At 29.6% G+C, this 461373-nt stretch carries 432 protein-coding genes, 3 tRNA genes, 3 other RNA genes, 7 pseudogenes and 1 riboswitch (2 of these 446 only partly in view); of the genes and pseudogenes, 202 read left to right on the top strand and 243 right to left on the bottom strand.

All coding sequences use genetic code 11. The annotated features are described in order from the left end of the window. Both Q0L44_RS08665 and Q0L44_RS08660 read left to right on the top strand, forming a co-directional pair. Window positions 1-401, top strand: partial view of a Stealth CR1 domain-containing protein gene (locus Q0L44_RS08665; protein WP_296637569.1) — the end only. Its footprint begins 583 nt before the window's first position; only the last 401 of its 984 coding nucleotides appear in the window; its start codon lies beyond the left edge, outside the window; the stop codon is at window positions 399-401. 84 nt (window positions 402-485) lie between these two features. After that, entirely contained in the window at window positions 486-1898 is a 1413-nt protein-coding gene (locus Q0L44_RS08660) for an HD domain-containing protein (RefSeq protein ID WP_296637567.1), read from the top strand. Here Q0L44_RS08660 and Q0L44_RS08655 read toward each other — a convergent pair. From Q0L44_RS08655 to Q0L44_RS08640, 4 genes are all read right to left on the bottom strand, one after another. Beyond that, entirely contained in the window at window positions 1890-3719 is a 1830-nt protein-coding gene (locus Q0L44_RS08655) for an ABC transporter ATP-binding protein (RefSeq protein WP_296637566.1), read from the bottom strand. The genes Q0L44_RS08660 and Q0L44_RS08655 overlap by 9 nt on opposite strands. After that, entirely contained in the window at window positions 3719-5434 is a 1716-nt protein-coding gene (locus tag Q0L44_RS08650; protein ID WP_296637564.1) for a phospho-sugar mutase, read from the bottom strand. Before Q0L44_RS08650 ends, Q0L44_RS08655 begins: the two co-directional genes overlap by 1 nt. Window positions 5435-5487: 53 nt before the next feature. Further along, window positions 5488-6444: a glycosyltransferase family 2 protein gene (locus tag Q0L44_RS08645; RefSeq protein WP_296637563.1), complete on the bottom strand. Its 957-nt coding sequence runs from the start codon at window positions 6442-6444 to the stop codon at window positions 5488-5490. A 67-nt stretch (window positions 6445-6511) separates the two neighbouring features. Next, complete coding sequence (locus Q0L44_RS08640) at window positions 6512-7039, bottom strand: DUF4199 domain-containing protein (protein ID WP_296637561.1); 528 nt, start codon at window positions 7037-7039, stop codon at window positions 6512-6514. A 172-nt stretch (window positions 7040-7211) separates the two neighbouring features. Between Q0L44_RS08640 and ffs the strand changes: the two genes are divergently transcribed. The 5 genes from ffs (at window position 7212) to Q0L44_RS08615 (ending at window position 11264) form a co-directional block, all read left to right on the top strand. Beyond that, window positions 7212-7310, top strand: an RNA gene (gene ffs / locus Q0L44_RS08635) — signal recognition particle sRNA small type. 50 nt (window positions 7311-7360) lie between these two features. Continuing rightward, a complete protein-coding gene (locus Q0L44_RS08630) occupies window positions 7361-8164 on the top strand; it encodes an SDR family oxidoreductase (RefSeq protein ID WP_296637559.1) in 804 nt (267 codons plus the stop codon). A 247-nt stretch (window positions 8165-8411) separates the two neighbouring features. Next, window positions 8412-9065, top strand: a complete 654-nt coding sequence (gene fsa / locus Q0L44_RS08625) for a fructose-6-phosphate aldolase (protein WP_296637557.1) — start codon at window positions 8412-8414, stop codon at window positions 9063-9065. 118 nt (window positions 9066-9183) lie between these two features. Beyond that, on the top strand, window positions 9184-10842 hold the full coding sequence (gene menD, locus Q0L44_RS08620; protein WP_296637556.1) for a 2-succinyl-5-enolpyruvyl-6-hydroxy-3-cyclohexene-1-carboxylic-acid synthase: 1659 nt from the start codon (window positions 9184-9186) through the stop codon (window positions 10840-10842). Next, a complete protein-coding gene (locus tag Q0L44_RS08615) occupies window positions 10842-11264 on the top strand; it encodes a DNA-binding protein (RefSeq protein WP_296637554.1) in 423 nt (140 codons plus the stop codon). The genes menD and Q0L44_RS08615 overlap by 1 nt, the downstream gene beginning before the upstream one ends. 55 nt (window positions 11265-11319) lie before the next feature. On the opposite strand, the gene Q0L44_RS08610 is transcribed toward Q0L44_RS08615, so the two are convergent. Further along, window positions 11320-12477: a hypothetical protein gene (locus Q0L44_RS08610; RefSeq protein ID WP_296637553.1), complete on the bottom strand. Its 1158-nt coding sequence runs from the start codon at window positions 12475-12477 to the stop codon at window positions 11320-11322. A gap of 69 nt (window positions 12478-12546) precedes the next feature. Here Q0L44_RS08610 and Q0L44_RS08605 point away from each other — a divergent pair, with 69 nt between their 5' ends. The 11 genes from Q0L44_RS08605 to Q0L44_RS08555 all read left to right on the top strand — a co-directional run bounded on the left by Q0L44_RS08605 (window position 12547) and on the right by Q0L44_RS08555 (window position 21814). Continuing rightward, entirely contained in the window at window positions 12547-13386 is an 840-nt protein-coding gene (locus Q0L44_RS08605; protein ID WP_296637551.1) for a 1,4-dihydroxy-2-naphthoyl-CoA synthase, read from the top strand. Window positions 13387-13416: 30 nt separating this feature from the next. Beyond that, complete coding sequence (purU, locus tag Q0L44_RS08600; RefSeq protein ID WP_296637550.1) at window positions 13417-14286, top strand: formyltetrahydrofolate deformylase; 870 nt, start codon at window positions 13417-13419, stop codon at window positions 14284-14286. A 109-nt stretch (window positions 14287-14395) separates the two neighbouring features. After that, on the top strand, window positions 14396-15004 hold the full coding sequence (locus Q0L44_RS08595; RefSeq protein WP_296637548.1) for a fumarylacetoacetate hydrolase family protein: 609 nt from the start codon (window positions 14396-14398) through the stop codon (window positions 15002-15004). Between the two features lie 53 nt (window positions 15005-15057). After that, a complete protein-coding gene (locus Q0L44_RS08590) occupies window positions 15058-16305 on the top strand; it encodes a competence/damage-inducible protein A (protein WP_296637547.1) in 1248 nt (415 codons plus the stop codon). A 78-nt stretch (window positions 16306-16383) separates the two neighbouring features. After that, a complete protein-coding gene (gene rpmB / locus Q0L44_RS08585; protein ID WP_296637545.1) occupies window positions 16384-16623 on the top strand; it encodes a 50S ribosomal protein L28 in 240 nt (79 codons plus the stop codon). 30 nt (window positions 16624-16653) lie between these two features. After that, entirely contained in the window at window positions 16654-16836 is a 183-nt protein-coding gene (gene rpmG / locus Q0L44_RS08580) for a 50S ribosomal protein L33 (RefSeq protein WP_159948248.1), read from the top strand. A 53-nt stretch (window positions 16837-16889) separates the two neighbouring features. Then, window positions 16890-17042 (top strand): DUF4295 domain-containing protein, encoded by a 153-nt coding sequence (locus tag Q0L44_RS08575; protein WP_015480564.1) that lies wholly within the window; start codon window positions 16890-16892, stop codon window positions 17040-17042. A 191-nt stretch (window positions 17043-17233) separates the two neighbouring features. Continuing rightward, the gene (gene ftsY / locus Q0L44_RS08570) at window positions 17234-18205 is read left to right on the top strand and encodes a signal recognition particle-docking protein FtsY (protein ID WP_296637541.1); all 972 of its coding nucleotides are present in this window, start codon (window positions 17234-17236) and stop codon (window positions 18203-18205) included. Window positions 18206-18293: 88 nt separating this feature from the next. Next, window positions 18294-19940 carry an amidase family protein gene (locus tag Q0L44_RS08565; protein ID WP_296637539.1) on the top strand — a complete coding sequence of 549 codons (1647 nt, stop codon included), beginning with the start codon at window positions 18294-18296 and terminating at the stop codon, window positions 19938-19940. A 57-nt stretch (window positions 19941-19997) separates the two neighbouring features. Further along, the gene (rimO, locus tag Q0L44_RS08560; protein WP_296637538.1) at window positions 19998-21314 is read left to right on the top strand and encodes a 30S ribosomal protein S12 methylthiotransferase RimO; all 1317 of its coding nucleotides are present in this window, start codon (window positions 19998-20000) and stop codon (window positions 21312-21314) included. A gap of 44 nt (window positions 21315-21358) precedes the next feature. After that, window positions 21359-21814 (top strand): DUF3575 domain-containing protein, encoded by a 456-nt coding sequence (locus Q0L44_RS08555; RefSeq protein ID WP_296637633.1) that lies wholly within the window; start codon window positions 21359-21361, stop codon window positions 21812-21814. Window positions 21815-21884: 70 nt separating this feature from the next. Here the strand turns inward: Q0L44_RS08555 and Q0L44_RS08550 are convergent, their stop codons facing one another. Next, window positions 21885-24356 (bottom strand): M14 family metallopeptidase, encoded by a 2472-nt coding sequence (locus Q0L44_RS08550; RefSeq protein ID WP_296637536.1) that lies wholly within the window; start codon window positions 24354-24356, stop codon window positions 21885-21887. A gap of 203 nt (window positions 24357-24559) precedes the next feature. On the opposite strand from Q0L44_RS08550, the gene bshC reads away from it, so the two are divergent. After that, the gene (bshC, locus tag Q0L44_RS08545) at window positions 24560-26152 is read left to right on the top strand and encodes a bacillithiol biosynthesis cysteine-adding enzyme BshC (RefSeq protein ID WP_296637535.1); all 1593 of its coding nucleotides are present in this window, start codon (window positions 24560-24562) and stop codon (window positions 26150-26152) included. Further along, on the top strand, window positions 26152-27006 hold the full coding sequence (gene rlmF, locus Q0L44_RS08540; protein ID WP_296637533.1) for a 23S rRNA (adenine(1618)-N(6))-methyltransferase RlmF: 855 nt from the start codon (window positions 26152-26154) through the stop codon (window positions 27004-27006). Before bshC ends, rlmF begins: the two co-directional genes overlap by 1 nt. Here the strand turns inward: rlmF and Q0L44_RS08535 are convergent. From Q0L44_RS08535 to argS, 3 genes are all read right to left on the bottom strand, one after another. Then, complete coding sequence (locus Q0L44_RS08535) at window positions 27003-27605, bottom strand: hypothetical protein (protein WP_296637531.1); 603 nt, start codon at window positions 27603-27605, stop codon at window positions 27003-27005. The two genes, rlmF and Q0L44_RS08535, sit on opposite strands and share 4 nt — an antisense overlap. A gap of 173 nt (window positions 27606-27778) precedes the next feature. Next, window positions 27779-29167 (bottom strand): dihydrolipoyl dehydrogenase, encoded by a 1389-nt coding sequence (lpdA, locus tag Q0L44_RS08530; RefSeq protein WP_296637530.1) that lies wholly within the window; start codon window positions 29165-29167, stop codon window positions 27779-27781. Window positions 29168-29249: 82 nt separating this feature from the next. Beyond that, complete coding sequence (gene argS, locus Q0L44_RS08525; protein WP_296637528.1) at window positions 29250-31025, bottom strand: arginine--tRNA ligase; 1776 nt, start codon at window positions 31023-31025, stop codon at window positions 29250-29252. Between the two features lie 77 nt (window positions 31026-31102). Here argS and Q0L44_RS08520 point away from each other — a divergent pair, with 77 nt between their 5' ends. Then, on the top strand, window positions 31103-31627 hold the full coding sequence (locus Q0L44_RS08520) for a YkgJ family cysteine cluster protein (RefSeq protein WP_296637526.1): 525 nt from the start codon (window positions 31103-31105) through the stop codon (window positions 31625-31627). A 1-nt stretch (window position 31628) separates the two neighbouring features. Here the strand turns inward: Q0L44_RS08520 and Q0L44_RS08515 are convergent, their stop codons facing one another. Next, complete coding sequence (locus tag Q0L44_RS08515; protein ID WP_296637525.1) at window positions 31629-32846, bottom strand: DUF1343 domain-containing protein; 1218 nt, start codon at window positions 32844-32846, stop codon at window positions 31629-31631. 55 nt (window positions 32847-32901) lie between these two features. Between Q0L44_RS08515 and Q0L44_RS08510 the strand changes: the two genes are divergently transcribed. Continuing rightward, window positions 32902-34137, top strand: a complete 1236-nt coding sequence (locus Q0L44_RS08510; RefSeq protein WP_296637523.1) for an FtsX-like permease family protein — start codon at window positions 32902-32904, stop codon at window positions 34135-34137. On the opposite strand, the gene Q0L44_RS08505 is transcribed toward Q0L44_RS08510, so the two are convergent. Further along, window positions 34138-34398 (bottom strand): LysR substrate-binding domain-containing protein, encoded by a 261-nt coding sequence (locus tag Q0L44_RS08505; RefSeq protein WP_296637521.1) that lies wholly within the window; start codon window positions 34396-34398, stop codon window positions 34138-34140. It lies immediately after the preceding gene. Window positions 34399-34991: 593 nt separating this feature from the next. On the opposite strand from Q0L44_RS08505, the gene Q0L44_RS08500 reads away from it, so the two are divergent. The 3 genes and pseudogenes from Q0L44_RS08500 (at window position 34992) to Q0L44_RS08490 (ending at window position 37201) form a co-directional block, all read left to right on the top strand. Then, window positions 34992-35300, top strand: a complete 309-nt coding sequence (locus Q0L44_RS08500) for a hypothetical protein (protein ID WP_296637517.1) — start codon at window positions 34992-34994, stop codon at window positions 35298-35300. A gap of 81 nt (window positions 35301-35381) precedes the next feature. Continuing rightward, a pseudogene (locus Q0L44_RS08495) lies at window positions 35382-35984 on the top strand (sodium-dependent bicarbonate transport family permease); the annotation flags it as partial. A 221-nt stretch (window positions 35985-36205) separates the two neighbouring features. Continuing rightward, on the top strand, window positions 36206-37201 hold the full coding sequence (locus Q0L44_RS08490) for a pyridoxal-phosphate dependent enzyme (RefSeq protein WP_296637515.1): 996 nt from the start codon (window positions 36206-36208) through the stop codon (window positions 37199-37201). Between the two features lie 602 nt (window positions 37202-37803). On the opposite strand, the gene lipA is transcribed toward Q0L44_RS08490, so the two are convergent. From lipA to Q0L44_RS08455, 7 genes are all read right to left on the bottom strand, one after another. After that, the gene (lipA, locus tag Q0L44_RS08485; protein WP_053975050.1) at window positions 37804-38673 is read right to left on the bottom strand and encodes a lipoyl synthase; all 870 of its coding nucleotides are present in this window, start codon (window positions 38671-38673) and stop codon (window positions 37804-37806) included. Between the two features lie 40 nt (window positions 38674-38713). Next, entirely contained in the window at window positions 38714-39934 is a 1221-nt protein-coding gene (locus Q0L44_RS08480) for an Nramp family divalent metal transporter (RefSeq protein WP_296637498.1), read from the bottom strand. Then, window positions 39934-40500: an RNA polymerase sigma factor gene (locus tag Q0L44_RS08475; RefSeq protein WP_296637496.1), complete on the bottom strand. Its 567-nt coding sequence runs from the start codon at window positions 40498-40500 to the stop codon at window positions 39934-39936. The genes Q0L44_RS08480 and Q0L44_RS08475 overlap by 1 nt, the downstream gene beginning before the upstream one ends. Window positions 40501-40604: 104 nt before the next feature. Then, window positions 40605-40808, bottom strand: coding sequence for a membrane or secreted protein (locus tag Q0L44_RS08470; protein WP_296637494.1), 204 nt, complete (start codon window positions 40806-40808; stop codon window positions 40605-40607). Between the two features lie 118 nt (window positions 40809-40926). Beyond that, complete coding sequence (murB, locus tag Q0L44_RS08465) at window positions 40927-41934, bottom strand: UDP-N-acetylmuramate dehydrogenase (protein ID WP_296637492.1); 1008 nt, start codon at window positions 41932-41934, stop codon at window positions 40927-40929. Then, complete coding sequence (locus tag Q0L44_RS08460; protein WP_296637490.1) at window positions 41935-43125, bottom strand: pyridoxal phosphate-dependent aminotransferase; 1191 nt, start codon at window positions 43123-43125, stop codon at window positions 41935-41937. Between the two features lie 229 nt (window positions 43126-43354). Further along, a complete protein-coding gene (locus Q0L44_RS08455; RefSeq protein WP_296637489.1) occupies window positions 43355-43762 on the bottom strand; it encodes a DUF1573 domain-containing protein in 408 nt (135 codons plus the stop codon). A 124-nt stretch (window positions 43763-43886) separates the two neighbouring features. On the opposite strand from Q0L44_RS08455, the gene Q0L44_RS08450 reads away from it, so the two are divergent. Beyond that, on the top strand, window positions 43887-46523 hold the full coding sequence (locus Q0L44_RS08450) for a valine--tRNA ligase (protein WP_296637487.1): 2637 nt from the start codon (window positions 43887-43889) through the stop codon (window positions 46521-46523). Here the strand turns inward: Q0L44_RS08450 and Q0L44_RS08445 are convergent. Both Q0L44_RS08445 and Q0L44_RS08440 read right to left on the bottom strand, forming a co-directional pair. Next, window positions 46515-47039 carry an MFS transporter gene (locus Q0L44_RS08445; protein WP_296637486.1) on the bottom strand — a complete coding sequence of 175 codons (525 nt, stop codon included), beginning with the start codon at window positions 47037-47039 and terminating at the stop codon, window positions 46515-46517. The genes Q0L44_RS08450 and Q0L44_RS08445 overlap by 9 nt on opposite strands. A 152-nt stretch (window positions 47040-47191) precedes the next feature. Beyond that, window positions 47192-50095, bottom strand: a complete 2904-nt coding sequence (locus Q0L44_RS08440; RefSeq protein WP_296637484.1) for an FAD-binding and (Fe-S)-binding domain-containing protein — start codon at window positions 50093-50095, stop codon at window positions 47192-47194. A gap of 300 nt (window positions 50096-50395) precedes the next feature. Between Q0L44_RS08440 and Q0L44_RS08435 the strand changes: the two genes are divergently transcribed. Next, complete coding sequence (locus tag Q0L44_RS08435) at window positions 50396-52885, top strand: M14 family zinc carboxypeptidase (protein ID WP_296637483.1); 2490 nt, start codon at window positions 50396-50398, stop codon at window positions 52883-52885. A gap of 152 nt (window positions 52886-53037) precedes the next feature. Continuing rightward, window positions 53038-53196: a YqaE/Pmp3 family membrane protein gene (locus Q0L44_RS08430; RefSeq protein ID WP_296637481.1), complete on the top strand. Its 159-nt coding sequence runs from the start codon at window positions 53038-53040 to the stop codon at window positions 53194-53196. Here the strand turns inward: Q0L44_RS08430 and Q0L44_RS08425 are convergent. Together Q0L44_RS08425 and Q0L44_RS08420 are read right to left on the bottom strand one after the other, a co-directional pair. Further along, window positions 53193-53531 (bottom strand): tRNA-binding protein, encoded by a 339-nt coding sequence (locus tag Q0L44_RS08425; RefSeq protein ID WP_296637479.1) that lies wholly within the window; start codon window positions 53529-53531, stop codon window positions 53193-53195. The two genes, Q0L44_RS08430 and Q0L44_RS08425, sit on opposite strands and share 4 nt — an antisense overlap. Window positions 53532-53533: 2 nt before the next feature. Further along, on the bottom strand, window positions 53534-54001 hold the full coding sequence (locus tag Q0L44_RS08420; RefSeq protein ID WP_296637477.1) for an Mpo1-like protein: 468 nt from the start codon (window positions 53999-54001) through the stop codon (window positions 53534-53536). Between the two features lie 268 nt (window positions 54002-54269). On the opposite strand from Q0L44_RS08420, the gene leuC reads away from it, so the two are divergent. The 4 genes from leuC to leuB all read left to right on the top strand — a co-directional run bounded on the left by leuC (window position 54270) and on the right by leuB (window position 59013). Then, complete coding sequence (leuC, locus tag Q0L44_RS08415) at window positions 54270-55676, top strand: 3-isopropylmalate dehydratase large subunit (RefSeq protein ID WP_296637476.1); 1407 nt, start codon at window positions 54270-54272, stop codon at window positions 55674-55676. Between the two features lie 110 nt (window positions 55677-55786). Beyond that, the gene (gene leuD / locus Q0L44_RS08410; RefSeq protein WP_296637474.1) at window positions 55787-56386 is read left to right on the top strand and encodes a 3-isopropylmalate dehydratase small subunit; all 600 of its coding nucleotides are present in this window, start codon (window positions 55787-55789) and stop codon (window positions 56384-56386) included. A 20-nt stretch (window positions 56387-56406) separates the two neighbouring features. Further along, window positions 56407-57930 (top strand): alpha-isopropylmalate synthase regulatory domain-containing protein, encoded by a 1524-nt coding sequence (locus Q0L44_RS08405; protein ID WP_296637473.1) that lies wholly within the window; start codon window positions 56407-56409, stop codon window positions 57928-57930. 27 nt (window positions 57931-57957) lie between these two features. Beyond that, window positions 57958-59013 carry a 3-isopropylmalate dehydrogenase gene (gene leuB / locus Q0L44_RS08400; protein WP_296637471.1) on the top strand — a complete coding sequence of 352 codons (1056 nt, stop codon included), beginning with the start codon at window positions 57958-57960 and terminating at the stop codon, window positions 59011-59013. A gap of 70 nt (window positions 59014-59083) precedes the next feature. Here leuB and Q0L44_RS08395 read toward each other — a convergent pair. From Q0L44_RS08395 to Q0L44_RS08380, 4 genes and pseudogenes are all read right to left on the bottom strand, one after another. Next, window positions 59084-59203 (bottom strand): annotated as a pseudogene (locus tag Q0L44_RS08395) (hypothetical protein); the annotation flags it as partial. A gap of 232 nt (window positions 59204-59435) precedes the next feature. Continuing rightward, on the bottom strand, window positions 59436-60368 hold the full coding sequence (locus Q0L44_RS08390) for a peptidylprolyl isomerase (protein WP_296637470.1): 933 nt from the start codon (window positions 60366-60368) through the stop codon (window positions 59436-59438). 21 nt (window positions 60369-60389) lie between these two features. After that, entirely contained in the window at window positions 60390-61958 is a 1569-nt protein-coding gene (locus Q0L44_RS08385) for a hypothetical protein (RefSeq protein ID WP_296637468.1), read from the bottom strand. Between the two features lie 5 nt (window positions 61959-61963). Continuing rightward, on the bottom strand, window positions 61964-63556 hold the full coding sequence (locus Q0L44_RS08380) for a peptide chain release factor 3 (protein WP_296637467.1): 1593 nt from the start codon (window positions 63554-63556) through the stop codon (window positions 61964-61966). Window positions 63557-63672: 116 nt separating this feature from the next. Between Q0L44_RS08380 and Q0L44_RS08375 the strand changes: the two genes are divergently transcribed. Next, window positions 63673-64266 carry a hypothetical protein gene (locus tag Q0L44_RS08375; RefSeq protein ID WP_296637465.1) on the top strand — a complete coding sequence of 198 codons (594 nt, stop codon included), beginning with the start codon at window positions 63673-63675 and terminating at the stop codon, window positions 64264-64266. Here Q0L44_RS08375 and Q0L44_RS08370 read toward each other — a convergent pair. Further along, window positions 64263-64958, bottom strand: coding sequence for a peptidylprolyl isomerase (locus Q0L44_RS08370; protein WP_296637464.1), 696 nt, complete (start codon window positions 64956-64958; stop codon window positions 64263-64265). The genes Q0L44_RS08375 and Q0L44_RS08370 overlap by 4 nt on opposite strands. Window positions 64959-65080: 122 nt before the next feature. On the opposite strand from Q0L44_RS08370, the gene idi reads away from it, so the two are divergent. The 7 genes from idi (at window position 65081) to Q0L44_RS08335 (ending at window position 68724) form a co-directional block, all read left to right on the top strand. Next, window positions 65081-65599, top strand: a complete 519-nt coding sequence (gene idi / locus Q0L44_RS08365; protein ID WP_296637462.1) for an isopentenyl-diphosphate Delta-isomerase — start codon at window positions 65081-65083, stop codon at window positions 65597-65599. After that, window positions 65592-66005 carry a 6-carboxytetrahydropterin synthase gene (locus tag Q0L44_RS08360; protein ID WP_296637460.1) on the top strand — a complete coding sequence of 138 codons (414 nt, stop codon included), beginning with the start codon at window positions 65592-65594 and terminating at the stop codon, window positions 66003-66005. Before idi ends, Q0L44_RS08360 begins: the two co-directional genes overlap by 8 nt. Before the next feature lie 73 nt (window positions 66006-66078). Then, on the top strand, window positions 66079-66816 hold the full coding sequence (gene kdsB, locus Q0L44_RS08355) for a 3-deoxy-manno-octulosonate cytidylyltransferase (RefSeq protein ID WP_296637458.1): 738 nt from the start codon (window positions 66079-66081) through the stop codon (window positions 66814-66816). Continuing rightward, the gene (locus Q0L44_RS08350; protein WP_296637457.1) at window positions 66809-67501 is read left to right on the top strand and encodes an HAD family hydrolase; all 693 of its coding nucleotides are present in this window, start codon (window positions 66809-66811) and stop codon (window positions 67499-67501) included. The genes kdsB and Q0L44_RS08350 overlap by 8 nt, the downstream gene beginning before the upstream one ends. Beyond that, window positions 67498-68124, top strand: coding sequence for a chloramphenicol acetyltransferase (locus Q0L44_RS08345; protein WP_296637455.1), 627 nt, complete (start codon window positions 67498-67500; stop codon window positions 68122-68124). The genes Q0L44_RS08350 and Q0L44_RS08345 overlap by 4 nt, the downstream gene beginning before the upstream one ends. A 24-nt stretch (window positions 68125-68148) precedes the next feature. Next, window positions 68149-68409 (top strand): hypothetical protein, encoded by a 261-nt coding sequence (locus tag Q0L44_RS08340; RefSeq protein WP_296637453.1) that lies wholly within the window; start codon window positions 68149-68151, stop codon window positions 68407-68409. A 117-nt stretch (window positions 68410-68526) separates the two neighbouring features. Further along, window positions 68527-68724 carry a hypothetical protein gene (locus Q0L44_RS08335; RefSeq protein WP_296637452.1) on the top strand — a complete coding sequence of 66 codons (198 nt, stop codon included), beginning with the start codon at window positions 68527-68529 and terminating at the stop codon, window positions 68722-68724. Between the two features lie 33 nt (window positions 68725-68757). Here Q0L44_RS08335 and Q0L44_RS08330 read toward each other — a convergent pair whose 3' ends face one another. From Q0L44_RS08330 to Q0L44_RS08315, 4 genes are read right to left on the bottom strand one after another with little or no spacing between them, the layout of a single operon-like run. Beyond that, on the bottom strand, window positions 68758-69216 hold the full coding sequence (locus Q0L44_RS08330; RefSeq protein WP_296637450.1) for a sensor of ECF-type sigma factor: 459 nt from the start codon (window positions 69214-69216) through the stop codon (window positions 68758-68760). After that, window positions 69213-69755: a hypothetical protein gene (locus Q0L44_RS08325; protein ID WP_296637449.1), complete on the bottom strand. Its 543-nt coding sequence runs from the start codon at window positions 69753-69755 to the stop codon at window positions 69213-69215. The genes Q0L44_RS08330 and Q0L44_RS08325 overlap by 4 nt, the downstream gene beginning before the upstream one ends. Window positions 69756-69787: 32 nt before the next feature. Beyond that, on the bottom strand, window positions 69788-70336 hold the full coding sequence (locus tag Q0L44_RS08320) for an RNA polymerase sigma factor (RefSeq protein ID WP_296637447.1): 549 nt from the start codon (window positions 70334-70336) through the stop codon (window positions 69788-69790). A 54-nt stretch (window positions 70337-70390) separates the two neighbouring features. After that, window positions 70391-71833, bottom strand: a complete 1443-nt coding sequence (locus tag Q0L44_RS08315) for a TonB-dependent receptor (protein WP_296637446.1) — start codon at window positions 71831-71833, stop codon at window positions 70391-70393. A gap of 78 nt (window positions 71834-71911) precedes the next feature. On the opposite strand from Q0L44_RS08315, the gene Q0L44_RS08310 reads away from it, so the two are divergent. Further along, window positions 71912-72694, top strand: a complete 783-nt coding sequence (locus Q0L44_RS08310) for an MBL fold metallo-hydrolase (protein WP_296637444.1) — start codon at window positions 71912-71914, stop codon at window positions 72692-72694. A 167-nt stretch (window positions 72695-72861) separates the two neighbouring features. Here the strand turns inward: Q0L44_RS08310 and Q0L44_RS08305 are convergent, their stop codons facing one another. From Q0L44_RS08305 to Q0L44_RS08280, 6 genes are all read right to left on the bottom strand, one after another. Next, window positions 72862-73500 (bottom strand): alpha/beta hydrolase, encoded by a 639-nt coding sequence (locus tag Q0L44_RS08305; RefSeq protein WP_296637443.1) that lies wholly within the window; start codon window positions 73498-73500, stop codon window positions 72862-72864. Window positions 73501-73571: 71 nt separating this feature from the next. Next, entirely contained in the window at window positions 73572-74828 is a 1257-nt protein-coding gene (locus tag Q0L44_RS08300) for a dihydroorotase (protein ID WP_296637441.1), read from the bottom strand. Beyond that, a complete protein-coding gene (locus tag Q0L44_RS08295; protein ID WP_296637440.1) occupies window positions 74825-76774 on the bottom strand; it encodes a BatA domain-containing protein in 1950 nt (649 codons plus the stop codon). The genes Q0L44_RS08300 and Q0L44_RS08295 overlap by 4 nt, the downstream gene beginning before the upstream one ends. Window positions 76775-76855: 81 nt before the next feature. Then, window positions 76856-77620, bottom strand: a complete 765-nt coding sequence (locus Q0L44_RS08290) for a TIGR02757 family protein (RefSeq protein WP_296637438.1) — start codon at window positions 77618-77620, stop codon at window positions 76856-76858. A 6-nt stretch (window positions 77621-77626) separates the two neighbouring features. After that, window positions 77627-78166, bottom strand: coding sequence for a CPBP family intramembrane glutamic endopeptidase (locus tag Q0L44_RS08285; protein ID WP_296637436.1), 540 nt, complete (start codon window positions 78164-78166; stop codon window positions 77627-77629). 12 nt (window positions 78167-78178) lie between these two features. Beyond that, window positions 78179-78838 (bottom strand): ABC transporter ATP-binding protein, encoded by a 660-nt coding sequence (locus Q0L44_RS08280; RefSeq protein ID WP_296637435.1) that lies wholly within the window; start codon window positions 78836-78838, stop codon window positions 78179-78181. A 203-nt stretch (window positions 78839-79041) separates the two neighbouring features. On the opposite strand from Q0L44_RS08280, the gene sucC reads away from it, so the two are divergent. Next, a complete protein-coding gene (sucC, locus tag Q0L44_RS08275) occupies window positions 79042-80238 on the top strand; it encodes an ADP-forming succinate--CoA ligase subunit beta (protein ID WP_296637434.1) in 1197 nt (398 codons plus the stop codon). A 63-nt stretch (window positions 80239-80301) separates the two neighbouring features. Here the strand turns inward: sucC and uvrB are convergent, their stop codons facing one another. Continuing rightward, the gene (uvrB, locus tag Q0L44_RS08270; RefSeq protein ID WP_296637432.1) at window positions 80302-82293 is read right to left on the bottom strand and encodes an excinuclease ABC subunit UvrB; all 1992 of its coding nucleotides are present in this window, start codon (window positions 82291-82293) and stop codon (window positions 80302-80304) included. Window positions 82294-82390: 97 nt separating this feature from the next. On the opposite strand from uvrB, the gene Q0L44_RS08265 reads away from it, so the two are divergent. The 6 genes from Q0L44_RS08265 (at window position 82391) to Q0L44_RS08240 (ending at window position 88139) form a co-directional block, all read left to right on the top strand. Beyond that, a complete protein-coding gene (locus tag Q0L44_RS08265) occupies window positions 82391-82993 on the top strand; it encodes an alpha-ketoglutarate-dependent dioxygenase AlkB (RefSeq protein WP_296637431.1) in 603 nt (200 codons plus the stop codon). A gap of 32 nt (window positions 82994-83025) precedes the next feature. Then, on the top strand, window positions 83026-83916 hold the full coding sequence (gene rluF / locus Q0L44_RS08260) for a 23S rRNA pseudouridine(2604) synthase RluF (RefSeq protein WP_296637429.1): 891 nt from the start codon (window positions 83026-83028) through the stop codon (window positions 83914-83916). A gap of 74 nt (window positions 83917-83990) precedes the next feature. Continuing rightward, window positions 83991-85121, top strand: coding sequence for a tRNA guanosine(34) transglycosylase Tgt (tgt, locus tag Q0L44_RS08255; RefSeq protein ID WP_296637428.1), 1131 nt, complete (start codon window positions 83991-83993; stop codon window positions 85119-85121). A 1-nt stretch (window position 85122) separates the two neighbouring features. Beyond that, entirely contained in the window at window positions 85123-86214 is a 1092-nt protein-coding gene (locus tag Q0L44_RS08250) for an LptF/LptG family permease (RefSeq protein WP_296637426.1), read from the top strand. After that, on the top strand, window positions 86201-87115 hold the full coding sequence (locus Q0L44_RS08245) for a DMT family transporter (RefSeq protein ID WP_296637425.1): 915 nt from the start codon (window positions 86201-86203) through the stop codon (window positions 87113-87115). The genes Q0L44_RS08250 and Q0L44_RS08245 overlap by 14 nt, the downstream gene beginning before the upstream one ends. 73 nt (window positions 87116-87188) lie before the next feature. Then, the gene (locus Q0L44_RS08240; protein ID WP_296637423.1) at window positions 87189-88139 is read left to right on the top strand and encodes an acetyl-CoA carboxylase carboxyltransferase subunit alpha; all 951 of its coding nucleotides are present in this window, start codon (window positions 87189-87191) and stop codon (window positions 88137-88139) included. 407 nt (window positions 88140-88546) lie between these two features. On the opposite strand, the gene Q0L44_RS08235 is transcribed toward Q0L44_RS08240, so the two are convergent. The 5 genes from Q0L44_RS08235 to Q0L44_RS08215 all read right to left on the bottom strand — a co-directional run bounded on the left by Q0L44_RS08235 (window position 88547) and on the right by Q0L44_RS08215 (window position 93144). Beyond that, entirely contained in the window at window positions 88547-89581 is a 1035-nt protein-coding gene (locus Q0L44_RS08235; RefSeq protein WP_296637421.1) for a TlpA disulfide reductase family protein, read from the bottom strand. Window positions 89582-89813: 232 nt separating this feature from the next. After that, window positions 89814-90539, bottom strand: a complete 726-nt coding sequence (locus Q0L44_RS08230) for a head GIN domain-containing protein (RefSeq protein WP_296637420.1) — start codon at window positions 90537-90539, stop codon at window positions 89814-89816. A 106-nt stretch (window positions 90540-90645) separates the two neighbouring features. Further along, entirely contained in the window at window positions 90646-92376 is a 1731-nt protein-coding gene (locus Q0L44_RS08225) for a PspC domain-containing protein (RefSeq protein ID WP_296637418.1), read from the bottom strand. Further along, on the bottom strand, window positions 92369-92713 hold the full coding sequence (locus Q0L44_RS08220) for a PadR family transcriptional regulator (RefSeq protein ID WP_296637416.1): 345 nt from the start codon (window positions 92711-92713) through the stop codon (window positions 92369-92371). The genes Q0L44_RS08225 and Q0L44_RS08220 overlap by 8 nt, the downstream gene beginning before the upstream one ends. An 11-nt stretch (window positions 92714-92724) precedes the next feature. After that, a complete protein-coding gene (locus Q0L44_RS08215; protein ID WP_296637415.1) occupies window positions 92725-93144 on the bottom strand; it encodes a DUF4870 domain-containing protein in 420 nt (139 codons plus the stop codon). 151 nt (window positions 93145-93295) lie between these two features. Between Q0L44_RS08215 and Q0L44_RS08210 the strand changes: the two genes are divergently transcribed. Then, window positions 93296-93748, top strand: a complete 453-nt coding sequence (locus tag Q0L44_RS08210; protein WP_296637413.1) for a DUF4442 domain-containing protein — start codon at window positions 93296-93298, stop codon at window positions 93746-93748. A gap of 35 nt (window positions 93749-93783) precedes the next feature. Here the strand turns inward: Q0L44_RS08210 and Q0L44_RS08205 are convergent, their stop codons facing one another. The 4 genes from Q0L44_RS08205 to Q0L44_RS08190 all read right to left on the bottom strand — a co-directional run bounded on the left by Q0L44_RS08205 (window position 93784) and on the right by Q0L44_RS08190 (window position 100511). Next, the gene (locus tag Q0L44_RS08205) at window positions 93784-94404 is read right to left on the bottom strand and encodes a pentapeptide repeat-containing protein (RefSeq protein ID WP_296637412.1); all 621 of its coding nucleotides are present in this window, start codon (window positions 94402-94404) and stop codon (window positions 93784-93786) included. After that, the gene (purL, locus tag Q0L44_RS08200) at window positions 94359-98051 is read right to left on the bottom strand and encodes a phosphoribosylformylglycinamidine synthase (protein ID WP_296637410.1); all 3693 of its coding nucleotides are present in this window, start codon (window positions 98049-98051) and stop codon (window positions 94359-94361) included. Before purL ends, Q0L44_RS08205 begins: the two co-directional genes overlap by 46 nt. Window positions 98052-98166: 115 nt before the next feature. Beyond that, entirely contained in the window at window positions 98167-99048 is an 882-nt protein-coding gene (locus Q0L44_RS08195) for an endonuclease (protein ID WP_296637631.1), read from the bottom strand. A gap of 248 nt (window positions 99049-99296) precedes the next feature. Further along, entirely contained in the window at window positions 99297-100511 is a 1215-nt protein-coding gene (locus Q0L44_RS08190; protein ID WP_296637409.1) for an RsmB/NOP family class I SAM-dependent RNA methyltransferase, read from the bottom strand. A 320-nt stretch (window positions 100512-100831) separates the two neighbouring features. Between Q0L44_RS08190 and recG the strand changes: the two genes are divergently transcribed. Beyond that, window positions 100832-102928 carry an ATP-dependent DNA helicase RecG gene (recG, locus tag Q0L44_RS08185; RefSeq protein WP_296637408.1) on the top strand — a complete coding sequence of 699 codons (2097 nt, stop codon included), beginning with the start codon at window positions 100832-100834 and terminating at the stop codon, window positions 102926-102928. A gap of 10 nt (window positions 102929-102938) precedes the next feature. Further along, window positions 102939-104144: a serine hydrolase domain-containing protein gene (locus Q0L44_RS08180; RefSeq protein WP_296637406.1), complete on the top strand. Its 1206-nt coding sequence runs from the start codon at window positions 102939-102941 to the stop codon at window positions 104142-104144. A gap of 62 nt (window positions 104145-104206) precedes the next feature. On the opposite strand, the gene Q0L44_RS08175 is transcribed toward Q0L44_RS08180, so the two are convergent. The 6 genes from Q0L44_RS08175 to tsaD form a co-directional block, all read right to left on the bottom strand. After that, window positions 104207-105850, bottom strand: a complete 1644-nt coding sequence (locus Q0L44_RS08175) for a pyruvate dehydrogenase complex dihydrolipoamide acetyltransferase (protein ID WP_296637404.1) — start codon at window positions 105848-105850, stop codon at window positions 104207-104209. 3 nt (window positions 105851-105853) lie between these two features. Beyond that, entirely contained in the window at window positions 105854-106843 is a 990-nt protein-coding gene (gene pdhA / locus Q0L44_RS08170; protein WP_296637403.1) for a pyruvate dehydrogenase (acetyl-transferring) E1 component subunit alpha, read from the bottom strand. Window positions 106844-106976: 133 nt separating this feature from the next. Next, window positions 106977-107642 (bottom strand): hypothetical protein, encoded by a 666-nt coding sequence (locus Q0L44_RS08165; RefSeq protein WP_296637401.1) that lies wholly within the window; start codon window positions 107640-107642, stop codon window positions 106977-106979. 68 nt (window positions 107643-107710) lie between these two features. After that, window positions 107711-108379 (bottom strand): M15 family metallopeptidase, encoded by a 669-nt coding sequence (locus Q0L44_RS08160; RefSeq protein ID WP_296637399.1) that lies wholly within the window; start codon window positions 108377-108379, stop codon window positions 107711-107713. Window positions 108380-108428: 49 nt separating this feature from the next. After that, entirely contained in the window at window positions 108429-110147 is a 1719-nt protein-coding gene (locus Q0L44_RS08155; RefSeq protein ID WP_296637396.1) for an LTA synthase family protein, read from the bottom strand. A gap of 139 nt (window positions 110148-110286) precedes the next feature. Further along, the gene (tsaD, locus tag Q0L44_RS08150) at window positions 110287-111312 is read right to left on the bottom strand and encodes a tRNA (adenosine(37)-N6)-threonylcarbamoyltransferase complex transferase subunit TsaD (protein WP_296637394.1); all 1026 of its coding nucleotides are present in this window, start codon (window positions 111310-111312) and stop codon (window positions 110287-110289) included. A gap of 208 nt (window positions 111313-111520) precedes the next feature. Here tsaD and Q0L44_RS08145 point away from each other — a divergent pair, with 208 nt between their 5' ends. From Q0L44_RS08145 to gap, 3 genes are all read left to right on the top strand, one after another. Then, window positions 111521-115921, top strand: a complete 4401-nt coding sequence (locus tag Q0L44_RS08145; RefSeq protein WP_296637392.1) for a translocation/assembly module TamB domain-containing protein — start codon at window positions 111521-111523, stop codon at window positions 115919-115921. 105 nt (window positions 115922-116026) lie between these two features. Then, a complete protein-coding gene (gene pfkA / locus Q0L44_RS08140; RefSeq protein WP_296637390.1) occupies window positions 116027-117010 on the top strand; it encodes a 6-phosphofructokinase in 984 nt (327 codons plus the stop codon). 18 nt (window positions 117011-117028) lie between these two features. Continuing rightward, window positions 117029-118024 carry a type I glyceraldehyde-3-phosphate dehydrogenase gene (gene gap / locus Q0L44_RS08135; protein WP_296637389.1) on the top strand — a complete coding sequence of 332 codons (996 nt, stop codon included), beginning with the start codon at window positions 117029-117031 and terminating at the stop codon, window positions 118022-118024. Between the two features lie 78 nt (window positions 118025-118102). Here the strand turns inward: gap and Q0L44_RS08130 are convergent, their stop codons facing one another. Together Q0L44_RS08130 and Q0L44_RS08125 are read right to left on the bottom strand one after the other, a co-directional pair. After that, window positions 118103-118492, bottom strand: coding sequence for a Rid family detoxifying hydrolase (locus tag Q0L44_RS08130; RefSeq protein ID WP_296637387.1), 390 nt, complete (start codon window positions 118490-118492; stop codon window positions 118103-118105). Between the two features lie 195 nt (window positions 118493-118687). Next, on the bottom strand, window positions 118688-120919 hold the full coding sequence (locus tag Q0L44_RS08125; protein WP_296637386.1) for a TonB-dependent receptor: 2232 nt from the start codon (window positions 120917-120919) through the stop codon (window positions 118688-118690). Window positions 120920-121156: 237 nt separating this feature from the next. On the opposite strand from Q0L44_RS08125, the gene guaB reads away from it, so the two are divergent. Beyond that, window positions 121157-122632 carry an IMP dehydrogenase gene (guaB, locus tag Q0L44_RS08120; protein ID WP_296637384.1) on the top strand — a complete coding sequence of 492 codons (1476 nt, stop codon included), beginning with the start codon at window positions 121157-121159 and terminating at the stop codon, window positions 122630-122632. Between the two features lie 243 nt (window positions 122633-122875). Here guaB and Q0L44_RS08115 read toward each other — a convergent pair whose 3' ends face one another. From Q0L44_RS08115 to Q0L44_RS08105, 3 genes are all read right to left on the bottom strand, one after another. Then, window positions 122876-123682 (bottom strand): carboxypeptidase-like regulatory domain-containing protein, encoded by an 807-nt coding sequence (locus Q0L44_RS08115; protein ID WP_296637383.1) that lies wholly within the window; start codon window positions 123680-123682, stop codon window positions 122876-122878. A 71-nt stretch (window positions 123683-123753) separates the two neighbouring features. Then, window positions 123754-123837: transfer RNA gene (locus Q0L44_RS08110), tRNA-Leu, on the bottom strand. Window positions 123838-123903: 66 nt separating this feature from the next. Next, window positions 123904-123976, bottom strand: a tRNA-Lys gene (locus Q0L44_RS08105). A gap of 93 nt (window positions 123977-124069) precedes the next feature. On the opposite strand from Q0L44_RS08105, the gene Q0L44_RS08100 reads away from it, so the two are divergent. Continuing rightward, window positions 124070-124591, top strand: coding sequence for a shikimate kinase (locus Q0L44_RS08100; protein ID WP_296637381.1), 522 nt, complete (start codon window positions 124070-124072; stop codon window positions 124589-124591). On the opposite strand, the gene Q0L44_RS08095 is transcribed toward Q0L44_RS08100, so the two are convergent. Beyond that, entirely contained in the window at window positions 124583-125086 is a 504-nt protein-coding gene (locus Q0L44_RS08095) for a phosphoribosyltransferase domain-containing protein (protein WP_296637379.1), read from the bottom strand. The two genes, Q0L44_RS08100 and Q0L44_RS08095, sit on opposite strands and share 9 nt — an antisense overlap. Further along, window positions 125083-125460 carry a S4 domain-containing protein gene (locus Q0L44_RS08090; protein WP_296637377.1) on the bottom strand — a complete coding sequence of 126 codons (378 nt, stop codon included), beginning with the start codon at window positions 125458-125460 and terminating at the stop codon, window positions 125083-125085. Before Q0L44_RS08090 ends, Q0L44_RS08095 begins: the two co-directional genes overlap by 4 nt. Before the next feature lie 79 nt (window positions 125461-125539). Between Q0L44_RS08090 and Q0L44_RS08085 the strand changes: the two genes are divergently transcribed. Then, window positions 125540-126457, top strand: a complete 918-nt coding sequence (locus tag Q0L44_RS08085; RefSeq protein WP_296637375.1) for a peptidylprolyl isomerase — start codon at window positions 125540-125542, stop codon at window positions 126455-126457. 80 nt (window positions 126458-126537) lie between these two features. On the opposite strand, the gene folD is transcribed toward Q0L44_RS08085, so the two are convergent. From folD to Q0L44_RS08060, 5 genes are all read right to left on the bottom strand, one after another. Continuing rightward, complete coding sequence (gene folD, locus Q0L44_RS08080) at window positions 126538-127416, bottom strand: bifunctional methylenetetrahydrofolate dehydrogenase/methenyltetrahydrofolate cyclohydrolase FolD (protein ID WP_296637374.1); 879 nt, start codon at window positions 127414-127416, stop codon at window positions 126538-126540. Window positions 127417-127451: 35 nt separating this feature from the next. Continuing rightward, entirely contained in the window at window positions 127452-128780 is a 1329-nt protein-coding gene (gene ffh, locus Q0L44_RS08075; RefSeq protein ID WP_296637372.1) for a signal recognition particle protein, read from the bottom strand. Window positions 128781-129413: 633 nt separating this feature from the next. Continuing rightward, the gene (gene msrB / locus Q0L44_RS08070) at window positions 129414-129899 is read right to left on the bottom strand and encodes a peptide-methionine (R)-S-oxide reductase MsrB (protein ID WP_296637371.1); all 486 of its coding nucleotides are present in this window, start codon (window positions 129897-129899) and stop codon (window positions 129414-129416) included. Then, on the bottom strand, window positions 129896-130375 hold the full coding sequence (locus tag Q0L44_RS08065; protein WP_296637369.1) for a prolyl oligopeptidase family serine peptidase: 480 nt from the start codon (window positions 130373-130375) through the stop codon (window positions 129896-129898). Before Q0L44_RS08065 ends, msrB begins: the two co-directional genes overlap by 4 nt. Then, the gene (locus tag Q0L44_RS08060; protein WP_296637367.1) at window positions 130372-130500 is read right to left on the bottom strand and encodes a hypothetical protein; all 129 of its coding nucleotides are present in this window, start codon (window positions 130498-130500) and stop codon (window positions 130372-130374) included. The genes Q0L44_RS08065 and Q0L44_RS08060 overlap by 4 nt, the downstream gene beginning before the upstream one ends. A gap of 129 nt (window positions 130501-130629) precedes the next feature. Here Q0L44_RS08060 and Q0L44_RS08055 point away from each other — a divergent pair, with 129 nt between their 5' ends. Continuing rightward, the gene (locus tag Q0L44_RS08055; protein WP_296637365.1) at window positions 130630-131925 is read left to right on the top strand and encodes an MFS transporter; all 1296 of its coding nucleotides are present in this window, start codon (window positions 130630-130632) and stop codon (window positions 131923-131925) included. Here the strand turns inward: Q0L44_RS08055 and Q0L44_RS08050 are convergent. The 8 genes from Q0L44_RS08050 to Q0L44_RS08015 form a co-directional block, all read right to left on the bottom strand. Further along, window positions 131918-132685 (bottom strand): CDP-alcohol phosphatidyltransferase family protein, encoded by a 768-nt coding sequence (locus tag Q0L44_RS08050; RefSeq protein ID WP_296637363.1) that lies wholly within the window; start codon window positions 132683-132685, stop codon window positions 131918-131920. The genes Q0L44_RS08055 and Q0L44_RS08050 overlap by 8 nt on opposite strands. 140 nt (window positions 132686-132825) lie before the next feature. Next, window positions 132826-133383, bottom strand: coding sequence for a type 1 periplasmic binding fold superfamily protein (locus tag Q0L44_RS08045; RefSeq protein ID WP_296637362.1), 558 nt, complete (start codon window positions 133381-133383; stop codon window positions 132826-132828). A gap of 12 nt (window positions 133384-133395) precedes the next feature. After that, window positions 133396-135795 carry a TonB-dependent receptor gene (locus Q0L44_RS08040; protein WP_296637360.1) on the bottom strand — a complete coding sequence of 800 codons (2400 nt, stop codon included), beginning with the start codon at window positions 135793-135795 and terminating at the stop codon, window positions 133396-133398. Between the two features lie 29 nt (window positions 135796-135824). Next, entirely contained in the window at window positions 135825-136109 is a 285-nt protein-coding gene (locus Q0L44_RS08035; protein ID WP_296637359.1) for a hypothetical protein, read from the bottom strand. A gap of 37 nt (window positions 136110-136146) precedes the next feature. Then, window positions 136147-136914, bottom strand: coding sequence for a TerC family protein (locus tag Q0L44_RS08030; RefSeq protein WP_296637357.1), 768 nt, complete (start codon window positions 136912-136914; stop codon window positions 136147-136149). After that, window positions 136915-137310, bottom strand: coding sequence for a hypothetical protein (locus Q0L44_RS08025; protein ID WP_296637356.1), 396 nt, complete (start codon window positions 137308-137310; stop codon window positions 136915-136917). 49 nt (window positions 137311-137359) lie between these two features. Further along, complete coding sequence (purB, locus tag Q0L44_RS08020) at window positions 137360-138703, bottom strand: adenylosuccinate lyase (RefSeq protein ID WP_296637354.1); 1344 nt, start codon at window positions 138701-138703, stop codon at window positions 137360-137362. Between the two features lie 42 nt (window positions 138704-138745). Next, window positions 138746-139333, bottom strand: a complete 588-nt coding sequence (locus Q0L44_RS08015) for an adenylosuccinate lyase (protein ID WP_296637352.1) — start codon at window positions 139331-139333, stop codon at window positions 138746-138748. A gap of 41 nt (window positions 139334-139374) precedes the next feature. Here Q0L44_RS08015 and Q0L44_RS08010 point away from each other — a divergent pair, with 41 nt between their 5' ends. From Q0L44_RS08010 to Q0L44_RS07985, 6 genes are all read left to right on the top strand, one after another. Continuing rightward, window positions 139375-140085: a toxin-antitoxin system YwqK family antitoxin gene (locus tag Q0L44_RS08010; protein WP_296637350.1), complete on the top strand. Its 711-nt coding sequence runs from the start codon at window positions 139375-139377 to the stop codon at window positions 140083-140085. Between the two features lie 88 nt (window positions 140086-140173). Beyond that, on the top strand, window positions 140174-141361 hold the full coding sequence (mnmA, locus tag Q0L44_RS08005; protein WP_296637348.1) for a tRNA 2-thiouridine(34) synthase MnmA: 1188 nt from the start codon (window positions 140174-140176) through the stop codon (window positions 141359-141361). A gap of 211 nt (window positions 141362-141572) precedes the next feature. Next, complete coding sequence (locus Q0L44_RS08000) at window positions 141573-142175, top strand: hypothetical protein (RefSeq protein WP_296637345.1); 603 nt, start codon at window positions 141573-141575, stop codon at window positions 142173-142175. 2 nt (window positions 142176-142177) lie between these two features. Beyond that, window positions 142178-143119 carry a nitronate monooxygenase gene (locus Q0L44_RS07995; protein WP_296637344.1) on the top strand — a complete coding sequence of 314 codons (942 nt, stop codon included), beginning with the start codon at window positions 142178-142180 and terminating at the stop codon, window positions 143117-143119. Between the two features lie 115 nt (window positions 143120-143234). Next, on the top strand, window positions 143235-143426 hold the full coding sequence (locus Q0L44_RS07990; RefSeq protein ID WP_296637342.1) for a cold shock domain-containing protein: 192 nt from the start codon (window positions 143235-143237) through the stop codon (window positions 143424-143426). A 101-nt stretch (window positions 143427-143527) separates the two neighbouring features. Next, a complete protein-coding gene (locus Q0L44_RS07985) occupies window positions 143528-143725 on the top strand; it encodes a YwbE family protein (protein ID WP_296637341.1) in 198 nt (65 codons plus the stop codon). Window positions 143726-143729: 4 nt separating this feature from the next. On the opposite strand, the gene Q0L44_RS07980 is transcribed toward Q0L44_RS07985, so the two are convergent. From Q0L44_RS07980 to mtaB, 3 genes are read right to left on the bottom strand one after another with little or no spacing between them, the layout of a single operon-like run. After that, a complete protein-coding gene (locus Q0L44_RS07980) occupies window positions 143730-144632 on the bottom strand; it encodes a lytic transglycosylase domain-containing protein (RefSeq protein WP_296637339.1) in 903 nt (300 codons plus the stop codon). A 41-nt stretch (window positions 144633-144673) separates the two neighbouring features. Then, entirely contained in the window at window positions 144674-145342 is a 669-nt protein-coding gene (locus Q0L44_RS07975) for an alpha/beta hydrolase (protein ID WP_296637338.1), read from the bottom strand. A gap of 21 nt (window positions 145343-145363) precedes the next feature. Next, complete coding sequence (gene mtaB / locus Q0L44_RS07970) at window positions 145364-146680, bottom strand: tRNA (N(6)-L-threonylcarbamoyladenosine(37)-C(2))-methylthiotransferase MtaB (RefSeq protein WP_296637336.1); 1317 nt, start codon at window positions 146678-146680, stop codon at window positions 145364-145366. A gap of 39 nt (window positions 146681-146719) precedes the next feature. Here mtaB and Q0L44_RS07965 point away from each other — a divergent pair, with 39 nt between their 5' ends. Next, entirely contained in the window at window positions 146720-147037 is a 318-nt protein-coding gene (locus Q0L44_RS07965; RefSeq protein WP_296637335.1) for an antibiotic biosynthesis monooxygenase, read from the top strand. 23 nt (window positions 147038-147060) lie between these two features. Here Q0L44_RS07965 and Q0L44_RS07960 read toward each other — a convergent pair whose 3' ends face one another. The 7 genes from Q0L44_RS07960 to Q0L44_RS07930 all read right to left on the bottom strand — a co-directional run bounded on the left by Q0L44_RS07960 (window position 147061) and on the right by Q0L44_RS07930 (window position 153303). Next, complete coding sequence (locus tag Q0L44_RS07960; RefSeq protein WP_296637334.1) at window positions 147061-148071, bottom strand: endonuclease/exonuclease/phosphatase family protein; 1011 nt, start codon at window positions 148069-148071, stop codon at window positions 147061-147063. A gap of 10 nt (window positions 148072-148081) precedes the next feature. Next, window positions 148082-148933: a rhomboid family intramembrane serine protease gene (locus Q0L44_RS07955; RefSeq protein ID WP_296637332.1), complete on the bottom strand. Its 852-nt coding sequence runs from the start codon at window positions 148931-148933 to the stop codon at window positions 148082-148084. Window position 148934: 1 nt separating this feature from the next. Continuing rightward, window positions 148935-149669, bottom strand: a complete 735-nt coding sequence (locus Q0L44_RS07950) for a rhomboid family intramembrane serine protease (protein WP_296637330.1) — start codon at window positions 149667-149669, stop codon at window positions 148935-148937. Window positions 149670-149671: 2 nt separating this feature from the next. After that, window positions 149672-151486, bottom strand: a complete 1815-nt coding sequence (mutL, locus tag Q0L44_RS07945; protein WP_296637328.1) for a DNA mismatch repair endonuclease MutL — start codon at window positions 151484-151486, stop codon at window positions 149672-149674. A gap of 2 nt (window positions 151487-151488) precedes the next feature. Continuing rightward, complete coding sequence (locus Q0L44_RS07940; protein ID WP_296637327.1) at window positions 151489-151758, bottom strand: riboflavin synthase subunit beta; 270 nt, start codon at window positions 151756-151758, stop codon at window positions 151489-151491. A 209-nt stretch (window positions 151759-151967) separates the two neighbouring features. After that, window positions 151968-152474, bottom strand: coding sequence for a 6,7-dimethyl-8-ribityllumazine synthase (gene ribH, locus Q0L44_RS07935; protein WP_296637325.1), 507 nt, complete (start codon window positions 152472-152474; stop codon window positions 151968-151970). A 61-nt stretch (window positions 152475-152535) separates the two neighbouring features. Further along, complete coding sequence (locus Q0L44_RS07930) at window positions 152536-153303, bottom strand: hypothetical protein (protein ID WP_296637324.1); 768 nt, start codon at window positions 153301-153303, stop codon at window positions 152536-152538. Between the two features lie 114 nt (window positions 153304-153417). On the opposite strand from Q0L44_RS07930, the gene recF reads away from it, so the two are divergent. Then, entirely contained in the window at window positions 153418-154497 is a 1080-nt protein-coding gene (recF, locus tag Q0L44_RS07925; protein ID WP_296637322.1) for a DNA replication and repair protein RecF, read from the top strand. 10 nt (window positions 154498-154507) lie between these two features. Further along, on the top strand, window positions 154508-154804 hold the full coding sequence (locus Q0L44_RS07920) for a DUF721 domain-containing protein (RefSeq protein ID WP_296637320.1): 297 nt from the start codon (window positions 154508-154510) through the stop codon (window positions 154802-154804). 52 nt (window positions 154805-154856) lie between these two features. Here the strand turns inward: Q0L44_RS07920 and Q0L44_RS07915 are convergent, their stop codons facing one another. Beyond that, window positions 154857-155276, bottom strand: coding sequence for a nucleoside-diphosphate kinase (locus tag Q0L44_RS07915; RefSeq protein ID WP_296637319.1), 420 nt, complete (start codon window positions 155274-155276; stop codon window positions 154857-154859). Window positions 155277-155327: 51 nt separating this feature from the next. Next, the gene (locus Q0L44_RS07910; protein ID WP_296637316.1) at window positions 155328-156356 is read right to left on the bottom strand and encodes an alkaline phosphatase D family protein; all 1029 of its coding nucleotides are present in this window, start codon (window positions 156354-156356) and stop codon (window positions 155328-155330) included. 87 nt (window positions 156357-156443) lie between these two features. Between Q0L44_RS07910 and Q0L44_RS07905 the strand changes: the two genes are divergently transcribed. The 8 genes from Q0L44_RS07905 (at window position 156444) to Q0L44_RS07870 (ending at window position 164745) form a co-directional block, all read left to right on the top strand. Then, on the top strand, window positions 156444-157472 hold the full coding sequence (locus Q0L44_RS07905; RefSeq protein ID WP_296637314.1) for a bifunctional oligoribonuclease/PAP phosphatase NrnA: 1029 nt from the start codon (window positions 156444-156446) through the stop codon (window positions 157470-157472). Further along, a complete protein-coding gene (gene gldI / locus Q0L44_RS07900; RefSeq protein ID WP_296637312.1) occupies window positions 157462-158001 on the top strand; it encodes a gliding motility-associated peptidyl-prolyl isomerase GldI in 540 nt (179 codons plus the stop codon). The genes Q0L44_RS07905 and gldI overlap by 11 nt, the downstream gene beginning before the upstream one ends. Beyond that, window positions 158001-158708, top strand: coding sequence for an FKBP-type peptidyl-prolyl cis-trans isomerase (locus Q0L44_RS07895; protein ID WP_296637310.1), 708 nt, complete (start codon window positions 158001-158003; stop codon window positions 158706-158708). Before gldI ends, Q0L44_RS07895 begins: the two co-directional genes overlap by 1 nt. Beyond that, the gene (locus Q0L44_RS07890) at window positions 158709-159866 is read left to right on the top strand and encodes a peptidylprolyl isomerase (RefSeq protein WP_296637308.1); all 1158 of its coding nucleotides are present in this window, start codon (window positions 158709-158711) and stop codon (window positions 159864-159866) included. Between the two features lies 1 nt (window position 159867). Then, a complete protein-coding gene (locus tag Q0L44_RS07885) occupies window positions 159868-160443 on the top strand; it encodes a phosphatase PAP2 family protein (RefSeq protein WP_296637307.1) in 576 nt (191 codons plus the stop codon). A 173-nt stretch (window positions 160444-160616) separates the two neighbouring features. Then, window positions 160617-163043, top strand: coding sequence for a phenylalanine--tRNA ligase subunit beta (gene pheT / locus Q0L44_RS07880; RefSeq protein WP_296637305.1), 2427 nt, complete (start codon window positions 160617-160619; stop codon window positions 163041-163043). A 43-nt stretch (window positions 163044-163086) separates the two neighbouring features. After that, window positions 163087-164121: a quinone-dependent dihydroorotate dehydrogenase gene (locus Q0L44_RS07875; protein WP_296637304.1), complete on the top strand. Its 1035-nt coding sequence runs from the start codon at window positions 163087-163089 to the stop codon at window positions 164119-164121. Next, window positions 164122-164745 (top strand): LysE family translocator, encoded by a 624-nt coding sequence (locus tag Q0L44_RS07870; protein ID WP_296637630.1) that lies wholly within the window; start codon window positions 164122-164124, stop codon window positions 164743-164745. Between the two features lie 48 nt (window positions 164746-164793). Here Q0L44_RS07870 and Q0L44_RS07865 read toward each other — a convergent pair whose 3' ends face one another. The 9 genes from Q0L44_RS07865 to Q0L44_RS07825 form a co-directional block, all read right to left on the bottom strand. Further along, window positions 164794-165312 carry an OmpH family outer membrane protein gene (locus tag Q0L44_RS07865; protein ID WP_296637302.1) on the bottom strand — a complete coding sequence of 173 codons (519 nt, stop codon included), beginning with the start codon at window positions 165310-165312 and terminating at the stop codon, window positions 164794-164796. A 77-nt stretch (window positions 165313-165389) separates the two neighbouring features. Continuing rightward, window positions 165390-166313: a tRNA (adenosine(37)-N6)-dimethylallyltransferase MiaA gene (miaA, locus tag Q0L44_RS07860; RefSeq protein ID WP_296637301.1), complete on the bottom strand. Its 924-nt coding sequence runs from the start codon at window positions 166311-166313 to the stop codon at window positions 165390-165392. Beyond that, window positions 166310-167137, bottom strand: coding sequence for an ion transporter (locus Q0L44_RS07855; RefSeq protein ID WP_296637299.1), 828 nt, complete (start codon window positions 167135-167137; stop codon window positions 166310-166312). The genes miaA and Q0L44_RS07855 overlap by 4 nt, the downstream gene beginning before the upstream one ends. A gap of 268 nt (window positions 167138-167405) precedes the next feature. Further along, window positions 167406-168485 carry an exonuclease domain-containing protein gene (locus Q0L44_RS07850; RefSeq protein ID WP_296637298.1) on the bottom strand — a complete coding sequence of 360 codons (1080 nt, stop codon included), beginning with the start codon at window positions 168483-168485 and terminating at the stop codon, window positions 167406-167408. Between the two features lie 22 nt (window positions 168486-168507). After that, window positions 168508-169176 carry a YggS family pyridoxal phosphate-dependent enzyme gene (locus tag Q0L44_RS07845; protein ID WP_296637296.1) on the bottom strand — a complete coding sequence of 223 codons (669 nt, stop codon included), beginning with the start codon at window positions 169174-169176 and terminating at the stop codon, window positions 168508-168510. Between the two features lie 2 nt (window positions 169177-169178). After that, a complete protein-coding gene (locus tag Q0L44_RS07840; protein ID WP_296637294.1) occupies window positions 169179-170414 on the bottom strand; it encodes a DUF1015 domain-containing protein in 1236 nt (411 codons plus the stop codon). A 28-nt stretch (window positions 170415-170442) separates the two neighbouring features. Further along, window positions 170443-171393 carry a D-2-hydroxyacid dehydrogenase gene (locus Q0L44_RS07835; RefSeq protein WP_296637293.1) on the bottom strand — a complete coding sequence of 317 codons (951 nt, stop codon included), beginning with the start codon at window positions 171391-171393 and terminating at the stop codon, window positions 170443-170445. A gap of 58 nt (window positions 171394-171451) precedes the next feature. Further along, window positions 171452-172516, bottom strand: a complete 1065-nt coding sequence (serC, locus tag Q0L44_RS07830) for a 3-phosphoserine/phosphohydroxythreonine transaminase (protein WP_296637292.1) — start codon at window positions 172514-172516, stop codon at window positions 171452-171454. 3 nt (window positions 172517-172519) lie between these two features. Then, window positions 172520-173581: an acyl-CoA reductase gene (locus tag Q0L44_RS07825; RefSeq protein WP_296637290.1), complete on the bottom strand. Its 1062-nt coding sequence runs from the start codon at window positions 173579-173581 to the stop codon at window positions 172520-172522. Window positions 173582-173650: 69 nt separating this feature from the next. Between Q0L44_RS07825 and Q0L44_RS07820 the strand changes: the two genes are divergently transcribed. Then, window positions 173651-174001: a 4Fe-4S dicluster domain-containing protein gene (locus tag Q0L44_RS07820; protein ID WP_296637289.1), complete on the top strand. Its 351-nt coding sequence runs from the start codon at window positions 173651-173653 to the stop codon at window positions 173999-174001. Between the two features lie 94 nt (window positions 174002-174095). Further along, window positions 174096-175187, top strand: a complete 1092-nt coding sequence (gene ychF, locus Q0L44_RS07815; protein ID WP_296637287.1) for a redox-regulated ATPase YchF — start codon at window positions 174096-174098, stop codon at window positions 175185-175187. A gap of 69 nt (window positions 175188-175256) precedes the next feature. Here the strand turns inward: ychF and gcvT are convergent, their stop codons facing one another. Then, on the bottom strand, window positions 175257-176342 hold the full coding sequence (gene gcvT / locus Q0L44_RS07810; protein ID WP_296637286.1) for a glycine cleavage system aminomethyltransferase GcvT: 1086 nt from the start codon (window positions 176340-176342) through the stop codon (window positions 175257-175259). 132 nt (window positions 176343-176474) lie between these two features. On the opposite strand from gcvT, the gene Q0L44_RS07805 reads away from it, so the two are divergent. Genes Q0L44_RS07805 through Q0L44_RS07795 form a run of 3 tightly spaced genes read left to right on the top strand, consistent with a single transcriptional unit; the run spans window position 176475 to window position 178981 of the window. After that, window positions 176475-178097 (top strand): aminopeptidase P N-terminal domain-containing protein, encoded by a 1623-nt coding sequence (locus tag Q0L44_RS07805; RefSeq protein WP_296637283.1) that lies wholly within the window; start codon window positions 176475-176477, stop codon window positions 178095-178097. Continuing rightward, window positions 178097-178708, top strand: coding sequence for an NAD(P)H-binding protein (locus tag Q0L44_RS07800; protein ID WP_366085261.1), 612 nt, complete (start codon window positions 178097-178099; stop codon window positions 178706-178708). The genes Q0L44_RS07805 and Q0L44_RS07800 overlap by 1 nt, the downstream gene beginning before the upstream one ends. Before the next feature lie 51 nt (window positions 178709-178759). After that, the gene (locus Q0L44_RS07795; protein WP_296637282.1) at window positions 178760-178981 is read left to right on the top strand and encodes a VF530 family protein; all 222 of its coding nucleotides are present in this window, start codon (window positions 178760-178762) and stop codon (window positions 178979-178981) included. On the opposite strand, the gene Q0L44_RS07790 is transcribed toward Q0L44_RS07795, so the two are convergent. From Q0L44_RS07790 to lysA, 5 genes are all read right to left on the bottom strand, one after another. Next, on the bottom strand, window positions 178978-181293 hold the full coding sequence (locus Q0L44_RS07790) for a type IA DNA topoisomerase (RefSeq protein ID WP_296637280.1): 2316 nt from the start codon (window positions 181291-181293) through the stop codon (window positions 178978-178980). The genes Q0L44_RS07795 and Q0L44_RS07790 overlap by 4 nt on opposite strands. 3 nt (window positions 181294-181296) lie before the next feature. Further along, window positions 181297-181818 carry a hypothetical protein gene (locus tag Q0L44_RS07785; RefSeq protein WP_296637279.1) on the bottom strand — a complete coding sequence of 174 codons (522 nt, stop codon included), beginning with the start codon at window positions 181816-181818 and terminating at the stop codon, window positions 181297-181299. A 23-nt stretch (window positions 181819-181841) separates the two neighbouring features. Further along, complete coding sequence (locus tag Q0L44_RS07780; protein ID WP_296637277.1) at window positions 181842-182357, bottom strand: GNAT family N-acetyltransferase; 516 nt, start codon at window positions 182355-182357, stop codon at window positions 181842-181844. Between the two features lie 11 nt (window positions 182358-182368). Further along, window positions 182369-182980, bottom strand: coding sequence for a fumarylacetoacetate hydrolase family protein (locus tag Q0L44_RS07775; protein ID WP_296637276.1), 612 nt, complete (start codon window positions 182978-182980; stop codon window positions 182369-182371). 92 nt (window positions 182981-183072) lie between these two features. Beyond that, entirely contained in the window at window positions 183073-184317 is a 1245-nt protein-coding gene (gene lysA, locus Q0L44_RS07770; RefSeq protein WP_296637274.1) for a diaminopimelate decarboxylase, read from the bottom strand. Window positions 184318-184571: 254 nt separating this feature from the next. Between lysA and Q0L44_RS07765 the strand changes: the two genes are divergently transcribed. Further along, complete coding sequence (locus tag Q0L44_RS07765; RefSeq protein ID WP_296637273.1) at window positions 184572-186431, top strand: DNA topoisomerase IV subunit B; 1860 nt, start codon at window positions 184572-184574, stop codon at window positions 186429-186431. Window positions 186432-186434: 3 nt separating this feature from the next. Further along, window positions 186435-189173: a DNA gyrase/topoisomerase IV subunit A gene (locus Q0L44_RS07760; RefSeq protein ID WP_296637271.1), complete on the top strand. Its 2739-nt coding sequence runs from the start codon at window positions 186435-186437 to the stop codon at window positions 189171-189173. 60 nt (window positions 189174-189233) lie between these two features. Here the strand turns inward: Q0L44_RS07760 and Q0L44_RS07755 are convergent, their stop codons facing one another. Then, on the bottom strand, window positions 189234-190361 hold the full coding sequence (locus Q0L44_RS07755; RefSeq protein ID WP_296637270.1) for an ABC transporter substrate-binding protein: 1128 nt from the start codon (window positions 190359-190361) through the stop codon (window positions 189234-189236). Between the two features lie 133 nt (window positions 190362-190494). Then, window positions 190495-190693: riboswitch (cobalamin riboswitch) on the top strand. Between the two features lie 82 nt (window positions 190694-190775). Between Q0L44_RS07755 and Q0L44_RS07750 the strand changes: the two genes are divergently transcribed. Next, window positions 190776-192680: a TonB-dependent receptor plug domain-containing protein gene (locus tag Q0L44_RS07750; protein WP_296637269.1), complete on the top strand. Its 1905-nt coding sequence runs from the start codon at window positions 190776-190778 to the stop codon at window positions 192678-192680. A 250-nt stretch (window positions 192681-192930) separates the two neighbouring features. Here Q0L44_RS07750 and Q0L44_RS07745 read toward each other — a convergent pair whose 3' ends face one another. Continuing rightward, the gene (locus Q0L44_RS07745; protein WP_296637267.1) at window positions 192931-193443 is read right to left on the bottom strand and encodes a hypothetical protein; all 513 of its coding nucleotides are present in this window, start codon (window positions 193441-193443) and stop codon (window positions 192931-192933) included. Window positions 193444-193634: 191 nt separating this feature from the next. On the opposite strand from Q0L44_RS07745, the gene Q0L44_RS07740 reads away from it, so the two are divergent. The 7 genes from Q0L44_RS07740 (at window position 193635) to Q0L44_RS07710 (ending at window position 203405) form a co-directional block, all read left to right on the top strand. Beyond that, window positions 193635-195956 carry a UvrD-helicase domain-containing protein gene (locus tag Q0L44_RS07740; RefSeq protein ID WP_296637266.1) on the top strand — a complete coding sequence of 774 codons (2322 nt, stop codon included), beginning with the start codon at window positions 193635-193637 and terminating at the stop codon, window positions 195954-195956. A gap of 131 nt (window positions 195957-196087) precedes the next feature. After that, window positions 196088-196735 carry a DUF4290 domain-containing protein gene (locus Q0L44_RS07735; RefSeq protein ID WP_296637264.1) on the top strand — a complete coding sequence of 216 codons (648 nt, stop codon included), beginning with the start codon at window positions 196088-196090 and terminating at the stop codon, window positions 196733-196735. 3 nt (window positions 196736-196738) lie between these two features. Continuing rightward, the gene (gene murA, locus Q0L44_RS07730; protein ID WP_296637263.1) at window positions 196739-198043 is read left to right on the top strand and encodes a UDP-N-acetylglucosamine 1-carboxyvinyltransferase; all 1305 of its coding nucleotides are present in this window, start codon (window positions 196739-196741) and stop codon (window positions 198041-198043) included. A gap of 121 nt (window positions 198044-198164) precedes the next feature. Continuing rightward, on the top strand, window positions 198165-198713 hold the full coding sequence (locus tag Q0L44_RS07725; RefSeq protein WP_296637261.1) for a nucleotide exchange factor GrpE: 549 nt from the start codon (window positions 198165-198167) through the stop codon (window positions 198711-198713). 83 nt (window positions 198714-198796) lie between these two features. Further along, window positions 198797-199921 carry a molecular chaperone DnaJ gene (gene dnaJ / locus Q0L44_RS07720; RefSeq protein WP_296637259.1) on the top strand — a complete coding sequence of 375 codons (1125 nt, stop codon included), beginning with the start codon at window positions 198797-198799 and terminating at the stop codon, window positions 199919-199921. A gap of 162 nt (window positions 199922-200083) precedes the next feature. After that, window positions 200084-200390: RNase P RNA component class A (gene rnpB, locus Q0L44_RS07715), an RNA gene on the top strand. Window positions 200391-200627: 237 nt separating this feature from the next. After that, window positions 200628-203405 carry a bifunctional aconitate hydratase 2/2-methylisocitrate dehydratase gene (locus tag Q0L44_RS07710; RefSeq protein WP_296637258.1) on the top strand — a complete coding sequence of 926 codons (2778 nt, stop codon included), beginning with the start codon at window positions 200628-200630 and terminating at the stop codon, window positions 203403-203405. A gap of 497 nt (window positions 203406-203902) precedes the next feature. Here the strand turns inward: Q0L44_RS07710 and Q0L44_RS11575 are convergent, their stop codons facing one another. Together Q0L44_RS11575 and Q0L44_RS11570 are read right to left on the bottom strand one after the other, a co-directional pair. Next, on the bottom strand, window positions 203903-204379 hold the full coding sequence (locus Q0L44_RS11575; RefSeq protein WP_366085256.1) for an MFS transporter: 477 nt from the start codon (window positions 204377-204379) through the stop codon (window positions 203903-203905). Continuing rightward, window positions 204354-204650 (bottom strand): hypothetical protein, encoded by a 297-nt coding sequence (locus Q0L44_RS11570; RefSeq protein ID WP_366085254.1) that lies wholly within the window; start codon window positions 204648-204650, stop codon window positions 204354-204356. Before Q0L44_RS11570 ends, Q0L44_RS11575 begins: the two co-directional genes overlap by 26 nt. A gap of 166 nt (window positions 204651-204816) precedes the next feature. Between Q0L44_RS11570 and Q0L44_RS07700 the strand changes: the two genes are divergently transcribed. Both Q0L44_RS07700 and Q0L44_RS07695 read left to right on the top strand, forming a co-directional pair. Beyond that, on the top strand, window positions 204817-205677 hold the full coding sequence (locus tag Q0L44_RS07700) for a hydroxymethylglutaryl-CoA lyase (RefSeq protein WP_296637256.1): 861 nt from the start codon (window positions 204817-204819) through the stop codon (window positions 205675-205677). 29 nt (window positions 205678-205706) lie between these two features. Then, window positions 205707-207209 (top strand): bifunctional metallophosphatase/5'-nucleotidase, encoded by a 1503-nt coding sequence (locus Q0L44_RS07695; protein WP_296637254.1) that lies wholly within the window; start codon window positions 205707-205709, stop codon window positions 207207-207209. Window positions 207210-207258: 49 nt separating this feature from the next. Here Q0L44_RS07695 and Q0L44_RS07690 read toward each other — a convergent pair whose 3' ends face one another. Both Q0L44_RS07690 and Q0L44_RS07685 read right to left on the bottom strand, forming a co-directional pair. Next, window positions 207259-209067: a DEAD/DEAH box helicase gene (locus tag Q0L44_RS07690; RefSeq protein WP_296637253.1), complete on the bottom strand. Its 1809-nt coding sequence runs from the start codon at window positions 209065-209067 to the stop codon at window positions 207259-207261. A gap of 141 nt (window positions 209068-209208) precedes the next feature. Next, window positions 209209-210600, bottom strand: a complete 1392-nt coding sequence (locus tag Q0L44_RS07685) for a hypothetical protein (RefSeq protein ID WP_296637251.1) — start codon at window positions 210598-210600, stop codon at window positions 209209-209211. Between the two features lie 182 nt (window positions 210601-210782). Here Q0L44_RS07685 and Q0L44_RS07680 point away from each other — a divergent pair, with 182 nt between their 5' ends. Then, window positions 210783-212402, top strand: coding sequence for an ATP-binding cassette domain-containing protein (locus tag Q0L44_RS07680; protein WP_296637249.1), 1620 nt, complete (start codon window positions 210783-210785; stop codon window positions 212400-212402). Between the two features lie 94 nt (window positions 212403-212496). On the opposite strand, the gene Q0L44_RS07675 is transcribed toward Q0L44_RS07680, so the two are convergent. Next, the gene (locus Q0L44_RS07675) at window positions 212497-213438 is read right to left on the bottom strand and encodes a hydrogen peroxide-inducible genes activator (protein WP_296637248.1); all 942 of its coding nucleotides are present in this window, start codon (window positions 213436-213438) and stop codon (window positions 212497-212499) included. Window positions 213439-213531: 93 nt separating this feature from the next. Here Q0L44_RS07675 and Q0L44_RS07670 point away from each other — a divergent pair, with 93 nt between their 5' ends. Continuing rightward, window positions 213532-214005, top strand: a complete 474-nt coding sequence (locus Q0L44_RS07670; RefSeq protein WP_296637247.1) for a Dps family protein — start codon at window positions 213532-213534, stop codon at window positions 214003-214005. Between the two features lie 44 nt (window positions 214006-214049). On the opposite strand, the gene Q0L44_RS07665 is transcribed toward Q0L44_RS07670, so the two are convergent. From Q0L44_RS07665 to Q0L44_RS07655, 3 genes are all read right to left on the bottom strand, one after another. Further along, window positions 214050-214604 (bottom strand): acyloxyacyl hydrolase, encoded by a 555-nt coding sequence (locus Q0L44_RS07665; RefSeq protein WP_296637245.1) that lies wholly within the window; start codon window positions 214602-214604, stop codon window positions 214050-214052. A 93-nt stretch (window positions 214605-214697) separates the two neighbouring features. After that, on the bottom strand, window positions 214698-215585 hold the full coding sequence (locus Q0L44_RS07660) for a 3-hydroxybutyryl-CoA dehydrogenase (protein WP_296637243.1): 888 nt from the start codon (window positions 215583-215585) through the stop codon (window positions 214698-214700). A 7-nt stretch (window positions 215586-215592) separates the two neighbouring features. Beyond that, window positions 215593-216579 carry a Gfo/Idh/MocA family oxidoreductase gene (locus Q0L44_RS07655; protein ID WP_296637242.1) on the bottom strand — a complete coding sequence of 329 codons (987 nt, stop codon included), beginning with the start codon at window positions 216577-216579 and terminating at the stop codon, window positions 215593-215595. Between the two features lie 179 nt (window positions 216580-216758). On the opposite strand from Q0L44_RS07655, the gene Q0L44_RS07650 reads away from it, so the two are divergent. Then, complete coding sequence (locus tag Q0L44_RS07650) at window positions 216759-217400, top strand: protein-L-isoaspartate(D-aspartate) O-methyltransferase (RefSeq protein ID WP_296637240.1); 642 nt, start codon at window positions 216759-216761, stop codon at window positions 217398-217400. A 2-nt stretch (window positions 217401-217402) separates the two neighbouring features. On the opposite strand, the gene Q0L44_RS07645 is transcribed toward Q0L44_RS07650, so the two are convergent. The 3 genes from Q0L44_RS07645 to Q0L44_RS07635 are packed head-to-tail and all read right to left on the bottom strand — an operon-like array spanning window position 217403 to window position 219053. Further along, the gene (locus Q0L44_RS07645; protein ID WP_296637239.1) at window positions 217403-217825 is read right to left on the bottom strand and encodes a DUF2147 domain-containing protein; all 423 of its coding nucleotides are present in this window, start codon (window positions 217823-217825) and stop codon (window positions 217403-217405) included. An 18-nt stretch (window positions 217826-217843) separates the two neighbouring features. Further along, window positions 217844-218368, bottom strand: a complete 525-nt coding sequence (locus Q0L44_RS07640) for an HAD-IIIA family hydrolase (protein ID WP_296637237.1) — start codon at window positions 218366-218368, stop codon at window positions 217844-217846. Beyond that, the gene (locus Q0L44_RS07635) at window positions 218337-219053 is read right to left on the bottom strand and encodes a DUF2520 domain-containing protein (RefSeq protein WP_296637236.1); all 717 of its coding nucleotides are present in this window, start codon (window positions 219051-219053) and stop codon (window positions 218337-218339) included. Before Q0L44_RS07635 ends, Q0L44_RS07640 begins: the two co-directional genes overlap by 32 nt. Before the next feature lie 72 nt (window positions 219054-219125). Between Q0L44_RS07635 and Q0L44_RS07630 the strand changes: the two genes are divergently transcribed. The 3 genes from Q0L44_RS07630 (at window position 219126) to Q0L44_RS07620 (ending at window position 221124) form a co-directional block, all read left to right on the top strand. Further along, on the top strand, window positions 219126-220280 hold the full coding sequence (locus Q0L44_RS07630) for a PLP-dependent aspartate aminotransferase family protein (protein ID WP_296637234.1): 1155 nt from the start codon (window positions 219126-219128) through the stop codon (window positions 220278-220280). Then, window positions 220280-220996, top strand: coding sequence for a bacillithiol biosynthesis deacetylase BshB1 (bshB1, locus tag Q0L44_RS07625; protein WP_296637233.1), 717 nt, complete (start codon window positions 220280-220282; stop codon window positions 220994-220996). The genes Q0L44_RS07630 and bshB1 overlap by 1 nt, the downstream gene beginning before the upstream one ends. Window positions 220997-221048: 52 nt before the next feature. Continuing rightward, window positions 221049-221124: transfer RNA gene (locus tag Q0L44_RS07620), tRNA-His, on the top strand. Between the two features lie 327 nt (window positions 221125-221451). Here Q0L44_RS07620 and Q0L44_RS07615 read toward each other — a convergent pair. The 4 genes from Q0L44_RS07615 to uvrA form a co-directional block, all read right to left on the bottom strand. Further along, window positions 221452-221658: a GDCCVxC domain-containing (seleno)protein gene (locus Q0L44_RS07615; RefSeq protein WP_296637231.1), complete on the bottom strand. Its 207-nt coding sequence runs from the start codon at window positions 221656-221658 to the stop codon at window positions 221452-221454. Continuing rightward, entirely contained in the window at window positions 221659-222258 is a 600-nt protein-coding gene (gene merTP, locus Q0L44_RS07610; RefSeq protein ID WP_296637230.1) for a mercuric transport protein MerTP, read from the bottom strand. Beyond that, window positions 222255-222629 (bottom strand): metalloregulator ArsR/SmtB family transcription factor, encoded by a 375-nt coding sequence (locus Q0L44_RS07605; protein ID WP_296637228.1) that lies wholly within the window; start codon window positions 222627-222629, stop codon window positions 222255-222257. Before Q0L44_RS07605 ends, merTP begins: the two co-directional genes overlap by 4 nt. Window positions 222630-222932: 303 nt before the next feature. Continuing rightward, window positions 222933-225722 (bottom strand): excinuclease ABC subunit UvrA, encoded by a 2790-nt coding sequence (gene uvrA, locus Q0L44_RS07600; RefSeq protein WP_296637227.1) that lies wholly within the window; start codon window positions 225720-225722, stop codon window positions 222933-222935. A gap of 216 nt (window positions 225723-225938) precedes the next feature. Between uvrA and Q0L44_RS07595 the strand changes: the two genes are divergently transcribed. Beyond that, window positions 225939-226526, top strand: coding sequence for a sigma-70 family RNA polymerase sigma factor (locus tag Q0L44_RS07595; protein ID WP_296637225.1), 588 nt, complete (start codon window positions 225939-225941; stop codon window positions 226524-226526). Between the two features lie 305 nt (window positions 226527-226831). On the opposite strand, the gene nth is transcribed toward Q0L44_RS07595, so the two are convergent. Further along, window positions 226832-227488, bottom strand: coding sequence for an endonuclease III (gene nth, locus Q0L44_RS07590; protein WP_296637224.1), 657 nt, complete (start codon window positions 227486-227488; stop codon window positions 226832-226834). A gap of 120 nt (window positions 227489-227608) precedes the next feature. Between nth and bcp the strand changes: the two genes are divergently transcribed. Further along, window positions 227609-228061 (top strand): thioredoxin-dependent thiol peroxidase, encoded by a 453-nt coding sequence (bcp, locus tag Q0L44_RS07585; RefSeq protein ID WP_296637222.1) that lies wholly within the window; start codon window positions 227609-227611, stop codon window positions 228059-228061. Window positions 228062-228114: 53 nt separating this feature from the next. Here the strand turns inward: bcp and Q0L44_RS07580 are convergent, their stop codons facing one another. The 4 genes from Q0L44_RS07580 to smpB form a co-directional block, all read right to left on the bottom strand. After that, on the bottom strand, window positions 228115-228708 hold the full coding sequence (locus tag Q0L44_RS07580; protein WP_296637221.1) for an outer membrane beta-barrel protein: 594 nt from the start codon (window positions 228706-228708) through the stop codon (window positions 228115-228117). A gap of 39 nt (window positions 228709-228747) precedes the next feature. After that, on the bottom strand, window positions 228748-229701 hold the full coding sequence (locus tag Q0L44_RS07575) for a transketolase family protein (RefSeq protein WP_296637219.1): 954 nt from the start codon (window positions 229699-229701) through the stop codon (window positions 228748-228750). Window positions 229702-229815: 114 nt separating this feature from the next. Further along, window positions 229816-230394, bottom strand: a complete 579-nt coding sequence (locus Q0L44_RS07570; RefSeq protein WP_296637218.1) for a Maf family nucleotide pyrophosphatase — start codon at window positions 230392-230394, stop codon at window positions 229816-229818. Beyond that, the gene (gene smpB / locus Q0L44_RS07565; RefSeq protein WP_296637628.1) at window positions 230387-230848 is read right to left on the bottom strand and encodes an SsrA-binding protein SmpB; all 462 of its coding nucleotides are present in this window, start codon (window positions 230846-230848) and stop codon (window positions 230387-230389) included. Before smpB ends, Q0L44_RS07570 begins: the two co-directional genes overlap by 8 nt. Before the next feature lie 104 nt (window positions 230849-230952). Here smpB and Q0L44_RS07560 point away from each other — a divergent pair, with 104 nt between their 5' ends. Further along, window positions 230953-231690, top strand: coding sequence for a DUF6503 family protein (locus Q0L44_RS07560; protein WP_296637215.1), 738 nt, complete (start codon window positions 230953-230955; stop codon window positions 231688-231690). A gap of 2 nt (window positions 231691-231692) precedes the next feature. Here Q0L44_RS07560 and Q0L44_RS07555 read toward each other — a convergent pair whose 3' ends face one another. Then, on the bottom strand, window positions 231693-232190 hold the full coding sequence (locus Q0L44_RS07555) for a phosphoglycerate mutase family protein (protein WP_296637214.1): 498 nt from the start codon (window positions 232188-232190) through the stop codon (window positions 231693-231695). Between the two features lie 87 nt (window positions 232191-232277). Further along, complete coding sequence (clpB, locus tag Q0L44_RS07550) at window positions 232278-234884, bottom strand: ATP-dependent chaperone ClpB (RefSeq protein ID WP_296637212.1); 2607 nt, start codon at window positions 234882-234884, stop codon at window positions 232278-232280. 156 nt (window positions 234885-235040) lie between these two features. On the opposite strand from clpB, the gene ytxJ reads away from it, so the two are divergent. The 7 genes from ytxJ to Q0L44_RS07515 all read left to right on the top strand — a co-directional run bounded on the left by ytxJ (window position 235041) and on the right by Q0L44_RS07515 (window position 242729). After that, window positions 235041-235439 (top strand): bacillithiol system redox-active protein YtxJ, encoded by a 399-nt coding sequence (gene ytxJ, locus Q0L44_RS07545; RefSeq protein ID WP_296637210.1) that lies wholly within the window; start codon window positions 235041-235043, stop codon window positions 235437-235439. A gap of 58 nt (window positions 235440-235497) precedes the next feature. Beyond that, window positions 235498-237048 (top strand): DEAD/DEAH box helicase, encoded by a 1551-nt coding sequence (locus tag Q0L44_RS07540; protein WP_296637209.1) that lies wholly within the window; start codon window positions 235498-235500, stop codon window positions 237046-237048. Between the two features lie 366 nt (window positions 237049-237414). Further along, window positions 237415-238863 (top strand): arginine decarboxylase, encoded by a 1449-nt coding sequence (locus Q0L44_RS07535; RefSeq protein ID WP_296637207.1) that lies wholly within the window; start codon window positions 237415-237417, stop codon window positions 238861-238863. Between the two features lie 17 nt (window positions 238864-238880). Further along, a complete protein-coding gene (gene speB, locus Q0L44_RS07530; RefSeq protein ID WP_296637205.1) occupies window positions 238881-239825 on the top strand; it encodes an agmatinase in 945 nt (314 codons plus the stop codon). A gap of 8 nt (window positions 239826-239833) precedes the next feature. Then, window positions 239834-241357 (top strand): carbon-nitrogen hydrolase family protein, encoded by a 1524-nt coding sequence (locus Q0L44_RS07525; protein ID WP_296637204.1) that lies wholly within the window; start codon window positions 239834-239836, stop codon window positions 241355-241357. A gap of 125 nt (window positions 241358-241482) precedes the next feature. Further along, window positions 241483-242451, top strand: a complete 969-nt coding sequence (locus tag Q0L44_RS07520) for a deoxyhypusine synthase family protein (RefSeq protein WP_296637203.1) — start codon at window positions 241483-241485, stop codon at window positions 242449-242451. A gap of 5 nt (window positions 242452-242456) precedes the next feature. Beyond that, entirely contained in the window at window positions 242457-242729 is a 273-nt protein-coding gene (locus Q0L44_RS07515) for a hypothetical protein (RefSeq protein ID WP_296637201.1), read from the top strand. 62 nt (window positions 242730-242791) lie between these two features. Here Q0L44_RS07515 and Q0L44_RS07510 read toward each other — a convergent pair whose 3' ends face one another. The 6 genes from Q0L44_RS07510 to Q0L44_RS07485 all read right to left on the bottom strand — a co-directional run bounded on the left by Q0L44_RS07510 (window position 242792) and on the right by Q0L44_RS07485 (window position 249460). Then, entirely contained in the window at window positions 242792-244993 is a 2202-nt protein-coding gene (locus Q0L44_RS07510; RefSeq protein WP_296637199.1) for a M1 family metallopeptidase, read from the bottom strand. 151 nt (window positions 244994-245144) lie between these two features. Beyond that, window positions 245145-247256: a M1 family metallopeptidase gene (locus tag Q0L44_RS07505; protein ID WP_296637198.1), complete on the bottom strand. Its 2112-nt coding sequence runs from the start codon at window positions 247254-247256 to the stop codon at window positions 245145-245147. Window positions 247257-247281: 25 nt separating this feature from the next. After that, a complete protein-coding gene (locus tag Q0L44_RS07500) occupies window positions 247282-247779 on the bottom strand; it encodes a DUF6702 family protein (protein ID WP_296637197.1) in 498 nt (165 codons plus the stop codon). Between the two features lie 28 nt (window positions 247780-247807). Further along, window positions 247808-248575, bottom strand: a complete 768-nt coding sequence (locus Q0L44_RS07495; RefSeq protein ID WP_296637195.1) for a hypothetical protein — start codon at window positions 248573-248575, stop codon at window positions 247808-247810. Window positions 248576-248769: 194 nt separating this feature from the next. Next, the gene (locus tag Q0L44_RS07490) at window positions 248770-249153 is read right to left on the bottom strand and encodes a hypothetical protein (RefSeq protein ID WP_296637193.1); all 384 of its coding nucleotides are present in this window, start codon (window positions 249151-249153) and stop codon (window positions 248770-248772) included. 43 nt (window positions 249154-249196) lie between these two features. Further along, window positions 249197-249460, bottom strand: coding sequence for a hypothetical protein (locus Q0L44_RS07485; protein ID WP_296637191.1), 264 nt, complete (start codon window positions 249458-249460; stop codon window positions 249197-249199). 136 nt (window positions 249461-249596) lie between these two features. Here Q0L44_RS07485 and pepE point away from each other — a divergent pair, with 136 nt between their 5' ends. Then, window positions 249597-250298 carry a dipeptidase PepE gene (gene pepE / locus Q0L44_RS07480; protein WP_296637189.1) on the top strand — a complete coding sequence of 234 codons (702 nt, stop codon included), beginning with the start codon at window positions 249597-249599 and terminating at the stop codon, window positions 250296-250298. Window positions 250299-250359: 61 nt separating this feature from the next. Here pepE and ribB read toward each other — a convergent pair whose 3' ends face one another. From ribB to tpx, 6 genes are all read right to left on the bottom strand, one after another. Then, the gene (ribB, locus tag Q0L44_RS07475; protein WP_296637188.1) at window positions 250360-251493 is read right to left on the bottom strand and encodes a 3,4-dihydroxy-2-butanone-4-phosphate synthase; all 1134 of its coding nucleotides are present in this window, start codon (window positions 251491-251493) and stop codon (window positions 250360-250362) included. 14 nt (window positions 251494-251507) lie between these two features. Next, window positions 251508-252953, bottom strand: coding sequence for an LptF/LptG family permease (locus Q0L44_RS07470; protein WP_296637186.1), 1446 nt, complete (start codon window positions 252951-252953; stop codon window positions 251508-251510). A 61-nt stretch (window positions 252954-253014) separates the two neighbouring features. Further along, window positions 253015-253671: an outer membrane lipoprotein carrier protein LolA gene (locus Q0L44_RS07465; protein WP_296637184.1), complete on the bottom strand. Its 657-nt coding sequence runs from the start codon at window positions 253669-253671 to the stop codon at window positions 253015-253017. A 31-nt stretch (window positions 253672-253702) separates the two neighbouring features. After that, a complete protein-coding gene (locus Q0L44_RS07460; protein WP_296637182.1) occupies window positions 253703-256153 on the bottom strand; it encodes a DNA translocase FtsK in 2451 nt (816 codons plus the stop codon). Window positions 256154-256194: 41 nt separating this feature from the next. Then, the gene (locus Q0L44_RS07455; protein ID WP_296637179.1) at window positions 256195-256575 is read right to left on the bottom strand and encodes a diacylglycerol kinase family protein; all 381 of its coding nucleotides are present in this window, start codon (window positions 256573-256575) and stop codon (window positions 256195-256197) included. Between the two features lies 1 nt (window position 256576). Beyond that, entirely contained in the window at window positions 256577-257074 is a 498-nt protein-coding gene (tpx, locus tag Q0L44_RS07450; RefSeq protein WP_296637177.1) for a thiol peroxidase, read from the bottom strand. A 127-nt stretch (window positions 257075-257201) separates the two neighbouring features. Here tpx and Q0L44_RS07445 point away from each other — a divergent pair, with 127 nt between their 5' ends. Then, window positions 257202-258590, top strand: a complete 1389-nt coding sequence (locus tag Q0L44_RS07445) for an MATE family efflux transporter (RefSeq protein WP_296637176.1) — start codon at window positions 257202-257204, stop codon at window positions 258588-258590. Here Q0L44_RS07445 and ttcA read toward each other — a convergent pair. From ttcA to Q0L44_RS07390, 11 genes are all read right to left on the bottom strand, one after another. Continuing rightward, window positions 258579-259376 (bottom strand): tRNA 2-thiocytidine(32) synthetase TtcA, encoded by a 798-nt coding sequence (gene ttcA, locus Q0L44_RS07440; RefSeq protein ID WP_296637174.1) that lies wholly within the window; start codon window positions 259374-259376, stop codon window positions 258579-258581. The two genes, Q0L44_RS07445 and ttcA, sit on opposite strands and share 12 nt — an antisense overlap. Window positions 259377-259422: 46 nt before the next feature. Beyond that, a complete protein-coding gene (locus tag Q0L44_RS07435; RefSeq protein WP_296637173.1) occupies window positions 259423-260601 on the bottom strand; it encodes an aspartate aminotransferase family protein in 1179 nt (392 codons plus the stop codon). Window position 260602: 1 nt separating this feature from the next. Beyond that, window positions 260603-262240 (bottom strand): OstA-like protein, encoded by a 1638-nt coding sequence (locus tag Q0L44_RS07430; protein WP_296637171.1) that lies wholly within the window; start codon window positions 262238-262240, stop codon window positions 260603-260605. A gap of 63 nt (window positions 262241-262303) precedes the next feature. After that, a complete protein-coding gene (locus tag Q0L44_RS07425; protein ID WP_296637169.1) occupies window positions 262304-263575 on the bottom strand; it encodes an adenylosuccinate synthase in 1272 nt (423 codons plus the stop codon). 39 nt (window positions 263576-263614) lie between these two features. Beyond that, on the bottom strand, window positions 263615-264067 hold the full coding sequence (locus tag Q0L44_RS07420; protein ID WP_296637168.1) for a transcriptional repressor: 453 nt from the start codon (window positions 264065-264067) through the stop codon (window positions 263615-263617). Between the two features lie 72 nt (window positions 264068-264139). Next, window positions 264140-266353 carry a RelA/SpoT family protein gene (locus Q0L44_RS07415; protein WP_296637166.1) on the bottom strand — a complete coding sequence of 738 codons (2214 nt, stop codon included), beginning with the start codon at window positions 266351-266353 and terminating at the stop codon, window positions 264140-264142. A 189-nt stretch (window positions 266354-266542) separates the two neighbouring features. Further along, a complete protein-coding gene (gene ppgK / locus Q0L44_RS07410; RefSeq protein WP_296637164.1) occupies window positions 266543-267289 on the bottom strand; it encodes a polyphosphate--glucose phosphotransferase in 747 nt (248 codons plus the stop codon). Window positions 267290-267296: 7 nt separating this feature from the next. After that, a complete protein-coding gene (locus Q0L44_RS07405) occupies window positions 267297-268091 on the bottom strand; it encodes an RNA methyltransferase (RefSeq protein ID WP_296637162.1) in 795 nt (264 codons plus the stop codon). A 110-nt stretch (window positions 268092-268201) separates the two neighbouring features. After that, on the bottom strand, window positions 268202-269497 hold the full coding sequence (locus tag Q0L44_RS07400; RefSeq protein ID WP_296637160.1) for an amidohydrolase family protein: 1296 nt from the start codon (window positions 269495-269497) through the stop codon (window positions 268202-268204). A 6-nt stretch (window positions 269498-269503) separates the two neighbouring features. Further along, window positions 269504-272467, bottom strand: a complete 2964-nt coding sequence (locus Q0L44_RS07395) for an amidohydrolase family protein (RefSeq protein ID WP_296637159.1) — start codon at window positions 272465-272467, stop codon at window positions 269504-269506. Between the two features lie 93 nt (window positions 272468-272560). After that, window positions 272561-273637 (bottom strand): DUF3810 domain-containing protein, encoded by a 1077-nt coding sequence (locus Q0L44_RS07390; protein WP_296637157.1) that lies wholly within the window; start codon window positions 273635-273637, stop codon window positions 272561-272563. A gap of 138 nt (window positions 273638-273775) precedes the next feature. On the opposite strand from Q0L44_RS07390, the gene dnaB reads away from it, so the two are divergent. The 17 genes from dnaB (at window position 273776) to Q0L44_RS07305 (ending at window position 292322) form a co-directional block, all read left to right on the top strand. After that, window positions 273776-275299: a replicative DNA helicase gene (dnaB, locus tag Q0L44_RS07385; RefSeq protein WP_296637156.1), complete on the top strand. Its 1524-nt coding sequence runs from the start codon at window positions 273776-273778 to the stop codon at window positions 275297-275299. 147 nt (window positions 275300-275446) lie between these two features. Beyond that, window positions 275447-276631, top strand: coding sequence for an asparagine synthetase B (locus tag Q0L44_RS07380; protein WP_296637627.1), 1185 nt, complete (start codon window positions 275447-275449; stop codon window positions 276629-276631). Between the two features lie 98 nt (window positions 276632-276729). Next, window positions 276730-277575 (top strand): transketolase, encoded by an 846-nt coding sequence (locus Q0L44_RS07375; RefSeq protein WP_296637155.1) that lies wholly within the window; start codon window positions 276730-276732, stop codon window positions 277573-277575. A 184-nt stretch (window positions 277576-277759) separates the two neighbouring features. Next, window positions 277760-278893, top strand: a complete 1134-nt coding sequence (gene bshA / locus Q0L44_RS07370; RefSeq protein WP_296637153.1) for an N-acetyl-alpha-D-glucosaminyl L-malate synthase BshA — start codon at window positions 277760-277762, stop codon at window positions 278891-278893. A 62-nt stretch (window positions 278894-278955) separates the two neighbouring features. After that, window positions 278956-280281, top strand: coding sequence for a dicarboxylate/amino acid:cation symporter (locus Q0L44_RS07365; protein ID WP_296637151.1), 1326 nt, complete (start codon window positions 278956-278958; stop codon window positions 280279-280281). Between the two features lie 9 nt (window positions 280282-280290). Then, complete coding sequence (locus Q0L44_RS07360; RefSeq protein WP_296637149.1) at window positions 280291-280620, top strand: hypothetical protein; 330 nt, start codon at window positions 280291-280293, stop codon at window positions 280618-280620. Between the two features lie 244 nt (window positions 280621-280864). Then, window positions 280865-281722 (top strand): ATP phosphoribosyltransferase, encoded by an 858-nt coding sequence (gene hisG / locus Q0L44_RS07355; RefSeq protein WP_296637148.1) that lies wholly within the window; start codon window positions 280865-280867, stop codon window positions 281720-281722. A gap of 12 nt (window positions 281723-281734) precedes the next feature. After that, a complete protein-coding gene (gene hisD, locus Q0L44_RS07350; RefSeq protein WP_296637147.1) occupies window positions 281735-283018 on the top strand; it encodes a histidinol dehydrogenase in 1284 nt (427 codons plus the stop codon). Next, window positions 283018-284064 (top strand): histidinol-phosphate transaminase, encoded by a 1047-nt coding sequence (gene hisC, locus Q0L44_RS07345; RefSeq protein WP_296637146.1) that lies wholly within the window; start codon window positions 283018-283020, stop codon window positions 284062-284064. The genes hisD and hisC overlap by 1 nt, the downstream gene beginning before the upstream one ends. Next, window positions 284057-285196, top strand: coding sequence for a bifunctional histidinol-phosphatase/imidazoleglycerol-phosphate dehydratase HisB (gene hisB, locus Q0L44_RS07340; protein WP_296637145.1), 1140 nt, complete (start codon window positions 284057-284059; stop codon window positions 285194-285196). Before hisC ends, hisB begins: the two co-directional genes overlap by 8 nt. A 70-nt stretch (window positions 285197-285266) precedes the next feature. Beyond that, entirely contained in the window at window positions 285267-285848 is a 582-nt protein-coding gene (gene hisH, locus Q0L44_RS07335) for an imidazole glycerol phosphate synthase subunit HisH (RefSeq protein ID WP_296637144.1), read from the top strand. 129 nt (window positions 285849-285977) lie between these two features. Continuing rightward, window positions 285978-286154, top strand: a complete 177-nt coding sequence (locus tag Q0L44_RS07330) for a GIY-YIG nuclease family protein (protein ID WP_296637626.1) — start codon at window positions 285978-285980, stop codon at window positions 286152-286154. A gap of 61 nt (window positions 286155-286215) precedes the next feature. Next, window positions 286216-286953: a 1-(5-phosphoribosyl)-5-[(5-phosphoribosylamino)methylideneamino]imidazole-4-carboxamide isomerase gene (gene hisA / locus Q0L44_RS07325; protein WP_296637143.1), complete on the top strand. Its 738-nt coding sequence runs from the start codon at window positions 286216-286218 to the stop codon at window positions 286951-286953. 62 nt (window positions 286954-287015) lie between these two features. Next, the gene (hisF, locus tag Q0L44_RS07320) at window positions 287016-287771 is read left to right on the top strand and encodes an imidazole glycerol phosphate synthase subunit HisF (RefSeq protein ID WP_296637142.1); all 756 of its coding nucleotides are present in this window, start codon (window positions 287016-287018) and stop codon (window positions 287769-287771) included. An 18-nt stretch (window positions 287772-287789) separates the two neighbouring features. Continuing rightward, window positions 287790-288389, top strand: a complete 600-nt coding sequence (gene hisIE / locus Q0L44_RS07315) for a bifunctional phosphoribosyl-AMP cyclohydrolase/phosphoribosyl-ATP diphosphatase HisIE (protein WP_296637141.1) — start codon at window positions 287790-287792, stop codon at window positions 288387-288389. A gap of 48 nt (window positions 288390-288437) precedes the next feature. Next, entirely contained in the window at window positions 288438-289325 is an 888-nt protein-coding gene (locus tag Q0L44_RS07310; RefSeq protein WP_296637624.1) for an EamA family transporter, read from the top strand. Between the two features lie 615 nt (window positions 289326-289940). Further along, window positions 289941-292322, top strand: coding sequence for a T9SS type A sorting domain-containing protein (locus tag Q0L44_RS07305; RefSeq protein WP_296637140.1), 2382 nt, complete (start codon window positions 289941-289943; stop codon window positions 292320-292322). Window positions 292323-292378: 56 nt separating this feature from the next. Here Q0L44_RS07305 and Q0L44_RS07300 read toward each other — a convergent pair. Further along, window positions 292379-292734: pseudogene (locus Q0L44_RS07300) on the bottom strand (arsenical-resistance protein); the annotation flags it as partial. 206 nt (window positions 292735-292940) lie between these two features. Between Q0L44_RS07300 and Q0L44_RS07295 the strand changes: the two are divergent. Both Q0L44_RS07295 and Q0L44_RS07290 read left to right on the top strand, forming a co-directional pair. Continuing rightward, on the top strand, window positions 292941-293270 hold the full coding sequence (locus tag Q0L44_RS07295) for a DUF805 domain-containing protein (protein WP_296637139.1): 330 nt from the start codon (window positions 292941-292943) through the stop codon (window positions 293268-293270). Between the two features lie 153 nt (window positions 293271-293423). Further along, window positions 293424-294125 carry a pseudouridine synthase gene (locus Q0L44_RS07290; protein WP_296637138.1) on the top strand — a complete coding sequence of 234 codons (702 nt, stop codon included), beginning with the start codon at window positions 293424-293426 and terminating at the stop codon, window positions 294123-294125. A gap of 9 nt (window positions 294126-294134) precedes the next feature. On the opposite strand, the gene Q0L44_RS07285 is transcribed toward Q0L44_RS07290, so the two are convergent. The 5 genes from Q0L44_RS07285 to Q0L44_RS07265 form a co-directional block, all read right to left on the bottom strand. Continuing rightward, window positions 294135-294320, bottom strand: a complete 186-nt coding sequence (locus Q0L44_RS07285) for a CPXCG motif-containing cysteine-rich protein (protein ID WP_296637137.1) — start codon at window positions 294318-294320, stop codon at window positions 294135-294137. 5 nt (window positions 294321-294325) lie between these two features. Then, complete coding sequence (locus tag Q0L44_RS07280; RefSeq protein WP_296637623.1) at window positions 294326-295330, bottom strand: NADP-dependent oxidoreductase; 1005 nt, start codon at window positions 295328-295330, stop codon at window positions 294326-294328. A 30-nt stretch (window positions 295331-295360) separates the two neighbouring features. Beyond that, window positions 295361-297340, bottom strand: coding sequence for a dehydrogenase E1 component subunit alpha/beta (locus Q0L44_RS07275; protein ID WP_296637136.1), 1980 nt, complete (start codon window positions 297338-297340; stop codon window positions 295361-295363). 116 nt (window positions 297341-297456) lie between these two features. Beyond that, a complete protein-coding gene (locus Q0L44_RS07270; protein WP_296637135.1) occupies window positions 297457-297936 on the bottom strand; it encodes a winged helix-turn-helix transcriptional regulator in 480 nt (159 codons plus the stop codon). Window positions 297937-298011: 75 nt separating this feature from the next. Further along, complete coding sequence (locus Q0L44_RS07265; RefSeq protein ID WP_296637134.1) at window positions 298012-299067, bottom strand: M14 metallopeptidase family protein; 1056 nt, start codon at window positions 299065-299067, stop codon at window positions 298012-298014. Window positions 299068-299376: 309 nt separating this feature from the next. On the opposite strand from Q0L44_RS07265, the gene Q0L44_RS07260 reads away from it, so the two are divergent. After that, window positions 299377-299718, top strand: a complete 342-nt coding sequence (locus Q0L44_RS07260; protein WP_296637133.1) for a helix-turn-helix transcriptional regulator — start codon at window positions 299377-299379, stop codon at window positions 299716-299718. Window positions 299719-299771: 53 nt separating this feature from the next. On the opposite strand, the gene Q0L44_RS07255 is transcribed toward Q0L44_RS07260, so the two are convergent. The 10 genes from Q0L44_RS07255 to Q0L44_RS07210 form a co-directional block, all read right to left on the bottom strand. Then, window positions 299772-300602 (bottom strand): prohibitin family protein, encoded by an 831-nt coding sequence (locus Q0L44_RS07255; RefSeq protein ID WP_296637132.1) that lies wholly within the window; start codon window positions 300600-300602, stop codon window positions 299772-299774. 64 nt (window positions 300603-300666) lie between these two features. Next, on the bottom strand, window positions 300667-302541 hold the full coding sequence (locus tag Q0L44_RS07250; RefSeq protein WP_296637131.1) for a VWA domain-containing protein: 1875 nt from the start codon (window positions 302539-302541) through the stop codon (window positions 300667-300669). A gap of 560 nt (window positions 302542-303101) precedes the next feature. Then, window positions 303102-303848, bottom strand: coding sequence for a 3-oxoacyl-[acyl-carrier-protein] reductase (gene fabG / locus Q0L44_RS07245; RefSeq protein ID WP_296637130.1), 747 nt, complete (start codon window positions 303846-303848; stop codon window positions 303102-303104). Between the two features lie 87 nt (window positions 303849-303935). Continuing rightward, complete coding sequence (gene sucD, locus Q0L44_RS07240; protein ID WP_296637129.1) at window positions 303936-304811, bottom strand: succinate--CoA ligase subunit alpha; 876 nt, start codon at window positions 304809-304811, stop codon at window positions 303936-303938. Window positions 304812-304879: 68 nt separating this feature from the next. Continuing rightward, a complete protein-coding gene (locus tag Q0L44_RS07235) occupies window positions 304880-305797 on the bottom strand; it encodes a UDP-3-O-(3-hydroxymyristoyl)glucosamine N-acyltransferase (RefSeq protein ID WP_296637128.1) in 918 nt (305 codons plus the stop codon). A gap of 18 nt (window positions 305798-305815) precedes the next feature. Beyond that, entirely contained in the window at window positions 305816-306382 is a 567-nt protein-coding gene (efp, locus tag Q0L44_RS07230; protein WP_296637126.1) for an elongation factor P, read from the bottom strand. Window positions 306383-306391: 9 nt separating this feature from the next. After that, window positions 306392-307177 carry an acyl-ACP--UDP-N-acetylglucosamine O-acyltransferase gene (lpxA, locus tag Q0L44_RS07225; RefSeq protein WP_296637124.1) on the bottom strand — a complete coding sequence of 262 codons (786 nt, stop codon included), beginning with the start codon at window positions 307175-307177 and terminating at the stop codon, window positions 306392-306394. A gap of 3 nt (window positions 307178-307180) precedes the next feature. After that, the gene (locus tag Q0L44_RS07220) at window positions 307181-308572 is read right to left on the bottom strand and encodes a bifunctional UDP-3-O-[3-hydroxymyristoyl] N-acetylglucosamine deacetylase/3-hydroxyacyl-ACP dehydratase (RefSeq protein ID WP_296637122.1); all 1392 of its coding nucleotides are present in this window, start codon (window positions 308570-308572) and stop codon (window positions 307181-307183) included. Beyond that, window positions 308572-309606, bottom strand: coding sequence for a UDP-3-O-(3-hydroxymyristoyl)glucosamine N-acyltransferase (gene lpxD, locus Q0L44_RS07215; RefSeq protein ID WP_296637120.1), 1035 nt, complete (start codon window positions 309604-309606; stop codon window positions 308572-308574). Before lpxD ends, Q0L44_RS07220 begins: the two co-directional genes overlap by 1 nt. Before the next feature lie 45 nt (window positions 309607-309651). Beyond that, window positions 309652-310875: an HD domain-containing protein gene (locus Q0L44_RS07210; RefSeq protein WP_296637118.1), complete on the bottom strand. Its 1224-nt coding sequence runs from the start codon at window positions 310873-310875 to the stop codon at window positions 309652-309654. A 130-nt stretch (window positions 310876-311005) separates the two neighbouring features. Here Q0L44_RS07210 and Q0L44_RS07205 point away from each other — a divergent pair, with 130 nt between their 5' ends. The 4 genes from Q0L44_RS07205 to Q0L44_RS07190 all read left to right on the top strand — a co-directional run bounded on the left by Q0L44_RS07205 (window position 311006) and on the right by Q0L44_RS07190 (window position 314657). Beyond that, the gene (locus Q0L44_RS07205; protein ID WP_296637116.1) at window positions 311006-312553 is read left to right on the top strand and encodes a bifunctional response regulator/alkaline phosphatase family protein; all 1548 of its coding nucleotides are present in this window, start codon (window positions 311006-311008) and stop codon (window positions 312551-312553) included. A 76-nt stretch (window positions 312554-312629) separates the two neighbouring features. Beyond that, window positions 312630-313034: a tRNA (adenosine(37)-N6)-threonylcarbamoyltransferase complex ATPase subunit type 1 TsaE gene (tsaE, locus tag Q0L44_RS07200; RefSeq protein ID WP_296637115.1), complete on the top strand. Its 405-nt coding sequence runs from the start codon at window positions 312630-312632 to the stop codon at window positions 313032-313034. A gap of 9 nt (window positions 313035-313043) precedes the next feature. Then, on the top strand, window positions 313044-314240 hold the full coding sequence (locus Q0L44_RS07195; RefSeq protein WP_296637113.1) for an alanine dehydrogenase: 1197 nt from the start codon (window positions 313044-313046) through the stop codon (window positions 314238-314240). Window positions 314241-314288: 48 nt separating this feature from the next. Beyond that, window positions 314289-314657, top strand: coding sequence for a DUF4258 domain-containing protein (locus Q0L44_RS07190; protein WP_296637111.1), 369 nt, complete (start codon window positions 314289-314291; stop codon window positions 314655-314657). Between the two features lie 7 nt (window positions 314658-314664). Here Q0L44_RS07190 and Q0L44_RS07185 read toward each other — a convergent pair whose 3' ends face one another. The 8 genes and pseudogenes from Q0L44_RS07185 to Q0L44_RS07150 form a co-directional block, all read right to left on the bottom strand. Continuing rightward, window positions 314665-315354 (bottom strand): RNA methyltransferase, encoded by a 690-nt coding sequence (locus Q0L44_RS07185; protein WP_296637110.1) that lies wholly within the window; start codon window positions 315352-315354, stop codon window positions 314665-314667. A gap of 463 nt (window positions 315355-315817) precedes the next feature. Further along, a pseudogene (locus Q0L44_RS07180) lies at window positions 315818-316529 on the bottom strand (LytTR family DNA-binding domain-containing protein). A 47-nt stretch (window positions 316530-316576) separates the two neighbouring features. Continuing rightward, window positions 316577-316903 carry a response regulator gene (locus tag Q0L44_RS07175; protein WP_296637622.1) on the bottom strand — a complete coding sequence of 109 codons (327 nt, stop codon included), beginning with the start codon at window positions 316901-316903 and terminating at the stop codon, window positions 316577-316579. Between the two features lie 143 nt (window positions 316904-317046). Next, window positions 317047-317514 (bottom strand): DUF6495 family protein, encoded by a 468-nt coding sequence (locus tag Q0L44_RS07170; protein WP_296637108.1) that lies wholly within the window; start codon window positions 317512-317514, stop codon window positions 317047-317049. A gap of 159 nt (window positions 317515-317673) precedes the next feature. Further along, the gene (gene rplI, locus Q0L44_RS07165) at window positions 317674-318120 is read right to left on the bottom strand and encodes a 50S ribosomal protein L9 (protein ID WP_296637107.1); all 447 of its coding nucleotides are present in this window, start codon (window positions 318118-318120) and stop codon (window positions 317674-317676) included. A gap of 15 nt (window positions 318121-318135) precedes the next feature. Further along, window positions 318136-318432 carry a 30S ribosomal protein S18 gene (gene rpsR, locus Q0L44_RS07160; protein WP_296637105.1) on the bottom strand — a complete coding sequence of 99 codons (297 nt, stop codon included), beginning with the start codon at window positions 318430-318432 and terminating at the stop codon, window positions 318136-318138. A 3-nt stretch (window positions 318433-318435) separates the two neighbouring features. Further along, window positions 318436-318777 (bottom strand): 30S ribosomal protein S6, encoded by a 342-nt coding sequence (gene rpsF / locus Q0L44_RS07155; RefSeq protein WP_053974785.1) that lies wholly within the window; start codon window positions 318775-318777, stop codon window positions 318436-318438. 70 nt (window positions 318778-318847) lie between these two features. Then, window positions 318848-319099: a hypothetical protein gene (locus Q0L44_RS07150; RefSeq protein ID WP_296637102.1), complete on the bottom strand. Its 252-nt coding sequence runs from the start codon at window positions 319097-319099 to the stop codon at window positions 318848-318850. A 301-nt stretch (window positions 319100-319400) separates the two neighbouring features. Here Q0L44_RS07150 and Q0L44_RS07145 point away from each other — a divergent pair, with 301 nt between their 5' ends. Together Q0L44_RS07145 and Q0L44_RS07140 are read left to right on the top strand one after the other, a co-directional pair. Then, window positions 319401-319847: a hypothetical protein gene (locus Q0L44_RS07145; RefSeq protein WP_296637100.1), complete on the top strand. Its 447-nt coding sequence runs from the start codon at window positions 319401-319403 to the stop codon at window positions 319845-319847. A gap of 234 nt (window positions 319848-320081) precedes the next feature. Further along, window positions 320082-321737, top strand: coding sequence for a hypothetical protein (locus Q0L44_RS07140; RefSeq protein WP_296637099.1), 1656 nt, complete (start codon window positions 320082-320084; stop codon window positions 321735-321737). Window positions 321738-321740: 3 nt separating this feature from the next. On the opposite strand, the gene priA is transcribed toward Q0L44_RS07140, so the two are convergent. Continuing rightward, entirely contained in the window at window positions 321741-324164 is a 2424-nt protein-coding gene (gene priA, locus Q0L44_RS07135) for a primosomal protein N' (RefSeq protein WP_296637621.1), read from the bottom strand. Window positions 324165-324253: 89 nt separating this feature from the next. Between priA and Q0L44_RS07130 the strand changes: the two genes are divergently transcribed. Next, complete coding sequence (locus Q0L44_RS07130; RefSeq protein WP_296637097.1) at window positions 324254-325108, top strand: alpha/beta hydrolase; 855 nt, start codon at window positions 324254-324256, stop codon at window positions 325106-325108. A 3-nt stretch (window positions 325109-325111) separates the two neighbouring features. Here the strand turns inward: Q0L44_RS07130 and Q0L44_RS07125 are convergent, their stop codons facing one another. After that, entirely contained in the window at window positions 325112-326290 is a 1179-nt protein-coding gene (locus Q0L44_RS07125; RefSeq protein WP_296637095.1) for a class I SAM-dependent RNA methyltransferase, read from the bottom strand. A 113-nt stretch (window positions 326291-326403) separates the two neighbouring features. Here Q0L44_RS07125 and Q0L44_RS07120 point away from each other — a divergent pair, with 113 nt between their 5' ends. Both Q0L44_RS07120 and Q0L44_RS07115 read left to right on the top strand, forming a co-directional pair. After that, on the top strand, window positions 326404-327129 hold the full coding sequence (locus Q0L44_RS07120; protein WP_296637093.1) for a class I SAM-dependent methyltransferase: 726 nt from the start codon (window positions 326404-326406) through the stop codon (window positions 327127-327129). After that, the gene (locus tag Q0L44_RS07115) at window positions 327126-327800 is read left to right on the top strand and encodes a ZIP family metal transporter (RefSeq protein ID WP_296637091.1); all 675 of its coding nucleotides are present in this window, start codon (window positions 327126-327128) and stop codon (window positions 327798-327800) included. The genes Q0L44_RS07120 and Q0L44_RS07115 overlap by 4 nt, the downstream gene beginning before the upstream one ends. 17 nt (window positions 327801-327817) lie before the next feature. Here Q0L44_RS07115 and Q0L44_RS07110 read toward each other — a convergent pair whose 3' ends face one another. Continuing rightward, entirely contained in the window at window positions 327818-330001 is a 2184-nt protein-coding gene (locus tag Q0L44_RS07110) for an ATP-dependent DNA helicase RecQ (protein ID WP_296637089.1), read from the bottom strand. A 128-nt stretch (window positions 330002-330129) separates the two neighbouring features. Here Q0L44_RS07110 and Q0L44_RS07105 point away from each other — a divergent pair, with 128 nt between their 5' ends. The 4 genes from Q0L44_RS07105 to lptB all read left to right on the top strand — a co-directional run bounded on the left by Q0L44_RS07105 (window position 330130) and on the right by lptB (window position 333066). Further along, a complete protein-coding gene (locus tag Q0L44_RS07105; protein WP_296637088.1) occupies window positions 330130-331098 on the top strand; it encodes a KpsF/GutQ family sugar-phosphate isomerase in 969 nt (322 codons plus the stop codon). After that, a complete protein-coding gene (gene tatC / locus Q0L44_RS07100; protein WP_296637086.1) occupies window positions 331098-331919 on the top strand; it encodes a twin-arginine translocase subunit TatC in 822 nt (273 codons plus the stop codon). The genes Q0L44_RS07105 and tatC overlap by 1 nt, the downstream gene beginning before the upstream one ends. Continuing rightward, window positions 331903-332250 (top strand): carboxymuconolactone decarboxylase family protein, encoded by a 348-nt coding sequence (locus Q0L44_RS07095; protein WP_296637084.1) that lies wholly within the window; start codon window positions 331903-331905, stop codon window positions 332248-332250. The genes tatC and Q0L44_RS07095 overlap by 17 nt, the downstream gene beginning before the upstream one ends. 78 nt (window positions 332251-332328) lie before the next feature. Further along, the gene (gene lptB / locus Q0L44_RS07090) at window positions 332329-333066 is read left to right on the top strand and encodes an LPS export ABC transporter ATP-binding protein (RefSeq protein ID WP_296637083.1); all 738 of its coding nucleotides are present in this window, start codon (window positions 332329-332331) and stop codon (window positions 333064-333066) included. Between the two features lie 106 nt (window positions 333067-333172). Here the strand turns inward: lptB and Q0L44_RS07085 are convergent, their stop codons facing one another. Then, the gene (locus Q0L44_RS07085; RefSeq protein ID WP_296637081.1) at window positions 333173-333910 is read right to left on the bottom strand and encodes a CDP-alcohol phosphatidyltransferase family protein; all 738 of its coding nucleotides are present in this window, start codon (window positions 333908-333910) and stop codon (window positions 333173-333175) included. A gap of 94 nt (window positions 333911-334004) precedes the next feature. Between Q0L44_RS07085 and Q0L44_RS07080 the strand changes: the two genes are divergently transcribed. From Q0L44_RS07080 to Q0L44_RS07065, 4 genes are all read left to right on the top strand, one after another. Beyond that, entirely contained in the window at window positions 334005-334988 is a 984-nt protein-coding gene (locus Q0L44_RS07080) for an alpha/beta fold hydrolase (protein ID WP_296637080.1), read from the top strand. Window positions 334989-335060: 72 nt separating this feature from the next. Next, window positions 335061-336131, top strand: a complete 1071-nt coding sequence (locus Q0L44_RS07075) for a PorV/PorQ family protein (protein ID WP_296637078.1) — start codon at window positions 335061-335063, stop codon at window positions 336129-336131. A gap of 5 nt (window positions 336132-336136) precedes the next feature. Continuing rightward, on the top strand, window positions 336137-337315 hold the full coding sequence (locus tag Q0L44_RS07070) for a DUF4105 domain-containing protein (RefSeq protein ID WP_296637076.1): 1179 nt from the start codon (window positions 336137-336139) through the stop codon (window positions 337313-337315). 6 nt (window positions 337316-337321) lie between these two features. Further along, complete coding sequence (locus Q0L44_RS07065) at window positions 337322-337786, top strand: GNAT family N-acetyltransferase (RefSeq protein ID WP_296637075.1); 465 nt, start codon at window positions 337322-337324, stop codon at window positions 337784-337786. A 3-nt stretch (window positions 337787-337789) separates the two neighbouring features. Here the strand turns inward: Q0L44_RS07065 and aroQ are convergent, their stop codons facing one another. Then, window positions 337790-338203 carry a type II 3-dehydroquinate dehydratase gene (gene aroQ / locus Q0L44_RS07060; RefSeq protein ID WP_296637072.1) on the bottom strand — a complete coding sequence of 138 codons (414 nt, stop codon included), beginning with the start codon at window positions 338201-338203 and terminating at the stop codon, window positions 337790-337792. Window positions 338204-338287: 84 nt separating this feature from the next. Here aroQ and xerD point away from each other — a divergent pair, with 84 nt between their 5' ends. Further along, on the top strand, window positions 338288-339184 hold the full coding sequence (xerD, locus tag Q0L44_RS07055; RefSeq protein ID WP_296637071.1) for a site-specific tyrosine recombinase XerD: 897 nt from the start codon (window positions 338288-338290) through the stop codon (window positions 339182-339184). A gap of 46 nt (window positions 339185-339230) precedes the next feature. Here the strand turns inward: xerD and rny are convergent, their stop codons facing one another. From rny to Q0L44_RS07035, 4 genes are all read right to left on the bottom strand, one after another. Continuing rightward, window positions 339231-340799: a ribonuclease Y gene (gene rny, locus Q0L44_RS07050; protein ID WP_296637069.1), complete on the bottom strand. Its 1569-nt coding sequence runs from the start codon at window positions 340797-340799 to the stop codon at window positions 339231-339233. Between the two features lie 48 nt (window positions 340800-340847). Further along, window positions 340848-340954, bottom strand: a non-coding RNA gene (gene ssrS, locus Q0L44_RS07045) — 6S RNA. 56 nt (window positions 340955-341010) lie between these two features. After that, complete coding sequence (locus tag Q0L44_RS07040) at window positions 341011-341301, bottom strand: cell division protein ZapA (protein ID WP_296637067.1); 291 nt, start codon at window positions 341299-341301, stop codon at window positions 341011-341013. Window positions 341302-341314: 13 nt separating this feature from the next. Continuing rightward, window positions 341315-341605, bottom strand: coding sequence for a hypothetical protein (locus tag Q0L44_RS07035; RefSeq protein WP_296637066.1), 291 nt, complete (start codon window positions 341603-341605; stop codon window positions 341315-341317). A 144-nt stretch (window positions 341606-341749) separates the two neighbouring features. Between Q0L44_RS07035 and Q0L44_RS07030 the strand changes: the two genes are divergently transcribed. Continuing rightward, window positions 341750-343453 (top strand): M23 family metallopeptidase, encoded by a 1704-nt coding sequence (locus Q0L44_RS07030; protein WP_296637064.1) that lies wholly within the window; start codon window positions 341750-341752, stop codon window positions 343451-343453. A 6-nt stretch (window positions 343454-343459) separates the two neighbouring features. After that, window positions 343460-345910 carry a carboxypeptidase-like regulatory domain-containing protein gene (locus tag Q0L44_RS07025; RefSeq protein WP_296637063.1) on the top strand — a complete coding sequence of 817 codons (2451 nt, stop codon included), beginning with the start codon at window positions 343460-343462 and terminating at the stop codon, window positions 345908-345910. 12 nt (window positions 345911-345922) lie between these two features. On the opposite strand, the gene Q0L44_RS07020 is transcribed toward Q0L44_RS07025, so the two are convergent. The 6 genes from Q0L44_RS07020 to Q0L44_RS06995 form a co-directional block, all read right to left on the bottom strand. Continuing rightward, window positions 345923-346288: a cupin domain-containing protein gene (locus Q0L44_RS07020; RefSeq protein ID WP_296637061.1), complete on the bottom strand. Its 366-nt coding sequence runs from the start codon at window positions 346286-346288 to the stop codon at window positions 345923-345925. 30 nt (window positions 346289-346318) lie between these two features. Continuing rightward, window positions 346319-346804 carry a hypothetical protein gene (locus Q0L44_RS07015; RefSeq protein WP_296637060.1) on the bottom strand — a complete coding sequence of 162 codons (486 nt, stop codon included), beginning with the start codon at window positions 346802-346804 and terminating at the stop codon, window positions 346319-346321. A 425-nt stretch (window positions 346805-347229) separates the two neighbouring features. Then, on the bottom strand, window positions 347230-347778 hold the full coding sequence (locus tag Q0L44_RS07010) for a carotenoid biosynthesis protein (protein WP_296637058.1): 549 nt from the start codon (window positions 347776-347778) through the stop codon (window positions 347230-347232). A gap of 133 nt (window positions 347779-347911) precedes the next feature. After that, window positions 347912-349369 (bottom strand): 1-hydroxycarotenoid 3,4-desaturase CrtD, encoded by a 1458-nt coding sequence (gene crtD, locus Q0L44_RS07005; protein WP_296637057.1) that lies wholly within the window; start codon window positions 349367-349369, stop codon window positions 347912-347914. A gap of 152 nt (window positions 349370-349521) precedes the next feature. Next, window positions 349522-350184, bottom strand: coding sequence for a spheroidene monooxygenase (locus tag Q0L44_RS07000; protein WP_296637055.1), 663 nt, complete (start codon window positions 350182-350184; stop codon window positions 349522-349524). A 153-nt stretch (window positions 350185-350337) separates the two neighbouring features. After that, on the bottom strand, window positions 350338-350718 hold the full coding sequence (locus Q0L44_RS06995; RefSeq protein WP_296637054.1) for a LytTR family DNA-binding domain-containing protein: 381 nt from the start codon (window positions 350716-350718) through the stop codon (window positions 350338-350340). Between the two features lie 461 nt (window positions 350719-351179). On the opposite strand from Q0L44_RS06995, the gene Q0L44_RS06990 reads away from it, so the two are divergent. The 11 genes from Q0L44_RS06990 (at window position 351180) to argH (ending at window position 362464) form a co-directional block, all read left to right on the top strand. Next, entirely contained in the window at window positions 351180-351791 is a 612-nt protein-coding gene (locus Q0L44_RS06990; protein ID WP_296637052.1) for a GNAT family N-acetyltransferase, read from the top strand. Window positions 351792-351803: 12 nt separating this feature from the next. After that, complete coding sequence (locus Q0L44_RS06985; RefSeq protein WP_296637051.1) at window positions 351804-352979, top strand: argininosuccinate synthase domain-containing protein; 1176 nt, start codon at window positions 351804-351806, stop codon at window positions 352977-352979. A 3-nt stretch (window positions 352980-352982) separates the two neighbouring features. Then, window positions 352983-353960 (top strand): N-acetyl-gamma-glutamyl-phosphate reductase, encoded by a 978-nt coding sequence (gene argC, locus Q0L44_RS06980; protein ID WP_296637620.1) that lies wholly within the window; start codon window positions 352983-352985, stop codon window positions 353958-353960. A gap of 92 nt (window positions 353961-354052) precedes the next feature. Next, window positions 354053-354844: a pyrroline-5-carboxylate reductase gene (proC, locus tag Q0L44_RS06975; RefSeq protein WP_296637050.1), complete on the top strand. Its 792-nt coding sequence runs from the start codon at window positions 354053-354055 to the stop codon at window positions 354842-354844. A gap of 42 nt (window positions 354845-354886) precedes the next feature. Continuing rightward, a complete protein-coding gene (locus Q0L44_RS06970; protein ID WP_296637047.1) occupies window positions 354887-356017 on the top strand; it encodes an aminotransferase class III-fold pyridoxal phosphate-dependent enzyme in 1131 nt (376 codons plus the stop codon). Window positions 356018-356091: 74 nt separating this feature from the next. Further along, window positions 356092-357261 carry a glutamate-5-semialdehyde dehydrogenase gene (locus Q0L44_RS06965; protein ID WP_296637045.1) on the top strand — a complete coding sequence of 390 codons (1170 nt, stop codon included), beginning with the start codon at window positions 356092-356094 and terminating at the stop codon, window positions 357259-357261. A 117-nt stretch (window positions 357262-357378) separates the two neighbouring features. Then, on the top strand, window positions 357379-358143 hold the full coding sequence (gene proB / locus Q0L44_RS06960) for a glutamate 5-kinase (RefSeq protein WP_296637044.1): 765 nt from the start codon (window positions 357379-357381) through the stop codon (window positions 358141-358143). Window positions 358144-358176: 33 nt separating this feature from the next. Then, on the top strand, window positions 358177-359115 hold the full coding sequence (locus Q0L44_RS06955; RefSeq protein WP_296637041.1) for an acetylornithine carbamoyltransferase: 939 nt from the start codon (window positions 358177-358179) through the stop codon (window positions 359113-359115). Between the two features lie 81 nt (window positions 359116-359196). Beyond that, complete coding sequence (argB, locus tag Q0L44_RS06950; protein WP_296637040.1) at window positions 359197-359973, top strand: acetylglutamate kinase; 777 nt, start codon at window positions 359197-359199, stop codon at window positions 359971-359973. Continuing rightward, window positions 359973-361043: a M20 family metallo-hydrolase gene (locus Q0L44_RS06945; RefSeq protein ID WP_296637038.1), complete on the top strand. Its 1071-nt coding sequence runs from the start codon at window positions 359973-359975 to the stop codon at window positions 361041-361043. The genes argB and Q0L44_RS06945 overlap by 1 nt, the downstream gene beginning before the upstream one ends. Before the next feature lie 143 nt (window positions 361044-361186). Then, window positions 361187-362464, top strand: coding sequence for an argininosuccinate lyase (gene argH / locus Q0L44_RS06940; protein ID WP_296637037.1), 1278 nt, complete (start codon window positions 361187-361189; stop codon window positions 362462-362464). Here the strand turns inward: argH and Q0L44_RS06935 are convergent. The 5 genes from Q0L44_RS06935 to Q0L44_RS06915 form a co-directional block, all read right to left on the bottom strand. After that, the gene (locus tag Q0L44_RS06935) at window positions 362456-363607 is read right to left on the bottom strand and encodes a lycopene cyclase family protein (protein ID WP_296637035.1); all 1152 of its coding nucleotides are present in this window, start codon (window positions 363605-363607) and stop codon (window positions 362456-362458) included. The genes argH and Q0L44_RS06935 overlap by 9 nt on opposite strands. Before the next feature lie 36 nt (window positions 363608-363643). After that, a complete protein-coding gene (locus Q0L44_RS06930) occupies window positions 363644-364087 on the bottom strand; it encodes a sterol desaturase family protein (RefSeq protein WP_296637033.1) in 444 nt (147 codons plus the stop codon). Window position 364088: 1 nt separating this feature from the next. Next, window positions 364089-364931: a phytoene/squalene synthase family protein gene (locus tag Q0L44_RS06925; RefSeq protein WP_296637031.1), complete on the bottom strand. Its 843-nt coding sequence runs from the start codon at window positions 364929-364931 to the stop codon at window positions 364089-364091. A gap of 1 nt (window position 364932) precedes the next feature. Then, on the bottom strand, window positions 364933-366399 hold the full coding sequence (locus Q0L44_RS06920) for an oleate hydratase (protein WP_296637030.1): 1467 nt from the start codon (window positions 366397-366399) through the stop codon (window positions 364933-364935). 63 nt (window positions 366400-366462) lie between these two features. Beyond that, a complete protein-coding gene (locus Q0L44_RS06915) occupies window positions 366463-367356 on the bottom strand; it encodes a MerR family transcriptional regulator (protein ID WP_296637028.1) in 894 nt (297 codons plus the stop codon). 112 nt (window positions 367357-367468) lie between these two features. Here Q0L44_RS06915 and Q0L44_RS06910 point away from each other — a divergent pair, with 112 nt between their 5' ends. Beyond that, on the top strand, window positions 367469-367963 hold the full coding sequence (locus Q0L44_RS06910) for an RNA polymerase sigma factor (RefSeq protein WP_296637027.1): 495 nt from the start codon (window positions 367469-367471) through the stop codon (window positions 367961-367963). A 3-nt stretch (window positions 367964-367966) separates the two neighbouring features. Then, window positions 367967-368608 (top strand): hypothetical protein, encoded by a 642-nt coding sequence (locus tag Q0L44_RS06905; protein WP_296637025.1) that lies wholly within the window; start codon window positions 367967-367969, stop codon window positions 368606-368608. A gap of 44 nt (window positions 368609-368652) precedes the next feature. Here Q0L44_RS06905 and Q0L44_RS06900 read toward each other — a convergent pair whose 3' ends face one another. Beyond that, window positions 368653-369678 carry a GntG family PLP-dependent aldolase gene (locus Q0L44_RS06900; RefSeq protein ID WP_296637024.1) on the bottom strand — a complete coding sequence of 342 codons (1026 nt, stop codon included), beginning with the start codon at window positions 369676-369678 and terminating at the stop codon, window positions 368653-368655. 20 nt (window positions 369679-369698) lie between these two features. After that, entirely contained in the window at window positions 369699-372113 is a 2415-nt protein-coding gene (locus Q0L44_RS06895; RefSeq protein ID WP_296637022.1) for a zinc-dependent metalloprotease, read from the bottom strand. 85 nt (window positions 372114-372198) lie between these two features. Here Q0L44_RS06895 and prfB point away from each other — a divergent pair, with 85 nt between their 5' ends. The 3 genes from prfB (at window position 372199) to Q0L44_RS06880 (ending at window position 376289) form a co-directional block, all read left to right on the top strand. Beyond that, window positions 372199-373293: a peptide chain release factor 2 gene (prfB, locus tag Q0L44_RS06890; RefSeq protein WP_296637021.1), complete on the top strand. Its 1095-nt coding sequence runs from the start codon at window positions 372199-372201 to the stop codon at window positions 373291-373293. A gap of 109 nt (window positions 373294-373402) precedes the next feature. Next, the gene (gene arsC, locus Q0L44_RS06885; RefSeq protein WP_296637019.1) at window positions 373403-373744 is read left to right on the top strand and encodes an arsenate reductase (glutaredoxin); all 342 of its coding nucleotides are present in this window, start codon (window positions 373403-373405) and stop codon (window positions 373742-373744) included. 85 nt (window positions 373745-373829) lie between these two features. Next, complete coding sequence (locus Q0L44_RS06880; RefSeq protein WP_296637018.1) at window positions 373830-376289, top strand: outer membrane beta-barrel protein; 2460 nt, start codon at window positions 373830-373832, stop codon at window positions 376287-376289. Window positions 376290-376362: 73 nt separating this feature from the next. Here the strand turns inward: Q0L44_RS06880 and Q0L44_RS06875 are convergent, their stop codons facing one another. Then, window positions 376363-376536 (bottom strand): hypothetical protein, encoded by a 174-nt coding sequence (locus Q0L44_RS06875; RefSeq protein WP_296637016.1) that lies wholly within the window; start codon window positions 376534-376536, stop codon window positions 376363-376365. Window positions 376537-376691: 155 nt separating this feature from the next. Here Q0L44_RS06875 and fumC point away from each other — a divergent pair, with 155 nt between their 5' ends. After that, window positions 376692-378092, top strand: a complete 1401-nt coding sequence (gene fumC / locus Q0L44_RS06870; protein WP_296637015.1) for a class II fumarate hydratase — start codon at window positions 376692-376694, stop codon at window positions 378090-378092. Window positions 378093-378162: 70 nt separating this feature from the next. Here fumC and typA read toward each other — a convergent pair whose 3' ends face one another. The 3 genes from typA to Q0L44_RS06855 all read right to left on the bottom strand — a co-directional run bounded on the left by typA (window position 378163) and on the right by Q0L44_RS06855 (window position 381520). After that, window positions 378163-379935 carry a translational GTPase TypA gene (typA, locus tag Q0L44_RS06865; protein ID WP_296637013.1) on the bottom strand — a complete coding sequence of 591 codons (1773 nt, stop codon included), beginning with the start codon at window positions 379933-379935 and terminating at the stop codon, window positions 378163-378165. 128 nt (window positions 379936-380063) lie between these two features. Next, window positions 380064-380357, bottom strand: coding sequence for an LETM1 domain-containing protein (locus Q0L44_RS06860; protein WP_296637012.1), 294 nt, complete (start codon window positions 380355-380357; stop codon window positions 380064-380066). Next, window positions 380357-381520 (bottom strand): proline dehydrogenase family protein, encoded by a 1164-nt coding sequence (locus Q0L44_RS06855; RefSeq protein WP_296637010.1) that lies wholly within the window; start codon window positions 381518-381520, stop codon window positions 380357-380359. Before Q0L44_RS06855 ends, Q0L44_RS06860 begins: the two co-directional genes overlap by 1 nt. 89 nt (window positions 381521-381609) lie before the next feature. Between Q0L44_RS06855 and aroB the strand changes: the two genes are divergently transcribed. Beyond that, window positions 381610-382668: a 3-dehydroquinate synthase gene (aroB, locus tag Q0L44_RS06850; protein ID WP_296637009.1), complete on the top strand. Its 1059-nt coding sequence runs from the start codon at window positions 381610-381612 to the stop codon at window positions 382666-382668. A 50-nt stretch (window positions 382669-382718) separates the two neighbouring features. Here aroB and Q0L44_RS06845 read toward each other — a convergent pair whose 3' ends face one another. Beyond that, window positions 382719-383171 carry a cold shock domain-containing protein gene (locus Q0L44_RS06845; protein ID WP_296637007.1) on the bottom strand — a complete coding sequence of 151 codons (453 nt, stop codon included), beginning with the start codon at window positions 383169-383171 and terminating at the stop codon, window positions 382719-382721. A gap of 385 nt (window positions 383172-383556) precedes the next feature. Here Q0L44_RS06845 and Q0L44_RS06840 point away from each other — a divergent pair, with 385 nt between their 5' ends. The 4 genes from Q0L44_RS06840 to Q0L44_RS06825 are packed head-to-tail and all read left to right on the top strand — an operon-like array spanning window position 383557 to window position 388672. Next, a complete protein-coding gene (locus tag Q0L44_RS06840; RefSeq protein ID WP_296637006.1) occupies window positions 383557-384237 on the top strand; it encodes a TetR/AcrR family transcriptional regulator in 681 nt (226 codons plus the stop codon). Continuing rightward, entirely contained in the window at window positions 384230-385894 is a 1665-nt protein-coding gene (locus tag Q0L44_RS06835) for an ATP-binding cassette domain-containing protein (protein WP_296637005.1), read from the top strand. The genes Q0L44_RS06840 and Q0L44_RS06835 overlap by 8 nt, the downstream gene beginning before the upstream one ends. A 6-nt stretch (window positions 385895-385900) precedes the next feature. Then, a complete protein-coding gene (locus tag Q0L44_RS06830) occupies window positions 385901-387241 on the top strand; it encodes a biotin/lipoyl-binding protein (RefSeq protein ID WP_296637004.1) in 1341 nt (446 codons plus the stop codon). A gap of 30 nt (window positions 387242-387271) precedes the next feature. After that, window positions 387272-388672, top strand: a complete 1401-nt coding sequence (locus Q0L44_RS06825; RefSeq protein WP_296637003.1) for a TolC family protein — start codon at window positions 387272-387274, stop codon at window positions 388670-388672. A 9-nt stretch (window positions 388673-388681) separates the two neighbouring features. Here the strand turns inward: Q0L44_RS06825 and Q0L44_RS06820 are convergent, their stop codons facing one another. Further along, window positions 388682-388882, bottom strand: coding sequence for a helix-turn-helix transcriptional regulator (locus Q0L44_RS06820; RefSeq protein WP_296637002.1), 201 nt, complete (start codon window positions 388880-388882; stop codon window positions 388682-388684). A 1-nt stretch (window position 388883) separates the two neighbouring features. Further along, window positions 388884-389327, bottom strand: a complete 444-nt coding sequence (locus Q0L44_RS06815; RefSeq protein ID WP_296637000.1) for a hypothetical protein — start codon at window positions 389325-389327, stop codon at window positions 388884-388886. A gap of 116 nt (window positions 389328-389443) precedes the next feature. Between Q0L44_RS06815 and Q0L44_RS06810 the strand changes: the two genes are divergently transcribed. Together Q0L44_RS06810 and Q0L44_RS06805 are read left to right on the top strand one after the other, a co-directional pair. Next, window positions 389444-389860 carry a hypothetical protein gene (locus tag Q0L44_RS06810; protein ID WP_296636999.1) on the top strand — a complete coding sequence of 139 codons (417 nt, stop codon included), beginning with the start codon at window positions 389444-389446 and terminating at the stop codon, window positions 389858-389860. Between the two features lie 125 nt (window positions 389861-389985). Then, window positions 389986-393369 carry an amidohydrolase family protein gene (locus tag Q0L44_RS06805; RefSeq protein WP_296636997.1) on the top strand — a complete coding sequence of 1128 codons (3384 nt, stop codon included), beginning with the start codon at window positions 389986-389988 and terminating at the stop codon, window positions 393367-393369. Window positions 393370-393412: 43 nt separating this feature from the next. Here Q0L44_RS06805 and Q0L44_RS06800 read toward each other — a convergent pair whose 3' ends face one another. The 5 genes and pseudogenes from Q0L44_RS06800 to Q0L44_RS06780 all read right to left on the bottom strand — a co-directional run bounded on the left by Q0L44_RS06800 (window position 393413) and on the right by Q0L44_RS06780 (window position 396041). Next, window positions 393413-393676, bottom strand: a complete 264-nt coding sequence (locus tag Q0L44_RS06800; RefSeq protein WP_296636995.1) for a MaoC/PaaZ C-terminal domain-containing protein — start codon at window positions 393674-393676, stop codon at window positions 393413-393415. Between the two features lie 11 nt (window positions 393677-393687). Beyond that, window positions 393688-393876, bottom strand: a complete 189-nt coding sequence (locus tag Q0L44_RS06795; protein ID WP_296636994.1) for a MaoC/PaaZ C-terminal domain-containing protein — start codon at window positions 393874-393876, stop codon at window positions 393688-393690. Window positions 393877-393878: 2 nt separating this feature from the next. Continuing rightward, window positions 393879-394495: pseudogene (locus tag Q0L44_RS06790) on the bottom strand (trimeric intracellular cation channel family protein). After that, the gene (locus Q0L44_RS06785) at window positions 394496-395617 is read right to left on the bottom strand and encodes a DEAD/DEAH box helicase (protein WP_296636992.1); all 1122 of its coding nucleotides are present in this window, start codon (window positions 395615-395617) and stop codon (window positions 394496-394498) included. 28 nt (window positions 395618-395645) lie between these two features. Next, the gene (locus tag Q0L44_RS06780; RefSeq protein ID WP_296636991.1) at window positions 395646-396041 is read right to left on the bottom strand and encodes a thioesterase family protein; all 396 of its coding nucleotides are present in this window, start codon (window positions 396039-396041) and stop codon (window positions 395646-395648) included. Between the two features lie 104 nt (window positions 396042-396145). Here Q0L44_RS06780 and Q0L44_RS06775 point away from each other — a divergent pair, with 104 nt between their 5' ends. After that, complete coding sequence (locus Q0L44_RS06775; protein WP_296636989.1) at window positions 396146-397483, top strand: MATE family efflux transporter; 1338 nt, start codon at window positions 396146-396148, stop codon at window positions 397481-397483. On the opposite strand, the gene Q0L44_RS06770 is transcribed toward Q0L44_RS06775, so the two are convergent. After that, window positions 397476-398150 (bottom strand): DUF2461 domain-containing protein, encoded by a 675-nt coding sequence (locus Q0L44_RS06770; protein WP_296636987.1) that lies wholly within the window; start codon window positions 398148-398150, stop codon window positions 397476-397478. The two genes, Q0L44_RS06775 and Q0L44_RS06770, sit on opposite strands and share 8 nt — an antisense overlap. 57 nt (window positions 398151-398207) lie before the next feature. Between Q0L44_RS06770 and Q0L44_RS06765 the strand changes: the two genes are divergently transcribed. After that, window positions 398208-399023 carry a DUF1853 family protein gene (locus Q0L44_RS06765; protein ID WP_296636986.1) on the top strand — a complete coding sequence of 272 codons (816 nt, stop codon included), beginning with the start codon at window positions 398208-398210 and terminating at the stop codon, window positions 399021-399023. Window positions 399024-399074: 51 nt separating this feature from the next. On the opposite strand, the gene Q0L44_RS06760 is transcribed toward Q0L44_RS06765, so the two are convergent. The 4 genes from Q0L44_RS06760 to Q0L44_RS06745 are packed head-to-tail and all read right to left on the bottom strand — an operon-like array spanning window position 399075 to window position 403380. Continuing rightward, window positions 399075-400187 carry an efflux RND transporter periplasmic adaptor subunit gene (locus Q0L44_RS06760; protein WP_296636985.1) on the bottom strand — a complete coding sequence of 371 codons (1113 nt, stop codon included), beginning with the start codon at window positions 400185-400187 and terminating at the stop codon, window positions 399075-399077. A 17-nt stretch (window positions 400188-400204) separates the two neighbouring features. After that, window positions 400205-401449, bottom strand: a complete 1245-nt coding sequence (locus Q0L44_RS06755) for an ABC transporter permease (protein WP_296636983.1) — start codon at window positions 401447-401449, stop codon at window positions 400205-400207. A 2-nt stretch (window positions 401450-401451) separates the two neighbouring features. Continuing rightward, a complete protein-coding gene (locus tag Q0L44_RS06750) occupies window positions 401452-402684 on the bottom strand; it encodes an ABC transporter permease (protein ID WP_296636981.1) in 1233 nt (410 codons plus the stop codon). Window positions 402685-402687: 3 nt separating this feature from the next. Beyond that, entirely contained in the window at window positions 402688-403380 is a 693-nt protein-coding gene (locus Q0L44_RS06745) for an ABC transporter ATP-binding protein (RefSeq protein WP_296636978.1), read from the bottom strand. A gap of 217 nt (window positions 403381-403597) precedes the next feature. Between Q0L44_RS06745 and Q0L44_RS06740 the strand changes: the two genes are divergently transcribed. Then, window positions 403598-404011: a DCC1-like thiol-disulfide oxidoreductase family protein gene (locus tag Q0L44_RS06740; RefSeq protein WP_296636976.1), complete on the top strand. Its 414-nt coding sequence runs from the start codon at window positions 403598-403600 to the stop codon at window positions 404009-404011. A 74-nt stretch (window positions 404012-404085) separates the two neighbouring features. Beyond that, window positions 404086-404745 (top strand): HAD family phosphatase, encoded by a 660-nt coding sequence (locus Q0L44_RS06735; RefSeq protein WP_296636973.1) that lies wholly within the window; start codon window positions 404086-404088, stop codon window positions 404743-404745. 265 nt (window positions 404746-405010) lie between these two features. On the opposite strand, the gene Q0L44_RS06730 is transcribed toward Q0L44_RS06735, so the two are convergent. From Q0L44_RS06730 to Q0L44_RS06710, 5 genes are all read right to left on the bottom strand, one after another. Further along, the gene (locus tag Q0L44_RS06730; RefSeq protein WP_296636970.1) at window positions 405011-407449 is read right to left on the bottom strand and encodes a M1 family metallopeptidase; all 2439 of its coding nucleotides are present in this window, start codon (window positions 407447-407449) and stop codon (window positions 405011-405013) included. A 145-nt stretch (window positions 407450-407594) separates the two neighbouring features. Beyond that, a complete protein-coding gene (locus Q0L44_RS06725; protein WP_296636967.1) occupies window positions 407595-408134 on the bottom strand; it encodes a DUF4252 domain-containing protein in 540 nt (179 codons plus the stop codon). A 55-nt stretch (window positions 408135-408189) separates the two neighbouring features. Then, window positions 408190-408708, bottom strand: coding sequence for a DUF4252 domain-containing protein (locus Q0L44_RS06720; RefSeq protein ID WP_296636964.1), 519 nt, complete (start codon window positions 408706-408708; stop codon window positions 408190-408192). A gap of 42 nt (window positions 408709-408750) precedes the next feature. Next, on the bottom strand, window positions 408751-409173 hold the full coding sequence (locus tag Q0L44_RS06715; protein ID WP_296636961.1) for a hypothetical protein: 423 nt from the start codon (window positions 409171-409173) through the stop codon (window positions 408751-408753). After that, on the bottom strand, window positions 409160-409669 hold the full coding sequence (locus tag Q0L44_RS06710; RefSeq protein ID WP_296636960.1) for an RNA polymerase sigma factor: 510 nt from the start codon (window positions 409667-409669) through the stop codon (window positions 409160-409162). Before Q0L44_RS06710 ends, Q0L44_RS06715 begins: the two co-directional genes overlap by 14 nt. 189 nt (window positions 409670-409858) lie before the next feature. Between Q0L44_RS06710 and Q0L44_RS06705 the strand changes: the two genes are divergently transcribed. After that, the gene (locus Q0L44_RS06705; RefSeq protein WP_296636958.1) at window positions 409859-411337 is read left to right on the top strand and encodes a S41 family peptidase; all 1479 of its coding nucleotides are present in this window, start codon (window positions 409859-409861) and stop codon (window positions 411335-411337) included. A 2-nt stretch (window positions 411338-411339) separates the two neighbouring features. On the opposite strand, the gene Q0L44_RS06700 is transcribed toward Q0L44_RS06705, so the two are convergent. Beyond that, window positions 411340-412299 (bottom strand): patatin-like phospholipase family protein, encoded by a 960-nt coding sequence (locus Q0L44_RS06700; protein WP_296636955.1) that lies wholly within the window; start codon window positions 412297-412299, stop codon window positions 411340-411342. Between the two features lie 46 nt (window positions 412300-412345). Here Q0L44_RS06700 and Q0L44_RS06695 point away from each other — a divergent pair, with 46 nt between their 5' ends. Both Q0L44_RS06695 and pepT read left to right on the top strand, forming a co-directional pair. Then, a complete protein-coding gene (locus Q0L44_RS06695; protein ID WP_296636953.1) occupies window positions 412346-413389 on the top strand; it encodes an oxidoreductase in 1044 nt (347 codons plus the stop codon). Between the two features lie 59 nt (window positions 413390-413448). Further along, complete coding sequence (gene pepT / locus Q0L44_RS06690; RefSeq protein WP_296636949.1) at window positions 413449-414696, top strand: peptidase T; 1248 nt, start codon at window positions 413449-413451, stop codon at window positions 414694-414696. A 37-nt stretch (window positions 414697-414733) separates the two neighbouring features. On the opposite strand, the gene Q0L44_RS06685 is transcribed toward pepT, so the two are convergent. Continuing rightward, window positions 414734-415273 carry a 1-acyl-sn-glycerol-3-phosphate acyltransferase gene (locus Q0L44_RS06685; protein ID WP_296636946.1) on the bottom strand — a complete coding sequence of 180 codons (540 nt, stop codon included), beginning with the start codon at window positions 415271-415273 and terminating at the stop codon, window positions 414734-414736. Window positions 415274-415315: 42 nt separating this feature from the next. Between Q0L44_RS06685 and rmuC the strand changes: the two genes are divergently transcribed. Next, window positions 415316-416659: a DNA recombination protein RmuC gene (gene rmuC / locus Q0L44_RS06680; protein WP_296636944.1), complete on the top strand. Its 1344-nt coding sequence runs from the start codon at window positions 415316-415318 to the stop codon at window positions 416657-416659. A gap of 118 nt (window positions 416660-416777) precedes the next feature. Here rmuC and glyA read toward each other — a convergent pair whose 3' ends face one another. Continuing rightward, window positions 416778-418052 carry a serine hydroxymethyltransferase gene (gene glyA / locus Q0L44_RS06675; protein WP_296636942.1) on the bottom strand — a complete coding sequence of 425 codons (1275 nt, stop codon included), beginning with the start codon at window positions 418050-418052 and terminating at the stop codon, window positions 416778-416780. 196 nt (window positions 418053-418248) lie between these two features. On the opposite strand from glyA, the gene fahA reads away from it, so the two are divergent. After that, window positions 418249-419526 carry a fumarylacetoacetase gene (fahA, locus tag Q0L44_RS06670; RefSeq protein WP_296636940.1) on the top strand — a complete coding sequence of 426 codons (1278 nt, stop codon included), beginning with the start codon at window positions 418249-418251 and terminating at the stop codon, window positions 419524-419526. 65 nt (window positions 419527-419591) lie between these two features. Here the strand turns inward: fahA and Q0L44_RS06665 are convergent, their stop codons facing one another. Then, window positions 419592-420410: a lysophospholipid acyltransferase family protein gene (locus Q0L44_RS06665; protein ID WP_296636937.1), complete on the bottom strand. Its 819-nt coding sequence runs from the start codon at window positions 420408-420410 to the stop codon at window positions 419592-419594. Window positions 420411-420452: 42 nt separating this feature from the next. After that, a complete protein-coding gene (locus Q0L44_RS06660; protein WP_296636935.1) occupies window positions 420453-421088 on the bottom strand; it encodes a CoA pyrophosphatase in 636 nt (211 codons plus the stop codon). Window positions 421089-421164: 76 nt separating this feature from the next. Here Q0L44_RS06660 and Q0L44_RS06655 point away from each other — a divergent pair, with 76 nt between their 5' ends. After that, window positions 421165-421443: a hypothetical protein gene (locus tag Q0L44_RS06655; protein WP_296636933.1), complete on the top strand. Its 279-nt coding sequence runs from the start codon at window positions 421165-421167 to the stop codon at window positions 421441-421443. Here the strand turns inward: Q0L44_RS06655 and Q0L44_RS06650 are convergent. The 4 genes from Q0L44_RS06650 to cysS are packed head-to-tail and all read right to left on the bottom strand — an operon-like array spanning window position 421440 to window position 424379. Beyond that, the gene (locus tag Q0L44_RS06650) at window positions 421440-421754 is read right to left on the bottom strand and encodes a DUF6787 family protein (RefSeq protein WP_296636930.1); all 315 of its coding nucleotides are present in this window, start codon (window positions 421752-421754) and stop codon (window positions 421440-421442) included. The genes Q0L44_RS06655 and Q0L44_RS06650 overlap by 4 nt on opposite strands. A 4-nt stretch (window positions 421755-421758) precedes the next feature. Beyond that, window positions 421759-422595 carry a prolipoprotein diacylglyceryl transferase gene (gene lgt, locus Q0L44_RS06645; RefSeq protein ID WP_296636928.1) on the bottom strand — a complete coding sequence of 279 codons (837 nt, stop codon included), beginning with the start codon at window positions 422593-422595 and terminating at the stop codon, window positions 421759-421761. Window positions 422596-422619: 24 nt separating this feature from the next. Further along, the gene (yidD, locus tag Q0L44_RS06640) at window positions 422620-422859 is read right to left on the bottom strand and encodes a membrane protein insertion efficiency factor YidD (protein WP_296636925.1); all 240 of its coding nucleotides are present in this window, start codon (window positions 422857-422859) and stop codon (window positions 422620-422622) included. Between the two features lie 41 nt (window positions 422860-422900). Beyond that, entirely contained in the window at window positions 422901-424379 is a 1479-nt protein-coding gene (cysS, locus tag Q0L44_RS06635) for a cysteine--tRNA ligase (protein WP_296636922.1), read from the bottom strand. 353 nt (window positions 424380-424732) lie between these two features. On the opposite strand from cysS, the gene meaB reads away from it, so the two are divergent. The 3 genes from meaB to Q0L44_RS06620 all read left to right on the top strand — a co-directional run bounded on the left by meaB (window position 424733) and on the right by Q0L44_RS06620 (window position 428491). After that, the gene (gene meaB / locus Q0L44_RS06630) at window positions 424733-425800 is read left to right on the top strand and encodes a methylmalonyl Co-A mutase-associated GTPase MeaB (protein ID WP_296636918.1); all 1068 of its coding nucleotides are present in this window, start codon (window positions 424733-424735) and stop codon (window positions 425798-425800) included. A 113-nt stretch (window positions 425801-425913) separates the two neighbouring features. Further along, window positions 425914-427755, top strand: coding sequence for a cystathionine beta-synthase (locus tag Q0L44_RS06625; protein WP_296636916.1), 1842 nt, complete (start codon window positions 425914-425916; stop codon window positions 427753-427755). A 10-nt stretch (window positions 427756-427765) separates the two neighbouring features. Next, on the top strand, window positions 427766-428491 hold the full coding sequence (locus tag Q0L44_RS06620) for a class I SAM-dependent methyltransferase (protein WP_296636913.1): 726 nt from the start codon (window positions 427766-427768) through the stop codon (window positions 428489-428491). A 16-nt stretch (window positions 428492-428507) separates the two neighbouring features. Here the strand turns inward: Q0L44_RS06620 and msrA are convergent, their stop codons facing one another. Next, window positions 428508-429176 (bottom strand): peptide-methionine (S)-S-oxide reductase MsrA, encoded by a 669-nt coding sequence (gene msrA, locus Q0L44_RS06615; protein ID WP_296636910.1) that lies wholly within the window; start codon window positions 429174-429176, stop codon window positions 428508-428510. A gap of 225 nt (window positions 429177-429401) precedes the next feature. Here msrA and dnaX point away from each other — a divergent pair, with 225 nt between their 5' ends. Beyond that, window positions 429402-431066 (top strand): DNA polymerase III subunit gamma/tau, encoded by a 1665-nt coding sequence (gene dnaX / locus Q0L44_RS06610; protein ID WP_296636907.1) that lies wholly within the window; start codon window positions 429402-429404, stop codon window positions 431064-431066. 30 nt (window positions 431067-431096) lie between these two features. Here the strand turns inward: dnaX and Q0L44_RS06605 are convergent, their stop codons facing one another. Next, window positions 431097-432929: a sodium:proton antiporter gene (locus Q0L44_RS06605; protein ID WP_296636902.1), complete on the bottom strand. Its 1833-nt coding sequence runs from the start codon at window positions 432927-432929 to the stop codon at window positions 431097-431099. A 114-nt stretch (window positions 432930-433043) separates the two neighbouring features. Beyond that, window positions 433044-434357 (bottom strand): DEAD/DEAH box helicase, encoded by a 1314-nt coding sequence (locus tag Q0L44_RS06600; RefSeq protein ID WP_296636900.1) that lies wholly within the window; start codon window positions 434355-434357, stop codon window positions 433044-433046. Window positions 434358-434470: 113 nt separating this feature from the next. Between Q0L44_RS06600 and Q0L44_RS06595 the strand changes: the two genes are divergently transcribed. Both Q0L44_RS06595 and Q0L44_RS06590 read left to right on the top strand, forming a co-directional pair. Continuing rightward, the gene (locus Q0L44_RS06595) at window positions 434471-435052 is read left to right on the top strand and encodes a tRNA-(ms[2]io[6]A)-hydroxylase (protein ID WP_296636898.1); all 582 of its coding nucleotides are present in this window, start codon (window positions 434471-434473) and stop codon (window positions 435050-435052) included. Window positions 435053-435064: 12 nt separating this feature from the next. Beyond that, entirely contained in the window at window positions 435065-435499 is a 435-nt protein-coding gene (locus Q0L44_RS06590; RefSeq protein WP_296636896.1) for a DUF4268 domain-containing protein, read from the top strand. 9 nt (window positions 435500-435508) lie between these two features. Here Q0L44_RS06590 and Q0L44_RS06585 read toward each other — a convergent pair whose 3' ends face one another. Further along, window positions 435509-435847, bottom strand: a complete 339-nt coding sequence (locus tag Q0L44_RS06585) for a DUF4870 domain-containing protein (RefSeq protein ID WP_296636893.1) — start codon at window positions 435845-435847, stop codon at window positions 435509-435511. Window positions 435848-436167: 320 nt separating this feature from the next. On the opposite strand from Q0L44_RS06585, the gene Q0L44_RS06580 reads away from it, so the two are divergent. The 4 genes and pseudogenes from Q0L44_RS06580 (at window position 436168) to mnmE (ending at window position 438505) form a co-directional block, all read left to right on the top strand. Further along, window positions 436168-436482: a hypothetical protein gene (locus Q0L44_RS06580; protein ID WP_296636891.1), complete on the top strand. Its 315-nt coding sequence runs from the start codon at window positions 436168-436170 to the stop codon at window positions 436480-436482. 15 nt (window positions 436483-436497) lie between these two features. Next, window positions 436498-436671, top strand: a pseudogene (locus tag Q0L44_RS11565) (mechanosensitive ion channel domain-containing protein); the annotation flags it as partial. A 24-nt stretch (window positions 436672-436695) separates the two neighbouring features. Continuing rightward, window positions 436696-437019 (top strand): mechanosensitive ion channel family protein, encoded by a 324-nt coding sequence (locus Q0L44_RS11560; protein ID WP_366085313.1) that lies wholly within the window; start codon window positions 436696-436698, stop codon window positions 437017-437019. 97 nt (window positions 437020-437116) lie between these two features. Then, on the top strand, window positions 437117-438505 hold the full coding sequence (gene mnmE / locus Q0L44_RS06570) for a tRNA uridine-5-carboxymethylaminomethyl(34) synthesis GTPase MnmE (protein WP_296636888.1): 1389 nt from the start codon (window positions 437117-437119) through the stop codon (window positions 438503-438505). 285 nt (window positions 438506-438790) lie between these two features. Here mnmE and Q0L44_RS06565 read toward each other — a convergent pair whose 3' ends face one another. From Q0L44_RS06565 to Q0L44_RS06515, 11 genes are all read right to left on the bottom strand, one after another. Next, on the bottom strand, window positions 438791-439861 hold the full coding sequence (locus Q0L44_RS06565; RefSeq protein WP_296636886.1) for an AMP-binding protein: 1071 nt from the start codon (window positions 439859-439861) through the stop codon (window positions 438791-438793). Between the two features lie 17 nt (window positions 439862-439878). Beyond that, the gene (locus Q0L44_RS06560) at window positions 439879-440790 is read right to left on the bottom strand and encodes a CPBP family intramembrane glutamic endopeptidase (protein WP_296636885.1); all 912 of its coding nucleotides are present in this window, start codon (window positions 440788-440790) and stop codon (window positions 439879-439881) included. A gap of 1 nt (window position 440791) precedes the next feature. Then, window positions 440792-441829 (bottom strand): o-succinylbenzoate synthase, encoded by a 1038-nt coding sequence (locus Q0L44_RS06555; RefSeq protein WP_296636881.1) that lies wholly within the window; start codon window positions 441827-441829, stop codon window positions 440792-440794. Between the two features lie 6 nt (window positions 441830-441835). Beyond that, on the bottom strand, window positions 441836-442351 hold the full coding sequence (locus Q0L44_RS06550) for an SRPBCC family protein (protein ID WP_296636880.1): 516 nt from the start codon (window positions 442349-442351) through the stop codon (window positions 441836-441838). A gap of 9 nt (window positions 442352-442360) precedes the next feature. Next, entirely contained in the window at window positions 442361-443293 is a 933-nt protein-coding gene (gene menA, locus Q0L44_RS06545) for a 1,4-dihydroxy-2-naphthoate octaprenyltransferase (protein ID WP_296636878.1), read from the bottom strand. Next, entirely contained in the window at window positions 443284-444786 is a 1503-nt protein-coding gene (locus Q0L44_RS06540; protein ID WP_296636875.1) for a PH domain-containing protein, read from the bottom strand. Before Q0L44_RS06540 ends, menA begins: the two co-directional genes overlap by 10 nt. Beyond that, complete coding sequence (locus tag Q0L44_RS06535) at window positions 444779-445291, bottom strand: PH domain-containing protein (RefSeq protein WP_296636872.1); 513 nt, start codon at window positions 445289-445291, stop codon at window positions 444779-444781. The genes Q0L44_RS06540 and Q0L44_RS06535 overlap by 8 nt, the downstream gene beginning before the upstream one ends. Before the next feature lie 18 nt (window positions 445292-445309). Continuing rightward, window positions 445310-446089, bottom strand: a complete 780-nt coding sequence (locus tag Q0L44_RS06530) for a (Fe-S)-binding protein (RefSeq protein ID WP_296636870.1) — start codon at window positions 446087-446089, stop codon at window positions 445310-445312. A gap of 62 nt (window positions 446090-446151) precedes the next feature. Beyond that, window positions 446152-447468: a (Fe-S)-binding protein gene (locus tag Q0L44_RS06525; protein WP_296636869.1), complete on the bottom strand. Its 1317-nt coding sequence runs from the start codon at window positions 447466-447468 to the stop codon at window positions 446152-446154. Window positions 447469-447491: 23 nt separating this feature from the next. Beyond that, window positions 447492-448460, bottom strand: a complete 969-nt coding sequence (locus tag Q0L44_RS06520; RefSeq protein ID WP_296636866.1) for an MlaD family protein — start codon at window positions 448458-448460, stop codon at window positions 447492-447494. 69 nt (window positions 448461-448529) lie between these two features. Beyond that, window positions 448530-449600 (bottom strand): N-acetylmuramoyl-L-alanine amidase, encoded by a 1071-nt coding sequence (locus Q0L44_RS06515; protein WP_296636865.1) that lies wholly within the window; start codon window positions 449598-449600, stop codon window positions 448530-448532. A gap of 106 nt (window positions 449601-449706) precedes the next feature. Here Q0L44_RS06515 and Q0L44_RS06510 point away from each other — a divergent pair, with 106 nt between their 5' ends. The 4 genes from Q0L44_RS06510 to Q0L44_RS06495 all read left to right on the top strand — a co-directional run bounded on the left by Q0L44_RS06510 (window position 449707) and on the right by Q0L44_RS06495 (window position 453239). Then, window positions 449707-452388 carry a putative LPS assembly protein LptD gene (locus Q0L44_RS06510; protein WP_296636863.1) on the top strand — a complete coding sequence of 894 codons (2682 nt, stop codon included), beginning with the start codon at window positions 449707-449709 and terminating at the stop codon, window positions 452386-452388. Between the two features lie 106 nt (window positions 452389-452494). Beyond that, window positions 452495-452689 (top strand): hypothetical protein, encoded by a 195-nt coding sequence (locus tag Q0L44_RS06505; RefSeq protein WP_296636860.1) that lies wholly within the window; start codon window positions 452495-452497, stop codon window positions 452687-452689. Window positions 452690-452696: 7 nt separating this feature from the next. Then, window positions 452697-452861, top strand: a complete 165-nt coding sequence (locus tag Q0L44_RS06500) for a serine hydrolase (protein WP_296636858.1) — start codon at window positions 452697-452699, stop codon at window positions 452859-452861. A gap of 177 nt (window positions 452862-453038) precedes the next feature. Further along, window positions 453039-453239 carry a hypothetical protein gene (locus Q0L44_RS06495; protein WP_296636854.1) on the top strand — a complete coding sequence of 67 codons (201 nt, stop codon included), beginning with the start codon at window positions 453039-453041 and terminating at the stop codon, window positions 453237-453239. 73 nt (window positions 453240-453312) lie between these two features. On the opposite strand, the gene Q0L44_RS06490 is transcribed toward Q0L44_RS06495, so the two are convergent. The 3 genes from Q0L44_RS06490 to Q0L44_RS06480 all read right to left on the bottom strand — a co-directional run bounded on the left by Q0L44_RS06490 (window position 453313) and on the right by Q0L44_RS06480 (window position 457808). Further along, the gene (locus tag Q0L44_RS06490) at window positions 453313-454560 is read right to left on the bottom strand and encodes an aminotransferase class I/II-fold pyridoxal phosphate-dependent enzyme (protein WP_296636849.1); all 1248 of its coding nucleotides are present in this window, start codon (window positions 454558-454560) and stop codon (window positions 453313-453315) included. 84 nt (window positions 454561-454644) lie between these two features. Next, complete coding sequence (locus Q0L44_RS06485) at window positions 454645-455643, bottom strand: pyridoxal-phosphate dependent enzyme (RefSeq protein WP_296636847.1); 999 nt, start codon at window positions 455641-455643, stop codon at window positions 454645-454647. A gap of 65 nt (window positions 455644-455708) precedes the next feature. Continuing rightward, window positions 455709-457808 (bottom strand): S9 family peptidase, encoded by a 2100-nt coding sequence (locus Q0L44_RS06480; RefSeq protein ID WP_296636844.1) that lies wholly within the window; start codon window positions 457806-457808, stop codon window positions 455709-455711. Window positions 457809-457945: 137 nt separating this feature from the next. On the opposite strand from Q0L44_RS06480, the pseudogene Q0L44_RS06475 reads away from it, so the two are divergent. The 3 genes and pseudogenes from Q0L44_RS06475 to Q0L44_RS06465 all read left to right on the top strand — a co-directional run bounded on the left by Q0L44_RS06475 (window position 457946) and on the right by Q0L44_RS06465 (window position 458884). Continuing rightward, a pseudogene (locus Q0L44_RS06475) lies at window positions 457946-458268 on the top strand (YbaB/EbfC family nucleoid-associated protein). 3 nt (window positions 458269-458271) lie between these two features. Further along, entirely contained in the window at window positions 458272-458559 is a 288-nt protein-coding gene (locus Q0L44_RS06470) for a DUF2752 domain-containing protein (RefSeq protein ID WP_296636841.1), read from the top strand. 10 nt (window positions 458560-458569) lie between these two features. Further along, on the top strand, window positions 458570-458884 hold the full coding sequence (locus Q0L44_RS06465; RefSeq protein ID WP_296636839.1) for a CCC motif membrane protein: 315 nt from the start codon (window positions 458570-458572) through the stop codon (window positions 458882-458884). Window positions 458885-458995: 111 nt separating this feature from the next. Here Q0L44_RS06465 and rocD read toward each other — a convergent pair whose 3' ends face one another. Next, entirely contained in the window at window positions 458996-460276 is a 1281-nt protein-coding gene (rocD, locus tag Q0L44_RS06460) for an ornithine--oxo-acid transaminase (RefSeq protein WP_296636837.1), read from the bottom strand. Window positions 460277-460447: 171 nt separating this feature from the next. Here rocD and rlmD point away from each other — a divergent pair, with 171 nt between their 5' ends. Beyond that, window positions 460448-461373, top strand: partial view of a 23S rRNA (uracil(1939)-C(5))-methyltransferase RlmD gene (gene rlmD, locus Q0L44_RS06455; protein WP_296636834.1) — the 5' portion only. The gene runs 526 nt beyond the window's last position; 926 of the gene's 1452 nt are visible here — the first part of the coding sequence; it begins with the start codon at window positions 460448-460450; its stop codon lies beyond the right edge, outside the window.

Here is a 461373-nt window from a genome sequence, read left to right as displayed (position 1 = left end):
AAGGACAACAGACAATTGCGAAAATATTAGGTTTTAAAAAATATGTAAAGTTAGATCATACAGTATCAGCCCTAAGAAAATCTACCTATACTGATTATTATAACAATCATCCAGAAATGTTAGAAAGAAACATCAAACATCGTTTCAGACATTATGAGCAATATACTAATCAATCTTTAGCAAATCATTTAGAGATAGTTAAAGACCATTATAAACATCAAAAAGACTATCAGTTAGTCTATTTTCAAAATTATAAAAAACCTTTGTGGTGGCTTATGTATAAGTTTAATAAAATTGAAAAGAATGAAAATATTAAGTTTTTGTGCCTTCAAAGTCTAGACCAATGCCCAAACCATAAGTTAGAAGTCATAAAAAAATGGCTTCATAATAGATATAACTAATGCAACTTATTTAGCATATTAATTAGTGGTTTCAATTTTGTTGAACGTTATAATAAAACTAAATTTGCATTTTTCTATACTAAAATGAATTTTAAAGAAGCGTTATCTTCAGATATATTTAAGTTTATTGCTCAGGCAGTTAACCACCTTGGTTCAAATACCTATGTTATTGGTGGTTTTGTGCGTGATTTTATGTTAAAAAGAGGTAATGCAAAAGATATAGATATTGTTACTGTAGGAAGTGGTATTGATTTAGCATTAGAGGTTTCTAACCGTTTACCAAATAAACCAAAAGTTCAGGTATTTAAAACATATGGAACAGCCATGTTGCGTTATAAAGATCTGGAAATTGAATTTGTAGGCGCAAGAAAAGAATCGTATTCAAAAGAAAGTAGAAATCCAGAAGTTTCTGTAGGTACTTTACAAGATGATCAAAATAGAAGAGATTTTACGATAAACGCTTTGGCTTTAAGTTTAAATAAATCTAATTATGGAGATTTGTTAGACCCTTTTAATGGTATTCAAGATTTAACAGATAAGACAATTAGGACCCCTTTAAATCCTGATATTACGTATTCTGATGATCCTTTAAGAATGATGCGTGCTATTCGTTTTGCAACGCAATTAAATTTTAAAATTGAAGCATCTTCTTTGACCGCAATTTCTGAAAATTCCCATCGCCTCAAAATTATTACAAAAGAACGTATTGTAGTAGAATTAAATAAAATATTGGCTTCCTTAGAACCATCTATAGGTTTTTTATTGCTTGAAAACACAAAATTATTGCCTCAAATTTTACCAGAATTAATAGCTTTAAAAGGAGTAGAGGAAGTAGAAGGACAAAAGCACAAAGATAATTTCTATCATACTCTAGAAGTGGTTGATAATATTTCGAGGACTACAGAAGATGTTTGGTTACGTTGGGCTGCTTTGTTACATGATATTGGAAAAGCACCTACAAAGCGTTTTAGCAAAAAAGTAGGATGGACGTTTCATGCTCATGAATTTGTAGGTTCTAAAATGGTATATAAAATTTTTAAGAGATTAAAAATGCCATTGAACAATAAAATGAAATTTGTTCAGAAAATGGTATTGTTAAGTTCAAGACCTATTGTATTGGCAAGCGAAGTTACAGATTCGGCTGTAAGACGTTTGGTTTTTGATGCGGGAGACGAAATTAATGATTTAATGACACTTTGTGAAGCAGATATTACTACGAAAAATCCAAGGAAATTTAAAAAATACCATAAAAATTTCGAGTTAGTAAGAATCAAAATTAAAGAAGTAGAAGAAAGAGATCGTATCAGAAACTTTCAACCTCCAGTTACTGGGGAAGAAATTATGAAAGCATTTAATTTGACTCCTTGTAGAGAAATAGGTCAAATAAAGGAAGCTATAAAAGAAGCTATTTTAGATGGGGAAATCTCTAATGATCATAAAGCTTCTTATAATTTTATGATTCAAAAAGGTTTAGATTTAGGGCTAAAATTAGCTTAAAGATTGCATATTAACCAATTTAAAATACTCTCCTTTTCTTTCAAGTAATTCCTCATGTTTTCCTTGTTCTACAATTTGTCCTTTTTTCATAACGACTATTGTGTCTGCTTTTTGAATGGTAGATAATCTGTGTGCAATAACTAGAGACGTTCTGTTTTGCATCATGTTTTCTAAAGCTACTTGAACTAATTGTTCAGACTCTGTATCTAAAGCAGAAGTTGCTTCATCCAATATCATAATTGGAGGATTTTTTAATACAGCTCTTGCTATAGATAACCGTTGTTTTTGACCTCCAGATAAAGTACCTCCACTATCACCAATATTTGTCTGAAATTTTTCTGGTAGATTTTGGATGAATTCATTTGCATTTGCAATTTCAGAAGCTTCCAAAATTTTGTCATTGCTCGCATTTTCTGTGCCTAGTTTTATGTTATTTTCTACAGTATCGTTAAATAAAATTGATTCTTGAGTTACAATACCCATTAAGTCTCTTAACGATTTTTTAGTAATATTTTTAATACTTTCTTCATCAATGAGAATATCACCTGAATTTACATCATAAAAACGTGTAATTAAATTGGCTAAAGTAGACTTTCCACTTCCTGACTGACCAACCAAAGCAACGGTTTCTCCTTTATTAATAGTTAAAGAAAAATCTTTTAAAACATAATCTTTTTTATATTTAAAAGAGATGTTTTTAAACTCAATTTTACTTTTAAATTCACTTTTTATAGTAGCATTTGGTTTATCCTTAATGTGGTTTTCTGTGTTAAGAACTTGCATAATTCGTTCTGCAGAAGCTTCTCCTTTTTGAATATTATAGTAAGATGTTGTTATTAATTTAATAGGGTTTAAAACTGTATAGAACAAAACAATATATCCCATAAATTCATCTGGTTGTAAAGAACTAGTATTAGATAAAACTTCTCTACCTCCAAACCACAAAATTGCTATAATTGTAGCAGAGCCTAGAAACTCACTCATTGGTGACGCTAGTGTTTGCCTATGAAAAACACTCGTCATTAAATTTTTAAAAGTACTAGTAGATGAATTGAATTTTTCTTCAATAATTTTTTCTGAATTAAAACCCTTAATTACTCTTAAGCCAGATAGTGTTTCTTCGATAAACGATAAAAATGTACCTGTTTCTTGTTGTGCTTTTATAGATTTAGCTTTTAATTTTTTACTAATAGATGAAATAATAAAGCCAGATACAGGCAGTAATATAAAGACAAAGAGTGTAAGTTTTACACTCATAAACAGCATAATAGATATTGCAATAATTACGGTTAAAGGTTCTCTAACAATAGTTTCTATAGAGGTTAAAATAGAGATTTCTACTTCTTGTACATCTGCAGTCATTCTGGCAATAATATCTCCTTTTCTTTTTTCAGTGAAATAAGAGATAGGCAATTCTACGATTTTGTGGTATAACTTATCTCTAAGATCTTTTACAATACCTGTTCTTAAAAACGTAATTACGTAAGAGGCTAAATACCTAAAGAAATTTTTTAAAAAGAATAATGATAGTGATAGTAAACAAATGAATAAAAGGGTTTGTATTTGACCGTCATTTTCTATTTTTTCTGAAATGAAAAAATAAAAACTTTCTTTTAAATAAGAGCCAAAATTACTAATACCGTTGTAAGTAGGTTTTAGTACAACTTCTTTATCTGTTTCAAATAAAATACCTAAAACAGGAATAAAAGCTAATACAGAAAGAACATTAAAAATTGCATAAAAAATATTAAAAACTACGTTTAGCAGTGTAAATTTTCTATACTTTTTCTCGTATTTAAGAATATCTTTAAAATAACCCATTAATTCAATTTCATCTCTTTAATGATTCTTTGTATTTTATTATCTAATTCGCTTTCAACTTTTTCTGCATTTTCAACTTTATCTAAAGAAGTATTCACACTAAAGTAAAATTTTATTTTAGGCTCTGTTCCACTCGGCCTAGCTGCAATTCTAGCTCCAGATACGGTTTGATAAATAAGGACGTTAGATTTAGGTATATTCATTCTAGTAACCTCTCCAGTTATTAAATTCTTTTTTGTTGATGCTTGATAATCGGACAGAAATTCAATCTTTTCTCCATCAATTTCAGTTAATGGTTTGTTTCTCATTTCACTTAACATTTCTTGTATTTCTGCAGCACCATCCATCCCTTTTTTGGTGATTGAAATTAAATGCTCTTTGTAAAAACCATTCTCTGCGTATAGTTTAAGTAATTCCTGATAAAATGAACTTCCATTTTGTTTTGCGTACGCTGCAACTTCACAAGCTAATAAAGTTGCTGTAACAGCATCTTTATCTCTTACAAAGTCTCCAACCATGTATCCAAAACTTTCTTCTCCACCACCAATAAAATCTAACTCATGATAATCTACCACCATTTTTGCAATCCATTTAAACCCTGTTAAACCAACTTTAGTTTCAACATTATAATTAGCTGCAATTTTGTTTACTAATTCAGTAGATACAATTGTAGATCCTATAAATTGTTTACCATTAATCTTACTTTCTTCTTTCCATTTTCTTAATAAGAAATCTGTCATAACAACCATAGTTTGGTTACCATTCAATAACTTCATATTACCACTTAAATCTCTAACGGCAACTCCTAATCTGTCACCATCTGGGTCTGTTCCTATTACAATATCTGCTCCTATATTATTGGCTAATTGTGTAGCCATTTGTAATGCTTCTGGTTCTTCTGGATTTGGTGATTTTACAGTTGGAAAATCTCCATTTGGCTTACGTTGCTCTTCAACAATATGAACGTCTGTATAACCTGCGCTTTTTAAAGCATCTGGTATAGACATAATTGATGTTCCGTGTAGAGGTGTAAAAACAATTTTTAAACTATTTCTATCTATTTTTTCTGATAAAGAACCGTTTTTTACAGAAGCTTCAATAAAAACATCATCTACGTTTTTACCTATAACTTCAATTAAATTTTCGTTAGCATCAAAATTTATTTCAGAAAAATTTAAAGCATTTACTTTACCAATTATACCGCTATCATGTGGAGGAACAATTTGGCCACCATCTCCCCAATATACTTTGTAGCCATTATATTCAGGAGGGTTATGAGATGCTGTTAATACAATACCTGCATCACAATTTAAATACCGAACTGCAAATGATAGTTCTGGAGTTGGTCTTAAATCTTCGAAAAGAAATACTTTAATATTATTTGCAGATAATACGTCCGCTACAATTTTAGCGAATTTTTTACTATTGTGTCTGCAATCGTAAGCAATAACTACTTTAATTTCTTCTTTAGAGATGTTGTCTATTAGGTAGTTAGATAAACCCTGAGTAGCTCTACCTAAAGTATATTTATTAATTCTGTTTGTGCCTGCTCCCATAACACCTCTCATACCCCCAGTACCAAATTCCATATCTTTATAGAAACGATCTGCTAATTCTGCTTGATTAGAAGCGATTAAATTTTGAATTTCTGATTGTGTTTCTGAATCAAAAGTAGGGGTTAACCATTGTTTAGCTTTGCTTAAAAAGTCTTCCATAAGTTAAGTGTTAAATGCTTTTTTTATGTAATCGATTAATAACAAATATACAGTTAGAAATTTAGTTTTTCTTTTATTGTATAGTGTTTTTCGTTGTTTTTTGTTTTGATAATAAGTTCTCCTAAAAATCCTGATAAAAAAAGTAAAGTTCCAAGAATCATAGAGGTAAGTGCTATATAAAACCAAGGGTTGTCTGTAACAAGTATAGTTTTAATGTCATTAAAAACTTTGTACATTTTAAAAGCGCCAATATAAAATGCTACAGAAGTTCCAAATAAGAACATAAAAGTACCCCAAAGACCAAAGAAATGCATGGGTCTTTTACCAAATTTAGATAGAAATGAAATGGTAATTAAATCTAAAAACCCATTAATGAAACGGTCCATACCAAACTTAGTTTCTCCGTATTTTCTTGCTTGATGTTGCACTACCTTTTCTCCAATTTTAGAGTAGCCCTCATTTTTTGCTAAAACAGGAATGTACCTATGCATCTCACCACTTACCTTAATGCTTTTTATTACTTCATTTTTGTAGGCTTTTAAACCACAATTAAAATCGTGAAGTTTTAATCCAGATGTTTTTCTTGCTGCCGCATTAAATAATTTAGAAGGTAAGTTTTTGGCAACAACGTTATCATAACGTTTCTTTTTCCACCCAGAGATGAGATCAAAATTTTCATTAATTATTAATTCGTATAATTCAGGAATTTCTTCTGGATTATCTTGTAGGTCAGCATCCATTGTAATTACAACTTTACCTTGTGCTAATTCAAACCCAGCGTCTAATGCTTGAGATTTTCCATAGTTTTTCTGAAATCGAATTCCTTTTACTGAGGTGTTTTTTTCAGATAAATCTTCAATTTTTTTCCAAGAAGTGTCTGTACTACCGTCATCTATAAAGATAATTTCATATAAATAATGATTGGATTGCATAATATTTGCAATCCAATCATGTAATTCTTGTAAAGATTCTTCTTCATTAAGAAGTGGTATTACTACCGAAATTTCCATATTACTTTTATCTAGTTACCAAATGTAAAGTTAATAAAGTATCTTAAAAACAGGTGTTTCTTAAGAATTAATATGTTTCTTCTTCTGTGTGTTTTTTTACAGCCGCAACAATAGCAGAAACTACAAAACCTATAAATGCCATAAATAATAAGCCAATAGCATCTCCAATAATAGTGCCTTGAAATTTACTTTGCATTTCAATTTGCGTATTAATTTGCTCTTCAGTCATACCTGCATCAAAAAGGCCTTTTCTAGTAATTTCTTCTACCTGAGCATAAAATTCTGGTTCAATAAATCCAGTAAATAAGTGTTGGTATAAAATTCCAATTAAAGCTCCAATCATAATAATACCTACACCAATTTTTACTCCTTGTCCCCAAGTCATAAAGCCTCCGTTATTCTTTTTAAATGTAGACATTCCAATAATTGGAAATGCAATTAGTGTTATAGCAATAACTGCGAAATTAATATAGCCTCCTGTAGGATCTAAATGTATTCCTAAAGCATATACAATTAGACTCGCTAATATTGTTGCGACTCCATAATACAGACCGTTATTTAAAATAATATTTTTGCTACTTGCTTGATTTTCCATTGTTTTTATATTTAGTTGATATTTGACAAATATATTAATTTCTTTAAGATGATATGTTTTTATGTCTATTAGGTGAACAAAAACAGTTTATTAGTAATCAATGTATTATAAATGTTACAAAATTTTTAATTTTTTTTAATTGTCATTTTAAAAATAGAATGTAAATTTGCAGTGGCAAGTTCTACACAACTAGCTCCCTTTGAATCCCCCAGGGTGGGAACACAGCAAGGGTATTAGGTTGTAGCAGTGTGATGTAGGTAGCTTGCCATTTTTTGTACCCTAAATTTAGATTTTGTAATATTGATTTTTTAAATAAAATATATGTTTAAAGTAGTATTAGTGACAGGAGCATCATCGGGAATAGGAAAAGCAATAGCTTCTTATTTACATAAAAAGGGATGTATTGTATATGGTACAAGCAGAAAGCCAAAAAACACAAATCAACTTTCTTTTCAACTTATTTCTTTAGATGTTTTAAACTCAGCGTCTATAGATAAAGCGATAACTACTATTTTAGATAAAGAAGGAAGGTTAGATGTACTTGTAAATAATGCAGGTATGGGCATTACTGGCCCTGTTGAAGATACACCAACAGAAGAAATGAAGGCTGTTTTTAATACAAATTTATTTGGTGCTATAGATGTTATGAAGGCTGTTTTACCGCAAATGCGTTCACAGAGATTGGGTTTAATAATCAATATCACTTCTATTGGTGGCTATATGGGCTTGCCTTTTAGAGGTTTATATTCAGCCTCAAAAGGGGCATTGGAAACTGTTACAGAAGCGGTAAGTATGGAGGTTAAAGAATTTGGTATTCATGCTGTAAATGTAGCGCCTGGAGATTTTGCCACTAATATTGCTGCAGGAAGATATCATACTCCTGTTTTTGAAACTTCTGCTTATAAAGAAAAATATCAAGCAAATTTAGATTTAATGGATGCGCATGTTAGCGAAGGAATGGATCCTATACAAATGGCAAAAACGGTTTTTAAAATCATAAATACAAAAAAACCAAAAATCCATTATAAAGTAGGAAGTTTTATGCAACGTTTTTCAATTGTTTTAAAACGAATACTTCCTGACACTATTTATCAAAGATTATTAATGAATCATTATAACCTTTAGTTTTTAGTTAACGTAAACATGCTCGTTTTCAACAGTGTTAAAATGTAAAGCTGTTGCTCCACTATTACAAGAAGCTGTATTTATATAAAACGCTATCCATCTATAATAAATTTTTCCATTTATAGAAAGACTAACAATAAAGTAATCTTTTAGGTCATTTTTTAAAAAGTATAAATTTTATCATATTAAATTACTAAACAAAGCTTAGTTTTTTATCTTTGACAAAAATAAATTTAATTTTCAAAGCATGAAATTTTTCGTAGATACTGCTAATTTAGAGCAGATTAAAGAAGCACAAGCTTTAGGTGTTTTAGATGGTGTAACAACTAACCCATCATTAATGGCTAAAGAAGGTATTACTGGTCAAGATAATATCATAAATCATTATAAAGCAATTTGTGAGTTAGTAGATGGAGATGTTTCTGCAGAGGTTATTTCTACAGATTTTGATGGAATGGTTGAAGAAGGTGAAGCATTAGCAGCTTTAAATCCTCAGATTGTAGTAAAATTACCTATGATTAAAGATGGAATTAAAGCGTGTAAGTATTTCTCATCAAAAGGAATTAAAACAAATGTAACTTTGGTTTTTTCTGCTGGGCAAGCTTTATTGGCAGCCAAAGCAGGTGCAACTTATGTATCTCCTTTTATTGGTAGATTAGATGATATTTCTACAGATGGTTTAAACCTAATTGCAGAAATCAGAACTATTTATAATAATTATGGTTTTGAAACGGAAATTTTAGCAGCCTCTGTAAGACACACGATGCATGTTATTGATTGTGCTAAAATTGGTGCAGATGTTATGACTGGGCCTTTAAGTGCTATTGAAGGTTTATTAAAGCACCCATTAACAGATATTGGTTTGGCTAAATTTTTAGCAGATTTTAATAAAGGAAACTAAATCCGCAACAATATTTTTTAAAGCAAGTCAGAAATTAAAATACTTTTAGTTTCTGGCTTTTTTTGCTTTTAAATATTTATCTCTTCGTAACTTTGCATTTAAATCTCTATTGATTTTTATGTATCCAAAAAAAGAACTTGCACAATTAGTAATCGCAGCCTGTCAGCAATTTAATGTTGATACAGTTGTTATTTCTCCCGGTTCTAGGAATGCACCTTTAACGATTGGTTTTTCTAATCATCCAGAAATAGAAACTTTAAGTATTGTAGATGAAAGGTGTGCTGCTTTTTTTGCTTTAGGTATAGCACAACAAACGCAAAAGCCAGTGGCTGTTTTGTGTACTTCTGGTTCTGCATTACTAAATTATTATCCAGCAATTTCAGAGGCTTTTTATAGCAATATCCCTTTAGTTGTAATTTCTGCAGATAGACCAAAGCATTTAATAGATATCGGAGATGGTCAAACAATCCGTCAGGAAAATGTGTTTGAAAACCATATTTTATTTTCAGCAAATCTAATAGAGAATCCCAAGTTTAAAACCAGAAATGCACAATTAATTGGTGAGGCTTTGCAATTGGCAAATTCCAATAAAGGTCCTGTACATATAAATGTTCCTTTTAATGAACCTTTGTACGAAACTGTAGATGAATTAAGTACTTTTCATTTTCCTTACATAAGCAGTAGTTCATTAGATAATTCTAATATTAATTATTCAGAATTGGCTAAAATTTGGAACTCAGCAGAAAAAAAGATGTTAGTAATTGGGGTTAATTATCCAGATACTGAGTTACACAAATTAATGGATTTGTATTCTGAAGATGAATCTGTGATTCTACTTACTGAAACTACTTCTAACCTGCATCATTCTAAAGCAATAAACGCAATAGATCAATTAATTTTTTCTTTGGATGAGGAGCAATTTAAAGAGTTACAGCCAGATATTTTAATCACTTTTGGTGGTATGATTGTTTCTAAAAGGATTAAAAAATTCTTAAGAGATTATCAACCAAAACATCATTGGAATATTGATGAAAAGAAAGCAACAAATACATTTTTCTGCTTGTCTGAGTTTATACAAACCAAACCTGTTGATTTTTTTACTAAGTTTAATAGTATCATTGCTAAGAAGCAGAGTAATTATCAACCCAAATGGTTAGCTGTTAGAGATCAAAGAAGACAAAAGCATGCTGAGTATTTGGCTATTATAGAGCATACAGACTTAAAAGTATTTGAACAAGTTTTAGAAAGTATTCCAAAAGAAAGTCAGTTGCAATTTAGTAATAGTGCTATTATTAGATATGGACAAATGTTTACCATTGACAACACTTTAGAGGTTTTCTGTAACAGAGGTACAAGTGGTATAGATGGTAGTACATCAGCTGCAATTGGAGCAGCTTTTGCTTGCGATAAACAAACCGTTTTTATTACTGGAGATTTAAGTTTTTTCTACGATAGTAATGGTTTATGGAATAAAAATATACCAACTAATTTTAGAATTATTTTAGTAAATAATTCAGGAGGAGGAATTTTTAAAATTATTCCTGGTCCAAAAACAACCAATGCTACTCAGTATTTTGAGACACCACATTGTTTAACAGCAGAACATTTGTGTAAAATGCATAATTTTGAGTATCAAAAAGCATTTTCAACAATTTCTGTTCAAGAAGAATTAAAGCATTTTTATAAAGAATCAAATCAACCTAAAATTTTAGAAATCTTTACACCAAGTTTAGAGAATGATAAGGTTTTAAAAGAATATTTTAAATATATCAAATAATGGAATTACAAGAAGGAGATAAAGTGCAGTTAATTATTGAAACTGAAACAGGATTAGGTTACACAGTTTTAATAAATGAAGAGTTTGATGGTTTGCTTTTTAGAAGTGAAGTTTTTCAGCAATTAGAAGAAAATATGGAGGTTACTGGCTATATCAAAAACATTAGAGAAGATGGAAAAATAGATGTTTCTCTAAGGCCTCAAGGTTTTAGAAATGTTATTGATTCAGATGTTGATAAAGTATTACAAAAATTAAAAGATAGTAGAGAAGGATTTTTATTACTTACAGATAAAAGTTCTCCAGACTCAATTCGTTTTCATATGAAAATGAGTAAAAAGGCTTTTAAAAAGGCAGTTGGAAGTTTATACAAAAAAAAACGAATTGCAATTAAAGAAGACAGGATTGAACTTTTAAATAAGTAAACAGTTTATAGTTTTCAGTCTTCATTATTAAAATAAATTTTGACTGCTAACTAAATTATTGTCTTCTCAACCTTAAAATATTCTCATAAAAAGCATCTGCATTAGGATCTGCAGGATTCATTTTACCATACCCAATCTTATAGTATTTCAAGGCTTTTTTAAACATTTTACCTGTTTCATAATATAAACCAATATAATAATCTCCCAAAGGCGAAGTTGGGTAAAGTTTTAAAATCATTTTACCAAAATCTCTCAATTTATCACCATTCTCTTTCTCAATCACAATATTCTCTATGGCATAAATGTCTTTTTCTCTGATTCCCAAATTAGTTCCAAAGAGAAACTCAATTTCTAAATATTTGTTTTCTAAATAATAAATAGCATCTTCAGGGGAAAGCTCTTTAATGTTTTTTTCATATTCTTCTTTAGAGATTGCAGAATACATTTCAAAAACTTTGGTCATGGCTCTTGGTATTGCTTCACCAATTGCAGAAACTGAGCTAGATGTCTCAATAATATCGTTAATAATACTAAAATTCTTAATATCTAAACCAGATAATCCTTTTTGAACCTGATCTATTTTTAGTTGTTTTTCCCCTGAAAAAGAGCTTGCATTGTTTGTGTAGAGATAAAAAGTATTGTCTTCTTTTTGAAATTTAGGAATATTATACCTAGCTAATTCTTGACCAATAAAATCAGAGAAACTTGGATTTATACATATAAAGGCATTAATAAATGCTGTGTTTTCTTTTAAATAGTGAGTCACCAAATTTGCAGAATAGCCATACCCAACAATACTTATAAATGGTGATGTTCTGTAATTACTTTCCATGTAGAAAATAACTTCGTCTCTTACAAATTCATAAAAGTAGTTTGCAGTTGTAGAAAGTTTTCCAGAATTTCTATCAAAAGAAATATCTTTATTTCTGCTTTCGTCCATAGAAATACCCACAATAATTTGCTTAGGAGCCTTGTCTTTTTTTGCAAGTAAAATTGCATTACCTACATAGGTGTCAAATAAATACTCTTCGTCAAAAATTACTGTTAGTGGGTAGTTCTTAATGATATCTTTTTCATACGTTTCAGGAATATAGATTCTAAGATTTCTTGTAGTTACTAAAATATCAGATTCTAATTCTTTTGTAATTATGTTTTGAGAAAAACTATTATAGCAAAAAAGTAGAAATATAAGTGATAGTGTTTTCTTAATCATAAGTTAGAATGTTTATTTTTGTAAACAACGAAGTTTTATAGGTAACAATAACGCACAAAATACAAAAATATGATACAACCTGAATGGAAAGTTGCTAAAGAATATGAAGACATTACTTATAAAAAATGTAATGGTGTAGCAAGAATTGCATTTAACAGACCTAATGTTAGAAATGCTTTTAGACCCAAAACAACGAAAGAATTATACGATGCTTTTTATGATGCAGGTGAAGATACTTCAATAGGAGTAGTTTTACTATCTGCAGAAGGGCCAAGCACTAAAGATGGTGTTTATTCTTTTTGTTCTGGAGGAGACCAAAAAGCGAGAGGGCATCAAGGTTACGTGGGTGATGATGGGTATCATCGTTTAAATATTTTAGAAGTTCAAAGATTAATACGTTTTATGCCAAAAGCAGTGATTGCTGTTGTTCCTGGTTGGGCTGTTGGTGGTGGTCATAGTTTACATGTTGTTTGCGATTTAACTTTAGCTTCTAAAGAAAATGCCATTTTTAAACAAACAGATGCAGATGTAACTTCTTTTGATGGTGGTTATGGTTCTGCTTATTTAGCAAAAATGGTGGGTCAGAAAAAAGCAAGAGAAATTTTCTTTTTAGGTAGAAATTATTCTGCTCAAGAAGCGTATGAAATGGGAATGGTAAATGCTGTAATACCTCATGATGAATTAGAAAGTACGGCTTTTGAATGGGCCCAAGAAATTTTAGAAAAAAGTCCTACTTCTATAAAAATGCTAAAATTTGCTATGAATTTAACAGATGATGGTATGGTCGGTCAGCAAGTTTTTGCTGGTGAAGCAACACGTTTAGCTTACATGACAGATGAAGCAAAAGAGGGTAGAGATGCATTTTTAGAAAAAAGAAAGCCAAACTTTCCAAAAAGGTGGATTCCATAGCCAATTACAAATCATAATATAATTTAAACAATGAACGCTCAAGTAGTTACTTTTTTAATTCAATGTCCAGATCAAAAAGGATTGGTAGCAAAAATTACTAGTTTTTTTTATGAGAAAGGATTCAATATTTTAAGTTGTCAGCAATATGTAAATGCTTTAGAGAACACTTACTTTATGCGAATTCGCTTAAATACAGTAGGTGCCACTATTTCTAAATCGAATTTAGAACAAGATTTTTTAAAATTGGCTACACCTTTAGCATTCAAATGGTCTGTAAATTACGGAGATGAAGTAAAGAATGTTGCAATCATGGTTTCTCATACAAGTCATAATTTATATGATTTACTAGAAAGGTCTAAAGAAGGCGGACTGAATTGTAATGTAAAATTGGTGATTAGCAATCATAATAAATTAAAATATGTTGCAGACATGTTTGGTATTCCTTTTTATCATTTGCCAATATCAAAAGAAACAAAACTACAGCAAGAGTCACAGGTAAGAGAATTATTAGAGGCTCATAACATCGACTTAATTATTATGGCCAGGTATATGCAAGTTTTATCTTCTAGTTTTATTAATGATTATAAAGAAAGAATTATAAATATTCATCATTCATCATTACCAGCTTTTCAAGGTGCAAATCCTTACGAAAGAGCATATCAAAGAGGTGTAAAGTTAATAGGGGCAACAGCACACTATGCTACAGAAGATTTAGATAAAGGGCCAATTATAGATCAAGATGTAAAACATATAAATCATGAAAGTACTACAAAAACGTTAAAAAGGATTGGTGCCGATACTGAGAAATTAGTCTTGGCTAGAGCAGTAAAATATCATTTAAATAACCAAATTATTGTTTCTGGAAACAGGGCAATTGTATTTCCTGAAACAGGAGAATAAAATTCGATCTAATTTTTCCAAAAGGAAGAAAGTTTTTTGGATAAAGAACAGCCTAAGAGTAAAAAAATAAGAGTATATTTTTTCCCTCTGGGGAAATTAAAGAATTATAATGAAAATAATTTGTATTGGGCGCAATTACGCAAAACATATCGAAGAATTAGCAAATGAAAAGCCAGAAAATCCCGTTGTTTTTTTAAAACCAGACTCAGCTATTTTACCTAGAAAAAATCCGTTTTTCATTCCGCCTTTTTCTAATGATGTTCATTATGAAGTTGAGGTTTTGGTAAAAATCAATAAAGTTGGTAAACATATTGATGCCAAATTTGCGCATAAATATTATGACGAAGTAGGTTTAGGAATCGATTTTACAGCTAGAGATGTGCAAGCTAAATGTAAAGAAAAAGGGTTGCCTTGGGAAAAAGCCAAAGCATTTGATGGTAGTGCTGTAATTGGCGATTTTTATGCGAAAGAAAATTTTGAAATCAATGATTTGAATTTTCAATTGTACAAGAATAATGAAATCGTTCAAGATGGGAGTACAACATCTATGCTTTGGAAAGTAGATGAACTTATTGCTTATGTTTCTCAATATTTTACCTTAAAAAAGGGAGATGTATTATTTACGGGAACACCAGCAGGAGTTGGGAAAGTTTCAGAGAATGATAATTTAAAAGGAGTTATAGAAGGTAAAGAAGCTTTTAATATTAGAGTGAAGTAGGTTTTATAGTGTTGTAAAACATTAGAAATTAGTAAGAGGTTAACTTAAAAAAAATGAAAGCAGAAATCATTACAATTGGAGATGAAATATTAATTGGTCAAATTGTAGATACCAATTCACAATGGATAGGAACAGAATTGAATAAAATTGGTGTTTCAGTTTATCAAATTTCTTCTATTCAAGATGATAAACAACATATTTTAAATGCTTTAAAAGAAGCGGAAGATAGAGCAGATATTGTTATTCTTACTGGAGGTTTAGGTCCAACAAAAGATGATATTACTAAGCATACTATAGCTTCTTATTTTAATGATCATTTAGAGTTGAATACTAAAGTTGTAGATCATATTCAGCAGTTATTCAAAAAATATAAAATTCCATTTGGAGAATCTAACAGATTGCAAGGTATGTTACCTACTAAGGCTACTATGCTTAAAAATTTATATGGAACAGCACCTGGAATGTGGTTTTATGAAAACAATACTGTCTTTGTTTCTTTGCCTGGTGTGCCTAATGAAATGAAAGGGTTAATGCAGTATGAAGTATTGCCAAAAATTCAACAACAATTTAAATTACCCTTTATAGTTCATAAAACAATTATGACTTATGGTCAAGGAGAAAGCGTGGTTGCAGAACGAATAGACGAATTCGAAAATAATTTGCCATCGTTTATAAAACTAGCATATTTACCAAATTATGGTAGAGTTCGTTTGCGTTTAACTGCAAAAGGAGATGATAAAGTTCTTTTAGAAAACGGAATAAATAAGCAAATAGAAAAGTTGTATACTTTAATACCAGATATTATTAGTGGTTTTGATGAAGGAGGGAAGTTAGAAGATAAGATAGGTGCACTTTTAAAAAACAAAAATAAAACGCTTGCCACAGCAGAAAGTTTAACCGGTGGTAAAATTGCTGCAACAATAATTTCTGTAGCAGGTTCATCGGCTTATTTTAAAGGTAGTATAGTAGCTTACTCTGCAGAAACTAAACAAAGTTTACTTGGTGTAGCTAAAAATACTATTTCAACAAATACTGTTGTTAGTAAAGAAGTAGCCGAAGAAATGGCGCTTGGAGTACAAGAAAAGTTACAGGCAGATTATGCAATTGCAGTAACAGGTAATGCTGGGCCAACCACAGATCATAATAACAAAAGTGTAGGGGTTGTTTTTATTGCTGTAGCCACAAAGAATTCTGTTTTAGTAGAAGAATTTAATTTCGGAAAGCCAAGGGGAAGAGTTATCGATAAAACAGTAAACAAAGCATTAGAAATGCTAGAGAAAGAAATATTAAAAAATTCGTAAAATTGTTTTGTTCACAATTAGATTTATTTGTAGATTTGCACCTCGTTTAGAGATAACACTATAAAACTGTCTAAGAAGATGTCTAGAGTTTGTGAATTAACAGGAAAAAAAGCAATGGTTGGAAACAATGTTTCTAAAGCATTAAATAGAACTAAAAGAACATTTGACGCTAATTTAATGACCAAGCGTTTTTATATTCCAGAAGAAGATAAATGGGTAACTTTAAAAGTATCTGCATTTGCTTTAAAAAATATTAACAAGAAAGGAATTTCTGCAGTTATCAAAGAAGCAAGAGCTAACGGATTTTTAACAAAATAATTAGGTTCTAGCTAATAAAAATATACAGAGATGGCAAAAAAAGGAAACAGAGTTCAAGTAATTTTAGAGTGCACAGAGCACAAAGCATCTGGTCAAGCGGGTACTTCTAGATACATTACAACTAAGAACAAAAAGAACACTCCAGATAGATTAGAGGTTAAGAAATTTAATCCTATCTTAAAGAAAATGACTGTTCACAAAGAAATTAAGTAATTCTAAACAATCTAGAACTCAGAACAGAGCACATAGATTAAAAACATTTTAATATGGCAAAGAAATCAGTAGCATCGTTACAAACAGGATCAAAAAGATTAAGTAAAGCAATAAAAATGGTGAAGTCTCCAAAAACAGGAGCTTACATGTTTGTTGAAGCAATTATGGATCCTTCAGAAGTTGATAAATTTTTAGCAAAAAAATAATCAGCTTATATAAAATATTAAAACTACTTTTTAGAAATAAGAAGTAGTTTTTTTTATGCCTTATAATTACGTACTTTTATACAGTAATTAATAATTGATTAACAGCTTTTTATAGCACTAATTTAATAGTTAATTGCTATTACAATAAATTAAATATCTTTTTTAAATTGATATTTGAAACAATAAAATATATGAGTTTTTTTAAGAAAATATTTTCAAAAGAGAAAAAAGAAACTTTAGATAAAGGATTAGAGAAAACAAAAGAAAGTTTTTTTGGTAAACTTTCTAAAGCAGTTGCAGGTAAATCTAAAGTAGATGATGATGTATTAGATAATTTAGAAGAGGTTTTAGTAGCATCAGATGTTGGTGTAAATACTACCTTAAAAGTTATTGATAGAATAGAAGCAAGAGTAGCTAAAGATAAATATGTGGGTACAGATGAATTGAATGCAATACTTCGTGAAGAAATTGCTGGTTTGTTATCTGAAACTAATGTTGGTAATGAAACTGATTTTTCAATTCCTGAGATTCCTAAAAAGGATGATCAGAAAATGCCTTATGTTTTAATGGTTGTTGGTGTAAATGGTGTAGGTAAAACTACTACTATAGGTAAATTAGCAAGCCAATTTAAAAAGCAAGGTTTAAAAGTAGTTTTAGGCGCTGCAGATACGTTTAGAGCAGCAGCTATAGATCAATTGCAAGTTTGGGCAGATAGAACAGATGTGCCTATCATTCGTCAAGAAATGGGCTCAGATCCTGCTTCAGTAGCTTTTGATACCTTAACTTCTGCTGTAAAGCAAGATGCTGATATTGTTATTATTGATACAGCTGGTCGTTTACACAATAAAGTAAACTTAATGAACGAGCTTACAAAAATTAAAAGAGTGATGCAAAAGGTAGTTGCTGATGCACCACATGATGTTTTATTAGTGTTAGATGGTTCTACAGGTCAGAATGCTTTTGAACAAGCTAAACAATTCACTAAAGCTACAGAGGTTACAAGTTTAGCAGTTACTAAATTAGATGGTACAGCAAAAGGTGGGGTTGTCATTGGTATTTCCGATCAATTTCAAATTCCTGTAAAATATATTGGAGTAGGTGAAGGTATCGATGATTTACAAGTTTTTAATAAGGTAGAATTTGTAGATTCTTTTTTTAAGTAGCCTTATTCAACTAAATTATTATAGCACCTTTTATGTTTTTCATAAAAGGTGTTTTTTGTTTCTTATATTTGGGTATAAATTTACTACAATGAAAAAATCACTATTATTTTTATTTTCTGTACTTGTACTATTTTCTTGCAAACCTCAAGAAAAAGAACCTGAGTTTCAATTTGAAAAATATGATGAATCTGCTGCTATTGAAGCACAACAAAATCATCAAAATGGAAGAATGAAATTTAAACTTTTTCAGTCTAAAGTAATTGACATGAATGAGGTTTACAAACCATTTCAGTATGACTTAGCCAAGTTTTCAGAAGAAAATTATAACGAATTAAAGCCGTTAATTTTAGAACAAGATATTCCTACTTTACAAAATCATGTAAAAGAGGGCAAGTTATCTTATGAAAAATTAACCTTGTTCTATTTATATCGAATTCGAAAATTTGAAAGTGATTCAACTTTATCCTTAAACTCAATTATATCCTTAAATCCTAATGTTTTAAAAGAAGCTAGAGAAAAGGACTTAAATAAAGATACTATTTCAGAATTTTCTATGTTTGGAATGCCTGTTTTGTTAAAAGACAACATCAACACAAAAGAAATGCCAACAACAGCAGGTGCTTTAGCTTTAGAAAGAAATTACACTAAAACTGACGCCTTTATCGTAGAAAAACTTAGAGAAAATGGTGCTCTAATTTTAGGAAAAGTAAATTTAAGTGAATGGGCGTATTTCTTTTGTTCAAGCTGTCCTCTAGGTTATTCAGCAATTGGAGGTCAAACCTTAAATCCATATGGAAGAGCTGAATTCGAAACTGGAGGAAGTTCTGCAGGAAGTGGAGTAACAGTAGCTGCTAATTTTGCAGTGGCTGCAGTAGGTACAGAAACTTCGGGTTCTATTACATCACCTTCAAGCCAGAATTCTGTAGTTGGTTTAAAACCTACAATTGGTGTTTTAAGCAGGTCAGGTATTGTGCCAATTTCTAGTACTTTAGATACTCCTGGACCTATGACTAAAAATGTAATTGATAATGCCATTTTTATGAATGCTATGAGCGGTTATGATAAAGATGATAGTAAATCAAAAGAGATAGATGAAGCGTATTATCAAAATGGATTACCAAATAGTTTTAAAGGCAAAAGACTTGGTGTTTTAAAACCCTTGTTAGGAGATTCTATTTATGCTTTAAACATAGAAAAGATGAGAAAAGTTGACGTTGAAATTGTAGAAATTACACCACCTCAAATTTCATTTAATGGTTTTATTACTCTTTTAAATATCGATATGAAATATGATTTACCTAAGTACCTAGCTAGTGAAGCAGATAAATCATTATTTATTAAAAATGTAAAAGATGTAATTGAGTTTAATAAAAAAGATTCTATTTTAAGGGCACCTTATGGTCAACAATTGTTTGATGGAATTGTAAAAGATGAAACTACATTAGCTGAATTAGAAGTTATTAAAGCAAATTTAAAATTGGAAGCAGAGAAGTATTTACAAGCTCTAGAAGCAGAAAATTTAGATGCAATTTTATCTATAAATAATTATCACTCAGGTATAGCGGCTGTTTCTTTTCACCCAACTTTAACGGTTCCTATGGGATATAAAACTTCTGGAGAACCAATTAGTTTAACCTTTGTGGGTAAACCATTTGATGAAAGAAATTTATTAGAATTGGGCTATGCTTTTGAGCAATTGACAAAAGCAAGAAAAATGCCTAAAAACTATCAATAGAAAGAATATCAATCATTTAAAAAGTACTATTTTTGCACTCGCTTAAATAAAAACAGAATGCGTACAAAAACCATCAAAAAAAATAAGATTAATGTAGTTACTTTAGGTTGCTCTAAAAACGTTTACGACAGTGAAGTTTTAATGGGCCAATTAAAAGCCAATGGTAAAAACGTGGTTCATGAAGATGTAAATGATGATGGAAACATTGTAGTTATCAATACTTGTGGATTTATTGGTAAAGCAAAAGAGGAATCAATTGATACTATTTTGCACTATGCAAAAAGAAAAGAAGCAGGAGAGGTAGATAAAGTTTTTGTTTCTGGTTGTTTAAGTGAACGCTATAAGCCAGATTTAGAAGCAGAGATAACTAATGTTGACAAATATTTTGGTACTCATGATTTGCCTAACTTATTAAAAGTTTTAGAGGCAGATTACAAACATGAATTAATTGGTGAACGTTTAACAACTACACCTAAACATTATGCATATTTAAAAATTGCTGAGGGTTGTGATAGACCTTGTTCTTTTTGTGCAATTCCTTTAATGCGTGGTAAACATGTTTCTACACCAATAGAAGATTTGGTTACAGAAGCCACTAAATTAGCTGAGAAAGGGATTAAAGAAATTATGTTAATTGCACAAGATTTAACTTATTATGGGTTAGATATCTACAAAAAACGTGCGTTAGCAGAACTATTAGAAGCGCTTGTAAAAGTAGAAGGAATTGAATGGATTAGAATGCATTATGCGTTTCCTACAGGTTTTCCTATGGATGTTTTAGAAGTTATGAAACGTGAACCTAAGGTTTGTAACTATTTAGATATTCCTTTACAACATATAAATACAGAGTTGTTAAAGTCTATGAAAAGAGGAACAACTCATGAAAAAACAACAGCTTTAATTCACAAGTTTAGAGAGGCTGTGCCAGAAATGGCAATAAGAACAACGCTTATTGTAGGTTATCCAGGTGAAACAGAAGAAATGTTTCAAGAATTAAAAGATTGGGTAGAAGAAATGCGTTTTGAAAGATTAGGTGCTTTTGAGTATTCGCATGAAGAAAACACGGGAGCTTATGTTTTAGAGGATGATGTGCCAGCAGAAGTTAAGTTTAAAAGGGTAAACGAAATTATGGATGTTCAGTCTCAAATTTCATGGGAACTGAATCAGCAGAAAGTTGGAAAAACCTTTAAATGTTTATTTGATAGAAAAGATGGTGAGTATTTTTATGGAAGAACAGAATCTGATTCCCCTGATGTAGATAATGATGTTTTAGTAGATGCTAGAGAACATTATATTAAAATTGGTGATTTTATAGATGTTGAAATTTATGAAGCTGGAGATTATGATTTATATGGAGTTCCAGTGAAATCATAAAAATGTAAATATCAATAAAAATGTGTTAAAAAAAAGTTTTTTTTATTTTTTTATGCTTTTTAGTATTCAATTCTACTTCTGCACAAACGAATGCTATTAAGGTAAACCCATTAGGTTTAGCCTTTGGAGTTGCAAATGCGGGTTATGAATTTACGACAAGCGATAGTCAAACAGCTACTATTTCAGGTATTTATTACGGGGTACCTGGGATTAAAGGTTTCGGGGTTGGAGCAGAATACAGATTTTATTTTTCTACTAAAGAAGCCCTCAAAGGATGGCATGCTGGCCCAAGTGTTGGGTATTTTTCGTTAGAAGACGATTTTAATACCTCTGCTAGTGTTTTTAGTATTGGTGGAGAAGCTGGACATCAATGGGTGTGGGATAGCGGTTTTTTAGTTGATGTTTTTGCAGGACTTGGTTTTGTTACAGGAGGAGACACTCTTTCAGGGTTAAATACTACATCAGCAGCCATTGGAGTATCAATTGGTTATGCATGGTAAGTTGTTTCTGTTTAACGATATAAAAAAAACCGCTCATTATAGAGCGGTTTTTTTATTAAACTTATTAAAATTACTTTAATTTATCAGAATTTAATAAGAAAATGGCATTTGCTATAAATAGTTTTCCATTTTCCCAAAAGGATCTAAATAAAGGATTGTCTACCATATAAACAAAGCTTCCTCTTCCTTTTTCATCAACACCAAATAACAGAGATTCAGGTACGGTTTGTAAAGCTGTTTTACCTGCAAACCCAGATACATTAGTAGCACTTTTACCAAAATAACCTACATTAATACCTCCATTTAAATAATTATAAGCGCTGCCACTTAATTTTAAAGAAAAGTATGCATTGCTATATCCAAAACCTAAAGGATGTGTAGTGTCTATTGTACTTTTAAAAATAGCTCCAGTAATAAGATTAGCTACATTATTTCTTTCTTGACCTGCATAAGGCATTAAGTTATTTTCTTTTTTATCCTCAAGCTTTTTTCTACTTAAACTAAAGCCTTTTTTATCAGCAAAACTATTTAAAGCAGAACCTATTGCAATTACTGTACCTCCAGATCTTGCAAAAGCGGTTAATTTTTCTAAAGTATTTGTATTTAAAATACTGCTATAGTATCCATTAGGTAAAATTATTACATCATATTTAGAGAAATCTGTTTTGCTAAAATAGTCTGAATTTAAAATGGTTAAAGGATATTCTAATTCAGTTTCGAAAAAGTGCCATATTTCACCAAAGCTTAAAGAAGATGTGCCTTCACCAGAAAGTAAGGCTACTTTTTGCTTATTGATGGGTTGTACTGCAGAAGATCCGAAATCTACTCCTGCATCAGAAAAACCTGTAGTAACTGAATTTAATTGTCTTTTATTTTGATTTGCAATGTCTAAGAGTTTTGCATCGAAATTTTCATTTCTATTGTCATTTCTTAAAATAATTAAGGTTCCTCTTTCATAAGCAATTTCATTCGCATTAAAAGGTTTTGTAGCAAATCTAGGAACAATATTATTTTTTAAGATATCAGCAAGAAATGTCGCGTCTTTTATACTATTCCATTTAGAAATATAGGCATATGCATTCTTATTTATAGTATTTACAACTGTATTTACAGAGTTACTTTTAGAAGAATCAATTTTAGTTTTAGAGGCTATTGCATTAAAGCCATGTGCATAAGGTAAAGACCAAGCTGTAATATCGTAGGTTAATGAATCTTCCAATTTAGCTGATGGCTCAAACAAAACATTTACCATTTTTCCTTTTGGTTGATCTGTATGAATTACCAAATCTTTATTTGATGCACTAAATTTAGTTTCATTCTGAGTTGCATAATTATAACCTTTTACAGAAACATTATTGGCATTTTCATAGGCTATTTCATGTTTGTCAAGTAATAATTTTAAACGATCTATCTTATCTTGATTTTCGTTTTTAATTACAAAACTCTTGTAGGTAATATTATCATTATTAAAATACTTTTTGAATTCTGAATTTAATTTTTCAGCATTTTTAGAAGCAATTTCGACTGTAGATAATCCTGTTGTTTTATGATGTGAAGCTCTGTCTTTTAGCGTTAATACTTCTCCTTCATCAGTATTAATACCTAAACCAGCTCTTCCATGACCTGCTTGTTCATAAGTCATACCAATAGCACCCATAAAAGTAGGGTAGGTATCTCCATAACTTGGGTATAGCAAATCAAAGCTTTCTTTGGTAAAATATAACCAACCTTCTTTGTCAAAATATTTAGCATGATTTTTTCCAATCTGTGTTTGAAAATCACGTTGCCAATCTGTAATAATTTCGTGAAATGGTTCTGCTGCAGGTGCAAAGTAGTATGGATTATTAATACCTTGTTCATGGAAATCTACATGAATATGAGGCATCCATTTATTGTATATTTCAATTCTTTGCTGACTTTCTACTTGTGTTGCCCAAGCCCAATCTCTATTTAAATCAAATAGATAATGGTTTGGTCTTCCTCCAGGCCAAGGTTCATGATGTTCTTTTGCATCTTGAGCAATATCAAAAGGAGTACTTTTTACTTGATTGTACCAATTTACATATCTATCTCTACCATCAGGATTTATACATGGATCTATAATTACAAAGGTATTTTTTAACCACTCTTTCTTATTGGTAACTAAATCATAAAGCGTAAGCATAGCTGCTTCAGTACTAGAAGCTTCATTTCCATGTACATTATAGCTTAACCAAACAATGGCTTTGTCATTAGTACTTGTATTACTAGATATTGTTTGCGAAAGGTTTTCTTTTCTGATGTTTTCTATATCGTCTATATTTTCTTGAGAAGATATATAGGTTACATACAATTCTCTATGTTCATTAGTTTCACCATATTTTTCCAATTTAACATTTGGTAATGAGTTGCTTACATACTTAAAGTAATCTACTACTTGATGATGTCTTGTAAATCTAGAGCCAATTTCATAACCTAAAAATTCTGCAGGAGATTTAACTGTTTGCGAAAAAACAGCAATAGATGAAACAAAAAATAAAAGAATAAAAGCCTTAATTTTCATGAATTTAAATTTGAATTTCACCAAAAGTAAGCAATATAATTTACTAATTACAGTAAGCATTTAAGGAAGGAGTTAAAAATATGTTAGAGCGTTTTACATTTTTTAAAATCACTTAAAATAGTTGTATTTTTATCGAAAATTTAACCAAACTATACGATTTCTATGTCAGATTCTGAGTGTTGCAAAAAAAGGAGTTATTAATTATGAAAGTAACACACATCCCTTTTCAAGAAACAGGCTTTTTTTCAGAAATAATGCATCATTATTTGGAGCAAAATAAAAACTTAAAACCTTATTATAATAATTTTCCAAATTTAGAAGGATTTCAGAATCAGATTATAGAAAAGGAAAAATCATTTTCTTCAGAAAATAGAACAATTTTAGCGAATGCTCTAACGCAACAATATGATGAGTTTAGTATCTCTGAAGCTACAAAAGAAAATATTGAGTTACTTAGAAAGAAAGAAACATTCACCATTACAACTGGGCATCAATTAAATCTTTTTACAGGCCCATTATATTTTTTATATAAAATATTTTCTACCATAAACTTATGTGAAGAATTGTCTGATAAATTTCCAGACAAAAACTTTGTACCCATTTATTGGATGGCTACAGAAGATCATGATTTTGAAGAGATTAACTATTTTAATTTTGATGGTAAAAAAGTAACTTGGAATAGAAATGATGGAGGAGCTGTAGGTCGATTCTCTACTGAAGGTTTAGAAGAAGTGTTTCAGGTATTTTCAAATCATTTAGGGAATTCAAAAAATGCGGAATATTTAAAAAATCTTTTTTCTAAAGGATATTTAGAACACCAAAATTTAGCAGATGCTACACGTTTTATAGTCAATGAAATTTTTAAAACGTATGGTTTAATTATTGTTGATAGTGATGATGTAGCTTTAAAAAATCTATTTACGCCATTTATAAAACAGGAGTTGCAAGAAGAAACTTCTTTCACTGCAGTTACAAAATCTATAGAAGAATTAGAGAAAAATTATAAAATACAAGTTAACCCAAGAGAAATCAACTTATTTTATTTGGGCGATGATTTTAGAGAAAGAATCATTTTTGAAAATGATACTTATAAAGTAAACAACACAGAAATTACGTTTACGAAAGACGAAATATTGGCAGAGGTCACTAATAATCCTTTAGCATTTTCTCCTAATGTAATAATGAGACCTTTATATCAAGAAGTGATTTTACCTAATCTCTGTTATATTGGTGGAGGAGGAGAATTAGCTTACTGGTTAGAACTAAAAGCATATTTTAATAAGGTACAAGTTCCTTTTCCGATTTTATTACTAAGAAACTCAGTGCAAGTTATAACTAACAAACAATCTAGAAAATTAGATAAACTTACTATTTCTAAAAAGAAATTATTTTTAAATCAGTTTGATTTAATTTCTCAGAAAGTGATTACAAATACATCTATAGAAACTGATTTTTCAGCAAAAATTGAATTTTTAAAATCGCAGTTTAAAGATTTAAAAGAGGTTGCTCAAAAAACAGATGTTACTTTTTTAAATGCGGTTAATGCACAAGAAAGAAAGCAAATAAAAGGTTTAGAAAACCTTGAAAAACGATTGCTAAAAGCAGAAAAAAGACGACAAAAAGACTTGGTAGACAGAATTACTCTCTTACAAAATGAAATTTTACCTAATGAATCTTTAGAAGAACGTCAACGTAATTTTTCTAACTATTATTTAGAATACGGAGCATCATTTTTAGCAATATTAAAAGAGGAGTTAAAGCCTTTACAATTAGAATTTACAATCTTAGAAATTTAATGAAAAACAAAGGCCTTCATCCAAAAAACAGATTTAATCAAGGGTATGATTTAAATTTGTTAGTGAAACAAAATCCTAATTTAAAAGAATTTGTAATCACCAATACATACGATTCTGTTACTATCGATTTTTCGAATCCAATTGCTGTAAAAGAATTAAATAAAGCTTTACTATTCTCTTATGATACTATTTCTGTTTGGGATTTTCCAGATGAAAATTTGTGTCCTCCAATACCTGGAAGATTAGATTATATTCATCATTTAAAGGATTTATTGTTAGATGAAAAAGAGATTAAAATTTTAGATATTGGTACAGGTGCAACTTGTATTTATCCGCTTTTAGGAGTTGCAGAATATAATTGGAAGTTTGTAGCAACAGATATTGATTTAGATTCATTAGATACTGCTCAAGAAATTATAGATGACAATAACTTTACAGACCAAATAGAATTGCGTCAGCAGTTTAATGAAGCACATATTTTAAAAGATATTTTGGAAGATGTTGATTCCTTTTCTGCTACAATGTGTAATCCTCCTTTTTATAAATCTGCAGAAGAAGCGCAAGGTGCGAATAAAAGGAAAAGTAGAAATTTAGGGAATAATGCTGTTCGAAATTTTTCTGGTAATAACAATGAACTTTGGTATGTAGGAGGTGAAAAGGCATTTTTGCACACCTATTTATATGAAAGTTCTCTTCAGCCTAAAAAAAGTAAATGGTTTACAAGCTTAGTTTCTAAGAAAGATAATATAGAAAGTTTACAATCTTCTTCTAAAAAACTAGGTGTTAAAGAATTTAAGGTAATTCCTATGCAACAAGGAAATAAAGTGACAAGAATAGCTTGTTGGAGATTTTAGTGATAGACAATATCGTTTATTTTATACCTCTTACATATAAAGTGTAAAATGATATAGACCAACATATGCACAAAAAGTAAACACAGAAATGCATATAAAGGCACTCCAAAAATTTGATAAGGCCAATAGTAGGTCCAAACTCCTAATTGAATTGTAATAACTTCACTAAAGGCAGGTAAAACAAGTGCTAAAATTATAGCGAGTAGAATTTTTTTTTTTTGCGTTTGTTCTTCTAAAAGTGTAATTAAATTACTCTCTAGTTTGTACAAGAAGTGAAAAACTAACATCCAAGCAAAAGGGACCCATAAAGGTATTGATTTTGTTACTTCATGATATTCCCAATATCCATTGGTAACACCCCAGGTTTCTCCAACAATTCCGCCAAAGCCAGTTAAAAACATTCCTATAAGTAGAAGCCAGTTTTTATTTTTTTTAGGTGCTAGTATTTCTTTGTAACAATTGTAGCATATTTTAACCATTAAAAGAACAGCAATAGCCAAATCATGCTTTTTAAAAAGACCAATAAAACATCCTGCAATAACAAGTTTAAGTAGTGCTTTAAAAAGAATACTTCTAAATTTTGGGATATTTGTAATCAAAAAAAATATTAAATATTATCTAACTGTCTTTTCATTGTCTATGTAATAGCCTTGTTGTGTTAAATCTCCATCGACTTCACTTCCCATTTTAGCTTTTCTTCTATCTAAATATATTTCTTCAAAAATACTGTGATAATTCTTTTAAGATTATTTTTTTTTTGAACTGTCAAAATCTATAGATGAATAACTTCATCATAGGCATCAGCAACTGCTTCCATAACTGCTTCACTCATAGTAGGGTGGGGGTGTATTGTTTTTAGTACTTCATGCCCTGTTGTTTCTAGTTTTCTTCCTAGTACAGCTTCTGCAATCATGTCTGTTACACCAGCTCCAATCATATGGCAACCAAGCCATTCTCCATACTTTGCGTCAAAAATTACTTTTACAAAACCATCAGGAGTTCCTGCAGCTTTTGCTTTTCCTGAGGCAGAAAAAGGAAATTTACCAACCTTTAAATCGTACCCAGCTTCTTTTGCTTTTGCTTCTGTTAATCCAACAGATGCAATTTCTGGAGTAGCATAAGTACATCCAGGAACATTTCCATAATCAATTGGTTCTACATGTAAACCCGCTAATTTTTCTACACAAGTAATACCTTCTGCAGAGGCAACATGTGCTAGAGCTTGTCCAGGAACAACATCTCCAATAGCATAATAACCTGGAATATTTGTTTGGTAGTAATCGTTCACTAAAATTTTATCTCTATCTACGATAATACCTACATCTTCTAATCCTATATTTTCTATATTCGATTTTATTCCAACTGCAGATAATAAAACATCAGCTTCAAGTTTTTCTTCACCCTTTTTAGTCTTTACAGTTGCAACTACTCCTTTACCACTAGTATCTACAGATTCAACTGAAGAATTAGTCATTACTTTTATACCAGATTTTTTAATAGAGCGTTCAAATTGTTTAGAAATATCAATATCCTCGACTGGCACAAGGTTTGGCATGTACTCTACAATTGTAACTTCTGTGCCCATAGTATTGTAAAAATGAGCGAACTCTACACCAATTGCACCAGAACCAACTACAATCATTGATTTTGGTTGTTTAGGCAATGTCATTGCCTTTCTATACCCAATTACTTTTCCCCCATCTTGTGGAAGGTTAGGTAATTCTCTAGAACGTGCTCCAGTTGCAATAATTATGTTATCTGCAGAGTATTCTGTAACACTACCATCTTCTGCAGTAACAGCTACTTTTTTTCCAGTTTTTATTTTACCAAAACCGTTTATTATATCAATTTTATTTTTTTTCATTAAGAATTGCACACCTTTACTCATACCGTCTGCAACCCCTCTACTTCTTTTTATTACGGCATTAAAATCTTTATCTATAACTTCAGCTTTTAAACCATATTCATCTACGTGCTTAAGGTAGTCGTAAACTTGAGCAGATTTTAATAGTGCTTTTGTAGGAATACAACCCCAGTTTAAACAAATACCTCCTAAAGATTCTTTTTCTACTATTGCTACTTTAAAACCTAGTTGAGATGCTCTAATTCCTGTTACATATCCTCCAGGTCCACTTCCAATAATGATGATGTCGTATTTCATTTTATATTTTTTCTTATTTGGTCTTTATAACGTGACAAAATTAAACAATGATTGTTGAATTTAAAAGTTTTACTTTTTATTGTTACATTCTTTCAGGAACTTGAATTCCTAATAATGAAAATGCAATTTTAATAGTATCTGCTACTTTTTTAGATAATTGAACTCTAAATATTTTCTTGTCTTGATTTTCTTCTCCTAAAATAGATACATTTTGATAAAATGAATTGAATTCCTTAACTAAATCGTATGTGTAATTTGCAACTACAGCAGGTGAGTAATTTGCTGCTGCTTGCTGAATAGTTTCTGGGAACAATGCCAATTGTTTAAGCAATTCCTTTTCCTTTTCGTGTAAATCTATAGTTACTGAATTAGAATAATCAAATGTAGATTTTCTTATGATAGATTGAATTCTAGCATAAGTGTACTGTATAAAAGGTCCAGTATTTCCTTGAAAATCTACTGAAGATTTTGGGTCAAACAAGATTCTTTTTTTCGGGTCTACCTTTAGAACAAAATACTTTAACGCTCCTAAACCAATTGTTTTGTACAATTCATTTTTTTCATTTTCAGAATACCCATCTAGTTTTCCAAGTTCTTCAGAAATTTCTTTTGCAGTAGCAGTCATTTCTAACATTAAATCGTCTGCATCAACTACAGTACCCTCTCTAGATTTCATTTTACCAGAAGGTAAATCTACCATTCCATAACTTAAATGGTGCAATTGTTTTGCCCAATCAAAACCTAGTTTTTTTAATATCAAAAATAACACCTGAAAATGATAATCTTGCTCATTACCAACAGTATAAACCATACCACCAACATCTTCAAAATCTTTTACACGTTGTATAGCAGTACCAATATCTTGTGTCATATAAACTGCTGTGCCATCTGAACGTAAAACAATTTTTTCATCCAAACCTTCATCAGTTAAATCACACCAAACAGAACCATCTTCTTTCTTGAAAAATACTCTTTTTTCTATGCCTTGCGCAACAACATCTTTACCTAATAAATAAGTATCACTTTCGTAATAAAGTGTATCAAAATCTACACCCATATTTTTATAAGTAGTATCAAAACCATCATAAACCCAACCATTCATCTCTTTCCAAAGTGAAACTATAACTTTATTTCCTGCTTCCCATTTTCTAAGCATTTCTTGAGCTTCTACTAATAAAGGAGCTTCTTTTTTAGCCTCCTCTTCAGTTTTACCTTCAGCTATTAGTTGTGCAATTTCTTTTTTGTATTCTTGGTCAAATTTTACATAATAATTCCCAACTAGCTTATCACCTTTTAAACCTGTAGATTCAGGTGTTTCACCTTCTCCAAATTTTTGCCAAGCCAGCATAGACTTACAGATATGAATTCCTCTATCGTTTATAATTTGAGTTTTATACACTTTTTTACCAGCCGCTTTTATAATTTCAGAAACTGAAAATCCTAATAAATTATTACGAACATGACCTAAGTGTAAAGGTTTGTTTGTGTTAGGAGACGAATACTCTACCATAATTGCTTTTTCATCATCTTTTTGAGCAACAGTTCCAAAATTTGCTTCATTATAGATAGAATTGAAAAAATCTAAATAAAAAGCATCTGCAACTACTAGGTTCAAGAAGCCTTTTACTACATTATAATTGTTGATTTCTGTAACATTCTCTACTAGGTATTTTCCTAAATCTTCTCCTATTTGAAGAGGGTTACCTTTCTTAAAACGTAACATTGGAAAAACAACAACAGTAATATCGCCTTCGAATTCTTTGCGAGTTGCTTGGAATTCTACTGAAGGAATTTCTGTATAATATAAGGTTGAAAAACCTTTTTTTACGCTGTTTTCTATTATGTGCTGAATATTCATAAACCCCTTAAAAAATTAAGATGCGAAAATACACAAAATAAGCATATTTTTAAAGGGAATTATTGTAATTTTATCGGATGCAAAAACAAGTAGAACAATTACCAAGTTTAGCTAAAGAAGCACATAAAGAAAACAAAAAGTATTTTGCAAACTTAAGAAAGCGTACTCCTAAGAATTTAGATTATGTGATGCAAGAATTGCATGATAAGGAGTTTAAAAAAACTGATTGTTTGGCCTGTGGTAATTGTTGTAAAACAACTAGTCCTATATTCACAGTAAAGGATATAGAAAGGATCGCAAAGCATTTAAAAATGAAGGTTGCCGTTTTTACAAATCAATACCTTGAGAGAGATACAGATGATTTTATGGTGCTAAAATCGTCTCCTTGTGTTTTTTTAGACGAATCCGATAATACATGTTTTATTTACGATGTTCGTCCAAAAGCATGTTCAGAGTACCCTCATACGAACCGAAAGAAATTTATACAGATTACCGATTTAACTATTGCAAATATATTTGTTTGTCCTGCAACTTATGCAATAGTAGAAAACTTGAAAAAGGCTTTACCATATGAGTATAATGTGAAGAAAAAGAGAAAATAAATTACTTGTAGATTAAGTATTTACTTCTAATTTTTTTGAATTCCTCTAAATCTTTCTGCCAAATTCCGCGAATTTCTTTTGCTGATAAACCTTTTTCTATTTGGCGTTGTAATTTTGTATTACCTGCATGAATGGTAAAAGTACTACCAAAAAAAATCTCGTTTTTTGGTGTTTTTTGATAAGCATCTATTAACCATTCTAAATTTATTGCTGATAATTTTTCTGTATCAGATACATCTACTCCATAACAAGTTTTGTTTTTATGTTTAGGATACTTTGCTCCAAAATTTGCTTGAGGAGTATAGTTAAAATCTGTTTTTGGAAAATAAGGAGCCCCATATCTTTGGAATTGAAACTTAGTTCCTCTACCAGCGTTTATAGTTGTCCCTTCGAAAAAACCTAAACTAGGATAGAGGTTTATAGACTTGTCATTTGGTAAGTTTGGTGATGGTCTAATTGTTAAACTATAATTGGAATTATGATTGTAATTTTTTAGTGGAATCACTTCTAAATCACATTGAATTCCGTTTTTTAACCATTTTTCTCCATTTATCATTTGTCCATATTCACCTATAGTCATCCCATAAACAACAGGCACAGGATGTTTACCTACAAAACTTGCATGTTCTTTTTCTAAAATTGGCCCATCAATATAATGTGCGTTAGGATTTGGTCTGTCTAAAATAAGTAAAGGAATATTTAATTCTGCACAAGCTTCCATTACGTAATGTAATGTTGATATATATGTATAAAAACGTACACCCACATCTTGAATATCGAAAACAACAATATCTATGTTTTTAAGTTGTTCTGCAGTGGGTTTTTTGTTTTTGCCATATAAAGAAATTATGGGTAAGCCTGTTTTAGAATCTTTACCATCTTTAACTAATTCTGCAGCGTCTGCTTTACCTCTGAAGCCATGTTCAGGAGCAAAAACCTTTTGGATATTTATGTTTTTTTTATTGTTAAGGAAATCTACTAAGTGTTGAGTTACTTTTTTAGAACCCATTACATTTGAAGCTGCTTCAGCTCTTTGAAGCTTTTGAATAACTGATGTTTGATTAGCAACAATAGCTATATTTTTATTCTGCAATAAACTAAAATATAAATCAATTCTATTGGCAGCAGTTATGATTTCTTGAATTTTTTCATCTGATTTTTTAATGGCAATTTTATTATTTTGTAATTTTTGAGCACAAGAAATGAGCTGGAAATTCATCAGTAAAAACAAAAATAAATAGGTACTTTTACGAAGATTAAAAAGAATCATTAGTTTGAATTACGAGTTATTTATTGCAAAACGTATTATTGCTGGCAAAAAGTATAAAAATAGCATATCATCTCCAATAATAAAAATTGCAATTACTGCAATTGCCTTGGGTATTATAATTATGCTTATTGCTGTGGCTACTGGTTCTGGTTTACAATATAAAATTAGAGATAAAATGGCTGGTTTTAAAGGTCATGTTCAAATTGTAAATTATGATACCAATCAGTCTGATGTTTCCACAACACCAATTTTAAAAGAACAGCCTTTTTATCCGAAATTTAATACTATTAAAGGGATAAAAAATGTTCAAATATTTGCAAGTAAAGTGGGTATTCTTAGAACTAATACAGATTTTGAAGGTATTGTTTTTAAAGGGGTTTCTACAGATTATGATTGGTCATTTTTTAAAGAATACCTAATAGAAGGAGTTTTTCCAAATTTTAAACAATCAAGAACAAAAGGTGTTTTGCTCTCAAAAACAATCGCCAATCGTTTAAACTTAAAGTTAAATGATACTATTACAGCTACTTTTGTAAAGACAGCAACAAGTAAATTACCTTCTAATAGAAAGTACATAATTAAAGGGATTTATAATTCAGGTTTTGCTCAGTTTGACAAAAACATGATGATTGGTGACATTAGAGAGGTACAAAAATTAAACAAATGGACTCAAAACCAGGTAGGCGGTTTTGAAGTAGTTTTAAATAATTTTGACGATATCGAAATAAAAGGGAAGGAGATTAATGCAGAAATAGGTAGTATCTTAAATAGTAAAACAATTAAGCAGAGTTACCCTAATGTATTTGATTGGATTGCACTGTTTGATAACAATGTGTGGTTTATTATTGCAATTATGATTTTTATTGCTGGTATAAATATGATTACTGCCCTTTTGGTATTAATACTAGAAAAGGTACAGATGATTGGAATTTTAAAGGCGTTAGGAAGTCAAAACACAAGTATTCGAAAAATATTCTTATACAATGCGTTCTATTTAATTTTAAAGGGTTTGTTTTGGGGTAACCTTATTGGTTTTGGGATTTTATTAATACAGTATTATTTTCAGGTTATCACACTTGATCCAGAAACATATTATGTAACAACACTTCCTGTTTATATTTCTTTTTGGTCTATCTTTTTGCTTAATTTAGGTACTTTATTATTATGCTTCTTAATGTTAATAATCCCTTCTTATATTATTACTAAAATCAAGCCTTCTTTATCTATAAAATTTGCTTAATTAATCGATTTGAAATTGTTTTTTTATTATTTCGCCTTTATGATGAGCAATATAATCTCTAAAAGCTTTTGCAACATTAGACAAGTTTTTAGATTTTAACCAAATTAGATTCCAGTTAGTTTCTAAAGGTAACCCTTTAATATTCAAAATTTGTAACTCACCATTTTTTAGTGCTTTTTGTATTCCTATTATAGGCATAATTGAAATTCCTAATCCAGCTATAACTGCTTGTTTTACTGCTTCATTAGAGGTTAACTCCATTTTCTCTGAACAAAAAGATTGATTTATTTAAATTTTTGATATTTACTTCTTTGCCTTCAACTTTATAATCCTTACCAGCCACAAAAAACATTTGATTGCTCATTAATTCAATCCTTTCAATCTTTAATTTTTTTGGGATGGTAGAAACCATAGCAAAATCTCACTCATTATTTTCTAAGGCTCTAATAACAGACATTTTGTTTGTAACATCCATAGTTACATCTACACTATCATTTTTTTTAATAAAATCTGTTTAAAAATAGGGCATAGCATATTTTGCTGTAGAAACAATGGATAAGTTTAATTTACCGGCTAGTTTTCCTTCAAACAAGTTAGACTTATAGTTAATAGCTTGCACTTCATCTAAAATTTTTGTGGCAGCTTTTGCGATTTCATTACCAAATTCTGTGATATATAATTTTCTTCCTACAATTTCAAATAAGGGTAATTTAAATTGATCTTGAAAGTTTTTGAGTTATATTGAAATAGCTGGTTGAGACATAAATAATTGCTCATTTGTGAATCAATTATCTTAATGATTCTTTTTATTAAAACATCTAATTCAAATAAAATCGAAAAATAAATAAGTAACCATGAACGAATCTGCAGTAACATCAACAGAAACAAAACAAAAAAGTATTCAATTAATTGAAGGAACTTTTACTAAAGGAGAAGCTCTTAACATTATTAATGATGTATTAAACGTAAAAATTAATTTTCATAAAATTCAGAGATTATCTAAAACTGAAGGAAATATTAATGATGAATGTTTGTATGATAACTCTAGAATTACAGAATTAATGACTGATAAAAAAATAGGTAAAGCTTTTTTAAGAGCTTTAGAAAGTAAAGGTCAGAATATTAAAATTTCTAGTACAATAAACATTACACTAGAAGAGTAAGATTAACTACACCAACATATTATAGTAGGAGAACTGACTTGTAAAAGGCTTTCCTACTTTTTTTATGCCAAATTTTAACCTATGGATTTACATTATTTAGTAGATAATTTAACAAACCCTGCACTATTATTTTTCTTCTTAGGCCTTATTGCTGTTAATATTTAGAGTGATTTAAGAATTCCAGAAAATTCATCAAAATTTATTTCTTTCTACTTGCTTTTAGCCATTGGTTTTAAAGGAGGGCAAGAGCTTGCTCATAGTGTAATTACCTCAGAAATTATTAATGCATTGTTGTTCGGAATTTTACTAGCAGTTTTAGTACCTATTTACTGTTACTTTATTTTAAGGATAAAATTAAGTGTGGAAAATTCAGGAGCAATTGCATCTGCTTATGGTTCTGTAAGTGCTGTAACTTTTTTAACTACTATTTCTTTTTTAGAAATGTCTAACATTCCTTTTGGTGGGCATATGTTTGCAGTTTTGGCTTTAATGGAGGCTCCTTCAATTATTGTAGGTGTTATACTTATTGCAATTTTTGGGTCTAAGAAAAAGAACAAGAGCTCATTAAAGAGTGTAATTCATCATTCTTTAACTAATGGAAGTGTAGTGCTTATTATTGGTAGTTTAGTGTTTGGTTACTTTACAAATGATGCACAAGCAGAAGGTATTAAGCTATTACCTTTCCATTTAACATTACAATTGGTATGCCTTTATATTTATGTATTATAGGTATATGTTAATTCTTCTTGTTAATTATTAATTTCTAAGTAAATTAAGGTTTCTATTATTAAAATTATATTTTAAGTAGTGCAAACTTTTAAAAAGTATGTATTTATCAACATTTCTTATATCTCATTTCGTGAACGCATAAAAAATAATTTACCTTTGTTCTATAAATGAATAAGATGAATTACGCAGAAAATATATTAGAAACTATTGGGAATACTCCACTTGTAAAGATGAACAAACTTACTGAAGAATTACCTTGTTTAGTTTTATCAAAATATGAAACGTTTAACCCAGGAAATTCTGTAAAAGATAGAATGGCCTTACAGATGATTTTAGATGCTGAAGCAGATGGAAGATTAAAACCTGGAGGAACTATTATAGAAGGTACTTCTGGAAATACAGGAATGGGTTTAGCTTTGGCAGCTATTGTTAAAGGTTACAAATGTATCTTTGTAATGTCTGACAAACAATCTAAAGAAAAGATGGATATCTTAAGAGCTGTAGGAGCAGAGGTTGTAGTTTGTCCTACAAATGTAGATCCATCAGATCCAAGATCATACTATTCTGTCTCAAAAAGGTTTGGAGAAGAAACACCTAATTCTTGGTATGTAAATCAATATGATAATCCAAGTAACTGTAAAGCACATTTTCAGAGCACAGGACCAGAAATTTGGGAGCAAACCAAAGGTAAAGTAACACATTTTGTAGTTGGTGTTGGTACAGGAGGTACTATTTCTGGAGTAGGTTCTTATCTAAAAATGAAAGCAAGAGAAGCTGGTACAACTGTTAAAGTTTGGGGTATAGATACTTATGGATCTGTGTTTAAAAAATATCATGAAACAGGTATTTTTGATGAAAACGAAATTTACCCCTACATTACAGAAGGAATTGGCGAAGATATTTTACCAAAAAATGTAAATTTTGATGTAATTGATGGATTTACAAAAGTAACTGATAAAGACGCTGCTATTTATACTCAAAAATTAGCGAAAGAAGAAGGAATGTTTTTAGGAAATTCTGCTGGTGCTGCTATAAAAGGGCTATTGCAATTAAAAGAACATTTCACAAAAGATGACGTAGTTGTAGTATTGTTTCATGATCATGGAAGTAGGTATGTGGGTAAAATGTTTAATGATGATTGGATGAAGGAAAAAGGTTTTATAGAAAGCTAAGGAACACTTGCTTTAGCGCTAATAAAACACAAAGATACATTTTAAGTAACAGTAAAAAGAATGTATTGGTTTCTCATTTAATTGAGCCTTTAAATTTTTTTTAACGTTTATTTCTTACCATTCATCTAATATTTCAAAGGTATTCGTCTATAATATATTTTCTACTAGTAAAGATATCGTTTCTTGTAATGGGAAAATTATTATGAATTGGGGGATTCTTAATAAACCTTTTTTTACTCGCCTAAATGTAATGTTTAGGCGTTTTTCTTTTTTAAACATTTATCGAAATTAAAATGTCATTTGTCGATACTTAAGTGTCGTTTATCGACAATGAAAAATTAAAACTAAATAAAGTCTTTTTTTTACATACATATAACTATTACGAATTGGGGGATTTATAATAAGTTACCAGATTGTTTAAATTAATTGAACAGTTTTTTGCTAAGAATGCATAAAAAACCACCTTTTTAAAGGTGGTTTTTTTTAAAACTAATTCAAATAATTTACACAATGAAAACAGTTTACTACGTTATTTTCACTTAATTATTTACAAACTTTGTGCCAAACTTTATTTGAATGAAAATTTTTTTATTTTATTATTATTATTTAGCATGTTTGTGTGCTTTATAAGAAGAGCGAACGAGAGCACCGCTTTCTACATACATAAAACCCATTTCTAAACCTAAAGTTTCGTATTTCTTAAATTGCTCTGGCGTTATAAACTCTTTTACAGGTAAGTGCTTTTTTGTAGGCTGCAAGTATTGCCCAATAGTAATAATATCACAATTTACAGCTCTGAGATCTTTCATAGTTTGAATTACTTCATCTTCTTTTTCTCCTAGACCTAACATTAAACCTGTTTTGGTTCTCATACCATTTTCTTTTAGGTATTTTAAAACACCTAAACTTCTATCATATTTAGCTTGTATTCTAACTTCTCTGGTTAGCCTACGAACAGTTTCCATATTATGAGAAACAACTTCTGGAGCAACTTCTATAATTCTATCAATCTGTTTTGTGTTTCCTTGAAAATCTGGTATTAAAGTTTCTAATGTAGTATTTGGGTTTGCTCTACGAATTGCATCTACCGTTTCTGCCCAAATTATAGAACCACCATCCTTTAAATCATCTCTATCTACAGAAGTAATTACAGCATGCTTAATCCCCATTAATTTAATAGACCTAGCTACTTTTTCTGGTTCATCCCATTCAACTGTATCTGGTCTTCCTGTTTTTACTCCACAAAAGCCACAAGAACGTGTACAAATATTACCTAAAATCATAAAGGTAGCAGTTCCTTCTCCCCAACATTCTCCCATGTTTGGGCAACTACCACTTGTACAAATAGTATTTAATTTATACTTGTCTACTAAACCTCTTAATTCTGTGTACTTCTTACCTACAGGTAATTTTACACGTAACCATTTTGGTTTTTTTGGTCTTTCTGGAAGTACTGCAGTTTCTATCGCCATTTTCTTTCTAAATTAGATTTCAAATTTACGAAGAAAAGATTTAAATATTCGTTAAAAACCAAATGCTAAATCCAATTAAAAAAACAATACCTATAAGGCTTAAAATTTTAGTAAATATTTTAGGTTGGTGTTGTTTTGGAGTTTGTTTTCCTGTAATTAAAATAAAATTTAAAATAGCATAAAATGGTGCTGTTAAAAAAGAAAGAATAGTAGCTATTTTTACCAAATCGCCCATATTAGCTATATAAAATTGTAAGATGCCTAAAGTACCTAAGAATAAAAGTAATATCCAAAATTGATATCCAAATTTAATTTTTCTTTCAACTATTAATTCAATGCTTTTATTCATTGCTCTTGGAGATGCATCTAATGTAGTAATGGTAGTGCTAAACATTGTCGTAAATGCTGCTGCTGCAATAAAAACATACGAAAAATCACCTAGATTTTTTGTATAAAGTTCTATAAGCTGGGCTGCAAATTCTCCTCCTTTGTTAGAAAAAGTTGCTGAAGACTTGTACATGACTAAAGCACCCAATAATACAAAACAAACTCCTAGAACTAAGGTACCTATATAGCCTACATTAAAATCAAAAACGGCTTCTTTTGGGTGTATAGTTGTTCTGCTTTGTTTTCTTTTTTCGACTGACCATATTGAGTGCCAAATGGAAACGTCTAATGGTGCTGGCATCCAACCTAAAAAAGCAATTAAAAATGTTATTTCTACAGATCCAGAGGGTATTATCTGACTTACATCAAAAGTATAAGAAGAATTACTAAATGCAATAATTACTGCAGTAACTGTACTTATTGCAAGAATTATAATGATAAATTTCATAACACTATCTAGTAATTTATAACGACCAATGGCAAGAAAAATGATACTAATTAAAAGAATGATAAAAGACCAAAGAACTAGATTTTCTGAGATTCCAAAAAGTTGAGAAGCTAAACCAGCGGTTACTATAGTTACTGCAGCCTGTATAGTAAACATGGTTGCAAAATTTATTAAAAAATAAACGGGTAATACCCATTTACCAATTTTTTTGTATCCCTCAAGTAATGTTTCTCCTGTAGCTGCAGCATACCTTGGTCCATACTGAAAGAAAGGATATTTAAACAAATGTACTATTAGTAAGGCCCATAGCAGTCCAAAACCAAATTCTGCACCAGCTCTTGTAGATTGTACCAAATGCGATACACCAATGGCTGCACCAGCAAATAAAAGACCAGGACCTAAAGATTGTAGCAACGTTTTTTTCACTACTTTTCTTTTTTTATAATCTCTGATAACAATTTTTTTGCTCGTAACAATTTTACTTTAATGTTATTTATAGGCTCATTAGTTTGTAGTGCAATTTCTTTATAACTTAATTCTTGAAAGTACCTTAAATTAATGACTTGTTGGTACTTAGGTTTTAATTGTCTTATGTTTTTTTGAAGTTTTGCTAAATTCTGTTCTTTAATTATGTTATCTTCTGGTGTAGGGTTTTCGTCAGCAACTAAATAAACTTTCTCTTTCTGATCCTTTGTGGTTTCTGTTGTTATCGATATTTTTTTCTTTCGAATTAAATCGATATGAACATTTTTTGATATTGTAATTAACCAAGTTTTAAAGGTGTAATTTTCATCGAAAGTGTCTATTTTATCAAAAGCTTTAGAAAAGGCTTGTATAGTTATGTCTTCTGCTTCATTTTCATTTTGTGTTCTTTTTAATAAAAAACGATAGACCTCTTGCCAATATAAGTTTAGTAAAAAACGAAATGCAGCTTGATTTCCTCTTTTTGCTTTTGAAATGTTGTCTTTTAGGACTAGATCTTCTTTATTCAACGATTTGTTTTTGAAAATGATTTAGCAATAAATATACTAATTTGAATACCTGTAACAACTACAAAAGTGTAGAAAAGTACAGTTAATAGCATTCTATGATAGGCTTAATTATGTTCAGGTTCAGCACAAGTATCAAATTGATCTGGACTTTTTCCACAGAAACCACATGCTTCACCTTCTCTATTTAACATTGGGTTTTGACTAGCACATGTACCTGCAAATTCGCCATCTTTTTTAGCCCAGATTTTAATTGCTATACCAGCTATTCCCAAAGCTAGAAGTCCTAATGTAAGTAATAATAATTTCATAAAACAAAGTTACAAATTATAGAATTAAAAGTGAAATAGATTTGTATTGTAGTTTTACGTTTTAGCTTATTTTTTGACAAAAAATAATATATATGGTGGTATTGTAAAAAAATATAATTTAAATTATATTTACTTCAATCTCTAAGTCAATTTTAAATTGATTTAAGATGTGCTTTTGAATTTTTTCTGCAAGAGCATAAATATCTTTACCTGATGCATTATTGTAATTTACAAGAACAAGTGCCTGTTTTTCATGTACTCCATAATCTCCAAAACTTTTGCCTTTAAAACCTGCTGTTTCTATAAGCCAACCCGCAGGTAATTTTACTTCATTTTCAGAAATTGTATAACTAGGAATGTTAGGATACTCTTTTTGTAAATTTATAAATGCTGATTCTGTTATAACAGGGTTTTTAAAGAAACTACCACTATTACCTATCTCTTTAGGGTCTGGAAGTTTAGATTTTCTTATGGCTGTAACAGCATTAGAGATGTCTTTTAAACTTGGTGCTGTTATGTTTTTAGAAGATAATTCAGTTTCAATTGCTCCATAAGAAGTGTTCAAATTGTGATTTTGTTTCGTCAATTTAAAAGTAACAGAAGTAATTACAAACTCACCTTTAACGTTGTTTTTAAAGATTGAATTTCTATACCCAAAATTACAATCATCGTTAGAAAAGGTGTGCAACCTGTTAGTTTCTATGTTAATTGCCTCTAATTTGGTAATGGTATCTTTCACTTCTACACCATAAGCACCTATGTTCTGAATAGGGCATGTACCAACATTACCAGGAATTAACGATAAATTTTCTAAACCACCATAATTATGAGCTACGCAATAAAGAACAAATTCATGCCAATTTTCTCCAGCATTTACAGTAAGATGTACAAAGTTATCATCTTCTTTATCTATAGAAATTCCTTTAATATCAATATGTACAACTAACTTATCAATATCTTTTGTAAGCAACATATTACTTCCTCCAGAAATTAAAAAAACATCTTTTTCAACTTTTAAAAGTTGTTGTAATTGGTAAACAGAATCTACACGAATAAATCGTTTTGCGTTTACATCTATACCAAAAGTATTGTATGTTTTAAGTGATATGTTTTCTTGAATCTCCAATTATGCTTTATAAGCTGCTAATGCATTCTTTAGAATCTCTACAGATTTAATTAAATCTTCCTTCTTTAAAACGTAAGCCATTCTAATTTGGTTTTTGCCTTCACCTTCAGTAGAATAAAACCCACTTGCAGGAGCAACCATTACAGTTTCATTATTGTAATTGAAGGTTTCTAGCATCCATTTAGCAAAATCATCTGTATCATTTACAGGTAATTCAGCCACACAATAAAATGCGCCTTTTGGGTTTGCTACTTTAACACCTTCTATTTTTTGAAGTTCAGAAACTAAAGTATCTCTTCTTTCTACATATTCTGCTTTCACATCATCAAAATAACTTTGGGGTGTATCTAAAGCAGCTTCACTTGCTATTAATGCATAAGTTGGCGGACTTAATCTTGCTTGCGCAAATTTAATAGCTGTTGTTATGAATGCTTCGTTTTTAGAAACAATACAACCAATTCTTGCTCCACACATGCTATATCTTTTTGATACAGAATCTATAACAATGGCATTATCTTGCAGACCATCAATAGACAATACCGAAGTGTGTTTTAAACCATCATAAGCAAACTCTCTGTATACTTCATCAGCAATTAAAAATAGATCATGTTTTAAAACAATTTCTTTTAATTTCTGAATTTCTTCTTTAGAGTACATGTATCCTGTTGGATTTCCAGGATTACAAATTAAAATAGCCTTTGTGTTTTTTGTAATTAATTTTTCGAAATCTTCAATTTTTGGTAGCGCAAAATTATCTTCAATTTTAGAAATAACTGGCACAACAGTTACTCCAGAAGCCGTTGAAAATCCGTTGTAATTAGCATAAAAAGGTTCAGGTATAATAATTTCATCTCCTGAATCTGTTATACTACCGATTGTGAATAGTAAAGCTTCAGAACCACCTGTAGTTACAATAATATTATCTGTAGTTACATTTATATTATGATTAGCATAGTAATTAGTTAATTTAGTTCTGTATTCTTCAGAACCCTCAGAGCGTGCATAAGATAACGTTTCTATTGTGTTATTTTTTACAGCATCTAAAGCTATTTGAGGTGTTTTAATATCTGGCTGACCAATATTTAAATGGTAAACTTTAGTTCCTCTTTTTTTTGCGTTTTCTGCAAACGGCACCAACTTTCTAATTGGTGATTCTGGCATATGTAGTCCTTTTATAGATATTGAAGGCATAATAATTTACTGCTTAAAATTCTATGCAAATTTGCGAAATTAATTTTAAAAGTCCTTTAAAATTTCGTAATCTTTAGGAGTAAGATTTAACATCAAACAAATTTTTATTTACAATATATTTCAAATTGTAAGTAGTTAAATGTTTTGTTTTAATACAAGAAAAAAAATGAAAGAGTGTAATGTAAATTATGAATTTACTTGCTTGCGAAATAAAGAAAAAGAAGTGGAATTAATTTGAATTAGAGATCATGCTTTTTTCTTTCTCTAAAACAACACCTTCAGTTACAATACCTTTAATCCTAATTATTTTTCGTGGTGTTTTTGCATTAGAAAAAATGGTTATCGATTTCGAAAAACCACCAACTCTGTTGGTATCATAAGAAACTTTTATTTCTCCTTTTTCTCCGGGCATGATTGGTTGCTCTGGTTTTTTAGGTACTGTACAGCCACAAGAAGACTTCACATTTTTTATAATCAAGGGTGTTTCTCCAATATTAGTAAACACAAACGTTTTTTCGCCATTACTTCCTTTTTGTACTTTTCCGTAATCAATGGTTTCTTTTTGAAATTTAAACTCTTGAGCATTTAAAGAAAAAGAGATACATAAAATCATTAAAAATGTTCCAAATACTTTCATAATAGTAAATTTAATAAGGCAAAATTAGGGTTTATATTTTATTTTAAAAAATCAATGGCTAATTTTCTCTACAAAAAAAGGAATTGTATTTTTGCGAACTATATATAAAAAAAAATCCCAAAGTATGGCAATTCCATCTAAATATGATGCAAGTAAGGTAGAAGATAAGTGGTATGCTTATTGGATAAAAAACAATTATTTTCATTCAACACCAGATGAAAAAGAACCTTATACCATTGTAATTCCACCTCCTAACGTAACAGGGGTATTACACATGGGGCATATGTTAAACAATACCATACAGGATGTATTAATCAGGCGAGCACGTTTACAAGGTAAAAACGCTTGCTGGGTTCCAGGAACAGACCATGCATCTATTGCGACAGAAGCAAAAGTTGTAGCTAAATTAAAAGAACAAGGTATTGCTAAAACAGATTTAACTCGTGAAGAATTTTTGCAGCATGCCTTTAATTGGAAAGATGAATATGGAGGAATAATTTTAGAGCAGTTAAAGAAGTTAGGTGCTTCTTGTGATTGGGAAAGAACTGCTTTTACAATGGACCCAGAAATGTCTGAATCTGTCATTAAAGTATTTGTTGATTTATATAACAAAGGGCTTATCTACAGAGGTTACAGAATGGTGAATTGGGATCCTGAAGCAAAAACTACCTTATCTGATGAAGAAGTAATTCATGAAGAAAGACAGGGGAACTTATATTATTTAGAGTATAATATAGAAGGTTCTGAAGATACTTTAACCATTGCAACTACAAGACCAGAAACCATTTTTGGAGATACTGCAATTTGTATCAATCCAAATGATGAACGTTTTACACATTTAAAAGGAAAAAAAGCAATTGTGCCTTTGTGTGGCAGAGTAATTCCTATTATAGAAGATGAATACGTAGACTTAGAATTTGGTACAGGTTGTTTAAAAGTAACACCTGCTCATGATGAAAATGATAAAAATTTAGGTGATAAACACAACCTTGAAGTTATTGATATTTTTAATGATGATGCTTCTTTAAATTCTTTTGGAATGCACTATAAAGGTAAAGATCGTTTTGTAGTTCGAAAGGAAATTGCCAAAGAGTTGGAAGAAAATGGTGTTTTAATAAAAACTGAAGTGCATACGAATAAAGTAGGTACGTCAGAAAGAACCAAAGCTGTTATAGAGCCAAGATTGTCAGATCAATGGTTTTTAAAGATGGAAGAATTAGCCAAGCCTGCAATAAAAGCAGTTTTGGGTGGTGATACAGACATTAATTTATATCCAAAAAAGTTCGAGAATACCTATCGTCATTGGATGGAAAATGTTCGTGATTGGAATATTTCTCGTCAACTTTGGTGGGGTCAGCAAATTCCGGCTTTTTTCTATGGAGATGGAAAAGAAGATTTTGTAGTAGCAGAGACTATTAAAGAAGCTTTAGTGTTAGCCAAAGAAAAAACAGGAAAATCAGATTTAAAAACAACTGATTTAAAGCAAGATGAAGATGCTTTAGATACTTGGTTTTCTTCTTGGTTATGGCCAATGTCTGTTTTTGATGGAATTAGAAATCCAGAAAACGAAGAAATTAAATACTATTATCCAACCAACGATTTAGTAACTGGTCCAGATATTTTATTTTTCTGGGTGGCTAGAATGATTGTTGCTGGTTATGAATATAAAGATGAAAAACCTTTTGAAAATGTTTATTTAACAGGTTTAGTTAGAGATAAACAAAGACGTAAAATGTCTAAATCTTTAGGGAACTCACCAGATGCTTTAAAATTAATTGAAGAATTTGGTGCAGATGGAGTAAGAGTAGGGTTATTATTAAGTGCACCAGCAGGAAATGATATACTATTTGATGAAGATTTATGTCAGCAAGGAAAAGGTTTTGCAAATAAGATTTGGAATGCTTTTCGTTTAATTAAAGGTTGGGGAGTTGATGCAAATTTAGCTCAATCAGAGACAGCTAAAATAGGTTTAGATTGGTATGAGGCTAAATTTCAGAAAACCATTGTAGAAATAGAAGATCATTTTTCTAAATATAGGTTGTCTGATGCGTTAATGGCCATTTATAAATTAATTAATGATGATTTTTCTTCTTGGTTATTAGAAATCGTAAAACCAGCTTATCAACATCCAATAGACAAAATTACGTTTGATGCTGTAATTGAAGTTTTAGAAAATAACTTGAAAATTTTGCATCCATTTATGCCATTCTTAACAGAAGAAATTTGGCAATTTATAGCAGAAAGAACATCAGAAGAAGCATTAATTGTAGCCAAATATCCTGCTCAAAAGGAATTTGATTCAGCAATAATTAGTGAGTTTGAATTTGCAACAGGTGTAATTTCTGGTATTAGAACTATTAGAAAAGATAAAAATATTGCTTTTAAAGATGCAGTTGAATTGTTTGTAGTAAACAACGTTAATTCTTCAGTAGAGTTTGATGGTATTATTCAGAAACTGACAAATACAGCATCTATTAGTTATGTTTCAGAAAAGGTAGATGGAGCCTCTTTTAGAGTAAAATCTAACGAATATTTTGTACCAATTTTTGCAGCTAATATTGATGTTGAAGCTGAAATAGAAAAACTATCAGCTGAGTTAAAAAGAGCTCAAGGTTTTCTAGTAGGAATTCAAAAGAAATTGTCTAACGAACGTTTTGTGGCTAATGCACCAGAAAAGGTAATTACTCTAGAACGTAAGAAAGAGGCAGATACTTTAGCTAAAATTGAAACAATAATTGGTAGTTTAAATTCTTTAAAATAAAATACTAAACCCTTTCTTAAAATCAAACTGAAACTCTTTACTGTTTTCAAATTTTGATTTTCCTTTTGGTATAAAAATCCATACCAACAATGCTATTAAAAATACAATTGCAGTGATTGAACCAATAATATATTGTAAGGTTTCAACCTTGTTTTCAAATGTAATCTCCACACCTTTTTCAGGAAAGAAGAAGGTTAGAATTCCTGCCCCAGACAAAGCAATTGTAGCTGCAAAAAAGCCTCTTCCTCCATCTAATAAACTATAAGAAATGCCTTGGTTATTTTCATATCCCCATTGTCTGGTTGCTTTTATTAAAGAAGCCCAAAAAAGCAAAATAGTAGAAACGCCCCAAAAAGCGTATAATGCTTTTAGGCCATTAATAGTCGGAATTAAAGTCATCCAAAAACCACCTAAGGCAGTAAGAATTAGTGAAAAGGTTAATAGTTTTCTAGGCTCGTATTTATCGGCTATAAATCCACCAAAAAAATAAGAAAATACAGCAGTAATACCATACAAAGCTTAAAAACTCGCATTAAAATAAAGGGTAATAAAAAAATAGCTTCTCCTGCAATTATTAAGGAGAACATAGATGCAATTTTGTTTTTCTGTATCAAAGTTTTCGATGTTAGACTCTAAAAATACAAAAACAAAAATAGTATCGTCTTTTATTACAGTAAAGCTTCTTTTAAAATGGTTATTGGGTGTTTTGCTATTCTTTCTGTACCATCAAAAATTTGATGCCTGCAACTAGTTCCAGCAGCTACAATTTCTGTATTTGGGCTGCAGTTTCTAACTTTTGGAAATAAAGTGTCTTCACCAACTTGCATAGAAACATCATAATGTTCTTTTTCGTAACCAAATGAGCCAGCCATTCCACAACAGCCTGTATTCATAATAGTAACTTTATAGTTTTTAGGTAAATTCATTATTTGAAAGCTAGAACTTGTACCTGATAAAGCTTTTTGATGACAATGTCCGTGAATTTTTAATTCCTTTTCTTCCTTAGTAAATAGTTGATGATCTATAGCACCTTCTTCAATTTCGTTGGCTAAAAACTCTTCGAAAGTAAAGGTGTTTTTTGCTATTTGTTCAGCAGCATTTTTGTTATCTGCTAAACGTAAATATTCATCTCTAAAGGTTAAAATGGCTGAAGGTTCAACACCAATTAAAGGAGACTCTTCACTTATTATGTCTTTAAAAATTTCGATATTTAGATTACAAACAGCTTTTGCTTCATTTAAAAATCCTTTAGAAATAAAACTTCTACCAGATTCTTCATGATTCACAATTTTTAAATCATAACCTAATTTCTCTAAAAGAATAAAAGCATCTTTACCAATTTCTACATCGTAATAATTTGTGAATTCATCGCAAAAAAGATACACAGTTGTCTTTGTATTCTTTGAAGTTTTATTTCGATTAGCATACCATTTTTTTAAAGTCTTTGGTGCTAATTTTGGGACACTTCTTTTTTGAGCAACTCCCATAACTGCTTTCGTTAAAGAAGTGTTTAAAACTAGATTTGTAATTGCAGGAGCAATACTACCTAGCTTGTTATACTTTACATTATTGGCAAAGAGTTTATTTCTAAAAGAATACCCATTTTCTTCTTGATATTGATACAAAAACTCTGCTTTCATAGTAGCAACATCCACATTACTTGGGCATTCGGAAGCACAAGCTTTACAGCTTAAGCACAAACTTAAAACCTCTTTTAATTCAGTTGAATTAAATTTATTTTGCGCCTTGTTATTAGTTAAAACTTCACGTAATGTGTTTGCTCTAGCTCTGGTGGTATCTTTTTCATCTTTTGTAGCTCTGTAACTTGGACACATTGTTCCACCAGCTTCAACAGGTTTTCTACAATCTCCAGAACCATTACATTTTTCTGCCATTCTTAGAATACCTTGGCTGTCGGAAAAATCTTGAAGTGTTTCAATTTCTGGTTCATTACGATTTATTTCATATCGTAAGTTTTCATCCATGGCAAAAGCATCTGTAACTTTACCTTTGTTAAAAATGTTATTAGGATCAAATGCTTTTTTAATTCGCCTCAGCAATTGATAATTTTTATCACCTATCATTAAAGGTATAAACTCAGCTCTAACAATTCCATCTCCATGCTCGCCAGAAAATGAGCCTTTGTATTTTTTTACGAGCTCTGCTGTTTCTGTTGTAATTTTTCTAAATAAAACAACATCTTCTTTTTTCTTTAAGTTTAAAATGGGTCTTAAATGTAATTCTCCAGCTCCTGCATGTGCATAATACACAGCATTTTGCTGATATTTTGTCATAATTTGCGTGAACTCTTCTATATAACTTGGTAAATCTTCTAAAGCAACTGCTGTGTCTTCTATACAAGCAACTGCTTTTTGATCTCCAACCATATTTCCTAAAGCACCCAAACCAGCTTTTCTTAAATAATGTACTTTAGCAATATCTTTACCATATACTTTTGGATGATGATATCCGAAATTGTTTTTCTTTAAATTAGCTATTAGTTCATCTGCCAATAACTCTGCTTCTGGTAAAGTATTTGCAGCTACTTCTAACATTAAAACAGCTTCAGGATCTCCTTGTAAAAAGAATCTATTCTTGGCTAATTCTCTATTGTTTTTTGTGCAATCTAGTATGGTTTTATCCATCAATTCACAATTGTACAAATTGTGATTCATAGCAACCACAGTTGCTTTTAAGCTTTCATTTATACTCTTAAAATGCGTACAAACCATAATACTTTCAGTAGGAGGTAAGCCATCTAACTGAAAAGTGATTTCTGTTGAAAAAGCCAAAGTACCTTCACTACCCGTTAAAAACTTAGCAACATTTATGGTTTTTTCAGTACCACCAAATAAGTCTGACTTTAAAAACTCATCTACAGCATAACCCGTATTTCTTCTATGTATTTCAGGTTTTGGAAATTCGTTATGAATCTCATTTTGATTTTCTTGGTTAGAAAGTTCATCAAAAATAGATTTATAAATTTTACCTTCTAATGTATCTAGTTTTGTTTTCTGAATAAATTCTTCTGAGGAAATCTCTTTAAAAATTGCTGAACTTCCATCACTTAAAATAGCGTTGATTTGTAAAACTTTATCTCTAGTAACGCCATATTTTATAGAGGTACTACCAGATGAATTATTACCAACCATTCCACCAACCATACATCTGTTAGAAGTGGATGTATTTGGGCCAAAAAATAAGCCATAAGGTTTTAGAAACCCATTTAAAGAATCTCTTACTATTCCTGGTTGAAGGGTAATGGTTTTAGAAAGTTCATCAAAAGCAAGAATATTGGTAAAATGTTTAGATACATCTACCACAATTCCATCTCCTACACATTGCCCAGCCAAAGATGTTCCTGCAGTTCTTGGTATTAAAGTAATATCGTTTTTAGCAGCAAAATCAATTAACGTTTTTAAATCTTCTTCATTTTTAGGATAGGCAACTGCTAGTGGTATTTTTCGATATACTGAAGCATCTGTTGCATATAATGTTTTATGCAAATTATCGTATAAAATATCACCAGAAAGTGAGTTATCTAGGCTGTCTAAAGTTGTATTTGAAATCATTGAATAATGGTGAACTATCTTATTTACAAATATCTGAATAATATTATCAAATACAGCAACTAGAAAAAAGGTTTCACCATTTTTATTAATTTCATAAAATGATGCATTTCTGAACCTTAAAAATGAATTAAGTTGAAAAATAGTTAGTAATTGCTGTTAATTAGTGCGAAATATTGATCAATTTCGATTCATTTAAACCTTTTTTATTTGTAAAACGAAAAAGGTAAATTCCGTTAGAAATTTTGCTTGTGTCTAGGGTGATTTCTTATATTTGTTAGGTAACCAAATTTTAATAAAACAATGAAAAAACTGTTTGTTTTCTTTCTATTATTTTCAATTTACAGCAATGCTCAAGATGTAGACTTATCTTACTACTTGCCTGCTGAAAATTACGATTCTAGTATTCCAACACCTAAAGAAATTATTGGGCATGAGGTAGGTGAGTGGCATATAACTCATGATAAGTTAGTAGAATATATGAAAGCTTTAGCAGCATCATCTGATAGAATTTCTATAGAAACAAGAGGAAAAACCTATGAAGATAGACCTTTACTATTACTTACAATTACTTCTGTAGAAAATCAGAAAAATATAGCGCAAATAAGAAAGCAGCATATTGATGCAACTAATGATGCTTCTTTAAGTGTAGATAATCCTATTGTGGTTTATCAAGGATTTTCCATTCATGGTAATGAGCCAAGTGGATCTAATGCAGCATTAGCAGTAGCTTATTATTTAGCAGCTTCTACAAGTTCTGCCACACAAGATTTATTAAAGAATACTGTTATTTTATTCGATCCTTCTTTTAATCCTGATGGTTTACAACGTTTTGCATATTGGGCAAATACAAATAGAAGTAAAAACATTAATCCAGATCCTAATGATAGAGAATATTCAGAGATTTGGCCAAGAGGAAGAACCAATCATTATCAATTTGATATGAATAGAGATTGGTTGCCTGTGCAATTGCCAGAAAGTAAAGCAAGAATAGCAACTTTTCATAAATGGTTGCCAAACATTTTAACAGATCATCATGAAATGGGCAGTAATTCTAGCTTCTTTTTCCAACCAGGAATTCCTAGTAGAACCAATCCATTAACGCCTCAAATGAATCAAGATTTAACTAGAGAAATTGCAACTTATCATGCAAAAGCTTTAGATAAAATTGGTTCTATGTATTATTCAGAAGAAAGTTTTGATGATTTTTATTATGGTAAAGGATCTACTTTTCCAGACATCAATGGTAGTATAGGTATTTTGTTTGAACAAGCAAGTTCTAGAGGACATGCACAAGAAACTTCTAATGGAATTTTAACTTTCCCATTCACAATTAGAAATCAAGCAACAGCAGCATTTTCTACATTAGAAGCTGCTAATAAAATGCGTTTAAAGATTTTAAAATATCAGCAAGATTTTTATAAAGAAAGTAGAAACACAGGTGCTAAAAATGCCATTGTTTTTGGAGATGAAAAAGATGCTGCAAAAACATTTCATTTAGCAGAGGTTTTAAAAAGACACCAGGTTAAAATTCATGATATTAAAAGTGATTTTACTCAAAATGGAAAAAACTTTAAGAAAGGTTACAGCTATGTTGTACCTATGAATCAAAAGAATCACAGGTTAGTAAAAGCGATGTTTGATATAAGAACTACATTTAAAGACAGTTTGTTTTATGACGTTTCTGCTTGGACATTTAATCATGCTTTTGATGTAGATTATGCAGAAAATGTTTCCTTATCTAAAGCTGGTAATGAAATTACAAACCTAGAAATGAAAGCCGGTAATGTTTCTTTTAAAAGCGATTATGGTTACTTAATGCCTTGGAATGAGTTTTATGCTCCAAAAGCTTTACATGCCATTTTACAAAAAGGTTTAAGAGCAAAAGTTTCTATGAAGAACTTTAAGAATGGAGGAGTATCTTATGAATATGGTACTATTTTTATACCTGTTCAAAATCAAAAATTAAATGCTTTAGAGTTGTTTACTTATTTAGGTGATGTTGCAAAAGAAAGTCATATCAATATAAATGCAGTTAACACAGGTTTAAATGATGGTATAGATTTAGGAAGCAACAATTTTAGAGCTATTACTAAACCTAAAGTAGCTATGATTGTTGGTGATGGGGTTGCAGGTAATGATTCAGGAGAAATTTGGCATTTATTTGATCAACGTTTTGATATGCCTATAACACGTTTAGATACGCGTAATTTTAATAGAAAGGATATTGCAAAATACACTCATATTGTAGTTCCAAGTAGTGGTTTAGAAAAAGATGCAATTACCAAATTACAAACTTGGGTTAGAAGTGGTGGAGTTTTAGTTGGTTACAAAAATACTGCGAGGTGGTTGGCAAACAATAAGATGATTACTATTAATTTTGAAAGTGCAAAAAGAGATTCTGTAAAAAATGTTTCTTTTGAAGATAGATCATTAAAATCAGGAGCTCAAGTTATTGGAGGTGCTATCTTTGTAGCGAATTTAGACAGATCTCATCCAATAAATTTTGGTTATAAAGATGATAAGTTGGCCTTATTTAGAAATTCAACTATGTTCATGAAAGCTGATAAGGATAGTTATAATAACCCAATTCAATATACATCTAAACCATTATTAAGTGGTTATATTTCTAAAGAAAATGCAGCGATTATACCTAATACTGTACCATTTAAAGTAAACAGATTTGGTAGAGGTAGAGTAATTGTTTTTACAGATAACACCAATTTTAGAGCATTTTGGTTTGGTACAAACAAATTACTAATGAACACTATTTTCTTTGGTGATAAAATGTAGAGGTATAATAGTTTACCAAATGACTGATTAGAAAAATCGCAAAGTTTAAATTTAAGCTTTGCGTTTTTTTTTAAGAAAAGATTTTACAATGTCTTTTATGTAACAAAAAAAGAATACATTCCTCTAATTTGTGTAACCAATTAAACAAAAAATTGAGCTTTTTTAGAGTATTATTTGCAATAATTTTCCCTCCATTATCAGTTATAGATAAAGGTTGTGGATCTTTTATTATTATTTTTTTGCTAACACTTTGTGGCTGGATACCAGGAATTATAGGTGCTTTAGTAATTTTAAATAATCCTAAGCGTTAAGATACTTGCTCACCGTTTTTTATAGTTTTATTAGGCTGTAATATTACGACTTCCTCATCTTCATTATAAACACCTAATACTAAAACTTCACTTTTAAAATTTGCAATTTGCCTTGATTTAAAGTTAACAATGGCTGAAACCTGTTTGTGCAGCAAATCTTCTTTACTATATAAATCTGTAATTTGCGCACTTGATTTTTTTGTTCCTAAGCTTCCAAAATCGATGTAGAGTTGATAAGCAGGTTTTCTTGCTTTTGGAAAATCATTCACTTCAATAATGGTTCCTACTCTAATATCAACCTTTAGAAAATCTTCAAAAGAAATTTCATCTTTCATTTTTACTTATTTTTTTTACCCAGTTTTTGAATGATCCAAAGAGGCCCAATCAATAAAAATTCTAAATCTTTTAAAAATGATGGTTTTGCACCTTCTATTTTATGACCATAAAATTGACCAACCCAAGCTAAAATAAACACTGCAATTGAAAAATAGAGTAAGTTGGTAATATTACTAATCCAGAAATTACCTATAATGGATAGTAAAATAACAAAAAGCATTTCAGTAAAATACCAAAAGCCTAATCTCAAATAAAAAATCGAAATAAAAACAGTTACTACAACTGCCCAATTCTCTAATAGAGGATTATATAAGCCCAAAGTCTTTTCTAAAAAGGTTGTTGGTATACTCATTAGTAAACCAATTACATTAAAAAATATTAACGGGACACAAATATAATGTATGGTTTGGTTGGTTTTATTTTGATGACTTACAGCATATTCATCAAAGTAGGCTTGCGCAGATTTCATAGTTGAAAATTAAAATTTAAATTTAAATATACTATTTAAATATGAAACTTAGAATAGAATGCTATTTTCTGTTTTCCTAAAAGGTTGTTTATTTTGAGATATTAGCACTTTAAAAATATTAGACATCGTATTTAAAATTAGATTAAGTGTTTCAAAATCAATTTACTACATATACCTTTTGTCAATGAATATAGTACTTCTTTAGGTAGAGTATTGTTAAAAACTACTTTTAAAGTTTATTTTTGAGAATTGAATGAAAATATAAAAAATGGCAAATACATTATTTGATAAAGTTTGGGATACACATGTTGTTCGTAAAGTAAAAGAAGGTCCAGATGTTTTATTTATAGACCGTCATTTTATACATGAAGTAACTAGTCCTGTTGCTTTTTTAGGTTTAGAAAGCAGAGGTAACAGTGTTGTTTATCCAGAAAAAACATTTGCAACTGCAGATCATAACACACCAACTATAAATCAACATTTACCAGTTGAAGATCCTTTATCAGCAAATCAATTGAATGCTTTAGAAGAAAATGCAAAAAAATATGGCATTTCTCACTGGGGTTTAGGAGATAAAAATAACGGAATTGTACATGTTGTAGGTCCAGAAAACGGAATTACATTACCAGGTGCAACTATAGTATGTGGAGATTCTCATACCTCTACACATGGAGCTTTTGGAGCCATTGCTTTTGGTATTGGAACAAGTGAGGTAGAAATGGTGTTGTCTACACAATGTATTATGCAGCCTAAGCCAAAAAGTTTACGAATTAATGTAAATGGAATTTTAGGTGTTGGAGTTACGCCTAAAGATGTAGCTTTATATATCATTTCTAAATTATCAACTTCTGGTGCTACAGGTTATTTTGTAGAATATGCTGGAGATGTTTTCAAAGAAATGTCTATGGAAGGTAGAATGACAGTGTGTAACCTTTCTATAGAAATGGGAGCAAGAGGAGGTATGATTGCTCCAGATGAAAAAACCTATCACTATATAAAAGGTAGATCATTAGCACCAAAAGGCGAAGCTTGGGATAAAGCCATGAATTATTGGCAAACATTATATACAGAAGATAATGCAGAATTTGATGCAGAGTTTACTTTTGAAGCTTCAGATATTGAACCAATGATTACTTATGGTACAAATCCAGGAATGGGAATTGGAGTAACTAAATCTATTCCAAATTCTGATGATGCAGATAGTGGAGCAAAATCATACAAGAAATCTTTAGCCTACATGAATTTTGATGAAGGAGATGCAATGCTAGGTAAAGAAATTGATTTTGTATTCTTAGGTTCTTGTACAAATGGAAGAATAGAAGATTTTAGGGCTTTTTGTTCTATAGTAGAAGGGCGTAAAAAAGCAGAGAATGTTACTGCTTGGTTAGTACCTGGTTCACATAAAGTTGTAGACCAAATAAAAGAAGAAGGTTTAGACAAAATTATAGATGCTGCAGGTTTTGTATTAAGAGAACCAGGTTGTTCTGCGTGTTTGGCTATGAATGATGATAAAATACCTTCAGGTAAATTATCAGTTTCAACTTCAAACAGAAACTTTGAAGGTAGACAAGGCCCTGGATCTAGAACTTTATTAGCCTCTCCTTTAGTAGCAGCAGCATCTGCAGTAGAAGGTGTAGTTACAGATCCAAGAACAATTTTAGCTGCTAGCTTATAGCTATTGGCTTTTAGAAATAAGATTAATTAAAAAGCTAAAGGCAAATAGCCCATAGCAAAAACAATAAATACTGCCCATAGCTAAAAGCTAAAGGCTAAAAGCATAAAATAATGGCTTACGATAAATTTGACGTTTTAACAAGTACAGCATATCCATTACCAATAGAAAATGTAGATACAGATCAAATAATTCCTGCTCGTTTTTTAAAGGCGACAGAAAGAGTTGGTTTTGGTGATAATTTTTTTAGAGATTGGAGATACCATCAAGATGGATCACCAAAAGCAGATTTTCCTTTAAACAAAGAAATTTACGCAGGTTCTAAAATTTTAGTAGGTGGTAAAAATTTTGGTTCAGGCTCTTCTAGAGAGCATGCAGCTTGGTCTGTTTATGATTTTGGATTACGATGTGTAATTTCATCCTTTTTTGCAGATATATTTAGAAATAATTGTTTGAACGTTGGGGTGCTACCTGTACAAGTTTCAGAAAATTTTGCCAATACATTATTTGATGCTATTATGGCTGATCCTAATACAGAGATTAAAGTAGATTTACCAAAACAAACTGTTACTTTAGTTACTACAGGAGAATCAGAATCGTTTGAAATTAATACTTATAAGAAAGATAATATGTTAAATGGTTTTGATGATATCGATTATTTAAAAAATATTGAAGAAGAGATTTCTGCATTTGCGAAAACAAGACCATTTTAATTCATCTGTAAATTATTGTAATGGCTGTAAGAAATATTGAAATAATGGATACTACTCTAAGAGATGGAGAACAAACCTCTGGAGTATCTTTTTCAGTTTCAGAAAAGCTAACGATAGCAAAACTTTTACTAGAAGAGTTAAAGGTTGATAGAATAGAAGTTGCTTCAGCTCGTGTTTCTAAAGGTGAGCTAGAAGCTGTTCAAAAAATTACAACTTGGGCTGTTTCAGAAAATGTTTTAACTAAGATTGAGGTTTTAACCTTTGTTGATGGTGGAAAATCTATAGATTGGATGTTAGAATCTGGAGCAAAAGTTCAGAATTTATTAACCAAAGGTTCTTTAAATCATTTAACGCATCAACTTAAAAAAACACCAGAACAACATTTTTCAGACATAAAAGCTACAATAGATTTAGCAGCTAAAAATGGTATACAAACTAATGTATATTTAGAGGATTGGTCTAATGGAATGCGTAATTCTAAAGCATATGTTTTTCAATATTTAGATTTTATTAAAACACAACCTATAAAAAGACTTCTTCTACCAGACACTTTAGGTATTTTAACACCAGAAGAAACTACTAATTTCATTGTAGAGATTCATCAAAAATATCCATCATTACATATCGATTTTCATGGTCATAATGATTATGATTTGGGGGTTGCAAACGTTATGAATGCTATTAAAGCAGGTGCTCATGGTTTACATTTAACAGTAAATGGAATGGGTGAACGTGCAGGAAATGCACCAATAGCGAGTGCAATTGCAGTAATTAATGATTTTTTGAGTGATGAGGTTTCTGTTAATGTAAATGAGAAAGCTTTAAATAAAGTAAGTAAGCTGGTAGAAACTTTTTCAGGCTTTAGAATTCCTGTAAACAAGCCTATTGTTGGCGCAAATGTATTTACACAAACAGCTGGCATTCATGCAGATGGAGATAATAAAAACAACCTTTATTTTAATGATCTAATTCCAGAGCGTTTTGGTAGAAAACGTAAATATGCCTTAGGGAAAACATCAGGAAAAGCAAACATTCAAAAGAATTTACAAGATTTAGGCTTAAGTTTAAATGATGACGAATTAAAGAAGGTTACCCAAAGAATTATAGAGCTAGGAGATAAAAAGGAAGTGGTTTCTCAAGAAGATTTACCTTATATTATTTCTGATGTTTTAGATTCTAACACTATAGAAAAAAGAGTAGTTGTAGAAAATTATGTTTTAGGGCATGCAAGAGGTTTAAAACCATCTACAACTTTACAGTTAAGAGTTGAAGGTGTTTTGTATGAAGCACATGCACAAGGAGATGGACAGTTTGATGCTTTTATGAACGCCTTAAAAAAACTATATAAAACTCATAGTAAAAAAGAGTTGCCAAAATTGATTGATTATGCTGTTAGAATTCCTCCTGGGAGTAATTCTGATGCATTGTGTGAAACAATTATTACTTGGAGTAAAGATAAAAAGGAATTTGTTACTCATGGTTTAGATTCAGATCAAACAGTATCTGCAATAAAAGCCACAGAGAAAATGTTGAATATTATTTAAAGTAAACAAGCTAAAAGCTAACAGAAAATGAAATTAAATATAGCCTTATTGGCAGGAGATGGAATAGGTCCTGAAGTTATAGATCAAGCAGTAAAAGTTTCTGATGCCATTGCAAAGAAGTTTAATCATGAAATTAATTGGAAACCAGCCTTAACAGGTGCAGCTGCTATTGATGCTGTTGGAGAGCCTTATCCAGATGAAACGCATGATATTTGTATGGCTTCAGATGCTGTATTGTTTGGAGCAATTGGGCATCCACGTTTTGATAATGATCCCTCTGCAAAAGTACGTCCTGAGCAAGGGTTGTTAAAAATGCGCAAAAAACTTGGCTTATTTGCAAATGTAAGACCAACGTTTACTTTTCCGTCACTTTTAGACAAATCACCTCTAAAAAGAGAGCGTATTGAAGGTACAGATTTGGTTTTTTTACGCGAATTAACGGGGGGTATATACTTTGGTGAAAAGGGGAGAAGTGATGAAGGTGAAACTGCTTTTGATAACTGTGTTTATACTAGGGCAGAGGTACAAAGATTAGCAAAGAAGGGTTTTGAATTAGCTATGACACGTGGTAAAAAATTATGTTGTGTAGATAAAGCCAATGTACTAGAAACCTCTCGTTTATGGAGAGAAACGGTACAAGCTATGGAAAAAGAGTATCCAGAGGTAGAGGTGTCTTATGAGTTTGTAGATGCAGTTGCAATGAGACTTGTGCAATGGCCAAATAGTTATGATGTTTTAATTACCGAAAATTTATTTGGAGATATCTTAACAGATGAAGCTTCTGTGATTTCTGGTTCTATGGGTTTAATGCCAAGTGCATCTTTAGGTTCAGACATTGGTTTATTTGAGCCTATACACGGTTCTTATCCACAAGCTACTGGTTTAAACATTGCTAACCCTATGGCTACTGTTTTGTCTGCAGCAATGATGTTCGAAAATTTTGATCTTCAAAAAGAAGGGAAAGCCATTAGAGATGCTGTAAATAGTGCTTTAGAACAAGGAATTGTAACTGAAGATTTATCTGAAAACGGAAAATCCTATGGAACTTCTGAAGTTGGTGATTGGCTAGCGAATGAAATTTAACTATAAAATTATATATAAAAAAAAGTGCTTTTAAAGCGCTTTTTTTTTGCTTGTAATCCTAGGTTAACGTTCATTTTTCTACTATTATATCAAAATAAAAATGACTTCCTTTTCCTTTTTCACTATTAACATGAATTTCTGAATTCATATTCGTAATAATGTTTTTACCTATAAATAAGCCCAAGCCACTACCTCCATAATTTTCGAAAGTATTTTAATCTGCTTGGCTAAATTCGTTAAAAATTTGTTTTTTTTATAATTTTGGAAGATTTATTTTTACTAAGAAACATTAAGGGATAACGTTCTTAAATTTATTTAAGACTATTAAAATTAACTATAATTCTACATTAAAACTATAAAAACCTTAAAAATTGAATTTTAAGGTTTTTATAGATATTTCTATTTTCTTTTTTGACTCGTATTTAATTGACATCCATAAGTTCTACGTCAAATATTAACGTTGCGTTTGGTGGTATAACACCACCAGCTCCTTGTGCTCCATACCCTAAATTAGACGGTATTACAAAGCGAGCTTTGTCACCAACTTTTAATAACTGTATGCCTTCATCCCAGCCAGAAATTACCTGACCAACGCCTACATTAAAATCTATTGGTTGTTTTCTTTTGTAAGAAGAATCAAATACAGTACCATCTAATAATTGTCCCTTATAATGTACAGAAACACGAGCTCTCTTTGTAGCTTGTTTTCCTGTTCCATTTTGTAAAATTTTGTAACGTAAACCACTTTCGGTCTCATCATATCCAGCAGCAACGCTATCTAATAATTCTTTTTGTTTTGTTTTTTCTTCTGCTTCTCTTTTTTCTCTTGATCCTTCAAAGTTTCTAAACGCCTCTATAGCATTAAAGTTTTCTGCTTCACTACCTACTTTAATAATTGCTACACTTTCTATTGCATCACCTTGTGCAATAGCATCTACAACATCTTGTCCTTCAATAACAGTTCCAAAAACGGTATGCTTACCATCTAACCATGGAGTAGGTACGTGGGTAATATAAAATTGACTCCCGTTAGTTGCTGGTCCTGAATTTGCCATTGCTAATTTACCAGGAGCATCGTGCTTTAAGTCTGAGTGAAATTCATCTTCAAATTTATAACCAGGGTTTCCTGTCCCTGTTCCTTGAGGGCAACCTCCTTGAATCATAAAATCTGGAATTACTCTGTGAAAGTTTAACCCATCATAATAAGGTGTGCCTTGTGGTTTTGCACTATTCTCCATGTTTCCTTCTACTAGGGCAACAAAATTACCTACAGTTCCAGGTGCTTTTTGGTGCTCTAATGCTACTAGTATTTCACCTTTTGGTGTTGTAAATTTTGCGTAAATTCCGTTATTCATTTTTCTTATTTTTAATCTTTATTACTTTTTTGAATTTAGTATAGATAAGCCATAAGCCAATCCAATTGTTAAGTTTGTTGCGTTAACATTGCCAAAAGGAGACCACATTTGCCCTCCAGATATGTGAAATGAAAGCTCTTTGTTTGCAAGGTAATTTAAACCTACTGTTGGTCTTAGTAAAACTCCTTCTCCAGAATCTACTCTACCACCTCCAGAAATTCCTGCAGCAAACTCTACAAAAGTAGTAACTTTTTCCTTAAAAAAAGGATTACTTTTTATTCCTAATCCGAAAAGACCATGGGCATAACCTCCTGACTTGCCTTCGTAAGCAAAAGAGGCTTCACCTGCTAAATAAATTCTTTTCTTTATGTCGTAAGCTAGTTTTATTCCAATAAGTTGTAAGTCGCTATTTGGGATTCCGAATTTTGCAACGTCAAAATAGGTTTGATTTTGAACCATAATTTGAATTCCTTGAGTTCTAATCTTGTTTACTTTTTGTTGAGTAAAAGGGGTAGTTGTACCACCACTTAATCCATAATATTTTAAGCTAAATCCTCCTGTATAGGCTTGGAAACTTGCAATGCCTCCAATTGCCTTATGGTAGCCTCCGTGAACACTTAGACCAAATTTTTCGGTAATTTTAAAATCGAGACCAGCATTTGGGTAAATGGTTAAACCTCCCTCAGGATAAATTCTACCACCAGCAGCTCCAATTCCCATTTTAGCAAAAAAGTTTATATATCTTGTTTCTATAAAGTTTTTTCCGACACCAAAAAACAAATCCATAAAACCAGCTGTTAAACCACCATACATTGCATCTACTTGCGCGTATATAAATGTATTAGGCGTTAAATATTTTTGGTATTCGAAACCTAAAATAGAAAGTGTATTGTTTATTTGTTGGTATCTTGGGTTGGTACTTGCGTCTGTTCTAGAATTTCCAAATGGAAAAAAGTAATCAAACGTAACTTGTTGCACACTTTTTACAGCAGGCTTTTGCCAGAACGCATCTTTATCAGTATTGTTTACTGTAAACGATTTTTGTGCATTAGCGTAAGAGGTGGTTCTTAATGTGGTAGGTATTTCTACAAAAAAAGAAACATTATCACTTTTTTGAATTCCCGTAAAGAAATCTACATACCCATATTGTACACCAAATGAATATTTTTCTGATTTGTATTGTAAGCCAGCATTAGGATATAGGATTCCACCACCATTTACTAAACTTCTATAACCACCACCACCACCAAAGTGAATGTTTGCATCAAAATAGAGTTTTTTATACAGTCTAAAATTAACACCTAAGTTAACACCAAGTGTAAATAGTCCTCCCTGATCTCCAGTAATTGCAGTATGAAAACCTGCACCTGTATACAACCAGTCTGTTAATGGAATATTGTAGTTTAGCCCTACAAATCCCATAGTCGGTTGTAGATTGTAGCTTACTTTATCTAAGGGTTGGTTGACTAAAGTGTAGTTTAATCGTATGTTATTATGGAGTTCTTTTCCTTTTAAGGTAAAGAAGTTAGATTCTTGAGAAACTCCTTTTAAAGCAAATAAAATTAGGGTTATAAATACTGTTTTTTTCATAAATATCAATCTTTAAACTCACTCGTAAAATGTAGTTTAACATTGGGGTATTTACTTTGTGTCATTTGAATGGTAAATTCAGAGTCTGCTAAGAAAACCAACTGATTTTGTTTGTCTTTCGCTAAATAACGCTGTTTTACTCTTTTAAACTCTTTAAATTCTTCGCTTTTTGGTTTTTTTGCTTCCACCCAACAGGCTTTATGAACATTTAAGTTCTCATAGGTACATTTTGCACCATATTCATGTTCTAGCCTGTATTGTATTACTTCAAATTGTAACGCACCAACTGTACCAATAACTCTTCTACCATTCATTTCTAAAATAAATAGTTGTGCAACACCTTCATCCATTAATTGGTCTAAACCTTTATAGAGTTGTTTAGATTTCATAGGATCAGCATTATTTACATACCTAAAGTGTTCTGGAGAAAAACTTGGAATACCTCTAAAATTTAAACCTTCTCCTTCTGTTAAGGTGTCTCCAATTTTAAAGCTACCAGTATCGTGAATACCTACAATATCTCCTGGGTACGATTCGTCTACAATTTCTTTTTTTTCTGCAAAAAAGGCATTAGGACTAGAGAATTTTACTTTTTTGCCATTTCTTACATGCAAGTATGGTGCGTTTCTTTTAAAAGTTCCAGAAACAACTTTTATAAATGCGAGTCTGTCTCTATGTTTTGGATCCATGTTTGCATGAATTTTAAACACAAAGCCTGTCATTTTAGTTTCTTTAGAATCTACCAAGCGTTCTTCTGCTTTTTTAGGCTGTGGAGAAGGTGCAATTTCTATAAAAGCATCTAATAATTCTTTAACTCCAAAATTATTTAAGGCAGAGCCAAAAAACACAGGTTGTAATTCACCTTTTAAATATGCTTCTTGATTAAAATCTGGATAAACCTCACTTATCAATTCTATTTCTTCACGAAGTGTATCTGCGGCAATTTCGCCAACAGCTTTGTCTAATTCTGGACTAGATAAATCATCAAATTCAATTCCTTCTGAAATGGTTTGTTTATTGTCTCCAGAAAAAAGGTTTAATTTTTTTTCCCAGATATTATATATTCCTTTAAAATCGTAACCCATTCCAATAGGAAAACTCATAGGAGTTACTTTTAAACCTAATTTTTGCTCAACTTCATCTAACAAGTCAAAAGCATCTTTACCTTCTCTATCTAATTTGTTTATAAATACAAGGATTGGTATGCTTCTCATTCTACAAACTTCTACTAACTTTTCAGTTTGCGGCTCTACACCTTTAGCAACATCAATAACTACAATAACACTATCTACAGCAGTTAATGTTCTAAAAGTATCTTCGGCAAAGTCTTTATGACCAGGAGTATCTAGGATATTAATTTTTTTGTCTTTGTAAATAAATGCTAGTACAGAAGTAGCTACAGAAATACCTCTTTGGCGCTCTATTTCCATAAAGTCTGATGTAGCTCCTTTCTTTATTTTATTATTTTTAACAGCACCTGCTTCTTGAATAGCACCTCCAAATAAAAGTAATTTTTCAGTTAGCGTAGTTTTACCTGCATCTGGATGAGAAATAATACCAAAAGTTCTTCTACGTTCAATTTCTTTTAAAAAACTCATTTACAAAATTTGAGGTGCAAATATACATTTTACAATTTCAATTATCAATGATAAGTATTTCAAATCTAGTGTAGGTTTAATTTTATATATTTGACAGATTTTACATATAAAAGTCCATGAAAAATTACTTACTTTTTACATTATTAGCGTTTTCAATTTTTAAAGTTAATGCTCAGAACGAAATCATTAAAGAACGTTTCTTAACCATGCAGCAATTGTTGTTAAATAAAAAGTTTACAGCTTCATTAGACTATACAGCAGAAGAATTGTTTACAGTAGTTCCTAAAGAGCAGTTGGTTGCTACAATGAAGGCTACTTTTAACAATCCTAAAATGCAAATTGTATCGGAATTGCCAAAAGTGTTGTCTATTTCTGAAGTGTTTAGAGCAAAAGATAAGTTTTACGCTATTTTAGACATTGTTGGAAATCAAAAAATAAGAATACTAGACGAAAAAGACGAAGCTTTAGGTTTAGATGATAGATTGTTATATGCATTAAAGTTAAAATTTGAGCAGCAGTATGGGGCTAAAAATGTTGTTTTTAACGAGAAGACAAAGTTTTTTAATGTAAAAGTAGCCCAAAATATTATTGCAATTTCTTTAGACGGAGAAACAGAGTGGAAATATGTAGCAATAGATAATTTGCAGTTAGAGGTCATTACTAAATTGTTACCAGCAGAAATATTAACAAAGGTTTTAGAAAATGATTAGTCGAGTATTGTTATTGTCATAGGAATGTCTTCTACAGGCCATTCATCTATACCTACTTTTATTTTTGCAATCTTATCCATAGTATCATATCCAGAAATAACCTCTCCAAATACTGTATGCTCGTTGTCTAAATGATGAGCTCCACTACGTTTATGTACAATATAAAATTCAAAAGGACTAGATAGTTTATTAGGATTATTTTCCCATTGCCTGGCAGCTGCTAAAGCACCAAATTTATGCGTTCTATTTTTTCTAAATTCAGGCTCTAACAAATAATTCCCGTACTTTCTTCTTTGTTTTTGGGTGTACAAATTGTCTGAGTTACCTCCTTGAATTACAAAGTTTTTAGCGACTCTGTAAATAACTGTAGTGTTAAAGTATTTTATTTTAGTTAAAAAAATAAAATTTGCTCTATGTATGGGAACATCCTTAAATAAACGTAATTTAATATCTCCAAATTTTGTTTCGATACGTATCTTAGTTTCCGTATTTTGTTTGCCATAAGCAGTTAAAAAAGAATTAGTATTGTTTCTATTTAAACTGTCCCATGATTTTTCTACTTTTTTAACTTCTCGTTTTTTGACAGTTTTTGGAGTTTCTTTTTTTATGATTTTTTGTTTTTGATCTGACTGACATCTACTTAGAAGGCAGATTAAAAGAAATAATAATAAAAGTTTAATAGTAAATTTCAAGAGTTTGTTTTTTAATACAATTGACCTCAAATATAATTTATCAATCTTAAAAATTAGAGAATTCCTTTTAATTTATAAAGGATTAGTTTTTTTTGCTTTTTGATTACTGTATATTTGTAAATATGGAAGAACAAGTGATATTAGTTGATCATAACGATACTCAGATTGGTACGATGGCAAAGATGGAAGCGCATGAAAAAGCGCTATTGCATAGGGCGTTTTCTGTATTTGTATTCAATAAAGAAGGAGCGTTACTTCTACAACAAAGAGCTGCTCACAAATATCATTCTCCTTTATTATGGACAAACACATGTTGTTCTCACCAAAGAGTAGGAGAAAGTAATATAGAGGCCGGCAAAAGAAGGTTACAAGAAGAAATGGGTTTTTCTACTGAGTTAAAAGAAATTTTTTCATTCATCTATAAAGCTCCTTTTGATAACGGTTTAACAGAACATGAATTAGACCATGTATTAATAGGAAATTATGAAGACGCACCTGTTATTAACAAAGACGAGGTAGAAGCGTATAAGTGGATGCCCTTAGAGACTGTTAAGACAGATATAGCAGAAAACCCCCAGTTGTATACAGCTTGGTTTAAAATTATTTTTAAAGAATCTTATAAAAGACTAATAAATGCCTAAAGTTACAGTTCATAGAAAAGCACATTTTAATGCTGCACACCGTTTGTACCGAAAAGATTGGTCTGATGCTAAAAATATAGAAGTATTTAGTAAATGTAGTAACCCTAACTTTCATGGGCATAATTACGAGTTAATAGTATCTCTTACAGGAGAAATTGACAAAGAAACAGGCTATGTTTATGATTTAGGTATTCTTAAAAACTTAATCAAATCTGAAATAGAAGAGTGTTTTGATCATAAAAATTTAAATATTGAAGTTCCTGAATTTAATGACTTGAATCCTACTGCAGAAAATATTTGCGTAGTTACCTATCAAAAACTAAGAAAGCATTTGCCAACAAATTTAGATTTAAAGATTACGCTGTACGAAACTCCAAGGAATTTTGTAAGTTATTCAGGTGAATAATTTCAATTACTTTTCTTTTAAAGTGTATCTTTTATGTATAATAGTATCTTTTAATAGATTTTAAATGTAGATCATGAAAATTATAGCAATGATACCTGCGAGATACGAAGCATCTCGATTTCCTGGAAAACTAATGAAAAATTTAGGAGGAAAACCAGTTATTTTAAGAACTTATGAAGCAGCATTGCAAACCCATTTATTTGATGATGTTTATGTAGTTACTGATTCGCCTATAATTTATAATGCCATCAAAGAAGCAAACGGTAAAGCTATAATGAGCAAAAAAGAGCACGAATGTGGTTCTGATAGAATTGCGGAGGCTGTTGAGAATTTAGAAGTAGATGTCGTGGTAAATGTACAAGGAGATGAGCCATTTATAGATGAAATATCGCTAAAGAAACTAATTCAAGTTTTTAAAAAAGATATTCACCAAGAAATAGATCTTGCTTCATTAAAGGTGCAAATTACTGATAAAGACGAAATTGAAAACCCAAATAATGTTAAGGTGATTACTGATGTAGATAATAAAGCTATTTATTTTTCTAGAAGTGTAATTCCCTTTCTAAGAGCTTCTGATATTTCTGTTAAGTACTTTAAGCACATTGGAGTGTATGCTTTTAGAAAGCAGGTACTTATCGATTTTTATAATACACCTATGACACCTTTAGAAGCTTCAGAAAAAATAGAAGCCATCCGTTATCAGGAAATTGGTAAAAAAATAAAAATGATAGAAACTTCTAAGACATCTATTGGAATTGATACTCCTGAAGATTTAGAAAAGGCAATAAAATTATTAAAAGAAAATGAGTAATACGATTAAAGTTATTGCTTTTGATGCTGATGATACACTATGGGTAAATGAAACCTACTTTAGAGATGCAGAAGCACAGTTTGCTCAGTTATTGTCTAAATACGAAACTAAAAACAAAATAGATCAGGAATTATTTAAAAAAGAAATAGAAAACTTACCATTGTATGGATATGGTATTAAAGGTTTTATATTGTCTATGATTGAGTGCGCTATTGAGTTGTCTAATAATTCAGTAAACCCTAAAACCATTGAGGCAATCTTAAACATTGGAAAAGAAATGTTAATAAAGCCAATTGAACTTTTAGAGGGTGTAGAAGAGGTTTTGCAATCTTTACACGGAACATATAAATTAATAGTAGCAACTAAAGGAGACTTATTAGATCAGGAAAGAAAACTAGAAAAATCGAATCTATTACACTATTTCCATCATATTGAGGTGATGAGTGATAAGAAGGAAGAAGATTACAAAAAACTATTAAAACATTTAGAAATAGAGCCTTCAGAACTATTAATGATTGGAAATTCATTAAAATCCGATGTTTTACCTTTACTTGCAATCGGAGCTTCTGCCGTTCACATTCCTTTTCATACAACTTGGGTTCATGAGCAAGTAAGTTACAAAGAAGCATCTAATCAAAATTATGTAACTTTAAATAACATTAAAGAACTCCCTTCTATTTTATGAGATATCTAGAATTGGAAAGTTGGAATAGGATTCAACATTTTAAACACTTTAAATCATTAAAAGATCCATTTTTTGCAATAACTACTTCTGTAGATGTAACAATTGCCTATAAAAAAGCAAAAAAAGAAAATGTTTCTTTTTTTGCTTTGTATTTGCATGCCTGTTTAAAAGCATTAAATGCTGTTGAAAACTTTAGGTATCGAATACATGACAATAAAGTTGCTGTTTATGATGTTATTCACGCCTCTGCAACCATTGCAAGACCCAATCACACTTTTGGATTTTCATTTATTAATTTTTCAGAAGATTTTAAAACATTTCATAAAAATTTTAAAAAAGAGAAAGAACGAATACTAAATAGCGCAACATTGTTTCCGCTTGTAAATTCTGACGATTGTATGTATTGCTCTGCTTTACCATGGGTTTCTTTTACAAGTCAGAAAGAGCCGAATGCAGGTATAAAAGATGATAGTATTCCTAAATTGGCTTTTGGTAAATTTACTGAAGATAATAAACAGTTAAAAATGCCTGTAGGGATAACTGTAAATCATGCTTTAGTAGATGGATATCATCTAGGATTATTTTTTAAAGAATTTCAAAGTCAATTAGATAAAAACAACTAAATTTGCAAATTAAAATAAGAAGTTATGGCAAGCATTAAAAACTTAAAGAAAGATATCAATTACGTATTAGGAGATGTTATTGAATATACTTTAGATGTATCTACATTAAAGAATGAAGTAAAAAAGGGAGACGCAATTATAGACGAAGCAATTGAAACTTTTGATGCCTTAATTGCTAAGGTTCATGTAAAGAATGTAGAAAATAAAAAACAACATTTTAAAGCGATTAATTTAGAATTAGAAACAAAAGCAAAAGCTTTAGTTGAGAAGATTAACGCGATTTAAATTAACATTTTTTTAGTTAAAATTTAAGACCAACATTTATTTAAATGTTGGTTTTTTTGTTAAATTTGAATACAAATTACAATGTAATTAATCGTTTTATTATTAAATTTTTTAATTATGGCAAGGGCAATGTTTGAATACACAAAAACAATCTTGATGAAAGTAAGTTTTAATTCAGAGTTGTTTTGTAAAGAGTTAGAAAAGTCTTTAAAAAGTTTATTACCTCACGAAGTTAAAGAGCTTTCTATTTGGTTAAAAGAATTTACAGCAAATAAACCTGAGTTAAATTATTGTATGAATTTAGTAAGATCATAACAATAAAAAAAGGAAGCATAACGCTTCCTTTTTTTATTTCCTTTTTCGTTGTTTGTATTTTCGCATCAAATTTCTTCCAAACTCAATTTCTGCAAGTTGAAGTTGTATTATTTTTTTATAGCTTAAAATACTTTTTAATTTTGAAATAAAATTAAGTTGTTCTTCATGTATCTTTTGATCTGTTTCCATCTTAAAACTCACAATACGTTTAGCCTCTTTTTCAGAGATAGTATTGGGATATTTATGTTCTTCCTTTATTTTTCTTAAGTTTTTTCGGGTAGCTAATCGAAGTTCATTAATTTTTATATCGTGTGAATTATAAATGGGCCAAAATTTTTCTGCTTCTTTTGTAGTTAAATTTAATTGTTCTGTTACATATGAAATTTTTAAGGTTTTAATTTTCTGCCTGCTCTCTGAACTAATTTGTGCATTTGTAGACAAACCTAAAAAAAGGCCTAAACATAATATGATTAATTTTTTAGTGGTATTCATTCGTCTAATTCATTTATTAAAAAACTGTTGTTATTTGTATTAACAAATTCCTCTATGATTTCGTCTTCTATTTGAGTAAAGTAAAAAGGAGTTTCGTCTAATATGTTTTGATTTAATACAATAGCAATATCATTTGTGTTTATTGGGTTAGTTTCTAGCCAATATTCAAAATCAGATTCTGTTAACGAATCTAAATCAATTCCAGAGTTATTTTTAAAATTATTAGTAGTAATTCCAATAAATAAAAGGATAGCAGCAGCAGCTGCAAAAGGAATTGTATTTAAAACGTATTTTTTAAAACGTACAACTTTAAGTGTTTTCTTATTTTTTGGTAGTTTAGAAATTATACGATCCTCTAAATTTTTAAAGTAGGTGTCTGAAACTTTTAATGCAGATGTTTTTGGGAGGTTCTGCTCTTTTGTTTTTTTATAAATTGTATTATCAAAATTCTCAAAATATCCTTTTGGGACAGAAAAAGGTTGTTTTTTATTAACCTTCTGTTCTATAAATTGTTCGCTATGTAAGCTTTCTTTATTCATTTGTATTTTAGACCTATTTTTATATAAAAGGTTTAATCAGTATTGTTTTTTATAAAATGTTCAATTTTCTTTACAGCATGATGATAAGATGCTTTAAGGCCTCCTACAGTTGTTTCTAAAATTTCTGATATTTCGTCGTATTTCATTCCATCAAAATATTTCATATTAAAAACAAGACGTTGTTTTTCTGGTAATAATGCTATTGCTTTTTGTAAAATAAGTTGAATTTCATCTCCATTAAAATATACGTCGCTTTGTAAACTATTGGCAACTTTTTTATAATAAGTTGTAATATCTATATGTTGCTCTTTAGCTCTTTTATTAATGAAGGTTATTGCCTCATTAGTTGCAATCCGATACATCCAAGAATATAATTTACTTTGTTTATTAAAACTTTCTATGTTGTAATAAATTTTGATAAATGTGTTTTGTAAAACATCATCAGTATCTGCGTGATTGATTACAATTTTACGAATATGCCAATATAAACGTTCTTTATAATTAGTTATTAGGGTACGAAAGGCAACCTCTTTAGAAGAGTTGTTTTGTAAATCTTTAACTAAGGCAATTTCGTCTATCAAAAAAAACTTTTTTATTTAGACTTGAAATTACCGAAAAGGTTTAATAAAAAAAAATTACTTTTTTGTTCTAGAGTAGCCAAACAACTTTTTTTGTTTGATGATTTCTGAAATTCCTTCTGGTAACATTTGTTCCCAGCCATCTTCTCCATTCTTAATCATTTTTAAGACAGTTCTAGAAAAGATGTCTAATATTTTTTTATCGAAGTCTTGTATGTCTAAAACCTTACCATTGTTTTTAAAGAACTTGTACAATTCTTTCATTCTAGGATGAACTTTTAGGTTCTCGCTGGTAATGTAGTCATCATTTTCTTGGTCATGATATGGGTACATATACACTTTAAGATCTCTATAAAACAGTTTACCAAATGCCTCTAAAATTCCACCACTTAAGTCCCTGTAATATTTTTCATCAAATATCTGAACCATGTTATGAACTCCCATTGCTAAAGCCATCCTTTCTTTGGTAAATTCACTTAAATATTCTACTAGTTTAAAATATTGTTGGAAATTTGTTATCATTACATTTTGCCCTAAAGAACACAAAAGTTCTGCTCTATCTAAAAAGTCTCTCTCATTAATTTTACCTTCAGCAGATAAGTTACTAAGCGTAATTTCGAAAATAATTTGAGTTTTACTTTCTTCAACTTTATCTTCTTGTAAGAACATTTTTTTTGACTGCTCAAACATGTTCATATTTACTTTGGTCACAGGCCTAAAGCTACCTCTAAGTGCAAGTATATTTTTTTTGTATAGAACTTGTGCAGGAAGTAGGTTGTTGCCATCTGGGCCAAACATTACTGCATTTGTCATTCCGTTTTTTAACAGCTGTAAACTCATTAATCTGTTGTCTACGTACATGAAACGGGGGCCAGAGAAGTTAATCATATCAATTTCTATTTGATGACTTCCTAAATTATCATAAAAAGATTTTATTAATTCTTTTGGATTGTCATTCAAATAAAATGCACCATAAATAAGATTTACTCCAAGTATTCCTAAAGTTTCTTGTTGCAAGCGGGCATCTGTTTCTTTAAACCGAAGATGCAGTACAATTTCATTATAATCTTCTAATGGGTCTAATTGAAAACGAATACCAACCCAACCATGGCCTTTAAACTTTCGTGCAAAGTCTATAGTAGTTACTGTATTTGCATAGCTAAAAAAAAGCTTGTTTGGGTGTTTTTGTCTACTAAGCCTGTCTTCCATTAAGCCAATTTCATGACCTAACATTCTCTTTAATCGAGATTCAGTAACATACCTATTGTCAGTTTCTACACCATATATAGCATCAGAAAAATCTTTATCATAAGCACTCATTGCTTTGGCAATAGTTCCTGAAGCAGCACCAGATCTAAAGAAATTTCTTGCAGTTTCTTGACCTGCGCCAATTTCTGCAAAAGTTCCATAAATATCTGAATTTAGGTTAATTCTTAGTGCCTTACTTTTTGTTGTAGGAACACTACTCATTTCCTGATCACCTTTTAAAGAAATTGCCATATATCTATCTTTTTAACAGCTTACAAATGTACTAAATTAGATAGCAATGAGTCAATTTTTATGTTATTTTTGTTGTACATGAAAAAATCTAATAAACAGTTACATATTACTTTTTTAGGAACAGGAACTTCTCAAGGAATCCCAATGATTGCAAGTAAAGATCCCGTTTGTTTATCCTCAAATTCAAAAGACAAAAGGTTGCGTTCTTCTATTTTAGTTTCTTGGAATAATAAATCTTTTGTAATTGATTGTGGTCCTGATTTTAGACAGCAAATGTTGCGTGAAAATGTAGTATTAATTCACGGTGTATTGTTTACACACGAGCATTCAGATCATACAGCTGGTTTAGATGATTTAAGACCATTTTGTTATAAAATAGGAGAAATGCCCATTTATGTAAACAAAAGAACTTTAAAGAGTCTAACACAACGATTTGAATACATCTTTAGCAAAGAAAATAAGTATCCAGGTGCGCCAAGTGTAGCTACTAATTTGGTAAATACTAATTCTTTTTTAGTTCATGATGCACTAGTAACGCCTATAGAAGTAATGCATGGTAAACTACCTATTACTGCCTACAGAATTGAAAACTTTGCTTATTTAACTGATGTGAAATTTATTGCAGATTCTGAGAAAGAAAAACTAAAAAATTTAGAAGTTTTAGTAATTAATGCACTTAGAATAGAAGAACATCCAACCCACTTCAGCCTTCAGGAGACCTTAAGTTTTGTAGAAGAGTTACAACCAAAAAAAACCTATTTTACTCATATAAGTCATAAGTTAGGTTTTCATGAAGAGGTGTCAAAAGTACTCCCAGAGAACGTTTTTTTAGCTTATGATGGGTTAAAAATAAAAGTATAGTTTTATTCTTTTTTTCTGTATATTTATTTAAGAAATGTTAATCGAGTAACCCCAATTTTTACTACAAAAATTAGCATTAATTAAATAAAATATTTTATGATATTACTAAGCCATTTACTGCAAAACAATTTGTTACTATTATTAAGGAATACATTTTTTAAATTTATTTAAAGTCTTTTTTGTATCCACTCTTTAAAGCTGTAAAAATTTTGTGGCGCTACTCCATGACCAACTTTATATTCACTATAGATAGCTTGAAGGTTTATTTTTTCTAAAAAGGTTTTACTTTTTCTAGCCCATTCAATTGGGAGTACTTGGTCTACAATTCCATGAGATATATAATAGTCTGTAGTTATAGATTTTGATATCTCTACAGGTAAAAGATCAGTATTAATATAACCACTTAGTGCAATTATATGATTTATTTTATTAGGGTAAAAAAAACTTAAAGAATAGCTAAGAATGGCTCCTTGGCTAAAACCTAATAAAAATGTTTTTTCCTTTTTGGTGTTGTATTTTTCTTTAATTGCATCAATAAATTCAGCGATTTTATCAATAGCTTCTTTTGCTTGTTTCAAGTCAGAGAATTTACCTTGCTTAGCATCAAAATTAATAGCATACCATGCATAGCTTCCAAAACCCATACTATTTGGCGCTTGCGCACTTACAATTAACAATTCTTCCGGAAGTTCTTCGGCGAATGAAAATAAATCTTCTTTGTTGCTTCCATATCCATGTAGTAGAATTAGTAATGACGGATTTTTACTTTTTTTAATAGGTTCTCTAACAATGTACTCTAAATTCATAGTGTTTTTTTACTTTCTTAAAGATGGTTGAAGTAAAACTAAAAAGGCTATTGCTTAAGCGTATGCAAGTTTTATTTTAGAATTAATTTTTCATTTGCATAAATTCCATAAACTTCACCTTTACATTTTTTGTTAATAAAAGGGCTGTTTTTAGATGTTGAAAGTATGTGCTCATTGTTAAAAATAAATTCTTTATCAGGATTAAACAATGTAAGGTCGGCTTTTGAATTTTCTTTAATATGTGTGCTATTTAACCCAAAAACTGCTCTTGGTTTGTAAGTGATACTTGCTATAAGCGTTTCTAAATCTAAAACTGTATTTGTAGTAGTAAAGAGACTCTCGAGTCCAATAACGCCGTCTTTTGCTTCGCTAAATTCAACTTTTTTGTGTTCAATATCAATAGGGTTGTGATCTGAGGTAATTATGTCAATTACGCCAGATTTAACTGCTTTCTGTAGCGCTTTAATATCTTTAACAGTTCTTAATGGAGGTGATGTTTTAAAGCTACTGTCAAATCCATTCAGATTATTATCTGTTAGTGTTAAATGATGTGCAGTAACGCTACAAGTAACTTTTAAACCTTTCTTTTTAGCTTCCTTAATTAAGTTAACTGATTTTGCTGTTGTAATAGTTGGAATATGTAGTTTTCCTCCTGTATATTCTAAGAGAAATAAATCTCTTGCAATTTGAATGTGTTCTGATAATGCTGGTATGCCTTTTAGGCCTAGTTTTGTGCTATTTATGCCTTCGTTAACAATACCTTCTCCTGCAATTGAATTATTTTTTGGAAAACTTAATATTAAGCCATCAAAATTTTGCGCATAGAGCAAGGCAATTTTCATTAAATTATCATCTACTATTGGCTTATTGTAATCTGCAAATGCGATAGCTCCAGATTGTTGCATATCAAACAGTTCTGCTAATTCCTTACCTTCACTTTTTTGTGTTAACGCGGCAATAGGGTAAAGTTTTACGCCAGAATTATGAGCTTTATGAATTAGATATTCAACATCAGATTTTGTGTCAATAACAGGGTTTGTATTTGCATTTAAGGCAATCGAAGTGAAACCGCTTTTTGCAGCAACTTGTAATCCGTTAGATAAGGTTTCTCGCTCTTCGTAACCAGGTTCGCCAAGTGAAACACTTGTGTCAAACCAGCCACAAGAAACATGTAGGTTTTCTAATACTATTTCATTATCCTCTCTAGAGGGAAGAATTGAGTCTGCTATTTTTTTGATGTAACCATTATGAATTAAAATATCCTTTATTTGGTTGTGAAAAGGGCTAGAAACATCTATGATTCTTGCGTTTTTAAGAAGCGTTCTCATGGTTTATAGAATTTTAAAATCAAAATTTCTAAAAGCAAAGATACAATTGCCAACGCTAAAAACCATTTCCATAACCATTGAACTTTGTTTTTTTTATCAATTTCACTGAAAGCCTCTTTAATTGAGGATTTATTTTTTAATTTATATTCTGAGTTTTTGAGAGTATTTGGGTCAAAGAACTGTAAACTGCTTTCGCTTTTTGGATTATTAAAAGCTAGTGTTTGTAGCGTATCTTTTTTGTGTGTTACATGGTAAAAACCAGCATTTGTTAGATGGTCCTTAATTTCAATAGAAATTTTACTTTGATAACTTTGTTGGGGTGGAATTATATTTAAATTCCTTCCTCTTAAAGATAGTACACCTTCTTTGTTAAGTTTTACAGAAACATCTATTTCATGATCTTGGTCTAAACGATAGTATAGTTTTGGTGTTTTTTTTCTCATTGTTCCAAAGTTGTAGAATAGTGGAACAATTAAAGGCGATTTTAAAAAATTACTATTGTTTTTGGATAGCGTACTTGAAAAGAGAAAAAGGTTTCCAGTATTACTTTTTATTTGAGTTACAAAGGGGAGAGTATTTTGAAAGGTAAGAATACTTTGTTCGTTATTTGAAGAAATAGGGAAGTAGCTATTTACTTTTGGGTATTGAAAGTTTTCTATCTTTTTTAAAAAAACATTTTTAAAAATTGGGTGTGAAAAATTTATTGAAGTAATATTTAAGGTGTCTTTTATTTTTGATTTTAAAGAGATTCTTCCGAATTTATTTAAAAAAAAATTATAATTAGTTATTTCTGAGTTTTTATTTGGAATAATAACAATATTACCTCCTTTATTTGAAAAACTAATTAATCGATTTATTAATGTATTTGGAATAACTTTGAGCTCATTTAAAATAATTAAATCTTGATTAGAAATCTTATTATAGTTTACTTTTTTTAATTTTTTATTTTGGTAATTAAATTCGTCATTACTATAAATTTTAGGTAAAAAATTACTAGGGTTACCAATGCTTAAAACTCTTATTTTGTCTTTTTTATTTTGACTATAGTAGAATGTGTTGTCAAACTTAAAAGTATCGTTGTAAGTAATTGTAACTTTTCCTAAAATCAATGCTTTATCTTTGCAATTAAAAAGAACTTCTTTGGTTTCGTTTTTCTTAATTGAGATTGTTTGTTTGCTAATTAACTTGTTTTTGCTGTAAATAGCAATAGGAATATTTTTTTTAGCTTTTCCTTCATTTTTTATGTTAACAGCTATGGTTGTGTTTTCGAAGTTTTTATCTTTAACGTATAAGCTGTCTATAGATAAATTATTTTTTACAGAACTTTGTAGCTTAACAGTCGAATATAGGGGTGTTACATTTGTAAACTGATTAGTGTAAGTATTTTGAAAATCAGATATTAAAATTGATTCATTTAAAGTTTTAGTTTCTTTATTTTGATTAACTATTTTTTTAAAGATTACAGTATTAATTGTTGTTGTTTTACTTGTGTTTTTTAAAGATAGTAACTTGTTTTTTAAATTATCATAGTTAATATTTGTATAAAATTTGTTGTTAGTTTGTAATGTATATCGTTTATCAGTTGGAGCAAATTTTATAATATCTTGGGTTGCTATTTTTAGTAAATCTCCTCTTTTTCCTTTTGTATTTAAGCTTAGTGAATTGTCTAAATAGATAAAAATATTTTGTTTTTTATTTGTGTTTTTTTTGCCCAGATATGGTTGAGAAAAAGATAAAAGTATCGATAAAAAAACAAGCATTCTAGTGGCTAAAATTAGCCATTTTTTTATGTTTGCACTTTTGCGTGTTTCTAGTTTTATTTTCTGTAAAAAAGCAACATTTGTAAATGGTGTTTTTACAAATTTCTGTAGTTGAAATAAATGTACTAAAATGGGAATAATTAGTAAAAATAATAAATATAAAACATCTGGATTTTTAAAATACATCTACAAATTTTAAAGCGATATTGACTTACATATCTAAATTATGCTAATTTAAGTGAATAAAGAAAACTTGTTAATTTCTTATTAAAACTTTTCGAAAACTCCCAAACCAAATAATGCAAAATCATACTTAACAGGGTCTTTTGCATCTAACCTTCTTAAGTTTTTATCTAGTTCACTTAGTGCCTTCCAATCGTTTTGTTTTCTTTTAAGTAGTTGTAACTTTCTAGCAACGTTACCAGAGTGGACGTCTAAAGGGCAAGACAAATGCGCTTGATTGTGTGTTGTCCATAACCCGAAATCTACTCCTGTTTTATCATTTCTTACCATCCAACGTAAGAACATGTTAATCCTTTTTGCAGCTGAGTTTTTTAAGGGGTCAGATACATGTTTTAATGTTCTTGTTTCTTGTGTTTCTTCAAAAAATAATTTTTTAAATTTATGTATAGTAGTTTGATAATTTGTGCTATCATCTTTAATTTTCAAGGCATTTTCTAATCCACAGTAGTTTTTGTAGATGTGTTTCAAGGACCTTATAAATTGTTTAAAATCTGAAGCATTAAATGTTCTATGAACAAAATTATTAAATGATTCTAAATCTTTTTCTTTATGATTTATTACAAAATCAAAAGGATCATTATCAAGTAAATGCATCATTTTAGTTGCATTTTTAATAATCATGGTTCTGTTGCCCCAAGAGATTGTTGCTGCTAAAAAAGCTGCAATTTCAATATCTTCTTTTTTAGTAAATAAATGTGGTATTTGTATTGGGTCTGATTGGATAAATTTTTGATTGTTGTATTGTATCACTTTTTCATCCAGAAATAGTTTAAGCTCTTTTTTATTCATTACATATCACATTGCAGAGAACGAAACTAGCATTAAAATTCCATTATAGCTACTGTGAAGTGCCATACTCCAAAGTAAACCAAATCGAACTCTTATGTACCCTAAATAGCCACCTACAAGAGTTTGTGGTAGTACTAATAATGGGGATAATAGTAAAACTGTAGTAGTAATGTTAAAGTTTGTAATATGAACAAATCCAAATAATATCGCAAAAACATAAAAACCAATTTTAAATTGTTTTTCTTTTTTAAAAGCAGTTAATGGAGCTCTAAATATTAATTCTTCAAATAAAGGAGCAATAACAGTCGCAAATACAATTGCTTTTGACATCTTTTTCATTAATTCTTCCATGGCATGCTCTTGCATATCGACCAAACCAAGTTTTTCTATTAAAACAAATATTGGGGAGATTATAAAACCTGTAACTAAACAAACCACAAGTAATTTTCCAAATATTTGAATTCTATGCTTAAAATCTGTATTAGAATCTTTACTTAAAGTAGGATTCTTAAAATATGCAATAAGTTCTTTTATAAAATTTAGCATAAGTTTATTTTTTTAACAAATCTTTCCATCTTTCATAGTTAGTTTTCTGTCTGCCATATTTGCAAGTTCATCATTATGAGTAACCAAAACAAAAGTTTGTCCAAACTCGTCTCTCAGTTTAAAAAAGAGTTCGTGAAGGTTTTTAGCAGATTCACTGTCTAGGTTTCCACTTGGTTCATCTGCTAAAATTATGGATGGATTGTTAATTAAAGCTCTAGCTACAGCAACTCTTTGTTGCTCACCACCAGAAAGCTCATTAGGTTTATGTTGCATTCTATGAGATAAGCCTAAAAAATTAAGCAACTTTTTTGCTCTTATTTCTGATTCTTTTTTTGATTTTTTAGCAATAAAAGCAGGAATACAAACATTTTCTAATGCAGAAAATTCAGGGAGTAATTGATGAAATTGAAAAATAAAGCCAATATGTTTATTTCTAAATTTAGATAGCTCTTTATCAGCTATATTTTTTAATGAGGTGTGGTTAATGTTTATTGTGTAATCTTCTTTTTTTTCAGGATTATCCAGTGTACCTAAAATTTGTAAAAGTGTTGATTTACCTGCACCTGATGGTCCAACAATAGCAACAATTTCACCTTTTTTTATTGTTAAGTCTACTCCTTTAAGAACGGCTAGATCTCCATAATACTTATGAATATTTTTTATTTCGATCATTTTTTTAAATATACTCACGAAAGTATAAAAAAACAAAGACACAATTTAATGTTACTTGTTTTATTTATATCAATTTTTTAAAAATTAAACATTAGTAAACAAATAAGAAATATCAATAAAAATGAATTTTATTTTTTTAAAAAAACTTTAGTTCCATTCTCTATTGAATTTGTATTTTTGTAATTGTTTTTAAAAGGATACAAATGAACTTACACGAATATCAAGGAAAAGAAATTTTAAATAGTTTTGGTGTTAGAATTCAAAGAGGAATTGTAGCAAATACACCAACTGAAGCTGTTGCAGCTGCTAAGAAATTAACTGAAGATACAGGCACAGGTTGGCATGTTATAAAAGCTCAGGTTCATGCAGGTGGACGTGGAAAAGGTGGAGGAGTAAAACTGGCTAAAAACTTAGAGCAAGTAGAAAGTATTGCTGATGATATTTTAGGGATGTTGTTGATTACGCCTCAAACTTCTGCAGAAGGTAAATTGGTAAATCAAGTTTTAATCGCTGAGGATGTTTATTATCCTGGAGATTCTGAACCAGAAGAATATTACATGTCTGTGTTGTTAAATAGAGCTACAGGTAAAAATATGATTATGTATTCTACAGAAGGTGGAATGGATATTGAAACTGTAGCAGAAGAAACTCCGCACTTAATTTTTACAGAAGAAATAGATCCATTATTAGGTTTAATGCCTTTTCAAGCGAGAAAAGTTGCTTTTAACTTAGGTTTATCTGGAACTGCATTTAAAGAAATGACAAAGTTCGTTTCTGCTTTATATACTGCTTATATTAAATCTGATTCTTCAATGTTTGAGATTAACCCAGTATTAAAGACCTCTGACGATAAAATTATGGCAGTTGATGCTAAAGTTTCTTTAGATGAAAATGCATTATACAGACATAAAGATTATGCTGCAATGCGCGATTTAAGAGAAGAAAACCCAATTGAAGTTGAAGCTAAAGCTGCAGGTTTAAACTATGTAGATTTAGATGGTAATGTTGGTTGTATGGTAAATGGTGCTGGTTTAGCAATGGGAACTATGGATTTAATTAAAGAATCTGGAGGAGAGCCTGCTAACTTTTTAGATGTTGGAGGTACAGCAGACGCACAAAGAGTTGAAACTGCTTTTGGAATTATTTTAAAAGATGAAAATGTAAAAGCTATTTTAGTAAATATTTTTGGAGGTATTGTACGTTGTGACAGAGTTGCACAAGGTGTTGTAGATGCTTACCAAAGTATGGGAGACAAAATTACTGTACCAATTATTTGTAGACTACAAGGTACAAACGCAAAAGAAGCAAAAGAATTGATCGATAATTCTGGAATGGAAATTATTTCTGCAACAGAATTTCAAGAAGCAGCAGATAAGGTTGCTGAAGTTTTAGAAGCTTAATTTATAAATTTATAAAAAATAAAAAACCTCGCATTTGCGAGGTTTTTTTTATTAAGCTTTTTTCTATGAAACTTGTTCTTTTAAAACAGCAATTTCATCACGTAACTTTGCAGCTATTATAAAGTCTAAACTTTTTGCAGCAGCTTCCATTTGCTTACGTTTTTTACGAATTCTATCTTGAATTTCTTCTTTAGGTAAGTATTGCAATTCCTGCTCTGCAGCCTTACTAACTGCATTATCATAATGATAACTGGAAACTGCGGATTTAGTTAAGGTATCTTCTATTTTTTTATTAATCTGTTTAGGTACTTTATTGTGTTTTGTATTGTATGCAATTTGTATTTCTCTTCTTCTTTCTGTTTCATCAATTGTTTTTTGCATACTATCTGTAACTTTATCAGCATACATAATTGCTAAACCATTTACATTTCTTGCGGCTCTACCCACAGTTTGTGTAAGCGATTTATTATTACGTAAAAAACCTTCTTTGTCTGCATCTAAAATAGCAACCAAAGAAACTTCAGGTAAATCTAAACCTTCTCTTAAAAGATTTACACCTATTAAAACATCAAACAAACCTTTACGTAAATCTTGCATAATTTCTACACGTTCTAGGGTATCTACATCAGAATGAATATATCTACATCTTATATCTACTCGGGTTAAATATTTTGTTAATTCCTCAGCCATTCTTTTGGTTAGGGTTGTTACCAAAGTACGCTCATCTTTTTCTACTCGCAATTGAATTTCCTCAATCAAATCATCAATCTGATTTAAACTTGGTCTTACCTCAATTGGTGGATCTAATAAACCTGTAGGTCTTATAATTTGTTCTACATAAATTCCTTCAGATTTCTGTAATTCATAATCTGCAGGAGTTGCAGAAACAAAAATGGTTTGATTTTGAATAGCCTCAAATTCATCAAACTTTAAAGGCCTGTTATCCATGGCTGCAGGTAATCGAAATCCATATTCAACTAAGTTTTCTTTTCTACTTCTATCTCCTCCATACATAGCATGTGTTTGAGGAACTGTAACATGGCTTTCATCGATTACCATTAAATAATCATCAGGAAAATAGTCTAACAAACAGAAAGGTCTTGTGCCTGGTTCACGACCATCTAAATAACGAGAATAGTTTTCAATACCAGAACAATAACCCAATTCACGGATCATTTCTAAATCAAATTCTGTTCTTTCTTCAAGTCTCTTTGCTTCTAAAGGTTTTCCAATTTCCTTAAAATAATCGACTTGTTTTACCATGTCTTCTTGTATCTGATGAATGGCATTTTGTAAAACATCAGGCGAAGTAACAAATAGGTTTGCAGGATATATAGTTAAATGCTCAAATTTTTCAATAACAGTATTATTTTCTAAATCAAAAGCTTCAATTTCTTCAATTTCATCACCAAAAAAATGAACTCGATAACCATTATCTCCATAAGAAGGATAAATGGTAACCACATCTCCTTTCACTTTAAACTTTCCGCTTTTTATTTCAATCTCTGTTCTAGAATATAAGCTAGTTACTAATTGATGTAAAAATGTTGTTCTTGATATTTGCTGACCAACTCTTATTGGTATTACATTTTTCTTAAATTCAGTTGGGTTTCCAATACCATATAAACAAGAAACAGAAGCTACAACTAAAACATCTCTTCTACCTGAAAGTAGCGAAGAAGTGGTGCTTAAACGCAAACGCTCTATATCTTCATTGATAGATAAATCTTTTTCAATATAGGTACCTGAAACTGGAATGTAAGCTTCTGGTTGATAATAATCATAGTAAGAAACAAAATATTCTACAGCATTTTCAGGAAAAAACTGTTTGAACTCAGAATACAATTGGGCAGCCAGTGTTTTGTTGTGTGCTAAAACCAAAGTTGGTTTTTTTACTTCTTTAACAACATTGGCTATTGTAAAGGTTTTACCAGAACCAGTAACTCCTAAAAGTGTTTGAAACTTCTCATTTTGTTTTACACCTTCAGATAGTTGTTTAATAGCTTCTGGCTGATCTCCTGTAGGAGAAAATTCTGATTTTATTTTAAATTGCATACTGTAAAAATACGGATACTTAAAGAGTATAAAAAATAGAAAATTTTAAATTTCGTATTAAATTTTGCTAGCCTTTGTAATTGTTTTATTTTAGAGAATGGATTTGTTTTCTTCAGAAAAAATAAAGAATATTTTACCTTTTGATGGGGTAACCAATTATCATGGAGTTGTTTTAAATAATGAGCAATGCAATTTCTATTATAATGAGTTGATGCAAAAAATCAATTGGAAAAATGATGAAGCAATTATCTTTGGTAAACGAATTATAACCAAAAGAAAAGTAGCTTGGTATGGAGAATCTGAATATTCATACACCTATTCTAAAGTAACAAAAAAAGCCAATCTTTGGATACCTGAATTATTAGAACTTAAAGCATTAGTAGAAAAAGAAAGTAATGAAGCCTATAATTCGTGTCTTTTAAATTTATATTCGTCAGGAGAAGAGGGTATGGGCTATCATTCAGATGGAGAAAAAATGATGAAAAAAGAGGGTGCAATTGCTTCTCTATCTTTAGGGGCTGAACGTAAATTTTCATTTAAACACAAAGAAAATAAGCAAAGAATTGATGTTCATTTAGAAAGAGGTAGCTTACTAGTAATGAAAGGAACAACCCAAACCAACTGGTTACACAGACTACCACCTACAAAAAAAGTAAATTCACCTAGAATTAATTTAACTTTTAGAACAATAGAATTATAACCGTTTACCTATTTTTGCACAAAATTTAATCTTTGGATACTAACAATCAAAAATCTACCAATCTTAATAAATACATCAGTTCATCTGGAATTTGTTCTAGAAGGGAGGCTGAGAAATTTATAAATGAAGGTAGAGTTACCTTAAATGGAAAGCCAACTCAATTGGGTAGTAGAGTTACTAAAAATGATGTAGTAAAGTTAGATGGTAGAATTGTTAAGCCTAAAGATGTAACCATTTATATTGCCTTAAATAAACCCATAGGTATAGTGTCTACAACAGATGGTAGAGAGCCCAATAATATTGTAAAGCACATCAATTACCCTGAACGTTTATTTCCTATAGGACGTTTAGATAAACCTTCTGAAGGTTTGATTTTTTTAACCAATGATGGAGATATTGTAAATAAAATTCTAAGAGCAGGTAATAATCACGAAAAAGAATATTTTGTAACTGTTAATAAATCAATCACAGAAGATTTTATAGAAAAAATGAGTAATGGAATTCCTATTTTAGGAACTGTAACTCAGAAGTGTTTGGTAGAAAAAGTAAACGATAAAATTTTTAAAATCATACTTACCCAAGGTCTAAATAGACAAATTCGTAGAATGTGCGAATATTTAGATTATGAGGTAACTAAATTAAAGCGTACAAGAATTATGAATGTAGAATTAGGTTATCTACAAACAGGTGATTGGCGAGAATTAACAGAAGAAGAAATGAATGAAATTAATAGTATGATTTCATCTTCTTCCAAAACAGAAGAAGCCTCTAAAATAAAAGAAAAACCCAAAGTAAAGAAGCCTAAAAAGAAGTTAGCACCTGCAAAAAACGATTTTAATAAAAAGAGTGCTTCTTTTAGAAAATCATCACCAAAAAATAAACGCAATAATTCTTCCTTTTCATCTAAAAGAAAAAGGAAATAAGTAAACCTTAGTCCTTTTTAAAATTAGGGTTTATTTAATTTTTCAATTCTTAAATAGTACTATCTTTGCCCACAATGAAATTCAATTTAAAAAATACAGATCCTAAAAGTAAAGCTAGAGCTGGATCTATTACTACAGATCATGGAGTTATTGAGACTCCAATTTTTATGCCTGTAGGGACAGTTGGTACCGTAAAAGGTGTTCATCAAACAGAATTAAAAAATGATATTAATCCAGATATTATTCTAGGGAATACCTATCATTTATATTTAAGACCAAAATTAGACGTTTTAGAAAAAGCTGGTGGTTTGCATAAGTTTATGAATTGGGATAGAAATATCTTAACAGATTCTGGTGGTTACCAAGTATATTCTCTATCTGGTAGAAGAAAAATTAACGAAGAAGGTGTAAAGTTTAAAAGTCATATAGATGGAGCAATGCATTTTTTTACGCCAGAAAATGTTATGGAAATTCAACGAACTATTGGTGCTGACATTATTATGGCTTTTGATGAGTGTACACCATACCCTTGCGAGTATAATTATGCCAAAAGATCTATGCATATGACGCACAGGTGGTTAGATAGATGCATGAATCATTTAAAAACATTACCTTTTAAATATGGCTATGAACAAACATTTTTTCCAATTGTACAAGGAAGTACTTATAAAGATTTAAGAAGACAATCTGCAGAGTATATAGCAAATGCTGGGGCAGAGGCAAATGCAATTGGTGGTCTTTCTGTGGGCGAACCTGCAGAAGAAATGTATGCAATGACAGAAGTAGTTACTGAGATTTTACCTGAAGATAAGCCAAGGTATTTAATGGGTGTTGGTACACCAATAAATATTTTAGAGAATATTGCTTTGGGAATTGACATGTTTGATTGTGTAATGCCAACTAGAAATGCCAGAAATGGAATGCTATTCACAGCTCATGGAACAATAAATATTAAAAATAAAAAATGGGAAGACGATTTTTCTCCCATTGATGAAATGGGTATTACTTCTGTAGACACTTTTTATTCTAAAGCATATTTGCGTCATTTGTTCGTAGCTAAAGAAATGTTAGGTAAGCAAATTGCATCTATTCATAATTTAGGTTTTTATGTTTGGTTAACTAGAGAAGCTAGAAAACACATCATAGCAGGAGATTTTAGGGAATGGAAAGATATGATGGTAAAACAAATGGATAAACGTCTCTAGTTTGAAAATAATAGATTGGTACATATTAAAACGATTTTTGGTAACTTTTTTATTTACCTTATTAATATTAATACCAATTGCAATAGCTATAGATATTGCCGAAAAAATTGATAATTTTTTAGAACATGCAGATTTAAGCTTGTTTCAAATTATAGACGAGTATTATATCAATTTTATCATTTATTATGCCAACACATTTATGCCGCTGGCATTATTTATTGCAGTTATTTTATTTACTTCAAAACTTTCTAATAACACAGAAGTTATTGCTATAAATAATGCAAAAGTTTCTTTTACGCGATTTTTATACCCTTATTTTATTGGTGCAACTTTAATTACACTGTTGTCTATAGTAATGAACCATTTTGTAGTGCCAAGTAGTAGTAAAATTCGTAAGAAGTTCGAACTATCTTATACTAAGAGCAAACGCCAAACCCAACAATTTAAATATATATCAGACTTTAGTTTACAGCTTACAGATAGCACTTATATTTTTATTAGAAATTTTAACACCAAAAGTAACGCCGGATATGATTTTACTTCTGAAGTGTATGATGGTTTAAAAATGAAGTCTAAACTTGTTTCAGATAACATAAGATATAATGATAAAGATTCTTCATTTTTACTTCAAAATTGGAGATTACGAAAAATTTATGAAGATAAAGACAGTATTTTTTTAGGTAATAAAATTGATACCGTTTTTAATTTCACTCCCAAAGATCTAATCTATAAATCTGCCTTATCTCAAGAGATGCCTTCTAATGAATTGTTACGTTTTATAGCTATTTCTAAGAAAAGAGGTGTGAAAAATTTAAATGCTTATTTAGTAGAGTTTCATAAAAGAACAAGTTTACCAATAGCTTCTTATGTTTTAACTATTATTGCTGTTGCTTTATCTTTTAGAAAAAGAAGAGGAGGTACAGGTTTAAATCTGGCAATAGGAGTTGGAATGATGTTTATTTATGTTTTCTTATTGAAAATTTCTGAGGTCTTAGGAGCTGTTGCCGGTGTTAATTCACTTTTTTATGTCTGGATGCCAAATATATTTTTCGGATTAATTGCACTTTATCTATATATTAATGCAAAAAAATAAGTTTAAAAACTATCTTTTACTTCATCTGATTGTTTTTATTTGGGGTTTTACTGCTATATTAGGCGCACTGATAAGTATAGAAGCCATTCCTTTAGTTTTTTTTAGGATGCTTTTAGCGGTTATATTTATATTTTTCTTTTTTTTGATTCAAAAAAAACCGTTCTTTATCAATAAAAAAGGGCTGGTGAAATTTTTAATTACTGGTATTATTATTGCCTTGCATTGGATCTTTTTTTTTAAAGCTATAAAAGTTTCTAATGTCTCTGTAGCTTTAGTAACAATGAGTACAGGAGCTTTTTTTACCTCAATTTTAGAACCTGTTTTTTTTAGAAGGCGCTTAAAGTTAATAGAAATCTTCTTTGGTGTAGTTGTAATTTTAGGACTCTATATTATTTTTAATTTTGAAAGTTCTTATAGATTAGGAATAATTTATGCTTTAATTTCTTCTTTTTTAAGCTCTCTATTCGCAGTATTAAATGGTCTTTTTATTAAAGAATATGACGAAAATAGAATTTCATTTTACCAATTATTATTTGGAACACTCTTTGTTTTTGCGTTTTTAATCTTGTCTGGTAAAATCACCTCAGATTTTTTTATGCTGTCTAAAATAGATTGGTTTTATTTGTTTATTTTAAGTAGTGTTTGTACTGCATACGCATTTATTGCTTCTGTAAAAATTATGAAATATATCTCTCCATATACAGTAATGCTCACTATAAACTTAGAGCCTATATATGCAATTATCTTAGCGTTATTTATTTTTGGTGATAAAGAAAAAATGCATCCTGAGTTTTATTTCGGAACTTTTATTGTTCTTAGCGTAGTTTTATTTAATGGTGTTCTTAAAAATAAAGAGGCATTTAAGCAGAAAATTAAGCAAAAACTCACTTCAAAAAAGTAATTTCTTTTCGTGTAAAAAAGTAAATTTTGTAGTATGTTTGTTTATAATATTAACTAAATCAAAATAACTAAAAATGGAATATTTAGATTTTGAAATGCCAATTAAAGAGCTAGAAGATCAGTTACAGAAGTGTCAGATTATTGGTGAAGAGAGTGATGTCGATGTTACAGCTACATGTAAGAAAATCGAAAAGAAATTATCAGAAGCAAAAAAAGATATCTATAAAAATCTTACCCCTTGGCAAAGAGTTCAGCTGTCAAGGCATCCAAATAGACCATATACCTTAGATTATATTAAAGCAATTTGTGGAGATACTTTTATGGAGCTTCATGGAGATAGAAATGTAAAAGACGATAAAGCCATGATTGGTGGTTTAGGTAAAATTGGTAATCAATCTTTTATGTTTATTGGCCAACAAAAAGGTTTTAACACAAAAACGCGTCAGTACAGAAATTTTGGGATGGCAAACCCAGAAGGATATCGTAAAGCTTTACGCTTAATGAAAATGGCAGAGAAATTTAATATTCCTGTGGTAACTTTATTAGATACACCTGGTGCTTACCCTGGCTTAGAAGCAGAAGAAAGAGGACAGGGAGAAGCTATTGCTAGAAATATTCTAGAAATGACTCGTTTAAAAACACCAATTATTACAATAGTTATTGGTGAAGGAGCTTCTGGAGGTGCGTTAGGAATTGGAGTAGGAGATAGGGTATATATGATGGAGAATACTTGGTATACTGTTATTTCTCCTGAGTCTTGTTCTTCAATTTTATGGAGAAGTTGGGAGTTTAAAGAACAGGCTGCAGAAGCTTTAAAATTGACAGGTACAGATATGAAGCGTTTAAAGTTGATAGACGCTATCATTAAAGAGCCTGTTGGAGGTGCACATTCAGATAGAGAAGGTGCTTTTAAAGCTGTTGAGCAACAAATACTAAAAGCCTTTGATCAACTTAAAGATTTATCTCATTCAGATTTAGTTTCTGAAAGAATGGATAAATATGCAGATATGGGGGTTTATAAATAAGAATAAACTTTAGAAACTTTTAAAAAGCGAAATTCATTTAGAATTTCGCTTTTCTTTTCTAAAATCTTAAGATGAACTTCATTCGTCTTATTTAAATAGCGCTTTAACCGAAAAGTTTACAAAAAAAATAAATAGAAATTACTTTTGTTGTGTAAGAATATTTATGTGAAATAAATATTTATTGTAAACACTTAAATTTGAAAGTTATGTTTAAAGATACAATGCAACAGGTTTTATTATTTTTATTTACATCTAGTTTAGTTTAACTCTGGAAAACACTTAATGGCACAAAATGGGTTAGAATCTCCTGTAGATTTTGTTATAGGTACAGTATTCTTTTTTTCGTTCATATTTTTCATGAACTATTTCGTGAGACTAATAACTAAAATATTTGGTTCTGTAGCGTATTAAATACCCAAAGAAGTAAATAATTCCTTTAATTTAGAATCAGAGGGTCTAGGTGCATTTGCGTCTACAATATTTCCCTTTGGGTCAATTAAAATAAATCTAGGAATGGCATTTATTTTATAAGCTTGTTGAAAAGAAAAGTCTTTTCCTGACCATAATTGGACACCACTCATATTTTTTTTCTGTACAAAATTTCGCCATTTTGATTCAGCTTTCTCCCAAGAACCACCATTTCGTTGAGATTCGTCTGTAGATATACTTACAAATACAATATTTTTATTTTCATATTCTTGTTCTAATGCTTTCAAGTATGGAATTTGTTGAATACAAGGACCACACCACGTTGCCCAAACATCTATATAAACAAATTTACCTTTAAAATCGGATAAAGACTTTACATCTCCACTACTGTCTAAATAATTATTAAATTCGGGAGATGGTTTCCCTTTTCCGATTATTGCATTTTCTTTATATGCATTTTTAAAATAAGAAATTAACTGGTTGTTTTGTTTTTTTATTGTGTTATAAAATACAGTGTCTAGATTATCATATGAATTTAAAATACTATCATATTCAAACTTTAATCTGTTTATTTTATCATTAAACGCCTTTTCTTCTAAATTTATAATTTTTTGAGGGTTTCCAATACTTTGGCTTTTCTGAATTTGAGCAATTACAAAATTACTGTTTTCAGCACCTTTACCAGAAAAAATAAAACTATCCATAAATGAGTTTGCATCTCCTTTTAATGTAATATTGTACCCGTTTTTTAAATAAATAGGTGCTCTATTATTTGGATTGGTAAATATAGTGTAGATTTCTCCTTTTTTTGAACTTAGCTGAAATGTATCATTAAAAGCACCATATGCGTCAATTTTAATCTTTTTTAATATTCCTTGATTATTCGCTACAGATAAAATTGAATCTTTATTATTATCAAAACTACCAGATAAGGAAACATAATTAATGTTAGTTTGAGGCTTACATGCATTTACAACTAATAAACCAAAAAGTAAAAGTGATATTTTTTTCATATTTTTTATATATCTTCAACAAAGATAAAATATTGCAAACATAAAACCGATAGATTTAAAAAGTAAGTGTCATTTAATTAAAAATGAAACCATACTAATTTAACTAATAAAACCAAGTATTAGTAATTATTAGTAGGGTTAGCTATCCTAATAATGTTGCAATAATTTGAAATAAAGTAGTAGAAATTTTAATAATTAATGTTACCATTTTTTTGTTTTTAAGTTGATTTTTTTATTTAGAAGAAATGCTCCCTCCAGAAGTAGATGATTTTTTTATATTCTTTGGATTACCTTTAAAATCTATATTTCCACCACTGGTAGCTCTAGCATCTAGACTAACAGAGGCATAAATATTAATATCAGCACCGCTAGTAACAATTGCAGTTACGTTTTCACTGGTTAGATCATATGCTTCGATTGATGCACCACTTGTTGCACTACAAGTATGCTGAATTGTAGTTCCATTTAATTTTATATTAGAGCCACTTGTAGCAATACTAATCATTGAATTTGCGTTTAAGTCTAAATCTATGTTTGCACCACTTGAAGATACAATATTTACGTTTTCCATGTTTAACTCTTCTTCTGTATAAACATCAGAACCACTTGTAGCTACTAAGCTTGTTAAATCTTTTACAGTTACATAAACTTTCTTTGCTTTGGCATTCCAAATATTTTTATCTGAATAAATTTTTAATTCTCCATTTTCTATTTCAGTAAATATAATTTCATGCAAGTTTTCATCTGCTTTTAAAGTAATTTTGTTTTCATTTCCTTGAGATAAGTAAAGATTTAAACCTGTACTAACCTTAATTTTAGTAAAACCTTCAGCAACAGTTCTGTCTGCAATTTCTACATTTTTATTTCCACTTACACTATTTAGCATATTCATGTTGCATGAACTTAGCATTAATGATAGTGATAAAAAGAATATAATTTGTTTCGTGATAGATTTCATAATAATTGATTTTTTTAATTTTTGTTACAAGTCAAATATCTAAAAATAGACACTTAATTTTTAAAAAAAAATACTTCCCAAATTGTATAATTAAAGTATTGAAACGTTAAATCACTTCAATACTTTTTTCTTTTAAAATAACTTCTACCTTTTCCTCCTTCTTTTTTTTACCTTCATTTATTCCTTCTACTTCAAAACTTGTAACACAGTCTGTACAATCTAAAGTTGTTTCTGTCATTATAAAATGATGATTAACCATATCTCTATCTTTAATACCACTACTATTATTTAAATAATATAAGAAGTTACGTGTACTATTGTTAAAAAATATAGTTACGTTTTTTGGTATAAATAGAGTTATACTTACCTTTTCATCTTTCCAAAGATTTTTAAAATCTGATAGGAAAAATGCGTCTAGTGTTATCAAATTATTCTCAATCGTAAAACTATACGATATTTTATCAGCATTTTTTTTAGCGGTTATTCTATTTTTACCTCTAGATTTTTTTTGAATAATAAAGTAACTTTCTTCAGAATTACTATTTTCTACATTTATAGTGATATTACTTGAGTATACTTTTTTTATTCCGTTTACTAGTACTTCTTCTTTTCCAGTACTTCTTCTTAATTTGTGACGATATAGTAAGGTGTTATCATTTATCATTCTTATAGAAAGGGTATCATTAGCAACATAATTAAGTTCCTTTTTTTGGGTGGTTACTCCATAATTAGAATATGATGTACCGTATTCAATACCTGTAAATATTATAGCTAAAAGAGCAATAATCCATATTCCTAAAAGTGTTAAAGAAGTGGGTTTGTTTAATTTTTTAATATTACTAGATAATATTCTTAAGCCTAAAATAAATAATATTAAAAAGGGAATACCAATTAAGAAAAAAGAACACAATGTAAGTACCCAAATTGGTAAAATAGCATCTTGGAAGAATGGAGGGTAACTAATGTAATTTTCATCTACATTTAACCATTCTAAACTTCCTACTGAAAAACCTCCTATGATAAGAGTTAAAATAACAGCAGCAGAAATAAAAAGGATTACAACACCTATAATTTTTCCAATAACCTTAAATATAGCCATGAATAATTTGCCTATAGTATTTAAAAAGTCATTTATTCCGTTATTTTTTTGAGTCTTTCCCGAAAATGTTTTGTGCATCTTCTCCGAAAAATCATTGGCTCCTTCCTTAATTTTTTCAGATGCTTGGTTGGCAACTTCTCTTACATTTTCTGAGACATTGTTAAATTCTTCACGAATTTTTTTTTCAATATTATCAATATTAACAGGTTCACCTTCCATCTGTAATTTTTCGGCAGTAGTTTTAGCTTCTGGTAATAAAATCCAAAGAATGATATAAAGGAATATTCCGAATCCTGCTCCAAAAAAAAGAGCTAATAAACCAAGTCTTACCCAGATAGTATCTATATCAAAATAATGAGCAATTCCAGAAGCAACACCTCCCAAAAATTTATCTTCACCATCTCTAAACAATTTTTTGCTAGAAGTAGTGTTTCTATTGTATAAATAATTTGCATCACTGTAAGCTTCTTCTGTATCTGAATAATCTTCTGGTTGCCCCATAATTTTTATGACACTATCAATATCACTCTCATTCACAACTTGCCTTGTGTCTGCAATTTTTTCAGATAAAAGCTCACTTATTCTAGCTTCAATATCTGCTATAATTTCGTTTTTACCCTGAGGATCGTCACTTAAAGATCTAGAAATGGATTCTAAATATCTTTTTAGTTTTTGGTAAGCAATTTCATCTATATGAAAGAAAAATCCGCCTAGATTTATATTTATTGTCTTATTCATTTGTTGTTGATTTTTTACTAGTTACTTGGTTTACTGAATGTATTAAGTTGGTCCATGTTTTATCTAACTCTTTTAAAAACATGCTCCCATTTTCCGTAAGGACATAGTATTTCCTTGGCGGTCCAGAGGTTGATTCTTCCCACCTATATGTTAGTAAACCAGCATTTTTTAAACGTGTTAATAATGGATATATGGTTCCTTCAACCACAATCATTTCTGCACTTTTAAGCGAAGAGAGTATTTCAGATGTATATGCATCACCATTGTTTAAAACAGAAAGTATGCAAAACTCCAAAACACCTTTTCGCATTTGCGCTTTTGTGTTTTCAATTTTCATGTATTGTGATTTTATTTTATAAATTTAACTGTGAAAGGGTAGGTGTAACTTTCTCCTTCTTTTGCTTTTAAACTTGCAATAATAACTAATATGATTGCTACGATATAAATAACCCCGGCAAGACTACTAATTCCTACAAAACTAAAAAGATCTGAGAAGTTGGGAGTAAATTTGAATTGTGTTAACCCTCTTTTTAAAAGCTTTCCTAAAGAAAGAGGTATAAAAAGTATAGAAATAAGAAAAATGTAAAGCGAGTAACTTAAATTAAAATTAATTGCTTCTTTTCCTTGTTCGTCTAAAAACTTACTTCTGCCTTTTAAAGTTTGCCAAATAATTAAAGGGGTTATAATATTTCCAAAAGGAAATATAAACCCTGCAAAAGAACATACATGTATTAAAAAAGCGTTTGTACTCTCGTTATTTTTTTTCATTATAATTTTAATATAATACTTTCTTATACAAATATATATCTTTTAAAAGGTATTATGTATTGCATAGTAATTGAATTAATATGTTTTTAACATTTTAAAATCTATTAATTTTAGCTCTAAAAGTCTTAAATTGCTAAGAAATATAGTGAATATGAAGATTACACCCAAAAGAGTCAATTCGTTTATGCTATTTAAACTTCCTTTAGGATATTTATCTGGTATGAGAGTAAAAGAACTTACTGCTCAAAAATGTGTAGTAGCAATTAAACATAAGTGGATAAATCAAAACCCTTTTAAAAGTATGTTTTGGGCTGCACAGGGTATGGCAGCAGAAATGAGTACTGGTGTTTTGGTAATTCAAGCAATAGAAAATTATGGAAAAAAAGTATCGATGTTAGTTACACATCAAGAGGCTAGTTTTTATAAGAAGGTTACTGGCAAAATTGAATTCTATTGTAATAATAGTAAAGAAATAAAAGAAGCTATCGAAAACTCTTTTACAACAAAGGAAGGACAAAAAGTACTATTAACAGCAGAAGGATATAATGAAGATGGAGTTCTAGTGTCTAAATTTAATTTTCAGTGGAGTTTAAAGGTAAAATAAAGGAAGTTATTTAAAAATAACTCTTACCTCTTTTATTAATAGTTTCTTTCTAATAGATACTTACTAAAATTCTTTCCATTTATTTTAGTGTATTTATCGTCAATTTCATAACCTACTTTCATATTGTTAATGTTAAATGAACCAGAAACGTTCATATATTTAATATTTAAATCTTCTTTAAAGTTTACATTTTTAAACGAAACATCATTGTTAAATTTTGTGTATTTAAAAATAGCTGAGCTTTCAAAAATTGCAGATTCAAAATTAACACTTGTGTTAAAGGTAGTGTATTTAAATGTTGCTATCTCTGAGAAAAAAGAATTTGAAAAACCACTTTTTTTGTAGAGTTTTGAATATTTAAATGTTGTATCCCCTAAAAAAGTTGCACCAAAAAAATCTGAATCATCATTAAAATTAGAGTATTTAAACATCGCTTTGCTCTTAAACTTACAGTTAATGAATTTAAGATCTTTATCAAAGTCTGCTGTATATGTTTTTCCTGAATCTTCATCAGTAACATAGGCTAAAACATTATCTTTAAATGTACAATTTGTGAAAGATATTGCTACTTTAACTTTGTTATTAATTGTGTTGTAGCTATTATTTTTTTTTATTTTAATAACCAGTTTTTTGCATTTATAAACGCTTGTAACCACGGGGTAACCTCATCTTTTCTTCCTGATGGATAATTTGCCCAATTCCATTGAAACGTAGAACGCTCAATATGAGGCATAGTTACTAAGTGTCTACCAGTTTTGTCACACAACATTGCTGTGTTAAAGTCAGAGCCATTCGGATTATTTGGATAACCTTTATAACCATATTTAGCAACAATACTGTAATCAGATTCAGATTCAGGTAAGCTAAATTTACCTTCTCCATGAGAAATCCAAACGCCTAATTCAGAACCTGCTAAAGAAGATAACATCACAGAATTGTTTTCTTGAATTTTTACTGAAGTAAATGAGCTTTCATGCTTTTTAGAATCATTGTGTACTAATTTTCCATGTACTTTATGTTCTGGGTTAATGAGACCTAATTCCATCCATAACTGAGCACCATTACAAATTCCAACAGATAAAGTATCTTCTCTTTCAAAGAACTTCTTTAATGCCAAATTTGCTTTTTCATTATATTTAAAAGCACCTGCCCAACCTTTTGCAGACCCTAAAACATCTGAATTAGAGAAACCTCCAACAGCACCTATAAATTGAATATCTTCTAAAGTTTCACGACCAGAAATTAAATCGGTCATGTGTACATCTTTAACATCAAAACCAGCTAAATACATTGCATTTGCCATTTCACGCTCTGAGTTAGATCCTTTTTCTCTAATAATTGCAGCTTTTGGTTTTTTCTTTCCAACTTTTGGAACTTTACCTGTAAAGTTTTCAGGAAATTTATAAATTAATGGCTGATTTTTATAATTATCAAACCTGTCTTGAGCTAAATTATTTGCAGTCTGCTTTTGATCTAATAAGAATGATGTTTTATACCAAACATCTCTTAGTTCAGCAATATTAAATGAGAAATTATTTTCATAATTTTTAACCTTTAATACCCCAGAATTATTGGCTGTACCAATATTGAAAAACTCAATATTATTTTCTGATAAAATTGTTTCTACAGAAGCATCAGCTTGAAAAACAATTCCTGAATTTTCTGAGAATAATACTTTTACAGAATCTTCTTCATTTAAAGATGTAAGGTCTAAATCAGCGCCCAAATTAACATCAGCAAAACAAATTTCTAATAATGTAGTTATTAACCCACCAGAAGCTATATCATGACCTGCAACAATTTTATCCTCTTTAATTAAATTTTGGATGGTATTAAATGTTGCTTTTACAAAATCTGTATTTGTTACATCTGGAGCTTCATTTCCAATAGCATTCAATACTTGGTTGAATGAACTTCCACCTAATTTAAATTCATCTTGAGAAATATTTATGTAGTAGATATTTCCACCATCAACTTGTAAAACAGGCTCTACAACTTTGCTAATTTCATTACAATTTGCAGCTGCTGAAATAATTACAGTTCCAGGTGAAATTACATCTCCATCTGCATATTTCTGTTTCATAGATAAAGAATCTTTACCTGTTGGAACGTTAATGCCTAAGTCAATTGAAAACTCTGATATAGCTTGTACAGCTTTATATAAACGTGCATCTTCACCCTCGTTTTTACAAGGCCACATCCAGTTTGCAGATAATGAAACTGAGTTTAAATTATCTTTTAAAGGTGCCCAAATAATGTTTGTTAAAGCTTCAGTAATTGAGTTTCTACTCCCAGCTTCTGGGTTTATTAAACCAGAGATAGGAGAATGGCCAATAGAGGTTGCAACACCTTCTTTTCCGTTATAATCAAGAGCCATAACTCCTACATTATTTAAAGGAATTTGTAAGGGACCTACACATTGTTGTTTGGCAACTTTACCACCTACACATCTGTCTACTTTATTTGTTAACCAATCTTTACAAGCTACGGCCTCTAACTGCAGCACTTGTTCTAAATAGATTTTTAAGTTTTTAGTTTTATAACGTGGATTTTTATAGTTTCTGATAACAGTTTTATCTGTTAGTATTGTTTTGGGTGATGAGCCAAACATGTCTTCTAAAGCTAAATCCATTGGTTTTTCGCCAGTAGTTTTAGATTCAAAAGTAAATCTATCATTACCTGTTACATCACCAACTTTATATATTGGAGAGCGTTCACGTTCTGCAATTTTCTGTAAAGTTTCAATATGTTTTTCAGGTATTACTAACCCCATTCTTTCTTGAGATTCGTTACCAATAATTTCTTTTGCTGATAATGTAGGGTCACCAACTGGTAATTGATCTAAATCGATTTTACCACCTGTATCTTCTACTAATTCAGATAAACAATTTAAATGACCTCCTGCACCATGATCGTGAATAGAAACAATAAAGTTTTCATCATTTTCAACCATTCCACGAACTGCATTTGCAGCACGCTTTTGCATTTCTGGGTTAGATCTTTGTACAGCATTTAATTCAATACCAGATGCAAATTCACCTGTATCTGCAGAAGAAACTGCAGCTCCACCCATACCAATTCTGTAATTTTCTCCACCAAGAATTACAATTTTATCTCCTTCTTTTGGAGTATCTTTTAAGGCTTGATCTGCTTTACCATAACCAATACCTCCTGCTTGCATAATTACTTTATCATAGCCTAACTTTCTAGGTTTAGCATCACTAGAGGCTGCATTTTCTTCATGCTCAAAAGTTAATACAGAACCCGTAATTAAAGGTTGTCCAAATTTATTTCCAAAATCTGAAGCTCCATTAGATGCTTTTATTAAAATATCCATAGGAGTTTGGTATAACCATTCTCTTGCTTCAAATTTATTTTCCCAGTATCTTTGGTTTTTTCCTGAATCTTTATCAGTTTCTAATCTAGAATACGATGTCATGTAAACAGCAGTACCTGCTAAAGGTAAAGAGCCTTTACCTCCTGCAAGCCTATCTCTAATTTCACCTCCAGAACCAGTTGCTGCTCCATTAAAAGGCTCTACAGTTGTTGGAAAATTATGTGTTTCTGCCTTTAAAGAAATTACTGATTCAAACTCTTTTATTTCGTAAAAATCAGGTTTATCTGCAGTTTTAGGCGCAAATTGTGCTGCTTTTGGTCCTTTAATAAAGGCTACATTATCTTTATATGCAGAAACAATATCATTAGGATTTTGTTTTGATGTTTCTTTGATCATACTAAATAGAGAAGAGGGTTGCTCTTCACCATCAATGATAAAAGTTCCATTAAATATTTTGTGTCTACAGTGTTCTGAGTTTACTTGGCTAAAACCAAATACTTCAGAGTCTGTGAGTTTTCTGCCAATTTTTTTAGCTACGTTTTCTAAATAGAATACTTCTTCATCGCTTAAAGACAGTCCTTCTTCGTTGTTATACTTTGAAATATCTTTAATTTCTATAATTTTTTCTGGTAGAATATCAATAGTAAACATCTCTTGATCTAAGCCATTAAATTTTTCAGAAATCATTGGATCAAAATCTGAAAAATCTTTACCAATTGCACTAAATTCCTCTATTCTAAGGATGTTAGAGATACCCATGTTTTGAGTGATTTCTACTGCATTTGTACTCCAAGGAGTTATCATGGCAGCTCTTGGTCCAATAAAAAAAGCGTCTAAAGACTTAGATTCTATTTTACTTTGGTCGCCAAATAACCATGTAAGTTTAGCAATTGTTTCTGTGCTTAATTCTTTTGTTGTTTGAACAGCTATTACTTTACTGTTTATGTTTCCAAAGAAATGAATCATTATAGGATGGTATTTTTTCAGGTTGTTGTATGTTGCAAATTTAATTCTTTCCCCGAATTATATGCATAAAAAAACTCGCATTATTTGCGAGTTTTTCAAATGGGTTATTAACAGGTTACTGTACTATTATTTTTTTGGTAATACTGCTTGTATCGTTATTAATTTTCAATAAGTAAATACCAGTTTTTAAGGGGGTAAATTGATAAGAACTTTGTTGTATGTTTTTAAATTTACTTTCATGAATTTTTTTTCCCAGCATTGAAAATAATGTAATCTTTATATTTTTAAATCTAGATGGAATTTTAACATTTATATTATGTGTATTTGATGGATTTGGATAAATTTTAATCTCATTTAATAAACTATAATTGTCAATATTTAAGGTACTCCATCTATTTTCTGCATCATTTCCTCCCCATATTAGGGTTGCTAAATATGGGTTATCTATGAATGGGTTTCTATTTCCTTGGGCATTTTCATTGGTTGTGTTTTCATGATAAGTATTTCTTTGTCTTTCAAAGTCAGAAACAGGATCTTCTGCATTCCACTCTAAAAATAAATCAATCATATCATCTGGAGTATTGGAATTATTTCCAATACCAATATTTGTAATAAGACACCTATTAGGGTACCTTAAATACATGTACATAATCATTCTTGCTACATCTCCTTTCCATTCGTCTCCAGGGTACCAACCTCCCTTATTTTGAATTCCAGAATTGCCAGAACCATTGGTGAATTTTCTGTTATTTCTTGCTGAATTTGTTTGAGCATCTGCTGGCCTTAAATGATGGGCATCAGAACCTGGACCTATATCAGATAGAGGTGGAGTTCCTAATGATTGTGAATACACATGTTCTCTGTTCCATTGACCAGAGCTTCCACCATTATTATTGATTTCTCTTCTTTTATCATTGGTTAGATCAGTATCAACTCCATTTTCATAACCATATATTAAAAGTACTTCCTGATTGTTTTCTGGATTTAAATCAGTTATTTTAGAGGCCTCCTATATTTGTTCATAAAATAAAAATTGTGAGTGAGTTGCAGTAATTTTTGTGGCAAGTTCTTCTTTAAGTGTTAATCCTGTTACGTTCAAATTAACATCATTATAATAAGATTCTTGACTCCTTATCGAAAAGAAAAAGCTTAAAAAAAATAAGAATAAAAAAATATTTTTTTTATAAATTGTTAATATTTACTTAAACAATTTCTTTCTCATTATAATTATAATATAAAACTAAGCTATTGTTTTTTTTCTAAAAGTGCCATGTAAAAGCCATCAAATCCAGAAATATGTGCCATTACTTTTTTATCACTAACAAAAGAAAAACTTTTTCCAGCATCAGAAGTTAAAAACTCTTCTACTTGATTTTGATTTTCAGAGGGTAATACAGAGCAGGTGGCATAGACTAATTTACCTCCTGGCTTTACCATTTTAGAATAACTTTGTAATATTTCTTGCTGAATTTTTTTTATATTTTCTATAAATTCAGGCTGCAACTTCCACTTAGAGTCAGGGTTTCTTCGAATTACTCCTAAACCAGAACAAGGAGCATCAATTAGAACCCTATCTGCTTTACCATGTAATTTTTTAATGGGTTTGGTAGAGTCTATAACTCTTAACTCTACATTATGCACTTTGTTTCTTTTCGCTCTTACTTTTAATTTACGAAGTTTACTTTCATAAATATCCATAGCAATAACTTGTCCTTTGTTTTCCATTAGAGAAGCTAAATGTAAAGTTTTACCTCCAGCGCCTGCACAAGTATCAATAACTTTCATTCCTGGCTTAACGTCTAAGTAAGCAGCTACTAATTGAGATGATGCATCTTGGACTTCAAAAAAACCATTGTGAAAAGCTTCTGTCTTAAATACATTTGCTCTTTCTTCTAAAACTAAAGCATCTGGATGGTTTGGTACAAATTGAGTACTTATATTTTCTGTTTTTAATTTTTTTTGTAACAATTCTTTAGATATGTTGAGTGTATTTGTTCTTAAAATTACAGAAGCCTGTTTGTTTAACGCAGCAATTTCTTTAGTCCAAATATCTTCTCCTAATTCAGATATACAAAGTTCATCCATCCAATCAGGAATAGATTCTCTGAACTTTCTTGTTTTAGAAAGCTCTGCAAATCTTCCTTTAATTCTTCTTTCTGGAACATCTCCAATCTGATTCCAATCTGGTAATTTTATACCTCTTAAAATACACCAAACTGAAAATAACCTCCAAATATTATCTCTATCAAAAGGAGCTTTAACTTCTGCTATTTCTGCATATAATCGATTCCAACGTACAATATCATAAATAGTTTCAGCTACAAATTTACGATCTCTTGCTCCCCAGCGCTTGTCTCTTTTTAGAGCCTTTTCTACAGCTTTATCTGCATAAATACCTTCATTAAATATATCTCTAATACTGTCTATTACAGCAAATGTTAAGTTTCTATGTAATCTCATTTTGTATTATCTAATAGAGTACAAATATAGGTGAATTATACAGTTTTTATTCTTTATTTTAAAAGCTTTTAGAATAGTATTCCTTAATGTAAAACCTGGAATTTTATTTTTAAAAGTAAGAAGTCAATCTTAAAATTATGGAACTTCTAAAATATATTTAGATATTAGTAAATCGATAGTTTAAAATTTTTAGGGGTATTAATATTAACTATTGATCTTAAAGAGCTGATATTGTCAGCTCTTTTTAATTTTAATAATAACTTTATTACTTATTATAGGGTAAATGTTTTTTGTTATTTTTACTATTCATAGCATTAATTTTGAATTTAGATTATCCAATAACATATATTTCAGGAATAAGTGTACAAAGAGCAACGCTTTTGTATTCAGAATTGGGGTTAAAGACCTGCAATGACTTAATTAACTTTTTTCCTTTTAGATATATTGATAAAACTAGTTTTTACACAATTAAAGATTTACAACCCAATACATCAGAAGTACAGGTAGTAGGTAAAATTACACAGATAAATACGGTAGCACAAAAACGAGGAAGCCGTTTAGTTGCTAAATTTAAGGATGCTACTGGTACAATGGAATTAGTTTGGTTTAAAGGGCAAAAATGGATTAAGGACTCTTTAAAAATAGGTGTTCCTTATGTGGTCTATGGCAAGTTGAATCATTATAGTGGGAGTTACAGTATTCCACATCCAGAAATGGAGTTGGTAAGTGATTACAAAAAAAAGTTGCAAACAAAAATGCAACCTATTTATCACTCTACAGAAAAACTTACCAATTCAGGTATTTCTAATAAGTTAATGCGCTCTTACATACAAAAGTTATTGCAGCAGTTTTATGAGGGGATTACTGAAAGTCTTTCAGAAGAAATCATAAACAATTTTAAGCTGATGAAAAAGAGAGATGCTCTTTTAAATGTTCATTTTCCAAAAAGTCAGGAAAACTTAGCCAAAGCTCAGAATCGACTAAAATTTGAAGAACTCTTTTTTTTACAATTACAACTTGTAAGAAAAAAGCTAATTAATAAATCAAAAATAAAGGGTTTTGTTTTTAAAGATGTAGGAGAAATATTTAATCAATTTTACTCAGAGAAGTTACCTTTTAATTTAACCAATGCTCAAAAAAGAGTGTTAAAAGAAATTCGTAAAGATGTAGCCTCAGGGGCACATATGAACCGTCTTTTACAAGGCGATGTTGGATCTGGTAAAACAATAGTCGCTCTATCAACAACTTTATTAGCTTTAGATAACGGATTTCAGGCAACTATTATGGCACCTACAGAAATTTTAGCGAATCAGCATTACACAGCAATTTCTGAATTAGTTGACGGCTTAAATATTAATGTTGATATTCTTACTGGTTCTGTAAAGACTAAGAAACGAAAAGAGATTCATGAAAATTTAGAAAATGGATTTTTACACATTCTAATTGGTACTCATGCATTACTAGAAGATAAGGTTAAATTTAAAAATTTAGGAATAGCTATTATAGATGAGCAACATCGTTTTGGTGTAAAACAAAGAGCTAAATTATGGGCTAAAAATACATTGCCCCCACATATTTTAGTCATGACAGCTACACCTATACCGAGAACATTAGCTATGTCTGTTTATGGTGATTTAGATATTTCTGTGATTGATGAATTACCACCTGGTAGAAAAGAGATAAAAACAGTTCATCGATTTGATAGTAATCGTTTGTCTGTCTTTAAATTTATGAAAGACGAAATTGCAAAAGGAAGGCAAGTTTACGTTGTTTATCCTTTAATTCAAGAATCTGAGACTATGGATTATAAAGATTTAATGGATGGTTATGAGAGTATTTCTAGAGAATTTACAGCACCTAACTATCAGATAAGTATTGTTCACGGTCAAATGAAGCCGGTTGATAAAGATTATGAAATGCAACGTTTTGTAAATGGAGAGACCCAAATAATGGTAGCTACAACAGTTATTGAAGTTGGTGTAAATGTCCCTAACGCAAGTGTTATGGTAATAGAAAGTTCAGAACGTTTTGGATTATCTCAATTACATCAATTAAGAGGTAGGGTAGGTAGAGGAGCAGATCAAAGTTATTGTATCTTATTATCTAGTTTTAAACTTTCTGAAGAAGGAAAGACACGTTTAAAAACAATGGTAGATACTACTGACGGATTTAAAATTGCTGAGGTTGATTTAAAACTTCGTGGTCCTGGTAACCTAATGGGTACGCAACAGAGTGGTATTTTAAATTTAAAGATAGCAGATGTTGCAAAAGATTCAAAAATACTTGTAGCAGCAAGAAATACAGCTATAGATATTCTTCAAGATGATCCAAATTTAGAAAAGAATTACAATTTACCAATTAAAAATACGTTCGCTAAAATTAGTAGAAATTCTAAAATTTGGAGTAATATTAGCTAAATTTGTTATCGTGAAAATCCCCTATAAAAAAATATCGATTTATTCATTATTTATTCCTTTTGTAATTTTATTTGTATTTTTTTGTTTACCATCTCAAAAAGAAAAAGAAAGTTTAGAAAGTAATGTTTCGTCTATTATTCAAAAAAAAACAAAACGAAATTCTTCTGTAAAAGTTGAATATTACCCTGAAAATAGCACTAAAATAGTAAGTTATAAATTAGATTCTTTATTGAAAAGAATCAATAAAAGAAATGATTTTCATGGGGCTGTTTTAGTCGCAAAGAATAATAAGATTGTGTACCAAAATCAAATAGGTTATGCAGACTTTAGAGAAAAAGCTTCCTTAAAAGAAGCGTCTGTCTTTCAGTTAGCTTCTGTTAGTAAGCAATTTACAGCAGCTGCTATATTACAACTTAAAGAAAAGGGAAAACTTAAACTTACAGATACTGTTAATACTTATTTTCCTGAATTTCCTTACAGCAATATTACCATCAAAAACTTATTGCATCATACTGCTGGACTTCCTAATTATTTTTGGATTGCAGAGAACGAGTGGAACAAAGAAAAACCTCCTACAAATGAAGAATTAATGAATGTTTTGCCAAATTCAAAAGCACAACGTTTTTTTAAGCCGGGTAGAAATTTTGATTATTCGAATACAGGTTATTTTGTCTTAGCATCTATCGTAGAAAAAGTTGCTGAAGTTTCTTTTCATGAATATATAAAAGAAAATATTTTTGATCCTTTAGGAATGAAAGATTCTTTTGTTTTCAGTTTTCAAAATGATACAATTAGAAAAAATCAGCTAATAGGATATCGTTTACATAGAGGTTGGAGACATTTAAAAATAAGAGGCACAGTTAATGACGCAATAGTTGGTGATAAAAATGTATACTCTACTCCAAAAGACCTGTTTAAATGGATTTACGGCTTAAATTCAGGTAAAGTGTTATCTAAGGAATCCTTAAAAAAAATGTATGCAAGAGGTGAAACTAAATATGGTAGAAAAATACCTTATGGTTTTGGTTTTAGAATAGATAAAAAAAGAGAAAATAAAATTTATCATTATGGTAAATGGAATGGCTTCAGTACTGCATTAACAAACTATTTAGAAGAAGATTTAGTAGTTATTGTTTTAGAGCACACAAGTTATAATTCTTTAAAATATCTGAATAGAAAAATAAAAAAAATTATGATTGAAAATTTTGAGGTTTAACCTAATAAAAAAATCCTAAACTTTAAAGTTTAGGATTTTTTTATCTTTAAATCTACTAAAAATTAAGCTAACATTGTAACTGGATTTTCAATAAATGTTTTTAACGTTTGTAAAAATTGTGCGCCTACAGCACCATCTACAGTTCTATGATCACAAGTTAATGTCAATTTCATAGTATTACCTACCACAATCTGTCCATTTTTAACAACTGGTTTTTCTACAATAGTACCTACAGATAAAATTGCTGAATTAGGCTGATTTATAATCGATGTAAAGTTGTCTATACCAAACATACCCAAATTAGATACTGTAAAAGTACTTCCTTGCATTTCTGTAGGAGCAATTTTTTTGTTTCTAGCCTTACCTGCTAAATCACGCACTCTAGCTCCAATTTGAGTTAAGCTCAATTGATCTGTATGTTTAATAACAGGAACTAATAAACCGTCATCAACGGCAACAGCCACACCAACATGTATATGAGAATGATATATAGTAGTATCATTAGACCATGAAGTATTTACTTGTGGATGTTTTTGTAAAGCCATTGCACATGCTTTAACAACCATATCATTAAAAGATACTTTTGTATCTGGAATTGCATTAATGGTCTTTCTAGAAGCCATAGCATTTTCCATATCTACTTCAATATTTAAACTAAAATCTGGAGCAGAAAATTTAGAATTACCTAAAGATTTTGCAATTGCTTTACGCATTTGAGAATTCTTAACTTCTTCAGATTTTTCTTCTCCACTTACTGACATAATTGGAGCTACTTTTGCTGTTGTTTTAGTAGCAGTTGCTTCTGTATTAGTAGTTGGTGTGTAATTTTCTACATCTTTTTTGATGATTCTATCGTTTTCTCCAGAACCAGAAACTTGAGATAAATCAATTCCTTTATCTGAAGCAATTTTTTTAGCTAAAGGAGATGCTAAAATACGACCACCACTAGCTGTAGTATTTGCATCAACTTTTGAAGTATCACTTTCTGCTTCACTATTTTTAGCTACTTGTTTTGTGTCTTTAGAAACCTCAGATTTCTTTTCAGATGATGATGCACTTGTAGTTGCTCCATCGTTTTTAACAATAGCAGAAACATCTGTACCTTCAGGGCCAATGATAGTTAATAAGCTATCTACAGGTGCGGTTTCTCCTTCTTGAACACCAATGTGTAAAATAGTCCCTTCATAGAAACACTCAAACTCCATTGTAGCTTTGTCAGTTTCAATTTCAGCTAAAATATCTCCTTCCTCAACTTTATCTCCAACATTTTTTAACCAAGTTGCAACTGTCCCATCTGTCATGGTATCACTTAAACGTGGCATAGAAATAACATTCACACCTTCTGGAACTTCAGCATTTTCAGACATAGCTTCATTTTCAACTTTTTTTGATTCTTTTTCATCACTTGAAGATAAGTCAGTCTCATTTGAATTACTGGCACCACTTAAAAGGCCAGAAATGTCTTCACCTTCATCACCAATAATTGCTAATAATTGGTCTACAGGAGACGTTTCTCCTTCTTGTATTCCAATATGCAACAAAGTTCCTTCGTGAAAAGATTCAAACTCCATCGTCGCTTTATCAGTTTCAATTTCGGCAAGAATATCTCCTTCCTCTACACTGTCTCCAACACTTTTTAACCATTTTGCCACAACACCTTCTTCCATGGTGTCACTTAATCTGGGCATATTTATTACTGTAGCCATATCTTAACTAATAAAAGGGTAATCTTCTTGTTCATAAACCACATCATACAGTTGTTTTGCATCTGGATATGGAGATTCATCTGCGAATTTTTCACATTCTTTCACCATTGCTTTAACTTCTTTGTCAATAGCAGTTATTTCGTCTTCATTTGCATATCCTTTTTCAAAAATAACCTCTTTAACTTGTGTAATTGGATCTATTTTCTTGTATTCCTCAACCTCATCTTTTGTTCTGTAATGTTGCGCGTCAGACATAGAGTGTCCTCTGTATCTATACGTTTTCATTTCTAAGAACGTTGGTCCGTCTCCTCTTCGTGCTCTTTGTAGTGCTTCGTCTATTGCTTCAGCTACTTTAATCGGGTTCATTGCATCTACAGGGCCACAAGGCATTTCGTATCCTAAACCTAACTTCCATATATCAGTATGGTTTGCTGTTCTTTCTACAGACGTACCCATAGCATATCCATTGTTTTCACAAATAAAAATAACAGGTAACTTCCATAGCATAGCCAGGTTAAAAGCTTCGTGTAAAGATCCTTGTCTTGCTGCACCATCTCCAAAACATGTTAGTGTAACGCCATCACTTCCTTTATATTTGTCTGCAAAAGCTAAACCAGCACCTAATGGGATTTGACCTCCAACAATACCATGACCTCCATAAAAACCGAATTCTTTAGAAAAGATATGCATAGAACCACCCATACCTTTTGAGGTACCTGTAGCTTTTCCATATAATTCTGCCATTACCTTTTTAGGATCTTCCCCCATACCAATTGGCTGAACGTGGTTTCTGTATGCAGTTATCATTTTATCTTTTGATAAATCCATTGCATGCAAAGCACCTGCTAAAATTGCTTCCTGACCATTGTATAAGTGTAAAAATCCTCTTACTTTTTGTTGGATATAAACAGAAGCTAATTTGTCTTCAAATTTACGCCAGAAAAGCATGTTTTTATACCAATCTAAATACGTTTCTTTGGTAATTTTTTTCATTCGTTGAATTGTTGTTTAGTTTTTAAAACAATAAAATAGTTATGTATCACGAAATACAAAAATAATGCATTTACAAACAATAAAAAAACACTACTATTTTTTTTTAAGCGCAAACGATTTCGTTCTTTATTTTTTACTTGGGTTTTGTAATTAGAAGTGTTGCTTTAGCTCCTGTTGCTAGATTCCATTCGTTAGACGAAATTAAAGAGCCAGCATCATTAAAAACTTTAAAAGCTGCTGTGTTTGGACCAGAGGTTCCTTGGTTTAAAGCTTCTATAACAATTTTATTAATACCTATATCTAGTGGAATATTAAATTTTTGATAGTTTTCTCTTAAAGTAATGTTATAAATTACTGGTATATCATTGACATAAATAGTTACCCTATCTCCATCAGGATATTGGTAGTCTCTACAAATAATATTTACACTTTTACCATCAGTTCTAAAACTCCCCAAATCTTGATCTATTTTTGGTATTATATACTGACCGTTTATTTTTTTAAATGATTTTAAAAAGCGTTGTTCATTTAGTCTTGCTTTTGTTAAAATTTCTTTATCATTTAAATTATTCTCTCTTCTCTGTTTCTGTAACTTTTCTCTCTCTGCATTGTATGCTTTTTGAAAACCATTAACTCCATTCAATTCAATAGAGTTTGGTTTTTTTGCTGTTTTCGCATTTTTTAAGACAACCGCTTTTATTTTTCCTTTTTTAGAAGAACCCTTGTTGTTATCTAACTGTGCAATACAATTGCTAATGGTAAAAAGAAAAAAAATAATAGTAAAAAATTGAAATTTCATAAATTATAATTCTATAACAAAGATATACTTGTATTTAATGGATTGCTGTTTTGAATTTGTTAAAATTGTTATTCAATATTAAAGTCAAAGTAACGCTTAGGAAATGGTTCCTTTTTAAGCGTAAAATGCCACCACTCATTATCATAGGGAGAAAAATTTTCTGCTAACATTACTTTTCGTAAAAACATTCTATTTTTTTGTTGTAGTTTGCTTAATCCATTAAAAAAAGGATGTGACTGTATACCAAAATAATCGTAGTTACTTCCCATATCTAATTCTTTTCCATCTTTTATGCTAACAATCGTTAGATCTATAGTGCTTCCTCTAGTATGGCCAGATTTATGAGCAATATATCCTTTTTGAAAAAGTTGAGACTTTAACACATTTGGGTAATATTTTTTCTTCATTATAGTATCTTCCAATACTTTTGCCCAACGAACAAAATGGTTTACTGCTTTTTGAGGTCTGTAAGCATCAAATATCTTTAAACTTAAACCTTCTTTATAAAGTTTTGTTTGTATTTTTTTTAAAGCAATAGCTGTTTTTTTAGTTACAATAACTTTATTTTCTAGGTATCCATCAATAGGTTTTCCTATAAAGTTGTTTGTAGATAGGTAACGTAATTCTTTTTGTATGGTAGCATCTATATTAGATAAATACACAAAGCCTTCAGGTAATTTTTGAGAAAAGATCTGAATTGAAAAAATAAAAAAAATAAGGTAGAGCTTTTGTATCATTTTATAAAAATAAGTGAAATAAAACAAAATACTAACTAAATTAAAACTACTATTTTCTATTTAGATAATCTTTATAGGCGTTTTGAGTAATTGCTTTACCTAATGTGTCTAATTTTTTAAACACTCCTTCATTATAAATGGCTTCATTTTTTATGTAATCATATATATAAACTCCATTTTTGTTTAATAAACCAAAACCTTTATTATATGAGTAATAAGCGTATTGTTTTTCAGAATTATTAAATAGATTTTTTCCAAAAATAAACTTACTTGTATCTCCATGTAATAAATCGAGTAGTGTATAAGAGAAATCTACTTGACTAGAAATTTCATTTATTTTCTTTATTTTCTTATTCACGGCACCACCCAGCCATACCATCGGAATTTGAAACTTTATGGGTGCAAAATATAATCCTTCATGTTTTGGAGAGCTGTGACCATGATCTGCCATTATTACTATAAGAGTATTTTTATACCAAGTTTGTTTTTTTGCAAAAGCTATAAAATCACCTATAACCTTGTCAGTATAATAATGAGAACTTCTGTAAAGGTTGTCGGCATTATTTTTACCAAACATATATTTTCCTTTTATTTCAAAAGGTTCATGGCTAGAAAGTGTTAATGCTATTTTAAAAAAAGGCTCACGTTGTTTTTTAGTTAAATCTTCAGCAAATTTTTTCATAAAAACATCGTCATGTGCGCCCCATTTTGAGTTCCAGTCTTTGCTATCAAAATAACTGCCATCAACAAAATTGGTAATACCTGCATTTAGAAGGTAGGTGTTCATATTACCAAAATTTAAATCGCCTCCATAGTAAAAGGAACTTGTATACCCTAGTTTATTTATTTCTTTTGGTAACATGGGTAAGCTTCTTGCCTTGCTAGGAACTTTAATTATTTTGCGGGTTGGTTGTGGATAATAACCACTTAGAATAGCAGGGATGCCTTTATCTGTTCGGTCTCCATTAGCATAAAAATTAGTAAACAGAATACCTTCTTCAGAGAGTCTATTTAAATTAGGTGTAACTTCTTTTTCTCCTCCTAAACTACCTACTACTTTTGCAGATAAACTTTCCCAGATAATTAAAATTACGTTTGGCTTCTGGGTTGTTAATATACTATCGTAATTAGACTCTAAAAGTTCGTTTTTGGTTTTGTATATAAAATTTTCAGCATCTTTATCTGTAAAGGCTTTGTATGGGTTACTAGTATTTGCTTTCTGACTTATTGTGTGTCCAAAATTCCAAACATGATTTAAACTAGCATGGTTAGCAAACATATTTTTAGAAAAGTAGACATTACTTTGGTTTATAGGAATTGTTTGTAAGCCTCCTCTAATTGGAATAATAATTAAGCCTATTAGAAAAATAAATACAATAATTTCATATAGCTGTCCTTTAGCTACATTTTTTTTAAAAGTAATATTTAGTTTTTTATACATGTAGCAAAATAGAATGGACATAAGAAACCAAAGAAAACCTCCAACAAGAAGTTGACTTTTAGATGCAGATGAAACCATCAATTCAGGCGTGTTTAAATAGTCTAGTAAAGAAGCGTCTAACCTTATGCCCCATGCAGCATACAACCCAGTATCTATAAATAACAACAAACTGATACTAATAATAGCAAAATAGGTATAGAATTTAATAGCCTGTAAAACTCTTTTCTTTTTGATGAAAATTGATGAAATTATGAGGAAAAAAGGTAAAATACTTAGATATGCAGTGAAAGAAGCATCTAGCTGAACACCATATAAAAATGTTTTCAAAATAGTGATACTATCGAGTTTTACTGTTTTGCCAAAATAATATATTAGAAATATAGCCCTTGCTACAAAGAAAAAAACAATCCAAAAAAGAAAGTATTTTAAGTTAAATAGTGCTCTGTTTAATAGTGTTTTCATAGAATTAATCAGTTACTTTTAAACGTGCTTTTGCTGTAATAGAACTATCTGAAAAACTTTTATTCATGTATTTAAAATACCCACTAATACCAATCATAGCAGCATTGTCTGTAGTGTATTCAAATTTTGGAATAAAGGTAGTCCATCCAAAATGTTTTTCGGCTAAAATTAATCTTTTTCTAATTTCTGAATTTGCAGATACGCCCCCAGCAATTGCTATTTGTTTTATACCCGTTTGCTTTACTGTGTTCTTTAGTTTATCCATTAAAATTTCAACTATAGTGTACTGAATTGAAGCACAAATGTCATTTAAATTTTCTTTGATAAAGTTTGGATTTATGCGTTCTTGTTTTTGAATAAAATAGAGAATACCAGTTTTTAAACCACTAAAGCTAAACTCTAAATCGCCAACCTTTGGTTTTGTAAACGAATATGCTTTTGGATTTCCTAATTGTGCATATTTATCTATTAATGGTCCACCAGGGTATGTTAATCCTAGTATTTTTGCAGATTTATCATAAGCTTCACCAACAGCATCATCTATAGTTTCCCCTAAAACCTCCATGTTAAAATAATCTTTTACTTTAACAATTTGTGTATGGCCACCACTTATGGTTAAGCAAACGAATGGAAAACTTGGTTGTTTGGTAGCACTATCTTCTATAAAATGTGCTAGAATATGTGCTTGCATATGATTAATAGCCAAAAGCGGTATATCTAGAGCTAAGGCTAAAGATTTTGCAAAAGAGGTTCCTACTAATAGAGATCCCATTAAACCAGGGCCTTTTGTAAAAGCGATTGCAGATAGTTTTTCTTTTGTTATATTGGCTTGTTCAAGTGCTTGTTGTACAACAGGCACTATATTTTGTTGATGTGCTCTAGAGGCTAATTCAGGGACCACACCACCATATTTAGCATGTACTTCTTGGTTTGCAGTAACATTACTCAAAACCTTGGTTTTGCATATGACAGAGGCACTGGTATCGTCACAAGAAGATTCTATTGCTAATATGTAAACAGGTTTCTTCATTTTAATTTTAAGTTAAGCCATTGCAAAATTAAGTATAATTTTAAGCATGTATTATTTTTAAGAATAGAAATTTAATTCTTTGTTAAATTTGCACGTTCTTTGTAATAAGCAGATTTTACATAATAATTAACAGAATTTTCAAAAGATCAATATTATTAAAACAACAAGCAAAAAACTTTTAAAATCTTTAGGATACTTTATAATCTTTTTGGTATTACTTAGTGTTTTGTTTTCTATTTCTTCCATACAAACAAAATTAGGGAGTTATTTAACGGAGAAAATTAATGAAGATGCTGGTATAGATTTAACTGTAGAAAAAGTAGATTTTTCACTATTAGGAACAGTAAGGTTTAGAGGCGTTAAAATAAAAGACCATCATAAAGACACCTTAATTTTTGTAAATAAATTAAGTACTTCTGTCTTAAATGCTAAAAGTATTTTAAACAATGATTTTTCTCTAGGACCAATCTATTTAGAAGATGCATACTATCATATGAAAACTTATAAAGGGGAGGATAAGGATAATATGGCTGTTTTTATAGATGCTTTTTCTACCAGTGAAAATAAAGATTCTAGCCGTGTTTTTAAATTAAGCTCAAAAAATGTTTATGTAGATAATCTAGATTTTAAAATTATTAATGCCAATGTTAAAGACTCTGTTTTATATTCTGTTCATGAAGCTGGAGGAAATTTACAGAAAATGGTAATAGATGGGGCTAATTTTTCTTCAAAAATTAGAGGATTATATTTTAAAGATAAGTTTCAATTAAACGTAATTAATCTTACTACAGATTTTTCGTATTCTAAAATAAACATGACCTTTTTGAATACCAAATTGCAAACTGAGAATTCTAATTTAAATGCCAATATAGTTTTTAACTATAACATTGAAGACTTATCTGATTTTGTAAATAAAGTACAAATTAATGCTGATTTTGCTAAGAGCGATTTGGCGGTATCAGATCTTAAACTCTTTTATGAAGAGTTATACAGTAATGATAAATTTAGATTTAAAGGTAATTTTAGCGGTAAATTAAATGATTTTAAGTTAAATAACTTTAAACTATCTAATACAAATACACTTATTCTTGATGGAGATTTAATTTTTAAAAATGCAATAAAAGCAGATGATAGTTTTGTTTTTAAAGGAAAATTAAATCAGTTTTCATCAACATATAAAGAGTTAAGTGCTTTGCTGCCAAACCTTTTAGGGAGAACGTTGCCTGCAAATTTCTTAGAATTAGGTTTATTTAAAACTGATGGCAATTTAACAATAACTCCAAAAACAATTGAGGCAGACTTAAATTTGTCTTCTGAGATTGGAGATGCAAAAACAGATTTAAATTTTACCAATTATACTAATAGTGCTTTAGCAACTTACAATGGAGTATTTGAATTAAACAAATTTAATATAGGGCAATTTATTAATGATTCTTTATTTGGTGTTGTTTCATTAAAAGCAGATATCGATGGTACTGGTTTAACTTTAGCAAATAGTACTTCCCAATTTATCGGAGATATTTCTGAATTTGAGTTTAAAAATTATGTTTATAATGACATTATTACAAGCGGTAGTTATACCAATAATCGATTTGATGGAACCCTTTCTATAGATGACAAAAACTTTAAAATGGATTTGAAAGGGTTGGCAGATTTATCTAAAAGCATCAATAAATTTGATTTTTCTTCAACTATTTCTCATTTAAATTTAAAAGAAACTAACTTATTTACTAGAGATAGTATTGCCGTTTTAAAAGGAGTTATTTCTGTAGATATGGAAGGAACAACATTAGATAATATTATTGGTAAAGCCAATTTTTCGGATGTGTATTACACCAATGATAAACAAGAGTTTCGTTTTAAAAAGTTTGCTGTTTCTTCTGAATTAAAAGAAAATGTAAAAACAATTGAAGTTACTTCTAAAGATATTATTGATGGAGCTATTTCAGGTAATTTTACATTTTCAGAATTATTTAATGTAGTGCAAAATGCTTTAGGAAGTATTTATACTAATTTTGAGCCTTACAATGTATCTCCAAATCAATATGTAGATTTTAAATTTATTATTTACAACCAGATAGTATCTGCTTTTTTTCCTGATATTATAGTTGATAATAATACCAAGATAAAGGGAAAAGTGCAATCAAATAAAGACCAGCTTCGCTTAGTTTTCTCTTCACCTAATATTACTTTATATGGGAATCAGTTAAAAGATGTGTTGCTTAGAACAGATAATCAGAATCCATTGTATAACACCCATCTAACGGCCTCTGAAGTAAATACACCTTATTATAAGGTTTCTAAATTAAACCTATTAAATAAAACTCAAAATGATACTCTGTTTTTTAAATCTGAATTTAATGGAGGAGGTTTAGGGAAAGAAAATTTTAACTTAGATTTTTACTATACTATTAATAAAAGCAAAAAATCTGTTGTTGGATTTCAAAAATCTACTTTTGAGTTTAAAAATACTGTATGGAACATTAATCCAGATCTCTTAAATACAGATAAAATTGTATTTAATGTTGTTAACAATGAGTATGACTTTAGTCAGTTTAAGCTTGTTTCAGACGCTCAAGAAATAGCGTTTAATGGAAGTATAAAAGGAGCAACTGAAAAATCATTTATGGTAGCTCTTACTAAAGTGCAATTACAAAGTTTTTTACCTGAAATAGATAGTTTAGCATTAAAAGGAAAGGTAACTGGTAATATAGATTTTATTCAAAAAAATAATATTTACAAACCAGAGGCTACATTAGTAATTGACAATTTTGAAGTTAATGATTTTAAGCAAGGAAATTTAGCTTTAAATGTTGTAGGTGATAATTCTTACGATAAGTTTAAGGTAGACTTATCTATAAAAAACGAGAGCGTAAAAAGTATTTCAGCTACTGGTAATCTAGATTTTTCGAATAATAGGCCATTAATAGATTTGCAAGTTTTTCTAGAAGATTATGACCTAAAAGCATTTAGTCCTTTAGGCGCTGATGTTATTTCTTCTTTACGAGGTATTGTTTCTGGAGATTTTTATTTACGTGGTTTTTTAAGAAACCCAGACATGGAAGGTGCTCTAAGTTTATACGATGCAGGTCTAAAATTCCCTTATTTAAATATAGATTTAGGTTTTGATGGGGTTTCTACTATAACACTTTCTGAGCAATCATTTATTTTTGAAGATATCAAATTATTAGATTCCAAGTACAAAACTGAAGGACGATTGTTAGGGAATATTACCCATCAAAATTTTGAAAAATGGTTTTTAGATCTAGAAATAGATACCAATAATTTGGTAGTTTTAGATACCGAAAATTCAGAAGATGCATTATATTTTGGTACTGCTTTTATTAATGGTTCTGCAAGTATTACTGGATTAACAGATCAATTAGATATTACTGTAAATGCTATAACACAGCCTAATACTAAGTTTGTTGTCCCTTTAAAAGATATAGAAACTGTAGATAACTATCAACTTATCCATTTTAAAACAGATAAAATGGATACAGAAGAAAGGCAAAAAAAATTAGCTGAAGAAGCTATAAAAGGACTCTCTTTAAATATTAATTTAGATGTCACCAAAGATGCAGAAGCACAGGTTGTTATAGACGAAGAAAATGGAAGTCAGCTTACTGGGAGAGGGGCTGGTAATTTAGAGATTTTAATCAATACGAGAGGTCGTTTTGACATGTATGGAGACTATACTATAGACAATGGAGTTTATGACTTTAAGTATGGAGGTATTATAAACAAACCCTTTGTGATTCAAAAAGGAGGAACTGTTTCTTGGAATGGAAATCCATATGAAGCAGATTTAGATTTTACTGCTATTTATAAGGCAAAAGCAAATCCTGCTGTTTTATTACAGAGCTTTAACTCGAATCGAAAAGAAGAAATAGATTTAGTAACAAGAATTACAGGAGGTTTATTTAATTCCAAACAAGAGTTAGACATTCAATTAACAAATGTAGATCCTACCATTGCAAGCGAGTTAGAATTTGTGTTGAACGATAATAATATTAATGAGAAAACTACACAATTTATATCTCTTTTGGCTTTAGGTACTTTCAGAAATCCAGACAAAGTAAGTTTTGATGTTAATAACACACTTACAGGTACAGCCTCTAGTGCTTTAGCAACTGCTTTTTCAAGTATTTTAAATAGTCCTGATAGTAAATTTCAATTAGGTTTAGACTATCAGCAAGGAGATGTTGGGAATAATATAGAACGTTTAAATATAGACAACCAAGTAGATGTTTCTGTAAGTACACAACTTTTTGATAATTTAATTATTAACGGTAAAGTAGGTGTTCCAGTTGGTGGTCAGTCACAATCTAGTGTAGTAGGAGAGGTAAAAATAGAAGTATTGCTTAACGAAGAAGGAAATTTTAGAGGTATTATATTTAATCGTCAAAATGAAATTCAATATTCACAACAAGAAGAAGGATATACTCAAGGAGTTGGATTGTCTTATCAAGTAAACTTTAATACACTTTCAGATTTTTTAACTAAAATCGGTCTAAAGAAAAAAAAGCTTAAAAGAAAGCAGTTTGTATCAAAAAAAGATACAATTATGCCAAAGAAAAACACCTTAATTAATTTTGAAGGAAACTAACATATTCACGTTAGTTTTTAAACAAAAAACAGGTCTTTTAGCCTCAATCGTTTTCGTAACTTTTTTATTGTAAATCATTTAAAAGAATTAATTTTACGGTAGTATATGAATAAAATAAACAAAATAGGAGTGATGACTTCTGGAGGTGATTCTCCAGGAATGAACGCAGCAATTCGTTCAGTTGTAAGAACTTGTGCTTTTTATAAAATAGAGTGCGCAGGTATTTACAGAGGTTATCAAGGGATGATCGAAGGAGATTTTATTTCATTAGACGCAAGAAGTGTTAAAGGAATTATTAATAAAGGAGGTACTTTTTTAAAATCTGCCAGATCTCAAGAATTCAGAACTAAAGCTGGTAGGCAAAAAGCATACAATGCTTTAAAAAATGCAAATATAGATGCCTTAGTTGTCATAGGAGGTGATGGTTCTTTTACAGGAGCATTACTTTTTAGTAAAGAATTTAATTTTCCAGTAATGGGAATACCTGGTACAATAGATAATGATATAGCAGGTACAAGTCATACTTTAGGATATGATACTACTTTAAATACAGTAGTTGATGTAATCGATAAGATTAGAGATACTGCTTCATCTCACAATAGGTTGTTTTTTGTGGAGGTAATGGGTAGAGATGTTGGTTATATTGCTTTAAATGCAGGAGTAGGAGCAGGAGCTGAAGAAATATTAATACCTGAAGAAGATCTTGGTTTAGAGCGTTTATTAGAATCTTTAAAAAGAAGTAAAGAATCTGGAAAATCTTCTAGTATTGTAGTTGTTGCAGAAGGCGATAAAATTGGTAAAAACGTTTTTGAACTGAAAGATTATGTAGAAGAAAACTTACCTGAATATGAAGTTCGTGTTTCTGTTTTAGGCCATATGCAAAGAGGAGGTTCTCCTTCTTGCTTTGATAGGGTTCTAGCTAGTAGAATGGGAGTAAAAGCAGTAGAGAGCTTATTAGCAAACGAATCTCGCTTAATGGTCGGGCTTATGAATGATAAAATTACAGTAACCCCATTACATAAAGCAATAAAAGGACAATCAAAAATAAATAAAGAATTAATAAGAGTGTCAGACATAATGTCTACATAATAAACACAAAAGTTAGAAATGATAAAAGTAGGAATTAACGGTTTTGGAAGAATAGGTAGATTAGCATTTAGATCTGCAGTAAAAAGAGAAAATGTACAAGTAGTAGCTATTAATGATTTATTAGAAGTAGATTATTTAGCTTATATGCTAAAATATGACTCTGTTCATGGTGCTTTTGATGGAACCGTAGAAGTAGTAGATGGTAAATTAATAGTAAATGGTAATGAGGTAAGAATTACAGCAGAAAGAAACCCTGCAGATTTAAAGTGGGATGAAGTTGGTGCAGAATATGTATTAGAATGTACAGGTATTTTTAAAAGTTTAGATCAGGCCAATCTTCATATTCAAGGAGGTGCTAAGAAAGTTGCAATATCTGCACCTTCAGGAGATGCACCAATGTTTGTTATGGGGGTAAACCATACTAAATTAAAAGCTACAGATACTATTTTTTCTAATGCATCTTGTACTACAAACTGTTTAGCGCCAATTGCTAAAGTATTAAATGATAAGTTTGGTATTTCAGAGGGGTTAATGACAACAGTACATGCAGCAACAGCAACTCAAAAAACTGTAGATAGTCCATCTAATAAAGATTGGAGAGGTGGTAGAGCAGCAATACATAACATTATACCTTCTTCTACAGGTGCAGCAAAAGCTGTAGGTAAGGTAATTCCTGAGTTAAACGGAAAGTTAACAGGTATGGCCTTTAGAGTGCCAACAATGGATGTTTCTGTGGTAGATTTAACAGTTAAGTTAGAAAAAGGAGCTACTTACGAAGAAGTAAAAGCAGCAATGAAATCTGCTTCAGAAAATGAAATGAAAGGTGTTTTAGGATATACTGAAGAGTTGGTAGTTTCTCAAGATTTTGTTGGAGAAACACGTACTTCTGTTTTTGATGCAAATGCAGGAATTGCTTTAAACGATAATTTTGTAAAAGTGGTATCTTGGTATGATAATGAAATAGGTTATTCAACAAAATTAGTTGACTTAGTAGAGTACTCAGCTTCGTTATAATCACTAAAATTATACTGTAAAAAACCTGATAGGAGATACACTATCAGGTTTTTTCTTTTAAAATATTTTCTCTATCATTTATTTCACAGCAATCATGCTAATTTCCACGTTAACGTATTTCGGTAGGTTGGCAACTTCTACGGTTTCTCTTGCTGGTGCAGTTTCTTCGTTAAAATACATAGCATAAACTTCATTGATATCATTAAAATTCTTCATATCAGTAATAAAAATTGAAACTTTCACTACATTTTCAAAAGTCATTTCTGCTGCATTTAATACCGCTTTTAGATTTTCCATAACCTTAGTAGTTTCTGCTTTTATAGAATTTAAAACCAATTCTCCTGTTATTGTATCTAATGCAATTTGTCCGGAAGTATACAATGTATTTCCGCTTAAAATAGCTTGATTGTATGGTCCTATAGGTGCAGGAGCTCCTGATGTACTAATAATTTTTTTAGTTGGGTTCATTTATTAATAATTTAAGAATTTTTAATCGTGAGATTTTTTAAAGATAATTAAAAAAATAGAGTAACGTTTATATAGGGTAGCTTACGTTGTTGTATAAGAAAAGTTGCGGTTTTGCATGCGAGGAATTTCCAAAGGAAATTCAGAAGTATGCAAAAACGCAACTGCCTTTGATGAAGCCATAATTTTATAATGAAATTAAAATCTAAATTCTAAACCTGCGTAAGCTCCAAAAGGATGCCCAGGTCTTAAACCAGCAGATACTCTAGATACTGCATAGGTTTCATCTAATAGATTAATAATATTTGCAGTTACATTTAAATTTTTAGTCACATAATATTTACCAGAAACATCCACAATAAAATTAGAGTCTACACGTTCATTATCAGCAATTGCTCCAGCACCTGCTAAAGTTCTAAATTCGCCATTGAAACGTCCATTAAAGTTTAGTTCAAACTTAGAGTGCTCTAAAGAAAAGCCTACATTAAATTGGTGTTTTGGTATGTATGGTAATTCATCTCCTACAGCCACTGTACCCCATAAATCGTTAGAACTACCAAAACTATTTTGAAAATCTGTGTTGGTATAAGTATATCCAAAAGATAAAGGCAAAGCAATAGCAGCATCTGCTTTTGCAAAATTATAGTTTACCAATAATTCTAAACCATTTACATTAACCTCACCAGCATTAAATTGATCTAAAGAGCCTGTACCACCTGTTGCAGCTAAATCGCTTCCTAATAAATTAGAATAATCATTAAAGAAACCGACCACTTCACCAGAAATACCTAAGAAGTTAAAACGTGTTCCTAATTCATAGTTAATACTTTCTTCTGGTTCTTGACCATCTTGATTTCCTGGAGGCGAAAATCCTTTATGGATTCCTCCAAAGATAGAAAAGTCGTTGCTAAACTTATAGTTTGTTCCAATTCCAGGAATCAATACATCTACATTATTTTCTCTTGTAGTTAAATTAACACCAGTTCTGTCTACATCACTCTTACCAAAATCCTCTCTTTGTAAAGAAATGTTTTCGTAACGTAAACCTGGTGTAAACGTCCAGTTTTTATATTTTAATCTATAGGTAATAAAAGAGGCAAAAGCATTGGCACTAGAAATTCTGTTGGCATTTGTACCTGGAACACCAGCTGTAGTTAGAGTTAAATCACCTGTATTAGAAATACTATATTGATCTACCCATTGAAAACGATCTTCTTCATCATAATGAAAACGAACCCCTACTTCAATATCATGAAACGCATCTCCTTTATACCAGTGGTAATCAAACTTAGATTGTATACCTTGTGAGTAATAGGCTCTGTTATTTGCTTTCACGCCTATACCATCTGCTCCTGAGTTTACACTTCCATTTACAATTGCAAAATGATCAGATAACGTGTTTGGGTTGTCTAGCACATTCGCAATAGATTGCTTGTCTCCGTTAAAAGTAACATCATTTAATTTATACCAATTTCTAGAAAAGTTATTGCGATAAGCAGTAGTGGTTAATCTAACATTATTGGTAAAATCTACTTTATGTGTTACAGCATACTGAGTATGATCTGTAGTCATTAAATCTTCATTAGAAGAAGCATATCTAGCAAACGGATTTGCATTAAAATCTTCTTCTGTTAAACCTAAATACGTTTCATTACCTTCTTCATCTGAGTATTGAAATTTAAACTCCAAAGATTGTTTAGTGCTCGATTTTGGAAATAAGTTTACTGAAAACTTAGCAACAATATCATTCTTATTAAAGCCTGTATCTTTTCCACTTGGTAAGGTTTTAAAACCATCAGAACCATAGTTTAGGTATTCTACCATATATCCAAAAGTATCATTACCACCACCAACTTTAGCATGTAATTGTTGCGAATTAAAGCTACCATAACTTGCTCTAATTTTACCACCAAATTCAGTAGGTATTTGAGAAGAAATCATATTGATTGCTCCACCAGTAGTAAAAGGGCCATATTGAACTTGGCTACTACCTTTTAATACTTCTACAGCTTCCATTCTAGCTATGGTTGGAAAATAATAGGCAGAAGAAGCACTGTAAGGTGCAGGTGCCATTAAAATACCATCTTCCATAATAGTTATTTTAGAACTTCTTTCTGGAGATGTACCTCTTAAGCTAATATTAGGTCTTAATCCAAAACCATCTTCCTCATATATAGAAACTCCAGGTACTGTTCTTAAAGCTCTATTAACATCTGTAAAACTAAATTTTTGTAATTCTTTTGGTGATAAATAATACGCAGACCCTGTTCTGTTTTTTGCAACATATTTGTTACCAAAAATTGCAGTAGTAGAAATGATAATTTCATCTAATTTTTGAATAGAATCTAAAGTTTTTGCTATTGCTTTATTTTCTTGTGCGCTGATTGTTAGCGTAATAAGTGATACAATTAATGCTACGACCTTCTTCATTTTATTTAGATTAACTATAAATAGTTTTTTAAATTCGATGCAAATATACAACCTCATAATAGTTTTCGCAAAGCTTATTTAGAATAAATTAAAATAAATTTTAATATTAATTGTAGATTTATAAAATACCTTTTAAAATGACTGATATTCAATTAGAAAGCAATAATGAGTTAAAATTAATTAGTTTAAAATCAATATATATCGTAAATTTGCTCGCAATTATACCTTAATTGCAACATGATCGCACACGAAAACAAAATTTTAGGAGAAGGACTTACATATGATGACGTACTTTTAGTTCCAGCATTCTCAGAAGTTCTTCCTAGAGAAGTTAGTATTCAAACAAAATTTACAAGAAACATTACTATTAACGTACCTATAGTTTCTGCAGCTATGGATACTGTAACAGAATCTTCTTTAGCAATTGCCATTGCAAGAGAAGGTGGTATTGGTGTTTTACATAAAAACATGACTACAGAGCAACAAGCACAGGAAGTTAGAAGAGTAAAACGTGCAGAAAGCGGAATGATTCTAGATCCTGTAACGCTTCAAATGGATGCTACTGTTTTAGATGCGAAACTAAGCATGAAAGAACATAGCATTGGTGGTATTCCAATTGTAGACAAAGAAGGTATCTTAAAAGGTATTGTAACCAATAGAGATTTGCGTTTTGAACATAAAAATAAAAGACCTATTGTAGAAGTAATGACAAGTGAAAACTTAGTGACTGCAGATGTAGGTACTTCTTTAAAAGATGCAGAAAAAATTCTTCAGAATTATAAAATAGAAAAACTTTTAATAGTTGATGCAGATTATAAGCTAAAAGGATTAATAACGTTTAGAGATATTACTAAGGTTACCCAAAAGCCAATAGCAAATAAAGATTCTTTTGGTAGATTAAGAGTAGCTGCTGCTTTAGGCGTTACTGCAGATGCAGTAGAAAGAGCATCAGCTTTAGTTAAAGCAGGTGTAGATGCTGTTATTATAGACACAGCTCACGGACATACAGCAGGTGTAGTTAAAGTTTTAAAAGCTGTTAAAGATAAATTTCCAGAGCTAGATGTAGTTGTAGGTAATATAGCCACTGCAGAAGCTGCAAAATACTTAGTAGATGCTGGAGCAGATGCTGTGAAAGTTGGTATTGGACCTGGTTCTATTTGTACAACAAGAGTTGTAGCAGGGGTAGGTTTTCCTCAATTCTCGGCAGTGTTAGAAGTAGCTAATGCCATAAAAGGTAGTGGAGTTCCCGTTATTGCAGATGGTGGAATTCGTTATACAGGTGATATACCTAAGGCAATTGCAGCAGGTGCAGATTGCGTAATGTTAGGATCTTTGTTAGCAGGTACTAAAGAGTCTCCAGGAGAAACCATTATTTACGAAGGAAGAAAGTTCAAGTCTTATAGAGGTATGGGTTCTGTAGAAGCCATGAAACAAGGTTCTAAAGACAGATATTTCCAAGATGTAGAAGATGATATTAAAAAATTAGTACCAGAAGGTATTGTAGGTAGAGTTCCATATAAAGGTGAATTGTTCGAAAGCATTCATCAATTTATTGGTGGTTTACGAGCAGGTATGGGGTACTGTGGTTCTAAAGATATAGCAACACTTAAAGAAACTGGTAGGTTTGTAAGAATTACAGCTAGTGGAATTAATGAGAGTCATCCTCATGATGTGGCCATCACAAAAGAAGCGCCAAATTATAGTAGGAGGTAAGTATTTTCTTAAAAAAATTAGATAAAACTTTTCTGTATTCTTTTTAGAATGTAGAAAAAGTTTTTTTTAAACAAAAAATAAAAAAAGTGTTACTATAATGTAACAAAACAAAAAAATCTACGTCTTATATGTAACAAAGTATTTCTCTCAATAAGTATACTAAGAGAAAAATGTGATGTTATAAGTTAGTTTTTTTAGTTAGACTAGAGTCAAGGTCACTCATAATGGCTTTGACTCTTTTTTTTAATTTCTCTTGCTTGGAATCTTTTCGCGCTCAATTTTCCCTTTTTTTAAGGCTTTGTAGTTTTCGTAACAATCTAAAACGGCCTCTATCATTTGTAAGTCGGAAGCTTTCTTTATAAAATAAGACGAGTAATTGCAATCAGTAAGTAATTCGTTCAGTTCTTGTCTATCCATATCTAAATACTCCATCATTACCTCTCTGTCAAATTTACCAGCCAACATTTTTCTTAAATCATCTTCTTTTTTTAACTTCTGAAGTTTTTTGAGTTGCCTTGGTTTTTTTCCAAATAAATTATATAAATAATCTACAGGCTGAAAAAGTGCAGCTAAAGGTGAAGAAAAATCTCTTTTTTGAGGCTTACCAACTTCATAGGTTTGCTTTAAACCATTTATATGTATTCTTGTAAAGCGATCTTTAGGCACTTGTTTAACGTCTATTTCTAATACACCAATAAGTTTTGTAGACTTTATAATAACTTCTTTAATTTCTTGAGGCTTTTCGTAGAGTGCAATCTCTAACTCATTTCCCTTTAAGAGGTCGTTTGTTATTTTTAATTTTATAGATGAAAATCCTAAATAAGAAACCAAAATAGTATCATTAACACTAGTAGGTAATTCAAAAAAACCTTTATCATTAGTTATGGTTCCTTGAACTGTATTTAGGTTTAAAACATGGGCTGCACTTAGAATACTGTTATCTTCTGCATGAATAATTTGTCCTTTAAGAATCGTTTTTTGAATACTATCGTTCTGTGCAATTGCACTAAGGGCAAACAAAAACATCCCTAAAAAAATAATTTTTCGCATAGAAACAAAAATAAGTATTAAACCTTTTAAAAAGGTTAATATTTTGTGAAGAAGTTACATTTAATTAGAAGTGCGCACGAGAAGATTCGAACTTCCACAAACTTACGTTTACAGCCCCCTCAAGGCTGCGCGTCTACCAATTTCGCCACGTGCGCTTTTATATTGTTATAAAAATAACTATTATAAAATAAAAAAGTTAAGCAAATGCTTAACTTTTTTTGTGACCGGGCTGGGGCTCGAACCCAGGACCCTCTCCTTAAAAGGGAGATGCTCTACCAACTGAGCTACCAGGTCTAAAATTAACAGGTGCAAATATACTATCAATCTTTGAATTTGAAATGGGAAAAAGGTTAAAATTTTATCGATATTTGTAAAAAATAAAAAAATATGCAGATTGTTTTATTAGGTTACATGGCTTCTGGAAAATCTAGTATCGGTAAAAGAATAGCTAAATCTTTAAATATCAGTTTTATAGATTTAGATGATTTCATAATTGACAAAGAAAATCAATCTATTGCAGATATTTTTAGCACTAAAGGAGAAATTTATTTTAGGAAAATTGAGCATTTATACCTTAAAGAAATTCTTAAAAACAAAAAAAAAATGATACTTTCATTAGGCGGAGGCACACCATGTTATGCCAACAATATGGAACTCATAAAAAATAGTAAAGCAACCTCTATTTACTTGCAAGGTAATGTACCAACTCTAGTAGAAAGGTTAATTAAAAAGAAGGCAAAAAGACCTTTAATAGCCTCTTTGTCTGACAAACAAATTCCTGAATTTGTTGCAAAACATCTATTTGAAAGAAGAGCTTTTTATGAATTGGCAGAAATGACTTTTAAAATAGATCAGAAAAAGAAGAAAGAAGTAGCCAAAGAAATTGAGGAGATGTTGTTGTTACAATAAATATGCTTTAGCTTCTTGGTTTGAAAAATCTACTTGTATGTGTTCTTTAATAGAGGTAGAAAGTGAAACACCCTTAAAGTCTGCCTTTACTGGGTATTTTTTATGATTTCTATTCACTAAAACCGCGGTTTTAAAACGTTTTAAAGGTACGTCTAAAAAGTGTTTTACACCATAAATAAGCGTTGTGCCAGAGTTTAATACATCGTCTACCAACACCAAAGATTTGTTTTTATAATCAGCAACATCAAGAGTAGTAGATATAGCTTCTAATGGTTTCTTCTTATTGATATGTACTTCGCAAATGATAATGGTAAGCGCAGAAATTTCTTGTAAAGTAGCTACAAGCTTCTCAGCAAAAATAAAGCCGTTACCTGCAATACCAGCTATAATAACCTCGGTTTCATTGCTGTTGTTCTCGTAAATTTGATAAGCAATTCGCTTTATCTTTTGGTTAATTTGAATGTTATCTAAAATTATATTGCTCTCAGTGGTCATAATTCTTCAGTATTATCTGTAAATCCTTCTATATCTCTTCTGTCTTTCTTAGTTGGTCTACCTGTACCTTTTTTTCTGTAATAGTCTTTTGAATATTTTAAAAGTTCATTTTTCTGAAACTCTTCTTTTGTAGTTACATCTTTTCGATATAAATCTACCAATTTTGCACCAACTCTTCTTTCAGGTAAATCTAAAACTTTTATTTGATAATTAATTTGATTTTTTCGAACTCTTATCAGCTCATTTCCAAACACCTCTTTAGAGGGTTTAACATTGGCATCTGCCAATTTTACTTGTCCTTTTTTACAAGCATTAGTAGCTAAACTTCTTGTCTTAAAAAGTCTAATACACCATAAGTATTTATCAATTCTCATAAAAAAAGTTAAAATATAGGTTTTGTCTTTTTACAAAGGTATAAAAATGGTAAATTGCGCGTTCAAATTTAAGGTATAAATGACAAAAATTAAGAATATAATTATAATAATCGTTTTAGCTGTTTTGGTATATGCTTGCGAAGATGATGGCTTTATAGTAAATCCTTTTGCAGATGTAAATCATATTGCATTAGCTGAATCTGATAATGATTCTATTGTAAAGTTTTTACAAAACCACTATTATGATAGGGATTTAGATTCAGTAAAACCTTTAGTTTCTGGTAAAGTAGCTATGTTTAACGATGTGTCTAGTTTAAAAACGTTAGAAGTTACAGAAAACACAATAGACTATAAATTATATGTATATGTTGCTAGACAAGGAAATTCAGGTTCAGACCCTGATAAAGGTTTTCCATCTGTTGTAGATTCAGTTTTTGTAAAGTACGATGGTAGGACAATGGGAGGTACTAGCTTCTCGGAAAATAGTTTTGATAATAATACTTCTGGAATTTGGTTTACTTTGCTATCCGTTATTAAAGGTTGGTCTTACGGGTTTACCCAAGTAAAAGGAGGTGAGTTAAAAAAAGATCCAAGTGGTGAACCGTTTAATGGTCCTATCACTTATTTAAATGGGGGTAAAGGAGTGCTTTTTATTCCATCTGGTTTAGCCTACCCTTCTTCTAATCCAAACAATCAATCTAGTGCTTTAGTAGATACAAATTTAATGTTTTACTTCGATTTGCTAACTTTAGTACCTGATACAGATCATGACAATGATGGAGTTCCATCTATTTTAGAAGATATAGATGGCGATGGAATTGTTGTTAATGATGACTCAGACGAAGATGGTTTTCCTGATTATTTTGATGTAGATGATGATGGTGATGGTGTTTTCACTAAAGATGAAGATGCAAATGGAGATGGAGATCCAACTAATGATTTTAGTGACCCAGATAATCCTGATGTACCAGATTATTTAAATCCAGATATTAATTAGATTAAACCCTAATTTGTGATATAAAAAAAGCTCTTTTAATTATTTTAAAAGAGCTTTTTTATGCTTTTTGTATTCTTAAATTACTTGTTCTTACGTTTACAAGCTAGTAATGTGTTTTTCAATAACATTGCTATGGTCATTGGTCCAACTCCACCAGGAACAGGTGTTATAAATTCTGATTTTGGTGCAACTTCATCAAAGGCAACATCACCAATTAATCTAAACCCTCTTTTTTTACTAGAATCTGCAATTCTAGTAATACCTACATCAATTACAGTTACATTATCTTTTACCATGTTTGCTTTTACAAATTCAGGGATACCAATTGCAGCAATAATAATATCTGCTTGTAGTGTTATTTCTTTTAGATTTTTAGTTCTACTATGACACATAGTAACTGTAGCATTACCTACTTTTCTTTTTTGAGATAAAAGAATACTCATAGGGCTACCCACAATATGACTTCTACCTAAAACAACAACGTGCTTACCAGATGTTTCTACATTATATCTTTCTAATAATTCTAAGATTCCGAAAGGTGTTGCAGAAATAAAGGTTGGTAAGTTTAGCGCCATTTTACCAACATTAGTAGGGTGAAACCCATCTACATCTTTATCAGGATGAACAGCCATAATCACTTTTTGTTCATCGATATGCTTTGGTAAAGGAAGCTGAACAATAAAACCATCTATATCATTATCTACATTTAGAACTTCTATTTCATTTAATAAATCTTTTTCCGAAATATCTTCTGGCAGACGAATTAATGTAGATTCAAACCCAACGCGTTCGCAAGCTTTTACTTTTGCATTTACATAAGTAATACTAGCACCATTATTACCTACAATAATTGCAGCTAAATGAGGTGTTTTGTATTCTTTATTTTTTAAACCGACAACTTCTAAGGCAATTTCTTCCTTTATATCTGCAGCTGTTTTTTTACCATCTAATAATACCATGTTTTGTGTTGTATAGTTTTTTGTTAGTTCTTGGTTTATTGCATTCCTTTCATCATTTGCATCATTTTTTTGCCACCAACACCTTGCATCATCTTCATCATTTTACTCATTTGGTTGAATTGCTTCATTAACTGGTTTACTTCTTGAATAGAAGTTCCAGAACCTTTTGCAATTCTTTTCTTTCTGCTTGCATTTATGGTAGATGGTGTATTTCTCTCTTTTGGGGTCATAGAATGTATAATTGCCTCTATACCTTTAAAGGCATCATCATCAATATCTACATCTTTCATAGCTTTACCTGCACCAGGAATCATACCTACTAAATCCTTCATGCTACCCATCTTTTTAATTTGTTGAATCTGATTTAAGAAATCATCAAAGCCAAATTGATTTTTAGCAATTTTCTTTTGTAATTTTCTAGCCTCTTCTTCATCATATTGGTCTTGCGCTCTTTCAACTAAAGAGATTACATCTCCCATTCCAAGTATACGATCAGCCATCCTGTCTGGATAGAATACATCAATGGCTTCCATTTTTTCACCTGTACCAATAAACTTAATTGGTTTATTTACTACAGATTTAATAGATAATGCAGCACCACCTCTTGTATCTCCATCTAACTTTGTAAGTACAACACCATCAAAATTTAAGATATCGTTAAAAGCTTTAGCTGTATTTACAGCATCTTGCCCGGTCATAGAATCTACAACAAATAACGTTTCTTGTGGTGTTATTGCTTTATGAATGTTAGAGATTTCTGTCATCATTTCTTCATCTACAGCTAAACGTCCTGCAGTATCAATAATAACAACATTTTTACCATTTGCTTTGGCATGTTTTATAGCATTTTTAGAGATTTCTACAGGGTTGTTATTCCCAACCTCTGCATATACTTCAACACCAATTTGCTCACCAACTACTTGTAATTGATTAATTGCAGCAGGTCTATATACATCACAACCTACTAATAATACTTGCTTCGATTTTTTAGTTTTTAAATAATTAGCAAGTTTACCAGAAAACGTTGTTTTACCAGAACCTTGTAAACCAGACATTAAAATAACAGTAGGTGAGCCACCAAGGTTAATACCGACAGTTTCACCACCCATTAATTTGGTTAACTCATCTTTAACCAATTTAACCATTAATTGGCCTGGGTTTAATGTCGTTAAAACATTTTGCCCAATAGCTTCTGTTTGTACCTTTTTGGTAAATTCTTTGGCAATTTTAAAGTTAACATCGGCATCTAATAATGCTCTTCTAACTTCTTTTAAAGTTTCTGCAACATTAATCTCTGTTATTTGCCCATGACCTTTTAGGGTGTGTAAGGCTTTATCTAATTTATCACTTAAATTATTAAACATAATTTATATTCGTTTTTTGGAAAAACAAATTTACAAATTACAGTTCGCTTATAAAAATTTTAAAACCTAATCTCTCTTTAAAAAAAGACTATCTAAAAAGTTGATTAAATGGATAAATATGGAGATTAAAAAAAGAAAAAATGATACAACAAATAAGCTATTTAAATTGATGTCAAATAAGGTTTGTTTTTGTAAAGTTCCATTTTCATCTAAATTTAAAATTGCATATAAATAGGGTAATATCGAGGCTATTTGCAATATAATATGCAACACGGTTAACGCTTTTTTCGGGGTTTTATTTGCCCAATTTAAAGCTAAGTAATTTAGGCCTATTAAACCAAAATAGACCGCAGATACATAACACCAGAAGTCTACATTAATTAAATAATAAATGTAAGAGATGCTTAAATCTATGGGTACATTTCGTTTTATGAAACCTAAAATTAAAAAAATAGGTACTCCATAAAAGAAAAATAGGTGAGGTTTTTTTGTGAAAAGTTTCAATAAACTAAGCTATTTAAAATTGTAATGATGTTTTATTAGTAATTACAAAGGTGTAAATTTTGGATAACATCATCTTAGGGTTATAAAATTCTGTGGAAAATTACGATTGAAATATAATAAATTAAAATATTATTTGTTTTTCTTTATAAATTTTAATGCATTACCATTAATACAATGGCGTTTACCAGTAGTTTTACTAGGGCCATCATCGAAAGAGTGCCCTAAATGACCACCACAAGTATTACATTTTAATTCGGTTCTTGCATAACCAATTTTATAATCTACATCTAGTTCTACATTGCCTTTGATTGCTCTATCAAATGAAGGCCAACCTGTACCTGAATCAAATTTATGTTCTGATTTATACAAAGGTGTTTTACAGCCAGCACATACAAAAGTACCTTTTTCGTAAATCTTATTTAATGGACTCGAAAATGGTCTTTCTGTCCCTGCTTCTCTAAGCACATAATATTGTTTATGCGAAAGTATTTTTTTCCATTCAGATGCTGTTTTTTCTATTTTAAATATTTTTTTCTTTTCTTTTTTTGGTTCTTGAGCATTGCCTGAACAACTAACTACTAAAATAAAGAGTAAAAGATTTGCTATTTTTTTCATGTATTTTGGGTTATAAAGGTTATTATATTTTTTGTTATTTCTTTATTTCTTAAAATTTTTGTGTGTCCAAATCCGTTAGTAATTAGTAACGCTACTTTTTTTAGATGCTTTCTAATATTTAAGGCATCACTAACAGATACTTCACTATCTTGGACATCATGTATTACTAGCGTTGGTGTTTTTATTTTTTTAGCAACATAACTTGCAGACTTTTTAGCCACTGAAATGTTATACTTATTTTCAAAATAGATAATTAAATTTTTATAGACTTTAGAAGGTAAACCAATATTTTTTATAAAGTTAGCAAAAATATATTTTACATTGTCTGGAGCTCCAATGGTTACCAAACATTTAAAAGTTTCTTGTTCTGCCTGTAAATTCATTAAAATTAAACCTCCAAATGAGTGGCCAACTCCGCCTACAAAAGGTCCAAATTCTTCAGTTATACTTTTAACAGATGCTATAAGTTCTATCAAATTTGTTGTTTTTCAGAAGAAGCTCCATGCGCAGGGCCATCAAAAGAAATAACCATATAACCTTGTTCTAATAGGTAGTTGGCAATCATAAATAATTGTGTGGAGAATTCAAGATTTAAGAGCATATTTACCAACTGCAAGAAAATTAGCAGCTCAATATAATACACTATAAAAAAGTTAAGAATTTAAAGAAATAAAATTTCTATATTGTGATTGCTCAAAATATTTTGAGCGATTTTTTATAAATAAGATGTATGTTTAAAAAAGGTGATCAAAAACTAATTAATGCTTGGGCTTTTTATGATTGGGCAAATTCTGTATACTCGCTAGTAATTAGCACAGCTGTTTTCCCTTTGTATTATAGTAAAGTAACTGAAGGTGAGACTGTTTCTTTTTTAGGAATGTATTGGGATCATCCAGATAGTTTATACAGCTATGCTTTGTCATTTTCTTTTTTAGTAGTTGCTTTTATATCACCTATTTTATCTGGTATTGCTGATTATACAGGAAGTAAAAAGAAGTTTATGAAGTTCTTCTGTCTTGTTGGGAGTTTGTCTGTTATGAGTTTGTATTTCTTTGATGGGTTAGATACGGTTTGGATAGGAATTGTATTTACAATTCTAGCAAGTATTGGTTTTTGGGCTAGTTTGGTCTTCTATAATGCCTATTTGCCAGAAGTTGCAAATCCAGAACAACAAGATAGAGCAAGTGCAAAAGGATTTATGTATGGTTATGTGGGTTCTATTATTCTGTTAATCTTAAACTTAATAATGATACAGAAACCAGATTTATTTGGTATGTCTGCTTCTTTAGCATCAAGATTGTCTTTTATGATGGTTGGTTTATGGTGGTTAGGATTTGCACAAATAACATTTAAAAAATTACCTGATGATATTTATAATAAAAAACCAGAGAAAGATTATATCTGGAAAGGCTTTAGAGAATTAAAAATTGTGGCAAAAGAGGTGGTGAATTACCCTACATTAAAACGTTTTTTAATTTCCTTTTTTCTGTTAAGTGTTGGTGTGCAAACCATTATTTTATTAGCTACTATTTTTGGCTCTAAAGAACTTGGCTTAGCAACTATAGATTTAATAGTAACAGTATTATTAATTCAAATTGTTGCTATTTTAGGGGCGTTCTTATTTTCTAGATTATCTGAAAGTAAAGGTAATTTCTTTGCGCTTAAAGTAACTATTGTTATTTGGATGATTGTGTGTTTTTGTGCATTTATGCTGCATAAAGATTTACCTAATGTTTCTATTTACTTTTACTCTTTAGGTGCTATTTTAGGGCTAGTTTTAGGAGCGATACAATCTTTAACAAGATCTACCTATTCTAAATTATTACCAGATACAGATGACCATGCTACGTATTTTAGTTTTTATGATGTAACTGAAAAAATAGCTATTGTATTAGGGACTTTTGTATATGGTTTACTGTATGCAATTACAGACTCTATGCAATGGTCTGTATTATGTTTGGCTTTCTTTTTCTTGGCGTCTTTTATTATATTAAGTACTTTAAAAAGCACCAAATACGTTAGCTAAAGAATATTCTTCTAATTAGAATATATACAAAGATTAAGCCTGTATAGATGATAAAAAAAGGAATGATGATTTCTTTTAAATCTAAAACCAATAAAGCACTTATAATTAGCAGTTGAAAGCCTAAACCAAATGTAGAGATACAAGACATTAACCAATTAGGTAATGGTTTTCCATTTGGAGCATTTCTGTCTAAAGCGTAAATAATTTCATCAAAAACACCATATAATTTTTTATAAATACCGAATAAAATATTCACAGATTTTTGAGTTTCTCCTTTTAAGGCAGTGGGTGTAGTATCTTCAAAAACTCGGCTTGTAGTATCTCCATTAAAACGATTTCTTAGAATAACATAATAATAATTATACAAAGTTCCTTGCAATTGTATTCCAAAAAAAGCCAACAAAGCATAACCAATATGTATGTTGGTTAATTGCCAAATGCTCATGATGATGATAAAGTTTAGAATAATATCAGCAATAGAATCAAAAAAACGACCAGTGTATGAAGGTGTGTTTTTTATCCTGGCTAGTTCACCATCTGCAGCATCTAAAATTGATTTAAAGATGATAAAAAATGCAGCAAAGAGGTAGTAGTTTTCAAATATAAAGTAAACACCTAATAAACCAGATATGATAAAGGCTATTGTAACACCTATGGGAGTAATTCTTGTGTTTTTAAGAGATTTTGCAATTACTTTGGCAATAGGTCTGCCATAATCTGATAAATCTAAAAATTGATATTCTTTAGGTAATTTAGACATAAAATGCTTTTGTTATGAGCATTTTTATTTTTTTACGAAGAATAAAACAGCACAGTTATTATGAATTGCAAATTTAAAGAAATTATATAAAAAAAGTCTGAAATTTTTAAAATTTCAGACTTTTTCAAGAATGTTATGCATTACTGAACTGTAATATCGAAAGTAACTTCTATATCTGTACTTCCTCCTGCAACAGCAACTTTATCATCATTTGGTTTTGTTGGCTCATGCTTTAAGATAACTGTTAAAGTCCCTGTGCTTGCTGCAAATGTTGTAACTGTAGTTTCGATACCTAGTGAATTCCCATTACTATCTTCATCTTCTTTGGTTACATTTAAGTTTACACTATTAGGTATATAGAAAAATTCATGCTCATCTCCTTCAGCTCTTACTTCTACAGTAATATCTTCTGCAGGTAATTCTGTTTCGTTTAACAATTGTATAGTTCCTGTATATGTTGTTTTTGCAGTTAATGGTCCTCCAGATACAGTAAATGTAGGATCATTACCTGTGTCACCATCTGTATCTTCCCATGTTAAAACAACATCAGGGTTTGTACCATCTGTTAATGTGTATATTACAGTTGTTATTAATTCTTCATCACTTCCATGGTCATGATCATCATCATGATCATCACTACATGCTGCAAATACTAATGTTGAAATAAATAATACTGCTAATAATTTTATTGTTTTCATCTTTTTAATTCTTTAATAATTTAGTTTAATTTTTAGGTTATAATTTCGTCCTAAGTCATCAGCAAAATAACGCAGTCTGTTTAAGTTTTCTCTATAACTTACATTAAATAGATTGTCTATATTAAAACCAACTTCCATACTTCCTTTTTTAAAAGGATAAAAAACAGCAGAAGAATTAAATCCGAAAAGTGTATAACTTGGTGGAGTAGAACTAATATCTACAAATACTTGTTGCTGTGTTACTGGGTTTAAGGTTGTAAAGTTAAAATCTGGGAATCTATTTTGTTGTAATGTTGTTCTTTGACTTACACCAATTTTTAGTTGATGAAAATCGTTGTTTGTATAGGTAATTTTATTACTAAAATTTACAGAAGACATATGAATTAAAGGGTTGTTATTGGTTAAGTCATCACCTTGTAATAAACTTAAACTTCCTTTATAATCTAAATTGTTTGTAATTTCTTTATTAATATCAATGTCTACTCCAAAAATTCTAGCATCTACTTGGTTGTATTCCCAAACAGGAAAAGCGCCTCTAATTGTGGTTTTTATGCCTGTTGGTATTAACTGTATAAAACCATCAATTTGTTTGTAATATGGACTGATAGAAAAACCAAAATTTTTGTTGTTTTTCTCTAAAGTCATTATAAACTTATTGGCAGTTTCTTTGTTAATCGTTAAAAAACCAAATTCAATTCTAGCTGCACTATGATGCAAACCACCACTGAATAATTCAGACGGATTTGGCATTCTTTGAGATAAACCATAATTGAATAAAAATGCATAGGCATCTCCAAATCTTTTGGAATACCCAACATTAGTAGAAAAATTATTGAATGTAAATTCAGGTTTCGTTAAAAGTTCTAAGCTATCAGTAATACCTGTATCAAATTCTGTAAATAAAACATCATAATTTAATGCTGTCCAATCTGCTTCTACATACCATTTTCTAGCCTTTATTTTAGAATAATCATATCTCACCCCAAAACTTAGTTCTGAAGTTTCACTTAGATTGTAATCTAGAATAGCGTAAGTACCTAATTCGTATTTATTATAATCTGGAATTAAAGTATTCGCACCTGTATTAACAATGGCATCATTGTTTTGATAACGCACTAAAAGACCAGTATTTATTTTAAAATCTTCGAACTTGTTAATTTCTAGGTTAGGCTGAATACTTGTGGTAAACAATTGCAAATCTATTACAGGTCTGTTTCTTAAGTCTCCTCTTCTAAGATCGAACTCTTTTCTTCTATTCAGCTGTGCATCTAATTGAATACTTACTTTCCCTAAGTTTTTATATCTTTTAAATGCTTCTACTTTTGCTAAATGATGAAATATGTTTTGTCTTGGAAAATTAATATCATAAAAAAAGTCTTCAACAATTCTAGGTTCTCTATTGTTTATAGCCTCAACCAAATCACTTACATTACCAATATGAGAAGATCTTAAAATACCTATCTTATTACTTACAAAGCTATAGTAGGCATCAAAACCTTTTTCATAACTGTTGTAACCAACTCTAAAAGATGCATTAATACTTTGTATACCTGTATTGGTTAAATAATAGTCAGGAGCTTTAAAATCTCCAAATCTTTTGTAATTACCTTGAAACTTTGTGTAATAGCCAGATTTAAATGTTTTAACGATTTCTGAATTTAGATTGCCTCCAAAACCATTAGAATTTAGAGAAGTTGTTGTACTACCAAATAAGCTATCTATAATAGCATGTTTTTTAGATCTAATTAAAACTAAACCACCTACAGCATCACTTCCATATCTTAATGAATTAGCACCTTTTACAACATCAATTCTATCGCTAGAATTAATATCTATGTTTGGTGCGTGCTCATCTCCCCATTCTTGATCGAACATGCGTACATTATTATTAATAATTAATAATCTACTACTATGTAAACCATGAATCATAGGTTTTACGATTGAATTCCCTGTATTTAGAGAAGACACACCACTTATTGTATTTAAAGCATCACCTAAAGATTTATCAGTAAATTGTGTAATTACTTCTTTTTTGAGTGATTTTTCTATACTTGTAATTTCTGTTTTGGTATTTGTTTTTACCAAAACTTCTTTCAATTCTTCTAAATGATGTTCTAAAGAGATTTCTTTAAATGTGTTTTTAGTTAAATTAAAAGATACTCTCTTTGTGTCACAGGCAACATGTTTTATTTCTAATACTAGTTTACCCTCACATAAATTACGAAATAGAAACTCACCTTCTAAATTAGAAGAGGTAAATTTATTTGTATTCATAATCTGAATTGATGCACCAACAATAAAACTATTGTCGTGAAAATCAGATATTTTACCTTTAAAAGTGTAATTACAAAATTGTGCATTTGTAGTGTTTGTACAACACAAAAAGGCACAAAAAATAAATAGTTTTTGCATAGTTGTTTTCTATATTCTAAATAAGTTTTTTAAGCTAGAATATAAAAAGGTGGCCCTCTTAAAGAAAACGATAATTGCTGATAATTTTTTAAGAAATCATATTTTGCACAGTCGTTACTTTTAACAATTGTGTTTATTGTTAGTTTAAATGTGCTTTCTGCAAGAAAAACATCATTCTGTTTTAATAAGTGTAGTTTACAATCAACATCTTTTTCATGCACATGTTTTTCTACTTTAGAATTACAAACTGTATGCTCATGATTCAATAAATCATGTACAGAATTAATAGCTAGTGGTAGTAAAAATATTACCACTAATAAAGAGCCTATATGTGTTTTAAAATTATTGATATTAACTTTTCTTTCTAATTCTTAAATTAAGCATTTCTACACCAAGTGAAAATGCGATTGCAAAGTACAAATATCCTTTAGGAATAGCACCTACAGTTTTGTTAAAAAATTCGGTATGAGATAAATGAGCTCCTTCTGTAATTAGCATAAAACCAATTAATATTAAGAAAGATAAAGCCAACATTTGAATAGTAGGGTTTCTATTTACAAATTTGTTGATTGGTTGTGCAAATAACATCATAATTACGATAGAAATAATGACAGCAATAACCATAATTGTTAAAGCTCCATTTACACCATTAGTCATCCCAACAGCAGTTAAAATACTATCGAAAGAAAAAACAATATCAATTAAAATAATTTGAATGATGACACTTTTGAATGAGACTATTTTTGGTGATTTCATTACTTGTTCTTCATTTGTTTTCTCCATTTTGTGACGAATTTCATTCGTACTCTTGTAAAGTAAGAAAATACCACCTAACAATAAAATTAAGCTCTGACCTGTTAAACCTGTTTTAAACCAACCAGCATCAATAATCCAAAAAGGATCTTTTAAAGCAATCAAATATGATACACTAAATAATAGAGCGATTCTTGTAATCATTGCTAAAGCCAAACCTAAAAAAGTTGCTTTTTTTACTTGATCTTCTCTTAATTTATTAGCGGAAATAGAAATAAATATAATATTGTCTATACCTAAAATAATTTCAAGAAATGTTAGTGTGAGTAATGATACCCAAGTTTCTGCTTGTAAAAATATATCCATTTACTTTACTTTATAAATTGTACCTTTTTTGTTAAATTTAGAAAAACCAATTTTTACAGTAAAATCGTAAGAATCTTCTTTAATTTTATTAATCTGTATATACATTGGATCTTCTTGCAAACTATTCTTTGGATTGATATATTTTAAAGTATAAAAGAAATTGTTTTTCCACTTAATAGATAATGTATCTATGTTGTCTCCATACTTACTTATCTGTATACTATCTTTTCTAATAATAGTTTCCTTTACGAAATTATCTCCAGCAGGAATTTCGAACACACCCTGTTTAAACTTATCGGAGTTGTCTTTAAACTCAGATTTACATGATAAAGAGAGCAAAGAAGAAAGAACAAAGAGAAAAGACCAAATTGTTTTTCTATTTACAAATTTTATCAATGATAAGTTTTTTTTTTGTTTCTTGTTTCTTGTTTCTATCATCTTAAGTCTAAATTCCTGTATAATTAGATGGTGTTATTGCTTTTAATTCAGTTTTAATTTCATTAGAAACTTCTAGAGTATCTATAAAATTTGCAATAGAATTTTGATTGATTTTGTCGTTAGTTCTTGTTAGTCCTTTTAAAGCTTCATAAGGATTAGGGTAAGCCTCTCTTCTTAAAATAGTTTGAATAGCTTCTGCAACAACAGCCCAATTACTTTCTAAATCTTGCTCAAACTTTTCTTTATTCAGCAACAGTTTATTCAATCCTTTTAAAGTAGAAGTAAATGCAATAATGGTATGTCCAAAAGGAACACCTACATTTCTTAAAACTGTACTGTCTGTTAAATCACGTTGCAAACGAGAAATAGGTAATTTTGCAGAAAGGTGTTCAAAAATAGCATTGGCAATACCCAAGTTTCCTTCTGAATTTTCAAAGTCAATAGGATTTACTTTATGAGGCATTGCAGAAGAACCAACTTCTCCTTTCTTAATTTTTTGTTTAAAATAATCCATTGAAACATAGGTCCAGAAATCTCTATCTAAGTCTATGATAATGGTATTTATTCGTTTTATAGTATCAAAAAGTGCAGCTAAATGATCATAGTGTTCTATTTGTGTGGTAGGAAAAGAATGATGTAAGCCTAATTTTTCTTGAACAAAATCTGTCCCAAATTGTTTCCAATTTATAGTTGGGTAAGCTATTTTATGAGCGTTAAAATTACCTGTTGCTCCACCAAACTTGGCAGCATTTGGAATATTATTTAATAATTTAAATTGCTCTTTTAAACGTACTACAAAAACATCTATCTCTTTACCTAATCTTGTAGGTGATGCTGGCTGACCATGTGTTCTTGCCAACATAGAAATATCTTTCCACTCAATAACCAACTCCTCTAATTTTTCTAAAACGTATAAATAATGAGGCACAAAAACATCATTCATTGCTTCCATAATAGATAAGGGTATAGCAGTGTTGTTAATGTCTTGAGAGGTTAATCCAAAATGAATAAACTCCTTGTACTCTTGAAGGTTTAAGGCATCAAACTGTTTTTTAATAAAATACTCTACAGCCTTAACATCATGATTGGTTACTTTTTCTATATCTTTAATTTTCTGAGCATCATCTGCAGTAAAATCAGTATAAATATTACGTAAATCTGCAAATAAATCTGTATTAAAGTCTTGTAATTGTACCAAAGGAATTTCACACAAAGCAATAAAATATTCGATTTCTATACGAACTCTATATTTTATTAAAGCTTCTTCAGAAAAATAGTCAGAAAGTTTCGCAATTTTATTTCTATAACGACCATCTATAGGAGAGATGGCATTTAATTGAGTCAAGTTCATTTTGTTGTATTATTAAATGCAAAAATAAGGATTTAAAGAGATTTACGATCTAGATTTTTGATGTTTTTCTATCAAATTTAAAATCTGTTTTCCTCTAGCTTTAGTCCCCTTACTTTCCTGTATAATTTTGGTTTCTATAAGGTGTTTTAATTCATGATGTACCCATTCATACTCCAAACCAAATAAATACAGAGTATTCATGGTATATGCTCTTACAGCAATTTTTTGAGGTGTAATTAACCAATCAAATCCTGTTTCTAGTATTGCTTGAATATGTTTTTCTGATAAATGTTGTTTCATCTCATTATCATTTTTAGCATAATACGCATTTGCAAGATGTTCACAGATTTTAGCACAAGGTCTAATTGCACTATCTAAGGTTAAATATTGAATGTTCTGAGTAAAAAAGGTAAGTTGAGGAATTATCCAATTTAAATGATGATGCGTACAAATCCACTCTAAAATCCAAGCAGCTTTTACAGAAACGGGTTGGTTTACTTGGAAGGTTACTTGAACTAGAGGTGGAAATAATTCATGGTTATCCAATACAATATTAGCAATCCTTTGCCTGTTTTCTTTTCCAGCATTCCCTAAGTTTTGTAGTTCTTGTGTAATTTTTAGAATGCTCATTTTAAATAGAAAATTATATATTTACTTTAAATAGAAAATTCATGCTAAAGATAAAAAGACTTGGTTTTGTAATTGTATTTTTCTCATACTTTTTTTTAAGCAAAACTTTATTAGCTCAAAAAATAAACCAGTTTAATGCTAATAAAAAACGAACTGGTGTTTGGAAAAAATATTATCCAAATAAAAGAATACGTTATAAAGGTCAGTTTAAAGACGGAAAAGAAATTGGTGTTTTTAAATATTATGATATTTCGGATTCCAGATTTCCAATCATTATTAAAAAATTTAATGAAGAAAATGATTCAGTAGTAGTGTCTTTTTATAGTATTTCTGGTAAAAAACAAAGTGAGGGAATCTTTATCAATAAGAAAAGGGTAGGTAAATGGGAATATTATTTTGATACGGACAATATAATGTCTGTCGAATTTTACGTAAATGATAAATTAAACGGAAAAGTGATTAACTATTACCCAAATGGAAAACCAACTGAAATTACCAATTATAAAATGGGCGTAAAGGAAGGTTTATCTCAAAAATTATCGAGTGCAGGAATTTTAATTGAAGAAGTGCATTACAAAAATGATAAAGAAAATGGGGTAGCCAAGTACTTTGAATTGAATGGGAATTTAAAAGAAACAGGTGTTTATAAAAATGGAAAAAGAATAGGTGAATGGGAGTTTTATTTGGATGGTGAGCTATCAAATAAAAAAGCGTTGGAGAAAGAAAACAAGGTTAAAAAAAATAACAATTAAAAGACCAATTTCTATAAAATAAAACATCAATTCTATCAATTTCTTATTGTTAATCAAAAGCGTAACTTTGCATCTTCAAAAATAAAAAATGAAAAGAGTAGTAGTTGGTCTTTCTGGTGGAGTAGATTCTAGTGTTACAGCACACTTGCTTAAAGAACAGGGGTATGAAGTAATTGGGCTTTTTATGAAAAATTGGCACGATGATTCTGTAACTATTTCTAACGAATGCCCATGGTTAGAAGATAGTAATGATGCAATGATTGTTGCAGAAAGATTAGGAATACCATTTCAAGTAGTAGATTTAAGTGAGCAATACAAAGAACGTATTGTAGATTATATGTTTGCAGAATACGAAAAAGGCAGAACACCTAATCCAGATGTACTTTGTAACAGAGAAATAAAGTTTGATGTCTTTATGGATATTGCTTTAAAGTTAGGTGCAGATTTTGTAGCAACAGGGCATTATTGTAGAAAAGATGAGGAGTTAATTGACGGTAAATCCATCTATAAATTATTAGCAGGTAAAGACAATAATAAAGATCAGTCTTATTTTTTATGCCAATTGTCACAACAACAATTAGCAAAAGCTTTATTTCCTATAGGTGAACTTACAAAACCAGAGGTAAGAGAAATTGCAAAAGAAGCAGATTTAATTACTGCAGAAAAGAAAGATTCTCAAGGTTTATGTTTTATTGGTAAAGTACGTTTGCCAGAATTTTTACAACAAAAACTACAGCCTAAAAAAGGAGATATAGTTACAATTCCTGCTGATTTTTCTGAGTATGTAAAAGAACAACCACAGTTTAAAACTAAAGAAGAGGAGTTAAACCACCTATCAACCAAATTTGTATATCATAAAACCGATGGTAAAATTGTAGGTTCACATCAAGGAGCACATTATTTTACAAAAGGACAACGTAAAGGCTTAAATGTAGGTGGCACAAAAGAAGCATTATATGTAATTGAAACTGATGTAATAGACAATCTAATTTATACAGGAGAAGGTAAACAACACCAAGGTTTGTATAGAAATGTGTTGTTTGTTGCTAATGACGAAATACATTTGGTTCGTGAAGATTTAAGACTAAAATCTGGTGAAACCATGAAGGTTGATGCTAGAATAAGATACAGACAAGCATTAGAAAAAGCCACGTTACATAAAGTAGATACAGGGCTGTATGTTGAATTTAAAAACAAACAATCTGCCATTCAAGAAGGGCAATTTGTAGCCTGGTATAAAAATGAAGAGTTGTTAGGTTCTGGAGTAATTTCGTAGATTTATAGAAAATCTTATGATGAAAAAATATTGCTTTATTATTCCTTTGTTTCTCTCTTTCTTAGGTTTCTCTCAAAATTAAGAAATCACTACGCTTTATGACTCTAAAGGTAATGTCACTAAAGATCCATTAAAAACTAGAATTATACAAAAACTGACAAAAGAGAACGATTCTCTTTGGTTATTTAGAAGATTTAGAAGAAACAATCAATTGGCTGTTTATTGGCATTCTAAAACAAAAGATTCTAAGAATAAGATTGGTCAAATGGTTACTTACGATATCAATGACAGTATTTCAAGTATATTATACTTTAATAAAAAAGGCTTGAAAAACGGAAAATTTTCCTCTTGGTTTGATAATCGTAATAAAAATTTTGAAGGAAGATATATTAATGGTAAAAGAGAGGGGCTTTGGAGACGTTATTATTACTCAGGTGAATTAGCTGCAATGGCTTTATTTAAGAATGATTCATTATTGAATGAAAGATTTTATGAGAAAAACGGAAATCAGAAAAAAATAAATAAAAACTGTTGCAACAGTAAGCCAGAGTTTAAAGGTGGAACAAAGAAATATAAAAAACTTGTCCAAAAATTTGTATTGGGTTTAAATTATAACATCAAAGGTAGTATTACAGTTGATTATACAATTGGTGTAGATGGCAAACTAAGAAACGTTAGAGTTTATGATGTTTTACTTCTTGAATTAAAAAATAAAATAATTGATTTCTTTAGTAATATAAAAGGATGGCAACCAGGTTTTTCTGGTGGAAGAGAGGTGCCTATACAAAACTCATTTACGTTATATTTTAAATAATTATGACAAATAAAATCACACAGCTTTTTAATATACAATATCCAATTATTCAAGGTGGAATGATTTGGGTTTCTGGTTGGAAGCTAGCTTCTGCAGTTTCAAATGCAGGAGGTTTAGGTTTAATTGGTGCTGGTTCTATGTACCCAGAAGTCTTAAGAGAACATATTCAGAAATGTAAAAAAGCAACAGATAAACCTTTTGGGGTTAACGTTCCTATGCTGTATCCTCAAATAGAGGAAATCTTGAATATTATTATAGAAGAAGGTGTAAAAATTGTATTTATTTCTGCAGGTAATCCAAAAACATGGACTGCACATTTAAAATCTAAAGGCATAACTGTAGTTCATGTTGTAAGTTCTGTAAAGTTTGCTTTAAAAGCACAAGCAGCAGGTGTAGATGCTGTTGTTTGTGAAGGTTTTGAGGCTGGAGGTCATAATGGACGTGAAGAAACTACCACTTTTACTTTAATACCTATGGTTAAAGAACAAGTTAAAATACCTGTAATTGCTGCAGGAGGAATTGGTTCTGGTAAAGGAATGTTAGCAGCTATGGTTTTAGGAGCAGATGCTGTGCAAATAGGGAGTAGGTTTGCAGCTACTAAAGAATCCTCTGCACACAACAACTTTAAAGATACCATTGTAAACGTTAAAGATGGTGATACACATTTAACTTTAAAGGAATTGGCTCCTGTTCGTTTGGTAAAAAATAAATTTTATCAAGAAGTACAAGAACTATATCTGCAAAAACCAACTATTGAAGATTTGAAAGAATTATTAGGCAGAGCAAGAGCAAAAAAAGGGATGTTTGAGGGAGATTTAGAAAATGGAGAGCTAGAAATCGGTCAAATTGCAGGTCTAATACATAATATTTTACCGGCTAAAAAGGTTTTAGAAGATATTATTAGTGATTTTGAACAAGCAAAAGCTAATATAGTTAGGCTTTAACATGATTTTTAAAAGAATATGCTTCTTATAGGCTATTCTAAAATAAATGGCAGTATCTTTGTGACTCAAATAAACGTTGTTAGGAATAAATTTAACAACACATAATTTTTTTATAATGAATAAAGGTACCGTAAAATTTTTCAACGAATCTAAAGGATTTGGATTTATCACTGAAGAAGGATCAAACAAAGAACATTTTGTACACGTGTCAGGATTAATTGACGAAATTCGTGAAAACGACGAAGTTGAATTCGAATTACAAGATGGAAGAAAAGGATTAAACGCAGTAAACGTAAAAGTATTATAATATATTTATTACTAGTTAAATTTTTATCTAAAAGCCTCGCTATTTGCGAGGCTTTTTTTATGTAATAAAATAGTGTGTTTATTTTTTTATAAATTTACAGTATGCTAGATGGAAGAAAAAGACGAAATATAACAGTTGGAGCTTATGTAGAAATTGTTCAAAAACCAAATCAAAGGTCAGGAAAAATTACATCTGGAATTGTTGCAAAAATTCTTACAAAATCAATTCAACACTCACATGGAATTAAAGTTCAATTAGAAACAGGTATTGTAGGTAGAGTAAAAAATATAATAATATAGTTTACTATTTTACAGGAATTTTTATTGTGTATTCTTTTCTACTTTTGTTATTTAAATGATTTTCTCTTAACCAAGGGTTATTTTTTTTTAATTCTTTATAATTTAACCCAAATCCTTTAGCAAAAGAAGCAATATTTGTAATAGCAGTATCCACTTTTACTTCTTTCGTTTTTTCTGAGGTATATAAATCGCTTTCTTCAAAAATAAATCCATATTTTTTTGGGTTAGAAATCACTTCTTTTAACGCTAATATTCTAAAGACATATCGTTCTGTTTCATCGGGCAGCAAGGCGTCGTAGTAAGAGGTAACTTGCTGGGTGTCCAACCTTTTAGAAATACCATAATTACCTGCATTGTAAGCTGCTGCTGCTAGAGTCCAAGAACCCAATCTTTCTTTAGATTTTTTTAAGTACTCAGCCGCTACTTTTGTAGATTTTTCTATATGGTAGCGTTCATCGACATTTTTATTAATTTCTAATCCATATTCTTTACCAGTAGTTTTCATAAAATGCCACATACCAGCTGCTCCAGCAGAAGACGTTTCGTCAATAAAACCACTTTCTGCCAATGCTAAATATTTAAAATCATCTGGGAGACCATATTTTTTTAGCAAAGGTTCTAAAATAGGAAAGTATTTGTTAGCTCTTTTTAGTAGCAATAATCCATTAGATTGCCAATATGTATTTACTAACAATTCTCTATCCATTCTTTCTCTAACATCTGTAATTTCAATAGGTACTTTTTCTCCTGCTAAATTTAAGTTTAAAGGAAGTTCTAGTGCTTTAACTTTGTAGTTTTTATGAGTATTAGTAATTGATTGTACTTCATTTTCATGAGTACCATAAAAAAAAATCATTAAAATTGTTAAACAAGCTAGTATGTATAAAAAGGGTAGTATTTTTTTCATTTTAATTAATAAATTTAGCTTAAAAATACTAAAATAAAATCCTATAAAGAAAAGAAAACACCTTCAATTATTTTTAAAATTTCTTTTGCTTTTAAAATTATCATAGAGTGATTTGCTCCTTCAATAATAATGCAGTTTTTTATATTTTTAATAGGAAAGATTTCATCTTTACTTCCATGTATATGAAGTATATCACGAATCACATTTTCTTGTTGCCAATTAATCACATTTTCTAAAGACCATTTTAGATATGTTTCATTTCTAACTGATAAATATTTTTTGTACAACTTTGCTTTCTTTTCTAATGTTTTTCCTATAAAAAACTTGCTATAATCATCAAAGTTGGTGATAATTTTTGTTGGAAATAACTTGTAAATCCTGCTTTTACTCGCAATTGTAAACGAAGTAGGTAATTCTGAGGTAGATTTTACACTAGAAATAATTATAATTTTTTGTGTGGTAATTAATTTACTAATCTCTTGTATAATAATACCTCCAAAAGATACACCTATTAAAACTGGGTTTTTATGCTTTATGTTTTTTGATAATCGTAAAGCATAACTTTGAATACTTTCCTCTACATCTATAGGGTCTATCCATGTGAGATAATGACAGTTAAACCTATTGCTATTTAAATATAAGTTATCAAAAATTTCAGGTCCAGCAGCTAAACCAGGCATAAAATAGATATTAATTTTGCCTTTGTTCATTTTTCCTAACGATTTACTTTTTTATTTAAAATTAAAACGAACCAGACCGTCTTCATCTATTTCTGTTAAAGTAATTGAATGTAGCGTGTTTTTTAATTTAGGGTTCCAAGGTGTTTTAACTTTTACATAATTTTCTGTAAACCCTTGAATGTATCCTTCCTTATTTTCATTTTCAAACAAAACAGTACTTGTATTTCCAAGTTGTGATTCGTAAAAAGCTCTGCGTTTTTTTGCAGATAAGCCCCTTAACATTTTACTACGTTTTGCTCTTATTTTCTTAGGCACAACATCTTTAAAATCTACAGCTTCAGTATTTGGTCTTTCAGAGTAAGTAAAAACATGTAAATATGAAACGTCTAAATCATTTAAATAATTGTAAGTTTCTAGAAATAATTCATCTGTTTCACCAGGGAAACCTACTATTACATCTACACCAATACAAGCATTTGGCATTACTTTTTTAATTCTATGAACTCTATTTGTATAAGTATTTTTTAGATACCTACGCTTCATTTTTTTCAATAGTTCATCACTTCCAGATTGTAAAGGAATATGAAAATGAGGAACAAAAGAATTTGATTTAGAGACAAAATCGATTGTTTCGTCTTTTAATAAATTGGGTTCTATAGAAGATATTCTTAAACGATGAATACCTTTTACCTGATCTAATTCTTTCACCAAATCTAAAAAAGTATGTTCATGTTTTTTGTTGCCAAATTCACCTTTACCATAATCACCAATATTAACTCCAGTTAATACAATTTCTTTAATGCCTTTAGATGATATTTCCTTAGCATTTTCTATAACATTTTGTAATTTATCACTTCTAGAGATACCTCTAGCTAAAGGTATAGTGCAATAGGTACATTTGTAATCACAGCCATCCTGTACTTTCAGAAAAGCACGAGTTCTGTCTCCAATTGAATAAGACCCTACATAAAAATCGACATCTACAATTTCGCAAGAATGTACTTCACCTAAATCATTTTTACTTAAATCATTTAAATAACTAGTTACTTTAAACTTTTCAGTTGCTCCTAAAACCAAATCTACACCATCTACAGCAGCCAATTCTTCTGGTTTTAATTGTGCATAACAACCAACAGCTATTAAAAAAGCACTTTCATTTTTCTTTAATGCGTTTTTTACAATAGATTTAAAGCGTTTATCTGCATTGTCTGTTACAGAACAAGTATTTATTACATATATATCTGCAGCTTGTTCAAAGGGAACTTTTTCATATCCTTCATTTACAAAGTTTCTTGCAATTGTTGAGGTTTCAGAAAAATTTAATTTACACCCTAAAGTATAAAAAGCGACTTTTTTATCTGACATCATTCCATTACTTTTATCGAGCGCAAATTTACAAATTTAATTATGATAGTAGCTCATTTAAAACCACCATACTATGCTGTAATATTTACAACAATTAAAGCAGATAATACAAGTGGTTACGACCAAACAGCATTGCGAATGGGGTCTTTAGCCAAAAAACAAGATGGTTTTTTAGGAATAGAGTCTGCTAGGGCTGATTTAGGTATTACAGTTTCTTATTGGCAAAGTTTAGCTGATATTCAGAAATGGAGAGAAAATATAGAACATACAGAAGCAAGAATATTAGGTAAAGAAAAGTGGTATGCACAATATCAACTCAGAATTTGTAAAGTAGAGCATGAATATGGTTTTAAGAAGTAGTTTATTTACAATTGTATATTCATTTACCAATGTATACGAGCCTGTACAGGGAAATGATCTGAATACTTTTTATCAAATACTGTAAATTTATTAACGTTAGCATCTTTATCGGTAAGAATAAAGTCAATTCTTAACGGAAACCAGTAATTAAAAGTTTTTCCAAAACCTTTGCCCGCTTCTAAAAAAGCATCTTTTTTACTGTCAAGAATTTTTTTATACACCCAAGAATACGCTGTGTTATTAAAGTCTCCTGAAATAATTTTTTTTCCTTTCCATTTAATTTCATGATTTAAAAAAGCAGTAGTTTGTTCTGCCTGAATTTTAAACCCATCTCTTAATCTTGCAATTAATTTCTCAGAATTTTCTTGGCCAAAGTTTTTGGCGTTGGTATTTAATTCTAAAGATTGTAGGTGTAAGTTGTAAACTCTTATTGTATCTTTTTCTTTTAGTATATCAGCAAAAATTATGTTGTTAGCTGTATTTTTTAGTTCTAAAGATCCTTTACTGATTATTTTAAATTTAGAATAAATGGCCAACCCTATTTTAGATTTTTTGTTTTTTATTTTGATATACTTATAAGGATAATTAAAGTCAGGATCCTCTAAGCCATGAAATTCTTGAAAAAGCAGAACATCTGGATTTTTTTCTTCTATAAATGTTTTTATTTTATTGGGAATATTTTCATCTGGAATCCATCTCCAATGATTAAACATTCTAACATTATAGGTCATTATTTTTAAATCGTTGTTATTTGAAGTGTTTTTTTCTTCAAATTTATAAAGTGGAGATATTATAAAATAACCAATACATAAAGCAAGACTTGATAATAAAAATTGTTTTTTTAACTGTAAAATCCAATATCCAATAAACAATAAGTTTAACAGTAGTAGAACTGGCTCTAGCAAGCTAAATATTGCAAAGCTTGGAACTATTTTTGGTGATACCCAAGGTAAAAGATAGGAGAGGAGTAGACTTATTGCTAGTAAACAGTTTACAAGGTAAAGTAGTTTGTTAGTAAATGATAACCTTTTCAATGAGCTGCTTTTAATTTTTTCCTTGTTTAAATAAAAACTCTTTTTCTGATTTTGTTAGTGTGTCGTAACCAGATTTACTTATTTTATCTAAAATTACATCTATTTGTTTTTGTGTTAAGTCTGTATTTGAAGTAGTTTTTCTCTTCTTATTTGAGTTATAGACTGTTTTTAGTGGTTTTTTATCTCTTTTTAATATATTTCTAAAATATTTCGAAAGATTACTTTTTTTAGTTTTTGGTTTACTATTAAATAAAAAACCAAATAATGCGCCACCTAGATGTGCAAAATGACCTCCTGAATTATTGCCAATTAATCCTAATAGGTCTAAACCAATCCATATAGCAGCCAGGTAAGAAAGTTTTACAAATCCAATAAAACGTAATTTTATCTGATAGTTTGGAATGTAGGTAGCAATACCAATAAAAATGGCAGATATTCCAGCTGATGCACCAACAAGGGTAGCTGTTTTTCCATTAAATAAAGGAAAATAATTTTGACTGAATACAAATAGAATACCACCAAAAAATGTTCCTAAAAAATAAAAATTAAGTAATTGTTTATGAGTAAAATATTCTAAAAATAGGTTGCCAATGTAGTAAAATACAATTAAGTTCATTAAAATGTGAATGAAATCCGCATGTAAAAAACCGTAACTAATTAAAGACCATGGTTTTATGAGTAGTGAATTTGTATCTCCATTTAAAGAAAACCATTCTATAATAAAATTGTATTCGTTTATATACAAACCTTGGAATACTCTTGTAAGCAGTGTACTAAAAAAAATAAAACAATTAATATAGATTAATTTTTCTACAATATTCCCATTCCTAAAACGATTTTTTATCCTGTCTAGAAGAGTCATATTATATAGTGTATTTAAACTGATTATTTTTCCAATAATAAGCTATAATAAAACCAATTAATGCTCCTCCTACGTGTGCAAAATGAGCAATATTTCCAACTGAGTATTTGGTCATTCCAAAGAACAAGTCACCTATAATCATTATTGGAATAAAATATTTTGCAGCTATTGGAACAGGAAAGAATAATAGCGCTAATTTTGCATCTTTAAAGTACAATCCAAAAGCAACTAAAACACCATATACAGCTCCAGAAGCACCTACTGCAGGAGTGTTATACAATGAGGTTATTTTATTAAATTCTTCTTGGGTTACAGCATTAATAACTCTTGGATCATTAGTAGAACCAGATTTTAAAATCGAACTTATTTCTAGATTACTTAAACCAGCATTTGTAAATAAATCAAATAGACTACTAAACTGACAGTAATTTACTAGACTATAAATAAGACCAGCCCCAAGCCCAGCTGAAAAGTAGAAAAACAAAAACTTTTTTTCCCCCCACATTTGTTCTAAAGGAGTTCCAAAAGCCCATAGTCCATACATATTAAATAATATATGGGCAAAACTTCCATGCATAAATAAATGGGTAAAGTATTGCCAAAATCCGAAGTTTTCATTTTTTGGAAAATGTAAGGCTAATACGTTTGTAAAGTCTAATTGTAATAATTGCGGAGCAATAAAAACAATAACGTTTATAATAATTAAGTGTTTTATGGCATCTGTAAGTTTATTCATTTTTAACGTGTAAATAAATGATCTATCTCATTTAAAGTTAATGTTTTAAAGGTAGATTTTCCAAAAGGAGAAATATTAGGTTCTTTACAAGAAAACAAATTATTTACTAAACTTTCTTGTTCTTTTTCAGTCAATTGTGTACCTGTTTTAATACATAATGTTTTTGCAAATGACTTTGCCATTATGTCAAAATGACTAAAACTAGCATCTGGTACCTCTAAATTTATGTCATTTAAAAGCTCCTCTAGAATTATTGTAATTTTACTCTCAGTTACAGAAATTGGAATTCCTTTTATGGTAACACTATCTTTTGTAAATGTGTCAAAAGAAAATCCTGCATTTTCTAAATCAGATTTTAATGTATAAATCATTTCTATTTCTGCTGATGAAAAGCTTATTTTCACAGGGAATAATAATTGTTGACTATTAGCTTCTTTAACTGTAATACTTTCTAAAAACTCTTCATACAAAATACGTTGATGTGCTAAGGACTGGTGTATTAACACAACACCAGATTTTATTAAGCTCATTACGTATTTACGCTGAATTTGAAATGTTTTTTGAGTTTTAACTTCTTGCTGATCTGCAAATAATTCATCTTGTTTTTGCTCATCTGCAATAGTTGCAGAAGTATATAAAGTCTTCCAATTTTTGGGTTTTTGTTCTTTCTGATAGGGATAATTAACTTCTTTCTGTTTTATTTCATTAAAAGGGTTAAAATCTGGATCAACTGTAATTTTTGGAGTACTACTTTTTAAAGTTCTTTTATTTTGATGATAAGATGTATCTAAATTAGCATCTCTATTAAAATCTAGCACAGGAGCTACACTATATTGTCCTAAACTATGTTTTACAGTTGCTCTTAACATGGCATATAATGCCTTTTCATTATCGAATTTTATTTCGGTTTTTGTAGGATGAATATTTATGTCAATGGTATTTGCTGGAACTTTTAAATACAAAAAGTAAGATGGATGTGAGCCTTGTTCTAACAAACCATCAAATGCACTTACAACAGCATGATTTAAGTAAGAGCTTTTTATAAAACGGTTATTCACAAAAAAAAATTGCTCACCTCTTTTGCGTTTAGAGAATTCAGGTTTTGCAACAAATCCCTCTATATTTAAGATATCTGTTTGTTCTTCTATAGGAACTAATTTCTCGTTCATCTTAGCACCAAAAAGAGCAACAATTCTTTGTCTTAAGTTAGTGCTTCTTAAATGATACACTTCACTATTATTATGGTTTAGTAAAAAAGAGATGTTTGGGTGAGCTAAAGAAACACGTTGAAATTCGTCGATGATATGTCTTGTTTCTACAGTCTCTGATTTTAAGAAATTTCTTCTTGCAGGAATGTTATAAAATAAATTTTTAACTGCAATACTAGCTCCTTTTCCTGTAGCTGTAAACTCTTGAGAAATTAAAGTACTTCCCTCAATTTTAATCCAAGTTCCTAGTTCCTCACCTTCTGGTTTAGTTTTTAGTTCTACGTGTGCAATCGCAGCTATAGAAGCTAGTGCCTCACCTCTAAATCCTTTTGTATTTAAATTAAATAAATCTTCGGCTTTTTCAATTTTTGAAGTTGCATGTCTTTCAAAACACATTCTGGCATCTGTAGTACTCATGCCTTTTCCATCGTCAATAACCTGAATTAAAGTTTTACCTGCATCTTTTAGTAACAGTTTTATATTGGTTGCGCCTGCATCAATAGCATTTTCCAATAATTCTTTAACAACAGAAGCGGGTCTCTGTACAACTTCTCCAGCTGCAATTTGATTGGCTACGTGATCGGGCAAAAGCTGAATTATATCTGACATTATTATAAAAAAATTGATAAATCAAAATCGATAACATACAAAAAAACAAATAGTAGTATCAGTATTATATAAATAATTGTTTTGTTGGTAACTTTATCTGAGGTCTTTAGGTCGTTTACAGCATCAGAAAACTTAGATTTCAATCCTTTACTCTTACCTGTAGTAGTCCTAAATTTATCAAGTTTATGCTCAATTTTATAAGGGCTTCCTTCACCTTTATAATAACGAGGTTGATAATCAAATTTCTTATTTGTTTTTTTAAAAAATCCCATAATATCAAGTAAAGATAGTACTTTAAAGAAAGGTTGAGTAATTACTTTTTAACCAAATCAAATTTAAAGAAATTAAAGGAATGCATCAAATAAAGAAGTTAAAAGTATTCTTAAAAAAAATAAAGATTAATTTTAGTGTGCTTAAAACCTTAAAAAGTAGTGAAAGAAATTTTATAAATAAATAGTTTCTATTTTTTAAAGTGTAATAACTAAAAGCCAATATGCTCAGATGCCCTATCAATGTTTTTAAGCGCTGCCATTTTTATAGCAGCTACAGCACATTCAATTCCTTTATTACCTAATTTACCTCCAGATCTGTCTAAAGATTGTTGTTTTGTGTTGTCTGTTAATACACAAAATATGACAGGTACATCATATTTTACGTTTAAATCAATAATTCCCTGAGTAACACCTTCGCAAACAAAGTCGAAATGTTTGGTTTCCCCCTGTATAACATTTCCAATAGCTATAATGGCGTCTAGTTTTTCACTTTGAATCATTTTCTTACAACCATATACTAATTCAAAACTACCAGGAACATCCCAGCTAATAATATTATTAGTTGTTGTGCCACAGTCTAGGAGAGTATCTATCGCCCCTTTTTTTAAATTCTGTGTAATTTCAGGATTCCATTCTGAAACAACAATCCCAAATCGAAGAGATTTCGCATTTGGGATTACTGTTTTATCGTAATAAGATAAGTTAGTTGTAGCCATTTTAAGTTCTTTTTATAGATAGTACATTTATATTTTTTGACCTACAATTACAATCTAACAACTAATCTTTTGCATATTTTGCTGCATTAATGAATTTATCTATATCTCTGCCTTGTTCAGATTTAGAGTATTTTTCTTTAATTATAGAAAACATTGCTACAGCTTTGTCGAATTCATTTAACAACAATGCAGTTTGCCCTCCTTTAAACAAAAAAAGAGGAGTTGTAAAATCGTTACTTTCTACATTTGCAGCTTTTTCATAATAGTCTAATGCATCATTTTGTTGATCTATGTCAGAGAAGGCATCACCAATTGCGCCCAAAGCAACAGCATTTAAAATAGCATTATCAGAATTAAATTTTCCTAAAAATTCTATTCCTTTATCATATTCTTTCATTTGTAAATATGATATGCCTGCATAGTAATTTGCTAAATTTCCTGCGCTTGTTCCATTATAGGCCTCAGCTATATCTAAAAAACCATAATTACCATCGGCTCCTTCTAACCCTAAATTTAATAAAGAATCTATACCAGATCCAGCTGTTGCAGCCTCATCAAAATATTTTCTTGGAAAAGCCAATTCATTAGAAGCTTCTAGTTCGTTTGGTGTAACAACATATTTATTGTACCCTAAAAATACTAGAAAAAATACGACTATAGCTATTAGACTACCAAATAAAACTTTACTATTCTTTTCAATCCATTGTTCAGATTTAGAAGCAGTTTCGTCTAAAGTATTAAATACTTCTGCAGTTGTACTGTCCATTTCTTCTACTTGCTGTTCTGCTTTTTTACCTTCTGGTTTATATTTCTTCTTGTATGTTGCCATATTTACTTAAAAATTAGTGGCGACAAAAATAGTTTTTTTAATTGGATTTTAAAAGCGGTTAATTCCCAAAAATTTCAATAATTTGCAGACGTTTTTTAATTTAAAAAATTTGTTATGTATTTACAGCAGCTCTCATTGGTGAATTTTAAGAACATAAGTTCTCAATCTTTTGATTTTCAAGAGAAAATAAACTGCTTTGTAGGAAACAATGGTGTTGGCAAAACAAATGTACTTGATGCTATTTATTACTTGTCGTTTACAAAAAGTTATTTTAATGCAGTAGCAATACAAAACATAAAGCATCATGAGCCTTTTTTTATGATTGAGGGAAATTACCTTTTAAATAATAGAAATGAAACACTAGTATGTAGTCTTAAAAAAGGCCAAAAAAAAATCTTAAAAAGAAATGACAAAATGTATGATCGTTTTTCTGATCATATTGGGCAATTTCCACTTGTTATCATTTCGCCTGCAGATAGAGATTTAGTGACTGAGGGAAGTGATTTTAGAAGAAAGTTTATAGATGGAGTAATTTCTCAGCAAAATAAAAATTATTTAAAAGATTTAATAAGTTACAATAAGGTAGTAACGCAACGTAATTCTTTATTAAAATATTTTGCTGCTAACAGGACTTTTGATGCTGTAAATTTAAATATTTATGATGATCAGCTTGCAGAGTATGGAACTAGAATTTATGAGGTTAGAAAGGATTTTTTAAATACATTTATTCCAATATTCAACGAAAAATATAAAATAATATCTGGTGACAATGAGGTTGTTTATTTAAATTATAAAAGTCAATTACATGACTTTACAATGAAAGATCTTTTGGTAAAATCATTAGAAAAAGATCGTTTATTACAGTATAGTACAGCCGGAATCCATAAGGATGATTTAAATTTTGAAATTAGTGAATACCCAATAAAAAAATTTGGTTCTCAAGGACAACAAAAATCTTTTTTAATAGCGCTAAAGTTTGCTCAATTTGAATTTATAAAACAACAAGCGGGAATAACACCAATTTTATTGCTAGATGATATTTTTGATAAATTGGATGAAAGTAGAGTAGCCCATATTATTGATCTAGTAAATAATGACAAATTTGGACAAATTTTTATTACTGATACTCATGCAGAGCGTACTGAACGAATTTTAAAGCAAGGTGATAAAAAGTATCAGTTATTTAAACTTTAAAATTTAGAGAATGGCTAAAAGAGAAAATGATTCTTTTTCAATAGAAGATTTAATGCAATTATTTATTAAAGAAAACAACTTAAGTAAAGGAATGCAAAAAATTAAAGTAGCTGAAACTTGGGCAAAGATGATGGGGCCTGGAATTTCTAATCATACTTCTTCTGTTAAATTACAAAATAGAACGTTAATAGTGCAATTAACTTCATCTGTATTACGTGAGGAGTTGAGTTATGGCAAAGAAAAAATTATTAAAATGATGAATGAAGAATTAGGGAATGAATTAATTTCTAAATTGATGTTGGTATAAAAAAAGACCTGCATTAAAATACAGGCCTTCAAATACATTTTTATAAAGTAATTTAAAACATTTCTCTACCAGAAAAATGAAAATTACTTTCAATTGTTGCATTTTCATCAGAGTCAGAACCATGTACTGCATTTTCGCCCATAGAAGTTGCATACAATTTTCTAATTGTTCCTTCTGCTGCATCAGCTGGGTTTGTAGCCCCAATTAAAGTTCTAAAGTCATTAACTGCATTATCTTTCTCTAACACTGCTGCAATTATTGGTCCACGTGTCATGAATTCTACTAGTTCTCCAAAAAAAGGACGCTCATTATGCACTGCATAAAATGATTCTGCGTCTGCTTTAGTCATTTGAGTTTTCTTTAACGCTACGATTCTGAAACCTGCTGCATTAATTTTTTCTAAGATAGCTCCTGTATGTCCGTTTTCTACAGCATCAGGCTTAAGCATTGTAAATGTTCTGTTTGTTGCCATTTTATTTTATAAAATTTTTGCAAAAGTACGGCTTTTATTGGTATTCACAAGTTAATATGTTTGTTTCATTTTTTGCTGAAGTTTATTGTTTTTTCCTCTCATCTCTAGGGTAATGTTTTTCTCATTAAAATTAAAATATAAAACCCCAAAACTAATTTCATGCACTACCTCTTGTTTTCTGTACTGATTAGGTTCTCCGCTGAATTTTGAGTAAGAATGTGTAAGTCCACTTGAAGTAAAATCCGTTAAAAAATACGGTAAATCATTTACTGTAGTTTGTGAGAATTCAGAAATATGTCTATCACCAGAAAGTAAAAGTACTCCTTTTGCTTTAGAGTTGAGAATTGTATTTTTTAATTGATCTACTTCATGAGGGAAGTTTCCCCAAGTTTCAAAACCATGTTCTGAAGAAAGCACTTGAATGCTGCTAACAATAATGTTAAATTCTGCTGAAGAGTTTTTCAACTCATTTTTTAACCACGTCCACTGTTTTTGTCCTAAAAGTGTCCCCTCTCCGTATGCATTTGGTACATACCTTTTTTTACCTTCTGCCTTTTTAAGAGGTGTCCTAAAATAACGCGTATCTAATAGTATAATTTTAATATCTCCTTTTTGGGTTTTTATAAGTTCTGAATGGTATATGCCTTCTTTATTTCTTCTTGGACTATCTTTAGCAACTCCTAAAAAATTTAAAAATAACTCTTGTGCTTGTTTTTTTTTAGGGAATTCAGTTCCACCATCATTAACTCCATAATCATGATCATCCCAGGTTGCTAAAATAGGTGTGTTTTTTCTTAACACTTTATAACCTTCTTGATTAATTTGAGTGTCATAGTCTTCTTTCATCTTATTCATGTCTTCTGTGTCTGAATAAATAATATCTCCACCCCACACCCATAAATCAGGGTTGTTTTTACTAATTTCTTTCCAAAGTATATTTTTTTTATTTTGTTTATTGCAAGAACCAAATGCAATAGTATAATCACTTTCAATAGTTTTTTTTGTGTTTTGTTTTTCTATTTTAGTAGCGCAATGGAAAAAATTTAAGGTTATAATTCCAACAAGTAAATAATTTCTCATAAATTATAGTTAAATAAGTAGTTTTTTTTTCAAATGTACTTAAAAAAAAGCTTCAATCAATATTATTAAATTGTATCTTCGTTGCCTATGATTTTAAAAGGATTTAATGATTTAAGCGCTTTTTTAGAAACTCCTAAAAACGTAGTTATTGTAGGGCACAGAAATCCTGATGGAGATGCTATTGGCGCTTCATTAGCACTAAAACATTACCTAACTAAAAAAGGACATCATGCTACTGTTGTAATGCCAAATGACTACCCAGACTTTCTTCAATGGTTGCCTGGATCTGAAAATACTTTTCGTTTTGATTGGCAAAATAGCCAATCACAAAAGGCCATACAGAAATCAGAAATTATATTTCTTTTAGATTTTAACACACTGCACAGAGTAGGCTCTGATATGCAAAATACCTTAGAGAAATATCAGAATGATTTTGTTATGATAGATCACCATCAACAGCCAGATGATGTTAAGTTTATGTATTCTGATGTTAACGTTTGCTCTACCTCACAAATGATTTACCAATATATAGAAATGAATAATGATTTATCACTTATTGATAAAGATATTGCTACTTGCTTATATACAGGTATCATGACAGATACAGGTTCTTTTAGATTTCGTTCTACTACAAGTAAAACACACAGAATTATTGCAGATTTAATAGATAAAGGAGCTCAAAATGATAGAATACATAACAATGTTTATGATTCTAATTCATATAATAGACTTCTATTGTTAGGGCAAGCTTTAAGCAATTTACAGATTTTGCCAGAGTATAAAACTGCTTTTATCACCTTGACTGATGAAGAAAAAAAACGTTTTGATTTTCAAAAAGGCGATACAGAAGGTGTTGTAAATTATGCATTGTCCTTAAAAGGAATTATTTTTGCAGCAATTTTTATTGAAGATAAAGAACAAAGTATCGTAAAGATATCGTTTAGATCTAAAGGTACCTTCTCTGTAAATAAATTTTCAAGAAATCATTATAATGGAGGTGGACATGATAATGCTGCAGGAGGTAGATCTGAATCTACTATGCAAGAAACTGTAGATAATTTTTGTTCATTATTAAAAGACTATAAAACAGAGCTTGAAGTTTCTTATGAAATATAACTTATTGTTAATTTTTTTATTTTTAATAACGATTTCTTGCTCAAAAAGAAAAGTAAGAAGACCTATACAACCAAAGCCATCAACTACTGTTTATGCAGATGCTTTAAAAAAGAGTAAATTAATCAATAAGAAAAATGATGAAAAGATTGTAGCTCTTGTGAAAAATGATTCATTAAACACCTATATTCAATCTACAGAAGGTTTTTGGTATACATACAATCATAAAATTAATAGTGAATTGCCTTTTCCAAAAATAGCTGATGAAGTAATTATATCGTATTCAATTAAAAATTTAAATGACTCTATTATTTATAGTAAAAAGGATTTAGGTATTAAGAGTTATCTCGTTGATAAAGAAAATTTTATTACTGGTTTGCAAAAGGGAATAAAGCTCATGAAAGAGGGTGAAACCGTAACCTTTATAATACCTCCATATAATGCCTATGGTATATCAGGAGATCAAAATAAAATTAAACCTAATCAATCCATTAAAAGTACAGTAACATTAATTAAATTAAACAAAAAGTAATGAAAACAATTAAAAATTTAGCAATGGCCACAAGTTTCTTAGCAATAGTATCTTGTAATAATGAAAACGTTAGCGTGACTTCTCTAGAAACAGAATTAGATTCTGCTAGTTATGCGTTAGGAATGGATATGGCATTAAAAGTTAAATCAAATTTTACTGATGCAAAAACGTCAGCCTTTATTCAGGGGTACAAAAACGTAATCGATTCTACTAATATGTTAATGAAAGAAGATGATATTGCAGGTTTTTTAAGAACTTTTTTCCAAAAGCAACAAATGCAACAAGCCGAGAAAGACGCTAAAAAGAAGTTTGCAGCTGTAAAAGAAGCAGGAGAAAAGTTTTTAGCAGAAAATAAAACAAAAGAAGGAGTAACTACAACAGAAAGTGGTTTACAGTTTACTATTTTAAAAGAAGGAAATGGAGCAGCTATAAAACCAGATAGCAAAATAAAGTTACACTATCACGGAACCACAATAGATGGAGAAGTTTTTGATAGTAGTGTAGATAGAAATGAACCATATGAATCTAGAGCTAATATTTTTATACCTGGTTTTAATGAAGGCTTAGCTATGATGCATGTTGGTGATAAATATAAGTTTTTTATACCTCAAGAATTAGCATATGGTGTTCAACAAAGAGGAGAATTAATTAAGCCTTATTCAGCATTAATTTTTGAAGTAGAAATTTTGGAGTTATTAGAAGAATAAATGAGATTTATAGTTTATTTTATATTAATATCCTTTTTATTTTACAATTGTACTTCTGCAAAATATAAAGATTTACAAGACGGTCTTTATGCAGAAGTACAAACAAATAAAGGAGATATCTTTTTAAAACTTTATGAGGAAGATGTACCAATGACTGTTGCTAACTTTGTTGCTCTATCAGAAGGAACGAACAATAGGGTTACAGATTCTATTATTGGAAATAAGTTTTATGATGGTATTCGCTTTCATAGAGTTGTAGATAATTTTATCATACAAGGAGGAGATCCAACAGAAACAGGGAGAGGTGCTGCCGGATATCGATTTGGAGATGAGTTTACTAAGAATAAAGAAGGAGACTTATTATACAAACACGATGATGCAGGAATGTTATCCATGGCAAATGGAGGACCAAACTCTAATGGAAGTCAGTTTTTTATTACTCATAGGGCTATTCCTCATTTAGATGGAAAACATACTGTTTTTGGTAAAACAATTCTGAATGCTAAACAGTTTAAACTTTTAAAGAAGAACATTAAAGATTCTTTACTTTTTAAAAAAGCAAAAGATTCTCTTAGAATGTTAGTTGTAAATAAAATTCAAAAATTAGATACAATACATCACATTAAAATAATTAGAATTGGTGAAAAAGCCAATTCATTTGATGAAGGAGCTATTTTTGATTCAGAACTAGCAAAATTTACAAAGACTGAGAAAGATCGTCTTCAAGAAGAAAAAGATTTGGAAATAGCTAGGTATTCTACTTATTTAACCAATAAATCTATTTTTCATGAAAAAATGGGGGTGCAAAAAGCAACCAAAACTGAATCGGGTTTACAAATATTAAAACTAAAACAAAACTCCTCTGGAAAAAAAGTTGTAGACTTTAAACCAATAAAAGCTCACTTTACACTCTACACTGCAGATGGTAAAAAAATTCAAAGTACGGAAGAGAGTGGGCAACCTTTTATTTTTCAACTAAATGATACTAAGAAGCCTATGATTACAGGTTTTAAAGAAGGAGTTAAAAATTTAAGAGAAGGAGAGAAAGTTAGACTTTTTATTCCTTATTACATTGGTTTTGGTGCAGCTAAATATGGGCCATTTCCAGCAAAATCTGATTTAGTTTTTGAGGTTGAAATATTAAAAATAGGCGTATAAATTGTTTGAATCAATACTACATATAGACCAAGAAATTTTAATCTATCTAAATAATTTAGGAAGTAAACAATGGGATCCTTTTTGGATGGCTATTACAAATCAATTCAATTGGATTCCATTGTTTTTATTAGTTATTTTTTTAGTGATAAAAACGTATGGGTGGAAACGTGGTGGTTTTCTAATTTTATCAATGATTGTTTTAGTTGCCTTTTCTGATCAATTTACAAATTTAATCAAGAATACAACTCAAAGATTAAGGCCAAATAATGACCCCACTATAAACCATCTTTTAAGAACAATTTATAGTCCTAAAGGATTTAGTTTTATGTCTGGTCATGCAACTACTTCTACTTTTTTTACAATTTATATTTTACTCGTATTAAAAAATAATTTTAAAAATTATATTTTTTTCCTATTATTATTTCCATTAGTATTTTCATATTCAAGATTATATTTAGGGGTTCATTTTCCACTAGATGTACTTACAGGACTTAGTATAGGCTTTTTCTTTGCAACTCTTTATTATAAGGTTATAGGATTTACATTTAAAAAAATATTTGGAAGTTTTTTGAAGTAAATCCATCTAAATATCTATTCTCATTTCAATATTTCTAGAAGTAATTTAACCACTAAATTATGATTTGTTTTTCATCTAAATGAGGTTAAATTTAAGCTAAAATACTTCGTGTATTATTTAATAAAATCCTGAAAAAAGTTTAATTTAGCGGTTGAAAAAATCAAGATAAAAAAATGAAAATTTCTTACAATTGGTTACAGCAATTTCTTCAAATAGATTGGGATGCAGCCAAAACAGGTGAGTTGTTAACTGATTTAGGTTTAGAAGTTGAAGGTATAGAAACAAAAGAATCTATAAAAGGAAGTTTAGAGGGAATTGTTGTAGGTAAAGTACTAACTTGTGTACAGCACCCAAATGCAGATAGACTAAAAGTTACGACTGTAGACTTAGGAGATGGAAATCCTGTACAAATTGTATGTGGAGCACCAAATGTTTCAGCCGGACAAAAGGTACCTGTAGCAACAATTGGAACTCTACTATATGATGATAAAGGAGAAAGTTTTAAAATTAAAAAAGGTAAAATTAGAGGAGAAGAGAGTCATGGAATGATTTGTGCTGAAGATGAGCTTGGTTTGGGGAGTGGCCATGATGGAATTTTAGTTTTAGATGATACTATTAAAGAAGGAACTTTAGGTGCTGATGTTTTTAATATTGAAAAAGATCATGTATTCGAAATTGGATTAACACCAAATAGATCTGACGCAATGAGTCATTTTGGAGTTGCTCGTGATTTAAGAGCTGGTCTCATACAACAAGAAAAAAATTTAGAATTAATTTCTCCATCTGTTAGTAATTTCCATGTAGATGAAAGAACGCTACGTTTTGATGTAGAAGTTGAAAATAAAGACTTAGTGCCTCGTTATTGTGGTATTTCTATTACAGATATCACTGTACAAGATTCTCCAGAATGGATAAAGAATAGATTAAAAGCTATTGGCTTAACACCAAAGAATAATATTATAGATATTACTAATTATGTTTTACATGAACTCGGACAACCATTACATGCTTTTGATGCGCAACGTATTAAAGGAAATAAAATAGTTGCAAAAACATTAAAAGAGGGGACAAAGTTTACTACACTAGACGAAGTTGAAAGAACACTGTCATCAGAAGACATCATGATTTGTGATGCAGAAGAAAACCCTTTATGTATCGCTGGTGTTTTTGGAGGATTAGAGTCAGGTGTCTCTAAAAGTACAAATTCAATTTTCCTAGAATCTGCTTATTTTAATCCAGTTTCTGTTAGAAAAACAGCAAAAAGGCACGCGTTAAACACGGATGCTTCTTTTCGTTTTGAAAGAGGAATTGATATTAATTTAACCAAATATGCTTTAAAGAGAGCTGCTTTGTTAATTGAAGAATATGCTGGAGGTAAAATGGCTTCAGATATATCAGATTTTTATCCAATAAAATTAGAAGATTTTCAAGTATTTCTTTCTTATGAAAATGTATATCGATTAATAGGGCAAGAAATTCCAAAAGAAACTATTAAAAACATTTTAGCTTCTTTAGAAATAAAAATTAATAGTGAAACAGAGGGAGGGCTTGGTTTAACTATACCTTCTTACAGAACAGATGTACAAAGAGAAGCTGACATTATTGAAGAAATTTTAAGAGTTTACGGTTATAATAATATCGAATTTTCTCATAAATTAAATACTTCAATTTCATTTGATTCTAATAAAGAAACTAAAATAGAAAATGTTGTAGCAGAGCAATTAAGTGCTTTAGGTTTTAATGAAACTATGGCAAATTCGCTTACAAAACCAGATTATACTAAGTTGTCTGAAAATATTAACGAAGAAGCTAATGTGGCAATGTTAAACCCTTTAAGTAATGATCTAGGTGTGCTACGTCAGTCTTTATTATTTAGTGGTTTAGAGTCTGTTTCATATAATTTAAATAGAAAAAATAACGCATTGAAATTTTATGAGTTTGGTAAAACATACCATAAATATTCAGATAAATATCATGAAGACAAACACTTAACACTCTTTGTTACTGGAAACAGAACTAAAGATTCATGGAATACAAATGTTGCTCAATCTGGTTTCTTTTATTTAAAAGGAGTGCTAACTTTTGTATTAGAAAGATTAGGTATTAATAAACTAATAAGTACACCATCTAAAAATGATGTATTTTCTGAAGGATTATCTTTTAGTTTAGGCAAAATCAAATTAGCAGATTTTGGAGTAGTAAAAAGAAGTATTTTAAAAGAGTTTGGTATTAAGCAAGAGGTTTTATTTGCAGATTTAAATTGGGAAAATATTTTACAATTAGCTAGTAAAAAATCAATTAAGGTATCTGAACTGTCTAAATTTCCTTCAGTAAAAAGAGATTTAGCATTATTATTAAATAATAAAACTGAGTTTAAAGAAGTTTATAATTTAGCCTTTCAATCAGAAAGAAAACTTTTAAAAGAAGTAGATTTATTTGATGTTTATGAAGGTGATAAGTTACCTGAAGGTAAAAAATCATACGCAGTTAGTTTTGTGTTACAAGATGAAAACAAAACTTTAGAAGACAAACAGATAGATAAAATTATGCAAAAATTACAAGCAAGCTTTGAAAAAAATTTAGAAGCTGTATTAAGATAATCTAAAAGCTCCATTTATGGAGCTTTTTTTATATTTGTAAACTATGTACAAAGCCATAATAAGACCCATGTTTTTTCTTTTTGATCCAGAAAAAATACATTATTTCACTTTTTCTTTAATACGTACTTTATCTAAAATACCAGGTATCATTGGTGTTTTTAGAAGTTTATATCAAGTAAATGATAAAAAACTAGAGAAAAATTTATTTGGATTAACTTTTAAAAATCCTGTAGGTTTAGCTGCTGGTTTTGATAAAAATGCAGTGCTCTATAATGAATTGGCCAATTTTGGTTTTGGTTTTATAGAAATTGGTACAGTAACTCCTAAAGCTCAAGTAGGTAATCCTAAGAAAAGGTTGTTTCGCTTAAAAGATGATAAAGGTATCATTAATAGAATGGGTTTCAATAATGAAGGATTAGTGGCTGCTATTGAAAAACTGAAAGGAAATAAAGGAAAGTTAATTATAGGTGGAAATATTGGGAAGAATACGCAAACTTCACCTGAAAACTACACGGCAGATTATATTGAATGTTTTAAAGGTTTACATCCTTATGTAGACTATTTTGTTTTAAATGTAAGTTGTCCTAATGTTGGAAGTCATGCAAAATTAAATGATAAGGATTACTTATTAGAATTAATTACTACATGTCAAAAATTGAATAATTCTAAAGATGTAGAAAAGCCAATTTTATTAAAAATTGCACCAGATTTAAATGATATTCAATTAGATGAAATTATAGAGTTGGTTGCTGAAACTAAAATTGATGGTGTAATTGCTTCAAATACATCTACTACTAGAGCCAATTTAAAGGCTTCTGAAGAAAGATTAAAAGAAATTGGTAATGGAGGAGTTAGTGGACAGCCAATTAAAAATCAGAGCACTAAAGTTATTCGTTATTTATCAGAAAAATCAAATAAAGCATTTCCAATTATTGGAGTAGGAGGTATACATTCTGCAGAAGATGCTTTAGAAAAAATTGAAGCTGGTGCAGATTTAGTACAGATTTATACAGGTTTTATTTATGAAGGTCCAAGTTTAATTAAAAAAATTAATAAGGCTATTTTAAAATCACTTTAAATTCCTTTTAGTATAGAAACGTTACTTTCTTTTGCTTTAGCAACATCTATCTTAGCCATTTCTCCTGGTCCTGATAATATTTTTGTGGTAACACAAAGTATTGTAAATGGTAAAAAATATGGTTTAGCTACTGTTTTTGGACTAATCTCTGGATGTTTGGTGCATACAACATTACTTGCATTTGGTGTATCTCTGATAATTAAACAGTCAGAAACACTTTTCTTTATTATTAAGCTGTTTGGCGCTTTTTATTTACTTTATTTAGCTTATAAAGTGTATAGATCTGATACAGCAATTTTATTATCTAATGAAAATATAAAGCAAAAAACTACAAAACAGTTGTTTAAACAAGGTTTTATTATGAATGTATTAAACCCTAAAGTTTCTATATTTTTTTTGGCTTTTTTTCCTGGTTTTTTATTTTCGGAAACGTTATCCTCTGTACTGCAATTCTATATTTTGGGCTTTATTTTTATGTTCGTTTCTTTGGTTATATTTTCGTCTTTTGCCATTTTAGCAGGAGTAATATCAACCAACATTAAAGAGAATGCTAAAATTGGCCTTTACTTAAAATGGACACAAATTGTTGTTTTTGTAAGTATTTCTATTTTTATTTTGATATAAAAAAAGCCTCACAAAAGTGAAGCTTTTATAGATTTTATATATAAAGAATTACTTTTTAATTGCAGGTTCTTTAACGCCTAGTTTTTCCATTACTTTTTTAGTAATATCATGATTATCATCTAAATAAGCAAATTGATTACCCCCTATAGTTAATATTAAGGTATACCCGTTTGCTTTAGCTATTTCATCTATAGCAGTATTTAATTTTTTATATAATGGTCTCATTAATTCGTCTTGCTTTAGTTGCATAAGTTTACTACCATTTTCCTGGTATTTTTTTATGTCTTGTTCTAATGCAGTTAGCTCTTTTATTAATGTTTTTTTCATTAATTCTCCCATCTCTGGTTCTTTATCTCTAAAGTCGGCAACTCTAGTTTGGTAATCTTTCATTTTAATATAGAATAAAGAATCTAATCTAGTCCCATAAGACTGAGATCTTTTTATAACCACTTTTGCTTCTGGCATAAGATTAATAATATAATCACTGTCTATTGTGCCTGTTTTTGTTTGTGCTATAGAAATACTACTAATTAAAGTAATAAGGATAATTGTAAGTTTTAATTTCATAATAAATGTTTAGTTTTAGCAAAGATATTAAACTGAATGTTCTACAAAAATGAATACTACTTAAATAATTATGTTTTTTAGCTATTCTTAATATTAAGTTCTAAATAATTAATGATGGTTTCTTTTTTTGTTTTAAAATCAAACCAAACAGTATTTTTATCTCTTTTAAACCAAGTTAGTTGTCTTTTTGCAAATCTTCTTGTATTTTTTTTTATTTCTGAAATTGCAAAATCCTTTGAGAAATTTCCATCAAAATATTCAAATAACTCTCTATAACCAACAGTTTGTAGTGCATTTAAATCTTTGTATTCGTAAAGTTTTTCGGCTTCTTTAATTAAACCATTTTTAATCATTAAATCTACTCTTAAATTTATACGATCGTAAATAACTTGTCTTTCTGCAGTTAAACCCACTGTTAAAACTTTAAAATTACGTTTTGCTTTTGGTTTGTTCTTAAAAGAGGAGTATTTTTTTTTAGTACATATACAAATTTCTAAAGCTCTCATTATTCTATGAGGGTTTTCTAACTCAATATTATTATAGGTCTCTATATCTAATTCTTTTAGCTTTTGTTGTAAATATTCAATACCCTCTTTGGCTAAATTGTCAGTTAATTTTTCTCTTATTGAGGTATTAACTTCAGGGAAATAGTCCAACCCTTTTAAAACAGCATCTACGTATAAACCACTACCGCCAACCATTACTTGAACATTATTTTTAGTGAAAAGTGTATTTAATTTAGTTAATGCATCTCGTTCATATTCTCCTACATTATAAGGCTCAAAAATACTTTTGTTTTGAATAAAATGATGTTTAGCTGCAGCCAACTCATTAGATTCTGGTACTGCTGTACCAATAGCCATTTCTTTAAAAAACTGTCTTGAGTCCGATGAAATAATATCACAATTAAAGTGATTGGCTAATTTTATACTAAGCGAAGTTTTTCCGATAGCAGTAGGGCCAACTACATTTATTAAAATATTTTTTTGTGTTTGTATCATGAATTTAAAGTACTACCACAATGATGACAATAAAGAGCATTGTTTATGTGCTTTTCTTTTAAGCAATTAGGGCAAGATTGTGTATTAGTGTCTAAGATATCTGATGTTTTTGTAATTTCAGCACTTACAATTCCAGTTGGTATTGCAATAATAGCATATCCTAAAATCATAATAATACTAGAGATAAATTGACCTAAAGGTGTTTGTGGAGCAATATCTCCAAAACCTACTGTTGTTAGGGTAACAATTGCCCAATATATACTTTTTGGAATGTTTGTAAACCCATTTTCTGCCCCCTCTATCATATACATTACTGTACCTAGAATGATACACACTATTAATACAAAAAATAGAAATACTGCAATTTTTGCTTTACTAGCTTTTAGAGCTAAAATTAGCTTATTACTCGCACCTATGTATCTTGCTAATTTTAAAATCCTAAATACTCTTAGCAAACGCAAAGCTCTTAAAGCAATTAGACCTTGAGATCCAGCAAAAAATAAAGATATATAAAATGGAATTGTAGATAAAAAATCTATTATACCAAAAAAACTAAAAATATATTTTTTTGGTTTTTTTATTGCTATAATTCTTAGTATGTACTCTAGACTAAAAAGAATTGTAATAGTCCATTCTCCAAAATAAAGGATAGCATGGTATTTTTTATCAAAACTATCCACACTTTCTAACATAACTAGAATTATACTCGTAATTATAGCAATTAATAAAATGACATCAAATATTTTTCCTTTAGTTGTGTCTGCCTCATAAATAATTTCATGAAGTTTAAATTTCCAGTTATTTCTTTGGTTTTGTTTATTCACTAGAGCATTCTGTTGTAATACAATACTACAAATATATACTTAGTTTTTTTATTTTTTACCTCTATATTCTAAGTAATTACAAGGAATTTAAATTAATTTTAAAAAAAGACATGTTTTTAAAAACCGAATCTTAATAAAACTCATAAGTAATAATGAGCACCAAGTAATAAAAAATAAATTATTCAAAATGAAAAAATATAAAAACAAAATTGATCCCTTTTTTAGAATTAATTTTCTTAACAATAAAGAAAAAATCATTTATTAAATATCATAATCTAATAATCTTTTTTACGTTATTTTTTTTTAAGTAATTTTTTGTAATTGTTTTTGCAATCTCTTTGTGTTCTATTTTAGTAAGAACGTTTTTTAGAATATCAATATTGTTTTCTTGATACGCTAAATTTGTGTAACCATAACTACACATTTCGTTGTTTTCAACAAGGATTACTGCATGTTCTTCAATCTCTCTTCCTTTGTCAAAAAGTAAAAAATGATCATTATTAAATGCGGATTCATTAAGGTTAAATTTCTTTTTAAAATTGAATTTAGGGGTTAAGTTTTCTAACTCAAGATAATATTTTAATCGTGTAAATAACTCATTGCCTGTTTTTTCAAATGATACAGATGTTGCTCTTTCTTGTATTTTTACAGATCTTCTAGATGTTTTTACAAAAAGATTATTTATTTCAGATTTAATATTTTTCCCCTTACCAATATAGATAACTTTTCCGTTAGTATCATGAACATAAAAAACACCTAGTACAGATGGTATTTCTTCAATTAAATTTTTTAGTTTCTCTTTTTCTAAGCGTTTATCAAAGTATTTTATAGCACTTTGTATGATTGTTTTTTTATCATCTTTAGCTAGTAGTAGTTTAAACAGCTTTACGGTAGCTAAAGCATCTCCAGTAGCTCTATGTCTATCTGAAATTGGTATTCCTAAAGATTTAGTAAGTTTTCCTAAACTATACGAGGGTTGATCTAGAATTAGAGCTTGACTTAATTCTACCGTACATAACGTATTTCTTTCAAAATCAAAACCAAGTCTATTATACTCTGTTCTTAAAATACGATAATCAAAACTAGAATTGTGCGCAACTATTATACAATTTTTAGTTATTTCTACAATACGCTTAGCAACTTCAAAAAATTTAGGTGCATTTCTTAGCATTTTGTTATTAATGCCTGTAAGTTTTACAACAAATTCTTGAATTGGTTTTTCAGGATTAACAAGAGAAATGAATTGGTCTACAATCTTTTGACCGTCGAACTTGTAGATCGCAATTTCAGTTATTCCTTCTTCATTAAATTTACCTCCAGTAGTTTCAATATCTAATATTGCGTACAATTTCTATTTTTTTTGAAAATTACTAATAATAATTCCGATTGCCAAATATTGCACTACCAACTCTAACCATAGTGCTTCCTTTTTTAACGGCTAGTGGATAATCTCCGCTCATACCCATTGAGAGAGTCTTTAAATTACAGTTAGGTAAATTTATTTCTTCTTTTTGTTTATCAAAGAATTTTTTTAGTGATGAAAACTCTTTGTTTAATTGATTTTCATCAGAAGTAAATGTAGCCATTCCCATAAACCCAGCAATATTAACGTTTTCTAATACTGCAAAGTCATCTGATTGTAAAATTGATTCAATATTAGCAAAAGATAAACCAAATTTTGAAACTTCTTCTGCTATTTTAGCCTGTAATAAACAATTGATTATTCTATTGTGTTTCTTGGCTTCTTTGTTTATTACTTTTAAAGTTTTTAGTTTATCAACACCATGAATTAAATCTACAAAATGAGCCATGTATTTTACTTTATTGCTCTGTAAATGACCAATCATATGCCATTGAATGTCTTTTGGTAAAACATCGAACTTGTCTACCATTTCTTGAATTTTGTTTTCACCAAAAACACGCTGACCTGCATTATAAGCTTCCTGTAAATCTTCTACAGGTTTTGTTTTAGAAACAGCAACCAATGTTACGTTTTTGGGTAAAGTAGCTTTTATTTTCTCTAAGTTTTCTTGAATCATATTTATAGTTCATATATGGTTAAAGCACTTCTTAATTTTGGCTCTATAAAGGTTGTTTTTGGAGGCATCAATAAATCTGCGTCTACAATATTTTTAAGTTCATTAATTGTAGCTGGTAACATGCCAAAAGATACTTTAAATTCTCCTGTATCAACCTTTGTTTTTAGTTCTAAACTGCCAGTTTTATTCTGAGAATACACAATTTTAGAATCATTTCTGATATCATTAATCCCTAAAATTGGTTTTAAAACAGTAGTAAATAAAATTTGAGCATCTAATTTACTTAATTCATCTGTAATTTTATAAACGGATTCTTTTAAACTTAAAGCATAAAATTCGCCATCTAAATACATGCTAAATTCATTTTTTTCTGATGGCTTAAATATTTCTTGATGCTTCTTTTTAATTTGAAACACTTTACCTAACTCTTTTAAAAGCTGAGTAGAAGTTAATCCGTTTAAATCTCTAATAAATCTATTGAATTCATATATATCGACTTGACTTTCAGGTAACAAATAGCTCATAAAATAATTATAAGGTTCATTACCTGTATGATTTTTATTTTCTCCTGATAATTTTTTGGCTAGCAAACAAGAAGATGTTGTTCTATGATGCCCATCTGCAATATATAAAGTAGCAACATTTTTAAACGCTTTAGAAATTAAATTAATTTCTTCTTCATCATTTATAACCCAAAGAAAATGCGTGTTTTTGTCTGTAGTAGCAAACTCATACTCAGGTCTTTCTAACTGGTGTTTTTTAATGATGTTTTCAATAATATCATTATCGGGGTAGGTAAGTAAAACTGACTCTGCATTAAATCCAGTTTTTTTCAAGTATTTCTCGAAAAGAACTTCTCTTTTTTGAAGTGTATCTTCGTGTTTCTTAATTACATTATTATGATAATCTTCTGCTGCAGTTGCAGAGATAATACCACAATAAGATTTAGTAGGAGTATTGTTTTGATAAATATAAAAAGCAGGCTTATTATCTTTAGTGAAATACCCATTGCTTTTAAACTCGTTATATTTTTTATGAACTAATTGAAAACGTTGTTCACTAGAAACTTCTTGATGGTATTTGTAATCTGGATTTAGAATATGCAAAAAACTAAAAGGATTGAAATTTAGTTTGGCACCCAATTCTGCAGGAGTATAAGCCTCATAAGATTTAGAGGAAACTAAAGCAGCTTTATCTCTACTTGGTCTTACAGCTTTAAACGGTTTTACAATTGCCATTAATTGAAATTAGTTTTATAAAATAAATCTAGTTTAACAATTTAATAATTTGATTTGCTAACTCTAAACCAGCTCTTTCTTGTGCCTCTTTTGTTGATGAAGCTATATTTGGAGAAAGCGAAATTTCTGAGTTCATTAAGAGTTGAACAGCAGGTGTTGGTTCTGTTTCAAAAACATCTAAACCTGCATATTGTACCTTACCACTTTCTATAGCACTTATTAAATCTACTTCGTTTACAATTCCCCCTTTTGCTGTATTTATAAAACCAACATCATCTTTCATTTTATCGAACTCAGTAGCAGTAATTATATAATCTTCACGATTTGTTAAATGTAAAGAGATAAAATCTGATTCTTTTAAAACATCATCAATTGCATCTGTATGAATGGTAAAATCTATTTTTTGCTGATTGTAAAAGTCTAAAGTAATGGTTGCTTCTTCAATAAAATCATCATAGGCCATAACATGCATTCCTAAACCAATAGCAATTTTAGCTACTTCTTGACCTACTTTATCAAAACCTAAAACACCTATTGTTTTTTCTCTTAATTCTGTACCTAAGGCATATGCTTTATTCAATTCTTTAAAACGCATATCTCCTTCTAGAGGCATTTCTCTGTTAGAAGAATGTAAAAAACGAGCCATTCCAAAAAGATGTGCAAAAACCAGTTCTGCTACAGAACTTGCTGAAGCATTTTTAGGGTTGATAACATGTAAACCATTATCTATGGCAAAATCAACATCAATATTATCCATATTTACGCTTGAGTTTCCTATCAATTTTAAAGATGGACAAGCTTCAATTAATTCTTGTCTTATTTGAGTGTTTGAGTTTACTAAAACTCCGTCAATATTATTATCATTAATAAAATTTTCTAATTGATTTTGGGCAACTTTTGTAATGTTTACCTCAAAACCTACTTTTTCTAAAGCTTCAATTCCTTTTAATGTAATTCCGTCGTTTGCTAATATTATCATTATTTATCTACAAATTCAAATTTTGAAAATCCTGGGTTATGATTTTCAATTTATTATCTTAATTATTTTTCTCTAATTCTTGCATTACATCTACTAATGCTTGCACACTATATAAAGGCAAAGCATTGTACATACTTGCTCTGTAACCACCTACAGATCTATGACCATATAAACCATTAATGTTTGCATCTTGCCACATTTTATCAAACTTTTCAGTTAATGAGTCATCTGTTAATACAAAAGTTGCATTCATTGTACTTCTATCTTCCTTAGCTACAATTCCCTTAAATAATGGGTTTCTATCAATCTCTGAATATAAAAGTTTAGCTTTTTTATTGTTCACTTTCTCGATGAAAGGTATACCTCCTAAATCTTTTAACCATTCCAATGTTAGCATAGAAACATAAATAGGAAAAACTGCTGGTGTATTAAACATACTGTCTTTTTCTATGTGAACTTGATAGTTCATCATAGAGGGTATATGTCTTTCTACTTTTCCTAGAATAGACTCTTTAATAATGACTAAAGTGGTTCCTGCAGGCCCCATATTTTTTTGAGCACCAGCGTAAATCAAATCGAACTTTTCAAAATCTAATTGGCGTGAAAAGATATCTGAACTCATATCACAAACTAGAGGAACATCAGTGTCTGGAAAATCTTTCATTTGTGTTCCAGCAACTGTATTGTTGCTAGTGCAATGAAAATAATCAGCATCTTTAGGAATTGAATATCCTTTTGGTATGTAATTGAAACCTTTGTCTTTTGACGAGGCAACTTCTACAATTTTCCCAAATTCTTTAGCTTCTTTAATGGCTTTATCAGACCAAGTACCTGTATTTAAATAAGTTGCTTTTTTATGCAATAGGTTATAAGCCACCATTAAAAACTCCATGCTTGCACCTCCATGTAAAAACAAGGCTTTGTATCCTTTATTATCCAATCCTAAAAGTTCTAAAGCTAAGGCTCTCGCTTTTTCAATAACATCTACAAATGGTTTACTTCTATGCGAAATTTCTATTAATGATAAATTGTCATCATTAAAATTTAAAATTGCTTTAGATGCCTTTTGTAGAACTTCTTCAGGTAAAATACAAGGACCAGCACTAAAATTGTGTTTTTTCATAATTTATAATTTAGACAAGAATTCTAAGGTGTTTACACCATCTGCATAATCTGTTAATTGTGGATGTTGGGTTTGTCCAAAAGTAATTTCATGTTCTAGAAAGTCTTTTGCTACAATACACTGAATTTTTTCTCTGTCTTCATGTAATTTAATTTTTAAGTCAACTTCATTGTCATAATATTCGTAAAAAATAGTTGCAATAGGTGAGGAATAACTTTGGTCTTCCTTTATCATTAAAAAACCATTTTCTAACAAATCAAACTCACTCATTAAATAAACAGCCTTGTTATAATCGTAGTTGTTTGCATATTTAGCGTTATTTATAATATCTTTTTTGATGTACATCCCATTAAAAAACGCATCAAAATTATAATTTTTAGGAACATATAATTTAGAAACAGATCTGCATCCTAAACCAAAATATTGAAAAATATCATTTGCTAAACCAATATAATCATTATCATCTTCTTTGCCAGTTATCACTGCTACAGAGTTTCTACTTTTTCTAATGATGCTTGGTTTGTTTTTAAAATAGTGTTCAAAATAACGAGCTGTATTATTACTTCCTGTTGCTATTACAGCATCAAAATTGCTCAATTTTTTATCAGTAAATGCAATCTTACCTTTAAAATTTTCTTCTACGTATTCTAAATATTTAGCCAAAAATGGTAGTAAATGTTTGTCATTAGAAGATTGTTTTATGATAACTTCATGACCAGAAATTAAAACCGATAAAAAATCATGGAAACCAACTAAAGGTATGTTTCCTGCCATTATTATGGCTACCTTTTTATTTGAATTACTGGTAAGATTAAATTCTTTAACAAAATCATTTAAATTTTCTGTAGATAAGGCTTTAGACCAACTTTGTAAAGCAAATAAAATGTTGTCTTTGGTAAACCAAGAGTTATTTTCTTGCGCTAATTTAATTTGATGCAGAAACCCATCAAAAAATAAATCATTATGCTCAATATTTGGTTTTTTCTCGATCTTATCTGATGAAAACTGACTTAAAAAGTTACCTAATTTTGCGAATGCAGTAATTCTATTTTGAATACTAATCATTTATTTGGTTGTCTATTATTTTGGCTTTATTTTTGCAATTGCAAAGGTACAAAAACAGAAAAGAAAATTATGGCAATTATAATAACAGATGAGTGTATAAATTGTGGAGCTTGTGAGCCTGAATGTCCTAATACTGCAATTTACGAAGGTGCAGATGATTGGAAATATGCAGATGGTACAGACTTAAGTGGAAATATTGTATTACCTAATGGAAAATCTGCAAATGCAGAGGAAGACCAAGAGCCTGTTTCTGATGAAATTTATTACATTGTTGCAGATAAATGTACAGAGTGTAAAGGATTTCATGAAGAGCCACAATGTGCAGCAGTTTGTCCTGTAGATTGTTGTGTATCAGATGAAGATAATGTTGAAACAGAAGAAGTTTTGTTAGAAAAACAAGCTTTTATGCACAATTCATAAATAAAAACTAAAGTAGTATTCTTAAAATTCCGATTTATATTCGGAATTTTTTGTTTTTAAATCATCTATATTTGCACTCGCAAAATTAAATCATATGAAAGCTGGAATTGTAGGATTACCAAACGTAGGTAAATCAACTTTGTTTAATTGTTTATCTAATGCAAAAGCGCAAAGTGCGAACTTTCCTTTTTGTACAATAGAACCAAACTTAGGGGTTGTAAATGTACCAGATACAAGAATTGAAAAGTTAGAAGAACTTGTTAATCCTGAAAAAGTTGTACCTGCAACAGTAGAGATTGTAGATATTGCTGGTTTAGTAAAAGGAGCAAGTAAAGGTGAAGGTTTAGGAAATCAATTCTTAGCAAATATTAGAGAAACTGACGCAATTTTACATGTTTTACGTTGTTTTGATAACGATAATATCATTCATGTTGATAATTCTATTGATCCTGTTAGAGATAAAGAAACTATTGATATTGAGCTGCAGTTAAAAGATTTAGAAACAGTTCAAAAACGTTTAGAGCGTGTTAAAAGAACAGCAAAAACAGGTAATAAAGAAGCACAAGCAGAATTAGTGGTTTTACTAAAAATAGAAGAAACTTTATTACAAGGTATTTCAGTTAGAGCTTTAGATTTTAATGAAAAAGAAATCGAGTTTGTACAATTATTACAATTCATTACTGCTAAGCCAGTTTTATATGTTTGTAATGTTGATGAAAACTCTGCAGTTTCTGGTAATGAATATGTAGAAAAAGTAAGAGAAGCTGTAAAAGAAGAAGATGCAGAAGTTATAGTTTTAGCTGTAGGTACAGAAGCAGATATTACTGAATTGGATGATTATGAAGAGCGTCAAATGTTCTTAGCAGATATTGGTTTAGAAGAAGCTGGTGTTTCACGTTTAATACGTTCTGCGTATAAACTATTAAGCTTACAAACCTATTTTACTGCAGGAGTTAAAGAGGTAAGGGCATGGACAATTCCTATTGGTTCTACTGCACCTCAAGCTGCAGGAGTAATTCATACAGATTTCGAAAAAGGATTCATTAGAGCTGAAACTATTGCTTATGAAGATTATGTTACTTACGGTTCTGAAGCCAAAGTAAAAGAAGCTGGTAAAATGAGAGTAGAGGGTAAGGATTATGTAGTTAAAGATGGAGATGTTATGCACTTTAGATTTAATGTTTAAAAAAAACTGAATCATAAATAAAAGCCTCAATGAATTTAATCATTGAGGCTTTTACTATTTAAGAATTCATTACCCCTTATAAAAAGGTAGTTTTACAACTGTAGCAGGTATTGCTTTTTTTCTTATTTGGATTAGAATTTGTGTATCCGTTTTTGCAGAACCAACAGGCACATAGCCTAAACCAATACCTTTACTTAAACTAGGACTCATAGTTCCTGAAGTTACATTGCCAATGATACTACCTTCTTCATCAACAATATCATAACCTTGTCTTGGTATTCCTCTTTCATTTAGTTCAAAAGCGACTAGCTTTCTTAAAGATTTTTCTTCTTTTTGTTTAGCTAATGCATCAGCATTTACAAAATCTTTGGTGAATTTTGTAATCCAACCTAAACCAGCTTCAATAGGAGAAGTGTTATCATTAATATCATTACCATATAAGCAATATCCCATCTCTAAACGTAAAGTATCTCTTGCTGCTAAACCAATGGGTTTAATTCCAAATTCAGCTCCAGCTAAAAATACACGTTCCCAAATTTGTTCTACTTGAGAGTTCTTGCAGTAAATCTCAAATCCACCTGAACCAGTATAACCAGTTGCAGAAATAATTACATTTTCTATTCCAGCAAAATCTCCGACTTTAAATTTGTAGAAAGGAATATCGGCTAAGTCTAGTGAAGATAAAGACTGCATAGCTTCTAAAGCTTTAGGCCCTTGTATTGCCAATAAAGAATAGTCATCAGATAAATCTTTAAGATCAGCACCAAACTCTTCATTATAGTTAGAAATCCAATTCCAATCTTTTTCAATATTAGAAGCATTTACCACTAATAAATATTCATTTTCTTTAATTCTGTAACAAATTAAATCATCTACAATTCCATTCTCGGTATTAGGGAAACAACTGTATTGAGCATCACCAATCGCTAATTTAGAAGCATCATTAGAGGTTACTTTCTGAATTAAGGCTAACGCATTTTCTCCAGATACTAAAAATTCACCCATATGACTTACGTCAAAAACACCAACAGATTCTCTGACTGTTAAGTGCTCTGCAGTTACTCCTTCATATTGTACAGGCATATTATAACCAGCAAAAGGCACCATTTTTGCTCCCAATTTCTCATGAACTTGATGTAAAGCAATATTTTTCATTTGTAGATTTCTTTATTTTTCGGCTAAATTATTGAAAAATCAGCAATAACCAAGCACTAAATTTCTGTTAATATTTGTACTTAAAAAAGAATTAATCTTACATTTGAGTTTATAATCTATAAATTAATTTTCATGAAGTTTTTTAAATTTTTATTTGTTCTGTGTTTGATGTTTTCTGTAAAATCTATTGCTCAAGCTCCAACAGATTTTTTATCAAAAGATTTTCATAAAGATAGGAGAGAGGTGTTACGTTCTAAGATGCCAAAGAATTCTGTGGCTGTAGTTTTTGCTAATCCATTAAGAAATAGAGCAAATGACGTAGATTATGTGTTTCATCAAGATCCTAATTTTTATTATTTAACGGGTTATAGAGAGCCAAATGGAGTTTTAGTTCTTTTTTCTGAAGAACAGACAGATGCAGAAGGCAATACTTATAATGAAATTTTATATGTACAAAAAAGAGATGCTAGAGCAGAACAATGGAATGGAAAACGTTTAGGAGTAGAAGGGGCTAAAAATGAATTAGGGTTTAAAATGGCATTTAATGCTTCAGAATTTTTAAGCGCGAATATTGACTATAAGAAATTTGATAAAGTTTTTATAGAAAAGTTTAATGACGATTATAGAAATTTAGGAGGTGCAGATATTTTTGATTTGGTAAAATCATTCAAAATAAAAGCAGCATATAACCCAAATGCATACCTTTCTAGAATGAAAGAGTATGTCTATAGTAATATCGTGCAAACGTCCATAGAAAGTAGTGCGAATGTTATTAATATCATTGATCGTTTAGGAACTAGATCAGAAGAAATTAAAGATGATGAGTTATTAAATGCTTATAAAACTGCAGAGTCAGATGCTATTAGAAAAGAAGTTCAACAAAAAATTTCATTAGTATTAAAACTTAAAACCAATATCGATTTAGATTTTTTACCTACTAGTTTAGCTACAATGCGTGAAGTTAAAACAGCAGAGGAAGTGAAATTATTAACCAAAGCAATTCGTATTTCTGCTGTTGGACAAATTGAGGTAATGAAAGCGATGAAACCTCACATGTCTGAAACTGAATTACAAGGTATTCATGAATTTGTTTACAAAAAATATGGAGCAGAGTATGAAGGGTATCCTTCAATAGTTGGAGCAGGAAATAATGGTTGTATTTTACATTATATAGAGAATAATAAAACTAAAGTCGGTAACGATTTGGTTTTAATGGATTTAGGTGCAGAATATAGGGGTTTTACAGCTGATGTAACACGTACAATACCTGCAAATGGAAAATTTACAAAAGAACAAAAACAGATTTACAATTTAGTATACGAGGCTCAAGAAGCTAGTATTGCTTTATATACAATAGGTGGCAAAATGAGTGCTCCTAATCAAGCAGCTAGAAACATTGTAAATGAAGGACTTTTTAAATTAGGTATCATAAAATCTGTAGATGAAAGACATAATTACTTTCCTCATGGAACGTCTCATCACATTGGATTAGATGTTCACGATCCAGGGAATTACAATACATTTGAAGAAAATATGGTAGTTACAATGGAACCTGGAATTTACATACCTGATGGGAGTCCATGTGATAAAAAATGGTGGGGAATAGGAATACGTATTGAAGACGATATTTTAGTAACCAAAAACGGACCTGTAAATCTATCTACAGAAGCACCTAGAACAACAGAAGCTATTGAAGCAATGATGGCTAAAAAATCGGTTCTAGATGAATTTATTTTGCCAGATTTAGATAAATAATGGGCAAAACTGCAATTGTCTTAGGTGCTACAGGTTTAACAGGAAATCTATTGCTAGAGCAATTAATAGTCGATAAAAATTATTCAAAGATTAAATTATTTTCAAGAAATTCTGTTAATGTTACATCAGATAAAATTCAAGAATTTATAATCGATTTATTAGCATTAGAAGATTCAGCCAAAGACTTTGTTGCAGGTGAAGTCTTTTGTTGTATTGGAACAACAGCTTCCAAAACAAAAGATAAAAAATTATACAAAGCAATTGATTATGGAATTCCTGTTACTGTAGCAAAAATTGCGAAAGAAAATGACATTGCCACTATTATAGTGATGTCTTCAATGGGTGCAGACGCAAATAGTGCTGTTTTTTATAACAGAACTAAGGGAGAAATGGAACGTGATGTTTTAAAGCAGCGTATAAATAATACTTATATTTTAAGACCATCTTTAATAGGTGGAGATCGAAATGAGTTTAGGTTAGGAGAAAAAATAGGAAAGGGAATTATGCGTATTTTTAATCCACTTTTATTGGGGAGTCTAGAGAAATATAAAATGATTCATCCAAAAAAAAATAGCTACTTGTATGCAATTTTTAGCCAACACAAAACCTAATGAAATTATTTTTAGTTCAGATAAAATTCAAGAAATAGCAAATACAAAATAATGAGTAAAGAGCAACCAAACAATCCTTTGCATGGTATTAAATTAGCAACAATTTTAGAAGAATTATATTTAGAGTATGGTTGGGAAGAATTAGGCTATGCCTTAAATATTTATGCATTTAAAAATAATCCTACCTATAAATCGTCTTTAAAATTTTTAAGAACTACACCTTGGGCTAGAGAAAAAGTAGAACAATTTTATGTAAAAAATATGATAAATTAATTAGAAATAATTTTTATAACTAACTCTTTCGTCAATGGTTTACCATTGGCGATTTTTTTTATGTTATCAAATGAAAATACAAAATTACAGCCAGATTTATAATTAGAACACCCATAAGCAGTTTTACCTTTTAAAATATTTCCTGTACTACATTTAGGACATTTGATTTTATCGCTAACAGTTGATTTATTCGTTTCTTTGGTTGGCTTTAACTTTGGTTCTAATTTTATATTATAATCATCATCAAAACGTAATAAACCTTCCGTTTTTTTGTCCTCTAGAACAAAACCTTTTAAGTTGGTTGTGCAACCTTTGTCTAAAAGTCTAATAATTTGATTTTCAGATATTTTTTTGCTGTATAACACAAAAGGAATTTTTAAATTGCAGTTATTTTTATACTCAGAACAACCAAAAGCAGAGGACCCTTTTAATAATTTTCCTTTTTTACATTTTGGGCAGGCTTTGCCAACAACTTGTTTTTTACTTTTAGCTTTCGTTATATTTTCAGGCTGGGTAGATTTCTGATTTTCTGATGATATTCTCTTTTTTACTTTATTAGAACGTACTTCATATACCAATTCATCTACCATTTTTTTCATATTGTTAATGAAAGTTCCTGCATTAAATTCTCCACGTTCAATTTCTTTTAAACGCTTTTCCCATCTACCTGTTAATTCAGCAGATTTTAGGAGTTCATTATCAATAATATTGATAAGGTCAATTCCAGTTTGTGTTGGTAGAACCAACTTTTTCTTACGCTCTATATATTTTCTTCGAAATAAAGTTTCTATGATACTTGCTCTGGTTGATGGTCTACCAATACCATTTTCTTTCATCAACTCACGCATTTCATCATCATCTACTTGTTTACCAGCAGTTTCCATTGCTCTAAGTAAACTAGCTTCAGTATAATATCTTGGTGGTTTAGTTTCTTTTTCTAAAAATGAAGGTTCGTGTTTCCCTTTTTCTCCTTTCACAAAAGAAGGTAAACTTGTAGCTGTATTTAGTTCTTTCTTTACTGTAGATTCTTTCTTTTCAAAAACAACTCGCCAACCTTTATTGATGATTTCTTTTCCTGTTGTTTTAAATGGCACTTCTGCAGCTTTACCAATTACAGAAGTATTAGAAACATCAGAATCAGGATAAAAAACTGCAATAAATCTACGAGTAATTACATCGTAAACTTGTTGCTGATTGTTTTGTAAGTTTCCTTGAATTCCAGTAGGAATTATTGCATGGTGATCTGTAACTTTTTTATCATCAAAAACACGTTTGGTTTTCTTTATTTTATTGCCCAAAAGTGGTTGTGTCAACTCACTATAATTGGTCAATTTTGATAGAATTCCATGAATTTTAGGATACAAATCGTTAGGTAAGAAGGTAGTATCAACTCTTGGATAAGTAACTACCTTCATTTCGTACAATTTCTGAATGATTTTTAAAGTTTCATCTGCAGAAAATCCGAACTTATTATTACAATACACCTGTAAACCAGTTAAATCAAATAGTTTAGGTGCGTATTCTTTTCCTTTCTTTTTGGTAACAGAAACAATCTCAAAATCAGATTGTGCAACTTTATCAGCTAAAATTTGTCCATCTTCCTTTTTTAAGAAACGACCATCTTCAAAATTAAAAAGCGTGTTTCTGTATGTAGTTTGTAACTCCCAATAAGGTTGTGGTTTAAAATTCTGTATTTCAAAATAACGATTCACTAACATTGCAAGCGTAGGAGTTTGTACTCTACCAACAGATAAAACTTGCTTATAGCCACCAAATTTAACAGTGTATAAACGAGTTGCATTTAAACCTAAAAGCCAATCTCCAATTGCTCTAGAATAGCCTGCATAATAGAGATTATCATATTTATCTGAAGACTCTAGGTTGTTGAATCCATCTTTTATAGCTTCTTCAGTTAACGAAGAAATCCATAAACGCTGTACTTTGCCTTTATAATTGCATTGATTAATTACCCATCTTTGAATTAATTCTCCTTCTGTTCCTGCATCACCACAATTGATAACAACATCTGCTTTTTCAAATAAAGATTTTACAATATTAAATTGTTTTTTAATTCCAGAATCGGCTGTAACCTTGGTATCAAAACGTTCTGGAAGCATGGGTAAGTTGTTTAAATCCCAGCTTTTCCAATGAGGCTTATAATCTTTGGGTTCTAAAAGTGTACATAAATGTCCAAAAGTATAAGTTACTGCATAACCATTACCCTCATAAAAGCCATCTCGTTTTGTTTTAGCCCCTAGAATGGTTGCAATTTCTCTTGCTACACTTGGTTTCTCTGCAATACAAACTTTCAAAATCTATTGTGTAATTAAATAATTTACATCTATAATTTCGAAGCTGGTTAAACTTCCTAAGTTTAAAGAACTTTCTACATCATAAGTAATTTCACAACTAGAATTAGCTTGTAATTCTAAACAATTGCTTGTGTTTGCACTAGTAGAAGTAAAGGAATCATTATTGATTCTAGTAGTTACATATGGAATGCCTTTGACATTCGCATCACTTAAATTACTAATGGTTATTTTATAAGACACGCTACTAAAATTATTACCAGTATCTGGTATTACAATTAACTCGGTAACTTCATAAGAAAAAGCGTTTAACCTTTGAAATTCTTCGATAGTTTCCGCTACATCTGGTTCTGGAAAATCACAATCTAAAACTTGAGAAATTTCTGGTATAATTGTGGTTCCTGTAGGAGAGCTAATTGTAAAGCCATATTGAACGATAATGGTTTTTTCACAATCCTCTTCAGAACTACTACAAGACAATATGAAAATTAAAATAAACGATAATAATGCTTTTCTAAAGAGAGTCATTCTGAAAAATTATATTTTCCAAATTAACTAATTATTTTTTCAAAAGCCAATCTTTTTGCATTATAACTTGTGTAAATAATTCCACAATATTGATAACCAAGTTTCTTTATTAGAGATTGCATACCCAAATTCTCTTCATGAGTATCAATTTTTAAACTTTTAATATTTTTATATTTTAATTGTTGATGAAATTCATCAAATAAAAAAGTAGCTAAACCTAGTTTTCTATATTCTTTTTTAATAGCTAATCTATGTATAACTCCATAAGTTTCTTCTTCAGGAATAATCCATTTACCATCAATGACTTCTTTATAAGTTGGTTCTTTTCTTAAGGTAAACATAGAAGTTGCCATGAGTTGATTTTCGTCATTTACAACTACATAACTTTCCTCTTTTTCGATGTCATTTTTAACTTGCTCTTCATTAGGATAACCATTTTGCCATTGATCAATATTTTGAGATGCTAAGTATGCTTTTGCATCATTTATAATTGTCATAATGTTTGGTACATCCTGTAAGGTAGACTGTCTAATCTTCATCCACTTTAGAATTATATCATTTTAAAATCCAATAGCAATTCACCATTTATAGAACATTGCAATTGATCACCTTTAAAAATCTCACCTTTACCTAAGGCAGGTGTTCCTGTAAAAATTAAATCACCAGGTTGTAAAGTCATATATTCAGAAATAAAAGAAATAATATCAGCAAAATCATTAATCATATAAGCTGTATTGCTTTTTTGCTTTTCTTCTCCATTTATTTTTAAATCAAAATCTATGTTACTTAAATCATAGCTTTTAATAGATTTAAAAGCGGAAATAGGCGCAGCACCATCAAAACCTTTTGCAAATTCCCAAGGATGTTTTGTTTCTCTAGCATTCATTAAAATATCTTTGGCTGTATAATCGATACCGATAGCAATTTCGGAGATGTAAGAATTTGCATTTTTTTTAGTTATGTTTTTACCTTCCTTTCCAATTTTTACTACTAATTCAACCTCATAAATTAATTCGTTGGTTATTTTAGAAGGATATTCAACATCGCAATTTACAGCTAAACTACTTTCTGGTTTAGAAAAAATAAACTTTTTACCTTTCTTTTTTTTTGGAATGTCTTTTAAGTCTGTTACGTAATTGCTACCTATACCTAGAATTTTCATGTGTTGTTTTTTTTGATTAGAGTAAAAATAAAAAAATATCCACTAAAAAAACATGTTCTTTTAGTGGATTTTATAAATTTAGAGATGTTGTTCTAAGCTGTTACTTCTGCCTTTTCTACTTTTTTTTTTGATGGAAGCTCAACATTTTCTTGATTGTTTAAAATATCTTGAATGGTTTGTCTCTTTCTAATCAAATAATCTTTACCATCTACAAGCATAACTTCTGCAGGTAAATAACGCGAATTGTAGTTAGATGCCATAGAAAAACAATAGGCACCTGCATTATGGAAGCATAATACGTCTTCTTCAGAAATTTCTGCAATTCTTCTATTAGATGCAAACGTATCTGTTTCACAAATGTAACCTACAACAGAGTAATAACGATCTCTTCCTTCTGGATTAGAGATGTTTGTAATATGATGATATGAATCATACATCATTGGTCTTACCAAATGATTAAAACCTGAATCTACATGCGCAAAAACGGTTGATGTTGTTTGTTTTACAACATTTACTTTTGCTAAGAAAACACCAGCCTCTGAAACTAAGAATTTTCCAGGTTCGAACATTAGAGTGATGTCTTTACCATAATCTGCACAGAACTCATTAAACCTTTCAGAAAGTTGAATCCCTAATTGTTCAATATCTGTAGAAATATCACCTTCTTTATAAGGCACTTTAAAGCCACTTCCAAAATCGATAAAATTAATATTTTTAAATTGACGAGCTACATCAAACAAAATATCAGAAGCACGTAAAAAAGTATCAATATCTAAAATGTCAGAACCAGTATGCATGTGAATACCATTGATATTCATACCTGTGTTTTCTACAACACGTTTAATATGAGGTACTTGATGTATAGATATTCCGAATTTAGAATCTATATGACCTACAGATATTTTAGAATTTCCACCAGCCATAATGTGTGGATTGATTCTTACACAAACTGGAATTTCTGGATATTTTTGGCCAAAAACTTCTAAAATTGATAAATTATCAATGTTAATTTGAACTCCCAATTTTGCTACTTGTTCAATTTCTTGTAAAGAAACTCCATTAGGTGTATAAATAATATTTTTAGGGTTAATTCCTGTGGTTAAACCCAATTGTACTTCTTGATAAGAAACAGTATCTAAACCAGCACCTAAGTTTTTAAAGAATTTTAAAATATTTACATTAGATAATGCTTTTACAGCATAATTTAATTTTAGATTTTTTATGTTGCTAAAAGCGCTTGTTAATCTATTGTATTGAGAAGCAATTTTATCTGTATCATAAACATATAAAGGGCTTCCATATTTATTTGCTAATTCTATAAGTTGAGTGTTTTCCACAAGTAATCATTTTAATTCCGCTCAAAAGTAACTAAAATTAGTAACCAAGCAGTATTTGTTTAAAAATACAACATATTGTTTTTTTTTGTGATTTTTAGTCTTTATTATTTAAAGTAAGTGATTTAAAATTGACGCGTTTTTATTCTGAAAAAACGTTGAAATCCTGTTGATAACTAATTAATTTAGTTATTTTATTTATTGGAGGATAATCCTATCTTGCAATTACTTCAATCTTAATAATAGTAAGCGATTACATGAGTACAGAAACAAAATATACAGAAGATAATATTAGATCATTAGACTGGAAAGAGCATATAAGAATGCGACCAGGAATGTATATTGGAAAATTAGGTGATGGTTCTTCCGCAGATGATGGTATTTATATTCTAGTTAAAGAGGTTTTAGATAACTCTATAGACGAATATGTAATGGGTGCAGGTAAAACCATCGAAATTTCTATACAGGGTAGTAAAGTTACTGTTCGTGATTATGGACGTGGAATTCCTTTAGGAAAAGTGGTTGATGTTGTTTCTAAAATGAATACTGGAGGTAAATATGATTCTAAAGCCTTTAAGAAATCTGTTGGTTTAAATGGGGTGGGTACAAAAGCAGTGAATGCATTATCCTCTTATTTTAGAGTAGAATCTTCAAGAGAAGGAAAATCAGCATCAGCAGAATTTAGTCAAGGAAATTTAGAAAACGAAGAATTTTTAGAAGAAACTTCTAGAAGAAAGGGTACTAAAGTTTCTTTTGTTCCAGATGAAGCTATATTTAAAAACTACAAGTTTAGAAACGAATATGTGGCTAAAATGTTAAAAAACTATGTATACCTAAATCCAGGGTTAACCATAATTTTTAACGGCGAAAAATTCTTTTCTAAAAACGGTTTAAAAGATCTACTTGAAGATAATAACAATACAGATGACATGCTGTATTCTATCATCCATTTAAAAGGAGATGATATAGAAGTTGCACTAACTCATAGCAAGACACAGTACTCAGAAGAGTATTATTCTTTTGTAAATGGGCAGCATACAACTCAAGGAGGTACTCATCAATCTGCTTTTAGAGAAGCTATTGTAAAAACCATTCGTGAGTTTTATGGTAAAAATTTTGAAGCCTCAGATATTCGTAAATCTATTATTGCTGCAATTGCTATAAAAGTTATGGAGCCTGTTTTTGAAAGTCAGACAAAAACAAAATTAGGTTCTACAGATATGGGTGGAGAATTACCTACAGTAAGAACTTACATAAACGATTTTGTAAAAACTAAGTTGGATAATTTTCTGCATAAAAATACAGAAGTAGCAGATAAACTTCTAAAGAAAATTGTTCAAGCAGAAAAAGAGCGTAAAGAACTTTCAGGAATTCGAAAATTAGCGAGAGATAGAGCTAAAAAAGCAAGTTTACACAATAAGAAATTACGTGATTGTAGAATTCATTTAGGTGATATTAAAAAACAAAATTATTTAGAAACTACGCTATTCATAACAGAGGGTGATTCTGCTTCTGGTTCTATAACAAAATCGAGAAATGTAAATACACAAGCTGTTTTTAGTTTAAAAGGGAAACCTTTAAATTCATATGGATTAAGTAAGAAGATTGTTTACGAAAATGAGGAATTCAATCTTTTGCAGGCAGCTTTAAATATAGAAGATGGTTTAGAAGATTTAAGATATAATAATATTGTAATTGCAACAGACGCAGATGTTGATGGTATGCACATTCGTTTGTTATTAATTACATTTTTTCTACAATTTTTCCCAGAATTAATAAAAGAAGGGCACTTGTATATACTTGAAACACCCTTATTTAGAGTACGAAATAAAAAACAAACGTTCTATTGTTACTCAGATGAAGAAAAACGAGAAGCAATAACAAAGTTAAAAGGAAAGCCAGAAATTACAAGATTTAAAGGTTTAGGAGAAATATCACCAAATGAATTTGTTCATTTTATTGGTGATGATATTCGTTTAGATCCAGTAATGTTAGATAGAGAAATGTCTATAGAACAAATGTTGCAATTCTATATGGGTAAAAATACACCTGATAGACAAAAATTTATCATCAATAATTTAAAGGTTGAATTAGATTACGTAGAAGAGGAAGTTTAGAACATGAGCGAAGAAATTAACGAAAACGAACACGAAGAAGAGTTAACGAATCTAGATTCTAATGAAGATTCGCAACAAGAAGAAACCATTACCAAAGTTACAGGAATGTATAAGGATTGGTTTTTAGACTATGCTTCTTATGTGATTTTAGAAAGAGCTGTACCTTCTTTAGAAGATGGTTTAAAACCTGTTCAACGTAGAATAATGCATTCTATGAAAGATTTGGATGATGGGCGTTACAACAAAGTTGCCAATATTGTAGGGCATACAATGCAGTATCATCCTCATGGAGATGCTTCTATTGCAGATGCCATGGTTCAAATTGGTCAGAAAGAATTACTGATTGATATGCAAGGAAACTGGGGTAATATCTTAACAGGAGATAGAGCTGCAGCATCAAGATATATTGAAGCACGTTTGTCTAAGTTTGCTTTAGATGTTGTTTTTAATCCAAAAACTACAGATTGGAAGTTGTCTTATGATGGTCGTAGAAAAGAACCTATAGATTTACCAGTAAAATTTCCATTATTACTAGCTCAAGGTGCAGAAGGTATTGCAGTCGGTTTATCAACTAAAATATTACCACATAATTTTAATGAGTTGATAGATGCTTCTATTAAATATTTAAAAGGTAGAAGTTTTAAAATAGTTCCCGATTTTTTAACAGGTGGTATTGCAGATTTTACCAATTATAATGATGGTAAAAGAGGAGGTAAGGTAAGGATTAGAGCTAAAATATCTCAACTAGATAAAAAGACGTTGGTTATTACAGAAATTCCTTTTTCTACAACCACATCTTCTTTAATTGATAGTATTCTTAAAGCCAATGATAAAGGTAAAATCAAGATAAAAAAGATTGAAGACAATACAGCTGCAGAAGTAGAAATTTTAGTGCATTTGCCACCAAATGTTTCTCCAGATAAATCTATAGATGCTCTATACGCTTTTACAAATTGCGAAACATCAATTTCGCCTTTAGCCTGTACAATTAAAGATAATACACCTGTTTTTACAGGCGTTTCAGGTATGCTCAAACACTCTACAGATTTAACTGTAGCATTGTTAAAACGTGAACTAAAAATTCAGTTAAATGAATTAGAAGAACAATGGCATTTTTCATCTTTAGAACGAATTTTTATTGAGAATAGAATCTATAGGGATATTGAAGAAGAGGAAACTTGGCAAGGAGTTATTGAGGCTATTGATAAAGGATTACAGCTACATATAAAGCATTTAAAAAGAGCAATAACAGAAGAAGATATTGTTCGTTTAACAGAAATTAGAATTAAAAAAATATCAAAGTTTGATATTGATAAAGCAAAACAATTTATAGAAAGTTTAGAAGATAAAATTGCTGGTGTTAAGCATCATTTAGACAATTTGATTGAATTTGCTGTAAATTATTTTAAACGTTTAAAAGATACTTATGGAAAAGGTAAAGAACGTAAAACAGAAATAAGAATATTTGATGACATTGTGGCTTCTAAAGTAGCAATGAATAATGCTAAGTTATATGTAAATAGAGCAGAAGGTTTTATTGGTACCACTTTAAAAAGAGATGAATTTGTTACTGATTGCTCTGATATAGATGATATTATTATTTTCAGAAAAGATGGAGTGATGTTGGTTACAAAAGTAGATGCTAAAACTTTTGTAGGTAAAGGTATTATTCATATTGCTGTCTTTAAAAAGAAAGACAAACGTACTGTGTATAATATGATGTACAGAGATGGTAAAAGTGGGTCTAGTTACATGAAACGTTTTAATGTAACCTCTGTAACTAGAGATAAAGAGTATAATTTAGCGAATGGAAATAAAGGATCTATAGTTCATTACTTTACTGCAAATCCAAATGGAGAAGCAGAAATTGTAACCATTAATTTAAGAGAAGTAGGTAGTGTTAAGAAATTAAAATGGGATATTGATTTTGCAGATTTAGCTTTAAAAGGTAGAGATGTTCGTGGAAATACAATTACCAAATATGCAATTAAAAGTGTAGATTTTAAATCTGAAGGAGTTTCAACTTTAAAACCAAGAAAAATTTGGTTTGATGATGCAGTTCAGCGTTTAAATGTAGATAATAGAGGAGAGCTTTTAGGTGAATTTAGAGCTGAAGATAAATTATTAATTATTACTCAAAGTGGAAAGGCAAAAGCTGTAAAGCCAGATTTAGCCATGCATTTCGAAGATGATATGATAGTATTGGAAAAGTGGAAACCAGCAAAACCAATATCAGCAATTTATTTTGATGGTGAAAAAGAACGTTATTATGTGAAACGTTTTGTTATTGAAACTCCAGACAAGGAAGAGGAGTTTATTTCAGATCATCCTAAAAGTCAGTTAGAAATTGTTGCTACAGATTATAGGCCAATTGCAGAGGTTCAATTTTCAAAAAGAAGCTTAGAGAATGAAAAAGTGAATTTTGAGGATTTTATAGCTGTTAAAGGTATAAAGGCTTTAGGGAACCAGTTAACGATAGATAAGATTAAAAATGTTAATTTATTAGCACCACTGCCTTTCGAAGAACCAGAAGAAGAAAAACCTGAGGAAATCGAGTTTGTAGATGAAGAGGTTTTGGAGGAAAAACTACCCTTAGAAATCGCTGAAACTGATATTAAAAAGTCAGTAGTAGAAGAGCTGTCAGCTGAAGAGAAGGCTAAACTCGCGCTTCAAAAATCAATAGCTAAGAAAAAGTCAGAACAAAAGAAATTAGATGATGAAAATCAAACAACACTTTTTTAGAAATTAAAAAAAAAGCTTAATCTAAGTGAGCGTTTTTTATTATCAATTTCTAATTTTGAATTATTTCATTTGCTCAAAAAAGGTTAGTTCATAATTTGGCAACAGTGTTCCATCTATTATTTTTATGATATCTTTTAATACTAGATCAGGTCTTGTGGGAGCTAATTCATAATATATAATTCCACCTGTTGGCCCCTTTTTTTTAGAAGGGCTGTAGATAGTATTCTTTTTAAATGCTTTAAACTCTTTATATATTTTATTGTAAGAAACCATTTCTGCTTTAGATGAAAAATACCCTGGAGCAATCCAATAATCTGCTTTAGCTCCTTTCTCAAAAACACTTTCTAAACTTAAAGACAAACTACCTTTTCCTTTTGTGTTTTTATACAAATAATTAAGGTTAGAGTCTTCTAAAAATTGAGCAACAAAACTTTCTCCAGCAGGTAGATTCCAAATTTCCTTGTTCATAATTGCACCAGAAATAACTGTTTGCTGTTTGCGTATTTTTTTTGCTATGTTTTTAGCCTTAAGATAGTTAGTTTCTATTGCAGAAAAAATACTATCAGCCTCTTTTTCTTTATCAAAAAGAATTCCAAAAAACTTAATCCATTCAGCTCTTCCTAATGGAGTTTCTTCTAGCCAGTCACCATTATAAATTACTTGAAGACCAGATTTTTGAACTGTATTTAAAGATTTGTCTGCTGTATCTATACTATAGCCAACCACTAATTCTGGCATCAGATTAAGAATAATTTCGGTATTTAAAGAAGATGCTTTGCCTATTTCTTTGACATTTCCATTATCAATAAGCTTTCTGGTTCTTTCTGAAGAAATGTAATTAGAAAAAGGAAAACCAATTATTGAATTTTCTTCTTCTAAAAGTTCTATCATTGGAATATGAGTTGTTGATGTTACAATCATTTTTTTTACTGGAACTATAATTTCGTTTTTAGACCGATCTTCCTTCTTTTTGTCTTTACTAATAAAATAGTCATAATTTTTATTTGCATTCTGATATGCAGATGTAATACGTAATATTTTATGGTCATCTTTACTTATAACTTTAAAACCTTTTGCATACTTAATATAACTTGATTTTGGTTTACTTGTTTCGTTCTCTTTTTTATTATTAGTGCAACTTAAAATTATAAGAATAAAGCATAGTATAGAGTAGATTAATTTTTGCATCTTATCAGATTATTTAAAAACTAGTACAAAAGTAATTTATTTCTTTATGAATGAAATAGTCTTACAAGCTATTGTTGTTAAAGAATATATAATTTGTTTCTATAATCATTAGATTTTTACTAATGAAGCACTTATCTTTGCTTTGATTTTTGGTTTTAATGTAATTAATCACTTTACGTTAAATTAAAAGGGAATCTAGTTAAACTCTAGAACTGTACCCGCAACTGTAAGCTATAAAGCTTGTAACTAATTCTTTAACCACTGACTATTTGTTGGGAAGGTTTTGTTACAAGACGCAAGTCAGGAGACCTGCCCTTAATCACGAGTTAAAAACTTTCGGGATAAAAGTTTATGTACTGTTATTTTCTGTACACGAAATTTACCTGATTTATTGTAAATCAAATTTATTAAAAAATGAAAAAACAATTCTTAATTTTTGGTGTTTTGTCATGTACTTTTGTCAGCACAAGTCTATTTTCTCAAGAAGTTAATGAGAAGGTACAAGCGTTAAATGAAGTTGTAGTAACTGCTACAAAATTTGCTACTAACAAAAAAAATGTTGGTAAAGTAGTTTATCAAATTACACAAGAAACAATACAAAATAGTCAAGGTAAAACAATAGTTGACTTACTAAATGATGTCCCTGGAGTTGAAATAAATGGTAATTTCAGTACAAAAGGTCAAAATTTAGGGTATTATATTAGAGGAGGTAGAAATAGACAAGTCGCTATTTTATTAGATGGAGTAAATGTTAATGACCCAAGTTCTTTTAATGGAGATTTTGATTTACGTCAGATTGATATTAATCAAGTTGAAAAAATAGAAGTTTTAAAAGGCGCTTCTTCTACTTTATACGGAACTGGAGCAGCAACAGGGGTAATTAATATTATTCTAAAAAAAGCCTCTAAAGATAAATTTAGAGGAACACTCACCACTTCTTTAGGGTCAAATAGTTCTAATGAAAATAGTAACTTATCTGCAGAAGAATTTTCAACAAACTTTAATTTCAATGGTACTCTAGGAAAGTTAGATTACCTATTAGCTTTAAATGCAAATGGTTCTTCTGGCTTGTCTGCTGCGGAAAGTGAGTCATCTAATGAATTTGAAGAAGATAATTTTGCAAGGCAAAATGTAATGTTAAAATTAAATTATGCTTTAAATGATAATTTTAAAATTGGATTACTAACTAGTTTCGACAAATTTTCTACAGATTTTGATGGATTTGATTATGATCCTGTAACGTTTGCCAGTATTCCTGCAAATAAAGATAATAATATGAATAGCGTGCAAAAGCGAGTAGGGCTTAATGCAGATTATACTTACACCAATGGAGCTTTAAAAATTAGAACTTTCTTTACTGATATTAACAGAACTGAAACACCGTCTAATAATTTCTTTAACGGAGAAGTATACGGTTTTGATGTGTATAATAACTATTCATTTTCAAATGTTTTTTCTTTTTTAGTGGGGGTAACTTCACAGTACCAAGACATGATTCAAAGAACTTCGTTTAGTACTATTGAAGAAGGTGCAGTTAAACAACACTTTTATGATCCGTATTTATCACTAAACTATACTGCTCTTTCAGGTCTAAATTTTAATATTGGAGGTCGATTAAATATGCATAGCGAATATGGAAATAATTTCGTGTATAATATTAACCCTTCTTATAATTTTACGATAAATGATACTCCTGTAAAAGTATTTGCCTCTTATAGCACAGCTTTTGTAACACCAACACTTTCAGAAATATTTACGAAACTGCCAACTGTAGAGGAGTTGCTACCAGAAGAAAATACAACTATTGAAGGAGGTTTTGATATTACTTTGAGTAAAAAGATAACAATTAATGCAACTTATTTTCAAAGAGAAGAAACTAATAAAATTGGATATGATTTTGCTACATTTCAAACAATAAATGATTTAGGTACTTTTTCTGCTAAAGGATTTGAAACTGAAATAACTTGTGCTGTTTCTAAGAATTTAAATATGTTTGCAAACTATACTTTTATTGATAGAGATGAGAGTTTATTATTAAAAATACCTCAAAATAAATTTTTCATTAGAGCAAATTACAATTTATCAAGAAATACATTTACTTCTTTAAGTTACAGATGGGTAGACGAAACTAAAGATTTTGGTGCTGTAGAATTGGAGTCTTACAAGCTTTTTGATTTTTTTATAAATCATAGTGTTCTTGACAATAAAGTTGTTTTTTATGGTAGCTTAACAAATATTTTAAATGAAGATTTTCAAGAGATTGCTGGTTTTACAACAAGAGGAAGAAATTATAATCTAGGTGTAAAAATTAATCTATAATTGAATTTAAACACAAAAGTCAAAAAATAATCAAAAAAGGAGATAGTTTTTAAATGTTACATATTTTTTGATTTTTTTTTTCACTATATTTAATTAATAGTTTATATTAAAAAAATATTATTTGTTAAATATTCAATATTTACAGCTACATATTAATTATGTTTTAAATTATTTATAGTTTTTTAATTCCCACAACGTATGTTGTTAAGTCAGCTGTGAAAAAGCCCTCTATCTAAGAGGGCTTTTATTTTTAGATAAATTGTTTTACGTCTTTTTTTAAAATTTCTAAAGCAGTATCTACAATAGGAGGTGTTTTTCCAAATTCTATAAGTACATTTTCTCTAAAATTACTAGCAGATATAGATTCTATAGAGATATACTGTAGTTTTTTAATTACGTTTGTTTTTGTAGCAATTATAGCCATCCATGCCTCTTTAGAAATGTAAATTTGTTGCACAAAGTTATGTTCTAATTCTTGTTCTACACTCGCAATTAAAAGCTGTAGGTAATCTGATATATTATCTGAATTTGGAGCAATACGTACTACTAATTTTATAGGATTTACACGATCGCAAAACAAAGTCATTCTTTCGTAAGCTTGTAATTTTATAGAAAGAGAATCCTTTTTTTGTAACGCTAAAGATTCAATTTTTTTTAATTTTATACTTTTCTGTAAAAATCCTTTAAACATAAAATAAGCAACAAAACCGGTAACAACTGAAGGTAATATATATGCTGTGCTTTTTAATAAAATATCTTCCATTTATTTTTATTTGTATCAAAAATATAAAATACCGTCATTAATTGATGTGTTTTTAATGTATTAAATAAATTGAATGCTAATTATGATTTCATTTTCTTTATTAAAAAAATGTGAATAAAAACTATACTTCTAGCTTTACAAAAACGATTACTTTGGTTAAATTCACATTTTATAATTTTTAAAAATAACTTTTGACAACTTACTTAAAATCATTAAACGAAGCTCAAAAACAGGCAGTCCTTCAAAAAGATGGACCAATGATTATTATTGCAGGAGCTGGTTCAGGAAAAACAAGGGTTTTAACCTTTAGAATTGCTCATTTAATGCAATCTGGTATAGATTCTTTTAATATTTTGTCATTAACATTTACAAACAAAGCTGCTCGAGAAATGAAAGAGAGAATAGCAGGAGTTGTAGGTGTAAGCGAAGCTAAAAACTTATGGATGGGAACCTTCCATTCCGTTTTTGCAAGAATTTTAAGAGCAGAGGCAGATAAACTCGGTTTTCCTTCAAATTTTACAATTTATGATACTCAAGATTCAGTTCGTTTAATAAGTTCAATTATTAAAGAAACGAATTTAGATAAAGAGCGTTACAAACCAAAACAAATTTTAAGTAGAATATCTTCATTTAAAAATAGTTTAATTACAGTAAGAGCTTACTTTAATAATTCTGACTTACAGGAAGCAGACATGCACGCTTCTAGACCAAAAGTAGGTGATATTTATAAGGAATATGTAGACAGATGCTTTAAGTCTGGAGCTATGGATTTTGATGATTTATTGTTAAGAACTAATGAGTTATTAGCTCGTTTTCCAGACGTTTTAGCAAAATACCAAGATCGGTTTCGATATATAATGGTAGATGAGTACCAAGATACAAACCACTCACAATACATTATTGTAAGAGCATTAGCAGATCGTTTCCAAAATATTTGTGTTGTGGGAGATGATTCTCAGAGTATTTATAGCTTTAGAGGTGCAAATATTCAGAATATTTTAAATTTCCAGAAAGATTACCCAGATGTAAAAACGTTTAAATTAGAGCAAAACTATAGATCTACTAAAAACATTGTAAACGCAGCGAATTCTGTTATTGCAAGAAATAAAACAAAACTAGATAAAGAAGTATGGACTTCTAATGATGCAGGAGATTCAATTCAAGTAATGAGAACTATATCTGATGGTGAAGAAGGACGTTTTGTAGCTCAGTCTATTTGGGAAAATATGATGAATCATCAAATGACACAAGATAATTTTTGTGTTTTGTATAGAACAAATTCACAATCTAGAGCTATTGAAGATGCATTAAGAAAAAAGAATATAGACTACACAATCTATGGAGGGATTTCTTTTTATCAGAGAAAAGAAATAAAAGATATTTTATCCTATTTAAGAATACTTATAAACCCTAATGATGAAGAAGCATTAAAAAGAATTATCAATTACCCAGCTAGAGGCATAGGAGCAACCACAATAGATAGATTGACTATTGCAGCAAACCATTATAAAAAATCCATTTTTGAGATTATAAGGTACATTGATAAGATAGATGTAAAAATAAATGGTGGAACAAAAAATAAGTTGCAGAACTTTATGAATATGATTCTTAGGTTGCAAATAGAATCGCAAACTAAAAATGCATTTGAAATTGCTGAAATTGTTGTTAAAGAGACTAGACTTATTAAAGATTTAGAAAAAGATGGAACCCCAGAAGCTGTAAGTAAGGTAGAAAATGTACAAGAACTTTTAAATGGAATTAAAGATTTTATTACAGATAAAATTGAAGAAGGCCAAGATGCCTCTCTAACAACATTCCTAGAAGATGTTGCATTAGCTACAGATTTTGATACTAAAAAAAACGATAACAAGCCAACTGTGTCTCTAATGACTATTCATCAATCTAAAGGATTAGAGTACCTATATGTATATATTGTTGGTTTAGAAGAAAATTTGTTTCCTTCTGCAATGAGCATGAATACAAGAAGCGAATTAGAAGAAGAACGAAGACTTTTTTATGTAGCCCTAACTAGAGCAGAAAAAGTTGCGTATTTGTCCTATGCACAAACACGTTACAGATGGGGTAAATTAGTAGATGCAGAGCCTAGTAGGTTTTTAGAAGAAATAGATGATCAATTCTTAAATTACATAGCACCAAAAATTCCGGAACCATCTATTAACCGTTTTGTTGACAAAAGTATTTTTGATGATGCTCCCAAAGGAATTCGTTTTCAAAAACCAATTCAGCGCAAAAAAATGGAACGAGATTTGGCAAAAAAGAAAGAAATTATAATTCCTAAAAATCTTAAGAAAGTTTCTCAAACTACAATTACTACTAATTTATTTGATAGCAAAGTAGTTGTTGGGAATATAGTTGAACACAATAGATTTGGCGCTGGTGAAGTTGTTGCATTAGAAGGAAAAGGCCCGAATCAGAAAGCTGAAATTAAATTTAGTACTGTAGGAAAAAAGAAATTATTATTACAATTTGCTAAATTAAGAGTCATTGGCTAAAAATTTAACCATAAGTAAAAAATAAAATGTTATTTTGCAGCTTTAAACTACAAAAAAGTACTATTAGAAAAATTATTTCTCACAAACTAGGTGGAATATTTTTTAAAATTACACTTCACAAAATTAGATAAATGACATTCGACTTAGAATACAATTCAGAAAGAACTTTAATGATTATTCCAGAATATGGAAGACATATTCAAAAACTTATAGATCACTGCTTGGCATTAGAAACCAAACAGGAGCGAAACAAAATGGCATTGGCAATTGTTGACGTTATGGGTAACCTACAACCTCACTTAAGAGATGTACCTGATTTTAAGCATAAATTATGGGACCAATTATTTATAATGTCTAAATTCAATTTAGATGTAGATTCTCCATATCCTACTCCTTCAAAAGAAGAACTACATGAAAAACCAGAACGTTTACCTTACCCAAAATATGCTTCAAGGTATCGTTATTATGGGAATAACATTCAAACAATGATTGATGTTGCTTTAAGCTGGGAAGATGGTGATAAAAAGGATGCACTTGTGTATACAATTGCAAATCATATGAAAAAATGTTATCTGAATTGGAATAAAGATACAGTAGATGATGCTGTTATTTACAAACACTTATATGATCTTTCTAACAATAAAATCGATTTAAGAGATTCTGAAGAAACACTTTCTGAAAGTAAAAATTTATTGAAGAAAAGAAATTCTCAGGGACAAAGCCAAGCAAAGAACAATCATAAAAAGGCCAACAACAATAAGGGCAGAAAAAGATATTAAACTATGGCATCATTTAAAATAGAAGGAGGTTATAAGCTAAATGGAACAATAACTCCTCAAGGAGCAAAAAACGAAGTCTTACAGATTCTATGCGCTGTTTTACTAACACCAGAAAAAGTTACAGTACAGAACGTTCCTGATATTATAGATGTAAATAAATTAATTTTTATTTTAGGAGAATTAGGAGTTAATATAGAAAAACACAACACTAACTCTTATACTTTTCAGGCTAATGATCTTAACTTAGAGTATTTGGAATCTGAAAAGTTTAAAAAAGATGGAAGTTCATTAAGAGGTTCTATTATGCTCGTTGGGCCTTTGTTAGCCAGATTTGGAAGGGGATATATTCCAAGACCTGGAGGAGATAAAATTGGCCGTAGAAGATTAGATACACATTTTGAAGGTTTTATAAAGCTTGGTGCTACATTTCGTTATAATAAAGAAGAACGTTTCTATGGTGTAGAAGCAGAAGAACTTTTAGGAACAGAAATGTTATTAGATGAAGCTTCTGTAACAGGTACTGCAAATATTTTGATGGCATCTGTTTTAGCAAAAGGAATAACAAGAATTTACAATGCAGCCTGTGAGCCATATATTCAGCAATTGTGTAAAATGTTAAATTCAATGGGCGCCAATATTACTGGTGTTGGTTCTAATTTATTAATTATAAATGGCGTAGATTCATTAAGAGGTTGTACACATCGTGTTCTACCAGACATGATTGAAATCGGATCATGGATTGGTGTTGCTGTGATGACAAAATCTGAACTTACCATTAAGAACGTAAGTTGGGAGAATTTAGGACAAATACCAAGTGTTTTTCGAAAACTTGGAATTCAATTTGAAAAAAGAGATGATGATATTTACATTCCTGAGCAAGATTCTTATGAAATACAAAGTTATATAGATGGTTCTGTACTAACAGTAGCAGATGCTCCTTGGCCAGGATTTACTCCAGACTTGTTGAGTATCTTATTAGTAATAGCAACACAAGCAAAAGGAACTGTTTTAATTCATCAAAAAATGTTTGAAAGCCGTCTGTTTTTTGTAGATAAATTAATAGATATGGGAGCAAAAGTTATTTTATGTGACCCACATAGAGCAACTGTAATTGGCCACAATTTTGAAAGTTCATTAAAAGCAACAACAATGACTTCTCCTGATATTAGAGCAGGAATATCATTATTAATTGCTGCACTTTCTGCAAAAGGCACAAGCATTATACATAATATAGAGCAAATAGATAGAGGGTACGAAAATATTGAGGCAAGACTAAAATCTATTGGTGCTAAGATCGAGAGAATTTAAGACGTTAGTTTAGTGAAAATATTTACTAATTTCATTTACATTAAATAGTGTCAAATTGGCACTATTTTTTTATTGGCAATATTTTTGAATATAATGTTAAAATAAAAATGATAATACTAAAATGAGTAAAAAAGATAAAATTAAAGAAGAGGAAATAAATAACGAGCAAGAGCAAGTTCAAGTTGAAGGTAATCAAGACGTTGAAGTAGAAAAAGAAGTTGAAGAACCTTCTAGTGAAGAGCTAATTCAAGCAGAAAAAGATAAGTTTCTAAGGTTGTTTGCAGAGTATGAAAATTATAAAAAACGTACTTCTAAAGAACGCGTTGAGTTATTTAAAACGGCTGGTCAAGAATTAATGACATCTTTACTGCCAATTATAGATGATTTTGAACGTGCTTTAACGCATATAGAAGATGATAAAGAAGCAGAAGAACTTCGTAAAGGTGTAATGCTAATCTATAATAAATTCTATAATACCTTAGAACAAAAAGGATTATCAAAAATAGAAACCAACTCAGGAGACGCTTTTGATGCAGAAATACATGAGGCGATAACTCAAATTCCTGCACCATCTGAAGATCTTAAAGGTAAAGTTATCGATTGTGTTGAAAAAGGCTATAAGCTTGGCGACAAAGTTATTCGTTATCCAAAAGTTGTAATAGGACAGTAATAAAGAAGATTTAGCAATTAATCATTAGTTCAGATCACTTTAATCTGTATTTTGAATTAAAGCTATTGACAAAAAAATAAAGCATGGCAAAACAAGACTTTTACGAAATATTAGGTATTTCTAAATCAGCATCACAATCTGAAATAAAGAAAGCTTATAGAAAAATGGCAATTAAATATCATCCGGATAAAAATCCAGATGATAAAACAGCTGAGGAGAACTTTAAGAAAGCAGCAGAAGCTTATGAAATACTCAGTGACGAAAATAAAAAAGCAAGATATGATCAATATGGTCATGCAGCTTTCGATGGACCTCAAGGAGGAGGAGGCTTCGGAGGTGGAGGTATGAATATGGATGATATTTTTAGCCAGTTTGGAGACATCTTTGGAGGTGGTGGTTTCGGGGGAGGCTTTGGTGGTGGAGGCCAAAGACAAGCTAGAGTTAAAGGAAGTAATATGCGAATTCGTGTAAAATTAACTTTAGAAGAAATTGCCAAGGGTCTTGAGAAAAAAGTAAAAGTTCGTAGAAAAGTCCAGGCAGATGGTGTAACTTATAAAACATGTTCTACTTGTAATGGATCTGGACAAGTAATGAGAGTTACAAATACTATCTTAGGTAGAATGCAAACTGCAGCAACTTGTACAACTTGTTCTGGTGCCGGTGAAATTATTAGCAGCAAACCAAATGGTTCGGACGCTCAAGGTTTGGTTGTTAAAGAAGAGACAGTTTCTATAAATATACCTGCTGGGGTTACAGAAGGTGTTCAATTAAAAGTTGGAGGTAAAGGAAATGAAGCTCCAGGTAAAAATTCTATTCCTGGAGATTTACTGGTTCTTATAGAAGAAATCTCTCACGAAAAATTAAAGAGAGAGGGAACTAATATTCATTATGATTTATATGTCAATTTTTCTGAAGCTGTTTTAGGAACAAGTAAAGAGGTAGAAACTGTTACAGGTAAGGTTAAAATAAAAATTGATGCTGGAACGCAATCTGGAAAAATATTAAGGCTAAAAGGTAAAGGACTACCAAGCATTGAAAGATATGGAACAGGGGATTTCTTAATTCATATAAATGTTTGGACACCACAAGAACTAAATAAAGAACAAAGAAACTTTTTTGAAAATATGTTAGAGGACGAAAACTTTTCTCCAAATCCAAATACATCAGACAAGTCTTTTTTTGAGAAAGTGAAAGATATGTTCTCATAAATATCTACAAAAAGTTGTTAAATTATTTTTTTTCATGAAATTGTACTAAATTTGTACAGTTATTAAATAATTTTAATAACATTTTTCTTTTTCATAGCAATTTTTCCTACTCATACTATATTTGATTGGGTTTTATTTTAAGATTTAAGATTAAACATAAAATAAGCAGACTTATCTTATCGCTTTAAATTATTTAAAGAGGAAAGTCCGGACACCAAAGAGTATTCATAGCGGATAACATCCGTCCAGCGTAAGTTGAGGACAAGTGCAACAGAAAGCAAGTACAGTTCGGCTGTAGTGAAACCAGGTAAACTCTATGAGGTGCAATGTCATGTAAATTAGAGTTTGAGAGCTACTCGCTCGATTCTAAAGGGTAGGCAGATAGATTTTAAAAGTAATTTTAAAACTAGATAAATGATAAGAACCAATTTTATTGGAACAGAATTCGGCTTATTAGTCTGCTTTTTATGTTTAATTTAAAAATACTCCCTTTTTCTTTATTTTTATTTCGAATAATTCTACAAAACTAAAGAATAGCATTTTTTTATTTATTAATTACTCGAATCTATTATTTATCTTTCAAATTTAATTTTAATACTTTAACTTTGTTAAATTGCAATAATTACTAGTCTATTTCTTTAATTTTTAAATTAACTTTTATAGAGTAGTAAAATTAATAAACCAAAAATTTCTATTACATAATTTTATGAATATTTACAAAGACTACCTAAAGGAAATTGAAGAGAGAAAACTAATGGGGCTAAACCCTAAGCCAATTGATGGTGCAGAATTATTAAGCACAATAATTGAACAGATAAAAGACTTAGAAAACGAATTTAGAGAAGATTCATTAAATTTCTTTATCTATAATGTTTTACCAGGAACTACAAGTGCTGCAGTAGTAAAAGCTAAATTTTTAAAAGAAATTATTCTTAAAGAAGAAGTTGTAAAGGAAATTACACCAGGTTTTGCTTTTGAGCAGTTATCTCATATGAAAGGTGGTCCTTCTGTAAAGGTTTTATTAGATCTAGCATTAGGAAATGATATTGAAATAGCAAAAGAGGCTGCAAAAGTATTAAAAACTCAAGTGTTTTTATATGAAGCAGATACTGCTCAATTAGAAAAAGCATACCAAGCAGGAAATACAATAGCTAAAGATTTAATAGAGAGTTACGCTCAGGCTGAATTCTTTACAAAATTGCCAGAAATAGAAGAGGAAATAGAAATTGTAACATTTGTTGCTGGTATTGGAGATATTTCTACAGATTTATTATCTCCAGGAGCAGATGCACATTCAAGATCAGATCGTGAATTACATGGTCAGTGTATGTTTGAGCATAACAAAGAAATGCAAAATGAATTATTGGCATTAAAAGAAAAGCATCCAAATAAACGTGTAATGTTAATTGCAGATAAAGGTACTATGGGTGTTGGTTCATCTAGAATGTCTGGTGTAAATAATGTTGCATTATGGACAGGTATACCATCGAGTCCTTATGTTCCTTTCATAAATATTGCTCCAGTAATTGCGGGTACTAATGGTATAGCACCAATTTTCTTAACTACTGTAGGTGTAACTGGTGGAATTGGTATCGACTTAAAAAACTGGGTAAAGCAAAAAGATGCAGATGGTAACACAATTGTAGATGAAGAAGGAGAACCAATCTTAAAGGAAGAATATTCTGTAAATACAGGAACTGTTCTTACTATAAATACAAAAACAAAAAAGTTATATAAATACGGAAAAGAAGTTAAAGATATTTCTGAAGCCTTAACACCACCTAAAAAGGAGTTTATAAAAGCAGGGGGATCTTATGCTGTTGTCTTTGGTAAAAAATTACAAACTTTTGCCTGTAAAGTTTTGGGTGTTGATGTTCCTCAAGTTTATGCAGCTGCAAAAGAAGTTTCTATTGATGGACAAGGATTGACAGCAGTTGAAAAAATATTCAATAGAAATGCAGTAGGTACTACTCCAGGTAAAACATTACATGCAGGCTCAAATGTTAGAGTAGAAGTAAATATTGTTGGTTCACAGGACACTACAGGTTTAATGACTTCTCAAGAATTAGAGAATATGGCTGCAACCGTAATTTCTCCAATTGTAGATTGTGGTTACCAATCAGGTTGTCATACAGCTTCTGTTTGGGATGATAAATCTAAAGCTAACATTCCAAGGTTAATGAAATTTATGAATGATTTTGGCTTGGTTACAGCTCGTCATCCAGAAGGAAAATACCATGCAATGACTGATGTTATACATAAGGTATTAAATGATCTTGCTGTTGATGATTGGGATGTGATTATAGGTGGAGATTCTCACACACGTATGGCTAAAGGAGTTGCCTTTGGAGCAGATTCAGGAACAGTTGCACTTGCATTAGCCACAGGTGAAGCTACTATGCCAATTCCAGAGTCAGTAAAAGTTACTTTTAAAGGTGAAATGAAATCTTACATGGATTTTAGAGATGTAGTTCATGCTACACAACAACAAATGTTAAATCAGTTTGATGGTGAAAATGTTTTTCAAGGTAAAATTATTGAAGTTCATATTGGAACATTAACTTCAGACCAAGCATTTACATTTACAGATTGGACTGCAGAGATGAAAGCAAAAGCATCTATTTGTATCTCTGAAGATGAAACATTAATAGAATCATTAGAAATTTCTAGAGATCGTATTCAAATTATGATTGATAAAGGAATGGATAATCCAAAACAAGATTTAAAAGGATTAGTTGATAAAGCAAATACACGAATTATTGAAATAAATACAGGGACTAAATCTGCCTTAAAACCAGACGCTGATGCTAAATACTATCAAGAAGTAGTTATTGATTTAGATAAGATCATAGAGCCAATGATTGCTGACCCTGACGTTAATAATGAAGATGTTTCTAAGCGTTATACACACGATAATATTCAACCATTATCTTTCTATGGAGGAACCAAAAAAGTAGATTTAGGCTTCATAGGTTCTTGTATGATTCATAAAGGTGATATGAAAATATTAGCACAAATGTTGAAGAACATTGAAGCACAAAAAGGAGAAGTTAAATTTAATGCTCCTTTAGTTGTTGCACCACCTACCTATAATATTGTTGACGAGTTAAAGGCAGAAGGAGATTGGGATGTTTTAGTAAAATATTCTGGTTTCGAATTTGACGATAATGCTCCAAAAGGGTTGGCACGTACTAAATATGAAAATATGTTATACTTAGAGCGCCCTGGATGTAACTTGTGTATGGGTAACCAAGAAAAAGCTGAAGCAGGTGATACTGTAATGGCTACTTCTACACGTTTATTTCAAGGAAGAGTAGTAAGAGATTCTGAAGAGAAAAAAGGAGAATCATTATTATCTTCTACACCAGTAGTAGTTCTATCAACAATTTTAGGAAGAACACCAACTATTGAAGAGTATCAAGCTGCTGTAGATGGTATTATTTTAACAAAGTTTAAGCCTTCTACAAAACAGTTAGTAGGTTAGATTTTCATTTTATTAAATAGTAAAAAGAGCCTAGATGATTAATCTAGGTTTTTTTATGCTATAAATAAGTATAATCATTTTATCTTATTTATTTCTTTTTTTTAAATAAACAAAGCCATCAATAAATTTTAATAACTACTAAATTTCTATATCAGTTTTGTTATCCCTTTTTTTACGAAAGGTAAAAAGTCCTAATGCAGGCCCAATGCCTAATAACATGAATATGAAATTAGATTGAAAAGTGAAATTTATTTCTGTAATAATTAAGATACTTAAAATAGTTATAGAATATCCTAAACAGTTTACTATAGTTAGGGCGGAACCTTTGTTTTTAGAAGCTACATTTTGGGCTACTAAGGTGGAAAACATGGGAGAATCACCAATAACTAAAAAGCTCCATATCATTAAAAATACTATAAACAGAGTTTGGCTATCAACAAGCAAACAAAAAGGAGCTATTAAACAACAGAGGAAAGATCCAAATAAAAAAATAAAAGCTATTTTTTTTCTCCTAATTTTTGAGAAATATACCCTGTAAAAATACAAGACAAACTACCAATACCAATAATTAAAAAAGACAGTAGAGAGATATTAATGGTTAAATTTGAATGTATTTCATTATATGAAGATAATATAATAGGTACAAAGGCCCAAAATGTGTAGAGCTCCCACATATGTCCAAAATAACCAAAAGCTGCTTTTCTGAATTCATTTTTTTTAAAAACATTTGAAATTGTTGTTATGTCAAAACTATTATTTCGTTTCCTATATAGACCATCTTTCACGAAAAATAGAATAAGAAAACCACCAATAACAGATAGTATAGAGGTTAAAATAATTACAAACTTCCAAGAAGTATCAATAAAGAAATCTTTTATTAAATGGGGAAGTGCTGTGCCTAAAACTAAAGCACCTACTAAGAAACCTAAAGATTTACCCAACCCTTTATCAAAATAATCCATAGCAATTTTCATTCCTACAGGATAAATCCCTGCTAAAAAAAAATCCTGTTAAAAATCTAAATATCAACAAGTAAGAAGAATTTTCGGTTTCTAGTATAAAACAGAAATTGAAAAAGGCAGCACATAAAGCACTCGTAAAAAATACTTTAAAAGGAGAAACTCGATCACTAACTGTAAAAAGAGCAAAAAGTAAAGTTCCCGTAATGAAACCAAATTGTACAGCAGAAGTTAACCAGCCAATAGCATTGCTTTCTAACTGATATTCTAAAACTACAGCACTCATTACACCATTTGTAGCAAACCATAAAGAAGTGCAACAAAATTGAGAAATTACAATAACAGGTAGTATGTGTTTTTGTGTAATTATTAGGTAACGAAATTAGTATAAATTAGAGAATAATCAACTAGAAAAATTTCTATTCATCATTACTTTATCTATATTTGGATTAATGAAAAATGTCAAAATAATAGAATGTCCAAGAGATGCTATGCAGGGTATAAAGTCTCATTTTATAGCTACTGATAGAAAGGCATTGTATATAAATTCTTTATTAAAAGTTGGTTTTGACACTATTGATTTTGGGAGTTTTGTTTCACCAAAAGCAATACCTCAAATGAGAGATACAGCAGCTGTATTGTCTCAATTAGAATTAAGCACTACAAAAAGTAAATTACTAGCTATAATTGCAAATTATAGAGGAGCAGAGGATGCTGTTCAGTTTGAGGAAATTAATTATTTAGGGTATCCGTTTTCTATTTCTGAAAATTTTCAGATGAGAAATACTCATAAAACAATTAAAGAATCTATAGTTACACTCGATAAAATTTTAAACTTAGCTGATAAATCTAAAAAGCAAGTTGTAGCCTATTTGTCAATGGGTTTTGGAAACCCTTATGGAGACCCATGGAATGTTGAAATAGTAGGGAAGTGGACCGAAAAACTTTCAAGTATGGGGGTAAAAATTTTGTCACTTTCAGATACTGTAGGTACCTCTACACCAAATGTTATAGCGTATTTGTTTTCTAACTTAATACCTCAGTTTAGTAATATAGAATTTGGTGCTCATTTACACACAACTCCAGACAAATGGTTCGAAAAAGTAGATGCTGCTCATAAAGCGGGTTGTTTACGATTTGATGGAGCCATAAAAGGTTATGGAGGTTGCCCAATGGCTAAAAATGAACTTACAGGTAATATGCCTACAGAAAAATTATTAAGTTATTTTACTAAAGAAAAAGTAGAAACAAATATTAAGCCTATGAGTTTTGAAAGTGCTTACAATAAGGCTTTAGAGGTATTTAATCATTAATTAAAGTTATGCAAAAACCATTCAAAAAAATGAATTCAAAGAAATTAGCACTAATGTTTTGCATGTTTTTTTTAATAATCTCTTGTAAAAAGGATAACAAAATAATTTCTTTTACATTTTTACAATTAAATGATGTTTATGAAATAGCACCAATTCAGGGAGGTAAATTTGGAGGTTTAGCACGGGTAGAATCTATTCATAAAACACTCTTAAAAGAAAATAAAAATACATTGCTTTTTATGGCTGGTGATTTTTTAAACCCCTCGTTAATTGGTTCCTTAAAAGTAAACGGAGAAAGAATTAGAGGTAAACAAATGATAGAAGTTATGAACGCTATGAATTTTGATCTTGTAGCTTTTGGAAATCATGAGTTTGATTTACCTTATAAAGACCTTCAAAAAAGGTTAAATGAAAGCACTTTTTCCTGGATTGCAGGAAATGTCTCTCATAATGATAGCTTAAAACGTCCTTTTCATAAAAAAGTAAATTCACAAATAGAATATATCCCAGAAACATATATTAAAGAATTGGTGGATGATGATGGAACATCTATTAAAGTTGGCTTTGTAAGTGTTTGTATTCAATCAAACCCAAAAGATTATGTTGTTTATGATCATATGTTTAAAAAAGTTAAAGCTAATTATGAAGCACTTAAAGATTCAGTAGATGTTGTGTTTGGATTAACACACGTAAAAATTACCAATGATAAAAGAATTGCAAAACTTTTGCCAGAAATACCATTAATAATGGGTGGTCATGATCATACTAATATGCGAGTTGAGACTAAAAATGGAGTTATAACTAAAGCAGATGCCAACGCAAAAACTGCTTATATACATCGAATTTTTTATGATAAAGAGACAAAAGAAATTACTGTAAATTCTGAACTAAAAGAAATCAATAATACCATTAAACCTGATAGAAAGGTTGATTCTATTGTTAACAAATGGCAATCCATTTTAACTACTGAAATTAGTAAAGTTATCCCTAAACCTAATGAAGTGATTTATTCTTCTACTATTCCTTTAGATGGAAGAGATGCTCCTATTAGAAGTGAGCAAACAAATTTAGGTGAGGTAATTACAGAATCTATGTCGTTTGTATTTGATAATAAGGTAGATTGTGCTTTGGTTAACGGTGGTTCTATTCGTATTGATGATCAACTAGTTGGTGCCATTACTGCAATGGATATTTTTAGGGTTTTACCATTTGGTGGTGCAATTGTAAAAGCTAAAATTAAAGGTAGGTTATTAAAACGTGTTTTGGATTATGGAGAGTTAGCTTCAGCTACAGGAGCTTACTTACAGAGATTTAATACAAATAAAGTGGGGGATACTTGGTACATCAACAATCAAAAAATTAATTTAAATAAAACGTATATTGCTGCTTTTTCTGATTATTTATTAAAAGGATTTGACATCCCATTTTTATCTCCAGAAAACAAAGAGGTCTACTCAGTATATCATCCTAAAGAAGATGAAAAGGCTTATGATATTCGAAAAGCTGTAGTTAGTTATTTAAAAACGAAATAATATAAAAGTAAAAAGCTCAAGATTTATATCTTGAACTTTTTTTATTTTTCTAAGAATCTCTTCTTTTTCTTCCAAATCCTCCTGGTTTTCTATCTGATCTAGATGATGAAGATTTTCTATCACTTCTATTTCTTCCTCCACCATTATCAGAACTTCTTCTAGATGATGAACCTTCTGCGCTTCTTCTGTGTCCAAAACCTCCGTCTTTTTTACCAAAAGATTTCTTTTTTCCTCTTCTTCCTCCTCCAGAACGTTCTTTTTTGGTAATTTCTACATTTACAGATCTACCGTCAAAATCTGGTTGATTAGAAGCAAACGCATCTAAAGTTTCGCTTTCAAAGTTTTTATCAATCTCGAAGAAAGAAAAAGTATCTAATATATCTATAGCACCAATTTCTATCTTATCTCCAATATTTTGGTCATTAATTAAACCAATTAGTTTAGCTGGGTTCAAGCTATCTTTTCTACCAATATTGATAAAGAAGCGAGTCATGTTATCTGCAGTTGCTCTAGATCTAGAATTTTCTCTGCCTAAATCATTTAAATCTTTAGAGTTTTCGTAATATGCTAACATTGTGTTGAATTCCAAAGAAACAAACTTTTGTATTAATTGTTCTCTATCTAGGTCTTTTAATTTGTCATAAATGCTAGGTAAAAACTCTGTAATTTCAGATTCATTAACCTTGGTGTCATTTACTTTATCAATTAAATTCATTAATTGATTTTCTACAATCTCTTTTCCTGTAGGTACTTTTCCTTCAACAAATTTTTGCTTAATGATACGTTCTATTACACGCAATTTACCTTTTTCTCTATTATTTACTAAGACAATAGATACACCTTTGTTACCTGCTCTACCAGTTCTACCACTTCTATGTGTGTAGTTTTCTATTTGATCTGGTAATTTATGATTAATTACATGTGTTAATTCATTTACATCTAAACCACGAGCCGCAACATCTGTTGCTACTAAAATCTGAATGGTTTTCTTTCTGAATTTACCCATAACAGAATCTCTCTGTGCTTGAGATAAATCTCCGTGTAAAGAATCTGCATTATAACCATCTTTAATTAAGTTATCTGCAACTTCTTGAGTTTCTCTTCTAGTTCTACAAAAGATAATTGCATAAATATCTGGATTTAAATCTGCAATTCTTTTTAATGCAGGATAACGTGTTCTTTCTGTAACTGCATAAAACTCATGACTTACATTTTCTGAACCTGAATTCTTTTCTCCAGAAGTAACTTCTACAGGAGTTGTCATGTAATTTTTTGCAATTGCCTCTACTTCTCTAGGGAAGGTTGCAGAAAACAATAAGGTTTGCTTAGTTTCTGGTGTAGCTTCTAATACTTTATCTAGCTCTTCTTTAAAGCCCATATTAAGCATTTCATCAGCTTCATCTAAAACCAACCATCTTACATTACCTAATTTTAAAGCTCTTCTGTTAATTAAATCTACAGTTCTACCTGGAGTTCCAACAACAATTTGAGAACCTCTTTTTAAAGATCTAATTTGATCTTCCATACTAGAACCACCATAAACAGTAGTTACTTTTACATTTTTTAAATATTTACAAAAGTCCTTAATATTATTACCAATTTGAACTGCAAGTTCTCTTGTTGGCGATAATATAATTGCTTGTACATTATTATTATCTTCTTCTAAAAGCTCTAATATTGGTAAACTAAAGGCAGCAGTTTTACCTGTACCAGTTTGTGCAAATGCTTTTAAATCTGTATCAGAAGATATTATTTGTGGAATTGCTTTTTCTTGTATTACAGTTGGTTTTTCGTAACCTAAATCTGTTAACGCTTTGATTATAGGTGCTTTTAGCCCTATTTCTTTAAATGTTGACATTTCTGTGATTTTGTAGATTCACAGAACGCCCACCTGTAAACCTGATTATTAATTTCGACCTGATTTTAAATGAGTTAGGCTCAAAAATAAAATCGTGCAAATGTAGTATAAAATAAATGAATTAGAAGAGTAATGCGATTTTTAATTTTTATTCAGTTCTTCTAGATAAGGAATTAGGTTGTTAGAATACAATGAAGCAAAGCCATTTACAACGGTTGCATTTCTATCAACAAGTATAGTTCTCGTCATTCTACTGCTTAAGAATGATTGCGCAAAATTATCAGAATTAATGTAAAATTGATTTTTAATATCTATCTTTTCTATTTTCTCATCATCTGAACCGTTTGTTTTAATAACAAAAAAGGTGATATTAGGATAGTTACTAGATAAATATAATAAACGAGATGAAATGTAAGATTTAGATACGTATTCTGGATTCCAAAACAGCAAAAAAGTTTTTCTTCTTTTTATTAACTTTTGAATTGAATGTTTGGTATTATTAAAATCTGTAATTTCAAAATTTGGTAATTTATTTCCGAGTTGTAAGGCTTTTGAGTCGTTTAATAAGCTTTGTATTGTATTTCTATCTTTATCATTAGTAGATGATTTTAAAAACATTTGAAAAGCTTCTAAGTTTACCTGATCTGAAGATTTGTTATAAAAATGACTCACTAAAGTTTGTTTTAAGAAGGCATTTTTTGTGCTTTCAGAGCTAATTTTGTCATCTATAATTTGTAATAAATCTAGAGTAAAATTTTGTGTATACTTCCGTTTCATAGGTTTATGCCCTAATGCATATGTTTCATTATAAACGTAATTTTTAATATACCTAGAGTACGGAGGAAAATACATTAAAGTGTCTTTGTTAATATCTAAGTTATTCCTAAATACGTAAAAATCCTTTTTTATTTCTGGGAATTTACCATCTACATTGTATTTAGCGTATAGTATTGGATACCTTTCGAAACGTGAATAGATAGGAAAGGTAAGTGCAATTTTTAAAATGTCAAAAAAACCTTTTGTTTCATTTGGATGGTTAATAACATATTCATTGAAGATTACTTCCTTAGTTTCTAGAAGAGAATCGGTAGTTTTTTTAAATACTTTAGGCTCTCTTTTATTTAATTCATAAAATTTTTGTTTTTCTTTTTCATCCTCTAAAAAACAATCAATTAGTATGTTGTTTCTCTCTGCTCCAGATCCTGCAAAAACCAAAGATTCATCAAAGTCCCAAGTATTTAGTCTAAGCATTAAACTGTCTTTTGGCTCTAAATAGATATATTGATTCTCATTGCCATGAACAAAATAATATAAGCCTTCTTTTGCATTTTTAATCTTTCCAATAAATTTATGATTTTCATCTAATAAAAAAGTATCAATTACTTTTTCCATAGAATATAACACAACATTATTAGATTTTGGATTTACAATTTTTCCACCAAAATAAGTTGCTCTTTCTTTATCAGTTTTATTGCAACTGATAAAAATTGATAACGTACATATTTGGATTAAGAATACTAATTTTTTATACATAAAAATTATAAAGTATAGATTCTACAAAAATAGTTATTCATGAGGGTTGCTCTTGTTAATACGTTGTTAAAAATGATAGGAATAATAACAGGTATTGTAAATGATTTATAAATTAAAAATACATGCTAATTTTCTATAAAAAGAAATCAATTTACTACTTTTGCAAAAACTAAAAAAGTCTTATGTTATCAGTATCTAATTTATCTGTTCAGTTTGGTAAACGTGTTTTGTTTGATGAAGTAAACACCAAATTTCAAACAGGAAATTGTTATGGAATTATTGGTGCCAATGGTGCAGGTAAGTCTACATTTTTAAAAATAATTTCTGGAAAGATGGATCCTACTTCTGGTCAGGTGCATCTAGAATCAGGTAAAAGAATGTCTGTACTTACCCAAGATCACTATGCTTATGATGAATATCCAGTTTTAGAAACTGTGGTTATGGGCAACAAAGATCTCTTTAAAATAAAAAAAGAGATTGATGCGCTTTACGCAGATTATACAGACGAAAATGCAGAAAAGATAGGAGAACTTCAAATTGTTTTTGAAGAGATGAATGGTTGGAATGCAGATTCTGATGCAGCAGCAATGTTATCTAACTTAGGAATATCTGAAGATTTACATTACACATTAATGAAAGATTTAGATGGTAAGCAAAAAGTACGTGTGTTAATTGCACAAGCACTTTTTGGTAATCCTGATGTTCTAATAATGGATGAACCTACCAATGATTTAGATTTCGAAACTATTGCTTGGTTAGAAAATTTTATTGCCAATTTTGATAACTGTGTAATTGTTGTATCTCATGATAGACACTTTTTAGATGCTGTTTGTACTCATATTTCTGATATTGATTTTGGTAAGATTAATCATTATTCAGGTAATTATACATTTTGGTATGAATCTAGTCAGTTAGCAGCAAAACAAAGAGCACAACAGAACAAGAAGGCAGAAGATAAAAAGAAAGAATTAGAGGAATTCATTCGTAGATTCTCTGCAAACGTAGCAAAATCTAAGCAAGCTACTTCTCGTAAAAAAATGATTGATAAATTAAACGTAGAAGATATAAAACCTTCTAGTAGACGTTATCCAGCAATTATTTTTGATAGAGATAGAGAAGCAGGAGATCAAATTTTAAATGTAGAAGGTTTAAGTAAGGATTTTGAAGGTGAAAAATTGTTTGATAATATTCATATCAATTTAAATAAAGGAGATAAAGTAGCTATTATCTCTAAAAACTCAAGAGCCATTTCAGCATTTTATCAAGTTATTTCAGGTAATGAATCTGCAGATGCTGGTAAATATTCTTGGGGTGTAACAACAACACAATCTTATCTACCACTTGATAATTCTGAGTATTTTCAAAATGGAGATTTAAACTTAGTAGATTGGTTAAGACAATATGCACAAACTGAAGAGGAGAGAGAAGAAGTTTACTTAAGAGGATTTTTAGGTAAAATGATTTTTTCTGGTGAAGAAGCTCTAAAGAAAAGTAATGTACTTTCTGGAGGTGAAAAAGTAAGATGTATGTTATCTAAAATGATGATGAAAAGAGCTAATATTTTAATGTTAGATGAACCAACAAACCACTTAGACTTAGAATCTATTCAAGCATTAAATAATTCCTTAATCAACTTTAAAGGAACAATTTTATTTTCTACACATGATCATGAATTTGCACAAACTGTAGCGAATAGAATTATTGAGTTAACACCTAAAGGAGCTATTGATAGATATGCAACTTTTGATGATTATTTATCTGATCCTAAAATTAAAGAATTAAGAGATTCTGTGTATTCTTAAATAGAATATTTACAAAATAAAATAAAAAACCATTATGTAAACTAAAAGTTTAGATAATGGTTTTTTATTTTCTGTAAAACAGCATATTATATTTTTATTTTTTCTGCAACGGACTTATAATTTTTACATCAGAAAAAGAAATTGCACCTAGTACAACACCATCAATAGTTTTCTTTAAAGCTTCTATTAACTGCATTTTTAATTGCGATTTATGATAGATCAAACTAACCTCTCTTGCAGGAGGAGGACTTTTAAATTCTCGTAAAAACTGTTTGTCAGAATCGTTTAAATCTAAGGTATGTAAATATGGTAAAAGAGTCATTCCTAAACCTTCTTTAGAAAGTTTAATTAAGGTGTCAAAACTTCCACTTTGTAATTGAAACCCTTTTTTGTTATCAATCTTATGAGCTCTACACAAGTTTAAAATATTATCTTTAAAACAATGTCCATCTTCTAGTAAAAGAATATCTTCCATTTCTAATTCATTTACTTCAATAAACTTGTTTTTAAAAAGTCTATGATTGTGAGGAATTAAACCTACAAATGGTTCATAGTATAAAGGCTTTTCTTTTATGGCCTCGTTTTCTAAAGGAGTAGCAGCAATAGCAGCATCAATATGCCCATCGGTTAATTTTCTAATAATTTCTTCTGTAGTAAGTTCTTCAACAATAAGTTTAACTTTTGGATATTTCTTTGTAAAGTTATTTAAAAACATTGGCAATAATGTTGGCATAATAGTAGGTATTATTCCAAGTTTAAATTCGCCTCCAATAAATCCTTTTTGTTGATGAACAATATCTAGAATTCGATTACTTTCATCGACAACCACTTTAGCCTGTTCAACAATTTTTTTTCCTACATCTGTAAGTTCAATTGGTTTTTTAGATCGATTGAATATTTGTACATTAAGTTCATCTTCTAACTTTTGAATTTGCATACTAAGTGTAGGCTGTGTTACAAAACTGTGCTCTGCTGCAACAGTAAAATTTTGGTATTCGGCAACAGATAAAACATATTTAAGTTGTGTAAATGTCATATATAGTAATTTCTGATAAAGATATTAAATCTATCAATATTAATTATAGTTAAGCGTTTGTTTTTTTTTAATAAATTTGAAAAAACATGATAAATGAATAAAAATATATTAGGATTAGAGGAAGCTAATACAAAAAAATCAGTAGCGCATTTAAATGGTTTATTGGCGAATTTTCAGATTTACTATCAAAACTTAAGAGGTTTACATTGGAATATTAAAGGAAAAAATTTCTTTGATTTGCATCTTAAATTTGAGGAGTTTTACACAGACAGTCAAGTTAAAATTGACGAGATTGCAGAACGCATTTTAACATTACAAGGTAAACCTTTACACACCTTTATAGACTATATCGCAAATAGTAGTGTTCCTGTTGGTAAAGATATTTCTAATGATGAGCAAGCGGTTAAACTAGTTGTAACTTCGTTATCTGAGCTTTTAAAAATAGAAAGAGTTATTCTATCATTATCTGACGAATTAGAGGATGAAGGAACCAACGCAATGATGAGCGATTTTATAGCAGCTCAAGAAAAAACAATTTGGCTGTTAAATTCTTGGTTAGGCAAATAAGAATAGATAAAAAACTATTAAAAAGAGGGTCAATGGTCCTCTTTCTAGTTTAATACAATTGCATAACCCAATTGAAAACCTAAAAGGTTGTATCCATCATTAGGTTTTTGAAAATTTAGATTAGATACATGACCAATATAAGATCCCAAATGCACAATTTGATTCTTAATTATTTTGTATTTTAATCCTAGAGAAAAGTTTTCAATAAAGGTAAATCCTTTTGCCAAACGTTCTGAACGAGTATTTATATAGGAAAACCCGAGACTAATACCTGCTTGAATATCTAATTTTTCAACGATATTTTTACTTGCAGAAAACCCAAATTCTAAGGCATATAAATTCATGTTTTTCTTTTTAGTAAACTCTGCTATTTTTTCTTGAAAGTTCTCTTGATCTGGAGTTACATAAAAACTATTTATTAGTTGATGTCTTAAAAACTGTACTTGCGGCTGAATAATTAATTCAAAATCTAAAGACTTCCAATTTCCTAAATTATAATAAGCTTGTCCTTTTACAATTTTTGCTGTGTACGTATAATCTGGATCATCATTAAAGAAACGTTCATTTGAACCAAAGGCATATAAAAAGCCTATTTTCATAGGCTTTAATTTATTTATAATAGAATTTTGACTAATACTTTTAAAAGAGATTAATGCAATAAAAAGAATTAGTAAATTATTTTTCATAATTATTTAGCTAAACATTTTAGTTATTTCTTCGGCTTTTTTATTTTCTGAGTAGTCGTAAAAACCTTCACCAGATTTTACACCCAACTTACCAGCCATCACCATATTCACTAGAAGTGGACAAGGGGCATACTTTGGATTTTTAAACCCTGTGTGCATAACATTTAAAATAGATAGACAAACATCTAAACCAATAAAATCTGCTAATTGAAGTGGTCCCATAGGGTGTGCCATACCTAGTTTCATAACAGTATCAATCTCAGCAACACCGGCAACACCATTGTATAACGTTTCTATAGATTCGTTAATCATTGGCATTAGAATTCTATTGGCCACAAAACCAGGATAATCATTAACTTCTACTGGAGTTTTTTGTATTTTTTTACTAAGGTCTACAATAAAATTAGTTACTTCATCAGAGGTATTGTATCCTCTAATAATTTCTACAAGTTTCATAACAGGTACAGGATTCATAAAGTGCATTCCAATTACTTTATCAGCTCTATTAGTTTCTGCCGCAATTTGAGTTATTGATATAGAAGATGTGTTTGTTGCTAAAATGGTGTCTTTAGCACAAACTTCATCTAACTCCCTAAAAATTTTTGATTTTAGAACTAGGTTTTCAGTAGCAGCTTCTACAACTAAGCTTGCATATTTAACTCCTTCTTTTATTGAGGTATAGGTAGTTATATTAGCAAGCGTTTTCTTTTTATCTTCTTCACTAATTTTTTCTTTAGCTACCATTCTACCTAAGTTTTTAGTAATGGTAGCTATTCCCTTGTCTAGTGCTTTTTGAGATACATCTATTAGTTGAACATTATAATCAAATTGAGCAAAAGTGTGTGCTATACCATTTCCCATGGTTCCAGCTCCTATTACAGCTATATTTTTCATAATTATGTTATTTGTTATTTAAATCTTCTTCTGTCTTAAAACAATCAATGATCCATTGTGCAATTCGCAAAGCTTCTGTACCATTATGTAATGAAACTATTGGTGTGGTATTATTAGTAATTGCGTTTGCAAATGTTTCTAATTCATCTAAAATTGCATTATTATTGGTAACCTCAAGATTTTCGAAATAGATTTGTTTTTCTACACCCTCGTCATTTTTAAGTACCATTGCAAATTCGTCTAAATTTTTAGGAGCATCTTGTATTCTTACAATTTCTGACTCTTTACTTAAAAAATTTACAGATATGTAGGCATCTTTTTGAAAAAAACGAGTTTTTCGCATGTTTTTCATAGATATTCTGCTTGCTGTTAAATTAGCAACACATCCATTTTCAAATTCAATTCTAGCATTAGCAATGTCTGGTGTTTCTGAAATTACAGAAATTCCACTCGCATATACGTTTTTTACTTTAGAATTTACAACCGATAATATAATATCTATGTCATGAATCATTAGGTCTAAAACAACTGGTACATCTGTACCTCTTGGATTAAATTCAGCCAAACGATGCGTTTCAATAAACATAGGATTGTTTATTTTATCTTTTACAGCTTTAAAAGCAGGATTAAATCGTTCTACATGGCCAACTTGCCCTTTTACGTGATACTGGCTCGCAAGTGTTTTGATAGCTTCTGCCTCTAATACGGTTTTAGCAATAGGTTTTTCTATAAAAATATGTCTTCCTTTTTTTATAGCACGCTCTGCGCATTCAAAATGAGATAGTGTAGGGGTAACGATATCAACAACATCAACAACTTCTATCAGGTCATCAATAGTTTCAAAAGCATTGTATCCAAACTCATCTACTACTTTTTTTGAATTTTCTTTTGATGGATCATAAAAACCCACTAAATCATATTTACTAGATTCTTGTAAGAGGCGAAGATGTATTTTTCCTAAATGACCAGCTCCTAAAACACCAACTTTAAGCATATTGTTAAATTTTTAAATCTGTTATAGAAAAGAGCTAAAAAGAAAAGCTATTTAACTCAGTAAGTACGCTTTATTTTTTAGAAATTTAAACTTAAAAATAAACCATCTACAAAGATACAATTTTATAAGAGTATAATTATAAATATTACTATTTTTAGACTCTAGAAATAATCAAATCATTGAAAGATACAGCAAAACATCAAGGACTAAGAAATCAGCTAGCAAAGATTCTAGAAGCTAAAGGCATAACAGATCAAAATGTGTTAGATGCTATTCGTAAAATTCCAAGACACTTGTTTATAGATTCTAGTTTTGAGTCTCACGCTTATCAAGATAAAGCGTTTCCAATTGCTGCTGAGCAAACTATTTCACAACCTTATACTGTAGCTTTTCAATCACAAACATTAGCGGTAAAACCATCAGAAAAGATATTAGAAATAGGTACAGGTTCTGGATACCAAACTGCAGTATTATTACATTTAAAAGCAATAGTGTATACAATAGAAAGACAGCATGAACTATTTAAGAAAACTGCTTCATTTTTACCTAAGATAGGGGTAAAGCCAAAGCGATTTATTTTTGGTGATGGTTATAAAGGTTTGCAAGAAGAAGCACCATTCGACAAAATAATTGTTACAGCAGGTGCACCATTTGTACCGAACCCCTTATTAGCACAGTTAAAAATAGGAGGTAAGCTATTAATACCTGTTGGTAATGAGACCCAAATAATGACGCTCTTTATAAGAAAATCTCAAAAAGAGTTTGAAAAACAAGAATTGGGTGATTTTGCTTTTGTACCCATGTTAGAGAAAAAAAATTAATTTTATTTTGCTCTTTCCCAATACTTTGTTTTACCAAAAATAGCAACGCCAATAAAACCTCTGATTTTTAATTTATCTTTTTTTACAAGTTTTATATAGCAATTATATACACTTCCATTTCTTGGATCTAAAATTTCTCCTCCAGACCATTCGTAGTCATTCTTTTCTAAACCTGTTAAGATATCTAGCCCTAAAATTCTTTTGTTTTTATTTTCACCTTCACAGGCAGTACACACTGAGTTTTGTCTAGAAGAATCTATTATTTTTACAACTTTAGCAAATGCCTTATTGTTTTTTTTATAGATTTCTATTACAGAGTCTACTTCACCTGTTTCATCGTTGGTAGAGTTCCATTTTCCAAAAATAGATTGTGCATTTAGTGTGAATGCAAAAAGTAAAGTTACTATTGTTAAATGTTTTTTCATTGTATGTAGTTTTAATTATTAAGCTTCTGCATCAAAATAGTTATCCCATTTTGCTTGTACCTTTAAGACTTGTTCAATAACGTCTCTGACACAACCATTACCACCTTTTAAATTCGAAATGTATTTAGATGCATTTTGTATTTCAGGGACAGCATCATTTGGGCAACACGGCATTCCAACTTTTTGCATTACAGGTAAGTCAGGTATATCATCTCCCATGTATAAAATATGCTCTGGAGTTAAGTTGTATTTGTTTACTATTTCTTTGTATTGATGTATTTTATCGTGGGCTCCTAAATAGATGTCTTCTATGCCAAGTGCTGAAAGTCTGTTTTTTACGGCTTGGTTTGTTCCTCCAGAAATAATACAAACTCTAAAACCTTTGTTTAAAGCAATTTTCATGGCATACCCATCTTTTACGTTCATATGTCTTACCAGTTCACCATCTGGCATAATAGTTAACATTCCGTTGGTTAAAACGCCATCGACATCAAAAATAAAAGTTGAAATTTTAGGTAATAGTTGTTTGTAACTCAGTTCCATTTTGGATAGATTTTGTAATTATTTTATAAATTTTCTGTTGCTCTTCATTTAATGATTGAAGATGGTTGTTTAAAGTAGATGTGTCATTTCTAATTGCAGGACCAGTTTGCGCCTCTCTTGGTGTTAGCGCTTCTATTTTAGTTGCAGTTTCTTGTATTAATGGAGAAAGTATTTTAAAAGGAATATTGTTTTTTAGACAAATATCATGACCAATTGCATACATATGGTTTGTAAAATTATTTACAAAAACAGCAGCAACATGTAATTTTTTTCTTTGATCTGAATTAATACGATAGCTAGCTCCACCTAAATACGTAGCCAATTCTTCTAATAATTGTAGCTCTTCAGGATGATCAGCTTCCAAACAAAAGGGAATGCTTTTAAAACATACTATTTTTTCTTTTGTAAAGGTTTGTAGCATATAAAACACCCCTTTTTTTGAAGTGTTTTTTAAATCATTTATACTAGTACTACCAGAGGTATGAACTATAAATGGATTGTTTATTTTAGAAGATACTTCTTTAATTGCGTCGTCAGAAACAGCCAGAATTGTAATATCTGCTGTAGGTATTTGTTCTAATGCTCTAGAATTAATTTTTTTAACCACTATTTTTTTTACGTTTACTAACGCATTAAACAAGTGATTTGCTACATTTCCATTACCAATAATTAAAACGGATATCATATTACGAAGATATTGAAATTTTAAGACAACATGTTTTTAAGAATTGTTAATTTAGCAAATAGAAACAATTTTATGAAAAATACTAATAAGTTAGGAATCAACACAACTTGTGTGCATGTTGGGGAGGTAAAGGATGAGCAATTTAAAGGTGCAGTATCACCTATGTACATGTCTACCTCTTATGCTTTTGATGGAGTAGAAGTAAAGCGGTATCCACGTTATTACAATACCCCAAATCAAGAAATGCTGTGCAAAAAAATTGCAGCTTTAGAAAATACAGAGGCTGGTTTAATTTTTAGTTCTGGTATGGCTGCAATTTCATCTGCAATGTTAACCTTTCTAGAAAAAGGAGATCATGTAATTGTGCAGCAAGTGATCTATGGAGGAACCTATAACTTTATAGTTTCTGAATTTGATAAGTATGGAATAGAATATTCTTTCACAGAATCTGATAAAGCTGTCGATTTTAAAGCGTTAATCAAAAAGAACACTAAAGTAATTTATATAGAAACGCCATCTAACCCATTATTAGGCATTACAGATATGGAAGCTATTAGTAGCATTGCTAAAGAAAACAATATTCTAATGATGATCGATAATACCTTTGCATCACCAATAAACCAAAATCCTGCTGATTTTGGAATTGATATTGTAATTCACTCGGCCACAAAATACATGGGAGGGCATTCTGATATTTCAGCTGGTGCCATTGCTGCTTCTCATGAGTATATTGAGCAAATTTGGAAAACTGCTATTAATTTCGGTGGTAACTTAAGTGATCAGACTGTTTGGATGTTAGAAAGAAGTTTAAAAACATTGAACTTAAGAGTTAAAGAGCAAACAAAAAATGCGCAACAAATGGCTGAATATTTAAAACAAAGTTCAGATATTGATTCAGTGTATTATCCAGGATTAAAAAGTCATCCTCAACATGAATTGGCTAAAAAGCAAATGAAAGGTTTTGGGGCAATGTTGTCTTTTGAGCTTAAAGAAGGCATAGATGCAATGACTTTTCAAAATAATTTAGCAATAATTAAACCCTCTATGAGTCTAGCTGGTTTAGAGAGTACAACAGTTAGTCCTGCGCAAACCACACATGCACTTTTAAATGAAGAAGAACGTTTAGAAAGAGGTATTAAAGAGGGTTTAATTCGATTTTCTGTAGGGATAGAAGAGCCTGAAGATTTAATAGCAGATATAGAGCAAGCCATAAAAAAATCAAAATAATGAAGTTAGATATATTAGCATTTGGTGCGCATCCAGATGATGTGGAGTTAGGTTGTGGTGCAACTTTAGCTAAAGAAATATCTTTGGGTAAAACAGTTGGAATTGTAGATTTAACTAGGGGAGAGTTAGGTACAAGAGGTTCTGCAGATTTAAGAGATATAGAGGCTAAAAACGCTGCTGAAATTTTAGGAATTTCTGTTAGAGAAAACTTATGTTTTGAGGATGGTTTTTTTGAAAATAATAAAAAAAACCAGCTTGAAATAATTAAAATGATCCGAAAATATCAACCTAAAATAGTCTTATGCAACGCAAAAGAAGACAGACATTTAGATCATGGTAAAGGAAGTAAGTTAGTTTCTGATGCATGTTTTTTAAGTGGATTATTAAAAATTGAAACTTCTATTAATGGAGAAGCACAGGAAAAATGGAGGCCAGAAAATGTTTATCATTACATTCAATGGAAAGACATAAAACCAGACTTTGTAGTAGATGTTAGTGGTTTTATAGATTTAAAAATACAGGCAGTTTTAGCTTATAGTTCGCAGTTTTTTAATCCTAAAAATAAGGAACCAGAAACTCCAATTACCAGTAGAAACTTCATAGATAGTGTTCAATATAGAGCAAGAGATTTAGGAAGGTTAATTGGTGTTTCGCATGCAGAAGGCTTTACAACAGAGCGTTATATTGCAGTTAAAAATTTAGATAAAATTTTTTAATTTTTTCTTTTACAAATACGAAAAAGAAGTATATTTGCATTCGCAAACAAATGGTGGTTGTAGCTCAGTTGGTTAGAGCGTCGGTTTGTGGTACCGAAAGTCGTGGGTTCGAGCCCCATCTTCCACCCTAAATGCAAAGCCTTCTCTATGAGAAGGCTTTTTTAGTATTATAAATTAAAAGAATTCAACTTCATTCTTCATTTATTACATTCTTGTTTAAAATATAAATAGGTCAGTTACTTTATTATTTTGGACAAGTTGTTTAAAATTGAGTAGCCTTTATTCAGGACGGATCATAATGTGTTACAACGTGATTGTGTATGGTTAGTTGCATGGTTAAGCAATTAAATTAGTAAACAAATCCGAACCCGAGAAATTTCCAAAGTAATTTTCCAAATAGTCACTTGCCAAAGCAATTAATTATACACGGTGTTGTATGTCGTTTTATTTATTTTTTAGCAACAACTTTTATTTTCTTGAATTGGTGGACAAGGAACAGTTCCGTAAGAGCAATAAACACAACAATCTCCTTCTTTTGGTTTCAGAACCGTTTTACAATTTTCGCATTCGTAGAAAAACTGACAAGCGTTTGTTGGCATACCTTCTACTTTTTTGTGTCCGCAGTTTGGACAAGTGATTTCTGATTTTAATATAGTTTCCATTTAATTTTCTTTTCTGTCGGTTACTTTATAACCTGTTGAGTTAATTGCATTCTTAATTTCAGTTTCGCTAGTTTTTGATTTGTCAAATTCAATGATTGCATTTCCATTTTCGTATGACGCTTTTGAGTTTACAATTCCGTTGATTTTCTTTACTTCGTGATTAACGTGTTCTTCGCAACTCGCACAGGTCATTCCACTGATTTTAAATTCAGTTGTTTTTATGTCTGATTTGTCAACTACGATTATTTGCTTTTCTGTATTTGGATAAAAAATTATTGAATAGTATGGAAAAGCCAACATTACAATTGCAAATACAGTTACGATTCCTAAAAACTTTTTTGATTGAATAAATTTTGGTTTTTCGCCCGTCTCGCATTCACAGTCCATTTCTTTTTGTGGTTTTAGTTTTTGATGCCAAGCAAATCCAAGAACCAAAATTGTCAGTCCAATTAGATAAGGTCTGAATGGCTCAATCCAAGAAAATGTAGAAGCAATTCCGCTTGTTCCTGCAATTAGAGCCAAAACTGGTGTAATACAACATAAGGAAGCTGTAATTGCAGTTAACAAACCTGCACCAATTAATTTGTTTTCACTTTTCATATCGTTTCTAAAATTTTGTTTTTATCAAGTATCTCAAAGAATGGATTTAGTAATGTTGAGTATTGAGAAGTTAGTGAGTAAAAAATCGTTTGAGCTTCTCTGTCAGTTTCTAATAAATTTCTGTCTTTCATTTTCCTCAAGTGTTGAGAAATAGCAGAAATGTTCATTCCGAGAATGTCGCTTAAATCACAAACGCAAAGTCTTTTTTCTTCAAAGAGTAGGTAAAGTATTTTAAGTCTTACGCTATTTCCAACTAATGAAAGTCCGTTCGCTAAATAGTCGAACGATTCGTTTAATTCCGAAACTATGTCTTTGCAACGGTTTATTTGTTCAATATCGGCTTGTTGTCTTATGTAAGAATTATTTTCCATATAACAAAGTTACGCTTATTTCTTATTTAAGCAAATACTTAAATACGTATTTCAAAAGCGTTGGCGAAATTTTAACTCTTTTGGTTTTTAGAGCATTGGATTTGAGTGTTGGGAAAAACCGAAAGTGCTAAAATGTGCGGCTGGTTTTCAGCTTATGGGTAACTAGTTATATCTGCATAAGAGTATGCTTTTTTATTTAAAATCTGCGGGATAACGTTATTTTTTCGTATTCATTATCCGTAACAATTTTATTGTTTTATGAGTACAGTAGCGTTTTTTAAAAAGGAGATACCCTTTTAATCTTTATTGTCTCTTTTCTGCTAAATACTTTGAAGTATATGATTTTTTATTGGTTATCATCTCTTCTAGTGTTCCTTCAAAAATTAATTCTCCTCCATTTTTACCGCCTTCTAAGCCAAGGTCTATAATATAGTCTGCACATTTAATTAATTCTATATTGTGTTCTATTACTATAATAGAATGCCCATTATTTAGAAGTGCGTTAAAAGATTTCAATAATTTTTTAATATCGTGAAAATGTAAGCCTGTAGTAGGTTCATCAAAAATAAATAATGTTTTATCTTTTGTAGTCCCTTTTACCAAAAAAGAGGCTAGTTTAATACGTTGTGCTTCACCGCCAGATAGGGTAGACGAAGACTGCCCCAAAGTAACATAACCCAAACCTACATCTTGTAAGGGTTTTAATCTTTTTGCAATTTTAGGTGTTAAATTCTCATCAAAAAATGCAATTGCATCGTCTATAGTTAATGCTAAAATATCGGCGATATTTTTATTGCCGAAGGTAACTTCTAAGACTTCTTTTTTAAACCTTTTTCCATTACAAACATCACATTCTAAATGCACATCTGCCATAAATTGCATTTCTATAGTAACTTCTCCCTCTCCTTTACAGGTTTCACATCGTCCTCCTTCCACATTGAATGAAAAATGTTTTGGTTTAAAATTTCTAATTTTTGCCAACTTTTGATTAGCAAATAATGCTCTAATATCGTCATAAGCTTTAATGTATGTAACAGGGTTAGATCTAGAAGAGCGTCCAATAGGGTTTTGATCTATAAATTCGACACTTTTTAAAGTATCAAAATCGCCCTTAATTGCAGTATGTTGTCCAATATTATCTCCATAGCCTTGTAGTTGTTTTTGTAAAGCAGGGTAAACTATTTTTTTTACCAAAGTACTTTTACCAGAACCAGAGACGCCAGTAACCACCGTTAAACTTTCTAAAGGGAAAGTAACATTTATATTTTGTAAGTTGTGTTCTCTTGCGCCTGTAATCTGTATTTTATGTTTTGTTGTTCTACGTTTTTTTGGAATTTCGATTTTTAATTCCTCATTTAAATACTTGGCTGTAAGTGAGTTTGATTTTAAAAGCTGTTTGTAGGTACCTTCGGCAACTACGTTTCCTCCATAGGTGCCTGCCTCCGGACCAATATCTATGATGTAGTCTGCTTCTTTCATGATATCTTCATCATGCTCTACAACAATTACAGTATTGCCTAGGTCTCTTAAATTTTTAAGCACTCCTATTAAACGCTCTGTATCTTTTGGGTGTAAACCAATACTGGGTTCGTCTAAAATATACATAGAGCCTACTAAAGAACTTCCTAAAGAGGTAGCTAAATTTATTCTTTGACTTTCACCGCCAGAAAGTGTATTCGAAGTTCGGTTTATGGTTAAATAAGAAAGGCCAACATCTGTTAAAAATTGCAATCTGTTGTTAATTTCAGTTAGCAAGCGTTTACCAACTTTTTCTTGATAGGAGGTAAGTTGCAATTCTTTAAAAAATAATGCTAATTCGTCTAATGGTAAAGACACTAGATCAGAAATGGTTTTAGAATTAATTTTTACATAATTGGCTTCTTTTCTCAGTCTTTTTCCATCACATGTAGTGCATTTTGTTTTTCCTCGATAACGTGAAAGCATTACCCGATTTTGTATTTTGTAACTTTTTTCTTCTAAAACAGTAAAGAAATAATGTATGCCATTAAAGTGTTTGTTACCATTCCAAACCAATTCCTTTTGTTGATCTGTTAGTTGAAACCATGGCTTATGTATAGGAATGTTAAATTTATATGCTACCGCAATTAAATCTTCTTTATAATGAACATATGATGGTGTTTTAAATGGAAAAATAGCATCGTCAAAAATAGATAAACCAGTATTAGGGATTACTAAATTTTCGTCTATACCAATAACATTTCCATAACCTTCGCAAGTTGGGCAAGCTCCATAAGGGTTGTTAAAACTAAATAGATGTGTATTAGGTTCTAAAAAACTCATGCCATCTAGCTCAAACTTGTTATTAAACTCTGTAATTGTCTCACTTGCTAAGTTTTCAATTAAACACATACCATTACCTTCAAAAAATGCAGTTTGAATGGCGTCTGCAAGACGATTATAAAAATCTTCATCTTCTTTTGTTACTATACGATCTACAACTAAAAATAAAGGCTCATTTTTATATTCTTTTTGAGGTAAATCGGCAATTCTATATACTTTACTTTTCCATTTTAAACGAGCATATCCTTGTTGTTCTAAAACTTGTAATACTGTTTTTAAATCTCTGTTTTCATGAATAATAATGGGAGAAAGTAATAACAATTTAGTATTTAATGGAATGTTTTTTATATAATTTACGACGTCTGATACTGTATCTTTTTTTACTTCTTTATTAGAAATAGGAGAGTAGGTTATACCAATTCGTGCAAATAAAAGTTTTATATAATCATATATTTCTGTAGATGTGCCTACTGTAGATCTTGGATTGGTAGAGTTTACTTTTTGCTCTATTGCAATGGCTGGTGCAATTCCTTTAATATAATCTACTTTAGGCTTATCTAATTTACCTAAAAACTGACGTGCATAAGAACTTAAACTTTCTACATACCTTCTTTGTCCTTCTGCATACAATGTGTCAAAAGCTAAAGAAGATTTACCAGACCCAGATAAACCCGTAATAACAACTAATTTATTTCTAGGAATAACAACATCTATATTTTTTAAATTGTGCAGTTTAGCACCCTTAATAATGATGTTTTTTTTTGGATTTATACTGGAAATATCGGTCTTCATTTAATTTAATAATAAGTTATAAAAATACCATTAATTTTAATGAAACAGAAAAAGTTTTTGGGTGTCTTTGTGAAATTATTTGGTTTACAAAAAATATAGTTTATATTTACACTTTAACTTACACAAAATTAGAAGCCTATAGTTTAAAACTACTTTTAAAATTATTGTTTATAACAAAATAGATGTTCTGCTCAGTTCATCTAAAAAAGTAGTATTATGGTTCAAAAACAAACAATTTCAGACAGTATACTAGTGTCTAAGTATATTAAAGGTCACGAAGCATCATTAAACATTTTAATCAATAGACATCAACAACGTTTATTTAGTTTTATTTATAGTAAAGTAAAGGATAAAGACATCACAGAAGATGTTTTTCAAGATACTTTTATTAAAGTTATAAAAACATTAAAGAAAGGTAAATATAATGAAGAGGGTAAATTTTTACCTTGGGTTATGCGAATTGCTCATAATTTGGTGATAGATTATTTTAGAAAGTCTAACAGAATGCCAGCCTTTAGAAATACAGATGAATTTGATATTTTTTCGGTTTTGGGCGATGGAAGTTTAAATGCTGAAAAACAACTAATACAAGAACAAATTTTTTCTGATGTTAAAGACTTGGTTAATGAACTACCTGAAGAACAAAAAGAAGTACTTGTAATGCGCATATATAAAGATATGAGTTTTAAAGAAATAAGTGAAAATACAGGTGTAAGTATTAATACTGCGTTAGGTAGAATGCGTTATGCATTAATTAATATGCGTAAATTAATAGAAAAACATAAAATTATTTTAATGAACTAGCAATATTTTTAAAAATGCATCGTTACTAATTTATAAACAAGATACTAAATAGACTATATGATGCAACTTTACTCAAAAAAGTCATCTGATATACAGGTGCAACCTAAAAAAGAAACAGTTCAATTTTTGATTAATTTTTCCAAATCGCTAGCAATTATAAAAACCAAATCAAAAAATTTCATTGAATTTAATTTGAATTAAGAGTGGAAAAGCTTCAACATTGTTGAAGCTTTTTTTAATGGAGCTCCCTGTATATTAAGAAACTCTTATTTATTATCTTATTAGACAAATGTGACAGTTAGTGCCTATTTTTTATTCTTATAATATTCGTTTAAAACTGATTTCCGACCAATTGTTTTTGTTATAATATCGTTGTCTAAATTCCATCCACGTGCAGGAGAGTATTCTCTACCATACCAAATAATCTGTAAGTGTAAATCGTTCCAGTTTTCTTTTGGAAATAAGCGTTTAGCGTCTTTTTCTGTTTGATTTACATTTTTTCCATTGGTTAAATTCCATCTATACATTAAACGATGTATATGAGTATCTACTGGAAATGCTGGCACTCCAAATGCCTGACTCATAACTACACTAGCTGTTTTATGTCCTACAGCAGGTAGTTCCTCTAAAGCTTCAAAAGACTCAGGAACTTGACCATTATATTTTTCGATTAGTATTTTAGAAAGCCCATAAATTCCTTTTGATTTCATTGGAGATAATCCACATGGACGAATAATTTCTTTAATCTCAGCAACAGACATTTTAACCATATCAAACGGGTTATTGGCTTTCGCAAAAAGTAAAGGTGTTATTTGATTTACTCTTACGTCTGTGCATTGAGCAGATAATAATACAGCAATTAATAGTGTATACGGATCGGAATGATCTAATGGAATAGGTATCTTAGGGTAAAAATCTTGTAACGTTTTAATTACAAAATTTACTTTTTCTGACTTTGTCATAAAATATTTTTAAAAAAGTAAAGTTAAAAGTTTCTAAAGATTTACAAGTTGTAATGTAAAAAGTTTTTAGAATCAATTTTACTTTATAACTTCACATATTGTTAATTTAAAATCAAAAAAATGACATCATTAAAAGTAGGGGATACAGCTCCACATTTCGAAGCCAAAGATCAAAAAGGAAATACGATTAAGTTGTCTGATTACTCAGGTAAAAAATTAGTACTATTTTTTTACCCTAAAGCAAGTACACCTGGTTGTACTGCAGAAGCTTGTAATTTAAGTGATAATTATCAGATTTTTCTAAGCAAAGGGTATGATGTTTTAGGAGTGAGTGCAGATTCTGCAAAAAGACAACAAAATTTCATTAATAAAAATGAATTAAAATTCCCATTATTAGCTGATGAAGATAAAACTGTAATTAATGCCTTTGGTGTTTGGGGGCCTAAAAAGTTTATGGGTAAAGAGTACGATGGTATTCATAGAACTACCTTTATTATCGATGAAAATGGGTTAATAGAAGAAGTTATTTCTAAGGTAAAAACTAAGGAGCATACAGCTCAGATTTTAAGTTAAAAAAAAGAGGAAGTAATACTTTGCTTCCTTTTTTTGTAATATTTTGTGTCTTCTTAGAACTTTAGAGAAACTCCAAAAATAATTTGATTTGTTCTATTATCAACAGTAATATTTGTGTTGTTTGTAAATCTTGCTTCAGAAGCAGATAAGCCTCTTTCCCAACGAACATCTATTCCAATATTATCAAACTCCACACCAGCACCAAATTGCAAGCCTAATGTAAATTTATCAAATTCATCTGTAGAAAAACTACTAAAATCTATTTTGTCTTCTAAAATATACTGGAAAGAAGGACCTGCAAATACGTGTGCAAATCCTAATATTTTTTTACCTACTAAAACAGGAACATCTAATTTTTTAAAATTATAGTCTTCTGCTAAGACTTCAAACTCAGACTTCACTTCTGTATAGATGATTTCTGGTCTTAAGTATAAACCTAAAATTGGTAATTTACCTCTAAACCAAATTCCTGCATGGTATCCTGTTTTTGCACTAGCACCTTCTGCAATATTATTTGTAGCATCTTTAAAAGCATCTTCTCCATTATTGTTGTAATTGATACCAGCCTTAATACCAAAATCGATTTGTGCATTTGAAACTTGACTTAATCCTAAGGCCAAAAACACTACTAAAATTACTTTCTTCATATCATTTTTATTAATTAAACTTCCTTAAATATAACGAAATTACTTTCTAGAAATTACTTTTTTAACTGCTTTTATAACGGCATTTGAGTCTAACCCATATTTAGCCATTAATTGGGCAGGTGTTCCAGATTCTCCAAAAGTATCATTTGTTGCTACAAATTCTTGTGGAGTAGGAGTTTTTAAGGCTAGTGTTCTTGCAACACTTTCACCTAAACCTCCTAATTTATTATGTTCTTCTGCAGTTACTATACACCTTGTCTTTGCAACAGATTTTAAAATAATATCTTCATCTAAGGGTTTGATAGTATGAATGTTTATTACTTCTGCAGAAATACCTTCTGCTTCTAATTGTTCTGCTGCTTGTAAAGATTCCCAAACTAAATGTCCAGTAGCAACTATAGTAACATCTGTACCTTCTGTTAACTGAATACCTTTACCAATTTCAAACTTAGCATCTTCAGGCATAAATACCGGAACTTTTGGACGTCCAAAACGTAAATAAACTGGCCCTTCAAAATCTGCAATGGCTAAAGTTGCTGCTTTTGTTTGGTTATAATCACAAGGGTTGATCACTGTCATTCCTGGTAACATCTTCATTAAACCAATGTCTTCTAATATTTGGTGTGTAGCTCCATCTTCACCTAAGGTAACACCTGCATGAGATGCACATACTTTTACGTTTTTACCAGAATAAGCAACAGATTGTCTTATTTGATCATAAACTCTACCAGTAGAAAAGTTAGCAAAAGTACCTGTAAAAGGTATTTTACCACCAATTGTCAAACCAGCAGCAATACCAATCATGTTTGCTTCTGCAATACCTACTTGAAAAAAACGTTCTGGATTTTCTTTTATAAACTGATCCATTTTTAAAGAACCAATTAAATCTGCACATAAAGCAACTACGTTTGGATTAGTTCTTCCTAATTCAGTTAAACCGTCACCAAAGCCTGAACGTGTATCTTTTTTTTCTGTGTATGTATATTTTTTCATTATAAATATATTGTTGTAAAAATTTTGGTAAAAATAAACTTTTATTTTTCTTTATAGTTGTTATTTTTAAGATAAGAAAGAAGACTTTTTAACAGTTTGTGAGGAAGTTACTGCTTACAATCGCAATAACTCATCATATAGCTTATGAACAGGAAAACCTGCCACATTATAATAGCTACCTTCTATAGTATCGATACCTATAAAACCTATCCATTCTTGAATTCCGTAAGCACCAGCTTTGTCATAAGGTTTGTAGGTATCTATGTAATAATTAATTTCCTCGTTAGTCAATTTTTTAAAGCTTACTAAGGTTGTATCGTTTATAATTTTTTGAGTGTGTTTTGTTTTTATGCTAATAGAAGTTATTACTTCATGTGTTTTGTTAGAAAGGCTTTGCAACATGTTAAAAGCATCGTCTCTATCTTTAGGTTTACCTAAGGCTTTGTTTTTTAACCAAACAATAGTATCTGAAGTAATTAATACATCCTTTTCATCTAACTCAGTAAATGCTTTGGACTTTAAATCTGCTAAAAAATCTGTTATTTCAGTACCTTGCAAATGCATAGGATAAATTTCATCTACAGGTTTTGTGTTGATAATAAAATCAATATCTAAATCCTTTAAAAATTGCTGCCTTCTAAGAGACCCAGAAGCTAAAATAATAGTATAATTTTTTAATTTTTCTCTAAGCATTGAAGCTTTTCTTTATTCTTGCTAAATCCCTTTTGTTATCTCTATCTTTAATAACATTTCGCTTATCATGCGTTTGCTTTCCTTTTGCTAGGGCTATTTCTAACTTAGCAAAACCTCTATCGTTAATAAAAAGTTTAAGAGGTACTATAGTATTACCTTTAGCTTCAACATCTTTTTTAAGACTCCTAAGTTCTCGTTTATTTAGAAGTAAACGTCTTTCGCTTTTTGGTTTATGGTTAAAGTGATTGCCATACATATATTCTTTAATGTACATGTTTACAATAAACAATTCTCCACGCTCATTAAATTCGCAAAAACTCTCTGTTATTCTAGCTTGACTTTGTCTTATAGATTTAATTTCTGTTCCAGTTAATTGAATTCCAGCAACATAATTGTCTAGAATTTCAAATTCGAAACGTGCTTTTTTATTTTGTATGTTTATTTTTTTCTGCAATTCTAAGTCTGCTTTTATTTTATACAAAGATACATTATTAGATTAGAGAAAGAAATGTAAATTTGACGTTTAGTAACGACATTTTTTTCATAAAAACTCATTCAATGCGCTTAATATACATACTAGTAGTAGCTCTTTTTATTTCATGCAAACCTAATAAAGTTAATTTAACAGCTCAAGAAATTATAGATAAAAGTATTTATGCTTCTGGAGCTCATAAAGTTACTATTTCAGAAATTTCATTTCGATTTAGAGATAAAAAATATAAAGCAATTCGAAAAAATGGACTTTTTAAATTGTTTAGAACTTTTAAAAAAGATTCTTTTTTTATAGATGAATTTATTTCAAATACCAGCTACCAAAGGTTTATCAACAAAAAACCAACTAAGGTTGTAGATTCAATGATTACTAATTACAGTAACTCTATTAACTCTGTTCATTATTTTTCGGTTTTACCTTTTGGATTAAATGATAAAGCTGTTCGTAAAAAGTTATTGCCTTCAAATACTGTAAATGGAGTTCCCTATTATAAAATAGAAATTACTTTTGATGAAAATGGAGGAGGAGAAGATTTTAATGATATTTTTATTTATTGGGTTAATCAAGAAACGTTTCTAATCGATTATTTAGCTTATGCTTATGAAACTAATGGTGGAGGAAAAAGATTCCGCACTTTAAAAGAACAATGCTTCGTAAAAGGAATTCGTTTTGTAGATTACTATAATTATAAACCTATTACTAAAAAAACCGAATTAATTAATTTAGATACATCTTTTGAAAACAGTAAATTAGAAAAGGTTTCTGAAATAATATTAGAAGATATAGAAGTTGATTTTAATTGAAATTAGTTTACTTTTTTAGTTTTACTACTTATTTCATCTCCTTTAATAGTAATGATAAATAGTGTAGCATTGTCATCATCGGCCATATTTACGTATTTATCTTCATCTAAAATCTTATTAGCAAAGACTGGTGTAGTATTACTATGCCCCACTACTAGAACCGATTTTCCTTTAGTGTTTTTCTGAAAAACAGAATCATACATATTGTTAGGGTTATAAATAGCTACCTTTAAATTATTACTAAAAGCAGTTGGTGTAGCTGTTTGTATGGTTCTATTATAGTTGGTAGAATATACTGCATCAATTTGAGTGTCTTTAAAATATTCTGCCCAATTTTGAGCTCTTTTTTCTCCTTCAATATTTAAATTAGGATTTCTATCTCTAGGATTTGTTCTATCTTTTTCTGAATGACGAATTAGGTAGTAAGTGGTTGTTTCATTTGCTGTACAGCTTATTAACAAAGTAAAAGTAAATACAAAAAGCAGAAAAAATTTCTTCATAATACATAGGTTAGTATGCGAATATAATTAAAAAAGGAAAGTGATGTTTTTTAAACATCACTTTTTGTAATTTAACCATTTAATAGCTTAGTTCTCCACTAAATCAGATTGATTTCTAAAAACTAACTTATTATCAAAAGCATCTAACAAAATAATACTATCAGTGGTAATTTTACCTGAAAGTATTTCTTTAGAAAGTTGATTTAGTACTTCTTTCTGAATTACTCTTTTTACAGGTCTTGCACCAAATTCAGGTTGATATCCTTTTTTTGAAAGGTGAGTTATAGCCTCATCTGTAGCATCTAATGTGATTTCTTGTTTGCCAATCATTTTTTTTAATTGTGCTATTTGTAATTTAACAATTTCAAAAATATCTGACTTTTTTAAAGGGGTAAACATAATAACATCATCTATTCTATTTAAAAACTCTGGTCTAACAGATTTTTTTAACAAACCTAAAACTTCAATTTTTGCCAATTCTGTAACAGCATCTAAATCTGCTTTAGGATCAGAGAATTTTTCTTGAATAATACGGCTTCCCATATTTGATGTCATGATTATAATTGCATTTTTAAAGTCTGCAACTCGTCCTTTATTGTCTGTTAATCTACCTTCATCTAAAACTTGTAAGAGTACATTAAACGTATCTGGATGTGCTTTTTCAATTTCATCTAAGAGTACTACAGAATAAGGTTTTCTTCTAACAGCTTCCGTTAATTGTCCTCCTTCATCATAACCCACATAACCTGGAGGAGCACCTACTAATCTACTTACAGAATGACGTTCTTGATACTCACTCATATCAATTCTTGTCATGGCATTTTCATCATCAAATAAATATTCAGCTAATGCTTTTGCTAATTCTGTTTTACCAACACCTGTAGTGCCTAAAAATAAGAAACTACCAATTGGTTTGTTAGGGTTTTGTAACCCTGCTTTAGATCTTCTAACAGCATCAGAAATTGCTACAATTGCTTCTTCTTGACCTACAACTCTTTTATGTAATTGATCTTCTAGTTTTAGCAACTTTTCACGCTCAGATTGTATCATTTTAGTTACTGGAATTCCTGTCCATTTTGCTACAACTTCTGCTATATCGTCTAAAGTAACTTCTTCTTTAATTAAAGATTTTTCGTTCTGATTTTCATGTAAAACCTTTTGATAAGACTCTAAATCTTCTTGAGCATTTTTAATTTTGCCATATCTAATTTCAGCAACTTTACCATAATCTCCTTCACGTTCTGCTTTTTCTGCTTCAGATTTAAAATCTTCAATAGCTGCTTTGGTATTCTGAATATTATCTACAACCTCTTTTTCAGATTTCCATTTTGCATTTATTTCATTACGTTCCTCTTTTAAGTTAGCCAAGTCAGATCTTAAAGATTTTAGTTTAATTTCATCTTTTTCACGTTTGATAGCTTCAATTTCAATCTCTAACTGCATTACTTTTCTGTCTAAAACATCTAATTCTTCTGGTTTAGAGTTTATTTCCATACGTAATTTAGAAGCAGCTTCATCCATTAAATCAATAGCTTTATCTGGTAAAAATCGATTGGTAATATATCTTTGAGATAATTCTACAGCACCAATAATTGCTTCATCTTTAATACGAACTTTATGATGTGTTTCATACTTTTCTTTAATTCCTCTAAGTATAGAAATGGCACTTTCTGTATCTGGCTCATTTACCTGTACTTTTTGAAATCTACGTTCTAAAGCCTTGTCTTTTTCAAAATATTTTTGATATTCATCTAGGGTAGTAGCTCCAATTGCACGCAATTCTCCTCGAGCTAAAGCTGGTTTTAAAATATTGGCAGCATCCATTGCTCCTTGTCCACCTCCAGCACCAATTAGAGTGTGAATTTCATCAATAAATAAAACGATGTCTCCATCAGAAGTTGTTACTTCTTTAATTACAGCTTTTAATCGCTCTTCAAACTCTCCTTTGTATTTTGCACCAGCAATTAAAGCGCCCATATCTAAAGAGAAAATTAATTTATCTTTTAGGTTTTCTGGTACATCACCATCTACAATTCTATGAGCTAAACCTTCTGCAATTGCAGTTTTACCTGTACCAGGTTCACCAACTAAAATTGGATTGTTTTTTGTTCTACGTGATAAAATTTGAAGTAATCTTCTAATTTCCTCATCTCTACCTATTACAGGGTCTAGCTTGTTTTCTTGCGCAAGCTGATTTAAATTTTTTGCAAACTTGTTAAGAGAGTTATAGGTTTCTTCTTGGTTTTGTGAAGTAACATGTTCTCCTTTTCTTAATTCTTCTATTGTAGCTTTTAAATCCTTCTCAGTAACTCCTTGATCTTTTAAAATCTGAGCAATTTTACTTTTAGATTTAAAAATGGCAAGAATTAAATGTTCTATAGACACATAATCATCTTTCATGCTTTTGGCAATAATAGATGCTTCATTTAAACTTGTTCCAGTTTCTCTAGATAACATTAACTCAGCACCAGAAACTTTTGGTAAACTTTCTAATTGCTTGTCTAAAATTTGGGTTATCAAATCTAGATTAATGTTTAATTTCTTAAACAAAAAAGGTAAAACATTTTCATCAACTTGAATTAAAGCTTTAAAAATATGTTCGTTTTCTATTTGATTATGACTAAATCCTTTCGCAATTTGTTGCGCCATTTGAATGGTCTCTTGTGATTTTGTTGTATAGTTATTAAAATTCATTTTAATCTATTTTGTGCTATATTTTTAAATAAGCAATTTTAATACCATTCATATCATTTTTCCTAATAGCGTCATTTTGTCTTAAAACCCTTACTGTTTATGACTTTATGACTGTTTAAAGTTTGTATATTTGTATTTATTAAAAATTAAAATACAATGGGTATATTCAATACAATATTTGGAAATTCTAAAGAAGGTTCAGAAAAAGAAACTAAAAACAACATTCAGTGGATTCCTTTAACAAGCTCTTCTCAGTTAGAAGAGATAAAACAATTTTCTATTAAAGCATCGGTGTTTTTATTCAAACATTCTACACGATGTGGAATTAGTAAGGTTGTTATTAAGCAATTTGAAAATCTTTTTAAAGAGGAACACCAAAATTTAAAAGTTTATTATCTAGATCTATTAAATTATAGAGATATCTCTAACGAAATAGCAGAAACATTTGAAGTAACTCATCAATCGCCACAAGTAATAGTTGTGAAAAATGGGTTTTCTGTATTTAATACGTCTCACAATGATATTACTTTAATAGATCTTGCAAGATTTGTATAGTTAAACTTGCATTAAACCTTAATTAAGTCTTACTTTTGTATCCTAAATTTTTAAACTTTTGGCAGAAAACAGTACTTCAAATAAGAAAGTGGGTAAGGAATTATATGGTTATCAAAAAGATGCATTGCATGAAATCTTTCAACGATTTGAGACTGCACCAAAAGATTATCATTTATTATATCAACTACCAACTGGAGGTGGTAAAACTGTTATTTTTTCTGAAATTGTAAGACGTTATATAAAAACGTTTAAAAAGAAAGTTTTAGTTTTAACTCACAGAATAGAATTAAGCAAACAAACTTCTAAAATGTTAAAGGAGTTTGGTGTAAGAAATAAAATAATAAATTCTACTGCAAAGCTAGATGATCAGCATGAGTTTGAGTGTTTTGTAGCTATGGTAGAAACACTTAAAAACCGATTAAATGATGAGAAATTAGATATTTCTGATATTGGTTTGGTAATTGTAGATGAGGCGCATTATAATTCATTTACAAAAATATTTAAGTTTTTTAGTGAATCGTTTATTTTAGGAGTAACTGCAACACCACTTAGTTCTAACATTAAATTACCAATGTATGAGAATTATCAAGAATTATTTGTTGGTGAATCTATACAAGATTTAATAGATAGTGGTTATTTAGCCAAGGCTAATATGTACTCTTACAATGTAGGTTTAACTTCTTTAGAGGTTGGTGCTAATGGAGATTATACTGTGAAATCTTCTGAAGATTTATATACTAATACAGGCATGCTTTCTAAATTAGTTTCTGCTTACGAAGAAACTGCAAAGGGCAAAAAAACGCTTATTTTTAATAATGGTATCAACACTTCTATTCAAGTATTTCATGCTTTTAAAAAGGCTGGTTATCCTATTGCTCACTTAGACAATACAAATACAAAGAAAGAACGTGAACTAATTTTGAGATGGTTTCATAAAACTCCTAATGCAATTATAACTTCTGTAAGTATTTTAACAACTGGTTTTGATGAACCGAGCATAGAGGCTATAATACTTAATAGAGCAACAAAGTCATTAACATTATACTACCAAATGATTGGTCGTGGTTCACGTATCTTTGGTAACAAGAGCACTTTTGATGTTGTAGATTTAGGAAACAATTTTTATAGATTTGGACCTTGGGGTGCTGATTTAGATTGGCAAAAAATGTTTAGAGCGCCAGACTATTACCTAAATGCAATTCTTTCTGATGAAGAGATAGAGAGTACCTTTAGATACGAGTTACCAGCTGATGTTAAGAAAGAATTTACAAATTCTAAAGACACCTATTTTGATATGAAAGCTGTGTATATTGATACTATTCGTGCAGGAGAATCTTCGAAAAGAGTTTTAGAGAAATCGATAGTTCATCATGCTAGAATGTGTATTGAAAATAGCGAGGATGTCTTTGACGCTTTAATTTTAGCAAAAATGCTAGGAGAGGAGATAGATGACAGAATAAATAGGTATGCAAAATGTATTTCTAAAAGTACACATAACTTTGTAACCTGGTTAAAAGATGATTACAGGAAAAAATTGAATTCCTATTTAAGAGAAAATTTTGATAAAGATTATGAAAAAATATTTGGTCATCCACCAATAGAAGAATAAAAAAAAGAGCAGTTACATATCACTGCTCTTTTTTTTGAAAATATTTTTTTAATTTGTTTTTTGTATTAAAAAATAATATAAATTTGATTTGCTTTTAATAGTCAAATGTTACGTTTAACTTATTTCGGCAAAGATTATTTACAGGAGATGATAAATAGTCTTGATGCATTTTGGAAATGCAACGAAAAAATTAAGGTTTCTCCGCTTACTTTCATTACCATTTTACTGCTTATTTCAAAGCTACACGTAGTTTACTTACAAATATTACAGTGATTTTTACTTTTTTTAAAATGCTTTACTTGTTTTAAATCTTAACGATTTTAAAAACAGGTAAATATCCCCTTATATTAATTTTAAATAAAAAAAGTGAACACTAAATATAAAGACTTAATCGAACAAACCTTCGATTTTCCTCAAGAAGAATTCAAAACAATTAACCACAAGCTTTTTTGGCATGGGATTAACTTAATGGAATTAGCAGAAAAATATGGTGCTCCTCTAAAGTTTACCTATTTGCCTAAAATTTCAGAAAATATCCAAAAAGCAAAAGGTTGGTTTAATAATAGCATAAAAAAACACAACTATAAAGGAAAGTATTATTATAGTTATTGTACCAAAAGCGCCCATTTTAAACACATATTATATGAAGCATTAAAAAATGAAATTCATATTGAAACCTCTTCTGCATTTGATATTGATATTGTAAATAAACTTAAATTAGAAGGTAAAATAAAAGATACTACTTATATTATTTGTAATGGTTTTAAGAGAGATCAGTATATAAAAAATATTACAGAACTTATAAATTCAGGCCATAAGAATTGTATCCCAGTCATTGACAATTATGAAGAATTAAATTTACTAACTAAAAAAACATCAAAGAAATTTAATGTTGGTATTCGAATTGCATCTGAAGAAGAACCTAAATTTGAATTTTACACTTCTAGATTAGGAGTAGGCTACAAAAATATTGTTCCTTTTTATGAAAAAGAGATTGCAGTAAATAAACAAGTTGATTTAAAAATGCTTCATTTCTTTATAAATACAGGAATTAAAGACAATGCATATTATTGGAATGAGCTAATGAAATGTTTAAATGTCTACATTAATCTAAAACGAAAATGCCCAACCCTAGATAGCTTAAATATTGGAGGTGGATTTCCTATAAAAAACTCCTTAGGTTTTGATTATGATTATGAATATATGATTGATGAAATTATTAATCAAATAAATCAAGTTTGCCGAGAAGCTGGTGTAGATGTCCCACATATATTTACAGAATTTGGAAGTTTTACAGTAGGTGAATCTGGAGCTGCTATTTATGAAATTTTATATCAAAAAAAGCAAAACGATAGAGAGCGCTGGAATATGATTAATTCTTCTTTTATTACCACTTTACCAGATTCTTGGGCAATAAACAAACGTTTTATTATGCTGCCCATTAATAAATGGAATCATAAATATGAGCGTGTATTATTAGGAGGTCTAACTTGTGATAGTGATGATTATTACAATTCTGAACAGCACATCAATGGTATATATTTACCCATTTATGAAAAAGACAACCCACTTTATATTGGTTTTTTTAATATAGGAGCTTATCAAGAGTCAATTGGCGGATTTGGAGGTTTACAACATTGTCTAATTCCACATCCAAAACATTTAATTATTGATAAAGATACTAATGGACAATTTAAAATTACGGTTTTTGCAGAACAGCAAAAAAGTAGTGAATTACTTTCAATTTTAGGGTATGGTAATACCACTGAAAGTAAAATTGAATCAAAAGAATTAATGACTAAAGAAGTTGTATAAAACTTCAAAAATAAAAAATGAATACGAGTAAAACATTTGCAGGAATTCCACAAGAGTTTGGAAACCTGTCAACATCTAAAATTGTAGTAATTCCTGTTCCTTATGATGGAACAAGTACTTGGCAAAAAGGAGCAGACAAAGGCCCTCAGGCTTTTTTAGATGCAGCAGAAAATATGGAATTATATGACATAGAAACTGATTCTGAAGTTTATAAGGAAGGTGTCTACTTAGCAGATGCTATTATAGAAAATTCTTCGGCAGAAGCAATGGTAGATGTTGTGCACAATGTAACAAAAAAGTACATCAACAGAAATAAATTTGTCACTGTTTTTGGAGGTGAGCATTCAATTTCAATTGGTACAATTAGAGCTTTTAATGAGTGTTTTAATAATTTATCTGTATTGCATATAGATGCACACGCAGATTTAAGAAAAGAATACGAAGGTTCTGCATACAACCACGCCTGTGCAGTTTACGAAGCAAATAATACTACGAATTTATTACAGGTTGGTATTAGAAGTATGGATATTTCTGAGAAAAGAAATATGAATCCTGATAAAGTGTTTTTTGCACATGAAATGAGTGTGAATGAAGATTGGATGGATGATGTAATAGACCAGCTTACAGAAAATGTTTTTATTACGTTTGATTTAGATGCTCTAGATCCTTCAATTATGCCATCAACAGGAACTCCAGAGCCTGGAGGCTTGTTTTATTACGAAACTTTAGAATTCTTAAAATCTGTTTTTGACCAACGTAATGTGGTAGGCTTTGATATGGTAGAACTTTGTCCTAATGAAAACGAAAAATCTTCAGACTTTTTAGCAGCAAAATTATTTTATAAAATGTTGAGCTATAAGTTTTCTTCTAAAGAAGATACTTATGATAATGGAGATGATAATGTTGATGATAATCCGTTTAACAAATTATCTAAGTTTAAAAATGATGATAACGATTTCTAGTTTTTAAAATGATCCAAAAAATAGAAAATATTGAGTTACAATTTTTAACTTTAAATGATTATAAAGCTTTAAAAGTAGCAATGGTTCAGGCATATTCGAGTATGCCTGATGACTATTGGAAAGAAAACCAGATCATAACATTAATCAAAAAATTCCCTGAAGGTCAGGTTATTATTAAGATAAATGGAGAGTTGGCTGGCTGTGCTTTGTCTATAAAATTAGATTATGATAATTTTGATGATCAGCATACTTATAAAGATATTACAAACAATTACACATTTGATACGCATAATGAAAATGGAAATGTTTTATACGGAATAGATGTATTTATAAAACAGGAATACAGAGGTTTACGTTTAGGTAGAAGGTTGTATGACTATAGAAAAGAATTGGCAGAAAAGCAAAACTTAAGAGGTATTGCATTTGGTGGTAGAATTCCTAATTATCATAAATATGCTGCAATTTTATCACCAAAAGAATACATAGAAAAAGTAAAACGCAAAGAAATTCACGATCCTGTTTTAAACTTTCAAATTTCTAATGATTTTCATCCTTCAAAAATTTTAAAAAGATATTTAGAAGGTGATGAGAATTCTGGAGAATTTGCAGTTTTATTAGAATGGGATAATATTTATTATCAAAAAAAATCAACAAAGGTAGCAACTAAGAAAAAAGTAGTTCGTTTAGGATTGATTCAATGGCAAATGCGATTATACAAAGATCTCGAGGAGTTGATGCAACAAGCTGAATATTTTGTTGATGCAGTAGCCGCTTACAGATCAGACTTTGCATTGTTTCCAGAGTTTTTTAATGCCCCTTTAATGGCAGATAATAATCATTTGACAGAATCAGAGGCAATTAGAGAATTAGCAAAATATACCCCAATAATTGTTCAAAAGTTTTCTGAATTGGCAATTTCATACAACATTAATGTGATTACTGGAAGTATGCCAGAAATGAAAAACAGTCTGCTGTATAATGTTGGTTATATCTGTAAAAGAGATGGTACTACAGAACGCTATGAAAAATTACATGTTACTCCAAATGAAGCAAAAGTTTGGGGAATGCAAGGTGGAAACGAGCTAAAAACTTTTGATACAGATTGTGGGAAAATAGGTGTGTTAATTTGTTATGATTCTGAGTTTCCAGAACTCAGTAGAATTTTAGCAGAAGAAGGTATGGATATTTTGTTTATTCCTTTTTTAACAGATACACAAAATGGATATTCTAGAGTAAGAAATTGTGCACAAGCAAGAGCAATTGAAAACGAGTGTTATGTTGCTATTGCTGGAAGTGTTGGTAATTTACCAAAGGTAAATAATATGGACATTCAGTATGCACAATCTATGGTATTTACTCCTTGTGATTTCTCTTTTCCTGCAAACGGAATTAAAGCAGAAGCGACTGCAAATACAGAAATGATTTTAATTGCTGATGTAGATTTAGATCTTTTAAAAGATTTAAATCAATTTGGAAGTGTACGTAATTTAAAAGATAGAAGAAAGGATATCTTCGAAGTTAAAAAACATTAAAAATAATTAAAAAACATACATAGTTTCTAAACAAAATTATTCAAAATTTCAGTTCGAATGATTTTTCATTTTCGAAAAATTGTATCGAAAACAATTTAGAAACTTGTATCAAACAAAATAAAACAATGAAAAAACCGATTACAAATTTTATAGAAAAATACTTTTTACACTTTAACGCGGCTTCTTTGGTAGATGCAGCAAAAGGATATGAAACACAATTAAATAAAGGTTCTAAAATGCTAGTTTCTTTAGCAGGAGCTATGAGTACAGCAGAATTAGGTAAAATTTTTGCAGAAATGATTCGTAAAGATAAAGTGCACATTATTTCTTGTACAGGTGCAAATTTAGAAGAAGATATTATGAATTTAGTTGCGCATTCTCATTACAAACGTGTACCAAACTATAGAGATTTAACGCCTCAAGATGAGTGGGATTTATTAGAAAAAGGTTTAAATAGGGTTACAGATACTTGTATACCAGAGGAAGAAGCTTTTAGAAGAATTCAAGAACATATTGTGAAAATTTGGAAAGATGCAGAAGCTAGTGGTAAACGCTATTTACCTCACGAATATATGTACAAATTGTTGTTATCAGGAGTTTTAGAACAATATTATGAAATTGATATTAAAGATTCCTGGATGTATGCAGCAGCAGAAAAAAAATTACCAATGGTTGTTCCAGGTTGGGAAGACTCTACCATGGGAAATATATTTGCTTCTTACGTGTTAAAAGGAGAGTTAGCTGCTAGCACTATAAAATCAGGAATAGAATACATGACTTTTTTATCTGATTGGTATACAAATAATTCTAAAAACGGAATTGGTTTTTTTCAAATTGGAGGTGGTATTGCAGGAGATTTCCCAATTTGTGTTGTTCCTATGTTATATCAAGATATGGACAGAATTGATACTCCTTTCTGGAGTTATTTTTGTCAAATTTCAGATTCAACAACGAGTTATGGATCATATTCTGGAGCCGTTCCTAACGAAAAAATTACTTGGGGTAAATTAGATATAAATACTCCAAAATATATTATAGAGAGTGATGCTACCATTGTAGCTCCTTTAATATTTGCTTATTTATTAGAAATGTAGAGCTTATGAAAAGAGTAATTGTTGCCTATGAAAAACTAACTAAGGAGCTATTGGATTTATTAATTGATAAATACCCTGGAGGTTATGACTATGAAGATATTATTTCTTTTAAAAATGCTAAAGGAGAAACGGTTAAAGCTATAGAAGTAAAAACATTAACAACCAATTATCTTATTAAAATAAGCATTAAGTTACAAGAGGCCATGGAAGAATATGCAGATGATGAGGATTTTTTCCAAGACAATGAAGATTTTGAGGTAAACCTCCCTGATGGTTAAGGGTTAGTATGTTTAAAAAAGCCTCGCAAATGCGAGGCTTTTTTAAACAATAGTAAAAGAATTTAACTTTTAATTTTATTTTTAAACTGATCAAACTTATCAGTTTCTGGTTTTGGCCAACTGTTATTAGAAGTATCTACATCAGCAGTTTCCATGTCAGGATCTACTTTAATACTTTTAATTTCCTGTGTAGAAGAGAATACTCTTTTAACAGTATTGTCGTCTTTCATCCAAATCTGAGCAGGAAATGTTTCTCTTTTTGTGCTTCCATCTGCATAGGTTAACTCTACTATTAGTGGTATAACTAAACCTCCAGGTTTTTCAAATTCTACAGAGTATATATATGAAGGTACTTCTTTACCATTAGCATAATTATCCATTGCATTAGGGTTTGCATCTTCTTTTTTGTCTGTAATATAAACAAGGTCTCCTAAACTATCAAAGTATTGTTTGTACTGTTCTTTAAGTTTAGCTAATCTAGCATTTGGCTTATCTGTAAGGTATAAAGGCTTTACTTCTTTAATACCTATATCTGTTACATCAGTTGTGTAAAACCAACCTCTCCAAAACCAATCTAAATCCATCCCTGATGCATCTTCCATAGATCTAAAAAAATCTTCAGGTGTTGGGTGTTTAAACATCCATCTTTGTGAATACGTTCTAAAAGCATGGTCAAACAATTCTGGTCCCATAATCGTTTTACGTAGCATGTATAAACCAGCCGCTGGTTTTGAGTATGCATTTGGTCCAAATTGTTTTACATAATCTCCTTGAGACATAATAGGAGAGATGTTAGATTGATCTCCACCCATATATCTTGTAATATCTTTTGCAGGGTTAGAGGCAAATAACTCGGCATCATAAACGTCTTCTGCTAAAATTTCTACAAAAGAGTTTAAACCTTCATCCATCCATGTCCATTGTCTTTCGTCAGAATTTACAATCATTGGAAAGAAATTATGACCAACTTCATGAACAATAACTCCAATCATTCCTTTTTTGGTTCTATCTGAATACGTTCCATCAGGATTTGGACGCCCAAAATTAAAACAAATCATAGGATATTCCATTCCTTGTCTTTCTGAATGAACAGACACTGCTTTTGGATAAGGGTAATCGAATGTTAATTTTGAATACTCAACTAACGTTGTAGCTACTGCTCTTGTTGAATGCTCTTCCCATAGAGGGTTCCCTTCTTTTGGATATAAAGAAGTTGCAATAACAGTTTTACCATTAATATTCACTGCCATTGCATCCCAAATATATTTTCTAGAAGTTGCAAAAGCGAAATCTCTTACTCTTTGAGCTTTAAATTTCCAAGTTTTTGTTCCTGTAGCTCTTCCTTTTTCATTTTTTTCGGCCTCTTCTTGTGTAACAATAACAACAGGGTTGTCAAAACTTTTTCTTGCTTGTTCGTAACGTTTACGTTGTGTTCTAGTTAACACATCTTTTTCGTTTTGTAAACTACCAGTAGCTTCAACAATATGATCTGCAGGTACTGTTAAATTTACTTCGTAATCTCCAAATTCTAAAGCAAACTCAGATCTACCCCAGAACTGCATATTTTGCCAACCTTCTACATTATTGTAAACGGCTAGTCTAGGAAAAAACTGTGCAATAGTATAATTGTTATTACCATCTTTAAAAGATTCTAACCCTGAACGACCACCATCTTTATTGATATCGTTAATTTTATAATTCCATATGATGCTAAAGTCAAAACTTTTTCCTGGAGCTAATGCTTTAGGAAGATTAATACGCATCATTGTTCTATTTATAAAATGAGATAATGGTTTTCCATTTGTTGTAACACTCTCAATGTTAAATCCAAATCCTTTTCCTTCACCCATATATTCAGATTTAAAGTTATCTGTAGATATAAATGCAGCAGCTGAATTTGATTTTGCTAATGAAGTTTGAGAGTCATCTGCTCTCATGTTTTGATCTAACTGAACCCACAAATAAGATAAGTTATCTTTAGAGTTGTTATAATATGTAATATCTTCACTACCATATATTTTGTTATTCGCTTCATCTAAACGAATATCCATTACATAGTCAACCTTTTGCTGTGAATACTGATGGCCTGGTGCACCTGAAGCCGTATGTTGATCATTAGGAGTTGCTAAAACATCTTTTAGTTGTCTAAATTTGTTTTGATCAGTATGACCCAGTTGTGTTTTTTTCTTTTCTTTCTGTTCTTGAGCAATACTTGATGTTGCAACAAAAAATAAAGAAAAAACGAATAAATAAATTTTTTTCATTTGTATTTGTTTGAATTTAAGTAACAATAAAATTAAGAATTAAAAAAAGAATAGAGTTATATTGTTAATAAATTTAACAAACCTTTATATGAACAAAGAGTAATATGTATTCATATTGCTCTTTTACTTTAATTTTTTAAATTTTTTAAAATTATCCTTTCATTTTCTGTTTAAACTTATCGAATTTATTTGATGTTTCTCTTGGGAATGAATTGTTAGAAGTATCTACATCTGCAGTTTCTAAATCAGGATCTATGACAATACGCTCTATTTGTTTAGAAGAAGTAAATACTTTGGTTACTTCTTTATCATTATATCTCCAAATCTGAGCAGGATATGTCTTTTTTTCTTTAGAACCATCTTTGTAAGTAAATTCAACAATAATAGGCATTACTAAACCTCCTGGTTTTTCGTAAGTAATTTCATAATGATATTTATCGTTAGTATTAGCAAAGCCTAAACCTGCTGAAGAATCTTCTACAAATTCTACTGTATTACCTTGTTCTTTAGTTGTGAACTTTTTTACACCTTTTACACCTATATCAGTTACATCTGTAGTATAGAACCAACCTCTCCAAAACCAATCTAAGTCTATACCAGAAGCGTCTTCCATAGTTCTAAAGAAATCTGCAGGCGATGGGTGTTTAAACATCCATCTTTGAGAATATGTTCTAAAAGCGTGATCAAACAACTCTTTACCCATAATTGTTTCTCTTAAAATCCACAATGCAGTTGCAGGTTTTCCATAAGCATTAGCACCAAAACTATATACATTGTCTCCTTTAGACATAATTGGTGCAATTCTAGATTGATCTCCAGACATGTATTTTACAATATTTTTAGGATACCCTCTTACTATAGGAAAATCTTTGTCATAATCTAATTCTGCTAACATTTCCATGTATGAATTTAATCCTTCATCCATCCATGTCCATTGTCTCTCATCTGAATTAACAATCATAGGGAAGAAATTATGTCCCACTTCATGAATGGTAACTTTTATCATTCTATATTTCACTCTATCTGAGTAGCCACCATCTGGTAAATCCGGTCTTCCAGGATTAAAACAAATCTGTGGATATTCCATTCCCATTTGTCCATCTACAGAAATTGCTTTGTGGTAAGGATAGTCAAAGGTATATTTAGAATATGTTTTTAATGTTTGTGCTGCAGCTCTTGTAGAATGGTCTCCATATAACGGGTTTGCTTCTTTAGAATATAATGACTCTGCCATCACTGTTTTACCATTAATGTCTACAGCCATTGCATCATATATAAATTTTCTTGATGTAGCAAAAGCATAATCACGAACGTTTTCAGCAATAAATTTCCAAGTTTTTGTCTCTGAAGCTTTTGACTTTTCAATCTTTTCAGCTTCTTCTTGAGTTCTAATCACTACAGGATTATCAAAACTTTTTCTAGCTTTTTCTCTTCTTTTTAATTCTTTCTTTGAAAAAACCTCTTTTGGATTTTGTAAAACACCTGTTGCTCCTAACATATGATCTTCAGGAACAGTAATGTTTACTGTAAAATCTCCAAATTCAAGAGCGAATTCACTTCTTCCCCAAAATTGGTCATTTTGCCATCCTTCAACATTATCATAAACACACATTCTTGGGTAGAATTGTGCAATTACATAATTGTTATTATCATTTTCAGTAAAATGCTCATAACCTGATCTACCACCATCTGTTCTGTGGTTATTAATGTTATACCACCAAGAAATATTAAATTCGAAAGTAGTACCAGAAATCAAAGGCTCTGCTAAATTAATACGCATCATCGTTTGGTTAATGGTATGAGATAAAGTACTACCATCTTTATTGGTAACATTCATTATATTAAAACCACCATCAAAACGTTCTTCAGGAAAAGTTCTTTTAAATCTGTTTTTGCTAATTCTTTTCGGAATTGAATTTGGAGAGATATCTGGTGTTTTTGAGTCTGCAGCTCTCATATTCTGGTCTAATTGTAACCATAAATACTCTAAATCATCTTTAGAATTGTTATGATAAGTAATCGTTTCTGAACCGGTTATTTTTGTTTTGACATCATCTAAAACAATATCCATTACATAATCTACCTTTTGCTGTGTGTAAGCTTTACCAGGTTTACCTGAGGCTGTTCTTTCTAAGTTTGGTGTTGGTAATTCTTGTTTTAATTGTTTAAACTTATTTGTATTTACATGTCCTTGTTTTGTTATTTGCCCATAAGTTGAGGCTGCAAACAAAATAGATAACATTACTAATCCAAATTTTTTCATAAATATTGATTTTTGGTTTGTTAAATTAAAATTTTAATAGAGTAGAACTTTCGTTTTTTGTAAGTAAAACACTTTTATTCTTTTTACCTACTTTAGACTTGATAAGGTTCTGTTGTTCTGGAAAATAATCGAGAAGTAATTGATTAGATACTTCAATTGAGTTTACATCATTAATGTTCTCAATCTCTAAATAAAAAAAAACTAAGTCTCCATCATATTCTTTGCCAAGATAATTAAAGTTTTTTGCTTTACTATTAACTTTAAAATTCAGCTTATTTTTTAAATATTTTTCGAAATAAATATCGTTATTCTTTAGCTCTTTTTTTGTAGTTAATTGTAAATCAATATCATATTTTTTGTTTAGAGCTAGCTCTATATCATCCATAAAAACATTGATAATAATTTGTACTGCTTTAGCTTCACTTTTGAAATTTATTTGAGTTAGGCTCAAATAGTATTTATGTGCACTAAATGAAAGTAATGGAATTACTACAAATAATAGTAGGTTTATTTTTAATTTCATAAAAATGTAAAACAATTTCAGAACTAAGTTACTCTTTTTTTATAAGTTTTAGATATGGTTTACTCTCTGCTCTTAAGATTTTAATAAGTTCTAAAAGTCTTCCATCTTTGTGTAAATTTTCAATACTCAAAGGATTGCAGTATTCTAAAAAATGAAAATAATTATCAATTGGAATTTTAAGTTCATCAAAAAAGAATTTTTCTCCTAACTCAGAAAGTACTTTGTAAGGGAACTGTTTTTTTTGTTCTAACTTACTTCTTAGAGCCCACAAACGTGCTGAATTTTTAAACGGGATTACAGCCTTTGCACCTGCTCCTGCCATAGGTATAGCACCACCCATAGTGTTTACAATAGGGGGCTTAGCTTTTGATATTTCATCTATAGTAAAATCTTTTTCTTTAAAATTAACATTAGAAAAATCCATTACTCTTCTTAATAAAGAATCTTGTTTGTTCCTTGGAACATCTTTGGTGTCTATTCCTAGTCTTCCTAGTAAATTATTTCGCTTTAATTCAAACTCATTTAATGTGTAAGTAGTCGTTTTTAGTATAATATCTAACTCTCTAGCATCAATAATTTTTTCTGTAATAAGTATTTTCTTTGGTTCGAACTGTATAGATGAGACACGGAGCGTATCTCCTTTTGAGACAAAAATTCTATACAAGCCTTCATCACTAGAAAAAGTTCCTTGATAAGTATTTAAGTTAATAATATTTGCATTTTTAATAATATTTACAGAATCAGTAACTTTACCAGTAATAATGTATTTTTTGTTTTGCGTATATGTACTTTTCACTATTAAAAATAAGAGTAAGAAAAATAGTATATTTTTTTTCATAGTGTTAAAATCCTATTCAAATTTATATATTTAAATTTACGCAATATTTTTATACAATTTTTATAAAAATTATTTTTTTTGGAGTAGAGTAATTTCAGTTTTATTCTTTTGAGGAAATGTTTTACTCTCTCTCATTAATATTTCAGTCACTTTTATTTTATCATCTTTCTTAAATAAATTAATGACATTTTTTTGAAGCAGTAGTTTAAGAATACATTAATATCATCTTGTTTAATATTTAAATCAGTAATAAAGAAATCATCTGTGTAGTGCTTTCTAATTTTGGCTAACATTTTATCTTCATAGGTTATTTTTTTTAGCATTCTTTTTCTTCTATTACTTCCATTTAGTGCACTTATCAAATTTTCTAAATTTATTGCAGCTCCAGATTGAAGACTTAAAATACTTTCATTTTTCTTTGCAACTTTATTAGCATAAGGTAAGTTAAGTGTTTTGGCATTTATAATACGTGGTTTAAGATATTGCTTATCAACATAAAAAATACCTGTAGATCTTTCAAAGATAATTTCATTCAATTCATTAATTTTTTCTTCTAAATGAATTATAACTGATTTACTCTTAAAAATTTACTGGAGTAATAATTAGTTCTTTTTTTTGAAGGTTGATGTGAGATATAAACAAAGTATCATTAATTGAAACAGGAATTTCAAAGATTCCTGAATCATTGGAATTAGCACCTTGATTTGTGTTTTTGTTGATAATATGCACATCAGTAATTACCTCATTTTGAAACAATATAGTTCCAGATAAAATATTCTGCCTTTGTTGGCTAAAGGAAACAACAGATATAAATAAAAAGTAGAGTAGTAGTTGATTTTTCATTAAAACAAAGAAACCCTAAGAGCTCTTAAAATTCTATTAAGACATTTATAAACTTTTGTTAACGGGTTTAAATACATTAGTTTTTTGTGATGATTTTAAGAATTGGAATCCATAAAAAATGACTTATTTTTGAAGTATGAAGAAAATGATTATTGCAAGTACATCTACAATTTATGAAGGCAAGTACCTTGAGTATTTGTTACCAACTTTAAAAACATTTTTTAAAGGAGCAAAAACACTTTTGTTTATACCCTATGCAAGGCCAAGTGGAATTACCTATGATACTTATACAGCTAATGTAAAAGAAGCATTTGCCAATATTGGAATTGATGTAAAAGGAATTCATGAATTTAAAAATGCTAAAGAAGCATTAAAAAATGCTAAAGCTATTTTTACAGGAGGTGGAAATACTTTTGAATTGGTAAATCAATTATATGAAAATGATGTTATAGATACTTTAAAAGAAGTTATAGAACTAGGCACACCTTATTTAGGTACAAGTGCTGGTAGCAATATTTGTGGTGTGAACATGAAAAATACAAACGATATGCCAATTGTTTACCCACCAAGTTTTAAAACATTGGGTTGTATTCCATTTAATATTAATGCACATTATTTAGATCCAATTGAAGGAAATACACATATGGGTGAAACTCGCGAAACAAGAATTAAAGAGTTTCATGTATTTAATGAAACACCCGTTTTGGGTTTAAGAGAAGGTAGTTGGTTAGAAGTAAATGCTAATGAAATTTACTTAAAAGGTGCTTATACTGCAAGATTGTTTCAAAAGGACAAAAAGCCTATTGAATTAGAAAATAGTAAAATTTCTATTATTTAGAATAGTAGGTAAGCTAAAAGAATAAAATAAAAAAGGGATAATTTTAATTATCCCTTTTTTATTAATAAGTTATGTAATCTACAATTTCTAATCCATACCCAATCATTCCAACCCTTTTGGCTTGATGATTATTAGTTAATAGTTTTAATTTACTGATGTTTAAATCGTGTAATATTTGAGCACCAATCCCAAAATCTCTTTGGTCCATAGTAATTGCTGGTGCTTTCAGTTCACCATTTTTCTGGTTTTCTTTCAATATATTTAATCGTTTTAACAAGTTTTTGGATTGATTTTGTTGATTGATAAAAAGAATGGCACCTTTACCTTCATCATTTATAACCTGAAACATCTGGTCTAATTTTTTATCAGCATTATTCGTTAATGTTCCAAGAATATCATTGTTTACTAATGTCGAATTTATTCTTGTTAATACACCATCTTCGTTTGTCCAAGACCCTTTTGTTAAAGCAATGTGTATTTGACTATTTGTTGTTTGTTGGTAAGCTCTTAGGCGAAATTTTCCAAAACGTGTTTCAATTTCAAAATCTTCTTTTTTCTCTATTAAAGAGTCGTGCTCCATTCTGTAAGCAACTAAATCTTCTATAGAAACTATTTTAATATCAAATTTCTCGGCCACTTTTAAAAGCTGTGGTAAACGCGCCATTGTACCATCTTCATTCATAATTTCTACAATAACACCTGCAGGTTGTAAACCTGCTAGTCTTGCAAAATCTATTGCTGCTTCAGTATGCCCTGTTCTTCGTAAAACACCACCCTCTTTTGCTTTTAAAGGAAAAATATGCCCTGGTCTTGCTAAATCAGTAGGCTTGGTTTTTTTATCTATTAATGCTTTAATAGTTAAAGCTCTATCTGATGCAGAAATACCAGTGGTAACTCCTTTTCCACGTAAATCTACTGAAACTGTAAAAGCAGTTTCCATAGGATCTGTGTTGTTGTTAACCATCATTACTAGTTCAAGTTCTTTGCATCGTTTTTCAGTTAGTGGATTACAAATTAAACCTCTACCATGTGTTGCCATAAAATTCACCATTTCTGGTGTAACTTTTTCTGCAGCTGCTAAAAAATCCCCTTCATTTTCTCTATTTTCATCATCTACCACAATTATAACTTTACCATTTCTGATATCATTTATTGCCTCCTCTATGGTGTTTAATTTTGTGTTTTGTTTTAGCATGTTTGTTCTTATGTTTAATTCCCTTTTTTAGGTAACATTTTTTTAATTATGTCTGTAATAGGTTGTAAGAAAGAATTTAAATTAAAAAGGCCTTTGTCTTTAGTAGCTCTATTAGTTAATAGTATAGCAAATGGAATCATTAAAATTGCAGAAACCCATGAACCTAACATTGCTGATATAGAACTTTCCTCCGCTAGATTTTTACCAAATGTATTGGTAAAAAAATAAAGAACATAAACCGCAATTGCTAAAATCATAGGTAACCCAAAACCACCTTTTCTTATAATAGATCCTAATGGAGCACCTATAAAGAATAATATAACACAAGATAATGAAAATGCTATTCTATTATAATATTCAGTATCATAATAATTTACCATTTTTCTGTGATAGTTAATACTATCTGTATTATTATTTAAGGTGTTTAAGACTCTTGTACTTTTTGTTAAAGCTGAGTTTAATATTGTGATTTTTTCTTGAAGCTGAAAATTCGAAATAATATTTTTATTTAACTCTTTATTTTTAATAGAGTCTGGGTAATCATAAAGGTCTTTAGCAGCACTACTGATATAAATGTTTTTTGCGCGTAAATTTAAAACCTCATCATAATTATCTTTTAATTTTGGAATGGTGTCCTTAATCTGCTGTAGAGAAAGCATCATTGGAATAGTGGCAGAGTTTATAGAGTCTAACTTTCCTTCATCTAAAGTGTCTCCAATATCTATATTAAATTTATATTCTTTAAAAGAAGCTTCCGAAGCTGCCATTTTTTTTCTTTTTAGAGTAGTTCTTGCAGATTTTACATGTTCTTCATAATAATTCCCATCATATAAAATAAAGGTCATGTACCTACTGCCTTCTTCTGTAACAATTTTACCACGTTCTGCAGTAATTACTTTTTGGTTACCTCTGTTGCTTGTTAAATCGTAAATTAAAACTTTTTTTAATAAGTTTTCCTCTTCTCCATATTTTTCTTCAAACTTAATTTGATACCCAGGTATATCTGAATTAAAGCTTCCAGGGACTAGTGCTAACGCTGGTTTTTTCTTTTTTATATTTAGATATAAATTTTTTTGTTTTAAGTTGGCATATGGAAAAACATTATTTAAAAATAAAAAATTAAGCCCACTTAATGCAATTGCTAATATTCCAATTGGTCTTACTAACCTTTGCAAAGAGACACCTGCAGACTTTGCAGCTGCAAATTCATAGTTCTCTCCTAAGTTTCCTAAAGCCATTATAGAAGACAATAATACACCAATAGGAAGTGCTTGTGGAATTATCATTAAAGTAGTGTAGTATAAAAACTTTAAAATAAAAATAACGCTGATACCTTTCCCTGCAATATTTTCAAATGACTGCCATAAAGCTTGCATAACTAGAACGAATAGTACAATTAAAAATGTAGCTATAAAGGGAACTAAAAAACTCTTTAAGATGTATCTATCTAAAATTTTCATAAAAAACAAAAATAGCACCTTAAACTGTAAGATGCTATTAATTTTCTGTTAATTGAAATAATTAATCAATCGTGTATTGTTGATCTAAATACTTCTGTTTGTTAAACTTAAACAAATCTTCAGAAATTGGTTGATTGATCTTAAAAGTTGTGATGGTAAAACTTGTTTTAGCTCCATTAGAACCTGTTTGTATTAGTTTATATATGTGTTTTGTTTTTGCATCAATACCTAATTGAACTTTAATAATATCAGAGTCACTATCAATTGGGTTTAAACTTACAAATTGAATTTTTCTTCCATTTATATTTTCTAATTTTCCCATCTCAAAATTATAGCCTTCTTTGTAAAAAGAAAAAAGCTTAGATGGGTATATAAATCCATCATCTGCACTTAAATCACCTTCAGAAATAGAAATCTCTTTTTCTTCATGATTAATGATATAAAGTTTATTAGCGTCATATATAAACAGATTGCCTAAATATTTTAGATTATATTTTTCACCCATTAAATTTATTTCTCCTCTAATTGGTGGTTCATCGCCTTCTAGAATTCCTGCTTCTTCATTAATTAGTACTTGACTAAAGCCTATAAACATATTTTCATATGCATTCATTTTTGTAGAAACTTCATCTAAGATTGATTTTGCTTCTAAAGAATTTTGAGAAAAAATAAAGCTTGAACTAAGTAAGTAAATACATAAAATTAATATTCTTTTCATTGTAAAATTTTTAATGCCTTTAGCCTTTATTTTATTTGTTTTTTTCGTTTTCTAAAAGTTGCTCTAATGCTATAAAATCTGGAATTAAAACTTGTCTTGCTTTACTCCCTTCAAATCCTCCAACAATTCCTGCTGCTTCTAATTGATCAATTAATCTTCCAGCTCTATTATAGCCGAGTTTTAATTTTCTTTGTAATAATGATGCAGACCCTTGCTGAGCTGTAATAATTACTTCTGCAGCTTCTTTAAAGAGTTTATCTCTATCTTCTATATCTACATCAATACTTGTGCCATTTTCATCATCTATATATTCTGGCAATAAGTGTGCTTCTGAATATGCTTTCTGAGATCCTATAAAATCAGTAATTTTTTCAACTTCTGGTGTATCTACAAATGCACATTGTATTCGTGTAATAGCATTACCATTTGTGTATAATAAGTCTCCACGTCCAATAAGTTGATCTGCACCACCAGCATCTAAAATTGTTCTCGAATCTATTTTTGAGGTTACTCTAAAAGCAATTCGTGCAGGAAAGTTAGCTTTTATAATACCTGTAATTACATTTACAGAAGGTCTTTGTGTTGCAACAATTAAATGTATACCAATTGCTCTAGCTAGTTGTGCTAGTCTTGCTATTGGCGTTTCGACTTCTTTACCTGCAGTCATAATTAAATCAGCAAATTCATCAATTACTAATACAATGTATGGTAAAAACTGATGCCCATCATTAGGATTTAATTTTCGTTTTTTAAATTTTTGATTGTATTCCTTTATATTTCTAACCATTGCCGATTTTAATAAATCGTAACGATTGTCCATCTCAATACATAAAGAGTTTAAGGTGTGTACAACCTTGGTTGTATCTGTAATAATTGCATCTTCTGAATCTGGCAGTTTTGCTAAATAATGTCTCTCTATTTTATTAAAGAGTGTAAGTTCTACTTTTTTAGGATCTACTAAAACAAATTTTACCTCTGCAGGATGTTTTTTGTATAATAATGATGTTAAAACAGCATTCAAACCTACAGATTTCCCTTGTCCTGTTGCACCTGCCATTAGTAAGTGAGGCATTTTAGCTAAATCTACTACAAATGTCTCATTGGAGATAGTTTTACCTAATGCAATAGGAAGCTCCATACGAGATTCTTGGAATTTTTTTGATGAAATAGCAGAATGCATAGAAACAATTGTCGAATTCTTATTAGGAACCTCTATACCAATTGTTCCTTTTCCTGGAATAGGAGCTATAATTCTAATACCAAGTGCAGATAAAGAAAGTGCAATATCATCTTCTAAATTTTTAATTTTAGATATTCGAATTCCTGCTTCAGGTACAATTTCATAAAGCGTAATTGTAGGTCCAACAGTAGCTTTAATTTCTGCAATACCAATTTTATAGTTCTTTAAAGTCTCAACTATTTTGTTCTTATTTGCTTCTAACTCTTCTGGATCTATAGAAATACTTTCATTGTATTGTTTAAGAAGATTAAAAGTAGGAAAACGAAAATTAGATAATTCTAAAGTAGGATCGAATTCCCCAAAATCTTTTAAAATTTTATTTGATAGATTTTCTGTAGAGTGTTCTTCCTCTTCATGAATCTCAATATCTATAGCTACATCACTATTGTCATCATAAATTTCTTTTGGAGCAGGAATTGGAGGAGTAGTGTCTTGTTCAACAAGTAATTCTAGCTCTTTTTTTTCTTTAACTTCAGAATGGTTTGTAATTGTGGGTTTTAAATCTGCCACAGATAATTCAAATTCAGATTTTGTTTCTTCGATATCGATTATGCTGTTATTATCAACTTCTTTATTTATCGTTGTTTCAATATCTTTTTGTGGTAAGGAGGTATTACTTGTCGTATTTTCCTGTCTTTCGATTCTTTTTGCTTTCCAATTTTCTAAATATGTATCGATACTTAATTTATATCTTATTATAACATATGTAAGAAATAAAAAGATTAGTAAAATACTTAGCCCTGTTTTACCTAAAAAGGTTTGTAAGTAGCTATTAACTTCAAAACCCACAACACCAGAAAATAAAGCGTATTCTTTTTTTAAAAAACCAAGCGCTATAGTAAACCATAGCATAACAATTAAACCCCAATTCCAAGAAATAACAATCTTAGAAAGTTTTCTTTTTATAATAATGTAAGCACCAGTAATAAATATTTGATACGCTATAACAAAAGCGGCAAGTCCAAATCCTTTATAAATAAAAAAGTGACTTAGGTTAGCACCTATTTTTCCTAAAAGATTTTTACTCTTTACTGTTTTGTCTGTAAAGTGCTGTAACGTACTTTGATCTGTTTGCCAATTAAAAAAGAAAGAAACAAAAGCAATACATAAAAACAATGAAAACAAAACTAAAAACAAACCTAATATGTTTTGTGATTGTCTAGTTTTTAAGAAATAAAAAAAAGGTTGTTTACCTTCTTTTAAGTTGTTTTTTTTTGAAGTATTGGATTTTATTTTTGGCATTAAAAATTCATAATAATTAAAAAGTAAATATACATATTTGCTTAAAATAATATGAGCAGTTTAGGTACATAAATAATCCCTGCAATTATTAATGATATTATTGCAGCAAATGCTGGAGTCCCTGCAGCAATATCTTTAATTTTTCCGATTTTTTCATGGAATTCTGGATGTATAAAGTCTGAAATTTCTTCTACAGCAGAATTAGCTGCTTCTGCTACTAGAACTAATCCAATCGCTAAAAACTGTATAGCCCACTCTACGAGTGATATTTGAAATACAACACCTAAAATAATAGCAATTAAAGAAACAAATAGCTGCACTTTTATGCTATCTTCTGTTGTTATTAATATCCATAAACCTTTAAAAGCAAATTTAAAACTTTTTAATCGACCTAAAAAAAAACCATCATTTGGATCCTTCATTTTAAAGTACTTTAAGGGGAGCATCATAATTCGGTTCATTACCAATCTCAGATACTTGTTCTGAGTAAATTACAATACCATTTGCATCTAAAACAACAATAGCCCTTGAGTGTAGCCCTTTAAAGTCACTATCTAAAATTGTTACTCCGTAATCATTTCCAAAATCTCCATTTTCAAAATCCGACAGCATTTCTACATTTCCGATACCCTCAGCTCCACAAAAACGAGCTTGCGCAAAAGGTAAATCTCTAGAGATACAAAGCACTTCAGTATTTTTTAATTCTGAGGCTTTTTTATTAAATTCTCTTACTGATTGTGCACAAACGCTTGTATCTACACTAGGGAAAATATTTAGAATGATGTTTTTACCAGCATAATCTACTAAAGATTTTTCTTTTAGCTCAACTGTTTTTAATTTAAAATCTAATGCTTTCTCACTAACTTTTGGTAAATCCCCTACTGTATTTACAGGATTTCCTCCTAATGTTATTTCTGCCATTTTTGTAAATTTATTTTATTCAAAAGTAATTAATTTTATTGATACTATTATTTTAAAACTGTGAAGTTCTCCTTAAAAAAATGCATTTCTAATATGTATCTTCGCAAACTAAAATAGAATTTTTTTAGTGAATTTAGCTCAATATACATCAGAATTTAAATATAATTGGAAGCTTGCAGCACCTGTAATGTTAGGAATGTTAGGTCATACATTTGTAGCTTTTATAGATAATATTATGGTTGGGCAATTAGGAACTGCAGAGTTGGCTGCTGTGTCTTTAGGAAATAGCTTTATGTTTATTGCTATGTCGGTTGGTATAGGTTTTTCTACAGCAATAACTCCATTAATTGCAGAAGCTGATTCTTCTAATAACTTGCAGCAAGCTAGATCTACTTTTAAAAATGGATTATTCTTATGTACTGTTCTTGGAATATTACTATTTCTTATGGTGTTTTTTGCTAAACCATTAATGTATTTAATGCAGCAGCCAGAAGAAGTAGTTGCTTTAGCAATACCTTATTTAGATTTAGTTGCATTCTCTTTAATTCCATTGATTATTTTCCAAGCAATAAAGCAATTTAGTGATGGTATGTCTATGACTAAATACCCAATGTATGCTACTTTAATTGCAAATATTGTAAATTTAGTTTTAAATTATTTATTTATTTTTGGAAAGTTTGGTTTTCCAGAATTAGGTATTGTTGGTGCAGCATATGGAACATTAGCCTCAAGAATTATTATGGTTATTTATTTGTGGCTGTTATTAAGTTATAAGAAAAGATCAAAACGAATTATGAGTAACCTAAAATTCTTTGTTTTAGATATTCTTATGATTAAGAAAATAATAAATTTGGGTACTTTAAGTGCAATGCAAATGTTTTTTGAAGTTGCCATATTTACTGCTGCGATATGGTTAAGTGGTTTGCTTGGTAAAAATCCTCAAGCAGCAAATCAAATTGCATTAAATTTATCATCCATGACTTTTATGGTGGCAATGGGACTAAGCGTAGCTTCTATGATTCGGGTAGGAAATCAAAAAGGATTGCAAAATTTTAAGGAGTTAAGAAGAATAGCATTTTCAATCTTTTTACTAGGGATGATTTTTGCAACCATCTTTGCAATTCTATTCTTTATCTTTCATAAAATTATGCCAGCCATTTATGTAGATTTGGGTGATAAGCTTAACAATGCAGACAATATGGAAGTTATTTCTATTGCATCTAAACTTTTAATTGCAGCAGCATTTTTTCAAATTTCAGATAGTATACAAGTAGTTGTTTTAGGTGCTTTACGTGGTTTACAAGATGTAAAAATTCCAACTATATTAACATTTATTTCTTATTGGTGTATTGGTTTTCCTGTTTCTTTTTATTTTGGAGCAGAAGAGAGGTATGGTAGTTTTGGTATTTGGTTAGGTTTGTTAGCGGGCTTAACTACAGCTTCAATTTTACTTTTTATTAGATTTAATAGGTTAACTCTAAAGTTAATAGCTACTAAGGCTGAATTAGCTAATTAGAGTAGACTCATTTTGTTTGTTCTTCAAGCTGTTAAAATCATACAGTGCTGTATCTAATAAATGAGAAGGAGAAACATTTTGTAGAGCATTCATCATAATTGCATTTCTATTAGGGAACTCTTCTTCCCAGTTAGAAATCATTTCTTTAACTTTTTTACGTTGTAAGTTTTCTTGAGAACCGCATAAATTACATGGAATTATTGGATAATTTCTATGATAAGAAAACTTTTCAATGTCACTTTCTTTACAAAAGGCTAACGGTCTTAAAATTACTAAATCTCCAGCATCATTTTTAAATTTAGGAGACATTGTTTCTAACTTTCCAGAAAAGAAAAAGTTAAGAAAGAATGTTTCTAAAATGTCGTTTTTATGATGACCTAAAGCTAACTTATTACAACCTAAATCTTTGGCTGCTTCGTATAAGGTTCCTCTTCGTAATCTAGAGCAAAGACTGCAAGTAGTTTTGCCTTCAGGAGTTTTATCCATAACCACTTTGTAGGTGTTTTTTTCAATAATTTTATAGGCTACTTGAAGTTTACTTAAATAATTAGGCAAGACTTCTTCAGGAAAACCTGGCTGTTTCTGATCTAAATTAACAGCAATTAAATCAAAATGAACAGGAGCTACTTTTTGAAAGTAAAGGAGCATATCTAACATGGTATAGCTATCTTTTCCACCTGATAAACAAACCATAATTTTATCTCCATTTTCAATCATGGAGTATTGTTTTATAGCTTGAGCTACAAATTTCTGAAGTTTTTTGGTGTTTTGTTGCTGTTGATTCATTTTACAAAAATAAAAGAATCACAAAGATTTAAAAGCTACTTTTTATTTAAATGCATTCTTCTATAGTATCAACTATAATTTGGCAACCTTTTATTAATTCTTTATCTGAAATAGTTAGAGGTGGAGTTATTCTCATTGCTCTACCTTCAAATAATAAGAAAAATAGAATAAGACCTTTGTCTAAACATTTCAAAATAATTTTTGCTGCTAATTCTGGAGTTTCAACAATTGCAGCTAACATTAAACCTTTACCTCTAATTTCTAAAATAGCTGAATGTAGCAAGTGGTTTCTTATAATTTTTTCTTTACGTAAGCATTCTGAAACTAAATTATCTTCTAAAATAACGTCTAGAGTAGCATTAGCAGCTGCAGCAATTACTGGATGACCTGCAAATGTAGATATATGTCCTAGTTTAGGTTTGTCTTTTAGCAAACTCATTCTATCTTGAGAAGCAATAAAAGCACCAATAGGCATACCACCTCCTAAACCTTTTCCTGTAATAATAATATCTGGAGTAACATTGTAATTTTCAAAACCCCAAAATTTACCTGTTCTACCAATTCCTGTTTGAATTTCATCTAAAATTAAAAGTGTTCCAACTTCATCACATTTAGCTTTTACATTTGCTAAATAATTAGAGTAAGGCTCAATGAAACCAGCACCACCTTGAATAGTTTCTAAAATGACAGCTGCAGTTTTGTTTGTGATTTGTTCTAAACAAAAATTGCAGTTAAAAGCGATAAATTTTATACCTGGTATTAATGGTCTAAAAGCAGCATTTTGTTTTTCTACGCCAGATACACTCATAGAACCTTGTGTGTTTCCATGATAAGAGTTTTTAGCAGCAATTATTTCTGATCTTCCTGTTACTCTTTTAGCGAGTTTTAGTGCACCTTCTGTAGCTTCAGTTCCAGAATTGGTAATATATACAGACTGCAATGATTCAGGTAGAGTAGAGGATATTTTTTTGCATAATGACACTTGTGGCTGTTGAATAAATTCTCCATAAACCATAACATGTGTGTATGCATTTATCTGATTTTTAATTGCATCAGTAACTTTAGGATGATTATGACCTAAACTATTTGCAGAAACTCCTGCAACAAAATCTAAATGAGCTTTATTATTGGTATCATATATGTAAGAACCATTTGCATGAGAAATTTCTATTGCTAATGGTTGAGGTGATGTTTGTGCTTGGTATTTGTAAAAATCTGATTTCAAATTATTGACCGATGATAGATATTGCAGTTTTCTTTTTTCCCTTCTTTTTATCCTTTGTTTTTTTATCAATGAATAAAGAGGGTTTTTCTAAGACTTTCTTTTTAATAGGCAGTTTATTAGAAGTAATATCTTTAATAAAAATATCTTCTTTTTTCTTAGGCTTTTCATCTTCTCTCCACAAAAAACCTTTTATAATTCTCCCTTTTTGATCTAACTGAGATGGAGGATATGTTTTACCATCTGTACTTTTAAGGTACTTGACTGTTTCTATTTCTCCATTAACAAGTGTAAATTCTATATTACTAGAAACTTCTTTGGAAATTGTTTCTAGTACTTGAGTTTCTGTATTTCTATTAAAATAAATTGATTCTGCATTTCCTTTTACCAATAGTAATTTAAGTTTATTAGCTTCAAATTTACCAAACATATTTCGCCCTTTTATCTGGTTAAAGTCTTTATTTTCAATAGAATCTTTAGAAATAATAAAAGCATTATTGTAAACTTTTAAAGAGTCTAATTTCTCTGTTTCTAAATTAGATTGTAAATAAATACTATCTCCAGTAATTTGGTTTTGATCTGACCAAATTACAGGATTTCTATACATTTTTGTATACCCTGTAGTCTGATTTGTAAAAATAGAATCGCACTTACCTTGTAGATCTGACTTAAATATTTTTACATTATGGTACGTTCTAATTATACGTTTTTTTGATTTCCCTGTAACTAACAAAGTATCTCCATGAATAAACATAGAATCTTTATCAATTATAGAAATAGCAACTGCTCTTTTGATTATGAATAAAGAATCTTTTTGTTCATATAGTTCTGCGTAATTGCCTTTTGTTATAAAATTTTGAATTGTATCTACTACTTTTATGTTTTTAGAAGCAGACGCAAATCCTTTATTTTTGTCATAATATAAACTATCACCTTCTACAGTTCTTTCTTTTAAAAATAGCTTTGCATTTTTTGTGAAGTAAGAAATATCTGTTTTTGTGTTGTAAAACCCTTTTTCAGAATATAATCTATTTTCATTTTGAGTATTTGTAATAGTTGACGGTCCATACAAATAGGCTAAGCCAGAATTGGTATAATAATCTAAATGATTTGAGGTTAAATTATGTTCCAGATTTACGACTGTAACTCTTGTAGTTGCTGTGAATTTCTTGTTTTCTAAATAATAATTACCGTATTTACTTTTTAGTGTATTTGTAGCATCTTTAATGGTAGCATAATCTTGGTAATATAACTTTTGATTAATTCTATCGAATTGTAGAGTATCTGTAGTAAGTGTCATGTTAGGATCTTTCAAAACTACGTTTCCCCATGACAAAACTTGTTTTATATTTGCATCATAATCAGAATAATCACTTGTTTGAGTAATGGTATCTCCTTGTTTTATAAGTACATTACCAATAGCTTTAAAAAAGTTTTCTTTTTTGTAGAACAAGGCTTGCTGACAAGTTAACTCTATGCTTTCGTGTTTAATTCGTACATTTCCAATAAGAACTGTTGCTCCTGGAGTTTTTTGTTCGTCTGCATATTGAATATCTGCATTTTCTATACTAATCTTATTTTTTTCTTGAGAAAACGACAGAATAGTAAAGAATAAAAGGCATAAAAAAAGTATTCTTCTCAAAAGATTTGTTTTGCAACAAAAATAATGAAAAGAATACCTTAAAATCTTAATTTTTAGATAAAACTATCTATTAATTGTTTGTTTTCTATCTGGACCTACAGAAACAATTTTTACAGGGACACCAGTTTCTTTCTCAATGAAAGCAACATAATCTAAAAGGTTTTTAGGTAATTGATCTGCTGAAGTCATTTTCGTTAAATCGTCTTTCCAACCTTTAAATTCAGTATAATTTACAGAAACATTTTCTGGTTCTATATTGTAAGGTAGGTGTGTAATCTCTTTTCCTTTATAATTATATGATGTACATACTTTTAAAGTGTTAAAACCAGATAGTACGTCCCCTTTCATCATCATTAATTGAGTAACCCCGTTTACATCTACAGCATATTTTAATGCTACTAAATCTAACCAGCCACATCTTCTTGGTCTTCCAGTTGTTGCTCCAAATTCATGACCAACGCTGGCCATTGTTTCTCCATACTTATCAAACAATTCTGTAGGAAAAGGACCAGAACCTACTCTGGTAGTATATGCTTTAAAAATACCGAAGACATCTCCAATTCTATTTGGAGCTACACCTAAACCTGTACATGCACCTGCAGCAGTTGTATTAGATGATGTTACAAATGGGTACGTCCCAAAGTCAATATCTAATAATGAACCTTGTGCACCCTCAGCTAATATTGTTTTTTTATCTTTTATAGCTTGATTTAAAAATTCTTCACTGTCAATGAATTGAAGTGTTCTCAATTTGTCTATTCCTTTACAAAACTCAGCTTCTAATTCATCTAAATTATATTCTATTTGAACATCGAAGAATTCTAACATTTTAATGTGTTTTTCTGTTAGAGCGTCGTATTTTTCTTTCCAATTGTCTAACTCTAAGTCACCAACACGCATTCCGTTTCTTCCGGTTTTATCCATATATGTAGGACCAATTCCTTTTAGAGTAGAACCAATTTTAGCTTTTCCTTTAGATGTTTCGGACGCGGCGTCTAACAATCTATGCGTTGGTAATATTAAATGTGCTTTTTTAGATATTAATAATTTAGACGTATAATCTATTTTATGTTTATCTAAATTTTCTAATTCTTTTTTAAAAATCACTGGATCTATTACCACACCATTTCCAACAACATTTAATGCTGTTTTATGAAATATCCCTGAAGGTATTGTATGTAAAACATGTTTAAAACCGTCAAAAATTAATGTATGTCCAGCATTTGGGCCTCCTTGAAAACGTGCAATAATGTCGTAGTTCTGGGTTAATACATCTACAATTTTTCCTTTACCTTCATCTCCCCATTGTAATCCTAATAATAAATCTACTGCCATTTTTGTTTTTGTAATGATTAAATTTTCAATTCAATTAAATTAATTTTTGTCGTTCTTTTTTGTCCCGTAAAAGTATAAGGAGTGGTTATGAATATCAATCTCAAATATTTCTTCAATTGTTTTTTTGATAATTTGAATACGTGGATCACAAAATTCTTTAACATCTCCAGAATCAGTAAAAATTACATGATCATGGTTTTTATCAAAATAACTTTTTTCATAACGTGCCATAGTTTGACCATCGAATTGATGCTTACGCACCAAGCCACAATCTAATAATAAATCTATTGTATTGTAAAGCGTTGCTCTACTAACCCTATAGTTTTTATTTTTCATTTTAATATAAAGTGATTCTATATCAAAATGCTCATCTGCATCGTAAATTTCTTGTAAGATGGAATAACGTTCAGGTGTTTTTCTGTGTTTATGCTCTTGTAGATATGTGGTAAAAACTTTTTTAACTACTTCCTGATTTTCAAGAGAATTATTCATGTATTTAATTTTTACGAAAAGACAAATTTACAGTTATTTCTGAATAAAATTATATTTTTATGTAAATGATATTTACATTCTATTAACACGTTCCACTTTTTTAACACCTTGTACCTTTTGAATGCGGACCATTAATTTTGTTAATTGTGGTTTATTCTTAACGCTTAATGCTATTTTACCATCAAATACTCCTTCATTTCCAGAAATATTAATACTGTGAATAAAAACACCAACATTGCTTGAAATAATTCTAGTAACCTCATTAACAATACCAGAATGATCTATACCATTAATATGTAATACAACTTTAAAATCTTGTTTTGTAGAATCTATCCATTTGGCCTGCATGATTCTATATGCATAGTTTGATTGGAGTGAGATAGCATTTGGACAATTTTTTTTATGCACTTTAATACCATCATTTATTGTTAAAAACCCAAAAACTTGTTCTCCTGGAATAGGATTACAACATTTAGATTGTGTATAGTTTAACTTTTCTTCTTCTTTTCCGAAGACTAAAGCATCATATTTGCTGGTAATTTCTTCTTGATTTTCGTTGCTAGAGGTATTCCTTCTTAATTTTGTTTTAAAGAAGTTTAAAATAGCACTATTTCTTTGCGTAACAAACCCTTTTAAAAGTGTATTGTCTATTGCTCCGTTTCCAATTCTATAGAACAAATCAAAACTTGTTCTTAGTTTAAAGTAATTAACTAATTCATTAATTGTTTTTTCGCTAAATGGAATCTTTAAATGCCTTAACTTTCTCGTTAATATTGCTTTTCCTTCTTCTGTAATTCCCTTTTCCTCGTCTTTTAGTGCGGCTCTAATTTTTGTTTTTGCTCTAGCTGTAATAACGAAATCTAACCATCTGTAATTCGGTTTATTTGTAGCACTCGTAATCACTTCTATTTGATCTCCACTTCTTAGCGTATAACTTAGTGGAACTAATTTGCCATTTACTTTTGCACCCCTACATTTTAAACCAACATCTGTATGAATAGAAAATGCAAAATCTAATGCAGAAGCATCTTTAGGTAAAGATTTTAGATCTCCTTTGGGTGTAAATACATAAATTTCTTTAGCGTATAAATTTAACTTAAAGTCTTCTACAAAATCAACTGCATTTAAGCTTTGATTTTCTAGTGTCTCTTTTAATCTATTCAACCAAACATCTAAACCACTTTCGTTTTCTGAGCCTTGTTTATATTTAAAATGTGCTGCATATCCTTTTTCTGCAATTTCATTCATACGCTCAGATCTAATTTGAACTTCTACCCATTGTGCATCTGGCCCTACAACAGTAATATGAAGTGCTTCGTATCCTGTGGACTTTGGCTGTGATATCCAATCTCTTAAACGCGCTGGGTTAGGTCTAAAGTTATCAGTAACTAATGAATAAATTTTCCAAGCATCGTGCTTTTCATCTTTGGTTATTGGTTTAAAAATTATACGAATGGCATATTTATCAAAAACCTCTTCAAACGTTACGTTTTGTTTTTGCATTTTTCTTCGAATGGAAAAAATTGACTTGAATCGTCCCTTTATCTCATAAGAAAAATGTTCTTTATCTAAACCACTTTTTAGGGTATCTTCAAAACGCTTTAAGTAATCTAGTTGTTCTTCTTTACTTTCCTTAATTTTAGCAACAATACTGTTAAAAACATCTGGTTCTGTGTATTTTAAACCTAAATCTTCTAATTCAGTTTTAATATTATATAACCCTAACCTATGTGCTAAAGGAGCATAAATGTATAATGTTTCTGACGCAATTTTCACCTGTTTGTAACCAGGCATTGCATCCATAGTTTGCATGTTGTGTAATCTGTCTGCAATTTTTATGAGAATTACTCTTACATCATCATGTAATGTAAGTAGCATTTTTCTAAAGTTCTCGGCTTGTATAGAGGCATCTTGTTCTTTATTTAAACGAGATATTTTGGTAAGACCATTTACAATTCTAGCAATGGTTTCACCAAACAATTGCTCCATATCGTCTAAAGTGTAGTCTGTATCTTCAACAACATCATGTAACAGAGCTGCTGCAATAGAGGTAGCTCCTAAACCAATTTCCATTGCCACAATTTTTGCTACAGCAATTGGATGAAAAATATAAGGTTCACCGGTTTTTCTTCTTTGTTTAGAATGTGCATCTACAGCAATATCAAAGGATTTTCTTATCAATTCTTTATCTTCTTTAGATAGAACCTCATAAGTACCTTTTAATAAATCTTTATATCGATTTGCAATTTCTTTATTTTCTTCTTCTATGGTAGCAATGTATTCCATATAATTCTTTCAACTTTTAAACTAAAGTGAATTTAGGAAATACTATTAAAATACCAAAAGAAAATACTTATTAATGAAATTTATTTAAGTTTGAGAAATCCTTTTTTAATCAGAATATTCTTTACTAGAAAAATATATGTTCTAAAATAAAAAATACTTAGTATTTTAAAATAATGAAGTTTGTAATGCTTATTTTTTTAATTGATTATTAACATACATAGCTGCCCCAATAATACCTGCATTATTTTTAAAATGAGCTACTTTAATTGGTATATCAGTTTCTAGATATTGCTTAAAATCATCATATTTTTTGCTAATTCCTCCTCCTAAAATTATCAAATTTGGAGAAAATACAATTTTTGTATATTTTAATAACTCATCAAAACGAAGTGCCCATTCTTTTAAAGACAGTCCTTCTTTTTTCCTGATAGAATCAGCAGCAAAAAATTCTATGATTTCTCCATTTGAATGTAATAGTTTACCCAATTCTAAATTTGGAATTAATTTTCTGTTAAAGAATAACCCAGAGCCAATTCCTGTCCCAATTGTAATTACAATAATAACTCCTTTTTCTTTTTTACCTGCTCCTAAATTTATTTCGGCAACTCCAGCTAAATCTGCGTCATTACTAATATAAAAAGGAAGTTTAGTCTCTTTTTCAAATAATTTGTTAACCTTAACATTTAACCAATCTTTACTTAAATTACCTGTATGAATACATTGGCCGTTTACAATAGTTGTAGGAAAACTACAGCCAACAGCTTTGGTCCAATTAAAATGTTCTATCATTTTTTTTATGACCTCTGTTATAGCTTTAGGTGTAGCTGGTTTAGGAGTAGGAATTCTATGTCTTTCTGTAATTAATTCGCCTGTTTCTGAATTCACTACTGCAGCTTTAATTCCAGAACCACCTACATCTATTCCTAGTATTTCCATAATTATTTTATTTAAAGTCTCTTTGTCTTTTTGCTTCAAAAACAACAATTGCGGCTGCCACTGAAACATTCATAGAGTCTATTTTGCCTTGCATTGGTATGTTTATATTTTGTGTTGCTTTGTCTCTCCAAAAAGAGGTTAAGCCTGTTGCTTCTGTACCTACAACAATGGCTGTAGGTTTTGTGTAATCTTCTAAATGATATTCATTTGAATTTTGTAAAGTAGCAGCATAAATTGCAATATTTTTTTCCTTAAGAAAGTTAATAATTTCTTCTGAACTACCAACTGCAATTTGATTTGTAAATACACATCCTACGCTAGATCTAATGATATTTGAATTATATAAATCGGATTTTGGGTTTGCAATAAATACTGCGTCAACATTAGCAGCATCTGCTGTTCTTAATAAAGCACCTACATTACCAGGCTTTTCTAAGCCTTCAGCTATTAAAATTAAGGGTTGTTTATTCTTGAAATTAATCTCATTAATTGAAAAGCTTTTAACTTGAGCAACTGCTATAATTCCTTCTGTAGAGTTTCTGTAAGCTAGCTTTTCATATACTTCCTTAGAAATTTCAATCAATTCAAGTGATGTATTTAGAATACGTTCAACTTCTTTTTGCTGAATTAAGTCGCTACAAAATAAAACTGTTTCGAAGGTGTAGTTTGTTTTTAAAGCTAACAATATTTCTCTTAAACCTTCTATAATAAATAGACCTCGACTTTTTCTTTCTTTAGCTTTTTCTTGAAGTTTAAGTAAACTTTTAATGTAAGGATTTTGTGAACTTGTAATTTGTTTCATTATCACAAATATACTTATTTAGTCATATTTTGTAAACAACAATTTTGTGCTACTTCATATAAACAAAAAGGCTCGCAAAATGCGAGCCTTTTTTTATTTTAATGAGATATTTATTCTGATTTGTATTTGTTAGAATAACGCTTCCATAATTCTGTTTGATGTGTTTCTAAGCTAATATCTCTACCCTGAATAAAGGCTTTTGATAAAATATTAGTTCTCATATCTAAAGCATCACCTTCAGAAATAAATAGAGTAGCATCTTTGCCAACTTCTAAAGTTCCAACCATACCAGATACTCCCAATATTTTAGCACTATTTGAAGTAATCATTTTTAAAGCATCTTCTTTATCTAAGCCATGTGCAGAGAATGTACCGGCATAAAAAGGTAAATTTCTAGTATTCATTCTTTCCATTTGACCTTCCATACCAATTGCAATAGTAATGCCTTTATCAGTTAATGTTTTAGCAATAGTATAGGTATAATCATAGGCATCATCTTCTGAATTTGGGTTTCTATGTGGTCTTTCTAAAACTACACCAATATCATTTTTAACTAATAGATCTGTAACGCTTTCAGCACCTTCTGCATTCACTAAAGCTATATTATTGATTCCAGCATTTTTAGCAATAGTAATAGCATCAGTAATTTCTTTTTGACCATTTACATGAATAAACAATCTTTGAGAACCATTAAATAAACCTTTCATTGCTTCAAAAGGTAAATTAATTGTACTTTTTTGACCTGCTAAATAATTTTTGGCATTTGCAAAATACATTTTAATATCATCTGTGTTTTTACCATATCTAGTATCTGGTTTTAATGCAGGATCTTCTCCTAACCACCATCTCCCTCTTGTAAAACTACTAGGCCAGTTCATATGTATTGCATCGTCTACTTTAATTGCAGCATCTTCCCAATTCCAAGCATCTAATTGTACAATAGATGATGTACCAGAAATAGAACCACCTCTTGGTGTAATCTGAGCCATTAACACTCCATTTGGTCTCATAGACTCAACAACTTTACTTTCTGCATTATAAGCTATTAAACTTCTAATATGAGGATTGTTGATACCTATTTCATCTACATCTACACTTGCTTTTACAGCATCAATTTCCGCTAAACCAAGTGTAGCATTGACTGCAATAAATCCAGGATATATGTGTTTTCCTGTTGCATTAATCACAGTGCCCATTCTGGCAATTTTTAGCATTGCAGATCCTACAAATGTAATTTTACCCTCATTAAACATTATTAGTGAATTTTCAATTACCTCTCCATTACCTAAATGTGCAGTTGCACCTTCTATAGAAATAGCTGTACTTTGTTTGTCTGCAGGGGTTTGTTGTGCTACTATATTTCCTATACAGAAAAATACTAGTAAACTATATATTATTTTTTTCATCTGTTCTTAGTTTTTAAGTTCTTCTAAAGTATCACAATGAAAGTTGATATCTCCTCTTTTCATTGGTACTTTGGTTTTACCACCATTCATCTTTTCATTCAACATCATATTGATAAGCTTACTTTTTTCTTCTTTAATTGCTACACGCTTTTTAGTGTCCTCAGCTCTATCAAAAAATACTTTACCATCAATAATTGTTTTTTCTACTTTAGCGTAAATAGACATTGGGTGATTATTCCAAAGAACAACATCTGCATCTTTACCTTCTTTTATACTACCTACTTTATCATCTATGTGTAATAATTTAGCAGGATTTATAGTTACAGTTTTCCAAGCTTCTAGTTCAGACATACCACCATATTTTATGGTTTTAGCAGCTTCTTGATTCAAACGTCTAGACATTTCTCTATCATCTGAATTTATAGCAACAGTTACACCTGCATTATGCATAATTGCAGCATTGTAAGGTATTGCATCATTTACTTCGTATTTATAAGCCCACCAATCAGAGAAAGTTGAACCTCCTACGCCATGTTCGGCCATTTTATCTGCTACTTTATAACCTTCTAAAATATGTGTAAAAGTGTTGATGTTAAAATCAAATTTATCAGCAACTTTCATTAGCATATTAATTTCTGACTGTACATAAGAGTGACAAGAAATAAAACGTTCTTTATTTAAAATCTCTGCTAATGTTTCCATTTCTAGATCTTTTCTGTAAGGCTGTCCACTTTTCTTTAAAGCATCATATTCTTTCGCTCTTGTAAAGTAGTCTGTAATCATTTGTTCTACACCCATTCTGGTTTGTGGAAATCGAGTTCCATTGCTACTTCTAGATTGTTTTACATTTTCACCTAAGGCAAATTTTATAAATTTAGGAGTATCGTCATAAATCATACTTTCTGCATTTTCTCCCCATTTTAATTTGATGATTGCAGATCTACCTCCTATAGGATTTGCAGAACCATGTAAAATCTGAGCAGTAGTTGTACCTCCAGAAATATTTCTATAGATATTGATATCTGTCGGATCTACAACATCCTCTATAGTAACTTCAGCAGAAGAATTTTGTGCTCCTTCATTAATTGATGTTGCAGCAATATGTGAATGTTCATCTACAATACCTGCAGTTAAATGTTTACCTGTTCCATCAATTTCTAAAGCTTTTCTTGCTTTTAAGCCTTTACCAATTTGAGTAATTTTACCATCTTTTAGTAAAACATCTTTATTTTCTAAAATTCCTTCATCTTCACTAGTCCAAACTGTAACGTTTTTAATTAAGATTGTTTGTTGTTCTGGTTGCACATAATTACCAAAACCAATGTTAGGATAACTTACAGGCATAACAGTTAAAGCATTGTTATCTGCACCTTTTTTCTTTTTAGAAGACTTTTTTGAATTAGCTACTTTCTTACTTGCAGACCAAGTAGTTTCGTTACCTTTAGTATCAAAGGCAGTACCTTCCATTAGATTAGAACTATTAATTACTTTACCAATCATTCTTGTATAGCCTGAATCTTCGTTTAAAGTGATAGCAATCCAATCATCTTTAAAAGAGAATTTAGATTTAATTTTTTTATCACCTTGTTTAATAGCACCTTTTTGCTTTGCTCCAGAACCTGTTACTGATAATTGATAATTTTTATTATTTACAGATAACATATAGTCTCCTGTAATATCTTTAATAGTCATATCAGAAACTATATTTTTAGCTCCTTGAACCCAGTTTTCGTAAATGGATGTTTTTGCATCAAATACATTACCAGATGTAATTATAAAGTTTGCATGACTACCAGATTTTAAATTTCCAATAGATGAATTACCTAAAATAGAAGCAGGTACTGTAGTTAATGCTGCTAATGCTTTTGTTTCATCAAAACCATATGTAATAGCTTTCTGTAAATTTTTATGAAAAGACTTTGTTGATTTTAATTTATGAGTGGTTAAAGCAAAATTTACTTCATTTTTAGAAAGTACACTAAGGTTAGATGGCTCTTGATTCCACTTGCGCATGTCTCTTAATGATATTTGTTGTGCTAAAAGAGGGTTAGAAACATCATATGCATTGCTAAAGTTAATGGGAATAATAAAGTTTGCATTTGTAGCTTTGATGTCGCTAACTCTTTCATACTCATCTCCAGAACCAACTATTGTAAATTTTACCCCAATTTCATCTCCAATTTTATCTGCTCTTAAGGCATCTAAATGATTACCAGTTTCAAAAATTTGAGTTAGATTTTTATTAGCATTTAGAGCTTCTAAAGCCATGTCTTTATTTTTCATGTTGCCTTTAGCATACCAATCTGCATCTAAATATGTTTGACGTAATAAAGCCATTGCACCCATTCTTGAACTTGGGTAAGCTTGTCTTGATTGTACACTTTTATCAAAAGAAAAATACTGAGCAGATTTAGTGTTTAAAATTCTGTAAGCATCAGAAGCATTAGGATTTAATGCAATTAGTAATCCATTACCTCTTATTATACCATCTTGCATGTGTGTATTTACTACTCCAAAACCTGCATTAATAAAATCTTTAGCTTTTTTACTATCAAACTTAAAAGCTGAAATAGGATTGGTATCTGGTCTAATATGATCATTCCAATAATATCCTTCTCTAGATGCTTCATACTGAACCCCTCTAGATCTGCTAACAGCTCTTTTTGGTTTGCTAATACCAAAGCCTGAATATGCATCAATAAATGATGAATAAATAGTTTTACCTTTTAAATCAGTTGTAATAGTGCCTTCAGGTATTTTTACATTTTTTCCAACTGCATCAACTTTACCATCTTTAATAAGTAGCGTGGCATTTTTTAAAACCTCTGTCGGAGTTACGTAGATTGTAGCATTTGTAAATGCAAATGCTGTATTTTTGTTTGTTTTTACCCCTGAATCTGTAGGAAAATATTCCTGTGCATGTAAAATATGCAACGAAAAGAAAAAGAGTAATAGAATTAGTTTTCTCATGTAGTTTGAATTAATTTAAATTAAGTTTCTAAATTAGAGATTACCTCTTTGTAAATAGATAAATACTTTTAGTTTAACATAATTTTAAGAAAATTAAATACGCTTAGTCTCTTCAAAATAGGAGATAAGAAGATCCACTACATAATTATAAGAATCTATACCTTTAGCTTGTTTATTTGCTTTCAAATAGGCATTGTAGCTCTTTTTAACTAAGGGTTCAAAAGGGTTTTTATACTGTTGCCAAAATTTGTAGCTGGCATTAAAATCTTTAAGAACACCTTTATTTACAGTTTGCCAAAGTTGAGAAGATAGTTCTGGATTTCTTTTCCTAACTTCAGAAATACTGTATCCAAAAGCCATTTTATAGCTGGCGTATTTAAAATAAATATCATCATTATAATTAGCAGCCAAAAAACCAACAAAATTTGCTTCGTTTTCTGCAGCAAATCCTATTTGATGAGCTATTTCATGACAGACAGTTGTTGGAAAACTTGTTTTAGGAATTTTATCATTTATGTGAGCTTCTCCTGTTAATGGATTTAGGTAGCCAGATGTTCCATTGTAACTTTGTAACAAGTTCATTGAAGAACTTTTTAAAGATGAAGTATGATAGCTTAATTGAGAAAAATCATTTTCTAAATTTTTATAACCTTTTAAGGATAGTTTATATAATTCGTTTGTAGAGTAAGGACTTTCCACTTGTATACTATCATTACCAGTAATTTTATGTTGATAATAATTTAGTTCTTTTACAATGAATTTAGTGCTTTTTATTAGTTGATCTTTTGTGTATTTATTTTGCTTATATCCTAAGTTTTTAGCCAATGGTTCTCTGTAGTAATTTAGGCCCCAAAAAAGATAAAAACAAAAATAAATTATTGATAAAAATGCAACAAAATGTGTGATTTTCGGAAGTATATTTTTAAACTTATTTTTAAATAGTAAAAAAATAAAACGTAAGAATAATAGAATAAGAATAGCCAGTAAAAGATCCCCGACAGAATAAGGAATCCAGTCAAATAATTTTCTTAAAAACCATGAAATAATAGGATAGATTCCGTTGGAATAAAAACGTTCAATAAAAGCAGAATTTTCCTCTGCCAAACGCATTAAAAGCATTTGAATAGGTAATAGTAAAGCAATAATTAGTTGTTTTTTATTCCGTTTCATCAAGGTAAAAATAGCAATTCAATTTTAAAGATCACTGGTTATTAACAAGATAATAACAATTTTGTTTACAATAAATGTTTACAAATTAATCTTGTCAAAAATAAAGGCTAATCAACCTAAAAAAGTACATTTGTGTCAATGGAAAAAACAAATACGATAGCAGCAAAGAAGATTGATAAATCTAGAATTATAAGTCTTGAAAAAGGAAAAATCCCCCCACAAGCAGTAGAGCTAGAAGAAGCTGTATTGGGTGCAATGATGATTGATAAAAAGGGTATAGATGATGTAATTGACATCTTACATTCTGATGCCTTTTACGATGCAAAACATCAAGAAATTTACGCTGCTATTTATGAATTATTTCAAAATTCACAACCTATAGATATTTTAACAGTTTCTAACTTGTTGAAAAAGAACGGAAAACTAGAAATGGTTGGTGGAGATTTTTTCCTGATACGTTTAACTCAGAAAGTAGCTTCTTCTGCGCACATTGAATTTCATGCAAGAATCATTTTACAAAAATATATTCAACGTAAATTAATTTCAATTTCATCAGAAATTATAGAAAGTTCTTACGACGAATCTACAGATGTTTTCGATTTGTTAGATGAAGCAGAAGGTAAGTTGTTCGAAGTAACACAAGGTAACTTAAAAAAGAGTTCAGAAGATGCTGGATCACTTGTTAAACAAGCCTTAAAAAAGATTCAAGAAATAGGAAACCAAGAAGGTATGTCAGGTTTAGCTACTGGTTTTACAAAATTAGATGCGTTAACTTCTGGTTGGCAACCTTCAGATTTAATTATTATTGCTGCAAGACCAGGTATGGGTAAAACAGCATTTGTAATTTCTATGGCTAAAAACATGGCTATAGACTTTAATCATGCAGTTGCAGTTTTCTCTCTAGAGATGTCTTCTGTTCAATTAATAACAAGGATGATTTCTTCAGAAACAGGTTTAACTTCAGAAAAATTAAGAAAAGGTAATTTGGAGCCTCATGAATGGGAACAGTTAAATGTTAAAGTAAAACGCTTGTCTGATGCACCTATTTTTATTGATGACACACCTTCTTTATCAATATTTGATTTACGAGCAAAAGCAAGACGTTTAGTATCTCAGCATAATGTAAGAATTATTGTAATTGATTACTTGCAATTAATGACTGCAGGTGGAAATGGAAAAGGTGGAGGAAATAGAGAGCAAGAAATTTCTACTATCTCTAGAAACTTAAAAGCATTAGCAAAAGAACTTTCTTTACCAGTAATTGCTTTGTCTCAACTATCAAGAGCAGTTGAAACACGTGGAGGATCTAAAAGACCATTATTGTCAGACTTACGTGAATCTGGAGCTATTGAGCAAGATGCAGATATTGTAAGCTTTATATTTAGACCAGAATATTATGGAATGACAGAATGGGATGATGATGAACATACACCATGTGAAGGTCAAGGAGAATTTATTGTTGCAAAGCATAGAAATGGTGGTTTAGACAATATTCGATTAAAGTTTACTGGGCATTTAGCAAAATTTTCTGATTTAGAAGAAGGATTTAGTTCTGAGTTCCAGTCTTCTATGAATGCAGATTTTCCTGACGATTTTTCTGTTAATCAAAGAATAGAACCAAAAGATGCATTTGGGAGTAATGATGATGATGTACCCTTCTAAAAACTTACATAATTTATAAATTAAATGAAATACACAATAGCTTTAAAGTAATTGTGTATTTTAGTTTTTGAAATGAAAAAACTCTTTTTAATAGCTACTTTTTTATTGATTACAAACTCTTTATGGGCATCGTTTATTTATGTTCCTATGGATGATGACAATCAAAAAAGTCATCTAAAAGCCTATGGAATTGTATTTTTTGGTTTAGAAGCTGGTTTAAAATCAAAATGGTTATTAAATTATGATGGAGGTGCTTTTTTGATAGAAAATAATAAGGCTATTGAAAATGAGTGCAAAATTCGAGGAGTTTCTTATCAAATAATTTCGAATGCTAAAGCACAATTAATTTTGCAAGAAATTGCATCTCCTTCTTCTAATCAGGATGCAGTAACATTAGAGAAAGCACCAAAAATTGTAGTGTATTCGCCTAAAGATAAAATGCCTTGGGATGATGCTGTGACTATGGTTTTAACCTATGCAGAAATTCCTTTCGATATTATTTATGATAAAGATGTGTTAGCAGATAAATTATTAATTTATGAATGGCTACACTTACATCATGAAGATTTTACTGGGCAATATGGAAAGTTTTATGGTTCTTTTAGAACTGCACCTTGGTATATAGAAGGTAAAAAAAATGCAGAGTCTTTAGCTAAAGAACTAGGTTTTAATAAAGTGTCTGAAGAAAAATTGGCTGTTGCTAAAAAGATAAGAGATTATGTAGTTGGTGGAGGATTTATGTTTGCAATGTGCTCTGCAACAGATAGTTTTGATATTGCTTTATCTGCAGATGGGTTAGATATAGCAGAGGCTATGTTTGATGGAGATGCATCAACCTTAAATTATCAATCTAAAATTAACTACAATAAAACGTTTGCTTTCAAAGACTTTCAATTGGAAAGAAGCCCAATTATATATGAATTTTCTTCTATAGACATGACAAGAAAACGCAGAATTCCTAAAACTTCAGATTACTTTTCGTTAATTGAATTCTCTGCAAAGTGGGATCCTGTACCAACCATGTTAACTCAAAACCATACAACTTTAGTAAAAGGTTTTATGGGGCAAACTACTTCTTTTGATAGAAATACAATAAAATCTAACATATTAGTTTTAGGAGAAAACAAAACCAATAGAGAAGCAAGATATATTCATGGCACAAAAGGTAGGGGAATGTTTACTTTTTATGGAGGACATGACCCTGAAGATTATACACATAGAGTAGGAGACCCAAAAACAGAACTAGATTTATATCCAACATCACCTGGTTACAGGTTAATTTTAAACAATGTATTGTTTCCTGCAGCAAAAAAGAAGAAGCAAAAAACATAAAGTACGTTCTGTTAATAAAACATCAATAAATAAATTTTTATTTCTTTAGAAAGTAAATCTCTTTTGTATTTTTGCCATATAAAATTATTTTAGAAAAAATGCCAACAACACAAGAATTACAAAATTTTACGCAACAAGTTCGTAGAGATATTTTAAGGATGGTACATAAAGTAAATTCTGGTCATCCAGGAGGTTCTTTAGGCTGTGCAGAGTTTTTTACCTGTTTATATCAAGAAGTAATGGATTACTCTACAGACTTTACCATGGATGGTAAAAATGAAGATTTATTTTTTCTTTCTAATGGGCATATCTCTCCTGTTTATTATAGTGTTTTGGCTCATAGTGGATTTTTTCCTGTAGAAGAGTTGAATACGTTTAGATTAATTGATTCTCGTTTACAAGGGCATCCAACTACTCATGAAGGTTTAGAAGGTATTAGAATTGCATCTGGTTCTTTAGGTCAAGGTTTATCTGTTGCACTTGGTGCTGCAGAGGCTAAGAAATTAAACAACGATGATAAATTAATTTATTCTTTACATGGTGATGGAGAGTTACAAGAAGGCCAAAACTGGGAAGCAATTATGTACGCATCAGCTAAAAAAGTAGATAATTTAATTGCTACTATTGATTTAAATGGAAAACAAATTGATGGAGCTACTGACGATGTTTTACCAATGGGTAGCATAAAAGCAAAGTTTGAAGCGTTTGGTTGGGATGTAATAGAAGTTAAAGAAGGTAATAATATAGAAGTTGTTTTAGCTGGCTTAGTTGAAGCAAAATCTTTAACAGGTAAAGGAAAGCCAGTTTGTATTTTATTAGAAACAATGATGGGTAATGGAGTCGATTTTATGATGCATACACATGCTTGGCATGGTAAAGCACCAAATGATGAGCAATTAGAAAGTGCTTTAAATCAAAATCCTGTTACAATAGGAGATTACTAAATAAGTATTACAAAATATTATTAAAGGGTTGTGTTTTTAAGCACAACTCTTTTTTATTTTAATAGTTATAGTAAACAGAATTTATGATTTTATTTAACGTCAAAGTGTGTTAGAACTTTTATATTTACATTCTTTAATGAATACATCTTTTTTGCGATAAATCAACCTAATTTATAAATAAACTATGAAAATTGGTATCGTTTGTTATCCCACCTTTGGTGGAAGTGGAGTAGTAGCTACTGAGCTTGGTATGGCTTTAGCTGATAAAGGCCATGAGGTACATTTTATTACTTATAATCAACCTGTACGTTTAGACTTTATATCCCATAATTTACATTTTCATCAAGTTTTAATTGAAGAATATCCACTTTTTCAATACCAACCTTATGAATTGGCTTTATCTAGTAAAATGGTAGAAGTTGTTCAAAAATATGACCTCGAAATACTACATGTACATTATGCAATTCCACATGCATATGCCGCATTTATGGCTAAACAAATGTTATTGGAAAAAGGTATTCAAGTAAAAGTAGTGACTACTCTTCATGGAACAGACATAACACTTGTGGGTAGTCATCCAAACTATAAAACAGCAGTAGAATTTAGTATTAATAACTCAGACATTGTTACAGCAGTTTCTAATAATCTTAAAGAAACAACAAATAAACTCTTTACTATTAAAAAAAATATAGAAGTGGTTTATAATTTTATTGATACAGAAAAATATGATAAGGCTAGAGAGGAAGAATGTAGGCGAATAGCATTGGCAAAACCTGAAGAAAAAATCATAACACACATAAGTAACTTTAGGCCAGTAAAAAGAGTAGAAGATGTTATTAATATTTTTTATAGAGTTCAAAAAGAAATCCCATCTAAACTATTAATGATTGGTGAAGGGCCAGAAAGAGCAAAAGTAGAGGCTTTAACGAAAAAATTAAATTTAAGAAAAAAAGTTTTTTTCTTAGGAAATAGCACAGAAATTGATAAAATACTTTGTTATTCTGATGTTTTCTTATTGCCTTCCAAGACAGAAAGTTTTGGGTTAGCTGCTTTAGAGGCAATGGCAGCTAAAACAGCAGTAATTTCTACAAATACAGGTGGTTTACCAGAAGTTAACATTCATGGTGAAACTGGGTATTTAAGTAACTTAGGAGATGTAGATGATATGGCTAAGAACACACTTAAAATATTACAAGACGACAGTATTTTAAATAAATTTAAAGAAAATGCAAAAGCACATACTAAAATGTTTTCTTTAGATAATATTTTACCTATCTATGAAGAAATTTACACTTCTTGCTTCAAATCTATACTTTAATTTAAATATTATTTTATTTCTAATAATAGCTTTATATTTCAACACCTATAAATTTTAATTACATGAAAAAATTAGCATTACACTGGAAGATTTTAATTGGAATGGTATTGGGAATCCTTTTTGGGTTTTTAATGAATTCAATCGATGGTGGTAAAGGTTTTGTAATTGACTGGATTAAACCTTTTGGAACTATATTTATCAATCTTCTAAAGCTAATTGCTGTTCCATTAATATTGGCTTCTTTAATAAAAGGAATATCAGATTTAAAAGATATTTCTAAAATTAAGAAAATGGGTTTACGAACAATGATTATTTATATGATAACTACTTTAGTTGCCATTGTTATTGGTCTTGGAATTGTAAACTTGGTAAAGCCAGGCACAGGAATGTCTAGTGATACAATTGAAAAAATTAAAGCGAAATATGAAACTTCATCTGGAGTTGTAGATAAGTTAACAAAAGCTTCTGCTCAAAACGATGCAGGACCATTACAAGCTTTAGTAGATATTTTTCCAAGCAATATTTTTAATGCACTAGGTAATGCAAGTATGCTGCAAATTATCTTCTTTGCACTATTTGTTGGTATTTCTTTACTATTAATTCCAGAAAAAAAAGCAAAACCCTTAATGAATTTCTTTGATTCTTTAAATGAAGTAGTAATGAAAATGGTAGATTTGATAATGTTATTTGCTCCATATGCTGTTTTTGCATTATTGGCCAACGTTATAATTGCTTTTGATGACACTGAAATTTTATTAAAACTTTTAGTTTATGCATTATGTGTTGTTGGAGGATTATTATTAATGATTGGGTTCTATCTTTTATTGGTAAGCGTGTATACAAAGAAATCACCAATTTGGTTTTTAAAACAAATTAGTCCAGCTCAATTATTAGCATTTTCTACAAGTTCTAGCGCTGCAACTTTACCTGTAACTATGGAGAGAGTAGAAGAACACCTTGGTGTAGATAAAGAGGTTTCTGGTTTTGTTTTACCTGTTGGGGCTACTATTAATATGGATGGTACAAGCTTGTACCAGGCAATTGCAGCAGTATTTATTATGCAAGTTGTTTGGCCAGAAGGGTTATCTTTCTCTAACCAATTAATAATTGTTGCTACAGCTTTATTGGCTTCTATTGGTTCTGCAGCTGTGCCAAGTGCAGGTATGGTTATGTTAGTAATCGTTTTAGAATCAATTAACTTTCCTGCAGAATTATTACCTATTGGTTTAGCACTTATTTTTGCTGTAGATAGACCTTTAGACATGTGTAGAACTACCGTAAATGTAACAGGAGATGCTACTGTTTCTATGATTATTGCAAAATCTTTGGGTAAATTACATGATCCTAATTCAAAAAATTGGGATGATAATTACGATACTGTAAAATAATTTATAAAAATGAATAAGCTAAATTGGAGTAAAAAAGAATTTGAAGTTTATGTACTTCTTTTTGCTGCACATTGCAATCATTTTGAATCAAAAGAAGAGCAAGATTATATTCTAAACTGGGTAGATGAAAAAATGTATAACAAAATTCATACAGAAGTTGTTATAGATTCTGAAGAAACCAACTTAAATAAAATACAACAATACTTATATGAAAATGATTTTACACAAACAGAGAAAGAGGCTTTAATTAAAGATATTAAAAATGTGTTTTTTGCTGATGGAACAGTAGATACAATAGAAAAAAACATATTTACTTTACTAAAAAAAATAATAGATTAATATTTAATAAAAATTTTCAGCTTTAGTTTTTGGTGTAATTAAAATAAAAGTAAGATATTTGCAACAATAAAAAAGTAAATGACATTTTTTCAAAATCATCATCATCATTTTTACAATTGCTCTCAAGCGATTTAAAAATGTATTGAATAAAATCAAGATATTTATAAACCTGTTTGAGCAAATCAAACAGGTTTTTATTTTTAAACCGAATTTGCTCAAATTCTATTTAAATTAAAATTAAAAAATGAGTTATTTAAGAATTGCAGTACAAAAATCAGGAAGGTTAAATGAAGATTCAATGAGAATCTTAAAAGACATTGGTATTTCTATCGATAATGGAAAAGACCAACTAAAAGCTGCAGCAAGAGACTTCCCTGTAGAGGTTTTTTATTTGAGAAATGGAGATATTCCCCAGTATTTAAGAGATGGAGTAGTAGATGCTGCTATTATTGGAGAGAATGTTTTAATAGAGAAAGGAAGTGATTTAGATTTTGTAGAACGTTTAGGCTTTTCTAAATGTAAAGTTTCAATTGCAGTGCCTAAAGATTCAAAAGCAAATTCTTTAAAAGATTTAGAAGGCAAAAGAATTGCTACTTCATATCCAGAAACTGTAAAACAATTTTTGGCAGAGCAAAATATAGATGCACAATTACACATCATTAATGGTTCTGTAGAAATCGCACCTAACATTGGTTTAGCAGATGGTATATGTGATATTGTTTCAAGTGGAAGTACATTGTTTAAAAATGGTTTAAAAGAGATTGAAGTGCTTTTAAAATCAGAAGCTGTTTTAGCAGTTTCACCTGAAATTGATGAAGAAAGAAAGCAAATTTTAGAAAAAATACAATTTAGAATTATGTCGGTTTTAAAAGCTAGAAATTCTAAATATGTATTGCTTAATGCTCCAAATGATAAATTAGATAAAATTTTAGATTTATTGCCTGGTATGAGAAGCCCAACTGTATTGCCATTAGCAGAAGAAGATTGGAGTTCTGTGCACACAGTAATTAGTAAAAATGATTTCTGGAATATTATTGATGAATTAAAAGCTAATGGAGCAGAAGGAATTTTAGTTTGTCCAATAGAAAAAATGGTGCTTTAAATTTTATTGTAGATGAAAGTTATTCTAAATCCTAATAAAGAAACGTGGTCTGCAATTTTAGAAAGACCAACTAAAACAGTAGATGATATTGAAGCTACAGTTTCTAAAATTTTTAAAGAAGTTCTAGAGACAGGAGATGTTGCAGTTAACAAGTACACCAATCAATTTGATAAGGTGCAATTAACTTCGAACACTGTAACTTCAAATGAAATCGAAGAAGCAAGTAAAAGTGTGTCTCAAGAATTAAAAGATGCCATTAAACTAGCTTATAAGAATATTAGTAAATTTCATCAAGCACAAAAAACAAACAAAGTAGTTGTAGAAACTGCAAATGGGGTTCTTTGTTGGCAAGAAAAAAGACCAATTCAAAAAGTTGGTTTGTACATTCCAGGAGGAACAGCACCACTTTTTTCTACGGTTTTAATGTTAGCAGTGCCTGCACAAATTGCAGGTTCTAAAGAAATTGTATTGTGTTCTCCTCCTAATGCTGAAGGTAAAATTCATCCAGCTATTTTGTATACTGCTAATTTATGTGGGGTAACAAAAATTATTAAAGTTGGTGGAATTCAAGCTATTGCTGGTTTAACTTTTGGTACAGCAAGTATTCCACAAGTATATAAAATCTTTGGTCCAGGAAACCAATATGTTACAGTTGCAAAGCAATTAGCCACAAAACATGGAGTTGCTATAGATATGCCTGCAGGACCTAGTGAATTGTTAGTAGTTGCAGATGATTCAGCAAAAGCGAGTTATGTAGCATCAGATTTGTTAAGTCAAGCAGAGCATGGAGTAGATTCACAGGTAATTTTAGTATCTACCTCTCAACAATTAATTAATGATGTGGAAACTGAATTGAATTCACAGATTGAGCAATTATCTAGAAAAGAGATTGCAAAAAAAGCAATCGCGAATTCAAAATCAATTTTAGTTGAATCAGATGAAATTGCATTAGATTTAATTAATGATTATGGTCCAGAACATTTTATTGTTTGTACGAATAATAACAATTATTATATAGATAACATTGCTAATGCTGGATCTGTTTTTATTGGTAATTACACTCCAGAAAGTGCAGGTGATTACGCTTCAGGTACCAATCATACCTTACCAACAAATGGTTATGCAAAAAACTATTCAGGCGTTAATTTAGACAGTTTTAAAAAAAGTATTACGTTTCAAGAAATATCTGCAGCAGGTATTCAGAATATTGGAAATGCTATAGAAATTATGGCTGCAGCAGAAGGTTTAGATGCACATAAAAATGCTGTTACACTTCGTTTAAAAGATTTACAATAATGAATGTTTTAGATTTAGTTAGAGATAACATCAAAAATATTAAACCTTATTCATCTGCTAGAGATGAGTACAAAGATGCCACTTCAGAAAGTATGATTTTCTTAGATGCTAATGAAAATCCTTACGAAAATGGTGTAAATCGTTATCCAGATCCACAACAAAATGATGTAAAAGATCTTTTAGTAACCATTAAAAATGTTGCTAAAGAAAATATTTTGTTAGGTAATGGAAGTGATGAAGTTTTGGATTTAATTTTTAGAGCTTTTTGCGAACCAAATAAAGACAATATTATCACATTACCACCAACATATGGTATGTATTCTGTATTAGCTAATATTAATGCTATAGAGAATAAAAAGGTTTTATTAACTGAAGATTTTCAGCCTAAAGTTGATCAGATTTTAGATGCTGCTAATAACAACAGTAAAATATTATTTTTATGTTCACCCAATAATCCTTCAGGAAATAGCTTTTCAACAGAAAAAGTAGAAACACTTTTAAATAATTTTAAAGGCTTGGTTGTTATTGATGAAGCTTATATCGATTTTTCTGAGCAAGAAAGTTGGTTAAATCGTTTAGAAGAATTTCCAAATTTGGTAATTACACAAACCTTGTCTAAAGCCTATGGTTTAGCAGGAATTCGTTTAGGAGTTTGTTATGCATCAAAAGTAGTAATTTCTATTTTAAATTCGATAAAACCACCTTATAACGTAAACGAATTAACCCAACAAAAAGCTTTTGAAAGGTTAAAGAAGGTTGATGAAGTTGAAGCAGAAATTAAAGCAATTAAGCAAGAAAGAGAACAACTAATGAACTCTTTAAAAAGCATCAATTTTATATCTAATATTTATCCTTCAGATTGCAATTTTGTTTTGGTAAAAGTAGATGATGCATCTAAAAGATACAACCAATTAATTCAGTTGGGTATTGTAATTAGAAACAGAACTACACAGCCTTTGTGTGATAATTGTTTGAGATTTACAGTAGGAACAACAGCTGAAAACAAGAAATTATTACAAGCATTAAAAGAATTACAAAATGCCTAAAAAAGTACTTTTTATAGATAGAGATGGAACTTTGGTTCTAGAACCACCTGTAGATTATCAATTAGATAGTTTAGAAAAATTAGAATATTATCCTAAGGTTTTTCAATACATGGCTAAAATAGCCAGTGAATTAGATTTTGAATTGGTAATGGTTACCAATCAAGATGGGTTAGGTACAGAATCATTTCCTGAAGATACTTTTTGGCCTGCTCAAAATAAAATCATAACAGCCTTTGAAAAAGAAGGTGTTGTTTTTTCTGAGGTTTGTATTGATAAAACTTTTCCTCATGAAAATGCAGAAACACGTAAACCAAGAACAGGTTTGTTAACCAAGTATTTTTCTGATGATTATGATTTAGAAAATTCTTTTGTTTTGGGTGATAGAATTACAGATATGGAGTTGGCTAAAAATTTAGGTACAAAAGGTATTTATTTATCTGAAAATCTAGAGTTAGGAGCTGATGAAATTGAATCATCAAAAAAAGAAATTTTAGAAGCAATTGCATTAACAAGCACAGATTGGAAAACAATTTATGAGTTTTTAAAATTACAAGACAGAGTTGCAGAAATCACAAGAAATACTAATGAAACTAAAATTTACATTCAGATAAATTTAGATGGTTCAGGTAAAAATGACATTGATACTGGCTTAAAGTTTTTCGATCATATGTTAGATCAAATTGGTAGACATGGAAACATGGATTTAACCATTAAAGTTGATGGTGATTTGGAAGTAGATGAACATCACACTATAGAAGATACCATGATTGCTTTTGGAGAAATTTTCTATAAAGCTTTGGGCAATAAATTGGGTATAGAAAGATATGGTTTTTGTTTACCTATGGATGATTGCTTAGCACAAGTGGCTATAGATTTTGGAGGTAGAAATTGGTTAGAGTGGGATGCAGGATTTAAACGTGAAATGATAGGTGATATGCCAACAGAAATGTTTTTCCATTTATTTAAATCATTCACAGATGGTGCAAAATGCAACTTGAATATCAAAGCAGAAGGCACAAATGAGCATCACAAAATAGAGGGTATTTTTAAAGCGTTTGCAAAAGCTATGAAAATGGCTGTAAAAAGAGATGCCAATAAGATGTTTTTACCCTCAACAAAAGGAATGTTATAATTTAGGTTTTAGTCATTTGCATTTAGCTGTTTGCTAAAAGTTGAAAGCCAAAAGCCAAAAGCTATCAAAAATGAAATTAGTAATCATAGATTATGGTGCAGGAAACATTAAAAGCATACAGTTTGCTTTTAAGAGATTAGGTATAGAAGCTGTTTTATCTAATAATATTGATGAAATAAAAGCTGCAGATAAAGTAATTTTTCCTGGAGTTGGTGAAGCAAGTTCAGCAATGAAAATGCTAAAAGAAAGTGGTTTAGATAAAGTTATTCCAACTTTAAAACAACCAGTTTTGGGTATTTGTTTGGGTATGCAATTAATGTGTAATTCCTCTGAAGAAGGCAATACCAAAGGTTTAGGTATTTTTGATGTTGCTATTAAAAAGTTTTCTGAAAAACTAAAGGTTCCTCAAATGGGTTGGAATGTGATTTATAACTTACAATCAGACTTATTTAAAGGTATTAAGGAAAAAGAATTTATGTATTTGGTACATAGTTTTTATGCAGAAAATTGCTCAGAAGCTATTGCAACAACAGATTATGAAATTGAATATGCTTCAGCATTATATAAAGATAATTTTTATGGAGTACAATTTCATCCAGAAAAGTCTGGAATTAAAGGTTCAAAAATTCTTGAGAATTTTTTAAAGCTATAATTTCATTCTGAAGGTTTTTCAGAATCTATTATTTTTAGTTATTTAAATTGTGAATTATTATTGTTACATTTTATCAAATAAAAATAGAACTTTACAATATGTTGGTTTTACTAAAGACTCAGAAAAAGAATTAAAGTTCATAAATCTGGAAATGGAGCTAATTTTACAAGAAAGTATAATGTTTTTGAATTGATTTATTTTGAAACATTTGAAGATAATAAAATGGCTAGAAAAAGAGAAAGTCAATTGAAGAATTGGCATATAGATTTGAAATGGAATTTGGTTGAAAAATCAAATCCGATTTAAGAATATTAGAAATATAATAAACACCCTGAAACAAGTTCAGGGTTGATTAACAGGTTAATCAATGAGAATAATTCCAGCAATAGATATTATAGATGGTAAATGTGTTCGTTTAACAAAAGGCGATTATAATACCAAAAAAATATATAATGAAAACCCTTTAGAGGTTGCCAAAGAATTTGAAGCTTCAGGTATTGAGAACTTGCATGTAGTTGATTTAGACGGTGCAAAAGCAAGTGAAATTATCAACTATAAAGTTTTAGAACAAATTGCTTCTAAAACAAATTTAAAAATAGATTTTGGTGGTGGTTTAAAATCTGATAAAGATTTAGAAATTGCCTTTAATTCTGGTGCAAATCAAATTACAGGTGGAAGTATAGTTGTTAAAAATCCTAGTATTTTTGAAAGCTGGATTACTAAATATGGTGCTGATAAAATTATTTTAGGAGCCGATTTTTATCCAGATAATTCAGGAGGGAAAATAGCAACAAATGGTTGGCAAGAAGAAAGTAGTTTGGCCTTAATTCCTTTTGTAAAAGAGTATCAGCAAAAAGGAATTCAATATGTTATTTGTACCGATATTTCTAAAGATGGAATGTTACAAGGGCCAAGTTTTGATATGTATTCAGAATTGTTGTCAAAGGTAACTCCTTTAAAATTAATTGCTTCTGGTGGAATTTCAACATTTGATGAATTGCCAAAACTAGCAGTAAATGGTTGTGAAGGTGTTATTATAGGTAAAGCCATTTATGAGAATAAAATCAGTTTAAAGCAATTGGAAAATTTTATATTAAATAATTAGCTATTTGTTTTAGATGTTAGCTATTTGCAAACAGCTAAAAGCAAAATGCCAAAAGCAATACTATGCTCACAAAAAGAATAATTCCTTGTTTAGATATTAAAAACGGACGAACTGTAAAAGGTGTCAACTTCGTAAATTTAATTGATGCAGGAGATCCAGTAGTTTTAGCAAAACAATATGCAGATTTAGGCGCAGATGAGCTTGTTTTTTTAGATATAGCTGCAACTTTAGAAAATAGAGGCACAACCTTAGACATGGTTTTAAAGGTGGCTGAGCAAGTAAATATTCCGTTTACAGTTGGTGGTGGAATTTCTTCTGTAGAGCATGTAAATGCCTTACTAAAATCTGGTGCAGATAAAGTATCAATCAATTCCTCAGCAGTAAAAAGACCAGATTTGATTAATGAATTATCTGACAAATTTGGAAGCCAATGTGTGGTTGTAGCAATAGATGCTAAACAAGTTGATGGTGAGTGGTTAGTGCATTTGGCAGGAGGTACAATTCCTACTAATATAAATTTATTTGCTTGGGCTAAGGAAGTTGAAAAACTTGGTGCAGGAGAAATTTTATTTACATCTATGAATAATGATGGCACAAAAGCTGGTTTTGCAAATGCAGCTTTAGCAAAATTATCCACAGAACTGAATATTCCAATTATAGCTTCTGGAGGAGCTGGTTCTGTGCAACATTTTATAGATACATTTGTAGAAGGTAAATCAGATGCAGCATTAGCAGCAAGTGTTTTTCATTTTGGAGAGATTCCTATTCCTGATTTAAAACAAGAGTTAAAAAATAACAACATTCCAATTCGATTATAAATAGCAATTTTTAGACTGATGACAATAGATTTTAATAAAAATAACGATGGTTTAGTGCCAGCAATCATTCAAGATTCCACAACAAAAAACGTGTTAATGTTGGGCTATATGAATCAGGAAGCGTACAATAAAACTATAGAAACTAAGCAGGTTACATTTTTTTCTAGAACTAAAAATAGATTATGGACTAAAGGTGAAGAAAGTGGTAATGTTTTAGAGCTGGTTGATATTAAAAATGATTGTGATAATGATTCATTATTAATTCTAGTTCATCCAAAAGGACCCACTTGTCATACAGGTTCTGATACTTGTTGGAATGAAACAAACACATCAAACTTTGGTTTTTTATCAACTTTAGAAAGTGTTATTTCTGAGAGAGTAGCCAATAAAGACACTCAAAAATCTTATGTAGCAAGTTTATTTTCGAAAGGAATTAATAAAGTAGCTCAGAAAGTAGGTGAGGAGGCAGTAGAAACTGTTATTGAAGCTATGGATAATAATGATGAATTGTTTCTATACGAATCAGCAGATTTATTATTTCATTACTTAATATTATTACAGGCTAAAGGTTTTACTTTAAAGGATATTGAAGCAGAATTAATAATGAGACAAAAATAATTTATATTATTGAAATACAGTTTTTAATTTAAAATTAAATATCATCATCTGAAAAATTCTAAGGTTTTAATAATTTTATCTTTTATCTCCATTTACATTATTTGGGGATCTACTTATTTATTTAATAAAGTTGCAGTAACAGAATTACCTCCGTTTTTTTTGGCCTCAATTCGTTTTCTTGTTGCCGGTATTTTAATGATAATTATGGCTTTAATTTTGAAACATTCCTTTACAATAAGTAAAAAGCAAATGTTAAATTCCGCAATAGCTTCTTTCTTTTTTCTAATTTATGGGAATGGAGTTTTTGTTTGGGCTTTAAAATTTGTAGATAGTGGTTTTGGTGCTTTAATAGCTTCTACACAACCCTTATTTGTTTTATTTTTATTAAGATTTATCGACAGAAAACCTTTTCAAAAAAAATCTATAGTTGGCGTGGTTTTGGGCATGTTTGGGATGTATTTATTAGTAAATCAAAAAGAATTAGTTTCTTCTGAAGGTAGATTAATAGGTGTTTTTATGATGCTGACTTGTGTATTAAGTTGGAGTTATGGAAGTGTATTTGTCTCTAAAGCAGATTTACCAAAAAGTTTTTTGGTAACTACTGGTTACCAAATGTTAGTAGCAGGTACATTTTTGCTGTTTATGAGTTTAGGGTTTAATGAAACTTGGATTTCTCCAGTAAATTGGAGTTTAGAAGTTAAAATAGCCATGTCTTTACTTGTAGTATTTGGAGGTATCATTGCTTTTACAGCTTTTAACTATTTGCTAAAAAAAGTAAGTCCAGAAAAAGTCTCTACTTCTGCCTATGTAAACCCTGTTATAGCATTATTTATGGGTTGGTATTTTTTAAATGAAAAGTTATCTGTGCAATCAATAATTGCGTCTGCTGTGTTGCTTACTGGTGTATACTTTATTACTACTAGGAAAAGAAAATAAAATATTTTTTTATCTCTAATTCATTTTTAACTATAGTTGATAACTACCCCTATTGTTACTCACAAATTTAACTGCGGAACAACAGCCTGTATTAAAAGCAATTCTATTAGATCTCTAAACTAGTACTCAAATTTTAAAAAAATTAGATAATGTTTCTATGATTTTATTTTTGTACACTATTTTAGATTAACTAAAGATGAAAGGATATGTAAAAAGTTAAAGGAAACAAGATCTAAAATTTTATTACGTTGATTAATATTATATTTTAAGTTGATTTGAACACTGTATTTTTTTATATTTTAAAATACAGTGTATTCTATTTTCAAATCATTTTTACACAAGAAACAAATAAAGTGTGTAATAGATCTTAAATATTCATAAAATTTTAATTATAGACGATGTAAATATTTATAATTACCACAACATTATTACAACAAATCATTTTAATTACTTTTTTTAAAAAATATTTTAATAACGAAAATCTCTTTGTTTGCAGTTAATTTCATTAATTCTTATTTTAAATTAAGATATGTATACTTTTTATGCAATAAATTTATTGAATATTTAATATGTCATGTAGTAATTTTAGAAATATTTAATTCTAAATACATAAACATGAAAAAAATTACTTTACTTATTTTATTAACAACAACATTTTTTGCGCATTCGCAAAATGGACCTGTAGATTTTGAATCTGGAGGTTTAGGAGATAGCTGGGCATGGACTGTAGAGCAGAATGATTCTAACCCTGCATTAGAAATTGTAGATAATCCAAAAACAGACGGTGCAAATACTTCGGCTAAAGTGGCAAAATTCACAGCAAAGGCTGCTGGAAACCCTTGGGCATTAGTAATATCTGATGACATTGGTTCTTTTACATTTGATGATACAAATAGTATTGTTAAAATAATGGTTAGAAAAGATGTAGCAACGGACGTTGGTATAAAATTTGAAGGAGCAGGTGGTGTAGCAAAAGAAATTAAAGTAGCTAATACAGTTACTAATGGAGATTGGGAAGAATTAACTTTTGATTTTAAAACTGAAATAGGTGTTACTTATAATAAATTAGTTATTATTCCAGATTTCTTAGCAAGAAGTCAAGATAACATTGTTTATTTCGATAACTTAACCTTTAGCGCACAACCCACAGATACTGTGAACTATGAATTAGAGCCTATTGATTTTGAAGATGATGGTTTTGGAGCTAATTTTGATTGGACTGTAGATCAAAATGATTCTAATCCTGCATTAGAAATTGTAGATAATCCAAAAACAGACGGTGCAAATACTTCGGCTAAAGTGGCAAAATTCACAGCAAAGGCTGCTGGAAACCCTTGGGCATTAGTAATATCTGATGACATTGGTTCTTTTACATTTGATGATACAAATAGTATTGTTAAAATAATGGTTAGAAAAGATGTAGCAACGGACGTTGGTATAAAATTTGAAGGAGCAGGTGGTGTAGCAAAAGAAATTAAAGTAGCTAATACAGTTACTAATGGAGATTGGGAAGAATTAACTTTTGATTTTAAAACTGAAATAGGTGTTACTTATAATAAATTAGTTATTATTCCAGATTTCTTAGCAAGAAGTCAAGATAACATTGTTTATTTCGATAACTTAACCTTTAGCGCACAACCCACAGATACTGTGAACTATGAATTAGAGCCTATTGATTTTGAAGATGATGGTTTTGGAGCTAATTTTGATTGGACTGTAGATCAAAATGATTCTAATCCTGCATTAGAAATTGTAGATAATCCAAAAACAGACGGTGCAAATACTTCGGCTAAAGTGGCAAAATTCACAGCAAAGGCTGCTGGAAATCCTTGGGCATTAGTAATATCTGATGACATTGGTTCTTTTACGTTTGATGATACAAATAGTATTGTTAAAATAATGGTTAGGAAAGATGTGGCAACGGACGTTGGTATAAAATTTGAAGGAGCAGGTGGTATAGCAAAAGAAATTAAAGTAGCTAATACAGTTACTAATGGAGACTGGGAAGAGTTAGCTTTTGACTTTAAATCAGAAATTGGTAAAACTTTTAATTTATTAGTTATTATTCCAGATTTTTTAGCTAGGAATCAAGATAACATTGTTTATTTTGATAATATAACTTTTAACGCTCAGCCTGACGATAATACAGGGAGTGATTCATCTAACCTTGTTACTGTAGATGAAACAAAGGAATGGAAAGGTTTTATGACAGTTTCAAATCCAAGTGGAGCTAATGATGGTTTTGAAACCTTTTGGGAATTTGATAAATTAAAATCTTCTTTTAACTCAGGTAACATTGTTTTACAACCAAACTTTAATATGTATACAGAAGCCTTAACAGGAGATAACGCTGCAAGAGCTTACTGGACAAATTCTTCGGATGCAGGTGCTACTGCAGGCCCATTAGGAGCTAAAATGATGCAAGCCACTAGTTTTGTAGAACCTGGCGCAACATTTAATGGAAAAGACTTAACGTTTCAAGGAACAATAAGTGCAAACACATTAAGTGATGATTATACAGCAAAGTTTTTTATTAAAGCTTTAGATCCTAATAATAATGATGTATTTAATGGAGAAAAAATTATAACATTACCAGCAAGTGGAGATTTTTCTGTTTCTGCAACTGCAGCAGAATTAACTACAGGTTTAAAAATTCAATATGGTTTTGAAATTATAGGTTTAAATGCTAATCCAGATGATGAAAGTGCTTTGGGTAGTGTTATAATAGAGCCAAATACAACTTTAAGTACTACAGATAACTTAAAAGTATCTGTTGCTGCATTTCCAAACCCAACAAAAACAAGCTGGAATATTAATTCGCAAGATGCAGAAATAACTAGTATAGAAGTTTATAACGTATTAGGTAAAAAAGTATTTGTACCAATTACTATTAATGCTCAATCTGTTATTCAAGCAACCAGTTTAAGTACAGGTGTTTATTTAGCAAAAATTAATACAACTAAAGGTCAAACAACTATTAAGTTGATTAAAGAGTAAACTAGTATTAAGAATAAGAAAAGGATGATAGTTTTGCTATCATCCTTTTTTTTTAATTAATCTATACTATTATTAAAATATCTTTTTCTTAACCAAAATGAAACACGAACTAAAAGAATTAAAGCAGGTACTTCTACTAATGGACCAATTACCCCAGTAAATGCTTGACCAGAGTTTAAACCAAAAACAGCAATAGCAACAGCAATTGCCAATTCAAAATTATTACCTGCAGCTGTAAATGCTACAGATGCTGTTTTGTCATATTCTGATCCTGTAGCTTTTGTAAAAAAAAACCGATAATAAACATTAAAGAAAAATAGATTAATAGCGGTATAGCTATCACTACAACATCCATAGGTATTTCCACAATTAATTCTCCTTTTAAGGAAAACATAACTATTATTGTAAATATAAAAACAAACAAAAATGTTTGATTTATGAAAACGAATGCTTCTTGGATATTTTTATAATACTACATAATAATTACATCGTTCTGTCTATGTAGATCGTTCTAATTATTTTTTAATTAAGAATTATTTTCTGTAAAATCTCTAATTAAAAATGTATTATAATTTATATTATGTAAAATAGAAAAAAATTAATATATTATATTTGTTTATGAATTATTATATAAAACCATTTCAGCAATATTCAGATTTTAAAGGAAGATCTTCTCGTAAAGAATTCTGGATTTTTTATTTATTATACGTTCTAACAAGATTATTATGTAAATCTTTAGACACTTTGTTAGAAACTAATTTTTATGAAAATAATGAAAATGGGATATTAGAGACGTTCTTTATGGCCATATCCTTTATACCATTTATCGCTTTAGCTATAAGACGTATGCATGATGTTGGTAAAAGTGGGTGGTTTTTACTTATTCCTTTTTATAATTTATACTTAGCAGTTAGTAAAAGTCAAGCATTTAAAAATAAATGGGGTTAATAATCTTTTTAAATAAATATTAATTTTATTTAAATCCACTTTGTAGGTAAACTTAGTTTACTAATTTATTTGTAAACCTTTCAAAAAAAATACTAATCTTAAGAAAATGTAATTTAAATCCGTTTATATTTGAACTCAATTGATTGAGAAATAATGGATATTACAATTATTTATGAAGATGAATATTTACTAGGTGTATCAAAACCTAATAATGTCTTAGTTCATCATGCACATCATTCTAGAAATATTTCTAACGAGGATTCATTACTTCAACTTATTTTTAAGAAAACTGGTTTAAAGGTTTACCCTATTCACAGATTAGATAGAAAAACTTCTGGGATAATATTACTAGCTAAACAAAAAGAATTTGTTTCTAGTTTTCAAGAATTATTTACGACACAAAAAATTCAAAAAATATATTATGGTGTAGTCCGTGGTTTTTCACCTGTTGAAAAAAAAATTGACTCTCCAGTAAAAGGTAGAGATGCAAAAGTGCATAAAGAAGCATTAACACATTTAAAAACATTAGAGAATATAATACTAGAAATACCTGTAAATCCTTACGATACAAGTAGATATAGTTTAGTAGAAATGCATCCAAAAACAGGTAGAATGCACCAATTAAGAGTGCATACAAATAAAATTAGCCATCCCCTTATTGGAGATACAAAATACGGTGATAAGAATCACGATTTAATGTTTGAAAAAAAATGGGGGTTTAAAAACTTATTTTTACATGCAGGAAAACTAATTTTTAATCATCCATTTATATCTAAAGAAATAATTTTAATTGCACCTTTTCCAAAAGATTGGATAACTCTTTTTGAGAACTTTTCATGGAAAAATCCATTATAAATTTACAACTTATTGCTCAATAGATTGTGCCTCAAAACCAATTAATTCGTTAGTCTCAAAACTTGGCGTTATTTCTATTGGGTTGCAGCATACTTCACAATCTTCTATATACGTTTGCTGCCTTACACTACTGTCCAAAATCATAGATATGTCTTCCCAGCAATTTGGACATTGAAAAAAATGTTCTTGCTCCACTATTTTTATTCGATTACTTTAAGAATTAATTTTCCTTTTTTATCACCCGTAAAAAGACGCTCATACGTATCTTGAAAGTTTTCAATGCCATTAAAAATAGCCTCTTTAGATTGCAACTTCCCTTCTTTAAGCCACTCTCCCATTTGTTTGCCTGCTTCTCCAAAACGTTTAGTATAATCCATTACAACCATTCCTTGCATTGTAGATCTAGTTACTAATAAAGATAAATAATTACTTGGTCCTTGAATCTTAGCTTTGTTGTTGTATTGAGAAATAGCACCACATAATACTACTCTTGCGTGCATTCTTAACTTACTTAAAGCAGCATCTAAAATTTTACCTCCAACATTGTCAAAGAAAACATCTATACCTTCTGGACACTTTTTCTTTAAGGCCGTATAAATGTTTTCTGTTTTGTAATTAATAGCAGCATCAAAACCTAAATCATAAGTAAGATAATTACATTTTTCATCAGAACCTGCAATACCAATTACTTTACAACCTTTAATTTTTGCAATCTGACCAACGATACTACCAACAGCACCAGCTGCTCCAGAAATTAAAACAATATCTCCTTTTTTTATTTTACCTACTTCTAAAATGCCAAAATATGCAGTCATACCTGGCATTCCAAACATTCCAATATGTTTGGGCATATTTTTTAAATCGGTATCTACTTTATACCAGCCCTCTCCTTTTGTAATTACATACTGCTGAACACCTCCCCAACTAGTTACAATATCTCCAATTTCAAACTTTGGATTTCCATTGTTTTTTATAACAATACCAATAGAACCTGACCTCATTACAGCATTAATTTCAACAGGTGGTATATAGGATTTTGAATCATTCATCCAACCCCGCATAGCTGGGTCTAGTGATATATAATGTTGTTGAATTAAGAGTTCCCCTTCTGCTAATTCAGGTAATACGCTAGTTTGAAGTTTCCAAGTATTTTCGTCTGGATAACCTGATGGGCGCTGTTTAAATATTATTTGTTTATTGGTCATTAATTTTTTCATTTTAAATCATAAAATTACTTAATAATTATGTGTTTCTAAAATTACTTCTGTTAATATTGATTTTGCTAGATATTGATTTTCTAAATCTTTTTGAAATGGAATTGGGGTATCTAAACTACCTACTCTTTTGACTGGCGCATCTAAACTATCAAAACAATTTTCAGTAATTAAAGCTGAAATTTCACTAGCTATACCTCCAAAAAGTGAATCTTCCTGAACAACAATAACTTTATTTGTTTTACGAACAGATTTGTAAATTGTTTTAGTGTCAAGTGGTTGTAAAGTTCTTAAATCTATAAGGTCTGCAGAAATTTCTGTATAGCTCTCTAAAATTTCCAAAACCCAATGAACAGTAGCTCCATAGGTAATGATTGTCATATTATGTCCAGTTTTAACTAGTTTTGCTTTTCCAATTTCTATGGTATAATTATTAGTGGGTACTTTTTGATATATAGCTCTATACAATGCTTTATGTTCAAAAAACAAAACTGGATTTGGATCTTCTATAGCACTAGCTAAAAGTCCTTTTACATCTTCTGGAAATGCCGGATAAATCACTTTTAAACCCGGCACTTTTGTAAACCAAGCTTCGTTTGTTTGAGAATGAAAAGGACCTGCGCCTACTCCTGCTCCACAAGGCATTCTAATAACTACATCTGCGCTTTGAGACCATCTGTAATGTGATTTTGCCAGTAAGTTTACAATTGGATTAAAACCTGAAGATACAAAATCTGAAAATTGCATCTCTACAATTGCTTTCATTCCATTTATTGCTAATCCGTAAGCTGTTGATACAATTCCAGATTCACAAATAGGTGTATTTCTTACTCTCTCTTTTCCAAAACGTTCTAAAAACCCTTCTGTTATTTTAAAGACACCTCCATAAGCCGCAATATCTTGCCCCATAATGATAAGATTATCATATTTTTCCATACCATGAGATAATGCCTCAGAAATCGCATCTACAAATCTTATTTTTTTTGTTTCAGCAGATGGAGAAATATGTTCAAATGATTTGGGTTTAAAGACGTCTTTTAATTCAATGTTTTTGTCTGGCTTAATAAAATCTTCATCAAAAGCGAGTTTTAGATGTTCATTAATTTCTGATTGAATGTTAGAGATATAATTTTTCTTTAAAGCTGGGGTTAAAATTCTTTTTTCTTCTAAAGTCTTTTCAAAAGTGAGTAGCGGATCTTTTGCTTTCCAAAAATCTATCATTTTTTTTGGGACATATTTTGTACCACTGGCCTCTTCATGTCCACGAACTCTAAAAGTTTTGAATTCAATTAAAACTGGTTTTGGATTTTTTCTAATATGATCAGCAATTTCTTTTACTTTTAAATAAACCTCTAAAATACTATTTCCATCTACAATATGACTCTCCATCCCGTAGCCTGAACCTTTATCTGATATATGAATACAATTAAATTGCTCTTTAATAGGTGTAGATAAACCATAACCATTATTTTCTATACAAAATAAAACAGGTAAACTCCATACAGAGGCAATGTTTAATGCCTCATGAAAATCTCCTTCACTAGTACCTCCCTCTCCAGAAAATACAGCACATACTTTATTGTTTTTTTTTAATAAATTGCCTAATGCAATTCCATCTGCAACTCCTAACTGAGGACCCAAGTGAGAAATCATACCAATAATATTATATTCCTGAGTACCAAAATGAAAACTTCGATCTCTTCCTTTGGTAAATCCATTCATTTTTCCTTGCCATTGAGAAAATAAACGATATAATGGAATATTTCTTGTGGTAAACACCCCAAGGTTTCTGTGCATTGGCAAAATATATTCATCTTCATCCAAGGCAGCAGTAACCCCAACAGAAATAGCTTCTTGTCCGATTCCTGAAAACCATTTAGATATTTTACCTTGTCTTAATAAAATCAACATTTTTTCCTCTATTAATCGGGGTTTTAATATCAGTTGGTATAAATCTAATAGCGTTGAGTTACTTAAATTTGTATCTAAAGTGTCATTCATAATCACGATAAAAAATATTAATTATAAATTAATTTTTAAGTTAAAGAAAATACTTTTTATTGCAAAAAAAAAATCCTTATCGATTGACAAGGATTTTTTTAAATAATTTTTTAATTTTAAAGCTCTGCAAAAATTGCATGCATCATTCTTTTTTTATCATTAATGCTTTCTTCTAAAGCAATCATTGTTTCTGTTCTATTAACTCCAGGAACATCGTCTATTTGATAGATTATATCCTTTGCATCGTTTGTTCCTTTAGCCCTTACTTTGCAGAAAATATTGTATTTACCAGCTGTTACGTATGCTACAGTAACATTTGGAATTGCTCTAAGGTTTTCGATTACATTTTGCGTCATTGATGTTTTTTCTAAATAAACACCAACATGGGCTATGAATGAATATCCCATCTTTTCATAATTTAAAGTCAAAGTAGAACCTTGTATTATACCTTCATCTTCCATTTTCTTTACACGAACATGAATGGTTCCTGCAGAAACTAATAATTGTTTAGCAATGTCGGTAAAAGGTGTTCTAGCATTTTCTATTAGGATATCTAGAATTTGATGATCTATTTCGTCTAAAATAAACTTTTTCATTTTTATATTTTATTCAATTTACAAGACAAAAATATAAATTTAATTTAATATAAATCAATAAATGATGAGAAATATTTAATTTTTTTTCGATTCGAAAACGATTTCGTGATGTCCAATTTTATCAGAAATGTTAAAATCATCTACTTTAACTAAGTTGGATACTAAATTTTTATTAATTATTTGATCTTCATATAAGTACCCAACATCATCTTTATTTTCAAATCTGTGAATTACATCTAAGAAAACTTTATCGTTGTTAGGAATTTTAAAATAAGGTTTATATTCTTTAAAACTTAATGAAGTTGCAATATGGTATATACCTTGTAGTATACTGTAAAATGTAAAAACTCTTGTTTTTTCTCTTTGATAATCATTAGGATAATGTCCTGACTCAATTAAAACAGTATTATATCCAAGTTTTTGAAAATTATCGCCAGTTGCAGTTGGATAAAATTCATCTGTATACCTACCAACATGACCAGGTATTATTTTTTGTAATAAAGTGTCTATACCTACAATTACATTCATTGTTTCTATACGCCCTGGAGTTATAGATCTAGATTCTTCTTCAGAAGGGGCTAAAAAAGATATTGTAGCAGTATTTTTTGTTCCTTCTACGTTAAATATAGTTCTTTGATCATGAAGATTAAAGCAAAAAGAAGGTTTAAATTTTTCTAACAAACTTCTTAGCACTTTACTTTCTTTTGCTACTCTATTTACAGCGTCTCTATTTAAATCAATTCCATTAGCATTAACTCTTGTATATTTTTCTGCACCATCAGGATTTAATATTGGAACAAAAATCAATGTACATTCTTTTAATATTTTTTTTAAAAACAAATCATTTGCATAACTAAAACAATTAAATAAGTCGAACATAGCTCTTGTTCCAGTACTTTCATTTCCATGCATTTGAGACCAAACTAATATTTTTTTATCACCAGAACCAATTTGTAATGAATAAATAGCTTTATTTTTTTCAGAAGCGCCAATAGTAGAAATAGTAAATACATCTTTATGTTTTTCTATTAAAGGCATTATATCAGTTAAAGTAATCCATTTACCAAGTAACTTCTCTTCTTTTTGTTTTTTGTAAAGAGCACTTATTTCACTTACTTCTAAAGTTTCCAATTTATTTGTTTTTAGGTTACAAAATTAAACTTTTGAAAAGAGGTAAACAATAAAAAATATTACAATTGTAAATCACTAATACAAAAGCAAAAATTACTTTTGTAAACAAGTTTTATATTGTTTTTCTTAGACAATAAGAATAAATTATAATTATGATTTTAAAAAATTTAAAATATTGTAAATCATTATTTTAAATATAATAAACTAAACCTTTAGTATAATTAAATGTTCTTTTAATTAATTGTACGTCTTTTTAAATTGGAAACTTTTTTAATTTATTTTACATTTGCTAAAAAACAATATAGTACAATGTTAAACAGTAAGGAGTTTACAAATCGTATTCAAAAAATAATGGAATATCATCAAATTTCTGCATCTTCGTTTGCAGATAAAGTAGGTGTTCAAAGGTCTAGCATTTCTCATGTATTATCGGGTAGAAACAAACCGAGTTTAGATTTTGTTTTAAAAATTACAAAAGTTTTTACAGAAGTGACTTTAGATTGGTTGTTAAATGGAACAGGTGAGTTTCCTAAAACGAATGGAGCTCCTACACCACTCTTTAATAACACACCTCAAAACAACCTATCAAAAGATATGAAAAGAATTGTTGTTTTTTATAATGATGGAACTTTTGAAGAATTTAAAAAATAAAACAAAAAAAATCCAGCATAATAGCTGGATTTTTATTTGAAGAAAGTTTAATTTTATTGATTTCCTAAAATTATTGGTAAACCATCTTTACCTGAACCGATTATTATTACCTTACTGTTGGGAGATTTAGATAGTTCTAATGTAGCATCTATTCCTTTTTCTTGAAGTATTTTTTCAGTTAAGGAAGCACTTAAAATTTTATTAGCTACAGCTTTACCTTCAGCATCAATTTTTTGTCTCTCTGCCTCTTTTTTAGCTTTTGCTAATCTAAATTCGTATTCTAAAGATTCTTGTTCTTGTTTTAACTTTGTTTCAATAGCTGTTCTAATTGTGGTTGGTAACTTTACATCTTCTACTAAAACTCTTTTTACAGTTAAAAATTGACCTTCTAGAACCAATCTTACTTCGTCTAAAATTTCTTGCTCAATTACATCTCTTTTACTAGAATATAACTGTTCTGGAGTATAACGCCCTACAACACTTCTAGCTGCTGCATTTACTGCAGGATCCAATAACTCTCTTTCATAATCTTCTCCTTTTGTTTTAATTAAAGATCCCAAATTTTGAAATTCTGGTTCATACCAAATTGTTCCATTTACTTTAACTTCTAAACCATTTACCGAAAGCACATTCATTTCATCAGAAATTGATTGTTGACGTACTTTTCTTACAATCATTCTATTCCAAGGTGCTACAATATGAAAACCTTCTCCATATGTTTTCTCTGTATTTATACCATCTCCAAGTGTTTCGAAAATTACACCACCTTCACCAGGCCCTATAGTAACTGTAGATTTAGAGAAAAGTATAAAAACACCTATTAAAATTAAGATGATAAAAACACCACCTTTTGGAAAATTGAATTCCATTTGATTATTTGCCATTTTATTTATTTTTTAATTTATTCAAATTTACGATATATAACTCTTAAAGACAATTGTTAAAATATTATATTTTTCCTAAATATTTTCTGGCAATCAATTCTAAAGTTATTAAACCTATAACTAAAAACATTATCCATTTCCAATTAATTAATTCCTCTTTTATTTTGGTAGCTTTTTGAATTGTATAAAATGAATCATTTTCAACTAAAGATTTAATTAAAAGCGCTACTTGATTTTTATAAAATAGTTCTCCCTTAGTATTTATTGCTAGCTTTTTTAATTTATTCACATTTGCACTTGTAAACTGTTCTTCAACTTTAAATTCACTAATTTTAAATTTTCCAGTTTTTTTAATATTTTGGTTGACAACGCTTACCTCATAAGAATAAGTGCCCGCATTTAAATTCTCTAAAACTAGTTCGTACGAATTATTGGTTAAAGAAAAAGGAGCAACTAGAACTTCTTTTGTTTCTAAATGAGAAAGTTTAATTTCTAAGTTAGCTCTATCATCAAATAAATAATTTTCGTCTGTAAAGAATGCACTAACTGTTATGTAAGAATTAATAGCATAAGAATTCTCTATAGAAATTGATAATCTTTCCTGTTTTTTTCTACTTGTTAAATATTGTAATAAAGAACCCATGTAGTAATCGAAATCTTTAAATGAATTTGTTTGTAAAAAACTTGCTGCCCTCCATTTCCATATTCCTTGCCCAAATAAAAAACCCTTCTTTTGCTTATTTGAAGAAGATACTGCAAGTAAAGGTTGAGTTGTTGCTAGGTTATTAATTCCTTGAAAAAGTAAAATATTATTCTTTTCTTTAAAAGTAATATCACCAAATTTATCTTTTAAAGGAGCAAAAGCATTAAAATTTAAATCTTCTACTTTAAAAGGTATAAAATTATTATTAAAAATAGGTGAGTAATATTCAGTTTGTGGAATAACATTTTTGTGAATACCAATTTGATTTTGATTTATAAAATTCCAATCTGTAGCTTCTCCAGAAACAAGTAAAAAATTTATATTATTTTCTTTTATTTTTTCAAATATTGAAAAAAAATCTGCTGTGGGTTGGTATAATATTACCAATTGATAGTCATTTAAATCTATTGAAGATGCAGTTGCATTTAATATTTTTAGTGTTCTTTTTTGATCACTTTCTATAATTTTTTTTAATGCTCCTAAATCTGGATGAATTGTACTTGTAATTAATGCAATTCTCTGTTGTTCATTAATAACTTTTAAAGAAAAAGATTTGTTGTTATTAACTTTATTTTTCTCGTTAAGAATTGCCCCTATTGATACATCGTAAAATTGAGTTCCTACTTCTTGAGCATTTAATTCTGTTTTTAAAATAAACGATTTTTTTTTCTTAGAAAAAGATATTGTTTTTTTAAAAACAGTTTTCCCCCTCTTTTGTATTGTAATTGGAAGATTAACATTAGAACTAATATTATAATTCAAAAATATTTCTACTGGAAATTTGTTGTTGAAAAAACTAAATTTATTAACGTTTATTTTAGAAATACGAACGTCACTATAAACAGAAGTGTCTCCTATAACTACAGGAAATATTGGTGATTTTGAATTTATATATTCATAATCAATTCCTTGTGTTTGGTTACCATCAGTAATTAGAATTATTGGAGCTACTTTATTGTTTTGTAAGGTATTTAGCTGTTTAATTGATTTATATATATCAGTACTTTTTTCACTTACTAATTTTGCGTTAGAGGTATTTAATTGCTTGCCAAATTTATACTCTTGAATTGTAAATTTAGAATTTAAGGCTTTATTATTTTTTAACACCGAAACAACTCGATTAACATCTTCTTGCGAATCTAAATAAGATATAGAAGATGAATTGTCTTTAAGTATTGAAAGAATAGGTTTTACATTACTAAGTTTTGTTCGTTCTATTTTAGGGTTAATACACAACAAAAAAAGCAAAAAGAAACTTAAAAATCTAAGTATAAAAAGATACTTGGTAAATTCACTTTTACTCTTCGTCTTAAAATAGTAGTGGAAATAGGAAAAAAATCCGCTTAAGAGAATACTCAGAATAATGAATGTATAATTTAAAACTGTCAAATTTATAATTTGTTTGAAAGATATACATATCAACTTAAAAAAAAAACCTGCAACATTAAAAGTTACAGGCTAAATTAAAATATAAATTAAATATTATGAGATATGTAATAGAACTTGGAGTCTTTTTTCGTGTGACTTTTTAAAACCCCCATACTCTTTAAATCATCGAGAATATTATATAAAACTAAAATTAAAGAAATACTTTTAATTTTTTTAAAATCTGATAACTTGTTAGGTGTTGTTTTTCTAAAGCATTTACTACAAGAACTTGTTCTAGTGATAATTTTTTCTTCTTCATAGGAGTTTATTTATTTTACATTGTAATTATAAATCTATAATCCTATTCTAAATTATTAATAAGCTCGTTGCATAAGTTTTATCGGTCATCTGTAAAATGAGTTGACAAACTAGGTTAACATACCACCATCTACAGATAGCGTTTGTCCAGTAATATAAGCGCTCATATCTGAAGCAAGAAAAACACAGGCATTAGCAATATCTTCTGGTTTACCTCCTCTTTTTAAAGGAATTGAATCTCTCCAACTCTGCACGGTAGCTTCATCTAATTTATCTGTCATTTCAGTTTCTATAAAACCTGGAGCAATCACATTACTTCTAACGTTTCTAGAACCCAATTCTAAAGCAACAGATTTAGAAAAACCTACAATACCTGCTTTAGATGCTGCATAATTGGTCTGACCTGCATTACCTTTTAAACCAACAACAGAACTCATATTAATAATAGAACCTGAGCGTTGCTTCATCATAGGTCTAATTACTGCTTTAGTTAAATTAAAAACCGATTTTAAGTTTACTTCTATTACTTTATCAAAATCTTCTTCAGAAATACGCATTAATAAATTATCTTTAGTAATACCTGCGTTATTTACTAAAATATCTATTGATCCAAATTCCGCTAAAACCTCTTTTGATAATTCTTGAGCTGCATCAAAATTGGCTGCATTAGACTGGTACCCTTTAGCTGACACTCCAAGTGCTTTTAGTTCTTCTTCTAAAGCATTTGCTGCGTCAACAGATGAACTGTAAGTAAAAGCTACATTCGATCCTTGCTTTGCAAATTCAATAGCAATTCCACGTCCAATACCTCTTGTTGCTCCTGTAATTATTGCTGATTTATTATCTAGTAATTTCATAAAATTCTATTTAATTATAATGTAAATATAAAAAAGAAATTCCCGTTTTTAACGGGAATATTCTCTTCAACAAATTTAATATGTTGTTTATTCTTTTAAAACGCTAGCTACCATCTCTCCAATCTTAGCAGGAGAACTTACAACGTGAACACCGTTTTCTTCTAATATTTTCATTTTAGCTTGTGCTGTATCATCTGCTCCACCAACAATAGCTCCTGCATGTCCCATTGTTCTACCTGCAGGTGCAGTTTGCCCAGCAATAAAACCAACAACTGGTTTTCTATTACCATCAACCTTAATCCATTGTGCAGCTTCAGCTTCTAAATTACCTCCAATTTCACCAATCATTACAATTGCTTCAGTCTCATCATCATTCATTAACATTTCTACAGCTTCTTTAGTAGTTGTTCCAATAATAGGATCTCCACCAATACCAATTGCAGTAGTAATTCCATACCCTTGTTTTACAACCTGATCTGCAGCTTCATACGTTAAAGTACCAGATTTAGATACAATACCTACTTTACCTTTTTTAAAGATAAAACCTGGCATAATACCAACTTTAGCTTCATCTGGAGTAATCACTCCTGGACAGTTAGGCCCAACTAATCTAGTATCTTTGTCAGCTATATATGCTTTTACTTTAACCATGTCCGCTGTAGGTATACCTTCAGTAATACAAATGATAACTTTTATTCCTGCATCTGCAGATTCCATAATAGCATCAGCTGCAAAAGCTGGTGGTACAAAAATTATTGAAGTATCAGCACCTGCCTTTTCTACAGCTTCTACAACTGTATTAAAAACTGGCTTTCCTAAATGTTCTTGACCTCCTTTACCTGGAGTAACACCACCAACAACATTGGTACCATAATCAATCATTTGGCCAGCATGAAAAGTACCTTCACTACCTGTAAAACCTTGTACAATAATTTTTGAATTTTTATTTACTAAAACACTCATGGTTGTTTTTTAAATTTAGTTACACAAAAATAGTTATTGTTTACTTTTATAAAAAACTTATTTGCGATTTATTTTTCTTTTAGCAATCTTTTTAAGCCTGCCAATTGTTTTAATTTTTCTCTAGATTCTTCTATTGGTGTTCCAAAATAAGATTTTCCACCAGATACTGATTTCGTCACTCCTGTTTGGCCTAAAATAACAGCACCTTTACCAATTGTAATTCCGCTATTTGTGCCTACTTGACCCCAAATTGTTACTTCATCTTCAATTATTACACAACCAGCAATACCTGTTTGAGAAGCAATTAAGCATTTTTTACCAATAACAGTGTCATGTCCAACATGCACTTGATTATCAATTTTAGTGCCCTCTTTAATAGTTGTATCTCCAGTAACACCTTTATCTATAGTGCAAGAAGCTCCTAAATCTACATGATCTTCTAAAACTACTCTACCTCCAGAAATTAATTTATCGAAACCTGTAGGTCTATTTTTGTAATAAAAAGCGTCAGCTCCTAAAACTGTATTGGCGTGAATTGAACAATTATTACCAATAACAGCGTTATCATAGATGGTTACATTAGGGTGAATTATACAGTTATTACCAATAGTTACATTATTACCAATAAAAACATTTGGTTGTATAATTGTATTCTCGCCTATTTTTGCAGAGTCTGAAATACTAACAGTAGATGCTATAAATGGATTAAAATGATTGGTAATTTTATTAAAATCTCTAAAAGGATCATCAGAAATTAATAAAGCTTTACCTTCAGGACAATCTACTTTCTTATTAATTAAGATAATAGTTGCAGCTGAATTTAGAGCCTTTTCGTAATATTTTGGATGATCTACAAAAACAATATCACCTTGTTCTACAACATGAATTTCGTTAATTCCTAATACTTCAAAAATAGCATTACCAATGTAATCTACATTTAATAATGTTGCAATTTGCAGTAAAGTTTGCGGTTTTTTAAATTTCATAAAATTTTAAACACAAAATTACTCCTTAATACGTTCTTGATAAGTTCCTTTAGTAGTTTCTACTTTAATTTTATCACCTTCGTTAATAAATAAGGGTACATTTACTGAAGCTCCTGTTTCTACAGTTGCAGGTTTTGTTGCATTTGTAGCTGTATTACCTTTTACACCTGGCTCTGTATGAGTAACTTGCAATATAACACTTAAAGGCATCTCTACAGAAAGTGGCATATCATCTTCAGAATTGATTATAATAGTTACAACTTCACCTTCTTTCATTAGTTCTGGTGTATCTAAAGCACTCTTCTGCAATTGAATTTGTGAATAATCTTGCTCATTCATAAAATGATAAGTTTCACCATCATTGTATAAGTACTGAAACTTATGTGTTTCTACTCTTACATCATCTATTTTTCTTCCTGCAGGAAAAGTATTGTCTACAACTTTACCATTTGTAACACTCTTTAATTTTGTTCTTACAAATGCAGGTCCTTTTCCTGGTTTTACATGTAAAAATTCTATTATTTTATAAATATCATTATTATACCTAATACATAAACCGTTTCTAATATCTGATGTTGTTGCCATTTCTTTGTTTTAATTTGCTTTGTAATATCCTTTCATGATTCCTCTGTGTGAATCTTTAATAAATTGTATAATTTCATCTCGCTCTGGAGTAGCCTCCATCTCGGCTTCAATAATATCTATTGCCTGACTATAGTTGAAGTTTTTTTGAAATAGAATTCGAAATATGTCTTGAATTTCTCTAATTTTTTCAGTTGTAAATCCTCTTCTTCTTAGACCAACTGAATTAATACCTACATAAGATAATGGTTCTCTTGCTGCTTTAACATATGGTGGAACATCTTTTCTAACTAAAGAACCTCCTGTTACGAAGGCATGATTTCCTACTGAAGCAAATTGGTGCACTGCAACCATACCTGCCAATACAACATTGTCTCCAATAGTCACATGTCCTGCCAGAGTTGTATTGTTTGAGAAAATACAATTTTGACCTACAAAACAATCATGTGCAATATGGCAATATGCCATTACTAAACAATTGTCTCCTATAGTTGTTTTCATTCTATCTTTTGTACCTCTATTTATGGTAACACATTCTCTTATGGTAACGTTATCTCCAATTTCTACAGTACTTTCTTCATCATCAAACTTTAAATCTTGTGGAATTGCAGAAATGACTGCTCCAGGAAAAATTCGGCAGTTTTTACCAATTCTTGCCCCCTCCATAATGGTTACGTTAGAGCCTATCCAAGTGCCAGATCCAATAACAACATTGTTATGAATAGTAGTAAAAGGTTCAATTACAACGTTTCTTGCAATTTTTGCTTGAGGGTGAACGTAAGCTAATGGTTGATTCATAGGTTATTTTTTCTTGGCAATTTGAGCCATTAATTCTGCTTCTGCAACTAACTTTCCGTTTGCATAAGCATATGCTTGCATATGACAAATTCCTCTTCTAATAGGAGTAATTAATTCAGCTTTAAAAATAAGTGTATCTCCTGGCAAAACTTTTTGTTTGAATTTAACATTATCCATTTTCATAAAATATGTTAAATAATTTTCAGGATCTGGAACTGTACTTAATACTAATATTCCTCCACATTGCGCCATAGCTTCCACTTGTAAGACGCCTGGCATTACTGGAGATCCCGGAAAATGACCTACAAAGAAATTTTCATTCATTGTTACATTCTTCATTCCCACAACGTGTTTATCAGAAAGTTCTAAAATTCGATCTACTAACAAAAAGGGAGGCCTATGTGGTAGTATATCCATTATTTGGTGAATATCCAATAATGGTGTTTTGTTTAAATCATAATTAGGTACATTATTTCTTTTTTCTGCCTTAATTATTTTTGCTAATTTTTTAGCAAATTGAGTATTTACAAGGTGACCAGGTTTATTTGCAATTACCTTACCTCTAATTCTAGTTCCTACTAATGCTAAATCTCCGATAACATCTAATAGTTTATGACGTGCAGCTTCATTAGCCCAATGAAGCGTTAAATTATCTAAAATACCATTTGGTTTTACAGCAATATCGTCTTTCTTAAATGCTTTTTTAAGTTTTTGCATTGTATTTTCAGACAACTCTTTATCAACATAAACAATAGCATTATTTAAATCTCCACCTTTAATAAGATCATTTTCTAATAACATTTCAATTTCATGTAGAAAACTAAATGTTCTTGCTGCTGCAATTTCTTCCTTAAAATCTGAAAGGTTGTCTAAAGTAGCATTTTGAGTACCTAAAATTTTAGTACCAAAATCTACCATTGTTGTAACTTGGTATTGTTCTGCAGGCATTAAAATAATTTCACTTCCTGTAACTTCGTCTTTATAAGAAATAATTTCTTTAACAACATATTCATCTCTGTTGGCATCTTGTTCTTGAATACCAGCTTTTTCTAATGCCTCAATAAAATATTTAGAGGAACCATCCATAATTGGGGGCTCTGAAGCATTAATTTCTATTAATAAATTATCTATATCTAAACCAACAGCAGCTGCTAACACGTGTTCTGAAGTTTGTATTTTAACTCCGTTTTTTTCTAAGTTAGTTCCTCTTTGTGTGGTAACTACATATTCTGCTTTTGCTTCAATTGTTGGCACTCCCTCTAAATCTACCCTACTAAATGCAAAACCGTGATTTATTGGTGCTGGTTTTAGTGTCATAGACACTGTATTACCTGTGTGTATACCTACACCAGATAATGTAACTTCTTTTTGTATTGTTTTTTGCTTGTTACTCATTAATTTTCTTTTTGAGTATTATACTCTTTTTCTATATCTGTTAATGCAGCTAAAATTTTTGGCAAGTTCCTAAAATGAATATAACTTTTATTAAAATCGTTGTAGTTAAATGCTGGAGTACCCTGTACAATTTCATTGTCTTTGATACTCTTCGTTACTCCAGATTTTCCTTGTATTTTAACGCCATTCCCAATAGTGATATGACCAACGATACCTACCTGACCACCAATCATACAGTTTTTACCTATTTTTGTAGATCCTGCAATCCCTGTTTGTGCAGCTATTACTGTATCTTTTCCAATTTCTACGTTATGTGCTATTTGTATTTGATTATCCAATTTAACACCCTGCCTTATAATTGTAGACCCTAAAGTAGCTCTGTCAATTGTAGAGCCAGATCCAATATCTACATGATCTTCAATGATTACATTTCCGATTTGAGGAACCGCTTTAAAATGTCCTTTTGAATCAGGTGTAAAACCAAAACCATCAGACCCAATAGTACACCCTGAATGAATCTTACAATGGTTACCTATTATTGTCTCTGAATAGATTTTTACACCAGAAAAAATTACACAATCATTTCCTATAACAGAATTATCACCAATATATGAATTTGGATAAATTTTAACATTGCTTCCTATAGTCACATTTTCTCCAACGTAAGAGAATGCTCCTAAATATTCGTTATCACCAATTTTAGCAGAATCTGCTATAAAATGTGGATTTTCTCTTCCTTCTTTGTTGTTTTTGACATTATTATAGAACTCTAATAATTTAGAAAATGCTTTATAGGCATTATCTACTCTTATTAATGTTGCTGTTGTCTCTTTTTCCAAGACAAAAAACTTATCTAATATTGCAATAGAGGCATTTGTAGAATATAAGTAAGGATTGTATTTTGGATTTGACAAAAAAGTTAATGAACCTTTTTCTCCTTCCTCGATTTTTGATAGCTTAAAAACTTCTTCATTTGGGTTTCCCTCAACTTCACCTCCTAAGATGTCTGCTATTTGTTGCGCTGTAAATTTCATCAAATGCAAAAGTATAAAATTTATAAGTATTTGGCTAATTTCATTTTACTTTGGGTAACAAATAAAATATTTTACTACAGGTTTGGTTAGCGCTTGGAGATTTAGCTGATCGGAGGCCTTAGCAATATCTTTTAGTTTTCCTTTTTTACTTAATATATAAATTGGTTTTTCAATTTGATAGGCATGGTTTTTAATTTTATCAGAAAATATAAAATAATGTAAATCGCTAACAGCGATATTCATTTTTTTTGAAAACTTATTTTTAAGTTTTTCAATTTTTTTTGTACTAAATTCTTTGTTCTGAATTTCAATTCTTAGTAATTTTCTATTTACAAGCATTTGTGATAATAAAGACAATACTGGATCTGAATGATTTGTCCATTCTTTTATTGCTGCTAACACATCAAAATCGTCTAATTGAGCAAAGGTATTTAACGTTTTAATCGTAAAATTTTCCGAAGTTATTTGGTTGGTAAGAAAATATGAGAGTGAGCTACTTCCAAATAATTGAACGCCACGTTCACTTAATTCTTTCGCTCTCTTTAAAACATTTACCAAAATATGCTCTGCAACTAAACCTGTTTTATGTAAATAGACTTGCCAATACATTAATCTTCTTGCTATTAAAAACTTTTCTACAGAATAAATTCCTTTTTGCTCAATGACTAATTGATCTACCTTTACATTCATCATTGCAATTAATCGATCTGAAGAAATATTACCCTCAGTAACCCCAGTATAAAAACTATCTCTTTTCAGATAATCTAAACGATCTATATCTAATTGACTAGAAATTAATTGATTTAAAAATGTTCTTGCGTATTTTCCTTCAAATATTTCAATAGCTAAATCTAACTTACCTTGAAACTCTTTATTTAAAACTTTCATGAATTTCAAAGAAATTTCTTCATGAGAAATTCCGTTGACAATACTATTTTCTAGAGCATGAGAAAAAGCACCATGACCAATATCATGTAAAAGAATAGCAATGCATACTGCTACTTCTTCATCTTCAGATATTTCTATTTGTTTAAAACGTAAAACTCTAACTGCTTTTTGCATTAAATGCATACAACCAATGGCATGGTGAAATCTTGTATGATTAGCCCCAGGATATACTAAATTAGAAAAACCCATTTGTGCAATTCTTCTTAATCTTTGAAAATAAGGATGCTCTATAATATCAAATATTAATGAATTTGGAATTTGAATAAATCCATAAATAGGATCGTTAAGTATTTTAAGCTTATTTTCTTTTTTATTTTTCAAAAAATCATTTTTTCAATTCTCTAGCAAAGTACGAACATTATTTTTTTTAGCAATATTTTATCATTTAGAACATCTCATAATTACAACAAAATATTATTTTTATCGTTTTAGTAAATGAAATTTAGAATATATGAGTAACATACAAATATTGTGGGTAGATGACGAAATAGCGCTTTTAAAGCCTCATATTCTATTTTTAGAGCGTAAAAATTACACAACTACAACTTCTACCAATGGAGCAGATGCTATAGACTTGGTAAAAGAAAATAATTATGACATTGTTTTTCTAGATGAAAATATGCCTGGCTTAACAGGCCTAGAAACATTGGCGCAAATAAAGCAAATTAAGACCAACTTACCAGTGGTTATGATTACTAAGAGCGAAGAGGAATATATTATGGAGGAAGCAATCGGTTCTAAAATCGCAGATTACTTAATTAAGCCTGTAAACCCGAGTCAGATTCTTTTAAGTCTAAAAAAGAATTTAGATAATTCTAGATTAGTTTCTGAGAAAACAACAGCTAACTATCAACAAGAATTTAGAAAAATTGCAATTGATTTATCTTTGGTAAACTCATATGAAGATTGGATAATACTGTACAAGAAGTTAATTCATTGGGAATTAGAATTAGAAGGCATAAGCGACTCTGGTATGTTGGGCATTTTAGAAAGTCAGAAACAAGAAGCAAATAATCAGTTTTTTAAATTTATTAAAAGAAATTACGAAGATTTTTTAACTTCTAATGATTCTCCTACATTTTCTCATACTCTTTTTAAAAATTATGTTGTACCAAAACTAAACAAAGATCAAGGAGTCTTGTGGGTTATAATTGATAATCTAAGATATGATCAATATCAAATATTAGAACCGCTGATAAATAATTACTACAAGAAGGAAACAGAAAATTCTTATTTTTCTATTTTACCTACCGCTACTCAATATGCAAGAAATGCTATTTTTTCTGGTTTAATGCCACTAGAAATGGAAAAAAAATATCCAAATTATTGGAAGAATGATACAGATGAAGGTGGAATGAATTTATATGAAAACGAATTTTTATCTGCTCAAATAAAAAGATTAAATTTAAAGATTAAGCATGAATATTATAAAATAACATCTTTAAAAAGTGGTAAAGATTTAGCAGACAATTTTAATGGTACTAAGCAAAATGATTTAACAACTGTTGTTTATAATTTTGTAGATATGCTTTCACATTCTAAAACAGAGATGGAGGTTATAAAAGAGTTAGCAGGAGATGATAAAGCTTATCGAAGTCTTACTTTAAGTTGGTTTAAAAACTCTCCACTTTTTGAAATCATACAAAAGGCAAAAGAATTGGGGCAAAAATTAATACTAACTACAGATCATGGTACTATAAATTGCAAACATCCTTCTAAAGTAATTGGAGATAAAAATATAAGCTCAAATTTACGTTACAAAACTGGTAAAAGTTTAACTTATGAAGAGAAAGATGTTTACGCTGTTCGCAACCCTAAAGATATTTTTTTACCAACTGGAGCAATGAACAGCCCATTTATCTTTGCAAAAGAAGATTTCTTTTTTGCATACCCTAATAATTTTAATCATTTTGTAAAATACTATAAAAACACCTATCAGCATGGAGGTATTTCATTAGAAGAAATGATTATTCCGTGTGTAATTTATAGCCCTAAATAATTCTATTTATATTTAAGGATAGTATTTTTAAATTTTCAAACTCTAAATATTTCAAAGAACGCATTACTTTTGTAATATGGATAAGAACTACACATTAGAAGATATTACTCAACTATCTAAAGATATAATTAAAAATGCTCCTAACAATGTTTTATTATTTTATGGAGATATGGGTGTTGGAAAAACAACACTAATAAAACAATTATGCAAAGAATTAGGTAGTAATGATATTATTTCCTCTCCTACTTTTTCTTTAGTTAATGAATATACTTCAAAGAATAATACGGTATACCATTTTGATTTTTATAGAATTAACAATGAAGAAGAGGCTTTAGATATTGGTATAGAAGATTATTTGTACAGTAATAGTTGGTGTTTTATAGAGTGGCCAGAAAATATTGTAAATTTATTACCTCTAGATGCTGTAGAAATTCATCTTACCCAATTAGAAAGTGGGGCACGAAATATTAAAATCAACTAAAATATAAATATGAGTCAGTTTTCTCCTTTCAGTAAAGAAGAATTATTACCACAAACAGAAATGTTGGAAATTCAAAAGAAAAAGGGAGAGCTCTTTATAGGTTTACCAAAAGAAACACATTCAGGTGAAAGAAGAGTATGTTTAACTCCTGACGCTGTTACTGCGTTTACAGCAAATGGGCATCGCATAGTTATAGAGACTGGAGCCGGAGAATCTGCAAATTACACAGATAAAGAATATTCTGATGCAGGCGCAAAAATTGCTTATGATGTAGAAGAAGCATTTAAGTGTAACATTGTACTTAAAGTGGCTCCTCCAACTTTAGAGGAGATTACCTATATAAACCCAAAAACAGTTTTAATTTCTTCACTTCAATTAAAAACACAAACAAAAGATTATTTCGATTGCTTGGCAAAGAAAAAGATAACAGCTGTTGCATTTGATTTTATTAAGGATGAACATAATACATACCCTGTATTAAAATCATTAAGTGAAATTGCAGGAACAGCTTCTGTTTTAATAGCAAGCGAGTTAATGAGCGTCTTTAACAAAGGAAATGGTCTATTATTTGGCAATATTGGAGGAGTAGCACCAACAAGTGTTGTTATTTTTGGGGCTGGAACGGTTGGTGAGTATGCTGCAAGAACAGCTATTGGACTTGGAGCAAGAGTAAAAGTTTTTGATAACTCAATCTCTAAACTAAGAAGGTTACAGCATTGCTTGCCTTCTCCAATTTATACATCAACACTACAACCTAAGGCAATTTTAAAGGCTCTTATGAGGTGCGATGTTGCTATTGGAGCTATTAGAGGTAAAAATAGAACACCAATATGCGCCACTGAGCCAATGGTAGAAAAAATGAAAGAAGGATCAGTTTTAGTAGATGTTAGTATAGACAGAGGTGGGTGTTTTGAAACATCCTCTGTAACTTCTCACAACAAACCTACATTTGTAAAACATGGTGTAATACATTACTGTGTACCTAATATACCTGCAAGATATGCAAGAACAGCATCTGTTTCATTAAGTAATATATTTACACCTTATTTATTAAATATTGCTGAAGAAGGAGGTTTTGAAAATGCAGCAAGATTTGACAAGAGCCTTAGAAATGGGATGTATTTTTATCATGGAATTTTAACAAATAAAACAGTTGCTGAATGGTTTGATTTACCATTTAGAGAAATCAATTTATTAATTTTGTAATTCAATTCTAAATATAAAAAACCTTAAATTTGTTCTTAAATTTTTTGAATGTTACTTAAACGAATTGGTTATTTTTTAGTGGGTGTAAGTATTAGCTCTATTGGTGTATATTTTTTTTGGCAGAAGAAAAATACCTCATTCGATTATGGAATGGATGCAAGAACTTTAAAAACAATAAGAATTCGTGAGAGGATCTTTTCTAACGAAGCCAAAATGGTAATGAATTCTTCAAAAATAGACAGTTTAAAGATTGAAAGAATTTTAAATTTTGGTGATGTTGACTTTGGTAAAAGTCAACAAAGAAAAAAACCTTGCGCAGAATATTATATTACAGGCAAAAAAGAATTAAAAAACGTAAGTTTGTATGTGATACGATGCGATTATACAGCAACAATAAAGAGCATTTTCTTAGAATAAAGTTTAATTAAATATTCTGATAGTTTTTAAAAAATCGACCTTCAATTTGATCAACATTTTTAATTGTTTTCCTTATCCAGTTCAAATATATTTTCTCTTTTTCTGAAGAAGTTAATTGCCAATCTATTTTACTTTTTTTCAATTTAGAAGTTACCTCTTGTAAAATAATTGCGGCTGCAACAGAAATATTTAAACTTTCTGTGAAACCAACCATTGGTATTTTTAAAAATCCATCTGCATTATTCTTTACCGTTTCTGAAATTCCAGAAGCTTCAGCTCCAAAAACAAAAGCGGTCTTTTTATCAATATTAAAATCATTCAAGTTACTGGCCTCTGCATGAGGAGAAGTTGCAATAACTTGATACCCATTCTCTTTTAGATGATTTAAACAAGCTAATGTATTATCGCCATCAGTTTTGTAACGTTTACTTGTAATCCACTTTTGTGCGCCTTTTGTTACATATTTAGATACTCTATTGATGTATCTATTTTCAATAATATGTAAATCCTGAATTCCAAAAACATCACAAGTACGAAAAACAGCACTTGCATTATGTGGTTGATAAATATCCTCTAACACCACAGAAAAATGTCTTGTTCTTTCATCTAATACACTCCTAAAAGTAGCTTTTCTTTTTGCAGTTAGAAAGTCTTCTAAGTATAAAAGTAATTTTTCATTTTCCATAAATACAAACATATCATTTTATTCTTATTTCTAAGAAGAATAAAAACTTAATGATAATATTTAGAGGTTTATTTCTATTAAAAATTATTTATATTAATTAGATAATAGAAAGGTGAAAATAAGAAAATAAACTCTTAAAAGTTGTGTAGTATAATGCAAAAAATGTTTTAAAATTTCACAATTAAATATGAAAATAACTTATTACTACTATTGTCTGTAATGTTTTTTTTTATCGGAGTAAACTAATTTTAAAAGTCAAAACTAACTAAAATGTGGATACATTATTTAAAAAAATAAAGATATTAATAAATAAAATTTTAGATAAAGCAGATTATTAAGAAGACAATACAATAAGATGTATCTAAGTATGTATTTTTAAAAACAATTAGTAATGAATATAAAACAAGTTGTATATTCTCTAATCAGTATAAAAATAATAGGATTAATTAAAAATCACCTAAATAACTAATTAGAACTATAGTAAGTCTAATCTTTTCATTAACTCAGGTCTATTTGACCTACTTACAGGAATTACATCTTTTTTTATTAAAACACTATTATGTTCAATATCGATTATATGTTTTTAATTTATAATATAAGATCTATGTACTTTTAGAAAAAGAGAATCAGGTAATTTTTCCTCTATCTTTTTTAATGTAGATTGAACTATATAATTTTTTTCTTCTGTTTTTATATTTATGTAATCTCCTTTAGCTTCAATTAAATATATACTTGGTAGATTAATTTTTATTAATCTTCGATCTATATTAACATAAAAATCATTTTTTACTTCTTCAGAACTTTTAGATTTCACGTTTTTCTTAGGAGCCAGCCTCTAAAGCTTTTTGGGCTTTATCTATTGCCTTTTCAAAACGTACTAATTCTATTGGTTTAAGTAAATAATCAACAATAAAATCAAACTCAAATGATTCAAGAGCAAATTTAGAATCTGTAGTTGTAAAAATAACTTTTGGAGGATCTTTTAAGGTTTTTATAAAGTCTAAACCTATAAAATTTGGCATATGTATATCTAAAAATATTAAATCAACTTTATTTTCATTTAGATATTTTACTACACCAATAGCATCCGAGAATTCTTCAACTAAATTTATATTTTTAATTTGTTTGCACAACGTTTTATTAATAACGCGTGCCATTTTCTCATCTTCTATAACTATACAATTGATTGGGTTAAATTGTTTTTAGATATTTTGTAATTTCAGTAAGAGTATTTTCAAATGTAACCTTTAAAACAATAACCAGCCATTCCAATCCTATAACATTCTACCAAATCTTTCTGATTACTTGATGTAGTAGGTATAATTGTAGGTATATGTCTTAAATGTTCTTTAGATTTTATAATTTTCAAAAACTCAATACCACCAATCTTAGGTATATCTAAGTCTAATAATATAATATCTGGTACAATGTAGATTCTTCTAAAAAAAATGAAGCGCTTCTTCTCCATTTTTGCATCGTATACTTTATAATTTAACTCTAGTAATGAAATGGTTCTTTTCATTTTCATTACCTTTATTAAATTATCTTCTACAAGTAGTATTTTTAGTGATTTTTCCGACGGAAATATATTTCACTTAAACAATGCAATTTATTTAACTTATACCTCACTATTAATATTTAATGATTAAAAACCTTTTTTATAGGTCTAAATACTATAAAGTATCGATAAATGGTTTCGTAAATTTAACTAGTTAAGCTATAAATATAATCAAAAATTTCTCCGTTATCTATACTACTTCCTTTTTCTATTAAATCAAAAATTTCTATATTTTGAGATGTTGTATAGGGTTTTGTTCCTTTAAATATTTCTACAGAATTATCCATCGGATTTTGCATAAGCCATTCAAAACCCTTTTGTTCTAGTAGATTAATATCCCAATTTACTTTTATAGCTATTCTATGTATTTCATTTTTATCACATTTAAATAGATTAGCTGATGTTTTAGAAAAGTGTGACACATATTTAGTTTTTGTTAAAACATCTTCCCAGACGATATCTGAAAAAATATTCATTACTTCTTCAGCTTTTGTAAGATTTTTTTCTTTTATTTGATTCCATTCTTCTACATCAATACTTTGTGTCGCTAAGAATTGTGCAAATTCAGAATGCAAACTTTCAAATTGTTCTTTTGTGAGTTGTCTATATTTCATATTCTAAAATTAAAAAACCGGTTAACATTAATGTTAAGCGGATCAAATATCTATATATTTTCTGTTTTAAAAAACAGATACTATGTCAATTTATGTAGTAAACAAAAAAACGCTTACCAAATTGGTAAGCGCTTCTTAAAAGATCTTATTAAGTAATAATTACTCAGCAATAACTTCAAAGTTAATGTCAGCAACTACTTCTCTGTGTAATCTTACAGATGCTTCATAAACACCTAATCTTTTTACAGAACCTCCAACAACTTTAATAAATTTCTTGTCGATTTCTGTACCTGCTTTATCTAAAGCTGCAGCTAAATCTATGTTGTTTACAGAACCAAATAACTTGTCTCCTGAACCGGTTTTAGATGCAATTTTAATTTCATATCCTTTAACTGTTTCAGCAACTTTATTTGCATCTTCAATTAATTTAGCTTCTTTATAAGCACGTTGTTTTAAATTCTCTGCTAAAACTTTCTTTGCAGATGAAGTAGCTAAAACTGCTTGTCCTGTAGGGATTAAAAAATTTCTACCATAACCGTTCTTAACGTCTACGATGTCATCTTTAAATCCTAAATTTTCTACGTCTTGTTTTAATATCAATTCCATGTCTCTACCTCTTTATTATTTTAACATATCTCCAACGTAAGGCATTAACGCTAAATGACGCGCTCTTTTAATTGCTTGCGCAACTTTACGTTGATATTTTAATGAAGTTCCTGTTAAACGTCTTGGCAAAATTTTACCTTGTTCGTTTACTAAATACATTAAGAAGTCTGCGTCTTTATAATCGATATACTTGATATCTTTTTTCTTAAATCTACAGTATTTTGCTTCTTTCTTAGTTTCAATATCTAATGGAGTTAAATATCTTACATCTGCAGACTTACCTCCTTTTGCTTGTTGTTCTATTGATGCCATACCTTATTTTTTTGTAGATTTAACACGTTCTCTTCTTTTCTCTGCCCAGGCAGCAGCATGCTTGTCTAGTCTAACAGTTAAATAGCGCATAATGCTATCATCTCTTCTAAACTCTAATTCAAAAGCAGTAATTTCTTCACCTGCAATCTTAAATTCGAATAAGTGATAAAAACCACTTTTCTTTTTTTGGATTGGATAAGCTAATTTTTTTAAGCCCCAATCTTCTTTAGAAATCATTTCGGCACCTTTAGAAACCAAATAGTCATTAAACTTTTGTACTGTTTCCTTTATCTGAGTATCAGATAAAACGGGATTCAAAATGAAAACAGTTTCGTAATGATTCATAATTAAAAATTTATTGTTTTATTTTAAGGGTGCAAATATAGCGTTTTTTTTCTATTTAGTGCATACTTAATTAATTAAAATCAAATCGGATTCCCATTGAAATATTTCTAGTTTCTGTATTTTTAAAAAGTGGGTTTAAATCATATTTCCAATAAAAACTTGTAGACTTAAATCCGACGTAACTATTTAATCCATAATTAAATATATTCATATTAAAATTATCGAATTGTAGTTGTTCCGTTTCAATATTATCGTTGTCATTGAATTCTATATATTGCCTTGTCCCTAACTTAAAACCAAAAAAACTCCGACTCCAAAACATAAAGATTTGTTAGTTCTGTCTCTTACTCTATCATCTTTGTACACCTTGTTTATTTGATAAATCCCACTCTAAATAAACAGAACACAAGGTTTAAAAAAGGTTGCCTAGCCAAAAAAAATAATTAATTATATTCGCTAATCATTGCAAAATCAACCATCTAATGAGCAATAATCGTAGAGATTTTATAAAGAAAAGTTTATTAGCAAGTGCTACAATACCCTTATTAGGTCAGAGTTTATTGTCTTGCACGAGTTTATAACACAAAAAGTTATCAATATAAATTCTTGGAGGAACAAGTTTTTTGGGTCCTCATCAAATTAAATATGCTTTAGAAAGAGGTCATAAAGTTTCTATCTTTACTAGAGGTAAAACCATACCTAATGTAAATACGAATGTTTTTGGTGAAGAAGAACATTTGGTTGGATATAGAGAAAATAATCTTTCTGCTTTAGAAAACAGAAAATGGAATGTAGTCATAGATAATTCTGGTAGAAATGTTGAATGGACCAGAAAAACTCCACAATTACTTAAAGATTCTTGTGATTTTTACATTTACACTTCATCTACAGGAGTATATTTTCCTTATACAAAAGCGAACTTGAATGAAGAAAATAAAGTTTTACTAAAGGTACCTGAAACTTTAGAGGATGAGATGCTTAAAATGGAATATGATTATGGTGTTATGAAAGCTAATTCTGAACAAGAAACGATAAAAGCTTTTGGTAAGGAACGCTCTCTATTAATATAAGACCTACCTATATGTTTAGGCCTGGAGATAAAACAGATAGATTTATACATTGGCCAATTCGTTTAGCAAAAGAAGAGCTAAATTTGAACAAAGAAAAGGTTCTATTCTAGTTAGTGAAAAAGAGTTGATTAAAAAATGTAAAGAACATCAAAAAGGATAAAACTACAAACTCATATATTTCTAAAAATCATTTCATACTAAAGAAAATGGTACAAAGTTTGATAATATAAAAACATGATAAAAAAAATACTACTCGTTTTATTTTTAATTCCGATTTCAGTACTTGCTCAAATTAATGAGGCCAATACTCAGAAAACTATATCAGGTTTTATAACTCACAATAACAAACCTATAGAAAATGTTACAATTTTAGTTGATAAAACAATTAGATATGCAGTTTCAAATGAGAAAGGCTTTTATTCTATAAAAGCAAAACCAGGAGAAGTTTTATCCTATAATTATGTTGATTTTGATGAAGTAAAAGTCTTAATTGAAGATGTAACACAAACACTTAACATCAATTTACAACTCAAATCTACCATTACAGATATTAAGCATGATAAAGTTATTCAATTAGGAGAGAGTTCGTTTGGCGAAAACGCTTCTAATTTTAAAGCTATAAAGGTAGATCCAAAGAAATTAAACCCAAATGCTACGTCACTAACAAGAGCATTAGAAGAAAAAATACCAGATATTTTAGTTCGTCTTAATGATTATGGAGAAGAAATTATTTATTTAAGAGGTAAAGAATTAAATGGACCCGCTGTTTGGGAAATAGATGATGTTATTTTTGATATACCCTATCCTATTTTCATTTCTGAAGTAAAAGAACTCTTAATAATTAATAATAAAGAATTTTATCCTAACCTAGAAGTTACAAATCCACTCATAAAAGTTACAACATCAATAGATTATAAAAAGTTGAAAAATTTAGATTATAATAACTACTACTTTATAGATTCAGATTATTATTCAAGTGATGCAAAAAAATACAAAGACATAAAAATTAAGTATCCATTTTTAGATAAGTTTGGTAAAGTCTCTAAAGAGGATGAATTACTTACTATCTATGAAAAAAACTATGCATTAGATAAGAATTACACCAATTATCATTTAGCAGTTTTTAATCATTTTAAAAATAAAAAAGTTGATAAATCCATGCTGATTAAGGTGTTATCAGATTTTAATAAATTCACGAATAATCCTGAAGATTTAAAAGCAATAGCCTATAATTATCAGAAATTAAATGAAGGAAATAGTGCTGTTGAAGTCTATAAAAGAATATTAAAATTAAGACCTTATAATAGACAATCGTTTAGAGATTTAGCAAATGCTTATTATGAACAAAAAAACTACAATAACTTTTTAAAGACCTATAATTTTTATTTGCAAAAAGGTTTAAAAATAGATGTTACTGATATTGGTGAAATTATGTCATCAGAAATTATGTCTGTCTATAATACAGAATTAGATGAAGCAATTACCAACCAAAAAATTAAAATTTCGAACCCTTTAAAAAGTGAAGAAAGTGATGTTAGAATTATTATAGAATGGAATGTTTCTGAAGCCGAGTTTATTGTTGAATTGGTAAACCCTAAATTAGAGCGTTTTACTTTACAAAACACCTATTCTCATAATCCTGCGCTAATTGCAGATCAAAAAGAAAAAGGATATCACTCTAAAGAACTGGTTATAAATAGCATAAATCCTAGAAATCATCTTTTAAATTTAACTTATTTAGGTAATAAACAATATAAACCTACCTATTTTAAATTTACAACGTATTATAACTGGGGCAGATCTAATCAGAGAAAGAAAATAGAAGTTTTTGAAATTTCTCAGAAAAACAAGAAGGTTCAACTATTAAAAATTAATCACAAAAATTTATAATTTTTAATAATTATCTACATCTGTTATAAAACGAATTGGTCTAAAATCTTTAACTGCTTCAAAAGTGTTTTTAATTTTAGCCACCTGACTTTTAGTATTGGCAAGACTTTGTTTTGGTGGAATTTTAATTACAATATTTTTAATATACTGATTTCTAATTCTAGCAACTGCTGGAGCTGTTGGCCCTAAAACGTTTTCTCCAAAAGATGTGTATAAAGCTTTAAATAACCAATTTACTCCAGTATCAACTTTATTATAATCTCTATGTTTTAGAGTAATTTTTATCAATCTATAATAAGGAGGATATTTGTATTGCCAACGCTCTTGCAATTGCTCTTTATACATTTCAGTATAACTTGTTGTAGAAACTTGTTGCAATATTTGATGATAAGGATTATATGTTTGTATGGCTACATTTCCTTGTTTTTTACTTCTACCTGCTCTACCAGAAACTTGTACCATCATCTGATATGCTCTTTCATGAGCTCTAAAATCTGGAAAATTTAGCATTGTATCTGCATTTAAAATTCCAACCAAAGAAACATTATCAAAATCTAAACCTTTAGATAACATTTGTGTACCTACTAAAATATCTATCTCTCTTGCTTCGAAAGCACCAATTATTTTTTGATATCCAAATTTACCACGAGTTGTATCTAAATCCATTCTTCCAATTTTATAATCAGGGAATAATTCTTTTAGTTCAAGCTCAATCTGTTCTGTTCCAAAACCTTTGGTATCTAGAGTATTACTTCCACAAGCAGAACATGAATTTGGCATTGCTCTTTGGTAACTGCAGTAATGACATTTTAATTCGTTTCTAAATTTATGATAGGTTAGACTAACATCGCAATTAGGACATTGAGGAGCAACTCCACAAATTTTACACTCTACAATAGGTGAGTAACCACGTCTGTTTTGAAATAAAATAATTTGTTCTTTCTCGTCTAAAGCTTCTTGAATTAGTTTTAATAAACGATCAGAAAAATGACCTTTCATTTCTTTCTTCTTAAACTTTTCCTTTACATCTATCAATTCTATTTTTGGCAACTGAACATTTCCAAAACGTCTATTTAGTTCCACAAAACCATATTTATTTTGTTTAGCATTAAAATAGCTTTCTAAAGAAGGGGTTGCAGAACCTAATAAAATTTTGGCTTGATGAATTTTTGCTAAAACAATAGCAGCGTCTCTAGCATTATATCTTGGTGAAGGTTCAAACTGTTTGTAAGATGTTTCATGTTCTTCATCTACTACTATTAAACCTAAGTTAGAAAATGGTAAAAAAATAGACGATCTTGCTCCTAAAATAATTTGTGCCTTAGTTTTACTTTCAAGAACATTGTTCCAAACCTCTACTCTTTCATTCATTGAATATTTTGAATGAAAAACAGAAATTTGATCACCAAAATAAAATTGCAAACGCGTAATAATTTGAGTAGTTAAGGCTATTTCTGGCAATAGAAAAAGTACTTGTTTGCCTTCATCTATAACTTCCTGAATCAATTTTGTATAAATTTCTGTTTTACCAGAACTCGTTATTCCATGCAAAAGCGTTACATCTTTTTCCTTAAAAGTTTCCTTAATTTCAGAATACGCTTTTTCTTGAAATTCATTTAAACTTTTTAAAGAATTTGTATCACCTTTAAAATTGATTCTATCTGTTTGAATTTCATAAAACTCAAAAATATCTTTATCTACCAAAGATTTTAATATGGCTGATGAAACATTCGCACTTTTCTCTAAATCTTTGGCTTTAATAGGCTTTTTTGAAGTCGATAATTGAAAAAAAGTTAAAACAGCCTCTCTCTGTTTTTTTGCTCTAGATAATTCTTCTAATAAAGAGTTTAAAGAGTCATCAGAACTATAGTTGAAATGTAAACGAACGTATTTAATCAACTTTGGTTTGTATTGTTCGTAGATTTTTTCTTGTATAAATATCGCTGACTTTTTTATAAGCTCATTTACAATTGGCATTACTTTTTTCTTGCCTAAAATATCTGCAACCTGGTGAATTGTAAGCTGAGATTGATTTTGTAATGCTTCAAAAATCAAAAATTCTTCATCCTCTAGAATATCTTCATTCGTAAAAATTTCATTTTTAGAAATGCTAGTTTCACTTTCTAATAAAAATGCTGAAGGTAAAGAAGCTCTATATACGTCACCCAAAGAACACATATAGTAATTAGCTATCCATTGCCAATGTTTTAATTGTAGTTCATTTACAATTGGCTTTTCATCTAAAATCTGAATAATATCTGTAGTTTCATATAGAGCTGGTTTGGTTTTATGAATGTTAAAAACCAAGCCAGTATACATGTTTTTATTACCAAAGGGTACTGCAACCCTCATTCCCTTCTTTAAAAAACTAGCTTCGTCGTATGTAATAGAATACGTAAAAGTTTTTTGAATTGGAATGGGTAATATGACGTCTATAAAATGAATAGCTTACAATTTAATTGATTACCAAAACTACATAAAATTCACTACATTGTAATCAGAAATTTATAAACAATATGGAAGCTAGCGATTGGAAAAAAAAAGGAAAATTTTATGATTTTGAAGGAAAATCTATTTTTGTTATTGATGAGGGCACTAGCAATGATGTTTTAGTAATTCTTCATGGATATCCAACATCTTCGTTTGATTATCATAAAGTATTACCTGAACTTGTAAAAAAATATCGTGTTATAATTCATGATCATCTCGGGTTCGGTTTTTCTGATAAGCCTTTAAACTACTCTTATTCTTTAATAGAACAAGCTGACTTAGCCTTACAACTGTGGGAAAAATTAAATTTAAAAACCGTTACTTTATTAGCCCATGATTATGGTACTTCTGTAGCAACGGAAATTTTAGCAAGATTAAACATCAATTTAATTTCATTAAAAATTAAAGAACTTATTCTTTGTAACGGATCAATCCATATAGAATACTCAAAATTAAGAGTTATTCAAAAATTATTAAAAAATAAATTTACGGGAAAATTAGTAGCAAAATTAAGTACTTATCGAATTTTTAAAGAAAACATAAAAAAAACCTACTTTGATAAAAATAAAGTTTCTGAAAAAGAACTAATGCAAATGTGGTTTCAAATTGAAAATAATAATGGAAGAAAGGTTATACATAAGCTAACAAATTATATTAATGAACGTTATTATTTTTGGTACCGATGGGTGGGCGCTTTAGAAAAAACAACCATTCCTACAAAAATTATTTGGGCAAAAAACGATCCTATTGCTGTTCCTAAAATTGGTAAACTAATTCATGAAGAGGTACAAAACAGTAACATATTTTGGCTAGAAAAATGCGGTCATTTTCTAATGCTTGAAAAACCCAATGAATTTTCTTTACTTGTTTTGAAATCTTAATGTTTAACTTCTATCGATTTTAATTTCTTGTGATTTTATTTTTCTAGAACCCTCATACAATTCATACTTTACAAATTTACAGTCTAAATCTCCGTTTTTAAGCGCTATTCTTTTGAATGTTCTTAAACCAACGGATTTTAAAGCATCAGTATCCGAAGTAATTAACCAAGCTGTAGAGCCTGGATAATTGTGTTTTAAAGTGTCTCCAATTTTTCTGTAAAATTCTTGAGTATCTATATTTAAACGCTCTCCATAAGGTGGGTTAAATAAAATAGTTGTGTTCCCGAAAACTTCTTTTGTAGAATTAAAGAAGTTTACATGATGTACACCAATAAACTCTTCTAAATTTGCAGAAATTACATTTGCTTTTGCTTTTTGAACAGCAGAAGGTGCTTTATCAAATCCCATTATTTTAAAATGTGATGATCTTATTTTTTTTAATAATGCATCTTGTATCGTAAAATACAAGTCTTCATCATAATCTTTCCAGTTTTCAAATGCAAACATTTTTCTATTAATATTTGCAGGTATATGATTTGCAATCATAGCTGCTTCAATTAAAATAGTACCTGAACCACACATTGGATCTATAAAATTCTCATCTCCTGTGTAACCAGACAATAAAACCATACCTGCTGCCAAGACTTCATTAATGGGAGCTATGTTTGTTGCAGTTCTATATCCTCTTTTATGTAAAGAATCTCCTGAAGAATCTAAAGAAACTGTTAACCAGTCTTTTTGGATATGAATATGGATTTTTACATCTGGATACTTTAAATCTACATTTGGCCTTTTATGATATTTATGTCTAAAATAATCTGCTATAGCATCTTTAGATTTTAAAGAGATGTAATGTGAGTTAGTAGTGAAGTTTTTAGAATTAACAACAGCACCAATTGCAAAAGTTCCTTCTGCATCTAAATAGTTTTCCCATTTTATTTTCTGAATAGCTTCATATAAATCTTCTTCATCATATACTTTACAAGTTTTAATAGGTTTTAATATCCGAACAGCTGTACGCAACGCTATATTAGCTTTATACATAAACCCCTTGTCACCTCTAAAAGAAACGCTTCTTACAGCTTCTTTTACATCTTGTGCTCCTAACTTTTTAAGTTCGTTTGCCAACACTCCTTCTAAACCAAAAAGTGTTGTTGCTGTAATTTTAAAATCTCTATTCATACTCGTTATTCTTGGTTACAAAAATACATTTTAAAAAAGTATATTTATTAGAATTTGTAAATTTCATTTTATGAAACGTAAGATTTAGTTACATTTGTTGACTTACTTTATTTATGGAAACAAAAGATTGGTTTACAGATTGGTTTAATACACCTTACTATCATATTTTATATAAAAATAGAAATGATGCCGATGCACAAATTTTTATGAAAAATATGATGTCATTTTTAAATATATCTAAAGATGCCCATCTATTAGATCTTCCATGTGGTAAAGGCCGCCATTCTCATTATTTAAATAGTCTGGGGTACCAAGTAACAGGCTTAGATTTGTCAGAAAACAGTATCAAGGAAGCAAAAAAAAACAACTATGAACGCTTAGATTTCAAAGTTCATGATATGCGACTCCCTTTTAATAAAAAATACGATGCTATTTTTAATCTATTTACGAGTTTTGGTTATTTTGATGACGATGCTGTAGATATCTCTATTCTTCAAAATATTAAAAATGGTTTAAAAAAAAGAGGGGTTTTTGTATTTGACTTTTTAAATGTTGAAATGGTGAAAAAAAATCTTGTACATAATGAAACAAAAGTAGTAGATGGTATTTCATTTTATATCACAAGAAATATAAAAGATGGGTTTATCATTAAAAACATTCAATTTGTTGATAATAATAAAGAACATTCATTTACAGAAAGAGTAAAATATTTAGAAGAAAAACAACTTAAAATGTATTTTAACAAAGTAGGATTAAAAATTCAACATACATTTGGAGATTATCATCTAAATGATTTTGACTCAGAGACCTCTAACCGTTTAATTTTTGTAGCAAAGTGATTTATATCCTTTTAATTCTTTCTGTTTTAGTTGGTTTTCTTTTAGTCATTTTATCTAATCCCAGAAAATTAATTATAAGACTTTTATTAGCATTTAGTGGTGCGTATTTACTTTCAGTAACTATTTTACACTTACTTCCAGAAGTATATACCATAAGCACTGATTCTAATAAAATTGGAATGCTAATCTTATTGGGTATAATTTTACAATCCATTTTAGAATCATTTTCAAAAGGAGCTGAGCATGGGCATATTCATATTAAGTCTAACAGTAATAAGTTTCCTAAACTACTTTTTTTTAGTTTATGCCTGCATGCATTTTCTGAGGGATTACCTATTCATAATAATAATGAAAGTTTACTTTGGGCAATTATGGTTCATAAAATGCCAATTGCAATAGTGTTAACAAGTTTTTTAGTGCAAGCAAAATATACAAAAAAAACAATGTTAGTCTTTATGATTGTTTTTGCGATAATGAGTCCTCTTGGAGTATTTTTAGGTAATAAAAATTTATTTTTTAATTACGAAAATGAGATAACTGCGATTATTATTGGCGTCTTTTTACACATCTCTACAGTTATTCTTTTTGAAAGTACAGAAAATCACAAATTTAATTTTCAAAAATTTTTAGCTATTATTTTAGGAATAACATTAACAATAGTTACATTATAACTAGTAAATGGATTATTCTAATTTGCAACTTCATTAATAAATTTAATACGCATTAAACGAAGTTCATCTTCATCGTAATCTCCATCAAATTCATTTAAAGCATCTTGAATTTTATCTGTTTCTGCTTCCATAAAATAATCATAAATTTCTTCTTGCTGATCCTCATCTAATAATTCATCTAAAGCATAATGAATATCTAGTTTAGTGCCAGAAAAAATAATTCTTTCCATTTCTTTAATTAAATCGTTAATTTCAAGACCTTTAGATTTTGCAATGTCCTCTAATGGAAGTTTTCTGTCTGTGTTTTGTATAATATAAAGTTTTAAGCCAGAATTTACACCTGTACTTTTTACAACTAAGTCATCTGGTCTTAGCACATCATTCTCTTCTACATATGATGCAATTAATGCTATAAACTCTTTACCAAATTTCTTTGCCTTACCTTCTCCTACTCCGTGTACTTTAGCAAGTTCCTCTAGATTGATTGGATATTTTAAAGCCATGTCATCTAAAGATAGATCTTGAAAAACTGCAAAAGGGGGTACACCTTGTTTAGAAGCTACTTTTTTTCTTAAATCTTTTAAAACTTTTACTAATTTCTCATCAGAAACCCCTACCGAAGATTTTGAATTAATAATTATAGCATTATCATTTTCTTCACTGTAAACGTGGTCTTCAGTCATCATAAAAGAAGTAGGATTTTCTAAATATCCAACTCCCTCTTTAGTTAATTTTACAACACCATATTGTTCTATTTCTTTTCTTATAAAATTAACCACTAAAACCTGACGAATTAATGCCATCCAATATCCTGCAGATTTGTGCTTACCAATACCAAAAAAAGGTTGTAGATGAGTTTTATGTGAAGTTAATAAAGCATTTTCTTTTCCAATAATAGTGTTTACTATTTCTTTAGATTTATATTTTTGTAAAGTTTCTTTTATAACACTTAATAAAGTTATTACGTTTTCTTTGGCTTCGTGCTTTTTTTTAGGATTTTTAGAATTATCATCCATTTCAGCTCCTTCACCATTTAATTCATCAAAATCTTCTCCAAAATAATGCAACAAATATTTACGCCTATTCATAGAAGTTTCTGCATACCCAACAACTTCCTGTAACAATGCATGACCAATTTCTTGTTCGGCAACAGGCTTGCTAGCCATAAATTTCTCTAACTTTTCAATATCTTTATAAGCATAAAATGCTAAACAATAACCCTCACCATCATCTCTTCCTGCTCTTCCTGTTTCTTGGTAATAACTTTCTAGACTTTTTGGTATGTCATGATGAATTACATATCTTACATCTGGCTTATCTATTCCCATTCCGAATGCGATAGTTGCAACTACAACATCACAATTTTCCATAAGAAACATGTCTTGATGTTTTACTCTTGTTTTTGAATCTAAACCAGCATGATAAGGAACTGCATTAATACCATTGACTTGAAGTATTTGTGCAATCTCTTCAACTTTTTTTCTACTTAAACAATAAATAATACCCGATTTACCTTCTCTCTGTTTTACAAAACGAATGATGTCTTTCTCTACCTCTTTTGTTTTAGGTCTTACTTCATAAAATAAGTTAGATCTATTAAAGGAAGCTTTAAATCGATTGGCGTCTGTAATACCTAATGTTTTTAAAATGTCTTCTTGTACTTTTTCTGTAGCTGTAGCTGTTAAACAAATTACAGGAACATTATCAATAGCCTTAATAATGTGTTTTAGATTTCTATAATCAGGCCTAAAGTCATGCCCCCACTCAGAAATACAATGAGCCTCGTCTATAGCAACAAAAGAAATAGTTTGGGTTCTTAGAAAAGTTACATATTCCTCTTTAATTAGTGACTCTGGTGCTACATATAAGAGTTTGGTAATTCCATTTGCAATATCGGCTTTTACCTGAGCTACTTCAGTTTTATTTAAAGATGAGTTTAAAACGTGAGCAATACCATGCTCTTCTGAGATTCCTCGAATGGCATCTACCTGGTTTTTCATTAAAGCAATTAATGGAGAAACTACAATTGCAGTTCCTTCTTTCATTAGGGCTGGTAACTGGTAACATAAAGATTTACCACCACCTGTTGGCATGATTACAAAAGTATTTTGGTTATTTACAATACTTTTAATTACTTGTTCTTGTAATCCTTTAAATTTATTGAAACCAAAAAATTTTTTTAGAGGACTATGTAAATCCATATAAATGTTTATTTGTTAAAAAACCTAAAACTATTATAGTTTGTTGTAAGCTAATTTTATAGTAAATTTGCCTAGGTTTTACATACCTAAATATATAACTTTTTTTTATTCTGAAAAAAATATAAAACTTGAAAAATAATTCAACAATAATTGATAGTGCTAAACAAACTATTTTAGCAGAAAGTAAAGCCATAGCTAATATTGCACATCTCTTGGATCACAATTTTGAAAATGCAATACACTGTATTCAAAATTCAAAAGGAAGAGTTATTGTAACTGGTATTGGTAAAAGCGCTAATATTGGAACAAAGATTGTTGCTACTTTTAATTCTACTGGAACACCAGCAGTATTTATGCACGCTGCTGATGCTATTCATGGAGATTTAGGAAATGTACTAGAAGATGATGTTGTTATTTGTATTTCTAAAAGCGGTAACACCCCAGAAATTAAAGTTTTACTTCCATTAATTCAAAATTATGGAAACAAAGTCATTGCAATCACAGGAAATGTAGATTCTTTTTTAGGTACAAATGCAGACTTTGTTTTAAATACATATATTGAAAAAGAAGCCTGTCCTAACAATTTAGCTCCAACAACAAGTACAACCGCACAACTTGTTATGGGAGATGCACTTGCTGTTTGTTTATTAGATTTAAAAGGTTTTACACACAACGATTTTGCAAAATATCATCCTGGTGGTGCACTAGGTAAAAGATTATATTTACGTGTTTCTGACTTAATAAAAAATAATGAAGTACCACAAGTTTTTGAAGATGATACCATCTCTAGAGTTATTGTTGAAATCTCTGAAAAAAGATTAGGGGTTACTGCTGTCGTTAAAAACAAAGAAATTGTTGGTATTGTAACCGATGGAGATATTAGAAGAATGTTGAATAAAAATTCAAATATTCAAGATTTTAGAGCAAAAGACATTATGGGTAAAAACCCTAAATCCATTTCAATGGAAGCTATGGCTATAGAAGCTCTAGAAACTCTAGAAGTAAACAATATTACACAAATTTTAGTGGTAGATGCTAAAAACATATATGTAGGTGTTGTTCACTTACATGACTTACTTAAAGAAGGTATTTTTTAATGGCAACACAACAAAAAGAAATGTCTTTTTTAGGACATTTAGAAGAATTAAGATGGCATTTGGTTAGAAGTGCCATAGCTATTTTTTTGTTTGCAATTATCTTTTTCGTGTTTGCAAAACAGGTGTACACTTATTTTTTGTTAGCACATTTACAACCCAACTTTGTTACTTATGAATTGTTTTGTAATTTCTTTAATTTGTTTGGAATTGATAGCTCTTTTTGTAGTGTAAATTTTTCAGAAAAAAAACTACAAAGTATTAAAGTAACTTCTCAATTAATGAATTCTATATGGTCTTCATTAATTTTAGGACTCGTAGTATCTTTTCCATACATACTTTGGGAAATTTGGAGATTTATTTCTCCAGGACTAACACAAAAAGAAATTAAAAAATCTAGGGGGTTTATTTTTATAGCCTCTCTCCTGTTTTTTATTGGTGTATTCTTTAGTTTTTATGTCATAGCTCCTATTTCTATTCAGTTTTTATACAATTACCAAATAACAGATGCTATTGAGAATAGTTTTACACTAGAATCTCATATAGGTTTAGTTACTAACATGTTGTTAGGTGTTTCAGTATTATTTGAACTGCCAGTAGTTATCTATTTTTTAACGAAAATAGGATTAATATCACCAACATTTTTAAGAAAGTATAGAAAACATGCACTAGTTGTTGTTTTAATTTTAGCAGCTATCATTACACCACCAGATGTTGCAAGTCAAGTAATTGTTGCAATACCAATATTAATATTGTATGAAATTAGTATAAGAGTTTCAGTAAGAGTTTTAAAAAATCAAGAAAAAAATGCCAACAAAGGTTAAAGAGTTCAATGATTATCGTCAAAAAATGAACGATAAAATAATAGCTTCAGATAATAAAATTATAAAAAGGATTTTTAATTTAGATACCAACGCTTTTAAAGAAGGTCATCTTCCTGTTAAAACTAAAGAATTACTAGGCTTAGTTGCTTCTATGGTTCTAAGATGTGATGATTGTGTACAATACCATCTAGAAGCATCAATGAAAAACGGAGTTACAAAAGATGAGGTTATGGAAACGCTATCTATAGCCAACTTAATTGGAGGTACAATTGTGATACCACATTTAAGGAGAGCTGTAGAGTACTGGGAAGTATTAGAAAACGAAAAATAAATATTATTTAAGATCTTGTTAAGAGTGTTTTAAATTTTAAAAGGTAATTTTACTAAAAATAGAAAGTCGTTTTAACATATGATTTTACGTGCAGATAATATTCAAAAACTTTATGGCAACAGGAAAGTTGTAAAAGGTATTTCCTTAGAGGTTCAGCAAGGAGAAATCATAGGTCTGCTTGGGCCAAATGGAGCAGGTAAAACAACATCTTTTTACATGATTGTTGGCATGGTAAAACCTAATTTTGGTAGCATTTTCTTGAATGATTTAGAGATTACCAAAGATCCTATGTACAAAAGAGCTCAAAGAGGTATTGGGTATTTAGCACAAGAAGCTTCAGTTTTTCGAAAATTATCAGTAGAAGATAATATAATGTCTGTATTACAGTTTACAGATTTATCTAAAAAAGAACAAAAAATCAAACTAGAATCACTAATAGAGGAATTTAATATTGGACACGTTCGTAAAAATAGAGGTGATTTATTATCTGGTGGCGAAAGAAGAAGGACAGAAATAGCCAGGTGTCTTGCCTCTGATCCAAACTTTATTTTATTAGACGAACCTTTTGCAGGAGTAGATCCAATTGCAGTAGAAGATATTCAAAGTATAGTTGCCAAACTTAAAGATAAAAATATTGGAATTTTAATAACAGATCATGATGTACAAGCTACATTAGCTATAACCGACAAAACATATTTAATGTACAATGGTAGTATTCTAAAAGAAGGAACACCAGAGGAATTAGCTGATGATGAAATGGTTAGAAAAGTATATTTAGGAAAAGACTTTGAGTTAAAAAAGAAAAAAAGTTTTTAATACAACTAGAATTTATTACAATATTTTAACTTCTTAATTGTTCCCCTTACTTAAATTTTAGTTAATTTTCTATAAAAAAATACTTTTCGTTAAGGTTACTATTACACTAATTATTATTTACAGAATTACTTTTTTTATGATTTAACGTTATAGAAACAATGACGTACAAAATAATTATTAGTGGAATAGAAATATAGTTTAAAAATAAAATCATAAGAATAGAGGCCAATAAGAACAGATATTTTCCATAATTATGGCTAAGAGAATATTCTTTAAATTTTAAAGAAAATAGAGAAATTTCTGCATTCATTAAAAAAGTAAGTAATAAAATAATAAATACTAAAAAATAGGGGTTTAACAATAAAATTTGCACAAACGTTATATTTGTATTTGTCTGTATTAATGGTAACGAAATAACAAACAGACACATAGCTGGAGTTGGCAAACCAATAAAAGAATTTGTTTGTCTAGTGTCTAAATTGAATTTTGCCAGCCTATAACAAGCTCCTAATGTTAAAATTAAACCCAATAAAGAACCATTTAATAGAAAGTTATTATTATCAGAAATGACAACTAAGTTTGAGTTTAATAATTTAAACATTACAATACCAGGTACCACTCCACTTGTTACCATATCTGCTAAAGAATCTAATTGCTTACCTAATTCTCCTGTCACTTTCAATAAACGTGCAATAAATCCATCAAAAAAATCTAAACCAATTCCAATAACAACACATACTGCTGTAGCTTCAAAATCATCAGAAGCTGCATATATTGTAGCTAAAACTCCGCAAAATAGATTTCCTAAGGTAACTAAATTTGGAATCTGTTTTTTTAATTTCATAATTTAATTTATTGATAATGCTAAAGTAATAAAAGCATATTTGGTTGTTTTCTATATTATTGAATATTTATGATATTTGCAGTATATTTATAATATGCCAGTACTAGACTCAGATTTTTCTCCTAAAATTCCTTTTAAAAACGGACATTTTAATACCATATATGGTCCATTATTTTTAAAAGAACATATCAATTATACAAGAGAGCGTTTACATACGTGGGATAAAGATTTTATAGACCTAGATTTTTATAAAGTTAATAGTACAACACTAGCAATATTAATTCATGGTTTAGAAGGTAGTTCATTTTCACATTACATGATATCAAATGTAAAATATTTAAATAAAAAGAACATAGATACTGTATGTTTTAACTTAAGAGGATGTAGTGGCGAAGACAATAATATACTTGCAACATATCACAGTGGAAAAACAGATGACCTCGATTTTGTAGTAAAACATATAATAAAGAAAAATTCCTATAAAAATATTATTCTTATTGGATTTAGTTTAGGTGGAAATTTAACTTTAAAATATTTAGGGGAAAAAGGAAGGAATTTATTTCCGAATATTAAAGGAGGTATTACTTGCTCTGTACCTATAGACATTGCATCTGCTGAGAAAAAACTAGAAAACCTTGAAAATAAGCTTTACATGGGAGTGTTTTTTAAAACCATGAAGAATAAAATTTTAGATAAATCCATAAAGTTTCCTGAATATAAATTAAATACAGTAAAACTTCTTAAAGCTACAAAATTTAAACATCTTGAGCATTTATATACAGTTCCAGTATTTGGATTTAAAAGTCCAGAAGATTATTGGGAGAAAGCAAGTTCTAAGCCATATATTCTAAAAATTAAAGTACCAACACTCCTTATAAATGCTAAAGACGATAGTTTTTTATCTAAAGAATGTTATCCTATCAAAGAAGCTGAAGAATCAGAGTATTTCTTTTTTGAAAAACCACTATATGGAGGTCATTGTGGGTTTATTTCAACATTTAAAAAAGAGGATAATACTTGGTTACAAGAAAGAATTTTTAAATTTATATCTACTAAAATAGGTATTGCTAATTCATAAAACAATATCTGTTAAAAAGAACTGTTATTATAACAGGTTTTTCGATATTTGTAATATCTTATCTTTAAGTTAGTGAAACATAAATTTTTACTTTTTATAATTCTAATTTCTGCGTTCATAAATGCACAAGCATTTCGAAACTATTCTAATGAATTTCTTAATATTGGTGTAGACGCAGCAGCACTAGGCATGAGTAAAGCCGTCGTTGCAACAACAAATAATTTGAATTCAGGTTATTGGAATCCAGCAGGTCTTGTTGGCATAGAAGATTATCAAGGATCTTTAATGCACTCCTCTTATTTTGCAGGAATTGCAAACTATAATCATGCTGCTTTTGCAATGCCAATAGATAAAGAAAGTGCACTTGGGGTTTCTATTATACGTTTTGGTGTTGATGATATATTAAACACGACTGCTCTTATTGATAATGATGGTAATATTGATTTTAATAGGATTAGCCTTTTTTCTGCTGCTGATTATGCCTTTAATTTCTCCTATGCAAGAAACTTAATTTTTAAAGATTTAAAATTAGGAGTAAATGCTAAACTTATTCGAAGGATTATAGGAGAATTTGCAGCTTCATGGGGTTTTGGTTTTGATATTGGTTTACAATTCGAAAGAAAATCATGGAAGTTTGGAATTATGGCAAGAGATATTACAACAACTTACAATAGCTGGGCTATAGATGAAGAAGAATTTGAAAATATACGAAATGCAATTCCTAGTCAAAATCAAGAATTACCAGAAAATACAGAGATTACTAAACCTAAATTACAAATTGGAGTTGCAAAAAGTTGGAAAATTGGCCGTTTATTTAACTTACAGTCTGAGTTTGATTTTAATATCAGGTTTGAGCAAACCAACGATATTTTTTCATCAGAAATAGCAAGTATAGACCCTGCTCTTGGTTTACAATTTGATTATGAAAAATTGGTGTATTTAAGACTAGGAATTGGTAATTTTCAGTATACAAAAGAGTTTGATGATTCTAAATCATTATCCATACAACCTAATTTTGGTCTAGGTTTTAATTATAAAGGAATTCAAGTAGATTATGCTTTAACAAATATAGGTAGTGTTGGGAATGCTTTATTTTCAAACATCTTCTCACTAACTTTTGATTATTCATTTTTTAGAAGATAGTAATTATGAAAAAAAAATATTTAATTTATTTACTCTTTCTATTTGTAATCAACAAAACAACAGCTCAAGTAAAACTTTCTACTTATTCAGAGGTAAGTATTATTTCTGCAGGTCCTGGAACAGAATTGTATGAAGCTTTTGGGCACTCTGCAATTCGAATTAAAGATCCCATTTTGCAACTCGATTTAATTTACAATTATGGAATATTTGATTTTAGTGCACCTAATTTCTATAGTAACTTTACCAAAGGAAAACTAATTTACAAATTAGGCAGGTACAAATTTGATTATTTTCTTCGAAATTATAATCAAGATAAACGTTGGGTAAAACAACAAGTCTTAAATTTAACTGTAGAAGAAAAACAAGCCTTTTTTATTTATTTAGAAAGAAACGCATCACCCAATAATGCTTCTTATTTTTACGATCCTTATTTTAATAATTGCGCAACAAAATTAAGAGATATTACTCAAGAGGTTTTAAACAATAAAATAACTTGGAGTAATAAAAATATTGAAACAGAATTGTCTTTTCGTCAATTAATGAATAAAGAAATACCTTGGAACACTTGGGGTAGTTTTGGTATTAATTTAGCTTTAGGTAGTAAATTAGATAGAAAAGCAGAATATAAAGAATATATGTATTTGCCAGATTATGTGTATTCTATTTTTAATAACAGTACTAGAAAATTAGAAAATGAAACAGTTGATTTAGTTAAAAAAGAATCTACAATTCTAGAGTATAAAGAACTAGAACAAAATGGCTCACTATTAAGTCCGTTATTAATATTTAGCATTTTAGCTGTCATTGGTGTATTATTAACGTTTAAAGATTATAAAAATAATTCAAGAACTATAATTTTAGATTTCATATTATTGTTTTCAACTGGCGTTTTAGGTACTCTAGTTATATTTTTATGGTTCTTTACAGACCATTCTACAACACCTAATAATTTTAATGCATTGTGGGCATTTGCTCCAAATTTAATGCTAGCTTTTTTATTGATTAAAAAGAGAAAACAAGGTTGGTTTGCAAAATATTTTAAATTTTTAGTTGTACTTCTTGCTACGATTCCATTTATATGGATTTCAGGAATTCAATTAATACCTTTAGCAATACTGCCACTTCTGATTTTATTCTTAGTGAGGTATTTATTTTTATCAAAATTTTATAGTTCTAATTCCTAATGAGCTATGATCCCAGATTTAGAAATTACACCTTTTAAAGAGGAATTCTCACAGCGATTTTATGATTTAAATGCTGCTTGGTTAAAAAAGTATTTTTACATAGAGCCTTATGATGAAAAGGTTCTAAGCAAACCTAATACATACATTATAGCTGAGGGTGGCTTTATTTTCTTTGCGAAATATAAAAACGAAATTGTTGGTGTAGTTTCACTTATCAACCAAAAAAGTTTTTTTGAGCTAAGTAAAATGGCTGTAGATCCAAAATTTCAAGGTTTAAAAATTGGAAAAGAACTGGTTAAATATTGTATAGCATTTGCTAAACAAAAGAAATGGGTTAACATTATTCTATATTCGCATAGATCTTTAGAAACCGCTATTCATTTATATAAAAAAATGGGGTTCGTAGAAATTCCTGTAGAGAAAAACTCACATTATAAAAGAGCAAATATTAAAATGATATTAGCGTTTTAATGGTTACAAAAAACTTTGAATAGCTAATTCATATCCTTTTAGCCCAAACCCAAAAATTACACCTTTAGCTGCAGGCGCAATAAAACTTTTGTGTCTAAAATCTTCACGTGCGTGAATGTTAGAAATATGAAGTTCTATCACAGGTGTATTGATACTTTTTACAGCATCTCCAATACCAACAGATGTATGGGTATATGCTGCTGCATTTAAAATAATACCATCATAAGTAAAACCAACTTCATGTAATTTATCTATCAACTCTCCTTCTATATTTGATTGAAAGTAGGCTAGCTCAACGTTAGTAAATTTTATTTTTAGTTTGGAGAAAAAGTCGTTAAAAGTTTCAGAGCCATAAATTTCCGGTTCTCTTTTACCTAATAAATTAAGATTTGGACCGTTTATAATTAGTATATTCATAAAATCAAAAATACAATTATTTTGTTAAAAAAAATTTCATTTAAAACTCCTTTTAATAGGTAAAATATATTGTAAATTTATAATATGAAATGGAAAAATGCACTTCATGATTATCAATTATTTTTAAAAATAGAAAGAGGTCTATCTAAAAACACTATAGACAACTACAAGAGAGATTTAGAAAAACTTATTCTCTTTTTAAAACATAATAATATCTCTTCAACCCCAATTACTATTGATAAAGATAACCTTCAAGACTTTCTTTATGAAATTGCTAAAGAGGTAAATCCAAGAAGCCAAGCTAGAATAATTTCTGGATTACGTAGTTTTTTTGAATATTTAGTTTTTGAAGATTATAGGAATACGAATCCTACAATTTTAATTGAGAGCCCAAAAATTGGAAGAAAACTACCTGATACTTTGTCTGAAAAAGATATCAATTCATTAATATCTTCCATAGACTTAAGTCATCCTCAAGGAGAGCGTAATAGAACTATCATAGAAACTTTATATAGTTGTGGTTTACGAGTTAGCGAGCTCATAAATTTAAAAATATCAGATTTATTTTTTGATGAAGGTTTTATAAAAGTTGTTGGAAAAGGCAATAAAGAACGTTTTGTTCCTATTCATAATACTGCTAAAAAGTACATTACTTTTTACATCACTAAATTAAGAACACAAGTTGCTCCAAAAAAAGGTTTTGAAGATACTCTTTTTTTAAATAGAAGAGGCAATGCATTAACGAGACAAATGATATTTACCATTATAAGACAATTGGCCGAAAAAATAAATTTAGATAAAAAAATTAGTCCACATACATTAAGACATTCATTTGCCACTCATTTAATAAAAAATGGAGCAGATTTAAGAGCTATACAACAAATGTTAGGTCATGAAAGTATTACAACAACAGAAGTTTACGTTCATTTAGATAATAGTTATTTAAAAGAGGTTTTAGAAACTTATCATCCTAGAAAATAAAAAATCCCACGAATGTGGGATTTAAAGAGACTTTTTATTATCTTAATTATTTTGCAACATTCACAGCTCTAGTTTCTCTAATTACAGTTACTTTAACTTGCCCAGGGTATGTCATATCATTCTGAATTTTTTGAGAAATATTAAATGATAATTCAGAAGCTTTAGTATCATTCACTTTTGTGCTTTCAACCATTACCCTTAATTCACGTCCTGCTTGTATTGCATACGCTTTTTGAACGCCAGTAAAACCAAAAGCAATTGCTTCTAAATCTTTAAGTCTTTGTATGTAAGAGTCAAGAACTTGACGTCTTGCTCCAGGTCTTGCTCCTGAAATAGCATCACAAACCTGAATAATAGGAGAAATTAAACTCTTCATTTCAATTTCATCGTGGTGAGCACCAATAGCATTACATACATCAGGTTTTTCTCCATATTTTTCTGCCCATTCCATTCCTAATAACGCATGAGGCAATTCGCTTTCAGAATCTGGCACTTTTCCAATATCGTGTAACAAACCAGCTCTTTTAGCAACTTTAGAATTTAATCCCATCTCAGCAGCCATAATTCCGCATAGATTAGATACTTCTCTTGAGTGCTGAAGTAAGTTTTGACCGTAAGAAGAACGATACTTCATTCTACCTACTGCTTTCACTAATTCAGGGTGTAGTCCATGTATTCCTAAATCTATAACAGTTCTTTTACCTACCTCAATAATTTCTTGAGAGATTTGTTTTTCTGTTTTCTTAACAATTTCTTCAATTCTTGCAGGATGAATTCTTCCGTCGGTAACTAGTTTATGCATTGATAAGCGTGCAATTTCTCTACGAACTGGATCAAAACAAGATAATATTATAGCTTCTGGAGTATCATCAACAATTATTTCTACACCAGTTGCTGCCTCCAAAGCTCTAATATTACGCCCTTCTCTACCTATAATTCTACCTTTAACATCGTCAGATTCTAAATTAAATACAGATACACAATTTTCTACAGCTTGCTCTACACCTACTCTTTGTATAGTTCCTAAAACAACTTTTCTTGCTTCTTGTTCTGCTGTAAGTTTTGCCTCTTCAATAGATGTTTGAATATAGGCCATTGCTTCTGTTTTGGCTTCATCTTTTAGAGATGTAACTAATTCTTTTTTAGCTTCTTCAGCAGATAACCCAGAAATTTGCTCTAACATATCTACATGTCTTTTATGCATTTTTTCTAGCTCATTTTCTTTTTTTTCTAAAAAGTCTAGTTTAAAATCATAATCTTTCTCTTTTTGCTCTAAAGATTGATTTAACCTTTTATTTTTATCTACTTCTGAAGCAACTTTAGATTCTCTATCTCGAATTCGTTTTTCTACTTCAGAAATTTTCTTTTCTCTTGAAAGTATTACTTTTTCGTGCTCAGATTTTAATTCTATAAACTTTTCTTTAGCTTGTAAAATCTTATCTTTTTTAATTGAATCGGCATCAATTTTTGCCTCTTTTAAAATGGCACTTGCTTCTTTTCTAGTACTGTTTAAAATTTTTTTTCCTTTAGACTTTTCTATAGCTTTAACTACTATAAAACCGAGTACTGCTCCTATTAAAACTCCCAATATAATGGGAAGTATCATTCCTTCCATAATTTAAATTTAAATATAAAAAAAGCCTACATTAGTTGGTTTTTTTTTAAACTCCATAATGACATATATAGGACTAACTAACTGTTCAAGGATCCACTTATAGTGGCTTGCTTTAGTAGTTAAGACTCATCCTTCATAATAGAATAGTGTTGAGTTTAATAAACAATTACTAACGTAGGCAGTGTGTTGTTAATGTATTTTAATGAACTTCTTATTCTAAATGAGTATTTACTAAATGCGTAAGCTCATTTATTTTTTTAATTTCTTCTTTGTTTGTGTCTAACTTATTTAAATATAATAATTCTAATTTTGAAGCAAACTGCAGAGCAGACATAGCTAAAACATCTTGTTTATCACTTACTGCATAATTTTGTTCGAACGTAGAAATTAATTTATTAATTGCATTAGCGGCTTTTCTCATACCTTCTTCTTCTTTTGTGTTATTTACACTAAGAGGATATGTTCTTCCAGCAATTACAATATTAATCTTTAATTTATTCACAATGTAAAGAACTTTATTGTTGTAACTGAACTAAACATTTATCAATTTCTTTGATTAATGAATTTATTTTCAGTTTTGTATCTTTTGTATTTGTTCCACTGCCATCAATAGTTTTAGCAATTTTAAGTGATTCAAGTTCTTTTTTTTGAAACACTAATAACTGCTCTTTTTCTAAAAGTTGGTTTTGTAAAATAGTATTATTTTGAAGCAATATTTCGTTTTCTTTTCTTAAAAACTCATAATTGGAAAATAAGTTTTGTAACGAATTTTCTAATAAATGAATTGCTTCTAGTGTATTACCCATTTCAACTTTAGCACAAACTAACTTTACAAAGTTAACATTCTGATTTAAATATTACAACATTTAATCACTTTTTTAATAAGACAATGATTGTTAATGTTTTATAAACAAAATCATTTTTTAGTATTTTTACTAAAAATCTATCTATTGAAAAAACACCTTATTATTATATTTTTGTTGCTGCAATTCATTTGTAATTCGCAAAATAATTACCCATCAGATTATTTTAGAAATCCGTTAGATATTCCTATCTATTTATCTGGCTCTTTTGGAGAATTAAGAAATAATCATTTTCACGCTGGTATAGATATAAAAACTCAAGGCAAAGAGGGTTTAATTGTTCGTGCAGCTGCAGACGGATACGTATCAAGAATAAAAGTACAGCAATTTGGTTATGGAAAAGCAATTTATATAACTCATCCTAACGGATATACTTCCGTATATGGTCATCTTAAATATTTTAACGAAGAAACTGAAAAATATGTAAAAGAGATACAATACAAAAAAGAAAATTATGCCACAGGAAATTTATATTTTAAAGAAAATAAGTTCCCTGTTAAAAAAGGTGAAGTTATTGCCTATTCTGGAGATACAGGTGGTTCTGAAGGTCCGCATTTGCATTTTGAAATCAGAGATACAGCTACAGAAAATATAATAAACCCACTTTTATTTGGTTTAAAAGTAATGGATAATATTCCGCCAACAATTCAATCTTTAAAAGTATACCCTCTTTCAGAAAATTCAAGAATAAATCAAAGACAAAAGAGTTTTCAAATTCCGTTAAAGAAAATAAGTATCGGAAACTATGTAACTGATCGTATTAGTGCATTTGGAACTATTGGTTTTGGAATTAATGTGTTTGATAAATTTGATAAAGCAAATAATAAAAATGGAATTTACAGCCTAGAAATGAAGGTAAATGGTAAAACAATTTACAACCATAATCTAGAAATGTTTACTTTTTCTAAAAGTAAATTTTTAAACTTACATATTGATTATGCACATTACAAAAAATATAAAAAACGATTTCAAAAAACGTATAGACATCAGCTAAATAAATTATCTATTTATAAAAATTTAACAAATGATGGTAGAATTACTATTAAAAAAGGATTTAATTATAACGTAGAAATAATAGCAAAAGATATTATAGGAAATACTAGTAAAATTAAAATTTCTATAGCTGGCAAGCATAGTAATGTTCTTTATAAAGAGGAAAAAGATTCTACTAATTTTTATATTAACAAAAATGAGTTTAATAAGTTCTTTTTAAAAGACGTAACAGTAGCTTTTCCAAAAAACACATTTTATGATAATATATATCTAGATTTAAAAATAAAAGACAGCATTGTTCAAATTCATAATTCTTCTGTTCCTTTAAATAAAAAATTCACCCTAACTTTTGACGTATCCAAATATACAAAAGAAGAAAAACAACAGCTTTACATAGCTAACCTAGAATATCCAAAATATCCGAGATATCAATTTACTAAAAAAAAAGATAGTACTTTTTTTACAACAAGTAAAACTTTAGGTAAATTTTCTTTAATGATTGATAAAGAAGAACCTAAAGTTGATGTTCTTTATTTTAAAAACAATCAGTGGATTAGTAATTCAAAATCTATACAAGTTAAAATTAGCGATAAGAGTTCTGGAATAAAAAACTGGAGAGCATCTATTGATGGAGAATGGGTATTAATGGAATACAATCATAAAAAAGGAATTTTAACCTATAATTTTAATGACAAAAAATTGGTAGGAAGTAAACATATCTTTAACATTGTAGTTTCTGATAATGTTGGAAATACGAATACAGTATCTACAACGTTCTTTAAAAAACAATTAAACTAATTTTTTGTGAAGAAGACACTTTTATTTCTATTGTTAATACCAAGTTTTTTATTCTCCCAAAAAACAACACTATTAAAAGGCATTATTAAAAATAAAAACAAAATTGGTATTGATAACGTTTCTATTAAATACGGAAACGTAGGAACGACTTCTGACATCAATGGAAAATATACAATAAGAATTCCTTTAAATAAGGAAGTTACTATTTTTTTTAGCCATGTTTCTTACACTACATTTCAAAAAAAAATATTTGTAACGAATAGAAATATTATTCGCTTTTCACCTGTTTTAAAAATTAAAACTGAAAGTCTTAACGAAATTGTAGTCAAGGACAATAAAAAAGAAGCATCTGGAATAACTAAACTAAGTATTAATAAAGTAAAAAATACAGTTGGTCCAAATGCCGGAGTTGAAAATGTTTTAATGACGCTGCCTGGTGTTAATAATAATAACGAACTAAGCACACAATATAATGTTAGAGGTGGTAATTTTGACGAAAATTTAGTTTATGTAAATGGAATACAGGTTTATAGACCTTTTTTAGTAAGGTCTGGGCAACAAGAGGGATTAAGTTTTATTAATCCAAATATGGTTCAGAATATAGATTTTTCAGCTGGAGGCTTTCAAGCTAAATACGGAGATCGATTATCATCTGTATTAGATATTACCTACAGAAAACCAAAAAAACAAGCCCTTGCCATAGATGCAAGTTTACTTGGTGCAAGCATAACTTTTGAAAATGTCTTTTTAAATAAAAAGCTAAGTGTAATTACTAGCGCTCGATATAGAGATAATAGTCTATTTGTAAATAGTAAACAAATTGAAACTAATTTTAGACCAAGATTTACAGATATACAAACTTATTTATCTTACGAAGTGTCTAAAAAATTTCAATTAAATTTTCTAAGTAATTTTTCTTTAAACAATTACAACTACAAACCTTTAACTAGACGAACCCGTTTTGGAACTGTAGCAGATCCATTAGAATTAACAGTATTTTATTCTGGAGAAGAAAAAGACAGGTATCTAACTCTATTTGGAGCTGTATCTGCAGAATATAAAATTAACAAAGAATTTAAGTTAACAACAATTGCCTCTAGATACAATGCCCAGGAAGAAGAATATTTTGATATTTTAGCTCAATATGGTTTAGGAGAGGTAGACACAAATATAGGATCTACCAATTTTGGTGAAGTATCATTTTCTGAAGGAATTGGCTCACAATTAAATCATGCTAGAAATGATTTAGATGCTCTAATTACTAATCTAGAAATAAAAGCTAGTGTTAAAAACCAAAAAAGTCAGTTAGATTTTGGTATAAAATTACAACAAGAAAGTATAAAAGATCGAATACGTGAGTGGGAAGTTATAGATTCTTTAGGATTTTCTATTAGACCTTTTTTTAATATCTCTAATAACCAGCCTTATGAACCTTTTGAGGGTGCTATTATTCCGTTTCAAAACATTAGAAAAGATAATAATGTTTATATAAACCGAATCACTTCGTTTTTACAGTTTAGTAAACGAGTATTTTGGAATAACCATGAAGTATTCTATAATATCGGAGTAAGAGGACATGCTTGGTTTAGCAAAGGAAACGGTGTACGTGGAAAAAACCAAATTATTGTGAGTCCAAGAGGTCAATTTGCGATAAAACCAGATTGGAATAAAGATATTTTATTTAGATTTTCGGGAGGCCTATATGCACAACCTCCATCTTACAGAGAGTTAAGAGATTTTAATGGAGCCTTAAATATTAACGTAGATGCTCAAAAGTCTATTCATTCCGTAATTGGTATGGATTATAGTTTTGAACTTTGGAATAGGCCTTTTAAATTAACTTCAGAAGCTTATTATAAAAATTTATCTGACGTAAACTCCTATACTATAGATAATGTTAGAATTCGTTACAGGGCTGATAATGTTACCAAAGCTTATGTGTACGGACTAGATTTGCGTTTAAATGGCGAATTTGTTCCTGGGAGTGAAAGTTGGGTTAGTTTAGGGTTATTAAAAACAGAAGAAAATATCAACGATAATGGATATATTGCAAGACCCTCTGACCAACGTATAAAATTTGGAATACTTTTTCAGGATTATGTACCTAATCTACCAAATTTAAAAGCATACTTGAATTTAGTATATAATTCAGGTGTACCTGGAGGTTCACCATCATACGCAGATCCTTATAATTTTCAACAACGACTTAGAGATTATAGAAGAGCAGACTTAGGAGTATCATATATTTTTGTTGATGATAATAATAAACAAATTAACACAGGATTGGTCTCTAACTTTAAAGAGTTTAGTGTTGGTTTAGAGCTTTTTAATATTTTTGATATTCAAAATGCTATCACAAACACTTGGGTAAGAGATGTGTATAGCAAAACACAGTTTGGTATACCAAATTATATGACTGGTAGAGTGTTAAATTTTAAAGTAGCAATGAAATTTTAAACATCTAGAAAACTAATTTTCTTCTCTATTTACCAAATCTATAGAAAATGCAGGACTACAAACAGCAATATATTCACATTCCTCATCAAAAGGGTTTGAATATTGTACTCTAACGTCTTTTTTTATTTTAATAGACTCTCCTTCACTCAAAATAATTTTCTCATTTTCTATAATAAATTGCTTTTTCCCTTTTATGATATAAGTGTATTCATCAAATTTTGGAGTTTGAAAAGGTTCTTTCCATTTTGGTGGTGCTATCATATGCGCAATGCTTATATCTGACTGCTCTTTAGTTGCATTCCCAAAATGTTCTTCAATTAATTTACCATCTGTAGTTGGTACCTTAAAAGGTGTTTTTTGTACGGTATACTTTTTCATAATTTAGGATAATTAATAAAGAGTGTTATATTAATGAAACCAAATAATAAATAGTTTGATTTTAGCCAAATCAGGAATTTGTTCTAATGAAACTCTTTGAGACATTGCAAAATCTCTTAAACCTAACTCTTCTTTATCTATAGCAATTGTAGCATTAAGCTCATCTAAAAATAAAGTAACTGATTGAAGTGTTGTTTCTGGTCTAGCAACATAATTGGTGTTAATTTCTGAAAAAGTAGAATTTAAATTGATGCCAGATTTAGTATTGTAACGAGAATCATGAATTTCAATACTCTTTATGGTAGAAGTACTATCTAATTGTTCTTTTGGAACAATAGTTAGTAAATGCTTCCCTCCTTTTTCGTAAATCAAGTAAGTGTCATCGTCTTGAAAGTAGTTATCTCCAAAAGCACCTTCACTTAAATTTTTTACAATAGAATCGTTTTTAAAAACTTTATCTAAATCAGATACAGTTGTAGTTGTCGTTATTTCACCTACTATACCTTTATCTATCATAAATTTATTATTGTTGGTACAACTTGAAATAGTTAATGAAATTATTACTAGGGATAAGAAACTTCTTTTGATCATTTTTTTTAGTTTTTATTAACTTAAACGTTAATATTCTTAATTTGTTATTTAATTACTTTTTTTAAAATTCCGAAGACTGCTCTAATAAAAGTAGCACTTGTTAATACCTTAACTAAAGGATCTTGTCTTGTGCTTCTTCTTGTAGGATTTCTTTTGTAATTTTCTTCTCTTGCTTTCAGTTTTGCTAATCATTCTATTTTTTTTTCTTTTCAGCATCTTCTAAGGCTTTTTGCTCAGCATAATTAATATCTTTAATTTTCTGATTCAGTAATTCGTAAGCACTTTCTCTATTTAAATTGTTGTTGTATTTATTAATAAGTCCAAAGTAATTGATAAGATAAAAAGAAAGATCATTTATAAAATAAACTAATAGTTATAAAAAATATAAGCTGAATTGTAAATAAATACACTGCAAATTTATTCTCTTTATTAAAATTTAAATTTACAAATAAATACTGTAAAATTAAACTTCCGAAAAACCAACAAACATAATTATATATTGGAATTTCTCCATAAGGATACCATTGCCAAAAGTTTAATTTAATAGCAACTGGTTCCAAAAATAAATCTAAAAAAACTGCTGCAAAAGCTGCAATTATAGCTAATAAATTAATTTCTAATTTATTAGAAATAGTAAATTTGTGTTTTATTTTAAACCAGTGATAAGCTTGATAGGTTAAACTACCAACACAATACATAGTTGTAAACCACAAAACACCTAATAAAACAGGAACACCCCATATTTTGTAGCCCATAACACTTGAGTATTTATAATCTCCAAAAAGAATACCTGTATTAATTCCAATAACTTCATAAGTAAACCCTGCAAAAATACATGCACTAAAAAAGAACCAAAGTGATTTATTAATTTTTTGCTGTGTGTATAAAATCAATACCATTGATATGATTAAATTCAAAGGGGTATTATCAATAAAAAAGTCATTATAATCAAAAAAAATCAAGCCGATAATAGCGCTGATATGAAATAATAGACTTATTCCTAAAGCTAGTCTATATTTATGTTTAAATAAATTACTGAATGTCATCTGCTACTAATTTTGCACTTTTAAAACACAATGGAATTCCTCCTCCTGGGTGAACACTTCCTCCGCAGAAATATAAATTTTTATAACGTTTACTTTTATTTTGTTGTCTAAAAAACGCAGCCATTTTACTGTTACTACTTGTTCCATATAAAGATCCCATAAAACTAGCTGTTTTTTCTTGAATATTTAAGGGTGAAAGCGTGTCTTCTAACACAATATGGTTTTCAAGATTAGTATTTAATCCTTTATTGATCTGTTTAATTATGAACTTTTTTACCTTTTCTTTTTGCTCTTCCCAATTATGTTCATTATGCGCAGGAGCATTAACCATTACAAACCAATTTTCACTTTTATCTGGAGCGTGATTTTTGTCGTATTTAGAAGTTATATTCACATAAATGGTTGGTTCATCAGGTAAAATAGAATCATCAAAAATTTGTTTAAACTCTTTTTTATAATCTTCACTAAAAAAAATATTATGCAAACCTAATTCTGAAAAAGTAGTATTTATTCCCCAATAAAAGATAAAAGCACTACTGCTTCGTTCTTGCTTTAAAACTTTATCAGCAAAACTATTATCTGTAAGTAAATTTTTATAGGTATAATAAATATCCATATTACTTACAACAGTATCTGCTTTGTGTTTTTTTCCATTCACAACAACACCAACAACTGTTTCATTTACAGTTTCAATTTTTTCAACTTTACTATTGAGGTGAAATTTAACACCAATATCTTTTGCTAATTTCACTAAAGCATTAGTAATACTTATCATTCCTCCATTTGGATAAAAAGTTCCTTGACTTTGTTCCAAACTAGAAATCATACTTAACATCGCTGGTGCTTTATAAGGATTACTACCATTATAGGTTGCAAAACGATTAAAAAGCTGCACCATTTCTGAAGTTTTAAAACTTGATTCGTTAAAGCTATTTAAAGATTTTGAGATGTAAGGAAACTTTACACTAAGTAATGCTTTGTATGTTTCACTTTTTGCTATCAAACTTAAATCTAAGGGAAAATCTAAAAAAAGTTTTCCTATATTTTTATAAGCTTTCCTACTATTTTCAAGATACTTCTTTATGTTTTCTGATGGTTCTCCAAAAACTTTTTCTGCTTCATAAGCAAAAGCATTAACATTTTTTTGAGCGGTAATTTTTTTTCCATTTGCAAAAAAATAACGACAGCTTTCATCCAAAGAACGATATGTAAAATAGCTAGTAATATCTTTTTTAGCTATTTTAAAAAGTACTTCTATACTTTCTGGAGCTGTAAAAAGTGAAGGACCAGCGTCAAAGGTAAAACCATCTTTCTCAAAGGAAGACAGCTTTCCTCCAAAAAAAGAATTTGCTTCAAAAACAGATACCTCGTAATTCTTTAATGCTAATCGAATGGAGGTGGCTAATCCACCTATTCCACTTCCAATAACAGCTACCTTTTCCATTTATTTAATGTTTGCGTAAAAATAAAAACAAAGCACATTTAATCCTACTTTTTATTAAAGAATATCGAATTATTAAATTAAAAGGTATTATTCATGTTTGAATAAAATTTATCGTAAAAAATGTGTGCTAATAAAAGGACTCAATACACAGATTATTTTTCAATCTTCTGCAGGATAGTAAAACGTGTAAACATATCTTCACTATACCACTTTTCTTTCCTTGTTTTTTGAATAACTTCTTTGTGTTTTGGCATTCTATAGGCAAATTTTTTCATCATTGCTTTTGATTCCCAAACACTAAAAGTTGCCTGTTTAACCCAAGGAATTTCACCAACTCCATAAGAAGCAACAAACCCTTCTGCTGTAGACATTTGTGATGCAATTGGTGCTACATTTTTCCAAAAATACTGTAATTTATTTAAGCGAATTGTTGCTCTAGTTAACACAGCTATTTCACCTTGATAATCTGTATTTGGTGGTAAATCACCAAAAACTTTTTTCTTGTCCCACAAACCATGACCTTCAATTGGTTTTAACAAATATATATTTTGGTTTTTACAAAATAAATCAAACCACTTTATAATGAAACCACCAAATTGATCTTTTAAAGTTAAATCATCTTCATAGGTAACAAGAATAGACCACTGAGATAGATCTGGAATTTTATCAAAAGTACCATTTTTACCTGTTCCCATTAACTTATAAAATTGGATGTTTTTATTTAAAAATAAAGGAATTCTAAATATTGCCATCGATAAAAATCCAAAAATGGCAGAAATTGGGTAGTATTTTACAATTATTAAACTTGCTTTCAAAATGATATTTACGCTTCAATTAAAATATAATCAAAGATAGATAAAGTAATTGAAGTGTATCACTATCTAATTTACTGTTTTATCAAATGTATGAGACTATTTGACTTTTTATAAAAAATTGGTTTTATAAATTTATAGCGAAAACTAAACATATTAATCAATCCAATTTTTAAAATCTTTTACACGTTCTCTATTCACAATAATTTCTTGTTCATTATAGGAATGTAACATCAATTTTAATCTTGAATTAGAATATGCAATAATATCTTTAATTGCATCAATATGAACAATATAAGTTCTATTTACTCTAAAAAAATGTTCTGGATCTAGTTGTTCTTGCCAATTTTCTATTTTGGCATTTTTAGCCATAATTGGTTCTTTCATAAAATTGTCGTTAGTATATAAGCCTAAATCAACTTTATCTTCATCTGAAGAAATGTTTTCTATAGTTGCTGTAATAGTTTTGTTTTGAGTTGTAATTGAAATTGAAATAAATATTACTGTTGCAAACAAAAGAGATACTAGAAGTGTCATGATTTTTAGTTTTTAGATTAATTATGGTACAAAAATGCAACTGAACTAAAGTTTTTAAAAGTAAATAATACTAAACTGTATTTTTTTTGAGTTGAATTGTAGTTTTATATATCCTAAAATAAAAAAATTATACTTTAGCTACTGAAACACAAGTAAAATTGTGAATTACAAAAAAACAAATATTTTTTTTTTAGGATATGACAAAAATTTAAAATAAATGATTAATAGTTACCAATAATTAAAGAAAATAAATACATTTGTTATAATATATTTACATTTTGATTAAACAACAATTCACAACTACATTTTTAAACTTTACTCATACTAGTATAGTTGTTTTTCTGCGTCGCTCTTTCTCTGAACGCCCTTTGGGTGGTTAATAATTCTTAGGAATTAGGTGTGTCCAATTCCAAACTTCCAATTTTTTTTAAAAACTTTACAAACCTTAACAAATCAATACAATGCAAATTGTTATTGCAAATAAATCGCATATCATTCATGCTAATATCATCTGTGAAACTATAGCAGAAGCTGCTAAAGTAAGAGGTACTGGTATTGCAAAAAGAAAACCTGAATACGTTGCCAAAAAAATGGAAAATGGCAACGCTGTTATTGCTTTAGATAATGGTAAGTTTGCTGGCTTCTGTTATATTGAACAATGGGGGCATGGAAAATTTGTTGCTAATTCTGGTTTAATTGTACATCCTAATTACAGGAATATTGGTTTAGCCAAACAAATAAAAGAAGTCATCTTCCAACATTCTAGAACTAAGTTTCCTGATGCCAAAGTATTTAGTATTACCACAGGTTTAGCTGTTATGAAACTAAATAGCGATTTAGGCTACAAACCAGTTACATTCTCAGAACTTACAGACGACCAATCTTTTTGGGATGGTTGCCAAACTTGCAGAAATTTTGATATTTTAACAAGAACAAATAGAAAAATGTGCATGTGTACAGGAATGCTTTTTGACCCTAAAAAGCAGTCAAAAGAAGAAACCAAAGAAATAAAACAAACCAGATTCGAAAGAATAAAACAGTTTAGACAAAACTTGTTTTTAAAAAAAAAATAAAAAATAATTTAAATGAAAAAATTAGTTATAGCTTATAGTGGTGGTTTAGATACTTCTTACTGTGCAGTAAGTTTAAGTAAAGAGTATGATGTGCATGCTGTAAGTGTAAACACAGGTGGTTTTTCATCTGAAGAAATAAAAAATATAGAAAGTAATGCTTATAAAATGGGTGTTTCTACCTATAAAAATATAAATGCAGTTGCTACTTTTTATAATAAAGTTGTAAAGTATTTAATTTTTGGTAACGTTTTAAAAAATGCTACGTATCCACTTTCTGTAAGTGCTGAAAGAATTATACAAGCTATAGAAATTATAGAATATGCAAAAAGCATAAATGCGGAGTATATTGCTCATGGTAGTACAGGTGCAGGAAATGATCAAGTTCGTTTTGATATGATTTTTCAAACCTTAGCTCCAGGAATTAAAATTATTACACCAATTAGAGATCAAAAACTATCAAGACAAGAAGAAATAGATTATTTAAAGTCTAAAGGAATTGATATGAATTGGGAAAAATCTAAATATTCAGTAAACAAAGGTCTTTGGGGAACAAGTGTTGGTGGTGTAGAAACCCTAAAATCAAAAAAACCTTTACCTAATGAAGCTTATCCTTCTCAACTAAAAAAAGAAGGTAGAGAAAAAGTAACCTTAACATTTAAAAATGGAGAGTTTGTTGCTTTAAATGGTGAACAAAACAAACCAGAAGTAAATATTGAAAATTTAAATGATATTGCTTCTCAATTTGCAATTGGTAGAGATATTCATGTAGGTGATACAATTGTGGGTACAAAAGGTAGAGTTGGTTTTGAAGCTGCAGCTGCATTAATTACAGTAAAAGCACATCATTTATTAGAGAAACATACACTTACAAAATGGCAATTACAACACAAGGAATATTTGTCTAGCTTTTATGGAATGCATTTGCATGAAGGTCAATACTTAGATCCTGTAATGAGAGATACTGAAGCATTTTTACAAAGTTCTCAGAAAATGGTTTCTGGTAATGTTGTGGTTTCTTTAAAACCTTATCACTTCACTTTAGATGGTATTGAATCAGATCACGATTTAATGTCTAGTGCATTTAGTACTTATGGTGAAGAAAATAAAGCTTGGTCTGCAGATGATGCTAAAGGTTTTATAAAGATTTTAGGAAATCAGAACAAAATATATCAACAGGTAAACTTTTAAATGATGTTAGAAATAGGAATTATAGGTGGTGCTGGGTACACTGCAGGTGAATTGATTAGATTATTATTAAATCATCCAGAAACAAACATCAATTTTGTGTACAGTACTTCTAATGCTGGTAACAAATTATACAAAATACATCAAGATTTAATTGGTGCCACAGAAATTAGTTTTACGAGTGAAATAAATGCTGATGTTGATTTACTATTTCTATGTTTAGGTCATGGAAATTCAACTGCATTTTTACAAAAAAACAAGTTTTCTGATCATACAAAAATCATAGATTTAAGTAATGATTTCAGATTACTTGCAGATAAAAAGTTCGAAGGCAAAGAATTTGTTTATGGTTTACCAGAATTAAATAAAGCCGATATTATATCAGCAAAATACATTGCAAATCCTGGTTGTTTTGCTACTGCTTTACAACTAGCAATTTTACCTTTAGCCGCAAATGGACTGTTACAAAATGATGTCCATATAAATGCTGTTACAGGTGCAACTGGAGCAGGAACATCTTTATCTGCAACTACTCATTTTACTTGGAGAGATAATAATTTTTCTCATTACAAGGCTTTTAATCATCAGCATTTAGATGAAATTAATCAAACTGTACATCAGTTGCAAAATGATTTTGATTCAGAAATTAACTTTATGCCAAATAGAGGAGATTTTTCTAGAGGAATTTTCGCAACAACTTACACCAAATTTGAGGGAACTTTAGAAAAAGCTACAGCAATGTATAAAGCATATTATAAAGATGCAGCCTTCACATTTGTGGCAGATCAAAGCATCTTTTTAAAACAAGTAGTCAACACCAATAATTGTTTAATTCAGTTAGAAAAACATAGCAATAAATTACTAATTACAAGTACCATAGATAATTTATTAAAGGGTGCATCTGGAGCAGCCATTCAAAATATGAATTTAATGTACGGTTTTGATGAAACTTTAGGTTTAAATTTAAAAGCAAATTATTTCTAGATCAACAACAAGGGAGCATGCTCCCTTGCTATTAAAGAGAAAACGCAACAGTAAGTATCCCTTTCCTTTGGAAAGGTTAGGATAGGAAAATTATGAAAGTAGCAATTATAGGGGCAGGAAGTTTAGGACAATCAATAGCAAAAGGTTTATTGAAAAATAGAGTTGTTACTTCTTTGTATTTAACAAAAAGAAATACAAAATCTATTACCAGTTTTAATGAGTCTAAAGAGGTTGTTTTAACGTCTGATAATGAAGAAGCAGTAAAAAATTCTGATATTTTAATATTTGCTGTACAACCAAGACATTTAGAAAAAATATTGGTAAACATAAAGCCTCTTTTAAAAGAAAATCAATTAATTATTACAGTAATTACAGGTTTTTCTATTTCTAAAATTGAAGATATTATTGGTGTAGACAAATATATTATACGTTCTATGCCAAATACAGCAGCATCTGTTGGGCAATCTATGACGTGTCTTTCTGCAAACCAAAAAGGGAAAGAGAAAGTAGCAATTGCTAAAACAATTTTTAATAGTTTAGGTGTTTCTATGGAAATACCAGAAGAGCAATTACAAGCAGCAACTGTTATTTGTGCAAGTGGTATTGCTTTTTGGATGCGCTTAATAAGAGCTACAACACAAGGTGCAATTCAGTTAGGTTTTGAAGCCCATGAAGCACATGAATTAGCAATGCAAACCTGTTTTGGAGCTGCTAGTTTGTTAAAAGAATCTGGAAACCATCCAGAAGCAGAAATAGACAGAGTTACCACTCCTGGAGGTTGCACCATAGAAGGTTTAAACGAAATGGAACACCAAGGTTTAAGTTCTTCTCTAATTAAAGGAATTAACACTTCTTTTGATAAAATTAATGAAATTAAAAACTAACTCTAACAAGGGAGCATGCTCCCTTCCTGAAAAAAAAAAATTATGCCATTATTTAACGTTTATCCATTGTACGATGTAACTCCTGTAAAAGCAAAAGGAGTTTTTGTGTATGACGAAAATAAAACCGAATATTTAGATTTATATGGTGGTCATGCAGTAATTTCTATTGGTCATGGGCATCCAAAATATGTAAAAGCAATTAACAAGCAAGTAGAAAAATTAGGTTTTTATTCTAATGCCGTACAAAACCCCATTCAGGTTAAACTAGCAAATAAGTTAGAACAACTTTCTGGTTGTAAAGATTACGAATTATTTTTATGCAGTTCTGGTGCAGAAGCTAATGAAAACGCTTTAAAACTGGCTTCTTTTCAAACAGAAAAATCTAGAGTTGTTGCTTTTAAAAATGGTTTTCATGGGCGTACTTCTGCAGCTGTTGCAGCAACAGATAATAAAAATATTATTGCACCTATTAATGCACAACAAAAAGTTACTATTTTAGATTTAAATGATATAAAAAGCGTAAAAACAGAACTAGAAAAAGGAGATGTTTGTGCTGTTATTGTAGAATTTATACAAGGTGTTGGTGGTTTAGACCAAGCAACTGCTGCATTTTTTGAAGAAGTAGATGTGCTGTGTAAACAAAATAACACCAGGTTTATTGCAGATGAAGTACAATCTGGGTATGGACGTTCAGGTAAATTCTTTGCTTTTCAACATTACAATGTTACCCCAGATATTATTTCTATTGCAAAAGGAATGGGCAATGGTTTTCCTATTGGTGGCATTTTAATTCACCCAAATATTAAGGCAAAATATGGTATGTTAGGTACAACTTTTGGTGGAAATCATTTGGCATGTGCTGCTGGTTTATCAGTTTTAAATGTGATTGAAGAAGAAAACTTAATAGACAATGTAAATGCAATGTATTTGTATTTTATTAGCATTGCAAAAACAATTCCGCAAGTAAAAGTTATCAAAGGAAAAGGATTAATGCTTGGTTTAGAGTTCGATTTTGAAATAAGCGAATTACGTAAAAAACTAATTTACGATTATCATATTTTTACAGGTGGTGCTTCTAATAAAAAAGTGTTAAGAATTTTACCTCCATTAACCATTAGAAAAATACATATAGATCAATTTTTCGAAGCATTAGTATATTCTTTAGGTGAATAATTTAAATATATAGTGAAGTATTTTCTTCAATAAAAATTAAGAAAACAAATTTCTTAAAATAAGTACAAAAAATAATGAATACCTTATTAGCAATAAAAACTAGAAATGCTGTTTTAGTAACCATGGCAACACTTTTAGATAAACATAGAGACGAAATTATAAACGTTAATAAAAAAGATTTAGAAGCGTATAAAGGTGATGATATTTCTATGTTTGATCGTTTAAAAGCAGATTATAAAAAGGTGGATGAAATGATTGCTGCAGCTAAACATTTGGCTTCTCAAGAAGATCCTGTGGGTGTAGAACGTTTTAGTTTTAAGCATAATAATGGTATGCAAGTTTATAATAAAACTGCCTCTTTTGGTACTGTTTTAATTATTTATGAATCTAGACCAGATGTTACTTTAGAAGCTGCAGGAATTGCTTTTAAATCTGGAAATAAAATTCTCTTAAAAGGAGGAAAAGAATCTTTAAATTCTAATTTAAAAATTGTAGAATTATGGCATAAAGCCCTAAAACAGCATAATGCATCTACAGATTGGGTAGAATATTTACAGTTTAATAGAAAAGAAACACAAGCATTTTTAGAAAAATCAACTCAAAAAGTAGATTTAATTGTACCAAGAGGTGGAGAGCGTTTAATTGCTTTTGTAAAGCAGCATGCAACTTGCCCAGTTATAATTAGCGGTAGAGGAAATAATTTTATCTACGTGCACAAAGATGCAGATGCAGCTATGGCACTTGATATTATTTTAAACGGAAAATCTAAAATTTCTGCTTGTAATGCTATTGATAAAATTTTAATTGATGCAAATTTGCCAAATAGAATAGGTTTTGTAAATAATTTAATTGAACAATTAACCATTAAAAATATTGAGGTTTTAAAAGCAAAAAACTTTACTTCGGATGACATTTGGTACGAAGAGTTTTTAGATTACAAAATATTAATTGGCAAGATTACCACTAATGCAGAGGCTATTGCCAAAATAAATAAATATTCTGGTGGGCATTCTTCTGTAATTATTACAAAAAACACAAAAGTTGCAAAAACTTTTATGGAAAACGTAGACACTGCTGCTGTGTATCATAATGCTTCATCAAGATTTACAGATGGTGGACAATTAGGTTTGGGTGGTGAGTTGGCTATAAGCACAGACAAGTTACACCAACGTGGACCTATTGGCTTACAACATTTAGTAACCAATAAATGGTATGTGCATGGAGATGGGCAAATTAGGAGTTAGTTTTTCAGTTGGCAGTTTTCAGTCTAGGTAAACAATAAAAGCTTTGTAATTTAGCGTCTTTGCGAGATTTATAAAACAAAACAAATATTAAAACTTTGCGAGTATAATAAAACAACAATGCAAAAAAAGAAACGTATTTTATTAAAAATTGGTTCTAATACCTTAACAAAAGAAACCAATAATATATCTAGAGGTAAAATTGAAGATATTGCAAATCAGATTGCAAAACTTAAAGATACTTGCGAGTTTATTATTGTAAGTTCTGGTGCTATTGCTGTTGCCAAACAATTTGTAAAATTAGAAAGTAAACAAGAAGACGTTTTTGTAAAACAAGCTTTGGCATCTATTGGGCAACCTCATTTAATAAGAATTTATCAAGAAATTTTTAGAGAATATGGCTTGCTAAGTTCTCAATGTCTTCTTTCTTACTCAGATTTTGAGAAAAAACAAAGCAAAACCAATATCGTAAACACCATTAATGTTTTGGTACAGAATAATTATGTTCCTATTATTAATGAAAATGATACAGTTGCTACAGATGAAATTCAATTTGGAGATAATGATAAATTAGCAGCATTAACAGCAGTTTTATTAGATGTAGATTTATTAATCATTGCCACTAATACAAACGGAATTTACACCAAAGAATCCATTAAAAATAATGCACCAGAAACTATTAACGAAGTTATTAATTTTAATGCTCTAAAAAATGAAGTTGTAAACTCTAAATCTTTTCTTGGTAGTGGTGGTATGGAATCTAAAATTGAAGCCGTTTCTTTAGCAAAAAAAGAAAATATAGAAACATGGATTGTAAATGGTTTAGAAGATAATTTTATTACCAATGCTTTTAATGTTAAAGTAGCGTTTACAAAAATAAAATAATAAGGGGTTTCAACCCCATATAAAAGAAAAAATATGAAAAAGTACACTTCCATAAACGATATAGAAAATATTAATTCTTGGATTAAAGAAGCTAGAGAAATAAAAGCAAATCCGTTAGCAAATATAGCATTAGGCAAAAACAAAACTTTAGGATTGTTGTTTTTCAATTCGAGTTTAAGAACACGTTTAAGCACCCAAAAAGCAGCCTTAAATTTAGGAATGGATCCAATTGTTATGAATGTTTCTGGAGACGCTTGGGGAATTGAATTTGGAGATGGAACAATAATGAATGGAAACACTGCAGAACATATTAAAGAAGCAGCAGCTGTAGTTTCTCAATATTGTAATGTTATTGCTGTAAGAGCCTTTCCTACTTTAACTGATAAGGAGAAAGATGAGACTGAACAAGTATTAAATTCTTTTGTAAAATATGCTAGTGTGCCTGTTGTGAGTATGGAAAGTGCTACTGGTCATCCATTACAAGGATTGACTGATGCTTTAACAATTGCTGAAAACCCCCTAAAAAAGAAACCAAAAGTAGTGTTAAGTTGGGCTCCTCATATTAAAGCATTACCACATGCTGTAGCAAATAGTTTTACACAAGCTATGCAAAAAATGGATGTTGAGTTTGTAATTGCAAACCCAAAAGGATATGATTTAAGCAAAGAGATTACAAAAGACACACCTATTTATAATAATCAAAAAGAGGCTTTTAAGGATGCTGATTTTATCTATGCAAAAAATTGGAGCTCTTATGAATCTTATGGTCAAATTTTAGAGGTTGATGACAATTGGACCATCACAAAAAATAAAATTGTAGATGCTAAATTTATGCATTGCTTACCTGTAAGAAGAAATGTAGTGGTTGAAGATGCTGTTTTAGATTCTGAAAATTCTTTGGTTATAGAACAAGCCAATAACAGAACATATGCTGCTCAATTAGTATTAAAGAAAATATTAGAAAAACTGTAAGATTTTCTAATGCTGAACTTGATTCAGCATATCACAAAAAAAATACAACTCAAAAAAGATACTGAAACAAGTACAGCACTAATGGAAAAACTATCAATCATAAAAATAGGTGGAAATATTATTGAAGATGAAGCTTCTTTAAATACTTTCTTACAGCTTTTTGCCAACCTTAAAGGACATAAAATTTTAGTTCATGGAGGAGGAAAACGTGCAACGCTTATTGCCTCTAAACTAGGTATTACTTCCAAATTAATTGATGGCAGAAGAATTACAGATGCAGAAACTCTAGAAGTAATTACTATGGTTTATGGAGGCTTAGTCAACAAAAATATAGTGGCTAAATTACAAGCTTTACAAGTGGATGCCATTGGTTTAACTGGTGCAGATATCAATAGCATACAGTCTGTTAAAAGACCGGTACAAAAAATTGATTATGGTTATGTAGGTGATGTAAAACAAATTGCATCAAACTCGATAGACAAATTAATTCAAGCCAACTTTACCCCTGTTTTTTGTGCAATTACACATGATAAAAAAGGACAATTATTAAACACGAACGCAGATACTATTGCAAGTACAATAGCTGCAGGAATGAGTAAACATTATGACACATCCATTTACTATTGTTTTGAATTGAATGGTGTTTTACAAGATTTTAATGATAAAGATTCGGTGATTAAAAACATCAATTCAGATACGTATAAAGAGTTATTAGAAAAAGGAGTTATTTCCGTAGGAATGATACCAAAAATAGACAATTGTTTAAATGCACTTCAGAATGGAGTAAAAAAAGTTTATATAGGAAATACTAATATGCTGACAAAAGAAAACAACAATTTCACAACCATTACTTTATAATGATTACTATCGAAAAATTAACAGAAAAAGCGATTTCACTTTTAAAGAACTTAATTGAAACTCAATCTTTTTCCTCAGAAGAGGAACAAACCGCAGTATTAATTGAAGCTTGGTTTGTAGAGTTTGGAATTCCAATTAAACGAACAAAAAATAATGTTTGGGCTACTAATAAACATTTTGAAGACAGCAAGCCAACACTTCTTTTAAACTCACATCATGATACAGTAAAACCCAATTCAGCCTATACAAATGATCCTTTTAAGGCGTTTGTAGAAGGTAATAAATTATATGGTTTAGGTTCTAATGATGCTGGTGGTTGCTTAGTATCATTAATTGCAACATTCACCTATTTTTATAAGCAAGAAAATTTAAAATACAATTTAGTATTAGTTGCTTCTGCAGAAGAAGAAAGTTCAGGTGCTAATGGCTTAAATAGTATGTTACCAATTATACCTCATATAGACGTAGCTATTGTTGGTGAACCTACTTTAATGAATTTAGCTGTGGCTGAAAAAGGTTTGTTAGTTTTTGATGCAGTTGTAAAAGGTACTCCTAGTCATGCTGCACATCCAAATGATAACAATTCAATTTATAATACAATTGAAGTTTTACAATGGTTCAAAGATTTTAAATTCAAAAAAACTTCGAACGCTTTGGGTGATGTAAAAATGACTGTAACACAAGTTAATGCTGGAAAACAACATAATGTAGTTCCTGCACATGTAGATTTAGTGGTAGATGTTCGTGTAAATGATGCCTACTCAAACCAAGAAATTGCAACTATTTTACAAGAACAATCTCCTTGCTCAGAAATTAAGCCTAGAAGTTTAAGACTAAATTCTTCTTCCATATCAACAGATCACGATTTAGTAAAAGCAGGGATTGCTATGGGTAGAGAAACGTATGGCTCTCCTACCCTTTCAGATCAATCTGTATTAACTTGTCAATCTTTAAAACTAGGACCTGGAGATAGTACCCGTTCTCATTCTGCAAATGAATTTATATACGTTTCAGAAATAGAAGAAGGAATTCAGATTTATATTGAACTACTAAATAAAGTAATTGTTTAAAAAAGGAAAAGAAACAAAAAATAAGAAATAAGATAAAAGAGAAGAGACAAGAAACAAGATAAAACACAAGAGTGAGAAGTCTTGAATCTAAATGGGAAACGGTCTTGATTCTTAAGTCTAAACTTTAAAATAAAATTTATAATATGAAACTTTGGGATAAAGGAATTGAAATAGACAAACAGATAGAAAACTTCACTGTTGGTAATGATAGAGAAATAGACATTCATATTGCGAAATATGATGTTCAGGCTTCATTAGCCCATGCAATAATGTTAGAATCAATAAGTATTATTACTGCTGATGAATTAAAAGACCTTAAAAAAGGTTTAAAAGAATTAGCTGATGATATTGAAAATGGAACTTTTGTAATAGAGCCTTCTTTTGAAGATGTACATTCTAAAATTGAATGGGAGTTAACCAATAAATTAGGTGAGGTTGGTAAGAAAATTCATACAGCTCGTTCTAGAAATGATCAGGTTTTAGTAGCTTTACAATTGTATTATAAAGACAACCTAAGGTTGATTAATTCAAAAGTTAAGGTTCTATTTGAAACTCTTCTCAATCTTGCAGAAACTCATAAAGATGCTTTATTACCTGGTTATACGCATTTACAAGTAGCAATGCCGTCTTCTTTCGGATTGTGGTTTTCTGCCTATGCAGAACTGCTAATTGATGATGTGTATGTACTTAATGCAATTTCTAAAGTTGTAGACCAAAATCCATTAGGTTCTGCTGCTGGTTATGGCTCTTCTTTTCCTATTGATAGAGAATTAACTACCCAAGAATTAGAATTTGCAACATTAAAATACAACGTAGTTGCTGCACAATTGAGCAGAGGAAAAAGTGAACGTTCTATAGCATCTGCTTTGGGTGGTTTGTGTAATACAATGGCTCGTTTTGCAATGGATGTTTGTTTATATATGAGTCAGAATTTTGGTTTTATTTCTTTTCCTGATGAGTTAACTACAGGAAGTAGTATTATGCCTCATAAAAAGAATCCAGATGTTTTTGAATTAATTCGTGGAAAATGTAATAAAATCCAAGCTTTGCATTCAGAAATGTTATTAATCACCAATAATTTACCTACAGGTTATCACAGAGATTTTCAGTTATTAAAAGAAAATATCATTGCAGCTTTTGAAGATATAAAAGATATTTTAGACATCTTTAACTACTCAATTCAGCAGGTAATTGTAAAAGATATTGATTTGAATGATGAAAAATATCAATATTTATTTACTGTAGATTCTATCAATAATTTAGTAGTAGAAGGTATGTCTTTTAGAGAAGCCTATCAAAAAATTGGTGGGCAAGTGCAAGAAGGAACGTACAAACCAGATTTAGGAAAACAACATTCTCATGTAGGGAGTATCCATAATTTATCTTTAGATAAAATTAGAGACAAATTTCCTTTAAAATAAACGTTTTATTAAAGCTTTACTAAACAAGCGTATTTGCATATTAGAGAATATTTTTAATTCTTCAGTAAAAGTTGTTTCCTCATCTAAAAATTTTAAAATAAGCTGAGGAGACAGCTTTTTAAACATTCTAGAAAATACAGCAGCTCCCTTTTCATTATGTTTTGATAAAATATCTAATAACAGTAAATCATAGAACCAAAATCGATTGGTTTTTTGAAAAGATTTTAAGGAAGTTTCTTTTTTAAGGTGATGAATTAAAAGCCTTGTTTTCTTGTCTATATTTTTAAAGGTAAAACCAGTACTTGCTTTGCTCCAGCCACCTGCTGTACCAATATAAATAATATTATCTGAATTTGAATTCCAGAACTTGTAAGAAGTCATTGGTATAGCACCTTGCTCCTTTTCAACGATTTCATAATCTGTAATATTTTTTTCTTTTAAATAAGATTTAATAGCATCAGTATAAGTAGTATAATCTAATAACTCTTTAGAAAACAATGTATACTCAAATAAAGCTTCATTTTCAGCATAAGGTAGTATATACATAAATCTAGTATTCCCTTTTTGAGGAATAGTAAAATCCATAAAAGTAGCTGCATTTGTTGTAAAAACAGGTTCTTTAGTTCTTACAAAATATCCTACAAAATGTTGTTGTAATGTAGGATATTTTTGTTGTTTCTGATACGCGTCAGTAAACAAAATACTATTGATTATTTTTTTTGAGTGATATTCATTTTGAGTGGTATAAACAACTCCAAAGCTTTGCTCTTGTTGAATTTCAACAACATTTTCTTCACTAAATTGAATATTCTTTTTTGTGCCAATTGTCTTCCAGATTTTTTTGTAAAAGTCAGAACTCTTAATCATTTTGTACACATAAGGCTCTATAGAAGTTTGCATTGCTTCACTATCTCCTTTGAATATAATATCTTTCCAAAAATGATTTAATATGTCATCCCAATCACCTTTCTTCTTTTCCCAAAAACACCAAGTTTTATCATTATTTGATTTTTTTACTTGATCAAGAATTAGAATTGATTTATTATGAAAATAAGCATCTCTACTCATTCTATATGCTATCATTAGACCTGACGCTCCCCCACCAACAATAATATAATCAAAATTTTTGGAAGCTGAATTCAAAATAAATAAAGTGAGATTAAAATTAAAGCAACAATTCTATTTCTTATACTGCTTAAAATATTTTACAGGTACAAATAACATTCCAAAACATTGGCTATCTTCTTTACCCATATTTTTATGATGAATTTTATGCGCTTTTCTTAATCCTTGCAAATACCAATTATTAGTATTTTTAAACCATTTAAAACGTTGATGAATAAGAACATCATGAACCAAAAAATAAGCAACACCATATAACAGAATTCCAAGACCTATGTAAAGTAAATATGTGTAAATAGAATTACTTCCATAAAAAATAAGAGCCATACTGGGTATAGCAAAAATGACAAAAAATGCATCATTCTTTTCAAATCCGTTGTATTTGGGTTGATGATGATCTTCATGTAAATACCACCCAAAACCATGCATTACGTACTTATGTGTGCACCACGTAATACATTCCATTAACAAAAAAACAGCTATAGTAACTAAAAATAACATATTAGATAATATTCAATTTGTATTTCACATAACTTCTTGCTAACAAATTTATTTTCATCGGATCAGAAATTCTGATTCTTGTATCCATTATTTTTTCTGATGGGACAGCATTCAGTTTTTTTAGTAATCTTCTATAATATCTGTAAGCCATATATACACCAAATTTTGCTTCAACAGGCAATTTCAAAATACCGTGTGTATAAGCGTAATCAAAATCAGCCTCGATTTCATCTATAATTAATTGCTTAGATATAGCATTTAGTTTACCTAAGTCTACATTAGGGAAATAAGATCTATTTAATAGTTCAAAATCATCTTTTAAGTCTCGTAAAAAGTTTACTTTTTGAAATGCTGAGCCCAAACGCATTGCAGCATCTTTTAACTCATTATACTTATTCTCATCACCATCAACAAATACTTTCAAACACATTAAACCAACAACATCTGCAGAGCCATATATGTATTCATCATATTCTTCTTTAGTTTGGTACTGAGTTTTATGCAAATCTGCTTTCATACTTTTAAGAAAGGCTTGAACCATTTCTTCAGGTATTTTGTATCTATTTACAGTTTGCTGAAAAGAATTTAAAATAGGATTTAGACTAATCCCTTGTTCTTTAGACATGTAGTAGTCACGCTCAAAATGAGATAACAATTCTTCTTTATTATAATTATGAAATGTATCTACAATTTCGTCTGCAAAACGAACAAAACCATATATGTTGTATATATCAGCTCTTATTTTAGGTGATAACATATTAACCGCTAAAGAAAACGAAGTACTATAACTTTTTGTAACTAACTTACTACAATCATTAGAAACATTATCAAAAAGTTCTTTCATATTATTTTTGGCTTTTTTTGATTAAATCTGTTGCTATTTTACCTGAAATTAATGCTGGAGGAACTCCTGGCCCTGGAACAGTTAACTGACCTGTAAAAAACAAATTATTTACTTTACTACTTTTAATTTTAGGTCTTAAAAAAGCAGTTTGCAGTAATGTATTTGCCATACCATAAGCGTTGCCTTTATAAGAATTATATTCTTCTTCAAAATCTTTTACACAAAAAGATCTTTTAAAGATAACATTTTTTTTTACTTCTTGATTAGTAATTTCTTCAAATCTATTCATTATTTTGTTAAAATACAACTCACGTAATTCTTCTGTATCCTTAATTCCTGGGGCTAAAGGTATTAAAAAGAAGCCTGCTTCTTTTCCTTCAGGCGCAGAAGTAACATCTGTCATAGAGGTAAAGTTAGCATAAAAAAGTGGTGCTGATGGCCATTTAGGGTTGTCGTAAATTTCTTCTGCATGCCTATCAAAATCAGTATCAAAAAATAGAGTGTGGTGACTTGCATTTTTAATTTTCGTATCAAACCCAACATAAAATAATAATGATGAGGGTGCAAAAGTTTTTTTAGACCAATAACTCTCTGAATATTGTCTCAAATTTTTATCCAATAATGTTTCTGTATGATGATAATCTGCACCGCTTAGCACCAAATTTGTAGCAATTTCTTCTCCATTAACAACTAAGCCTTTTACACTATTGTTAGCGTCTGTAATAATTTTTTCTACGTTTGCATTTTTAGAAAAATCAACACCGAGAGAGGTAGCTAAAGAAACCATACCTTCAATAACTTTATACATTCCTCCTCTTGGATGCCAAGTTCCTAAACCAAAATCAGCATAATTCATGAAATTATAAAAAGCAGGAGTGTTGCTAGGTTTTGCTCCTAAAAATAATACTGGAAATTCTAAAATTTCTATTAATTTTTCATTTTTTATATTTTTTCTAACTTGTTTTCTAATGGTTGAAAAAAATTGTGTTACTCTTGCTATTGTAGTTGAATTTACTAATTCTAAAGGAGAAACTCCAGGTTTATATACCAAATCTTTTATAGCAGTATCATAGTTAGATTTTGCTGAATCTAAAAAGGATTTTAGGTATTTAGAGCTTCCTTTTTCAATACTTTCAAATAATTCATAGATCTCGGGCAACTTATCTGATATTTTTATGGAATCATTTTTACCAAAATAAACTTCATAGCCAGGACTTAATTTATCTAAAGTGTAGTAATCAGAAGGTTTTTTTCCAAAATCAGCAAAAAAACGCTCAAAAACATCTGGCATCCAATACCAAGATGGACCTAAATCAAAAGTGAAACCTTCTTTTTTAAACTGTCTTGCTCTTCCTCCTAACGAATCGTTTTTTTCTAAAACAGTTACGTCATAACCTTCTTTTGATAAATAACAAGATGCTGCCAAAGAGGAAAAACCAGAACCTATAATATAAATTTTTTTATCCATTATATATTTTTTGTTTAGTATACTGTAAAATAAACTAAACATATTAAAAATTAATTGAGTGCCTTAAAGTACCTTTAATAAATCTGGAATAGAATCATAAAGAGCTATGTTATCGTTCAAATTTAAATGCTTAATTTTTGCTATTTTTCTTCCTACAGCAATGAATTGGTTTTTAGTGCTATCCATAACACTATCTATTTCATTAAAATATTCTTCAACTTTATCATCATAAGGTTGAATGGTTAAAGAAGCTATAAAACAAACTTCTCTATCTCCATCTAGAAAATAATTTAAATTATTTAAAGGCAAACTTTGCCCTAAATAAATAGTATGAAAACCTCTCAAAACCAATTCAAAGTTTAAATATAATAAACCTAGCTCATGTATTTCGTTTTCAGGTAAAAATAAAACATATGTCTTATTAGTGTTATTGATACTGTACTGCAGTTTTTCTGTATTTAACTGAATTTTCTGAGCGATTAAATTAGAAATAAAATGCTCGTGTGCAGGCAATAATGTTTCTGTATGCCATAACATACCAATGTGATCTAAAAAAGGAATAAAAACATCTTTAAATATCTCTCTAAAAGTTTTTTTATGTAACAACTTATGATAAGTATTGTTAAAAAGTATTTTATCAAACTGAAACATAGAAACTTTAAATGTATTTATAGCTTCATCATTTGTAGCAAAACTAAACGCTAATTCTCTTGATTTTGAAGTAATGTCATCTTCTGACATTTCAGCAATCTTAGAGATTTTGTGATTATTTTTATTTAATAAAACTATATTTAAAAGTTTGGTTAAATTTTCTGGAGTATAAAGTCTTATATTTGTTTTGGTTCTTTTTGGAGTTAGTAAATTATACCTTTTTTCCCAAATACGAATAGTATGTGCCTTGATTCCAGAAATATTTTCGAGGTCTTTGATCGTGAAATCTTGCTTTATATTGTTCAATTTATTTTAAATTTTATTAAACAAATCTACAAAAAAAAAAGATAAAATATTTTTTAAGAAAAATGTAACATTTTAACTAAAAATGCTTCTTATAATTGACTAAAAAACAAGTGTGCAGAAAAATTTAGAAGAAAAATTTTTATTAGATTTTGAAGCAAATCAAAATATTGCTCATAAAATTTGTAGACTTTACACTACGAATAGAGAGGCTCACAACGATTTGTTTCAAGAAATAACCATTCAACTTTGGAAAAACTATCCGAAGTTTAGAGGTGATTCTAAATTTAGTACTTGGATGTATAGAGTTGCTTTAAATACTGCAATTTCATTATATAGAAAGTCTACAAGAAAGATTAAAACGCAAGACATCAGTGATTTTGCTTATAAGATAAAATCACAAGATTATGATGATACAGAAGAGTTACAATTAAAAGCATTGTATAAAGCTATCCATCAATTAAATGATATTGATAAAGCACTTATTTTCTTATACTTAGAAGATAAACCTTATAAAGAAATCTCTGAAACATTAGGAATAACTTCTGTAAATGCAAGAGTTAAAATGAACAGAGCTAAAGAAAAATTAAAAAACATACTAAACCCATAATGTATGGATGTATTAGATAATTACAAAAAAGCCTGGAAAAATCAACCAGAAGAATCGAATAAACTTTCTAGTGTAGAAATATATAAGATGGCTCAATCAAGATCGTCATCTATTGTAAAATGGATATTTATTGTTGGTGTTCTAGAGTTTATATTGTGGACTGTTGTAAATATTACAATTCCAGATCGTTTTTATAAAATTTACGAAGATTTAAATCTTATGGAATATTTAAATATATTTATGGGATTACACTATGTAATTATTCTAGTTTTTTTATTCCTTTTCTATAGAAATTATAAAAGGGTTTCTCTTTTAGAAAACACCAAAAAATTAATACAAAAAATTCTAAAAATTAGAAAAACTGTAAAATATTATGTTTTTTATAATTTAGCAACAGTCTCTTTAGGTTGTATTATTTTAAATATGTTTATGTTTTCTGACAACAATAAGTTAATGAAGGTAATGAATCCAGATAACTTGGCTTTAGATATACAACAAGTAATTACCATTACTATAATAAGCCAAATAATAGGTTTATTAATTATACTAGTATTACTATGGTTATTTTATAAATTGGTCTATGGTATACTTTTAAGAAAACTTAATAAAAATTATAAAGAGCTTGTAAAGCTTACTTATAATTAATAAAAAAATCCTATATTTTATAAAGGAGTTTTTTTTAGTTTCTATTAATTTTTGAAATTATTCAATTCTTTTAGCAGAATCGTATGCATTTTATCTGTATAATCTAAATGCGTTACAATCCTAATTTTACCCTCACCCATAGGAGTTAGCAGTATATTTTTTTCGGCCATTTTCTCTATAAAATGGTCTGCACCTATTTTATCATCTACATAAAAAATTAAAATATTAGTTTCTACTGGTTCAATTTTAGTGATATAACTGCAACTTTCAAGTACTGTAGCAATTTCTTTTGCTTTTTTATGGTCTTCTGCTAATCTTTCTACATGATGATCTAAAGCATAATTGGCTGCTGCTGCTAAAAAACCAACTTGTCTCATTCCTCCACCTAATAATTTACGTAAACGCAAGGCTTTCTGCATCATTTCCTTTGTTCCAATAAGCATAGAACCAATTGGTGCACCTAATCCTTTAGAGAAACAAATAGATATGGTATCAAACAATTTCCCATATTGTTTTGGAGATTCATTCTTAGCAACTAAAGCATTAAACAATCTTGCACCATCCAGGTGAAATCCTAAGTTATTTTGTTTGGCAACCTTGTGTATCTTTTCTATTTCTCTAAAATCCCAACAAGCACCACCTCCTTTATTTGTTGTATTTTCTAAACAAATTAAACGGGTGTATGGCAAATAAATCTGTGGTTTTGCTGAAGCTATTTCTTCTATTTGAGATGCTGTAAACATTCCTCTTTCACCATTAATCAGCTTACAAGTAACGCCTGAATTAAAAGCAACTCCTCCGCTTTCATAATTGTAAATGTGTGCATATTTATCTGCAATAACTAAATCTCCTGGTTGTGTGTGTAATTTTATTGCAGTTTGATTTGCCATAGTTCCTGAAGGAAAAAACAAAGCATCTTCCATACCAAAAAGCTTAGCTACCTTTTGTTCTAAAGCATTTACAGTAGGGTCCATCTTAAAAACATCATCACCTACATTCGCGCTCATCATAGCTTGCAACATTTCAGGTGTTGGTTTGGTAACTGTATCAGATATTAAGTCTATAATCATTCTAATTTTTTACTATTTAATTAATTTCCAATTGGTGAACCATCTGGAATTTTAGGTGCTGAAGTTTTTTTGAAAGTTTTTGGATTCTTCATAAAATCATCAATCATTTTTACTAAATCTTCATTATATATGCTTTGAACACCACTGCTCTTTTTATTTTGAATAATATTTTTAATTTCATTCAACTTATAACTTGAAATTGCATTCACTTGTTTGTACTGATTTTTATAGGTTGATAAATACATTAGTTCTTCTAAAAACTGAATATTAACAACATTCTGTAATTCTTGGTAATAATTATCTTTATGACTCTTTCTTAAAGTATTCATAACTACAACATCTATTAATTCATCTAAACCTAATTGTGAATCATCTAAACTTTTATGATTGATAAGTCTAGACATTCTTTGCGGATTTAATAAAAGCTTAAACGTCATTTCTGAGGCAGTTTCTACAGCAGAAAACGCATCAAAAGCTACACCTAATTTGCTTTTAAAAGATTCTCTAGATCTTCCATAACCTATTGCTCTTGGAGGAAATAATGCTAATTTTTCTTTCGGAATTGCAATTTCGTCAACCATAACCGTTTTTAATACACTTGCTAATGCTTTTCTTTCTACCTCTCCAGATACTCTTTTTACAATAGTTTGGTTACCTCCTTTTACTGCATAAGAATAATTTAAACCTCCTATTAATTTGGTTGTTGCTTCTGTTTGAAAACGATGTAAAAAATATAGGGGCACAAACACGTCCTCTAAAACAGAATAAGGTTCATTAGTCTTTATATTATCAGCAGAAAAATTACTGATTGCTGTTTTTCTAACCGCTAATAAATTATTTAGTTCATCATATATGTTTCCTCCATTATCCCATAAGTGAGCTGTAGCACTTGCACTTCCTTGTGGTCTTGCATCAGCATCAGATAAGTAACGCATTCCATTTTTAAACCCTGTTGTTAAAATAGTATTTAACACTTCATCTTCATTGGTGTTTTCTGGAAAATCTTGATAAGAATATGCCACTGTTACTTTATCCCAATCTCCAATCTTAGTATCGTAAGCATTAGAAAAATCAATTTTACCATTTTTTAAAGTAAACTTTGGGTGTGGATAATCCATAACTGAAGTTCTTCCATTAGTACTTGCTGCAAAATTATGCGCAAAACCTAAAGTATGCCCAATTTCATGAGCTGATAGTTGTCTAATTCTTGCAATTGCCATTTGCAAAGCAAATTTATCTTCTGCTTTTTTATTCATAAAAGGTGCTTGTAAAGCTTGCGCTATTAAATAATCTTGGCGAACTCGTAGACTTCCTAAACTTACATGTCCTTTTATAATTTCTCCAGTTCTTGGGTCAGAAATACTTGCACCATAACTCCAACCTCTAGTAGATCTATGTACCCATTGCACAACATTATATCTTACATCTAACAAATCTGCACCTTCAGGTAACATTTTAAATTGAAATGCATTCTTGTAACCAGCTGCTTCAAAAGCTTGATTCCACCAACGACCTCCATCTAATAAAGCAGATCTTACAGGTTCAGGCGTTCCCCTGTCTAAATAATAAATTATCGGATCTATAGGTTCAGACATTGCAGCATTCGGATTTTTCTTTGCCAATCTGTGTCTATAAATAAAACGTTTTTCTAAAGATTCATTTACAAGCGTTGAGTAATCTAAATAACTCATTTGATAAGACCCAGATCTAGGATCAAACTTTCTTGGTTTGTAATTATTATCTGGTAATTCTACAAAAGAGTGATGTTGATTTACAGTTACAGCACTAGCATCTGGAGTAACACTTCTTATATTGTAACCTCTTGGAGTACCTTTAAAGGTTAACAACACATCAAACTCAGCGTTTTTAGGAAATGATTTGGTACGTTCTAAATTAAACGCACTTCTACTTTTATCTAAACTATAATTACCTTGATTTTGCCTTGCTAAACTTCTTGCAACACCATGTGCATCTCTCATAAAAAAAGAAGTTGCATCCACTAAATAAATGTCGTCTTTTATTTCTTTTACCACAAAACCATGTAATACAGATTTTGCAAAGGCTTCTTTTACCGAGTTTTTCTCTTCTATATTATCTGTTATAGCTCTATAATCTTGATTGGGTTGAACCATCAAAATTTTATTACCTGCTTTTTTAAAATGCACTACTACTCCACTACCTAACTGGCCTCTATCTAAACCTATGTCGTTAGAACCTATTCCTTCTGATAATGATCTTACATATAAGAAATCAGTATTTAATTGATCGATTTGTAAGTAAATTTTATCGGAATTCTCATCATAATAAAAAGTATAATAACCTGAGTATTTAGTAATTCCTTTTTGTAATTTTTTACCAGTTTTCTCCATAAAAAATTGAGAGTATACTTGCAGAGAGAAAAAAAGAAATAATAATGTAAATAGTACTTTTTTCATGAGATAAATATTTTTATAAAACTATGAAATAAGAAGCAGTTTAAAAACTCGAAATCCTAAAAAATCGTTTATTTTTGTTAAACTTATGATTACACTAGACCAACTTAAAGATATTTCAACCAGAATAGATAAGTTAAAATCTTATTTAGAAATTGATAAAAAACTGATTGAAATAACCAATGAAGAAGAAAAAACCACAAACCCTGACTTTTGGAACGACCCAAAAACTGCAGAGGTAATTATGAAAGAGTTGCGTTTTAAGAAAAAATGGGTAGAAGATTATAACACCATTATAAGATTTAACGAAGATTTAAATGTTTTTTATGAGTTTTATAAAGAAGACGAAGCAGATGAAAAAGATGTAGTACAACAATATGAAAAAACCATTACGCTTTTAGAAGACATTGAGTTTAAAAATATGTTGTCTGATGAAGGTGATTCTCTATCTGCAGTAATTCAAATTACAGCAGGTGCAGGTGGAACAGAGTCTTGTGATTGGGCAGAAATGTTGTTTAGAATGTATACCATGTGGTCTGAAAAACAAGGATTTAAATTAAAGACACTTAACTATCAAGCAGGAGACGCTGTAGGTATAAAAACAGTAACTGTAGAAGTTGATGGTGATTATGCTTTTGGTTGGTTAAAAGGTGAGAATGGTGTGCACAGATTAGTACGTATTTCTCCTTTCGATTCCAATGCAAAACGACATACTTCTTTTGCATCTGTATATGTATATCCTGTAGCAGATGATTCTATTGAAATAGATATTAACCCAGCAGATATAGAAATTACTACAGCAAGATCTAGTGGTGCAGGTGGCCAGAATGTAAATAAAGTAGAAACCAAAGTTCAGCTAACTCATAAGCCTTCAGGAATTCAGATTTCATGTTCTAATTCTCGTTCACAGCATGATAACAGAGCTACAGCTATGCAAATGCTAAAATCGCAATTATATGAAATAGAATTGCAAAAGCAACAAGCTGCTAGAGATGATATTGAAGCAAATAAAATGAAAAATGAATGGGGAAGCCAAATACGTAATTATGTAATGCATCCCTATAAATTAGTAAAAGATGTAAGAACTGCTCATGAGACAGGAAATGTAGATGCAGTAATGGATGGTAACATAAATGCATTTTTAAAAGCTTATTTAATGTTAAATGGGCAAAAAGAAGGATAATTATTAGCTGTTGTCTATTGTCTGTTAGCAAATTAAAATATATAAAACTTGTGATTTTGAGCTTAGTAAAGAAATTACAATTTTAAAACTAAAATAATAGAATATATACATGATAAAAATATACCATAATCCACGTTGCAGAAAATCTAGAGAGGGTTTACTAATGCTAGAAAGTTCTGGCAAAGAGTTTAAAATTATTAAATATTTAGAGAATATTCCTACAGAAGAACAATTAAAAGAAATCCTAAAAAAGTTAAACATCACTCCTATTCAATTAGTTAGAAAAACTGAAAAAATATGGAAAGAACAATATAGAGGAAATGATTTATCTGACTCTGAAATTATTAAGGCAATGATTATAAATCCTAAGCTTATAGAAAGACCTATAGTTGTTAATAAAGACAAAGCAGTAATAGGAAGACCATCAGAAAATATCCTGAATATTATTTAATAAAATTCTTTAACTTTTTTTTAACTGACTTAAGTAAAAAGAAGATGAACCTTTGCATTACAAAAATTTTTAAAACAAATTTGTTTTGACAAAAAAAGTTACTCTCTTTATATGTTTATTTTTATTAGCAAATTACTTTTTTGCACAAGATAAAACTAGCGCAGATGAAATAAAAATTACTGGTAAAGTCATTGAAGGCGGCTCTAATATGGCTTTAGAATACGCCACTATTGTTTTAAATAACACAATAACAAATGCCATTTCAGGTGGAATTACAGATATTGATGGTAAATTTAGCATTACTGCTCCTAAAGCAACATACGAAATAAGTGTAACGTTTATTTCCTTTAATTCTAAAACGTTTCCTGCTAAAACCATAACTTCAGATTTAGATTTAGGAATTATCGAACTCTCAGAAAATTCAAAAGCGTTAGACGAAGTTGTGATTGTTGCAGAAAAAACTAAAGTAGATATCCGTTTAGATAAAAAGGTTTTTAATATTGGAAAAGATTTGTCTATCAGAGGTGGTAATGCAAGTGACGTACTTGGAAATGTACCTTCTATACAAGTAGATGTAGAAGGAACTGTAAGCTTAAGAGGTAACGAAAATGTAACTATACTGATAGATGGTAGACCAAGTGCACTAGTAGGTCTAAATGGTGCAGAAGCACTAAGACAAATTCCTGCTGAAGCTATTGAGAAAGTAGAAGTTATTACATCTCCATCTGCAAGATATGATGCTGAAGGTACTGCAGGAATTTTAAATATAATTCTTAGAAAAAATAAACTAACAGGTTTTAATGGTTCTTTGCAATTAGATTTAGGATATCCTGAAAGAGTAGGTACCGCATTTAATGCCAATTGGAGAACAGAAAAATGGAATTTATTTACCAATACAGGATTTAGATACAATGAAACACCTGGTAATTCTTTGAGTGAATCTAATTTCTTATCATCTTCAGCACAAAATGCAAGAGTAATTGAGCAAAGGAACTTTGGTAGACTAGGTAGATCTTTATTTACAAGTTTTGGTGCAGAGTACTATTTAACAAAGAGCTCTAGTATTATTGGTAACATTGTTTTAAATAGTGGTAATGATGATGATGTAAATACCAATGATATTCAAAGACTTAATGCAAATGAAGGCTTAAATGAAGCTACATTTAGAACAGAAAGCGAAGGTGAAGATGAACAAAGAATACAATATACATTAGATTACGTGAATAACTTCGATCAAAAAGGACGAAAGCTTTCTGTGAATTTACAGTATTCTACAGAAATGGAAGATGTTTTAAATAATATTACTGAAATAGATACACAAACAAATTTATTAAACGATTTAGAGCAAGTAATAGAAGATCAAGATGAAAATAGAGCTTTACTTCAGATTGACTATGTATATCCTGTAGGAGAAAATATACAATACGAAGCTGGGTATAGAGGTAATTACAGAGATATTTTTAATAGTTTTTATTTAGCAGAAAGACAAGTTTTTCCTAATGGAACTTTAGTACCAGATGCAGGATTAAACAACTCTTTTAATTACGAAGAATTTGTAAATGCAGCCTACTTTCAATATGGCCAAAAGTTTAATAATATTTCTTTATTAGCAGGTTTAAGGTATGAATATACTTCTGTCGAAATTGAGCAACAAACATCTACAACTTTAGATGATAGAAGCTATGGTAATTTTTTTCCAACCATTAATTTAGGTTATGAATTTAAAGATGGTGAGAACATCACTATTGGTTACAATAGAAGAATTAGAAGACCAAGAGGTAGAAACTTAAATCCTTTTCCTAGTAGATCTAGTGAGGCCAATATCTATACAGGTAATGTAGGTTTAAACCCTGTAATTACTGATGCAGTGGATGTAGGTTACTTAAAAAGATGGGATAAATTTACCTTAAGTACCTCTTTATATTACAACATTAGTAATGACAATTGGGAAAGGATACAAGAAGATACAGGTGAGATAACAGATAATGGAGATCCTATTACTAGAAGATTCCCAATTAACTTATCTACTGCAGAAAGATTAGGTTTTGAATTTACCTTAAACTATAAACCATTTAAGATATGGAACATTAATAGTGATTTTAATTTATTTAGAGTTACAACAGATGGAGATTATACAAATCCAACCACTAATGCTACTCAAAGTTTTGATTTTGAGAATACCTCATACTTTATTCGTTTAAACCAAAAGATTACTTTAGGAAAAACCGATTTACAAATCAACTCAAATTATAGAGGGCCTTCTCAAAACGCACAAACAACAAGTGAAGGTGTGTTTAGCATGAACATTGCAGCAAGTAGAGATTTCTTTGATGAAAAAGCTTCTTTAAGTGTAAACTTTAGCGATGTTTTTAATAGTAGAATTAGTAGAAGAACAACAAATATTCCAGGTTTCTTAGATCAGTATTCAGAGTTTCAATGGAGAGAGCCTCAATTTAGAGTAAGTTTGGTGTACAGATTTAATCAAAAGAAAAAGAAATTTGGTAGAGATAGAAATGATAATGTTAGAGACGATTTTGAGGAATAAATAGAAAATCAAAACATCATAAAAAAAACTCGTTCAATTAATGAACGAGTTTTTTTTATGGTTAAGCTAAAAACTACTTTCCTTCAGCAGATTTTTTAGCATCTCTTTTTAATTTGAAATTTTCCCAAATTGTTCCTCCTATCCAGTAAGGAACTACAAATGTTAATAAAAAAATTAACAACCAAAAACCGGCTGTAAAAATAAACATGAATAAAACTAAACCTGAAAATTCTGAAAAATCTAACATTTATTGCTAATTATATTTATACACCTGCAAAAATAACAGATTTTTTTAAAATTACACAATTAAAATTAAAGTTTTTACGAGCATTTACCTCCTTTAATATTAAAATATTTGAGCGATATTATTTAAATTTGTTATCCTAAAATATTAAGTACATCATGACAAAGTTTAGAGTAGAAAAAGATACCATGGGTAATGTAAATGTTCCTGCAGACAAGTATTGGGGAGCACAAACAGAACGTTCTAGAAATAATTTTAAGATAGGTGCACCAGCCTCAATGCCTTTAGAAGTAGTTTATGGTTTTGCTTATTTAAAAAAAGCGGCTGCATTTACTAATGCAGAACTAGGAGTTTTATCTGAGGAAAAAAGAGATTTAATTGCACAAGTTTGTGATGAAATTTTAGAAGGTAAGCATGATGACCAATTTCCTTTAGTAATTTGGCAAACAGGTTCAGGTACGCAATCTAACATGAATGTAAACGAAGTTATTGCAAACAGAGCCCATGAAATTGCTGGTAGAGTAATTGGTGAAGGTGATAAAACCATTCAACCTAATGATGATGTAAACAAATCTCAATCTTCTAACGATACATTTCCTACAGGTATGCACATTGCTGCCTACAAGAAAATTGTAGAAAACACCATTCCAGGAATCACTCAATTAAGAGACACCTTACAGGCCAAGGCAATAGCTTTTAACGATGTTGTAAAAATTGGTAGAACGCATTTAATGGATGCTACTCCACTTACTTTAGGTCAAGAATTTTCTGGGTATGTAGCTCAATTAAACTTTGGGTTAAAAGCATTAAATAACACCTTAGAACATTTATCGCAATTGGCTTTAGGAGGTACTGCTGTTGGTACTGGTTTAAATACACCTAAAGGATATGATGTTTTAGTGGCAAAGTATATCGCAGAATTTACAGCATTACCATTTGTAACTGCAGAAAATAAATTTGAAGCTTTAGCAGCACATGATGCTTTAGTAGAAACACATGGAGCATTAAAGCAAATTGCTGTTTCTTTAAATAAAATTGCCAACGATATTCGTTTAATGGCATCTGGACCAAGATCTGGAATTGGTGAAATCATTATTCCTGCAAATGAGCCAGGTTCTTCAATTATGCCAGGTAAAGTAAACCCAACACAATGTGAAGCCATAACTATGGTTTGTGCACAAGTAATGGGTAATGATGTTGCTGTTACTGTTGGTGGTACTCAAGGACACTATGAACTAAATGTTTTTAAACCAATGATGGCTGCTAACGTGTTACAATCTGCACAATTAATTGGTGATGCTTGTGTTTCTTTTGATGTAAACTGTGCTGCTGGTATTGAGCCAAATCACTCAAGAATAACAAAATTAGTAAACAACTCACTAATGTTAGTTACTGCCTTAAATACTAAAATTGGGTATTACAAAGCTGCAGAAATTGCAAATACTGCTCACGAAAACGGAACAACTTTAAAAGAAGAAGCAGTCCGTTTAGGATACGTAACTCCAGAACAATATGATGAATGGGTAAAACCAGCTGAAATGACAGGTAGCTTAAAATAAGTTGCTTTAAGAAATATAAAAAAGCCCAAGAAAAAATCTTGGGCTTTTTTATATTCATGTAATTTTTAATCTAAGGTCTAAATTGAATTTTACGCATACGTAAATTCTCTGGAGTAACTTCTAAATACTCATCACCTTTAATATACTCCATACATTCTTCTAGAGAGAAATCTGTTTTTGGAGCAATCTTTACACTATCATCTGTTCCAGAAGAACGAACGTTTGTTAACTTTTTACCTTTAATTAAGTTCACACCCATATCTGTATCCTTACTGTTTTCACCTACAACCTGACCGATGTAAATTTCTTGGTTAGGATCTATAAAGAAACGTCCTCTGTCTTGTAAACGATCAATTGCATAGGCAGTTGCTTTACCTGCAGCAGAAGAAACAATAGCACCTTTAATATCTTCAGAAAACTCCCCTTTAAAAGGTCCGTATTCAGAAAAACGGTGATTTATAATTGCTTGACCAGCAGTTGCTGTTAAAATCTTATTTCGTAAACCAATTAATCCTCTAGAAGGAATAGTAAATTCTAAATGTTGTAAATCTCCCTTAGGCTCCATTACTAATAAATCTCCTTTTCTTAAAGAAACTAAGTTAATAGCTTTAGAAGCAACATCTTCTGGAACATCAATAGATAATGTTTCATAAGGTTCAGATTTTACACCATCAATCTCTTTAATAATTACTTGTGGTCTACCTACTTGTAACTCATATCCTTCTCTACGCATTGTTTCAATCAATACGGATAAGTGTAAAACTCCACGACCGAAAACATTAAACTTGTCTTCAGAATCTGTAGTATCTACTCTTAATGCTAAGTTCTTTTCCATTTCCTTAAACAATCTGTCACGTAAATGACGAGAAGTTACAAATTTACCTTCTTTACCAAAGAAAGGTGAATTGTTAATGGTAAACAACATACTCATTGTTGGCTTGTCAATTTCTGTTCTTAGCAACGCTTCAGGGTTTTCTATATCAGCAATAGTATCACCAATTTCAAAATCTTCAATCCCTGTAATTGCACAGATATCTCCACAAGGTACTTTGTCTACCTGTACCTTACCCATCCCTTCAAAAACGTGTAATTCTTTAATTCTAACTTTTTTCGTAGAACCATCTGCTTTACATAACATATAATCTTTTCCAGCCTCTAAGTCACCTCTAAAAATACGACCTATTGCAATTCTTCCTGTAAATGCAGAAAAATCTAAAGAGGTAATTTGCATTTGAGGTGTACCTTCATTATATTTTGTTTCAGGAATAGATTCTAGGACTGCGTCTAATAACGGAACGATGTCTGTAGTTTCGTTTTTCCAATCTGTAGACATCCAATTATTTTTAGCTGAACCATAAATAGTTGTAAAATCTAATTGTTCTTCTGTTGCTTCTAAGGCAAACATAAGATCAAACACTTTTTCGTGAACTAAATCTGGTGTACAGTTTTCTTTATCTACTTTGTTTACAACTACAATTGGTGTTAAACCTAATTCTAAAGCTTTACCTAATACAAAACGAGTTTGAGGCATTGGCCCTTCAAAAGCATCAACTAATAATAAAACACCATCAGCCATTTTTAAAACACGCTCTACTTCTCCTCCAAAGTCAGCGTGACCAGGAGTATCAATAACATTTATTTTGGTATTTTTATAATTTACAGAAACGTTTTTAGAAAGAATAGTAATTCCTCTTTCACGTTCTAAATCATTATTATCTAATAATAAATCTGTGCGCTCTTTACGATCGTCTAAAATTTTTGCTTGGTCTATAATCTTATCTACTAACGTAGTTTTACCGTGATCTACGTGCGCAATAATTGCGATGTTTCTGATTGATTGCATTTATAATTTCTTAAATTTCGTGCAAAAGTAGTTGTTTCTATGTGATTTACACGTTTTATACCTAATTATTTTATTGTTAAGTTTTAGATTACAAATCTAAAAAATTAAAAAAGTAACGGATAAGGATGTTAATTATTTTCTAATTCATCATCTTTAAAAGCAGAAGGTAAAATATCTGGGATTAATTTAATTAAAATAGGTAACAGAATGGCACCTCCTGGTAAGAGAAAGACTGTTAAAGCTGGAATTGATTTACAAATGTCTAAAACTTGAATTTTTATTTTTATTTTTTCTTCTTGCGTTAATTTAGAGTGAGTAGATTTTCGAATTATGAACAAAGCTTCTTTACTTTGCATAAGTTCTTGATGCAATCGTAATTTGTTTTTGTACAATAAGGTTCTTATTTCCTCTACAGTTTTCATTATAATTTTCTGCGCTTACGCTCTGTTTGCAGTAAGTTTAATTCTCTACTAGTTTGGCCAGCTACAGAAGTATTTTCTTCAGCTCTTCTTATTAAATATGGCATTACATCTCTTACTGGGCCAAAAGGTAAGTACTTTGCTACATTATATCCTTGGTTGGCTAAATTGTAACTAATATGATCACTCATACCAAACAATTGCCCAAACCAAAGTCTGTTATCATTTACTTTTAGCTGATACTTTTTTGCTAAATCTATTAATAAATAAGAACTTTCTTCATTATGTGTACCAGCAAATAAAGCCATGTGAGAATTATCCATCATGTATTTAATGGCTTTATCAAAGTTTTCATCTGTGGCTTTTTTATCTGCACAAATAGGTGATCTGTATCCTTTTTCTTCTGCTCTTTGGCGTTCTTTCTCCATATAAGCACCTCTAACCACTTTAATACCTATATGAAAACCTTTCGCCTTTGCTTTAGAATGTAAGGCCATAAGATAATCCATTCTATCATGTCTATACATCTGTAAGGTATTAAATACAATGGCTTTTTTGGTATTATACGTTTCCATTAATTCTTCAATAAGTTCGTCAGCTGCATCTTGCATCCAACTTTCTTCTGCATCAATTAATAATGGTACATCTTTTTCTACAGCAACCTGACAAACTTTATGAAACCTTTTTATGACTTGAATCCACTCAATTTCTTCTTTTTCTGTAAGTTCTTTACCTTCAGATAATTTTTGATATAAAGCGAATCGTCCAAATCCTGTAGGTTTAAATACAGCAAAAGGAATTGACTTTTTCTCAGCACAGAAATCTATAATTTTAAGAATCTTTTGTAAAGCTTCATTAAAACTAGCTTCTTTGTCTTTAGCTTCTACAGAATAATCTAATACACTATGCACTTTACCATTGCAATACATATTTTTTATAATAGGTAAGCAATCGTCTTCTGTAACTCCTCCGCAGAAATGATCGAACACTGTAGAACGAATTAAACCTTCTATAGGTAAATGTACCTTTAAAGCAAAATTAGTAACAGCACTTCCTATTTTTACCATAGGTTGATTTTGTATCATTTTGAACAAAAAATAAGCACGTTCTAACTGTGAATCCGATTTTAATGCAAATGCAACTTCTGTATTGTCAAAAAGTTTCATACTATATCGATTTAGTATTACAAATATAGTGTTTGGATAGTAATTTTTATATAAATTCTAGTTATTTTGCAAACTCAATTTAACAAAAAATGAAAACCATAAAAGCTATTTCTTACCCTGTTCATTTTCAAGAAGAAAGCTATCAAGAGTTATTAAAATTAATACAAGAAAAAGAGTACTCAACTCTTTTCATTTTGGTAGATGAAAATACTAAGAAACATTGTTATCCTAAATTTATTTCAAATTTAAAGACCAACAAAACCATTGAAATTATAGAAATTAAATCTGGTGAAATCAATAAAAATCTAGAGATCTGTGTTGATATTTGGAATGCCATTACAGAGTTGGGAGGAGATAGAAAAAGTTTGGTAATTACTTTAGGAGGTGGGGTTATTACAGATATGGGAGGTTTTGTGGCGTCTTGTTTTAAAAGGGGAGTTGATTTTGTGAATATACCTACTACCCTGTTATCTATGGTTGATGCTTCTGTTGGAGGAAAAACTGGGGTAGATTTAGGCGTGTTAAAAAACCAAATTGGTTTGTTTGCAAATCCGCAGATGGTGATTGTAGACTATCAATATTTAACGACTGTTACAGAAAGGGAAATTAAATCTGGAATGGCAGAGATTATTAAATATGGAGTTACTTATGATGTGTCTTTATTTGAACACATTAAAAAGAACAAAGAAAATAATATTAGTGATTTAATTTTTAGGTCTGTAGAAATTAAAAATGAGGTGGTTTTAAAAGATCCAAAAGAAAAAGATTTACGTAAAATTTTAAATTTTGGACATACACTTGGTCATGCTATAGAATCTTTTTACTTAGAATCTGAAAATAAAGAAAATTTAACACACGGTGAAGCTATAGCTATAGGAATGGTTTGCGAAAGTTATATTTCTAAAAAGCTATTGCATTTCCCTATCGATAAATTACATGCTTTAAAAGAAGTTGTAAACTCTATTTATGGTAAAACCCAATTATTAGAAGAAGATTTTACAGCCATTCTTAATTTGTTAAAACACGACAAGAAAAATGTAAATGGCCAAGTAAATTTTGTGCTTCTAAACGATTTTGAAGACTTTAAATTAGATTGTAGAGTGCCTGAAGTATTAATAAAAGAAAGTTTACAATTCTATAACGCATAAAAAAGCCCATCATAAATATATGGGCTTTTAATATATTAATAAGTAAACACTTATACTTTTTTCACTTTTACAGCATTCATTCCACGCATTCCTTTCTCTAACTCAAAAGAAACCTTATCATTCTCTGCAATAGTATCTATTAAACCACTTACGTGTGTAAAATATTTTTCCCCATTATCTAAATCGATAATAAAACCAAAACCTTTAGAAGAATCGAAAAAATTAACTTTACCTTTTCTAACAGGATCTTCCTCTGGTAAATCTTCTTTTTTAGTAGTAGAAATCTGAATGTCTTCTAATTCATACTCTACTTTTAACTCTGGATCTGGTGGAGTATCTGTTAAGTTTCCGTTATGATCTACGTAAGCAAACTGTATTCCAGAAGTTCCACCTTCATCTTTAGCAGCTTTTCTTGCTTCCATTTTTTTACGTTTGTCTTCTCGTTTTTTTAAACGTTTTTTTTCTTTTTCACTTTTACTAAATGTTTGTTGCGATTTTGCCATTAACTTATATAACTGATTTTATGTACTTGTTTGATGCTATCCCTAAGATGTACAATTAAATAATGTAATTGTATAAAAACAACATAAACCTAGATAGTGTTATGGTTGTTTATAGACTAAAGAGAATTAGCCTCACAAAGATATTAAAAAAAACCTTACTTGAAATAGTAAACTGCTTATTTCAATTTTTTAACCTTGAATACTATCTGTTTATCTAAAATTTGCAAAATAATTGAAATAGAAATTAAACTTTAAAACTTAAATGGATAAAAAATTTATCTAAACAAACATATAAAATATTTAAATGTTAAAAAATCATTAAAAATCGGAATACTACTTTAAATTAATAGTGTTACTATTATATTTGCGTACAAATATCGAAACTATGAAAGATTTATTAACAACATTAAAAATATCTGTACCAGATAAAATATTTATAAAAGACCCTGAGACTTCTAAATTAGGGAAAAGAATCATCGAAAATAGTATTATTATTATTAATGATATTGGATTTGAAAACTTTACATTTAAGAAACTAGGAACTAAAATTGGATCTAATGAAAGTTCTATTTACAGGTATTTTGAAAGTAAACATAAGTTATTATTGTATTTGTCTTCATGGTACTGGGCATGGTTAGAATACCAATTAGTTATAGAAACTTTTAGCATATCAAATCAAGAAGAAAAATTAGAAAAAGCAATCAAAATACTTACCAGAACAGTAGAAAAGGACAGTAATTTCTCTCATATAAATGAAACTATTTTATACAAAATTATAGTAAACGAAAGTTCAAAATCTTTTTTAACAAAAGAGGTAGATAATGATAATAAAGAAGGTTATTTTCAAATTTACAAAAGATTAGTTACTCGCTTAGAGGGTATGATATTAGATGTAAATTCACATTATAAATTTGCATTAAGTCTAGCGAGCACAATTATAGAAGGCAGCTTACATCAACACTTTTTAAATAGTCATTTCCCTTCTATTACCAATTGTGATAATCACAAAACACCTACAAAATTCTTTTTGAATCTAGTATTTCAAACATTAAACAACAATGAATAAAAATAAACTTACTCCTTGGCTTCGATTCTTAGGGCTTTTAAAATTAGAAAAAAGAGAGATTTTTCAAATTTTCTATTATGCTATTTTTGGAGGAATAGTTTCACTTTCTCTACCTCTTGGTATACAAGCAATAATCAACTTAATACAAGGAGCCCAAATATCTACATCGTGGATTATTTTAGTGGTTGCAGTAACTATTGGAGTTATATTTTCTGGGGCATTACAATTAATGCAGTTAAGAATAATTGAAACCATACAACAACGTATTTTTACGAGAGCTTCTTTCGAATTAAGTTATCGTTTTCCAAAAATAAAGATGATTGAATTGCGAGAATATTATCCACCAGAGTTGGCCAATCGGTTTTTTGATACATTATCAATACAAAAAGGTCTTTCAAAAATTTTAATTGATGTACCTACTGCAGTATTACAAATCATTTTTGCATTAATTTTACTATCTTTTTATCATCCTTTTTTTATAATTTTTGGTATTCTTTTATTACTATTAATCTATGTGGTTTTTAAATTTACTGCCCAAAAAGGACTTGAAACTAGTTTAATTGAATCTAAAATTAAATATAAAGTTGCACATTGGATACAAGAAGTGGCTAGAACAGTAGTAAGTTTTAAATTATCTGGAAACACCAATTTAGCAATGTCAAAAAATGATGAGTTGGTTGATAAATATATTGAAGCTAGAGAAAACCACTTTAAGATCTTAATCTTACAATTTACGCAAATGATTGGTTTTAAAGTAATTGTAACTGCTAGTTTATTATTAATTGGTGGTGCATTGGTTTTAAATCAAGAAATGAATATAGGACAATTTGTTGCGGCAGAAATTATAATACTGTTGGTTATTGCTTCTGTAGAGAAACTAATTATTGGTTTAGAATCTTTTTACGATGTATTAACTTCGATAGAAAAAATAGGTCAAGTTGTAGATAAAGATTTAGAGTCACAAAAAGGTGAAAAACCAATTTTTAAAGAAGGACTTATAGTTGAATTAGATGAAGTTTCTTATATAGTAACCAACAGAAAAAAACATATTATAAAAAATGTATCCTTAAAAATTAATCCAAATAGTAGGATTTTAATTTTTGGAGAAAGTGGTGCAGGTAAATCTAGCTTATTACGCTTAATCTCTGGTGTTATAGAACCAACTGCTGGAAATATATATGTAAACAATTTATCACTAGGTAGTTTACATTTAAATCATTACAGATCTCAATTAGGGCTTTCTTTGTCTGATGAGACTCCTTTTGAAGGCAGTATTCGAGAGAATTTAATCTTTGGTAAAGAAAAAGTGAAAGACTCAAAAATATTTGAAATTTTGGATGTAGTGGGATTATCACATTTTTTAAAAGAACAGACAAATGGATTGGACACTATTCTTAATGCCGAAGGAAAGCAAATGTCATATACCATTGCTAAGAAAATAATATTAGCTAGGGCTATTATTAAAGAACCTAAAATTATGATCCTAGAAGATCCATTAGATCAATTTAACGTGAATGAAACCCAAAGTATTGTTAAATATTTAACTGACAGTAAAAGGTCATGGGCATTAATTGTGGTAAGTAGTAAAGAGGTTTGGAGAACAGAATGTAGCCAAACTATTACTATAGATAAAGGAGAAATTAAATCTATAAACTAGTATATAATGTTAAACATATCTAACAATCAAATCCATAAGCTAGTAGATTTAAAAAAATTTAAATCCGGATATCGAGTTTATAAGAAAGAATATTATAAAGCTTTCAATAAATTCTTATTAGCTGCAGCTATCATTGGAATTATTTTCTTGTTTTTACCTTGGACTCAAAATATTTCTGGAAAAGGTATTGTAACTACTTTAACTCCAGAACAAAGACCACAAACTTTACAATCACAAATACCTGGAAGAATAGAACAGTGGTTTGTAAGAGAAGGAGATTATGTACAAAAAGGAGATACTATACTAAGAATATCTGAAGTTAAAAGTGAGTATTTTGATAATAGATTAATTGAAAGAACCAATGAACAAATTAGTGCTAAAAACTCGTCTGTTGGGGCTTACAAATTTAAAGTGGATGCTTTAGATAGACAAATTGATGCATTAGAAGAAGAACGTATTTTAAAACTAGAACAAGCAAAAAATAAATTATTGCAATCTAAACTAAAAGTACAAAGCGATAGTATAGCTTTTGAAGCAGCTAAAACCAATTTAAAAATTGCACAAAGTCAATACAATCGTGACTTTACTTTAGAAAAAGAAGGCATTAAAGCTGTAAAAGATGTAGAAGAGAAAAAACTAAAACTTCAATCCACAGAGGCTAAAATAATTGAGCAAGAAAATAAATTGTTAGCAGCAAAAAATGAAGTATTAAATGCAGCTATGGAAATTTCTAGAATTAAAGCGAATTATGCCTATAAAATTTCTAAAGCTCAAAGTGATAAATTTACAGCACAATCAAATGGTTTTGATGCTGTAGCTCAAGTATCTAAACTAGAAAACAACAATAGTAATTATAAAGTAAGAAGTAGTTTGCTTTATATGAAAGCATCACTAAATGGCTACATAAATAAAGCTATAAAAGGAGGTATTGGTGTTACTTTTAAAGAAGGTGAAGAAATTGTTGGTATTATGCCTGCTCAATATGATTTAGCGGTTGAAACATTTATTAGACCAATAGATTTGCCTCTAATTCATATCGGAGAAAAAGTTAGAGTACAGTTTGACGGTTGGCCTGCAATTGTATTTAGTGGTTGGCCTAATGTTTCTTACGGAACTTACGGAGCAAAAGTGGTAGCTATAGAAAACTTTATAAGCAAAAACGGAAAATATAGAATTCTATTAGCTCCAGATAAAGAAGATCACACCTGGCCAACAGCTATTAGAGTTGGTTCTGGTGCAAAAACTATTGCACTTCTAGAAGACGTACCTATTTGGTTCGAGTTATGGAGACAACTGAACAGCTTTCCTCCTAACTATTATCAACCAGATAGCGAAACTACAAAATAAAATAAATAGAAATAAAAAAGAATTTGATTCATGAAAAAAGTTATTTATCTTCTTTTTTTACTTATTGTACAAAACAACTATTCACAAGAAAAGATAAGTTCTATTTTATCTTTATCAGAGTTTTTGGGATACGTTAAAAATTACCATCCAATTGTTAAGCAAGCAAATCTTGTAATTAATAACAGTGAAGCTAAACTTCTTAAAGCTAGAGGCGCATTTGACCCAAAAATTGAAGTTGACTTTGATAATAAACAATTTAAGGAAAAAGAATATTACAATAACTTAAAAGGTATTTTTAAAATTCCGACTTATTATGGATTAGAATTCAAAGCAAATTTTGAAAATAATAATGGCCTATTTTTAAATCCAGAAGCAAACGTTCCAACAAATGGTTTATATGCTGCAGGAGTTTCTGCTTCCTTACTTAAAGGGTTATTAATTAACCAAAGAATGGCAGATTTAAAACAAGCAAAGTTATTTGTAAATCAAGCCAAAGAAGACCAACAAATACTAGTAAACGAAATTTTATTTAATGCTTCTCTTGCCTATTTTAAATGGTTGAAAATTTTTAACGATCAAAATGTTTATCGTAGCTTTTTAAAAAATGCTCTTTTTCGTTTCGAAAGCACAAAAACAGCTTACAAGAATGGAGATAAAACTGCAATAGATACCTTAGAAGCAGGAATAACTTTAAAAAATAGAATATTAAACTTAGAAAAGGCGAGAATACAATTGGTAAAAGCATCTTTAGAATTGTCAAATTTTTTATGGTTAAATAACAATACACCAGTAGAATTACAAGAAAATATTATACCTGATGTAAAAACATTAAACGCTATAGATACAACGCTTAACATTGCTTTGTTTAATAATGCTAATTTTGATATAGATAATCATCCGAAAATAAAATCTTTAAACTATAAAATTAGCGGCCTTAAAGTTAATAAACGTTTAAAAACTAATAATCTTTTACCCGAATTAGATGCTCAGTATAATTTTTTAACACAAACTCCTAGGCAACAAAATTCTTTTAATATAGACAATTACAAAGCAGGTATCCGGTTTACACTTCCTATATTTTTAAGAAAAGAAAGAGGAGACTTAAAACTAGCAAAGGCTAAATTAATGGATGCTGAATTTGAAAACGAAGCCACAAAGGTTACAATAAGAAATAAAGTAAATGCTGTTCAACAAGAACTAGAATCTTATTATGTTCAGAATGATTATATAATTGACATTGTAAAAGATTATAGTACGCTTTTAAAAGCAGAAGAGCGCAAGTTTTTTTTAGGTGAAAGCTCTTTATTTTTAGTAAATTCTAGAGAAGCGAAGCTTATTGAAAATGAACTCAAGGCAATTGAATTAGAAAACAACTTTTTAAAAACAAAAGCGAAACTATTTAAAACAGCTGTTATTACAATTGCAGATTAAAAAACACTCTTAGTCATCATCTTCTAATTTAAAAAACTCATTCACAGGTATTTTAAAAACTGATGATAGTTTTAATGCTAAAACTGTACTTGGCACATATCTGTTCTTCTCAATGGAGTTAATAGTTTGCCTTGATACTCCAATTTCTTTTGCTAAATCATCTTGAGTTATATTCAAAATAGCACGCTGTACTTTGAGTGTATTCTTCATCTTATCTATTCATTCTTTTTAATTGCCAAAAAACCATTAATTGAACAACTAGCATATAAAACAAAATCTGAAAATAATTTAACCCCTCTAATTTTTCAGTTTCATCAAACAACAATCCCACTCCAAAATTGATAAAAGGCTTTACTAGAGCATAAAGAATAACAAGAATAAATGCAATTCTATATGATTGAGAACGTAAACTCTCTAAATACTTATCTTCTAGTTTTTCTTTTGCCAAAGAAATAAATAGCATACCTACTAATAAAATACCAGATAAAACAGGCTTCACCCAGCTAGGTTCATCAACAAACTTCTTTACAATCATTAAGGAAAAAGCAGCAAACGAAATGATATAACCTACTTTTTTATATTTATGTTGTAGTTGAAATTTATTCATTTTCTCTACATAACTCTTTTCTTTTTCACAAATTGATTGCTTTATCATTTTAACTTTATTTTACAAATTGACAAATTTTTTTTATATAATGACAAATATAATTTACATTTTACGATTTTACAAATTTTTTATTACTTTTAAAAAATCAACCAAAAAATAACATCATGAGTATCAAAAAAAAACCAAGCCCTAAATTTTATATTATTGGAGTATTAGCTCTTATTTGGAATTTAATGGGAGTTGGAGCTTATTTAATTCAAGCTTTCATGACAGAAGAAATGATTGCTACCTTACCAAAAGAACAACAAGCAGAGTTTTTAGTAGAATATCCTGCTTGGTATACAGCTTTATTTGCAATAGCTGTTTTTGGAGGTGGTTTAGCTTGTATTTTATTATTAGCTAGAAAAAAAATTGCTTACTACTTCTTTTTAATGTCCGGTATTTGTGCCATTGCTCAACAGGGTTATTTGTTAGCAACAGTAACACTTTCTAATGTAGTAATGCCAATAATGATTATTATCTTCTGTATCTTTTTAATTTGGTACTCTAAAAGATGTATCACAGAAGGGATTTTAAATTAGAAAATGATAAGTTATAAATGCTACTTAATGCAGTTTTTTTATTGAGAATTTAAAGCGTTAAAAACCTAGTTAAAATCTAAATCATAAATACATTTAAATTAAAAGAATAAAATAATTCCATACCTATGAAACTACAGTATAATTTTATAATTGCATTTATCGCAGGAATACTTTCATTTACTGCTTTCGCTCAAGAAAAAGATTCTTTATCTGGTCAAGAAAAGTTTAAAGAGCTATCACTAGAAAGTGGTAGAATGATAAATTTTAATACCACAGAAGGAACTTGGCTTTCCTTAGATATTAGTCCAGATGGAGAAACAATTATGTTTAGCATGCTTGGAGATTTATATACCATTCCTTTTTCTGGTGGTAAAGCCACAAGAATAACAGATGGCATGGCTCTAGACACTAAACCTAGTTACAGTCCTGATGGAAAAAGTATCGCTTTTGCCTCTGATAGAAGTGGTAATGACAATGTTTGGATTTTAGATTTAGCAACGAAAGAAACAAAACAAGTTACAAAAGACAAAAGAGGCTCTGTAGAATCTGTAGCCTGGTCTCCAGATGGAGAATATATAGTAGCTGCAAAAGGTAAAAGAAACCTAAAATTACATTTGTATCATAAAGATGCAGGTAGTGGAACACAGCTCATAAAAGAACCAGCAAGTTTAAAAACTGTTGAACCTGTTTTTAGCGCAGACAACAAATACATTTACTATTCAACCAGAAATGGTGGCTGGAATTACAATGCACAATTACCTCAATATCAAATTTCTAGATATGATTTAGAAACAGGAAAATCTACAAGAATAACTTCTAGATATGGTTCTGCCTTTACTCCTACTCTTTCTAGCGATGGAAAATATATGGTATATGGATCTAGATATGAAGAAAAAACAGGTTTAGTTTTAAGAGATTTAATTTCTGGTGATGAAAATTGGTTGGCCTATCCTATTCAAAGAGATGAACAAGAATCTGTTGCTTCTTTAGGAGTATTACCAGCAATGGCTTTTACACCTAATAATAAAGAAGTTTTAGCTTCTTATGGAGGTAAAATTTATAGAATACCAGTTTCTGGTGATAATGCAATAGAAATTCCTTTTGAGGTTGATTTAGCTTTGGCAATTGGTCCAAAATTAGACTTTAAATATCCTATTTCTGATGATCCAGAAATGTTTGCAAATCAAATTAGAAATCCAAAGACTTCTCCAGATGGAAAACAAATTGTTTTTAATGCTTTAAACAAATTATATGTTATGAAGTTTCCTGATGGAAAACCAAAAAGGTTAACCAAAATGGATTTGAATGAAATGCAACCAAATTGGTCTCCAGATGGAAAGGAAATAGTGTATACAACTTGGTCTGATAAAGATGGAGGTCATTTATACAAAGTAAGTGCAAAAGGTGGTAAACCTGTTCAACTAACAACTACATCTGCATTGTACAATACACCAGTTTGGGATGCAAAAACCAATAGAATTGTTTTTACTAAAGGAAGTGCGCAAAACTTTAAAAACGCCTATACAAGAGGTGCTTTTTCTGGTGGTGAAGATTTAGCATGGATTTCTGGTGATGGAGGTGCTATAAACTTTATTACTAAAACAAATAGAAGAGGAAATCCTCATTTTGTAAAGAATGATAATAGAATCTATTTAAGCAATGGTTCTGGCCTAAGCTCAATTCGTTGGGATGGAACAGATGAGAAGAAAATTATAAGTATAAAAGGTATTGTAACATTTGGTAACTCTCATAAAGACGTGGTAGATTTTGGTCATATAGATGATGATGTAACTGAAGAAAGAAACAATGCATCTAGACCAGTAGAAGTTTACATGGCTCCTGAAGGAGATAAAGCCATGGCTTTAATAACCAATGATATTTATGTGGTAACTGTTCCTAAATATGGACAAACTCCAACAATTTCTGTATCTAACCCTTCTTCTGCATCATTTCCTTCATGGAAGCTCACAACTTATGGAGGTGAATTTCCTTCTTGGGCAAAAGATGGAAACAGTGTGCATTGGTCTTTAGGTAAAGCCTTTTTTAGTTATGATTTGGTAGCAGCTAAAAAATTAGAACAAGACCAAAAGGATAAAAAGAAAGCTAGAAAAAAGGAACTTTCTAAATTATCTGATGAAAAAAGAAAAGAAGAAGAAAAGAAAGATAAAGAAGCAGCTAAAAAAAATAAGTATGATGCAACATACAAACCATTAGAAATTGATGTAAACGTTGCTATTCAGAGAGATATTCCTAAAGGAACAGCCTTAATTCAAGGGGCAAGAATTATTACCATGAATGGCGATAAAGTGATTAAAAATGGAGATATTTTAGTAGTAAATAATAGAATTAAAGCAATAGGAAAAACAGGGACTTTAGATGTTCCTAAAAAAGCTACAATCATAAATGCCAAAGGAAAAACAATTGTTCCAGGTTTTATAGATACACATTCTCATTTAAGAACGTATGCAGGTATTCATAAAAAACAAATTTGGTCTTATGCAGCAAATCTTGCTTATGGTGTAACAGCATCCAGAGACCCACAAACAGGTACAACAGATGTACTTACGTATTTTGATTTGGTAAAAACCGGGCAAATGTTAGGGCCAAGAGCTTATTCTACAGGACCTGGTTTAGGGTATTGGGCTTATAACTTAAAAAGCTATGAGCAGACAAAAGAAGCGCTTAAAAAGTACAGCAAATATTACAATACGAATACCATTAAAATGTACATTGTTGGTAACAGACAGCACAGACAATGGGTAATTCAAGCTGCTAAAGAGCAACAATTAATGCCAACTACAGAAGGAGCTTTAGATTTTAAATTAAACCTTACAGAAATATTAGATGGTTATCCAGGTCATGAACACTCATACCCAGTAACTCCTTTATACAAAGATATTATTCAATCTGTGGCAGAAGCTCAAATTGCTTATACACCAACCTTATTGGTTTCTTATGGAGGACCTTGGGCTGAAAATTATTTCTACTCTAGAGAGAATCCTTATCATGATAAAAAGTTACAATACTTTACACCTTACACAGACTTAGCTAGTAAATCTAGAAGAAGACCAAGTTGGTTTATGGATGAAGAACACATATTTACAAAACATGCCAACTTTGTAGAAGATTTAATTAATGCAGGTGGTTTAACAGGTGTTGGTAGCCATGGACAATTACAAGGTTTAGGTTTTCATTGGGAACTTTGGGCAACAGCTTCAGGTACAAGTAAAATGAATGTCTTAAAAGCAGCAACAATTTTAGGTGCAAAATCGTTAGGCTTAGATGGCGATCTTGGTTCTTTAGAAATTGGAAAAATGGCTGATTTTATCATATTAGATAAAAATCCGTTAGACGATATTAGAAATACAAATACTATTTATCAAGTTATGAAAAATGGACGTTTGTATGATGCTAATAATTTGAATGAAGTATATCCTAGACACCAAAAAGCAACTGATTTTTGGTGGCATCAGAAAAAACCAAATGGTTTACCAGGAATTAAAAATTAAATTAAAAACTCTCAATATTACATTGAGAGTTTTTTTATATTTTTTATTCAAACAAGGCTGCTAAGAATTCCGTTACACAAGCAGGTTTGTTTTGGCCTTTTATTTCTATTATACAGCTAAAAGTAACTTTAATACCATTATTTGCTAAAGGCTCAATTTCTTTTACTGAACTAAGCATTCTTAATTCGCTATTTACAGGCACAGGGTTTGGAAAACGAACTTTATTCAATCCATAATTTAAACCCATTTTTACACTTTTAATTGAAAAAGCTTCTTCTAACATTTTAGAAATCATAGCTACAGACATAAAACCATGAGCTACTGTACTTTTAAATGGTGATTCTTTTTTGCTCTATCTTCATCAACATGAATCCATTGCTTGTCTAAAGTTGCATTGGCAAAATCGTTAATCATTTCTTGAGTAATGGTATACCAATCTCCTTTAGGTAACTCCTTACCTAGAATTTGTTTAAACGCTTCGAAATTTTTAAATTCTTGTGGTTTCATAATTATTGTTTTTTAGAAAATAGATCATCGTTAATTTTTGGTAACTCTAGCTCATACTTCACAGAAATTAATCGAATTATGATGATAACTGATGCAGAAATGATAAAGTTAATATCTTTTAGAGCTTCCAGAAAAGTAAGTGCTAGATAAGAAATTCCACCAGCCAAACAAGCAGATGCATAAATTTCTTTCTCAAAAATTAACGGTACTTTATTAGTTAACACATCTCACCAAAAACAGCAGAAATCATACCCATAATTAAAGCAATTAAAGGATGAAGATCAAAAGACAATCCTTTTTGTAGACCTAGTAGTGTAAACACACTAATACCAATGGTATCAAACAAAAACAATGTTTTACTCAAATAAGCTATTTTACTTTTAAATAAAAAAGTTAAAAAAACGGCCAAAAAAATAGTCCATAGATAATTCAAATCGCAAATCCAATTTATAGGATGTGCGTTTATTAAAATATCGCGTAACATTCCTCCACCAACTGCAGTTACAAAGGCTATAATGAGTACACCAAACAAATCAAACTTTTTATCTGAAGCTACTAATGCTCCACTAATTGCAAAAGCAAAAGTTCCTAAAATATCTATGGTATAAATTAAAGTCATTTACACAGTAACTTCTGTAAATTTAATATTCAGTTCTTTTTGAATCTGATGTATCTTTTCTAATTCTGATGGTAAAATAAACGCCAAAGAAGTTCCTGTTTTACCAGCTCTTGCTGTTCTTCCACTTCTGTGAGTGTAATATTCTAATTGTTCTGGTAATTGATGATGAATTACAAATTCTAACTCTCTAACATCAATTCCACGTGCAGAAACATCTGTAGAAATTAAATATTGTAAGTTTTCATTTTTAAAAGCACGCATCACTTTATCTCTCTCTTTCTGTTGCATATCTCCTTCTAAAGCTGCTGCAGAAAAACCTTCTTCTACCAATTGCTTTGCTAAGTTTTGAGCACCAGCTTTTGTTCTACAAAATATAATACCTCTTTGTGCTTGTCTTTTCTCTAAAAAAGTAACAATGTCTGCTACCTTTTCTTTTAAAGTTGTTTTTACAAATTGATGACGAATATTTGCATTTACTAAAGCGTTTCTATTAATTTCAATTCTTGGAGCGTTAGCATCCATATATGTTTTTACAATTCGCTTTATTTCTTCTGGCATTGTAGCTGAAAACAACCAAGTTTTTCTGTCAGATTTTGTAGTGAATTTTAAGATTCTATTTAAATCTTGTTTAAACCCCATACTTAGCATTTCATCTGCTTCATCTAAAATAACTGTTTTTACATGGCTAATATCTGCAGCTCCTCTTTCAATTAAATCTATTAATCTACCAGGAGTTGCAATTACAACATGAGTAGTTCTCTTTAAATTATTCATTTGTCTGTCTATCTTTTCTCCACCAAAAACGGCTTCTAAAAAAATACGCTCATCTACATATTTTGTAAACTTAAACAATTGTTTTTTTATCTGTTGAACTAATTCTCTTGTTGGCGATAAAATCAAGGCTTGTATGTGCTCTGAATTAGCATCTATATGATGTAAAACAGGCAAACCAAAAGCAGCTGTTTTTCCTGTTCCTGTTTGTGCTAATCCAATAAAATCTGTGGGTGATTTTAACAATACAGGTATTGCTTTCTCTTGAATATCTGTAGGTATTGTAATACCAATTTCTTTAATAGATTTTATGAAATCTTTTCTAATTCCTAATGCTGCAAATGTTGACATTCTATCTAAATTTTGTGCAAAGATACTTTTATTTAAAAGGTTGCAATAGATTTAAAATATTTTCTCTAATTCTTACAGGTTTGTAGCTTATAGCATCTAATAAAACCCAAATAGTTTTAGATTTTGCCAAAAGTGTTTCTCCTTTATAAAACTCAATGAATCGATCAGAAGTTACTCCTCTTGTATTACCTACATAAGTTTTAGCAATAATTTCATCACCCAAAAAAGCTTCACTCTTATAATCTATTTCGTGTCTACTCACTACCCAAATTGTATCTGTAATTGGTTCTTTTTTGGTTAAATGCTCCCAATGTTTAAAGGCAACATGATCCATCCATTTTACATAAACAGCATTGTTTACATGATTCAAATCATCTATATCTTCTGCTGTAATTTCGATTTTTACCTCGAAAAAATTATTCATAATTTTCATTTTCAGTAAACTTATAAAAATTTACTTAGGTATAGCTAATATTGATGATACTTTACCCATATAATAAACTTTTAGTAGGATATTTGCATTCAAGTATGGCACAATTAGCAAACGAATTAGGTACAGAAAAAATTAGCAAATTATTGATAAAACAAGCAGTTCCTGCAACCATTGGAATTCTTGTAATGTCTTTAAACATGATTGTAGACACCATTTTTGTTGGGCAATGGATTGGTGTTTTAGCGATTGCTGCAATTACAGTGGTTTTACCAATTGCTTTTTTAATATCCTCTATAGGAATGGGTATTGGTATTGGAGGTAGCTCTATTATCTCCAGAGCATTAGGTGCAGAAAATTCTGAGAAAGCTTTTCTAACCTTTGGAAACCAAATCTGTTTAACCCTAATTTTGGCAATTATTTTTGTACTAATAGGTAACTTTTTTAGTGTGCCTATTCTAGATTTGTTTGGTGCAAAAGGTGATATTTTGCCAATTGCCTCAGACTATTTTGCTTTAGTAATCTACGGAGTTCCATTTTTAGCCTTTGCAATGATGGGTAACCCTGTAATAAGAGCAGAAGGTAAACCAAAATTTGCCATGTATGCTATGATGATTCCTGCAGTGCTCAATATTATTTTAGACATTATTTTTATAAAGTATTTTGATTGGGGAATGATAGGAGCTGGTTTGGCTACATCCATATCATTTGCTAGTTGTGGATTGTATATTTTGTACCTCTTCTTATCAAATAAAAGTGAGTTAAAAATAATTCCAAAAAACTTTAAACTAGATTTAAAAATAGTTAGAGAAATTGTAGGATTAGGTGGAGTTTCTGTTGTAAGACAAGGAGCCATTAGTATTTTAATGATTGTGCTTAATTATTCTTTATTTACTTATGGAGGAGAAATATCTATTTCAATTTTCGGAATTATTAACAGAGTAATGATGTTTGCTTTATCTCCAGTTCTTGGAGTTTCTCAAGGGTTCTTGCCTGTAGCAGGTTTTAATATTGGCGCAAATAGAAATGAACGTGTAAAAGAAACCATTAAAAAATCGATTTACTTTGGGTCTATTTTAGGTACAATTATATTTATTGGTATTGTTATTTTTAAAGAACAAATCATTTCGATTTTTACAGATGACACTACTCTATTAAGCGAAACTCCCAATGCAATGTTAATTGTCTTTTTAGTTACGCCAATTGTAACCATGCAATTAATAGGTTCTGCTTATTTTCAAGCAGCAGGTAAAGCAATTCCTGCATTAATACTAACCTTACTAAAACAGGGGATTTTCTTAATTCCATTAGCGTATTTCTTACCTAAATATTATGGTGTTGCTGGTGTTTGGTGGTCTTTTCCTATTGCAGATACGCTTTCTACTATTGTAACTGTTTTGGTTTTAAAAAGAGAGGTTGATCAAAACCTTAAATGATAGATTCACCATTTAAATTGGTAGTTAGAATATCACTAAACAAATTAAAGAAAGGTCTTAAAGCTAAAAAGCCTTCGTTTACATTTTGAGTGAAATTTTTATCTAAAACTTCTTTATCAGAGAACTTCTTCATAGCTATAAATCCTTTTTTTCTTAAAAGATCTACATCTTTATGCTCTTTATCAAAACCTCTAGGAGCCGTGTTTAATTCACTAAAACTATAAAAAGAATCTCCAAAATGCTTCTGGAACTCTTTATCACTTAAAATATCTCTAATCTCTGAGGAATCTTGCTCAATTTCTTTTCTTAATCTAAACAAATCTTCTTTACTAGGTTCCCAGAAACCACCAGCTAAAAAAGATTCTCCAGGCCTAATCTGTAAAAAATAACCACCTCTTAAAGATGCACCTAATCTAGAATATGAATTCGAAAAATGAACTTTATAAGGCGTTTTATCTTTCGAGAATCTTACATCTCTATAAATACGCATCATCTTAGATTTCTCAATTTCATCATGCGCTTCTAGTTTTTCTAATACTTCTGCAAAGACATCTTTGGCATTTAACCTTGCTTTTTCATAAGTTGCTTTATGATCTGCAAACCAATCTCTATTGTTGTTTTTACGTAAATATTTTAAGAATTGAAACGTAGATTTTTCTATTGTCATTTAATAAGCTTTAGAAATTTCAAGTTACAAAATAGAAATTGTAAATTCGAATTAGAAATGGATTTTAAAACAAAAGAAATACAAAAAAGATATGAGGGCTATTTAGCCACATCTAACTTATGGAATGAGTATGAAGTATTTGGTTTGCATCAATTTGAATTAGATTCTATATCACATAAAATTGATATTAATATTGATGACAAAATACGTTTAGGAAAATATATAGAACGCTTTGTATCTTATCATTTATCAACAATAAAAGAGGTTGGTATTTTAGCAGAAAACATACAAATTCAAAAAGATAAACGAACTCTTGGAGAACTAGATTGTTTATTGACTAGAAACGAAAAACCTGTTCATTTAGAAATTATTTACAAGTTTTATTTGTATGATGATAAAGTTGGCACAATTGAGATTGAACATTTTATTGGACCAAATAGAAAAGACGCCCTTATTGAGAAGTTAAATAAGCTGAAAGAGAAACAGTTACCTCTGCTCTGTTCTAATGATTGTAAACCTTATTTAGATGAATATGACATTGAAGTTGAGAAGGTAAAGCAAGAGGTCTTATTTAAGGCTCAGTTATTTTTACCTTATGCTAAGCAGCATATTCAGTTAACGAAATTGAATACTGATTGCGAACAAGGTTTTTATATTAATCGTAAAGAACTAGGGTATTTTAAAAAGTCTAAATTTTATATTCCCTCTAAAAAAGATTGGTTAATTAAACCTCAAGAGCAAGTCTCATGGATTACATATGCCAATTTTAGTGTCAAAATAAAAGAGTTCGAATTTAGAAAATTTTCACCCTTAGTTTGGATAAAATCAAAAAATGGTGAACTTTCTAAATGCTTTGTTGTTTGGTGGCCTTAAAAAAAGGAACTCAAAATTGAGTTCCTTTTTATTTTATATTGTGTAGTAATCTTAGTTGTTACCTACTTCTTTAACTCCAGAAGTTTTGTTCCAAATCTTGATTTCATCATCTATAGTAATTCCTTCTAAAACCTCTACATTAACACCATCAGAAGTACCTAACTTTAAAGTCTTTCTTTCAAAAGTACCCTCACCAGTTTTTACTTCTACATATGGCTCTTCAGTTTTATTATCGAACTTTAATAAAGCTTCTTTAATAGATAAAACACTGTCTTTTTTCTCTAATACAATATCTGCATTTGCACTATAACCAGCTCTAATAAAGTAGTTGTCATCTAAAGATACATCTGCTTTAATTTTAAACTGCACAGCACCTGCTTCTTCTGTTCCTTTAGGAGCAATAAAGTTTAATTTTGCTGGGAATTTTTTACCTTCTATAGCACCTATTGAAACTTCTATATCAGCACCGTTTTTAAGTTTTCCAACTTCAGACTCATCAACCTTACCTTCAAAAATCATTTTACTCATATCTGCAATAGAAGCAATTGTTGTACCTGCATTAAAGTTATTAGACTGTATTACTTGATCTCCTTCTTTAACAGGAATTTCTAAAATAGTTCCAGAAATTTGAGCGATAATGTTTGTGTTGGCTGAACCACCTGTGCCTGCAGAACCTCTTTTAATGATTAAATAATCATTCTGAGCATTTTTTAAATCTTGCTTTGCTTGATCGTAAGTTAACTCTACATTTTCAAATTCTTGACGAGAAATAACACCTTTATCAAATAGATTTTTGTTTCTATCATACTGAATTTTAGCATTATCTAATCTAATTTTAATATTGTTAACTCTACCTTTTGCACTTATTAATGATTGCTCATTAGGTACAACTCTTACAGTCGCAATTAAATCGCCCTTTTTAACCTTAGAGCCTTCTAGTAACATTATTTTATCTATTATACCTGTTATTTGTGGCTTAATTTCAATTTCCTCTAAAGGTGTTACTTTACCAGTAGCTACCGTTTTTTTAACTATTGTAGTTTTAAATGCAGATTCTGTTTCGTACTCAACAATACTCTTTTTATTCTTTTTTCCGAACCAAATTAAGGCTACTACAAATAATAATCCGATTACAATTAAAATAATTTTCGCTCTTTTACTCATGATTTTTAGTTGATTATTTATTCTTCTCTTAATGCTTCTATTGGTCTAACAAGCGTTGCCATATGTGCAGGTATAAGCCCTATTAAGGTTCCTAAAACAATTAGTGTTACGAATGCTATAATGATTATTGGAATATTTACAGTAGGATTTATTAATGCTGCATCATCTCCTTGCCCAAAAGTGGCATCGATTATAAACAAAATAAAACTTCCAAATATAATACCCAACATCCCTGCTACTGTTGTTAAGAAAACAGATTCTAATATAATTTGTTGACGTATACTTTTTGGAGTTGCTCCTAGAGCTCTTCGAATTCCAATTTCTTGTGTTCTTTCTTTTACAGTGATTAATAAAATATTACCAATTGCAAATACTCCTGCAATTAAGGTTGCAATACCAACAAACCATGTCATAAATTGCAAACCTGTTAAAAACCCTGTTACTTTGGCTATTTGAACACCTAAATTAAATGAACCAAAAGCTCTTTTATCTTCTGGATGAACATTATGTAAATTCTTTAAAGTTAAGATTACATCGCTTTCCATTTGCTCAATATCTATGCCTGGATTAGCTGTTATAACCATCCAATCAATATTATTAGCAGTATTATATACGCGTTTAAAGGTCGTGAAAGGTATGAACGCTGTATCTCCATCCAAGTCAATTCCATTCGAAGGTCCATATACACCTACAACTTTGTAATTGATACTATTAATTTTAATGTACTCTCCAATTGGTTTTTCTCCTTTATCAAACAATTGTTTGTACATATTTTCAGAAATCACAGTAACCTTAGCTGTTGATAGAATATCATTTTCGTTAATAAAACGACCTACAATAAGTTTTTTCTTTTGAATTTGATCTAAAATTGGGTAATCTCCACTTACTTGAAAATTACCTGATTTAAAATCATGTACGATTAAATTATTAGTTTGGTTTCTTGGAGCTAAAAACTTAATTTCTTCTTGATATTCTGATTTTAACGCCTCAATATCATTCATTTTAAGACGAAATCTACGTCCTTCTTGAAATCCTTTAAATGGTGTGTCTGTAGCTTGTGTCCAAACAAAGACACTATTTGTTGCAAAGTCTCCAAAAATTTTCTTGAAACCATTATCTACACCTCTAGCAGCTCCTAACAAAACAACTAAAAGAAAGATACCCCACAATACACCAATAATTGTAATTGCAGTTCGCACTCTATTCTTACGAATACTTCCATAAATTTCTTGCCAAGTATCTGAATCAAATAAAAATCTCATAGTTAATCTGCTCTTAATGCTACAATAGGTTTAATATTTGCCGCCTTTTTTGCAGGTATATAACTTGCAAGTAAACCCGATATAATTAATACCACAGTTGCTCCAATAACAATACCTGTGCTAACATTTGGGTCTTTAATAAAATAATCTTCCTCTAAACTATCTCCTATTAAACTTAAAATATAGGTGCCGAGAGATAATCCTAAATAACCTGCTAAAGTGGTTATCAAAACTGTTTCTTGTACTACAATACCAACTATAGATGAAGGTTTTGCTCCTAAAGCTTTACGTATTCCAAACTCTTTGGTACGTTCTTTAATAACAAAAATCATGATATTAGATATTCCTATAATACCAGCAACTAAAGTTCCTGAACCTACTAAAATTACAATAGCATATAATATTCCCATAAATTGTCCTACTCCCTTGTTTGCTTCAGCCATATTTTGGACTGACAGTGCACTTTGATCATCTGGATGAATATTCATTTTATTTCTTAAATCTCGTTCCATTTGATTTCCAAACGCAACAGCTTCGTCTAAATTCAATTTCGGGTTATACCCTAATGCAATTTGACTGATATAATCGTTATTCCCATAAATCATTTGAGCTGTAGTTAAAGGCATAAACGCCTTTCGCTCTTCATTATCACCACCTTCATCAGAAAATACACCTACAATTAAATACGAACTTCCATTTACATTTAAACGTTTACCTAAAGCTGGCTTTTGTCCAAATAAATCCTCTTTAACTAATCTACCAATTACAATTACCTTAGATTTATTTTTTAAATCTCTTTCGTTAATATATCTTCCCTCGTCAATGATTGTTTTTTCTAAAAACTGATGATCTGGGTTAACAGCCATTACACTGTAATTACCAGCCTCATTTTTATATTTTAGATTAAAGTTTTTGTAAATACGTGAAGATTTATATTGTATTTTGTTACCATAAGTATCATTTACATAATTATAATCTCCATTTCTAAGTTGTATAGTTCTTCCTGTTTGTAACCCTTTATAAGGTTTGGTAGTTTTCCAAACTCTTACAAACATTGCATTCTGTGCATCATCTGCAAATGCTTCTGTAAACGTATTACTTAAACCACTTACAATACCAAAAAGTAATGTAAATAATAAAATAGCGAATGCAACAGTAAAGCCAGACATTACTGAACGTAATCTGTTTTTGTTAATGCTTTGAAAAATTTCTCTCCAACGATCTATATCAAACATAATTTAGACTGCTTTAGAAGCTTTTGTAAATTCGTCACTAATAATTACACCATCTTTTAAACGAACAATTCTTTTGGTTTGTTCTGCAACTTCTTCTTCGTGAGTAATCACGAAAACCGTCATTCCTTCATTATTAATGTCTTTTAATAAATCCATTACAGAATCTGTTGTTGTAGAATCTAAAGCTCCTGTTGGCTCATCTGCTAAAACAACTTTCGGTTTTGTAACCAAAGCTCTTGCAATTGCAACACGCTGTTTCTGACCTCCAGAAAGTTCATTAGGTAAATGATTAGCCCAATCTTTTAAGCCTACTTTTTCTAAATAATCTAAAGCTACTTGTAAACGTTCTTTTCTTCCCATTCCTTTATAATACAATGGTAATGCAACATTTTCTAAAGCTGTTTTGTAAGATATTAAATTAAACGACTGAAAGACAAAGCCTAAAAACTTATTTCTAAGTAATGCTGCTTTCTTCTCGTTCATATCTTTTATTAACTGCCCATTTAGATAATAATGACCTTCATCATGAATATCTAACAAACCAACTATATTCAATAAAGTTGATTTTCCTGAACCTGAAGACCCCATAATAGAAACAAATTCTCCTTCTTTAATGTGTAAATCAATACCTTTTAAAACGTGTAAAGAGTCTTTTCCAATTGGATAAGATTTATGTAGTTTTTCTATTTTTATCATGGGTTGATTAATTTTATACTAAAGTATTGAAAGCGATTAGAAACTCTCATTAATTTTTTGTTAAAAGCCTGTGCTATACTATTACAACCATAAGACGGATTAGATGTATGAATGTTACATAAAAATTAAAAAAGTTTTTATTTATTCAATAAATAAGTTAAAATTTATAAATTATTGGTTTGAAAAAAATCTTAAATTAGCAGTAAATCCAGAAAAAATGGACAACATTTCTAAAGACAAAAAAATAATTCTTTTTGATGGTATTTGTAACTTGTGTAATAATGCTGTATTAACAATTATTAAACATGACAAAAGGAATGTTTTTGTATTTGCAGCTTTAGATTCCGAGTCTGGAAAAAAAATCATAAAACATCTGGGTATTAATACCTCTAAAATAGATTCAATTATACTCTACGAACCAAACATTACGTATGAGCTAAAATCTTCTGCAGCATTACTTATAGCTAAAGAACTGGGCGGGTTTTGGTTGATTTCTATAGTTTTTTTGATTTTACCAAAATGGTTTAGAGATTTTGTCTATGATTTTATTGCCGAAAAAAGATACCAATGGTTTGGAAAAAAAGAGCAGTGTGATTTACCAAACTCCTCTTTCAAAGATAAATTTATTTAAAAAAATAGTATGAAGTAGTTATGGTCTTTCAGTATTTTTTTTAGAAATTGTGATTTGAAAAAAATAGTTCTTAAATGAAGCTTCTAGAGCCAATACATTGTGTGATTTTCGATATGGACGGAGTTATTATTGACTCTGAAGAAATTCATAAAAAAGCATACTATGAAACATTTAATTCAATTGGGGTTAACGTTTCTGACAAATTGTATAAAACTTTAACTGGCTCTTCTACTATAAACGCTTTTCAAAAATTGATACATCATTTTAAGTTAGATTTAAATCCAGAAGATTTGGTTTTAGATAAAAGAAAGAGATATGTAAATTTCTTTGAGAATGATCCTACTCTTCATCTAGTAAGTGGTGTGGAAGATTTAATAAAACATTTATACAATAATCAAATTACATTAGTATTAGCCTCATCTTCTGCAATGATTAATATTAATAGAGTTTTTACAAGGTTTAATCTTCATCAATATTTTAAGGGAAAAATTAGTGGAGCAGATTTAAAGGAGTCTAAACCTAATCCTGAAATTTTTGAAAAAGCAGCAATTTTAAGTGAAGTACCTAAAAAAAATTGCATCGTAATTGAAGATTCTGACAATGGCATAAGAGCTGCAAATGATGCTGGTATTTTTGTAGTAGGTTATCAAAATCCGATGACTGAAGACCAAACCTTAGAAAATGCAAATCTTATTACTGATAGTTTTTCAAGCTTAAAATCTGAGTTATTTTGATGGAAGATTTGATCCATCTTACCACTAATGATCCAGAAACAATTGCACTTTGAAAATATGAATAACCAAATCATAGGCAAGTATACATATTAATTCATAATATATTTTAAAATAAAAATCTTTAATTACCTTTTTTAAAAAAAGTTATTCTATCCTGCTAAAGAAATAGAAAACTTAGAAAATTATGAACACAGTAGTATATTAAAATTTAAAAAAGAATTATGGCCACAAGCTGCAGAATGGATATCTAACAATTCTTAAACGCTTACAATAGTTTAGCCATTGCAGTTTTAATTATTTCTATATTTCTTAAATAGTTAGGCTTACTTTCTTTCTTTTGCTGATCAATCATTTTACGCATTAAATTAATCATCACTTTATCAAAATTAAAACCTGTGTATTGTTTACCTTTTACAACCATATCATCTACCAAATTCTGAATAGCCTCTATATTATTACTTACAGCAATTAGATCAAAAGCTTTTTGATATAAAGCCTTAGCTGTATCATCATTAGCTAAGAACATTCCAGAAACCACGCTTCTTGCAACAAAAGGCAATTCTGATTCGTCTTTAGCCTCAATAAAGATTCTAGTTAATGGTGTTGCCAAAATTTTACGAACTTCATCTGGTAATTCTTTAGATTTTTTAATGGCCAAAGACTTATCTATATAATACATAGATACTAAAGCTTTACCCAACACAGAATACGATTCGCTTTGTAAAGCTTTTTCGAAAATTGGCTTTAATTCTGGGTCTGTTAACTTCCCTAAAGTACTTAGAGCTTCTGCTTGTACTAATGTTTTATCGTCATTATTAGCCATTCTCATAATTTTACGAATAGCATCTTTTTTAGAAAATTTATTAATTAAATCTATCTGCTGTAAAGCTAATATTCTAATTTTATAAGCATCATCATCTAAGGCATTTACAATAGCATTAAATGCATTTTTATCATCTTGTTTAGAAGCTACTTGAAATAGTGCTTCTCTTCTATGAGCAAAATTATCTGCATTCTTCAATTGAAAAATATATTCGCTTAAAATCTTATTTTCATAAAGATTACAAACCAAAACGTTATCAGCATTTACTTGAATTAAATTAGGCTGCTTGTTATAAGAAAAGGTAAAAGATGCATCATTAGATGCTACAAATACGGTATGTCTTGTTTTTTTAGAACCTTCAAAAATATCAATAACAAAAGGAAACTTAAATGTTTGAGTTTGTATTTGTTTTATGTTTACTGTAACTGTTTTTCTTAACGTATTGTAATCATAAGAAATTTCAATATTAGGATGGTTGGCTCCAAAATACCACTGATTAAAAAACCAATTTAAATCTTGACCAGTAATTTTCTCAAATATTAAACGTAATTGGTGTACTTCTGCAGTATCATATTTATACGTTTCTAAATACATTTTTAATCCTTGAAAAAAAGCATCATCCCCTAAATAAGTTCTAAGCATGTGCAAAATTGCGCCACCTTTATTATAACTCACTAAATCGAACAATTCTTCTCTTTCATCATATGTAAAACGAACTAAATTTTTATCTTGATTTTGACCATTTTTATACGCTTCTACTTGTTCATAGTAATGCATTTCAGCGTCAGTTTTACCATATTTATGTGCTCTCCATAAATACTCTCCGTAATTAGCAAAAGACTCGTTTAACGTTAAGTTAGACCAGCTTTCTGAAGTTACTAAATTACCAAACCAATGATGAAAAATTTCATGGGCAATGTTGTTTTCTTGTAAATTATTATCGATTAATTGCCCAGGCTTCTGATAAGCTTGCTCATCATGAACCACTGCAGTTGTATTCTCCATAGCTCCTGAAACATAATCTTTAACTACAATTTGGCTGTATTTAGCCCAAGGATAATCTACACCTAACTTTTCTGAGAAGAACCCAATCATTTCTGGTGTTAATCCAAAAATATCTTTAGCATAAGGCGCATATTCTTTTTCTACATAATAATTTACCGGAATGTTTTTGTAATTATCTTCTATGATTGCAAATTCTCCAACCCCTATAAAAGCTAAATAAGGAGCATGTTTTTTATCTTGCTTCCAATAATCTGTCCTATTATTGCCTTTTTTAGTTTGATTTACCAAAGTTCCATTAGATAATGTTTGGTATTTATTAGGCACCGTAATAAATAGCTCTTGAGTCATCTTTTGATTTGGAGCATCTATTGTGGGGAACCAAGCAGAATTTGCTTGAGTTTCACCTTGTGTCCAAATTTGAATAGATTTATTCTTTTGTTTACCATCAGCATTTATAAAATACAAACCTTTTGCGTCTGTAATGGCTTTAACTCCTTCATCTTTTACTTTTTCCGGTCTTGCTGTATATTTTATATAAATGGTAAATTCTTCGTTTTTTGTATATGTTTTTGGCAATTCTATTTCTAAAACATACTCATTATAATCATAAGAAAGTACTTTGTTATTCAAAGAAACTTCATGAATAAGCATTGCATTTGCATCTAAAGCTATTGTATTAGTTGCGTAAAAATGGGGTTTAGCTGTTATCCATGCTTCACCATTCATAGTTTTATCATCAAAATTAAAATCTACGTTTAATTTTGTGTGAATTAGATTGTGCTTTTTTTCTTTTTCTGCTCTATACGTTGTTGTTTGTGCTACAATTGACGCACTAAAAAGAAAGAGGTTTAAAAGAAATATATTGCAAAACTTCATAAAATATTTTCTTTGAGCTTCAAAAATAGTAAATCTCTTTGTAGAAGCTGTTAATGCTCAGTTAAATTAATTATACAAAAAAGAAGAGAGTCAAAATTTTAAAATTTTGACTCTCTTACTTTCTAAAGTTTGAGAAAAAACTAAATTAATTCGCGTTAAAAATGTTACCTAAACTTCCAAGGCTATTTTGATCCATTTCTACATTACTCAACATTTTTATAACTTTAGAAGGATCCATATCATCACCTAATAAACGAATAACCCCTACTCCATTTTGGTCTCCATAACCAAAAGCTACTATTTCATCTATAGCTTCTGTTTTACCAGAATAAAAAACAGATACATTCATACCTTTTAATTTCATGGCCATTAAACTCTTGTAGTCTTGATTATCTTTAAAGATTTCTTTTAACTTGGCTTTCTCAGTTTCGTATGAGATTTCATTTGCTGCTGTTTTAGGTAAAAAAACAACGTTAATTTTTTTAATGCTTTGCATAGTTTCTTTTACATCTTCAGATACATCTGCTTTTGGAGATAATACTGAACTTACAGGAATATCTCCTGTATAGAAACCTTCTTTACCACTAGTATCTACTAAATAGTTCTGTAAAGATTTATCATTTTTACAAGAACTTATTAGTAATACAACAAATAGAAAAGAAAATACTGTGGTTAATTTTTTCATTTGAATATTTTATAATTAAAAGTTGGGCTTTTACACCCAACATATTTTAAAGTTTTTACTTGTTTTCTTTTACAATCTTATCTGTGAATTCAGACATTTTATTAGTGTCTATATTACCGGTTAAAGACATCACCATTGCTTCAGACATTCCTTTTGTTTTTTTGTCTATTCCTTTAACAAACATCAATACTTCACTTACATAGTCTTTATTTGAAGTTGCTTTTACATAAATTTTAACACGTGAGTCGTCTTGTTTAATTCTCATTAACTCAGTAAGCTTTGATTTTTTTATTGACATATTTACAAGTTTCTCCATTTTAGCTGCAATTGCTAAATCGTCTGTAGAAAACATTTTAAATTCATTTAAATCGTTAATCATTTCAAAAGCTTGCAATACTTCATTATCATCAGACTTTGCATCTTTAGGTTGAAACTTCTTTAATAATTGAAATGCATCTTTGGTAACTACAACCATATCTACGCCATCCATTTCTTCAAAACTATCAAAGATAGATTGTGCACTCGTTAACATTGGTGCTAGTATAAATACTATTAATACTACTATTTTTTTCATAATCTCTGTGTTTACATGGTTTTACTATTAATTTACTTGGTTTTATTTTAATGCTTTATTTACTACACTTTCGTGTTTATACAATTGTGCCACTGCTTGTTCGCCTTTTTTAAGATTTGTAGAAAGCAACTGCAAACCTTTACTTACTTGTGCATAAATTTTTACTGCCCTATATCTATCATATTCTTGTTTACCAAAATATACACTAAATAAAAGCATTAAAGATGCTGCAAAAGACAACCAGTTAAAGTTCAACTTTTTAGACTTCTTAGACACTAAGTTTATAGTTCTTTTATAGGTATCTTCTTTTGTATTAGAAAAGTGTTCGAACATACAGGCATACTCTTGCAAATGTGGAGCTACATTACCTTCTGTAAAATAGTTTCTTAAGGCTACTTCTTCTTGCAAAGTAGTTTCTGCATTATCGTACTTTTCTAATAATTTTTCTATGTTAGCTAACTCCATAGTTGTGTTTTTTTGTTAATTCTTCTCTTATTGTTTTTCTTGCTCTAGATAATGCTACTCTTACTGCTGTTGGTTTCATATTTACCATTTTACAGATTTCATCAAAATCGTACTGTTCAACATCTCTAAGTTGAATAATAATCTTTTGGTTTTCTGGCAATTTCTCTATCAATTGATGCACTTGGTTTACACTGTCTTGATATTCTAATTTCTTATCTAAAGAAGTTTCTTTCTCTTTATAATTACTATGTACTAATGTTAAATTACTTGCTTGTTTACTTTTTAAACGATCATAACAATAATTCTTAGTCATGGTCATTGCAAAAGCTTCTACATTCTTATAATTCCCAATTTTACTTTTGTTTTTCCATAATTTAAAAATAAGTTCTTGGGTAGCATCTTCTGCTTCTTCTCTAGATACTAACAAACGTTTTGCTAGTCTAAAAACCTTATCTTTAAACGGTAAAACAACTGCTAAAAAGTCAGATTGGTTCATTATTAGTATCTTTTATTCCAATATTTAACTTTAAAGTATATTGGGTTTACATAATTAAGACGATTATCAATTTATTTTGTTACAAACTTCATAAAAAAAAGACGAAAAAGATTTAAATTGCGTTTTCTCTTTAAAGATAATAAAAGAGATCGTTTAACAACTACATACCTGTTAGCAAAATAGTAAGTTATGAAATCAAAGTTTAAAATCATTTTAATTCTACAGATATTTTTACTAGCTACTTGCGAAAAAACGCCACTAGAAGATACATTAGAAGTAAACACACAAGACGATATTAATTATTTTATTTGGAAAGGATTAAACGTTTTCTATTACTGGCAAGAAAATGTTGCAGATTTAGATGATAATCGTTTTGGAAATTTTAACGATTTATACAGCTATTTTAGAGGTTTTTCTGAACCTGAGTCTGTTTTCGAAAATTTATTAAATAGACCCGAAGATAGATTCTCTATTATTGTAGATGACTATTTGGCTTTAGAAAAATCTTTTCAAGGTTTAAATTTAAGTAATGGATTAGAATTTGGTTTGGTAAGGAATAATACCAATAATAGTAACGTATTTGGTTATGTACGCTATGTTATTCCAAATTCAGATGCAGACTTAAAAAATATGAAAAGAGGCCAAATTTTTACAACTGTAAATGGCCAACAATTAACAGATACTAATTTTAATACTCTTCTTTTTGGAAGTACTACTTACACTTTGGGTCTTGCAGATTACAATAATGGAAACCCCATTGAGAATGGTAATTTAATTACTTTACAAAAAACTGAATTACAAGAAAATCCAATTGCAATTCATAAAACATTTGAAGAAAATAATCAAAAAATTGGTTATTTAATGTACAACCAATTTGCTAGTAATTTTGATGGTGAACTAAATGCTGTTTTTTCTGAATTTAAAGCACAAAATATAACTGACTTAATTTTAGATTTACGTTATAATCCTGGAGGGTCTACAAGATCAGCTACATATTTAGGTAGTATGATTACAGGACAATTTAAAGATGAAGTGTATTCTAAAGAAGTTTGGAATTCAAAAATAATTAATGCAAATCCACCTGAACTTTTTATAAATAATTTTACAGACCTAATTAAAACAACAGATCAAAATGGAGTTACTACTTCAAAGGAGGCAATTAATAGTTTAGAGTTAGAAAGAGTATTTATCATTACATCAGGCTCCACTGCATCTGCTTCCGAACTTGTAATCAATGCATTAAGCACTCACATTGATGTACGATTAGTAGGTGCAACAACTGTTGGAAAACAGGTTGGCTCTTTAACGTTATATGATTCAGATAATTTAAGAAAAAGTGGAACAAATTTTAACAGTAACCATACTTATGCTTTACAACCATTAGTTTTGGAAATTAGAAATAAAGACAATGAAAATTATCCTAATGGAATTAGTCCTGGAATAGATCTTTTAGGAATAAATTTAAGAGAAAATTTAGGGAATTTAGGTGTTTTAGGGGAACCTTCAGAACCTCTTTTAGAAAGAACGCTAACTTATATTATAACAGGCGCTAAAGGAAAATTAAATTCTGAAAAAATCATAAAGTTTGAAGAAATTTACAATTCAAAATTAGCATCACCAGCAAGTAACAATATGATCTCTGAAAATTCTATTATTAAAATAAACTAAACTTATTTTTTTAAGTTTTTAACTCCGTCTTCTATTTCTTTATCTGTAAGAACATCAGGTCTAAACTCACTCATAAACTCATCTTGTTTAGTTTTCGCAAATGCATAACCAGAAGACCACCATTTGCGCATTAATTTTTGATCAAAAACTAAAGAATTTGTAGTTAAAATTGTAGGTGTATAATACAAATTTAGTTTTACATCTTTACTATTAGCTGCCAATTTACCAATAGTTATATTATGTCTTTCTACGTGTGTAAGCATAAAATCAAAAACATCAAATAATAGTGAAAACGGATTTTTTGCAGGTAACCTATTAAACTGGTTAACTTCGGTTTCTAAAATAATTGCATCAATCTCAGTTGCACCTCTTAAAATAGCTTCTCTTATTGGTATTAAAGAACCAAAACCACCATCTGCATATTGTTGGTTATTTTTTTCCAGAATGCTCATAAAAGGAGCATAATTACAAGAACTCCAAATCCAATCTAAAAAATCTTCATAAGAACATTCATTGCTAGACTTATACTCAATTTGGTTTGCTGTAATGTTAGATACTGTAACTACTATCTCTTTATTTTTTGCTTTAATTTCATTGAACATCTCTCTAGTAACGTGTTTTCTTATCAACTTTCGTAAGTTTTTACTCTCACCAAATGTCTTTCTTCCATTTAAAAAGTTAAGCAATACATTAAAATGATTAATACTTATTACTTTTTCTCCAGCAACTCTTTTTATTTTAAATGGATTGTTACTAAAAATTGTTTTTTGATTTACATTGGTATACAAATCTTTTAACTCGTCTAACATGTCTAAAGCTAAATGAGAAACCATTAAGCTTCCTGTTGATGTTCCTAAAAATAAATCATAATTCCTATTCTCTTCGTTCATTAAATATTGAGCAACTCCCCCTGCAAATGCTCCTTTGCTTCCTCCTCCAGAAATAACTAATGCTTTTTTCATGAACTCTAAATGATTTGTTTATTTTAGTTGTATAAAAATATCAAAAATGAAAGAAGTAGCACTAATTATATTCACATTTATTTGTTTATCTGGCTGCAAACAAAAATACAAACCAAGAGTATTGACAGAGGTTGAAATTGAGGAGTTTAGTGTTATAAATTCAAGTATCAGAGCAATTCATGCAAAAGACAGTCTAAAAGTTTTTTATGCTGGTTCTAGAGGAAATGTTGGATTTAAAACCTATAATAATAATGATTTAGAACTTCAAAGTATTGTATATTCAGATACCTTATTGCCACATTTTAGAGGTGTTGCATTTAATGGTGAAAATTATTTTGTGTTATCTATTGGTAATCCAGCTCTAATGTATAAAATATACAGCGATAAATTTAGCTTAGTTTATAAAGAAGAACATGAAAATGTTTTTTATGATGCAATTACTTTTTTTGAGGATAACATACATGGTATTGCTGTTGGCGATGCTACAGAAAATTGTGCATCTATTTTAACTACAAAAAACGGAGGTGAAACCTGGCAAAAAACACCATGTTCTCAATTACCAATTTTAGAGGAGGGTGAAGCTTTTTTTGCGGCAAGTAACACCAATATAAAAACTTTAGGTAGTACAGTATGGATTGCTTCAGGCGGAAAAAAAGCAAGAATATTCAAATCTAGTGACTATGGAAATTCATGGCAAGTGTACAATACGCCAATAATACATGGTAATGGTCCCCAAGGAATTTATTCAATTGATTTTTATGATGATAAAAGTGGAATCATTATTGGTGGTAATTACGCTGAACCAAAAGGTAACAAAGCAAATAAAGCAATTACTAAAGATGGAGGAGAAAGTTGGCAATTAGTTTCTAATGAAAGAAATCCAAATTATAAAAGTGCTGTACAGTATGTTCCTGATACTGATGGGAAAGAGATTTTTGCAGTTGGTAAAACTGGAATATCTTTTTCTAATAACGGAGGAAAAAGTTGGGTTAATGTTTCTAGCAAAGGTTTTTATGCAATAACATTTACAGATAAAAATACAGCTTGGTTAAGTGGTGCTAATAAAATTGGAAAAATGGCATTAAAATAAGTCTTTTTGAAAGTCAGTTTACAAAACAATTACTTTTAAATAGAAAATAAAGATATTAAATGATAGAGATAGAAAATATAACAAAACGTTTTATAAAATATATTACAATAGATACTGAATCTGATCCAAACAACCCTAAGTTTCCAAGTACGAAAAAACAATGGAATTTGGCTAGAGTTTTAAAAGATGAATTATTAAAAATTGGATTATCAGATGTTTATTTAGATGACAATTGCTACCTTATGGCAACACTACCAAGTAATTTAGCTTATAAAACACCAACAATTGGTTTTATTTCTCATTTAGATACTAGCCCAGATTTTACTGGTGCAAATGTAAAACCACAAATTATAAGAAATTACGACGGAAAGGATATTGTTTTAAATAAAGAAAAAAACATCATTCTATCTCCTAGCTATTTTAATGATTTATTACAATACAAAGGGCAAACTATAATTACAACAGACGGAACTACACTTTTAGGTGCTGATGACAAAGCAGGAATTACAGAAATTGTCTCAGCCATGGAGTATTTAATAAAAAATCCGCATATAAAACATGGTAAAATTAGAATCTGTTTTACACCAGACGAGGAAGTAGGTAAAGGAGCACATTTATTTGATGTAGATAAATTTGGTGCAGATTGGGCTTATACAATGGATGGAAGTCAAATTGGAGAATTAGAATACGAGAACTTTAATGCTGCAAGTGCAAAAATTTATTTTCAAGGAAAAATTGTTCATCCAGGGTATGCAAAAAACAAAATGATAAACTCCCTTTTGATTGCTAATGAATTTATTACTAGTTTACCTAGTAAAGAAGTTCCTGAACAAACAGAAAATTATGAAGGTTTTTTTCACCTGCATGATGTAAAAGGAAATGTAGAAAAAACTACTTTAGAGTATATTATAAGAGACCATGACTATGATCGATTTGAAAAAAGAAAGAAATTAATTGAAAAAATAGTACAATCTATCAATGAAAAATACCATCATAATTGCGTGACTGTCGAACTCAAAGATCAATATTACAATATGAAGAAAAAAATAACCCCTGTTAAGCATATTGTAACACTAGTAGAAGAAGTTATGAGAGAAATTGGTATAAAACCGTTAATTAAACCAATTAGAGGAGGTACGGATGGTTCTCAACTTTCTTATAAAGGTTTGCCATGTCCAAATATTTTTGCTGGAGGACATAACTTTCATGGTCCATTTGAATATATACCTGCTGAATCTATGTGTAAAGCTGTTGAAGTAATTGTTGGAGTTGCTAATAAAAATGCATTAAATTATTTAAAAAAGTAATTTTCAAAAAATTTCTTCTAAATATTAGAAGTAAAAACTAAGATAATTCAGGTTTTTTACCTTTTACATTTACAAAATAGTCTCTAAAAAATTTAAAATCGCTCTCTTTGTTATCTGTTGTATAATAAGGGAGTGATAATTTTACTTTTTTATTTTCAAAATCTAAAATTGCCATTACTATAGGAACATTCGCTCCCTTAGCAATATAATAAAATCCCGTTTTCCATTCTTTAACTTTTTGCCTTGTACCCTCAGGAGACAAGCCTAATTTAAATTCCTCTCTATCATTAAACATAGTAATAATAGCTGAAACCATGTCATTATTTTTATCTCTATTTACTGGCGTTCCTCCTAAAGCTCTAAAAACAAAACCAAAAGGCCCTTTAAACAATGAAGCTTTTCCTATAAAATGAATCATAGCACCAGTACATAATCTAGTTAAGATAGCAATCGGAAAATCTAACCAACTAGTGTGCGGTGCTGCAATAACGACGTATTTTTTAAGGTCTTTTGGAAAAGAGCCTTGTATTTGCCAACCTAAGACAGTAAAGAATATAAATTTTGAAAATCTTTTCATTCTATTTTAAAAGTGTTAAATTTAAGAACTAAAATTGATAGAATGATAGAATTAATAACATACTTTTTAATTGCACTGATTTTTAGCCTTATAGGGCTATATGTTGGTAAATTACTAGCAAATATTAATTTTGAAAAAGAAAAGACAAGTTTAGAAAAAGAAAAATCAACTTTTGAAGAACGCATTATTTTATTACAACAAGCCAAAGAAATAAATGAGATTAATACAAAAGAAAGTCAAAAACAAATAAAGGAATATCAGTTACAAAAAGAAAGCTTACTTCAAAAAAACAGTACGCAAGACTCAGAAATTAAATATTTACAAAAAACACTAGTCGAACATAAAAATGAAGTAGAAAATTTACAAAAGAAATTCACCAACGATTTTGAAGTCTTGGCAAACAAAATTTTAGAAGAAAAATCAATAAAATTCACAGATCAGAATAAAGAAAATATTAAAAACATTTTAGAACCTTTAGAAAAAAAAATCCAAACCTTTGAAAAAAAAGTTACAGATAGTGACGAAAAAAGAGCTGGCTTTCAGTCTGCATTAAAAACACAACTAGAGCATTTAAAGGAACTGAATGCACAGATGAGTAAAGACACTATTAATCTTACTAAAGCTCTAAAAGGAGACTCTAAAATGCAAGGAAATTGGGGCGAATTAGTTTTAGAACGTGTCTTAGAAAAATCAGGCTTAGAAAAAGACAGAGAATATTTTATTCAACAAAGTTTTACAACAGATGAAGGTAAAAGGTTATTGCCAGATGTTGTAATACAGTTACCAGATAACAAAAAAATGATTGTAGATTCAAAAGTTTCATTAATTGCCTATGAAAGATACATAAATGAGGAAGAAGATTCCTTAAAAAACCAATATCTAAAAGAGCACTTAAACTCATTAAAAAGACATATAGAGCAACTATCTGACAAGAAATATGAAGACCTTTATCAAATAGAATCTCCAGATTTTGTGTTACTCTTTATTCCTATTGAACCTGCATTTGCAGTAGCTTTAAATGCAGATAATCATTTATACAATAAAGCTTTTGAAAAAAACATTGTTATTGTTACACCTTCTACACTATTAGCTACTTTAAGAACTATAGACTCAATGTGGAATAATGAAAAGCAACAAAAGAACGCGATAGAAATTGCTAGGCAAGCAGGAGCACTTTACGACAAATTTCAAGGTCTGTTAGCAGATTTAGTTGGAATTGGAAAAAGAATAGATGATAGTAAAAAAGAGTATTCAAATGCCATGAATAAGCTTTTTGATGGTAGAGGAAACCTTATTACAAGTGTAGAGAAATTAAAGAAAATGGGTGCAAAAGCTAAGAAGTCTATACCAGAAAATATCATAAATAGAGCACAATTAGAAGAATAAAAAAAACATTTAAGTGTGCGTAAGTAGTTATTAAATTTTTATTTACAAAACATTTAAATGAAATAAAAAAGCACCAAGATTAACTTGGTGCTTTTTTTATAAATAACAATAAATCTAATTACATTACAAATAATCTTCTAGATCCCATCATTTCTGCAACACGTTCTCCTATTTCGTGAAGTGCTTCGTCATTAGCTGCATTTTGTATGGCTTCGTCTATAAAATCAACAACAGCAATCATATCTTTTGTTTTTAAGCCACGTGTTGTAATTGCTGGAGTTCCAACTCGAATACCAGAAGTTACAAAAGGGCTTTTATCATCAAAAGGAACCATATTTTTATTAACAGTAATGTCTGCTTTACCTAAAGCAATTTCTGCATCTTTTCCAGAAATATTTTTATTCCTTAAATCAATAAGCATACAGTGATTATCTGTACCTCCAGAAATTAAATTGTAACCTTTAGCAACAAATGCCTTAGCCATAGCTGCAGCATTTTCCTTTACTTGAATTTGATATTCTAAAAATTCGTCTGTTAAAGCCTCACCAAAGGCAATAGCTTTAGCTGCAATAACATGTTCTAACGGTCCTCCTTGATTTCCAGGAAAAACAGCTGAATTAAGTAACGTAGAAATCATTTTAGGTTTTCCACTTTTTAAGGTCTCTCCGAATGGATTTTCAAAATCTTTACCTACCATTATAATTCCTCCCCTAGGACCTCTTAATGTTTTGTGTGTAGTAGAAGTTACTACATGACAATGAGGTATAGGATCGTTTAAAATACCTTTAGCAATCATCCCTGCAGGATGTGAAATATCTGCCATTAAAAGTGCACCAACAGAATCTGCAATTTTTCTAAAGCGTTTAAAATCAATATCTCTAGAATATGCAGAGGCACCAGCAATAATTAGATTTGGTAATTCAGCTGTAGCTATTTCTTGAATTTTATCATAATCTAACACACCAGTTTCTTTTTCTACACCATAAAAAGAGGGTTTATATAATTTACCAGAAAAATTTACTGGGGAACCGTGGGTTAAATGCCCTCCATGAGATAAGTCGAAACCTAAAATTTTATCTCCTGGCTTTAAAAGAGCAGCAAACACTGCTGTATTTGCCTGAGAACCTGAATGAGGTTGAACGTTAACATATTGAGCTCCGAATAATTCCTTAGCTCTATCTATAGCAATTTGCTCTATAATATCTACGATTTCACAACCTCCATAATATCTTTTTCCAGGATAGCCTTCAGCATATTTATTGGTTAAAATAGACCCCTGTGCTTGCATCACTTGGTCACTTACAAAATTTTCTGAAGCTATTAATTCTAAACCATTTAATTGTCTTTCCTTTTCTTCTTGAATAAGGTCAAAAATTTGATTATCTATTTGCATTTTGCTATATTTTATATATTAACAAAAATAATTAAAAATGCTATCTTAAAAAAAGGTTTCCTTCCATGTTTTTAACAAGTTATCAATAATTATGATAAATGTATTAATGTCCTCATAAAATTTTATTTTTTAAGATTTTTTTGTTTAAAAATGATAAAAAAATATGTAGGTTTGAATAAATTGAAAATTAGATAAAATGATTATAACTGCAAATAATCCAAAAAGAAAATCTTGGTTAAAAGTTGATGAAAATTCAGATTTTCCAATACAAAATATTCCTTTTGGTGTATTCATAACTAGAGATGATATTATTACAATTGGGAGTAGAATTGGAAACTTTGCAATCGATTTAGGTGCATTTCATCAATTGGGTTACTTTGAAGGTATTCCATTAACCGATGATATGTTCTTACAAGATAACTTAAATGATTTTATTGCGGATGGAAGAAAAACATGGCGCCTTGTAAGAAATAGAATAGCAGATGTTTTTGACGTTACTAACGGTTCTTTAAGAGACAATGCAATACATAAAGATAAAATTATCTTTAGAATGGATGAGGTAGAAATGTTATTACCGGTTTCAGTTGGCGATTATACTGATTTTTATGCTAGTAAAGAGCACGCAACAAATGTGGGTTCTTTGTTTAGAGATCCAGAAAATGCTTTGTTACCTAACTGGTTACATATACCTATTGGTTATCATGGACGTAGTTCATCTATTATACCATCTGGAACACCAATTAGAAGACCTCATGGACAGACAAAACCTGCAGAAGGAACAAATACACCAGGATTTGGTCCTTCTAAATTAGTAGATTTTGAATTAGAAATGGCTTTTATTACAACAGATGCTAATGTTTTAGGAGATAGAATTCCTATTGAAGAAGCAGAAGAATATATATTTGGTTTGGTACAATTTAATGATTGGTCTGCAAGAGATATACAAGCTTGGGAATATGTTCCTTTAGGGCCTTTCTTAGGTAAAAACTTTGCTTCAACAATATCACCTTGGATTGTTACTTTAGATGCCTTAGAGCCTTTTAGAACAGACAACCCAAAACAAGTTCAAGAACCTTTACCTTACCTAAAGCAAGAGGAAAAAGGAAGCTATGATATTCATTTACAAGTTGGTATTCAACCAGAAAAAGGTGAAGAAACTGTAGTTGCAAATTCTAACTTTAAATATATGTATTGGACAATGGCTCAGCAGTTAGCGCATCATACAGTAAATGGTTGCCCTGTTGAAGCAGGAGATATGATGGGTTCTGGAACTATTTCTGGACCTACTAAAGATAGTTTCGGTTCTATGTTAGAATTGACTTGGAAAGGTCAAAATCCTATCATTTTAAAGGATGGTTCTACTCGTAAATTTATAAACGACAATGATACTGTAATAATGAGAGCTCATTGTAAAAACGATAAAGTAAGAATTGGTTTTGGTGAGTGTATAGGTAAAATATTACCTGCAAAATAACAACAAATTTTGGGCATAAAAAAAGCTTCACAAATTGTGAAGCTTTTTTTTATGTTGTTAAAAAATTACGATTTCCAAAAAGTTCTTTTCTTATTCAGCTCCTCTTCTGTTTTTAAATATTTTTCTGATTCTTCTGGAGAAAGCACTTTTAAAAATGAAGGATGTTGCTCTATTGCATACTCAATCTTTGTAACAATATCAGCAATTTCTTCATTATCGTAATCAATTTTTAACGGCTCTTTAATCACCATAGATTGTAAAACGTTCTTCCTTTTAATGCTTAATCCTTTTTTATCAAAGGATCTTCTAAAACCATCTATAACAATTGGTACTACAACAGGTTTAAAAGTCTTTATTATATGTGCTGTTCCTCTTCTAATTGGTTTAAATGGCGTTGTAGTTCCTTGAGGAAATGTAATAACCCAACCATCTTCGATGGCTTTACCAATATTAGAAATATCTGAGTTTTTTACTTGTCTTTTAACATCTTTACCCCCACTTCTCCATGTTCTATCAATAGAGACAGAACCTGCATATGCAAAAAGTTTTGGTAAAATTCCGGATTTCATAGTTTCACCAGCAGCTACAAAATAAATATTTAATTTTGGATGCCAGATATACCCTATATTTTTTATAGAATCTTCTCTACCACTTAAAGAGGCATTGAATACATGAAACATGGCAGCTACATCAGCAAAATAAGTTTGATGATTAGAAATAAAGAGCACGTTCTTTTCTGGCAAGTTTCTCAATATTTCTGAACCTTCTATCTGCAAATTATTAAATTTTCGGTACCTCCCATGAGAAATGATACCAAAAATTCGAATAATCATTTTTTTAAAAAATAAAAGATGACCAAAGGGATTTCTTTTAAGTATTGGCATTAAAAAATAATTTATAAGTTGGTAAATTTACAAAACAATTCTTTAATTAACCGCCTTTAATAAATCTTTAATTTCTGAAAGCATCATACCTGTAGCTCCCCAAATAATCTTATTTCGAATAGAAAAAGCAGGAACTTTTGTCGCTTTCATATAAGAAGTATTCTTAGTTACAGAAATAATGTTATCATCAGAAAGTAACTCTTTTAATGTAATTTCAATAATTTCAGTTACCTCATGGTTAGTTTTAAAGGTTGGAATATGAAGTGTAAATGCAATAAAGGGTGTTGCTAAAAAATTACTAGGCGGAATGTAAACTGTGGTTATTTCTCTTATAATTTCAACAGAATTTTGTAGAACTCCTACTTCCTCAAACGTCTCTCTTAAAGCTGTTTGAGCTAAACTTTTGTCATTCTTCTCAACTTTACCTCCTGGAAAACTTATTTGAGATGAATGCGTTCCTTTGTAACTAGCTCTCTGTGTTAATAAAATAGAAGTTTCGTTATTTTTATTAGGATAAAATAATGCTAAAACAGCTGCTATTTTTGGATTATTTGCATTTATTTTTTGCTTATCATATTTTAATCTAAGTTTTGGTGCAAGTTTAAACTTTGCTTCTAAACCACCCAATTCTATTTTTTTTAATTCAGTTATTTGATTTGTAAATTTTTTAAAATCCATTATGATTAATTACTTTTAACAAATATGCTATTATGAATAAAATTAATTTTGGCAAGAACTTTGAACATAACAAGGTATGAACAAAAAATATAAAAAATTAATTTTAAGTATTCTATTTGATGCAATAGGTATGGGTACTATACTCCCTTTCGATTTAATATGGGCACCAATATCTGGCTATTTAATGACTAGAATGTACAAAGGAAATTTAGGTAAAGCTGCTGGTATCATTAGTTTCTTGGAAGAAATCATTCCGTTTTCTGATAGTATACCAACATTTACTATTATTTGGTTTTACAAATACGTAATTAAGAAAGAAAACAAAAACAAAGAAACTGAGATTATAGATATTTAATCTTCTTTCTTAAAAAGAAAATCTAAACCTAGTCTTGATAAAAACTTTTTCTCAAAAGCCCAAAAGAATTTAAATTGTCCAAATACCCAACCCACTATTGGAAGTGTAAGCTGATAAACTGGAAAAATTAATAAAATTCGTAAAGGCCAATATAAATAAGCAGAAATTGTTTCTGGACTTAGGCCTAATAAATTTGTGATAGGTTTTGCAACCCAAGCTGCAAATGAACCATTAATGGCAAATACAACTAAAATAGCAAGGATGGCCCAATTACTCTCTAAACCCCATCTATCTTTTAATTTTTTGAACATAATGCTATTTTATTTCAGTGTTTTTGGTTTTTCTAAAAATTAACCAAATACCAATTATTATTAAAGGAATACTTAATACTTGCCCTGTATTTAAAGAGTTAAATACCCAGTCTTCTCTACTATCTATTTGCGCTTCCTTTAAAAATTCAATACAAAAACGTAAAGACCAAAGTACCACCATAAAAACACCAAATAAAAAACCTATCTGTTTTTTCTTATCTGTTTTCCAATATGTATACCAAAGGATAGAAAATAATACTAGGTAGCTAAATGCTTCGTATAATTGTGTTGGGTGTCTTGCAAAAGCCTCTCCATTGGCTTTAAAAATAACTCCAAAATCAGAATTAGTAGCTTTACCATAAATCTCTGAATTAAAAAAGTTACCTGTCCTTATAAAGAAACCTGCTAAAGCAACCATTATTGCTAATCTATCTAAAATAAATAACCAAGGCTTTTCTAAATGTTTTTTAGCGTAAAAATACATGGCTAAAATTATAGAAATTGCAGCTCCATGACTTGCAAAACCAGTAAAACCTGTAAATTTCCAAGTTCCATTTACTTGCTTAAATGGAATAATTATCTCTAATAAATGGTTTTGATAATAATCCCAACTATAGAAAAACACATCTCCCAATCGCATACCAACTAACATCGATATGAATACATACATAAATAATGTATCTAATTTTTCTAAAGGAATTTGATCATTTTTAAAAACTTTCTTCATAAAATGTAATCCTAATAAAAAAGAGGCTACAAACATTAGACTATACCATCTGATCGTAAAGAAACCTAAATCTATTCCTAAAGAAGGATTCCACTCTATTGCTAAAAAATTCATATAAAAATTTTATATAATTGTAAATTATTTTTTATCTAATTGTTCTGGTACAGGATCATAACCTGAACCTCCCCAAGGATGACAACTAAAAATTCGTTTCAAAGATAACCAACCTCCAGAAAATAAGCCATGTTTTTGCAAAGCTTCTATAGTGTAATGAGAACAAGTTGGATTATACCTGCAGATTGCTGGTGTAAATGGTGAAATTGCTGTTTGGTAAAAACGAACAAGCAAAATAAACGGATATGAAAGTATTTTTTTCAACTATTTATACGTAAATCATAATTTAAAATTACGGTTGTATTTTAATTTATAGAAAATGTAGTGCCTTCTTTACCGTCTTTTAACTGAATCCCTAACTCAACCAATTCATCTCTAATTTGGTCAGATAAAGCCCAATCTTTATTCTCTCTTGCTTCTTTTCTTAATTTAATCAACAATTCTACAACACCTTTAATTTTATCTGTATTGTCTTGAGAATCTTCACTCATTAAGCCTAAAACATCAAAAACAAATGCATTTATAGTATTTTTTAATACGTCTAAGTCAGTTTTAGTTAAAGAACCTTTACCTTCTTTTATTTGATTAATTAATTTTACTGCCTCAAACAAATGCGAAATTAAAATAGGTGTATTAAAATCGTCATTCATTGCAGCATAACAATCATTTTTCCAACTTTCTACATCAAATGAAGATGAATTGCCTGCTTCAATTTTATCTAAATAAGCAACAGCTTCCATTAATTTAGCATATCCTTTTTCTGAAGCTTCTAAAGCATCACCAGAAAAATCTAAAATACTTCTATAATTTGCTTGCATATTAAAGAAACGCACTACAGAAGCAGAAAATGCTTTTGGTAAAATAGTATTCTCACCTGTTAAAATTTGATTGGGCAAAATATAATTTCCTGTTGATTTAGCCATTCTTTGACCATTTAAAGAAAGCATATTTGTATGCATCCAATAGTTTACAGGTTTTACACCAGAACACGTTTTAGATTGTGCAATTTCACACTCATGATGAGGAAACTTCAAATCCATTCCTCCTCCATGAATATCAAAACTTTCACCTAAATATTTTGTACTCATTACAGAACATTCTAAGTGCCAACCAGGAAAACCATCACTCCAAGGTGAAGGCCATCTCATAATATGTCTGTCATCAGCTTTTTTCCAAAGTGCAAAATCTTGTGGATTTTTCTTATCTGATTGCCCATCTAAAGTTCTAGTATTGTGTATTAAATCTTCTACTTTTCTACCAGAAAGAATTCCATAATTTTCTTTTTTATTGTATTCGTGCACATCAAAATACACAGAACCATTTACTTCGTAAGCAAAACCTTTTTCCATGATTTCCTTAATCATTTCTATCTGTTCTACAATATGACCTGTTGCAGTTGGCTCTATACTTGGTGGTAAAAAATTGTAATTTTCTAAAACATTATGAAAGTCTACTGTGTATTTCTGCACAACCTCCATAGGCTCTATCTCTTCTAAACGTGCTTTTTTGGTAATTTTATCTTCTCCTTCTTCTGCATCGTTTTCTAAATGACCTGCATCTGTAATATTACGTACATAACGAACTTTATAACCTAAATGTAGTAAGTAACGATATACAACATCAAAAAACATAAATGTTCTTACGTTACCTAAATGTGCATTGCTATAAACTGTTGGTCCACAGACATACATACCTACATAACCTTCAGTAATTGGTTTAAAACCCTCTTTAGATTTAGATAGAGAATTGTATATTTTAAGCTGATTTTCTTTATAAAGTTCCATTAAAATAAGTGACTATTTATAGGGCATAAAGATAGGCACTTTGAGAAGAATAGCGAAATGGAATTTGTTAGAAGTTTTTGTTAAAAATTGAAAATATAAATTTTTAATTTATCTGCTCAGATTTCAAGAAATTTTCACAACTGATGATAGATTAAAATTTAATTTAAGAAAAGTGAAGCTTAGTTAAAAAAGTTTAAAGAATTTAAATCATCTCTTTTACTTTTAAAATAAACATATACAATATCAATAAAATTATATAATTGCTTTAAAAAAATATAATTTTAAGTAATGATTTTAAGGTTGTTGCAAAACGTTCTAAAATTTATCTTTAAATTTACATATTAGCTTTTACAATGAATAAAAAACAATCTGCATTACAAGAAAAAGAGGGGATTTCTAAGCCAGAAATTACCAATATTTCTAGTGCAGAAAAAATTAAAATCAATAGAACTAAAAGAAATTCTGTTGATGAATATGTTACTCAAATTCTAAAAGGAAATATAACTTTATTAAGTAAAGCCATTACTTTAGTAGAAAGCACAAATGCTAATCATCAAAAGAAAGCAAACGAGATTCTAGAAAGATGTTTACCCCATGCAAATAACTCTGTAAGAATAGGTGTTACAGGTGTACCTGGTGTTGGTAAGAGTACATTTATAGAAGCTTTTGGTAAACATTTAACTAGTAAAGGAAATAAGGTGGCTGTATTGGCTGTAGACCCAAGTAGTTCTATAAATAAGGGCTCTATTTTAGGTGATAAGACTAGAATGGAACAATTGGTCACAGATAAAAATGCGTTTATTAGACCTTCACCTTCAGGAACTTCTTTAGGAGGTGTTGCTCAAAAAACAAGAGAATCTATAATCTTATGTGAAGCAGCTGGTTTTAATACGATTATCATTGAAACTGTTGGCGTTGGTCAGTCAGAGACTGTGGTTCATTCTATGGTAGATTTCTTCTTGTTACTAAAATTAGCTGGTGCAGGAGATGAATTACAGGGAATTAAAAGAGGAATTATAGAAATGGCTGATGCCATTGTTATTAATAAGGCTGATGGTGATAATGCTAAAAATGCCAATATTGCTAAAGTTGAATTTAATAGAGCTTTACATTTGTATCCTTTAAAAGATAGTAAATGGCAACCTAAGGTTTTAACAGCAAGTGCTTTGCAAAATTTAAACATAGATAAGGTAGATGAAATGATTGCAGAGTATGTAAAACTTACTAAAAGTAATAATTATTTTAACGAAAAAAGAAACGAGCAAAATACGTTTTGGTTACTTTCTACTATTAACCAACAACTAAAGGATAATTTCTATAACAATCCTACTATAAACAGTGAGTTAACAAAAGAAATTATAAATCTTAAAAATGGAAAAACAACTCCATTTAATGCTGCAAAAAGATTATTAAATTTGTAATTATTTTGGTTGGTTTTCGACCACAAAGTATATAGTTTTGTATGAAAATGAATACGAAACTATTTTTATCATTTTTAGAATAGGGTTCATATTCTAAAGAAGTTTTTAAACTTATGACACATCAAAATATAAAAGAATTTATAGCTCAAGTTGTACATAATATGCCTAAAGATTGGGTAAATTTAACCACACATAGGCTTGATATTTATAATGAATCTCTTGCTAAAAGTGAATTTTTAGCACAATTCGAAGCACTTTACCTTAAAAATAATACAACTGTAGAAGTATTAGCCAACTTACCTACAGCCTATGATTATATACGTTTAGGGCACCCTTTATCTTGTGTTTTAGAATGGGTTTTAAGTAAGTTTAATGATTTACATCCAGATGAAGTAATCAGTTTTTCATCTATTACAATGCCTATTCTAGCAGTATTAAGAAAAAATCTATTAGAAAATAAAAACACTACTATTAACTATACCAACTCAAAATACAATTCAATTGATTTTGATACATTAAGTAAGGTTTATGGTTATAATTTCACAACTAATCTTATCAAAGATGAAAGTGAGATAAAAGGATCAGCTAACAGTAACATTTTTATTTCTGATAAAGAGGAATTCAGAGCATTTAATTTGAATAAAAATATAGATTTTTATGTAAATACCTATACTAATTTAGGTAGTGTTTTATTAGTAAATGGAGAGCAGAACAAAACTTATACTTCAGAAATTCAACATGTAAGAAGAAGAGAAAGTGTTGCAATGACACCTCTAAATTCACTTCTAGCACTAAACAAGTTTTTAGGTAATACTGATCAAAATAAAATTACTACAAATAGTAATTCTAAAAAGGATGTTCAGAAAATTATTAAAAAAATTACAGGTACAAAAACTACGCCTTTAGTTGGTTCTAGTGGTTTGTCTATTCAATATGCAATTATTATGGGCTTAGTAGATGATGCCAAGCAAAATCATAAAAATAAAGCCATAAAATTTATTGTTCCTCCAAATTGTTATGGAGGCACAAATGACCAAGCAAGAAGAGTTGCTGCCTTAGACCCAAATATTGAGGTAGTAGATTTACCTGTAGATGGAGAAAATGATATGGTTTCTAGTATAGATCGTATTTTAGATGAAATTGCTAAAGAAAATGCTGTGCCTTATATTATAGCAGAAATCCCTACAAATCCAAGGGTTGAAGTTCCAAACCTTGATGATTTAAAATCAGTTTTAACTAAAGAGCGTAAAACTAGTTCTGGAGAAGTTGCCATTGATGCTCTTTTTATATTAGATCAAACTTTTTGCCCTAATTATCAGTTTTTAGGCGAAGGAGAAATTTTATCTACGTGCAGAAGTATTTCTTATGCAAGTGGCTCTAAATTTCCAAGTGGAGGAAAATGTACAGCTGGCTATTGTGTTTCTAATGATAAAGCAAAAGATGTGATGCAGAAAATTGAGCATCATTTAACGTTGTGTGATAATGAAGCTACAAAGCAACAATATGATATTTTAGATGAACTATTACCTAGTATGGTTTCTAGAATATCTGAAGCATATAAAAATACTAGGGAGTTTGTAACCTTTATAGAAACTGTACTTCCAAATGCGAAAATTAATTTTGTTTCTGAAGAATTAGCAGAGCAAGGTTTCACTCCTTCTGTTTTCTCTCTAGATTTACCAACAAAAGGAAATTCAGCAGCAGAAAAAGAAGCCTATAAAAGAGAATTGAATTTAAAATTGATTAATTTAATGATTACAGAAATTCCTAAAGAAAGTAAATTCTGTGTTAGTTATGGTCAATTAAAAGGTTGTTATTGGACAATTCCTGCTACTTCTACCCAAGGTACAACCAAAGAAGGAGACAAAGACTATATTGTTCGTGCTTCTTTATCACCAAATTTAGATTTAGAATTACATAAAAAAGTATTTACCGATTTTGTAAACTCATTATAATTTATAATTCATGAAAAAATTCTATTCAATCACATTGCTTTGCTTTTTATCAATTGGTGGAACTTTTTCAAGTTTTGGGCAAGTTGAAGAGAACCAAAATAAAGATTATACTTACAAAAAAGGTGATTTTAATGGCATTGGAAAATGGTATTTAGGTAGAGAAATTGCTTATGTAATGGGTTATGAAGGTATTAATTGGTTAGAACGTTCTTCTCGTGAAAAAGAGGAGAATACGTCTAAGTTAATTAAAAATATGAATATAAAAACGACTGACGTCATTGCAGATATTGGTGCTGGTTCAGGTTATCATGTTTTTAAAATGGCACCTTTAAATTATGAAGGTGCTGTATATGCTATAGATATTCAGACAGAAATGTTGAATGCTATTTTAAGAAATCCGAAGTTTGAAAAATATACCAACATAGAACTTGTTCAAGGAGATAAAAAATCGGTAAACTTACCCGAAAACACATTCGATAAAGTTTTAATGGTAGATGTTTATCATGAATTTAGTTATCCTAAAGAAATGATTTTATCCATTAAAAAAGCTTTAAAATCGGATGGAAAAATCTATTTGATAGAATACAGAATGGAAGATACGTTTGTACCCATTAAAACCATTCATAAAATGAGTGAAAAGCAAGCTATTAAAGAACTAGAAGCTGCTGGTTTTAAGCTAGATAAAAATATAGGTAATTTACCTTGGCAACATTGCATGATTTTTAGCAAACAATAATATTGCCAAGGTATATTTAGTGACTTCCCTTTTTTAATAACTCAGGAAACCTCTTTTTAAATTTATTCAATCTAGGCACAGAGACCGCTTTAATATAAGGCTGATTTGGATTTCTTTTTTCAAAATTTTGATGATATTCCTCAGCCTCATAAAACTTAGTGTGCTTAGTAACTTGAGTCACAATTTGATTGTTATAGGTAGATTTATTTAGTTCGTCAATTTTTGTTTCAATTATTTGTTTTTCTTCATCTGTGCTATAAAAGGCGATAGACCTATATTGAGATCCATAATCTGGATGCTGTCCATTTATAGTAGTAGGATTATGAGAACCAAAAAATACAGTTACTAAAGTTTCAAAAGAAACCAAATCTGGATTATAATATACAGCAACTGATTCTGCATGACCAGTTTTACCTGTATTACTACTTTCATATGTTGGATTTTTAGTATGTCCACCTGCATAACCAGAAATAGCCTCTTCTACTCCTTCTACACTCTCAAAAATAGCTTCTACACACCAAAAACATCCACTTGCAAAATAAGCAACTTTTGTATCTTTAGGAGGCATGTAATTTTTAGTAATCTTACCACTATTGTTGGTTTTGGAATCTTTTTTAGAAAAACCTAGGCAAGAAAAAAGTAATAAGGAAAATGCAACTGAAAAAAATACTTTGTAAAATTTCATATGATTAAATTCTTTTTTTAAATTAAAACTTGCACCAAGAACAAACTAAAAATTCTTGGTACAAATTTCTGAACTTTTAACTCGATAAAAAAATCGAATTACAAAAATAGTCGTTAAAACCTGAAGGTTCATACAGTTTGTTTACAACTTTAGCATATTGTTAAGAAACCTTATTGTAAAAAACGGATTAGATAGTTACTTTTGTTAATAAAATTAGACAAATTCATGGAGCATTTTATAGTTTCTGCACGTAAGTATAGGCCTCAAAACTTTGAGGACGTTGTTGGACAACAAGCCATAACGAATACATTAGAGAATGCTATAAAAAACAATCATTTAGCACAAGCTTTGTTATTTACAGGTCCTAGAGGAGTTGGAAAAACATCGTGTGCAAGAATTTTAGCTAAGAGAATAAATCAGCAAGAAGTAGAAAGTTCTGAAGATGAAGATTTTGCTTTTAACATTTTTGAATTGGATGCTGCTTCTAACAATTCTGTAGATGATATAAGAAGTCTAACAGACCAAGTTCGTATACCACCACAAACTGGTAAGTATAAAGTATATATTATTGATGAGGTACACATGCTTTCTCAAGCTGCTTTTAACGCGTTCTTAAAAACATTAGAAGAACCACCTGCTCATGCTATTTTTATTTTAGCAACCACTGAGAAACACAAAATTATTCCTACAATATTATCTCGTTGTCAAATTTTTGATTTTAAAAGAATTGGTGTTTTAGATGCCAAAAACTATTTAAATAGAATTAGTGAGAAAGAAAATATTACAGCAGATGATGATGCTTTGCACATTATAGCTCAGAAAGCAGATGGAGCAATGAGAGATGCCTTATCTATTTTTGATAGAGTTGTAAGCTTTTCTGGTAAAGAATTAACTAGAGAGGCTGTAACAGAAAACTTGAACGTTTTAGATTATGAAACGTATTTTAACATGACAAGTTTATTGTTAGAAAATAAAATTCCTGATGTTTTAAATGCTTTTAATACTATTTTAAGCAAAGGTTTTGAAGGGCATCATTTTATAAATGGTTTAGCAAGTCATTTTAGAGATTTATTGGTAGCAAAAGATAAAGCCACTGTTGCTTTATTAGAAGTTGGTGATACTACTAAAAAGAAGTATTTAGAACAAGCAACTAAGGCAAATATTCCTTTTTTAATGCAGGCTATTGATAAAGCAAATGAATGTGACTTAAGTTATAGAGCGAGTAAAAACCAACGGTTGCTGGTAGAACTTACTTTAATGCAAATTGCCTCTATCACTTTTGATGGAGAAAAAAAAAAGTCAACTAACTATATAATTCCCGCTACTTTTTTTCAATCTTTATCACCTAAAAAACAAATAGTTAAAACAACTGATTTAAACAATAACCTTAAATTAAAGGTTGCTGAAGAAAAACCTGTTCTAAAATCTGCACTAAAAAGATCATCTTCATTATCTTTAAAAAGTATACACCAGAAAAAAGAAGTTAAGAAACGTGTTGTAGAAGAAAATTTTGACAAACACCCTAAAACAGTTTTTACGCAAGATCAACTAGAAAAATCTTGGAAAGAGTACCATAAAAAAATGATTGACAAAGGAGAGAATAATATGGCAACAGCACTAGGTGTTAGTACACCTAAATTATTACCTAGTTTTGTGATTCAATTGAATTTACCAAGCACATTAATTGAAGATCACTTTAAAGAAGGCAAATATGCTTTTATAAAGTTTTTACGAGAATCTTTAAATAATTATGGTATTCGTATAAACATAATTATTGACAAGACAATAGAAGAGAAAAAAGCGTATGGTTCTTCAGGAAAATTCAAAGTTTTAGTTAAAAAAAATCCTTTGTTAGAGAAATTAAGACAAACATTTGAATTGGAATTGTAATTTTCAGAATATTAAAGAAATATTTTGAATTTAACTACTAGGTAAAGAATCAATTTCTTTTCCCAAATAAGAAAGTGTTACATCTTTAATCTCAAAACCTTGCTGCTCAAACTCTGTAATAAGGTATATGCCTTTATTATTTTGGATAAATAATGGAATTGATTTTTCTTCAGTGGCTAAAGTACTTAATAGAGAATGATAGGCTTCTTTAGATGCAATTTTCACTTCCTTTATTGTAGGACTTTCTCTATAAGCTTCACTTAGATTAATATAATCATCCTTGGGGGTGAAAAAGTGCTTTCTTTCTTCATCTGTTGCATTCGAGACTTCTAAGGATGAAGCCAATCTAAAGGCTCCATGTTCTCCAAACTCCTCAGAAAAACTATTTAATGCATACGAATTTACAGCATCATTTCCAGTAATTGCTATTAAGTAACCTACATCATTTAATTCTATGTTGTCTCTTAGCTCATCATCATAAATATTAACAGCTAAGGCTTCTAAATCTTCCTCTATTGCTTGCTTTATAAAATTTTCGTTAGAATCTATAATTACAACTCGTTTTCCTTTTTGCTTTAAAAAACTAGCGATAACACGCGCAGGATTAGAAGCTCCAACAATTAAAATAGCATTAGAACTTTTAAGAAAAACACCTACTATTTTAGCAAATAATCTTGCTGTTGTAGCATTTAAAAGTACGGTTCCTAATACAATCATAAATACTAGAGGTGTTATATACTCTGCTCCAGCAATTCCTTGTTTTAACAATTTACTTCCAAATAAAGAAGCAATACCAGCTGCTACAATACCTCTAGGTCCTACCCAACTAATAAAAAGTTTTTCATTAAATTTTAATTTGGAATTTGTAGTACTTAAAAAAACAGCTAATGGTCTTAAAATAAAAACAACTAAAGCAAACAAAGCAGCAGTTTTCCAAGTGTAAAGCAATAATAACTGATCCATATTTATGTTTGCTGCAAGTAAAATAAATAGAATAGAAATTAGTAAAACACTTAAGGACTCTTTAAAATAAAGTAATTCTTTTAAATTATTTACCTTACTGTTTCCTAGAACCATTCCCATAACTACTACCGCTAATAAACCTGATTCGTGAGCAAATACTTCCGATTCTACAAAGACCAGCAAAACAGCAGATAAAGAAACAACATTTAATAAATAATGTGGAATTAATTTTTTATTGATCGCGTAAGCCAATGCATGAGCAAAAGTAAAACCAAAGGTTGTACCAAATAATAAGATTTTACCAAACTCAATTAAAGCAGTTTTAGTAAACCCTCCTTGGCCTCCAACGCTTATAAATTCAAAAACCAATACTGCAACTAATGCTCCAATAGGATCTATTAAAATTCCTTCCCATTTTAAAACAGTACTAATATCTTTTTTAAGAGGAATATTTCTTAATATTGGTGTAATTACAGTAGGACCGGTTACAATAATTAAACCAGAAAATAAAAATGAAATTTCCCATCCTAATTGAAATATATAATGTGTTATAATAGCTGCTCCAAAAAAGGTAACTGCAGAACCTAGAGTAATAAGCTTTGTTATTACAGGGCCTACATTACTAATCTCGTTTCGTTTTAAAGTTAACCCCCCTTCAAAAAGGATAATACTAATAGCTAAAGAAACAAAATAATATAAATAATCTCCTGGAAATAGTCCTTTCTTCCCATTCCATATAGGCTCTATCCATTTAGAATCATCTTCACTAAAATACTCAGCAGCTAAAGGTCCAACAAGTAATCCAATTAAAATTAATGGTAAAATTGCAGGAATTTTAAATTTCCAAGCAAACCACTGTGCTAATATTCCTAAGATAATAATACCTGCTAATTCTAACATGTTTTAATTTTTTGCATTAAAAAAAGAAAAATAAAGATTTATTGTATAAAAATTAATTTCCTTTTAAAAATTGAAAATACACTTTTTTAACTTAAAAAAGAAACATAAAAATACTTATACTAAAAAAATACGCACTTTCTTCTTTTTTAAATAAACATTGTTTAATTGCTCTACTAATTCCATAGCTTTTTTTTTTGGGACAGCTACAAAAGCACAATCTTGTTTTAACTCAATAACACCCAATTGATCTTTAGTTAAATTCCCTTTTTTAAAAAACAAACCAGCAATATCTCCTTTTGAAATTTTGTCTTTTCTACCTCCAGAAATAAATAAAGTTTCCCAATAAATGGGTTTTATTCTTTGTTGAGTAGTAATATTTGCATTGGTTGCTCCTTTTATAAACGATGATAATTGTTCTTTCTCCCATTTTAAAACGTAAGCAGTTCCTTTAGCATTTACTCTTGCAGTTCTTCCATTTCTATGGGTAAACTCCTCTACTCTTTGAGGTAATTCATAATGAATAATATATTTAACTTCAGGAATATCTATTCCTCTTGCAGCCAAATCTGTAGCTACTAAAATTTGACTTGTTCCATTTCTGAATTTAATTAAAGAACGCTCACGATCTCTTTGCTCCATTCCTCCAGAAAAACAACTATGAGTTAATTTGTTTTTAGTAAGATAGTCACTTACTTCTTCAATAGTACTTTTTAGATTACAAAAAATAATACCTGGATTGTTTCCTATATGTTTTAGTAAATCAACTAAAGTTTGGTTTTTATTTTTAGTATTAGAAGTAACAATCTTTATGTCTAATTTCTTAGATTTTTTTCCTGTTAAATAGTTTAAAATTTTTGCATTGCTTAAACCAACAAAATCAGGAATTTCAGTTTCTTGAGTAGCAGAGGTTAAAATTCTGTTTTCTAAATTGGGAAGCTGATTTATAATACCTCTCATTTCGTACTCAAAACCAACTTCTAAAGACTTATCAAATTCATCTAAAATTAACGTTTTTATACTTTCCTTAGAAAATCTATCATTTGCAAAATGATCAGAAATTCTACCTGGAGTTCCAATTAAAATACTTGGAATATGTTTTAATTCTATTTTATCTTTTGCCATAGATCTTCCTCCATAAACAGCATTAACTTTAAAACCAGTTCCCATTTCTCTAATAACTTGCTCTATTTGTATAGCCAATTCTCTAGAAGGCACTAAAATTAAAGTTTGGATATTATCATTATCAACATCAATCATTTTTAAAGTAGGCAGTAAAAAAGCTAAAGTTTTACCTGTTCCTGTTGGACTAAGTATAACAGCATTATTAGTTTTTTCGATAACCTTAATGGCTTCATTTTGCATTTCATTTAATTCATAAATATTTAGCTTAGCTAAAATTTCTTCTTGATTTTTAATATTATTTGCCATAATTGTAAGTGTTGATCGAAATGAAGATGTCTTATAAATTCTTGCCAAAGATAGTATCTCTTTTGCCAAAAAAGGCTTTATATTTTTTACTTTTGTAATCTTAAATACAAATTATGTTAGGCTTACAATTTGAAACAGAAACTTCTTGGGCAGAAATAGCTAAAGTTAACTTGCAACAAATATTAACAGATCATGCTTTTTTAGAGCAAAAAGCAGCATCTAATGCAGTATCCATCATTATTAATTATTCTGAAGAAACTGAACTTGTTAAAGAAATGAGTAACATTGCCATAGAAGAAATGCAGCATTTTAAAATGGTTCATTTATTAATGGTAAAAAGAGGAATGGTTTTAGGAAGAGAACAAAAGAATGATTATGCCGTTCGTTTGCAAAAGTTTTTTCCCAAAACTAAAAACAGAACAGATGCTTTAGTGCAACGTCTATTAGTTGCAGCTTTAATAGAGGCTAGAAGTTGTGAACGTTTTAAAGTGTTTTCTGAAAATATGGAAGACGAAGAATTGAAAAAGTTCTATAAAAATTTAATGATTTCAGAAGCCAACCACTACACCACTTTTTTACAATTAGCTAGAAAACACCAAGATAGGGAAATAGTAGACAAGAAATGGGTAGCACTTTTGGCTTTTGAAGCAGAAATGATGAAAGAAAGAGGCCATTTAGCTAAAATTCACGGTTAAACTCTTAAAAAAATGTTTTCTAAAGAAGAAGCTGCACAACTTCGTAAATTATTTTGGACTAGTTTTGGGAAATCTTTTCCTAGAAAATGGTTATTATACAATACTAAAATAAAAGGATTTGCTTTTAAGTTTGTGGCTGACAGAAAAAAAGCAATGGTTTGCTTAGATATAGAGCATCCAGAAGCAATTGCAAACGAATTGCTTTTTGACCAATTACTTTCTTTAAAAACATTACTTGAAAATGAAATGCCAGATGTAATTTTTGACAATTCTTACGAATTAGAAAGTGGTAAACAAATACATAGAATTTATGTTCCTTTTCAACAAAGATTTAGCATTTACAATAAAAACACTTGGAGAGATTGTTATGAATTCTATGTAAATGAAATGTCTAAGTTTGAACTTTTCTTCTATGAATATGAAGATTTTATAAAACAGGCTTTATGATTAAAAAAATTATTTAATAAATTTTATCGAAAAAGGATAATTTGGTATCTGTCCATTACTAGCTTTTATTGCATTTGTAATCGGGAAAATTAAATAGGAAAAACCAAGTACAATTAATCCTAAAATACCTAAACCTAATAGTAAAATAAGAGGTATACATATAATAACGTATATAAACATAGAAATTCTAAAGTTTAGTATGGCTTTTCCATGTTCGTCCATGTCAAGAATCTCATCTTTTTTAGTTAACAACAATATTAGAGGCACTACAAAGCCACCAATTACAGATACAAAATCTAATAATTGGCTTAAATGCGTTAATACTAATAATTGTTTATTCTCTTTCATAATGCGTTATTTAGTTTACAGATTGGACGTACAAGATATTAATTTGTTACAAAAGTTATTCTTCATTTTAATTTTAATTTTAAATTATTTAAATGAGTTAATGTAAAAATCAAAAGAGTTAAAAAAGAGATGTTGTTTCACATACCTTTGTAATATAAAAGATAATTTACATAAAATTACACCAAAAATTAACACCTATAACACTAATTATAGGATAGTTAAAATTATATAAAACCAAAGTTATACATCAATAGATTTTAATAAAACATTTTTTGAATTAAAATAGATTGCTAAAGTATCTTCAGATTAATTAAAAAAATATGAATATAATAATAGATAAATTAAAAAGTTGGAAAGTATTATTTTTAGAGAACATCCCTAATATTGCAATTGCAATCGTAGTTTTATTTCTTTCTTACTTTGCCTCTAGAGCAATAAGTACTTTTGTGAATAAGGCTATTGGCAGAAGAATAAGTCAGCAATCTGTTCGAAATTTAGTTTCTAGAGTCGTTTCTGCTTTTATTTTTTTATTGGGTTTATACTTTGCTATGACCATTTTAAAATTCGATGAAACTTTAAAAGCTATTATCTCTGCTGCTGGTATTTCTGGAATAGTTATTGGTTTAGCACTTTAAGGTACATTATCTAATACAATATCTGGTATTGTATTGTCTTTTAGAAAAAATTTAGGAATAGGCAATTGGATAGAAACAAATGGTTACTCAGGTGAAGTTATAGATATTAATCTTAATTACTTTGTTATCAAAGAAGCAGACAATAACATGGTGGTTATTCCAAATAAAACTATTTTAGAAAGTCCATTTAAAAATTATTCTTTAACTACTAAAATGAGAATCTCTGTAGAGTGTGGTGTGGAATATGGAGCAGATTTAGAGAAAGTAGAACGGTTAACAAAGGATGTTATTACAAGTAATTTTAATCAAAAAGAGTTAAACAAAAACGTAGAATTCTACTATACCGATTTTGCAGATAGTTCAATAAACTTTTTATGCAGATTTTGGATAGATTCAGAAAATGCTTTAGAAAAATTAAAAGCGAAAAGCAAAGCAATTATCGAAATTAAAAAAGCTTTTGATAAGAAAAAAATAAACATCCCTTTTCCAATAAGAACTTTAGAGTTTTCGAATAAATTAGACATTACAAAAAAATAATTTTTGAAATAAATCAATAAATCCCCAGTAAATAGCATAATATATAAAGTATTGTGCTTTTTTATTATGTGATAAATTCTTTATGTATTTTTGTAACATGATTAAAAACGATACTATTATTGCTTTAGCAACTCCTTCTGGAGTTGGTGCCATTTCTGTAATTAGAATATCTGGAAATAACGCCATTACAATAGTCGATTCTTTTTTTAAGTCAATAAAAGAAGGTAAGCAATTGATAAAACAAAAAACACATACCATACATTTAGGGCATATTATAAATGAAGGTATTATTCTAGATGAAGTATTAGTTTCCGTTTTTAAAAATCCAAACTCTTATACAGGCGAAGATGTAGTAGAAATCTCTTGCCATGGATCTACTTATATTCAACAAGAAATTATTCAACTTTTTTTACAAAATCGTTGTAGAATGGCAGACAATGGAGAGTTTACAATGCGTGCTTTCTTAAACGGGAAAATGGATTTATCTCAAGCAGAAGCAGTAGCAGATGTTATTGCCTCTAATTCAGAAGCAAGTCATGTAACGGCTATACAACAAATGAGAGGTGGTATTTCTAATGAATTAAAAGAACTTAGAGGTCAACTATTAGATTTTGCAGCATTAATTGAATTAGAGCTCGATTTTTCTGGAGAAGATGTAGAGTTTGCAGACAGAACAAAGTTTAAAGAGTTGGTTGCAAAAATCACCTTTGTTTTAAAACGATTAATAGACTCCTTTTCATTTGGTAATGCAATGAAAAATGGAATCCCTGTGGCTATAATTGGTGAACCAAATGTGGGTAAATCTACTTTATTAAATGCATTACTTAATGAAGAAAAAGCAATAGTATCTGATATTGCTGGTACAACAAGAGATGCCATAGAAGATGAGTTAATTATAAAAGGAGTAACTTTTAGATTTATAGATACTGCAGGTATTAGAGAAACCAAGGATATTGTAGAAAATATTGGTATTAAAAAAGCTTATGAAAAGGCAGAAAACGCACAACTCATTATATTTTTAATTGATGCTAAAACCGAGAATAAAGAAAAGAGATTTGCAGAAATTGAAGCTATTAAAAAACGTTTTCCTAATAAAAAGTTGCTGGTAATTGCCAATAAAACCGATTTAATACCTCAGCAAGAAATAGAAATTTTACAAACAGATATCGAAAACTTAATTCCACTTTCCGCTAAAAACAAAGTGGGTATTGATGAACTAAAAAGCGAATTAACTTCATTAGTAAATATTGGCGCTTTAAGTAATAATGAAACTATAGTTACCAACTCACGCCATTTTGAAGCATTAAACAATGCCTTAATTGCTATTTCTAGCGTACAAAAAGGAATCGATTTAGCTATTTCTACCGATTTATTTTCGATAGATATAAGAGAATGTTTACGACACTTAGGAACAATTACTGGGGATTATGATGTAGATAAAGATATTTTAGGTCATATCTTTTCTAACTTCTGTATTGGAAAGTAATACTATTTGACTTTGGTTGACTTTCTTTTATTTTAGTTGATTATCAACAATTTAGTTTGATTTTAATTTACTTTGTTTGTAAATTTATACAAAATAAGTGTACAAATTTGATACAATTTTTGAATTTGCACTAAATTGTATCAAACTATGAAATTTACTCTAACAAAATCTAAGATAAAAACTACTAATGGTCAATATTATTTTAGGTTTAAAATTTACTACGGCACGTTTGCTAATAGAACCCAACCAATACCAGTAAAAGCTTTAAAAGATCCTATTTTAACTTTATCTCCAACATACAAGTTTTAATGTTTTATTTCGTTGAATTTTTCCACTTTCTGTAGTTATAAATTCTTTTAAAAAATACGTGTTTTTAGGAGTTTCAAATTTAGTAAGCTCTTTAAATATGTTCAAATTTAATTTATTAAAAGATTCTTTTTCACATTCAACTACTAAAATTACTTTTTCGCCAAGTTTTTTGTCAAAAATACTAGCTATAAAAAAACGATACGAAATGATTTTAGCTATTTTACGCTCTATGTATTCAGGGTTTAATTTTATTCCCCCTGAATTTATAATATTGTCAAAACGACCTAACCATTCAAACTGATTATCTGATATTAAATTAACCACATCATTGGTAAAAACAACCTCTTTAGTAATTTCTGGTGCTTTTATTACTAAACAGTTTCTGATATCTTTATATATAGTAACACCAGGAAGTGTTTTAAAATATGAAGTACTGTTTTTACTTATGGAATAAACAGAACTTTGTATGGGTTTAATTGCAATATGGGTAATGGTCTCAGTCATACCATACGTTTCATAAATTTGTGTAGCAGTATTTTTTTTTAACCTTTCAAGTAATAAGTTAGAAATGCTACCTCCTCCAACAATTAGTTTTCGAATCTTATGTAAATTTTGCAAAGAATTTTCTACTTGTAAAGGAACCATTGCAGAAAAATCGTAGGTTTTATCATTACGATCTAAAGGGGATGAACTTATTAGACCAATGTCTAAATGCCAACCTAAAGTTAGTGACCTAACAAGCATCATTTTACCAGCGATATAATTTATAGGAAGGCATAGCAATGCTGTTGTTTTTGAAGGTAATTCAAAATATGTACTAGTAGCTTTTGCAGAGTTTACAACAAGTTTTTTATGAAGTTGTATGTGTTTTGGTACTCCTGAAGATCCAGAAGTTTTTACGATTATATAATCTTTATCATTAAACCATTCTTCTAGAAACAAAGCAATATCTTTAGAAATTGTTTTTACATATCGAAGTAAATCTTCGTTAGATGAGAACGAATAACCATTTAGCTTTAAATCTTTATGAAAGTTTATAGAATTCAATTAATGTAATGTTAAAGTTATTTAATTTCTTGTGGTTCATATACACCTCCAAATAGCTTCACTTTCCAATGAGACCATTTGTATTTCTTTGAAAAAACAAATAGTACTAAAGGAAAAATAACAAAAACAGGCACGTATACGTCTGCCCCTAATGTTGGTTCAGATACATCTAATAAAACTGAATCTGTTTGAAAAACTGTCCAACTAGAGGTAACTAAAAGTGCTGTAAATAAATTATTTGCAGCATGAAATCCTAACGCTAGTTCTAATCCTTCATCCATAAGTGTTATTATGCCTAAGAAAAAACCAGTTCCGATATAATAAACTAACAATTCATAACCTAATTTACTTACTTCTGGATTAGAGATATGAAGTAATCCAAATACAATTGAAGTAAAAAATAATGGAACCCATCTAGTTTTTGTAGCAACACCTAATCCCTGCATTAAATATCCTCTAAACAAATATTCCTCAAAACTTGTTTGCAATGGAATCAAAACTATTGCAATTACTAATAAAATTAAAAACTTACTTAAATTAAAATTCCATTGATAATTTTCGGAAGATGAAATATAATCAATCAATAAAAAAAAAGTTGTGATGGTTCCCCAAAGTAAAAAGGCAAAAAGCACTCTTTTCCAATCAATCTTTTTTCTTGATGTTGTTAGTGAGGTGATAGACTGTTGGTGTACGAATTTTGTCCATAACAACACAACAACTAAGCCAACTGCAAAAGGAATTAAACTTTCTATTAAAAAACGTGTTGCTCCTTTATTTTCAATCTCTGTTTGAATAATTTTCTCTACATCTAAATCTAGCAAAATCATTGCCATAAAATTTAAACCCATTAAACCAAAAAACAGAATAGGAATAATTAAATATTTCCACATTCCTAACTGTCCTTTGTATGCTTGCTGTATATAATTCATTTTAAATCTTAAAATTCCAATCTAAATTTTTATTATACTGTAAAGTTCCCTTTATAACCTCTAAAGGACTTTCAATATTATTTGTAAACAAACTACCTGTTCCTAAACCTTGTGGCAATTTACTTCGCAAAGTATAGGTAAATTGAGCAATTGCATTTAAGCCAATATTACTTTCTAATGCTGATGTTATCCACCAACCACTATTGTTCTCTTCTGCTAAATTAATCCATTCTGTGCTTCCTGCAAATCCACCAACCAAACTAGGTTTTAATATGATGTATTGAGGATTTACAGTATGAATAACTTTTCTTTTATCATCAACAGAAAATACGCCTATTAATTCTTCATCTAGAGCAATTGGCAAAGGAGTTTGCTCACATAATTTTGCCATTTCTTGCAATTGGCCTTGCTTAATTGGTTGTTCAATAGAATGAAGATCTAAATCTGATAAGGTTTTTAATTTTTCTAAGGCATTTTCTGGCAAAAATGCTCCATTTGCATCTACTCTTAATTCAATTTCTTTAGATGAAAACTCTTTACGAATTGTGGTTAACAATTCAATTTCAGTATCAAAATCAATAGCACCAATTTTCATTTTAATACATGAAAAACCAGATGCCAATTTATCTTTAATTTGAGATTTCATAAAAGACTTATCACCCATCCAAACTAAACCATTTATAGGAATAGCCTCTTCACTTTTTGTAAACTTAGAAGGAAAAAGTTCGAATTTATTATTACTATTTAATGATAAAAAAGCTTGTTCTAAGCCAAATTGAATAGAAGGATAATTGATTAGTTCAAAAAGTAAATTTTTTAAGCCAATGTTGATGTTTTTACATGCCCAAGTTAATTTTTCTTCATAATTAGGCACATCATCTATACTTAAACCTCTAAACAAACCTGTTTCTCCAATTCCAATGCTATTATTCTCATTTAAAATAATAAAAAATGTTTCTTTCGTTCTTAAAATTCCACGAGAAGTACCACTTGGATTTTTAAAATTTAACGTATATTTTTTGAATTCTGCTCTAATCAAAATAAATTATTTATTTTCTATGTAACTTTTAAAATTATTCAAATAAGCTTGATCTTGATTTTGAAGGGTTGATTTAAAATATGGAAACATACAAGCCATAATATAAGAATCACTTCTGCAACTAGAATTTAGTGTTATAGTAGTAACTCCATTATTTTCTGTAAAAATATAATCGTCTTTTTTAAGCATATTTTCTGCATCAAAAAATAAAGTAACTTTTTCGTTGGGCACATAAGCAATTACTTTTTCTGTCATTGTAATTTCTTGCCCTTTGTTATCTAAAACGATTTTATAACTACTACCTGTTTTACCTACATTTTCATTTATAGCTTCTACAGTTTTAATTTCAGGAATCCAATTGTTTACATTTTCTGTTTTATTAAATGATGTAAAAACTTCAGTTAATGATTCATTGACAGAAACTTGAGCTCTATAATTGGTTTCTTTTACTAACAATCCTGTTGCAAAAAAGACAAGCACTAAAGCAGTAATTATACCTAATATTATTTTAATAGTTTTCATAAATATTCTTTAAAATATAAAGTTTGTGATTCCGAAAATTAAAGCAAATAAAAATGTGCTTAATGCAACTTTTTTTAGTTCATTATCTAATGCTGCAGGAACTGTATTTTTAGAGACAGTAATTATATTTTTTCCTAACGGAATAAAAGCAATCAAATATAATAACTGATAATAAGATTCAAAATTAAGGTAAGTATAGCTTAAAGCAATTACTAAAGCTCCTAAAATTAAAAAATAGTGATATTTTTTAGCATTACTATTTCCCAATTTTACCACTAATGTATTTTTGTTATTGATTTTATCTTGATCTCTATCTCTTAAATTGTTTAAGTTTAAAACAGCTGTACTTAATAAACCTATTGCAATTCCTGGTAAAAAAACCAATAAGTTTATATTTTTAGTAAATAAAAAATAACTCCCAACTACACTTAACAAACCAAAAAACAGAAAAACAAAAACATCTCCAAAGCCAGAGTAGCCATAAGCTGAATTACCAACTGTATATTTAATTGCAGCAGCAATTGAAGCTATACCCAAACCAAAGAAAAGAAAAGAATATAAAAAATTCTCTTTTCCGAAAGAATAATAGATTAACAATAAAGCTATTATTAAGGTAATAATAGTGGTTACTATCATTGCATTTTTCATTTGCTTTGAAGTAATTGCACCACTAGAAACCATTCTTACTTCACCTGTTCTATTTTTGTCTGAACCTTTTACTCCATCTCCATAATCATTAGCAAAATTAGAAAGTACTTGAAAACCAATTGTAGTTAAAATTGCTAACCAAAAGATTGGAGATGTTAAAATTGACATTTTATTATCACCTAATAGTGAACCATTTAAAACCTTTACTCCTAAAAACGAGCCTACAATAATACCTGAAATTGATAAAGGTAAAGTTCTTAAACGTGCAGCTTTTATAAAACTTTTTACATCCATGGAGCATTACTTGTTTCTACTTTATATAAAGTATGATTATAGATTTTAATGGCTTCTTGATAAGCAATACAAGGTATTTGAATTTTTCCAGATGCAGTTTGTAAAACCAAATCTGCCACATTACTTCTTTTTTGAAATATAGATTGCTTTATTTTTATATGCTGAACTTTAAAAATATCTAAATAGGTTACATGGGTTTCTAACAAACCTTTACCAACAATTAACATTTCTTCAGAAATTTGATAGCATCTTTTTTTAACCTTTTTCAACAGCAATAAAATTGTTACTGGTATGGTAACAAAAAGTGAATAAAAGACTTCTATATGATTTATAAAATAAAAAATTACCGTATAACAAATTAATAAAAATAAAACTGACCAAAAAAACAATCTTTTCTTATAATAAGAATCAGGATGCTGCTTTGCACTTTTCTCAACAGAGAGTTCATGGAATACTGATTTTTTTACAATTTCTATTTGCTCCTTTTTACAACCTACTAAACGAATTAGTTTTTCTTTCTTTTTATTATTTACTTTACCACTTACAGCTTGTTTAAAAGTGATAAAAGAAATACCGATTAACCTTTTTAAAGGATTCGTAGAAATTGTAACATTCTGAATCTTTTGCTTTTTTAAAACAATAGATTTCTTCGTTAATAAACCTTGATTAATTTCAAAAGCATCATCTTTTAAATATGCGCTTAAGTTAAAATGTATCAATACAACTTTTACAAAAGAGCTCAAAAGTGCAATAACTGTAAGTAAAATGACAAGAATTGCAACCAAAACTACACTCGCAGATAAATTACTAGTACTTTCTGATATATAACCGTCTAAAGCTTCAGATTGCCCAAAACTATCATAGATTTGCTGTATTTGATTGAAGAAACCAATTACTATAGCAAAAAATAAAAATAAATTCTGCAGATGATTTTCTGTTAGGCTTACACGTAATAAATCGAAAAAGCTAATTTTTACAATTGGTTCTAGATCTTCTTCTTTAACTACTTCATTAACCAATTTCTGACCTTGAGTAATTGTTGCTTTTAAAGCCTCTGCCTTTTCTAATGATAATGCCTTTATAGCAATTTCTATGTCTTTAGAACCTGCAGTTTCTATGCTAATTTCAAAAACACCTATAACTTGTTGAACTATATTTTGCTTAAAATTTATATTCTGAATTCGATGAAATGGGATTTCTACAAGTGTTTTTTTAAAGATGCCTTTTTTGAGAATAAAATGTTGATGCTCAATTTTATATTGAAAGTTTATATAGATTAAATAAGCTCTTAAAAACAGTAATAATAGCAATAAACTTACACCTATGTAAATATAAATTACTCCATAAGAAGAAAACTTTGAGAAATCTTTAAATAAAATAAATAAGAAAATCCAAAATAACTTAATAGCTCTATAGATTTCTGCAACATAAATGATGAAAATTCCTTTTGGTGACTGTTTAGAGTACTCAGTAAATGTGTAAGAATTATGCATTAATTTTAGAGCTAATAAATTCTTTAATTTTTAGTGCCTCTTGTTTTTTAATCCCTTTAATTAATAAATCGTCACTAGAATCTCCTGCTGTAAAAACACTTAAAGAAGCAAGTTTAAATATCCTAGAGATAGGTTTTTCGTCTGTTTCTACATGTTGAATTCTTGAAAAAGGAACTGTAGTTGTTTTTAAAAATAACAATCCAGATTTATAAGATATATCCTTTTCTCTCAGCGCATATTTTCTTTTTGGAAAAGCTAAAAAAAAATATGTGTATAAAATAGAACTAAAAACTATTACTCCTAAAAACTCATATATATTGTATTGTAATATACTCTCTGAAAAAACAAATTGTTGTAATAGAAATATTCCAATACATATGAAAAGTGTAATTAAAAAAAAATTGATAGAAATTACTTTAAAGTAATTTCTATCAATTTTTTGAAATGGAGTTGTAGCAATATCAGGTAAATTGGCTACAGGTTCATTTTTAAAATGTTCTGACATTTTTAGTAATCTATAAATTTATAAATTGTTAGCTTCTGCAATTAACTCAACAACATCTTTAACCACAACTTCTGCCTCTTTTTCTTTAAATTTAATACCATCTGTCATCATAGTAATACAATAAGGGCAACCAGTTGCAATAATATTAGGATTGGTTTCTAGAGCATCTTCTGTTCTTAAAACATTTACTTCTTTGTCTCCAGGTTCTGCATCTTTAAACATTTGGGCTCCTCCAGCTCCACAGCATAAAGCTGTAGATTTATGACGTTTCATTTCTGTTAAGTTAACACCTAGCCTTCTAATTAAATCACGAGGAGATTCGTAAACTTCATTTGCTCTTCCTAAATAACATGGGTCATGAAAAGTAACTCTCTTACCCTTTAAAGTAGCATCTTCAATTTTTAAACGACCTTGTTTAATTAAATCTTGAATGAATTGTGTATGATGATAAACTTCATATTTTCCTCCTAATGAAGGATATTCATTTTTTATGGTATTAAAAGAATGAGGATCACAGGTTACAATTTTCTTAATTTCATAACCGTTTAAAACCTCGATATTCATCATAGCTTGCATTTGAAACAAAAATTCATTTCCTGCTCTTTTGGCTGCATCTCCTGTAGATGTTTCTTCTGTTCCTAAAACAGCAAAATCTACATTTGCCTGATGTAAAATTTTTACGAATGCTCTACTAATTTTCTTAGCTCTATCATCATAACTTCCTGCAGCACCAACCCAAAACAACACTTCTGGTTGTTTGCCTTGAGCCATCATTTCTGCCATTGTTGGTACATTCATATTCTTATTTTTTAAGTGTTAAATTTTCAATGGTTTATTAAAAACTTAAAATTATATATTTTTTATTCTTCTTTAGCCCAGTTTAATCTGTCTTGTTGATTGTATTGCCAAGGAGCTCCATTATTTTCAACATTGGTCATCATCATATTCAATTCTTGTGGTGCAGCACTTTGTTCCATCACTAAATACCTTCTCATATCCATAATAATAGATAGTGGATCTATATTAACAGGACATTCTTCTACACATGCATTGCAACTAGTACAAGCCCAAAGTTCTTCTGGAGAAATGTAATCGTTTAATAATTGTTTCCCATCATCTTTAAACTCGCCTTTATTTTCATCTATATTTCTACCAACCTCTTCCAATCGGTCTCTGGTATCCATCATAATTTTTCGAGGAGATAATTTTTTACCCGTTAAATTGGCAGGGCAAGCAGAAGTACATCTACCACATTCTGTACAAGTGTAGGCATTTAATAATTGAACCCAGCTTAAGTCTGCCACATCAGAAGCACCAAACTTCTCTGGCACTGCTTCTTCTATACCTTCTTCTGGCATAGCATAAGGATCTGCATCTGGATCCATCATTAATTTTACTTCATTAGTAATAGCCTCTAAATTATTGAACTGACCTTTAGGTTTTAAGTTAGCAAAGTAGGTATTAGGAAAAGCAAGTAAGATGTGTAAATGCTTTGAATAATATAAGTAGTTTAAGAAAACTAAAATGCCCAAGATGTGAATCCACCAAGAAGTTCTTTCAATAAAATGGACAGTACCTGATGAAAATCCATCAAATAGAGATGCTACAAACTGACTAATTGGGTTACCAATACCTGCTTCTTGAAAAGGTGAGTCAGTTGCATTCATAACTATAAATAAGGTCATTAAAACCATTTCGAAATACAAAATATAATTACCATCTCTTTTAGGCCAACCTTGCATTTCTTTGCTTAAGAATCTTTTGATGTTAGCAACATTTCTTCTTGTCCAAAAAATAATAACAGCTGCAAATACTAATGCTGCTAAAATTTCGAAAGTACCAATTAGAAAAGCGTAAAAGCTATCACCAATAATACCCTGAAAAATTCTATGTGTTCCAAAAACACCATCTATAACGATTTCGAGAACCTCTATGTTTATGATTACAAAACCGACGTAAACAATAACGTGTAAAAATCCTGAAAGTGGTCTTTTTACCATTTTAGACTGCCCTAAAGCAATCATTGCCATGTTTCTCCATCTTTCTGATTTGTTATCAAAACGATCTATATCTTTTCCTAATTTAATGTTTCTTGAGATTTTTCTGATGTTCATCACAAAAAAACCGATACCTGCAATTAGGGTTATAATAAAAAGTATATTCGGTAAATATTGCATTCTGTAAAAATTAAATTAGTGTTTTATTCTTTTATAAATAACAAACTATCTGGGGCTGTTGGTTTGTATTCTTTTCCTTTTTTTCCAAATAAAGAAAAGTGAACATATCTTTTAGGGTTTGTTTTTAAATCCCTTAACAATTGCTCTAACTCCTTTGTGGCTGCTTCAACATTATTGTACAATTGGTCATCGTTTATTAATTTCCCAATAGAACCATCTGAAGAATTTACTTTTTTAGACAACTCATTAAAATTATCTACTGCATTTTCCGCTTTTGCTATAATATTTTTAAAATCTATAGAAGACAAGCTTTCTGAGAGTGAATTTAAATTTGCTGTTATATTTTTAGTATTTTCTAACGTAAGTTTCAGATTATCTTGATTGTCTGACACCAAAGAATTTACAGAAGTAACTGTTTTTCTTAACTCTTTAATGGTTACTGATAAGTTAGCTACAGAGCTATTAATATCTTTAATAGTTTTCTCATTTAAAATTTTATTTAAATTACTAAATAATGTATCAGCATCAACAATTACTCTCTCTATTTTAGATTGTAACGGATCTAGCCTTTCTCCAATAGAAGTAAATAAACTCTCTTCCATTTCTCCTTTAAGCGTATCTCCAGAAACTGCAATATCACTATCATAATCAGGGATTATTGCTAAATTAGACGGAGAAAGCGGATTTGGAGAATATATTTTTACAACGCTATTTTTAGAAAACTCAAAATCATTTTCAACTGCAAACGTTACAATTAACTCTCCTCTTTTCTCTTTTGTAGTATTGAATTCAATTTTTTTAACCTGACCAACTTTAAGTCCGTTTAAAGTAACAAAACTCGCTTTGTTAAGCCCTCCTATTTTAGAATACTGAACTTTAAATTCTCTAGCCTTACCGTTCAGTAAATCATGACCTTTTAAAAAGTTAAAACCCCAAATAAAGGAAATTACAACAACTAATAAAACAAAACCTGTTTTTAATTCTTTAGACATACATAGAAATTTTATAACAATATTACCTATTATTTCTTACTGCTATAGTGCAAATTTAAGGCATTTTATTTACTTTTTGACAGATACTTTTTCTCCATTTTTAAATGCAACTAAGAATGCAGAAGTGTATCCTTTCTTTTTTGCTTTTTCAAGATATTTTTTTGTTGATTTTAATGAGTTGGTTATTCCATAATAATATTTATAATACCTTCCTACTTTAATCCTTTGTACATTTTTTAATCCTTTAAAATTGTATGATTTTGTAGCCAATTTTGTTTTACTAGAAGCAATTTGTACTTTATATTCAATAACTGTAGAAACTTCTTTAAGAGGAGTAACTGCAATAGCAGAATTTTTTACAGTATTAATTTTTAAATTTGTTACATATTTCTTCAGAGCATCAGCAATAGCGTTAGCCATTTGAAGTTGCCCTTTTTTTGAGTTTAAATACTTACCTTCTCTTTTATTTGTTAAAAAACCTAGCTCTACTAAAACACTTGGCATTACTGTTTCTCTTAAAACCTGAAAATTATCTTGTTTTACTTTACGATCTAAACGATTTAGTTGTTTGGTGAAATTACCCTGAATTAGACTGGCAATTTCTAGACTCTTATCTAAATTTTCTTCTTGTAGTAGAGATAATCCTAAAACCGATTCTACAGAATTTGTATTAAAGCCTTTATAACGCTGTTCATAATTTTCTTCTAAAAGCACAACCGCATTTTCTCTTTTTGCAAATTCTAGGTTTTTTTTATTACCTCTTAATCCTAAAACAAATGTCCCTGCACCATGTGCCTCTGGCCTTGGTAAATATGAATCGCAATGAATGGAAACAAAAAGATCTGCTTTTGCATTATTGGCTATTTCTCCCCTTTTCCATAGCTCTGGATATATATCGGTTTTACGGGTATATATAATTTTAATATCTTTTTCTTTTTCTAATATTCTTCCAACTGCCAATGTCACTTTAAGCGCAATATGCTTTTCATAATAACCATTTCCTCTATTTCCTGAGTCTTTTCCACCATGTCCTGCATCTAATACTATCGTGTGATTTTTTTGTGCATGTATTGGAAATAAAACAAGAATTAGAAAACCAATAGTTAAAAGGTTTTTTATCGTGGTAATAAATTTAAACATTTGTAGAAAATTCATCAATAAATTTAACTAATTTTGGCATCTTTAATTTTGTGATTCAAATATTGAGCCATACTTTTACTTACATACAAAAATAGTATTTATAGCATTGCAATCAAATCTATCATACCTTCTTTTATTTTGCTGCTTCTTTTTTATAAAGTTAAGTTTTTCACAAGACCTACCTAAGAAAAATAAAATTACTATTCCTGCAATAAAAAATGACAGCTTAACATTAAAAAAAACAGATACCCTTTTTAGTAGTAAAAAAGAAAATAAGCTATTAAAAAAGAAAGATAGTACAAGTATAGATTCTATTAAACCAAAAGAAACAATAGAAGATCTTATTACACATGTAGCAAAAGATTACACCATACAAGATGCTAAAAACAAAACTGTAACTTTATATAATGAAGCTAACATTACTTATACCGATATTGATTTAAAAGCTGGTATTGTTGTTATTGATTATAAAAAAAACACTCTTTTTGCAAAAGGTATTAAAGACAGTACAGGGTACATACAAAAACCTTTTTTTAAACAGGGGAATCAAGAATCTGAACAAGACTCTTTGATCTATAACTTTAAAAGTAAACGTGCTATTATTTACGGATTAAAGTCTCAACAAGGAGAAATGTTAACTTATGGAGAAAAAACAAAACGTGTAAACGACTCCACCATTTATGTTCGTAAAATTCGTTTCACAACCTCAGAAAAAGAAAATCCTGATTATTATATTACGACTAATAAAGCTAAAATTGTACCTGGCAAAAAAATTATTGTAGGAACAAGTAATCTGGTTTTAGCAGACATACCTACCCCATTATTTATACCTTTTGCGTATTTCCCAATGACTGAAAAAAGTGTTTCTGGTTTTCTAATTCCTGCTTTTGATACTGGGAGTAGCCAAAGGGGTATTGGTTTTCAAAACGGTGGATACTACTTTGCTGTTAACGATTATGTAGATTTAACGCTACTTGGAGATGCTTATTCTAATGGAAGTTGGGGAGTTAGAGTATCTTCTAACTACAATAAGAGGTATAAATTTAATGGAACATTCAGCTTTAATTTTGAAAATAACATTAATGGTATTCGAGGGTTTGATGATTATTCTAAAGCCAACAACTTTAATATTAGATGGTCTCATAATCAGGATCAGAAAGCGAGTCCAAACTCAAGATTTACAGCCTCTGTAAATTTAGGAAGTAGCCGTTTTTTTAGAGAATCTTTAAATCAGTTTAATGTTGCACAAACACAAAACAACACCTTTAACTCTTCTATAAATTACAGTAAAACTTTTGTAGGCACACCCTTTAACATGGCAGTAACTGCATCACACCAGCAGAATACAAACACACAAAGTATTACTATGACACTGCCTTCTTTAACCTTAAATATGAATAGGATTTATCCTTTTGCAGGTAAGAATGGTGTAAAAAAGAACCCAATACAAAAATTAGGTTTTAACTATAACATGCAAGGTCAGTATTTAATTAATACAACAGACGATGCTTTTTTTACAAGTAAGATGTTTGAAACTGCAAGATCTGGAATGCAACATAGAACAAGTACAAACACAAATATTAAAGCATTTAGATATTTTACACTATCGCCAAGTGCTAATTACGAAGAAACTTGGCAATTCGATTATATTAATAAAACATACGATCAAGCGAATAACAGGGTAGTTACAGATACTCTCAGAGGATTTAAGTCATATAGAGAATATAATTTGGGAGTAAGTTTATCAACCAATATTTATGGAGACTTTTCCTTTAAAAAAGGAAGGCTAAAAGCAATAAGGCATACCTTTAGACCTACTATATCTTATACGTATAGACCCGACTTTAGAGACAATTATTTAGCACAAGTACAACAAAGTGCAAACCCCCTAGATGTTATTGATTATACACTATTTGATAATGGTATTTACGGAGCACCATCAGGTGGATTAAGTAACGCTATAGGCATCTCTTTAAACAATGTTTTAGAAGCTAAAGTTGCGCCTAAAGATCCAGAAAGTGATGAAAAAAACGAGAAAATAATGATTTTAAACAATCTTAATTTTAACTCTTCTTACAACATAGCTGCAGACAGTTTACGATGGTCTAATGTTTCTTTTAGTGCAGGTACACGTCTTTTTAAAGACAAATTAGCTGTAAATTTTAATGGAAGTTTAGATCCTTATCAAGTAAATGAAAACGGAGCTAGAATTAATAAATTTAATCCAAATATATTTAGGCTATCTAACGCAAATTTAACTGCAAATTATTCAATTTCTAGTAAAGATTTTGAGAAAGATAGTACAGATGATACAAATAACAATAGTGGAAACGGAGCTAACAATCCACCAGATACTATGGGTGCTGTTATAGATCCTACAAATAAATTTGGAAAACCTAATAATAATAATAATAATACCGAAACTAAAGAAACCAAACTTTATAATTCAAAAATACCTTGGACATTAAATTTAGTGTATTCTGCTACCTATAGAAACAATGGTCTAATCCCCGGAGAAATTGGTGTTCATACACTTGGTTTTAGTGGGAATTTAGAACTATCTCCTAAATGGAAGGTAGGATATTCTTCTGGTTATGATGTAAAAAATGGCGCATTTTCATTTTCGCGATTTAATTTTACTAGAGACCTAGATAGTTGGCAATTTAACTTTAACTGGGTTCCTTTTGGATCTAACTCTTCGTATACTTTTTTTATAGGTGTAAAATCTTCTACACTTGCAGATTTAAAATGGGATAAAAACAAACCACCAGACAGAAGGTTGTTTTAATAATTGTTACGGATAATGAAAATAAAAAGGTAGCATTATCCCGCAGATTTTAAATGAAGACACATGCTTTTATATATAACTAGTTGTGCATAATTAAAACCAAACTATGAAAACCTATTTAATCTTAATACTTTTACTTGCAAGTAAGATTATTTATAGTCAAACTGAATTCAAAAAAATTGACACTTTACTTACCCAAATAACTAATCAAGGGGTATTTAATGGAATTGTACTTGTTGGAGACGATGAAAATATTCTGTTCTCAAAATCATATGGATTTGCCGACTTTGAAAAAAACTAAAATTGATTTGAACACTCAATTTTACATAGCTTCAATCTCAAAACAATTCACAGCAACTGCAATTCTTATACTAACTGAAAATGGTAAATTAAAACTCGAACAAAAAGTAAAAGATTTAATTACTGATTTTCCATATGAAGAAATTACAATACTAAAAAAGAAAAAACACTAAAAAATAAATATTATTGATAAACAAAAGCTTAACCTCCATCCTTCCCTAAAGTAGTTAAAATCACCCATACTGTCATTCGAAACTGAAAATTATAGAATTAGAATAGATAAATTAGATAACAATGAATATCGGTATGCATCTTGGATAAAAAGTGCTTCTAAAAACAGTAAACCAAACTTGATTCTATTTAATGGAGAGGAATTTTATAATGGAAAATTAGGAGATAAACACTTTATATTTTCTGACCTAGGTTACACCTTTACAATCTATGTTAATAAAACTAAATCAAATAAAACTCCTTCTTTTAATCTTGTGCTATCTAGAGGAAACACCATTGTATTTAATGAAGCTAGTTATTCTAAAAGAGAAAAGAAATAATGTCTCCGATATAAAAAGGTGTAATAAAAAAAGCCGAGCATGTTAAGCTCGGCTTTTTTTATGTACTTTTAATTTAAGTTATAAGAGCTGCAATTTTCTTGTAAGTACCATTTTCTAAATTTTCTCTAATTGCAGAGAAAGCGGTAATGGTTTCATCAATATCTTCTTGTGTATGTGTAGCTGTTGGTATTAATCTTAAAATTATTAATCCTTTTGGAATAACAGGGTATACCACTATAGAACAAAATATTCCATGGTTTTCACGCAGATCATTAACCATAGACATTGCTTCTGGAATCTCACCTTTTAAGAAAACTGGTGTAATACAAGTTTGTGTTGTTCCAAGGTCAAAACCTGCGTCTCTTAAACCAGATTGTAAAGCGTTTGTGTTTTGCCATAATTTCTCTTTTAACTCTGGCATAGTACGCATCATATCTAAACGTTTTAAGGCCCCTTTAACCATTGCCATTGGAAGGGATTTAGCAAACGTTTGAGAACGTAAATTGTATTGTAAAAACTGAATTACATCTTTATCTCCTGCTAAAAAAGCTCCAATACCTGCCATCGATTTTGCAAAAGTTGCAAAATAAACATCTATATCTTCTTGAACTCCTTGCTCAAAACCAGTTCCTTTACCACCTTCTCCAAGTGTTCCAAAACCATGAGCATCATCTACCAATAATCTAAAGTTATATTCTTTTTTAAAAGCAACTATTTCTTTTAAACGCCCTTGCTCTCCACGCATTCCAAAAACACCTTCAGAAATTACTAAGATTCCTCCACCTGTTTTTTCTGTCATCTTTGCAGCACGCTTAATATTTTTCTCAAAACTTTCCATATCATTATGACGATATACAAAACGTTTTCCTGCGTGTAAACGAACACCATCAATAATACAAGCGTGTGTATCTATATCGTAAACAATAACATCATTTTTAGAAACCAATGCATCTATTGCAGACATGATACCTTGATAACCAAAGTTCAACAAATATGCTTTTTCTTTTTCTACAAAAGCAGCACATTCTTCTTCTAGTTGTTCGTGTAAAGGTGTATGACCAGACATCATTCGTGCACCCATAGGGTAAGCCATTCCGTGTTCTGTAGCAGCTTCACCATCAACTTTTAGTACCTCTGGATGATTAGCTAAACCTAAATAATCATTTATACTCCAAGTAACTACTTTCTTACCATTAAAAGACATTCTGTTAGAAATAGGGCCTTCTAACTTAGGAAAAACATAATACCCTTCTGCTTGATCTGCCCATTTGCCTAAAGGACCTTTATCTTTTTTAATTCTATCAAATAAATCTGTCGTCATTTTCTACTATTTTTTCGCAATTGCAAAGTTAGCAAAAAAATAGAGTTAAAGCAATGGATAAAAAGTAGTACTAGAATTAATAAATTAATCGATAAAACCCTGAGTTTTCATCCATTCTGTGTTATAAATCTTATTCATGTATCTAGAACCATGATCAGGAAAAATAAGTACTACAAAGCTGTCATCTGTAAAATAATTTTGTGCATTGTATTGTTTTGTAGCTTGTAAAACTGCACCACAAGTATATCCACAGAAAATACCTTCTTGCTCTACAATATCTCTAGCAGCAAAAGCAGATTCTTTATCTGACACTTTTTCGTAAATATCTATAACATCAAAATTGGTGGCAGTAGGTATTAGATTTTTACCTAAGCCTTCAATTTTATAGGGTGAAACCTCATTTAAATCTAACTCACCAGTTTCATGATATTTTTTTAATACAGAACCTATAGCGTCTACACCTAAAATTTTAACATTAGGATTTTGTTCTTTTAAATATTTTCCTGTTCCAGAAATAGTACCTCCTGTTCCACTAGCAACAATTAAATGTGTTATTTTACCTTCTGTTTGTTTCCAAATTTCTGGCCCAGTGGTTTTATAGTGTGCCTCACTATTTAACTCATTAAAATATTGATTGATGTAAACAGAATTTGGAGTTTCTAAATGAATTCTTTTTGCAACCTCATAATAAGATCTTGGGTCACTTGCAGGAACATTAGCTGGACAAACATGTACCTCTGCTCCCATTGTTTTTAGTAAATCAATTTTGTCTTGCGATGATTTATCTGATACTGCTAAAATACATTTATAACCTTTAACCAAACCAATCATAGCTAAACTATAACCAGTATTACCAGAAGTAGTTTCTACGATTGTCGCTCCTTTTGTTAAAATACCTTTTTTCTCTGCATTTTCTACAATGTGCAGTGCAATTCTATCCTTTTGAGATAAACCCGGATTAAAAGCTTCTAATTTTGCGAAGTACGATCCTTTTAAATGCTTAGTAACTCTTTGTAATTTTACAAGTGGTGTTTGCCCTACTAAATCTAATATAGAATCTTTTATGCCCTGATTTCTTGTCATTGTTGTCATTTCAATCGAGTGCAAAAGTACATTTCCTATTTGAATTATAAAAAATGCATGTACTTTTAATTATCTAACTTATTTTCTAGTGCTAAAATAAAAGTATAATCTTTTGCAGTTTCTTTTAATGCTTCAAAACGTCCAGATGCTCCTCCATGACCTGTTTCCATATTTGTATCTAAAAACAATAAGTTAGTGTCTGTTTTTAATTCTCTTAATTTAGCAACCCATTTTGCAGGCTCCCAATATTGTACTTGAGAGTCATGAAAACCTGTAGTTACAAGCATGTGTGGATATTCTTTAGCTTCAACATTATCATAAGGAGAATACGATTTTATATACTTGTAAAACTCTTTATTATTAGGGTTTCCCCATTCATCATACTCACCTGTTGTAAGTGGTATACTATCATCTAACATCGTAGAAACTACGTCTACAAAAGGCACAGCAGCTATAATTCCGTTATAAATTTCTGGTTTCATGTTTACAATTGCACCCATTAATAAACCACCTGCAGAACCACCCATTGCATATAGATGTTGGGCTGATGTATATTTATTATCAATCAAAAATTGAGAACAATCTATAAAATCATAAAATGTATTTTTTTTGTGCAACATTTTTCCATCTTCATACCAATCTCGTCCTAAATATTCACTTCCTCTAATATGCGCTAAAGCATAAACAAAACCTCTGTCTAATAAACTTAAACGAGTTGTAGAAAAACTATCAGGAATTGTGTACCCATAAGAACCATAAGCATATTGTAATAATGGTGTATTTTCATCTAACACAGTGTCTTTATGATAAACCAAAGAAATAGCCACTTTTTTACCATCTCTTGCTTTTGCCCAAACACGTTCGCTTTTATAATTCTCTTGATGAAACTTACCTCCTAAAACTTCTTGTTGTTTTTTAATTTCTTTGGCTTTGGTAGCCATATTAAAATCGATAACAGAACTTGGGGTTGTAAATGAGTTGTATGAATATCTTATTACTTCAGTATCAAACTCAGGACTACCATAAACTCCGGCTGAATAGGTTTCTTCATCAAAAGGTAAGTAGTAATCTACTGCATCATCCCAACGTTTTATGCGTATTCTATTAAGACCATTTGTTCTTTCTTCTAAAACCAAATAATCACTATAAATAGAAAAATCTTCTAAAAGAGTGTCTTTTCTATGTGGAATTACATCTACCCAATTTTCTACAGTTGTTTTAGAAACAGACGTTTTCATTAACTTAAAATTAGTAGCACCATCTTTATTTGTTAAAAAATAGAAATGATCTTTATAATGAGAAACATTATACTCTAAGTTTTTTAATCTTGGTTGTAAAACTGTAAATTCTCCTGTAGGATTATCTGCATCTAAATACCTAGATTCAGTTGTCATTGTTGCAAAAGAACTTATAATGATATATTTTTTAGATTTTGATTTGGTTACATAGGTTCCAAAAGTATCATCTTGTTCATAATAAATTTCTACATCTTCAGAAGTCGGTGTTCCTAAAACATGTCTAAAAATTTTTTCGCTTCTTAAAGTCGTTGGGTTTTTCTTAGTATAGAAAATGGTTTTATTATCATTTGCCCAGATTGAACCACCAGTAGTATTTTCTATAATATCGTCATAGATTTCACCAGTTTCTAAATTTTTAATTCTTAGAAAGTATTGTCTTCTACTCACAGTATCTGTGGCAAAAACAGCCAATTTATTATTTGGAGAGACATTTAAACCTCCTAATTGAAAATATTCAAAACCTTTAGCCATTTCGTTTACATCAAACAAAATTTCTTCTTTTGCTTCTAAATTCCCTTTTTTTCTGCTATAGATAGGATATTGTTTACCAACCTCATATCTGGTATTATAGAAATAGCCATTGTTTTTATAAGGCACAGAAGAATCATCTTCTTTAATTCTACCTTTCATTTCTTGAAACAAATCTTCTTGAAAATCTTCAGTATATGCTGTAACTTCTTTATAATAGTCGTTTTCGTCTTCTAAATAATTGGTGACTTTTTCAGTTTGCTCATCTTTAATTTCAGCTAATTTTTGCTCATCTGATAAACGCATCCAAAAATAATTATCTACTCTAACATCTCCATGTTTCTCTAATTTTGTTGGTTTCTTTTCTGCAATTGGAAGTTTGGCATCTGTACTCTTCATTTGTAATAATTTTTGGCGTGAACAAAAATAAGACTTAATTGTAAGCCTTCTAGAAATTTTCTTTTCATTTTAAGTAATAATGAAGATAAATGTATTTGATTTATTAGATTTGTTATAAAATAAATAAATCGAAAAAAATGTTTGGAGATATTACAGGAATGATGGGCAAATTAAAAGAAACTCAACAAAAGGTAGAAGAAACAAAAAGAGATTAGATACAGTTTTGGTCGATGAAAATTCTGCTGATGATAAAATAAAAGTAATACTAACTGCAAACAGAACTATAAAATCTATTGCTATAGATGATTCTTTATTAAACGATGCATAGAAGCTGGAAGACTACTTAGTTATTACTTTAAATAAAGCCATTGAAAAGGCTTCTAAAATAAATGAAAACGAAATGACTGTAGCTGCTAAAAGTGGTATGCCTAATATTCCAGGAATGGATATGTTTAAATAAATTATGTTCGAGGATTTAGAAAGTTACATGTTGCCTTTCTTTAGTAAAACATTCTTAGATATAGAGTGTCTTGGCTGTGGTTTGCAACGTTCTTTTCTGCTTTTAATAAATGGTCATTTTTTTGACGCATTTAAAATGTATCCTGCAATTTTTACACTCATTTTACTAATAATCTTTGCAATTTTTAATATTTTTAAAAAGGTGAAAAATGCTAATAAATTTATTGGTAGATTAGCGTACATAAACTTATCAATAATCATTGTCAACTATCTAATTAAAATAAGTATTTAAAAAAAATTACATGAAAAAACTAAACACAACCTTAATTTACGTCTTATCTTCTATAAGTTTAGTATGCTGTATTTGTTTAGGTTTAGGAATATTACTAGCAATACCTTCTTTTTTAATAGCAAATAAAAAATTAAAAGAAGCAGAACAACAACCTGAAGAATATGAAATAGAAGATATTAAAGCTATGAAAAATGCTAAAACTTTTTCATTAATAGCACTAAGTATTAATGGGTTGTACTTCTTGTATAGTATTTATGGCTTAGCTACTTTAGATTGGGATACCTTTATGTTAGAGTTTGAAGAAAAAATGCAACAATACCAATAAAATAAGTAATCTTCAATCTTTCATCAATTTTGATTTTAGATTCTAATAAAAATAAAAAAAACCATGATTTAACAATTTAAATCATGGTTTTATATTTTATCTATCTTACTTCTATTTACTAAAATCAGAAATTGTAGTTGTTATTATAGCTATACACTCTCTTAGTTGCTCTTCATTCATAACCAAGGGTGGTGCAAAACGAATAATGTTACCATGAGTAGGTTTTGCTAATAGACCATTGTCTCTTAATTTAATACAGATATCCCAAGCAGTATCGCTTTCTTCTGTATCATTAATTAAAATAGCATTTAACAAACCTTTACCTCTAACTGATTTTACTAAATCATTTGTTTTACAAAATTCAGTTAATTCATCTCTAAAGATTTTACCTAATCTGTCTGCATTAATCGCCAATTTTTCATCTGCAACTACTTCTAAAGCAGCCATTGCAACTGCAGCTGCAATAGGGTTACCACCAAATGTAGAACCATGATTTCCAGGTCTTATTACATTCATAACTACCTCATTGGCTAAAACAGCAGAAACAGGATAAGCTCCTCCACTTAAAGCTTTTCCAAGGATTAAAATATTTGGTTTCACCTCTGGTGATCCAGAACAATTTTTATCTTCACAAGAACAATTACCACAAGTTGCCAATAAACGACCAGTTCTTGCTATACCTGTTTGTACTTCATCTGCAATGAACAATACGTTATGCTCTTCACACATTTTTTTTGCTGCAGCTAAATATCCTTCAGAAGGCACATAAACCCCTGCTTCACCTTGAATAGGCTCAACTAAAAAAGCTGCTATATTATTACTGCTTTCAAGTGCTTTTTGCAATTCCTGAAGATTATCATACTCTATTTTTAGAAATCCTTTTGTGTAAGGACCAAAGTTTTTTCTTGCTACTGGATCATTAGAAAAAGAAATAATAGTTGTTGTTCTACCATGAAAATTATTTTCGCAAACAATAATTTCGGCTTTGTTTTCATCAATTCCTTTGACTTCATAAGCCCATTTTCTTGCAATTTTCAGAGCAGTTTCTACAGCTTCTGCTCCAGTATTCATAGGCAATAACTTATCAAAACCAAAATACTCTGAGGCAAATTTCTCGTACTTACCTAACATATCATTATAAAAAGCTCTTGATGTTAAGCTTAATGTTTTTGCTTGATTCGTCATTGCATCTACAATTTTAGGATGACAATGACCTTGATTTACTGCAGAATAAGCAGAAAGAAAATCGTAATACTTTTTACCTTCTACATCCCAAACATGCACTCCTTCTCCTCTACTTAAAACTACAGGTAGTGGATGATAATTATGAGCACCATATTTGTTCTCTAATTCAATCGCTTGTTGCGATGTTAACTTGTCTAAAACAGCCATTTTAATTTATTTAAATGTTTATACTAAAAACATTCCTGTTCTACCTTTATCCTTCTGAAAGTAATCAGAAATTCAGCGTGGGAAAGAAATCATCCTCGAAGAAAAACAAAAATAAGAAATTAATCTAAATAGTGTTCAATTTTCCTAATTTTGCAATTCAAATATTTTAGAATGCCAAGAAGAGAACGAAATAAATTTGTCAAGAGAAATCAGGTTTTAGAACTTAAAATTGAAGATTATGCTTTTGGAGGAAAAGGAATTGCAAGAATTCATTCTGATGAAGGAAGTTTTGTTGTTTTTGTGCCAAACACTTTACCAGGGCAATTGGTAAAAGTGCAGATAAAAAAGTCAAGTAAAAAATATGCTGAGGCAAAATTAATAGATGTGATAACTCCTTCAGAAAATGAAATAGAAGTACCTTTTCAAGACATTCCTGGAGCTCCTTATATTCAGTTGCCTATAGAATTACAGCATCAATATAAAAAAGAAAGCACTTTATCTCTCTTTAAAAGAATTGGCAAAGTAAAAAATATAGAAGATTTATTTGATGAATTTATAACCTCTCCAAATGTATTTCATTACAGAAATAAAATGGAATATGGTTTTTCTGCTATTGGTTATGATAGAGTAGCTAAAAGAGATAAAGACGAATTTACTTTAGGATTTAAAAGACGTGGAGTTTGGTGGATGGGTGATAATCTAGAAAAAGATTCTGGTTTATTTGATAAGGAATTTGAAGACAATCTAAAAAACATCAGAAAATATTGTTTAGACACAGGTTTAAATCCTTGGCATGGGCCAAGAAAAGAAGGATTTTTCAGGTATTTTGTAGTAAGAAAATCGTTTAAAACAAATGAGTTATTATTCAATTTAGTAACTACTTCTTATGATTTACCAAAGTTCGGTTTAAATAAATTCGCTAGTTTTTTAGTTGAGCTTTTTGGTGATAGAGTTGCTGGTTTACTACACACTATAAATGATGAGGTTGGCGATAGAACCATTGCAACCTCTGGAAGTATAGATTTAGTATATGGAAAAGATAAAATTGTAGAAGAATTACTTGGATTAAACTTCGAAATTAGCATGAAAAGCTTTTT

Origin of the sequence: Polaribacter sp., assembly GCF_024639685.1 — a bacterium.
Lineage (GTDB): Bacteria > Bacteroidota > Bacteroidia > Flavobacteriales > Flavobacteriaceae > Polaribacter.
The sequence above is the reverse complement of the archived record's forward strand: the minus strand, read 5'-3'. Positions and strand labels throughout refer to the sequence as shown.

Excerpts from the sequence above, each read along its gene's own strand:
- Q0L44_RS08660 (WP_296637567.1), top strand. The coding sequence starts at position 486 with ATGAATTTTAAAGAAGCGTTATCTTCAGATATATTTAAGTTTATTGCT.
- Q0L44_RS08655 (WP_296637566.1), bottom strand. The coding sequence starts at position 3,719 with ATGGGTTATTTTAAAGATATTCTTAAATACGAGAAAAAGTATAGAAAA.
- Q0L44_RS08650 (WP_296637564.1), bottom strand. The coding sequence starts at position 5,434 with ATGGAAGACTTTTTAAGCAAAGCTAAACAATGGTTAACCCCTACTTTT.
- Q0L44_RS08645 (WP_296637563.1), bottom strand. The coding sequence starts at position 6,444 with ATGGAAATTTCGGTAGTAATACCACTTCTTAATGAAGAAGAATCTTTA.
- Q0L44_RS08640 (WP_296637561.1), bottom strand. The coding sequence starts at position 7,039 with ATGGAAAATCAAGCAAGTAGCAAAAATATTATTTTAAATAACGGTCTG.
- Q0L44_RS08630 (WP_296637559.1), top strand. The coding sequence starts at position 7,361 with ATGTTTAAAGTAGTATTAGTGACAGGAGCATCATCGGGAATAGGAAAA.
- fsa (WP_296637557.1), top strand. The coding sequence starts at position 8,412 with ATGAAATTTTTCGTAGATACTGCTAATTTAGAGCAGATTAAAGAAGCA.
- menD (WP_296637556.1), top strand. The coding sequence starts at position 9,184 with ATGTATCCAAAAAAAGAACTTGCACAATTAGTAATCGCAGCCTGTCAG.
- Q0L44_RS08615 (WP_296637554.1), top strand. The coding sequence starts at position 10,842 with ATGGAATTACAAGAAGGAGATAAAGTGCAGTTAATTATTGAAACTGAA.
- Q0L44_RS08610 (WP_296637553.1), bottom strand. The coding sequence starts at position 12,477 with ATGATTAAGAAAACACTATCACTTATATTTCTACTTTTTTGCTATAAT.
- Q0L44_RS08605 (WP_296637551.1), top strand. The coding sequence starts at position 12,547 with ATGATACAACCTGAATGGAAAGTTGCTAAAGAATATGAAGACATTACT.
- purU (WP_296637550.1), top strand. The coding sequence starts at position 13,417 with ATGAACGCTCAAGTAGTTACTTTTTTAATTCAATGTCCAGATCAAAAA.
- Q0L44_RS08595 (WP_296637548.1), top strand. The coding sequence starts at position 14,396 with ATGAAAATAATTTGTATTGGGCGCAATTACGCAAAACATATCGAAGAA.
- Q0L44_RS08590 (WP_296637547.1), top strand. The coding sequence starts at position 15,058 with ATGAAAGCAGAAATCATTACAATTGGAGATGAAATATTAATTGGTCAA.
- rpmB (WP_296637545.1), top strand. The coding sequence starts at position 16,384 with ATGTCTAGAGTTTGTGAATTAACAGGAAAAAAAGCAATGGTTGGAAAC.
- rpmG (WP_159948248.1), top strand. The coding sequence starts at position 16,654 with ATGGCAAAAAAAGGAAACAGAGTTCAAGTAATTTTAGAGTGCACAGAG.
- Q0L44_RS08575 (WP_015480564.1), top strand. The coding sequence starts at position 16,890 with ATGGCAAAGAAATCAGTAGCATCGTTACAAACAGGATCAAAAAGATTA.
- ftsY (WP_296637541.1), top strand. The coding sequence starts at position 17,234 with ATGAGTTTTTTTAAGAAAATATTTTCAAAAGAGAAAAAAGAAACTTTA.
- Q0L44_RS08565 (WP_296637539.1), top strand. The coding sequence starts at position 18,294 with ATGAAAAAATCACTATTATTTTTATTTTCTGTACTTGTACTATTTTCT.
- rimO (WP_296637538.1), top strand. The coding sequence starts at position 19,998 with ATGCGTACAAAAACCATCAAAAAAAATAAGATTAATGTAGTTACTTTA.
- Q0L44_RS08550 (WP_296637536.1), bottom strand. The coding sequence starts at position 24,356 with ATGAAAATTAAGGCTTTTATTCTTTTATTTTTTGTTTCATCTATTGCT.
- bshC (WP_296637535.1), top strand. The coding sequence starts at position 24,560 with ATGAAAGTAACACACATCCCTTTTCAAGAAACAGGCTTTTTTTCAGAA.
- rlmF (WP_296637533.1), top strand. The coding sequence starts at position 26,152 with ATGAAAAACAAAGGCCTTCATCCAAAAAACAGATTTAATCAAGGGTAT.
- lpdA (WP_296637530.1), bottom strand. The coding sequence starts at position 29,167 with ATGAAATACGACATCATCATTATTGGAAGTGGACCTGGAGGATATGTA.
- argS (WP_296637528.1), bottom strand. The coding sequence starts at position 31,025 with ATGAATATTCAGCACATAATAGAAAACAGCGTAAAAAAAGGTTTTTCA.
- Q0L44_RS08520 (WP_296637526.1), top strand. The coding sequence starts at position 31,103 with ATGCAAAAACAAGTAGAACAATTACCAAGTTTAGCTAAAGAAGCACAT.
- Q0L44_RS08515 (WP_296637525.1), bottom strand. The coding sequence starts at position 32,846 with ATGAATTTCCAGCTCATTTCTTGTGCTCAAAAATTACAAAATAATAAA.
- Q0L44_RS08505 (WP_296637521.1), bottom strand. The coding sequence starts at position 34,398 with ATGGAGTTAACCTCTAATGAAGCAGTAAAACAAGCAGTTATAGCTGGA.
- Q0L44_RS08500 (WP_296637517.1), top strand. The coding sequence starts at position 34,992 with ATGAACGAATCTGCAGTAACATCAACAGAAACAAAACAAAAAAGTATT.
- Q0L44_RS08490 (WP_296637515.1), top strand. The coding sequence starts at position 36,206 with ATGAATTACGCAGAAAATATATTAGAAACTATTGGGAATACTCCACTT.
- lipA (WP_053975050.1), bottom strand. The coding sequence starts at position 38,673 with ATGGCGATAGAAACTGCAGTACTTCCAGAAAGACCAAAAAAACCAAAA.
- Q0L44_RS08470 (WP_296637494.1), bottom strand. The coding sequence starts at position 40,808 with ATGAAATTATTATTACTTACATTAGGACTTCTAGCTTTGGGAATAGCT.
- Q0L44_RS08460 (WP_296637490.1), bottom strand. The coding sequence starts at position 43,125 with ATGCCTTCAATATCTATAAAAGGACTACATATGCCAGAATCACCAATT.
- Q0L44_RS08455 (WP_296637489.1), bottom strand. The coding sequence starts at position 43,762 with ATGAAAGTATTTGGAACATTTTTAATGATTTTATGTATCTCTTTTTCT.
- Q0L44_RS08450 (WP_296637487.1), top strand. The coding sequence starts at position 43,887 with ATGGCAATTCCATCTAAATATGATGCAAGTAAGGTAGAAGATAAGTGG.
- Q0L44_RS08440 (WP_296637484.1), bottom strand. The coding sequence starts at position 50,095 with ATGATTTCAAATACAACTTTAGACAGCCTAGATAACTCACTTTCTGGT.
- Q0L44_RS08435 (WP_296637483.1), top strand. The coding sequence starts at position 50,396 with ATGAAAAAACTGTTTGTTTTCTTTCTATTATTTTCAATTTACAGCAAT.
- Q0L44_RS08425 (WP_296637479.1), bottom strand. The coding sequence starts at position 53,531 with ATGAAAGATGAAATTTCTTTTGAAGATTTTCTAAAGGTTGATATTAGA.
- Q0L44_RS08420 (WP_296637477.1), bottom strand. The coding sequence starts at position 54,001 with ATGAAATCTGCGCAAGCCTACTTTGATGAATATGCTGTAAGTCATCAA.
- leuC (WP_296637476.1), top strand. The coding sequence starts at position 54,270 with ATGGCAAATACATTATTTGATAAAGTTTGGGATACACATGTTGTTCGT.
- leuD (WP_296637474.1), top strand. The coding sequence starts at position 55,787 with ATGGCTTACGATAAATTTGACGTTTTAACAAGTACAGCATATCCATTA.
- Q0L44_RS08405 (WP_296637473.1), top strand. The coding sequence starts at position 56,407 with ATGGCTGTAAGAAATATTGAAATAATGGATACTACTCTAAGAGATGGA.
- leuB (WP_296637471.1), top strand. The coding sequence starts at position 57,958 with ATGAAATTAAATATAGCCTTATTGGCAGGAGATGGAATAGGTCCTGAA.
- Q0L44_RS08390 (WP_296637470.1), bottom strand. The coding sequence starts at position 60,368 with ATGAATAACGGAATTTACGCAAAATTTACAACACCAAAAGGTGAAATA.
- Q0L44_RS08385 (WP_296637468.1), bottom strand. The coding sequence starts at position 61,958 with ATGAAAAAAACAGTATTTATAACCCTAATTTTATTTGCTTTAAAAGGA.
- Q0L44_RS08380 (WP_296637467.1), bottom strand. The coding sequence starts at position 63,556 with ATGAGTTTTTTAAAAGAAATTGAACGTAGAAGAACTTTTGGTATTATT.
- Q0L44_RS08375 (WP_296637465.1), top strand. The coding sequence starts at position 63,673 with ATGAAAAATTACTTACTTTTTACATTATTAGCGTTTTCAATTTTTAAA.
- idi (WP_296637462.1), top strand. The coding sequence starts at position 65,081 with ATGGAAGAACAAGTGATATTAGTTGATCATAACGATACTCAGATTGGT.
- Q0L44_RS08360 (WP_296637460.1), top strand. The coding sequence starts at position 65,592 with ATGCCTAAAGTTACAGTTCATAGAAAAGCACATTTTAATGCTGCACAC.
- kdsB (WP_296637458.1), top strand. The coding sequence starts at position 66,079 with ATGAAAATTATAGCAATGATACCTGCGAGATACGAAGCATCTCGATTT.
- Q0L44_RS08350 (WP_296637457.1), top strand. The coding sequence starts at position 66,809 with ATGAGTAATACGATTAAAGTTATTGCTTTTGATGCTGATGATACACTA.
- Q0L44_RS08345 (WP_296637455.1), top strand. The coding sequence starts at position 67,498 with ATGAGATATCTAGAATTGGAAAGTTGGAATAGGATTCAACATTTTAAA.
- Q0L44_RS08340 (WP_296637453.1), top strand. The coding sequence starts at position 68,149 with ATGGCAAGCATTAAAAACTTAAAGAAAGATATCAATTACGTATTAGGA.
- Q0L44_RS08335 (WP_296637452.1), top strand. The coding sequence starts at position 68,527 with ATGGCAAGGGCAATGTTTGAATACACAAAAACAATCTTGATGAAAGTA.
- Q0L44_RS08330 (WP_296637450.1), bottom strand. The coding sequence starts at position 69,216 with ATGAATACCACTAAAAAATTAATCATATTATGTTTAGGCCTTTTTTTA.
- Q0L44_RS08325 (WP_296637449.1), bottom strand. The coding sequence starts at position 69,755 with ATGAATAAAGAAAGCTTACATAGCGAACAATTTATAGAACAGAAGGTT.
- Q0L44_RS08315 (WP_296637446.1), bottom strand. The coding sequence starts at position 71,833 with ATGGCAATTTCTTTAAAAGGTGATCAGGAAATGAGTAGTGTTCCTACA.
- Q0L44_RS08310 (WP_296637444.1), top strand. The coding sequence starts at position 71,912 with ATGAAAAAATCTAATAAACAGTTACATATTACTTTTTTAGGAACAGGA.
- Q0L44_RS08305 (WP_296637443.1), bottom strand. The coding sequence starts at position 73,500 with ATGAATTTAGAGTACATTGTTAGAGAACCTATTAAAAAAAGTAAAAAT.
- Q0L44_RS08300 (WP_296637441.1), bottom strand. The coding sequence starts at position 74,828 with ATGAGAACGCTTCTTAAAAACGCAAGAATCATAGATGTTTCTAGCCCT.
- Q0L44_RS08295 (WP_296637440.1), bottom strand. The coding sequence starts at position 76,774 with ATGTATTTTAAAAATCCAGATGTTTTATATTTATTATTTTTACTAATT.
- Q0L44_RS08290 (WP_296637438.1), bottom strand. The coding sequence starts at position 77,620 with ATGAATAAAAAAGAGCTTAAACTATTTCTGGATGAAAAAGTGATACAA.
- Q0L44_RS08285 (WP_296637436.1), bottom strand. The coding sequence starts at position 78,166 with ATGCTAAATTTTATAAAAGAACTTATTGCATATTTTAAGAATCCTACT.
- Q0L44_RS08280 (WP_296637435.1), bottom strand. The coding sequence starts at position 78,838 with ATGATCGAAATAAAAAATATTCATAAGTATTATGGAGATCTAGCCGTT.
- sucC (WP_296637434.1), top strand. The coding sequence starts at position 79,042 with ATGAACTTACACGAATATCAAGGAAAAGAAATTTTAAATAGTTTTGGT.
- uvrB (WP_296637432.1), bottom strand. The coding sequence starts at position 82,293 with ATGCAATTTAAAATAAAATCAGAATTTTCTCCTACAGGAGATCAGCCA.
- Q0L44_RS08265 (WP_296637431.1), top strand. The coding sequence starts at position 82,391 with ATGGATTTGTTTTCTTCAGAAAAAATAAAGAATATTTTACCTTTTGAT.
- tgt (WP_296637428.1), top strand. The coding sequence starts at position 83,991 with ATGAAATTCAATTTAAAAAATACAGATCCTAAAAGTAAAGCTAGAGCT.
- Q0L44_RS08245 (WP_296637425.1), top strand. The coding sequence starts at position 86,201 with ATGCAAAAAAATAAGTTTAAAAACTATCTTTTACTTCATCTGATTGTT.
- Q0L44_RS08240 (WP_296637423.1), top strand. The coding sequence starts at position 87,189 with ATGGAATATTTAGATTTTGAAATGCCAATTAAAGAGCTAGAAGATCAG.
- Q0L44_RS08235 (WP_296637421.1), bottom strand. The coding sequence starts at position 89,581 with ATGAAAAAAATATCACTTTTACTTTTTGGTTTATTAGTTGTAAATGCA.
- Q0L44_RS08230 (WP_296637420.1), bottom strand. The coding sequence starts at position 90,539 with ATGAAATCTATCACGAAACAAATTATATTCTTTTTATCACTATCATTA.
- Q0L44_RS08225 (WP_296637418.1), bottom strand. The coding sequence starts at position 92,376 with ATGAATAAGACAATAAATATAAATCTAGGCGGATTTTTCTTTCATATA.
- Q0L44_RS08220 (WP_296637416.1), bottom strand. The coding sequence starts at position 92,713 with ATGAAAATTGAAAACACAAAAGCGCAAATGCGAAAAGGTGTTTTGGAG.
- Q0L44_RS08215 (WP_296637415.1), bottom strand. The coding sequence starts at position 93,144 with ATGAAAAAAAATAACGAGAGTACAAACGCTTTTTTAATACATGTATGT.
- Q0L44_RS08210 (WP_296637413.1), top strand. The coding sequence starts at position 93,296 with ATGAAGATTACACCCAAAAGAGTCAATTCGTTTATGCTATTTAAACTT.
- purL (WP_296637410.1), bottom strand. The coding sequence starts at position 98,051 with ATGATTCATTTCTTTGGAAACATAAACAGTAAAGTAATAGCTGTTCAA.
- Q0L44_RS08190 (WP_296637409.1), bottom strand. The coding sequence starts at position 100,511 with ATGAGATTACATAGAAACTTAACATTTGCTGTAATAGACAGTATTAGA.
- Q0L44_RS08175 (WP_296637404.1), bottom strand. The coding sequence starts at position 105,850 with ATGGCTACAGTAATAAATATGCCCAGATTAAGTGACACCATGGAAGAA.
- pdhA (WP_296637403.1), bottom strand. The coding sequence starts at position 106,843 with ATGAAAAAAATTACCAAAGAAACGTATTTAGATTGGTATAAAAACATG.
- Q0L44_RS08165 (WP_296637401.1), bottom strand. The coding sequence starts at position 107,642 with ATGAAATTTCAATTTTTTACTATTATTTTTTTTCTTTTTACCATTAGC.
- Q0L44_RS08160 (WP_296637399.1), bottom strand. The coding sequence starts at position 108,379 with ATGATACAAAAGCTCTACCTTATTTTTTTTATTTTTTCAATTCAGATC.
- tsaD (WP_296637394.1), bottom strand. The coding sequence starts at position 111,312 with ATGAAGAAACCTGTTTACATATTAGCAATAGAATCTTCTTGTGACGAT.
- pfkA (WP_296637390.1), top strand. The coding sequence starts at position 116,027 with ATGAATAAAATAAACAAAATAGGAGTGATGACTTCTGGAGGTGATTCT.
- gap (WP_296637389.1), top strand. The coding sequence starts at position 117,029 with ATGATAAAAGTAGGAATTAACGGTTTTGGAAGAATAGGTAGATTAGCA.
- Q0L44_RS08130 (WP_296637387.1), bottom strand. The coding sequence starts at position 118,492 with ATGAACCCAACTAAAAAAATTATTAGTACATCAGGAGCTCCTGCACCT.
- Q0L44_RS08125 (WP_296637386.1), bottom strand. The coding sequence starts at position 120,919 with ATGAAGAAGGTCGTAGCATTAATTGTATCACTTATTACGCTAACAATC.
- guaB (WP_296637384.1), top strand. The coding sequence starts at position 121,157 with ATGATCGCACACGAAAACAAAATTTTAGGAGAAGGACTTACATATGAT.
- Q0L44_RS08115 (WP_296637383.1), bottom strand. The coding sequence starts at position 123,682 with ATGCGAAAAATTATTTTTTTAGGGATGTTTTTGTTTGCCCTTAGTGCA.
- Q0L44_RS08100 (WP_296637381.1), top strand. The coding sequence starts at position 124,070 with ATGCAGATTGTTTTATTAGGTTACATGGCTTCTGGAAAATCTAGTATC.
- Q0L44_RS08095 (WP_296637379.1), bottom strand. The coding sequence starts at position 125,086 with ATGACCACTGAGAGCAATATAATTTTAGATAACATTCAAATTAACCAA.
- Q0L44_RS08090 (WP_296637377.1), bottom strand. The coding sequence starts at position 125,460 with ATGAGAATTGATAAATACTTATGGTGTATTAGACTTTTTAAGACAAGA.
- Q0L44_RS08085 (WP_296637375.1), top strand. The coding sequence starts at position 125,540 with ATGACAAAAATTAAGAATATAATTATAATAATCGTTTTAGCTGTTTTG.
- folD (WP_296637374.1), bottom strand. The coding sequence starts at position 127,416 with ATGGTATTATTAGATGGTAAAAAAACAGCTGCAGATATAAAGGAAGAA.
- ffh (WP_296637372.1), bottom strand. The coding sequence starts at position 128,780 with ATGTTTAATAATTTAAGTGATAAATTAGATAAAGCCTTACACACCCTA.
- msrB (WP_296637371.1), bottom strand. The coding sequence starts at position 129,899 with ATGAAAAAAATAGCAAATCTTTTACTCTTTATTTTAGTAGTTAGTTGT.
- Q0L44_RS08060 (WP_296637367.1), bottom strand. The coding sequence starts at position 130,500 with ATGCTCTTAAATCTTGAATTCTCCACACAATTATTTATGATTGCCAAC.
- Q0L44_RS08055 (WP_296637365.1), top strand. The coding sequence starts at position 130,630 with ATGTTTAAAAAAGGTGATCAAAAACTAATTAATGCTTGGGCTTTTTAT.
- Q0L44_RS08050 (WP_296637363.1), bottom strand. The coding sequence starts at position 132,685 with ATGTCTAAATTACCTAAAGAATATCAATTTTTAGATTTATCAGATTAT.
- Q0L44_RS08045 (WP_296637362.1), bottom strand. The coding sequence starts at position 133,383 with ATGAAAACAATAAAATTATTAGCAGTATTATTTATTTCAACATTAGTA.
- Q0L44_RS08040 (WP_296637360.1), bottom strand. The coding sequence starts at position 135,795 with ATGCAAAAACTATTTATTTTTTGTGCCTTTTTGTGTTGTACAAACACT.
- Q0L44_RS08030 (WP_296637357.1), bottom strand. The coding sequence starts at position 136,914 with ATGGATATATTTTTACAAGCAGAAACTTGGGTATCATTACTCACACTA.
- purB (WP_296637354.1), bottom strand. The coding sequence starts at position 138,703 with ATGAACTTGACTCAATTAAATGCCATCTCTCCTATAGATGGTCGTTAT.
- Q0L44_RS08015 (WP_296637352.1), bottom strand. The coding sequence starts at position 139,333 with ATGAGCATTCTAAAAATTACACAAGAACTACAAAACTTAGGGAATGCT.
- Q0L44_RS08010 (WP_296637350.1), top strand. The coding sequence starts at position 139,375 with ATGCTAAAGATAAAAAGACTTGGTTTTGTAATTGTATTTTTCTCATAC.
- mnmA (WP_296637348.1), top strand. The coding sequence starts at position 140,174 with ATGAAAAGAGTAGTAGTTGGTCTTTCTGGTGGAGTAGATTCTAGTGTT.
- Q0L44_RS07995 (WP_296637344.1), top strand. The coding sequence starts at position 142,178 with ATGACAAATAAAATCACACAGCTTTTTAATATACAATATCCAATTATT.
- Q0L44_RS07990 (WP_296637342.1), top strand. The coding sequence starts at position 143,235 with ATGAATAAAGGTACCGTAAAATTTTTCAACGAATCTAAAGGATTTGGA.
- Q0L44_RS07985 (WP_296637341.1), top strand. The coding sequence starts at position 143,528 with ATGCTAGATGGAAGAAAAAGACGAAATATAACAGTTGGAGCTTATGTA.
- Q0L44_RS07980 (WP_296637339.1), bottom strand. The coding sequence starts at position 144,632 with ATGAAAAAAATACTACCCTTTTTATACATACTAGCTTGTTTAACAATT.
- Q0L44_RS07975 (WP_296637338.1), bottom strand. The coding sequence starts at position 145,342 with ATGAACAAAGGCAAAATTAATATCTATTTTATGCCTGGTTTAGCTGCT.
- mtaB (WP_296637336.1), bottom strand. The coding sequence starts at position 146,680 with ATGATGTCAGATAAAAAAGTCGCTTTTTATACTTTAGGGTGTAAATTA.
- Q0L44_RS07965 (WP_296637335.1), top strand. The coding sequence starts at position 146,720 with ATGATAGTAGCTCATTTAAAACCACCATACTATGCTGTAATATTTACA.
- Q0L44_RS07955 (WP_296637332.1), bottom strand. The coding sequence starts at position 148,933 with ATGACTCTTCTAGACAGGATAAAAAATCGTTTTAGGAATGGGAATATT.
- Q0L44_RS07950 (WP_296637330.1), bottom strand. The coding sequence starts at position 149,669 with ATGAATAAACTTACAGATGCCATAAAACACTTAATTATTATAAACGTT.
- mutL (WP_296637328.1), bottom strand. The coding sequence starts at position 151,486 with ATGTCAGATATAATTCAGCTTTTGCCCGATCACGTAGCCAATCAAATT.
- Q0L44_RS07940 (WP_296637327.1), bottom strand. The coding sequence starts at position 151,758 with ATGGGATTTTTTAAAAAAACAAATAAGAAATTTGATTATCAACCTCGT.
- ribH (WP_296637325.1), bottom strand. The coding sequence starts at position 152,474 with ATGGCTACAACTAACTTATCTTATTACGATAAAACAGTAATCCCAAAT.
- Q0L44_RS07930 (WP_296637324.1), bottom strand. The coding sequence starts at position 153,303 with ATGGCAACATACAAGAAGAAATATAAACCAGAAGGTAAAAAAGCAGAA.
- recF (WP_296637322.1), top strand. The coding sequence starts at position 153,418 with ATGTATTTACAGCAGCTCTCATTGGTGAATTTTAAGAACATAAGTTCT.
- Q0L44_RS07920 (WP_296637320.1), top strand. The coding sequence starts at position 154,508 with ATGGCTAAAAGAGAAAATGATTCTTTTTCAATAGAAGATTTAATGCAA.
- Q0L44_RS07915 (WP_296637319.1), bottom strand. The coding sequence starts at position 155,276 with ATGGCAACAAACAGAACATTTACAATGCTTAAGCCTGATGCTGTAGAA.
- Q0L44_RS07910 (WP_296637316.1), bottom strand. The coding sequence starts at position 156,356 with ATGAGAAATTATTTACTTGTTGGAATTATAACCTTAAATTTTTTCCAT.
- Q0L44_RS07905 (WP_296637314.1), top strand. The coding sequence starts at position 156,444 with ATGATTTTAAAAGGATTTAATGATTTAAGCGCTTTTTTAGAAACTCCT.
- gldI (WP_296637312.1), top strand. The coding sequence starts at position 157,462 with ATGAAATATAACTTATTGTTAATTTTTTTATTTTTAATAACGATTTCT.
- Q0L44_RS07895 (WP_296637310.1), top strand. The coding sequence starts at position 158,001 with ATGAAAACAATTAAAAATTTAGCAATGGCCACAAGTTTCTTAGCAATA.
- Q0L44_RS07890 (WP_296637308.1), top strand. The coding sequence starts at position 158,709 with ATGAGATTTATAGTTTATTTTATATTAATATCCTTTTTATTTTACAAT.
- pheT (WP_296637305.1), top strand. The coding sequence starts at position 160,617 with ATGAAAATTTCTTACAATTGGTTACAGCAATTTCTTCAAATAGATTGG.
- Q0L44_RS07875 (WP_296637304.1), top strand. The coding sequence starts at position 163,087 with ATGTACAAAGCCATAATAAGACCCATGTTTTTTCTTTTTGATCCAGAA.
- Q0L44_RS07865 (WP_296637302.1), bottom strand. The coding sequence starts at position 165,312 with ATGAAATTAAAACTTACAATTATCCTTATTACTTTAATTAGTAGTATT.
- miaA (WP_296637301.1), bottom strand. The coding sequence starts at position 166,313 with ATGATACAAACACAAAAAAATATTTTAATAAATGTAGTTGGCCCTACT.
- Q0L44_RS07845 (WP_296637296.1), bottom strand. The coding sequence starts at position 169,176 with ATGATTCAAGAAAACTTAGAGAAAATAAAAGCTACTTTACCCAAAAAC.
- Q0L44_RS07840 (WP_296637294.1), bottom strand. The coding sequence starts at position 170,414 with ATGGCAATTGTAAAACCGTTTAAAGCTGTAAGACCAAGTAGAGATAAA.
- Q0L44_RS07835 (WP_296637293.1), bottom strand. The coding sequence starts at position 171,393 with ATGATAATATTAGCAAACGACGGAATTACATTAAAAGGAATTGAAGCT.
- serC (WP_296637292.1), bottom strand. The coding sequence starts at position 172,516 with ATGAAAAAACACAATTTTAGTGCTGGTCCTTGTATTTTACCTGAAGAA.
- Q0L44_RS07825 (WP_296637290.1), bottom strand. The coding sequence starts at position 173,581 with ATGATTAGTATTCAAAATAGAATTACTGCATTCGCAAAATTAGGTAAC.
- Q0L44_RS07820 (WP_296637289.1), top strand. The coding sequence starts at position 173,651 with ATGGCAATTATAATAACAGATGAGTGTATAAATTGTGGAGCTTGTGAG.
- ychF (WP_296637287.1), top strand. The coding sequence starts at position 174,096 with ATGAAAGCTGGAATTGTAGGATTACCAAACGTAGGTAAATCAACTTTG.
- gcvT (WP_296637286.1), bottom strand. The coding sequence starts at position 176,342 with ATGAAAAATATTGCTTTACATCAAGTTCATGAGAAATTGGGAGCAAAA.
- Q0L44_RS07805 (WP_296637283.1), top strand. The coding sequence starts at position 176,475 with ATGAAGTTTTTTAAATTTTTATTTGTTCTGTGTTTGATGTTTTCTGTA.
- Q0L44_RS07800 (WP_366085261.1), top strand. The coding sequence starts at position 178,097 with ATGGGCAAAACTGCAATTGTCTTAGGTGCTACAGGTTTAACAGGAAAT.
- Q0L44_RS07795 (WP_296637282.1), top strand. The coding sequence starts at position 178,760 with ATGAGTAAAGAGCAACCAAACAATCCTTTGCATGGTATTAAATTAGCA.
- Q0L44_RS07785 (WP_296637279.1), bottom strand. The coding sequence starts at position 181,818 with ATGACTCTCTTTAGAAAAGCATTATTATCGTTTATTTTAATTTTCATA.
- Q0L44_RS07780 (WP_296637277.1), bottom strand. The coding sequence starts at position 182,357 with ATGAAGATTAGACAGTCTACCTTACAGGATGTACCAAACATTATGACA.
- Q0L44_RS07775 (WP_296637276.1), bottom strand. The coding sequence starts at position 182,980 with ATGAAAATTCTAGGTATAGGTAGCAATTACGTAACAGACTTAAAAGAC.
- Q0L44_RS07765 (WP_296637273.1), top strand. The coding sequence starts at position 184,572 with ATGAGTACAGAAACAAAATATACAGAAGATAATATTAGATCATTAGAC.
- Q0L44_RS07760 (WP_296637271.1), top strand. The coding sequence starts at position 186,435 with ATGAGCGAAGAAATTAACGAAAACGAACACGAAGAAGAGTTAACGAAT.
- Q0L44_RS07755 (WP_296637270.1), bottom strand. The coding sequence starts at position 190,361 with ATGCAAAAATTAATCTACTCTATACTATGCTTTATTCTTATAATTTTA.
- Q0L44_RS07750 (WP_296637269.1), top strand. The coding sequence starts at position 190,776 with ATGAAAAAACAATTCTTAATTTTTGGTGTTTTGTCATGTACTTTTGTC.
- Q0L44_RS07745 (WP_296637267.1), bottom strand. The coding sequence starts at position 193,443 with ATGGAAGATATTTTATTAAAAAGCACAGCATATATATTACCTTCAGTT.
- Q0L44_RS07735 (WP_296637264.1), top strand. The coding sequence starts at position 196,088 with ATGACATTCGACTTAGAATACAATTCAGAAAGAACTTTAATGATTATT.
- murA (WP_296637263.1), top strand. The coding sequence starts at position 196,739 with ATGGCATCATTTAAAATAGAAGGAGGTTATAAGCTAAATGGAACAATA.
- Q0L44_RS07725 (WP_296637261.1), top strand. The coding sequence starts at position 198,165 with ATGAGTAAAAAAGATAAAATTAAAGAAGAGGAAATAAATAACGAGCAA.
- dnaJ (WP_296637259.1), top strand. The coding sequence starts at position 198,797 with ATGGCAAAACAAGACTTTTACGAAATATTAGGTATTTCTAAATCAGCA.
- Q0L44_RS07710 (WP_296637258.1), top strand. The coding sequence starts at position 200,628 with ATGAATATTTACAAAGACTACCTAAAGGAAATTGAAGAGAGAAAACTA.
- Q0L44_RS11575 (WP_366085256.1), bottom strand. The coding sequence starts at position 204,379 with ATGAAAATTGCTATGGATTATTTTGATAAAGGGTTGGGTAAATCTTTA.
- Q0L44_RS11570 (WP_366085254.1), bottom strand. The coding sequence starts at position 204,650 with ATGAGTGCTGTAGTTTTAGAATATCAGTTAGAAAGCAATGCTATTGGC.
- Q0L44_RS07700 (WP_296637256.1), top strand. The coding sequence starts at position 204,817 with ATGAAAAATGTCAAAATAATAGAATGTCCAAGAGATGCTATGCAGGGT.
- Q0L44_RS07695 (WP_296637254.1), top strand. The coding sequence starts at position 205,707 with ATGAATTCAAAGAAATTAGCACTAATGTTTTGCATGTTTTTTTTAATA.
- Q0L44_RS07690 (WP_296637253.1), bottom strand. The coding sequence starts at position 209,067 with ATGTCAACATTTAAAGAAATAGGGCTAAAAGCACCTATAATCAAAGCG.
- Q0L44_RS07685 (WP_296637251.1), bottom strand. The coding sequence starts at position 210,600 with ATGTATAAAAAATTAGTATTCTTAATCCAAATATGTACGTTATCAATT.
- Q0L44_RS07680 (WP_296637249.1), top strand. The coding sequence starts at position 210,783 with ATGTTATCAGTATCTAATTTATCTGTTCAGTTTGGTAAACGTGTTTTG.
- Q0L44_RS07675 (WP_296637248.1), bottom strand. The coding sequence starts at position 213,438 with ATGACATTTACACAACTTAAATATGTTTTATCTGTTGCCGAATACCAA.
- Q0L44_RS07670 (WP_296637247.1), top strand. The coding sequence starts at position 213,532 with ATGAATAAAAATATATTAGGATTAGAGGAAGCTAATACAAAAAAATCA.
- Q0L44_RS07665 (WP_296637245.1), bottom strand. The coding sequence starts at position 214,604 with ATGAAAATAGGCTTTTTATATGCCTTTGGTTCAAATGAACGTTTCTTT.
- Q0L44_RS07660 (WP_296637243.1), bottom strand. The coding sequence starts at position 215,585 with ATGAAAAATATAGCTGTAATAGGAGCTGGAACCATGGGAAATGGTATA.
- Q0L44_RS07655 (WP_296637242.1), bottom strand. The coding sequence starts at position 216,579 with ATGCTTAAAGTTGGTGTTTTAGGAGCTGGTCATTTAGGAAAAATACAT.
- Q0L44_RS07645 (WP_296637239.1), bottom strand. The coding sequence starts at position 217,825 with ATGAAAAAACATTTAACAATAGTAACTTTACTTTTTGCATTCACACTA.
- Q0L44_RS07640 (WP_296637237.1), bottom strand. The coding sequence starts at position 218,368 with ATGGAACTGAGTTACAAACAACTATTACCTAAAATTTCAACTTTTATT.
- Q0L44_RS07635 (WP_296637236.1), bottom strand. The coding sequence starts at position 219,053 with ATGATATCCGTTTTAATTATTGGTAATGGAAATGTAGCAAATCACTTG.
- Q0L44_RS07630 (WP_296637234.1), top strand. The coding sequence starts at position 219,126 with ATGAAAAATACTAATAAGTTAGGAATCAACACAACTTGTGTGCATGTT.
- bshB1 (WP_296637233.1), top strand. The coding sequence starts at position 220,280 with ATGAAGTTAGATATATTAGCATTTGGTGCGCATCCAGATGATGTGGAG.
- Q0L44_RS07615 (WP_296637231.1), bottom strand. The coding sequence starts at position 221,658 with ATGGAAACTATATTAAAATCAGAAATCACTTGTCCAAACTGCGGACAC.
- merTP (WP_296637230.1), bottom strand. The coding sequence starts at position 222,258 with ATGAAAAGTGAAAACAAATTAATTGGTGCAGGTTTGTTAACTGCAATT.
- Q0L44_RS07605 (WP_296637228.1), bottom strand. The coding sequence starts at position 222,629 with ATGGAAAATAATTCTTACATAAGACAACAAGCCGATATTGAACAAATA.
- uvrA (WP_296637227.1), bottom strand. The coding sequence starts at position 225,722 with ATGAAGACCGATATTTCCAGTATAAATCCAAAAAAAAACATCATTATT.
- Q0L44_RS07595 (WP_296637225.1), top strand. The coding sequence starts at position 225,939 with ATGGTTCAAAAACAAACAATTTCAGACAGTATACTAGTGTCTAAGTAT.
- nth (WP_296637224.1), bottom strand. The coding sequence starts at position 227,488 with ATGACAAAGTCAGAAAAAGTAAATTTTGTAATTAAAACGTTACAAGAT.
- bcp (WP_296637222.1), top strand. The coding sequence starts at position 227,609 with ATGACATCATTAAAAGTAGGGGATACAGCTCCACATTTCGAAGCCAAA.
- Q0L44_RS07580 (WP_296637221.1), bottom strand. The coding sequence starts at position 228,708 with ATGAAGAAAGTAATTTTAGTAGTGTTTTTGGCCTTAGGATTAAGTCAA.
- Q0L44_RS07575 (WP_296637219.1), bottom strand. The coding sequence starts at position 229,701 with ATGAAAAAATATACATACACAGAAAAAAAAGATACACGTTCAGGCTTT.
- Q0L44_RS07570 (WP_296637218.1), bottom strand. The coding sequence starts at position 230,394 with ATGCTTAGAGAAAAATTAAAAAATTATACTATTATTTTAGCTTCTGGG.
- Q0L44_RS07560 (WP_296637215.1), top strand. The coding sequence starts at position 230,953 with ATGCGCTTAATATACATACTAGTAGTAGCTCTTTTTATTTCATGCAAA.
- Q0L44_RS07555 (WP_296637214.1), bottom strand. The coding sequence starts at position 232,190 with ATGAAGAAATTTTTTCTGCTTTTTGTATTTACTTTTACTTTGTTAATA.
- clpB (WP_296637212.1), bottom strand. The coding sequence starts at position 234,884 with ATGAATTTTAATAACTATACAACAAAATCACAAGAGACCATTCAAATG.
- ytxJ (WP_296637210.1), top strand. The coding sequence starts at position 235,041 with ATGGGTATATTCAATACAATATTTGGAAATTCTAAAGAAGGTTCAGAA.
- speB (WP_296637205.1), top strand. The coding sequence starts at position 238,881 with ATGAATACGAGTAAAACATTTGCAGGAATTCCACAAGAGTTTGGAAAC.
- Q0L44_RS07525 (WP_296637204.1), top strand. The coding sequence starts at position 239,834 with ATGATCCAAAAAATAGAAAATATTGAGTTACAATTTTTAACTTTAAAT.
- Q0L44_RS07520 (WP_296637203.1), top strand. The coding sequence starts at position 241,483 with ATGAAAAAACCGATTACAAATTTTATAGAAAAATACTTTTTACACTTT.
- Q0L44_RS07515 (WP_296637201.1), top strand. The coding sequence starts at position 242,457 with ATGAAAAGAGTAATTGTTGCCTATGAAAAACTAACTAAGGAGCTATTG.
- Q0L44_RS07510 (WP_296637199.1), bottom strand. The coding sequence starts at position 244,993 with ATGAAAAAAATTTATTTATTCGTTTTTTCTTTATTTTTTGTTGCAACA.
- Q0L44_RS07505 (WP_296637198.1), bottom strand. The coding sequence starts at position 247,256 with ATGAAAAAATTTGGATTAGTAATGTTATCTATTTTGTTTGCAGCCTCA.
- Q0L44_RS07500 (WP_296637197.1), bottom strand. The coding sequence starts at position 247,779 with ATGAAATTAAAAATAAACCTACTATTATTTGTAGTAATTCCATTACTT.
- Q0L44_RS07485 (WP_296637191.1), bottom strand. The coding sequence starts at position 249,460 with ATGAAAAATCAACTACTACTCTACTTTTTATTTATATCTGTTGTTTCC.
- pepE (WP_296637189.1), top strand. The coding sequence starts at position 249,597 with ATGAAGAAAATGATTATTGCAAGTACATCTACAATTTATGAAGGCAAG.
- ribB (WP_296637188.1), bottom strand. The coding sequence starts at position 251,493 with ATGCTAAAACAAAACACAAAATTAAACACCATAGAGGAGGCAATAAAT.
- Q0L44_RS07470 (WP_296637186.1), bottom strand. The coding sequence starts at position 252,953 with ATGAAAATTTTAGATAGATACATCTTAAAGAGTTTTTTAGTTCCCTTT.
- Q0L44_RS07465 (WP_296637184.1), bottom strand. The coding sequence starts at position 253,671 with ATGAAAAGAATATTAATTTTATGTATTTACTTACTTAGTTCAAGCTTT.
- Q0L44_RS07460 (WP_296637182.1), bottom strand. The coding sequence starts at position 256,153 with ATGCCAAAAATAAAATCCAATACTTCAAAAAAAAACAACTTAAAAGAA.
- Q0L44_RS07455 (WP_296637179.1), bottom strand. The coding sequence starts at position 256,575 with ATGAAGGATCCAAATGATGGTTTTTTTTTAGGTCGATTAAAAAGTTTT.
- tpx (WP_296637177.1), bottom strand. The coding sequence starts at position 257,074 with ATGGCAGAAATAACATTAGGAGGAAATCCTGTAAATACAGTAGGGGAT.
- ttcA (WP_296637174.1), bottom strand. The coding sequence starts at position 259,376 with ATGAATCAACAGCAACAAAACACCAAAAAACTTCAGAAATTTGTAGCT.
- Q0L44_RS07425 (WP_296637169.1), bottom strand. The coding sequence starts at position 263,575 with ATGGCAGTAGATTTATTATTAGGATTACAATGGGGAGATGAAGGTAAA.
- Q0L44_RS07420 (WP_296637168.1), bottom strand. The coding sequence starts at position 264,067 with ATGAATAATTCTCTTGAAAATCAGGAAGTAGTTAAAAAAGTTTTTACC.
- Q0L44_RS07415 (WP_296637166.1), bottom strand. The coding sequence starts at position 266,353 with ATGGAATACATTGCTACCATAGAAGAAGAAAATAAAGAAATTGCAAAT.
- ppgK (WP_296637164.1), bottom strand. The coding sequence starts at position 267,289 with ATGGAAATACTAGGAATAGATGTAGGTGGTTCTGGAATTAAAGCTGCA.
- Q0L44_RS07405 (WP_296637162.1), bottom strand. The coding sequence starts at position 268,091 with ATGAAACAAATTACAAGTTCACAAAATCCTTACATTAAAAGTTTACTT.
- Q0L44_RS07400 (WP_296637160.1), bottom strand. The coding sequence starts at position 269,497 with ATGAAAAAAATAATATATAGTTTACTAGTATTTTTCTGTATAGGAAAT.
- Q0L44_RS07395 (WP_296637159.1), bottom strand. The coding sequence starts at position 272,467 with ATGAGAAAACTAATTCTATTACTCTTTTTCTTTTCGTTGCATATTTTA.
- Q0L44_RS07390 (WP_296637157.1), bottom strand. The coding sequence starts at position 273,637 with ATGAAACGGAATAAAAAACAACTAATTATTGCTTTACTATTACCTATT.
- dnaB (WP_296637156.1), top strand. The coding sequence starts at position 273,776 with ATGGAAAAAACAAATACGATAGCAGCAAAGAAGATTGATAAATCTAGA.
- Q0L44_RS07380 (WP_296637627.1), top strand. The coding sequence starts at position 275,447 with ATGGATGATGACAATCAAAAAAGTCATCTAAAAGCCTATGGAATTGTA.
- Q0L44_RS07375 (WP_296637155.1), top strand. The coding sequence starts at position 276,730 with ATGCCAACAACACAAGAATTACAAAATTTTACGCAACAAGTTCGTAGA.
- bshA (WP_296637153.1), top strand. The coding sequence starts at position 277,760 with ATGAAAATTGGTATCGTTTGTTATCCCACCTTTGGTGGAAGTGGAGTA.
- Q0L44_RS07365 (WP_296637151.1), top strand. The coding sequence starts at position 278,956 with ATGAAAAAATTAGCATTACACTGGAAGATTTTAATTGGAATGGTATTG.
- Q0L44_RS07360 (WP_296637149.1), top strand. The coding sequence starts at position 280,291 with ATGAATAAGCTAAATTGGAGTAAAAAAGAATTTGAAGTTTATGTACTT.
- hisG (WP_296637148.1), top strand. The coding sequence starts at position 280,865 with ATGAGTTATTTAAGAATTGCAGTACAAAAATCAGGAAGGTTAAATGAA.
- hisD (WP_296637147.1), top strand. The coding sequence starts at position 281,735 with ATGAAAGTTATTCTAAATCCTAATAAAGAAACGTGGTCTGCAATTTTA.
- hisC (WP_296637146.1), top strand. The coding sequence starts at position 283,018 with ATGAATGTTTTAGATTTAGTTAGAGATAACATCAAAAATATTAAACCT.
- hisB (WP_296637145.1), top strand. The coding sequence starts at position 284,057 with ATGCCTAAAAAAGTACTTTTTATAGATAGAGATGGAACTTTGGTTCTA.
- hisH (WP_296637144.1), top strand. The coding sequence starts at position 285,267 with ATGAAATTAGTAATCATAGATTATGGTGCAGGAAACATTAAAAGCATA.
- hisA (WP_296637143.1), top strand. The coding sequence starts at position 286,216 with ATGAGAATAATTCCAGCAATAGATATTATAGATGGTAAATGTGTTCGT.
- hisF (WP_296637142.1), top strand. The coding sequence starts at position 287,016 with ATGCTCACAAAAAGAATAATTCCTTGTTTAGATATTAAAAACGGACGA.
- hisIE (WP_296637141.1), top strand. The coding sequence starts at position 287,790 with ATGACAATAGATTTTAATAAAAATAACGATGGTTTAGTGCCAGCAATC.
- Q0L44_RS07305 (WP_296637140.1), top strand. The coding sequence starts at position 289,941 with ATGAAAAAAATTACTTTACTTATTTTATTAACAACAACATTTTTTGCG.
- Q0L44_RS07295 (WP_296637139.1), top strand. The coding sequence starts at position 292,941 with ATGAATTATTATATAAAACCATTTCAGCAATATTCAGATTTTAAAGGA.
- Q0L44_RS07290 (WP_296637138.1), top strand. The coding sequence starts at position 293,424 with ATGGATATTACAATTATTTATGAAGATGAATATTTACTAGGTGTATCA.
- Q0L44_RS07280 (WP_296637623.1), bottom strand. The coding sequence starts at position 295,330 with ATGACCAATAAACAAATAATATTTAAACAGCGCCCATCAGGTTATCCA.
- Q0L44_RS07275 (WP_296637136.1), bottom strand. The coding sequence starts at position 297,340 with ATGAATGACACTTTAGATACAAATTTAAGTAACTCAACGCTATTAGAT.
- Q0L44_RS07270 (WP_296637135.1), bottom strand. The coding sequence starts at position 297,936 with ATGAAAAAGTTTATTTTAGACGAAATAGATCATCAAATTCTAGATATC.
- Q0L44_RS07260 (WP_296637133.1), top strand. The coding sequence starts at position 299,377 with ATGTTAAACAGTAAGGAGTTTACAAATCGTATTCAAAAAATAATGGAA.
- Q0L44_RS07255 (WP_296637132.1), bottom strand. The coding sequence starts at position 300,602 with ATGGCAAATAATCAAATGGAATTCAATTTTCCAAAAGGTGGTGTTTTT.
- fabG (WP_296637130.1), bottom strand. The coding sequence starts at position 303,848 with ATGAAATTACTAGATAATAAATCAGCAATAATTACAGGAGCAACAAGA.
- sucD (WP_296637129.1), bottom strand. The coding sequence starts at position 304,811 with ATGAGTGTTTTAGTAAATAAAAATTCAAAAATTATTGTACAAGGTTTT.
- Q0L44_RS07235 (WP_296637128.1), bottom strand. The coding sequence starts at position 305,797 with ATGAAATTTAAAAAACCGCAAACTTTACTGCAAATTGCAACATTATTA.
- efp (WP_296637126.1), bottom strand. The coding sequence starts at position 306,382 with ATGGCAACAACATCAGATATTAGAAACGGTTTATGTATTAGGTATAAT.
- lpxA (WP_296637124.1), bottom strand. The coding sequence starts at position 307,177 with ATGAATCAACCATTAGCTTACGTTCACCCTCAAGCAAAAATTGCAAGA.
- Q0L44_RS07220 (WP_296637122.1), bottom strand. The coding sequence starts at position 308,572 with ATGAGTAACAAGCAAAAAACAATACAAAAAGAAGTTACATTATCTGGT.
- lpxD (WP_296637120.1), bottom strand. The coding sequence starts at position 309,606 with ATGAAATTTACAGCGCAACAAATAGCAGACATCTTAGGAGGTGAAGTT.
- Q0L44_RS07205 (WP_296637116.1), top strand. The coding sequence starts at position 311,006 with ATGAGTAACATACAAATATTGTGGGTAGATGACGAAATAGCGCTTTTA.
- tsaE (WP_296637115.1), top strand. The coding sequence starts at position 312,630 with ATGGATAAGAACTACACATTAGAAGATATTACTCAACTATCTAAAGAT.
- Q0L44_RS07195 (WP_296637113.1), top strand. The coding sequence starts at position 313,044 with ATGAGTCAGTTTTCTCCTTTCAGTAAAGAAGAATTATTACCACAAACA.
- Q0L44_RS07190 (WP_296637111.1), top strand. The coding sequence starts at position 314,289 with ATGTTACTTAAACGAATTGGTTATTTTTTAGTGGGTGTAAGTATTAGC.
- Q0L44_RS07185 (WP_296637110.1), bottom strand. The coding sequence starts at position 315,354 with ATGTTTGTATTTATGGAAAATGAAAAATTACTTTTATACTTAGAAGAC.
- Q0L44_RS07170 (WP_296637108.1), bottom strand. The coding sequence starts at position 317,514 with ATGAAATATAGACAACTCACAAAAGAACAATTTGAAAGTTTGCATTCT.
- rplI (WP_296637107.1), bottom strand. The coding sequence starts at position 318,120 with ATGGAATTGATATTAAAACAAGACGTAGAAAATTTAGGATTTAAAGAT.
- rpsR (WP_296637105.1), bottom strand. The coding sequence starts at position 318,432 with ATGGCATCAATAGAACAACAAGCAAAAGGAGGTAAGTCTGCAGATGTA.
- rpsF (WP_053974785.1), bottom strand. The coding sequence starts at position 318,777 with ATGAATCATTACGAAACTGTTTTCATTTTGAATCCCGTTTTATCTGAT.
- Q0L44_RS07150 (WP_296637102.1), bottom strand. The coding sequence starts at position 319,099 with ATGTTTTGGAGTCGGAGTTTTTTTGGTTTTAAGTTAGGGACAAGGCAA.
- Q0L44_RS07140 (WP_296637099.1), top strand. The coding sequence starts at position 320,082 with ATGATAAAAAAAATACTACTCGTTTTATTTTTAATTCCGATTTCAGTA.
- Q0L44_RS07130 (WP_296637097.1), top strand. The coding sequence starts at position 324,254 with ATGGAAGCTAGCGATTGGAAAAAAAAAGGAAAATTTTATGATTTTGAA.
- Q0L44_RS07125 (WP_296637095.1), bottom strand. The coding sequence starts at position 326,290 with ATGAATAGAGATTTTAAAATTACAGCAACAACACTTTTTGGTTTAGAA.
- Q0L44_RS07120 (WP_296637093.1), top strand. The coding sequence starts at position 326,404 with ATGGAAACAAAAGATTGGTTTACAGATTGGTTTAATACACCTTACTAT.
- Q0L44_RS07110 (WP_296637089.1), bottom strand. The coding sequence starts at position 330,001 with ATGGATTTACATAGTCCTCTAAAAAAATTTTTTGGTTTCAATAAATTT.
- tatC (WP_296637086.1), top strand. The coding sequence starts at position 331,098 with ATGGCAACACAACAAAAAGAAATGTCTTTTTTAGGACATTTAGAAGAA.
- Q0L44_RS07095 (WP_296637084.1), top strand. The coding sequence starts at position 331,903 with ATGCCAACAAAGGTTAAAGAGTTCAATGATTATCGTCAAAAAATGAAC.
- lptB (WP_296637083.1), top strand. The coding sequence starts at position 332,329 with ATGATTTTACGTGCAGATAATATTCAAAAACTTTATGGCAACAGGAAA.
- Q0L44_RS07085 (WP_296637081.1), bottom strand. The coding sequence starts at position 333,910 with ATGAAATTAAAAAAACAGATTCCAAATTTAGTTACCTTAGGAAATCTA.
- Q0L44_RS07080 (WP_296637080.1), top strand. The coding sequence starts at position 334,005 with ATGCCAGTACTAGACTCAGATTTTTCTCCTAAAATTCCTTTTAAAAAC.
- Q0L44_RS07070 (WP_296637076.1), top strand. The coding sequence starts at position 336,137 with ATGAAAAAAAAATATTTAATTTATTTACTCTTTCTATTTGTAATCAAC.
- Q0L44_RS07065 (WP_296637075.1), top strand. The coding sequence starts at position 337,322 with ATGATCCCAGATTTAGAAATTACACCTTTTAAAGAGGAATTCTCACAG.
- aroQ (WP_296637072.1), bottom strand. The coding sequence starts at position 338,203 with ATGAATATACTAATTATAAACGGTCCAAATCTTAATTTATTAGGTAAA.
- xerD (WP_296637071.1), top strand. The coding sequence starts at position 338,288 with ATGAAATGGAAAAATGCACTTCATGATTATCAATTATTTTTAAAAATA.
- rny (WP_296637069.1), bottom strand. The coding sequence starts at position 340,799 with ATGGAAGGAATGATACTTCCCATTATATTGGGAGTTTTAATAGGAGCA.
- Q0L44_RS07035 (WP_296637066.1), bottom strand. The coding sequence starts at position 341,605 with ATGGGTAATACACTAGAAGCAATTCATTTATTAGAAAATTCGTTACAA.
- Q0L44_RS07020 (WP_296637061.1), bottom strand. The coding sequence starts at position 346,288 with ATGAAAAAGTATACCGTACAAAAAACACCTTTTAAGGTACCAACTACA.
- Q0L44_RS07015 (WP_296637060.1), bottom strand. The coding sequence starts at position 346,804 with ATGATAGATAAAGGTATAGTAGGTGAAATAACGACAACTACAACTGTA.
- Q0L44_RS07010 (WP_296637058.1), bottom strand. The coding sequence starts at position 347,778 with ATGGTATTGATTTTATACACACAGCAAAAAATTAATAAATCACTTTGG.
- crtD (WP_296637057.1), bottom strand. The coding sequence starts at position 349,369 with ATGGAAAAGGTAGCTGTTATTGGAAGTGGAATAGGTGGATTAGCCACC.
- Q0L44_RS06995 (WP_296637054.1), bottom strand. The coding sequence starts at position 350,718 with ATGACACTTCTAGTATCTCTTTTGTTTGCAACAGTAATATTTATTTCA.
- Q0L44_RS06990 (WP_296637052.1), top strand. The coding sequence starts at position 351,180 with ATGCAAATTGTTATTGCAAATAAATCGCATATCATTCATGCTAATATC.
- Q0L44_RS06985 (WP_296637051.1), top strand. The coding sequence starts at position 351,804 with ATGAAAAAATTAGTTATAGCTTATAGTGGTGGTTTAGATACTTCTTAC.
- argC (WP_296637620.1), top strand. The coding sequence starts at position 352,983 with ATGTTAGAAATAGGAATTATAGGTGGTGCTGGGTACACTGCAGGTGAA.
- proC (WP_296637050.1), top strand. The coding sequence starts at position 354,053 with ATGAAAGTAGCAATTATAGGGGCAGGAAGTTTAGGACAATCAATAGCA.
- Q0L44_RS06970 (WP_296637047.1), top strand. The coding sequence starts at position 354,887 with ATGCCATTATTTAACGTTTATCCATTGTACGATGTAACTCCTGTAAAA.
- Q0L44_RS06965 (WP_296637045.1), top strand. The coding sequence starts at position 356,092 with ATGAATACCTTATTAGCAATAAAAACTAGAAATGCTGTTTTAGTAACC.
- proB (WP_296637044.1), top strand. The coding sequence starts at position 357,379 with ATGCAAAAAAAGAAACGTATTTTATTAAAAATTGGTTCTAATACCTTA.
- Q0L44_RS06955 (WP_296637041.1), top strand. The coding sequence starts at position 358,177 with ATGAAAAAGTACACTTCCATAAACGATATAGAAAATATTAATTCTTGG.
- argB (WP_296637040.1), top strand. The coding sequence starts at position 359,197 with ATGGAAAAACTATCAATCATAAAAATAGGTGGAAATATTATTGAAGAT.
- Q0L44_RS06945 (WP_296637038.1), top strand. The coding sequence starts at position 359,973 with ATGATTACTATCGAAAAATTAACAGAAAAAGCGATTTCACTTTTAAAG.
- argH (WP_296637037.1), top strand. The coding sequence starts at position 361,187 with ATGAAACTTTGGGATAAAGGAATTGAAATAGACAAACAGATAGAAAAC.
- Q0L44_RS06930 (WP_296637033.1), bottom strand. The coding sequence starts at position 364,087 with ATGTTATTTTTAGTTACTATAGCTGTTTTTTTGTTAATGGAATGTATT.
- Q0L44_RS06925 (WP_296637031.1), bottom strand. The coding sequence starts at position 364,931 with ATGAAAGAACTTTTTGATAATGTTTCTAATGATTGTAGTAAGTTAGTT.
- Q0L44_RS06920 (WP_296637030.1), bottom strand. The coding sequence starts at position 366,399 with ATGGATAAAAAAATTTATATTATAGGTTCTGGTTTTTCCTCTTTGGCA.
- Q0L44_RS06905 (WP_296637025.1), top strand. The coding sequence starts at position 367,967 with ATGGATGTATTAGATAATTACAAAAAAGCCTGGAAAAATCAACCAGAA.
- Q0L44_RS06900 (WP_296637024.1), bottom strand. The coding sequence starts at position 369,678 with ATGATTATAGACTTAATATCTGATACAGTTACCAAACCAACACCTGAA.
- Q0L44_RS06895 (WP_296637022.1), bottom strand. The coding sequence starts at position 372,113 with ATGAAAAAAGTACTATTTACATTATTATTTCTTTTTTTCTCTCTGCAA.
- prfB (WP_296637021.1), top strand. The coding sequence starts at position 372,199 with ATGATTACACTAGACCAACTTAAAGATATTTCAACCAGAATAGATAAG.
- arsC (WP_296637019.1), top strand. The coding sequence starts at position 373,403 with ATGATAAAAATATACCATAATCCACGTTGCAGAAAATCTAGAGAGGGT.
- Q0L44_RS06875 (WP_296637016.1), bottom strand. The coding sequence starts at position 376,536 with ATGTTAGATTTTTCAGAATTTTCAGGTTTAGTTTTATTCATGTTTATT.
- fumC (WP_296637015.1), top strand. The coding sequence starts at position 376,692 with ATGACAAAGTTTAGAGTAGAAAAAGATACCATGGGTAATGTAAATGTT.
- typA (WP_296637013.1), bottom strand. The coding sequence starts at position 379,935 with ATGCAATCAATCAGAAACATCGCAATTATTGCGCACGTAGATCACGGT.
- Q0L44_RS06860 (WP_296637012.1), bottom strand. The coding sequence starts at position 380,357 with ATGAAAACTGTAGAGGAAATAAGAACCTTATTGTACAAAAACAAATTA.
- Q0L44_RS06855 (WP_296637010.1), bottom strand. The coding sequence starts at position 381,520 with ATGAAACTTTTTGACAATACAGAAGTTGCATTTGCATTAAAATCGGAT.
- aroB (WP_296637009.1), top strand. The coding sequence starts at position 381,610 with ATGAAAACCATAAAAGCTATTTCTTACCCTGTTCATTTTCAAGAAGAA.
- Q0L44_RS06845 (WP_296637007.1), bottom strand. The coding sequence starts at position 383,171 with ATGGCAAAATCGCAACAAACATTTAGTAAAAGTGAAAAAGAAAAAAAA.
- Q0L44_RS06840 (WP_296637006.1), top strand. The coding sequence starts at position 383,557 with ATGAAAGATTTATTAACAACATTAAAAATATCTGTACCAGATAAAATA.
- Q0L44_RS06835 (WP_296637005.1), top strand. The coding sequence starts at position 384,230 with ATGAATAAAAATAAACTTACTCCTTGGCTTCGATTCTTAGGGCTTTTA.
- Q0L44_RS06830 (WP_296637004.1), top strand. The coding sequence starts at position 385,901 with ATGTTAAACATATCTAACAATCAAATCCATAAGCTAGTAGATTTAAAA.
- Q0L44_RS06825 (WP_296637003.1), top strand. The coding sequence starts at position 387,272 with ATGAAAAAAGTTATTTATCTTCTTTTTTTACTTATTGTACAAAACAAC.
- Q0L44_RS06820 (WP_296637002.1), bottom strand. The coding sequence starts at position 388,882 with ATGAAGAATACACTCAAAGTACAGCGTGCTATTTTGAATATAACTCAA.
- Q0L44_RS06815 (WP_296637000.1), bottom strand. The coding sequence starts at position 389,327 with ATGATAAAGCAATCAATTTGTGAAAAAGAAAAGAGTTATGTAGAGAAA.
- Q0L44_RS06810 (WP_296636999.1), top strand. The coding sequence starts at position 389,444 with ATGAGTATCAAAAAAAAACCAAGCCCTAAATTTTATATTATTGGAGTA.
- Q0L44_RS06805 (WP_296636997.1), top strand. The coding sequence starts at position 389,986 with ATGAAACTACAGTATAATTTTATAATTGCATTTATCGCAGGAATACTT.
- Q0L44_RS06800 (WP_296636995.1), bottom strand. The coding sequence starts at position 393,676 with ATGTCTGTAGCTATGATTTCTAAAATGTTAGAAGAAGCTTTTTCAATT.
- Q0L44_RS06795 (WP_296636994.1), bottom strand. The coding sequence starts at position 393,876 with ATGAAACCACAAGAATTTAAAAATTTCGAAGCGTTTAAACAAATTCTA.
- Q0L44_RS06785 (WP_296636992.1), bottom strand. The coding sequence starts at position 395,617 with ATGTCAACATTTGCAGCATTAGGAATTAGAAAAGATTTCATAAAATCT.
- Q0L44_RS06780 (WP_296636991.1), bottom strand. The coding sequence starts at position 396,041 with ATGAATAATTTTTTCGAGGTAAAAATCGAAATTACAGCAGAAGATATA.
- Q0L44_RS06775 (WP_296636989.1), top strand. The coding sequence starts at position 396,146 with ATGGCACAATTAGCAAACGAATTAGGTACAGAAAAAATTAGCAAATTA.
- Q0L44_RS06770 (WP_296636987.1), bottom strand. The coding sequence starts at position 398,150 with ATGACAATAGAAAAATCTACGTTTCAATTCTTAAAATATTTACGTAAA.
- Q0L44_RS06765 (WP_296636986.1), top strand. The coding sequence starts at position 398,208 with ATGGATTTTAAAACAAAAGAAATACAAAAAAGATATGAGGGCTATTTA.
- Q0L44_RS06760 (WP_296636985.1), bottom strand. The coding sequence starts at position 400,187 with ATGAGTAAAAGAGCGAAAATTATTTTAATTGTAATCGGATTATTATTT.
- Q0L44_RS06755 (WP_296636983.1), bottom strand. The coding sequence starts at position 401,449 with ATGAGATTTTTATTTGATTCAGATACTTGGCAAGAAATTTATGGAAGT.
- Q0L44_RS06750 (WP_296636981.1), bottom strand. The coding sequence starts at position 402,684 with ATGTTTGATATAGATCGTTGGAGAGAAATTTTTCAAAGCATTAACAAA.
- Q0L44_RS06745 (WP_296636978.1), bottom strand. The coding sequence starts at position 403,380 with ATGATAAAAATAGAAAAACTACATAAATCTTATCCAATTGGAAAAGAC.
- Q0L44_RS06740 (WP_296636976.1), top strand. The coding sequence starts at position 403,598 with ATGGACAACATTTCTAAAGACAAAAAAATAATTCTTTTTGATGGTATT.
- Q0L44_RS06735 (WP_296636973.1), top strand. The coding sequence starts at position 404,086 with ATGAAGCTTCTAGAGCCAATACATTGTGTGATTTTCGATATGGACGGA.
- Q0L44_RS06730 (WP_296636970.1), bottom strand. The coding sequence starts at position 407,449 with ATGAAGTTTTGCAATATATTTCTTTTAAACCTCTTTCTTTTTAGTGCG.
- Q0L44_RS06725 (WP_296636967.1), bottom strand. The coding sequence starts at position 408,134 with ATGAAAAAATTAACCACAGTATTTTCTTTTCTATTTGTTGTATTACTA.
- Q0L44_RS06720 (WP_296636964.1), bottom strand. The coding sequence starts at position 408,708 with ATGAAAAAAATAGTAGTATTAATAGTATTTATACTAGCACCAATGTTA.
- Q0L44_RS06715 (WP_296636961.1), bottom strand. The coding sequence starts at position 409,173 with ATGGAGTTAGCTAACATAGAAAAATTATTAGAAAAGTACGATAATGCA.
- Q0L44_RS06710 (WP_296636960.1), bottom strand. The coding sequence starts at position 409,669 with ATGAACCAATCTGACTTTTTAGCAGTTGTTTTACCGTTTAAAGATAAG.
- Q0L44_RS06705 (WP_296636958.1), top strand. The coding sequence starts at position 409,859 with ATGAAATCAAAGTTTAAAATCATTTTAATTCTACAGATATTTTTACTA.
- Q0L44_RS06700 (WP_296636955.1), bottom strand. The coding sequence starts at position 412,299 with ATGAAAAAAGCATTAGTTATTTCTGGAGGAGGAAGCAAAGGAGCATTT.
- Q0L44_RS06695 (WP_296636953.1), top strand. The coding sequence starts at position 412,346 with ATGAAAGAAGTAGCACTAATTATATTCACATTTATTTGTTTATCTGGC.
- pepT (WP_296636949.1), top strand. The coding sequence starts at position 413,449 with ATGATAGAGATAGAAAATATAACAAAACGTTTTATAAAATATATTACA.
- Q0L44_RS06685 (WP_296636946.1), bottom strand. The coding sequence starts at position 415,273 with ATGAAAAGATTTTCAAAATTTATATTCTTTACTGTCTTAGGTTGGCAA.
- rmuC (WP_296636944.1), top strand. The coding sequence starts at position 415,316 with ATGATAGAATTAATAACATACTTTTTAATTGCACTGATTTTTAGCCTT.
- glyA (WP_296636942.1), bottom strand. The coding sequence starts at position 418,052 with ATGCAAATAGATAATCAAATTTTTGACCTTATTCAAGAAGAAAAGGAA.
- fahA (WP_296636940.1), top strand. The coding sequence starts at position 418,249 with ATGATTATAACTGCAAATAATCCAAAAAGAAAATCTTGGTTAAAAGTT.
- Q0L44_RS06665 (WP_296636937.1), bottom strand. The coding sequence starts at position 420,410 with ATGCCAATACTTAAAAGAAATCCCTTTGGTCATCTTTTATTTTTTAAA.
- Q0L44_RS06660 (WP_296636935.1), bottom strand. The coding sequence starts at position 421,088 with ATGGATTTTAAAAAATTTACAAATCAAATAACTGAATTAAAAAAAATA.
- Q0L44_RS06655 (WP_296636933.1), top strand. The coding sequence starts at position 421,165 with ATGAACAAAAAATATAAAAAATTAATTTTAAGTATTCTATTTGATGCA.
- Q0L44_RS06650 (WP_296636930.1), bottom strand. The coding sequence starts at position 421,754 with ATGTTCAAAAAATTAAAAGATAGATGGGGTTTAGAGAGTAATTGGGCC.
- lgt (WP_296636928.1), bottom strand. The coding sequence starts at position 422,595 with ATGAATTTTTTAGCAATAGAGTGGAATCCTTCTTTAGGAATAGATTTA.
- cysS (WP_296636922.1), bottom strand. The coding sequence starts at position 424,379 with ATGGAACTTTATAAAGAAAATCAGCTTAAAATATACAATTCTCTATCT.
- meaB (WP_296636918.1), top strand. The coding sequence starts at position 424,733 with ATGAATAAAAAACAATCTGCATTACAAGAAAAAGAGGGGATTTCTAAG.
- Q0L44_RS06625 (WP_296636916.1), top strand. The coding sequence starts at position 425,914 with ATGACACATCAAAATATAAAAGAATTTATAGCTCAAGTTGTACATAAT.
- Q0L44_RS06620 (WP_296636913.1), top strand. The coding sequence starts at position 427,766 with ATGAAAAAATTCTATTCAATCACATTGCTTTGCTTTTTATCAATTGGT.
- msrA (WP_296636910.1), bottom strand. The coding sequence starts at position 429,176 with ATGAAATTTTACAAAGTATTTTTTTCAGTTGCATTTTCCTTATTACTT.
- dnaX (WP_296636907.1), top strand. The coding sequence starts at position 429,402 with ATGGAGCATTTTATAGTTTCTGCACGTAAGTATAGGCCTCAAAACTTT.
- Q0L44_RS06605 (WP_296636902.1), bottom strand. The coding sequence starts at position 432,929 with ATGTTAGAATTAGCAGGTATTATTATCTTAGGAATATTAGCACAGTGG.
- Q0L44_RS06600 (WP_296636900.1), bottom strand. The coding sequence starts at position 434,357 with ATGGCAAATAATATTAAAAATCAAGAAGAAATTTTAGCTAAGCTAAAT.
- Q0L44_RS06595 (WP_296636898.1), top strand. The coding sequence starts at position 434,471 with ATGTTAGGCTTACAATTTGAAACAGAAACTTCTTGGGCAGAAATAGCT.
- Q0L44_RS06590 (WP_296636896.1), top strand. The coding sequence starts at position 435,065 with ATGTTTTCTAAAGAAGAAGCTGCACAACTTCGTAAATTATTTTGGACT.
- Q0L44_RS06585 (WP_296636893.1), bottom strand. The coding sequence starts at position 435,847 with ATGAAAGAGAATAAACAATTATTAGTATTAACGCATTTAAGCCAATTA.
- Q0L44_RS06580 (WP_296636891.1), top strand. The coding sequence starts at position 436,168 with ATGAATATAATAATAGATAAATTAAAAAGTTGGAAAGTATTATTTTTA.
- Q0L44_RS11560 (WP_366085313.1), top strand. The coding sequence starts at position 436,696 with ATGAGAATCTCTGTAGAGTGTGGTGTGGAATATGGAGCAGATTTAGAG.
- mnmE (WP_296636888.1), top strand. The coding sequence starts at position 437,117 with ATGATTAAAAACGATACTATTATTGCTTTAGCAACTCCTTCTGGAGTT.
- Q0L44_RS06560 (WP_296636885.1), bottom strand. The coding sequence starts at position 440,790 with ATGAATTATATACAGCAAGCATACAAAGGACAGTTAGGAATGTGGAAA.
- Q0L44_RS06550 (WP_296636880.1), bottom strand. The coding sequence starts at position 442,351 with ATGAAAACTATTAAAATAATATTAGGTATAATTACTGCTTTAGTGCTT.
- menA (WP_296636878.1), bottom strand. The coding sequence starts at position 443,293 with ATGGATGTAAAAAGTTTTATAAAAGCTGCACGTTTAAGAACTTTACCT.
- Q0L44_RS06540 (WP_296636875.1), bottom strand. The coding sequence starts at position 444,786 with ATGCATAATTCTTACACATTTACTGAGTACTCTAAACAGTCACCAAAA.
- Q0L44_RS06535 (WP_296636872.1), bottom strand. The coding sequence starts at position 445,291 with ATGTCAGAACATTTTAAAAATGAACCTGTAGCCAATTTACCTGATATT.
- Q0L44_RS06530 (WP_296636870.1), bottom strand. The coding sequence starts at position 446,089 with ATGAATGTACCAACAATGGCAGAAATGATGGCTCAAGGCAAACAACCA.
- Q0L44_RS06525 (WP_296636869.1), bottom strand. The coding sequence starts at position 447,468 with ATGCAATATTTACCGAATATACTTTTTATTATAACCCTAATTGCAGGT.
- Q0L44_RS06520 (WP_296636866.1), bottom strand. The coding sequence starts at position 448,460 with ATGTCTAAAGAATTAAAAACAGGTTTTGTTTTATTAGTTGTTGTAATT.
- Q0L44_RS06515 (WP_296636865.1), bottom strand. The coding sequence starts at position 449,600 with ATGTTTAAATTTATTACCACGATAAAAAACCTTTTAACTATTGGTTTT.
- Q0L44_RS06505 (WP_296636860.1), top strand. The coding sequence starts at position 452,495 with ATGAAAACCTATTTAATCTTAATACTTTTACTTGCAAGTAAGATTATT.
- Q0L44_RS06490 (WP_296636849.1), bottom strand. The coding sequence starts at position 454,560 with ATGACGACAGATTTATTTGATAGAATTAAAAAAGATAAAGGTCCTTTA.
- Q0L44_RS06485 (WP_296636847.1), bottom strand. The coding sequence starts at position 455,643 with ATGACAAGAAATCAGGGCATAAAAGATTCTATATTAGATTTAGTAGGG.
- Q0L44_RS06480 (WP_296636844.1), bottom strand. The coding sequence starts at position 457,808 with ATGAAGAGTACAGATGCCAAACTTCCAATTGCAGAAAAGAAACCAACA.
- Q0L44_RS06470 (WP_296636841.1), top strand. The coding sequence starts at position 458,272 with ATGTTCGAGGATTTAGAAAGTTACATGTTGCCTTTCTTTAGTAAAACA.
- Q0L44_RS06465 (WP_296636839.1), top strand. The coding sequence starts at position 458,570 with ATGAAAAAACTAAACACAACCTTAATTTACGTCTTATCTTCTATAAGT.
- rocD (WP_296636837.1), bottom strand. The coding sequence starts at position 460,276 with ATGGCTGTTTTAGACAAGTTAACATCGCAACAAGCGATTGAATTAGAG.